481 protein-coding genes, 32 tRNA genes, 3 rRNA genes, 1 other RNA gene and 1 pseudogene (1 of these 518 only partly in view) are annotated in these 447,056 nt (G+C 52.0%); 261 read left to right on the top strand and 257 right to left on the bottom strand.

Annotated features, from left to right (window positions below):
• Positions 1 to 320: the 5' portion of a helix-turn-helix transcriptional regulator gene (locus IG193_RS05695; protein WP_192818235.1), read on the bottom strand. It extends 94 nt beyond the left edge of the window; 320 of the gene's 414 nt are visible here — the first part of the coding sequence; the start codon lies at positions 318 to 320; its stop codon lies off the left edge, out of view.
• A gap of 74 nt (positions 321 to 394) precedes the next feature.
• On the opposite strand from IG193_RS05695, the gene IG193_RS05690 reads away from it, so the two are divergent.
• Complete coding sequence (locus tag IG193_RS05690; protein WP_192818234.1) at positions 395 to 1,177, top strand: ATP/GTP-binding protein; 783 nt, start codon at positions 395 to 397, stop codon at positions 1,175 to 1,177.
• Here the strand turns inward: IG193_RS05690 and IG193_RS05685 are convergent, their stop codons facing one another.
• The 4 genes from IG193_RS05685 to IG193_RS05670 all read right to left on the bottom strand — a co-directional run bounded on the left by IG193_RS05685 (position 1,178) and on the right by IG193_RS05670 (position 4,159).
• Positions 1,178 to 1,888 carry an orotidine 5'-phosphate decarboxylase / HUMPS family protein gene (locus IG193_RS05685; protein WP_192818233.1) on the bottom strand — a complete coding sequence of 237 codons (711 nt, stop codon included), beginning with the start codon at positions 1,886 to 1,888 and terminating at the stop codon, positions 1,178 to 1,180.
• Between the two features lie 69 nt (positions 1,889 to 1,957).
• Positions 1,958 to 2,911, bottom strand: coding sequence for a coiled-coil protein (locus IG193_RS05680; RefSeq protein ID WP_192818232.1), 954 nt, complete (start codon positions 2,909 to 2,911; stop codon positions 1,958 to 1,960).
• Positions 2,912 to 3,015: 104 nt separating this feature from the next.
• Entirely contained in the window at positions 3,016 to 3,888 is an 873-nt protein-coding gene (locus IG193_RS05675; protein ID WP_192818231.1) for a transcription initiation factor IIB family protein, read from the bottom strand.
• Positions 3,875 to 4,159, bottom strand: coding sequence for an H/ACA ribonucleoprotein complex subunit GAR1 (locus tag IG193_RS05670; protein WP_192818230.1), 285 nt, complete (start codon positions 4,157 to 4,159; stop codon positions 3,875 to 3,877). Before IG193_RS05670 ends, IG193_RS05675 begins: the two co-directional genes overlap by 14 nt.
• 185 nt (positions 4,160 to 4,344) lie before the next feature.
• Between IG193_RS05670 and IG193_RS05665 the strand changes: the two genes are divergently transcribed.
• The 3 genes from IG193_RS05665 to IG193_RS05655 are packed head-to-tail and all read left to right on the top strand — an operon-like array spanning position 4,345 to position 7,335.
• Complete coding sequence (locus IG193_RS05665; protein WP_192818229.1) at positions 4,345 to 5,574, top strand: C/D box methylation guide ribonucleoprotein complex aNOP56 subunit; 1,230 nt, start codon at positions 4,345 to 4,347, stop codon at positions 5,572 to 5,574.
• Positions 5,571 to 6,272: a fibrillarin-like rRNA/tRNA 2'-O-methyltransferase gene (locus tag IG193_RS05660; RefSeq protein WP_192818228.1), complete on the top strand. Its 702-nt coding sequence runs from the start codon at positions 5,571 to 5,573 to the stop codon at positions 6,270 to 6,272. The genes IG193_RS05665 and IG193_RS05660 overlap by 4 nt, the downstream gene beginning before the upstream one ends.
• Before the next feature lie 16 nt (positions 6,273 to 6,288).
• The gene (locus IG193_RS05655; RefSeq protein ID WP_192818227.1) at positions 6,289 to 7,335 is read left to right on the top strand and encodes an NOG1 family protein; all 1,047 of its coding nucleotides are present in this window, start codon (positions 6,289 to 6,291) and stop codon (positions 7,333 to 7,335) included.
• Here IG193_RS05655 and IG193_RS05650 read toward each other — a convergent pair.
• From IG193_RS05650 to IG193_RS05595, 12 genes are all read right to left on the bottom strand, one after another.
• The gene (locus IG193_RS05650) at positions 7,332 to 7,766 is read right to left on the bottom strand and encodes a translation initiation factor IF-2 subunit beta (protein ID WP_192818226.1); all 435 of its coding nucleotides are present in this window, start codon (positions 7,764 to 7,766) and stop codon (positions 7,332 to 7,334) included. The two genes, IG193_RS05655 and IG193_RS05650, sit on opposite strands and share 4 nt — an antisense overlap.
• A 33-nt stretch (positions 7,767 to 7,799) precedes the next feature.
• Positions 7,800 to 8,345 carry a DNA replication complex subunit Gins51 gene (locus IG193_RS05645; protein WP_192818225.1) on the bottom strand — a complete coding sequence of 182 codons (546 nt, stop codon included), beginning with the start codon at positions 8,343 to 8,345 and terminating at the stop codon, positions 7,800 to 7,802.
• 79 nt (positions 8,346 to 8,424) lie between these two features.
• Positions 8,425 to 9,000 (bottom strand): phosphoribosyltransferase, encoded by a 576-nt coding sequence (locus IG193_RS05640; protein WP_192818224.1) that lies wholly within the window; start codon positions 8,998 to 9,000, stop codon positions 8,425 to 8,427.
• A gap of 115 nt (positions 9,001 to 9,115) precedes the next feature.
• Positions 9,116 to 10,099 carry a ribose 1,5-bisphosphate isomerase gene (locus IG193_RS05635; RefSeq protein ID WP_192818223.1) on the bottom strand — a complete coding sequence of 328 codons (984 nt, stop codon included), beginning with the start codon at positions 10,097 to 10,099 and terminating at the stop codon, positions 9,116 to 9,118.
• Entirely contained in the window at positions 10,089 to 11,054 is a 966-nt protein-coding gene (locus tag IG193_RS05630) for a translation initiation factor eIF-2B (protein ID WP_192818222.1), read from the bottom strand. Before IG193_RS05630 ends, IG193_RS05635 begins: the two co-directional genes overlap by 11 nt.
• Before the next feature lie 49 nt (positions 11,055 to 11,103).
• Positions 11,104 to 12,003 (bottom strand): ribose-phosphate diphosphokinase, encoded by a 900-nt coding sequence (locus tag IG193_RS05625; RefSeq protein WP_192818221.1) that lies wholly within the window; start codon positions 12,001 to 12,003, stop codon positions 11,104 to 11,106.
• Positions 12,004 to 12,027: 24 nt separating this feature from the next.
• Positions 12,028 to 12,339 carry an Rpp14/Pop5 family protein gene (locus IG193_RS05620; RefSeq protein WP_192818220.1) on the bottom strand — a complete coding sequence of 104 codons (312 nt, stop codon included), beginning with the start codon at positions 12,337 to 12,339 and terminating at the stop codon, positions 12,028 to 12,030.
• Positions 12,336 to 13,097 carry an RNase P subunit p30 family protein gene (locus IG193_RS05615; RefSeq protein ID WP_192818219.1) on the bottom strand — a complete coding sequence of 254 codons (762 nt, stop codon included), beginning with the start codon at positions 13,095 to 13,097 and terminating at the stop codon, positions 12,336 to 12,338. Before IG193_RS05615 ends, IG193_RS05620 begins: the two co-directional genes overlap by 4 nt.
• On the bottom strand, positions 13,094 to 13,552 hold the full coding sequence (locus IG193_RS05610) for an RNA-binding domain-containing protein (protein WP_192818218.1): 459 nt from the start codon (positions 13,550 to 13,552) through the stop codon (positions 13,094 to 13,096). Before IG193_RS05610 ends, IG193_RS05615 begins: the two co-directional genes overlap by 4 nt.
• Positions 13,545 to 14,111 carry a 50S ribosomal protein L15e gene (locus tag IG193_RS05605; protein ID WP_192818217.1) on the bottom strand — a complete coding sequence of 189 codons (567 nt, stop codon included), beginning with the start codon at positions 14,109 to 14,111 and terminating at the stop codon, positions 13,545 to 13,547. Before IG193_RS05605 ends, IG193_RS05610 begins: the two co-directional genes overlap by 8 nt.
• A gap of 456 nt (positions 14,112 to 14,567) precedes the next feature.
• Positions 14,568 to 15,749, bottom strand: a complete 1,182-nt coding sequence (locus IG193_RS05600; RefSeq protein ID WP_192818216.1) for a tRNA (guanine(10)-N(2))-dimethyltransferase — start codon at positions 15,747 to 15,749, stop codon at positions 14,568 to 14,570.
• 13 nt (positions 15,750 to 15,762) lie between these two features.
• The gene (locus tag IG193_RS05595; protein WP_218042120.1) at positions 15,763 to 16,668 is read right to left on the bottom strand and encodes a helix-turn-helix domain-containing protein; all 906 of its coding nucleotides are present in this window, start codon (positions 16,666 to 16,668) and stop codon (positions 15,763 to 15,765) included.
• A 154-nt stretch (positions 16,669 to 16,822) separates the two neighbouring features.
• Here IG193_RS05595 and psmB point away from each other — a divergent pair, with 154 nt between their 5' ends.
• Positions 16,823 to 17,431 carry an archaeal proteasome endopeptidase complex subunit beta gene (gene psmB, locus IG193_RS05590; protein ID WP_192818214.1) on the top strand — a complete coding sequence of 203 codons (609 nt, stop codon included), beginning with the start codon at positions 16,823 to 16,825 and terminating at the stop codon, positions 17,429 to 17,431.
• A 40-nt stretch (positions 17,432 to 17,471) separates the two neighbouring features.
• Positions 17,472 to 19,844 (top strand): DNA-directed DNA polymerase, encoded by a 2,373-nt coding sequence (locus IG193_RS05585; RefSeq protein WP_192818213.1) that lies wholly within the window; start codon positions 17,472 to 17,474, stop codon positions 19,842 to 19,844.
• A gap of 19 nt (positions 19,845 to 19,863) precedes the next feature.
• Here IG193_RS05585 and IG193_RS05580 read toward each other — a convergent pair whose 3' ends face one another.
• The 3 genes from IG193_RS05580 to IG193_RS05570 form a co-directional block, all read right to left on the bottom strand.
• Complete coding sequence (locus IG193_RS05580; RefSeq protein ID WP_192818212.1) at positions 19,864 to 20,517, bottom strand: hypothetical protein; 654 nt, start codon at positions 20,515 to 20,517, stop codon at positions 19,864 to 19,866.
• The gene (locus tag IG193_RS05575) at positions 20,510 to 20,740 is read right to left on the bottom strand and encodes a hypothetical protein (RefSeq protein WP_225876052.1); all 231 of its coding nucleotides are present in this window, start codon (positions 20,738 to 20,740) and stop codon (positions 20,510 to 20,512) included. Before IG193_RS05575 ends, IG193_RS05580 begins: the two co-directional genes overlap by 8 nt.
• Before the next feature lie 107 nt (positions 20,741 to 20,847).
• Entirely contained in the window at positions 20,848 to 21,819 is a 972-nt protein-coding gene (locus IG193_RS05570) for an ATP-binding protein (protein ID WP_192818211.1), read from the bottom strand.
• 36 nt (positions 21,820 to 21,855) lie between these two features.
• Here IG193_RS05570 and IG193_RS05565 point away from each other — a divergent pair, with 36 nt between their 5' ends.
• A complete protein-coding gene (locus IG193_RS05565; RefSeq protein ID WP_192818210.1) occupies positions 21,856 to 22,305 on the top strand; it encodes an RFA2 family protein in 450 nt (149 codons plus the stop codon).
• A gap of 31 nt (positions 22,306 to 22,336) precedes the next feature.
• On the top strand, positions 22,337 to 22,675 hold the full coding sequence (locus IG193_RS05560; RefSeq protein ID WP_192818209.1) for a hypothetical protein: 339 nt from the start codon (positions 22,337 to 22,339) through the stop codon (positions 22,673 to 22,675).
• 4 nt (positions 22,676 to 22,679) lie between these two features.
• On the opposite strand, the gene IG193_RS05555 is transcribed toward IG193_RS05560, so the two are convergent.
• The 6 genes from IG193_RS05555 to IG193_RS05530 form a co-directional block, all read right to left on the bottom strand.
• Complete coding sequence (locus tag IG193_RS05555; protein ID WP_192818208.1) at positions 22,680 to 23,000, bottom strand: hypothetical protein; 321 nt, start codon at positions 22,998 to 23,000, stop codon at positions 22,680 to 22,682.
• A gap of 352 nt (positions 23,001 to 23,352) precedes the next feature.
• A tRNA-Gly gene (locus tag IG193_RS05550) sits at positions 23,353 to 23,426 on the bottom strand.
• A 149-nt stretch (positions 23,427 to 23,575) separates the two neighbouring features.
• Positions 23,576 to 23,681 (bottom strand) — tRNA-Met (locus IG193_RS05545).
• A 127-nt stretch (positions 23,682 to 23,808) separates the two neighbouring features.
• Positions 23,809 to 24,711 carry a CBS domain-containing protein gene (locus tag IG193_RS05540; protein ID WP_192818207.1) on the bottom strand — a complete coding sequence of 301 codons (903 nt, stop codon included), beginning with the start codon at positions 24,709 to 24,711 and terminating at the stop codon, positions 23,809 to 23,811.
• A 165-nt stretch (positions 24,712 to 24,876) separates the two neighbouring features.
• Positions 24,877 to 27,971: ribosomal RNA gene (locus tag IG193_RS05535) — 23S ribosomal RNA — on the bottom strand.
• A 154-nt stretch (positions 27,972 to 28,125) separates the two neighbouring features.
• Positions 28,126 to 29,626, bottom strand: a 16S ribosomal RNA gene (locus IG193_RS05530).
• Together the 16S and 23S rRNA genes form the textbook arrangement of a ribosomal RNA operon.
• 297 nt (positions 29,627 to 29,923) lie before the next feature.
• Between IG193_RS05530 and IG193_RS05525 the strand changes: the two genes are divergently transcribed.
• The 3 genes from IG193_RS05525 to IG193_RS05515 are packed head-to-tail and all read left to right on the top strand — an operon-like array spanning position 29,924 to position 31,997.
• Positions 29,924 to 30,196, top strand: coding sequence for a SecE/sec61-gamma family protein translocase subunit (locus IG193_RS05525; RefSeq protein ID WP_192818206.1), 273 nt, complete (start codon positions 29,924 to 29,926; stop codon positions 30,194 to 30,196).
• An 11-nt stretch (positions 30,197 to 30,207) separates the two neighbouring features.
• Positions 30,208 to 30,681, top strand: coding sequence for a transcription elongation factor Spt5 (locus tag IG193_RS05520; protein WP_192818205.1), 474 nt, complete (start codon positions 30,208 to 30,210; stop codon positions 30,679 to 30,681).
• A complete protein-coding gene (locus IG193_RS05515; RefSeq protein ID WP_192818204.1) occupies positions 30,681 to 31,997 on the top strand; it encodes a UbiD family decarboxylase in 1,317 nt (438 codons plus the stop codon). Before IG193_RS05520 ends, IG193_RS05515 begins: the two co-directional genes overlap by 1 nt.
• Here the strand turns inward: IG193_RS05515 and IG193_RS05510 are convergent.
• Positions 31,994 to 32,374, bottom strand: a complete 381-nt coding sequence (locus IG193_RS05510) for a hypothetical protein (RefSeq protein WP_192818203.1) — start codon at positions 32,372 to 32,374, stop codon at positions 31,994 to 31,996. The genes IG193_RS05515 and IG193_RS05510 overlap by 4 nt on opposite strands.
• 17 nt (positions 32,375 to 32,391) lie before the next feature.
• Here IG193_RS05510 and IG193_RS05505 point away from each other — a divergent pair, with 17 nt between their 5' ends.
• Entirely contained in the window at positions 32,392 to 33,018 is a 627-nt protein-coding gene (locus tag IG193_RS05505) for a hypothetical protein (RefSeq protein WP_192818202.1), read from the top strand.
• Here the strand turns inward: IG193_RS05505 and argF are convergent.
• The 4 genes from argF to rpl18a form a co-directional block, all read right to left on the bottom strand.
• The gene (gene argF, locus IG193_RS05500; protein ID WP_192818201.1) at positions 32,984 to 33,928 is read right to left on the bottom strand and encodes an ornithine carbamoyltransferase; all 945 of its coding nucleotides are present in this window, start codon (positions 33,926 to 33,928) and stop codon (positions 32,984 to 32,986) included. The two genes, IG193_RS05505 and argF, sit on opposite strands and share 35 nt — an antisense overlap.
• Positions 33,929 to 34,113: 185 nt before the next feature.
• Entirely contained in the window at positions 34,114 to 35,019 is a 906-nt protein-coding gene (gene ftsY, locus IG193_RS05495) for a signal recognition particle-docking protein FtsY (protein ID WP_192818200.1), read from the bottom strand.
• Between the two features lie 5 nt (positions 35,020 to 35,024).
• Complete coding sequence (pfdA, locus tag IG193_RS05490) at positions 35,025 to 35,420, bottom strand: prefoldin subunit alpha (RefSeq protein WP_192818199.1); 396 nt, start codon at positions 35,418 to 35,420, stop codon at positions 35,025 to 35,027.
• A gap of 168 nt (positions 35,421 to 35,588) precedes the next feature.
• A complete protein-coding gene (rpl18a, locus tag IG193_RS05485) occupies positions 35,589 to 35,843 on the bottom strand; it encodes a 50S ribosomal protein L18Ae (RefSeq protein ID WP_192818198.1) in 255 nt (84 codons plus the stop codon).
• Between the two features lie 219 nt (positions 35,844 to 36,062).
• Here rpl18a and IG193_RS05480 point away from each other — a divergent pair.
• The 3 genes from IG193_RS05480 (at position 36,063) to IG193_RS05470 (ending at position 37,148) form a co-directional block, all read left to right on the top strand.
• Positions 36,063 to 36,160 (top strand) — tRNA-Ala (locus IG193_RS05480).
• Between the two features lie 199 nt (positions 36,161 to 36,359).
• Positions 36,360 to 36,614 (top strand): hypothetical protein, encoded by a 255-nt coding sequence (locus tag IG193_RS05475; RefSeq protein ID WP_192818197.1) that lies wholly within the window; start codon positions 36,360 to 36,362, stop codon positions 36,612 to 36,614.
• Between the two features lie 24 nt (positions 36,615 to 36,638).
• Entirely contained in the window at positions 36,639 to 37,148 is a 510-nt protein-coding gene (locus IG193_RS05470) for a CDP-2,3-bis-(O-geranylgeranyl)-sn-glycerol synthase (RefSeq protein WP_192818196.1), read from the top strand.
• A 3-nt stretch (positions 37,149 to 37,151) separates the two neighbouring features.
• Here IG193_RS05470 and IG193_RS05465 read toward each other — a convergent pair whose 3' ends face one another.
• The 3 genes from IG193_RS05465 to fen are packed head-to-tail and all read right to left on the bottom strand — an operon-like array spanning position 37,152 to position 40,750.
• The gene (locus IG193_RS05465) at positions 37,152 to 38,102 is read right to left on the bottom strand and encodes an MBL fold metallo-hydrolase (RefSeq protein WP_192818195.1); all 951 of its coding nucleotides are present in this window, start codon (positions 38,100 to 38,102) and stop codon (positions 37,152 to 37,154) included.
• Positions 38,086 to 39,687: an ATP-dependent DNA ligase gene (locus tag IG193_RS05460; RefSeq protein ID WP_192818194.1), complete on the bottom strand. Its 1,602-nt coding sequence runs from the start codon at positions 39,685 to 39,687 to the stop codon at positions 38,086 to 38,088. Before IG193_RS05460 ends, IG193_RS05465 begins: the two co-directional genes overlap by 17 nt.
• A 37-nt stretch (positions 39,688 to 39,724) precedes the next feature.
• Positions 39,725 to 40,750: a flap endonuclease-1 gene (gene fen, locus IG193_RS05455; RefSeq protein ID WP_192818193.1), complete on the bottom strand. Its 1,026-nt coding sequence runs from the start codon at positions 40,748 to 40,750 to the stop codon at positions 39,725 to 39,727.
• Positions 40,751 to 40,789: 39 nt separating this feature from the next.
• Between fen and IG193_RS05450 the strand changes: the two genes are divergently transcribed.
• Positions 40,790 to 41,119, top strand: a complete 330-nt coding sequence (locus IG193_RS05450; RefSeq protein ID WP_192818192.1) for a thioredoxin family protein — start codon at positions 40,790 to 40,792, stop codon at positions 41,117 to 41,119.
• On the opposite strand, the gene IG193_RS05445 is transcribed toward IG193_RS05450, so the two are convergent.
• Together IG193_RS05445 and IG193_RS05440 are read right to left on the bottom strand one after the other, a co-directional pair.
• On the bottom strand, positions 41,108 to 41,440 hold the full coding sequence (locus IG193_RS05445) for a translation initiation factor aIF-1A (RefSeq protein ID WP_192818191.1): 333 nt from the start codon (positions 41,438 to 41,440) through the stop codon (positions 41,108 to 41,110). The genes IG193_RS05450 and IG193_RS05445 overlap by 12 nt on opposite strands.
• Before the next feature lie 35 nt (positions 41,441 to 41,475).
• On the bottom strand, positions 41,476 to 41,847 hold the full coding sequence (locus IG193_RS05440) for a 30S ribosomal protein S6e (protein WP_192818190.1): 372 nt from the start codon (positions 41,845 to 41,847) through the stop codon (positions 41,476 to 41,478).
• 106 nt (positions 41,848 to 41,953) lie between these two features.
• On the opposite strand from IG193_RS05440, the gene IG193_RS05435 reads away from it, so the two are divergent.
• Positions 41,954 to 42,121, top strand: a complete 168-nt coding sequence (locus IG193_RS05435) for a ribbon-helix-helix domain-containing protein (RefSeq protein WP_192818189.1) — start codon at positions 41,954 to 41,956, stop codon at positions 42,119 to 42,121.
• On the opposite strand, the gene IG193_RS05430 is transcribed toward IG193_RS05435, so the two are convergent.
• The 3 genes from IG193_RS05430 to IG193_RS05420 all read right to left on the bottom strand — a co-directional run bounded on the left by IG193_RS05430 (position 42,072) and on the right by IG193_RS05420 (position 44,486).
• A complete protein-coding gene (locus IG193_RS05430) occupies positions 42,072 to 43,175 on the bottom strand; it encodes an NMD3-related protein (protein ID WP_192818188.1) in 1,104 nt (367 codons plus the stop codon). The genes IG193_RS05435 and IG193_RS05430 overlap by 50 nt on opposite strands.
• Positions 43,176 to 43,188: 13 nt before the next feature.
• A complete protein-coding gene (locus IG193_RS05425) occupies positions 43,189 to 43,503 on the bottom strand; it encodes a DUF424 family protein (protein ID WP_192818187.1) in 315 nt (104 codons plus the stop codon).
• A 140-nt stretch (positions 43,504 to 43,643) separates the two neighbouring features.
• On the bottom strand, positions 43,644 to 44,486 hold the full coding sequence (locus tag IG193_RS05420) for an ATPase domain-containing protein (RefSeq protein WP_192818186.1): 843 nt from the start codon (positions 44,484 to 44,486) through the stop codon (positions 43,644 to 43,646).
• Between the two features lie 30 nt (positions 44,487 to 44,516).
• On the opposite strand from IG193_RS05420, the gene IG193_RS05415 reads away from it, so the two are divergent.
• Entirely contained in the window at positions 44,517 to 46,043 is a 1,527-nt protein-coding gene (locus tag IG193_RS05415; RefSeq protein WP_192818185.1) for a radical SAM protein, read from the top strand.
• On the opposite strand, the gene IG193_RS05410 is transcribed toward IG193_RS05415, so the two are convergent.
• Positions 46,032 to 47,177 carry an HD domain-containing protein gene (locus IG193_RS05410; protein ID WP_192818184.1) on the bottom strand — a complete coding sequence of 382 codons (1,146 nt, stop codon included), beginning with the start codon at positions 47,175 to 47,177 and terminating at the stop codon, positions 46,032 to 46,034. The two genes, IG193_RS05415 and IG193_RS05410, sit on opposite strands and share 12 nt — an antisense overlap.
• A gap of 95 nt (positions 47,178 to 47,272) precedes the next feature.
• On the opposite strand from IG193_RS05410, the gene IG193_RS05405 reads away from it, so the two are divergent.
• Positions 47,273 to 47,365: transfer RNA gene (locus tag IG193_RS05405), tRNA-Cys, on the top strand.
• Positions 47,366 to 47,452: 87 nt separating this feature from the next.
• Here IG193_RS05405 and IG193_RS05400 read toward each other — a convergent pair.
• The 7 genes from IG193_RS05400 to IG193_RS05370 all read right to left on the bottom strand — a co-directional run bounded on the left by IG193_RS05400 (position 47,453) and on the right by IG193_RS05370 (position 50,596).
• Positions 47,453 to 48,085, bottom strand: a complete 633-nt coding sequence (locus tag IG193_RS05400; RefSeq protein WP_192818183.1) for a PDDEXK family nuclease — start codon at positions 48,083 to 48,085, stop codon at positions 47,453 to 47,455.
• 79 nt (positions 48,086 to 48,164) lie between these two features.
• Complete coding sequence (gene rpl14p / locus IG193_RS05395) at positions 48,165 to 48,590, bottom strand: 50S ribosomal protein L14 (protein ID WP_192818182.1); 426 nt, start codon at positions 48,588 to 48,590, stop codon at positions 48,165 to 48,167.
• 11 nt (positions 48,591 to 48,601) lie between these two features.
• Positions 48,602 to 48,928: a 30S ribosomal protein S17 gene (locus IG193_RS05390; RefSeq protein ID WP_192818181.1), complete on the bottom strand. Its 327-nt coding sequence runs from the start codon at positions 48,926 to 48,928 to the stop codon at positions 48,602 to 48,604.
• A gap of 59 nt (positions 48,929 to 48,987) precedes the next feature.
• Positions 48,988 to 49,272 carry a ribonuclease P protein component 1 gene (gene rnp1, locus IG193_RS05385; protein ID WP_192818180.1) on the bottom strand — a complete coding sequence of 95 codons (285 nt, stop codon included), beginning with the start codon at positions 49,270 to 49,272 and terminating at the stop codon, positions 48,988 to 48,990.
• Complete coding sequence (rpmC, locus tag IG193_RS05380) at positions 49,262 to 49,480, bottom strand: 50S ribosomal protein L29 (RefSeq protein WP_225876051.1); 219 nt, start codon at positions 49,478 to 49,480, stop codon at positions 49,262 to 49,264. The genes rnp1 and rpmC overlap by 11 nt, the downstream gene beginning before the upstream one ends.
• Before the next feature lie 25 nt (positions 49,481 to 49,505).
• The gene (locus IG193_RS05375; RefSeq protein ID WP_192818179.1) at positions 49,506 to 50,132 is read right to left on the bottom strand and encodes a 30S ribosomal protein S3; all 627 of its coding nucleotides are present in this window, start codon (positions 50,130 to 50,132) and stop codon (positions 49,506 to 49,508) included.
• A gap of 8 nt (positions 50,133 to 50,140) precedes the next feature.
• Complete coding sequence (locus IG193_RS05370) at positions 50,141 to 50,596, bottom strand: 50S ribosomal protein L22 (protein WP_192818178.1); 456 nt, start codon at positions 50,594 to 50,596, stop codon at positions 50,141 to 50,143.
• A 179-nt stretch (positions 50,597 to 50,775) separates the two neighbouring features.
• On the opposite strand from IG193_RS05370, the gene IG193_RS05365 reads away from it, so the two are divergent.
• Positions 50,776 to 50,916, top strand: a tRNA-Lys gene (locus tag IG193_RS05365).
• Positions 50,917 to 51,058: 142 nt separating this feature from the next.
• Here IG193_RS05365 and IG193_RS05360 read toward each other — a convergent pair.
• From IG193_RS05360 to IG193_RS05350, 3 genes are all read right to left on the bottom strand, one after another.
• Positions 51,059 to 52,207 carry a tryptophan--tRNA ligase gene (locus tag IG193_RS05360; RefSeq protein ID WP_192818177.1) on the bottom strand — a complete coding sequence of 383 codons (1,149 nt, stop codon included), beginning with the start codon at positions 52,205 to 52,207 and terminating at the stop codon, positions 51,059 to 51,061.
• A gap of 46 nt (positions 52,208 to 52,253) precedes the next feature.
• Positions 52,254 to 52,366: transfer RNA gene (locus IG193_RS05355), tRNA-Glu, on the bottom strand.
• A 263-nt stretch (positions 52,367 to 52,629) separates the two neighbouring features.
• A tRNA-Ser gene (locus tag IG193_RS05350) sits at positions 52,630 to 52,724 on the bottom strand.
• Positions 52,725 to 52,917: 193 nt separating this feature from the next.
• Between IG193_RS05350 and IG193_RS05345 the strand changes: the two genes are divergently transcribed.
• Positions 52,918 to 54,111, top strand: a complete 1,194-nt coding sequence (locus IG193_RS05345; protein ID WP_192818176.1) for a Cdc6/Cdc18 family protein — start codon at positions 52,918 to 52,920, stop codon at positions 54,109 to 54,111.
• Here IG193_RS05345 and IG193_RS05340 read toward each other — a convergent pair.
• Positions 54,108 to 54,857 carry an ATP/GTP-binding protein gene (locus IG193_RS05340; RefSeq protein ID WP_192818175.1) on the bottom strand — a complete coding sequence of 250 codons (750 nt, stop codon included), beginning with the start codon at positions 54,855 to 54,857 and terminating at the stop codon, positions 54,108 to 54,110. The two genes, IG193_RS05345 and IG193_RS05340, sit on opposite strands and share 4 nt — an antisense overlap.
• 74 nt (positions 54,858 to 54,931) lie before the next feature.
• Between IG193_RS05340 and IG193_RS05335 the strand changes: the two genes are divergently transcribed.
• A tRNA-Ser gene (locus IG193_RS05335) sits at positions 54,932 to 55,030 on the top strand.
• Positions 55,031 to 55,206: 176 nt separating this feature from the next.
• On the opposite strand, the gene IG193_RS05330 is transcribed toward IG193_RS05335, so the two are convergent.
• Positions 55,207 to 56,397 (bottom strand): FprA family A-type flavoprotein, encoded by a 1,191-nt coding sequence (locus tag IG193_RS05330; protein WP_192818174.1) that lies wholly within the window; start codon positions 56,395 to 56,397, stop codon positions 55,207 to 55,209.
• Positions 56,398 to 56,524: 127 nt separating this feature from the next.
• On the opposite strand from IG193_RS05330, the gene IG193_RS05325 reads away from it, so the two are divergent.
• Together IG193_RS05325 and IG193_RS05320 are read left to right on the top strand one after the other, a co-directional pair.
• Positions 56,525 to 56,800 (top strand): UPF0147 family protein, encoded by a 276-nt coding sequence (locus IG193_RS05325; protein WP_225876050.1) that lies wholly within the window; start codon positions 56,525 to 56,527, stop codon positions 56,798 to 56,800.
• A complete protein-coding gene (locus tag IG193_RS05320; protein WP_192818173.1) occupies positions 56,800 to 57,813 on the top strand; it encodes a radical SAM protein in 1,014 nt (337 codons plus the stop codon). Before IG193_RS05325 ends, IG193_RS05320 begins: the two co-directional genes overlap by 1 nt.
• Positions 57,814 to 57,929: 116 nt before the next feature.
• On the opposite strand, the gene IG193_RS05315 is transcribed toward IG193_RS05320, so the two are convergent.
• A tRNA-Phe gene (locus IG193_RS05315) sits at positions 57,930 to 58,002 on the bottom strand.
• Between the two features lie 141 nt (positions 58,003 to 58,143).
• Positions 58,144 to 58,234: transfer RNA gene (locus IG193_RS05310), tRNA-Val, on the bottom strand.
• A gap of 91 nt (positions 58,235 to 58,325) precedes the next feature.
• Between IG193_RS05310 and IG193_RS05305 the strand changes: the two genes are divergently transcribed.
• Together IG193_RS05305 and IG193_RS05300 are read left to right on the top strand one after the other, a co-directional pair.
• Positions 58,326 to 60,248, top strand: a complete 1,923-nt coding sequence (locus IG193_RS05305; RefSeq protein WP_192818172.1) for an arginine--tRNA ligase — start codon at positions 58,326 to 58,328, stop codon at positions 60,246 to 60,248.
• Between the two features lie 36 nt (positions 60,249 to 60,284).
• On the top strand, positions 60,285 to 61,553 hold the full coding sequence (locus tag IG193_RS05300) for a translation initiation factor IF-2 subunit gamma (protein ID WP_192818171.1): 1,269 nt from the start codon (positions 60,285 to 60,287) through the stop codon (positions 61,551 to 61,553).
• Here the strand turns inward: IG193_RS05300 and IG193_RS05295 are convergent.
• Positions 61,546 to 62,061 (bottom strand): HIT family protein, encoded by a 516-nt coding sequence (locus IG193_RS05295; protein ID WP_192818170.1) that lies wholly within the window; start codon positions 62,059 to 62,061, stop codon positions 61,546 to 61,548. The genes IG193_RS05300 and IG193_RS05295 overlap by 8 nt on opposite strands.
• Complete coding sequence (locus IG193_RS05290) at positions 62,021 to 63,550, bottom strand: DUF402 domain-containing protein (protein ID WP_192818169.1); 1,530 nt, start codon at positions 63,548 to 63,550, stop codon at positions 62,021 to 62,023. The genes IG193_RS05295 and IG193_RS05290 overlap by 41 nt, the downstream gene beginning before the upstream one ends.
• Positions 63,551 to 63,616: 66 nt before the next feature.
• On the opposite strand from IG193_RS05290, the gene IG193_RS05285 reads away from it, so the two are divergent.
• Positions 63,617 to 63,958: a hypothetical protein gene (locus IG193_RS05285; RefSeq protein ID WP_192818168.1), complete on the top strand. Its 342-nt coding sequence runs from the start codon at positions 63,617 to 63,619 to the stop codon at positions 63,956 to 63,958.
• Positions 63,955 to 64,935 (top strand): methyltransferase, encoded by a 981-nt coding sequence (locus tag IG193_RS05280; RefSeq protein WP_192818167.1) that lies wholly within the window; start codon positions 63,955 to 63,957, stop codon positions 64,933 to 64,935. Before IG193_RS05285 ends, IG193_RS05280 begins: the two co-directional genes overlap by 4 nt.
• Here the strand turns inward: IG193_RS05280 and IG193_RS05275 are convergent.
• Positions 64,914 to 65,972 carry a pelota family protein gene (locus IG193_RS05275; protein WP_192818166.1) on the bottom strand — a complete coding sequence of 353 codons (1,059 nt, stop codon included), beginning with the start codon at positions 65,970 to 65,972 and terminating at the stop codon, positions 64,914 to 64,916. The two genes, IG193_RS05280 and IG193_RS05275, sit on opposite strands and share 22 nt — an antisense overlap.
• Positions 65,969 to 66,661: a 16S rRNA methyltransferase gene (locus IG193_RS05270; protein ID WP_192818165.1), complete on the bottom strand. Its 693-nt coding sequence runs from the start codon at positions 66,659 to 66,661 to the stop codon at positions 65,969 to 65,971. Before IG193_RS05270 ends, IG193_RS05275 begins: the two co-directional genes overlap by 4 nt.
• Before the next feature lie 13 nt (positions 66,662 to 66,674).
• Here IG193_RS05270 and IG193_RS05265 point away from each other — a divergent pair, with 13 nt between their 5' ends.
• A complete protein-coding gene (locus IG193_RS05265; protein ID WP_192818164.1) occupies positions 66,675 to 67,037 on the top strand; it encodes a ribonuclease P protein component 4 in 363 nt (120 codons plus the stop codon).
• Here IG193_RS05265 and IG193_RS05260 read toward each other — a convergent pair whose 3' ends face one another.
• On the bottom strand, positions 67,038 to 67,397 hold the full coding sequence (locus IG193_RS05260) for a hypothetical protein (protein ID WP_192818163.1): 360 nt from the start codon (positions 67,395 to 67,397) through the stop codon (positions 67,038 to 67,040).
• Positions 67,398 to 67,593: 196 nt separating this feature from the next.
• On the opposite strand from IG193_RS05260, the gene IG193_RS05255 reads away from it, so the two are divergent.
• The gene (locus tag IG193_RS05255) at positions 67,594 to 69,459 is read left to right on the top strand and encodes a winged helix-turn-helix domain-containing protein (RefSeq protein ID WP_192818162.1); all 1,866 of its coding nucleotides are present in this window, start codon (positions 67,594 to 67,596) and stop codon (positions 69,457 to 69,459) included.
• Here IG193_RS05255 and IG193_RS05250 read toward each other — a convergent pair.
• The 5 genes from IG193_RS05250 to IG193_RS05230 form a co-directional block, all read right to left on the bottom strand.
• The gene (locus IG193_RS05250; protein WP_192818161.1) at positions 69,456 to 70,043 is read right to left on the bottom strand and encodes an RNA methyltransferase; all 588 of its coding nucleotides are present in this window, start codon (positions 70,041 to 70,043) and stop codon (positions 69,456 to 69,458) included. The two genes, IG193_RS05255 and IG193_RS05250, sit on opposite strands and share 4 nt — an antisense overlap.
• Positions 70,028 to 70,324, bottom strand: a complete 297-nt coding sequence (locus IG193_RS05245) for a 30S ribosomal protein S26e (protein ID WP_192818160.1) — start codon at positions 70,322 to 70,324, stop codon at positions 70,028 to 70,030. The genes IG193_RS05250 and IG193_RS05245 overlap by 16 nt, the downstream gene beginning before the upstream one ends.
• A gap of 41 nt (positions 70,325 to 70,365) precedes the next feature.
• Positions 70,366 to 71,070, bottom strand: a complete 705-nt coding sequence (locus IG193_RS05240) for a DUF2192 domain-containing protein (RefSeq protein WP_192818159.1) — start codon at positions 71,068 to 71,070, stop codon at positions 70,366 to 70,368.
• A 22-nt stretch (positions 71,071 to 71,092) separates the two neighbouring features.
• Positions 71,093 to 71,599 (bottom strand): 50S ribosomal protein L16, encoded by a 507-nt coding sequence (locus IG193_RS05235; RefSeq protein WP_192818158.1) that lies wholly within the window; start codon positions 71,597 to 71,599, stop codon positions 71,093 to 71,095.
• Positions 71,600 to 72,010: 411 nt separating this feature from the next.
• A complete protein-coding gene (locus IG193_RS05230) occupies positions 72,011 to 72,766 on the bottom strand; it encodes an RNA methyltransferase (RefSeq protein ID WP_192818157.1) in 756 nt (251 codons plus the stop codon).
• A gap of 64 nt (positions 72,767 to 72,830) precedes the next feature.
• On the opposite strand from IG193_RS05230, the gene IG193_RS05225 reads away from it, so the two are divergent.
• Complete coding sequence (locus IG193_RS05225) at positions 72,831 to 74,471, top strand: DUF2070 family protein (RefSeq protein ID WP_192818156.1); 1,641 nt, start codon at positions 72,831 to 72,833, stop codon at positions 74,469 to 74,471.
• Between the two features lie 43 nt (positions 74,472 to 74,514).
• On the opposite strand, the gene speB is transcribed toward IG193_RS05225, so the two are convergent.
• Genes speB through IG193_RS05210 form a run of 3 tightly spaced genes read right to left on the bottom strand, consistent with a single transcriptional unit; the run spans position 74,515 to position 76,268 of the window.
• Positions 74,515 to 75,390 carry an agmatinase gene (speB, locus tag IG193_RS05220; protein WP_192818155.1) on the bottom strand — a complete coding sequence of 292 codons (876 nt, stop codon included), beginning with the start codon at positions 75,388 to 75,390 and terminating at the stop codon, positions 74,515 to 74,517.
• The gene (locus IG193_RS05215; protein WP_192818154.1) at positions 75,387 to 75,650 is read right to left on the bottom strand and encodes a DUF211 domain-containing protein; all 264 of its coding nucleotides are present in this window, start codon (positions 75,648 to 75,650) and stop codon (positions 75,387 to 75,389) included. The genes speB and IG193_RS05215 overlap by 4 nt, the downstream gene beginning before the upstream one ends.
• A gap of 30 nt (positions 75,651 to 75,680) precedes the next feature.
• On the bottom strand, positions 75,681 to 76,268 hold the full coding sequence (locus IG193_RS05210) for a VIT1/CCC1 transporter family protein (RefSeq protein WP_192818153.1): 588 nt from the start codon (positions 76,266 to 76,268) through the stop codon (positions 75,681 to 75,683).
• Between the two features lie 64 nt (positions 76,269 to 76,332).
• On the opposite strand from IG193_RS05210, the gene IG193_RS05205 reads away from it, so the two are divergent.
• The 3 genes from IG193_RS05205 (at position 76,333) to IG193_RS05195 (ending at position 79,773) form a co-directional block, all read left to right on the top strand.
• Complete coding sequence (locus IG193_RS05205; protein ID WP_225876049.1) at positions 76,333 to 76,578, top strand: hypothetical protein; 246 nt, start codon at positions 76,333 to 76,335, stop codon at positions 76,576 to 76,578.
• Between the two features lie 27 nt (positions 76,579 to 76,605).
• Positions 76,606 to 79,521 (top strand): leucine--tRNA ligase, encoded by a 2,916-nt coding sequence (gene leuS, locus IG193_RS05200; RefSeq protein WP_192819743.1) that lies wholly within the window; start codon positions 76,606 to 76,608, stop codon positions 79,519 to 79,521.
• Between the two features lie 148 nt (positions 79,522 to 79,669).
• Positions 79,670 to 79,773 (top strand) — tRNA-Arg (locus tag IG193_RS05195).
• Positions 79,774 to 79,836: 63 nt separating this feature from the next.
• Here IG193_RS05195 and IG193_RS05190 read toward each other — a convergent pair.
• Positions 79,837 to 80,691, bottom strand: coding sequence for an RsmD family RNA methyltransferase (locus IG193_RS05190; RefSeq protein WP_192818151.1), 855 nt, complete (start codon positions 80,689 to 80,691; stop codon positions 79,837 to 79,839).
• Positions 80,692 to 80,750: 59 nt separating this feature from the next.
• Here IG193_RS05190 and IG193_RS05185 point away from each other — a divergent pair.
• From IG193_RS05185 to IG193_RS05175, 3 genes are all read left to right on the top strand, one after another.
• Positions 80,751 to 80,835 (top strand) — tRNA-Leu (locus tag IG193_RS05185).
• A 78-nt stretch (positions 80,836 to 80,913) separates the two neighbouring features.
• Positions 80,914 to 81,498 (top strand): KH domain-containing protein, encoded by a 585-nt coding sequence (locus IG193_RS05180; protein WP_192818150.1) that lies wholly within the window; start codon positions 80,914 to 80,916, stop codon positions 81,496 to 81,498.
• Positions 81,499 to 81,501: 3 nt separating this feature from the next.
• Positions 81,502 to 82,242 carry a serine protein kinase RIO gene (locus IG193_RS05175; protein WP_192818149.1) on the top strand — a complete coding sequence of 247 codons (741 nt, stop codon included), beginning with the start codon at positions 81,502 to 81,504 and terminating at the stop codon, positions 82,240 to 82,242.
• Here IG193_RS05175 and IG193_RS05170 read toward each other — a convergent pair.
• The 4 genes from IG193_RS05170 to IG193_RS05155 are packed head-to-tail and all read right to left on the bottom strand — an operon-like array spanning position 82,223 to position 84,388.
• Positions 82,223 to 82,918: a Kae1-associated kinase Bud32 gene (locus IG193_RS05170; RefSeq protein WP_192818148.1), complete on the bottom strand. Its 696-nt coding sequence runs from the start codon at positions 82,916 to 82,918 to the stop codon at positions 82,223 to 82,225. The two genes, IG193_RS05175 and IG193_RS05170, sit on opposite strands and share 20 nt — an antisense overlap.
• Entirely contained in the window at positions 82,906 to 83,895 is a 990-nt protein-coding gene (kae1, locus tag IG193_RS05165; RefSeq protein WP_192818147.1) for a KEOPS complex N(6)-L-threonylcarbamoyladenine synthase Kae1, read from the bottom strand. Before kae1 ends, IG193_RS05170 begins: the two co-directional genes overlap by 13 nt.
• A gap of 9 nt (positions 83,896 to 83,904) precedes the next feature.
• Complete coding sequence (locus IG193_RS05160; RefSeq protein WP_192818146.1) at positions 83,905 to 84,066, bottom strand: 30S ribosomal protein S27ae; 162 nt, start codon at positions 84,064 to 84,066, stop codon at positions 83,905 to 83,907.
• A 7-nt stretch (positions 84,067 to 84,073) separates the two neighbouring features.
• Entirely contained in the window at positions 84,074 to 84,388 is a 315-nt protein-coding gene (locus IG193_RS05155; protein WP_192818145.1) for a 30S ribosomal protein S24e, read from the bottom strand.
• Between the two features lie 194 nt (positions 84,389 to 84,582).
• Between IG193_RS05155 and hsp20 the strand changes: the two genes are divergently transcribed.
• Positions 84,583 to 85,092, top strand: coding sequence for an archaeal heat shock protein Hsp20 (gene hsp20, locus IG193_RS05150; protein WP_192818144.1), 510 nt, complete (start codon positions 84,583 to 84,585; stop codon positions 85,090 to 85,092).
• Between the two features lie 4 nt (positions 85,093 to 85,096).
• Here hsp20 and IG193_RS05145 read toward each other — a convergent pair whose 3' ends face one another.
• Positions 85,097 to 86,365, bottom strand: coding sequence for an MBL fold metallo-hydrolase (locus IG193_RS05145; protein ID WP_192818143.1), 1,269 nt, complete (start codon positions 86,363 to 86,365; stop codon positions 85,097 to 85,099).
• Between the two features lie 64 nt (positions 86,366 to 86,429).
• On the opposite strand from IG193_RS05145, the gene IG193_RS05140 reads away from it, so the two are divergent.
• From IG193_RS05140 to sucD, 3 genes are read left to right on the top strand one after another with little or no spacing between them, the layout of a single operon-like run.
• Positions 86,430 to 87,275 (top strand): hypothetical protein, encoded by an 846-nt coding sequence (locus IG193_RS05140; RefSeq protein WP_192818142.1) that lies wholly within the window; start codon positions 86,430 to 86,432, stop codon positions 87,273 to 87,275.
• 43 nt (positions 87,276 to 87,318) lie between these two features.
• The gene (locus tag IG193_RS05135) at positions 87,319 to 88,437 is read left to right on the top strand and encodes a succinate--CoA ligase subunit beta (protein WP_192818141.1); all 1,119 of its coding nucleotides are present in this window, start codon (positions 87,319 to 87,321) and stop codon (positions 88,435 to 88,437) included.
• A complete protein-coding gene (sucD, locus tag IG193_RS05130; RefSeq protein ID WP_192818140.1) occupies positions 88,437 to 89,309 on the top strand; it encodes a succinate--CoA ligase subunit alpha in 873 nt (290 codons plus the stop codon). Before IG193_RS05135 ends, sucD begins: the two co-directional genes overlap by 1 nt.
• Here the strand turns inward: sucD and pyrH are convergent.
• Positions 89,293 to 89,979 carry a UMP kinase gene (gene pyrH, locus IG193_RS05125; RefSeq protein WP_192818139.1) on the bottom strand — a complete coding sequence of 229 codons (687 nt, stop codon included), beginning with the start codon at positions 89,977 to 89,979 and terminating at the stop codon, positions 89,293 to 89,295. The genes sucD and pyrH overlap by 17 nt on opposite strands.
• Before the next feature lie 91 nt (positions 89,980 to 90,070).
• Between pyrH and prf1 the strand changes: the two genes are divergently transcribed.
• From prf1 to IG193_RS05105, 4 genes are all read left to right on the top strand, one after another.
• Positions 90,071 to 91,303 carry a peptide chain release factor aRF-1 gene (gene prf1 / locus IG193_RS05120; RefSeq protein ID WP_192818138.1) on the top strand — a complete coding sequence of 411 codons (1,233 nt, stop codon included), beginning with the start codon at positions 90,071 to 90,073 and terminating at the stop codon, positions 91,301 to 91,303.
• On the top strand, positions 91,300 to 91,974 hold the full coding sequence (locus tag IG193_RS05115) for an METTL5 family protein (RefSeq protein WP_192818137.1): 675 nt from the start codon (positions 91,300 to 91,302) through the stop codon (positions 91,972 to 91,974). The genes prf1 and IG193_RS05115 overlap by 4 nt, the downstream gene beginning before the upstream one ends.
• A 177-nt stretch (positions 91,975 to 92,151) precedes the next feature.
• On the top strand, positions 92,152 to 92,718 hold the full coding sequence (locus IG193_RS05110) for an exosome complex RNA-binding protein Csl4 (RefSeq protein WP_192818136.1): 567 nt from the start codon (positions 92,152 to 92,154) through the stop codon (positions 92,716 to 92,718).
• Between the two features lie 5 nt (positions 92,719 to 92,723).
• Complete coding sequence (locus IG193_RS05105; RefSeq protein ID WP_192818135.1) at positions 92,724 to 93,338, top strand: DUF2067 family protein; 615 nt, start codon at positions 92,724 to 92,726, stop codon at positions 93,336 to 93,338.
• On the opposite strand, the gene IG193_RS05100 is transcribed toward IG193_RS05105, so the two are convergent.
• The 4 genes from IG193_RS05100 to IG193_RS05085 are packed head-to-tail and all read right to left on the bottom strand — an operon-like array spanning position 93,321 to position 96,147.
• The gene (locus tag IG193_RS05100; RefSeq protein ID WP_192818134.1) at positions 93,321 to 94,160 is read right to left on the bottom strand and encodes an NAD(+)/NADH kinase; all 840 of its coding nucleotides are present in this window, start codon (positions 94,158 to 94,160) and stop codon (positions 93,321 to 93,323) included. The genes IG193_RS05105 and IG193_RS05100 overlap by 18 nt on opposite strands.
• Positions 94,161 to 94,201: 41 nt before the next feature.
• Positions 94,202 to 95,287 (bottom strand): ATPase domain-containing protein, encoded by a 1,086-nt coding sequence (locus IG193_RS05095; RefSeq protein WP_225876048.1) that lies wholly within the window; start codon positions 95,285 to 95,287, stop codon positions 94,202 to 94,204.
• A gap of 52 nt (positions 95,288 to 95,339) precedes the next feature.
• Complete coding sequence (locus IG193_RS09275) at positions 95,340 to 95,585, bottom strand: KEOPS complex subunit Pcc1 (protein WP_225876047.1); 246 nt, start codon at positions 95,583 to 95,585, stop codon at positions 95,340 to 95,342.
• On the bottom strand, positions 95,569 to 96,147 hold the full coding sequence (locus IG193_RS05085; RefSeq protein ID WP_192818132.1) for a hypothetical protein: 579 nt from the start codon (positions 96,145 to 96,147) through the stop codon (positions 95,569 to 95,571). The genes IG193_RS09275 and IG193_RS05085 overlap by 17 nt, the downstream gene beginning before the upstream one ends.
• A gap of 75 nt (positions 96,148 to 96,222) precedes the next feature.
• On the opposite strand from IG193_RS05085, the gene IG193_RS05080 reads away from it, so the two are divergent.
• The 4 genes from IG193_RS05080 (at position 96,223) to infB (ending at position 100,156) form a co-directional block, all read left to right on the top strand.
• Positions 96,223 to 96,296 (top strand) — tRNA-Arg (locus tag IG193_RS05080).
• A gap of 437 nt (positions 96,297 to 96,733) precedes the next feature.
• Positions 96,734 to 97,999: a DNA primase DnaG gene (gene dnaG, locus IG193_RS05075; protein ID WP_192818131.1), complete on the top strand. Its 1,266-nt coding sequence runs from the start codon at positions 96,734 to 96,736 to the stop codon at positions 97,997 to 97,999.
• A 136-nt stretch (positions 98,000 to 98,135) separates the two neighbouring features.
• Entirely contained in the window at positions 98,136 to 98,312 is a 177-nt protein-coding gene (locus IG193_RS05070) for a 50S ribosomal protein L24e (protein WP_192818130.1), read from the top strand.
• Between the two features lie 38 nt (positions 98,313 to 98,350).
• Positions 98,351 to 100,156 (top strand): translation initiation factor IF-2, encoded by a 1,806-nt coding sequence (infB, locus tag IG193_RS05065; protein ID WP_225876046.1) that lies wholly within the window; start codon positions 98,351 to 98,353, stop codon positions 100,154 to 100,156.
• A 270-nt stretch (positions 100,157 to 100,426) separates the two neighbouring features.
• Here infB and IG193_RS05060 read toward each other — a convergent pair whose 3' ends face one another.
• The 5 genes from IG193_RS05060 to rpl7ae form a co-directional block, all read right to left on the bottom strand.
• Positions 100,427 to 102,649: a DEAD/DEAH box helicase gene (locus IG193_RS05060; protein WP_192818129.1), complete on the bottom strand. Its 2,223-nt coding sequence runs from the start codon at positions 102,647 to 102,649 to the stop codon at positions 100,427 to 100,429.
• Between the two features lie 38 nt (positions 102,650 to 102,687).
• Positions 102,688 to 104,781 (bottom strand): minichromosome maintenance protein MCM, encoded by a 2,094-nt coding sequence (gene mcm / locus IG193_RS05055; protein ID WP_192818128.1) that lies wholly within the window; start codon positions 104,779 to 104,781, stop codon positions 102,688 to 102,690.
• Between the two features lie 2 nt (positions 104,782 to 104,783).
• On the bottom strand, positions 104,784 to 105,365 hold the full coding sequence (locus tag IG193_RS05050) for a DNA replication complex GINS family protein (protein WP_192818127.1): 582 nt from the start codon (positions 105,363 to 105,365) through the stop codon (positions 104,784 to 104,786).
• Between the two features lie 200 nt (positions 105,366 to 105,565).
• The gene (locus IG193_RS05045) at positions 105,566 to 105,784 is read right to left on the bottom strand and encodes a 30S ribosomal protein S28e (protein WP_052884948.1); all 219 of its coding nucleotides are present in this window, start codon (positions 105,782 to 105,784) and stop codon (positions 105,566 to 105,568) included.
• A gap of 69 nt (positions 105,785 to 105,853) precedes the next feature.
• A complete protein-coding gene (rpl7ae, locus tag IG193_RS05040) occupies positions 105,854 to 106,237 on the bottom strand; it encodes a 50S ribosomal protein L7Ae (protein ID WP_192818126.1) in 384 nt (127 codons plus the stop codon).
• Positions 106,238 to 106,314: 77 nt separating this feature from the next.
• Between rpl7ae and IG193_RS05035 the strand changes: the two genes are divergently transcribed.
• Positions 106,315 to 107,466 (top strand): PUA domain-containing protein, encoded by a 1,152-nt coding sequence (locus IG193_RS05035; protein WP_192818125.1) that lies wholly within the window; start codon positions 106,315 to 106,317, stop codon positions 107,464 to 107,466.
• A gap of 9 nt (positions 107,467 to 107,475) precedes the next feature.
• Here the strand turns inward: IG193_RS05035 and serS are convergent, their stop codons facing one another.
• Positions 107,476 to 108,831 carry a serine--tRNA ligase gene (gene serS / locus IG193_RS05030; RefSeq protein WP_192818124.1) on the bottom strand — a complete coding sequence of 452 codons (1,356 nt, stop codon included), beginning with the start codon at positions 108,829 to 108,831 and terminating at the stop codon, positions 107,476 to 107,478.
• A 145-nt stretch (positions 108,832 to 108,976) separates the two neighbouring features.
• On the opposite strand from serS, the gene IG193_RS05025 reads away from it, so the two are divergent.
• The gene (locus tag IG193_RS05025; RefSeq protein ID WP_192818123.1) at positions 108,977 to 109,387 is read left to right on the top strand and encodes a hypothetical protein; all 411 of its coding nucleotides are present in this window, start codon (positions 108,977 to 108,979) and stop codon (positions 109,385 to 109,387) included.
• 2 nt (positions 109,388 to 109,389) lie between these two features.
• On the opposite strand, the gene IG193_RS05020 is transcribed toward IG193_RS05025, so the two are convergent.
• Entirely contained in the window at positions 109,390 to 109,704 is a 315-nt protein-coding gene (locus tag IG193_RS05020; RefSeq protein ID WP_192818122.1) for an AbrB/MazE/SpoVT family DNA-binding domain-containing protein, read from the bottom strand.
• A gap of 148 nt (positions 109,705 to 109,852) precedes the next feature.
• Between IG193_RS05020 and IG193_RS05015 the strand changes: the two genes are divergently transcribed.
• The gene (locus tag IG193_RS05015) at positions 109,853 to 110,098 is read left to right on the top strand and encodes a hypothetical protein (protein WP_192818121.1); all 246 of its coding nucleotides are present in this window, start codon (positions 109,853 to 109,855) and stop codon (positions 110,096 to 110,098) included.
• Here the strand turns inward: IG193_RS05015 and IG193_RS05010 are convergent.
• The gene (locus tag IG193_RS05010) at positions 110,095 to 111,150 is read right to left on the bottom strand and encodes a histone deacetylase family protein (RefSeq protein WP_192818120.1); all 1,056 of its coding nucleotides are present in this window, start codon (positions 111,148 to 111,150) and stop codon (positions 110,095 to 110,097) included. The two genes, IG193_RS05015 and IG193_RS05010, sit on opposite strands and share 4 nt — an antisense overlap.
• 117 nt (positions 111,151 to 111,267) lie before the next feature.
• Here IG193_RS05010 and IG193_RS05005 point away from each other — a divergent pair, with 117 nt between their 5' ends.
• Genes IG193_RS05005 through IG193_RS04980 form a run of 6 tightly spaced genes read left to right on the top strand, consistent with a single transcriptional unit; the run spans position 111,268 to position 118,644 of the window.
• Complete coding sequence (locus tag IG193_RS05005; RefSeq protein WP_218042118.1) at positions 111,268 to 111,852, top strand: 2-oxoacid:acceptor oxidoreductase family protein; 585 nt, start codon at positions 111,268 to 111,270, stop codon at positions 111,850 to 111,852.
• Positions 111,842 to 112,141: a pyruvate synthase subunit PorD gene (gene porD, locus IG193_RS05000; protein ID WP_192818119.1), complete on the top strand. Its 300-nt coding sequence runs from the start codon at positions 111,842 to 111,844 to the stop codon at positions 112,139 to 112,141. Before IG193_RS05005 ends, porD begins: the two co-directional genes overlap by 11 nt.
• 4 nt (positions 112,142 to 112,145) lie before the next feature.
• Positions 112,146 to 113,336 carry a transketolase C-terminal domain-containing protein gene (locus tag IG193_RS04995; protein WP_192818118.1) on the top strand — a complete coding sequence of 397 codons (1,191 nt, stop codon included), beginning with the start codon at positions 112,146 to 112,148 and terminating at the stop codon, positions 113,334 to 113,336.
• Positions 113,333 to 114,265, top strand: a complete 933-nt coding sequence (locus IG193_RS04990; RefSeq protein WP_218042117.1) for a thiamine pyrophosphate-dependent enzyme — start codon at positions 113,333 to 113,335, stop codon at positions 114,263 to 114,265. Before IG193_RS04995 ends, IG193_RS04990 begins: the two co-directional genes overlap by 4 nt.
• A gap of 48 nt (positions 114,266 to 114,313) precedes the next feature.
• Positions 114,314 to 118,105, top strand: coding sequence for a reverse gyrase (gene rgy, locus IG193_RS04985; protein WP_192818117.1), 3,792 nt, complete (start codon positions 114,314 to 114,316; stop codon positions 118,103 to 118,105).
• A gap of 11 nt (positions 118,106 to 118,116) precedes the next feature.
• The gene (locus IG193_RS04980; protein WP_192818116.1) at positions 118,117 to 118,644 is read left to right on the top strand and encodes a nicotinamide-nucleotide adenylyltransferase; all 528 of its coding nucleotides are present in this window, start codon (positions 118,117 to 118,119) and stop codon (positions 118,642 to 118,644) included.
• A gap of 213 nt (positions 118,645 to 118,857) precedes the next feature.
• Here the strand turns inward: IG193_RS04980 and IG193_RS04975 are convergent.
• Positions 118,858 to 118,931: transfer RNA gene (locus tag IG193_RS04975), tRNA-Gly, on the bottom strand.
• 384 nt (positions 118,932 to 119,315) lie between these two features.
• On the opposite strand from IG193_RS04975, the gene IG193_RS04970 reads away from it, so the two are divergent.
• Positions 119,316 to 119,549: an Lrp/AsnC family transcriptional regulator gene (locus IG193_RS04970; protein ID WP_192818115.1), complete on the top strand. Its 234-nt coding sequence runs from the start codon at positions 119,316 to 119,318 to the stop codon at positions 119,547 to 119,549.
• A gap of 833 nt (positions 119,550 to 120,382) precedes the next feature.
• Here the strand turns inward: IG193_RS04970 and IG193_RS04965 are convergent.
• Positions 120,383 to 120,916, bottom strand: coding sequence for a DUF359 domain-containing protein (locus IG193_RS04965; RefSeq protein ID WP_192818114.1), 534 nt, complete (start codon positions 120,914 to 120,916; stop codon positions 120,383 to 120,385).
• 57 nt (positions 120,917 to 120,973) lie between these two features.
• Between IG193_RS04965 and IG193_RS04960 the strand changes: the two genes are divergently transcribed.
• Positions 120,974 to 121,071 (top strand) — tRNA-His (locus IG193_RS04960).
• A gap of 143 nt (positions 121,072 to 121,214) precedes the next feature.
• Positions 121,215 to 122,012: a 16S rRNA (adenine(1518)-N(6)/adenine(1519)-N(6))-dimethyltransferase RsmA gene (gene rsmA / locus IG193_RS04955; RefSeq protein WP_192818113.1), complete on the top strand. Its 798-nt coding sequence runs from the start codon at positions 121,215 to 121,217 to the stop codon at positions 122,010 to 122,012.
• On the opposite strand, the gene IG193_RS04950 is transcribed toward rsmA, so the two are convergent.
• The 6 genes from IG193_RS04950 to psmA all read right to left on the bottom strand — a co-directional run bounded on the left by IG193_RS04950 (position 121,995) and on the right by psmA (position 126,093).
• The gene (locus IG193_RS04950) at positions 121,995 to 122,273 is read right to left on the bottom strand and encodes a 50S ribosomal protein L37ae (RefSeq protein ID WP_192818112.1); all 279 of its coding nucleotides are present in this window, start codon (positions 122,271 to 122,273) and stop codon (positions 121,995 to 121,997) included. The genes rsmA and IG193_RS04950 overlap by 18 nt on opposite strands.
• A gap of 96 nt (positions 122,274 to 122,369) precedes the next feature.
• Positions 122,370 to 123,185, bottom strand: a complete 816-nt coding sequence (rrp42, locus tag IG193_RS04945; protein WP_192818111.1) for an exosome complex protein Rrp42 — start codon at positions 123,183 to 123,185, stop codon at positions 122,370 to 122,372.
• The gene (rrp41, locus tag IG193_RS04940) at positions 123,182 to 123,928 is read right to left on the bottom strand and encodes an exosome complex exonuclease Rrp41 (RefSeq protein ID WP_192818110.1); all 747 of its coding nucleotides are present in this window, start codon (positions 123,926 to 123,928) and stop codon (positions 123,182 to 123,184) included. The genes rrp42 and rrp41 overlap by 4 nt, the downstream gene beginning before the upstream one ends.
• Positions 123,925 to 124,623 (bottom strand): exosome complex RNA-binding protein Rrp4, encoded by a 699-nt coding sequence (gene rrp4 / locus IG193_RS04935; RefSeq protein ID WP_192818109.1) that lies wholly within the window; start codon positions 124,621 to 124,623, stop codon positions 123,925 to 123,927. The genes rrp41 and rrp4 overlap by 4 nt, the downstream gene beginning before the upstream one ends.
• Before the next feature lie 4 nt (positions 124,624 to 124,627).
• The gene (locus IG193_RS04930; protein ID WP_192818108.1) at positions 124,628 to 125,332 is read right to left on the bottom strand and encodes a ribosome assembly factor SBDS; all 705 of its coding nucleotides are present in this window, start codon (positions 125,330 to 125,332) and stop codon (positions 124,628 to 124,630) included.
• 47 nt (positions 125,333 to 125,379) lie between these two features.
• Positions 125,380 to 126,093: an archaeal proteasome endopeptidase complex subunit alpha gene (gene psmA / locus IG193_RS04925; protein ID WP_192818107.1), complete on the bottom strand. Its 714-nt coding sequence runs from the start codon at positions 126,091 to 126,093 to the stop codon at positions 125,380 to 125,382.
• 211 nt (positions 126,094 to 126,304) lie between these two features.
• Between psmA and IG193_RS04920 the strand changes: the two genes are divergently transcribed.
• Positions 126,305 to 126,703, top strand: coding sequence for a translation initiation factor IF-5A (locus IG193_RS04920; RefSeq protein ID WP_192818106.1), 399 nt, complete (start codon positions 126,305 to 126,307; stop codon positions 126,701 to 126,703).
• A 170-nt stretch (positions 126,704 to 126,873) separates the two neighbouring features.
• Positions 126,874 to 127,332 (top strand): pantetheine-phosphate adenylyltransferase, encoded by a 459-nt coding sequence (locus tag IG193_RS04915; protein WP_192818105.1) that lies wholly within the window; start codon positions 126,874 to 126,876, stop codon positions 127,330 to 127,332.
• Here the strand turns inward: IG193_RS04915 and IG193_RS04910 are convergent.
• From IG193_RS04910 to IG193_RS04890, 5 genes are read right to left on the bottom strand one after another with little or no spacing between them, the layout of a single operon-like run.
• Positions 127,301 to 127,540, bottom strand: a complete 240-nt coding sequence (locus tag IG193_RS04910) for a hypothetical protein (RefSeq protein WP_192818104.1) — start codon at positions 127,538 to 127,540, stop codon at positions 127,301 to 127,303. The genes IG193_RS04915 and IG193_RS04910 overlap by 32 nt on opposite strands.
• Positions 127,541 to 127,545: 5 nt before the next feature.
• A complete protein-coding gene (locus IG193_RS04905; protein WP_192818103.1) occupies positions 127,546 to 128,553 on the bottom strand; it encodes an MraY family glycosyltransferase in 1,008 nt (335 codons plus the stop codon).
• A complete protein-coding gene (locus IG193_RS04900) occupies positions 128,553 to 129,533 on the bottom strand; it encodes a deoxyhypusine synthase (protein WP_192818102.1) in 981 nt (326 codons plus the stop codon). The genes IG193_RS04905 and IG193_RS04900 overlap by 1 nt, the downstream gene beginning before the upstream one ends.
• A gap of 1 nt (position 129,534) precedes the next feature.
• Positions 129,535 to 129,741: a transcription elongation factor subunit Spt4 gene (gene spt4, locus IG193_RS04895; RefSeq protein WP_192818101.1), complete on the bottom strand. Its 207-nt coding sequence runs from the start codon at positions 129,739 to 129,741 to the stop codon at positions 129,535 to 129,537.
• Positions 129,734 to 130,306: a DNA-directed RNA polymerase gene (locus IG193_RS04890; RefSeq protein ID WP_192818100.1), complete on the bottom strand. Its 573-nt coding sequence runs from the start codon at positions 130,304 to 130,306 to the stop codon at positions 129,734 to 129,736. Before IG193_RS04890 ends, spt4 begins: the two co-directional genes overlap by 8 nt.
• Before the next feature lie 111 nt (positions 130,307 to 130,417).
• On the opposite strand from IG193_RS04890, the gene ffs reads away from it, so the two are divergent.
• The 3 genes from ffs (at position 130,418) to IG193_RS04875 (ending at position 132,596) form a co-directional block, all read left to right on the top strand.
• An RNA gene (gene ffs, locus IG193_RS04885) (signal recognition particle sRNA) lies at positions 130,418 to 130,734 on the top strand.
• Positions 130,735 to 131,143: 409 nt separating this feature from the next.
• The gene (locus tag IG193_RS04880) at positions 131,144 to 132,103 is read left to right on the top strand and encodes a DNA cytosine methyltransferase (RefSeq protein ID WP_192818099.1); all 960 of its coding nucleotides are present in this window, start codon (positions 131,144 to 131,146) and stop codon (positions 132,101 to 132,103) included.
• Positions 132,093 to 132,596: a RecB-family nuclease gene (locus tag IG193_RS04875; RefSeq protein WP_192818098.1), complete on the top strand. Its 504-nt coding sequence runs from the start codon at positions 132,093 to 132,095 to the stop codon at positions 132,594 to 132,596. Before IG193_RS04880 ends, IG193_RS04875 begins: the two co-directional genes overlap by 11 nt.
• Here the strand turns inward: IG193_RS04875 and IG193_RS04870 are convergent.
• Together IG193_RS04870 and IG193_RS04865 are read right to left on the bottom strand one after the other, a co-directional pair.
• Positions 132,576 to 132,773 carry a 50S ribosomal protein L37e gene (locus IG193_RS04870; RefSeq protein WP_192818097.1) on the bottom strand — a complete coding sequence of 66 codons (198 nt, stop codon included), beginning with the start codon at positions 132,771 to 132,773 and terminating at the stop codon, positions 132,576 to 132,578. The two genes, IG193_RS04875 and IG193_RS04870, sit on opposite strands and share 21 nt — an antisense overlap.
• Before the next feature lie 12 nt (positions 132,774 to 132,785).
• A complete protein-coding gene (locus IG193_RS04865) occupies positions 132,786 to 133,007 on the bottom strand; it encodes an LSm family protein (RefSeq protein ID WP_192818096.1) in 222 nt (73 codons plus the stop codon).
• A gap of 154 nt (positions 133,008 to 133,161) precedes the next feature.
• On the opposite strand from IG193_RS04865, the gene IG193_RS04860 reads away from it, so the two are divergent.
• Together IG193_RS04860 and IG193_RS04855 are read left to right on the top strand one after the other, a co-directional pair.
• Positions 133,162 to 134,466, top strand: coding sequence for a signal recognition particle receptor subunit alpha (locus IG193_RS04860; RefSeq protein WP_192818095.1), 1,305 nt, complete (start codon positions 133,162 to 133,164; stop codon positions 134,464 to 134,466).
• Between the two features lie 41 nt (positions 134,467 to 134,507).
• Entirely contained in the window at positions 134,508 to 134,984 is a 477-nt protein-coding gene (locus tag IG193_RS04855) for an RNA methyltransferase (protein WP_192818094.1), read from the top strand.
• On the opposite strand, the gene IG193_RS04850 is transcribed toward IG193_RS04855, so the two are convergent.
• The 8 genes from IG193_RS04850 to IG193_RS04810 form a co-directional block, all read right to left on the bottom strand.
• Entirely contained in the window at positions 134,979 to 135,992 is a 1,014-nt protein-coding gene (locus IG193_RS04850; protein WP_192818093.1) for an RNA-guided pseudouridylation complex pseudouridine synthase subunit Cbf5, read from the bottom strand. The genes IG193_RS04855 and IG193_RS04850 overlap by 6 nt on opposite strands.
• A 20-nt stretch (positions 135,993 to 136,012) precedes the next feature.
• Positions 136,013 to 136,312 (bottom strand): 50S ribosomal protein L14e, encoded by a 300-nt coding sequence (locus IG193_RS04845; RefSeq protein WP_192818092.1) that lies wholly within the window; start codon positions 136,310 to 136,312, stop codon positions 136,013 to 136,015.
• A 47-nt stretch (positions 136,313 to 136,359) separates the two neighbouring features.
• Complete coding sequence (locus IG193_RS04840; protein ID WP_192818091.1) at positions 136,360 to 136,815, bottom strand: Hsp20/alpha crystallin family protein; 456 nt, start codon at positions 136,813 to 136,815, stop codon at positions 136,360 to 136,362.
• Between the two features lie 44 nt (positions 136,816 to 136,859).
• Entirely contained in the window at positions 136,860 to 137,147 is a 288-nt protein-coding gene (gene yciH / locus IG193_RS04835; protein ID WP_192818090.1) for a stress response translation initiation inhibitor YciH, read from the bottom strand.
• 262 nt (positions 137,148 to 137,409) lie between these two features.
• Positions 137,410 to 138,324 carry a pyruvate synthase subunit PorB gene (porB, locus tag IG193_RS04825; protein ID WP_192818088.1) on the bottom strand — a complete coding sequence of 305 codons (915 nt, stop codon included), beginning with the start codon at positions 138,322 to 138,324 and terminating at the stop codon, positions 137,410 to 137,412.
• Position 138,325: 1 nt separating this feature from the next.
• The gene (locus IG193_RS04820; protein WP_192818087.1) at positions 138,326 to 139,477 is read right to left on the bottom strand and encodes a pyruvate ferredoxin oxidoreductase; all 1,152 of its coding nucleotides are present in this window, start codon (positions 139,475 to 139,477) and stop codon (positions 138,326 to 138,328) included.
• Positions 139,474 to 139,728: a 4Fe-4S binding protein gene (locus tag IG193_RS04815; protein WP_192818086.1), complete on the bottom strand. Its 255-nt coding sequence runs from the start codon at positions 139,726 to 139,728 to the stop codon at positions 139,474 to 139,476. The genes IG193_RS04820 and IG193_RS04815 overlap by 4 nt, the downstream gene beginning before the upstream one ends.
• Entirely contained in the window at positions 139,712 to 140,263 is a 552-nt protein-coding gene (locus IG193_RS04810; protein WP_192818085.1) for a 2-oxoacid:acceptor oxidoreductase family protein, read from the bottom strand. Before IG193_RS04810 ends, IG193_RS04815 begins: the two co-directional genes overlap by 17 nt.
• Positions 140,264 to 140,323: 60 nt before the next feature.
• On the opposite strand from IG193_RS04810, the gene IG193_RS04805 reads away from it, so the two are divergent.
• Positions 140,324 to 141,661: an acetyl ornithine aminotransferase family protein gene (locus IG193_RS04805; protein ID WP_192818084.1), complete on the top strand. Its 1,338-nt coding sequence runs from the start codon at positions 140,324 to 140,326 to the stop codon at positions 141,659 to 141,661.
• A gap of 77 nt (positions 141,662 to 141,738) precedes the next feature.
• Here IG193_RS04805 and IG193_RS04800 read toward each other — a convergent pair.
• A tRNA-Ile gene (locus IG193_RS04800) sits at positions 141,739 to 141,812 on the bottom strand.
• A gap of 144 nt (positions 141,813 to 141,956) precedes the next feature.
• Between IG193_RS04800 and IG193_RS04795 the strand changes: the two genes are divergently transcribed.
• The gene (locus tag IG193_RS04795) at positions 141,957 to 142,526 is read left to right on the top strand and encodes a CBS domain-containing protein (protein WP_192818083.1); all 570 of its coding nucleotides are present in this window, start codon (positions 141,957 to 141,959) and stop codon (positions 142,524 to 142,526) included.
• Here IG193_RS04795 and IG193_RS04790 read toward each other — a convergent pair.
• Positions 142,523 to 142,942 (bottom strand): hypothetical protein, encoded by a 420-nt coding sequence (locus tag IG193_RS04790; RefSeq protein WP_192818082.1) that lies wholly within the window; start codon positions 142,940 to 142,942, stop codon positions 142,523 to 142,525. The two genes, IG193_RS04795 and IG193_RS04790, sit on opposite strands and share 4 nt — an antisense overlap.
• A 441-nt stretch (positions 142,943 to 143,383) precedes the next feature.
• Here IG193_RS04790 and IG193_RS04785 point away from each other — a divergent pair, with 441 nt between their 5' ends.
• Positions 143,384 to 144,973, top strand: coding sequence for a PINc/VapC family ATPase (locus IG193_RS04785; protein WP_192818081.1), 1,590 nt, complete (start codon positions 143,384 to 143,386; stop codon positions 144,971 to 144,973).
• A 59-nt stretch (positions 144,974 to 145,032) separates the two neighbouring features.
• On the top strand, positions 145,033 to 145,314 hold the full coding sequence (gene albA, locus IG193_RS04780; protein WP_192818080.1) for a DNA-binding protein Alba: 282 nt from the start codon (positions 145,033 to 145,035) through the stop codon (positions 145,312 to 145,314).
• Between the two features lie 9 nt (positions 145,315 to 145,323).
• Here albA and IG193_RS04775 read toward each other — a convergent pair whose 3' ends face one another.
• From IG193_RS04775 to IG193_RS04765, 3 genes are read right to left on the bottom strand one after another with little or no spacing between them, the layout of a single operon-like run.
• Positions 145,324 to 145,782: a hypothetical protein gene (locus IG193_RS04775; protein WP_192818079.1), complete on the bottom strand. Its 459-nt coding sequence runs from the start codon at positions 145,780 to 145,782 to the stop codon at positions 145,324 to 145,326.
• Positions 145,783 to 145,819: 37 nt separating this feature from the next.
• On the bottom strand, positions 145,820 to 146,194 hold the full coding sequence (locus tag IG193_RS04770) for a cren protein (RefSeq protein ID WP_192818078.1): 375 nt from the start codon (positions 146,192 to 146,194) through the stop codon (positions 145,820 to 145,822).
• On the bottom strand, positions 146,187 to 146,576 hold the full coding sequence (locus tag IG193_RS04765) for a hypothetical protein (RefSeq protein WP_192818077.1): 390 nt from the start codon (positions 146,574 to 146,576) through the stop codon (positions 146,187 to 146,189). Before IG193_RS04765 ends, IG193_RS04770 begins: the two co-directional genes overlap by 8 nt.
• Positions 146,577 to 146,633: 57 nt before the next feature.
• Between IG193_RS04765 and IG193_RS04760 the strand changes: the two genes are divergently transcribed.
• The 4 genes from IG193_RS04760 to IG193_RS04745 are packed head-to-tail and all read left to right on the top strand — an operon-like array spanning position 146,634 to position 151,170.
• Positions 146,634 to 147,905: a hypothetical protein gene (locus IG193_RS04760; protein ID WP_192818076.1), complete on the top strand. Its 1,272-nt coding sequence runs from the start codon at positions 146,634 to 146,636 to the stop codon at positions 147,903 to 147,905.
• A gap of 49 nt (positions 147,906 to 147,954) precedes the next feature.
• Complete coding sequence (locus IG193_RS04755) at positions 147,955 to 148,587, top strand: hypothetical protein (protein WP_192818075.1); 633 nt, start codon at positions 147,955 to 147,957, stop codon at positions 148,585 to 148,587.
• Between the two features lie 8 nt (positions 148,588 to 148,595).
• Entirely contained in the window at positions 148,596 to 148,799 is a 204-nt protein-coding gene (locus IG193_RS04750) for a hypothetical protein (RefSeq protein ID WP_192818074.1), read from the top strand.
• Complete coding sequence (locus IG193_RS04745) at positions 148,780 to 151,170, top strand: AAA family ATPase (RefSeq protein ID WP_225876125.1); 2,391 nt, start codon at positions 148,780 to 148,782, stop codon at positions 151,168 to 151,170. The genes IG193_RS04750 and IG193_RS04745 overlap by 20 nt, the downstream gene beginning before the upstream one ends.
• 95 nt (positions 151,171 to 151,265) lie before the next feature.
• On the opposite strand, the gene IG193_RS04740 is transcribed toward IG193_RS04745, so the two are convergent.
• Positions 151,266 to 151,424 (bottom strand): hypothetical protein, encoded by a 159-nt coding sequence (locus IG193_RS04740; RefSeq protein WP_192818072.1) that lies wholly within the window; start codon positions 151,422 to 151,424, stop codon positions 151,266 to 151,268.
• A gap of 108 nt (positions 151,425 to 151,532) precedes the next feature.
• Between IG193_RS04740 and IG193_RS04735 the strand changes: the two genes are divergently transcribed.
• From IG193_RS04735 to IG193_RS04725, 3 genes are all read left to right on the top strand, one after another.
• Positions 151,533 to 151,640, top strand: a tRNA-Pro gene (locus IG193_RS04735).
• Between the two features lie 122 nt (positions 151,641 to 151,762).
• Positions 151,763 to 151,836, top strand: a tRNA-Gln gene (locus tag IG193_RS04730).
• Positions 151,837 to 152,103: 267 nt separating this feature from the next.
• Positions 152,104 to 152,526 (top strand): hypothetical protein, encoded by a 423-nt coding sequence (locus IG193_RS04725; RefSeq protein ID WP_192818071.1) that lies wholly within the window; start codon positions 152,104 to 152,106, stop codon positions 152,524 to 152,526.
• A 34-nt stretch (positions 152,527 to 152,560) separates the two neighbouring features.
• Here IG193_RS04725 and IG193_RS04720 read toward each other — a convergent pair.
• Positions 152,561 to 152,645 (bottom strand) — tRNA-Leu (locus tag IG193_RS04720).
• A gap of 33 nt (positions 152,646 to 152,678) precedes the next feature.
• On the bottom strand, positions 152,679 to 153,446 hold the full coding sequence (locus IG193_RS04715; protein ID WP_192818070.1) for a tRNA (adenine-N1)-methyltransferase: 768 nt from the start codon (positions 153,444 to 153,446) through the stop codon (positions 152,679 to 152,681).
• 62 nt (positions 153,447 to 153,508) lie between these two features.
• Between IG193_RS04715 and IG193_RS04710 the strand changes: the two genes are divergently transcribed.
• From IG193_RS04710 to IG193_RS04690, 5 genes are read left to right on the top strand one after another with little or no spacing between them, the layout of a single operon-like run.
• The gene (locus IG193_RS04710; RefSeq protein ID WP_192818069.1) at positions 153,509 to 153,967 is read left to right on the top strand and encodes a 30S ribosomal protein S19e; all 459 of its coding nucleotides are present in this window, start codon (positions 153,509 to 153,511) and stop codon (positions 153,965 to 153,967) included.
• A 45-nt stretch (positions 153,968 to 154,012) separates the two neighbouring features.
• Positions 154,013 to 154,360, top strand: coding sequence for a DNA-binding protein (locus IG193_RS04705; protein ID WP_192818068.1), 348 nt, complete (start codon positions 154,013 to 154,015; stop codon positions 154,358 to 154,360).
• Between the two features lie 45 nt (positions 154,361 to 154,405).
• Complete coding sequence (locus IG193_RS04700; protein ID WP_192818067.1) at positions 154,406 to 154,558, top strand: 50S ribosomal protein L39e; 153 nt, start codon at positions 154,406 to 154,408, stop codon at positions 154,556 to 154,558.
• Positions 154,559 to 154,571: 13 nt separating this feature from the next.
• Entirely contained in the window at positions 154,572 to 154,883 is a 312-nt protein-coding gene (locus IG193_RS04695) for a 50S ribosomal protein L31e (RefSeq protein ID WP_225876045.1), read from the top strand.
• A gap of 5 nt (positions 154,884 to 154,888) precedes the next feature.
• Entirely contained in the window at positions 154,889 to 155,560 is a 672-nt protein-coding gene (locus tag IG193_RS04690; protein ID WP_192818066.1) for a translation initiation factor IF-6, read from the top strand.
• Here the strand turns inward: IG193_RS04690 and IG193_RS04685 are convergent.
• The 3 genes from IG193_RS04685 to IG193_RS04675 are packed head-to-tail and all read right to left on the bottom strand — an operon-like array spanning position 155,548 to position 158,265.
• Positions 155,548 to 157,110: a radical SAM protein gene (locus IG193_RS04685; protein WP_192818065.1), complete on the bottom strand. Its 1,563-nt coding sequence runs from the start codon at positions 157,108 to 157,110 to the stop codon at positions 155,548 to 155,550. The genes IG193_RS04690 and IG193_RS04685 overlap by 13 nt on opposite strands.
• The gene (locus IG193_RS04680) at positions 157,107 to 158,045 is read right to left on the bottom strand and encodes a thiamine-phosphate kinase (RefSeq protein WP_192818064.1); all 939 of its coding nucleotides are present in this window, start codon (positions 158,043 to 158,045) and stop codon (positions 157,107 to 157,109) included. Before IG193_RS04680 ends, IG193_RS04685 begins: the two co-directional genes overlap by 4 nt.
• Complete coding sequence (locus tag IG193_RS04675; RefSeq protein ID WP_192818063.1) at positions 158,029 to 158,265, bottom strand: hypothetical protein; 237 nt, start codon at positions 158,263 to 158,265, stop codon at positions 158,029 to 158,031. Before IG193_RS04675 ends, IG193_RS04680 begins: the two co-directional genes overlap by 17 nt.
• A gap of 64 nt (positions 158,266 to 158,329) precedes the next feature.
• Between IG193_RS04675 and IG193_RS04670 the strand changes: the two genes are divergently transcribed.
• Positions 158,330 to 160,102 carry a helicase C-terminal domain-containing protein gene (locus IG193_RS04670; protein WP_192818062.1) on the top strand — a complete coding sequence of 591 codons (1,773 nt, stop codon included), beginning with the start codon at positions 158,330 to 158,332 and terminating at the stop codon, positions 160,100 to 160,102.
• A gap of 23 nt (positions 160,103 to 160,125) precedes the next feature.
• Here the strand turns inward: IG193_RS04670 and hxlB are convergent, their stop codons facing one another.
• The 9 genes from hxlB to IG193_RS04625 all read right to left on the bottom strand — a co-directional run bounded on the left by hxlB (position 160,126) and on the right by IG193_RS04625 (position 166,765).
• The gene (gene hxlB / locus IG193_RS04665; protein WP_225876044.1) at positions 160,126 to 160,734 is read right to left on the bottom strand and encodes a 6-phospho-3-hexuloisomerase; all 609 of its coding nucleotides are present in this window, start codon (positions 160,732 to 160,734) and stop codon (positions 160,126 to 160,128) included.
• Positions 160,735 to 160,791: 57 nt separating this feature from the next.
• Positions 160,792 to 161,262, bottom strand: coding sequence for an Lrp/AsnC family transcriptional regulator (locus tag IG193_RS04660; RefSeq protein ID WP_192818061.1), 471 nt, complete (start codon positions 161,260 to 161,262; stop codon positions 160,792 to 160,794).
• Positions 161,263 to 161,531: 269 nt separating this feature from the next.
• Positions 161,532 to 161,635, bottom strand: a tRNA-Arg gene (locus tag IG193_RS04655).
• A gap of 39 nt (positions 161,636 to 161,674) precedes the next feature.
• Positions 161,675 to 161,962: a hypothetical protein gene (locus IG193_RS04650; protein ID WP_192818060.1), complete on the bottom strand. Its 288-nt coding sequence runs from the start codon at positions 161,960 to 161,962 to the stop codon at positions 161,675 to 161,677.
• On the bottom strand, positions 161,925 to 163,319 hold the full coding sequence (locus IG193_RS04645; protein ID WP_192818059.1) for a single-stranded-DNA-specific exonuclease RecJ: 1,395 nt from the start codon (positions 163,317 to 163,319) through the stop codon (positions 161,925 to 161,927). Before IG193_RS04645 ends, IG193_RS04650 begins: the two co-directional genes overlap by 38 nt.
• A gap of 30 nt (positions 163,320 to 163,349) precedes the next feature.
• Entirely contained in the window at positions 163,350 to 163,796 is a 447-nt protein-coding gene (locus tag IG193_RS04640; protein WP_192818058.1) for a 30S ribosomal protein S15, read from the bottom strand.
• Between the two features lie 114 nt (positions 163,797 to 163,910).
• A complete protein-coding gene (gene speD / locus IG193_RS04635; protein ID WP_192818057.1) occupies positions 163,911 to 164,357 on the bottom strand; it encodes an adenosylmethionine decarboxylase in 447 nt (148 codons plus the stop codon).
• A gap of 33 nt (positions 164,358 to 164,390) precedes the next feature.
• Positions 164,391 to 164,954 (bottom strand): adenylate kinase family protein, encoded by a 564-nt coding sequence (locus IG193_RS04630; RefSeq protein ID WP_192818056.1) that lies wholly within the window; start codon positions 164,952 to 164,954, stop codon positions 164,391 to 164,393.
• A gap of 2 nt (positions 164,955 to 164,956) precedes the next feature.
• On the bottom strand, positions 164,957 to 166,765 hold the full coding sequence (locus tag IG193_RS04625; protein ID WP_192818055.1) for a type II secretion system F family protein: 1,809 nt from the start codon (positions 166,763 to 166,765) through the stop codon (positions 164,957 to 164,959).
• A gap of 116 nt (positions 166,766 to 166,881) precedes the next feature.
• Between IG193_RS04625 and IG193_RS04620 the strand changes: the two genes are divergently transcribed.
• From IG193_RS04620 to ppsA, 6 genes are all read left to right on the top strand, one after another.
• Positions 166,882 to 168,852: a type II/IV secretion system ATPase subunit gene (locus IG193_RS04620; RefSeq protein ID WP_192818054.1), complete on the top strand. Its 1,971-nt coding sequence runs from the start codon at positions 166,882 to 166,884 to the stop codon at positions 168,850 to 168,852.
• Between the two features lie 32 nt (positions 168,853 to 168,884).
• Entirely contained in the window at positions 168,885 to 169,991 is a 1,107-nt protein-coding gene (locus IG193_RS04615; RefSeq protein WP_192818053.1) for a hypothetical protein, read from the top strand.
• Entirely contained in the window at positions 169,988 to 171,037 is a 1,050-nt protein-coding gene (locus IG193_RS04610; RefSeq protein ID WP_192818052.1) for a DUF711 family protein, read from the top strand. Before IG193_RS04615 ends, IG193_RS04610 begins: the two co-directional genes overlap by 4 nt.
• A 35-nt stretch (positions 171,038 to 171,072) precedes the next feature.
• Positions 171,073 to 171,156: transfer RNA gene (locus IG193_RS04605), tRNA-Ser, on the top strand.
• 57 nt (positions 171,157 to 171,213) lie between these two features.
• Positions 171,214 to 171,612: a hypothetical protein gene (locus tag IG193_RS04600; protein ID WP_192818051.1), complete on the top strand. Its 399-nt coding sequence runs from the start codon at positions 171,214 to 171,216 to the stop codon at positions 171,610 to 171,612.
• Positions 171,613 to 171,910: 298 nt separating this feature from the next.
• Positions 171,911 to 174,385, top strand: coding sequence for a phosphoenolpyruvate synthase (gene ppsA, locus IG193_RS04595; protein WP_192818050.1), 2,475 nt, complete (start codon positions 171,911 to 171,913; stop codon positions 174,383 to 174,385).
• On the opposite strand, the gene IG193_RS04590 is transcribed toward ppsA, so the two are convergent.
• Together IG193_RS04590 and IG193_RS04585 are read right to left on the bottom strand one after the other, a co-directional pair.
• Positions 174,377 to 174,883: a hydrogenase maturation protease gene (locus tag IG193_RS04590; RefSeq protein ID WP_225876124.1), complete on the bottom strand. Its 507-nt coding sequence runs from the start codon at positions 174,881 to 174,883 to the stop codon at positions 174,377 to 174,379. The two genes, ppsA and IG193_RS04590, sit on opposite strands and share 9 nt — an antisense overlap.
• Before the next feature lie 30 nt (positions 174,884 to 174,913).
• On the bottom strand, positions 174,914 to 175,597 hold the full coding sequence (locus IG193_RS04585) for a hypothetical protein (RefSeq protein ID WP_192818048.1): 684 nt from the start codon (positions 175,595 to 175,597) through the stop codon (positions 174,914 to 174,916).
• A 233-nt stretch (positions 175,598 to 175,830) separates the two neighbouring features.
• Here IG193_RS04585 and IG193_RS04580 point away from each other — a divergent pair, with 233 nt between their 5' ends.
• From IG193_RS04580 to IG193_RS04565, 4 genes are read left to right on the top strand one after another with little or no spacing between them, the layout of a single operon-like run.
• Entirely contained in the window at positions 175,831 to 177,090 is a 1,260-nt protein-coding gene (locus IG193_RS04580) for an NADH-quinone oxidoreductase subunit B family protein (protein ID WP_192818047.1), read from the top strand.
• A gap of 6 nt (positions 177,091 to 177,096) precedes the next feature.
• Entirely contained in the window at positions 177,097 to 178,887 is a 1,791-nt protein-coding gene (locus IG193_RS04575; protein WP_192818046.1) for a nickel-dependent hydrogenase large subunit, read from the top strand.
• A 9-nt stretch (positions 178,888 to 178,896) separates the two neighbouring features.
• Positions 178,897 to 179,688, top strand: coding sequence for a hypothetical protein (locus IG193_RS04570; RefSeq protein WP_192818045.1), 792 nt, complete (start codon positions 178,897 to 178,899; stop codon positions 179,686 to 179,688).
• Entirely contained in the window at positions 179,685 to 181,022 is a 1,338-nt protein-coding gene (locus tag IG193_RS04565) for a (Fe-S)-binding protein (protein ID WP_192818044.1), read from the top strand. The genes IG193_RS04570 and IG193_RS04565 overlap by 4 nt, the downstream gene beginning before the upstream one ends.
• Positions 181,023 to 181,041: 19 nt before the next feature.
• On the opposite strand, the gene moaA is transcribed toward IG193_RS04565, so the two are convergent.
• A complete protein-coding gene (moaA, locus tag IG193_RS04560; protein ID WP_192818043.1) occupies positions 181,042 to 182,025 on the bottom strand; it encodes a GTP 3',8-cyclase MoaA in 984 nt (327 codons plus the stop codon).
• 207 nt (positions 182,026 to 182,232) lie between these two features.
• Between moaA and IG193_RS04555 the strand changes: the two genes are divergently transcribed.
• The 6 genes from IG193_RS04555 (at position 182,233) to acs (IG193_RS04530) (ending at position 189,146) form a co-directional block, all read left to right on the top strand.
• Positions 182,233 to 183,501, top strand: coding sequence for an ABC transporter substrate-binding protein (locus tag IG193_RS04555; protein ID WP_192818042.1), 1,269 nt, complete (start codon positions 182,233 to 182,235; stop codon positions 183,499 to 183,501).
• Positions 183,502 to 183,509: 8 nt separating this feature from the next.
• Positions 183,510 to 184,274, top strand: a complete 765-nt coding sequence (locus IG193_RS04550) for an ABC transporter ATP-binding protein (protein ID WP_192818041.1) — start codon at positions 183,510 to 183,512, stop codon at positions 184,272 to 184,274.
• A 1-nt stretch (position 184,275) separates the two neighbouring features.
• Positions 184,276 to 184,986: a branched-chain amino acid ABC transporter ATP-binding protein gene (locus IG193_RS04545; protein ID WP_192818040.1), complete on the top strand. Its 711-nt coding sequence runs from the start codon at positions 184,276 to 184,278 to the stop codon at positions 184,984 to 184,986.
• A 27-nt stretch (positions 184,987 to 185,013) separates the two neighbouring features.
• Positions 185,014 to 185,913: a branched-chain amino acid ABC transporter permease gene (locus tag IG193_RS04540; protein ID WP_192818039.1), complete on the top strand. Its 900-nt coding sequence runs from the start codon at positions 185,014 to 185,016 to the stop codon at positions 185,911 to 185,913.
• A 4-nt stretch (positions 185,914 to 185,917) separates the two neighbouring features.
• Positions 185,918 to 186,922 (top strand): branched-chain amino acid ABC transporter permease, encoded by a 1,005-nt coding sequence (locus IG193_RS04535; RefSeq protein WP_192818038.1) that lies wholly within the window; start codon positions 185,918 to 185,920, stop codon positions 186,920 to 186,922.
• Positions 186,923 to 187,028: 106 nt separating this feature from the next.
• On the top strand, positions 187,029 to 189,146 hold the full coding sequence (gene acs / locus IG193_RS04530) for an acetate--CoA ligase alpha subunit (protein ID WP_192818037.1): 2,118 nt from the start codon (positions 187,029 to 187,031) through the stop codon (positions 189,144 to 189,146).
• 2 nt (positions 189,147 to 189,148) lie between these two features.
• On the opposite strand, the gene IG193_RS04525 is transcribed toward acs (IG193_RS04530), so the two are convergent.
• The 3 genes from IG193_RS04525 to IG193_RS04515 are packed head-to-tail and all read right to left on the bottom strand — an operon-like array spanning position 189,149 to position 191,399.
• Positions 189,149 to 189,562, bottom strand: a complete 414-nt coding sequence (locus IG193_RS04525; protein WP_192818036.1) for a secondary thiamine-phosphate synthase enzyme YjbQ — start codon at positions 189,560 to 189,562, stop codon at positions 189,149 to 189,151.
• A 37-nt stretch (positions 189,563 to 189,599) separates the two neighbouring features.
• Positions 189,600 to 190,370 (bottom strand): isopentenyl phosphate kinase, encoded by a 771-nt coding sequence (locus tag IG193_RS04520; RefSeq protein WP_192818035.1) that lies wholly within the window; start codon positions 190,368 to 190,370, stop codon positions 189,600 to 189,602.
• A gap of 15 nt (positions 190,371 to 190,385) precedes the next feature.
• Entirely contained in the window at positions 190,386 to 191,399 is a 1,014-nt protein-coding gene (locus tag IG193_RS04515; protein WP_192818034.1) for a polyprenyl synthetase family protein, read from the bottom strand.
• Between the two features lie 96 nt (positions 191,400 to 191,495).
• Between IG193_RS04515 and IG193_RS04510 the strand changes: the two genes are divergently transcribed.
• The 7 genes from IG193_RS04510 (at position 191,496) to IG193_RS04480 (ending at position 198,620) form a co-directional block, all read left to right on the top strand.
• Positions 191,496 to 192,401, top strand: coding sequence for a PfkB family carbohydrate kinase (locus IG193_RS04510; RefSeq protein ID WP_192818033.1), 906 nt, complete (start codon positions 191,496 to 191,498; stop codon positions 192,399 to 192,401).
• A gap of 45 nt (positions 192,402 to 192,446) precedes the next feature.
• Positions 192,447 to 193,670, top strand: coding sequence for a threonine ammonia-lyase (gene ilvA / locus IG193_RS04505; protein WP_192818032.1), 1,224 nt, complete (start codon positions 192,447 to 192,449; stop codon positions 193,668 to 193,670).
• Positions 193,671 to 194,054 carry a RidA family protein gene (locus IG193_RS04500; protein WP_192818031.1) on the top strand — a complete coding sequence of 128 codons (384 nt, stop codon included), beginning with the start codon at positions 193,671 to 193,673 and terminating at the stop codon, positions 194,052 to 194,054.
• A gap of 38 nt (positions 194,055 to 194,092) precedes the next feature.
• Positions 194,093 to 194,177 (top strand) — tRNA-Leu (locus tag IG193_RS04495).
• 132 nt (positions 194,178 to 194,309) lie between these two features.
• Positions 194,310 to 194,891, top strand: a complete 582-nt coding sequence (locus IG193_RS04490) for a 50S ribosomal protein L6 (RefSeq protein WP_192818030.1) — start codon at positions 194,310 to 194,312, stop codon at positions 194,889 to 194,891.
• Positions 194,892 to 194,894: 3 nt separating this feature from the next.
• The gene (locus IG193_RS04485) at positions 194,895 to 196,229 is read left to right on the top strand and encodes a tRNA(Ile)(2)-agmatinylcytidine synthase (protein WP_192818029.1); all 1,335 of its coding nucleotides are present in this window, start codon (positions 194,895 to 194,897) and stop codon (positions 196,227 to 196,229) included.
• A gap of 186 nt (positions 196,230 to 196,415) precedes the next feature.
• Entirely contained in the window at positions 196,416 to 198,620 is a 2,205-nt protein-coding gene (locus IG193_RS04480; protein WP_192819688.1) for an elongation factor EF-2, read from the top strand.
• A gap of 3 nt (positions 198,621 to 198,623) precedes the next feature.
• Here IG193_RS04480 and IG193_RS04475 read toward each other — a convergent pair whose 3' ends face one another.
• Positions 198,624 to 200,219, bottom strand: a complete 1,596-nt coding sequence (locus IG193_RS04475) for a hypothetical protein (protein WP_192819687.1) — start codon at positions 200,217 to 200,219, stop codon at positions 198,624 to 198,626.
• Positions 200,220 to 200,374: 155 nt separating this feature from the next.
• On the opposite strand from IG193_RS04475, the gene IG193_RS04470 reads away from it, so the two are divergent.
• Positions 200,375 to 201,658 carry a tRNA (N(6)-L-threonylcarbamoyladenosine(37)-C(2))-methylthiotransferase gene (locus IG193_RS04470; protein WP_192819686.1) on the top strand — a complete coding sequence of 428 codons (1,284 nt, stop codon included), beginning with the start codon at positions 200,375 to 200,377 and terminating at the stop codon, positions 201,656 to 201,658.
• Here the strand turns inward: IG193_RS04470 and ahcY are convergent.
• From ahcY to IG193_RS04450, 4 genes are read right to left on the bottom strand one after another with little or no spacing between them, the layout of a single operon-like run.
• The gene (gene ahcY, locus IG193_RS04465) at positions 201,655 to 202,956 is read right to left on the bottom strand and encodes an adenosylhomocysteinase (protein WP_192819685.1); all 1,302 of its coding nucleotides are present in this window, start codon (positions 202,954 to 202,956) and stop codon (positions 201,655 to 201,657) included. The two genes, IG193_RS04470 and ahcY, sit on opposite strands and share 4 nt — an antisense overlap.
• Positions 202,957 to 203,004: 48 nt before the next feature.
• A complete protein-coding gene (locus IG193_RS04460; RefSeq protein ID WP_192819684.1) occupies positions 203,005 to 203,805 on the bottom strand; it encodes an S-methyl-5'-thioadenosine phosphorylase in 801 nt (266 codons plus the stop codon).
• A gap of 43 nt (positions 203,806 to 203,848) precedes the next feature.
• Positions 203,849 to 204,802, bottom strand: a complete 954-nt coding sequence (locus tag IG193_RS04455) for an MBL fold metallo-hydrolase (RefSeq protein WP_192819683.1) — start codon at positions 204,800 to 204,802, stop codon at positions 203,849 to 203,851.
• Positions 204,799 to 205,473 carry a phosphoribosyltransferase gene (locus IG193_RS04450; protein ID WP_192819682.1) on the bottom strand — a complete coding sequence of 225 codons (675 nt, stop codon included), beginning with the start codon at positions 205,471 to 205,473 and terminating at the stop codon, positions 204,799 to 204,801. The genes IG193_RS04455 and IG193_RS04450 overlap by 4 nt, the downstream gene beginning before the upstream one ends.
• Before the next feature lie 52 nt (positions 205,474 to 205,525).
• Between IG193_RS04450 and endA the strand changes: the two genes are divergently transcribed.
• The 8 genes from endA to IG193_RS04410 all read left to right on the top strand — a co-directional run bounded on the left by endA (position 205,526) and on the right by IG193_RS04410 (position 213,695).
• Positions 205,526 to 206,086 (top strand): tRNA-intron lyase, encoded by a 561-nt coding sequence (gene endA, locus IG193_RS04445; RefSeq protein ID WP_225876123.1) that lies wholly within the window; start codon positions 205,526 to 205,528, stop codon positions 206,084 to 206,086.
• Between the two features lie 92 nt (positions 206,087 to 206,178).
• A complete protein-coding gene (locus tag IG193_RS04440; RefSeq protein ID WP_192819680.1) occupies positions 206,179 to 207,378 on the top strand; it encodes a redox-regulated ATPase YchF in 1,200 nt (399 codons plus the stop codon).
• A 12-nt stretch (positions 207,379 to 207,390) separates the two neighbouring features.
• Positions 207,391 to 208,260 (top strand): energy-coupling factor ABC transporter ATP-binding protein, encoded by an 870-nt coding sequence (locus IG193_RS04435; protein WP_192819679.1) that lies wholly within the window; start codon positions 207,391 to 207,393, stop codon positions 208,258 to 208,260.
• The gene (locus tag IG193_RS04430; RefSeq protein WP_192819678.1) at positions 208,229 to 209,086 is read left to right on the top strand and encodes an energy-coupling factor ABC transporter ATP-binding protein; all 858 of its coding nucleotides are present in this window, start codon (positions 208,229 to 208,231) and stop codon (positions 209,084 to 209,086) included. Before IG193_RS04435 ends, IG193_RS04430 begins: the two co-directional genes overlap by 32 nt.
• Positions 209,043 to 209,801, top strand: a complete 759-nt coding sequence (locus IG193_RS04425) for an energy-coupling factor transporter transmembrane component T family protein (protein WP_318779411.1) — start codon at positions 209,043 to 209,045, stop codon at positions 209,799 to 209,801. The genes IG193_RS04430 and IG193_RS04425 overlap by 44 nt, the downstream gene beginning before the upstream one ends.
• Positions 209,798 to 210,508: a metallophosphoesterase family protein gene (locus tag IG193_RS04420; RefSeq protein WP_192819676.1), complete on the top strand. Its 711-nt coding sequence runs from the start codon at positions 209,798 to 209,800 to the stop codon at positions 210,506 to 210,508. Before IG193_RS04425 ends, IG193_RS04420 begins: the two co-directional genes overlap by 4 nt.
• A gap of 168 nt (positions 210,509 to 210,676) precedes the next feature.
• Positions 210,677 to 211,615, top strand: coding sequence for a serine/threonine-protein kinase RIO2 (locus IG193_RS04415; RefSeq protein ID WP_192819675.1), 939 nt, complete (start codon positions 210,677 to 210,679; stop codon positions 211,613 to 211,615).
• A gap of 112 nt (positions 211,616 to 211,727) precedes the next feature.
• The gene (locus tag IG193_RS04410; protein WP_192819674.1) at positions 211,728 to 213,695 is read left to right on the top strand and encodes a DUF460 domain-containing protein; all 1,968 of its coding nucleotides are present in this window, start codon (positions 211,728 to 211,730) and stop codon (positions 213,693 to 213,695) included.
• Here IG193_RS04410 and IG193_RS04405 read toward each other — a convergent pair.
• Positions 213,692 to 214,915 (bottom strand): methionine adenosyltransferase, encoded by a 1,224-nt coding sequence (locus IG193_RS04405; RefSeq protein ID WP_192819673.1) that lies wholly within the window; start codon positions 214,913 to 214,915, stop codon positions 213,692 to 213,694. The two genes, IG193_RS04410 and IG193_RS04405, sit on opposite strands and share 4 nt — an antisense overlap.
• Positions 214,916 to 214,980: 65 nt before the next feature.
• Positions 214,981 to 215,316 (bottom strand): LSM domain-containing protein, encoded by a 336-nt coding sequence (locus IG193_RS04400; protein WP_225876121.1) that lies wholly within the window; start codon positions 215,314 to 215,316, stop codon positions 214,981 to 214,983.
• Positions 215,317 to 215,378: 62 nt separating this feature from the next.
• Here IG193_RS04400 and IG193_RS04395 point away from each other — a divergent pair, with 62 nt between their 5' ends.
• A complete protein-coding gene (locus IG193_RS04395; protein WP_192819672.1) occupies positions 215,379 to 215,555 on the top strand; it encodes a TFIIB-type zinc finger domain-containing protein in 177 nt (58 codons plus the stop codon).
• On the opposite strand, the gene IG193_RS04390 is transcribed toward IG193_RS04395, so the two are convergent.
• Together IG193_RS04390 and IG193_RS04385 are read right to left on the bottom strand one after the other, a co-directional pair.
• Positions 215,552 to 216,028: a ribosomal protein L13e gene (locus IG193_RS04390; protein ID WP_192819671.1), complete on the bottom strand. Its 477-nt coding sequence runs from the start codon at positions 216,026 to 216,028 to the stop codon at positions 215,552 to 215,554. The two genes, IG193_RS04395 and IG193_RS04390, sit on opposite strands and share 4 nt — an antisense overlap.
• A 46-nt stretch (positions 216,029 to 216,074) precedes the next feature.
• Positions 216,075 to 216,407 (bottom strand): hypothetical protein, encoded by a 333-nt coding sequence (locus IG193_RS04385; RefSeq protein WP_192819670.1) that lies wholly within the window; start codon positions 216,405 to 216,407, stop codon positions 216,075 to 216,077.
• 129 nt (positions 216,408 to 216,536) lie between these two features.
• On the opposite strand from IG193_RS04385, the gene IG193_RS04380 reads away from it, so the two are divergent.
• Together IG193_RS04380 and IG193_RS04375 are read left to right on the top strand one after the other, a co-directional pair.
• Positions 216,537 to 218,699 carry a CDC48 family AAA ATPase gene (locus IG193_RS04380; protein WP_192819669.1) on the top strand — a complete coding sequence of 721 codons (2,163 nt, stop codon included), beginning with the start codon at positions 216,537 to 216,539 and terminating at the stop codon, positions 218,697 to 218,699.
• Positions 218,700 to 218,801: 102 nt separating this feature from the next.
• Positions 218,802 to 219,848 (top strand): hypothetical protein, encoded by a 1,047-nt coding sequence (locus IG193_RS04375; protein ID WP_192819668.1) that lies wholly within the window; start codon positions 218,802 to 218,804, stop codon positions 219,846 to 219,848.
• 3 nt (positions 219,849 to 219,851) lie between these two features.
• Here IG193_RS04375 and IG193_RS04370 read toward each other — a convergent pair whose 3' ends face one another.
• The 4 genes from IG193_RS04370 to IG193_RS04355 form a co-directional block, all read right to left on the bottom strand.
• Complete coding sequence (locus tag IG193_RS04370) at positions 219,852 to 222,245, bottom strand: tRNA(Met) cytidine acetyltransferase TmcA (protein WP_192819667.1); 2,394 nt, start codon at positions 222,243 to 222,245, stop codon at positions 219,852 to 219,854.
• A gap of 47 nt (positions 222,246 to 222,292) precedes the next feature.
• Positions 222,293 to 223,609 carry a tRNA pseudouridine(13) synthase TruD gene (truD, locus tag IG193_RS04365; RefSeq protein WP_192819666.1) on the bottom strand — a complete coding sequence of 439 codons (1,317 nt, stop codon included), beginning with the start codon at positions 223,607 to 223,609 and terminating at the stop codon, positions 222,293 to 222,295.
• A gap of 275 nt (positions 223,610 to 223,884) precedes the next feature.
• Positions 223,885 to 224,241 (bottom strand): peptidyl-tRNA hydrolase Pth2, encoded by a 357-nt coding sequence (gene pth2 / locus IG193_RS04360; RefSeq protein ID WP_192819665.1) that lies wholly within the window; start codon positions 224,239 to 224,241, stop codon positions 223,885 to 223,887.
• Positions 224,242 to 224,256: 15 nt separating this feature from the next.
• Positions 224,257 to 224,754 carry an adenosine-specific kinase gene (locus IG193_RS04355; RefSeq protein ID WP_192819664.1) on the bottom strand — a complete coding sequence of 166 codons (498 nt, stop codon included), beginning with the start codon at positions 224,752 to 224,754 and terminating at the stop codon, positions 224,257 to 224,259.
• Between the two features lie 133 nt (positions 224,755 to 224,887).
• Here IG193_RS04355 and IG193_RS04350 point away from each other — a divergent pair, with 133 nt between their 5' ends.
• The gene (locus IG193_RS04350; protein ID WP_192819663.1) at positions 224,888 to 225,061 is read left to right on the top strand and encodes a hypothetical protein; all 174 of its coding nucleotides are present in this window, start codon (positions 224,888 to 224,890) and stop codon (positions 225,059 to 225,061) included.
• 384 nt (positions 225,062 to 225,445) lie between these two features.
• Here IG193_RS04350 and IG193_RS04345 read toward each other — a convergent pair whose 3' ends face one another.
• Both IG193_RS04345 and IG193_RS04340 read right to left on the bottom strand, forming a co-directional pair.
• Positions 225,446 to 225,943 (bottom strand): V-type ATP synthase subunit I domain-containing protein, encoded by a 498-nt coding sequence (locus IG193_RS04345; RefSeq protein WP_192819662.1) that lies wholly within the window; start codon positions 225,941 to 225,943, stop codon positions 225,446 to 225,448.
• The gene (locus IG193_RS04340) at positions 225,940 to 226,728 is read right to left on the bottom strand and encodes a V-type ATP synthase subunit I domain-containing protein (RefSeq protein ID WP_192819661.1); all 789 of its coding nucleotides are present in this window, start codon (positions 226,726 to 226,728) and stop codon (positions 225,940 to 225,942) included. The genes IG193_RS04345 and IG193_RS04340 overlap by 4 nt, the downstream gene beginning before the upstream one ends.
• Positions 226,729 to 227,267: 539 nt before the next feature.
• Here IG193_RS04340 and IG193_RS04335 point away from each other — a divergent pair.
• Complete coding sequence (locus IG193_RS04335) at positions 227,268 to 228,785, top strand: hypothetical protein (protein WP_192819660.1); 1,518 nt, start codon at positions 227,268 to 227,270, stop codon at positions 228,783 to 228,785.
• Here the strand turns inward: IG193_RS04335 and IG193_RS04330 are convergent.
• Genes IG193_RS04330 through IG193_RS04295 form a run of 8 tightly spaced genes read right to left on the bottom strand, consistent with a single transcriptional unit; the run spans position 228,782 to position 235,378 of the window.
• Positions 228,782 to 229,903: a TGS domain-containing protein gene (locus IG193_RS04330; protein ID WP_192819659.1), complete on the bottom strand. Its 1,122-nt coding sequence runs from the start codon at positions 229,901 to 229,903 to the stop codon at positions 228,782 to 228,784. The genes IG193_RS04335 and IG193_RS04330 overlap by 4 nt on opposite strands.
• Before the next feature lie 34 nt (positions 229,904 to 229,937).
• Positions 229,938 to 230,300: a hypothetical protein gene (locus IG193_RS04325; protein WP_192819658.1), complete on the bottom strand. Its 363-nt coding sequence runs from the start codon at positions 230,298 to 230,300 to the stop codon at positions 229,938 to 229,940.
• Positions 230,293 to 230,862 carry a hypothetical protein gene (locus tag IG193_RS04320; RefSeq protein ID WP_192819657.1) on the bottom strand — a complete coding sequence of 190 codons (570 nt, stop codon included), beginning with the start codon at positions 230,860 to 230,862 and terminating at the stop codon, positions 230,293 to 230,295. The genes IG193_RS04325 and IG193_RS04320 overlap by 8 nt, the downstream gene beginning before the upstream one ends.
• Positions 230,863 to 230,864: 2 nt before the next feature.
• Positions 230,865 to 231,143, bottom strand: coding sequence for a hypothetical protein (locus IG193_RS04315; RefSeq protein ID WP_192819656.1), 279 nt, complete (start codon positions 231,141 to 231,143; stop codon positions 230,865 to 230,867).
• Positions 231,140 to 231,385: a hypothetical protein gene (locus tag IG193_RS04310; protein WP_192819655.1), complete on the bottom strand. Its 246-nt coding sequence runs from the start codon at positions 231,383 to 231,385 to the stop codon at positions 231,140 to 231,142. The genes IG193_RS04315 and IG193_RS04310 overlap by 4 nt, the downstream gene beginning before the upstream one ends.
• Positions 231,382 to 231,915: a hypothetical protein gene (locus IG193_RS04305; protein WP_192819654.1), complete on the bottom strand. Its 534-nt coding sequence runs from the start codon at positions 231,913 to 231,915 to the stop codon at positions 231,382 to 231,384. Before IG193_RS04305 ends, IG193_RS04310 begins: the two co-directional genes overlap by 4 nt.
• Positions 231,885 to 234,041, bottom strand: a complete 2,157-nt coding sequence (locus IG193_RS04300; RefSeq protein ID WP_192819653.1) for a hypothetical protein — start codon at positions 234,039 to 234,041, stop codon at positions 231,885 to 231,887. Before IG193_RS04300 ends, IG193_RS04305 begins: the two co-directional genes overlap by 31 nt.
• Positions 234,014 to 235,378: a hypothetical protein gene (locus tag IG193_RS04295; RefSeq protein WP_192819652.1), complete on the bottom strand. Its 1,365-nt coding sequence runs from the start codon at positions 235,376 to 235,378 to the stop codon at positions 234,014 to 234,016. The genes IG193_RS04300 and IG193_RS04295 overlap by 28 nt, the downstream gene beginning before the upstream one ends.
• A gap of 89 nt (positions 235,379 to 235,467) precedes the next feature.
• Between IG193_RS04295 and IG193_RS04290 the strand changes: the two genes are divergently transcribed.
• The 3 genes from IG193_RS04290 to IG193_RS04280 all read left to right on the top strand — a co-directional run bounded on the left by IG193_RS04290 (position 235,468) and on the right by IG193_RS04280 (position 237,432).
• Positions 235,468 to 235,875, top strand: a complete 408-nt coding sequence (locus tag IG193_RS04290; RefSeq protein WP_192819651.1) for a hypothetical protein — start codon at positions 235,468 to 235,470, stop codon at positions 235,873 to 235,875.
• Positions 235,876 to 235,879: 4 nt separating this feature from the next.
• Positions 235,880 to 236,980, top strand: coding sequence for a hypothetical protein (locus IG193_RS04285; RefSeq protein ID WP_192819650.1), 1,101 nt, complete (start codon positions 235,880 to 235,882; stop codon positions 236,978 to 236,980).
• Positions 236,981 to 237,198: 218 nt separating this feature from the next.
• The gene (locus IG193_RS04280; protein WP_192819649.1) at positions 237,199 to 237,432 is read left to right on the top strand and encodes an Lrp/AsnC ligand binding domain-containing protein; all 234 of its coding nucleotides are present in this window, start codon (positions 237,199 to 237,201) and stop codon (positions 237,430 to 237,432) included.
• Between the two features lie 30 nt (positions 237,433 to 237,462).
• On the opposite strand, the gene IG193_RS04275 is transcribed toward IG193_RS04280, so the two are convergent.
• Complete coding sequence (locus tag IG193_RS04275; protein WP_192819648.1) at positions 237,463 to 238,593, bottom strand: DNA topoisomerase IV subunit A; 1,131 nt, start codon at positions 238,591 to 238,593, stop codon at positions 237,463 to 237,465.
• Positions 238,583 to 240,121, bottom strand: a complete 1,539-nt coding sequence (locus tag IG193_RS04270) for a DNA topoisomerase VI subunit B (RefSeq protein WP_192819647.1) — start codon at positions 240,119 to 240,121, stop codon at positions 238,583 to 238,585. The genes IG193_RS04275 and IG193_RS04270 overlap by 11 nt, the downstream gene beginning before the upstream one ends.
• 381 nt (positions 240,122 to 240,502) lie before the next feature.
• Between IG193_RS04270 and IG193_RS04265 the strand changes: the two genes are divergently transcribed.
• Positions 240,503 to 242,344: a phosphoadenosine phosphosulfate reductase domain-containing protein gene (locus IG193_RS04265; RefSeq protein ID WP_192819646.1), complete on the top strand. Its 1,842-nt coding sequence runs from the start codon at positions 240,503 to 240,505 to the stop codon at positions 242,342 to 242,344.
• Here the strand turns inward: IG193_RS04265 and IG193_RS04260 are convergent.
• From IG193_RS04260 to IG193_RS04250, 3 genes are read right to left on the bottom strand one after another with little or no spacing between them, the layout of a single operon-like run.
• Positions 242,320 to 242,499, bottom strand: a complete 180-nt coding sequence (locus IG193_RS04260; protein WP_192819645.1) for a hypothetical protein — start codon at positions 242,497 to 242,499, stop codon at positions 242,320 to 242,322. The genes IG193_RS04265 and IG193_RS04260 overlap by 25 nt on opposite strands.
• A 38-nt stretch (positions 242,500 to 242,537) precedes the next feature.
• On the bottom strand, positions 242,538 to 242,930 hold the full coding sequence (locus IG193_RS04255; protein ID WP_192819644.1) for a hypothetical protein: 393 nt from the start codon (positions 242,928 to 242,930) through the stop codon (positions 242,538 to 242,540).
• The gene (locus IG193_RS04250) at positions 242,927 to 244,015 is read right to left on the bottom strand and encodes a DUF1512 domain-containing protein (protein ID WP_192819643.1); all 1,089 of its coding nucleotides are present in this window, start codon (positions 244,013 to 244,015) and stop codon (positions 242,927 to 242,929) included. The genes IG193_RS04255 and IG193_RS04250 overlap by 4 nt, the downstream gene beginning before the upstream one ends.
• Positions 244,016 to 244,287: 272 nt before the next feature.
• Here IG193_RS04250 and IG193_RS04245 point away from each other — a divergent pair, with 272 nt between their 5' ends.
• From IG193_RS04245 to IG193_RS04230, 4 genes are all read left to right on the top strand, one after another.
• Positions 244,288 to 244,869 carry a hypothetical protein gene (locus tag IG193_RS04245; protein WP_192819642.1) on the top strand — a complete coding sequence of 194 codons (582 nt, stop codon included), beginning with the start codon at positions 244,288 to 244,290 and terminating at the stop codon, positions 244,867 to 244,869.
• An 87-nt stretch (positions 244,870 to 244,956) separates the two neighbouring features.
• Entirely contained in the window at positions 244,957 to 246,798 is a 1,842-nt protein-coding gene (gene tes / locus IG193_RS04240) for a tetraether lipid synthase Tes (protein ID WP_192819641.1), read from the top strand.
• Positions 246,799 to 246,808: 10 nt separating this feature from the next.
• A complete protein-coding gene (locus IG193_RS04235; RefSeq protein WP_192819640.1) occupies positions 246,809 to 247,291 on the top strand; it encodes a hypothetical protein in 483 nt (160 codons plus the stop codon).
• 102 nt (positions 247,292 to 247,393) lie between these two features.
• Positions 247,394 to 247,714 (top strand): hypothetical protein, encoded by a 321-nt coding sequence (locus IG193_RS04230; protein WP_192819639.1) that lies wholly within the window; start codon positions 247,394 to 247,396, stop codon positions 247,712 to 247,714.
• A 14-nt stretch (positions 247,715 to 247,728) separates the two neighbouring features.
• Here the strand turns inward: IG193_RS04230 and IG193_RS04225 are convergent, their stop codons facing one another.
• The 5 genes from IG193_RS04225 to IG193_RS04205 form a co-directional block, all read right to left on the bottom strand.
• Positions 247,729 to 248,196, bottom strand: coding sequence for a PUA domain-containing protein (locus IG193_RS04225; RefSeq protein WP_192819638.1), 468 nt, complete (start codon positions 248,194 to 248,196; stop codon positions 247,729 to 247,731).
• 145 nt (positions 248,197 to 248,341) lie between these two features.
• Positions 248,342 to 248,845, bottom strand: coding sequence for a transcription initiation factor E subunit alpha (locus IG193_RS04220; protein ID WP_192819637.1), 504 nt, complete (start codon positions 248,843 to 248,845; stop codon positions 248,342 to 248,344).
• Positions 248,845 to 249,387: a tRNA (cytidine(56)-2'-O)-methyltransferase gene (locus IG193_RS04215; protein WP_192819636.1), complete on the bottom strand. Its 543-nt coding sequence runs from the start codon at positions 249,385 to 249,387 to the stop codon at positions 248,845 to 248,847. The genes IG193_RS04220 and IG193_RS04215 overlap by 1 nt, the downstream gene beginning before the upstream one ends.
• Positions 249,384 to 250,625 (bottom strand): GTPase HflX, encoded by a 1,242-nt coding sequence (gene hflX / locus IG193_RS04210; RefSeq protein WP_192819635.1) that lies wholly within the window; start codon positions 250,623 to 250,625, stop codon positions 249,384 to 249,386. The genes IG193_RS04215 and hflX overlap by 4 nt, the downstream gene beginning before the upstream one ends.
• A 1-nt stretch (position 250,626) precedes the next feature.
• Entirely contained in the window at positions 250,627 to 251,109 is a 483-nt protein-coding gene (locus IG193_RS04205; protein WP_192819634.1) for a multiprotein bridging factor aMBF1, read from the bottom strand.
• Positions 251,110 to 251,235: 126 nt separating this feature from the next.
• Between IG193_RS04205 and IG193_RS04200 the strand changes: the two genes are divergently transcribed.
• From IG193_RS04200 to IG193_RS04190, 3 genes are all read left to right on the top strand, one after another.
• A tRNA-Arg gene (locus IG193_RS04200) sits at positions 251,236 to 251,358 on the top strand.
• 99 nt (positions 251,359 to 251,457) lie between these two features.
• Complete coding sequence (locus IG193_RS04195) at positions 251,458 to 251,637, top strand: zinc finger domain-containing protein (protein ID WP_192819633.1); 180 nt, start codon at positions 251,458 to 251,460, stop codon at positions 251,635 to 251,637.
• Between the two features lie 11 nt (positions 251,638 to 251,648).
• On the top strand, positions 251,649 to 251,921 hold the full coding sequence (locus IG193_RS04190; RefSeq protein ID WP_192819632.1) for an elongation factor 1-beta: 273 nt from the start codon (positions 251,649 to 251,651) through the stop codon (positions 251,919 to 251,921).
• Positions 251,922 to 252,167: 246 nt separating this feature from the next.
• Here the strand turns inward: IG193_RS04190 and IG193_RS04185 are convergent, their stop codons facing one another.
• The 3 genes from IG193_RS04185 to IG193_RS04175 form a co-directional block, all read right to left on the bottom strand.
• The gene (locus IG193_RS04185) at positions 252,168 to 252,845 is read right to left on the bottom strand and encodes a sigma factor-like helix-turn-helix DNA-binding protein (RefSeq protein WP_192819631.1); all 678 of its coding nucleotides are present in this window, start codon (positions 252,843 to 252,845) and stop codon (positions 252,168 to 252,170) included.
• Positions 252,846 to 253,180: 335 nt separating this feature from the next.
• Positions 253,181 to 253,255, bottom strand: a tRNA-Pro gene (locus IG193_RS04180).
• A gap of 164 nt (positions 253,256 to 253,419) precedes the next feature.
• Positions 253,420 to 253,968 carry a class I SAM-dependent methyltransferase gene (locus tag IG193_RS04175; protein ID WP_192819630.1) on the bottom strand — a complete coding sequence of 183 codons (549 nt, stop codon included), beginning with the start codon at positions 253,966 to 253,968 and terminating at the stop codon, positions 253,420 to 253,422.
• Positions 253,969 to 254,001: 33 nt separating this feature from the next.
• On the opposite strand from IG193_RS04175, the gene IG193_RS04170 reads away from it, so the two are divergent.
• Positions 254,002 to 254,982 carry a hypothetical protein gene (locus IG193_RS04170; RefSeq protein ID WP_192819629.1) on the top strand — a complete coding sequence of 327 codons (981 nt, stop codon included), beginning with the start codon at positions 254,002 to 254,004 and terminating at the stop codon, positions 254,980 to 254,982.
• Here IG193_RS04170 and IG193_RS04165 read toward each other — a convergent pair.
• The 3 genes from IG193_RS04165 to IG193_RS04155 form a co-directional block, all read right to left on the bottom strand.
• A complete protein-coding gene (locus IG193_RS04165) occupies positions 254,969 to 256,009 on the bottom strand; it encodes a Gfo/Idh/MocA family protein (RefSeq protein ID WP_192819628.1) in 1,041 nt (346 codons plus the stop codon). The two genes, IG193_RS04170 and IG193_RS04165, sit on opposite strands and share 14 nt — an antisense overlap.
• A gap of 149 nt (positions 256,010 to 256,158) precedes the next feature.
• Positions 256,159 to 256,276: ribosomal RNA gene (gene rrf / locus IG193_RS04160) — 5S ribosomal RNA — on the bottom strand.
• Positions 256,277 to 256,318: 42 nt separating this feature from the next.
• Positions 256,319 to 257,482 carry an NAD(P)/FAD-dependent oxidoreductase gene (locus IG193_RS04155; RefSeq protein WP_192819627.1) on the bottom strand — a complete coding sequence of 388 codons (1,164 nt, stop codon included), beginning with the start codon at positions 257,480 to 257,482 and terminating at the stop codon, positions 256,319 to 256,321.
• Positions 257,483 to 257,536: 54 nt separating this feature from the next.
• Between IG193_RS04155 and IG193_RS04150 the strand changes: the two genes are divergently transcribed.
• Positions 257,537 to 257,950 carry a winged helix-turn-helix transcriptional regulator gene (locus IG193_RS04150; RefSeq protein WP_192819626.1) on the top strand — a complete coding sequence of 138 codons (414 nt, stop codon included), beginning with the start codon at positions 257,537 to 257,539 and terminating at the stop codon, positions 257,948 to 257,950.
• Here IG193_RS04150 and IG193_RS04145 read toward each other — a convergent pair.
• The 5 genes from IG193_RS04145 to IG193_RS04125 are packed head-to-tail and all read right to left on the bottom strand — an operon-like array spanning position 257,922 to position 263,679.
• The gene (locus IG193_RS04145) at positions 257,922 to 258,968 is read right to left on the bottom strand and encodes an ATP-binding protein (RefSeq protein WP_192819625.1); all 1,047 of its coding nucleotides are present in this window, start codon (positions 258,966 to 258,968) and stop codon (positions 257,922 to 257,924) included. The two genes, IG193_RS04150 and IG193_RS04145, sit on opposite strands and share 29 nt — an antisense overlap.
• 11 nt (positions 258,969 to 258,979) lie before the next feature.
• Positions 258,980 to 260,050: a hypothetical protein gene (locus tag IG193_RS04140; RefSeq protein WP_192819624.1), complete on the bottom strand. Its 1,071-nt coding sequence runs from the start codon at positions 260,048 to 260,050 to the stop codon at positions 258,980 to 258,982.
• Positions 260,047 to 262,398 carry a hypothetical protein gene (locus IG193_RS04135; protein WP_192819623.1) on the bottom strand — a complete coding sequence of 784 codons (2,352 nt, stop codon included), beginning with the start codon at positions 262,396 to 262,398 and terminating at the stop codon, positions 260,047 to 260,049. Before IG193_RS04135 ends, IG193_RS04140 begins: the two co-directional genes overlap by 4 nt.
• Before the next feature lie 4 nt (positions 262,399 to 262,402).
• Positions 262,403 to 263,182: a hypothetical protein gene (locus tag IG193_RS04130; RefSeq protein WP_192819622.1), complete on the bottom strand. Its 780-nt coding sequence runs from the start codon at positions 263,180 to 263,182 to the stop codon at positions 262,403 to 262,405.
• Positions 263,182 to 263,679: a hypothetical protein gene (locus tag IG193_RS04125; protein WP_192819621.1), complete on the bottom strand. Its 498-nt coding sequence runs from the start codon at positions 263,677 to 263,679 to the stop codon at positions 263,182 to 263,184. Before IG193_RS04125 ends, IG193_RS04130 begins: the two co-directional genes overlap by 1 nt.
• Positions 263,680 to 263,773: 94 nt before the next feature.
• Between IG193_RS04125 and IG193_RS04120 the strand changes: the two genes are divergently transcribed.
• Genes IG193_RS04120 through IG193_RS04105 form a run of 4 tightly spaced genes read left to right on the top strand, consistent with a single transcriptional unit; the run spans position 263,774 to position 267,439 of the window.
• Positions 263,774 to 264,490: a ParA family protein gene (locus tag IG193_RS04120; RefSeq protein ID WP_192819620.1), complete on the top strand. Its 717-nt coding sequence runs from the start codon at positions 263,774 to 263,776 to the stop codon at positions 264,488 to 264,490.
• Positions 264,490 to 264,831 carry a hypothetical protein gene (locus IG193_RS04115; protein ID WP_192819619.1) on the top strand — a complete coding sequence of 114 codons (342 nt, stop codon included), beginning with the start codon at positions 264,490 to 264,492 and terminating at the stop codon, positions 264,829 to 264,831. Before IG193_RS04120 ends, IG193_RS04115 begins: the two co-directional genes overlap by 1 nt.
• The gene (locus IG193_RS04110) at positions 264,831 to 265,994 is read left to right on the top strand and encodes an ATPase, T2SS/T4P/T4SS family (protein ID WP_192819618.1); all 1,164 of its coding nucleotides are present in this window, start codon (positions 264,831 to 264,833) and stop codon (positions 265,992 to 265,994) included. The genes IG193_RS04115 and IG193_RS04110 overlap by 1 nt, the downstream gene beginning before the upstream one ends.
• Positions 265,991 to 267,439: a helicase C-terminal domain-containing protein gene (locus IG193_RS04105; protein ID WP_192819617.1), complete on the top strand. Its 1,449-nt coding sequence runs from the start codon at positions 265,991 to 265,993 to the stop codon at positions 267,437 to 267,439. The genes IG193_RS04110 and IG193_RS04105 overlap by 4 nt, the downstream gene beginning before the upstream one ends.
• 275 nt (positions 267,440 to 267,714) lie before the next feature.
• Here IG193_RS04105 and map read toward each other — a convergent pair whose 3' ends face one another.
• Positions 267,715 to 268,635 (bottom strand): type II methionyl aminopeptidase, encoded by a 921-nt coding sequence (gene map / locus IG193_RS04100; RefSeq protein WP_192819616.1) that lies wholly within the window; start codon positions 268,633 to 268,635, stop codon positions 267,715 to 267,717.
• Positions 268,636 to 268,779: 144 nt separating this feature from the next.
• Here map and IG193_RS04095 point away from each other — a divergent pair, with 144 nt between their 5' ends.
• From IG193_RS04095 to IG193_RS04075, 5 genes are all read left to right on the top strand, one after another.
• Entirely contained in the window at positions 268,780 to 269,439 is a 660-nt protein-coding gene (locus IG193_RS04095) for a translin family protein (RefSeq protein WP_192819615.1), read from the top strand.
• Positions 269,414 to 270,076, top strand: a complete 663-nt coding sequence (locus IG193_RS04090) for an endonuclease V (protein ID WP_192819614.1) — start codon at positions 269,414 to 269,416, stop codon at positions 270,074 to 270,076. The genes IG193_RS04095 and IG193_RS04090 overlap by 26 nt, the downstream gene beginning before the upstream one ends.
• Positions 270,077 to 270,159: 83 nt before the next feature.
• A complete protein-coding gene (locus tag IG193_RS04085) occupies positions 270,160 to 271,581 on the top strand; it encodes an OB-fold nucleic acid binding domain-containing protein (RefSeq protein ID WP_192819613.1) in 1,422 nt (473 codons plus the stop codon).
• 62 nt (positions 271,582 to 271,643) lie between these two features.
• On the top strand, positions 271,644 to 271,940 hold the full coding sequence (locus tag IG193_RS04080; RefSeq protein ID WP_192819612.1) for a hypothetical protein: 297 nt from the start codon (positions 271,644 to 271,646) through the stop codon (positions 271,938 to 271,940).
• A complete protein-coding gene (locus IG193_RS04075) occupies positions 271,921 to 272,688 on the top strand; it encodes a geranylgeranylglyceryl/heptaprenylglyceryl phosphate synthase (RefSeq protein ID WP_192819611.1) in 768 nt (255 codons plus the stop codon). The genes IG193_RS04080 and IG193_RS04075 overlap by 20 nt, the downstream gene beginning before the upstream one ends.
• Here IG193_RS04075 and IG193_RS04070 read toward each other — a convergent pair.
• Positions 272,669 to 272,872: a preprotein translocase subunit Sec61beta gene (locus tag IG193_RS04070; RefSeq protein WP_192819610.1), complete on the bottom strand. Its 204-nt coding sequence runs from the start codon at positions 272,870 to 272,872 to the stop codon at positions 272,669 to 272,671. The genes IG193_RS04075 and IG193_RS04070 overlap by 20 nt on opposite strands.
• Positions 272,873 to 272,960: 88 nt before the next feature.
• Positions 272,961 to 273,527 carry a ZPR1 zinc finger domain-containing protein gene (locus tag IG193_RS04065; RefSeq protein ID WP_192819609.1) on the bottom strand — a complete coding sequence of 189 codons (567 nt, stop codon included), beginning with the start codon at positions 273,525 to 273,527 and terminating at the stop codon, positions 272,961 to 272,963.
• A gap of 41 nt (positions 273,528 to 273,568) precedes the next feature.
• Between IG193_RS04065 and IG193_RS04060 the strand changes: the two genes are divergently transcribed.
• Together IG193_RS04060 and IG193_RS04055 are read left to right on the top strand one after the other, a co-directional pair.
• Positions 273,569 to 273,952 carry an Sjogren's syndrome/scleroderma autoantigen 1 family protein gene (locus tag IG193_RS04060; protein WP_192819608.1) on the top strand — a complete coding sequence of 128 codons (384 nt, stop codon included), beginning with the start codon at positions 273,569 to 273,571 and terminating at the stop codon, positions 273,950 to 273,952.
• A complete protein-coding gene (locus IG193_RS04055; protein ID WP_192819607.1) occupies positions 273,924 to 274,643 on the top strand; it encodes a DNA polymerase subunit beta in 720 nt (239 codons plus the stop codon). The genes IG193_RS04060 and IG193_RS04055 overlap by 29 nt, the downstream gene beginning before the upstream one ends.
• Here the strand turns inward: IG193_RS04055 and IG193_RS04050 are convergent.
• On the bottom strand, positions 274,640 to 276,523 hold the full coding sequence (locus IG193_RS04050) for a DEAD/DEAH box helicase (protein ID WP_192819606.1): 1,884 nt from the start codon (positions 276,521 to 276,523) through the stop codon (positions 274,640 to 274,642). The genes IG193_RS04055 and IG193_RS04050 overlap by 4 nt on opposite strands.
• 143 nt (positions 276,524 to 276,666) lie before the next feature.
• On the opposite strand from IG193_RS04050, the gene IG193_RS04045 reads away from it, so the two are divergent.
• The gene (locus IG193_RS04045; protein WP_192819605.1) at positions 276,667 to 277,287 is read left to right on the top strand and encodes a 30S ribosomal protein S3ae; all 621 of its coding nucleotides are present in this window, start codon (positions 276,667 to 276,669) and stop codon (positions 277,285 to 277,287) included.
• On the opposite strand, the gene IG193_RS04040 is transcribed toward IG193_RS04045, so the two are convergent.
• Genes IG193_RS04040 through IG193_RS04030 form a run of 3 tightly spaced genes read right to left on the bottom strand, consistent with a single transcriptional unit; the run spans position 277,284 to position 278,928 of the window.
• Positions 277,284 to 278,288, bottom strand: coding sequence for a DHH family phosphoesterase (locus tag IG193_RS04040; protein ID WP_192819604.1), 1,005 nt, complete (start codon positions 278,286 to 278,288; stop codon positions 277,284 to 277,286). The two genes, IG193_RS04045 and IG193_RS04040, sit on opposite strands and share 4 nt — an antisense overlap.
• A gap of 11 nt (positions 278,289 to 278,299) precedes the next feature.
• Positions 278,300 to 278,575 (bottom strand): hypothetical protein, encoded by a 276-nt coding sequence (locus IG193_RS04035; RefSeq protein WP_192819603.1) that lies wholly within the window; start codon positions 278,573 to 278,575, stop codon positions 278,300 to 278,302.
• An 8-nt stretch (positions 278,576 to 278,583) separates the two neighbouring features.
• Complete coding sequence (locus tag IG193_RS04030; RefSeq protein ID WP_192819602.1) at positions 278,584 to 278,928, bottom strand: prefoldin subunit; 345 nt, start codon at positions 278,926 to 278,928, stop codon at positions 278,584 to 278,586.
• Positions 278,929 to 279,045: 117 nt separating this feature from the next.
• Here IG193_RS04030 and IG193_RS04025 point away from each other — a divergent pair, with 117 nt between their 5' ends.
• The 4 genes from IG193_RS04025 to IG193_RS04010 are packed head-to-tail and all read left to right on the top strand — an operon-like array spanning position 279,046 to position 284,608.
• On the top strand, positions 279,046 to 281,166 hold the full coding sequence (locus IG193_RS04025) for a hypothetical protein (protein ID WP_192819601.1): 2,121 nt from the start codon (positions 279,046 to 279,048) through the stop codon (positions 281,164 to 281,166).
• An 11-nt stretch (positions 281,167 to 281,177) separates the two neighbouring features.
• Entirely contained in the window at positions 281,178 to 282,188 is a 1,011-nt protein-coding gene (locus IG193_RS04020) for a radical SAM protein (protein WP_192819600.1), read from the top strand.
• 1 nt (position 282,189) lies between these two features.
• Positions 282,190 to 283,485 carry a histidine--tRNA ligase gene (gene hisS, locus IG193_RS04015; RefSeq protein ID WP_192819599.1) on the top strand — a complete coding sequence of 432 codons (1,296 nt, stop codon included), beginning with the start codon at positions 282,190 to 282,192 and terminating at the stop codon, positions 283,483 to 283,485.
• A gap of 31 nt (positions 283,486 to 283,516) precedes the next feature.
• Positions 283,517 to 284,608 (top strand): bifunctional phosphoglucose/phosphomannose isomerase, encoded by a 1,092-nt coding sequence (locus IG193_RS04010; protein ID WP_192819598.1) that lies wholly within the window; start codon positions 283,517 to 283,519, stop codon positions 284,606 to 284,608.
• Here the strand turns inward: IG193_RS04010 and IG193_RS04005 are convergent, their stop codons facing one another.
• On the bottom strand, positions 284,609 to 285,349 hold the full coding sequence (locus IG193_RS04005) for a DUF72 domain-containing protein (RefSeq protein ID WP_225876120.1): 741 nt from the start codon (positions 285,347 to 285,349) through the stop codon (positions 284,609 to 284,611).
• 49 nt (positions 285,350 to 285,398) lie between these two features.
• Here IG193_RS04005 and IG193_RS04000 point away from each other — a divergent pair.
• From IG193_RS04000 to thsB, 3 genes are all read left to right on the top strand, one after another.
• Positions 285,399 to 285,506, top strand: a tRNA-Pro gene (locus tag IG193_RS04000).
• Positions 285,507 to 285,643: 137 nt separating this feature from the next.
• Positions 285,644 to 285,728, top strand: a tRNA-Leu gene (locus IG193_RS03995).
• A 301-nt stretch (positions 285,729 to 286,029) separates the two neighbouring features.
• Positions 286,030 to 287,688: a thermosome subunit beta gene (thsB, locus tag IG193_RS03990; protein WP_192819597.1), complete on the top strand. Its 1,659-nt coding sequence runs from the start codon at positions 286,030 to 286,032 to the stop codon at positions 287,686 to 287,688.
• Positions 287,689 to 287,839: 151 nt separating this feature from the next.
• On the opposite strand, the gene IG193_RS03985 is transcribed toward thsB, so the two are convergent.
• The 6 genes from IG193_RS03985 to IG193_RS03960 all read right to left on the bottom strand — a co-directional run bounded on the left by IG193_RS03985 (position 287,840) and on the right by IG193_RS03960 (position 293,575).
• Complete coding sequence (locus IG193_RS03985; protein ID WP_192819596.1) at positions 287,840 to 288,292, bottom strand: RNA-binding domain-containing protein; 453 nt, start codon at positions 288,290 to 288,292, stop codon at positions 287,840 to 287,842.
• A 2-nt stretch (positions 288,293 to 288,294) separates the two neighbouring features.
• On the bottom strand, positions 288,295 to 288,888 hold the full coding sequence (locus IG193_RS03980; RefSeq protein ID WP_192819595.1) for an AAA family ATPase: 594 nt from the start codon (positions 288,886 to 288,888) through the stop codon (positions 288,295 to 288,297).
• Positions 288,889 to 288,958: 70 nt separating this feature from the next.
• The gene (locus IG193_RS03975) at positions 288,959 to 289,897 is read right to left on the bottom strand and encodes a ribonuclease Z (RefSeq protein WP_192819594.1); all 939 of its coding nucleotides are present in this window, start codon (positions 289,895 to 289,897) and stop codon (positions 288,959 to 288,961) included.
• On the bottom strand, positions 289,863 to 290,939 hold the full coding sequence (locus IG193_RS03970) for a TRM11 family methyltransferase (protein WP_192819593.1): 1,077 nt from the start codon (positions 290,937 to 290,939) through the stop codon (positions 289,863 to 289,865). The genes IG193_RS03975 and IG193_RS03970 overlap by 35 nt, the downstream gene beginning before the upstream one ends.
• Positions 290,936 to 292,012, bottom strand: a complete 1,077-nt coding sequence (locus IG193_RS03965; protein WP_225876119.1) for a DUF373 family protein — start codon at positions 292,010 to 292,012, stop codon at positions 290,936 to 290,938. The genes IG193_RS03970 and IG193_RS03965 overlap by 4 nt, the downstream gene beginning before the upstream one ends.
• Positions 292,013 to 292,225: 213 nt before the next feature.
• The gene (locus tag IG193_RS03960; protein ID WP_192819591.1) at positions 292,226 to 293,575 is read right to left on the bottom strand and encodes a cyclic 2,3-diphosphoglycerate synthase; all 1,350 of its coding nucleotides are present in this window, start codon (positions 293,573 to 293,575) and stop codon (positions 292,226 to 292,228) included.
• 174 nt (positions 293,576 to 293,749) lie between these two features.
• On the opposite strand from IG193_RS03960, the gene IG193_RS03955 reads away from it, so the two are divergent.
• From IG193_RS03955 to IG193_RS03940, 4 genes are all read left to right on the top strand, one after another.
• Complete coding sequence (locus tag IG193_RS03955; protein ID WP_192819590.1) at positions 293,750 to 294,157, top strand: PIN domain-containing protein; 408 nt, start codon at positions 293,750 to 293,752, stop codon at positions 294,155 to 294,157.
• A gap of 90 nt (positions 294,158 to 294,247) precedes the next feature.
• Positions 294,248 to 295,180 (top strand): transcription initiation factor IIB, encoded by a 933-nt coding sequence (locus IG193_RS03950; RefSeq protein ID WP_192819734.1) that lies wholly within the window; start codon positions 294,248 to 294,250, stop codon positions 295,178 to 295,180.
• A gap of 18 nt (positions 295,181 to 295,198) precedes the next feature.
• On the top strand, positions 295,199 to 296,059 hold the full coding sequence (gene dph5 / locus IG193_RS03945) for a diphthine synthase (protein WP_192819589.1): 861 nt from the start codon (positions 295,199 to 295,201) through the stop codon (positions 296,057 to 296,059).
• Positions 296,020 to 296,706, top strand: a complete 687-nt coding sequence (locus IG193_RS03940) for a DUF357 domain-containing protein (protein WP_192819588.1) — start codon at positions 296,020 to 296,022, stop codon at positions 296,704 to 296,706. The genes dph5 and IG193_RS03940 overlap by 40 nt, the downstream gene beginning before the upstream one ends.
• Before the next feature lie 97 nt (positions 296,707 to 296,803).
• Here IG193_RS03940 and IG193_RS03935 read toward each other — a convergent pair whose 3' ends face one another.
• Positions 296,804 to 297,127 (bottom strand): SWIM zinc finger family protein, encoded by a 324-nt coding sequence (locus IG193_RS03935; RefSeq protein WP_192819587.1) that lies wholly within the window; start codon positions 297,125 to 297,127, stop codon positions 296,804 to 296,806.
• Positions 297,128 to 297,184: 57 nt separating this feature from the next.
• A complete protein-coding gene (gene aspS / locus IG193_RS03930; protein WP_192819586.1) occupies positions 297,185 to 298,456 on the bottom strand; it encodes an aspartate--tRNA(Asn) ligase in 1,272 nt (423 codons plus the stop codon).
• 60 nt (positions 298,457 to 298,516) lie between these two features.
• Between aspS and IG193_RS03925 the strand changes: the two genes are divergently transcribed.
• The 9 genes from IG193_RS03925 to IG193_RS03885 all read left to right on the top strand — a co-directional run bounded on the left by IG193_RS03925 (position 298,517) and on the right by IG193_RS03885 (position 303,899).
• The gene (locus IG193_RS03925) at positions 298,517 to 298,786 is read left to right on the top strand and encodes an eL34 family ribosomal protein (protein ID WP_192819585.1); all 270 of its coding nucleotides are present in this window, start codon (positions 298,517 to 298,519) and stop codon (positions 298,784 to 298,786) included.
• A gap of 5 nt (positions 298,787 to 298,791) precedes the next feature.
• Positions 298,792 to 299,352 carry a (d)CMP kinase gene (cmk, locus tag IG193_RS03920; protein WP_225876118.1) on the top strand — a complete coding sequence of 187 codons (561 nt, stop codon included), beginning with the start codon at positions 298,792 to 298,794 and terminating at the stop codon, positions 299,350 to 299,352.
• 137 nt (positions 299,353 to 299,489) lie between these two features.
• A complete protein-coding gene (gene tuf, locus IG193_RS03915; RefSeq protein ID WP_192819584.1) occupies positions 299,490 to 300,791 on the top strand; it encodes a translation elongation factor EF-1 subunit alpha in 1,302 nt (433 codons plus the stop codon).
• A gap of 66 nt (positions 300,792 to 300,857) precedes the next feature.
• Positions 300,858 to 301,166, top strand: a complete 309-nt coding sequence (gene rpsJ / locus IG193_RS03910) for a 30S ribosomal protein S10 (protein WP_192819583.1) — start codon at positions 300,858 to 300,860, stop codon at positions 301,164 to 301,166.
• Positions 301,167 to 301,291: 125 nt separating this feature from the next.
• Positions 301,292 to 301,402, top strand: a tRNA-Arg gene (locus IG193_RS03905).
• 103 nt (positions 301,403 to 301,505) lie between these two features.
• A complete protein-coding gene (locus IG193_RS03900) occupies positions 301,506 to 302,336 on the top strand; it encodes a UbiA family prenyltransferase (protein WP_192819582.1) in 831 nt (276 codons plus the stop codon).
• 42 nt (positions 302,337 to 302,378) lie between these two features.
• Complete coding sequence (locus tag IG193_RS03895) at positions 302,379 to 302,732, top strand: hypothetical protein (RefSeq protein WP_192819581.1); 354 nt, start codon at positions 302,379 to 302,381, stop codon at positions 302,730 to 302,732.
• A complete protein-coding gene (locus tag IG193_RS03890; protein WP_192819580.1) occupies positions 302,733 to 303,332 on the top strand; it encodes a hypothetical protein in 600 nt (199 codons plus the stop codon).
• A gap of 213 nt (positions 303,333 to 303,545) precedes the next feature.
• Positions 303,546 to 303,899, top strand: a complete 354-nt coding sequence (locus IG193_RS03885) for a hypothetical protein (protein ID WP_192819579.1) — start codon at positions 303,546 to 303,548, stop codon at positions 303,897 to 303,899.
• Here the strand turns inward: IG193_RS03885 and IG193_RS03880 are convergent.
• Entirely contained in the window at positions 303,880 to 304,044 is a 165-nt protein-coding gene (locus IG193_RS03880; protein ID WP_192819578.1) for a hypothetical protein, read from the bottom strand. The genes IG193_RS03885 and IG193_RS03880 overlap by 20 nt on opposite strands.
• Before the next feature lie 109 nt (positions 304,045 to 304,153).
• Here IG193_RS03880 and IG193_RS03875 point away from each other — a divergent pair, with 109 nt between their 5' ends.
• Positions 304,154 to 306,346, top strand: a complete 2,193-nt coding sequence (locus IG193_RS03875; protein WP_192819577.1) for an STT3 domain-containing protein — start codon at positions 304,154 to 304,156, stop codon at positions 306,344 to 306,346.
• Here IG193_RS03875 and IG193_RS03870 read toward each other — a convergent pair.
• From IG193_RS03870 to IG193_RS03855, 4 genes are all read right to left on the bottom strand, one after another.
• Positions 306,336 to 306,527 (bottom strand): RNA-protein complex protein Nop10, encoded by a 192-nt coding sequence (locus tag IG193_RS03870; RefSeq protein WP_225876117.1) that lies wholly within the window; start codon positions 306,525 to 306,527, stop codon positions 306,336 to 306,338. The genes IG193_RS03875 and IG193_RS03870 overlap by 11 nt on opposite strands.
• 2 nt (positions 306,528 to 306,529) lie before the next feature.
• The gene (locus tag IG193_RS03865; protein WP_192819576.1) at positions 306,530 to 307,330 is read right to left on the bottom strand and encodes a translation initiation factor IF-2 subunit alpha; all 801 of its coding nucleotides are present in this window, start codon (positions 307,328 to 307,330) and stop codon (positions 306,530 to 306,532) included.
• 117 nt (positions 307,331 to 307,447) lie between these two features.
• Positions 307,448 to 307,645, bottom strand: coding sequence for a 30S ribosomal protein S27e (locus tag IG193_RS03860; RefSeq protein WP_192819575.1), 198 nt, complete (start codon positions 307,643 to 307,645; stop codon positions 307,448 to 307,450).
• 3 nt (positions 307,646 to 307,648) lie between these two features.
• The gene (locus IG193_RS03855; RefSeq protein WP_192819574.1) at positions 307,649 to 307,936 is read right to left on the bottom strand and encodes a 50S ribosomal protein L44e; all 288 of its coding nucleotides are present in this window, start codon (positions 307,934 to 307,936) and stop codon (positions 307,649 to 307,651) included.
• A 104-nt stretch (positions 307,937 to 308,040) separates the two neighbouring features.
• On the opposite strand from IG193_RS03855, the gene IG193_RS03850 reads away from it, so the two are divergent.
• The 13 genes from IG193_RS03850 (at position 308,041) to IG193_RS03790 (ending at position 324,476) form a co-directional block, all read left to right on the top strand.
• Positions 308,041 to 308,373, top strand: a complete 333-nt coding sequence (locus IG193_RS03850; RefSeq protein ID WP_192819573.1) for a transcription factor S — start codon at positions 308,041 to 308,043, stop codon at positions 308,371 to 308,373.
• Between the two features lie 56 nt (positions 308,374 to 308,429).
• A complete protein-coding gene (pcn, locus tag IG193_RS03845) occupies positions 308,430 to 309,173 on the top strand; it encodes a proliferating cell nuclear antigen (pcna) (RefSeq protein WP_192819731.1) in 744 nt (247 codons plus the stop codon).
• A 7-nt stretch (positions 309,174 to 309,180) separates the two neighbouring features.
• Complete coding sequence (locus IG193_RS03840; RefSeq protein ID WP_192819572.1) at positions 309,181 to 310,233, top strand: hypothetical protein; 1,053 nt, start codon at positions 309,181 to 309,183, stop codon at positions 310,231 to 310,233.
• Positions 310,234 to 311,343 carry a DNA primase small subunit domain-containing protein gene (locus IG193_RS03835; RefSeq protein ID WP_192819571.1) on the top strand — a complete coding sequence of 370 codons (1,110 nt, stop codon included), beginning with the start codon at positions 310,234 to 310,236 and terminating at the stop codon, positions 311,341 to 311,343.
• 198 nt (positions 311,344 to 311,541) lie between these two features.
• The gene (locus IG193_RS03830; protein WP_192819570.1) at positions 311,542 to 316,719 is read left to right on the top strand and encodes a carboxypeptidase regulatory-like domain-containing protein; all 5,178 of its coding nucleotides are present in this window, start codon (positions 311,542 to 311,544) and stop codon (positions 316,717 to 316,719) included.
• A gap of 52 nt (positions 316,720 to 316,771) precedes the next feature.
• Positions 316,772 to 317,521: a P-loop NTPase family protein gene (locus IG193_RS03825; RefSeq protein ID WP_192819569.1), complete on the top strand. Its 750-nt coding sequence runs from the start codon at positions 316,772 to 316,774 to the stop codon at positions 317,519 to 317,521.
• Positions 317,505 to 318,017 (top strand): hypothetical protein, encoded by a 513-nt coding sequence (locus tag IG193_RS03820; protein ID WP_192819568.1) that lies wholly within the window; start codon positions 317,505 to 317,507, stop codon positions 318,015 to 318,017. The genes IG193_RS03825 and IG193_RS03820 overlap by 17 nt, the downstream gene beginning before the upstream one ends.
• Positions 318,018 to 318,059: 42 nt before the next feature.
• A complete protein-coding gene (rqcH, locus tag IG193_RS03815) occupies positions 318,060 to 319,880 on the top strand; it encodes a ribosome rescue protein RqcH (RefSeq protein WP_192819567.1) in 1,821 nt (606 codons plus the stop codon).
• Positions 319,870 to 320,568, top strand: coding sequence for a hypothetical protein (locus IG193_RS03810; RefSeq protein ID WP_192819566.1), 699 nt, complete (start codon positions 319,870 to 319,872; stop codon positions 320,566 to 320,568). The genes rqcH and IG193_RS03810 overlap by 11 nt, the downstream gene beginning before the upstream one ends.
• A gap of 9 nt (positions 320,569 to 320,577) precedes the next feature.
• Positions 320,578 to 321,057, top strand: a complete 480-nt coding sequence (locus tag IG193_RS03805; protein WP_225876147.1) for a Mut7-C RNAse domain-containing protein — start codon at positions 320,578 to 320,580, stop codon at positions 321,055 to 321,057.
• Positions 321,038 to 321,682: a TIGR00296 family protein gene (locus IG193_RS03800; RefSeq protein ID WP_192819564.1), complete on the top strand. Its 645-nt coding sequence runs from the start codon at positions 321,038 to 321,040 to the stop codon at positions 321,680 to 321,682. The genes IG193_RS03805 and IG193_RS03800 overlap by 20 nt, the downstream gene beginning before the upstream one ends.
• A gap of 80 nt (positions 321,683 to 321,762) precedes the next feature.
• A complete protein-coding gene (locus IG193_RS03795) occupies positions 321,763 to 322,602 on the top strand; it encodes a thioredoxin family protein (protein WP_192819563.1) in 840 nt (279 codons plus the stop codon).
• Between the two features lie 68 nt (positions 322,603 to 322,670).
• Positions 322,671 to 324,476 carry an ATP-dependent DNA ligase gene (locus tag IG193_RS03790; RefSeq protein WP_192819562.1) on the top strand — a complete coding sequence of 602 codons (1,806 nt, stop codon included), beginning with the start codon at positions 322,671 to 322,673 and terminating at the stop codon, positions 324,474 to 324,476.
• Between the two features lies 1 nt (position 324,477).
• On the opposite strand, the gene IG193_RS03785 is transcribed toward IG193_RS03790, so the two are convergent.
• Entirely contained in the window at positions 324,478 to 325,056 is a 579-nt protein-coding gene (locus IG193_RS03785; protein ID WP_192819561.1) for a hypothetical protein, read from the bottom strand.
• 109 nt (positions 325,057 to 325,165) lie between these two features.
• Between IG193_RS03785 and IG193_RS03780 the strand changes: the two genes are divergently transcribed.
• The 5 genes from IG193_RS03780 to IG193_RS03760 all read left to right on the top strand — a co-directional run bounded on the left by IG193_RS03780 (position 325,166) and on the right by IG193_RS03760 (position 329,850).
• Positions 325,166 to 326,071, top strand: a complete 906-nt coding sequence (locus tag IG193_RS03780) for a carbohydrate kinase family protein (RefSeq protein ID WP_192819560.1) — start codon at positions 325,166 to 325,168, stop codon at positions 326,069 to 326,071.
• A gap of 65 nt (positions 326,072 to 326,136) precedes the next feature.
• The gene (locus IG193_RS03775) at positions 326,137 to 326,478 is read left to right on the top strand and encodes a hypothetical protein (RefSeq protein ID WP_192819559.1); all 342 of its coding nucleotides are present in this window, start codon (positions 326,137 to 326,139) and stop codon (positions 326,476 to 326,478) included.
• 52 nt (positions 326,479 to 326,530) lie between these two features.
• Entirely contained in the window at positions 326,531 to 328,354 is a 1,824-nt protein-coding gene (locus IG193_RS03770) for a threonine--tRNA ligase (RefSeq protein ID WP_192819558.1), read from the top strand.
• 42 nt (positions 328,355 to 328,396) lie between these two features.
• Positions 328,397 to 329,581: a radical SAM protein gene (locus IG193_RS03765; RefSeq protein WP_192819557.1), complete on the top strand. Its 1,185-nt coding sequence runs from the start codon at positions 328,397 to 328,399 to the stop codon at positions 329,579 to 329,581.
• Complete coding sequence (locus IG193_RS03760; RefSeq protein WP_192819556.1) at positions 329,578 to 329,850, top strand: DUF504 domain-containing protein; 273 nt, start codon at positions 329,578 to 329,580, stop codon at positions 329,848 to 329,850. The genes IG193_RS03765 and IG193_RS03760 overlap by 4 nt, the downstream gene beginning before the upstream one ends.
• 5 nt (positions 329,851 to 329,855) lie before the next feature.
• Here the strand turns inward: IG193_RS03760 and gap are convergent, their stop codons facing one another.
• Entirely contained in the window at positions 329,856 to 330,881 is a 1,026-nt protein-coding gene (gene gap, locus IG193_RS03755) for a type I glyceraldehyde-3-phosphate dehydrogenase (RefSeq protein ID WP_192819555.1), read from the bottom strand.
• Between the two features lie 223 nt (positions 330,882 to 331,104).
• Between gap and IG193_RS03750 the strand changes: the two genes are divergently transcribed.
• Positions 331,105 to 331,860 carry a helix-turn-helix domain-containing protein gene (locus IG193_RS03750; RefSeq protein WP_192819554.1) on the top strand — a complete coding sequence of 252 codons (756 nt, stop codon included), beginning with the start codon at positions 331,105 to 331,107 and terminating at the stop codon, positions 331,858 to 331,860.
• A gap of 5 nt (positions 331,861 to 331,865) precedes the next feature.
• Here the strand turns inward: IG193_RS03750 and IG193_RS03745 are convergent, their stop codons facing one another.
• From IG193_RS03745 to IG193_RS03730, 4 genes are read right to left on the bottom strand one after another with little or no spacing between them, the layout of a single operon-like run.
• The gene (locus IG193_RS03745; protein WP_192819553.1) at positions 331,866 to 332,300 is read right to left on the bottom strand and encodes an Hsp20/alpha crystallin family protein; all 435 of its coding nucleotides are present in this window, start codon (positions 332,298 to 332,300) and stop codon (positions 331,866 to 331,868) included.
• An 11-nt stretch (positions 332,301 to 332,311) separates the two neighbouring features.
• Positions 332,312 to 333,070, bottom strand: coding sequence for a proteasome assembly chaperone family protein (locus tag IG193_RS03740; protein ID WP_192819552.1), 759 nt, complete (start codon positions 333,068 to 333,070; stop codon positions 332,312 to 332,314).
• Positions 333,071 to 333,109: 39 nt separating this feature from the next.
• Complete coding sequence (locus IG193_RS03735; protein ID WP_192819551.1) at positions 333,110 to 334,339, bottom strand: phosphoglycerate kinase; 1,230 nt, start codon at positions 334,337 to 334,339, stop codon at positions 333,110 to 333,112.
• 59 nt (positions 334,340 to 334,398) lie between these two features.
• Positions 334,399 to 334,911, bottom strand: coding sequence for a hypothetical protein (locus IG193_RS03730; protein ID WP_192819550.1), 513 nt, complete (start codon positions 334,909 to 334,911; stop codon positions 334,399 to 334,401).
• A 63-nt stretch (positions 334,912 to 334,974) separates the two neighbouring features.
• On the opposite strand from IG193_RS03730, the gene IG193_RS03725 reads away from it, so the two are divergent.
• Positions 334,975 to 335,367, top strand: a complete 393-nt coding sequence (locus IG193_RS03725) for a hypothetical protein (protein WP_192819549.1) — start codon at positions 334,975 to 334,977, stop codon at positions 335,365 to 335,367.
• On the opposite strand, the gene IG193_RS03720 is transcribed toward IG193_RS03725, so the two are convergent.
• Positions 335,364 to 336,101 (bottom strand): hypothetical protein, encoded by a 738-nt coding sequence (locus IG193_RS03720; RefSeq protein WP_192819548.1) that lies wholly within the window; start codon positions 336,099 to 336,101, stop codon positions 335,364 to 335,366. The two genes, IG193_RS03725 and IG193_RS03720, sit on opposite strands and share 4 nt — an antisense overlap.
• A gap of 114 nt (positions 336,102 to 336,215) precedes the next feature.
• Between IG193_RS03720 and IG193_RS03715 the strand changes: the two genes are divergently transcribed.
• From IG193_RS03715 to IG193_RS03705, 3 genes are read left to right on the top strand one after another with little or no spacing between them, the layout of a single operon-like run.
• Positions 336,216 to 337,037, top strand: coding sequence for a DUF7347 domain-containing protein (locus tag IG193_RS03715; RefSeq protein ID WP_192819547.1), 822 nt, complete (start codon positions 336,216 to 336,218; stop codon positions 337,035 to 337,037).
• Positions 337,037 to 338,365, top strand: a complete 1,329-nt coding sequence (locus tag IG193_RS03710) for an RsmB/NOP family class I SAM-dependent RNA methyltransferase (RefSeq protein ID WP_192819546.1) — start codon at positions 337,037 to 337,039, stop codon at positions 338,363 to 338,365. The genes IG193_RS03715 and IG193_RS03710 overlap by 1 nt, the downstream gene beginning before the upstream one ends.
• 33 nt (positions 338,366 to 338,398) lie before the next feature.
• Positions 338,399 to 339,487 (top strand): SPOUT family RNA methylase, encoded by a 1,089-nt coding sequence (locus IG193_RS03705; RefSeq protein WP_192819545.1) that lies wholly within the window; start codon positions 338,399 to 338,401, stop codon positions 339,485 to 339,487.
• Here the strand turns inward: IG193_RS03705 and IG193_RS03700 are convergent.
• The 5 genes from IG193_RS03700 to deoC all read right to left on the bottom strand — a co-directional run bounded on the left by IG193_RS03700 (position 339,474) and on the right by deoC (position 343,206).
• On the bottom strand, positions 339,474 to 339,770 hold the full coding sequence (locus IG193_RS03700; protein ID WP_192819544.1) for a transcriptional regulator: 297 nt from the start codon (positions 339,768 to 339,770) through the stop codon (positions 339,474 to 339,476). The two genes, IG193_RS03705 and IG193_RS03700, sit on opposite strands and share 14 nt — an antisense overlap.
• A gap of 22 nt (positions 339,771 to 339,792) precedes the next feature.
• Positions 339,793 to 340,206 carry a Zn-ribbon domain-containing OB-fold protein gene (locus IG193_RS03695; RefSeq protein ID WP_192819543.1) on the bottom strand — a complete coding sequence of 138 codons (414 nt, stop codon included), beginning with the start codon at positions 340,204 to 340,206 and terminating at the stop codon, positions 339,793 to 339,795.
• Between the two features lies 1 nt (position 340,207).
• Positions 340,208 to 341,374 (bottom strand): thiolase domain-containing protein, encoded by a 1,167-nt coding sequence (locus IG193_RS03690; RefSeq protein ID WP_192819542.1) that lies wholly within the window; start codon positions 341,372 to 341,374, stop codon positions 340,208 to 340,210.
• The gene (locus IG193_RS03685; protein ID WP_192819541.1) at positions 341,375 to 342,421 is read right to left on the bottom strand and encodes a hydroxymethylglutaryl-CoA synthase; all 1,047 of its coding nucleotides are present in this window, start codon (positions 342,419 to 342,421) and stop codon (positions 341,375 to 341,377) included.
• A 62-nt stretch (positions 342,422 to 342,483) separates the two neighbouring features.
• The gene (gene deoC, locus IG193_RS03680; protein WP_192819540.1) at positions 342,484 to 343,206 is read right to left on the bottom strand and encodes a deoxyribose-phosphate aldolase; all 723 of its coding nucleotides are present in this window, start codon (positions 343,204 to 343,206) and stop codon (positions 342,484 to 342,486) included.
• A gap of 47 nt (positions 343,207 to 343,253) precedes the next feature.
• Between deoC and uppS the strand changes: the two genes are divergently transcribed.
• The 3 genes from uppS (at position 343,254) to IG193_RS03665 (ending at position 347,255) form a co-directional block, all read left to right on the top strand.
• On the top strand, positions 343,254 to 344,039 hold the full coding sequence (gene uppS, locus IG193_RS03675) for a polyprenyl diphosphate synthase (RefSeq protein ID WP_192819539.1): 786 nt from the start codon (positions 343,254 to 343,256) through the stop codon (positions 344,037 to 344,039).
• Between the two features lie 170 nt (positions 344,040 to 344,209).
• Complete coding sequence (locus IG193_RS03670; protein ID WP_192819538.1) at positions 344,210 to 344,644, top strand: hypothetical protein; 435 nt, start codon at positions 344,210 to 344,212, stop codon at positions 344,642 to 344,644.
• Position 344,645: 1 nt separating this feature from the next.
• A complete protein-coding gene (locus tag IG193_RS03665; RefSeq protein WP_192819537.1) occupies positions 344,646 to 347,255 on the top strand; it encodes a carboxypeptidase regulatory-like domain-containing protein in 2,610 nt (869 codons plus the stop codon).
• On the opposite strand, the gene IG193_RS03660 is transcribed toward IG193_RS03665, so the two are convergent.
• Positions 347,252 to 347,932 carry a diacylglycerol/polyprenol kinase family protein gene (locus IG193_RS03660; protein ID WP_218042174.1) on the bottom strand — a complete coding sequence of 227 codons (681 nt, stop codon included), beginning with the start codon at positions 347,930 to 347,932 and terminating at the stop codon, positions 347,252 to 347,254. The genes IG193_RS03665 and IG193_RS03660 overlap by 4 nt on opposite strands.
• Positions 347,933 to 347,941: 9 nt before the next feature.
• Positions 347,942 to 349,216: a metallophosphoesterase family protein gene (locus IG193_RS03655; RefSeq protein WP_192819535.1), complete on the bottom strand. Its 1,275-nt coding sequence runs from the start codon at positions 349,214 to 349,216 to the stop codon at positions 347,942 to 347,944.
• 142 nt (positions 349,217 to 349,358) lie between these two features.
• Between IG193_RS03655 and IG193_RS03650 the strand changes: the two genes are divergently transcribed.
• The 4 genes from IG193_RS03650 to IG193_RS03635 all read left to right on the top strand — a co-directional run bounded on the left by IG193_RS03650 (position 349,359) and on the right by IG193_RS03635 (position 353,284).
• Positions 349,359 to 349,471, top strand: a tRNA-Glu gene (locus IG193_RS03650).
• A 103-nt stretch (positions 349,472 to 349,574) separates the two neighbouring features.
• Positions 349,575 to 349,676: transfer RNA gene (locus IG193_RS03645), tRNA-Thr, on the top strand.
• 27 nt (positions 349,677 to 349,703) lie between these two features.
• Entirely contained in the window at positions 349,704 to 351,656 is a 1,953-nt protein-coding gene (locus IG193_RS03640; RefSeq protein ID WP_192819534.1) for an alpha-amylase/4-alpha-glucanotransferase domain-containing protein, read from the top strand.
• The gene (locus IG193_RS03635; protein ID WP_192819533.1) at positions 351,647 to 353,284 is read left to right on the top strand and encodes a glycogen/starch synthase; all 1,638 of its coding nucleotides are present in this window, start codon (positions 351,647 to 351,649) and stop codon (positions 353,282 to 353,284) included. The genes IG193_RS03640 and IG193_RS03635 overlap by 10 nt, the downstream gene beginning before the upstream one ends.
• On the opposite strand, the gene IG193_RS03630 is transcribed toward IG193_RS03635, so the two are convergent.
• From IG193_RS03630 to IG193_RS03615, 4 genes are all read right to left on the bottom strand, one after another.
• Positions 353,281 to 353,724, bottom strand: a complete 444-nt coding sequence (locus tag IG193_RS03630; RefSeq protein WP_192819532.1) for a transcriptional regulator — start codon at positions 353,722 to 353,724, stop codon at positions 353,281 to 353,283. The genes IG193_RS03635 and IG193_RS03630 overlap by 4 nt on opposite strands.
• Positions 353,717 to 354,490 (bottom strand): KaiC domain-containing protein, encoded by a 774-nt coding sequence (locus tag IG193_RS03625; RefSeq protein ID WP_192819531.1) that lies wholly within the window; start codon positions 354,488 to 354,490, stop codon positions 353,717 to 353,719. Before IG193_RS03625 ends, IG193_RS03630 begins: the two co-directional genes overlap by 8 nt.
• Positions 354,491 to 354,562: 72 nt before the next feature.
• Complete coding sequence (locus tag IG193_RS03620; protein ID WP_192819530.1) at positions 354,563 to 355,864, bottom strand: phosphotransferase; 1,302 nt, start codon at positions 355,862 to 355,864, stop codon at positions 354,563 to 354,565.
• Complete coding sequence (locus IG193_RS03615) at positions 355,861 to 356,826, bottom strand: TackOD1 domain-containing metal-binding protein (RefSeq protein WP_192819529.1); 966 nt, start codon at positions 356,824 to 356,826, stop codon at positions 355,861 to 355,863. The genes IG193_RS03620 and IG193_RS03615 overlap by 4 nt, the downstream gene beginning before the upstream one ends.
• A gap of 118 nt (positions 356,827 to 356,944) precedes the next feature.
• Here IG193_RS03615 and IG193_RS03610 point away from each other — a divergent pair, with 118 nt between their 5' ends.
• From IG193_RS03610 to IG193_RS03600, 3 genes are read left to right on the top strand one after another with little or no spacing between them, the layout of a single operon-like run.
• On the top strand, positions 356,945 to 358,468 hold the full coding sequence (locus tag IG193_RS03610) for a type II/IV secretion system ATPase subunit (RefSeq protein WP_192819528.1): 1,524 nt from the start codon (positions 356,945 to 356,947) through the stop codon (positions 358,466 to 358,468).
• A 12-nt stretch (positions 358,469 to 358,480) separates the two neighbouring features.
• Entirely contained in the window at positions 358,481 to 359,326 is an 846-nt protein-coding gene (locus IG193_RS03605) for a type II secretion system F family protein (protein WP_192819527.1), read from the top strand.
• A gap of 2 nt (positions 359,327 to 359,328) precedes the next feature.
• Positions 359,329 to 360,240 (top strand): type II secretion system F family protein, encoded by a 912-nt coding sequence (locus tag IG193_RS03600; protein WP_192819526.1) that lies wholly within the window; start codon positions 359,329 to 359,331, stop codon positions 360,238 to 360,240.
• A gap of 44 nt (positions 360,241 to 360,284) precedes the next feature.
• Here IG193_RS03600 and IG193_RS03595 read toward each other — a convergent pair whose 3' ends face one another.
• A complete protein-coding gene (locus IG193_RS03595; RefSeq protein ID WP_192819525.1) occupies positions 360,285 to 363,047 on the bottom strand; it encodes a cytochrome c biogenesis CcdA family protein in 2,763 nt (920 codons plus the stop codon).
• A gap of 185 nt (positions 363,048 to 363,232) precedes the next feature.
• On the opposite strand from IG193_RS03595, the gene IG193_RS03590 reads away from it, so the two are divergent.
• The 4 genes from IG193_RS03590 to IG193_RS03575 all read left to right on the top strand — a co-directional run bounded on the left by IG193_RS03590 (position 363,233) and on the right by IG193_RS03575 (position 366,542).
• A complete protein-coding gene (locus IG193_RS03590) occupies positions 363,233 to 364,429 on the top strand; it encodes an aconitase X catalytic domain-containing protein (protein WP_192819524.1) in 1,197 nt (398 codons plus the stop codon).
• Positions 364,426 to 364,833 carry an aconitase X swivel domain-containing protein gene (locus tag IG193_RS03585; protein WP_192819523.1) on the top strand — a complete coding sequence of 136 codons (408 nt, stop codon included), beginning with the start codon at positions 364,426 to 364,428 and terminating at the stop codon, positions 364,831 to 364,833. The genes IG193_RS03590 and IG193_RS03585 overlap by 4 nt, the downstream gene beginning before the upstream one ends.
• Positions 364,808 to 365,461 carry a type-4 uracil-DNA glycosylase gene (gene udg / locus IG193_RS03580; protein WP_192819522.1) on the top strand — a complete coding sequence of 218 codons (654 nt, stop codon included), beginning with the start codon at positions 364,808 to 364,810 and terminating at the stop codon, positions 365,459 to 365,461. Before IG193_RS03585 ends, udg begins: the two co-directional genes overlap by 26 nt.
• Before the next feature lie 466 nt (positions 365,462 to 365,927).
• Positions 365,928 to 366,542, top strand: a complete 615-nt coding sequence (locus tag IG193_RS03575; protein ID WP_192819521.1) for a hypothetical protein — start codon at positions 365,928 to 365,930, stop codon at positions 366,540 to 366,542.
• Here IG193_RS03575 and IG193_RS03570 read toward each other — a convergent pair.
• Entirely contained in the window at positions 366,532 to 366,807 is a 276-nt protein-coding gene (locus IG193_RS03570) for a hypothetical protein (RefSeq protein WP_225876116.1), read from the bottom strand. The genes IG193_RS03575 and IG193_RS03570 overlap by 11 nt on opposite strands.
• A 61-nt stretch (positions 366,808 to 366,868) precedes the next feature.
• Between IG193_RS03570 and IG193_RS03565 the strand changes: the two genes are divergently transcribed.
• The 3 genes from IG193_RS03565 to IG193_RS03555 all read left to right on the top strand — a co-directional run bounded on the left by IG193_RS03565 (position 366,869) and on the right by IG193_RS03555 (position 369,502).
• Positions 366,869 to 367,270, top strand: coding sequence for a hypothetical protein (locus IG193_RS03565; RefSeq protein ID WP_192819520.1), 402 nt, complete (start codon positions 366,869 to 366,871; stop codon positions 367,268 to 367,270).
• A 35-nt stretch (positions 367,271 to 367,305) separates the two neighbouring features.
• Positions 367,306 to 367,947 carry a hypothetical protein gene (locus tag IG193_RS03560; protein WP_192819519.1) on the top strand — a complete coding sequence of 214 codons (642 nt, stop codon included), beginning with the start codon at positions 367,306 to 367,308 and terminating at the stop codon, positions 367,945 to 367,947.
• A 70-nt stretch (positions 367,948 to 368,017) separates the two neighbouring features.
• Entirely contained in the window at positions 368,018 to 369,502 is a 1,485-nt protein-coding gene (locus IG193_RS03555) for a hypothetical protein (protein WP_192819518.1), read from the top strand.
• Here IG193_RS03555 and IG193_RS03550 read toward each other — a convergent pair whose 3' ends face one another.
• Together IG193_RS03550 and lysS are read right to left on the bottom strand one after the other, a co-directional pair.
• Entirely contained in the window at positions 369,503 to 369,829 is a 327-nt protein-coding gene (locus IG193_RS03550) for a hypothetical protein (RefSeq protein ID WP_192819517.1), read from the bottom strand. It lies immediately after the preceding gene.
• Positions 369,830 to 369,850: 21 nt separating this feature from the next.
• A complete protein-coding gene (lysS, locus tag IG193_RS03545) occupies positions 369,851 to 371,485 on the bottom strand; it encodes a lysine--tRNA ligase (RefSeq protein ID WP_192819516.1) in 1,635 nt (544 codons plus the stop codon).
• 194 nt (positions 371,486 to 371,679) lie between these two features.
• Here lysS and IG193_RS03540 point away from each other — a divergent pair, with 194 nt between their 5' ends.
• The 3 genes from IG193_RS03540 to IG193_RS03530 are packed head-to-tail and all read left to right on the top strand — an operon-like array spanning position 371,680 to position 375,326.
• Positions 371,680 to 373,539 carry a hypothetical protein gene (locus IG193_RS03540; RefSeq protein WP_192819515.1) on the top strand — a complete coding sequence of 620 codons (1,860 nt, stop codon included), beginning with the start codon at positions 371,680 to 371,682 and terminating at the stop codon, positions 373,537 to 373,539.
• Between the two features lie 3 nt (positions 373,540 to 373,542).
• A complete protein-coding gene (locus IG193_RS03535) occupies positions 373,543 to 374,157 on the top strand; it encodes a hypothetical protein (RefSeq protein ID WP_192819514.1) in 615 nt (204 codons plus the stop codon).
• An 11-nt stretch (positions 374,158 to 374,168) separates the two neighbouring features.
• Entirely contained in the window at positions 374,169 to 375,326 is a 1,158-nt protein-coding gene (locus tag IG193_RS03530) for a lycopene cyclase family protein (RefSeq protein ID WP_192819513.1), read from the top strand.
• 27 nt (positions 375,327 to 375,353) lie between these two features.
• Here IG193_RS03530 and IG193_RS03525 read toward each other — a convergent pair whose 3' ends face one another.
• Positions 375,354 to 375,929 carry an indolepyruvate oxidoreductase subunit beta gene (locus IG193_RS03525; protein WP_192819512.1) on the bottom strand — a complete coding sequence of 192 codons (576 nt, stop codon included), beginning with the start codon at positions 375,927 to 375,929 and terminating at the stop codon, positions 375,354 to 375,356.
• A complete protein-coding gene (gene iorA / locus IG193_RS03520; protein ID WP_218042173.1) occupies positions 375,922 to 377,793 on the bottom strand; it encodes an indolepyruvate ferredoxin oxidoreductase subunit alpha in 1,872 nt (623 codons plus the stop codon). The genes IG193_RS03525 and iorA overlap by 8 nt, the downstream gene beginning before the upstream one ends.
• 35 nt (positions 377,794 to 377,828) lie before the next feature.
• Between iorA and IG193_RS03515 the strand changes: the two genes are divergently transcribed.
• Both IG193_RS03515 and IG193_RS03510 read left to right on the top strand, forming a co-directional pair.
• Positions 377,829 to 378,230 (top strand): hypothetical protein, encoded by a 402-nt coding sequence (locus IG193_RS03515; RefSeq protein WP_192819510.1) that lies wholly within the window; start codon positions 377,829 to 377,831, stop codon positions 378,228 to 378,230.
• Positions 378,231 to 378,245: 15 nt separating this feature from the next.
• A complete protein-coding gene (locus IG193_RS03510; protein WP_192819509.1) occupies positions 378,246 to 379,103 on the top strand; it encodes a hypothetical protein in 858 nt (285 codons plus the stop codon).
• Between the two features lie 85 nt (positions 379,104 to 379,188).
• Here the strand turns inward: IG193_RS03510 and IG193_RS03505 are convergent.
• Positions 379,189 to 379,279: transfer RNA gene (locus IG193_RS03505), tRNA-Ala, on the bottom strand.
• A gap of 130 nt (positions 379,280 to 379,409) precedes the next feature.
• On the opposite strand from IG193_RS03505, the gene IG193_RS03500 reads away from it, so the two are divergent.
• Positions 379,410 to 381,125 (top strand): glutamate--tRNA ligase, encoded by a 1,716-nt coding sequence (locus tag IG193_RS03500; RefSeq protein ID WP_192819508.1) that lies wholly within the window; start codon positions 379,410 to 379,412, stop codon positions 381,123 to 381,125.
• On the opposite strand, the gene IG193_RS03495 is transcribed toward IG193_RS03500, so the two are convergent.
• Positions 381,122 to 381,517, bottom strand: coding sequence for a Trm112 family protein (locus IG193_RS03495; RefSeq protein ID WP_192819507.1), 396 nt, complete (start codon positions 381,515 to 381,517; stop codon positions 381,122 to 381,124). The two genes, IG193_RS03500 and IG193_RS03495, sit on opposite strands and share 4 nt — an antisense overlap.
• Positions 381,518 to 381,654: 137 nt before the next feature.
• Between IG193_RS03495 and IG193_RS03490 the strand changes: the two genes are divergently transcribed.
• From IG193_RS03490 to IG193_RS03475, 4 genes are read left to right on the top strand one after another with little or no spacing between them, the layout of a single operon-like run.
• Positions 381,655 to 382,992 (top strand): phosphomannomutase/phosphoglucomutase, encoded by a 1,338-nt coding sequence (locus IG193_RS03490; protein ID WP_192819506.1) that lies wholly within the window; start codon positions 381,655 to 381,657, stop codon positions 382,990 to 382,992.
• Positions 382,993 to 383,021: 29 nt separating this feature from the next.
• Positions 383,022 to 383,351, top strand: a complete 330-nt coding sequence (locus IG193_RS03485) for a V-type ATP synthase subunit F (RefSeq protein WP_192819505.1) — start codon at positions 383,022 to 383,024, stop codon at positions 383,349 to 383,351.
• Entirely contained in the window at positions 383,333 to 383,683 is a 351-nt protein-coding gene (locus IG193_RS03480) for a hypothetical protein (RefSeq protein WP_192819504.1), read from the top strand. The genes IG193_RS03485 and IG193_RS03480 overlap by 19 nt, the downstream gene beginning before the upstream one ends.
• Positions 383,684 to 383,687: 4 nt before the next feature.
• On the top strand, positions 383,688 to 384,323 hold the full coding sequence (locus IG193_RS03475) for a V-type ATP synthase subunit E (protein WP_192819503.1): 636 nt from the start codon (positions 383,688 to 383,690) through the stop codon (positions 384,321 to 384,323).
• On the opposite strand, the gene IG193_RS03470 is transcribed toward IG193_RS03475, so the two are convergent.
• Both IG193_RS03470 and IG193_RS03465 read right to left on the bottom strand, forming a co-directional pair.
• The gene (locus IG193_RS03470; RefSeq protein WP_192819502.1) at positions 384,324 to 384,614 is read right to left on the bottom strand and encodes a V-type ATP synthase subunit F; all 291 of its coding nucleotides are present in this window, start codon (positions 384,612 to 384,614) and stop codon (positions 384,324 to 384,326) included.
• 51 nt (positions 384,615 to 384,665) lie between these two features.
• Positions 384,666 to 385,526 carry a class I SAM-dependent methyltransferase gene (locus IG193_RS03465; RefSeq protein ID WP_192819501.1) on the bottom strand — a complete coding sequence of 287 codons (861 nt, stop codon included), beginning with the start codon at positions 385,524 to 385,526 and terminating at the stop codon, positions 384,666 to 384,668.
• Positions 385,527 to 385,561: 35 nt separating this feature from the next.
• Here IG193_RS03465 and IG193_RS03460 point away from each other — a divergent pair, with 35 nt between their 5' ends.
• The 4 genes and pseudogenes from IG193_RS03460 to IG193_RS03445 all read left to right on the top strand — a co-directional run bounded on the left by IG193_RS03460 (position 385,562) and on the right by IG193_RS03445 (position 389,638).
• Complete coding sequence (locus IG193_RS03460) at positions 385,562 to 387,025, top strand: amidohydrolase (RefSeq protein WP_192819500.1); 1,464 nt, start codon at positions 385,562 to 385,564, stop codon at positions 387,023 to 387,025.
• Positions 387,026 to 387,206: 181 nt separating this feature from the next.
• Positions 387,207 to 387,296, top strand: a tRNA-Ala gene (locus IG193_RS03455).
• A gap of 120 nt (positions 387,297 to 387,416) precedes the next feature.
• Positions 387,417 to 389,339: pseudogene (gene acs, locus IG193_RS03450) on the top strand (acetate--CoA ligase).
• 41 nt (positions 389,340 to 389,380) lie between these two features.
• On the top strand, positions 389,381 to 389,638 hold the full coding sequence (locus IG193_RS03445; protein WP_192819499.1) for a winged helix-turn-helix domain-containing protein: 258 nt from the start codon (positions 389,381 to 389,383) through the stop codon (positions 389,636 to 389,638).
• On the opposite strand, the gene IG193_RS03440 is transcribed toward IG193_RS03445, so the two are convergent.
• The 3 genes from IG193_RS03440 to rnhB form a co-directional block, all read right to left on the bottom strand.
• Positions 389,633 to 391,240 (bottom strand): xylulokinase, encoded by a 1,608-nt coding sequence (locus IG193_RS03440; RefSeq protein WP_192819498.1) that lies wholly within the window; start codon positions 391,238 to 391,240, stop codon positions 389,633 to 389,635. The two genes, IG193_RS03445 and IG193_RS03440, sit on opposite strands and share 6 nt — an antisense overlap.
• 257 nt (positions 391,241 to 391,497) lie before the next feature.
• Positions 391,498 to 392,094 carry an acyltransferase gene (locus IG193_RS09245; protein WP_192819497.1) on the bottom strand — a complete coding sequence of 199 codons (597 nt, stop codon included), beginning with the start codon at positions 392,092 to 392,094 and terminating at the stop codon, positions 391,498 to 391,500.
• Between the two features lie 34 nt (positions 392,095 to 392,128).
• Positions 392,129 to 392,767 (bottom strand): ribonuclease HII, encoded by a 639-nt coding sequence (rnhB, locus tag IG193_RS03430; RefSeq protein ID WP_218042172.1) that lies wholly within the window; start codon positions 392,765 to 392,767, stop codon positions 392,129 to 392,131.
• Between the two features lie 34 nt (positions 392,768 to 392,801).
• On the opposite strand from rnhB, the gene IG193_RS03425 reads away from it, so the two are divergent.
• The gene (locus tag IG193_RS03425; RefSeq protein WP_192819496.1) at positions 392,802 to 393,329 is read left to right on the top strand and encodes a nicotinamide-nucleotide adenylyltransferase; all 528 of its coding nucleotides are present in this window, start codon (positions 392,802 to 392,804) and stop codon (positions 393,327 to 393,329) included.
• Between the two features lie 4 nt (positions 393,330 to 393,333).
• On the opposite strand, the gene IG193_RS03420 is transcribed toward IG193_RS03425, so the two are convergent.
• Positions 393,334 to 394,302: a hypothetical protein gene (locus IG193_RS03420; RefSeq protein ID WP_192819495.1), complete on the bottom strand. Its 969-nt coding sequence runs from the start codon at positions 394,300 to 394,302 to the stop codon at positions 393,334 to 393,336.
• 56 nt (positions 394,303 to 394,358) lie between these two features.
• Positions 394,359 to 394,700 (bottom strand): Sec-independent protein translocase subunit TatA/TatB, encoded by a 342-nt coding sequence (locus tag IG193_RS03415; protein WP_192819494.1) that lies wholly within the window; start codon positions 394,698 to 394,700, stop codon positions 394,359 to 394,361.
• Between the two features lie 69 nt (positions 394,701 to 394,769).
• Here IG193_RS03415 and IG193_RS03410 point away from each other — a divergent pair, with 69 nt between their 5' ends.
• On the top strand, positions 394,770 to 395,717 hold the full coding sequence (locus IG193_RS03410; RefSeq protein WP_192819493.1) for an isoaspartyl peptidase/L-asparaginase family protein: 948 nt from the start codon (positions 394,770 to 394,772) through the stop codon (positions 395,715 to 395,717).
• A 6-nt stretch (positions 395,718 to 395,723) separates the two neighbouring features.
• Here IG193_RS03410 and IG193_RS03405 read toward each other — a convergent pair whose 3' ends face one another.
• Positions 395,724 to 396,224, bottom strand: a complete 501-nt coding sequence (locus IG193_RS03405) for a hypothetical protein (RefSeq protein ID WP_192819492.1) — start codon at positions 396,222 to 396,224, stop codon at positions 395,724 to 395,726.
• A 53-nt stretch (positions 396,225 to 396,277) separates the two neighbouring features.
• Complete coding sequence (locus tag IG193_RS03400; RefSeq protein ID WP_192819491.1) at positions 396,278 to 397,153, bottom strand: AEC family transporter; 876 nt, start codon at positions 397,151 to 397,153, stop codon at positions 396,278 to 396,280.
• A gap of 52 nt (positions 397,154 to 397,205) precedes the next feature.
• Between IG193_RS03400 and IG193_RS03395 the strand changes: the two genes are divergently transcribed.
• From IG193_RS03395 to IG193_RS03370, 7 genes are read left to right on the top strand one after another with little or no spacing between them, the layout of a single operon-like run.
• Positions 397,206 to 398,129, top strand: coding sequence for a sugar phosphate isomerase/epimerase family protein (locus IG193_RS03395; RefSeq protein WP_192819490.1), 924 nt, complete (start codon positions 397,206 to 397,208; stop codon positions 398,127 to 398,129).
• Positions 398,129 to 398,512, top strand: a complete 384-nt coding sequence (locus IG193_RS03390; RefSeq protein WP_192819489.1) for a cyclophilin-like family protein — start codon at positions 398,129 to 398,131, stop codon at positions 398,510 to 398,512. The genes IG193_RS03395 and IG193_RS03390 overlap by 1 nt, the downstream gene beginning before the upstream one ends.
• Entirely contained in the window at positions 398,500 to 399,303 is an 804-nt protein-coding gene (locus tag IG193_RS03385; RefSeq protein ID WP_192819488.1) for a class I fructose-bisphosphate aldolase, read from the top strand. The genes IG193_RS03390 and IG193_RS03385 overlap by 13 nt, the downstream gene beginning before the upstream one ends.
• 42 nt (positions 399,304 to 399,345) lie before the next feature.
• Positions 399,346 to 399,648: an ArsR/SmtB family transcription factor gene (locus tag IG193_RS03380; protein WP_192819487.1), complete on the top strand. Its 303-nt coding sequence runs from the start codon at positions 399,346 to 399,348 to the stop codon at positions 399,646 to 399,648.
• A complete protein-coding gene (locus IG193_RS03375; protein WP_192819486.1) occupies positions 399,638 to 400,012 on the top strand; it encodes a hypothetical protein in 375 nt (124 codons plus the stop codon). The genes IG193_RS03380 and IG193_RS03375 overlap by 11 nt, the downstream gene beginning before the upstream one ends.
• Complete coding sequence (locus IG193_RS09240) at positions 400,009 to 400,143, top strand: hypothetical protein (RefSeq protein ID WP_263971738.1); 135 nt, start codon at positions 400,009 to 400,011, stop codon at positions 400,141 to 400,143. Before IG193_RS03375 ends, IG193_RS09240 begins: the two co-directional genes overlap by 4 nt.
• A complete protein-coding gene (locus IG193_RS03370; protein WP_192819485.1) occupies positions 400,144 to 400,818 on the top strand; it encodes a bactofilin family protein in 675 nt (224 codons plus the stop codon). It begins immediately after the preceding gene.
• Positions 400,819 to 400,824: 6 nt separating this feature from the next.
• Here the strand turns inward: IG193_RS03370 and IG193_RS03365 are convergent, their stop codons facing one another.
• From IG193_RS03365 to IG193_RS03335, 7 genes are all read right to left on the bottom strand, one after another.
• On the bottom strand, positions 400,825 to 401,700 hold the full coding sequence (locus IG193_RS03365; protein ID WP_192819728.1) for an SPFH domain-containing protein: 876 nt from the start codon (positions 401,698 to 401,700) through the stop codon (positions 400,825 to 400,827).
• 159 nt (positions 401,701 to 401,859) lie between these two features.
• Positions 401,860 to 403,095, bottom strand: a complete 1,236-nt coding sequence (locus tag IG193_RS03360; protein WP_192819484.1) for an NfeD family protein — start codon at positions 403,093 to 403,095, stop codon at positions 401,860 to 401,862.
• Between the two features lie 15 nt (positions 403,096 to 403,110).
• Entirely contained in the window at positions 403,111 to 403,947 is an 837-nt protein-coding gene (locus IG193_RS03355) for a DUF92 domain-containing protein (RefSeq protein WP_192819483.1), read from the bottom strand.
• Between the two features lie 163 nt (positions 403,948 to 404,110).
• The gene (locus IG193_RS03350) at positions 404,111 to 404,782 is read right to left on the bottom strand and encodes a prepilin peptidase (protein WP_192819482.1); all 672 of its coding nucleotides are present in this window, start codon (positions 404,780 to 404,782) and stop codon (positions 404,111 to 404,113) included.
• A gap of 13 nt (positions 404,783 to 404,795) precedes the next feature.
• Positions 404,796 to 405,125 carry a 50S ribosomal protein P1 gene (gene rpl12p / locus IG193_RS03345; RefSeq protein WP_192819481.1) on the bottom strand — a complete coding sequence of 110 codons (330 nt, stop codon included), beginning with the start codon at positions 405,123 to 405,125 and terminating at the stop codon, positions 404,796 to 404,798.
• Positions 405,126 to 405,156: 31 nt separating this feature from the next.
• The gene (locus IG193_RS03340; RefSeq protein ID WP_192819480.1) at positions 405,157 to 406,221 is read right to left on the bottom strand and encodes a DUF354 domain-containing protein; all 1,065 of its coding nucleotides are present in this window, start codon (positions 406,219 to 406,221) and stop codon (positions 405,157 to 405,159) included.
• On the bottom strand, positions 406,222 to 406,503 hold the full coding sequence (locus IG193_RS03335) for a hypothetical protein (RefSeq protein WP_192819479.1): 282 nt from the start codon (positions 406,501 to 406,503) through the stop codon (positions 406,222 to 406,224). It lies immediately after the preceding gene.
• A gap of 465 nt (positions 406,504 to 406,968) precedes the next feature.
• Between IG193_RS03335 and IG193_RS03330 the strand changes: the two genes are divergently transcribed.
• The 3 genes from IG193_RS03330 (at position 406,969) to IG193_RS03320 (ending at position 409,830) form a co-directional block, all read left to right on the top strand.
• Positions 406,969 to 408,147 carry a Cdc6/Cdc18 family protein gene (locus tag IG193_RS03330; RefSeq protein ID WP_318779409.1) on the top strand — a complete coding sequence of 393 codons (1,179 nt, stop codon included), beginning with the start codon at positions 406,969 to 406,971 and terminating at the stop codon, positions 408,145 to 408,147.
• Positions 408,148 to 408,181: 34 nt separating this feature from the next.
• Complete coding sequence (locus tag IG193_RS03325) at positions 408,182 to 408,775, top strand: ASCH domain-containing protein (RefSeq protein WP_192819477.1); 594 nt, start codon at positions 408,182 to 408,184, stop codon at positions 408,773 to 408,775.
• A 65-nt stretch (positions 408,776 to 408,840) separates the two neighbouring features.
• Positions 408,841 to 409,830 carry a DHHA1 domain-containing protein gene (locus tag IG193_RS03320; protein ID WP_218042171.1) on the top strand — a complete coding sequence of 330 codons (990 nt, stop codon included), beginning with the start codon at positions 408,841 to 408,843 and terminating at the stop codon, positions 409,828 to 409,830.
• Here the strand turns inward: IG193_RS03320 and IG193_RS03315 are convergent.
• Positions 409,805 to 410,320: a hypothetical protein gene (locus IG193_RS03315; protein WP_192819475.1), complete on the bottom strand. Its 516-nt coding sequence runs from the start codon at positions 410,318 to 410,320 to the stop codon at positions 409,805 to 409,807. The two genes, IG193_RS03320 and IG193_RS03315, sit on opposite strands and share 26 nt — an antisense overlap.
• Before the next feature lie 101 nt (positions 410,321 to 410,421).
• On the opposite strand from IG193_RS03315, the gene IG193_RS03310 reads away from it, so the two are divergent.
• The 4 genes from IG193_RS03310 (at position 410,422) to proS (ending at position 414,500) form a co-directional block, all read left to right on the top strand.
• The gene (locus tag IG193_RS03310) at positions 410,422 to 411,801 is read left to right on the top strand and encodes a TrpB-like pyridoxal phosphate-dependent enzyme (protein ID WP_192819474.1); all 1,380 of its coding nucleotides are present in this window, start codon (positions 410,422 to 410,424) and stop codon (positions 411,799 to 411,801) included.
• A gap of 48 nt (positions 411,802 to 411,849) precedes the next feature.
• A complete protein-coding gene (gene mvk, locus IG193_RS03305; protein ID WP_192819473.1) occupies positions 411,850 to 412,815 on the top strand; it encodes a mevalonate kinase in 966 nt (321 codons plus the stop codon).
• Between the two features lie 27 nt (positions 412,816 to 412,842).
• Positions 412,843 to 412,936 (top strand) — tRNA-Thr (locus IG193_RS03300).
• Positions 412,937 to 413,051: 115 nt separating this feature from the next.
• The gene (gene proS, locus IG193_RS03295; protein ID WP_192819472.1) at positions 413,052 to 414,500 is read left to right on the top strand and encodes a proline--tRNA ligase; all 1,449 of its coding nucleotides are present in this window, start codon (positions 413,052 to 413,054) and stop codon (positions 414,498 to 414,500) included.
• On the opposite strand, the gene rimI is transcribed toward proS, so the two are convergent.
• Genes rimI through IG193_RS03280 form a run of 3 tightly spaced genes read right to left on the bottom strand, consistent with a single transcriptional unit; the run spans position 414,487 to position 416,568 of the window.
• Positions 414,487 to 414,936, bottom strand: a complete 450-nt coding sequence (gene rimI / locus IG193_RS03290) for a ribosomal protein S18-alanine N-acetyltransferase (RefSeq protein WP_192819471.1) — start codon at positions 414,934 to 414,936, stop codon at positions 414,487 to 414,489. The genes proS and rimI overlap by 14 nt on opposite strands.
• Complete coding sequence (locus tag IG193_RS03285; protein ID WP_192819470.1) at positions 414,927 to 415,703, bottom strand: MBL fold metallo-hydrolase; 777 nt, start codon at positions 415,701 to 415,703, stop codon at positions 414,927 to 414,929. The genes rimI and IG193_RS03285 overlap by 10 nt, the downstream gene beginning before the upstream one ends.
• A 43-nt stretch (positions 415,704 to 415,746) precedes the next feature.
• Complete coding sequence (locus IG193_RS03280) at positions 415,747 to 416,568, bottom strand: sugar phosphate isomerase/epimerase family protein (protein ID WP_192819469.1); 822 nt, start codon at positions 416,566 to 416,568, stop codon at positions 415,747 to 415,749.
• 139 nt (positions 416,569 to 416,707) lie between these two features.
• On the opposite strand from IG193_RS03280, the gene iolM reads away from it, so the two are divergent.
• Genes iolM through IG193_RS03260 form a run of 4 tightly spaced genes read left to right on the top strand, consistent with a single transcriptional unit; the run spans position 416,708 to position 420,723 of the window.
• Positions 416,708 to 417,913 carry a scyllo-inosose 3-dehydrogenase gene (gene iolM, locus IG193_RS03275; protein WP_218042170.1) on the top strand — a complete coding sequence of 402 codons (1,206 nt, stop codon included), beginning with the start codon at positions 416,708 to 416,710 and terminating at the stop codon, positions 417,911 to 417,913.
• 39 nt (positions 417,914 to 417,952) lie between these two features.
• The gene (gene iolN / locus IG193_RS03270) at positions 417,953 to 418,864 is read left to right on the top strand and encodes a 3-dehydro-scyllo-inosose hydrolase (protein WP_192819468.1); all 912 of its coding nucleotides are present in this window, start codon (positions 417,953 to 417,955) and stop codon (positions 418,862 to 418,864) included.
• 50 nt (positions 418,865 to 418,914) lie between these two features.
• On the top strand, positions 418,915 to 419,928 hold the full coding sequence (gyaR, locus tag IG193_RS03265) for a glyoxylate reductase (protein WP_192819467.1): 1,014 nt from the start codon (positions 418,915 to 418,917) through the stop codon (positions 419,926 to 419,928).
• A gap of 48 nt (positions 419,929 to 419,976) precedes the next feature.
• Entirely contained in the window at positions 419,977 to 420,723 is a 747-nt protein-coding gene (locus IG193_RS03260) for a GTPase (protein WP_263971735.1), read from the top strand.
• Here the strand turns inward: IG193_RS03260 and IG193_RS03255 are convergent.
• The 3 genes from IG193_RS03255 to IG193_RS03245 are packed head-to-tail and all read right to left on the bottom strand — an operon-like array spanning position 420,708 to position 424,092.
• Positions 420,708 to 421,562, bottom strand: a complete 855-nt coding sequence (locus IG193_RS03255; RefSeq protein WP_192819465.1) for an N-glycosylase/DNA lyase — start codon at positions 421,560 to 421,562, stop codon at positions 420,708 to 420,710. The two genes, IG193_RS03260 and IG193_RS03255, sit on opposite strands and share 16 nt — an antisense overlap.
• 2 nt (positions 421,563 to 421,564) lie before the next feature.
• Complete coding sequence (locus IG193_RS03250) at positions 421,565 to 422,923, bottom strand: phosphohexomutase domain-containing protein (RefSeq protein ID WP_192819464.1); 1,359 nt, start codon at positions 422,921 to 422,923, stop codon at positions 421,565 to 421,567.
• Positions 422,920 to 424,092 (bottom strand): sugar phosphate nucleotidyltransferase, encoded by a 1,173-nt coding sequence (locus tag IG193_RS03245; protein WP_192819463.1) that lies wholly within the window; start codon positions 424,090 to 424,092, stop codon positions 422,920 to 422,922. Before IG193_RS03245 ends, IG193_RS03250 begins: the two co-directional genes overlap by 4 nt.
• Before the next feature lie 89 nt (positions 424,093 to 424,181).
• On the opposite strand from IG193_RS03245, the gene IG193_RS03240 reads away from it, so the two are divergent.
• Positions 424,182 to 424,718: a hypothetical protein gene (locus IG193_RS03240; protein ID WP_192819462.1), complete on the top strand. Its 537-nt coding sequence runs from the start codon at positions 424,182 to 424,184 to the stop codon at positions 424,716 to 424,718.
• Positions 424,719 to 424,990: 272 nt separating this feature from the next.
• Here the strand turns inward: IG193_RS03240 and tpiA are convergent, their stop codons facing one another.
• Entirely contained in the window at positions 424,991 to 425,677 is a 687-nt protein-coding gene (gene tpiA / locus IG193_RS03235; RefSeq protein WP_192819461.1) for a triose-phosphate isomerase, read from the bottom strand.
• A gap of 83 nt (positions 425,678 to 425,760) precedes the next feature.
• On the opposite strand from tpiA, the gene IG193_RS03230 reads away from it, so the two are divergent.
• Positions 425,761 to 426,873: a radical SAM protein gene (locus IG193_RS03230; protein WP_192819460.1), complete on the top strand. Its 1,113-nt coding sequence runs from the start codon at positions 425,761 to 425,763 to the stop codon at positions 426,871 to 426,873.
• 51 nt (positions 426,874 to 426,924) lie between these two features.
• Positions 426,925 to 427,950 carry a diphthamide biosynthesis enzyme Dph2 gene (gene dph2 / locus IG193_RS03225; protein WP_192819459.1) on the top strand — a complete coding sequence of 342 codons (1,026 nt, stop codon included), beginning with the start codon at positions 426,925 to 426,927 and terminating at the stop codon, positions 427,948 to 427,950.
• On the opposite strand, the gene IG193_RS03220 is transcribed toward dph2, so the two are convergent.
• Positions 427,890 to 428,783 carry a TIM barrel protein gene (locus IG193_RS03220; protein WP_192819458.1) on the bottom strand — a complete coding sequence of 298 codons (894 nt, stop codon included), beginning with the start codon at positions 428,781 to 428,783 and terminating at the stop codon, positions 427,890 to 427,892. The genes dph2 and IG193_RS03220 overlap by 61 nt on opposite strands.
• Positions 428,784 to 428,852: 69 nt before the next feature.
• Here IG193_RS03220 and IG193_RS03215 point away from each other — a divergent pair, with 69 nt between their 5' ends.
• The 7 genes from IG193_RS03215 (at position 428,853) to IG193_RS03185 (ending at position 434,279) form a co-directional block, all read left to right on the top strand.
• Positions 428,853 to 429,995, top strand: coding sequence for a PhoH family protein (locus tag IG193_RS03215; protein WP_192819457.1), 1,143 nt, complete (start codon positions 428,853 to 428,855; stop codon positions 429,993 to 429,995).
• Between the two features lie 2 nt (positions 429,996 to 429,997).
• Complete coding sequence (locus tag IG193_RS03210) at positions 429,998 to 431,899, top strand: DNA topoisomerase (protein WP_192819456.1); 1,902 nt, start codon at positions 429,998 to 430,000, stop codon at positions 431,897 to 431,899.
• Between the two features lie 25 nt (positions 431,900 to 431,924).
• The gene (locus IG193_RS03205; protein ID WP_192819455.1) at positions 431,925 to 432,668 is read left to right on the top strand and encodes an ERCC4 domain-containing protein; all 744 of its coding nucleotides are present in this window, start codon (positions 431,925 to 431,927) and stop codon (positions 432,666 to 432,668) included.
• Positions 432,637 to 432,942, top strand: coding sequence for a metal-sulfur cluster assembly factor (locus IG193_RS03200; protein WP_192819454.1), 306 nt, complete (start codon positions 432,637 to 432,639; stop codon positions 432,940 to 432,942). Before IG193_RS03205 ends, IG193_RS03200 begins: the two co-directional genes overlap by 32 nt.
• Entirely contained in the window at positions 432,891 to 433,490 is a 600-nt protein-coding gene (locus IG193_RS03195) for a methyltransferase (RefSeq protein ID WP_192819453.1), read from the top strand. Before IG193_RS03200 ends, IG193_RS03195 begins: the two co-directional genes overlap by 52 nt.
• Before the next feature lie 13 nt (positions 433,491 to 433,503).
• A complete protein-coding gene (locus IG193_RS03190; RefSeq protein ID WP_192819452.1) occupies positions 433,504 to 433,974 on the top strand; it encodes a pyruvoyl-dependent arginine decarboxylase in 471 nt (156 codons plus the stop codon).
• A gap of 65 nt (positions 433,975 to 434,039) precedes the next feature.
• Entirely contained in the window at positions 434,040 to 434,279 is a 240-nt protein-coding gene (locus tag IG193_RS03185) for an Lrp/AsnC family transcriptional regulator (RefSeq protein WP_192819451.1), read from the top strand.
• An 87-nt stretch (positions 434,280 to 434,366) separates the two neighbouring features.
• Here the strand turns inward: IG193_RS03185 and IG193_RS03180 are convergent, their stop codons facing one another.
• The 3 genes from IG193_RS03180 to IG193_RS03170 all read right to left on the bottom strand — a co-directional run bounded on the left by IG193_RS03180 (position 434,367) and on the right by IG193_RS03170 (position 436,573).
• A complete protein-coding gene (locus tag IG193_RS03180; protein ID WP_192819450.1) occupies positions 434,367 to 435,242 on the bottom strand; it encodes an A22B family peptidase in 876 nt (291 codons plus the stop codon).
• A gap of 114 nt (positions 435,243 to 435,356) precedes the next feature.
• Complete coding sequence (locus tag IG193_RS03175) at positions 435,357 to 435,938, bottom strand: ECF transporter S component (RefSeq protein WP_192819449.1); 582 nt, start codon at positions 435,936 to 435,938, stop codon at positions 435,357 to 435,359.
• A complete protein-coding gene (locus tag IG193_RS03170; protein ID WP_192819448.1) occupies positions 435,935 to 436,573 on the bottom strand; it encodes a CPBP family intramembrane metalloprotease in 639 nt (212 codons plus the stop codon). Before IG193_RS03170 ends, IG193_RS03175 begins: the two co-directional genes overlap by 4 nt.
• Positions 436,574 to 436,611: 38 nt before the next feature.
• Here IG193_RS03170 and IG193_RS03165 point away from each other — a divergent pair, with 38 nt between their 5' ends.
• On the top strand, positions 436,612 to 436,989 hold the full coding sequence (locus IG193_RS03165; RefSeq protein ID WP_192819447.1) for a hypothetical protein: 378 nt from the start codon (positions 436,612 to 436,614) through the stop codon (positions 436,987 to 436,989).
• Between the two features lie 2 nt (positions 436,990 to 436,991).
• Here IG193_RS03165 and IG193_RS03160 read toward each other — a convergent pair whose 3' ends face one another.
• The gene (locus IG193_RS03160; RefSeq protein WP_192819446.1) at positions 436,992 to 438,284 is read right to left on the bottom strand and encodes a hydroxymethylglutaryl-CoA reductase, degradative; all 1,293 of its coding nucleotides are present in this window, start codon (positions 438,282 to 438,284) and stop codon (positions 436,992 to 436,994) included.
• 64 nt (positions 438,285 to 438,348) lie between these two features.
• Between IG193_RS03160 and IG193_RS03155 the strand changes: the two genes are divergently transcribed.
• Positions 438,349 to 439,122: a metallophosphoesterase gene (locus IG193_RS03155; RefSeq protein ID WP_192819445.1), complete on the top strand. Its 774-nt coding sequence runs from the start codon at positions 438,349 to 438,351 to the stop codon at positions 439,120 to 439,122.
• A 9-nt stretch (positions 439,123 to 439,131) separates the two neighbouring features.
• Here IG193_RS03155 and IG193_RS03150 read toward each other — a convergent pair whose 3' ends face one another.
• Complete coding sequence (locus IG193_RS03150; protein ID WP_192819444.1) at positions 439,132 to 439,392, bottom strand: YhbY family RNA-binding protein; 261 nt, start codon at positions 439,390 to 439,392, stop codon at positions 439,132 to 439,134.
• Between the two features lie 129 nt (positions 439,393 to 439,521).
• Here IG193_RS03150 and IG193_RS03145 point away from each other — a divergent pair, with 129 nt between their 5' ends.
• From IG193_RS03145 to IG193_RS03115, 7 genes are all read left to right on the top strand, one after another.
• The gene (locus IG193_RS03145; protein WP_192819443.1) at positions 439,522 to 439,752 is read left to right on the top strand and encodes a MoaD/ThiS family protein; all 231 of its coding nucleotides are present in this window, start codon (positions 439,522 to 439,524) and stop codon (positions 439,750 to 439,752) included.
• Entirely contained in the window at positions 439,745 to 440,725 is a 981-nt protein-coding gene (locus IG193_RS03140) for a TIGR00269 family protein (RefSeq protein WP_192819442.1), read from the top strand. The genes IG193_RS03145 and IG193_RS03140 overlap by 8 nt, the downstream gene beginning before the upstream one ends.
• Before the next feature lie 10 nt (positions 440,726 to 440,735).
• Complete coding sequence (locus IG193_RS03135) at positions 440,736 to 441,533, top strand: hypothetical protein (RefSeq protein ID WP_192819441.1); 798 nt, start codon at positions 440,736 to 440,738, stop codon at positions 441,531 to 441,533.
• A gap of 5 nt (positions 441,534 to 441,538) precedes the next feature.
• Positions 441,539 to 442,045, top strand: coding sequence for a hypothetical protein (locus IG193_RS03130; RefSeq protein WP_192819440.1), 507 nt, complete (start codon positions 441,539 to 441,541; stop codon positions 442,043 to 442,045).
• A 90-nt stretch (positions 442,046 to 442,135) separates the two neighbouring features.
• A complete protein-coding gene (locus IG193_RS03125; protein WP_192819439.1) occupies positions 442,136 to 443,380 on the top strand; it encodes a hypothetical protein in 1,245 nt (414 codons plus the stop codon).
• Positions 443,359 to 443,874 (top strand): hypothetical protein, encoded by a 516-nt coding sequence (locus tag IG193_RS03120; RefSeq protein WP_192819438.1) that lies wholly within the window; start codon positions 443,359 to 443,361, stop codon positions 443,872 to 443,874. Before IG193_RS03125 ends, IG193_RS03120 begins: the two co-directional genes overlap by 22 nt.
• Before the next feature lie 4 nt (positions 443,875 to 443,878).
• Positions 443,879 to 446,326, top strand: a complete 2,448-nt coding sequence (locus IG193_RS03115; protein WP_192819437.1) for a hypothetical protein — start codon at positions 443,879 to 443,881, stop codon at positions 446,324 to 446,326.
• A gap of 143 nt (positions 446,327 to 446,469) precedes the next feature.
• Here IG193_RS03115 and IG193_RS03110 read toward each other — a convergent pair whose 3' ends face one another.
• Complete coding sequence (locus IG193_RS03110; RefSeq protein WP_192819436.1) at positions 446,470 to 447,045, bottom strand: XTP/dITP diphosphatase; 576 nt, start codon at positions 447,043 to 447,045, stop codon at positions 446,470 to 446,472.
• Positions 447,046 to 447,056: the final 11 nt, after the last annotated feature.

Below are 447,056 nucleotides of genomic sequence, written 5' to 3'. Positions count from 1 at the left end.
GGAACCTCGTCGAGGAAGTCTGGGATTATGACTTCTTTTTTAAGCTTGAGGGCAGGTCTAACAATGTATGTTTTACGTCCATGTAAGATGACCTGCTCTCGCAGGATCAACCCTTGTTCTTCTAGTTTACGAATTATTCTAAGCCCCCTCCTACTATCTAGGCTGAGTCTCTTCCATAGCTCCTTCTGTAGTATTCCTGCCTCTCCGGATTCCTTCACTGCCTCCAGTACTTTTCTCTCTAGCAGTTCAAATTGCACTGATGTTTCCTCCAGTTTCTCGATGCTCTCCTCGCTTAGTGAGGCCTTGGACCTCGACGCCATTTCTCGTTCCGCCTATCACTTCATTACGAAAAACCTGAATTTATTACTTGCCTGTCTAAAGAGATGGAGAGAGAATGCGCATGCTAGTCTTCATAATCGGGCCCGCTGGGTCGGGCAAATCAACATTTACAGCTAGCTTCCGCGACTGGCTCCAGAGCCAAGAGGCGCCAGTCTCCACTGTAAACCTGGATCCTGCAGTAGAGAATCTCGAGTACGTTCCAGATGTAGATATTAGAGAACACGTTTTCATCAGAGACGTCCTAGAGGAATACGGACTTGGCCCTAATGGGGCTATCATTGCTGCGGTTGACATGTCGATAGAGCACCTACCATCGATAGATAAGGGAATAGACAGTACACCGGAGGGGTATGTTCTGCTAGATACGCCAGGCCAAATGGAGCTTTTCATGTTTAGGCAAAGTGGAGGCATCATTGTTAGTTCGTTGTGTAAAAGTGATAGGAAGTGTGCTACAGCATTCCTGCTAGACGCCACGCTTTCAACAGACCCATATAGCTTTGTATCGCAGATCTTCCTCGCAGCCTCTGTATTTTACCGTCTGAAACTGCCGCTCACTATTCTCCTGAATAAAATAGACGTGCTTTCTGAGGCCGAGAGAGAAAGAATATCAGCGTGGATTTCAAGCCCAGAGATACTTGAAAACGAGATAGCAAGGTTCCCGCGGGACTACGATGTACAATTCTCGAGGAGTGTCGTGCGGTTAGTACTAGACTTCCTAGACCTAGTACCAATAGTGATGGTTTCCGCGAAGAGAAGCCAGAATTTAGACGCAGTTTACTTCTATCTCCAGCAAATATATAGGGGCGGAGAAGACTTCGAGTATACGACCAAAGACTAGCTAGTCATTCCGATCATTAAAGAACTCTAGTATACGTTCAACTGTAGGGCTCGAAGTAATGTACCTCCCCACGACATATATATCGGCCTCCAGCAGTGCTCTAATTTCCTGTTTTAACTGCGGCGTTAACCCACCCGCGACGGCTATCTTAGATCTGGGTAAAGTTTTCCTGACATACTCTGCTACGTGCACGACCTCCCTGAAGAACTCTTCTGCTGGCCTCCCTTTTTCCTCGTCAATACCGCGGTGAAATTCGAATACAAGGTCTTCCTCTGGGAATGACACCTCTCTTACGAGCCCCACTACGACTTCTGCACGCGTCCTCAGATCTGAGACGCCTATAAAGTCCACGACAACGCCTTTACCGTACTCGATTCCTGTCTCGAGGACAGATTTCAAAGTGGACCTAGGAGCTAAAGCCAGGACGGATACGCTGTCCGCCTGGAGACCGTAGGCCAGACCCGCCTCGAGTTTTCCGACGTCCGCTATTTTCAAGTCAGCTACTAGCGGTATACCCGGAGATGCTAATTTGAGCTTCGGCAATATCGTCAGGCCAAGTAGTTTAATTAGGGGGGTTCCAGCCTCTACTATTAGCCTGTCACATTCAACCAACCTATTACGACAGATATCCCCGACAATGCCTGCAATTCTCAATGCTTGAGACTCGTCTACAACATCGATTGCTATCTGTAAACTATACCTACGTGGCATTCTATTCCACCCCATGCAACTTAAAACTCTAGGAAATCAAGGTTATTACTTGTTATTGTGGGACGGTGTCTAGGAGCTCTTCTGGAGATCACTGCCGAGCATGTTAAACTCGTAGAGTAGCTTAAATTCGTCGAGGGATAGCGCCTCTCCCCTCTTGTACTTTTCGTAGGCCTCTAAGGCTTTACCGTAGAGCAGTTTCTTGCGCTCCTCCAGGTGCTGTGATAGCTCCTTCGCCTTCAGGAGTACTGAAACCCTCTCCAACTCTTCCCTGAGAGACTTTTCCTCCTGAAGAAGCGAGAGGAGCTCCTGGTGGTACGCGTTAGCTCTCTCCCTAATGCTATCCCTTTCTTGTCTCAGGCTTTGGATCCTCTGGAATAGCTCGTCGCGCTGAGCCTTCAAGTTTTGCATTTCTTCTTTTACTCTGAGGTAGTCGGCTATTATCTGTTTGAGTTCCTCGCTGAGCCGCGATATCCGCTCCTTCAACTGAGGTACGCGTTGCCTCGTCTCTTCAAGTCGCGCTCTAAGTTCATTTAAGTGTTTTACGTTGAGGTAGATCGACTCTAGACTGCGGATCTTGTTTATTAGGATTTTTTCAACCTCAGGGGGCAGGGTCATTGTCTGGTACTGCCACTCGAGTTGTTCAATTTTGTTCCTGAGCTCGTTTTCATCGTAGTTCTTAGTGCCTAGAAAGCTTCTGAGCGACTTGTACTCGTTGTTGAACTTCCTCAACTCCTCTCGAGTTTTGTTTAACTCGTCGATGAGCTTCCTACGCTCCTCGCGTTTTGCGACGAGTTTATCGTATAGTTCCTTCTTCTTCTCTGCGAGCTGAGAGATTTGCTGTCTAATCTGCAGGAGTTGCTCTCTGAGCGCTCTTATCTCCGCAGAGAGCTTCTTCACTTCGCTGTTTGCTACGTCCCTATTGGAGCGCACTTCAGAGATCTTTTCAGTGAGCTCTCGAAGCCTATTCCTGAGGTCATGAAACTGTTGCCTTAGTGTTTGTACATCCTCGTTAATTACTGCCATAGGGTCACCGTGCATCAAGGGTAGACTAGACGTGCATGTAGCCTTATGCTAGTCATTATTTAAAGCTATAGTCTTAAAAATGATTATTTTACAATATGGGTACGCTATATTTCGATAGTCAAGTCAGTCTCTCTTGTAATTTGCTTCAGAATCCTCCGTATGGTTAATGGAGATACACCGGCTACTTTTGCAACAAAATCTTGATTAAGTCTATAGCCTAGCAGTTTAGTAAAGAGATATACTGTAGCACCGGCAACTCCTATGGGTCTAGTCCCCTGAAGCAATGACGCAAAAGCATCAGCGGACTTGACTAGTAAGTGTTCTGGCATGCTACTGAACAGATGATCCCTTTCTCCGATCCTACCTTGGATCTCCAACTTCAAGCGGCTGAGAATAGACGGTAAGTACTGGCTTGGTTTCCGCACAACACCTGTGTTAGTAGCCTCAATATAGCCTTCCTTAACAAGCACACGGTATGTGCGGTAAACCTGCCTGATGCCTACGCCAGCTATTTTTTCCAGCTGCTCCCTAGTAAAGTTAACATTAGGGTATCTCTTCGATACGTGGAAGAGAAGCGTTGCAATTACTAGCCTATGGCTCCTACCCTTCAACCCCCCGGCTTTCCTAATTTTTTCAAACTCACTCTTCACTTCTGCTATAACATAGCCTGGTATGTTGAACTCTCTTTGAACCTGCAACAGGTAGGTCTCATACTTCCCAGTTTTGCTGGACTCTTGCAACAGCTTCCTGCTCCCAGCGAGGTGTTTGCGAATAACCAACTTTGGTGTCGTATCAGGGTTCTTGGGCATTCTCTCGCTGTGTATCTTCTTGCGGTACTCTTCCTGAGACCTCGGCTTTAGAGGCTCAGCTATTGGCCCATACACATAGCCGCAAACAGGGCAGAAGTACTCGCCTGTCTCTATGTTAAGCATGGGAGGGACTGTTGACCCACAGTTCGGGCACTTACCTTCCGACATGTGTTTTTACGCCTCTCTTCTTCTTACCATTGCGTCGGGGGCTCCCCTTCCAGTAGAGGATTTTGCCTATAAAGGCCTCAGGCTTCCAGCGGCTCTCGTCGACCTTGACGAGAACAAATGGAGCGCTAACTGGTCCTATAACGTCGTAGACATAGCCTACCACGGCCATTTTCTCGTCGTATACTTTTTCACCAATTTCGGGAACTTCTCCGGCTTCAACCAAGAGATTCTTGTTTCGCGTGAAGAGCCTTACCTTACCGATTGGTCGCATAAGAATGTCTTCTCTATGACATGCTGTTCAGACATAAATCAATTTCGCCGAAGGGTCAGCCGACAGGGAAAGAACCTGGAAAGCAGGATGGGGGAGTCCTACGCCCATACATAGTAGTTAACAGCCTAATCAACCACATAACTAAGAATATAAAGTTGAGCTGAGCACTATCTCCTTGGTTAGGTATGGCCAAGAAATACTTATTCATAACTCCCCTAGCTGTGTACATTCTCGACGAGCACGGAGAGCCGATAGCTTTCTACAAGTTATATAGAGACAGCATGTCGCGGGAAGAACACGTTAGGCTTCTCTACGACATGGAGCAAGGGAGACTCTCCGAGAAAATCCTAGAATTCATAGCCAGCAACATCAAGAAAGAAGACGAGCTCGTCGTGGAGGATAATGACCTGGGTAGGTTTATTTCAAATAATCTTAAGGATGCCCGCGTTGAGTCAGCTACCAGGGGCGACGCAATATTAAAGGCTAGAGAGAACTTAACCTCTATTATTGAAAAGACAGTTGGGGTAAAACCCCAGGAATATTATAGCCTGGTACATGAACTAATGCTCCAGCTAACTCGACTGAAGGTCAAAGAAGTGGCCGAGAAGAGGGATCTATTCGTTGCACAGGCTATAAACGCTCTGGACGACGTAAACAAGACAATAAATTTATTCGCATCGAGAGTGCGGGAGTGGTACAGCCTACATTTCCCAGAGCTCGACGAGCTAGTAGAAGAGCATGAGGACTATTTCAAGGTTGTGAGTAACATTGGCTTTAGGAGTAAGATGACCAAGGAGAGGCTAAAGGAACTGGGTATAAAGGATGATGTGGCTGAGAAAATAGTAAAGGCTGCTCAGTCGAGCATGGGGGCAGACTTGACGGAGTTTGACCTCGAAGCGATACGTCTTATATCTGATACCGGACTCCGGCTCTACTCTATCAGACGCAGCCTGGAGAAGTACATCGACGAAGCGATGTACGAGGTTGCTCCAAACATCAGAGGCCTTGTTGGGTCATTGCTTGGTGCTAGGCTTATAGCTCTTGCCGGTGGTCTCGACAAACTTGCTAAGCTCCCAGCCAGCACTATTCAAGTCCTAGGGGCCGAGAAAGCCCTGTTCAGGGCGCTACGGTACGGTGCTAAGCCGCCTAAACACGGTGTGATATTCCAGCACCCCTTGATACACAGGTCTCCCAAGTGGCAGAGGGGGAAGATCGCACGGGCTTTAGCCGCTAAACTAGCAATAGCTGCACGCATAGATGCTTTCTCCGGCGAATACCGGGCCGACGAACTTAGAGAGGATCTTGAAAAGAGAGTTGAGGAGATAAAAACGTTATACGCGAAGCCTCCAGTTAAACCTGAGAGAGCAGTAAAAGCAAAAAAGGGTGGAAAAAAGTTCAGAGGTGAAAAGAGATGATTAGGGCTTTAAGAGTAAGAGAACATGAGGCATTCCCACAAGTCTACGTGGTCGAGTTCGAGGATGGAAGCGAGAGACTTGCAACGGTCAATATGGCACCTGGCATCAAGGTATATGGGGAGCAGCTTGTCAACATTGGTGGCAAGGAGTATAGAATCTGGAACCCTTACAGGAGCAAATTAGCTGGAGCAATTTTAAAAGGCCTAAAGACCAACCCGATTAAACCGGGCATAAAAGTCCTGTACTTAGGCGTAGCGTCCGGGACAACACCCAGCCACGTATCAGATATCCTTGGACCTTCCGGCATACTTTACGGAGTCGAGTTTGCCCCTAGAGTAATGAGAGAGTTCATCGAAAAGGTTGCGGCATACAGAACCAACGTAGTACCGCTCCTTGCAGATGCCAGGTTTCCCTCCAAGTACGCCCATATAGTTGAAGCAGTAGACGTTATATACGCAGACATCGCGCAACCATTCCAGAGCAAGTATGTCGCCGATAATGCTGACATGTTTCTAAAGAAAGGTGGCTGGATAATGATGGCTATAAAAGCAATGAGCATAGACGTAACTAAGGCTCCGTCCGAGACCTACAAGAGGGAGATGAACGAGCTTGAACAACGTGGATATAAGGTGAGGGAGGCCCTACACCTAGAGCCATATGACGAAGCGCACGCGTTCGTCGTGGCCCAGAAGACCTGAAGAGCCGTGAACCCGAGTGAACATCGAGCAACTGAAGAGAGAACTCGTACTTGCGATTCCGGATAGTGGAGTACTCTTTGAGAGAGCTGTTGAGGCTTGCAAGAAACGCCCTCCACCCTCTCGATACAGGAGGAAGCTCGAAGCTATTAGAGAAGACACGCTGAAGTGCATAGACAGGGCTTATAAAGTCTTGGAGAACCACTTGAGAAAAGTCGTCGAAACCAGCCCTTTCATCGAGAACCTCCACCCACTTTTCCGCGACTTACTGCTCTTGAATATCAACGTAGACGAATATAAGGTGTGTCTTTCTCGACTCAACTCGTCCAGGAGAATTATCGGAAAAATATACCATGAGTCAAGAAAGAGGATAAAAACGGCGAGCGGAATAAGAGAAACCCTCACTGCTAGAAGAACTTTCTTTGGCAGGATATTCTCGGTTCTTGAAACATTGACCGAGTGCCTGAAGAAGGTTAGATCTTTTCAAGAAGCCTTTCTAAGGCTCCCAGAAGTCGACACGGAGCTCCCGGCAGCGGTGATAGCAGGCGCGCCCAACGTCGGCAAATCAACCGTGCTGCGCGCGCTCACTAGAGCGAAACCTAAGGTGAGTCCGTACCCCTTTACGACCAGGGAACTCATAATAGGCATATTTGAGCGCGGGGATCTGAGAGTGCAGTTAATAGACACACCCGGCCTCTTGGATACCCCCCTTGAAGACAAAAACAGAATCGAGAGGCAGGCAATTCTCGCTATGAGGCACCTAGCATCCCTGATAATCTTCGTAATAGACCCGACGGAGACCTGCGGCTTTCCCCTGGAGTTCCAGAAGACAGTTTTTGATCAAATAGTCTCCAGTTTCTCTGACACTCAGGTAGTCAAGGTGGTTAACAAGATAGACTTGGCAACACAAGAACACTTGGATAATGCTAGAAAATTTTTTGGGGGCTCGGACATCGTGTACATATCAGCCGATAAGAAGTTAAACCTGAACCTACTCGAGAGCGTAATCGAGAAAGTTTTTAGAGAGGAAGCCCAGAGTAGCCAGAAGAAGGAGCTAGGGAGCTAGAAAGGTTTCACTGGGGAAAACGCACCACAGGCCATACATTTTATCGACAGTAGTTTTTTCTCTTTGATTAGCATCGTATCTGCACTACCGCACACGGGGCATTTCACGTAGTCGTTAAAAAACCTTTCAAGTAGCTTGTTGAGAAGCTGGGGAGAGACCTCGCCCTGGATTACTGCTACGTTCTCTTCATAGTAGCCCGGGAGCGCGGTCTCCTTGAGTATAAAGCGCAGGAGAATGTGAGGTTCCCTATTTAAAAGGTCAGCTACGCTCTTGAAGTTTGTTATGTAAACCCTCTTCCCAGTTATTGTTACCTCGAACCTCGGCAGAACGAATCTCTCTCCAGAACTTCTAGGCCTGCGCTTCGGTAGCATCTTGTATGCCCGCTCAATGAGGTCGTCATATGTAGGGAAATCTTCTCCAAGGGTCGTCATTGTCGGTATCAAGTATGTCTTACCTGATAAATGTTATTCTTTTCTTGGTATCTCTTCTACATAGCCTGAATTCACCAGATCTATAGCCAATCTCCTAGGCAGGTACGCCACGTCTCCCTTATTAAATGGCCCGAGGTTTAAGCCGCGATCTAATATTTTCGGGTATGGCTTCAGGAAGAATACGAGTGTTTTCTCTTCCTGCACATTCTCGGATTTTGCCTCTGCGCTTAAATCCGGCTTCATGAGATCCGGGCTAACGGGTTCCTGAGAACGATGAGAGCCTCTCTCGAAAGCCTCGATTGTCGAAAACACTCTCTCCAAGATTTCTCTCTCGAGCCGTGGAAGTGAGTGTATTTCCTCATGCTTAAGAGCACCTGTATAAACAAGCCTCAACTCTTTCGCAAGCCTCATAAGGAAAAGAGACCTTAAGGTCGCCAGGACACTCCTAGTAATAGTCCCCGATGCTCCCTCGCGGCGCACGCTCTCGATAACACTCTCGTAGAAGTTCTCTTCTAATGGCTCCAGGTCGTTGTTCAACATTTCGCGTGTAAATTTCATGTAGATTATTGCATAGTCCATGCGGTCACCGTTACCACACTATAGTCTATCACGAAGCCAACGTGCTATAACACGAAAACAGAGATTTATCGGTTGTGCTTCAAGAGTCCACGCTCTTCTTCCTTATTATGTCCCGGATCTCCTCGAGAACTCTAGGGTCTATGCCCAATGCGTCCTCATAACCACTTGGTATGCTCTCAAGAGTCTCGCGTATTTCGTATGGGAAAACTATCCACTCCTCCACGGTGCGCACATAGAAGTCTGGGTAGATCTTCGCCCAGGGCTTAACGTAGAGAGCTGCACTCTTTACGCCACGTGGCTCGTTAGATGAGAGATGTTCTAGAACAGCCTGCAGAGTAGAGCCACTGTCAACGATGTCATCAACCACGAGTACTGCCTTGCCGGCTACGAGGCCAGGGTTTAAGCCCTCCGCTATAACGGGTTTATCCGAGGCTAGGCCTACACCCTTGTAGAACTTTACAGAGACGTTCGCGATATCACGTACTGATAGTAAATCCGAGAGTATCCTGCCCACAACCAACCCGCCTCTCGCGACAACTAACAGGAGCTCCGGGTGGTATCCGCTCGCAATTATTTGCCTCGCGAGCTCTAGAGTATCGTTGAAGAGATCGCCCCAGGTGATCCTGCGGAGCTTTAATGAAGCATTACCGGCCATGATTCAACGAAGCAGTTCACAAACATAGATTTTACCCTCCCCCCTCAGAGCTAGACCCCCGTTGGGAGCTGTCCAGAAGAGAGTAGAGGATAAAAGACTCCCCACGGAGCACTCTCTACTCTTCTTCTACGGTTTGAATCGTGTCATGGATAGCTCCTCTGCCGTACAATTCCTCTAGTACTAGTAGGGATGCTTGCGGCGGTATTAGACCTATTTCCGTGATTATCGCCGTCACCAGGTACGGAGGTGTTACATCGAATGAGGGGTTGAACACCTTTAGGTAGGGGTTCTTCGCAATGACGTCCTCGGGCAAGACTTCCGTGGGTGTTCTTTCTTCGATGACTACTAGCTCGCCCCACACCGTGTAGGGGCTGAACTTGTAGGTCTCGGTGGCCACGTAGAAGTCTATTCCCCGTTCGCGGGCTATTAAAGCTATCAGGCTCGTCCCAACCTTATTTACTACAGCACCATTCGCGGTTACGGTGTCTGCCCCAACAATTACCTTGTCTACGTCCTTGATGACGCTTCTCACAGCAGAATCCGGCACCAGCGTTACGGCATCTACGCCAGCATCTAACAACATCTTGATTGTTATGTGCCCCTGGAAGAGTGGTCGAGTTTCTGTAGCTATGACCTCTACACTCTTACCCTGCTTTACCGCTGCTTTAATTACCGACACAACAACTTGACTATTACAGTGCGTTAGCACAGTATCTCCATCCCGTAGTAGCCTGCTACCAATCTCCGCGATTCTCTCCACTGCCCTCTCGGAGTAGTCCATGAACTTCTCGGCGTTCTCAATAATCATCCTCTTCGCCTCCTCTACATCCCGGATGCTATCGGCTCTAAGTAGTGGAGAGACAACGTAACTGACGGCATTTGGCAGGGAGACGGCTGTCGGTCGTGTTTTGACTACGTAATCAGCTACAATTCTTATATACTCCTTGAAGTCATCCAGGTTCTGGCCAGTATATTTCTCGGCCGCGATACGCAACGCTAGAGCGCCAGCCCTGGCAATCCTGCCAGCACCTCGTATCCTCATGTTCTTAATGTCGCTGGCAATCTGCACAACCTCCTCAGGAATCGGTTTACCCGTCATACCCCTCAACCATGGATAGCTTGTGAAGCATGCCCTCTAGTGGAACCAGCTTAGGCGGCCAACCGTACAAGTCCCGTACGGTCATTATTACAAAGGACGGGGCTACAAGCCCCTTCTCCGTTATTATTGCGTCAATATATTCAGGCGGAGTGACGTCGAAAAGAGGGGCTCTTACCTTAACGCCCTTTATTCCCTTCTGCTCTAATTGGCTTTTAATCTCTTGCGTGTCTGCCTCCGGTATTTCGACAATTTCACCCACAAGAGTTTCCGGGCTGAACTTGAGAATAGATGTGACAACGAATACTCTCACGCGCGCCTCGTGCGCCGCAAGGGCCATCTGGCTCGACCCGACCTTATTAACATTCGCGCCGTTAGCAGTTACACTCTCAGAGCCTAGCAGAACTTTGTCCACATTCTTCATCACAAAACGCACCGCAGAGTCGACGATTAAAGTCACATCGCAACCCAAGCCCGCAAGCTCAGAGGCAAGCCTGACCCCCTCGCCCCCAGGTCTCGACTCTGTCACAATTACCTTAATATCCTTCCCCCTCCTGAGGGCCTTCTCAACAGACTTCCTAACGAAGACGCTATACGAGGCCGTCAAGATGGTATCGCCGGACTCGATTCGTTTCTCGGCGATTGAAGATGCTTCTTCGATGGCATTCCTTATCCTACTCTTGAGCTCCTCTACTTTTTTAGAAACCTTCTCTACAATCGCATCTATAGGCTCTCCCTGGGAGTCTAGAACAAGTTTTGATACTTCGCGGACGGCATTCATAAGCAGAGCCGACGTCGGGCGCGCTTTTACAACGAGTAATGCGAACTGGGCAAACCTGTCAGGTCTTCTTTCTCGCCTAAGCACCTCTAACATCTGGTCTAGCGCATAGAAAACAACCTCTGTTGAACCGTGAATTCTGCCTGTTCTAATGTTTTCGATAACTTCTTCGCTGGTCATGGGCCTGCCGGATTTATTTTCAACTGCTACACGTCAAAAAAATAAATGTTTACTCGCGGATTATCTCGCTGAGAGCTCTGGCTATTGGGGGAGCAGCGCTAACCCTAGCGAAGGGATTGACAACAGTGTTGGATGTCACAATGTCCCTGGCACCAGCCGATAATATCTTGGACTCAGCCCCCGAGACAAAGAGGCCGTGTGTGCAGGCAACGAGCACTTCTTCTACGCTATTCCTTCTCAAAAGCGAAACTGTTGTCGCGACCGTGGAGCCTGTGCTGATAATATCGTCTACAATAACAGCCCCCCTGATCGCCCCCGATACCCCCTTAATCTCGACATTCTCGTCCCCCCTCCTCTCCTTTTCCAGGACTATGTACTCTGCATTGAGCACTCTCGAAAAGGCTTCGGCCCACTGCCTTGCCTCAACGTCTGGAGCCACGACAACGTAATCATGGCCGTAGTTTTCTCGTACAAAGCGGGCAAGCTCTCCCATTACTGTAGCGTTGAAAGCCCTCACTCTGAATACATCGCTCACCTCCTTGAACCGGTGCAAGTGCATGTCGACAGTCACTAGAGCAGAGATTCCGAGGCTCTCCAGGAACTCGGAAACTATCTTGATGCTTACAGCTTCGCCGGGATTAAACTCCTCGTCCTGCCTAGCGTATGGCATGTAGGGCACCACCAAGACAATTTCCTTGGCGCCTAGCCTCGAGATTGTCCTAGCTGCCAGGAGAGCTTCAATAAGCGCGTCGTTCGGCCTCCTCCCAGGACATACCATCAATACGGCTACCTTGCCAGCCACTTCTACGGGAACCTTAACGTAAATCTCCTTGTCAGGGAACTCCCTTGAGGTGAGAGGTGCTAGAGGGACACCTAAAATCCTCGAGACCTCCAGGCCAAGGTGTGCGCATCCCTGCCCAGGGAGTATCAAAATGTCCTGCCTTGTCACAATCAAGACTACTGTTGTACAATATTATTGTTTCTGCTGGATACTGTCTGCTATTCTCTTTGCCTTGCGGGTAGTTCCCGTTGTCTTTACTACGATGATGGAATTTGTAGTGTCGAGTAAAAGCGATGCGCGGAGTATTTTCACTCCTTCACGTTTCACGCGTACAACAACCATCCCTTCCTTGGACTTATAAATCACCCTTGGAAGAGTACATGAGAGCCCATACACGCCGAAGAGGAGGAGAATGCACTTCCTTATGTGTTCCTCAACCGCCTCTAGTGACGAGAACTCGCGTGTAAGTCTCAAGACCAGGTATCTGTACTTATTCTCTCTCATATTTCATCAATCGGCCGTTCGATCCTGACCCCTTCAATAGGCCTGATGCCCATTCTCTTCTCCAAATTCTCCGCTAAACGCTTCTCGATGAGAGCTGAGGCTGACCTTGCTACACTCTCGACATCAAGTCCTAGCAATAGTTCTGCAAAAGCCAGAAGAGAACGGGGATCTTTCAGTCCTCCTTCACCACTTGAAAGGAGTATCGGAACTTTCTTCCTTGCAGGTTGGAGCAGCAAGCTCCGCACTGAGGAAATATTTCTTGCAAGTAAGAGTAGATCTTCTGTTAGGAAAGAAGAGGCAGTGACTTCGACGAATTTGCCGTACTTCAAGATATAGTCAATGTCTCCCTTGTATAGTTTTGGCGAGGAGCCTGGAATAAGCGTTATAATGTCTATCCTGCGGTCTCTACTTGCAAAAGCCAGCATCTCCCTAGTTGTACCTTCTACAGAGACGAGGTCACACATGCCCCTAATGCGCGGCAATACTTTTTTCACTTCAGCTTTGGAAATTCCAGCAAGGTGGCATCGGAGATAGACCTTTAAACCCCTGTCCAACAAGCTGTCAACTATAGCTCTAGCATTCGCAACGTTCTTGCGGATCTCCTGGAGATCCAGTAGAGGTCTTATAACCAGACAGGGTATGCACGCATTGTACCCAACGCTTAGCGCTCTGAGGTACATGCCTTCTATGGCTTCAACAGAGATGTTCTCAAGTTTGCCGCAGAAGGCGTCATAGAATCTCCTCCTACGCGCACTCACAAATGTGCACCGTACTCTTTCAAGACTCTTTCTAGGTCTTCTCTTCTGCGGATATGCGGTTTAAGCTTTATCACGCACCTTATTACCTCGTCTCCACTACTCAACTTCATTATCCCGTAATATGCCTCCTGCTTGTCGAAACGTAGATAGAGCCTGCCTTTTGCGAATCTGTTCTCAAAGCCTTCGAGGATACCTCTTAAGTCTTCACCCAGCATAGACGAGAAAATATGCCTCACGATCCTGTCCGCTTCCTCCCCGCTAAACTCAAGATGGAGGAGAAGTATGGGATTCCCGTAGAAGCCATACGTAAGGCTCTTTCTAAGAGGAAGGCTATCTGGGCGTCGCAATTCCTCTGGCAGTAAGTTTGTGAGAGCTCGTAGGACACGTTCCTCGTCCTCTGTAGCGTGGATAAAACATGTAAACTCTACAGATACCGCAACATGAGATCTACTCATTGCCTTTATTCTCCTCAGTGACTGTAGAGCCTTCTTCGAGCTTTGCCTTTGCGAGAATCTTTAGAAGTCTCTCACGTGTGATCTTGTACTTCTTCTTCGTCCTGTAGCCGGCTATCCATCTTCTCTCGAGATCTGATTTGACAGCAGGGTGGTTGGGGTCGGCCATTACGACTTCATACCACTTGTACATGCCATCCTCGCCAACCCAGTAGGAGCCGAGGACGACGAGGTTAGGGAATTTCCTGGCCGCCCTCTCCTCAGCTATCCATTGTGCACTCTTGTGGGGGCTATAACCGTAGACGCCCATTCTTTTCGGTCTCCTACCGCTACGTGGCCTAGGCCTATTTAGTCCTCCCTTCCTGACGCGTACCCTAACAATAACGTAGCCTTGCTTGGCTTTATACCCTAGCGCTCTAGCCCTGTTTATCCGTGTTGGCCTCTCAATTCTCACTACTGTAGGCTCCTTTCTCCAAAGCATCAACCTTTCTTTCATCAGTTCCCTATGTTCGCCGTCGAAAGGCCGTTTCCAGATCTCTGCCAGGTATTTCAGGTAGCCCATTACGCGTCCTTAGTCCAACATGGCTTCAAATTCATAAACTTTGCTCATAGTGTGGAGTTGCTAGAAGAACTGTAAGTTGACGACATGCACCAGCTCGTCCTCCGCTTCGTGACAATGTAGTATGAGGACTAGGAAGCTCCCCGAGGGCAGGCGTCCTGCCCGAGGCGATACAGACGCTCTTCGCCGACCCTGTCCTCGATCCCGGCGATGCCCCCTGCGACACCTGGCGCGTGGCTCGCTGCCACGATGCCGTTGATCCTGGGGGTCGTAGGCCGCGACGCACACGAAGAAGCGAAAGTAGTGTGCCAGTGCCGTGAACACCCGCACCGGTAGCCATGACGGTGAAGGCCGGAGAGCCCTGGCGCAACCCGGGGTGCCGGCCGGAGGAGCTGTCCCCCATGGGGGGTCTGAGACCAACCTTTAGGGGGCCTAGGGAGGGGCGAAAGGAGGGACACGCTAGTGCCAGTTCTCTAGCACTACACCGATACCTGCTGCTGTCCTGAAGCCCTTGGGATAGAAGTGAGTTAGGGAAGAGGGGTATCCCTTTGACGCGAGTTTCTCTACGAGGGTTTGTGGGGATTGTTCCACGTCTAGCTTGTATGTTGAGGCTATCTTCTCCGTCGTGTAATACAGAGGCGGCATGTCACGTTCGCTCTCAATCCTTTCTGCTAAGCGTAAGCCCCTCTTACAGAGAATATAATTACTTTGACGCATCGAGTATTCTGAGCGAATCTTTCTGGTAGCCTCTCTGTCCCATAACTCGCTAGTCCAGACCGGCCCTCCTACTTTCCATGTATTGCTACTAAACGGCTTTTCACGTAGGTGTAGCATACCTCGAATACTCATGAGCTGACGCTCAAGGGTGCGCGGGTTGTAGAAGATGAAGCCTATGTTTTCCTCTAGGAAACCCTTTTTCTCCTTTCTCTCTACAATTACGCAGACTCGGATGTGGTGGTCAAGGTAGTAGGAGTAAAATGGTTTTATTATTCTCCCTAGTTTGGCGGCTTCACGTGCTATGAAGTAGAGGAGTATCCTCACACCCTGTTCGCGCGAAAACTCTGTCTCGATACTAAAGGAGAAGTATTTCCTCATGCAAGCCGAAGGGTATATACCTAGTAGCGGGGGCAGATCCGTTGCCGTGACGCATAAGAGACCACCATGCTTCACGGCCTTTAAAGCTGGGTGAATAAAGGGTGCGGGTGTCCCAAATGGATCGATGTCTATAACGTCAGCTTTCGTCGACGAAAGCAACGCATGAGCCTCCATATTTGAGATAGAAGCGATGTCCGTAATGCCATTTAGCGAGACATTCTCTCTAGTTAAGGCCGCAGCCTTGGGATTAATATCGTTGAGTATTACTCTAGAGACACCCGGGACTTCAAGCGCATAACGTATCCCGCGTACCCCTGTGCCGCACATGGCATCGATGACAGAGACCTCACTCTTCCCTGAAAGTTCGAGGTAAACCGACAGAATTACCGTTGAAAGGTCTCTCGAGCACTTCATCCTAGGGTTGTAGAATACAGGAGCCCATATCGGGTCAACATACCCCCTGGTGTCTGCGTAGGCACTTAGGTCACAGTGACGGATAACAGCTCTCCCTTCTCGGCTCTCAGTAAGGGTGCAAAAGTCTCTCATAGGATCCTCTAGTCTAAGACTCCTCTTCTCGCTTCAAAAACCCGAGGATTAAATCTCGGACTTTCCCCGTATCTCTCGCATAGACATACACAAGGCTACTGTTCTCAAACCTATCCACTACTCTCTCAGTTGAAAGTACTACTAGCCTAGTCCTTGTATTTTTAGATACCATAGCTGCTACTTTCACCTCCTCTGACGTTGGATCCTTCTTAAGCGCAACCTTTACTCTAATGTTTTCCCCGATGTATTTAACTCCGGCATCGAAGGGCGCACGAGTAAATACGAAGTTCTCAAATCCTCGATTACGTAGCTCCTGTACTACCGATTTTATCAGTGCATCTCTAGGCTCGATTCTTGACACTTTCATCTTTCCACCGAAGACTTTTTTTAGTGCCTCCATTGATGCCTCTTCGAAAATCTCGTCGCCGAAGATCTCTTCAAGCCTTGATGCTACATCGAGGCTAACATCGCTCTCGCCCTCTTCGTAGTTAATTACGGCCTTGTTAGATACTCCGATCTTCCTTGCTAACTCACCCCTGCTAATCCCCATTTTCTCGCGTAGCTCTCTAAATTTAGACCCCTTAATCTTCACGTAAACGCCGCCATGGGAAGAGTATATTAGGGGGACTCTTGCCCCAGAGATTATAGTGTTTAGAGTCTCCTGATCAACTACAGGAAGACCATGACGTGAGTATACGATGTTCTCTTCGAGCTTCTCGCCAAACATTCTCTCGGTCAGAACAACCGGCAATGCATCTAGAAAACTTGCAACGCTTTTTAGAGTATTAGCAATGCTTGGTGAGAGCTCAGCGACGTCGTCAACTTCCTTGGCAACGACAGTTTCATTCCTGAAAGTGATAACGCGGTCTAGGCAATACTCCCGTTTAGGCAGTTTCAATTGGACTAGTTGCTCCCCCATGAAAGCCTATTATAAACCGTGGAAAAACTCTGTTTTAAGTATTTCCCACCAGCCTACCTGGAGGCTCTCGACTCTGGCCATAGCTACGTGCAGGGGCTGTGCTAAGCTATAAGCTTATAGCTTACTTCACCCCCTTGTGACGTTGGTGACGTGAGTGTCAGAAGTTGAAGTACTGCCGGGGACTACTGTGGGTGTGAAAGTAGTAGACGGCGTCGTGCTGGCTGCTGAAAAACGGGTTTCATATGGGCTGTACTTGATGAGTAAGTCTGGGAAGAAGGTGTACAGGATACTTGACAGGATGGGTCTGGCAAGCGCTGGCCTAATAGCAGACATGCAGACTCTCGCGAGGATAATCGAGGCTGAGATGAGAATATACGAGCTGGACGCTGGCATTACTCCAAGTGTGTGGACAGCCGCTAAACTACTTTCCTATGTTCTCTACGAAAGGAGGTTATTCCCGTACTTTGCAGAAATAATTGTAGGGGGTATGGACGAGACAGGCTCGCACTTGTACTCCCTGGATCCAATAGGGGCTATAATCGAGGACGACTACGTGGCCTTAGGATCCGGTTCGCGACTAGCTATAAGCATTATCGAGAGCAGCTACTCTAGTTCTATGAGCCTGGATGACGCGGAGAAGCTGGCAATAAAAGCTATTGAAGCCGCCATGAAGCGCGACGCCGCTAGCGGAGACGGCATCGACGTGTTAACTATTTCAAAGAAAAGTGTTAGCGAAAAGTCACTAACATGGCCTTTACACTAGGTTTTTAGGCCACTCTACATTATGAATTTACTGAGCTTTAATGGCAGAGGAGGTTTTCTGGATTCTCGATGTTAATTACGAGGTTGTGGGAGAAGTTCCTGAGATCCGTCTCTGGGGAATAAGTGAGAATGGCGAGAGGGTAGCAGTTATAGACCGCAACTTCAGGCCATACTTCTATATTCTCCCTTCACAGGAGAGAGTTACCGATGAGTTTGTCAGAATTATTCGCTCGAGCCTTGCTGGAGTCAAATTCCTCTCACTGGAAAAAGTTGAGAGAAAATATTATGGGAAGTCTGTGGAAGCTGTAAAAGTTGTACTTGCAGACCCCCGTGATGTCCCTAAGGCACGGGAGATTGCTGCCAGGGTAAAGGATGCTAGAGAAGTACTTGAAGCTGACATCAGGTTCTATATGCGCTACATGGTCGATAACGGCGTGAGGCCTAGCTCATGGCACATAGCAAAAGTTAAGGAGGTTGAGAAGCCTCGTAGCTGGAGAGTTGATAGGGTGTACATGGCACTTGAACCCCCCAGGTACATCGAAGAGCAAAAAGTACCTGACCTGAAAATCTATGCCTTTGATATAGAGTGCTACAACAGGTACGGAGAACCTGACCCTGAACGCGACCCCATAATCCTCGTAAGCCGGGCAACACGTAGCGGAGTTGAGACCTTCGAGGCAGACGGGAAAACCGATGAAAGACCACTTCGTGAGTTCATGGAGGACTTACTGTCGGAAGACCCGGATGTAGTCGTAGGGTACAACAGTAACCACTTCGACTGGCCTTACATCATTGCAAGGGCTCACAAGGCAAGGATAAGGTTTGACGTCGCCCGAAGTTCCGGGGAGCCTGCCCAGAGTGTCTATGGCCACTACAGCGTGGTCGGCAGGGCGAACATAGACCTCTATGACTACGCGAGTGAAATACCGGAAGTAAAAGTGAAGACACTCGAGAACATTGCTGACTATCTGGGTGTCTTGAAGAAAAGTGAGCGAGTACTGATAGACCCTATGGCCATTTACGAGTACTGGGACGACGAGACAAAGAGACCGGTTCTTAGGCAGTACAACCGCGACGACGCTGTGAGTACGTTTAGGCTTGCCGAGGTAGTACTCCCATTCGCCATACAGCTATCAAGCCTAGTAGGACTCCCCCTCGACCAAGTATTCGCAGCATCTGTCGGCAATCGTGTCGAGTGGCACCTCATCCGGCAGGCCTTCCTATATGGGGAGCTTGTTCCCAATGCCAAGGAGCGCCCGGAGGAAACCTACAGAGGAGCTATAGTCTTAAAGCCCAAGCCGGGCATCCATGAGGATATTGCCGTGCTGGATTTTTCCTCAATGTACCCAAACATCATGATAAGGTACAACATCTCCCCAGATACATACTTACCGCTAGGGGTCTATGTCCCCGCAGATGAAGTCTATACAGCTCCCGAGGTAGGACACAGGTTTAGGAAGGTGCCGCCTGGCTTCTACGCAAGGGTTCTCACCGATCTGTTAGAGGCGCGGCGCCAAATAAGAGAGCAGATGAAAGGCCTTAGCCCCTCAAGTGACATGTATAGAGTTCTGGACGAGAGGCAGAAGGCTATAAAAGTCGTGACTAACGCCACGTATGGCTATAGTGGGTGGGGTATGGCAAGGTGGTATATGAGGGAGGTTGCTGAAGCTACTACTGCATGGGGGCGCGAACTCATAAAGAAAACACTCGCTTATGCCCAGAGCATCGGTCTTACCGTGATATACGGCGACACAGACAGTATTTTCGTAAAATACGACCCGGAGAAGATTGAGAAGCTGGTAAGTTACGTTGAGGGGAAGCTAGGGTTTGAGATAAAGATCGATAAAGTTTACTCCAAAGTCTTCTTTACGGAGGCGAAGAAACGCTACTGTGGCCTGCTCAAGGATGGAAGGATAGACGTCGTCGGGCTTGAGGCCGTGCGCGGTGACTGGGCAGAAATCTCAAAGGAGATACAGGAGAAGGTTATAGAAGTTGTCTTGCGGGAGGGCGATCCCTGGAGGGCTGTAGAGTATGTCCGGAGCGTAATTCGAGATATCGAATCCGGAAAAATACAGATTTCAAAGCTCATCATCTGGAAGACCCTCTCGAAGAGCCTTGACGAGTATGAAGTAGACGCACCTCACGTTAGAGCAGCCAGGATAATGGCTAGCTCAGGCTGGAAAGTTAGCAAGGGCTCTAAAGTCGGCTACATCGTCGTGAAAGGCGGTGGAAAGGTTTCAGAAAAGGTACTGCCATGGTTCATGGTTAAGGATGCCGCCGAGGTAGACACAGAGTACTACATTGAAAGGCAAATAATCCCGGCTGCACTTCGAATACTCGAGTACTTTGGCATAAAGGAGGAGCACTTCCGCACTGGTAGAAGGCAACCCTCCCTCTTTGACTTCATTAGTTGAAGGCTTACGCTTTTCGTTACTAAAGGAGGTCGAAGAGTAGTATATAGACGTTGCTTGTAAGCTCGTATATGGTGTCGGAGCTGTCCTCAAGCATCTCGGCGACGCTTAGCAGTAGCAGAGACGTGCTACTTGATATATTGGAGTCCAGAATGTTGAAGATTGTGGTACGGTAGATGCTGTCTATTTTATTCTCGTATTCCGATATCTTCTTTATATCCTCTAGTGCCTGAGGAGGATTTGACTGTAGCCTGCCGAGGAGGTCGTCCATAGTGCTAATCATACGTTCAAACTCCTGGCACATGTCTAATAGGTCTGCCTGTATATGTGCTGGTACAACCCAATTTCGCTCAATGAGAAAGCTTAAGCGGTACGTGATACCGCTCAGCCTATCTATAACCTCCATTATTCGAGAACCTATTCTAACCCACTCCTCTTTATGCTCCAGCATTCGGGAAATTTTCGAGAGATAGGTTAAGTATTCTGTCTGGAGATCCTTTGTTTGATTCTTGGCGGCTTGGGCATGCTCTAGGAGCTTCTTCTGGTCTTCCTTCTGCGAGGCGTCATTGAGGCTCCTAATTACCCGGCGTATGTCGCTAAGTATGTCTTGTGCTAGGACGAGCTCCCTCCGTAGTATGGAGATCAGCTTCGCATCTGCTACTGAGACACTAGACACTGCCAACCACCTGCCTGGCTCTAACTGTAGCTATCGTGTTATCTGCAACGCCTTGAGTTTTAAGCTCGTCGGTGTTGCACCACACCTCGTTTTGGGGCACCTTATCATTAGGCCGAGACTCGAAGTAGAGCTTCTTCTTCCCTGCGATGACGACCTCTATAGCCGAGGTTATACCTAGCTCCGCCATTGTTGTTGGGTTCATGTATGCCTTGCCCTCAGGCACTTCATCAAGCCTCCTCAAACGTAACCTACGCTCTTTCCTCTGCACTATAACACCCAGGAGTAAATACTTGTTTTAAATATATTTTATTCGTTCTGCCCTCAAAGAAGTCAAAGCTGCTCCGCTCTCCTAACTCTTAGCTTACGAATCCCTCCCTGGCAGAAAGCATAAACAATGCCCCTCTTTGAGACGAGACTCGTCCTCTCGACCTCTTCCCTTGGAAGACCTATCTTCAACAGATCCTGGGCTTGTGGACTATGGAGCAGGATCAACTGGCAATTCCTCAAGACACGCTCCGAGATGTCGTCTACTCTCTGCGAGACCGCCACTACCTGCTCTCCGAACTTCCTCAATTCAAGAAAAAGGCGCTCCCCTATAGATGGTGGCTCCCACCTAGCTCTGTACGGCACAATATTCCAGGCCTCCTCAATCACAGTAACATGAACGATCCTGTCTGCAACGCCTCTGATATAGACAGAGTAATCATAGAGGTGTTTTAAAAGGACAAGCGCTAAGAGGCCTCTATACTTTAGCGGCAAGACGCTGAAGTCAACTGAGGCGTTTTCCTCAAATAGAAAGTATGGAGGCTTGTCGCCGTTCAGAACTCGCCCCATTACGCCCTCGTTGAGGATAGCTAGCCTCCTCAGCAGAGCCGCCTTTATCTCATAGTCCCTCCAATCTTTGACGGGTTGCTCCTCTATTGCCGAGATTAGTGTCGAGAGCTTTATTGGAGGTCTTATCTCGCGTAGACTTCTCTGCAGGAGGTACCATTGTGGCTCCGAGAGCAGAAAGACATGAGAGAAGAGATCCACTATAAACTCGGGGTCATACTTGAGAGCATCCCCCAACTCCAGAATGTTCATCTCGAGATTCTCGCCAGGAATATACCGCCTTAGCCCTTTATACTCACCGTGCCAGTCCAGAACTAGCACTTTAATGTTCCTCTTGAGAAGCTCCTCTAAGAGAACTTTTACTGTGTTCGTCTTGCCGCTACCCGTCGGGCCGATAACCAAGATATGGGTCTCAGGGATTAAGACTGTCGAGGGTATGTAGCCGGAAAGATTCACTTTTAAAGGCTTCACAATAATAGAAGAACGAGAGGATAAAAGGTTGTCACCATGGATTCCAATAACAGAGAACTCCCCATCGACGGTTACCTTAGGGTGCTCCCCGGAGAAATAACAGAAGAAAACATGGTAAGAGAGGGGCCATTAAACTTTCTAGTCATCAAAACAGGAAGGATTCTACTTAAGTCTAGGAGGCTATGCACAGTTGGCACTGTGAGTAGTGTCTATAGTGGGAAGCATTTTACAGATATAGTCCTCTCTCTCGACAACGGGCAAATCACGGTCAGGTTATGGGAGAGTAGCGGTCTTTTGGCCCAACTAGGAGAGCCCGCAGAAAACACGCCGTTGCTTGTGCTAGGAGTCTTGAAGGAGTACAGAGGGCAAGCCTATATTTCAGCTACTCTCATGAGAAAAGTCACGCAAGAATATTTAGCAGCGTTCAAACGGAAGCTGAAGTCGGATAGATTGATCCTCGAGGACATGATAAACAATAATAGGTAGCCCTTGCTTGATAATCTCCAGGGATTATTTTATGCCTGAAAAGAAGAGGAAAGAGGAAAAGCAGCCCCCTGCGATAGACTTAACGGCATTCCTCTCCACGCAAGAGCAGCAACCCTCAAAAGCGGAGGGAAAAGCAGCCTCAGCTTCCCGTGAGGCCCTCCTCACGGAGGAAGTGGAGAGAGCCCTTTTACAACGTATCAGACAGGAGCCGGGAGGCTTGACGAGGAGCCAGCTCTATGAATGGAGCAAGAAGAAAGGGGTGAGCCCTGCTGTATTTTACAAGGCTTTAACTTCACTCGTGGAGAAAGGCTTGGTTCAGCGCAGGTTTGACTCGACACGCGAAGAGTACGTGTTCGTTACCACGCAATAGGTTTTTATGTCTTTGAGAAGCGTTTCTTCAACTCTCTATACTCCTCCTGCGGCACTTTCGAGGCTTCTCCTTTACCCTCCTCGGTCAAGTTAACCTCGTAACCGGTCATTGAGATATATCCTTTTTCCCGTAAGCCGCGTATCGCCTCTGCAAACCCATTAACCACCCGGTTAAAGTTCGGGTTCTTCCGCGGCAGGAACTCTTCCGCGATAAACTCGGCCAAGTATTCCTCCGGCGAACTGCTCCCCGACTGGTAGTATATCTTCCCGCCGTACTCGTGGTAGATATACGCTAGCACGAATTTTTCTACGCCTGTGAGACTCAACTCCGTTCACCGAGAGCACTTCTAATAAACAATTATATTTGCTTTTGCTTGCGCCCCTCCTACACCCTGATGTTACTGAGGGTGAAGGCGTGGTGTTGATACTGTTATTGCTCTTTAGCACTCTAGACAAGAGAGGCCGCGGCAGGCTTGTGGAGGCTGCGAGTTTTAGTGGGCATAACGGAAAGGGAGCACCCTTTACTAGATTAGAAAAACATCTCAGAGAGGTCATCGGCAAGCGTGATACCGGCTGCCCCTCCAAAGAGAGAGTTTTCTCTGGCGCTAGATCAAAAACATAGAGCTAGCAAACCCCTCTTTTGCAAAAACGATTATTTAATTAAAACATGTAAAAATATGCGGCCGCCGGGATTTGAACCCGGGTTCTGCGGCTTGGGAGGCCGCCATCCTACCAGACTAGACTACGGCCGCGCATGCACTACTTTTACCTTACTAAGCTCTGAATATTAACTTTTCTTCTCGATAAGGCGGAGACAAACCTCTCCTACCACAAACGCAAAGGTAGAGTGCATGCCAAAAGCCCCGTTTTATGAAGCGGATAATCGGCTTAGTAAAAATGATGCCGGGGCCGGGATTCGAACCCGGGGAAGTTCCGCATACCCCTGTAGCAGGGGTATGTACCGGATTATGAGTCCGGCGCCCTAGACCAGGCTAGGCGACCCCGGCTCAAGAAAACAGAGCAGTAGACCAAATATATCCGTTACGCTTGCCCACCACCCGGCTGAGACGGTGATCCCTTCTGCCCGAGCTGTAGTGCCCGCTCTTAGAGCTTCTCGTTTCCTGAGATCAAGCTCTAAAATGACACTCTAGATGCGTATATCTTCTGCCTCAACTCGTCGATGAAGGTCTCAACACCCTTGACTTGAGGTAGCCGCGTCATTACGTCGCGCTCGGTGAGGATGCCTACAGGTTTTCCGCCTGAAGAAACCATTACGGCGCCAATACCGCGATCCTTCATATGCCTGATAGCTCTACCCACGTCGTCTTCGGGGTCTACAGTTACCACAGGTCTGCTCGCGATGTAGGCTAGAGGAGTCTCATAAACTGCTTCCACGTGCCCAGCCTGCATCATCTTCAAGGAGTCCTCAGAAGCCAGGAAACCTATGATATCCTTCACTGTCACTATGCCATGTAGAGCGCCTCCTGCTACGAGTGGTATGCGCCTAACCCTACGCTCACTCATTAATTGTAGACCTCTCCTTACAGTGTCACTGGGAGCTAGGCTTACAAGGTTCCTCGTCATTATCTCCTTGACTTTAACGTGTGTCTCTGCATCTGCGAAAAGCAACATCATGTGGCGCTCGGAGATGAGACCCACCAGCTTATTCTCCCTGTCTACAACGGCTAGGGCCCCTACGCCCCTATAGAACATTGTTTCAACGACCTCCCTAAGGTCTGAGTCCACGTAGACGAACGGGGGCTTGTAGCTGAGCGCTGACGCGTCGACCTCTTTGAGCGCCCTATAAACATCACCGCCGTAGCCCTTTACAACGATGTCATTAAACCTCCTGCCGCCCAGGAAGTCCATGAGGTCGCGTGCAGATACCATGCTCACCAGCCTTCCAGCGTCATCCACCAGCGGACAGTGCCTGACACGTCTCGAGGCCATCCCCAATAGCACGTCGAGAACCCTTGCCCTTATGCCCAGGTAGAGCGCAGGGGGATAGCGGCCGACACCTAACTCCAGAACTTTCATCGTGAATAAACGACATCAGAGGTTAAAATCTGTTATCTGTTTAAAAGGACTTCAACAATTAACGAATACTAGAATTGGAAAAATCCGCATAGCCCGTTGAAGGTTGAGATAAGAGAGTAGAAGAAAACATCGCGCCGCGTAGGAGTTTTATGCTCAGGCTCACACCAGTAGACAGCCTCGGGCTATTGGGAGTGGCCGGCTCGCACCTCGGGCAAAAGCCCTCGGTGCTTACACCGCCACCCCATCAACCCCGTCTTCTACGGGTGCCCTCGTCTCGGCCAAGGAGCTCCGTCGCCGGAGCCCATAATGGCCGAGAGTGGCCGCCTCGTCTCGGGGTGGGTTTCCCGCTTAGATGCCTTCAGCGGTTACCCCTTGCGGCGTGGCTGCCCGGCAGTGCCCTGCCGGACAACCGGTAAACTAGAGGCCGCGGCCCGCCGTTCCTCTCGTACTGAGCGGACCATCCCCTCAGGCGGCCAACGGTCCCGGCAGGTAGAGTCCGACCTGTCTCGCGACGGTCTAAACCCATCTCACGTTCCCTTTTAATGGGCGAGCAGCCCCACTCTTGGCCCCTGCTGCAGGGCCAAGCTAGGAAGAGACGACGTCTGGGTACCAAACCGCGGGGTCGATGTGAACTCTCGCCCGCGACGAGCCGGTTATTCCCGGGGTAACTTTTCTGTCATGCCCGGCCCCCACCGAAGGGGGCACGAGCGTTCGCTAGGCCCCGGTTTCCCGCCTGCGCCCCATGCGTTTAAGGGCGCAGTCAGCCCGGCTTTTGGCCTTGCCCTCTACGGCGGAGTTCTGACCCGCCTGAGCCGAGCTTTGGGCACCCCTGATACCTTTTCAGGGGTGTGCCGCCCCAGCCGAACAGCCCACCTGGCGCTGTCCCCCAGGGTTGCCCCAGGGTTAGGGGTACAGCCGCGAGTGAGCGGTGTTTCATGATCGCATCCACCAGCCCCGGAGGACTGGTTTCATCGCTCCCGCCTACACTACGCACCCGCAGCCGTACCCCAACGCCAGGCTGCTGTGAAGCTCCACGGGGTCTTCTCGCCCCACCGGGACTCCCAGGACTCTGCACCTGGTTGCGGGTTCAGCGGGTCCCGGGCTGGGACAGTGGGGACCTCGTTGATCCATTCATGCGCGCCGGAACTTACCCGGCAAGGCATTTGGCTACCTTAAGAGAGTCAGAGTTACTCCCGGCCTTCAGCGGCGCTTCGCCCGGTTGTACCCGGGTTTCACGTACCGCCAGTGGCCAGGATTCAGCCCCCGTACTCACCCTTTCGGGCTCGCGGGGACCTATGTTTTTATTAAACAGTCGGGTCCCCCTTGTCACTGCGACCTGCGATCCCGGGGGTATACCCCAAGACCGCAGGCACCCCTTATCCCGAAGTTACGGGGCCAATTTGCCGAGTTCCCTAGCCCGGGTTACCCCGCCACGCCTTGGGCTTCTCACCCAGGGGCACCTGTGTCGGTTCTCGGTACGGTCGTGGGGGATCCTTCCCCGCTCCCTTTTCACTGGCCCCGGGATTCGGGGGAACCCGCCTAACGGCGGGCCCATCACGCCTTCACCCGCTTCTCGCCATGACGGCACTCCGCGGGCTTCAGCGCTTGGATAGGGCGGCAACCCTACTCCCCCTATCCCGAGGCGTCAGGAGCGGGGCCTTGCGTTGCCGCGAAACGTACCCCCACGGCAGGGGAATATTAACCCCTTTCCCTTTCGGCGGCACCAGGTTAAGGGCCGCCTTAGGACCGGCTAACCCTCAGCCGACGACCGTTGCTGAGGAACCCTGGCCCTTTCGGCGGAGGGGATTCTCACCCCTCTTGCGCTCTTACTACCGCCGGGATTTTCGTTCCGGGCGGATCCACCGGACCTCACGGCCCGGCTTCTAGTCCACCCGGACGCCCCCCTACCGGATCACCCTGCAATGCAGGGTGCCCCGGGGTCTCGGCGGCCGGCTTAGTCCCGCTAATCTTCGGGGCCCCCCGCCTCGGCGGGTAAGCTGTTACGCACTTCTTAGCCGATGGCTGCTTCTAAGCCTACGGCCCCGCTGTCTAAGGCGGGGGACACCCTTCTGGCTTGACACTTTAGCCGGCACTTTGGGGCCTTAACCCCGGTCTGGGTTGTTCCCCTCTCGGCCTGGCGGCTTATCCGCCAGAACCCGTCTCCGCCCTTCTACGGTGCCGACCGGTTCGGGGTTCGAAAGGGAGCCGGGGCCTTTCGGCCCCTGCACCCCCAATCGGTGCCCTACCCGATCGGCCACCTCCGGGCGGGCCGGGCTGGGACCCGCTTCGGGGGGAACCAGCTATCACCGAGCTTGATTGGTCTTTTGCCCCTAGGCCGAGGTCAGAGGAACGAATTGCACGTCAGAACCCCTGCGGGCCTCCACCCGGCTTTCGCCGGGCTTCACCCTGCCCCGGCCTAGATCGCTCGGTTTCTGGTCTCACGGCTGTGACTCCGGGCCCTTTCAGACCCCGCCCCACGCCGGTCGTAATGACCGGCTACGGGCATGTCGGTTTCCCTACGCCTTCGGGGCTAGAAACCCCTTAGGCTCGCCACAGCCGTGAACTCCCCGGCCCGTGTTTCTAGACGTAAGGCGTGACTCCGGTCCCCTCCCCTCGTACTCCCCGGTTGCCCGGGTTTCCTTCGGGGAGGATCGACCCTTTCGAGCCACGCCACCTGTAGCCGTCCGGTTTCAGGCTCTTTTCACCCCCCTTCCGGGGTACTTTTCAGCTTTCCCTCACGGTACTTAGTTCGCTATCGGTCTCGGGACGTATTTAGCCTTGGAGGTCGGTGCCCCCCAGCTTCCCACGGCAAAACCAAGCCGTGGTACTCAGGGACACCCGCCATCTCCCCCTCGGGTTTCGCCTACGGGGCTGTCACCCTCTACGGCGGGGCTTTCCAGCCCACTTCGGCTACCCGAGGTTGGGAGGCGCGGGGCCCTGCAACACCACATCCGCCTAGGCTCGTCGCCTAGGAGTTCGGTTTGGGCTCTCCCCCTTTCGGTCGCCCCTACTCAGGGGATCCCAATTGGTTTCTTCTCCTCCCCCTACTAAGATGTTTCCGTTGGGGGGGTTCCCGCTCGGTACTCCCCCTGGAAGGGTTTCCCGAGCGCTACGGGCTATTCGCCCGTAGCAGGAGGTCCCATTCGGCGATCCCCGGATCAAAGCCTGCCTGCGGCTACCCGGGGCGTATCGCCGCTTGCCACGGCCTTCTTCGGCGCCCGAGCCAAGCCATCCACCGGACGGCTTCGAGCCGTCTACTGGTATGAGCCTGATCTGCATACTCCTACGCGGCGCTCATTATCCCCACGCACATGCATGGGGATCACGCCCTTCATCCAGGAGGGCTACCCTCCTGGGTTGCATCCCGAATGGAGCGTGAGGCGCGGTGCGCAGGCGTTCTCGACCGGATCAATAAGGAGGTGATCCGGCCGCAGGTTCCCCTACGGCCACCTTGTTACGACTTCTCCCCCCTTGGGAGGCCCAGGTTCGACCTCCCACCTCACCGGCAAGAGGCCTCACCTGGGCCTCCCTCGGGTGGAGCGACGGGCGGTGTGTGCAAGGAGCAGGGACGTATTCACCGCGCGTTGGTGACACGCGGTTACTAGGGATTCCACGTTCACGAGGGCGAGTTGCAGCCCTCGATTCCTACTGAGGCGGGGTTTACGGGATTACCTCCCCCTTTCGGGGTCGGAACCCGCTGTCCCCGCCATTGCAGCTCGCGTGTAGCCCGGGGGTTTCGGGGCATACTGACCTGCCGTAGCCCCCACCTTCCTCCGGCTTATCGCCGGCAGTCCCCCTAGAGTGCCCCGGCCCCGAGGGGCCGGGTAGCAACTAGGGGTGGGGGTCTCGCTCGTTCCCTGACTTAACAGGACACCTCACGGCACGAGCCGGCGACGGCCATGCACCTCCTCTCAGCTCGTCTGGCAAGGTCGTCAGCCTGGCCTTCATCCTGCTGTCGCCCCCGGTAAGGTTTCCGGCGTTGACTCCAATTAAACCGCAAGCTTCACCCCTTGTGGTGCTCCCCCGCCAATTCCTTTAAGTTTCAGCCTTGCGGCCGTACTCCCCAGGCGGCGGGCTTAACGGCTTCCCTACGACACTGGGCAGGCTCAAGGCCCGCCCAACACCTAGCCCGCATCGTTTACAGCTGGGACTACGGGGGTATCTAATCCCCTTTGCTCCCCCAGCTTTCGTCCCTCACCGTCGGGCGCGTTCCAGCCGGGCGCCTTCGCCACTGGTGGTCCTCCTGGGATTATAGGATTTCGCCCCTACCCCAGGAGTACCCCCGGCCTCTCCCGCCCCCTAGCCCGGCAGTATCCCCCCGCTCCCACGGTTGAGCCGTGGGCTTTAAAGGGGGACTTACCGGGCCGGCTACGGACGCTTTAGGCCCAATAATCGTCCCGACCACTCGCGGGGCTGGTATTACCGCGGCGGCTGACACCAGGCTTGCCCCCCGCTTATTCGCCCGGCTTTTTAGACCGGGCAAAAGCCACCCTCATCGGGTGGCACTCGGGGTGACTCCGTCACGGTTTCCCGCATTGCGGAAGTTTCGCCCCTGGTGCGCCCCGTAGGGCCTGGGCCCTTGTCTCAGTGCCCATCTCGGGGCTCCCGCTCTCACGGCCCCCACCCGTTATCGGCTTGGCGGGCCGTTACCCCGCCAACTACCTGATGGGCCGCAGCCCCATCCTCGGGCGGCTACAGCGGGCATGGCGCTGTAGCCCTTTCGGCGCAGATCCATTCCAGGAGTCTGCGCCTATGGGGGATTATCCCCAGTTTCCCGGGGTTATCCCCCTCCCGAGGGTAGGTTAGCCACGTGCTACTGAGCCGTCCGCCGGAGCCAGCCGTAGCCCTGGCTCCTAGACTTCCATGGGTTAGCCCCACCCCGATAGCGGTCGGGTCCGGCAGGATCAACCGGAGTCTGGCCGCAAGCGGGTGGAGCACCGCTTTAACCTGCGCACCGCGCCTCACTTTCTTTTCCCCGAGAGTACAGGGGCGCTGGAGCCCCAGTTTTCTCGGGGAAGCATTGTGTAGCCGTGGACGGAGGCCGCCTTTTCATTGGGAGAGGTATCCTCTCCCGCGATCCAGGCGAGCCGCCGGTGTCCACGGCCGCAATTGTGATTGTTAATGGGGTCTATTTAAACATTACTTCTAGGAGCGTTCCTTTCTACAGTAAGTTTTTATGACGGAGTTCTCTTGTTCTAGGAGGTGTCTAACTGTGGGGTTATCCGACGTGATAAGTGACTGGGTTAAGGTGCTCAGACTTGCCACGAAGCCGTCAAGCGAGGAGTACAAGCTTACTCTGAGAGTGGTGCTGCTCGGACTTGGAATTCTGGGCACAATAGGGTTTTTCTTCCAGCTAGTGGGATCGATGCTCGAGTTCACAAGCATCCAGGCAGTGCCCCGGGAATATGCACTAGTAGGCGGGCTACTGGTGGGGGTGGCAGTGCTTTTCGTCGCCCTGTACTTGAAGTCGCGGAGTGAGCTGTAGGTGGCGTAGCTGTGGAGCCTGTCTCCGCACAGAAAAGCCCGCGCTTCTACGCTTTCAGGGTTACTGCCGGACAGGAGTACAACGTAGCGCACCTACTCTACAATAGAGCTAGTAAAGGCCGATACAGAGTGAACTCCATTGTCGTAGTGCCTGGGGTTAAGGGCCTAGTGTTCATCGAATGCGAGGCCATTTACGAGGCACAGAAGCTCGTAGCCGGCATGAAACACGTGCGGGGGGCTGTTAAGGGCGCTATAAGCTTCGAGGAAATGGAGTCATTTATAAAGCCTAAACCTGTGGTGGAGATTGTTAGAGTGGGCGACGTGGTAGAAATAATAAGGGGCCCCTTCGCCGGGATGAGGGGGAAAATTGTGAGCATCGACCCTGCAAGGAACGAGGTAAAGGTTGAGCTCGCAGAGGCAGTCTATGTGCTCCCAGTAACTATAAACGCCGAGGACATCAAGGTCGTGAAGAGGGCCGGAGAATAATGCATTCTCATGCAGAGGTGGGGCTTGACATACGCGCTCTTATCGAGTTTTACTCGTCGCAGGGCAGGCTTTTAAGACCCCAGCATAAGCCGAGCCTAGACTTCGAAGTTGCGAGGCTTATACGTGACAGCCAGCCAGCCCCCCTTATGGTCGAGACAGAGCGCGGCTCCATAGTGTCCAATATCCTTGCTACTCGCGAGTCTCTCTTTAAGATCCTGGCAGTCTCCAGCGACGCAGAGGCTTACTCCAAGATGTCCAGGGCTATGTTCTCACCGGCAAGACTCACTAAACTTTCAGCGCCGTCCTTCAAGTCACTCGGAAACGACCTTTATAAGCTCCCAATCCCTAAGTTCTTCGAAAAGGACGGCGGTTATTACATAACTGCTGGGGTTTTCATCGCAAGAGAGATTGGAGGCAATGCCGTAAATGCGAGTATTCATAGGGCAATGGTTCTAGACGAGAACAACCTCGCAGTGAGGCTTGTACCACGGCACCTTTACTACATGTTTAGCAAAGCCGAGAAGGCGAATATCTCCCTCCCAGCAGCGATACTAATAGGAGCTCCTCCTGTAGTATATGTAGCAGCAGCGTCTAGCCCGCCATACGGCATCTATGAAGTAGAGGTGGCCAATGCCTTACTCGGCGGTCTCCTAGAGGGTACTCCAGACCTACTTGAGGGCGTAGTCCTTCCAATGCCATCGGAAATAGTTATACTCGGCGAGTTTCTCCCGGGTAGGCGTGCCAGAGAGGGGCCATTCGTGGACATTCTAGGCACCTACGATGATGTGCGAGACGAACCTGTCTTCCGCGTCCACGAGATACTTGCAAAGCCAGACCCCTACTTCTACGCCATCTTACCTTCGGGCTACGAGCACATCCTACTGATGGGGTTCCCCAGGGAGGTCGCGATATGGGAGGCCGTGAGCAAGGTCGTCCCCAAGGTGCACAAAGTAAGGTTGCCAGCCTCTGGAGGGGGATGGCTCTACGCCGTCGTTAGCATAGACAAAAACACTGATGGGGATGCTAAGAATGCTATATTGGCTGCCCTTGCAGGACACCCTTCCTTGAAGATAGTGGTCGTGGTCGACGGTGACGTTGACCCAGATAACCCGCTGGATGTGGAATGGGCCATAGCCACCAGGATGCAACCGGAAGAGGACATTATAATCGTTAGAGGTGCTAGGGGGAGTAGCCTCGACCCATCGTCAGACCAGAGAACCCTCATCACTTCTAAACTCGGAATCGATGCCACGAGGCCTCTATCCAAGCCGGGCTGGATGTTCGAGAAGGCGAGGATACCCGTGAAGGTGAACTAGAAGCGCTCCACAATGCGCACTGTGAGATTGGAATTCTTGCTCCTAACTAGCTCTAGAATCCACATGCCGAGAACGTCTGCATTTATACGCCCAACGCCTTTCTTCCTGGTCACCACCATTCTAAGCGCGGTTTCATCATCGTAAATACATATATCGAAGACCTCCCCCCACATCCACTTACTCCCACTAGAAAGGCCTGTTTTGAGCTCCCAGCAGTTCGATATGCGAGACATACTCTTTATTTTCACCTGAACTCTCAACAAACCGCTTCTAGTCTCAACTGGTATTACGCTACTAAAGCCTATACTACTCTTGAGAGTGTCTTCGAGCTCAGCCCTAGTGCACCCGACAACCTCAAATACTGCTTTTTTAACCAATACGCCCCCCTATGCATGTGAGTTCATACACTACCCTGAAGAAAAGGTTTACGCGGGCCCTCCGAGTCTTCGGCCCAAAGCCTAACGACGTAATCACGATCGTGACCCTTGAGAACCTCCAGTCGCTCGTACTCTTGGAGCTCACTCTAGCCGTTGAGCAAGATTATGACGTCCAAGTCCACCACCTTCACTTAGGGGGAGAGATACCGAGGATATTTACAGAGAAAACGTCATCCTCAACCCGAATCGTATCGAGTAAGAGCGTGTACGGGAATATTACTTCGTATACAGACGTTAAGACCACAGTAGTCTCGCTCGCATCAGAGTACCCTGGAGCATTGTTCATATTGCCGTTCACAGCAGACGACTTAGCTTGCTACTTCCTCAGAGAAGTCCTCAGGGGTAACCTGGCAGGCCTCGCGCTCGAAGCACAGGCCAGGGTTGCCTACCCCCTCTACACGACTACCCTCCAAGAAATAGAGCAAGCATACTCAGGATCACCTTTGGAGCCAGCCCTACTTGCGCAATGTGATCTCCTTAGGGAGCTTAAAGGAAGAATATCCCTACAAGCATTTGGGAACTTTTACGTGGAGGTCTACGTTAAGAGGGCTAAAGCTCTTTTGTCTTGCTCCAGTTGGGGTTGAGCAGATATAGGAGTACGGCCTTGGTCGTGTGCAACCTGTTCTCGGCCTGGTCGAAGACGATGCTTTTTTCGCCCTCAATAACCTCGTCTGTTATCTCCTCGCCGCGATGAGCAGGCAGGCAGTGCATCACTATGAAGTCCTCTCTCCCTACCTTCTTCAAGAGTTCTGAGTTCACCTGGTACAGAGGCAGAAATGCCTTAAAGCGCTCTTCGCGCTCTCTTTCCTGGCCCATGCTCACAAAGACGTCAGTGTACACCACGTCGACGTCTTCCACAGCGTCTGCAGGGTCTTCGTAAACCTCAATCTTTGAATACACGTCGTTGCCCAGGATCTCTGGATCAGGCGCATAGGCCCTCGGCGTGGCAACTCTTATTTTCGCTCCAAGCTTTACACCTGCTATCGCCAGAGAGTTGAAGACATTGTCTCTACCGTCACCGACGAAGGCTATTTTCACGCCGTCTATCCTGCCCTTCTTCTCCTTGATGGTCATGTAGTCCGCTAGGGCCTGCAAGGGATGGTGGAGGTCGCTCAGCATGTTTATAACTGGCACACTTGAGAACCTCGCCAGCTCCTCAAGGTTGGAGTGACGGAAGACTCTGGCAGCAATAGCGTGGTGGTACCTGGAAAGCACCCTAGCAACATCCTTTATTGGCTCACCACGAGAAAGCTGTAGCTCCTGGGCAGAGTAGGGTATAGGAAGTCCTCCCAGTTCATATACTGCTACCGAGAAGGATGCTCTTGTGCGCGTCGAGGGCTTCTCAAAGATCATAGCAACGTTAAGGCCTGAGAGATACGGGAGAGTAAACCTGCCCCTCTGCCGTAACCTCTTCAGTAGAAATGCGTCGTCTATTAGAAGCCTTATCTCGTCAGCCGTATATTCCTTCAAGGTCAGGAAATCTCTCTTCGCCACAAGTTTTTTACATTGCTCCCTCTTTAAGCCTTTTTCAACACCTCTTTTATAGAGCCCTATTCGTGCGGGCTTCGGGTTTACTCGGCGGGGTCATCAGCACACCAGAGTAGGACAGGGCAGCCTCACGTCATGTACTGCATGGACATACAACCTTTCACAAGAGCGGAGAGTGGGGGCTATGAAGTTCACTGGAGTAGAGACTCTACAAATTTCCTATAGTCAAATGGTTCCAGGTCTTCGAGCCTTTGGCCAGTACCAACGTATAGCACAGGTCTACTCGTAGCATAAACCACAGATACTACCACGCCCCCTTTCGTGTCTGCATCGTATTTTGTTATGATACTCCCCTCGAAACCCACCTCCTCGAGGAAAGCGCGAGCCATATTCACAGCGTCATTCCCTGTTAAAGCATCACCAACAAAGACCCTGAAGTTAGGTTCAACTACTCTGACTATCTTTTTCATTTCATCCATTAGATTCTTCTTAGTGTGCATTCTTCCAGCAGTGTCTATCAGGACGACATCAAAGCCCCGCTTTCTCGCCACCTCAACTGCTTCGTAAGCAACAGCCGCTGGGTCAGCCCCATAGCCCAGGCTTACAAGCTGAGCTCCGGCTGAGGCCGCAATCCTTGAGGCTTGTTCGATAGCGCCTGCCCTGAAGGTATCCGCTGCTCCGATCACTACTTTCAACCCTCTCAGTCTGAGGCGGAAAGCCAGTTTCCCTATGGTCGTGGTCTTGCCGTGGCCGTTAGGCCCGAGGAAGACAACCTTGTAGAGCTCGCCTTTTCCTGCAAGCTTAGAGGCCTCCTGCTCTAGGTCTATGCTCCCAGCTTTCTCAAAAATCTCGAGAAGAACAGCTCCGAGCTCGTTCCGAATAAACTCCACTGTGCTAATGCCCCGTTTGACTCTTTGCCCAATGACGCGTTCCCTTAGCCTGGAAATCACGCCCTCTGCCGCGTCAAAAGCAACGTCGTTCTCCACCAATTCCAGTAAAAGTCTAGATGAGGCCTCCTCGAAGCTCTCAGGAGTGACCTCCTTGTAGGCAAGGAATTCAACAAACTCTCTGAAGACCCTCGATAGCCCTCGAGGCATAAAAGCTACCTTAGAGCCGCCTGCAACTGCTGTAGACGCTGCAGTATTTTATTTAGATCGTTGACCCTTTTGTCGATGAGTTGCTGTAACTCCTCCCTCTTCTGCCTCAAGAACTCTAGAGTATCGTTCAAGTCCTTCTCGACCAGAATGTTAGACCCAATAGCCACTAGAAACTTATCCTGCCTGTTTATGACCGCCTTGGCGTACACACCTGAAGATATAGGTATGAGTACCTCGCGTGACTCCCCCAGGCTACTAATGTTCTTCAGCGTGATAACTGTCGAGTCAATCTCTACCAGTAAATTCTGAGCCAGCGTTATCTCCTTCTGCATCTCCTCTGCAAGCTGGGCTAGTAGGCTGTACTCTTCGGCTAAGCTTGACCTTTCCTGCCTTGTGCTCATGTAAGTCTCCAGTTCCTTTTTCAGAACAGACAATACATAAGGCTTTTTGTAGACCCGTGCCTGCCAGCGTACACAGAATCAGTGACTAATAGTTGAGACAGTCATGAGGACAGAGCCTGAACCCGCAACCCTTCCCCTCTAGTCTTCAGCTCAAGTAGGAGGCTAAGGTTACGCGTATAGTACTACCTTATCCGTGGACGCCAGGCTCTTTATGTGGGAGTCATCAGTCTCATCGGGGTTAACCTCTCTTATGCTGTACACCTTTATGTGATTCCGAGTCACCTTATGCCTGCTGCCCAGTATGCTGTAGAGTTTTTCAAGTGCATCTTTTTCCTTGAGAGCCCTTACGTATACTCTAAATTTACAGCGTTCTCCAAGCCGGAGTTTCATCTCGCCGTGAATTTCAAATGTTTTAACGCTCATAAGCCCTCCCACTACCCATACTAATACTTCTCAAAAACTTTTTGCTGTTTTCCCATATGCGCAATGTTCAGAGACGGAGACCCGCCTCTACCTCTACTCCATAACCCCCAGGCTACTGGGGGCATGCAATCGAGTCAGACCTCGCGAGTCCAGACGGCCAGGGAGGCTTGACGCTCAAAACAAAAAGCTTAAGACGTCCTGGAAATCCCTCAGAATAGGGGGCCGGTCGTCTAGTGGGAGGATGCCGCCTTCGCAAGGCCAGAAAGTAGGGGCTTCGAGAACGGCGGAGGTCCCGGGTTCGAATCCCGGCCGGTCCATGATTTCTCCTTTCGCAAGGAGGCCACTTCCTGACTCTCTATTTTTCTCGCCAAGCACCTGGCAGTGCGGGAAGAGTTTCTTGTGCACACACTTTCGGGGTATTCGGCGAGGATTTTTGTTCTACAAATGTATTCTAACAGTAGTGTGAGAGACTCAAAGAGGTTAGTATAATGTCGCCTCCTGGGGGTGAGTAGGTTGATGTTCAAGAGAAATGGTGCTGTAGGTATATTATTCGTCGATGGAGGCGAGGAGTCTAAGCGCTTACTCACAAAGTTCTCTGTAAGTAAGCTTCTCGAGAAACTAAAGGTAGTAGATGTCTCGAAGAATGGCCTTCGGGGCTGGTTACTCCTCGAGTATGGGACTACAGAGGTGCCGCTACTAGTTACAGAGGACGCCGTGCTCAGTGACCCGAAAAGCATAGAGGAATACGTTGAAAAACTTCGCAAACAATAATAATTTTCCCCGTTTTTTTGTCCTGTGGATACTATTGTCGACGCTATAGTTTGGATACTGCCGGCCTACCTCGCGAATGGTACACCGGTTCTCACAGTTTACCTCGTGCGCAGGACTGGGCACCGCCCCCACCCGATAGACCGCGGAGCCTTCTTCATCGACGGAAAGAGGCTCCTTGGAGACAACAAGTCCGTTGAAGGGTTCATAGGAGGAGTTGTAGCAGGAGCGACTGGTGGTGCGCTTCTACAAATGTTCGGGCTACATGAAATCTTCTCGGCATTGCTCTTATCTGTAGGAGCCCTACTAGGAGACATCACGGGTGCATTTATCAAGCGTAGGCTGGGCTTGAAACCCGGGGATCCAGCCCCCCTCTTAGACCAGCTAGACTTTGTTATTGGAGCAACGTTAGTCTATTACCTTTACAGGCCTGCACCCCTTGAGTACGTCGTCGTAGCGCTCGCCATAACTCCCCTCGTACACCTCGCAACGAACGCTGTGGCTTACACTTTAAAACTAAAAGACAAGCCCTGGTAAAGCCTAGAAATCATCGCACTTCAACTGCCCGCTCCTCAATGACTCCATGTATGTTTTCGACGGTGGATCCATCTCGTATAACAGTCTCCTGTACGCCTCCAGTGGCGTAAACTCCAACCCCGCCACTTCGCTATATAGGTGGAAGTTGCTGTCTGGTGCTAGAGTATCTACGACCTCGCGCCACTCAGGGTCGCGTAGTATATGGTGTGAAATTATGTTGAACCTCTCCACTCTTAAAGCCCTGGCAAAGTTCTCCAGCCCTTTATTCAGCTTCTTACCGCTCCTCTCCTCTAGGTATGTCGGAGGCCCCCCGATTACTGCTACTTTGAAGCCCTCATTTAGGAGCACTGAAAGTGCTTCGTCGGAGACCGGGCCCTGCACGTCAGGCATGAAGACTAAGACACCCTCGCCTCTGAGGTACACTTTGAAGCATAAGACCCAGCCCAGTCTCTCGTCGCCGTGCACGGCAAGAAAGCCTTCAATTGAGGTCTCCCCGAAGTCTACCCTGTCCAAGTCAAGGAAGTAAACCTTGGCGTTGCTCTTAGACTCCTCGAGTGCCTTGAAGAATACATAGGCCCGGCGCTTCTGGTTAAAATTAATGCTTGATGAGGGAGACTTCGCCAGTATAGTCTTTCCGGAATATATATCCAAAAACGTCTTCTCCCTGGTGCATTCATAGAGCGATGCGCGGGGAGGAGTGTAGTGGTCTCTGTGATAATGCGACACCGTTACAATGTCAGCCCTGTCTGCGTAGTACAGGATCTTTTCCCTCAGCCTTTTCAAGGCCCTAAACTCCTCAGGATGCGGCGGGAGGCCGTAGCGAAAAGGACCGAGGCTCGCGCCGGCGTCGAAAAGCACTTTCACGTCAGGCGTCTCTAGGTAGAGGCTCATCGAGCGGACGCCTAGGCTCTCGTCAGCAACCGGGATTATTGTAGCGCTACCAACCCGAAGCATCTCCTACCGCCTTCGCACCCCGTTGTTCAGAGTACCTCTTCCAGAGCTCCTGTAGCGTTGTGACATCATCGGGGCTCTTGTCGAACCTGATACGCTTTATTCTCGCAAACCTTAAGGCCAGGCCAGAGTTGTACCTCGGGCTCCTCTGGATCTCGGAGTATTCAACCTCAACTACTATCTGAGGCTTTACGTGAACAACCCACCCCTCTTCGCGCACCTTTAGCTCCAGCAGTCTTCTAGTCATCTCCTCGAACTCGGCATCGGTTAGGCCCTTGAAGGTCTTACCGATGACAGCGAAACCCCCTGTTCTCTCGTCCCTAATAGCAAGGTAATAGTCGCTGAGCCACCTAGCCCGCCTGCCGTGGCCCCACTCCGCAGCGACTATCACACAGTCAATCGTGTCTGCTCTTTTCAGCTTCAGCCACTTCCTCCCACGGATCCCGGGCTCATAGTTAGAGTAAGGAGCCTTACACATAACTCCTTCGTGGCCCTTCTTAACCGCTTCCTCGAAGAAGTCCTTGAGCTCGTCCACGCTGGAGACGAACCTCTGAGTCGAGAGTAGTTCTCCGTCAAGAGCGTCTGCCAATAGCCTCCTGCGCACCGTGTAGGGCTCATCTATGAGCACTCTACCATCCAGAAACAGCACGTCGAAAAAGTAGACCTGGAAAGGTATGCTTTTGAGGAAGCCCTCCCTCTCATTCTTTCTCCGAACCCTGCGGACTAATTCCTGAAAGGCCACTGGCTTGCCCGCGATGATGCCGACAGCCTCGCCGTCGAGCACAGCAGAGCTAGCTCGTAGGTGCTCACGCACCTTCTGAACTACGTCAGGCAGGAATTCCGTTATCCTGTGTAGCCGCCTCGAGTATACTTCAACTCTCCCATTCCTCACATGTACCTGTACGCGGATCCCGTCGTACTTGTACTCGGCAGAAGTGTAGTTAGCGTGCTCGCGCAGAACCTCTAGGGGGCTATACGACATGTCTGCAAGCATCGGCTTAACGGGCCTGAAGAGCTCTAGGCTCAAGGCTCTTATGTCCTCGCGAGCTATAACCCTCTTGGCTAGTTCGCCTATGTCCCCGAGTAGCATGTAACCCCTTCTGATCTCCTCGTCGGTGTACCCTCCAAGTCTCGCTAGGGCCTCCAGGACAACTCCGGCGCTCGCGCCTATCCTGACTTCGCCAAAGAGCATCCTCAGAAGGTACTCCAGCTCTTCTCTGCTCAGCCTTGAGAAAAGGCCGCGGAGGAGTACGAGCTTTCTCTCCCTGGCCCCTTCACCGCTCGCCCGGGATACTTTGTCGAGAGTCGCGTAGACCTCCTGGAGTGTTGGAGGCTCCTGGATGAGGGGGCTTATTTTGCTACTCCTCAACTGCTCTATTACGCTCGAGATCGTCGCGTAGCCTACTCCTAGCTCGCGCTCATCCCCCTCTGGAAAGACTGTTCCTACCAGAAACCTAGCCGCGAGTGCGGCCTCGTCAGGAGTTAGCCTTTGGAAGAAGGCGGCAAGCACCCTGACTTTCTCGAGCCTGCTTTGGGTTGCCTCAACCCTCTTAGCCGTTTCTACAAGCTCAGTGAATGTTAGGGTCACGCTACCCCAGTAATAAGTTGGAGGGCGAGGTATAATCTTATTCTTTGAAACTGTTGAGGGTTAGCTGCTCCCCCCTGTGCCACGAGGCACGTAGCCGCTCCACTATGGTCTTGACCCTGTCCTCTGAAAAAGAGTTCTCGTCCACTAGAAAGCGCTCAAGCTCGTCATAAGCTGGTTCTCGAAACTCGAGCGCATAGTCCTCCCTCACTCTCGGGTTCAAAAATATCTCGAGTACTTCCTCGTACTCTGGTATCTTCTCCCTGATGCCCCTCGGTAACCTCTCTATACTCCCGTACGTCTTTATTAGCCGGAGAGCCTTCTTAGGCCCTATACCCTTGATCCCCTCATTGAAGTCTGTCCCTATTAGAATGGCAACCTCTACAAGCTGGCGTCTGGTTATTCCGAGCGCTCTTAGTACGTTCTCGAGCTCGACGAGCTCGGGCTCAAGCCTCCTCGCTACGCCCTTGCTCGGCAGCCACTCCGTACCGGTTAAAGTCAGGTAACGTAGCATGCGGGGCGACCCGTAAAGAAGAGCGTCCCAGTCGAGCGTCGCTACCGCCCACGCGTCGCCCTTCGAGACAATGTAGGCAGCCTGCGCCTCAGCGTCGCTTGGGGCCTCCACGACAGGCCATCCCATGAGTGAGATAAGCTTCTTCGAGCTCTCTATAATCCACTCATCTACCCTCAAGGCCACGACAGCTTTCGAGAAAGCCTTCTCATACTCGCCTCTAGCTAATAGTTCGCGAAGCTCTTTTTCAGCCTTCTCCCTGAGAGCCCTCCTCTTCTCGAGCTCCCGTTGCTTGAGTGGTAGAGGTGGGCCGTCGAAGACGAATATGAACTTGCAGTAGTAGTCCGCGGCGAGCTTCGAAAATCGACTTGCTAGGCCGACTAGATGCGAGGTCACCATCCCATGCCTGTTTCTAAGGGGCTCGCCTTGGAACCCACGTACGAGGGCCAAGAACTGGTATATAGCGTTCAGAGCATCCACTGCCAGCACTTTACCTTTGACCCCTCTGAGCCCGGTCTTGACACGCGGTATTATGGGCGTGAGGCCGGTGCCCACGTTAAGATTTTTCAAGAGGCTACAAATCTACTTTTGGTTATGATTCAAGAGACAAGTTTGAGGGAGGCTGAGAACCTGATCAAGAGCTTGAAAGTAGTGATCCTAGACTTCTATGCTGAGTGGTGTATTCCTTGTAAAGCCGTAGAGGAGATTCTTGAGCAGGTCTTGAGAGTTTTCCGATCCAGGAGTGATATAGCCTTCTTGAGGATAGACGTCGAGAAGGAGAAGGATGCCTTAGGGAGGTTCGAGGTGTACGGCCTTCCCACGGTGATAGTCTTCCAGAATGGTGTAGAAGTAAGGCGTTTCTCTGGAGTACCTAGGAACTTCGGGGTGGAGCTTACAAGGCTTATTAAAAGCCTATCCTCCTAGCAGCTCCTTCAATTCTTTTAGTAGCCCCTTCCTCTCGAGCCTTTGGAGCTCAGTCGATGTATACCTGTAGAGTATGTCGCCCCTCTCCGGCTGAAAGTCCCAGGGTGCTACAAGCACGACGTCGCCCACCTTCATCCACATTCTCTTCTTGAACTTCCCGGGGATCCTGCACAGCCGAACCTTGCCGTCACTGCAGAAAACCCTGGCCCTGTCGAAGCCCAGAAGTTGTTGTATTATGCATAGAATCGACGTCTGGCCATCGGGTAGCGGGATCTCTACCTCTTCTCCACTACTCTCCTCGCTATCTCTACCTTTACTCATATAATGTGTCTAAGCCTCCCTAAGCTTATAAAGGTTTAGGTCTTCTGGGAGGCTTCCTGGCTCTCGCGGAGAACCACCATATTTATTTGTACAATGTCATCCGTGATCGTATTACCCCTGACGTACTTACGCCTCCGCTCACCCTTCTCCTTAGGCCAGTAGCCCGGGGGGCCTGAGAGCAGGAAGTAGCCTTTCCTAGCCCCAGGTATATCGGGCCTCATGGGCTCGCCGGCCCTACCGGAGCCACCCCTTATCTGCAGCTTGACTCCAGGCTTGCCCACGAGAGCCCCGTCAATAATGTCGCCTATTTTAAGCCCTATGAGCCTAGCGGCTTGGTCTCCCTTCAGCTCGACTTGCTCTGCCCTGCCTGTCGAAGGGTCTGAGATCACGACCTTGAACTCTGGCATATGACTCAGCATTCAAGCCTAGGATATACCTAAAAAGTTTTTGCCTGCTCCGCTCATCGCGCGCCCCGTAAAGATTAATTATAAGGATGCAACTTCAATCGATACCGTGGATGGAGATTCTAAAAGCGATTTAGTGAAAGTCAACGTCCGAGTAACACAGAGAGAGTACATGGAGATGAGGAGGATTGTTGAACAAGGCAAGTACTCTTCTATTTCAGAGCTCGTCAGGCATGCCGTCGAGGTGCTCCTTGAAGAATATACTGGGAAGGTATAAGATATGTTTTCTCCCCAGCGGAGTATATCCTCAGCCTTTCCTGGCCAGCAAGTAGTCTCAGAGAGGCTTGGGAGTCGAGACGTACCTCCAGTGCCTTGTAGGACGATAAGTCCATAACCTGGATGAAGTTACCACTACTCGAGACGACAACTGCTTCTGGCAACTCGCTTGCGTGGGCCAGAACTGTTACCCTAGAGGTGAAATTACGGCTCAAGCGGAAGCTGCTGAGGGTATAGTTCTCAAGGTTTAAGAGCTCGACATGCCTCGGAGTAACGTTAACCACGCAGAAAATATTCTCTTTGAATTTAATGACATCTCCTGTCCTAAATCCTGGGAGCAGGAGCCTTATCGTCCTCTTGTACTTTTCCCGTCCGCTATCATCCACGCCTATGAGCTTAGCCGTTTCGAGAACCTCGACGTAAATTTTCCGCGAGAGTGCCTCGGCGACTTTTCTAGCTGCACTGTACTCAGAGAAGTAGATGTCTAGACCTTCTGGTTTTTCTTCCATCTCGACCGGCACAACGCCAGGGTCTTGTGTTGCTAGCTCGGATATACTGTCTTCTACCTGCTTCGAGAGCTCCCGTAGCTCTGACTGTGTGAGTCTCCTACCATGAACTCTTATCTGTATAAGCGCGTTTTTCTTCTTTGATACATGACCTAGACACGTCTCGCAGAGTGTTCTAATAGTTGACACTCTGAGTACGTACTCCTCTGTATACTCGTAACTTAACTCAGGCGATGCCTTACCGGTGACTCTCAATACGAGAAGCGAGAGATCCCTGGAGAGCTCCGCCTCCACGGCGCTTACGCTACCTCTTGCCCTCACGAGCCTCGATGCCTCTCTGACCATCTCTCTTTCAAGCTCTTTCACGTCCGAGTGCCACTTGCCTTTCCTGAACCTTAGCGACCCACAGCTCCTGCAGACCTCTATCTCTAGTTGTTTCACTTTGAGGCTGACAAGCGAGTGCTCTCTGCGGAAACACTCCTCGCACATCCCGTCTACCAGCTTATCCACATGTCTACCGCAAACTGGACACACCAGCACTCTACGCATAACCTACTAGAGCCTATTCGAATGGCACCTTAAAAATCTGTACATGAGGGATACCCCCGACTTCGATCATAGCCTCTGAGACGCTTGGGAAAGTCCTCGCTAGCCGCTCAACGCAAGTCCTGCCGAAAGCTGTTATGCTGTCAGCCCGAGCAAGCATAGCATCGAGTTCGGGGGAGTCTGGGTCTAGTAGATTGTCGCCGAAGAAGCCCTCGGTGAACTTGACCCTTACCCTGCCGTGGTTAACTTCTTTCCCCAGCAGGTCTTCGTCGCACATTGCGAGCAACGTGTATTGACCGCTTGTGTGAACCTTGACGGCTATCCGCCTCACAGCATCCCTCGGTGGAGAATACGCAGAAGAGTAATAAAAATTTAGTCTCACACAACCCTTTTTACTCGGAGCCTCTGGATAATAGGGGGATGATGACGGTTGGTATTTATGACGCGATGAGTGATGACATCAGGGCTGACCTACACTACGATCCTAGATAGCTTGTCCTTTACAACAACACCCTTCTTCTCGACTATGTCGAAGACAAAAATGTCCGGGGGGACTGGACGCCATCTCATCTTCCTTATGAAGAGAGTTCGGTAAAACGTGTTCCTGACTCGCTCGAGGCCTAGCACGAAGACACCTGCAGCCAGGAACTCTTCCACCCCAAAGCGGCTTAGCGCTGTGCTACCCGTCGGTATTTCCGAGACGATAATGTTCGTCGTGCCTATTCTCTTCTCAAGGTTTATTATGAGGCTTTTAATGTACTCACGCGTCCAGGCAACGTCACCTTCATTTACCATCAGCGGGGCTATAGGGTCGATTACTAGCCTCCTAGCCTTTATCCTCGCGGCCTCCTCTAGTATCCCGCTTACAATGGAGCCTACTACGACGTCTGCCGGCTTGTTCTTTAATTTCTCGACAAAGTCGGGCATGAGAGTAAGGACGCTCAGAAGCCTTTGGCTCATCAGCGCCTCAATATCCCAGCCGAAGTCGTAGGCGCCTCTGGCAAAGTCATCGTAATCTTCGTCTACGAGGACGTATATGCCCGGCTCACCCATCATAGCTCCTCTGACCAGGAATGTCATGGAGAACAACGTCTTACCGGTACCGGTCTCGCCCGTGACAAGGTAAGACCTCCCGCGCAGTAGTCCGCCTATTCTTTCGTCGAGCCCCTCTATCCCCGTTTTGACTAGCTCGTACCCCACTCCGCGCCGAGAGCCCTCGATGTGCCGCTCCTGCACTATCTCCTCTTGAATGGGAGCGGATTCTTCTCGATCTTGTCCCTCCTGGAGTTGTTCATGTCTCTTCCGGCTAAACATTAATTTCGAAGATGCAGATGCGATTAATAAGTGATTCGGGAGCTTAACACTATACGCAAGAAGTACCGGAGAGGAATGCTTAGAGTAGGCCTTCTGTACCCGTCTCTCTACCACGTGGCCGCGGACTCGCTGGCCTTCCAGATGCTCTATTACTACTTGAACTCCCAGGACGACGTTGTTGCAGAGCGCTTTGTGCTCGGTAATGACGGGGCCCCCCTGGTAGCTAGCCTTGAGAGCCGCGCTTCTCTAGACTCGTTTGACGTGATAGTCATCTCCGTCCACTACGAGCTGGACTTCGTGAATATTCTGCGGTTCATGCTTGCAGCGGGGGTGCCTCTCAGATCCCGCGATAGAGCCAGGCCGCTGTTCGTAGCCGGAGGCCCTCCTATAATAGCTAACCCAACACCCCTCGCCGACTTCATAGATGTTCTCGCGATTGGGGAAATAGAGGAGATAATGCCCCTCTTACTCGACACTCTTAGGGAGCACCGCGGAGAGAAGAGGGGCATTTTGGAGAAACTTGCCCCCGAGAGAGGCTTCTATGTACCCGAGCTCAACCAAAGCGAGGAGGTCACGTTCACCTACCCCAGGAGTTTGCCGCTGGAGTTCCATCCGGTTGCGCAGTTTCAGCCTTACGGGGATCCTGACTGGAGGCTACGCACGGCCATCGAGACGGCCCGCGGGTGCTTCAGGGGGTGCAAGTTCTGCCTCGAAGGCAGAATATTCAACGTTATGAGGGAGAGGCCTCTAGACGACGTCATTGAAATAGCGCTAAAGGGCCGCGAGGCAAATAAGTCGTCGCTGGTGAAGCTGGTGAGTCTATCGTTCTTCGACCACAGCAGAGCAGAGGCAATCCTCGAGAAACTCCTAGACGAGCACTTCAATTTTTCAGCGCCAAGCCTCAGAGCAGAGACGCTAAATGAGAGAAGGTTAGAGCTGGTGAAGCTCGGGGGCCAGAAAACGATCACGATAGCCCCAGAGACCGGCTCCAAGAAGCTCGCCCTCAGGACGGGCAAGTATATAAGCCTCGAGAGGTCAATAGAGGTCGCATTAACGGCAAAGAGGCTCGGCTTCAGAAGCCTTAAGATCTACCTAATGGTCGGCCTACCGAGCGAGAGCCCAGAAGACCTCGAGGAGACGGCCTCTTACGTGCTCAGGCTCTCGGGTGCAAGCGGTTTTAAGGGCGAGAAAGAGCTCAAGGTAACTATTAGCCCGTTTGTCCCGAAGCCTCACACGCCGCTCCAAGACGAAGCCTTCGTTGGCGTAAAGGAAGCTCGAAAGCGGATACTATACCTCGAGAGGAGGCTGGCTGGAATAGCAGACATCAGAGTATACGATCCGAGGCTCGCCCTAGTACAGACCGTAATCTCCCGAGGCGATCCACACGTTGGAAGAACACTCGCTGAGTGGGCTAGCCTAGGCGGAGGGCTTGGATCATGGCGTAGAGCAGTTGTTAACACAGGCCTAAACCTAGAGAGATACACTGGGAAGCTCGAGCAGCCGCACCCCTGGGACTTTATAAGACTTCACCCACGAGCAATGTGGTTAAGGCTTTAGTAGTCTCTTATACAGGCACTCCCAGAGCGCGCGTGCATACTCAGGCTTTGTATACACTCGGACGGGCGAGTAAACGTAGCTCGCGAGCTTCTCCAGGAGAGTCCCCCCTAGCTCTGATAGCCGCACAACTTCTCCCCCGACTTCGATGAGTATTTTAGAGGGGTCTCTAAACGGCACGAGTTTAGGCCTGTGTAGGAAAACCCATTCGCGCGGCACCGGGCACTGAGACACGGCCTCCTGGAGTTCTTCGTCGCTACCCAACCGCGCTTCAAAAACCATCTGTAACAGTTCCCCCTTGAGGAACATATGAGAAGCCTCGGCGAGCCAGCCCTTCCCAGTAGATGCCGCTTTCATGGCCTCGAGTAGTGCACAATCATCGAAGAAACACCACTTCTCGCTCTTGACAAGCTCCAGAGGTGGTTCAACGAAGCCCTCTTCCACCATTTTCATGTAGATGCGGGCTAAGAGAGCTTCGAGCCCCGCTACGTGTTTATGAAGGTAGACCCTCCGGAAGAGGCTCAGGCGGGTCACGAGTAGGGCCTCGACAGCGACCTCCGCGCCCTGCTCGAAGGCGAGCACCCACTTCCCGTCAACCCTGGCCAACTTCGCGCTACGTAGTATGCGTTCGAGGTCGACCATCCTGTAGGGGAGGCCGAGGTGGTGGGCGTCTCTCAGGAGGTAGTCGAGGCGATCCGCGTCTATCTCGGAGGCTATGATGGGTGAGAGCTTGTGGCGCCCTGTGAGAACTTCGATTAAGTCAAGTAGGTATTCCGAGATGATGTCAGACAGGAGGTTTCTTATCACCTCGAGGCCCAGCGCCTCATGGTCTCCGGGTAGCGCGTGGGAAAATGGGAGATGCCCGACGTCGTGAAGGAGCCCCGCGAGGCGTATTAGTTGTCGCTCGTAGGCGTCGCCGTTCACGGCCGAGGCGTACATTCTGTCAGCTAAGTGCATCGTCCCTATTGAGTGGGCTAGCCGCGTGTGCGTCGCCGAGGGGTATATGTAAAATGCTGGACCAAGTTGCTTTACCCTGTGGAGGCGTGTCAGGGGGCAGCTCTTGATCAGCTCCTCCTCAAGGGGTGTAAGGTCTACAAAACCATGTACCTCGTCGTATATTTCCCTCGCGAATACCATCTCTTTACGTCTGGCAAAGAGCATGCATGGTATTAAGGTTGTCCCTGGCTAAGAAAGTTTATTAGAGTGACGGGGCCTACATAAACTTAGACAGGGCCGGGGTGGCCGAGTGGTCAAGGCGTCGGGCTGCAGTGGTACCTAGCCGGTGAAACCCGATTATTCCCCGGGTTCGAGTCCCGGCCCCGGCTTAATTTTGTTAATTTTAACTGAATTGCCGTTTTTTGTAAAAGGGGGTTATTATTGCATGCCCTGGCTCTTTACTATAGGAAAGAGCTTTAAAAAAGGCGTATCCTCCTCGGAACCGTAAATGAGACAGGCTGGATAGATGCCGATGCTAGCATGTATACCGTGTCTTCAGATGTTAGCTCGACGAGCCCCCTGAGCCCAGTTATGATTGTGTTAGAGTGGATGACTGTTGATGGCTCGTACAGCGAGACTATGAGGGGCAACATTTTGTACTCGCCTGCTGGCACGTCGTAGATTAATAACCCTGCCTCTAGAGCCTTTGAGAGAATCCCGCACCTTGCGTGTTGTGCCTCCGCGGCTCTTCGTAGCATGCCCTCCCGTAATCGCTTCCACCTCTTACAATCAATACAAAGCGCGAGGCCTGTCTTAAAGGCTAAGACATCGACCTCAAACCTCCTACCTTGGAACCTGAACCTCACAGTCCTGTAGGTTCTGTAGCCGGATTCACTCAGAACATGGGATACGAGTTCCTCTAGACTACTCCAGCCAGAGTTGAGAGCCAGGGAAACTATATCGTGGCCCGCTAGCCAGGCCTTCAAGAGTACCCCGCTCAGGCGCTCCCGTATAACGCCGTCTTCAACAGCTATGTTTAGGCTTCTCAGAAGCTCTTCGACGAAGATCCTGTTAATGCCAGTCTCGCGCTCCACTTCTGCTATGCTCACTGTGCCATGCTGGGATAGGTAGCGAGCGATAAAAGCCAGTACTATTTCTGACCTTATATGTGTCAATGTACCATCCTGGCTATACTATTATTGATGCCATCGGAGGGAGTTTGGGCCACCTCTCAGCCGCTTCCTTGGCTAGGGGTCCCCGTATCTCTGTTCCCTTCGGGTCGCCTTCGGGTGTTATGATTACTACGGCATTGTCCTCAAAGGCTATCCAGGTGCCGTCAGCCCTTCTGTAGGGCCTCTTCTGCCTGATAACGATCGCCCTCATGACCTGCTTCCTCAGCTCTGGCTTCCCAGCGCGAATGGAAACTATGACAACATCGCCGACAGCCGCTCCAGGTATCCTCCTCCACACAGCCTTATAGTGGGGAACGCCTATAACCTTTGCCAGAGTGGCCCCGGAGTTATCGGCGACCTTGACGAGGCTCTCCATGAATATGCCCGGCGTCAAGCCGAGCCTATAGGATACTCCTACTGTTTTAGGCCCCCTCTTAGCCATTCAGACCACCCCTAAGCCTTGCCTAACACAACAAAAGATATGGATTTCGCCAGGGGCCTTGTCTCACCTATTATTACCTCGTCCCCAGGCTTAACATCAATGCATGGTGGCACGCGCACATGCTTCTTTGTCCTGCGGCGCTCGTACCTCTTGTACTTCGGGTTATAGTGCAGGTACTCGTGGACAACCACAGCTGCTCTGTTCATCTTCATGTCTTCGACTCTAACCCTGAGTATCTGCCCTCTAACAGGAAGTGTTCCATGCCACGGGCACAGTGGGTCGTTGCATTTCTTCTCCGGAGGGTTGAGGCCTGGAATGCCTACATGCCTCTTAGCCATACTTTACACCAAGCCTGAACACTCTACATTAAGGGCTCTTTTAAAATTTTTGTAACAGTCTACCACCTATGGTACAGCTTTTTAAGCCTCTCTTCAGGCCGGCCAACAAGGTACTTCCCGTCTACGAGAACCTTAGTGCCATCTGGTAGGATGAAACGGAAAACTGCCTGGAATTTCAACACCGTTTTTCTCCCGCCGCCTGGCTCTCCTATGACCAGCGTGTTCTTCGTCTCATCCAGTACAATGCCTCTTATGCCAACTAGGTAAGGGTTCCGCGCCTCGACGACTTCTGCCTGCAAACCTATGAGTTCGTGGCGAAGAATATTCCTCGGGTTAACCCTCATGCTTCTTCATTGCTTCCTCTCTTTCGACGGTAAGTATCATCGCTATTGTCCTCCTTATCTTCCTAATGAGTGCTGTCTTCTCTAGAGAGCCGCGCTTCGCTTGAGCCTTTAATCTCGCCAGCTCTGCTCTTAACTCGGCCAACTTCTTCTTGCGGTCTTCAGGGTTCATGCTCCTTATCTCCTCAATTCTCATCAGGCCTTTAGGCACAACAAACCACCAGCTCTGACCCCTATTAACTTTTACCGGCCTCTTCTGCAGCCATCTGGGGTGCCTTAAACTCTATGTTATCAGGCATCCGTGTGGGCTTCATGATGCGCACTTTAACTCCATACATTCCAAGCTTCAGCAACACATGGACGCATGCCTCCTCCACAAGCTCTTCTCCTGGCTCCCCCGATTTAGGTAGATATCCTCTCGTAAACCTCTCCGTCCTGTGCCTCTGGCTCGTGAGCTTCCCGCTTATCACGACCTCTGCCCCTCTCGCACCAGCAGCCATAATCCTATTCAGTGCAACCATCGCCGCCCTGCGGAACTTTACGCCTCTCGCCAGCGCCCTTGCAATCCTGTAGGCCATTATCTTGGCATTAAGATCCTGGTTTGGCACTTCAACAACGTCGATCTGAGGGTTCTCTAGTCCAAACTCTTTCTCAAGCACCTCTGCTAGGGCCTTTATGTTAGCACCACGCCTGCCTATGACCATACCTGGAACCCCCGCGTAGATTATGACTTTCGTCCCTATGGGTGTCTTGAAGAACTGAGTGTACACATAATTTGCACGCACAAACTGCCTCTGGACGTATTCGTGTAGCATCATGTACTGAATGCCTTGTTTCACAGTCTTACGCGCTATGGACGACATACAACCACCTAAGTCCTCTCTTCAGCTACTATCTCAACGTGAACGAGCTGGTCATAATACGGCGTAGCCCTCCCAAATGCCCTCGGGAGATAATTCCGTATCTTGAAGCTCTGGTGCGCCGCAGCGTGGACAATCCAAAGGTTATCTACGTCTAGCCCCTTGAATTCAGCGTTGTTCTCTAGGTTGTCTAGAAGGCTCAGCAGATTCTTCGCGACCTTAACAGGGTACCTGCCGGATCCACTAATCCCTCTCTTATGTCCTACTTTCCGATAAAACCGCTTGAAGGGTACAGGTCTCTTCATGGAGGCTATTTCCTCCAGAATCCTCCTCGCCTCGCTGAGCTTTTTACCCCTAATCAGTCTTAAAGTCTCCACTGTAGCCTTATACGACATGCTCACGTCTCTCAGCGAAGCTCTAGCCGTTCTCGAAGGATCTAGCTCGACACTATACCGCCACGTAGGCATACCCAACCTCAGTCTCCCACTGAACAACATAATATAAAGGTTTTTCACCGAGATGTACCCCCCATCCTCTGGCCCTCCTTTCCGGGTAATCTGCGTTCTCGACTACCTCAACGGCGATAAAAGGAAAAGAGAATGCTTAAATACCACCCACAAGAATAACACCAGAGCAAAGAGAGTTTGGGCCGGTAGCTCAGCTAGGTAGAGCGGCGGTCGGCTGGAAAACTGGGTCGAAGCTCTTAACCCGTAGTCGCAGCGGCGGTGCCCTGTCGTGGGAATCCGCCGCTCGGCGGAAGTCCCGGGTTCGAATCCCGGCCGGCCCGTAAATTTTTGTGTATTTTAACTGGATAATTGTTTTTTGTGAAAGAGAGTTTACTGTCCACGAGGCGGGTTGGTACGCTAAATGACGAAGTGACGGGAAAGAACCAGCAAGGCCCGGAGAGGCTTCCTACCCCCACCCGAGTCTTACGGCCTGAACTCCCATTTCCACATTTCGCTTGCTAGTTTGCCGTCGTACATGTACTTCGTTATCCTCTTCTCAGCATCAGCAACGCGTTTGTTGTGGAGCGCGAGGAAGTTATTTATTCTCTTCACGAGCTCGGCTTTACACTCGCCGCACAGCAGTTTCCCCGTCTTGCAAGCCCAGTAACGCTCTTCTAACTTCTTGTCGTCCTCCTCGAATAGCAGAGTATACCAGTGGAAGACCGTGCAGACCTCGGGAACACCACCCAATCTGCGCTGCTCCTCTACCGTTGCACGGCCACCGGTATAGGCGTTCATGACCTTCCTCCTGACAGTATCCGGCGGGTCGTTCAGCATTATGGCGGTCTCCGGCTCTGATGCTGACATCTTGCTTTCGGGGCCTGTGAGGCCCCAGGCTAGCTTCGCGAGTAGCTCAGAAGCCTTGAACCTGTTGAGCCTTGGGGCTATGTCTCGCTGAAGCCTGAAGTAAGGATCTTGGTCGATACCGCAGGGTATTAGTGGGCGTTTCTTCTCGAAAAGCGTTGGTACTATCTGTAGAGCCGGGTAGAATATCAACCCTATGCTTGTCTCTCCATCAAAGCCGAAAACTGCCCTAGCAGTTGAAAAGTTTATGTAGCGCGCCACTAGTACTGCAGGCTTGTACATCCTGCCTATGAACTCAGAGTCCCTGAAGATGAAGGTCTTGTCCTCGTTAAAACCCAAAGCAGCAATGTTGAGTATATCCTGCCTAACGTAGGGTTCTACTTCTTCTAGCGAGTCAACCTTCTTCGCGAGAAACTTCTCTTCGTCTGGGATCTCGATGTACGTGTTTACGCCGAATTTCTCCTGAAGCCACTTCGTCATTATGAATGGAACAATGTGCGCTAAGTGCATAGGCGCCTTGCTGGGAGCGCGGCCCGTATACAGGAAAAACCCCCTCTCATTAGCGTAGTCGTCCAGGACTAGATTGAGGTCGCGGTGAGCGAAGAAGAACTTCCTCCGGATCAAAGGGTGCAGATCTCCCGCAAGTCTCCTTATCTGCTCCAGTAGATCATCACTGATCTTCTCCACTCCAAACTCCTCAACGAGTTTATCGTAGTCTATCTTACCCCTAGCCTCCCATGGCGTAATACTATATCCTTCCGAGGACATCCCCAACTCCTAGTACATGTGGATATTTATCTTCTTCGGAAAATTATGCCCCGGCCGGGATTCGAACCCGGGATCCTCGGCTTTCTCTGGCTCCATCACCTCGAAAGGCCGATATCCTCTCGGCCCCCGCGCGGGCTGACCGGGCTAGACGACCGGGGCTCGCGAGATACTGAATAGGAGATAATAGATAAACCTTCCGCTACTCCTAACTGGAAAAGTGCCTTTAAGCTACTCGAGAAAGTGCTGTACATGTTGGAAGCCTGTCACCGCGTTACATAGTCTTACTGCAGAAATCGGCTTCGGAGAGCCTAAGAGGAGGCGAGGCTTGAAAAGCCTTGCAAAGGGCGCGGAACCCCACCGGGTAGGCCACCAAACCTTCTCTTACGAAGCACAGTTAGGTCGGCTAAAAAACGTAGATTGAGCGCCGGGGCCGGGATTCGAACCCGGGCACCCTCAGGGGGGTAATGGCTTTCTGAGGACTCCAGGCCATCGCCTTGGTCCGCTCGGCCACCCCGGCTACTCTCCACTCTAGAGTTTTAGAATGTTGTAGATATAAAGACATCGCTCTCGCATGTTCCTTTTTCCTGCCCCAGGTTCTAGTGTATGGAGGCATTATACGATTATATTTCGAGCATCATAAGTTGTGATTAGGGCTAAAACGGTGTAATTTGTAAATTTAGTTGCTGATTAGAGAAAACGTCTGGAGGTTTATGTCTATCGAGGAAATATTTCACCAGTACTTGGACTCTAAGGTATTCAGGGATAGGGAGAAGTTACTACCAGACTACGTGCCTGAGGAACTGCCGCACAGGGATGAACAAATCGTCACGCTGGCAAAGGTTCTCGCACCAGCTCTCACAGGATCCCGTCCATCCAACGTGTTCATATACGGGTTGACAGGCACTGGGAAGACTGCTGTTACTAAGTACGTGCTTAGAAAGATTAGGGAAAAAGCTCAGCACAAGGTGGACTATGTTTACATCAATTGCCGTCAGAACAACACTAGCTACCGTGTGCTCGCCGAACTAGCGAAGCACCTGGGCGTGAAGGTTCCATTCACGGGCCTAGCCCTGGGGGAGGTTATGAAGAGGCTTGTTCAAGGCCTTGAACGCCACCGGGGTATAATTGTAGTAGTTCTGGACGAAGTTGACAACCTTGTCAAGAGGAACGGTGACGATGTACTATACTTCTTGACGCGTGTAAACGAGGAGCTGACAAGCTCTAAGGTTAGCGTCATAGGCATAACAAACGACTTGAAGTTCACAGAGTTCCTCGATGCACGTGTAAAGAGTAGCCTTGGAGAAGAGGAGCTCGTCTTCCCGCCCTACAATGCGGTGCAGCTCGAAGACATTTTAAGGCGTAGAGCCCGGGAGGCCTTGAAGGATGGCGTCGTCGACGATGAAGTACTGAAGAAAGTTGCGGCTATAGCTGCTAGGCAGAACGGAGACTGTCGGTTAGCGCTTGACATCCTCTTGAAGGCTGCTGATATTGCAGACAGAGAGGGAGCTGATAAGATAACCCAAGTGCACGTTGACAAGGCCAGGAACGAGATAGAGAAGAACTTGGCAGTAGATATTATAAAGACAATGCCGCTACACGTGAAGCTCGTCCTAGCATCTATCTACCTCCTATCAAGGGACAATAGCTCAAGAATGATAACTACAGGCCTGATCTACGACAAATACAAGGAGCTGGCCTCGAAGCTCGGCATGGAGCCTGTGACTTCGCGCAGGATAAGCGATATTATAAATGAACTAGACATTGTGGGGATTATAAATGCCAGGGTTATAAGTCTCGGCCGCTACGGCAGAACCAAAGTCGTATCAATAGGTGTGCCGCTGAAGAATGTAGAAGAGGGGCTGGCATCAGACTCCATACTAAAGACTCTATTTGGCATTGGCTAAGTCAAGTCTCCACATGCGCAGAATATCTCGTGTAGCATGTCGTAAAGCTCTTCCAGTCCCTTCCCAGTAGTCGCGGAGACGAGAGGCACTCGGGTCGCGAGCCTGTAGTCGTTAAGCAGGTCTAGAATCCTCTCCGAGATCTCACCTATGACCCCCTCGCTCTCCCTGCTAAGTTCTAGCCGTAGGCGCTCATCGTCCCTAAGGATCTCACCCTCTTCCACGGCGTCGGCCTTGTTTATCACCGGTATAACGTCCACCCCAAGTCTTAAACTGGTAAGCAAAGACAGGAGCTTGAGGGACACGATGTCCTGGGCCTTACGCATAAGTGTCGGATCCAAAATTACGACACCTATTATGTGGCCCGCCTTCTTGAACTTCTCCACGAACCTGGGGCCAAACTCTCTAAACAAGAAGAGCTCCATTTGGCCGGGGGTATCGACTAGAACATATGGAGCCGGGAGTTTAGAGGCCCTCTCGAGGATATCGTCGAGGTATTTACACGCTATTTCGATGCTTTTGATTAGCGCCCCGTTGGGTCCGAGACCGTACTTCTTCATGACTTCCTCGACAGTTACGTACTGGCGGATATCTATGTCGGGCCTGTAGGGCAGATACTCCACTCCTGGGTCGAGGTTCACATACGCCGCTGGCGTAACCATCCTGCTCCACAGCCACTTGCCGAACGCTGCAGTCAGCGAAGTCTTCCCACTACCAGCTGGACCAATGAAGAGGACAACACTCTTCATAGCACTCCTGAAGCGGGTATACATAGGGCGTAGAAAAAGTTTAATGCATGCAGGTAGAATAGATTCCAGAAAGCGCCGGGGTGGCCGAGCGGACTAAGGCGGTGGACTCGAGATCTCCACGTGAAATCCACTGCCCCTCTGAGGGTGCCCGGGTTCGAATCCCGGCCCCGGCGCTCAATCTACGTTTTTAGCCGAATATGAGGTTTTGCTGTTTAAGTGCTTAAACGCCTGGGAAGTGGTGTGGTAGGAGTAGCTCCATTAAGCCTAAGAGGCTGGCCACGCCACGTGCCTTAGTAGCCCGGGCGCCGCTGGAGAAATAGAGGCCTACAAGCCACACCGGAAAAGGTTCCTATAGAACTCTCTCTAATGCATCCAGCATCCTCTTAGATACGTCGTCTGTTAGACGGCCTTCCCACTCAACAACTTCGACCCTCGAGAAGCCAAATCCCCTGAGAGCCTCGCCGAGCTTCTTCCCCCCAGTGCCGCTCCAGCCGTAAGGAGAGAGCACTAGGAACGAGAGCTTTTTCCTGTACGAGAACTTTTCACAGATGATCCCTAAAAGATATCTCATCAAGGGTTGGACTTCCGATTCATATGTCGACGCGCCGACAACGACAATCTTAGACCTGCTTATGCTCTCTAGCACGTCTCCCATGCTTGCCCGTGCCTTGTCTGTAAATTTATACACGTTGACTTTTAATCCTCTCTCTTTAAGAGCCTTCTCCACGAGCTGAGCCGCAGACTCGACGTTGCCGTACATAGAGACATAGACTATCGTTGCCTCACCGCCTAATTCTTCGCCAGCAAGGTTGGCATAGAGCTTGAGCACCTGATCCACGTTCCTCCTCCATATGGTGCCGTGTCCAGGCGCGATTATCTGCGGCCTCACGCCAAGCTTGTTCAGTTTCTCCAAAGCCTTGCTCACGAAAGGCGCATAGTGGCCTATCACGGTGGCGAAGTACTTCCTAGCCGCCCGCTCGAGCCCCGTAAAGTCTGCCTGGTCGTCGAAAAGAGGTGGGAGTGAGTAGCTACCGAAGGCGTCACATGACAGGAGTACTCCCTCATCCTCAAGATAGGTGACGGCCGTCTCGGGCCAGTGGAGCCATGGGGTGTGGATGAACCTAGCTTTAACTCCGAAGTCAGCAACAGCGCCGTCCTGTAATGGTTTGAATCTTCTAACGCCGTAGAAGCTTGAAAGCATTCTACCTGCGAGTGGGTGCCCCAGGAACACTGCCTTTTCGCTCACCCTTGCTATCTCCGGGATGCTCCCAGAGTGGTCGGGCTCTACATGGTGGACGACGACTTCCGTAATGCCTCGTGGGTCAATAACCTTCCCAATACTCTCGAGGAGTAGCTGGGAGTACTCTGCTTTCCAGCCGTCGAAGAGCACGACGTGGTCTTCTTTCACGAGTAAATACGCGTTATAAGAGATTTTCTCGGGGATCTCCCACAGAGCCTCGAAGAACTCTATATTCGCGTCATCTACGCGTAGGACGTAGAGGTCATCTGTAACCCTCTCAATATACGTCTTAATACCCACAGATGTATTGGTAGGCTCGCCCTACTAATTTTTATTGTCTGTAGTTGGAGAGTAGGAAAGATCTTAGGGGCAGAGTCCGGGCGCAAGGAAACAAAAAATTATATCTGTGTTTTAGGTTAGAGGGGGGTTGGGGTTGGCTATGGCGCAGGAAATGCCTCCTCAAATAAGAAACGCTATTGAAATTCTCAAGCAGATTGCCGATGATAGGGGTGTCCCGAGGAATATTAGAAGAGTTGCAACAGAGTCTATTGAGATTCTAATGGACGCGAAGATGTCTACAGGGCTGCGTGCGGCAACCGTGATATCCAAGTTAGACGAAATCTCGACAGATCCCAACATGCCGCTGTTTGCGCGCACGAAAATCTGGCAGGTAACGTCCCTTCTGGAGCAGGTCAAAGATTAATGAGCGTGCGAAGACTGCCCACGGGTAGCATTGTATACGGTAACCTGCCCCGAGGCTGTAGGCTCTGCCAAGAGGGGCTAAAAACAGTTATTTTTCTGACTGGTTTGTGCCCGCTCCGATGTTTCTACTGCCCCCTAGGCGCTGAGAGGAAAAACAGAGACGTCATATTCGTCAACGAGGCGAACACGGACGAGCCTAGGCTGGTGGAGGTAACAGTATTCGAGGTTCTAAGGTCTGCCTCGAGAGGGGCTAGCCTCACGGGTGGCGAGCCACTGGTACAGCTCAAGAGGGCCGTCGAGGTAATAAGGGGACTAAAGGAGAGGTTTGGCGCGAGCTTTCACATACACCTTTACACGAGTGGTGTCCCGCTTACGCGAGAGGCTGTGCAGAGCCTCGCCGACGCAGGGCTCGACGAGCTGAGGATCCACGCACCCTTCGATATCCTGGAGGATAGGCTCAAACTCGTAAGAGAGTACAACGACAAACTAGACCTAGGACTCGAGTACCCCTCTCTCCCTGGCGGAGAAGAGGCTCTCGCCAAAGTGATAGATCTAGCTGAGAAGTACGAGCTCCAGTTTGTGAACCTGAACGAGCTCGAGTTCACAGAGACCAACTACTCCTCCCTCCTGCTCAGGGGCTACAGGATGAAGAAAGACTACAGGAGCGCCCGAAGCAGCAGAGGCACAGCGCTAAAAGTCATACAAATGGCCGAGAAGAAGATGTACAGCGTAGCCGTACACTTCTGCCCAGTAGCAGTCAAAGACTACCAGCAGACAGGCCTCCGTTACTACCGAACTGCTACACTCGTCTCAAAACCCCACCAACTCGTGACAGACGAAGGCACCACGCTTGAACTAGAATACACCGAGCTCAAGCACGAGGCCGGTGAGGTTGCACACTACTACCCTCCAGGCGTGCTCCATTTCTTCTTGATCGATATCATGAGCCGTGGGAGAGTGGTCGAAAGAGCGCCACTTCTAAACTGGATGAGCGTTGAGGAGACACCCGTCTAGTCTAACAAGCGGTATTAGGTAATTCCAGGCAGTTGAAGGCTCGAGGAGTGCTCGGGGCGCATGGATATGCCTCTCTTATCAGGCAAACCTTCACTTTACAAATAACGAAAAAATGATGCCGGGGCCGGGATTCGAACCCGGGGCCTCTCGGTCTTCAGCCGAGCGCTCTCCCAGCTGAGCTACCCCGGCTTTGTTTTTGCCTTGCCCGTACCGTTATTTGTTACAAAGGGCAATATTTAAGCATTCTCTCTATTCCATAGGCAGCTCCGCCAAGCGTTAAGGCAAAACGGGCAGACTGGCAGACCCTCTTTTGCAAAACACGATAAAATATGGGCCCGCCGGGATTCGAACCCGGGATCTCCGCCGATCTTAAGCTTTTAGCCTTGTAAGGGCGACATCCTAACCGCTAGACCACGGGCCCTGGTATTTATGCTATCACGAGATGCTATAAAAGTTTTAGCTCGGACGGGCGTATCCTTTAAATTGAGTGCCTTCTTTAGTATGTGGGCACTATGAGTGTTGTCTCGCCTTCCGACTACCTCAAGGAGAGGGTTAGAGAGTACCTGGCTAGGGTTGCCGAGGTAGCAGGTCTAAGCCTCGATCTGAGTGCTGTGGAGGTTCGCAGACCGCTCAGGCAATACGGCGATGTCTCCGTGCCGCTTTTCAAATTGTACAAGGAGGCAGGCCTTCCGGCGGAGACCATCCGCGAGAGGATTAGTAGGGTTCTGGGCAGCGTTGGGCATTCCATGCTTACGCCGAGGGGAATAGTGAACGATTACCTGAACTTGGAGGTCAATATCAGAGAGTACGCTCCAGTTGTTATTGACTCCATCCTGAGCCTGGGCGTCCGGTACGGCAGTGTTCCAAGCGAGGAGGAGGAGAGGATTATAGTAGAGTTCGTGAGTGCCAATCCCATTCACCCCCTGCATGTTGGCCACTTGAGGAACGCTGTACTTGGAGAAGCCTTAGTCAGGCTTTTGAAATCCCGCGGCCACGACGTTAGATCCCACTTTTACGTCGATGATGTCGGGTTACAAGTGGCATATGCCGTGTATGGCTTCAAGCATGTGAAAGAGGCGCAAGGAAAAGAGAAGCCAGATCACTTTGTAGGTGCAGTGTACACCATGGTAAATTTGCTCGTCGAGGTTAGGAAACTGAAGGAGTCAGTCTCCAGGGAGAATGACCCTAAGCGCATAGCAGAGCTTAACAGTAAGATAGACGAGTACGTTGCCAGGCTGAAAGATTACAGCGAAAAGTATCCAGACGTGTTCAACAAGCTCGCCGATGTGATAATGCACAGCGCCGATCCTGAAGGCGAGATAAGGGCGATAAACAGGGGTTACGAGGAAGGCGGGCCTTGGGCTGTGAAGCTAACTCGTGAAACAATAAACACGTGTCTTGAGGGAATAAAGCAGACTCTGGAGAGGCTCGGGGTGGCTTTCGATAGTTGGGACTGGGAGAGCGAGATCACCGTTTGGAGTGGCGCTACGGAAGAGGTTGTTGAAAAACTAGCCGAAACAGGACTTGTGGAGAAGAGGGATGGAGCACTGGTCTTTCGGGCAGACCTCCTGGCGGAGTCCAACGAGGTTCGCGAGGCGGCGGCGATCCCTCCAGGCTTCTCTGTAACACCATTAACCCTCAAGAGATCCGACGGCACCACCCTCTATACTACGAGAGATATAGCGTACTCCATCTGGAAGCTAGCTAGGGCAGACAAGGTCATAAACGTCATAGCAACACAGCAGAGCCTGGCACAGGCTCAGCTAAGACTCGCCCTCTATGCCCTGGGCTACCGCGATATTGGTAGGAGGTTGGTACACTATGCCTACGAGATGGTTGTCCTACCTGGAGTGAGAATGACTAGCAGGAAGGGTGTGTACGTCAGTGCCGACGAAATATTACAGGAGGCGGTGGACAGGGCGCGCGAGGAGATAAGGAAGAGAGGGCTAGGTAGTGAGAAGGATGCAGAGAAGATAGGAGTAGGAGCTTTGAAATTCTTCTTCTTGAGCCAAACTCCCAGCCGAACTATTACCTTTAGCTGGGAGCGTGTCCTGGATTTCGAGCAGAACAGCGGGCCCTTCGTGCAGTACTCCTACGTTAGGGCGCTGAGCATACTTAGAAAAGCGGAGGAGCAAGGTATAGCTAGTGCTAAGGGTGACCCAAGCCTCCTCGGAGAAGAAGAAAAACCAGTGGTACTACTCCTCGGAGAGTTCCCATCAGTGGTGAGGAGCGCGGCCGAGAGCCTAAGGCCTGACCTAGTTACATCGTACCTCAACAATCTGGCGGTAGAGTTCAATAAGTACTACGATACAACTCCCGTGCTTAAAGCCCCGGAGGGGAAGCGTGAGGCAAGGCTCATGCTAGTAAAGTCAGTCGCGCAGACTTTGGCCAATGGAATGTACCTACTCGGGATTGAGCCGCCCGAGCGCATGTAGCTAAACAATATATTGTGCCATATTGTGGTGTTGGGTATGGACAGAGAATTCGAGGAGGCTATTAAGAGGCAGCCTCTCGTGAACATAGGCACAGCCGGACATGTTGACCATGGCAAGACTACGCTGATACAGGCTCTCACTGGGATCTGGGCGTCGCATCACTCAGAGGAGCTTAAGAGGGGTATTACACTGAAGATAGGGTACGCCGACACCGCGATCTATCAATGCCCCAAGTGTCCACCACCTCAGAAGTACTATACTTCCGCGAACCTCCCGGAGGACATGAGGTGCAGGTACTGCGGCACGCCCCTGGAGTATGTAAGGAAGGTCTCCTTCGTGGACGTCCCAGGACACGAGATGCTCATGTCTATAATGCTCGCCGGAGCCGCAATGATGGACGCGGCTTTACTCGTGATAGACGCCACTAAGGAGTGTCCCCAGCCGCAGACACGGGAGCACTTTACTGCTCTGAGTATAATAGGCGTGAGGAAACTCGTGGTCATCCAAAATAAGATAGATATCGTCAGTAGGGAGAGGGCTAAAGAGAGCTATAAGGAGATAAGGCGCTTCCTAGAGGGCACTTGGGCCGAGAGTGCCCCAATAATCCCTGTATCGGCTCTCCATAGGGCTAACATTGACGCTTTAGTCTGGGCTCTAGAAAAATATGTGCCGATACCCCAGCGCGACCACACACTGCCACCTAAGATGCTTGTGGCTAGGTCTTTTGATGTGAACAAGCCAGGAACGCCTGTGAGTGAGCTTGCCGGGGGTGTCCTCGGTGGGACAGTAATCCAAGGGAAATTCAGAGTTGGAGATGAAATAGAGATTCGGCCTGGCCTTAAGGTGAAGAAGGGGGGCCAGGAAGTCTATGAGCCCCTTTACACAACAATAACGTCGCTGAAATCTGGGAACGAGCCGTTAGAAGTAGCTTACCCCGGCGGCCTTATAGCCATAGGTACGGAGCTGGATCCAAGTATAACAAAAGCAGACAACCTCATCGGCAACGTTGTGGGGAAGCCTGGGACGCTGCCAGAACCTCTCTACGACCTGGAGGTCGAAATCCACCTGTTGGAGAGAGTTGTTGGCGCCGAGCAGCCTCTTAAGGTTGAACCCTTGAAAACGAACGAGGTAATAATGCTGAATGTAGGGACATCCTTATCAGTTGGTACGGTGACCTCAGCGAGATCTGACAGTGTACACCTAAAGCTCAAGATCCCTGTCGTCGCTGGCAGTGGTACGCGCGTAGCCCTATCAAGGCAGATAGCCGGCAGGTGGAGGCTCATCGGTTACGGCTTCATCAAATAGAGCACTTTTCGACCCCCCTAAAGAGTTCGCGATGCTGTACAAGCTTGCTGTATGTGTCTCTTAGTGCCTCTGGAATAACTTTTGTATCGGCAATTATTGGCATGAAGTTCGTGTCGCCGCTCCAGCGTGGAACAATGTGCAGGTGAACATGGCTCTCAAGTCCAGCTCCCGCCACTCTACCGAGGTTCACGCCGACATTGAAGCCGTCTGGGGACAGCGCCCTCTTGAGAACCTCTACTGAAGCTTTTACTGCTTTTGCCAGCAGGCATAACTCTTCATCCGTGAGGAGGCTAAAGTCTGGAACATGTTTAGTGGGTGCTACGAGTAAATGGCCGGTATTGTAGGGGAAATTGTTCATCAGAACTATTACAGCATCGCTCTTGTAGATGACGAGGTTTCTCTCATTGTCGCTCTCATTGAAGGCCCTACATATGAAGCACTCGGTGGCGCGTTCCAGCTTAGCGTATTCAATGTACTTCATCCTCCATGGAGCCCACAGGACGTCCAACGCCCACCACCGCTCTAATTTTATCGAGTAGGCTCCTTGAATATTTTTCGGAGTCTCCCCAGATCTCCTTCTGGAGGTCTACGAGGAACTGGGGGTTTTTCAGGGGGTACTCGGGATCCTTCAGGAGAACACTCGTAAGAGCTTCCGCCGCTTCGCGGTACTTACCAAGCTTCTCGTTGGGGTACGCGTCTAGAGCCTTTAACGCCTCGTACTCCTCGACGTCGATAAGGCCTACTCTCCCTTCACGAGTCCACACAACGTCAAGGAAAACATCCAGGTACCAGAGAGCAGGCGGCGAGAGCACGTAGTCGAGGGGCAAGTTGAGGTTAATATATACCCCTTTAAGGCTCCCCGATGCAGAGAAATAGTAGTGGGCAAGGAACCTCGAAAACGGATATGTCACTGTGAGTATCTTATCACCTGCTTCCTTCTTAACCCCTAACCCATCGTAATAGCCATTAGAAGTAATGCTCCTCTCAAGGTACACGAAGCCATCGCTGTTTACTCTTGCGCTGGCATGCCACACGAAGCCCCTTCCGAACGGCTTGTCGTGTATTATCCTCACGCTCCTACCCGACAGTATACTCAGGAGCCCCCTAGCGTACCAGTCAAGAGTATCCTCTGAAAGTATCCCCTTCTCCTCCAGCGAGTCAAGCTTGTCGCTCATAAGGTTGTCTCCTAGTGATTTGATCAGATGGTGCCCCTCTAAGGTTGGGTGGAACCTGCTCCTCAAGCTGTCTGCTACAAACATGTTCTCCGGCTCGAAGTGTAGAAAGATGATAGCCTCCCCCTCTTTTACCAAGGTGGGTTCGTGGACATTCAGAGCAAAGTCCTTTAGTTTCCTCGCCTCCTCCAAAAGTCTCCTCAATTCCTCCATCACCTCTAGGATACTCGCACTCTTTGCGGCGCTACGAAACCGAACTCCCCAGCCTTCAGGCGCTAGCTGGGATGCAAGCGATAGAAGTTCGAGTGTAAACTCACCGTCCTTTATATGTTCACTGACAGAGTGCACACTACCTTCGATAACCCTTGCGTATCGCCCAGTCACGGCCACCCCTTCCTCTAGAACTGGCAAGATGGGGTCAGGCCTAACAACGTGCGCTGTAACAAGCCCCCCAATGCCGTGCATCCTCTTTGTTCTAAGGTACCCGCGCCTCGCACCAGGGAGTTCAACTATGTATCCGCCCTCGGTTTTCTCGGATACTCTAGCTCGGTACAGTGTATAGGGGCCCTGTACTACCACGACGCCGACCCCTCCCATACACGCTTTTACAAGGGAGAGTACTTGCAAGGCTACGTCTCTTTCACCCACTATTAGGACGCCCTTGCGTGAATCGAGATCCTTCACAGTGACCCGGACACCCTCTCTAGAAATTCTAAGACTGCCCAGTCTTTTCAGCAGCTGCTCGCTTACATCGCTAAAGGTGTAGCCTGAACTGTCCAATAGTCCTGCTATCGCCGTGGCGAAGATCCCCCGTACCCGGATCATTGCCCACCACTATTCCCTGCCCGAACGATAAATATTACTTGCCGCCCCATGTTCCTATATATAGGTATGGAACTCGACAACAAGAGGCTCGTAGCCCGCACGCTCGAAATAGCGGAGTCTCTTGCTTCGCTAGAGGGGCTTTCTCCCCCTGACGTGACAGTTGTTGTCGTGGACAACATCTACAAGCCCAGGCTAAGACTCATGGATGGTCTAGACGTGGACTTGGTCGGGAATACTATTCTAATAGAGAAGTCCACGCCAGACAATATACTCTACAGAGTACTCGTGGGCGTGTTTTTCCTCTCCTATTGGCACACGTTCAAGGCAAGCAACCCTGCGATGGCGCAGGAACTCGCCAGGAAACACTTCTTTAAAGCCCTAGTCGCGCTTTTCAAGGATCATCCATGAAGCTCCTCTTGACTACTGTGCCAGGCCTAGAGTTCATTGTCAAGGAGGAAATGAGCGAGGCATACGGTCACTTAGACATACACTTCAACGTGCTTACGGGCAGGGTTTTCGCAGAAGTAAAGGAACCCATAGCGAGAGTGCTGGCGTTGAGGTCTGTTGAGAATATAAGGTTTATTCTCGAAGAGGACAGGACTCTCGAGGGAGCTATTGAGAGATCTTTGGATGAAGTTAGAGATCTCTCCAAGGGGCTACGAACCTTCGCCGTACACGCTGAGCGTGTAACAAAGGAGGTAGGGTTTACGTCTCTCGATCTTGCACGTGAAGCTGGGAGAATACTCTTGGAGAAACTTGGATTACGCGTACAGCTAGACGCCCCCGACATTGTCTTCTACGTCGAATACGATAGGGGGGTATACAGGTTTGGTGTCGACATAACCCCCTTCTCGACGCTGAGGGACCGCCCCTACCGTAAAGCATTGCACAAGTCTGCTCTGAACCCGATAATCGCGTATGCTATGTGCCGTCTCGCGGGCCCTGCGAGGAGGATCCTCGATCCATTCTGTGGAAGCGGCACTATCGTGCTTGAATACCTTAGTCTTTATCCTGAAGCTGAAGGGCTTTGTGGCGACGTAGAAACTGAAACTGCTCTCAAGGCATCCGAGAACGCAAAGACGGAGGGCCTAGCCCATATATACGTGCAGGACGTCTTGAAACCTGCTCTCAGGAAGGGTTTAGAAGTAGACGCTATTATTACGAACCCCCCGTTCGGGATACGCGAGAAAGCTGTTGGCAGGCTTAGGAGGGTCTACGAGGCCCTCTTTATGATGGCTGAAGAGTTGCTTTCAAGTAAGGGCAAGCTGGTCATGATAACCCCCCGCAGGGAACTTGTTCAAGCGAAGTCTTTATACCTCGAGCGGGAAATAGTGATTAACGAGGGGGGCTTGGCGTCGTGGATCTATGTGTTCGGTAGAGGGTAGTAAAGCTTTGCAACAGCTCCTCCCAGCTTCTTTAACACCTTACCCACCTCGCTCTCAGAGTCCACTAGGATTATTTTAGCCGAGGAGGCTTTGTCTAGGAGATCCAGAACTCTGTCCCTCGTGTTCTCGTCGAAGAAGACATCATCCGCAATAACCACCTTCTCCAGAACCCCCCACTCGCTAACCTTTTCTACTGCGTCTAGACCCGTTATAACCCTTCTCAGGCCCTTGAACAGTTCCTCAATTAAGCTCGATGCCTCCTGAGCCTCAACGAGAGATCGGATCTCGGCGAACATAGGCCTTAAGTCTGGTCTCCTCAGTAACTCATACACCCCTGCCTCACCGCCCTCGCTGACTTTAATAACACGGGCCTTTATGCCTGTTTTACTTAGGGCCTCCTCAACGGCCTCGAACAACCTCTCAGTCGTTAAGACAACGATGTCCTCGTACTCCTCGAAATGATAATGACTTTTCAGCAACTCTAAGTGTTGTGTCAGAGCCGGAACTATGGTTTCCCTGATGCTAGTGTCTCTGTCGGTGCGCCTAGGGTAATAAGGCACAGAACTCCGTATCTCGACGCCCACTGGGGACAATATACCTACGGTTATCTCGTCATCTCCTATTGATATTAGGAGGAGTCTCCTTATGATAGACGTAGCCCGCGCTAAAACCTCTCTATCAAGCGCTCCTATCCCACTCCTCTTCAGGATCTCTACCTCATCCCCCACGTTGATACTGAGGGTATGGTAGCTACCTTTTATGTGGAGATCTTCGGGGGCATTCACCACTCTACCAGTCAGCCTCATAGCCTTTGTGAACTTACTGTAGTTCACCTTCTCTACATCTATTCCCACGTAAACTCTGACTCTTTCTCCTCTCTCAAACCCCGTCTCGCGTTCAATACGTAGCTGGCGAGTTGTCCACGCATACACGATGTCCCCCCTTCTTACTAGTAACAGCAAGTAGTAGAGATCCTCTGGAGTCTCTATGACAAGCCGTAGCCTGTTGCGCTTTTCGTCGACCTCGAGAACCCTCATTTGTCCCACACCCCCACGACGTCCTCAAGACTCGCAATAATACGTGATACAACATACCATGCGTCGAGAAGCATGTTCCCAAGAGAGTAGACCTGATCGACGACACCATATACCTCCTCGGAAAAATCACCTCTCGGAAAAGCTCCGACGACAAACGCCGGTCTCTCGTGTGCCGCCAAAGTCTCAGCAAGCCTCCTCGGGGTTATGAGCGTTCCTCCCTCATTCAACAGCACTACGAAGTCAATCCCCCTGTTCCTTATCTCATCTCTGAGCCTGGAGCCTAGCCTTCGCATGAGAACAGTATCCCCCTTAGGTGGTACTCTCCCCTTGACCAGCAATTGCTCCATGACGCCTGTAAAGCGCAGATAATTGCGCGGAATCCTGGTCATAGGATCTATTTCGATAACCTCGCCTCTAATTGTGTGTATGATGACTCTAAGCAACCCTTCCCTGTTTAGGCGGCTGCTGTGGGCGTTGAGGAGGCAGACGTGTACGATGTCTGGGCGACCCCTCTTTTCATGATCTTTTAGCCTCTTCATCGCGGGGTAATGTATAGACTTGTCGAGGAGTATCTCAGCGGGACTCTTCCCTCTCCGACTTGCATTGGTTAGCACGGCGGGATGTCTTCTGATCTCTGGAGGGACAAGCTCTACTGCGGCATCGGCTAGTATTAAATATACCTCTCTCATTAGACCCCACAAGATGCGTAGACGAGATGAAATAAAAGACTTAGCGTTGCAACGCATCTCGCGCCTGCTGGAGCTCGCTAGTAAGGTCTACAAGGTGGAGCCAGGACTCGCGGATAGGTATGGGGAGCTAGCTCTGGCCATTGCGCGCAAGGCGCAGATTAAGTACCCTGATTTCCTAAAGGCGAGAGTTTGCAGGAGGTGCGGGGCCTTCTTAGTGCCCGGGAAGAGTGTTCGAGTGCGTGTGAAGAACAGAGGAAAGATGAAGTATATCTCGGTGACCTGCTTAAAGTGTGGCTACACGCGCAGATACCCTCTCAACCGCAGAAAAGTACCTCCAAGGCCATGGTACGTCTTCTACAGGAGGAGGATCAACTGACTACGCTAGTGCTTTCAGGGCGAGCTTCTCGATTACTTCGTCGAGATCCTCTAGACTCCTGATGGTTATTTTTTCGTAGCTCTTCGCGAGGATCCAGAGCGGGCTTTCACGAGTTACAGAGTACTTCACGCCGTGTTTCGTCCTGCCCACCTCCATAATGTAGCCCTTTTCCTTAAGCCTCTCTAGTACATCTTTTATCAGTGTTAGGATAACAGGGTGAGTGACCATACCTGCCAGGACAGCTATCTTTTTAGAGTTGAAGGTTATCATCCCACCCTTCGTGTGCCTGATCATCTCGATGAGTGTTAGGACAACATTCATGCTAAACTCGCTATAGTTACGGTAAATACTTGTTGTCACGACGATTTTTCCAATCCAGGGGTTTTTCCGGTAAACACTTAAAAAGGAATTACCTTTCGAGAGAATTACTTTCGAAATACGTATCCCATACATGCCCCTGCGCTTTGGAGACTTCTCTGCTTCCCGTCGGGTTTCTGATGAAATTTCTTCCTCATCGCTTAAACGTATTAGGCAGTTTTTTCCCTATCGGTTTAGAATGTCGAAGCACAGTAGAAGAGCACGTGAAATAGGAGGGATTCTCGAAGTCTTGTCAAACCCCGTCAGAGTAGAGATACTGAGGCTTCTCATGGAATCGCCGAAGCGTTATAGCGAGATAGCCGAGAGAGTGGGCGTCTCACAGGCTGGACTGGCCCACCACATAAAGAAACTCGAGTCTAAGGGGCTTGTTGAGCACCGGGGAGAGGTCTACGGGATAACCCAGCTTGGGAAAAACATACTCGCGGTGATCGACAATATTGAAATTGCGGCGGTCGGCGACCTAAGTGTCATTACACGCTGGGGCTTCTCACTTCCGCTTAAATACTATGTGGAGACCTTTCTGCGGCTACATGGTGTTGTAACGTCGGGCCGGTGCTCTCAACAGAAGATTCTAGGCATGTTAGCCGACGAGTTGCAAGCTGAGGGTTACTCGTATGGGTACGTCTTACAGCAGTTTGTGGACTCCTTCCTCCACTGGGTTCTTGCCAAGAATCACTGTATTTACGGGAAGAATGTTCAGAGTCAATTTACTATGGAGAGTTACGAGGCGATTAATCCACATGCTCTAGACGTGCTTGCAGAGTCTGGGCTACTGGACTTACTTGCCTCAAACCTCATAGTGTTTAGTGCGGGATGGACAAGTGGGGCCTCGGCACTGTACATGCCCTATTTAAGCCCCCCTCTTCTGAAGCTCGTTTTTAGGAGGAGAGAGGCATTTCCGGAACTCGTGGTGAATGCTAGGCCTGACCTCGATAGCGGTGCTGAGAAAGCGCTCTCTATGCTGTTCTTGACCGACTCAGGTATGCCGGTAACATACCTAGTGGACGCATCGGATAATGAAGACTTCCTACAGAGATTTCTCTCAGATATGGTTGCTCACCTCCCGCACAGCAGGAGCATGGTAGTTGTCTATGGTTGGGAGAGAATCCGAGACGAGATAACGCTGTTATTAACGAGACTAATAAACAATGGAGTACCCCTTGTCTTCACAAGTAGCGATGTTTTCCCATCCCTGCGCTCCCTCGCTTTCCCACGTGGAGAAGCCCCTACATTACACTTAGGGGCAGTAACGTTTCCCATGCCTATTGTACTTAGCCAGACTAGTATACGTGATACCTCAGAATTTATCGGCAAAACTGTGCAGAGATTGGAGAAGATCGTCCAGTATTTAAAGAAGCAGAGTACCAGGGTCGCGAGGATCCTGGAGTTAGAGAATACTCCTCCAGTAGACTATGTTTTTCAAATATCGCTGGCAGGCTTCGAGGGTGGCATTATCCTAAAAACTCCCTCTCTCAGGGAGCTGTTCTCCGAGACGAATAACTACAAGCGCATAGTAATCAGGAAGATACTGGACGAGTATTTTGCAACCTCGAAGATACAGGAACTCGTAGGCGTTAAAGTAGTTGATACGTTCTACACACCGAGCAGCAACCTGTCAATGCTAATCGCTCTTCGCTTCAAGCAACATCATTTAGACGTGAACCCTCTCAGCCCGTTCTCGTTTAATAGTAGAACACGTTCAACGCAAGACCTCCTGGAGCTAGAGTCGGGCATCCAAACAGTCCTTGGAGGTATAGCCAGCATCCTAGAACTACGGGTCAGGGGTCTTACTGCGATACAATTGAAGGAGATCATCTCGAGAATGCAGAAGGCAGGCTTGAAGCAGTTTACAGTAACGATAGTAGGCCTGCACGTGTGCAACGTTTGCGGGAACATAGTTCACGCAAAGGTGTCGAGATGCCCCAGGTGCTATTCGCGCGAGCTATCAGAGCTCAGCAGGTACGGGCTAGCCTACGTGCAGAGGGACAGCCTTGACCCATGGGCGCTCGAGGAAGTCGAGAACCGTGTGGTAGCACAGGTCTAGCTAAGAGCGTCAAGGATCTCGTTGACAAATGCGATGCAGTGACTCCCGAGATACGACACTCTGCCTAAGCTCAGCCTAGCGTCAACAACCCCTTCCAGTGACTTGAGGAGAGATACAGGGAACCCTATGTGGTCGCCGAGAATGAAAGTGATCTTGCCATCGAGGGGCATAGAGAAACTTGCTATGTCTTCACCCCCCTCTATTAACAGGACTAGCAGAAATCCTAGCCTCTTCACGATACCTAGCAGACTCAGTATGTCAAGGCGCACGATGTTTATTAACTTAGACTCTCCCCTCAGGGCTCTAAGTATCTCAGCACCAATGGATACCTCGCTTAGGGAGATGCGGGTAGGCCGGAACACTAGAGTTAACGGAGGGTTGGGCGGCCCGTTCAGAACCGCGATGAAGGCAGTGTCCTCCCTGGGTCTCTCGGTGTCCCAGATAGCGTACATCGCGCCTCTCGCAACTACGTCCATTCGTCCGCCCTCTGTTGCTAAGGTTTTCTCTGAGAAGACAGGCGCTGTCACGCCTGTGTTAGAGAAGAGAATGAATAAGCGGCGGTAGCCGGCTAAAAGAAGTTCCATTTGATGTTTTCCTTCTTACGCTCCTCCTCGGGTCTTATCTTGATTATGCCCCTGTGTATTGCGCACCGGAGACAGAGATACTTTGTCACAGTGTACTGTGGGATGACGGCGCCCTTATCACGTAGCTCTTTTATCAGCTGTGGGTCTACAGGCACGACGGGCTTAGTGATTTTAACGGCCTTGGATCTGGGTAGTAGCGCCCCGCACTCGTCGCACTGGACGAGATCCTCCTTACCTTTACCGCCTTTGTGACGGCCACGTGACTTTCTCTTCTTGGGCATGCCGATGAACCCTAGGGGGATAAGGGTGTAACGTATATAAATTATTCGCGGCTACGATCGGAAAATGAGAGAACTGTGTTCACCCTGTATTCGGGAATCTTGAGAGCCTCAACTGCTATCTCCCTGATAAACCAGTCTGGTGGTGCGGCTTTCTCAGCATTTAGGCGCACACACATGGCATGCTTTAGCGTCTCTTTCTCTATCCGGTTTCTAATCTTTCCAGCCGCGATCTCCTCCGCAAGCCTAAAGGCTATGTAAAAGCGTTTAAAGCCTGTTATGTTTTTCTCGAGCTCGGGAAACTCCTTCTCAAACGCTGTTAGGATAGTTATGAACTTCTCCTCCGGCATAAAACCCAGAATAACAGCCGTCATGGCGAGGCGGAGGACGCGGAACACCATGTTTTCATCGAGCAAGCCGAATACCTCGAGCATTGATTTACGCGGGCTCTCACCCCGTAAGACTTTATCTAGAACTCTGTCGCTCCTGAACTCTATCGTGAAGATATCAGCGTACTTCTCCATTTCCTCCTCGAGCCCCAAGCCATACTTGCCCACGAGGTACACCGTCGCCAGCTCTTTGTCATATATGTCTATCTTAGTCTTGCCGCGTATTGGCTCGAGATCGTTCTCCTGGTATATCTCACGCAAGTACTCAACGAGTTCAGCCCTACTTGAAAAAGACCCCTGTAGGACTTCTCCCCAAATATTTACAGCTACTTCAATCCGCTTCTTGTGAAGGCCTTGCAATGCTGTTCACCGAGAATCCCCGCTAGCTAGCCATCTCGACAACAATGCGCGACGGCAACGAGATCTTCGACGCAGCCCTTCGCAGAGCCTCTTTTGCATGCTCGATATTCTTGAAGTCCACTTTCACTATAATTATAGCTTGGTTTGCCTCGACTCTCGCAGCCCTGCCAATCGGAGTCCCGAATGAGAGCCTCATACCGTCCTGGAGCCTGTCTGCTCCAGCCATAGCCATCATCTTGTTCTCGCGTAGAATGTGATGAGGGTATACAGCTATCCTAAGGAAGTAGTTTGAGTCGCCAACTTTCGACGAGAGGTACTTGTTCGCATGTTGCCTAGCCGCCTCAAGCGCGTTTGCCCGAATCTGGCCGGGTCTAGTCACAACTAGCTTAAGCGTTGTGTTAAAGTTCCCCTGGGGGTTGCCCAAGTCAAACTTCGGTATCAGCACTGGGGGGTTGCTCTTAATGTACTCTAGCCTAGTGTAAGGTGGTGTCCCAAAGTGTCTGTAGCACCTACCTGGTCGTAGCGGCATGCTGTACCACCTAGCTCTAAAAGCCTTAAAGAAAATGTCCAATTATAAGTTTTCCTACTTCCTGGCATCTATCCTAGTGCCCCCTCCTTTGATCCCCCTTTGGCTGGCCGCCTCCGGACAGGGCTCTCGTCACCATTCGGGCCCGTTCCTCTTCACCGCCCCTGCAGACTACAGGCCTGGGCTAAGGCGCGGCTGGTCAGGCAATCCCGGCTGGGTTTTTGAGGGGCTGCACGCCACACTGCCCTGTGCAACGGGTGTGCCGCCCCACGCACGACCGGCCGATAGCACAACAGCAACGCCGTCCCTGTCACTAGAAGAGGTACTGCAGGTCGCCAGAACAGTCTGCTTTCAGGAAGGCAAGGAAAACGCCGACGATGCTGGTGTGCATGGGGCTTGCAATGCTTAGGAAGACTAAACCGCGCGGCCGAGCTCGGTTAAACTTCTTCGGCACTCGCGGATTCTCTTTAGGCTATCTCCGAAATAACCCATGAGCATCCTCAAGTCGAGCGCTGAAAACCTTGCCTCCGTGACTATGCGTCGCATGATCAACTTGCTCTTCCTAAGCCTGGCCTCATCATATCCTAGTTCGCGTCCCAAGAGGTCTAAGTACTCAAGTAGCTTGTCGACCTCGTTGCGGGAGGGCCTCTCGATTCTCGGAGACTCTACCTGTGTTACGGCATTGAAGATCTCGTAAAAGACGATCACAGCTGCATGGGAGGCATTCAGTGAGGGATAGTCGGGATTAGCCTCTATCGTGACTACAAGGTCGCAGAGAGATAGCTCCTCATTTGTAAGGCCCCAGTCCTCGCGCCCAATAACTATTGCGCGCCGACCAGTGTTTTCAGCGATTATGCTGGCCGCGTCTCGCGGTACAACATACCTCCGGAGTACACCTCCACCTTTTACTCCTGTGGTGCACACAACGAGGTCGAAGCCCTTTATTGCCTCCTCGAAGCTATCTACTATCTTCACCCTCTCAAGGATTTCGGCTCCATGCATCGCATACTTCCGACTCTCAGATCCTAGCGAGCACCTAGGCTTTACGAGTACGAGCTCAGCCAGACAGAAGTTCTTCATACAGCGGGCAATGTAGCCGATGTTCTGCTCGTAGAGTGGTTGCACGAATATTACGCCTATTCCACTAAACCTGGAGCAGGAACTGCCCACAATACCGTAACGGGGTAGCGTAATATTTTAGTGGTTATTACTGTGTTCACGCCCGATCCTCAGAATGACGGACGCTAAATTCGAAGGCTTCAGGAGGAGTTACAAGTGGCTCTTCAGATTACCGGGTACGTGTACAATGGTGGCAGTAGTGTCTGGAACCCTATTGCTTGAACTTGTACTCTCCATAGCGGTGAACTATAGTGTACAGGAGCTTGCAAAAAACCTGCTTGCGGTGTTCCTACCGTACATAGCATCCCACATAGTAGATAGAAAAATTCTCACGTGGAGGAGGATACTAGGTTTCTTTACAGTCTTTCTCATTCTACTCCTCCCGGCAATCCTCCTCAGGAAAACCCCTGTTGTTGCCTCGACAGCCGTTGTCCTGCTCTCCTTCCTCGTCTTTATTGCCACATCGGGAGAAGCCTCGCTCGTAATATTCCTCTCCTCATACCTGGCTCTTCTGTACTTCCTGTACCCGCAGTTTTTCCTCCCCTCGTTAGTGGAGATATCCCTCTATGTCCTTGCCTCATTGCCTGTTCTGTACAACATTGACAGGAGAGTTAGAAAGGTAACCGGAGTAGGGGGTCTGAAATTTCTCAATGGATTTCTAAGATACGCTCTAGCCGGTGAGAAAAACAAGATAGAGGAGTGCATCAAGGCCTCCTCTAGCAGGCGAACAATCCCCATACATGTATTTACCTTCAGGGACAACGGTGAAGTTCTAGGTAGGCTAGTAGTTTCAGGGGTTCACCCAGGACCGTTGAGAACACTTGGTAGTAGCACGATCCCAGAAAAAGTCGTTACGAGGTGCCTTCGGTCGGTCTTCCTCAAGGCACCGGCAGGACACGGAGAGAACCTCGCTCTAAGCAACGAAGTCGATAGAGTCGCCGACGCTATCTGCGACGTGACGCCGTCAAGCGAGGAGTCCACTGAGGCAACGCTGGGCTTTGCGCAGGGCAAGCTCGTTAACAGCCTGTCAATTAAGCTGTCAAACGGTGTTACGTTATGCTTCCTCGACCCCCAGATTCCAATGGAAGACATACCAGCAATTCTAAGAGAGGAGTTCGAAAGTAGGGGTGTTGTACTAGTAGATCTACATAATTCTATCAGCAGGGAATATCTACAGTTGCCCGATGACCCCGAAGATTCACCCGAACTCTACCTGGAAGTGAAGCAGACTATACAGGAGTCCCTGTCATCGGAGATTGCTCGCGGGCGGATAAAGGCTGGGTTCGCGTGGAGTAGCTACAGCGACGGGATTACCGTGGGGAAAGCTGGTGTCTCGTGCGTAGTGGTAGAAGTGGGAGGAAAGACCGTAGGCATTCTAAGCTTTGACGGAAACAACATGACACCCGATTTCAAGAGTAAACTCTTCCGCGAACTCGGCAAAGAGGTCGATCACCTCATCGTGGGAACAACAGATACTCATGTGATGACTGGGACGTTCCAGGGAGTAGACTACTACCCCGTAGGAACGGTAAACGACAATACATTACTTGACGTTGCACAGAAATGCCTGAGTGAGGCCAGAGAAAACATGAAGGAGAGCAGTGTGTCGCATGGTATTTTTCCGGTGAATTCTTACTTCATGGATAGCGCCAAGCTAAAAGGCTTATCCCTAGCCACGCGTCTAAACGTCAGAGACGGCTTAGCCCTGGCAACCCTGGCATTCTTGTCGTATGTTATTCTCCTGACTATCGGATAAATTCCCCAGCTAGGGGTCTCAAAGGAGATAAATTATCCCAGCTCTACTTTCTCGAGTGAAACCAGAATAGAAACTCCATTACTAGTTTAGCGGCTAGCAACGATGTTATGTCGTTGCAGTCCACGAGGGGGTTAACCTCGACTACGTCGAAGCCCACAACTTCTCCAGCTTGCTCTATGACTGTTCTTAGGGCTGTGACAGCCTCGCGTGGCGTTAGCCCCATAGGCTCTGGAGTTCCCGTACCCGGTGCAAAAGCCGGATCCACGCTGTCAATATCGAGCGAGATGTATACAGGGCTCGAAGAGCCCACCACATCTTTTAGTTTCTCTACGCTCTCTAGAACATGGATTCTACTGCTCGACTTGGCATACCTGTACTCCTCCTCTGAGAAAGCACGAGGAGAATAGTAAGCTATAGAGATTTTCTCGGATGCTTCAAGCAACCTTCTCATCACTGTTGCATGCGAAAAGCGAACGCCCCAGGGCCATTCGTCCCGGAGATCCATGTGAGCATCGAAGACAACTACAAGTAGCTTGCCGAGTTTCTCTACTAGCTTTGCAACTATGGGCAACGTTATAGAGTGATCTCCTCCGAGAGCTACGGGTAGCTTCCCAGCCTCAGATAAACCTCCTACAACCTTTGCTACGAGCTCCTGCATCACGACATAATCAGTTACTACTGGTAGGTCTCCAGCATCGTAGAAGCTGAGCTCCTCTACGCTGACTCCAAGAGACGGGGAGAAGGTTTCAAGCTCGACAGACACCTCGCGTATCCTCCTCGGCGCAAACCTCTGGCCCGGCATCCGCGAAGACGAACTGTCAAAGGGAACTCCAAAAACAACAACCCCGTCTTCGGCTCTACCCTTACGGCCAAAAATAGTTGGAGCGACGGGCGCTAAGTAGAACTCGAAGTCCTTCACTTCTCGGCCACCACGTAGTCTATACTCCTGATAACCGTCGCGTGTTTCTCGAGGATTTTCTCGACCTCCTTGAGGTCAATATTACTACCTGCGATGTTGATCTTGAGGGTCTCGGTTCTCACGTCAACCTCCGCGACGTTAATCTCAACCCTGCTGATTCTGTCTAAGCTAATCAGTGAACGTGCAATCTCCACTATGGTGACATCACGCGGCTTTAAAGCATCAATAAGTATGCGCGTAATCGAGGGCTCTTTACTCACACTACGTCACCCCTATGAAGGCTTAAAAAACTAGTGCAGTAGCAGGTCTATTAGCACGATTATGGCTCCAGAGGATATTACCAGCAGAGTATACTTGGCTCTGTTCCCACTAGCGATCCTTGCGAGCCAGAATCCCAAGAGTAACAACATGGAGAAAGCCGCCGCGAAGGCGGTAATGTATGCTAGGAACGAAGATAGGAATCCGAAGTGTGCGAGCACGAAGGGTACAAGTGAGAGTATTATCGGCGTAGGAGTACTCAGAGCATTGAGTAGGCTTAGCACTAGGCCAGCAAGGTAGACCTGCCTTCTGCCTATAGATATGAAGAGGTGCTTCTCGAGCTCCTGGACTTCCCGGGCCAGCTCAGCGTGCTCTATAAGGAAAGCTCCCATGAAACCGGAGACTGCAGATGACAGCCCTATTAGTAGCCCATTTATAATGGTGTCCACGGGTGGTAGGTTAAGCATCATGGAGCTAACCACAACACCTATAGCGAGTAGAGTACCGTCATACAGGTTTATCGCTATGTATCGCCTCACGACCTTTGGGAGAATGCTTGCTGTCACTGGAGTACGTATCCTCAAGTGGATGAACTGGTGAACCTTATCTACGAGCCACACGACAGAAAATAGAATAGCATGCTAATAACATTTTAGTCCTGTGAGGAAAGCTTATCCGCACAATGTGGATATTAAGGAGGCTATATTAGACGTCCTGTCACGAGACCCCCTTATCAAACCAGTGGATTTCGTGGATCGCGTCAAGGAGAGGCTCGAGGAGAGGGGTTTCTTCACGGGGCTTGTCACGGCAAAGAGAGTGTGGAAGGTCTACGAGGAGATGGTTAGGAGCGGAGATGTGTTTGATATCTTAGGCGTAGTTCGAAAAGATAAAGCTGATGAGGCTGGGGAAAGCTTTTTAGAGCCGCGCTAGTGTAGGAGTTGAAAGAGGTGGCTCCTTATTGCTAGCAGAGATCGCTTCCCAAAAGTTGACGAGAGGAAGAGGGATTTCCTGAAGAGCATTGAGGCTAAGTGGCAGAGGCGTTGGGCTGAGCTAGGTGTTTTTGAGGCGGATCCGGATCCTCGTAGACCCAAGTTCTTTGTGACGTTCCCCTACCCCTATATCAACTCGTACCCCCACTTAGGAACTGCCTACACTGTTCTTAGAGTGGACATAATTGCCAGGTTCAAGAGGATGAAAGGTTACAACGTCCTGTTTGCCCAGGGCTGGCACGCCACAGGGGGTCCTATAGTCGCCGCTGCTCTGAGGGTAAGAGAAGGGGATCCGAAACAGATTGGCATACTCAAGTCGATGGGTATCAGCGATGAGGACGTTGAAAAGTTCAAGGATCCGGAGTATTGGGTGCGCTTCTTCTCAAAGGGTTTTAGAGAGGATTTCAGCAGGTATGGCTTGTCCATTGATTGGAGGCGCGAGTTCTTCACCACGTACCTCAACCCCCCTTATAACAAGTTCATCCAGTGGCAGTACACTCTCCTGCGGAAGAAGGGGCTTATAACAAAGGGCTCACACCCCGTTGTCTGGTGCCCCAAGGAGAAAAAGGTTGTAGGGGATCACGATAGACCAGACGAGTACGCCGGAGTGAGTCCAGAGGAGGTAGTAATAGTTAAATTCAGGGGGGAGGACGGCCTCACGTATCCCTGCCTGACTTACCGCCCAGAAACAGTATGGGGGGCTGTTAATATCTGGGTGAACCCTGATGCAGAATATGTTATAGCCGAAGTAGATGGGGAGAAGTGGGTTCTCGGAGCGTACGGTGCCGAAGAGCTTGCAGATCAGGGCCACAGCGTCCGGGTTCTTGGGCGTGTAAGAGGGGCGGAGTTTGTTGGACACTACGCTCTAAATCCCGTGACAGGGTGGAGGGTTCCCGTCCTACCGGCTACGTTTGTGGCGCACGACACAGGTACTGGCGTAGTGATGTCTGTGCCTGCCCACGCGCCCTTCGACTGGGTTGCCCTCGAAGACTTGAAGCGGGATCCCCACTTCCTCGACAGGTATAACGTAGATCCCTCCATACTCGACGCCGTACAGCCTGTAAGCTTGATAGAGCTCGGGGGATACGGTAAGTATCCCGCTGAAACTGTGGTCAGGAAATACGGGGTTAGCTACCAAGGCGATAGAGAGAGGCTGGAGGAGGCGACGCGTGAGGTCTACTCCAAGGAGTTCTACAATGGTATTCTCAAGACGGAAGTCTATGGTGAAAAGTGGGGCGGCAAGAGAGTCTACGAAGTTAAGGAGGATATAATAAAGTACCTTGTCGGCCTAGGCGCCGCCTTGAGGCATTACACTCTTCCAAGGCCTGTATACTGCAGGTGCGGGGCCCGTACCCACGTGAAAATAGTTAAGGATCAGTGGTTCCTGAGGTATAGTGACAGGGAATGGAAGGCTAAAGCCCACAAGTGCATAGACTCAATGGTCTTTCTGCCGGCTGAGCTCAAGCAGGAGTTTCACAGGCTCGTAGACTGGTATGAAGATTGGGCGTGTACACACGAAAGGGAGCTCGGGACTCCGCTGCCATGGGACGAGAAGTGGGTTCTCGAATCACTAAGCGACTCAACGATCTACATGGCATACTACACTATCTCAAAGTATCTCCAGCACCCAGAGGTATACGGGATAGACTGGGAAAAGCTCGACAACTCGTTGTTCGACTATGTCTTCTTGGGGATAGGGGATGCCAAGGAAGTGAGCAGAAAATTGGGCATCAGCACTGAGTTAGTAGAGAAGATGCGAGAGGAGTTCCTCTACTGGTACCCCGTGAACCTCAGAGTCTCGGGTAAAGACCTCGTGCCGAACCACCTCGTGTTCTTCATAATGCACCATGTAGCAATTTTCCCGCCAGAGCACTGGCCGAGGGGTATCGCAATAAACGGCTGGATTAACGTGGCTGGCGAGAAGATGTCCAAGTCCAAGGGCAACTTCATCCTACTGAGAGAGGCACTCGACTACTGGGGTGCCGATGCGACAAGGCTAACGAGTGCCTACGCGGGCAATACCGGACTAGACGACGGGAACTTCGAGCCAGAGTTCGCCTCAAGAGCCGTAGATCTCCTCTATGAGTGGTATACCTTTGCTGTTGAGAACTATGGCAAGGGCGACGTCGAGTGGAAGTTCATCGACAAGTGGTTTGAGAGTGTTTTGAACCGCACACTGAGGTACGTCGAGGAGGAATACGAAAAGCTCAACACCAAGAACGTTATAACGGAGGGCCTGTTTAACCTCCAAAACGCCTTCAAGTGGTACCTGAAGCGCAGGGGTACGCCAAACAGGGAACTGCTGAAGCGCTTCATAGAGCTCCAGACCCTCATACTTGCCCCGATCACGCCCCACATAGCCGAGGAAGTATGGGAGAAGATAGGAAAGGGGACTTTGATCGTGAAAGAGCGCTGGCCAGAACCCGAGGCGGCTAAGATTAATGACGAGGTGGAGAGAGCGGAGAGGATAGTACAGAAAGTACTCCAAGACATACAAGAATTACTGAGAGTTATAAAGAGCGAGAGTATTGGCGAGATAGCGATAGTCCTGCCTTCTAGGTGGAAGTATGACTTCCTCAACATGGTAAACCAGAGCTTCCGCGAGCACGGGAAAGTCCAGCAGGCAATACGCGAGGCTTTAAGCAAGCTTGACCGCAGATACCAGAAGGAGGCTGTTAAGCTCGTAGAAGTTATAGTCAAGAACACTGACGTGCTAGACCTATTAGTGAGTCCAGAGATTGAAGAACAAACCCTCAGAGATGCGATACGCCTCTACGAGGAGGTTACTGGGAAGAGAGTGAGGGTTCTGTCCGAGGAGGAGGCCAGGGGCGCGCCAAAGGCCCGTCAAGCACTCCCAGCGAGACCCGCAATTATCATCCAGTAATCAAGTCACTAGCGTCCTTCCTGCTACGGGATTTCTGTTACTACTTTAGAAAAAATTTATCAGACAGCACGTGAAGTAGGGTGCAGGTGGCGGATGAATTGAGCGTTGACACCTGACGAGTGATGACAAGGAGGTGAGATGACGCCAGGGGCCCGTGGCGCAGTCCGGAAGCGCGGCGGCCTTCGGAGCCGTAGACGTGGCGGCGTCGCCGCTGCTCGGCGGATGTCCCGGGTTCAAGTCCCGGCGGGCCCGTAACTGTGAGAATGATGAGCCTTTGCGAGGCCCGATGGATGAGGAGTCGAGCCCCGCTGATTTTCACACCTTGACCGCTACTACTCCGTACCCCCTTTCGACTCGAGTGACTGCGAAGCCAGCTTCCCTCAGTCTCTTTATAACCCCCCTCTGTATGTCTATCCCCCTGTGCTTGCCGGGAGCACCCGTGTAGTGGAAAAGCCTCCCCCCTTCTTTCAGAATCCTAGTGAGCTTCAAGTAGAACTCTCGGCTGTAAAGCCGTGGAGCAAATGCGAAGACAGGGGGGTCGTGTAGCACGAAATCGAACTCCTCCTCCGGCATCTCGTCTAAAACTTGAAAAGCATCGCCTAGAACTATCTCTACCTTCTCTAGTTGCCGCGAAAACGGGTTGTGCTCTGCGACGTAGAGCACGTTCGCGTCGGCCTCCACTGTCACCACTTCCGCGCCACGTCGCCATGCTTCGATCGCCGTATAGCCCAGTCCTGTACAGACGTCAAGCCCCTTCTCCCCCTCCTTTACTTTCAGGAGGCTAATCTTGCGCATGGCGTCGCGCGTGGGAGTTGTGCCGACAATATTGTGCATGTGTACCCCGTCTATCTCAAGAGTGGGGGCTACAAGCTCACCCAGGTATTTAAGCTTGTAGTAATGCTCGCCTCTGACTTCAACCAAGTACGGCTCCTCAGAAGGTGGCACAAAGAGCACCCGATCCCACTCGGCCAGGCCTCGCAAAAGCTCTAAACTTACGCGGAAAACGCCTGTTTCTGCTTCAAAAACAGCGTGATCCCCCTCAAGCTTAACAGAGACTCTCCCAAGGCCGTAGTCGATGCTAGCTTCGCTAGCTCCACAAAGGACACTCTTTGCAGTGCCCGGAGTGACAGTAATTCCAGGTCTTGGCTTGAACAAGTACTTCCTGGACATTACAAGATAAGAAAATGAAAGGAAAAAATTAATACCACTTGTTGACAGAAAAGGGTGACGCGGGGGTGCCCGAGCTAGGTCAAAGGGGGCGGACTGAGGCTCCGCTGGCGTCGGCCTGCCCGGGTTCGAATCCCGGCCCCCGCACTCGAGCGTCATCCTTCTGGGAGTACTGTCTAATTCTGGCAAAGCGCTTTTAAACAACTTATCTGTGTTACTCACGGGGTGTGCCTAGCGTTGAGCATCAGTGGTCGTCTGCCCATTCCCGTAGACCCCCAGCGGCTGGGAGTCGTGATTGGGCGTGGCGGTCTGAATAAGAGTAGAATAGAGGAAGAATTCCACGTAAGGGTGGAGGTTGACAGTGAAAAGGGGCTTGTCTTTGTAGAGCCTAAAGAGGGGGCTACAATGTACAATGTCTTCAGGGCCAAGAAGGCTATTGAGGCCTTAGCCCTGGGGTTCCCGCTTGAAGACGTGTTACTTCTCACGGACGATGTCTATGACTTTGAGGTCTTAGATCTGAGCGAGGTTGCCAGGAACCAGTCAGATCTCGTGAGGATCAAGGCGCGAATCATAGGCTCAGAGGGCAGGTTTAAGAAAACACTCGAAGAAATTGTAGGTGTGAGAGTAGTCGTCGGGGACAAGGTTGTGGGCCTAATAGGAGACTTCGAGCAGTTGAGGCTTGCTAAGGAAGCCATTTCCAGGCTAGTTAGGGGGCAGTCGCATCAAACCGTCACAAGGTTCCTTGAAAGAGAGAGCTTCGGCCTTAAAAGGCGGAGGATGGAGCTGTGGGAGAGGTGGAGCCAGGTCTAATTTATGAGAGAAAGAAGACTAGAGAGGGACTCTGAGTTAAGAAAGGTTCTCGAGGACGTATTCGACTATAGAACTGTTATGGCCGTATATAGGCTGATGAACAGGGGGATTCTTGCTAAGCTGTACGGTACTGTTTCCACGGGTAAGGAGGCCCGCGTATATTGGGGGAAGACCCCTAAAGGGGAAGACGTTGCAGTGAAAATATATCTTGTCTGGACGTCGGAGTTCAGGAAGAGTAGGCTAAAATATATTCTAGGCGACCCCCGCTTTGAGAACGCGCCGCGCGACCCAATAGGATTTGTGAATACTTGGTGCAGGAAGGAGTTCCGCAATTTAAAGCGCGCCTATTCGGTGGGCCTTCCGGTTCCTAGGCCAATAGCCTTCGAAGAGAACATTCTAGTCATGGAATTCGTTGGAGGCAACGGCTCGCCCTACCCCCTACTCAAGGATAGCCCGCCAAGCAACCCCGAAAAAGTGCTAGATGTTCTAAGGAGTTTCATACGTAGACTTTACCAGGAAGCCGGGCTGGTACACGCAGATTTATCTGAGTATAATGTAATGATTAAGGAGGGGGATGAGGTTATCGTGATAGATTTCGGCTCAGCAGTCCTGAAGTCGCATCCAAATGCGCTAGAATTCCTGCGTAACGACATTCGCAACGTGTACCGTTACTTCAGAGAGATAGGCCTTGATCCAGGAGATCCAGAGGAGTTCTTTGAGGAGGTTACAGGCTCTTCCGCCTAATGGACACGTAGCGTCCTCTAAGCCTTATGTCGTATACTCTGTCGAGGACTCGCTTTGTGAATTCTTCGCCTGCAGCTACTCGGTAGCCCTCAAGGAAGTACTTCAACAACTGTTGCGCGATTAGTGGGTGCGTGCTCTCTAAAACTCTGTAGAACAGGTGGATGTCTGTCCCCCTGTCCTCGTCGCGCTGCGAAAAGAACCCTAGCCCGAAGTCTATCAGCCACAGCTCTCCGTCGCACACTATAAAGTTACTCGTAGTCAAATCGCCGTGAATGATTCCATTGGTGTGAAGCTTCGCAACGATGAACCCGGCCTGCCTCAGCAATTCACTAACCATCGCCCCGTCGGCTCCCTCGTCTAGAACCTCCTTCAGTCTCCTACCTCTGATGAAGCTAGTTACGAGAATTCCTCTCTGAGCGTCAATATAAATCACATGTGGGACGTTAATGCCCAACATTCCTGCCTTTGCAAGTAGCCGCGCTTCGAGGTTAGTCCTGCCCATTCGAAGGTGAGCGTCAAGCAAGGGATGGCGGTAACTCTTCTCTAGCCTGTACTTCACTATGACAGCCTCGCCAGAAATATCTCCCTTCACAAGTACTGCTTCAGCGCCCACGGCAATGACTGCCGCATTTTCCAGGCCTAGCAGTTCCCGTAGATAGCGAATCACCTCCTCCATGGGATGTCTACCTCGTCCAGACGCCACATGGGCTTTATCCTGCTATCCTCCACGTTTATCGTGACCCCGCCAGAGTACGCTAGGGCTCCAGTGTAGGCAATCATGGCGCCGTTGTCCCCCGCAAGCTCTCCGAGAACTCTAGCGAAGCTAGCCCCCCTGGCTCTCGCCATAAGCTCTAGCTTACTCGCCAAAATCTCGCTCCTGGCAACTCCACCGGTTAAGACGACCTCCCGCTTCCCCGTGTGGGCGAGGGCGCGCTCTGTAACCTCCACTAACATGGAGTACGCTGTTTCGACAAGGCTGAAACATATGTCCTCCAGCGGGTACTTCCCCTCTCTATAGAGCTTAATGGTGTAGGTTAGCAACCCGCTATAGGATAAATCCTGGCCTTTTACAACGTAAGGCATCTCAATGTACCTCGAGCCTCGCCTTGCAAGCTCCTCCACCTTAGGCACGCCTGGGAACCCTAGGCCTGCCTCCCTCGCGAACGCGTCGAGACAGTTCCCGAGGGGGATGTCTAGCGTCTCTCCGAAAATCCTATACCTCCCTTCGTTGAATGCCGTGATAATAGTGTTCCCTCCGGCTACGTATACTACTACTGGATCCCTCATGCCCGTTGACAGTAACGCTACCTCGATGTGCGCGACTGCATGGTTAACGGGGACTAGTGGCTTGTTAAATTTCAGAGCAAGGTACCTTGCAAGGGTCGCACCCACTCTCAAGCAGGGGCCCATGCCTGGCCCTAGAGCTACGGCAATAGCATCCACATCGCCGATGCCTAGGCCTGCCTCCTGCAAGGCCTGCCTGAGAACGGCGGCGGCCACTCGGCTATGGTGCTCTGCAGCCTCACTGGGCTTTATACCCCCGCTCGGTGGGACGTAAGTTCTGTTAGCATTGGCCAGAATATTCCCGTGTTCCGTGGCTATACCGACACCGAAAGTGTGCGCCGTAGACTCGATACCGAGAACAACTACCATCCTTTAGCCCTATTGAACGAACTCTGTATACCCGCACTTACCGCAAGCCCAGCGCTCGACGGGTTTGAGGTGGTGGGCCATTATAGAGCCGCACCGGGGACACTTCTTGTTCTTTAGCCTTATAGTCCCGGTTTTGTAGTCGTACTCGTACAGCTTGTGAACTTCTGCCATTGGCTCCTCACCCTTGCTGCTGTTGCTCCTGTACCAGGCCGTTTCTCTTGAGTATGTACTTCGGCTCGAAGGCTCTGGCCCTGCTCTCGGAATCGTACACGTGTATGTATGCCCTCGTGACGCACGCACCGTAGCTCGTAAGTATCTTGCGCACGACAACAACATCAGAGCTGGGCAAGTTTAGGATATTCCTGACCGTCTCTACAATCTGTTGTCTTGTCGGAGTACCCCCACCCCAGTGTTCTATCTCCACAATTATCTCCCTTCTAGGCACCATTCTGTTTACTCTCTCGCTGATTATCTTTAGCGTACTCTGAGACATAGAGGCTCCTCTGACTCATACGTCGCAGTATTATTAAATTTTTCCTGAAAAATCGGGGCTACCGGAGGCAGATTAGGGGCGAGAAAACTACTATGCCTTCTCTCTAACTAGAGGCAACCGTAGAATTAATAGTTGAACTGCGAGTCCGATTAAAGTTTTTATTTCCGAGTTGTAGAGTATATTAGGAGTAGCCTATGAGTGAGTTCGAGGAGTGGTTTAAACGTGTTAGGAAGCTGATGGATGAGTTCGATAAAATGTTCGAGGAAATAGCGCGCGAACCCTTCATAGAGGGGCGTAGAGGCGCTCGCGTGGTAGGCCCTTACTACTACGGTTTTTCCGTTGAAATAGGCCCTGACGGTGTTCCTAAAGTTAGGGAGTGGGGGAACATTAGGCCTGGCCCTGTCAAACCGGTAATAAGAGACACTATAGAGCCCTTCACTGATATCTTCGATGAGGGAGACTACTACCGCATTGTTGTAGATATCCCTGGTGTTGATAAGGAGCAGATAAACATTGAAGCTACAGAGAATTCACTAACTATCTCTACGAGCGGAGAGAGAAGGTATTACAAGGAGGTGACGTTCAGAGATCCTATTAAGCCCGAGACTGCCAAAGCGCAATACAAGAATGGCGTATTAACAATTACAGTTGAGAAGAAGATCAAGAAGGAGAAGGAGAAAGGCGTCAGGATCAAGGTCGAGTAGCCTATTATAACTCTACCTCAACCTCCTCGCCTAGCCCTGGCACAAGTGCTGTCCGACCATACTCCTCAACATGTTTTGCCAGTGTTTTTTCGGCTTCAGCCTCACCGTGAACAAGCAAGAACTTCGCACTATTCTTTGAGATCTTTATCGACTCTACTAGCTCGCTCCTGCCGCAGTGGGCCGAGAAGTCGAACCACTCGATTCTAGCCTTTACCATGCCTTTCTTTGTAGGGGATGCGAAAATACCCGTTTCCAAGACTTGTCTCGCAGGAGTCTCCGGTATGGCGAAGCTAACAAATATCACCGCATTCTTCTCTTTCTCCATTATCTTCTCCATGTAATACTCACTGGGGCCTCCATGCAACATACCGGCCGGCGAGACTATGACTGAGGGCTCCTCAACTGCTTTCTTGCGGTCATCCCAGTCTCTCACCTTGGACACCATGCTCACAGCTTTCTCGAAGAGCCCAGGATCCCTGAGCATGTGGCTGTCTTCCAGTATGAGGTCATTCGCTGCTCTCGCCATCCCGTCGATGTAGACTTTGTGCGGGAAGTTGTACTTAGCCAGGACGCAGAGTATTTCCTGGGCTCTCCCCACGGCAAAGGAGGGTATGAGAACTGTCCCACCGTCTTCCACGATCTCTGTAACAGTCTCGATAAACTCTCGCTCCACCCAATCCCTAGGAGGATGGTCGAACTCTGCATACGTAGACTCAGTTATCACGAGATCTGCCCTCGAAAGGGCTGACTTGTCTCCCATCCTCAGAAGGCATGTATCGTGCAACGCATAGTCCCCAGTGTACACTACCGTGTAGCTCCCCGTGTCTATGCTAATCATCGCGCTCCCAGGTATGTGTCCAGCGTCGAGCAGGGTGACAGACACCCCTCCTAGGTCATATGTCTCGCTATACCCCCTGAGTAGAGAGTTCTCCATCATGTTCTTGACTTCCGAGTACTCGTAGGGTATGTAATATTTCGACAGTTTAAGGAAATCTCTTATCAGAAGGTCTGAGAGGCTTAGAGTGAGCGGCGTCGTCAGTAATGGCGGAGAGCTGGATACATAGAGCAATGGAAGTGCACCGCTGTGGTCGAGATGTGCATGTGAGAGAGCCACAAGGCTAAGTTCTCTCGGTTTAACTGGCAACGGGAACTGCGGCTCTTCCCCCTCTAGGCTGACACCGTAATCTAGCAGTACTTTCTTCCCGTCTTCGAGCGTTAGGAGTATCCCTGACCGCCCAACCTCTTGTGCTGCTCCTAATAGTTTAACCTTCATTACAACCCCCTGGGGACATTAATCCACAAACAAATCTTTAACCCCCATTTATGTTTGAGGTATTGTGTCGTGCCTAGATGTCTACCCTTCGCTCGAAGCGTTGGCAACCGTGACCTATAAGTCGCGCGACTTCTTTGGGCTACCCGTAAAGGCCTTCGAGTATGGGCTCACCGAGCACCCCCCTGTCGTCCTACTCGGTGACCTCTACGGGTGTATGCGCTCTTCAGAGATTATAGCTGACACAATCCTAAGGTACGCGGGGGACACACACGTACTGGCTATACCTTGCGTGTCTCCGTCACTTAGTGGTGGCCTGCGTCTGCTCTCAAAGGTACTGACCGGAGAGGAAGCCACCTCCCTCGATGAACTACTGGAGAAAATTAAGAGCTATGGCATACCGCCTAAGATTGAGGGATCTCAGCTGTTCAGAATAGGCAACACAGTTCTAGTCGTAACAGAGAGAGCTGAGGTGCTTGATGCTCTGAGCCACAGCACCCAGGAGCTGGTGGACGGCCCAGTTATAGCCATTTCCCCCGACGGCTCTATCAGGCTCCTTAGCGCACCGGAAGAATTATTCGTTAAACCACTGCAAGCACTACTAGAAAATATTTCGCCACCTCTACTTGTCCTCTACTTGTCGTGCTGGTCAGAAGAGAAATCCTGTTTCGTTGTATCCAAGTCATCCTATGAGAGGCTCCGCGAACTCCTCAGCATAGCGGCAAGCCAACTAGAGAGCGCCGCGTTCTGCACAGCTCCCGTGTTTGTCGAAGCCAATACGCTCTTGGAACAGATATTTCCTTCTGCAGCAGTCATAGAGGTAAGGGTTGGGTTAGAAAACTATCTGGAACTCACGAAATCCGTGTCCGCTATTCTCGGCACGGCATACCTGCTACGCGGCGTGTTGAGTTAAATTAAGTTTATCAATAGATGCGTTGTTCATATCCCGATAAGTCGTGATACCGTACGAGTTCGAGGTAAAGGAGATTGTTAAGAGCAAGGGAGTGCGTGTCGAGCCCTACTGTATTGTGGCTAGTAACAGCAACACGGCACTTGAAGAGTGCCTCTCCGAGATCAGCCCCCCGTATGTCGTAAAAGCCCAGGTGAGAGGCTGGGGACGGGCTAAAGCCGGCCTGGTGAAGTTCGCAGAAGACCGAGAGGAGGCTAGGAGAGGGGTAGCAGAGCTCTTTGCCAGGACATTCGGCGGAGCTCCCATAAGGTATGTGATGGTCTCGAAGCGCTTGGGGATCTTGAGGGAGCTCTATCTTTCAGTAATGGTGAACTATGCTCCTCCATATATACTACTCCTCGCATCGAGGAGTGGCGGCGTTGAAGTGGAGGAACAGGCTTCTAGAGACGGGGTCTTGAGGATTAAGATAGATCCATTCGAAGGAGTTAGGGATTACATGGTGCGTTACATTTCTAAGTTCCTCGACGTGCCCCTAGACCCCCTGCGAGGAATACTAGAGGGGTTGTATTCGGCTATTTGGGACTACAATCTCCACTTGCTGGAGCTTAACCCCTTGGCGGTTACGGAGAACGGTATTATAGCCCTGGACGCTAAGGCAATAGTAGACGATGATGCCTTGGAGCAGAACCCACGCCTGGGTGAGATAAGATCACGCTATGAGTCTGAGCTCACCGATGAGGAGGCATTAGCCAGGAAGATGGGTTTCTCAGTAGTCCTCCTGAACGGCGATACTGCTGTCATTGGAAACGGCGCAGGCTTAACAATGGCCACGCTCGACGCTCTCGTGTCCCTGGGTGGTAGCCCAGGGCTGTTCCTGGATCTCGGGGGTGGCGCCAGTGCAGAGCGCGTGAAGGCAGCCATGTCACTTGTCCTCGGCAAGCTGAGTATAAAGCGCGTACTGGTGAACATCCTAGGCGGCATTACCCGTTGCGACGAGGTTGCTAAGGGGGTTGTAGAGGCTCTTAAGGAGTCTGGAAGGAGAGACATGAAGATAGTCTTCCGGTTATCAGGATTTAGGGAGGAAGAGGGGAGGAGGATACTCGAGGATTACGGAATTAGAGCCTTTAAGAGTTTCGAAGACGCAGTAAGAGAGGTGGTGAGGTAATGGGTATAATTGTTGGTGAAAACACTAGGGTTCTCGTGCAGGGTATTACAGGGCGCCAGGGCATGCTCCACACAGGGGAAATGCTGAAGTATGGAACCCGTGTAGTAGCAGGAGTTACTCCAGGAAAGGGAGGGGGCAAGATCCACGGCATACCTGTCTATGACAGCGTACGCGAAGCCGTTGAAACACATCCCGAGATAGATACATCGATAGTATTTGTGCCTGCACCCGCAGCGCCTGACGCCGTATACGAAGCAATAGACGCAGGTATCAGGAAGATTGTCGTCATCACAGAGCATATACCTGTTCACGAGACGCTCAAGTTCGTATCCTATGCCCGTAGCCACGGTGCTCTAATTATTGGACCGAATACGCCTGGGGTCATAACGCCGCCGAAGTGCAAAGTCGGGATAATGCCAGGCGAGTACTTCAAGCCGGGACTCATTGGTCTCATGTCCAGAAGTGGGACGCTTACCTATGAAGTGTCGCTTCACTTAATGGAAAGGGGGCTTGGCGTCTCAACGGCGGTCGGCATAGGCGGTGACCCAATAACGGGGGTTACTTTTGAGGACGTTTACACACTTTTTGCCCGCGACCCGGAGACCAAAGCTGTAGTGTTAATAGGGGAGATTGGGGGAAACAAGGAGGAGCAATTCGCAGAGTTCTATTCGCAGCTTGAGGAGAAAAAACCTGTGGTAGCATTCATAGCTGGGAGGTCAGCGCCCCCCGGGAAGAAGATGGGACATGCAGGGGCCATCGTCTACGGTAGTGCTGGGAGCTACTCTAACAAAGTCAAGGCCCTTACTGAGGCGGGTGTGAGGGTTGCCTCCTCACTCTCCGAGCTTGCAGACCTTGTCAGGGAAATACTATAGTTGTCCCGACGCTCAGGCCCTCCATAGCCCTCCTTATGTTATCAGGTGGGTTACCGTTTACCACTACTGTATTGATCTTCGAGCGCTTTATTACCTGCAGGGTCATCATGTCAAAAAGTCTATATTCGCCGGCTTTCTGAGGCTGTGAAAACATGTCCAGCAACTGGTCTATGCTCACTTTCCTGAGGAGGGTGGCGTTCGGATCTCTCCTAGGGTCAGATGTATAGACGCCGTCAACATTGGTAGCAATGATGAGCTGGGACTTTGTGGCTTCTGCTGTTAGAGCTGAAACCGTGGTAGTAGACTGTCCAGGCTGGAAGCCACCAGTAAAGATTACAGGAAGGTTTGAATGATAGAGCCTCACAAGCTCCTCGAGCGATGATGGAATAACCGGCGGCAGGTCATAATACATCGTGAACAACAGGGAGGCATTTAGCCTGGAGGCTAGTATTCCTAGCTGATCCAGTGCAGACTCGTTTCTACATACATCACGCGCTACTGATATATAGCTCCTTGCTGCTGCGCCCCCTCCCACCACCACCACTATTTTCCTATCTCTAGATTCGACATCCCTGAGAAGCCTGACGAAAGCCCTAAGGTACTCTGCCTTGAGTGCTCCGTTCTCGTCGAAGATGAGGCTCCCTCCAAGTTTGATGACAAAACTACCCATACTCCCTCAGACTCCTCTGTCGCCGGCGCTAAATAAAGATTTATTAACTCACAGGCTCCCCGAAGGTTACAGGACTAGCGCGTGATTTGAAATGCGCGAAGACGTGGAGCGCTACAAGCTGGAGAAGTTGATTGAAGAGTTGAAGAAAAAAGAGGGGCGCGGAACAGAACTTGTATCACTGTACATACCAGCTGGCCGTCCAATAGCCGATGTACTGAACACGCTGAACTATGAGTATGCCACTGCCTCAAACATAAAGGATCGCACTACCAGGCACCACGTCCTCGACGCACTGGCTACAATAATCAATCGTTTAAAGCTTTTCCGCGAAACCCCACCAAATGGGCTGGTAGTGTTTGCGGGCTATACAGCTAGCGACGTGCCAGGACGTGAGAAAATGGAAGTATATTTGATCGAGCCGCCGCAGAAACTCAAGGTCTGGCTGTACCGCTGCGACTCCAGGTTCTACACCGAGATACTTGAGGACATGATAAAAGTAAAGGACGTGTACGCCCTAATACTCATCGAGAGGGATGAGGCAGCAATAGCCCTTCTTAGGGGGAAGAGCCTCGAAATAGTCGATGAACTCACAGCCGGTGTCCCAGGTAAGCACCGAGCCGGTGGCCAATCGGCGAGGCGTTTTGAGAGGATTATCGAGCAACTCGTACATGAATTCTATAAACGTGTTGGTGAGCACGCTAACAAGATACTGCTACCTATAAAGGATGAGTTAAGGGGGATAATAATAGGTGGTCCCGGTCTGTCAAAGCAGGAGTTTGCAGAGGGTGATTATCTACACTACGAGCTTAAACAGAAAATCATAGGGGTTTTCGACGTAGGCTACGGTGGCGCTGCTGGAGTCTACGAGCTTGTGGAAAGAGCCAAGGATCTGCTCAAAGACGTTCGGTTCATGAGAGAACGCGAGGCTGTTAACCAGTTCCTGTACCATTTAGCGCGGGATACGGGACTTGTGACCTACGGTGAAGAAGAAGTTCGGGAAGCTCTGAAAGCCAATGCCGTTGAGAAGCTCCTCATATCCGAGGGGCTGAACAAGATACGTATCCATGCTGTCTGCAAGGCCTGTAAGTATGAATTTGAGGCAACAGTCCGCGACAATACTCCACTCAGTGCCCTGAAGTGTCCTAAGTGCGGGGGAGATGTAGAAATAATCGAGCAAAAAGATATTGTAGAGGAGCTTGCAGAGCTTGCAGAGCAAGGCGGAGCCGAGACCATCATTATTTCAACACAATCCAATGAGGGCAAGGAATTTGCAAGGACATTTGGAGGAATAGGGGCTATTCTCAGGTACCGCCTGCAGAAATGAGGATTGAAGTTGGAGGGGATTATCCTCTAATAAAACACAAACGCGAGCTTGAGCTATTGCTAAACACAATACCTGCTCACCCGAGACCAAAGGTGGAGTTAGAGCAGTATATCACCCCTTCGACTCTCGCCTCCACTCTCCTATGGATAGCGGAGTTCCACTTCAGCGACCTATCAGATAAAAAAGTTCTAGACCTTGGAGCCGGCACAGGGCGACTTGGCCTTGGCGCAGTCCTCCTTGGGGCCAACATTGCAACCCTTGTAGACATAGATCAGGACTCTCTACTTGTGGCTAGAGACTGGGCCCGAGAGAAGGGGCTGTACTCACGTGTAGACCTTGTTGTGGCAGATGTGAGTCACCTGCCCTTCCGGGGAACACTTCTCTTCGATACAGTGATCCAGAACCCACCATTCGGTGTTCACAGGAGGGGGGCTGACGTGTCATTTGTTCGGGGGGCGCTGAAATTCTCGAACAAAGTCTACTCAGTTCATAAGGAGTCGGCCTCCCAGTACGTACTAACGTTCCTTGAAAGAGAGGGGTTTAGAGTAGAAGTTATATACAGAGACAGGGTGTGCCTTCCACCCATGTTCTACTGGCACAGAAAACGCATGCATTGTTTCACCGTTGTGGTGGTGAGAGCAGAAAAAGCTCCAGAAACCCGTGACAATTAAGACTCGAAAACTCCCGGATTCAAGGCCCGCGAGGTGCGTGAACGCTCGAAGGTGCCAGAGTCTCCACAGTAAAGGGCAAGTACGCTCCAGAGCGGAGAGTTAGAGAGCTGCCTAGGGGCGGGAAAAATTGACGGCAGAAAAGTAAAGCCTTAATATGCTAGTTTTCATAACCGGCATATGACTGGTGAAGAAGCTGTTATTCCCGGCGACAAACTGGGAGTAGAAGAAGAGTATCTCGCGGGTGGCGGAGTATACGTAGACTCCGACGGGTACTTGAAGTCTAAGCTCCTCGGTCTAGTCAATATTGATCAAGTTCATCATATAATAGATGTTAAGCCTTATAAGGAGAGTAAGCTACCTCTGAGGCAGGGAGATACAGTCTACGCTGTAGTTGACTTGATAAGGGATCCCGTGGCATATCTCAAGATTTTCTACATCGAGAGCAGGAACGTCGAGGTTTTTCCACCGGTATCGGGAATATTGACCATTTCGAACGTCTCCACGAGTAGGGTGAAGACTCTCTACGCCGTGATAGGGTATGGAGACATACTCAGAGCCTTCATCATAGAGCCGGGAGGGCCTCCCTATCTCCTCTCTATAAAAGGCAGAGAGTACGGAGTCGTCACGGCTAGGTGCCCTAAATGCCTCACGCCGCTACGGCTTAAAGGCATGCATCTCGTTTGTCCAGCGTGTAAGACTAAGGCAAAAAGGAAAATTAGCATAAAGTACGTGTTAAGAGGCTAGTGCACGTGAAGGGCCGCGTCCTCACTCTGGTTTTCTCATCTCCCGAGGAGGCAGTCCACTTTCTCAAAACACTCGAAAAACTCTTGCCTGGCAAAAGCTTCCTTGGTGAACTGAAGGCAAATAAAGTAAAAATTTTCATACCAGAATCAGAGAACTCCGAGAAAACAATGCATAAAATCAAGCAACTGTACAATCAACAGCGCCAGCCGTATTCCTACGGCGTCATGAAAAACTACGATATATCCTCTATTTTTTCCATGGCAAAGCTGGAGGTACCAGTACCGGTGACCCTTTTGGTTGAAGCATTGAAAATACAGGGTCGCAAAGCAATTATTAAAGGAGATATACTGTACACTGATGCTACACTGAATGAAATAATTAAAGTTGTAGAGAGGCTCTCGGTGATATACAAGGAAGTTCTAAGCCTCGAGACAACAGCTCAGGCCCGGCGCCTAATATCCCTGTATTCTTTCGTCAACAACAAGCCCGTAGACTCAGCTGTGGAAGAACTTTCCAAGCTAGGTATATTAACAGAGAGCTCTGGGAAACTCACGCTAAAAGTGAACTATGATGTAGCTTTGAAGGCCTTATTTGGCTCTTCGTTAGAGGATGCTACTTAGCCCCCTGTCCAGTAGCCTGTAGCGAAGTCTATCGCTAAACTTCCTCCTGTAACCCTTTACAGATACAAACCTCAGCGTCTTACCAGACGGCTTTACTACCAGCATACTAGAATACTCAAGACTCAAAGTAACATGTCCATCCACGACGAGCATTGATGGCCACGTCATAACTTGTATCTCTATAGGGGTATTATAGGTTATTAGAGGCCGTATTAAGGGCGACAGCGCCCCGACAAATACGACTTCCAGGACAGGGATACCCAGTGCAGTGACGACAGGAGCTCCGTACGACAGCGCATGTCCCGTGCTACCCGCCGGCGTTGAAACAATTACGCCGTCAGCTCTCAAATGGTAGAGCTTCTCTCCGCCTACTGCCACCTCAAGTTCTATAAGCTTTCCCGTGTGCGCCCACACGGCAACCTCGTTGAGAAAAACTGCTCTGAGCTCTTTGCTTTCGAACTCGCCCAGTTGAACGTCCTCCAATTCGTAGTTCCCGTTGAAAAGCTGCGTGAAGACGCTCTCATAGTCTGCGACGTTGTGTAACAAGAGGTAGCCTACGCTATTGGTGGTAAAACCAACAATGGGGGGTAGCCTACCACCGCTCTTCTGAACTGTTCTGAGGAGTGTCCCATCGCCGCCAATTATTACAGCGAAGTCGGCTTTGTAAGCCTCGCTCTCTGACATGCTTTCTAGTCGGAGGAAGTGCCCGAGAATAGGGTCGACGAGCACTTCGACTCCGTTTTCCGTTAGGTATGACACGATCTTCCTAACCCATGTTAATAGCTCGGAGTCCGCACTTCGCGAACGTAGCCAAATCTTCATCGTACCATGTCTTCTAATGCTTTGAGGACTTTAAAAAATATTTATTTGGTTCCGCGACTGATCCTCTTGATATATTCACTGAGGGGTTCGCGGATCACAATACCCTTACCTGAGACTATGTCAAATATATACTTGCTGGGCTTTACTGGTGCCCACCTAGCCTTCCTGATATACATTACGCGTTCAACGTTCCCGTATATCTCCTCAATCCCTAGCACAATTATCCCGGAGGCCAGGAACTCTTCCACCCCAAACCTGCTTAGCTTTGTGCTCCCAGTCGGTATCTCACTCGTCATTATGGTTGTCAACTCTCCTGTCTTCTCAATAGCGAATACCATTTCCCTGAGAAACTCCCTGGCGTAGAGCACATCCTCCTCTCTACCGCCATAGACTAACGGTGCTATCGGGTCAATAACAAGCCTCTTAGCACTAATTCGCTTGGCAGCGTTCAGTATCTGCTCTATAATGTAGCGTGGCTCAATGTGTTTCCTTTCCTCTCGCATGTATATTTTGCTAAAGTGTGTCCTCATGTCCAGGAACATGAGCTTCCTCGAGGATACTAAGTCGCCGAGATCCCACCCGAAGAGCTTAAGCCCCCTAAGTAACTGATTCGTAGGCTCGTCTATGGCGATATATAGGCCTGGTTCTCCCCTAAGAGCGCCGTGAATTAGAAACTGTATTGAGAATATCGTCTTTCCACAGCCCGCTTCACCCGCAACAAGGTATGTTTTACCCCTTAGGAAGCCTCCCGCAAGTATCTCGTCCAGTCCGGGCACACCAGTAGGAGCGAGCAAATCAAGCCTCTGCGTCATCAAACCGTGTGAGGAGAGAGAAACGTCTTCAGCATACATTGCAGGGTCGTAGTATGGCTCTCCCTCTGCGCTCTGCTGAGGAGGAGCCTGGGGGTATACGGGTTGAGCCACGGGAGTTCCTGCCACAGCCTGTTGTGGAGCATGCTGTGTAACTGTGTTCGGGACGGGGGCTTGGTAGGCTATAGGCTCGCCAAACCTGCATGGAGGGTTGTAGGGGTCTTGCACTGCAGTCTTTAATTTAAGGCAGTATGATCTTGAAGCTATGTAGAGTGGGCAGTTCAAACATGTACCAGGCTTTCGTACACTGCTAGCCACAGCAGATCACGTGTTCTAGATTTTAGAAACCCATAATATATATGTGTGTTTTTTAAAAATACCATGAAATATCCAAAATCATTGATAAAAGGCGTAAGAATGTGTTAACCGCCGCTCTGAAAGACGCCAGCGATGAACTGTAAACGCATATCCTTAGAGTCTCCTTTCCGAGCTCTATATCTACTTTGGATCTATACCTCTTACCCCCGCTTCTTTCAGGATATAGTGCCTTAAACAGGATATTAAGCTCCTCGGGATCGCCTAGAACCTCAATACAGCTGCTATACAAGCTGGCCACCCACTCTTGAAAAGCTTCTCACCAAGAGCTTTGGCCCTATTTCTCCCCCCTCTTCTAGAAACTTTATTACCCCAATAAAGCCCTTCTGCCTGACGGGCTCGAGTACTACTACCCGCTTGAACGTGGAGAACGCCTTCAAACCCTCTAAGGTGTAAGCACCAAGGTATATTGTATTCAGAGCCAGAGCAAGCACTTCGGCAAGCTCCTCCTCGGTATTGATTGATGCTACAGGAGGCTTAACCTCGGGTTTGGGAGGCCTCCGCTTCAGGCCTGAAAACACGACCCCCCTGAGCCTAAGCGATAACACGAGCCTACCCTCCTCACCCTCAGCTGTACTGACAAACGACACAAGTCCAGGATTACCGTGCAAACCACGGCCAACAATAATAACCCTCTCTGCCTTCCACGATTTTGCAAGCTCGATAACCTCTGCAAAGCTCATCCTCCCTCTATTCACCCTCTTCGCAAAACCTAGGCTCCAAGCAATCTCCCGCGCAAGCCTGCGTACAGGAGGAGTCGCATGCCTGCATGTAGTTACCAAGATGTCAACGCCGCCACTCACCTCTACGACCCCTCAGCTACACAGGCACGCTCTCCCTAGAAAAATTTATCAGACGACGCGTGAGGTAGTATGCAGGGGCCCGTGGCGCAGTCCGGAAGCGCGGCGGCCTTCTAAGCCGTAGGTCCCGGGTTCAAATCCCGGCGGGCCCGTAATTTCCTGTACCTGTAATAAGGATTGGTAGTTCTTAGTAATCCTTGTAATCCTTCCTCAGGGAACGGGGCCTACAAGCCACGTAGGTTAAAACTCTTTCCCTTTTTCTTCCGGCTCACAGGTTGTAATGAGCTGGAATCGACTTCCTCAAGTCTGTACAGTTCTGCATCAACAATAACATTGTTTATTTTGAAATAAACAATATTTTATTTAAGTATAACTCTGTTACTATTACATATAACAATGTTTTGTTGAAGTATAACAAAAAACTTTATAATTCGCACCAAATTATTAGTGCAGAACTGCACGCGTATGCCGCCAGCAGAGAGCACCTCGAGCTTAAGACGGTGTACCGTCTGCAGCGATGAAAAGGTGTGATAACTGGCGGGTACAGCGTGCAGTTTTAAGCTCAACAATCATGGTGGGGTGGCGACGCGTGGGTGGCTTACCCGTATCAGCTAAGTATGTGATTAAGGCAAGAATGACTGTTTCAGGTGTAGTCGAGAAGCACGACATTATAGGAGCTATCTTCGGGCAGAGTGAAGGTTTGCTTGGCAGGGAACTTGACCTCAGAGAGTTGCAGAGAGTTGGGCGGATCGGAAGGATAGAGGTAAATACACAAGAACAAGACGGCAAACTAGTTGCAGAGATAGAAGTACCGTCTAACCTAGATATGGCTGAGACAGCTATAATTGCCGCTACTATCGAGAGCATAGATAAGGTCGGCCCTTACAGTGCTGTTACTGAGATTATTGGTATTGAAGATGTAAGGGCTGAGAAAAGACGCAAGATTATCGAGCGGGCAGTCGAGCTGTATAAGCGACTAGCAAGTACAGTACCGGAGTCTAAAGAACTTGTAGAAGAGTTACTCGAGAGGGTAAGAACCGCTGAAATCACAGAGTGGAGTGAAGAAAAGCTCCCGGCTGGCCCAGACGTCGATACCTCTGATACAATAATTCTCGTGGAGGGCAGGGCTGATGTCTTAAACTTACTGAAGCATGGCTACAGGAACGTCATAGCAATAGGTGGAGCAACAGTCCCTGCTAGTCTTAGGGAACTTTGCAGGAAGAAAAAGGAGGTTATTCTCTTTGTTGACGGCGATAGAGGCGGCGAGCTCATTGCACGTAATGTGCTAAACGCCTTGGACATAGACTTTGTTGCAAGAGCTCCTCCAGGCAGGGAGGTCGAAGAGCTTACAGGGAAAGAGGTCGCACGCGCTCTGCAGAACAAAGTGCCTGTACAGGAGTTCCTCGAGAGTATAGAGAGGGAGAGGAGGCAGCAGAGGGAAGTTAAGGCAGAAGTTGTAATACCACCTTCGAAGCTTATTAAGGCATCAAAGAGCAACCCGCCGATAGCAAAGGAAGTATATGTGCCACAGGAAGTTGTAAATACTATAGAGCAGTTAAAGGGTACGCTTGAAGCCGTAGTCTACGACGGCAGCTGGAAGGAGATAATACGCGTACCAGTAAAAGAAGTCGTGGATAAACTAAAGGAACTCGACGGTGCCTCACACGTAGTCCTAGATGGCATCATCACACAGAGACTTGTAGACACAGCGTTCTCTAAAGGTGTGAAAACTCTCATCGGGGTTAGAGTAGGGGAGATAATTAGAAAGCCGGAAGACCTCGTGATAACGACCTTCCAGTTTGTCAAGCCTCTTCCCACACAGAGTGATGAGGACTCTAATCAGGGCTCATCATAGGTGCATTTCATCACCAATCAGCTCAGGTCAGTAAAATCATTGCTAACTCTATGTACCCTTCGCCCAGAAAAACCTTACGGATCCCTAGCGCAAACAATATATTGCAACCCTGTTTGTGGCTCTAGGGTGTATTACTATGCCGAAGATTGTTTACTGCAGTTTCTGCAAGAGGCCTATCAAGCCCGGAGAAGGTGTAATGTACGTGCGCGTTGACGGGACTATAGAGCGGTACTGTTCCTCGAAGTGTTTTAAAAGCGCTGTAAAGCTTCACAGAAACCCGCGCAAGACTAAGTGGGTTGTGAAAAGCACATAGATTGTTTCTTGTGTTTTTACTAATTTGAGATGTGATAGATGATGGCGTATTCGGAGGAGACGTACATCCGTGCTCCTATTGTTGTTGTATTAGGGCACGTCGACGCTGGTAAGACCACTCTCCTAGACAAGATTAGAGGTACCGCTGTTGCTAAACGCGAACCCGGGACGATGACCCAACATATAGGCGCATCGTTCCTACCCTGGAAGGCGCTCGAGGAAATCTCGGGTCCCCTCCTTGAACGGATACGCGTCGAAATAAAAATTCCTGGTTTTCTCGTAATTGATACCCCAGGACACGAGGCTTTTTCTAACCTTCGCAGCCGCGGCGGGAGTATTGCAGATATAGCTATACTGGTTGTAGACGTCCAGAAAGGCTTAGAACCCCAGACCTTTGAGTCGATAGAGATTCTCAGAAGCAAGAGGGTGCCGTTTGTCGTCGCAGTGAACAAGATCGACAAGATTCCGGGGTGGAGGAGTAACCCGAACAGGCCATTTATAGAGTCTATAAAGTCGCAAGACGAGGCTGTAGCTTTAAAGCTAGAAGAATTGCTCTCATATATCATTGAGCAATTCAAGTCTATAGGATTCCGAGCGGACAGATACGATAGGATAAAGGATTTCACGAAGATAGTTGCACTAGTACCCGTAAGCGCCTTAACGGGCGAGGGGCTACCCGACCTCTTGCTAGTCCTGGCGGGTCTATCTCAACGCTTCCTGATAAAAAGGCTTGTAGCAAGAGTCGCCCCGGCTCGCGGCGTCGTGCTAGAGTTAAAAGAGGAAATCGGACTGGGAACAACAGCCACAGTGATAGTCTATGACGGTGTTTTAAGGAAGGGCGACTTAACTGTAGTGGGAGGGCTTGAGAAGCCAGTAGTCACTCGCATAAGACTCCTACTTATGCCAAAGCCACTTGACGAAATGCGCTCTCCAGAGGATCGTTTCCTGGAAGTCGAGAGGGTATACGCCGCGGCTGGAGTCAAGATAGTTGCAGACGGCCTTGAAGCCAGCGTCCCAGGCGCTCCTTTAGTAGTTTTGTCACGAGAAGAGGAATTGAATAAAATTCTCAGAGATGTCCAGGAAGAAATCCAGACTACGCGTTTCCAGAGGGATATTGCAGGTGTTATTGTTAAGGCGGATACACTAGGTACTCTCGAGGCGCTGATAGGCTACTTGAAGAAGAACAATGTGCCTGTTCGGCTTGCAGACGTGGGCCCCGTAGTGAAGAGGGATATAGTAGAGGCTGCCTTCGTAAAGAGCCTTGACCCGCCACTGGCCGCCGTCCTGGCATTCAACGTAAAAGTTTTGCCAGAGTCACGGGAAGAAGCCGCACAGAAAGGAATACCCATCTTCGCTGAGCGTATAATATACAGGCTTGTAGAAAACTACTTAAAGTGGTATAGTGAGCAGAGGGAGCTCGAGAAGAAGAAGATTTTCGAAAAAATCACACCCCCAGTAGTAGTCCAGATACTCCCGGGTTACGTGTTTAGGAGAAGGAACCCAATAATAGTAGGGGTGCGCGTTGTAGCGGGCAGGCTCAGGCCCGGTGTTAGGCTAGTAACGAGAGACGGAAGAGAGGTCGGCGATGTAATGCAGATAAGAGAACATGACAGAGTTCTAGAGGTTGCCGAGGAGGGTTCAGAGGTAGCGATCTCGATTAGAAGCAAAGCAATTGTTGGAAGACAGGTTGACGAAGGTGACTACCTCTATTCAGACGTCCCCCTAGACGAAATCAACCTTCTGCTCGAGAAATACTCCAACGACATGACTGAGAATGAAAAAGAGTACCTACGGAGACTCCTTAAGTTCAAACTAAAACTTGCCAGCGAGATAGAGTTCCCATAGAAATGTCAGTTCATGAATGGTTCGTCATCGCTTGGCACTCGGCAAATTCATCATCCATAACTCTAGACAACTATCTAGGTTAAATCATTTGTCTATCGGAGGGCCCTCGAATCTCCGAGCTTTACTCCAAAGGAACTATTACCGCGCGGTCAGTATTCGAGTTTTTTAAAAAGTTCAGTGGTACTCCTGGTCTTCATGCCGTTCCGATAGGCCTTTTCATCATCGATATTCTACTTATAATATCAGGGTTGATATTGTTTTTCCTTAAAACTAAGAGCTTAGGTAGAAGTCGAGGGGGCCTGGTTCTCCCAGCTCTGGCTGTTCCTCGTCAACTTCTCCTTCTTCTCTCGACGATAGCTGTTTTTTAATCGACTTTGCGAGCATTTTCCCTATTCCCGGAACCCGTGAGAGCTCTTCTTCCTTTGCCACCGCTAAATCTATCAGCGACTTGTAACCAAAGTTGAAGAGATTCCTGGCTCTTACACGTCCTATTCCCTTCAGTGAGACAAGCTCTAAGAGCTCTTCCTTAACCCCGTGCTCAATCCTCTTGCTTAGCACTCCAAGATTGACTGCATGGACATCATATCCCGAGAGCTTGGCTATTTCCGATAGGGCGAACGCAATCCACTGAGCTGTAAGCGTGAGAGAGTATATATCTCCCGGTCCAACATCATACCTCTCCACAATGACATCCTCCGGAACCTCGTTTATCCAGTCTTCTAGGAGGAGAGCTGTCTTGAATACCTGGAGAAAGAACTCGTACTCTATATCGTCCTCGGGAGGCTCAAAGCCCAGTTCTTCCTTCATTACCTTTAATTTCTCCTCTAACCACTCCTCGTCGCCACGCCTAACATGAACTGTCTGAGCATCCGGCGTAGCGGATATCATATACAGGTACGCCAGAGTGCTGGCCTTCTCGCGTGACTTGAAGAAGTTGAGGCCTTGAGTCGCTGTCTCCGGATCTATGTACAGCTCAGCTACTCTCACGCCAAGCTGTGTTGGTAGGAGTTTCTCTCCCTCCACTTCTAGGAAACCGGAGCTTACAAGTTTCTCGAGTATAGATCTTGCCCTTTCGATCACGAAGAAATAGTCCTTGTTCTGGTGTAAGTAAAAGGTGCTCGTGAGGAATCTCCCAAGAGTTGAGTAGCTCCTAACATTCTCGGATGTTGCAATAATGGATAGTATGTGAGAGCGGAGGACAGGTTCCGAGGCCAGTTGCGATTGTAACTTCTCGGGTCTTGCGTTTATGTACTCGTTGAGGAGGAACTCTAGCTCTTGTAATGAGCGGGCTATGAGTACTGCCTCGCCCTCTTTATCATAGCGAGGCCTACCTGCCCTCCCCGCCATCTGTTTGTACTCCATAACAGGTATTTTCTCATAATATCCTAGCTCAACGTTGAATCTCCTGTAGTCGGTTATCACCACACGCCTGGCCGGGAGGTTCACACCGGCAGCAAGGGTTGGAGTTGCAATGACTGCTTTGATCAAGTGTTCTCTGAAAAGCTTTTCAACTGCACTCCTGGCCTCAAGGCCTAAGCCGGCGTGGTGGAAGGCCACGCCTTTTGAGAGTAGCTCTAGGAGCTCAAGGGTAACTTTATCTGTATACACCGACTTTAGCCTGCTTACGTGTTCTCTAATGACTCTGAACTCCTGCGGTTTAAGGAACTTGACCGTTATCGCTGAGAGCTTCTTCGCGTCGCTCACGGCTGACCTGCGTGTTGGGCTGAATACTAGTATCTGGCCTTCATTCTCAAGCGTGTCGTACGCCAAATCGTATAGAGGCGTGCCGTGGTCGTCTAGGGTTGTCGACGAGCCGTCACTGTAGAATATTTCACCATTGTAGTACACGCCCTCTTTGAGGGGGACAGGCCTCCAGTCTACTCTGACAGGTTTTGCTTGTAACCACTCCGCGAGCTCCTCGAGGTTTCCAATAGTAGCGCTTAACCCAAGTAACTGTGGTCTTCTCGGCATAAGCTTTGTCCTTGTGAGAAAAACTTCGAGCGTCGCCCCGCGCTTATCAGAACCTATGAGGTGTATCTCGTCTACTACTAGAAGTGTTATTTTGTCAAACCACCTGGCTTTGTGCCGCAGGAGGCTGTCGGCTTTCTCATTAGTCGTCACGATGACATCATACTTCTCGAGCCACGGGTCGTCGCTGTCAAAGTCTCCAGTGCTTATCGCCGTCCTATAGCCAAATACACCAAAAAAACTGCTGAATTCCTCGAATTTTTCAGATGCAAGAGCCCGCAGTGGAGCCATGTAAAGCGCCTTGCCCCCGGCTATTAGTGTCTTGAGCATGGCTAGCTCCGCTACAAGGGTTTTTCCTGATGCTGTTGGCGCCGACAGGACGATGTCGCGGCCGTCCAACACTCCACTCTTTATAGCCTCCACTTGAGTGGGGTAAAGCTGGTTTATCCCAAGTTTCTTACTTAGAGTCTCCACGAAGCTCCGGGGAAAGTACTTTAACAATACGTCTAATCCAGCGGCGTTCATCGCGACCCGCAGACCTAAATCCTAGACATTTAACGGGCTTAAAGGTTAACCGGTTTAATGCATCCTTTCCTGGGCTCCATTAGCTCCCCGTTCTCGGTGAATTTTTCAACGATTTCTCTGACAAATCTCTCCTCGATTCCCTTATCGACCGCATTCCTTACTACGTCGTCTATGCTTACACACTCTCCATTGTTCTCTTTAACGAGGAATTTGATGATGTCGAGAACAGCTATTATCTTTTCACGCTGCGACTTGGGCTGGCCAGTCATTATTGTGTCTATGTCAATCGTCTTAGTTGTAGTGTCTATGCCCACGTTCCTCAAGAAGTATTCCATAAGCTCTATTGCGATCTCTGCATCCTCACTGGTAACGATTGTCCTAAAATGGAGCTTGGCCCTAGCCTCTGCGAGTCTTATCAACGCCTCCAATTGTCTTGGAGTTATGGCAATGGGGGAGCTTGGATCCTCACTTTTAGCCCTCATTGCAACATAATAGTCAACAATTCTCTTCTTTGCCTCGGCTGAAAGCTTCGGTCTGATATTTCTCCTAGCATAAGCTATGTACTTCTTCAGTAGGTCAGGCGGGATAATCTTGTTGAGAAGGTCGGGGTACGTCTCTCCGTGGAAATCTACGACGTATTGTGCGAGTTCTCTATCTCTCTCACGGTCTGGAACGTCTTTTATCACAAATATAAGGTCGAACCTCGATAAAATAGTAACCGGCAAGTCAATGTTCTCAGAAATGTTTCGACCCGTCAAGTAGCGCCCGAAAACAGGATTCGCCGCAGCCAGGATTGATGCCCTAGCATTGAGTGTAGCTACAATACCCGCTTTGGCTATGCTTACAGTCTGTTGCTCCATGGCTTCGTGAATGCTAACTCTGTCTCTAGCCTCCATCTTGTCAAACTCGTCTATGCATGCCACACCACCGTCCGCTAGAACCAGAGCTCCTGCCTCGAGGTAAAATTCTCCGGAATTCTTCTCCCGTACTACTGCAGCCGTTAGACCTGCGGCAGACGCACCTTTACCCGACGTATATATTCCCCTGGGCGCCAAGCTAGCAACGTACCTGAGCAGTTGACTCTTGGCAGTTCCAGGGTCACCTATGAGCAGGATGTGTATGTCTCCCCTAACTCTTATTCCATCCGGGTATATCTTCGGAACACCGCCGAAAAGCAGTAGAGCTATAGCCCTCTTTATCTCCCTGTAGCCGTATATTGACGGGGCTATAGAGTTCAGTATAAGTTCTTCAACGTCGCCACGCCTGGACAGCTCAAGGATTTTCTTCTCGTCCTCCGGGGTTATCTCGATGTCAAGACTTTCTTTTGTTGCGACCTCAATGTAGTTTGCCTCGATATACGGGTGAAAAATCGGGGGAGTATTTTTCGAAAGTTTCTTGTCTTCTTCAACTTTTATGAATCCGGTCACTGTAGCCCTGTCTCCTGGGCGTATGATGTCGGCAAGGTCTTCCCTTACTATTACCTCAATTGACCTCGGCAGTTGCCCTGGGGGTAGCTCTTCGGGTTTCTCCTGCAAGACAAACTTCTGAATGTCGACGAACTTGCTCTTCTCTACTTCTAGGATAAAACCTTGGGACTTCCTACCCTCCTCCTCGCATCTCGGGCAGACCGTCGGCTTAGTAAAGCCTTCAGGCTCCTGTCTAACCGTAATTTCAAAGCCACAAGTCCTGCACTTGAAAATCCCCTCTACTAACTCCTGCTTTACCGGGGAGATTTTCGTAACTATACCCTCCACGGCTAGAAGCTTCCCCAGATGCCTGGCCCTTATATCCCTTATCTTAACGTGGAGGCTCTCAGGTAGCCCCCTTACCCTCACGTGGAAGTCTTTTACTTTCTGAGCATACTCGGGGTTCTCGATACTCATGACTTCATAAACAGCTCTCGAGGCGGCCTCAAGGAACACTGTAGGCGACTCTATTAAAGCATCGGCCAATGTTTTGTCGTAGCTTAGGATGTCCTCGAAGTCCACGACTAATGAGATACTGTTCTCAGCGCTCATTCTCCTTACCAACTCTCTATACTTTTCGCGGCCATCACTGCTGTGGAAGTCTTTGAGGAACTCGGTTATCCTCTCAACAAGTGGGATGCTCTGGACAACAACCTGGACACCCATGTCTAGACCACCCCTACAAGTTTCTTCATGGAGTCAGTCCACGAGCTTATCATGTTGCACAGCTGCGAGTAGAGCACTTGCTCCTCGAACGTCATGTTCTTCATCTTCTCTCGGTCAACATGTTTACTCGACGCCGCGAGCTTTACTATCTTGTTCAGCCGTAGACTGATGAGGTCTGAGACAGCTGTCCGTATAAGCCTTAGTTCTGCCTCCTTACTGTTATTTCCCCTCTCCACCTCGCTTCTAAGGTGGGCCACGTAGAGGCTCAGCTTGACATAGAAGCCCTCCTCCAAGGGCAATAACCCCTCAGATTTCTCCTCGTTCCAGCACATCTTCCTCAAAGCTTGCACTCCTGGCAGAGACTCGACATCTACCTGGGCCAAGCCCTTACCAATAAGCTCCCTTGCGTAAATATACTGCAGCTTTAGCTTCATTCCCGGCTTGAGCTTCAGCTCTAGCCCCGCTATGTTCTCCTTACTCTCTCTAACTACAGTTAAAGGTACTTCAACACTTGAGTAAAGAAGTGTTTCTATTAGCTCCGGAATAATCACGATATCTATTCCCGAGCTCCCCACTTTCAACATTTCATTTTGAAAACACCGAAAGTATAACATCGTTTGAACGTAAGACGGCTATACTACGCCTTAATAGTCTGTACCCCTCCTTCTGCCTCTGATTCTGAGTGAGCCGGCTGCACCAGGCCCGCAGCTTACACAGGACGATGAAGAGGAACTGGATCCGAGCAGTGGCGAAAACCCTGCCCGGAGGCGGCCGCAGAAGGGAGCTACCTTGTAGCGAGTTTTCTGGCTTCGCGTTCCGTTTCGCGTAGCAATACAATATCGCCTACTCTAACAGGTCCACGAACGTTTCTGGTGAGAATTCTTCCTTTGTCTCTACCCTCTAGGACACGAACTCTAACCTGTGTTACTTCTCCAGTAACGCCAGTCCTGCCGATTATCTGGACGACTTCAGCGGGAGTGGCATCACTCCACTTATCAGCCATACTCGATCCAGCCCATAAAGCTCTCAGTTTTTTAAAAAACTTTTGTACGAGAAAAAGAAAAGGGTGTCTCTAGGCCGAGAGCCTCAGCCTGCTCAACTGCTGAGCTATCTCGTCCACTAGGGGCTTCGCGTCACCCGGATCTATGATAGCCGCCGAGGACGCCGCAACATTTATGCCTGCAGCTTTCCCAAGCCTCTCCTTAGAGGGGACGTAGACGTAGGGGGTTTTCTTCTCCTCGCATAGTAAAGGAAGGTGTGCAACGATCTCTGGAGGGTCTACGTCCTCTGCTATTAGAACTAGGACAGCTTGGCCGCGCTCAACAGCTTTTGTGGTCTCGTTCACACCCTTTCTTATCTTGCCCCCTTTCTCTCTCGCCGTTGAGAGAGCCTGGTATGCTTTCTCTGCTAACTCCTGTGGCACCTCAAACTTCACGTAAAATGGTTTTTTCGACATATCGCTCACCCATCGCTCATCTATCCACTTGTCAATAACACCTGCCTTTATAAATTTTGTTTTCATAGGTACTCTAGATGCCCTACGCCAGCCTATTAGAGGACAGCCTTAGGAAGTACCTAGAGTCATTTTATAGCTCCCATCATGTTAGCATGCTCGAAGAAGCTCTTAGGAGCCCTGGCTCGAGGTACTTTTTCCGCGTAAACACGCTCAAGGCTAACCCCGAAGAAGTTGTCTCTAGACTAAGAGAAGAGGGGTATGAAGTCTTCCAGCATCCAGTAGTCAGGGAGGCTGCCTACTCTAGGGTTACTGGTCCCAATGCTGTCCGGATATATAGGGGCAGGGTCGTTGTCGACTGGAGGACTGCCGAAAGCGTCTATGTAGGAGCCAACGTATATGCTCCTGGCATTCAAAGGGTTATTGACGCTGAGAGAGGAGACCTTGTGACTGTGGTAACTCCGTCGGGTGAGCCGGTTGCTTCAGGTATCCTCGAGATGGAGCCCTCAGAGATCTTTGAAACGAGGAGGGGCTTGGCAGTTCGTGTACTGAGCTCAGTGTACAAGGTTCCGACTCTTCGGGAGCACCCACTGTTCGGTGAAGGGGTCATATACCACCAGAGCCTGCCAAGCATGGTCTCCATTAGGCTCTTGAACCCAGAGCCCGGTTGGATAATACTAGACATGTGCGCTTCGCCTGGCGGGAAGGCAACACACGCGGCCATCCTTATGCGGGATGAAGGAGAGGTTATAGCCGTCGATAGGTCAAGGAGGAAAGTCCAGATTATCGAGGAAAACGCACGCCGCATGGGGCTTAAGTCTATTAAGACACTGGTGTACGACTCAAGGTACATCCCTGATATTATAGAACCACGCAGCGTCGACGCCGTACTGCTGGATCCTCCCTGTACCAATCTAGGTGTGAGGCCGAAGCTACACTATACGCGGAAAGCCACAGATGTTTACGAGCTTGCAGACTACCAGAGGCAGTTTATGCATGCCGCCTCAAAGGTATTGAGAAGAGGAGGCTTGTTGCTCTATACGACTTGCACGCTGACCCCCCACGAGAACGAACTCAACGTCCTCTATGCAACTACGTTGGGTTTTAGAGCTGTTAAGCTTAACCCCCCTCTACCGCTACGCAGGCCCCTCTTCGGAGTAGAGGGGCTTGTGTTCGACCCTGTCTACAATGACACGCCGGGGTTCTTCATCTCACTACTGAAGTTAGAATAGGGTAACTAGCTACAGAACGAAAACCCTCAGTTTTGCCTCTACTGGTTCGAGATATTTTCTGAGAACCGTGGGAACCTGTACGTAACCGTCCGGCGTTTGGTAGTTCTCAACAATCGCTGTAATTGTACGCTGTATTGCGAGCGCAGTGCTATTCAGGGTGTGGACGTACCCTTTGCTAGGCGCGCCCTTCACCTCAGCATACCTGATGTTTAGCCTATAGCTCTGCCAGTCTGTACAGTTGCTACAGGACACCATTTCTCTAAACTTGCCCTGCGCTGGCATCCAAGCCTCCAGATCATACTTCTTTGCTGCAACTACACCGAGATCACCCGAGGCTATATTAACAACCCTATAAGGTATGCCGAGGCCCTGCCACAGCTCCTCTGCATTTCTGATCAGCCTCTCGTGCCATTCCCAGGACTCGTCTGGGTGAGAGAACACGAATTGCTCGACCTTGTTGAAGTGATGAACTCGGAATATGCCTTTCATGTCTTTTCCATGAGCTCCAGCCTCCTTCCTGAAAGACGGACTAACACCTGCGTAGAGCAGGGGCAGATCCTTCTCTGGTATGACGTCGTTCGCATGGAAGGCGGCGATCGGGTGTTCAGCCGTGCCTATGAGGTATAGATCCTCATCCTCTACCTTATACACCATGTCCCTGAAGTCTTCGAAGCTTATCACGCCCTCGAGGATTTCGCGCCTAAGCATGAGTGGCGGCTGTAGTATAGTGAACCCCTTCTTTGCAAGGTACTCCAGCGCGTACATTGTCAGTGCAATATCAAGCCATACCAGGTCGTCGAAAGTGTAGTAGAAGCGGGATCCGGCGACCTCTGACGCCTTCTCCGTACTGGTGAGCCTCTTCCCCTCTAGGAAGTCGGCATGCCCGACGGGTTTCCAGTCGATGACCTCATACTCGACTTCGAAGCCCTTTTCCCTTGTTTCCTTCAGGAAGGCCTCAACGAACTCTCGAGGTACTTTAGGCTTGCCCCAATAGCGAACCGGGAGGTTGTAGCTCTCATCGGGGCCTATGGGAACACTTTCATGTATAACATTTGGAATTTTCCTCAGGACGGCCTCTCTTTCCCTCTCAATAACTACCAGTTCCCGCTCTATGACTTGTAGCTTCTCTCTTAGCTTCCTAGCCTCGGCTACCGCCTTCTCCCTCTCTCCAGGAGGCAACTTGCTTATCTGCTCGGAGATTTTGTTCAATTCGTGGCGAGCGTCGTCGTACTCTCGCTTCTTCACACGCCACTTCTCATCAATTCTCAGAGCCTCGTCTACGAGAGAAGTGTCCATGAAGCGCGCCTTAAGGTTCCACCTCAGCTTTTCAGGGTCATTCCTCAAGTAGTAAAGTATAGACCACATCAACCAAGCCTAGTTAACTTCCGAATATAAGCCTGGTGCCCTCCCTCTTTCTCGCAGAACACCGATTCCCGCCCGGCTATGGAGTCCGTCACAGTGGGGCGGAAAGAATATCTGTTTTAGTTCAAACACAAGTTTGAAAACCAGAATGACGTCTGTCGTAGAGCTCAGCGAGATGATGAAAAACTATACACAAAAATTCAGCGAACATCTTGCGAGGAGAGATTATGACTCTGCCATCCCCTTTGGTTTACAGGTTCTCGAGACCCTGCTGAAGATTGCAAACGAAGAGATTGTTGGCGCGCTTCAGGATCCCGATCTCGTCAAGGTAGGCAAGGACATACTCAAGAATTACGAAAACATAGTATCGTATGTTAAAGGCTCTCTGAACACTCTCAAGTACGTTTCGCCAATCTATGCCGCCGGGGAGAAGGAACAACTGGTAGGACTTATTGCGAGCTCTGTATCCGAGCTCTTTAACTTTGTTATGGGAGCTTTACTAATCGTGGCCTCTATCCAGGGGCGCCAGTCACCTGGAGAGGCCTTCGGCGTAGTATAGAGTCATTGTCCCCTCTTCAGGGGCTTTATATCCACGACTTCTATCTCTGCGCCAGGCGGGATCTGCGCCTTCTCGCGCAGCTCCTTGGGCACTGTAAACTGCCTCGAGTCAGTGTACTTCGTCTTCAAGAGCTTTGTAACAAATGTGTATTCGAGGCCTGTATACTTTATTGTTACCTGGGCCTCTGATACATCCTGGAACCCCAGCTTGCGCACGAGGCTTGCTGGCACGAGAACCTGGTTGTTCGAGTACATCTTGACCCGATAGGGTAGAGACTCTATCCCAAGGCCTCTAGTACCACGCCTTCTCTCCCCCATGAAATATATCACCTGTGAACTATAATGGAAAACAATATCTTATATTTTTCACGTCTTTCCATGTGTGTTGTTTAAAAAGACTCTTTTCTTGAAAAATAAAGGCAATAGGTTTTTAAGTTAATCTCGTTCTCCTCTCCCAGTGGTACAGATGATTGTAAAGAGCGATATCGAGAAGAAGTTGAAGAGTATCTTTAAGGATGCTCAATTCGAGGTTCAAGTCAACGGCAATAGTGTTAAGGTCGCAATTGACGGCGTTGGTGAGACCCCAAGCAGCCTTTTCGCCAAGATCGGCGAATTTATCGAGGCGCTTACGCGCCTTACGGGCAACAGGGACGTAGACGTGATCATCAGCATGCAGGGCTCGGCTTTTGGCGTCGAGATAGAGGTGTACTAGAGGCCGCACTCGTCGATTTTATTCTTGAGCCACGAGAGCCTATCTTCCACTATTCCGAGCAATACTCGACCACTCTCAGTTTCTTCGTCTCCCGTAAGAAATCTCTCAGCACCGCTACCAGCTATCCCCGCGATCATGAGCGCCCAGATTCTAGCCACGGTGCTCGGAACATACCCTCCACCTCCTGTTACGAGAACAGGTACTCCCCTAGAGGCAAGTCGCGAAATCAGACTCGCAAAGCGAATGTACGAGTTTTCGGTAAAGTTCAAGTATGTTAAGGGGTCACCTCTATGGCCGTCTGCGCCTCCTTGAATAATGAGGAACTGCGGGTCATAGGAGCTGAGTAGGCTCTCAACGACCTCTCTGAGTGCTATGATGAACGCATCGTCTCCTGAGCCAAGTGGTAGGGGTATGTTTATGTTCCTACAGTACCCTACCCCTTCTCCGAGCTCGTCAATCCAGCCAGTACCTGGGTAGAAGCCGTACCCGTAGCCGTGGATGCTTATCTTGAGAATATCGCTCGAGTAGAGTATCTGTTGCGTACCGTCCCCGTGATGTGCATCGATGTCCACAATTGCTATGCGTTCAAGCCCCTTCTCCCGAAGCCAGAGCGCCGCTACTGCTAAGTCATTAAATACGCAGAAGCCGCCGGCACTCCGCCTTCGGGCATGGTGGAAGCCCCCGTTAGGATTAAAGCCTACACCGCCCTTCACGAGTAGCTTCTGGGCTAACGTGAGTGTTGCAGAAATCGTTTCTAAGGCGTTCTCAAAGACACCTGGGTAGGCCGGGGTGTCGCCATAGTCCAGCAAGCCCATGCCCTCAATGGACTTTCTCTTCACGAAGTCGATATACTCCTTGTCGTGGGCCCTTAATAGCTCTTCCTCAGAGATAGTAGAGGGTTCTACGCGTTCTAGGGGGAGTACTTCCCCTAGCTGTGGTACGTACTCGCGGTAAAACAACTTTATGCGGCCAGTCCACGCCTCTTTCAGCGAGGGAGGCATGAAGGCTATGCGTTCAAGATCCTCCGAGTACGCAATAAAAACCTGGAGCATACATTCCTTGTCTATTTTGGCTTTTTTAGTTTTTCCGCAGGGCAGTGCAGGGGAGCCGGCGTTAAGTGGCCATATTGACAAAGGTTTATTATATTCAGGAGCTATGCAATAAGTGACATGGAGATGGATGAGGAAATTTACGAGGTTCGATGGCATGGCAGGGGAGGGCAGGGAGTTGTAACGTCTAGCGAGCTACTTGCAATAGCTGCCCTTAGGGAGGGCAAGTATGTCTACAATGCACCAGAGTTCGGTCCCGAGAGGAGGGGGGCGCCTGTAAGGGCGTATACGAGGATCAGCAAACAACCTATTGAACTTCACTCGGGCATATATAACCCGGATGCTGTGGTCGTGATAGATCCTTCGCTACAGGGTGAGGTTTCTTACATCACTCAGGGTCTTAAAAGAGGCGGGCTCATCGTGTTGAACACTACGGAACCCAACGAAAACATCTTAAAAGTGGCCAGGGAGCTGAACGCAGCTATCTGGTACGTCGATGCTTATAGCATTGCAATGGAAATCTTCGGGAGGCCTTTCTACAACACCCCTATGCTAGGGGCTTTCGTGCGGGCGAGCGGGATAGTGAGGCTGGATACCGTGCTCAGTGTCGTCACGGAGAGGTTTGGCAAGGAGCCTAAACTTGCTGAAGGGAACTTAAATGCTATTAAGAGAGCGTTTGAGACGGTGAAGAAGTATGAGTGGTGAGAGTGTAGTTTTAAAGCTTAAAACATGGAGAGACCTACCTATTGGCGGCATAATACCCGAGCCTAAGACAAGCCTCCACAACAAGACTGGGAACTGGCGCGCCATGAAGCCGATCCTTGATAACGGGAAGTGCATAAAGTGCCTGCTATGCTGGATTCACTGCCCAGAGCCTGCTATATTGAGAGGTGACGACGACTCTGTCAGGATAGACTACGACTACTGTAAGGGCTGTGGGATATGTGCGAACGTGTGCCCGGTGCACGCTATTGAGATGAAGCTCGAGGTGTGAGAGAATGAGGGGCAAGCTTGTTGGAATGAACGGCGATAGGGCTGTAGCGTACGCTGTTAAGCAAGCAGATGTCGACGTTATATCTGCTTACCCTATTACTCCTCAGACGATAATTGTCGAAACACTCGCAGAGTATGTTAATAACGGCGAGCTGGACGCGGCGTTTATACCCGTCGAGAGCGAGCATTCTGCTCTCTCCGCCGCTGTTGGGGCATCACTGAGCGGAGCCAGGGTCTTTACCGCAACGTCCAGCCAGGGACTCGCTCTGATGTACGAAATCCTCTGGATCGCTGCAGGTCTTCGTACAACTATCGTCATGGCCATCGGGAACCGCGCTCTCTCACCCAACATAAATATACATTGCTCCCACGACGACGCTTATGCTGCACGTGACACGGGCTGGCTGCAGTTCTTCGCTGAGAATGTTCAGGAGGCTTACGACCTCACCTTGATGGCATTCAGGATCTCCGAGGATCATAGAGTCCTCTTCCCGAGCATAGTCAACCTTGATGGCTTCATACTGACCCATGCCCTAGAGGGGCTTTACGTGCTCGAAGACTCGGATGTAAAGGCATTCCTACCGAAGAAGGAGCCTGTTAACCCCGTCGATCCGGGCAAGCCCATGACTTATGGAGCACTCGACCTCTTCGATTGGTACATGGAGCACAGGCGCCAGCAGTACGCATCTTTGGAGTCCGCGAGACCTATAATCAAGGAAGTCTTCGAAGAGTACAGTAACCTGACCGGCCGGAAATACTCCCCTGTTAAGTCCTTCAATACTGAGGGCGCCGAAGTCGCTGTAATGATTCTTGGGAGTTCTGCTGGGACTGCTAGGTACGTGGCCAGGAAACTAGCCGAGAAAGGCAAGAAGATCGGGGTTATTAGCCTGACACAGTATAGGCCGTTTCCCGCCAAGGAGCTGCGTGAGGCTATTAAGGACGCCTCCGTGGTGGCGGTGATGGATCGCAGCGTGAGCTTTGGTAGCCCCGGCGCCCAGTTATTCATGGACGTATCAGCTACTCTCATACGCTCTAAGGTACGGCCACTGCTATTCAACGTGATATACGGCCTCGGAGGTAGGGATTTAACACCTGCACACATCGAGAAAGTAGTTGATTTAGCAGAATCTGTAATGAGGAGGGGCGAGGCCCCAGAGGAGCCTGTTTGGGTAGGAGTTAGGGGTGATGAACTGTGAGTGAATTAAAATTCGTGAAAACATTGAAGGAAATTCCGAGAGCAGAGCACTTTGCTCCCGGGCATAGGCTATGTGCTGGGTGCGGTATACCGCAAGTAGTTAGAATGGCTCTTAAAGCAGTTCCCAACCCCAAAGTCGTCGTTAACGCTACAGGCTGTCTAGAAGTCTCCACAACAGTATTCCCCTACACAAGCTGGGGTGTACCCTGGATCCACGTGGCATTCGAAAACGCTGCAGCCGTGGCTAGCGGCATAGAAGCTGCCTTCAAGATTTTGAGCAAGAAGTACGGCAAGCAGAAACCGAAGGTTATAGTTTTTGCCGGAGACGGCGGGACATTCGATATAGGTTTTCAAGCCTTGAGCGGCGCCTTAGAGAGAGGCCACGACATGATATACATCTGCTATGACAACGAAGCCTACATGAACACAGGTATTCAAAGGAGTGGAGCAACACCAAAAGGCGCTAGTACAACCACAAGTCCCGCTGGAAGAGTCATACCCGGTAAGCTCGAGAGAAAGAAAAACCTCATAGAAATCGCTATCGCCCACGGCATTCCATACGCTGCTACAATGAACCCCGCGTTCCCAGTGGACATGTACAACAAGCTCGTTAAGGCGGCATCCGTTAGTGGCCCCGTGGTGCTCCACTACTTCACGCCGTGTCCTACGGGCTGGTACTTCGACCCTTCGAAAAGCATAGAGATAGCAAGGCTGGCCGTCCAGACGCGGATATGGCCGCTCTACGAGTACGAGAATAGCAGGGTGCGGATCACAGTTCCGGTAAAGGAGCCTAAGCCTATAGAGGACTACTTTAAGCTACAGGGGAGGTTCCGCCACCTCCTTGAGCCCCAGAACAGGTGGCTACTCGAAGAGATTAAGAGAGACGTAGAGGAAAACTGGAACAGACTCTTAAAGCTTGCCTCCCAATAGCTAAGGGAGAACATTTTTAATATTCTCTTTATCTTTGGTTCTTCTTAGATGGAAGCTGTGGAGAGTAGCAGGGTTCACGCAATATTTAGGGAGGCTTGCCCTAACTGTGGGGGCCCTATAACTGACGACAGGCTAAACTATAGGTTACCGTGTTATGCGTGCATCCCTACTCCGAGGAGTTTACGTGGCCTGGCTAAATCTGCAGAACCCGAGGAATATAGAGACTTCCTCTATAGTGTCGTTAGGCAACTGAAGAGGAGGAGGAAAGCAGGGAGGCTGGAGGACGTTCTCCGAGTCGAGGAGGAGCTTTCTGGTTTTACCTCCTTCTTCGAGAAGGCTCTAGGTAGCAAGCCCTGGTCTGCGCAGGTGACGTGGGCCAGGAGAATTATTAAAGGGTCGAGCTTTGCCATCCTAGCCCCTACAGGAGTTGGTAAAACTGTGTTCGGCATTATTATGGCTCTCTATATGGTTTCTAAGAATCGGAGAGCATACCTTGTCTTACCAACAACAACACTCTTGAACCAGGTGTATAAGAAGACGCTGTCATTCGCGGAGAGAACTGGTATAGACACAAGCCGTATAGTTGCTTATCACTCGGGACTTTCTCAGAAAGAGCGCGAAGAGGTGCTTGAGAGAGTCGCGAAAGGAGAGTACTCGCTACTTCTGACGACTTCACACTTCCTTACCCACCACTTTGACAAGCTCTCTAATACGAAATTCGATTTTGTATTTGTCGATGACGTAGACTCTGTCCTGAAGTCGTCGAAAAACGTGGATAAAATACTTCTACTGCTGGGGTTCTCACAGGAGGAAATATCGACAGCGTTCGAAATTGTAACACTGAAGAGTAGACTGGCGTTCTCTCAGAGGAATAGGAAAGAAGCCGAAGAAGCGTTAAAAAAATTAGAGGATCTAAGGAAAAAGCTTGATGCCCTGGTCTCAGGGAGCGGAGAGAAAGGCATACTACTTGTGTCTACAGCTACGGGGAGAACGCGAGGACTGAGAGCCAAATTATTTCGAGAACTACTCGGCTTTGAAGTAGGATCGAGGAGCGAACAACTCAGAAACGTAGTAGAAGTATACGCCCTTTCAAGTAGTGAAGCGGTCACCGCGAAGACTGTGGATATCATATCTAGGCTAGGATCGGGCGGTCTAGTGTTCTTCCCGGTAGGAACGCCAGAGGAAGCACTTAAAGACCTTTCATCAAGGCTTATCTCGAATGGCATAAAGGCAGAGTACGTTTATCGGAAGATAAAGAAAAACATATTAGAGCAGTTCAGTGAGGGGAAGATAGACGTAGTAATAGGTATAGCTAGCTACTACGGCTTACTCGTAAGAGGCCTTGACCTACCCCATGTGGTAAAATACGCCGTGTTCGCCGGGGTTCCTAGGTTTAAGTTCAGGTTAAAACCAGAGGAGCTAACCCCGACTCGGCTAATTCAACTTGCAGCAAACGTGTCACAGGTAGCCGAGAAGGGCGACAAGGCAGAAATAGACAGACTCGTGGCTAACGTAAGGAGCAGGCTTCTCCAGCTCGATGCCGCCCAGTATAGGCAAGTGCAAGAGCTCTACATCCGTGGAGACACGAGTGGAAGGTTTTCGTCGCTCATTAGAAACCTTCTCAGGTTGAGAATGATAATTGAGAAGTACCTCTTAGACAAGAGTGCTCTCAAAAAGCTCTCGGCCGAAACGGCTGTAGAGCTTGTAGAGGAAAATGGTGAACTCTATATACTCCTCCCTGATATTTTCACATATATACAGGCATCTGGTAGAACCTCGAGGCTCTACGCGGGTGGAATCTCCAGAGGATTATCCATAGTTATTGAATCCGACTCTGTTCTCTTAGAGAAGTTCCTGAAATCTTTAAGGTTCTACACAGGGGACTTGCAGTGGAGGAGCATAGACGAGGTCAACCTTGACGAGATACTCCAGGAGATTTCCAAGGAAAGGGAACTCATTCGGAAGATCCTCTCGGGGGAGGTCTCCAGTACCCTGACAAAGGATCTTGTAAAATCTACGCTTGTGATCGTTGAGTCCCCGACTAAGGCGAGAACTATTGCATCATTTTTCGGAAGACCCACAAAACGTAGATTTGGCAATATTGTCGCGTATGAAATCTCTACTGGAGACAGGATATTACAGATTGTAGCATCGCAGGGGCACGTTTTCGACCTTATCACTTCGACGGAGTTCTTCTCTAAGGAGTTCAAAGTTAATAAATACGGTGTTTTAGTGGACGCCGAGAAGAAGTCATTCGTCCCAGTGTTTACTTCTATTAAGCGCTGTCTGGATTGCGGCCGCCAATTCACCGACTTTAAAGCTGATGGTAATACGTATAACTTCCAGGGTAAAGGCTCTAGCCTCAAAATATGTCCGTATTGTGGTAGTCAGCGGGTAGTAGACAAGTTAGACATAGTGAGGAGCTTACAGGAGCTTGCATCAGAAGTAGATGAAGTACTACTGGCTACAGACCCAGATACGGAGGGCGAGAAGATAGCATGGGATATATACCTGGCTCTAAAGCCGTTTACTCGTGTTCTAAAGCGTATAGAGTTCCACGAGGTTACTCGCAAGGCCTTCGAGGAGGCATTGAGGAACCCCAGGGACATTAATATGAACCTCGTGGAGTCTCAACTTGTGCGGCGCGTAGAGGACAGGTGGCTTGGTTTTGCCCTGAGTAAGAAGCTCCAGGAGAAATACGGCATGCGGTGGCTCTCTGCCGGGAGAGTCCAGACGCCCGTCTTGGGCTGGGTAATCCAGAGATATCACGAGTCGCTGAAGAGCGTGAAGCCGGTATTCCGCATTACGCTGGAGAACAACATCTACATTATCGTGGAAGACGTGCATCTCGATGGGAAGCGCCCAAGCACAGTCTCAAAAGAGCTTCTAGGGAGCGAGGTCACTGTAGAGAGAAGGGGTTCAGCGGAGAGAAACCTAAACCCGCTGCCTCCTTATACGACAGACACTATGCTGAGGGACGCTAATGAGATGCTAGGTATGAGTGCTGACGTGGCTATGAGAATAGCACAACAACTCTTCGAGAGCGGCCTAATAACCTATCACAGGACAGATAGCACGAGGGTATCGGATGCGGGCCTGCTGGTCGCTAAGGCCTATATTTCAGAGAAGTTTGGGCCGGAATTTTTCGTGCCGCGCAGGTGGGGTGCCGAGGGGGCGCATGAGTGTATCCGCCCCACACGGCCCATAGACGCCGAGACTCTTGTGACGGTGATTCAACAGGGCATCCTTCAACTGCCGATACCGCTCACTAGGCAACACTTCGCGTTGTACCGTCTCGTCTTTTCCAGGTTTATGGCAAGCCAGATGCCACCAGCCAGGATAACAGAAGATGTCGTCGAGGTTTCGACCCAGTACTTCGTCAAGACATACAGCTTTATAACTAATGTCGTTGAGGAGGGCTTTCTAAAGATGCTCCCCCTACGCCAGAACTTCATATTAAACCCCGGGAAGTACAGGGTCGTCGACGTGGAATACATGAGAAGACCCACAGTACCACTGTACTCCCAGGCGGATATAATCGCTCTAATGAAAGAAAGGAACATAGGCCGACCCTCAACTTACGCCGAGATAGTAAAGAAACTCTTTATGCGGAATTACGTAATTGAGGTTAAAGGAGGGAAGCTTGTACCAACGAGCCTTGGAATGCGCGTGTACAACAGCTTAAATGAGAGCTTCGGTGAATTAGTCTCGGAAGAAACGACAAGGAGAGTCTTGGAGAAAATGGACGAAGTTGAAAACGGTATGAGGGATTACACAGAGATCCTCCATGAGTTCTACAAGGAGATAGAACACGTCGAGAACACGCCTCTGAGGGGATAAGGGAGCAACACATGGGTAGAGCACTTTTCATCGGTCGTTTCCAGCCCTTCCACCTGGGACACTACAAGGCGATAGAGTGGATACTTTCTAGAGAGGAAGACGTAGTTATAGGGATCGGTAGCGCCCAGGTGAGCTATGAACCCAGAAACCCCTTTACAGCTGGAGAGAGAGCCCTCATGATACGGGACACACTCAGAGACACAAACCTATTGGGACACACACTTATTGTCATGATACCGGATACTATATCAGAGCACACAAAATGGGTCTGTAACATAAGGACATTTTCCCCAAAGTTTGAGGTAGTATATACAAACGACGAGCTATCCCGGATGCTACTGGAGGAGGCAGGAATACATGTAGAACCGATTCCGTTTTTCGAGAGGGAGAGATACTCGGGGACAAGAATAAGACAGCTCATGGCCCAGCAAAATCCCGAGTGGCGGAGCCTAGTTCCGGCGCAAACAGCGAGAATCGTCGATTCGATAAAAGGCGAGGAGCGCGTCCGTATGCTCTACAAGATAGCACAGTTAATATAAGATTCATTTACGGTGCTTGTGGCGCGTCTAGTAATTGTGAGAGGTGCTGCAGTAACCACAATTATACCCGTCGTCTCCAGGGTATTAAGAGGAAAGAAACTCGAGAAAGCTTCATGGGAACAAAGCCACCCCTCCCAGGGAATGTAGAACCTAGCACAGGACTAACAAATCCATTTTTCGAAGAACAGTTGTCTAGCTTAAATATGCAAAATATGCGGCCGCCGGGATTTGAACCCGGGTTCTGCGGCGTGGAAGGCCGCCATCCTTCCAGACTAGACCACGGCCGCCATGTCAATACTTTCTCCTATCTCCATCTTATTTAATTTTTTCTCGAAAACGAACACCCAGTTACCGGAGGCCAAGAATGGAAGTTAATGAACCCCCTCCTCCCTGGCCACCTGCTAGCAGGGCTCTCACCGCCCTTCTGCCCCGTGCCTCCCCATAGCATGAGCCTGAAGACAGGTGCCATGTCGTTATCTCGCCGGTTGTCAGTTCTTTTATCGTGCTCTCGGCGGCTTTGCACCCCAACCTAGGACTGGTACACCTTGTCCTTAGGAAATACGAGTAAGACATTACAGGAACAACAGGCCATTTTTCACAGAGCTGAGGGTTTGAGGCTAGGGATATCACGAGAAAAATTTTAAATAGATAAATAACAGTGTCCCAATGTAATGGCAACAGCATACGTTCTGATTAACTGTGACATAGGTAAGGAGAGAGCTGTCCTGGAGGAATTAAAGAAGGTACCGGGGGTAATTGAGGCAAATCTCCTCTACGGCGTCTACGACATCATTGTAAAGATAGTCGGTAAAGACGATAAAGAGGTACGGGAAGTTGTACTCACTAGGATACGGATGCTCCCAGGTGTTAGGAGGACGCTGACCATGCCAGTCGTAGAGGTTTAGTCTCTGAACGAAATGTTTTTATATTACTTTCTAACCCCCCTCCGACAGAAAGCCCTCATGTTATTTCTTTTAGAAAAAGCGAGTTCCTCCACGTGAGGTGCAAGGCCTGCGGCGGGTTAGTGGTTATCGACCCCCGAGGATACTACGTCTGCTCCCAATGCGGCCTGGTCATTGAGTACAGCGTGGACTCCAAAACCGTCCATTCGTCCGCCAGCGAGAAGCGCGTACTCCCACTTGACGGAGAGTATGTTCGTAGAATCGAGCGACTCGAGCTCGTCACAGGCGACCATGAAAAGGATCGCGTGTGGAAGATGCTCGGTAAAGTCGCTTATGAATTCGGCCTTAGCGAAGCCAGAGAACGCATTCTCAAGGAGTACAAACACCTTGTACGGCGCTACGGTGTAAAAAAGAAAACGGCGCTCTTGGCGTTCCTCGTCTACCTTGAGGCCAGGAGGAGGAACCCGAGAATCAACGTCCGATGGGTCGTAAGTGTCTTCCGCAAGCACGGAATGAGGTTGCGGCTTGCTGATATGTTGAAAATATTTCCTACTGCGCGGCAGGCAGGTCTACTCAGGGATGACTGGAACTACGAGCTAGAAGTGCTCCTCGCTAGAGCCAAGGAGGTGTTCCCTAACGTGATGATTGAGGAACACGTAAGAAAAATCATAGCCAAGATTCGCCCCCTCGTGGGCGGTAGGAGCAAGAGGAATGTTATAGCAGCAACAATCGTTTTGATACTCCGCAAGCTTGGAGTGAGCAGAGACCTCTACTTCTTCTCTAGAGTGTTCCAGGTGCCCTACTCGTCTCTCCGCGCAAATGTTCGCTTACTCGAGTCACTTTTCCTCGAAACCGGTCTCGAGGAGTACTTGAGCTATTTTCCTGTAGCGGAGTATGCACGGGATAGCACACAGAAAACCCCTCCAGTGGCCGTAGATGACCCAGCTCTTGTTGGCCAGGCACTCTCTCAGTGCCACGAGTGACAGGAGGTCTTCCTCCCCCTCTACAAAAACCACAGATCTCCCATTTGGGGGTGTTGTCTTTATAGCCTGTGCTACAGCCTCATAGCACTCGGGCGATATAGTTCCGGGTGTGTTCCTGCACGCGTACTCTGCCTCAGATTCAAGGCCTTCGAGCTTCAAGCCCCGGCGAGTTCTGCCGTCGATTATAGCTACGTTGGTGTAGCCGTAAACATTGAAGTTCCTCGAGACAATATCACCCACAGTAATTATGAATGGTCTTCTACCAATCCCCATCCTCTCGCTTAATTCAAACACTGTGGTTACAGAGTCTGGCGGATCCTTGAATATCAGAAAACCCCAGCCATACGAGAGCTCTCTGCGGGCAACCTCGCGCATTACAAGGGGCACGCTAAACCTTAGGGGAAAATCTTAAATAAACGTTTCTCGTGAACATGTGTGGCGGAGGCCCGGGTGGTGTAGCCTGGTCTAACACGCCGGCCTGTGGACGGGGGTAGAGCCCGGCAAAAAGCCGGTGAACCCGAGTTCAAATCTCGGCCCGGGCCCTTTTACGTATTTTGTAAATGGAGTTTACCGCCACGTCACCTGCTTGTGTAGCCGGTATATTCTCAGTACGAAGAGCATATTAAGGGCTATAGGGGCCAAAGAAGGGTACTTATAAGTTGGGGAGCCGACATTGGGCCACGATGTGTCTGAGTGCTTGAAGAGGGCCGGGCGTATTCGCCTACAGAAGCGTCTCGGACAGCATCTGCTCGTCGACAGGCATTATATAGACCTCTTTGTCGGGGCAACAGGTAGCCCCCGCGTAGTATACGAGATCGGGTGCGGGCTGGGTAGCCTCACAATGCCGCTGGCAGAGCGCGCAGAGTATGTTTTCTGTAGTGAAATAGACCCTGGACTTGCTTCCCTCCTGAGAGAGTGCAGTCAGTGGGCCAGCAACGTAGACGTGTTATTGTCGGATGCTATGTGCCTCGAGCTGAGCCGAAGTAGACACGTCGTGGTCTCTAACACGCCATTCTATCTCTCGTCAGAGGTAGTATCACTGCTGTGCAGGGATGGTTCCTTGGAGTATGCAGTTCTCGGCGTCCAGAAGGAGGTAGGAGATAGGCTACTAGCCCAGCCCGGCTCGAGGAAATATGGCAGACTGTCAGTCATAGCCCAGCTCTGTTTCAGCGTAGAGAAGCTATTCATAATACCGAGCAGTGCATACATACCAAGACCGGAAGTAGACACAATGGTCGTCAGGCTAACACCAACAAGAGCCTTCACACAAGAATTTCTCGAAAGACTTGAGGAGTTTACACGCAGAGTATTTCCCTACAGAAAGAAGAAATTTTCAACGGGATTGTCGCTGGGCCTAGGAGTCAGTCGCGTCCAAGCCAAAGAGTTGCTCTCAGATCTGGGAATAGATCCAGAGAAGAGGGTGTATGAAATTTCTCCACGAGAGGTGGCCAAGATCGTTAGCTACCTAGCCCTTCAGGCCTAATGCCTTGAGCTCCTCTGGAGCGAATGTTCGTCCGGCCTCTGTCCTGGGCACATACGCGCCACCTGCGAAAGTGTACCCACACTTCTTGCACGACCATATGCCCACACTAACCCTCTTAAGCGTCCCAACAGTCTGGCAGCGAGGACACCTGTGCTTAGCCTTCATTTTAGCCTCTATAGTTGCCACTTTTTTCCTGAGTGTAGAGCCGTAGCGCGCACCAAACCTCCCAGCCCTGCCAGCGATTTTTGTTCGCCTACCCATTATTCTCAACCACCTTGCTTGAGAGAAACGTCCAAATATATTCTTTGTGCCCGGTGGTCATCACAGCCCTCCCTGGCCGTGGCTGGCATCCTTCTATCACTGCTGAGTGGGGAGCATCTGGAGCAGGCCCTTGGAGGCCTCTAAAGCCATGTCCCGTGCCTTTAACAGCTCGCTTGGCTTGAACGAGCCTTCACCGCTCTTTTGGATTGCACAGATCCTCCCATCTTCCGTTATACTGAAGGTTACCCTTGCGTCGCTGATTACCTCCTCCTCGAATGATGGGTCTATAACTAAGTACTCCCCTACTTTGGCCACAGTTACATACACAATTTTACCCTTCACTGGTAACGGCATCTTCTCGTCTAGGATAGTTATCTTACTGTTCTCGACGCTGGTTTTAGGAACTTTCGCGTTGAGAAGAGCACTCATAGCCGCTAGGCCAGCCGCGTCAAGAATATTCCCGGAGTAGTCTAGTGGGTAAATGTCTATAAACACAGACCAAACTTTCGACCCAGGTATTATGACGAGTTTTGAAAGGTCTAAGACACCTGCGCTTCTTAGACCTCTGTCAACAACCCTAGCCAGTTCAATGTCCTCCTCGCCTGGAGGCCCTGGCTCGAAGAAGGGCGAGGCCAGCGGCGAGAGTTCGGCGTTAACTATCAGTACTCCCTCATCTGGTGTATCAGCAAAGGGTGAGCCAATTCCGAGTTTAACGCCAGCTATTACCTTAGTATCGCCTATTCTCACGATCGCGGATCCCTCGGCTTTGCCGATAACTCCCACTTCCAGACTAATAGGCCTAAACTCATCGGGCCTTCTTCCGTCGAGCCTCTCTCCCTTCTTAAGAGAGGCGAGGATCAGTTCCCGCTTAATCACGGGGATCGTCCTAAGCCTTGACGCGATTTCACTCATTCTTCATCTACCTCCTGTCTAACAGCTTCATATTTACTCCTTAGAGCTCTAACTTGTTCCTCGTAAATCCTCCTGATAGCTTTCGAAGCCATAGATATTGCCTGCTCTATCTCCTGTGGGGTATATATACCATCGGCCTGTATTAGCGTTATTTCCCCGAGCTTCGGCATCATGGCAATAGGCATGTCGCCATCGCCGTACTGGTCTTCTAGACCGTTGATATCCAGTACGAGAACATTACCAATTTTCCCAACAGCTATTGCGGCAACGAGGTCACGCATGGCTATCCCGGCATCTGCTAGAGCTACTGAGGCAGCTATAATGCTTGCAGTTCTAGTGCCCCCGTCAGCCTCCAGTATGTTTATGAAGACGTCAATAGCCGTTCTCGGGTACTCGTTGAGGAATATTGCTGGTGCTAGAGCCTCGCGTATAACCTTCGAGAGTTCTATCTCCCTGCGCGAGGGTTGTGGGCTCTTCCTGTCAGCAACACTGAAGGGCAACATAGTATACTTACAGCGCAGAAGTGCCCTGTCGCTTAGAGCTTCATGCCTGGGTGTGGCCTCACGGGGGCCGTAAACTGCAGATATAACCTTGTTGTTGCCTAGTTCTACGTAAGCTGACCCGTCAGCGTTTCTGAGAACCCCTGCTTCTATCCTCAACCGGCGCATCTCGTCAGGCAGACGTCCATCTACCCTCCTGCCATTCTCATCGAGTAATTTTACTGGTGCTCTAGCTTTGGTCATCCTCTCAACCTCTCAGAAATAAACTCCTTAATCCTCTCAGTGAGCCCAGTCACGTGAGCTTCTGCATCTATCTTCTTGATCGCGAGAACCGCCAATTCTTCTTTGAATGGATCATCGCCGACAACGACGATCCTGCCGTTCTGCCCCACTATGAGTTTGACGCCGAGCATTTCCTCTATCAGGGAAACCATAGATCCTTTCCTCCCGATTATCCTAGCAACCTTCTGAGGGCTAATCTCGACTAGAGAGCCTTTGGGTATCTTTCCAAGCTTAGATTCCTTGATACTTAGTACGGGATCCTTAGTATAGTCAAAGTAGATGACTTTCGCGAGAATCAAGTCTCCTTCATCCAGGATCTTGGCCAACTCGTTCCTGGATATGCTCACCGGCTTAGATGTGACCTCACTCACGGGGAGGATAGCCTCGTATGGAGAGTTTATGTCGACCACCCAGTTGGTGAAACCTACCTCGGTGACTTTTCCTATTACCCTGTGCCCCTCAACTGGGATATACTTGCCTTTAAGAGGGATGACCCTTATTACCTTGCGCTCCTGGTCTATGTAAACGACGCCGAGAACCTTTGAGTAGAATTTCTTATTGACCCGGTACACGTGTCCCTCTATGCTAAACCTGCCCTGCTCACCGATAGGATCCCCAGGCAAAACGATTTGCCTATCCTTAACATACAAGCTCATACATTCACACCTGCTCTGTCCTTAGTAGCTTTACCTCCCCTTGTCCCTTCGTAAGGCTCGCAACCATCTCCATGAGCGATGTCTGCATCCCAGCAGGTATCTCGAGTTCTACACTAAGGGAACCGTCGGAGGCATAACTCTCTCTCAATATTTTCCCCACTTTAGTGAGTGCTCCATGAACCTTCCCGACATACACTGCAGGGACGTGAACAGCCACTATAGCTCTCGCCACCTTCAGGGGTAGGATCATCCGCAGGGCCTTCAAAATGTCGTTAACCTGGACTTCTACAGGCTTAAATGGGTCAATGCTAACCTTGGCCTCTTCAAGTGCAAGCTCAATTCTCTTTGGAGGAATAGGGGAGTTGGTTCTAGGATCAATAGTATTACGGGATAAGAACTCTATGATCTGGCGCTTCTTAGCTTCGATAAGCTCCCGGCGTTGCTCTGTGGTCAGTAAAAGCTCCCCTTTCTTGATAATAGTCTCAGCTATCACGTAGGGATCCGTTGTCCCAAAGATCTTCTTGAGATCTACCTCAGAGGCCTTCAACCCTTGTTTTGCGTCCGAGTATATGAACTCGCCCTCCATGACTTCCCGTATATTTACTTTCTCACCATTTTTCAACGCCCAAGCCTTCTCCGCGTCAACAAACACTTCAAACTTTTTCCCACTTTTTTCCAGTCTCGCGATGCTAAGCTTCTTCTTCGACATAAGATTTCAAAGAAACCAATAATCCCCTTAAATATTAAGTTATATTACTAGAGCTTGGAGATAAGTTCCCTGACTTCACTCATAGTAAATATCTTGAACGTTTTATCATAGATGTCTATCTTAGCAAGTTCTATGTTCTCTGCCGAGAACCCCTCTTCCATGGCCTCCCTAAGCCCGCGGAGTGCCAGCATGACTGCCTCCTCGATCTTTATGTCCTCGCGATATTCCTTGGTGAAGAGGTCTATAGCTTTCTGGGCCCCGGCACCAATAGCTCTGGCCTTACACCTCAGGTAGGTTCCTCCGGGATCTGTCTGTATGAGGTGAGATCCCTTCCTATCGATACCCGCAAAGAGGAAAGCCACGCCAAACGGCCTCACGCCACCGTGCTGAGTGTACATCTGTTTTATGTCACATATACGCTTTACGAGGAGCTCGATGGGTATGGGCTCCCCGTAGATTAGACGGTGAGTCTGAGCGTAGATGCGAGCCTGGTCTATCAGAACACGAGCGTCACCGAAAAGCCCTGCAAAAGCCACGCCTACGTGATCGTCTATTTTCTTTATTTTCTCGGTACCTTCTACAAGAGGAGAAGCGCTTCTCTTCTCAACAGCGAGAACAACACCGTCAGAAGCTTTCACGCCTAAAGCGGTCATCCCCCTCTTAACCGCTTCATAGGCATACTCGACTTGATAGAGCCTACCCTCGGGGCTGAATATCGTTATAGCCCTGTCATATCCTGCCATGGGAGCTGCCGGAAACATGTCTCTAGCCACCTCTTTCTTTCCACAGTATAGCCCCCTATATTTTTATGCCTTTACCCATTCTCTCAAGCCCTAGCCTAGAGCGCTCTGAGCATAGACTCTCTGTCCTCGAGGGAGCTCGTACATGGCAAGGGACTTAGCAGGGCCAGAAAGAGGCATGAAAACTAAAGCTTTTTAAGATGTACAACCAGATCCAACTCTTGAACAAGGTATGAGCACACGCCCAGAAGAAGCAGGTAATATTAAGGTTGGGTCATTTATAGTCATAGACGGAGAACCCTGTAAAGTCGTTGAGGTGGAGAAGAGTAAGACGGGGAAACACGGCTCTGCGAAGGCTAGGATTGTTGGCATAGGATTCTTCGACGGAGCAAAGAGAAGTATTGTAGTCCCCACGGATGCCAAGGTTGACGTGCCAGTGATCAGGAAGTTTAACGCTCAAGTAGTGTCAATGTCTGGCGGCTACCTACAGCTCATGAGCCTAGAGGACTATAATACTTTTGAGGTTCCAATGCCAGCTGAGGAGGAGATAAAAAACAAGCTCACAGAGGGCGTAGAGGTGGAAGTCTGGGAAGTTATGGGACGCTATAAAATAATGCGTGTCAGGAGCTAAGGTTTTTATCTGCATCAATGTTCCTTACTTGGATGATGACCCAGGCAGGCCACGACCCCTAAAAGGATAGGGGATGAATGCGATCTTGAGTGCTGAACGCTTTACGGGAGCAATAATGGTACAGCTTCCTTTAAAACCGTTTAAATACTCAGCGCTAAGTATTTACTCTTGTGGAAAAAGGCCCTAGAAAACCCTGCAGGCGCGGCGTCGTGGGTGGCACGTTCTCCTTACTACACGAGGGCCATAAACACCTTCTGAGTAGCGCTGCAAGGCTCTCTGAAACCTTATTGGTAGGCATCACATCAGATAAGTTTGCTAGCCGTAAGAGGCATCCCGTCGAGCCTTTTACCGAGCGGGCTTCCGCAGTTCTCAACTACCTCACGAAGTATGATCCGGAGCTCAAAGTTGAAATTGTAGAAATTGGGGACGTGTATGGATCAGCCGTTGATGATGCATTAGCTGACTGCATCTTTATTTCTGAGGAAACCGTATATGGAGCCTTCCTAATAAACACCCTCAGGAGGATTAAAGGTCTCCCCCCGCTACGAGTCTACGCCGTGGAAATTCTAACTGTAGATGGTGTAAAGCTCTCAAGTACTATTCTTTGGCAGAGGAGGGCTCAGAAATAATCCTTGGAAATAGCTTAGTTCTGAAGGTTTCCACGGCAAACACAGACAATATTATGAGAGCCAGGAATACCCCCAGTCCTATAATGTCTCTCACAATACCGGTGAAGCTTTTCGCTACTATCTCCACTATGATTACAAATGCTAGTAGTAACAGCCAAGCCGCAACCATCATGGATCCACTAACAGCTAGCACACTTCCCATCTTCATCGTACTCACCTGAAACTCAGGAGTACTGAAACTACTGCTAGTACTGCCACTACCGCCTCGAGGGCTATATATGCCCTGGCAACCTCTTTCTCTGTAGACGGCCCCCCTACTGCAAGCATTATACGCGTTAAAGAGAGAGGGGCGTCTGGGTCTGTGCTAGCATATAGAGTACCGTCTTCTCCTACTCTAATAGGTCTCTTCCCCACTTCCCGGTGCTCTCTAAATCCTCTGAAGCTTACTAGGATAAAGAACCCGTTGAGGACGTGGGGTAGGAGCAGCGTTAAAGCTATGAACTCTAAGTGATCAACAACAGCTATTGCTCCAACAAAAGCGCCGAGAAATAAGCTACCGCTATCGCCATTGAACACTCTTGCTGGGTAGGCATTATACTTGTAATAGGCTAGGAGCGCCCCCAGCACTACTAGCGATACTATAAGCGTCGTCTCTTTGCCTAGCATGAGGCTTACAAGAGCAAGCGTAAGAAATATTATGATAGATGTCCCCGGAACTATTCCATTCATAACGTCTAGCATATTTACGACGTTTGCTGCACCAGCAATTGATAAGGGCATAAGAACCCAATATATTATTGTGAGGCGCATTCTCCCGATTACGGGCAGCTCAGGCCTTCCCCAATCTATGAGGGCTGGTGCAGTGAGGCCTGTTATAAGCACCGGAACAATACCAAGTATGCTTAGTAATGTCTTGACCTGTCCCTTGAGTATTTTAATGTCGTCCACGAGTCCAACGATGAAGCATAGGGTAGCGCTCGCATAAATGATTAATACTTTGAGGGAGAGGGGGGCTCCCAAAAGTGTCATGACCAAGGCGATACCGGTGGAAATTCCCGCGAAGAGAATAACGCCACCACCGTGAGCGACTGAAGGCTTCCCAGGCTTGTGGGCGTCAGGCCTTACTATGCCGCGGTTCCACAGGTAGTTTATCAGAGGCTCTGCAACCACCCTTGTAACTATGAAAGAGACAAAAAAGCCTAAAATAGCCAGGTGTAGCATTACACGGCACCCAGCTCTCGTATGACGTAGCCTATTACTATGGGAAAAACTACTGTTGCATCCCCGGGTACTGTTACGTGGTTTGCCTTCGGCTTAATTTTTCCCCAGCTTATAGCTTCCCGAGTCCTGGCGCCGCTTAAACTCCCATCCCACTCAGGTGCAGAAGTTATCGACACAGCATAGTCTAAACCCCCCCTGAACTGCGCCCACCATATCAGATGGTGCTTAGATATCCCGCCGCCTAGCATTATTCCCCCAAGTTTTTCAGATGAGTAGACGATGTCGGCAATTCTCTCCATGTCCTTTACAACGTCTACTCTCACCGGTTTTAGTGAAGAACTTACCCTGCTCTTCTCATTGAAAGTATATATTGCTGTTCCAAACGCAGAGTCCATTATACCGGGTGCGAATATAGGGGTTTTCCTCTCAAAAGCACGCTTGAGAATAGAGTTCTCGTCAGGAAGTCTTCTCCCAGCCTCGAACGCCAGTTCGCTAGGAGACCACTCCTCCTTAATCTTTACTAACTCTTCCAGCATCATGTGAGTAAAGCCCTCGATAGGTGGCCCGTAGTTCTCAAACGGTATTAGTATGTTTCCCAGTCTGTGTATTTCAAGCTCTCTCAGTAACGAATCATCGTACTCGAAATCACCGATGTAATACTTGTATCCCTGTCCCCGCGCTATGTCGTGGTCAAATGTCCCGCCTGCAGTTATCACAGCGTGAACCAGGCCATGCTTAATAAGGCCCGAAAAAAGCCCTCTAAGACCTGTTGCGACAAGGTTTGCTGGGAAACTCATGAGAACAGTAGCTCCACTCCTGTACATTTCTACTAGTACCTCAGCGCTCCTAACTATATACCTGCTAGAGAAGCCGCCGATTCGTTCGAAGAGTTTCACCAGTCTTCCTGCCTCCTCGGCGACGACCTCTAGGCTCACATCCTCGACTTGTCTCGAAAGTAGTGATGCCCTCTCAAAACCCATTTCACCGCACCTTGAGGGCATAGACGCCTGGCTTCTGAATGTTAAGTAGCTTGGCGACCTGTGACCTCTCAACATCCAGTATGGCGACAAAACCATCCCAGTCATCTGAGAACTCACGGCCACCGCATATAGGACATACCTCTACCTCATCGTTTACAAGCGCTCTGCAATTTACGCAAGCCTTAAGGGGTAACTTCCTCCTAGGCACCCTCCCTCTCACCTTTACCTTTCTCTATCATCTCCTTTATGTATTCAAGCTTGCCGAGATAGGGCTGTCTCATAGTAAGTCGTACGCGCATAACACCCCGTTGCTCATCGTAACCTACGCCAGATACGCGTGCTCTCACCACGTCTCCTCTCCTAATTATCCTCTTGCCACTCTCAGCTATAACTATACCCTGATCTCTGTCGTACATAACGTCTCTGGTCGGGAAAACTTGGGACTTATGTATGAAGCCGTCAACAGCCCCAAGTCTAATAGTTATGCCGATGTTTTCCACGAGGACAACTTCTCCCTCAACGACCTCTTGGTTTACTGGACTATAGACTAAAGCCGTAAAACGGGCCTGGTGGTAGGATCCTCCGTCCCCAAAAGTTAAATACCCCTCCTCAGAGGCTTCGGCATCAAGTACCGAAACGATGAGACCTATCCCCTCGATAATCCTGCCTTCGAAGCTCTCCCTGAGCATCTCCAATACGGCCTCCCTGAGCGGTTTTCCGAAAAGTCTCGGAGGGATCCTCACTATATCCTCGAGCTCCATTAACTTATACATTAAAACACCAAATGCCGACCACAGGCATTGGGTTTATATTTATTTCCTGGAGTTGACAACACCCTTTGTCAGGGCAAACCTTAATAGCCCGCCTCCCGTAATATTTATGGCCCGGCGGGAGCCCCGGGGGGCTAGCCCTCCCCTATAACCGCAAACGGGCTCACGGCGGGGGGCGTAAACCTACGGGGGCGCCTGCGGCGGTATACAGCTGGCCCGCACACCTACTAATGCTCCCTGGGCCTGCGGGACACCCCGCTCTGTGCTAAACCCCTCGTAGGAGGGGTGAAGCACAGGAAAGCCGAAACGGGTTAGGCCCGGGAGGGAGCGGCCCTAAGGCTGGCGGGGTGTGTTCGTAGCAACCCAGGGTAAGAGGTAGGTGATGCGGGTTAGCTGTATACCGCCCGGCCACCCTGGAGGGACGCCGCCGGGCCACTGTTCCTCATCAGTTAGTGTAAGGTTTAAAAGGTCGGGACAACGTAATTTATCCCGGCGCAGTGGCCCATCGAGCGGGCGCCGGCCGGCCTCGGCGACGGGCCGGCTGTGGAACCCCCTCCCCTCCGTGGCGCGCGGCCGCGTAAGCGGCTCGGGGAAAACCCGAGGGAGGGCGAATGCACCTAGGGGTGTGTGGAGATGAACTCTACACCGGGAGAGATGACACCCTAGGTAGGCGTGAAATGCCCTCTCCGCGTGGGTTAGGGTCAAACAGGCCCTATGAGTAGCCACGGTGAGGGCCGGGTGGATCCCTAGACTGATCCCGCTTAAACAGAAGAGGGGGTACGAGTGGGCCACTGCGCTGTTTTTAATACATTAATGCCCCTGTTTTCAAGCTCGTGGAGTATGTTCAGGCTGATAGACCTCTTTGCAGGCGCTGGAGGGTTTTCAAGGGGATTCCGGGAAGAGGGGTTTAGAGTAGAGCTGGGCATAGAGAGCATGTCCGTGATCGCCGAGACATACGCGGCTAACTTCCCAGAAGCCACGGCTTTAGCCGTGGACATACGCGAGGTTCACTCAGCGGAAATAATAAGGCTGTTAGGTCGCAGGCCTGACATTGTCATAGGAGGCCCGCCATGCGAGGGGTTTACTCGCGCCAATCCTCGAAGACGGAAAGACCCTTACGAGAGGCTCTACGACGATCCTCTCGGCTCCCTTGTCCTACACTTTATCAGGATTGTGGGCGATCTCGAACCGAAGGTCTTCGTCATGGAGAACGTTCCGGGTATCATGGACGATGGTCTAGACACCATTCTCAGGAGAGAGTTTGCTGAGGTTGGCTACAGCAAGATATACTTCAATATTTTAAGGGCGGAGGAGCACGGGACACCGTCCCAAAGGACACGCGTCTTCATATCCAACATACCTATTAACCCCCCGAAGCAGAGGAAGGTGGTCGTATACGAAGCACTTAAAGATCTACCCCCACCAGATCCCTACTACGGGATACCTAACCACGAGCCAGTCCCCCTCGGGCCACGCCGGCTCAAGCGCATATCAAAGCTGAAGTGGGGCGAGCCTTTAGTTAGGTACAGGGGCTACGAGGGCAGGGTTCTCCAGAACGTCATCAGGCTCCACCCCTACCGTGTCGCCCCCACAGTTATGGGGTCTTCACGGTTCATCCACCCGTTCGAAGACAGACTCCTCACTGTTAGAGAGCAGGCCAGGCTCATGGGGTTCCCTGACGACCATGTATTCCTGGGCGGCAGGGATCTCCAGTTTAATCAGGTAGGTGAGGCAGTGCCCGTGCCCCTAGCTAGGGCGATAGCCAAAGAGGTTAAAAAATACCTCACAAGTGAAAGCTAGGTGGTTAAAAACGCCAATAATAATCCCCGTGCTCCACAATACCTCCAGCTCACAGCGCCTAGCCGAGGTCGCGCGGGCAGTCTACGGACTAGGGTTTAACAGCTTCATTGTGACAAAGGCTGTTGGCGCAGCAGCCCAAGTAGGAGTACCCGAAGCACAGAAAATTGCATATAAGCTCGGGAAGAATTTCATGGTTCTGGCAGACCTGCCAGAGGCCATTGAACTCCTCCAGCCGAGTAAAGTCTTCCTCGTCATGCCGGCAAAATATGGGGGTAGCAGACTAGAGGATGCCGTCGCGCAAGCACTGAAAAACCTCCGAGAGAGTGAGAAAATACTCCTAGTCTTTGGAGGGAGTGAACCGGGCCTCTCAATGAGGGAGCTGAAATTGGGCGAGAGTATAAGCCCAGAGGGCGTAGATGAAGATATAGGTACGACCGCCCTCGTCGCTATAACACTCTACAAGGTGAAAATGTTACTTCGCGGGCAGGCGTAGCCTAGTCACCGGCTTCTTATTCTTCCAGCTGTAGTTGCGAATTCTCTTTGACCGCCCAAAACCACAGTGTGCACAGTATCCCTTAGCTACATTGTAGCTATGGCGCCCACACCTCCTACATCTGATGTGAGTCTTCCCCCGCCCCCTCTTCCCAAAGGACGTCGTGCCTTTAACCACTCGTGCTCACCCCTATACTGGAGCGGGGCTTATCAGCACTACGTTGTCGCCTCTTACGACTATTGTCCCGTACTGCCTCGTTCGATTGCTCTTGATCTCCTCGGCATTTTCTAAAACGAGGTTGAGGTGGTAATCGTAGCTTCTGAGAATTCCCCTTATCTCGCGCCCACCCTTAAGTTTCACGAGCACGCTTTTCCCTACAGACTCTGCCAGCAGATCAATAGTTCCCTCCATGCCCCAACGCCTGAATCTTTCAGTTCAACGGCCTTTAAAACCTTTTGTATCCGTACCCCCAATACACAAGATGTGCTCGCAGAGAGTGAAACGAGAGCAGATAACTACTAATATATTTTCGGAGTTGTCTAGTCATTCTTGAAGGGGTTGATCCGTGGAGTCACTCCGCAGCGGACTCTTGAGCGTACTTGAGAAGGTTAAGAACTCTGTTATCCTTGATACGAAGGAAGTGGATAGCATTATACGTGAGCTTCAGAGGGTTCTGCTAAAGGCTGACGTCGACGTCAGACTAGTCTTCGAGCTTTCCGAGAAGATAAAGAAGAAATTTTTCTCTCGGGAAATCCCTCCAGGCTTCAGCAAGCGGGATGTGTTGATAAAGATTCTCTACGACGAGCTAGTGTCCCTGCTTGGAGGTGAGAACGCCACCCCCTACACTCTCGGGAGGATGCCATACAAGATCATGCTGGTTGGCATAGAGGGGTCTGGGAAGACGACTACAGCGGCCAAGCTCGCTAAGTATCTAAAAGAGAACGGGTATAGCGTAGGCCTAATAGCTGCTGACACATACAGGCCGGGAGCGTACGAGCAACTCCAGCAACTCGCTACCAAGATAGGCGTTAGTTTCTACGGGGATCCACAGTGTAAAGACCCAGTCCGCATAGTCGAGGAGGGCGTGAAGGTGTTAGAGGGGAGAGGCGTACAGGTCTTCATAATTGATACTGCTGGACGCCACAAAGATGAGGTCTCACTGATGCAGGAGGTCTCCGAGATTTACGAGAAACTCAAACCAGACGACGTAATACTTGTCGTAGACGCGACTCAAGGAAAAGGGGTAGCTAAGCAGGCTATAGCCTTCAAGGAGAAGGTTCCTCTAGGCCATGTCGTCGTCACGAAACTCGACGGGTCGGCTAAGGGTGGCGGCGCCCTCTCGGCTGTAGCGTCTACGGGGGCTAAGGTGGCGTTCATCGGAACCGGTGAAAAGCTAGACGACTTTGAGGCCTTCGACCCCTATAAATTCGTTGCCAGGCTTCTCGGAATGCCCGACCTCGAAGGGTTGCTTAGAAAATTCCAAGCACTGGAGGAACACGAAAAGGAGAGAGCGAGGCTCGCCGCCGCTGGTAAAATCACTCTTCTAGACCTAAAGGAGCAACTCTTGGAAATTAAAAAGCTTGGGCCTCTCTCCAAGGTTCTCGAAATGCTCGGCGGCCCCCCTATAGCTGTTAAGGGCTCACTCGAAGGGGGCGAGAAGGAAATCGACAAGTGGATAGCAGTTTTGAACTCCATGACCGAGGAGGAGCTACTAAAGCCCGAGATCATAGACAGATCCCGCATGACTAGGATAGCCAGGGGGTCTGGCACTACAGTTAGGGATGTCAAAAGGCTCCTCGAATCCTACACTCAAATGAAAAAAATTATGAGGCAAATCTACAGGTCACGGAGGCGTATACAAGGGTTCTAGCCTTGAGGAGGAAATTTATTCTGGCTACGCCATATCTGACCATGTACGATGATAAACCACTACTCGCCAGAGTTATATCCTCAGCGTTTTACTTATCACATGGAATCAGGCGAAACGTCTCACTTATAATCTATCTAGGCGACGCAGGCTACAAGGTGGTCTTCCTAGGGGACAAATTGAAGCATATCCACGTCGACGAGCAGTCCCTTACGGGTATTTTGAAGAAAATACAGATAGCTGTGAACCGCAAGCCGAGGCATGTGAAAGTGCATGATGGGGTCTTCGTAGAGCAGAGCCCCAGCCTTACCGAGCATGTAGATTACTTGGTTACGCACGAGGGAGCACCACTTGAAAAATCCCTGCATACATGCCCAGAAAAACTCTCGCTAGTCATTGAGCATGGAATCAAGTTAAGCGCGAGTGCCGCAAAAGTGAGAGTTACTTCAAGACCTAAGCCCGTGGACGTGACTCTAGCAATCCTGAATATTAAATTGGATAGGCTCTGCGGCCCGCTATGAATCGCCTTCCTCTCCTCTAGACTTCCAGGCTCTTGGGTATGTGCCCGGCTCCATTATCACATGGTTCACCTCGACAGCTATGCCGCTTTTACTCGCCATAATCTGGCTACTGGTCATTTTTGCTGTGCCTATAGCCACAAGCTCTCCTTTCAGGGTGAAAATTCCCACGCGGTCTCCGACCCGTACACCGCTCTCCAGCCTGACAATACCAGGCACGGCTAGAGGGGCGCCATGACAGACTGCGTCAACTGCAGTGTCGCGTATCCATAGCTTCGGTATGTGTTGTACGGCTTCCTCAATGGGTATGAAAACTCGCCTCAAGTATTCTTCTATTCCATGTTCCTTCCAGAGCAGAAACGAGTCTACAACATCATGGAGAGTGGCAAGGTTTTTCTCCTCGGTGAGGCTGCCTGACCTTATACGCCTGAGCTCCTGCATGTGAGCCCCCACGCCGAGGATCTCTCCTATGTCGTGGCACAGCTTACGCATGTAGGTCCCTGCCTCGCACCACACCTGTAGAAGGACGTCTCTACCGTCAACTTCTAAGAGACGTATGTCGTAGATCCTCCTGATACGCAACGTCCTCTTGACGGCAGATCTTAGAGGGGGGCGCTGGTAGATTGACCCCTTGAACATACTTATAACTCTCTCGAGCCTTTCACGATCCACATCATCGTGCAGGCGCATAACGCAGACGTATTCCTTGTCCTCTTGGAGGAGAACGGGTAAAGCCCTAACAGCATTGTTCAGAACTATGGGAAGTATCCCGGACACCTTCGGGTCAAGTGTCCCTGCGTGGGCCACACGCTCTATACCCAGGATCCTGCGTATCCACGCCACGATCTCGTGGCTATTAGGCCCTACAGGCTTGTCGAGGTTAATGACGGAGTATTTAAGTAGAACTTCCACAGGCCTCTGGTCGTACTGAAAACCATAGCTTGGGTCTGTCTCCAGCTCTCCTTTTATGAGAATTTCGCGTGACCTAGCGGCTCCAAGATACTTCGACACAAAACACCACGGAGCTCTCCTTATAAAATGGTGGGCGCTATTACTGGCTTGACAGCTTCACGCATGAATTCCTTTAGGCCTGCCTTCTCCAGCGCCGCTAGCACTTCTTCGTCGGATACACCCTTGTTTATAGCAATTTTATACTGAAGTGGCTCCAAGTGCTTCACGTTGGCTCTCCTCCGCTTGACCCCCGTGAGTGATTTAGGCCCTGTGACGACGACGAAGTTCTCATCGATAATATCTACTACTACACACTTCCTGCCAGCCTCCCGCCCGGCAGTCTTGACGCATATCCTGCCGACATCGAAGACCTTGGGCATACCAACTCCCCCACTCTTTCTAATGCTTAAATTTAAAAGGTTTTTGCCTACTCGAGTTTAACCTCTACCTCCCGCTCCGCGCCGCTTTTAGGTAGCACAACGACTAGAACCCCGTCTTCCAGCCTAGCACGTGCCTGCTCAGGTCTAACCTTGGCGGGAAGCAGTATCTTCTTGTATACCTGCCTGTAGAGCCTCTGCCTCTCGATGTACTTCCTCTCGTTCTCCTCTTTCACGCGTTCCTCGGACTTCTCAGCAATAACCTCCAGCGAGTCCTCAGTTACGCGGATCCTTATCTCATTCTTCTTAAACCCAGGGACGTCGACGTATACTGCTATGCTCTCACCTCTATCCTCGATGTCGTATAGAGGGTCATAAACTCTCATTTTGTCAGGGTACAGCGCTGAATATTTTGCCCACACGCTACGCAATGTATCATTGAGCTCTTTCTGTATGCGGGCCATAACTTCTGCGAGCTCTTCTACTGCTTTACCAGGATCACTCATATATTGTAGAAATTGCATGTAAAGTATAAAAAAGTAGAGTTTTATCACTCGACTAGAATGTTGCTTTCAGAGAACCCCTTAGCTATCAAAAACTCCTTTACCTTATGCCTGTGGTCGCCTTGAAGCTCGACGTGGTCGTCCTTTATTGTGCCCCCGCATGCAAGCTTCGACTTCAGCTCCGATACTATCTTGCGTAGCTCCGGATCCTTCGTGTCAAAGCCTGTGATTATTGTAACGTCGCGATGCCCTTTGCGCTTCTCTACCCTGATTTTAATTACCTGTTGTTCCTTGAATACGCCCTTCAATATACTGTCGAGTATTTCGACGCTCATTTTATCCCGTTTGGCAAGATTCTACGTATATGCTAACCCTTTTATTTTTTACGCTTTGCCCTCTCTGCCCCTTAGACAGCTTAGACGGCGCGGACGCGTTTGGGCATGGGGGGTCTCGTCTTCTCTATAACTCGGAAGCCACAATAGGGACAGCGCAAGCCTGGAAGAATACGTAACTCGTCTTGGCTGAACCCCCTTCCACACCTTATGCACCTGTATATCTTCTCACTACTACTCATAGACCCTTCAAATAAGCGTGGGCTTATACGCTTTTCGCACGTGCTCCATGCTCCGCAACTATCTCCTCGATCCTCCTCCACTGCTCGTCAACTAGCCTCTGTATCTCGTCTATCTCCTCCTGCTTGAGGTGGGCAAACCTCCCTTGCAATTTTAGGTACTCAGCTACAGGCTTTCTGTTCTCCTTTTTTAGGAGATTCCTGCTCAGTCCAGTTAGTGAGAACTTACCGTTCTCGACTTCATACAAGACCCACACGCCTGTCTCAACGGCGAGCCTAGCTATCTTCACTGTCAACGAGGGGTCGTAGCGCCAGCCAGGGGGGCATGGCGAGAAAGCGTGAATATACTTGAGCCCTCCCCTAATACTGCTGGCCTTCCTTAACTTATATATGATGTCATTCGGATAGGCAGGGTTTATCGTCGCCACATAAGGAACTCTATGTGCGGCCATTATCGATGGGACATCCTTCTTGAAGCTCGGGTTCCCCGTGGGCGTCGTGGTCGTCCAAGCTTTGTACGGAGTTGAACCCGATTTCTGGATGCCCGTGTTCATGTAGGCTTCGTTGTCGTAACAGATGTAGATTATGTTGTGCCCCCTCTCCGCTGCGCCACTAAGAGCCTGGAGCCCTATGTCCACGGTTCCTCCATCTCCAGCCCACACAACAACATTTGCTGGCTTTCCGAGCTTCTCCAAGGCCTCAACCATCCCTGAGGCTGCAGCTGCGCTCGCGGCGAAAGCTATGTGGAGGACTGGGACTCTAAAGGCGCTCCTAGGGTGGGGACCTGCAATGACAGAAGTACAGCATGCCGGGATAACGATGTAGGTGCTCGGGCCTAATGCCTTTAGAACATAACGTAGGAGTAATGTTGCCCCGCAACCCGGGCACGCGGCGTGTCCTTTTAGGATATACTCCTCCTGTGGAAAAATCCTGTGAGCCATTCTACCTCACCCACCAGAAGCTTGACTCCCCACTCACGCGCACTTTGTCATAAATCCCGATAACATCCTCTGCTTTGACGTCTACACCCCCAACACCGACAGTCACGTCGAAGAGGCGTGCAGATGCCCCGCGTAGTTTCAACGCAGAAGCTACATCTGAGCCCAGTGGGCTCAGGCTTCCGAATACCGACGCCCTAGCCAGCACGACCACGTTTTTTGTGCCCTCGATAGCTTTCCCAAGCTCCTCGTATGGGAAAGGCCTATACACCCAGACCTTCACAAGCCCGACTTTCTCGCCCCTGCTCCTTAACTCTTCTACGGCCCTTAGGGTCTCGCCAAAGATGGAACCCTGGATTACGAACACTGTGTCGGCGTCCTCGCAGTAGACACAGTCGAAGAACCAATATCTCCTACCTGTGAGGGAGCTATAGGAGCGTAGGGACTCCTCAATTATTCTCCTGGCCCTTTCACTGGCCTTTCTCATCTCAAACCTCACCTTAATATACTCTTCAGGGTAAGCAAGGTTACCGAGGCTCCCTGGCTCGCCCACATCTAATAGTGGCTTCCACGAGCCCTTAGGTGGAATAAAGGACTTCAGCTCCTCTTTCTCTACCAGAGAGACTGGCTCATATGTGTGAGAGACTTCGAATGCGTCCCATCCAACTAAAGTGGGGAGTAGAACCTCGGGGTTCTCTGAGACCCTGTAAGAGACTAGTGTGAAGTCGTAGACCTCCTGTGCAGACGAGGCGAAGAACATGTTCCACCCGCTGTCCCTCAAGGCGTAGAAATCAGCATGCTCCGACCATATGTTCCACGGCGGTCCCAGAGCACGTGTAACAATGCCCATAACAATCGGCAGGCGGGCGCCTGAAGCCCACCATATGACCTCGTACATGTAGAAAAGGCCCTGGGAGGAGGTAGCCGTGTACGTTCGGGCCCCTACACTCGCTGCACCTATAAGAGCTGCCATGGCGCTGTGCTCCGACTCTACCCTCACGAACTTCGCGTTGAGCTCGCCACTCTCAATAAACTCAGCTATCTTCTCGATAACTGGAGTCTGGGGCGTTATAGGATACGCTGAAACAACATCTGGCTCAGCGTCTCTAACGGCATACGCGGCAGCATAGTTCCCAGTGAGCAGAAGCTTGCTCATACTTCCCTCACCATCTTTATAGCCTTTACAGGACACTCGGCTGCACAGATACCGCACCCCTTACAGTAAGCATAGTCGACCACAGCACCCTGATCCGTGATCTGAATAACACCATCGGGGCAGTACAGCCAGCATATACCACACTTCGTGCACCTAGACTGGTCGACAACAGGCCTCTCTGTCCGCCAAGTGCCAGCAGGCACTGCCCCCACAACCGGCCTACTCAACAGTACCTCAACACGGCCTGACACTCGACCACCCCCTTCTCACCGCCTCAATATTCTTGTCAACGTGCGCCCTAATGAGCTCTTTCACCGCCGCCTCTAGCTCGAGTTCACCTATAAGCCCCGAGACACGCGCGACCGCTCCTAAGACTGGCATGTTGACGAGCGCCCAGCCAGCCACTTTGAGCCCGAGATCCTCGGCTATCTCCACAGCATCGAGGCAGTACTCCTTAAAATTCCCCGCGGCTCTCCCACGCTCAGTTGCGTTGACAACCACGCTTCCACCGGGTTTCACAAACCTCTCCAAGCTGTACATGCCGAGCAACGAGGAGTCCAGGACGGCGACAACATCCCCCTTCTCGACGCGGGACCTAACGTGTAACGTCTTCTCAGAGATCCTATTATACGCAAAGACAGGTGCCCCGCGCCTCTCCGCGCCGAAGAAGGGTATCGCTAGCGCATAAAGTCCCTTGTTGACAGCGGCTTGAGCAAGCAACATTGCAGCAGTTACAGCACCCTGCCCGCCTCTCCCCAGCCACACCACGTCAAATGATACATCCATATCATTTTCAGTCTAATAGAGCCATAAAAAGATTTATAGCTTTCTATCAATATTTAAATTGTGTCAAGGCCTGAAATTAAAGTCCCACCTCCGGGACCAAAGTCCCAGGAGATAATTTCCAAAGACAACGAGTTGATCATGCAGAGCTTTGCGCGCTGGTACCCGTTTGTCGCGAAGCGCGGCCAAGGAGTGTGGCTCGAGGATCTCGATGGGAACAAGTACCTCGACTTCAACTCTGGCATAGGCGTTACTAACGTAGGGCACGCACACCCAAGAGTTGTACAAGCCATAAAGGATCAAGCAGAAAAACTCCTCCACTACTCGCTTACAGACTTCCTGTACGAGACTCCTGTCCGCCTAGCGGAGAAGCTTGTGAAAATAACCCCCGGCTCCTTCCCAAAGAAAGTTTTCTACACAAACAGTGGCGCTGAGTCAATCGAGGCAGCCATAAAAGTTGCTCGCGGCCACTTCAGGGGAGCTAGGCCCTACATAATCGCGTTCGCGGGCTCGTTCCACGGCAGAACAATGGGGGCCCTATCGCTCACAGCAAGCAAGCCCGTGCAGAGGAGGGGGTTCGCGCCCCTGGTTCCGGGCGTCGTCCACGTGCCCTACCCGTACTGCTACAGGTGTCCTTTCAGGCAAAAATACCCGGACTGTAACCTCTGGTGTGTTGACTACATAGAGGAATGGGTGCTGAAGAAGTACGTGCCTCCAGAAGAAGTCGCCGCCATCGTGTTCGAGCCTATCGCGGGTGAGGGGGGATATATAGTCCCTCCACCCGAGTTCTTCAGAAGGCTCAAAGAGCTGGCCGATAAGTACGGCATACTCCTAGTGGACGACGAAGTACAGGCCGGCATAGGCAGAACAGGTAAATGGTTTGCCATCGAGCACTGGGGGGTAGAGCCGGATCTGATAGCCATAGCCAAGGGCATCGCGTCAGGCCTACCGCTGGGCGCGCTCGTTGGTAGGAGAGAAATCATGAACCTCCCGCCGGGTAGCCACGCCAGCACGTTTGGCGGGAACCCTGTCAGCTGTGCAGCGGCTATTGCCGCACTGGAAGTAATAGAGGAGGAGAAGCTACTAGAGAATACGACACGCGTAGGAGAACATGCTATGAAAAGACTCAACGAGATGAAGGAGGAGATCCCGGCGATAGGTGACGTCAGAGGTAAAGGCCTGATGATAGGCGTTGAGCTAATCAAGCAGGACGGCTCTCCAAATCCAGAGCTGCTGAGGAAAACTCTAGACATAGCCTTCAAATCAGGCCTTCTAGTGATAGGGGCCGGCCTGAGCACCATCAGGATCGCCCCGCCTCTTATAATAACCAAGGAGGAAATGGACGTTGGCCTAGACATCCTCTACAACTCCATTAGGAAGGCCTTGCAGGAGACCCCCTAGATCTCATTTATTCTTCAGGGCACCTGGTGTAAACATTCTTTTACAAAAATGGTTATCCGGTTAAAACTGGCAAAATATGGGCCGGCCGGGACTCGAACCCGGGACCCCCCGGTTATGAGCCGGGTGCTCTACCTGGCTGAGCTACCGGCCCGCCTATACCTTCACAGCAGAGCAAGATATAATTTTTACGCATTATTGAACTCTTGCTAACCTCTCTTGAAGAGTCCGCTAAGGAGCTGGGTCAATTTTCCATAAGCGAAATGTATAATAGTCATTTATTATATACGTTTTCGATATGCCCATCCCCTCTCCCGAGGAGCTACGCTTACTAAGGCTGAAAGCCGGGTTGACGCAGAGCGAGGTGGCCAAGCGAGCGGGGGTTAGCCAGAGCCTAATTGCCAGGATAGAGTCTGGCAAAGTTAACCCGCGGGTATCCACGCTCCTGCGCATATATAAGGCTTTAGAGAGCTTCCTAGAGGAGGAACTTACAGCCTGCGACCTCATGACGTCTCCGGTGGTCTACGTCACTCCCGACACGAAGCTCGTGGACGCTACGAGAGTAATGTGGGAGAGGGGGTTTAGCCAGCTCCCCGTCATAAACCCCGAGACGAGGGAGAACGTCGGAACACTCTTCGACGACGATGTCCTCAGCGCCTTTATACGCGAGAACGCGAAGGCGGCTATGCTGACTGTCAGCGACGTCATGTCAGACCCCCTCCCGCTAGTCCCGTGCGGAACCAAGATAAGGGTCGTAGCGAGGATGCTTAGCCGTGGCGTGCCGGCTGTCCTAGTGGAGCAGGGGATGCAGGTCGTCGGCATTATAACTAAGAGCGATATTGCCAAGTTACTCTTAAAGAAGATCTAGGCCTTCTCGACTACCAGGGTCTTTATTCTGTAGCGCGTGTTCGGCTTGGTTCCGCGCTTTAAGAGCCGCCCCTCGCTTACTAGCCGCGTCACGTACGTGGACACTGCCGTTATCTTCAGGTCTGGCATTTCACGTATGGCTATGTTGTACAGATCCCTGAGCGAAAACCATGTGCCATCCCCGAAGTTCTCGACTATTATTCTCCAGACTCTCTCCTTCAGCGAGCCCTCCGCGACCTGTCCAGTCTCGACCTCGCTGGACGCTTTGAGGCTCTTAAGCATGGACAGTATCTGAAGTATCTTTGCTTCGTCTAGGTCTCCTCCCTCTATCATCAGGGAGATTTTCTCCCCCGAGGGGAGCGAGTCCTCGATCTTGATTCTAGGAGCCATTACACCCTGTATAACCAACTCTTGCACCTATTTATCACAATCTCTTGAAAATATACATGCTGGGGGATATAGTATAAACTCTAGTTTTTCTCTGTTTAAATTTTTCTCAAAAGTTTTCATTAGTATTTCCAGACAGAGAATTATTCATTGCTATAAAGGCTTTTCCGTTGAATTCTTCTTTTTTCCACATGCTCCAGTGGAAATTGAGGGGTTATTTAAACCCCCTTACACACGGGAGTATAGACTCGTATAATTGTAGATTCTCCTTGAATAGTGTATAACGTCCTGAGACCCCTACATTTCGTGTGGAACTTGTGGAACACTAGTGCCTGATTTTAGGTTTCACTACTTCTGCTCTGTATATGAAGTGACTCTATAAGGCTGTTCCAGTGGAAGACTAGGGGTCTAGACCCTCTTTATACGAAATCTTTAAAAGTCAAGTAGAGTCTCGGTTCTTGAGCACCAGTAATGAGTCTAGAGGAAAACGTGTACATTCCAGACACATCCGCTATACTGAGCGGGGTTCTCCGCGAGGCCATCGCGGAGGGTAGGATAGCTGGCCGTGTAATTCTCCACGTGAGCCTGGTGAACTACTTCGAAGAGCTCGCCAGGAAAGGCGCGGGAAGCGGTCTCTCAGGGCTGCGGGAGCTTGGGCTATTGAGGGACGCCATTGAGTCTCTACAGGAGGTCGTCGAACTGGAGTACTCTCACAACATGCCGCAGGGCTTGCGGGCGACGCGGGATCTAGACCCGGACATTATTGTCAGGCTCTTAGCGTTCGAGCACGGCGGGACTCTCGTGACATGCGATGAGGTATCTGCCAAGGCTGCAGAAGCTATGGGTATTAAGGCTCTGTACCTGCCGCCGAGGCGTGGTGAAGAGTTCTTTCTCGAGAAATTCTTCGACAACGACATAATGTCTATCCACTTGAAGGAGGGGTCTAAGCCCTACGCAAAGAAGGGGCTACCCGGGAAGTGGACCTTTGTGGAGCTGCGTAGTGAGCCGTTGACAAGGGAGGAGCTTGAAGACTATATAAGGCAGATTTTTGAACGCGTTAGGAACGAGAGCCAATCAGCATTCGTGGAGTACGAGGGTAGAGGGGTAATTATAGTGCAACTAGACACGTACCGCATCGTTGTAACAAAGCCTCCGTTCTCGGACGGCATAGAGATAACAGCTGTGAGGCCTGTTGCGAAACTCCGCTTGGAGGACTATAATCTACCTAGGAAGCTCATTGAGAGACTCGAGAAGCAGGCTGAAGGGATACTGATAGCAGGAGCCCCAGGCATGGGCAAGACTACGTTCGCGCAGGCCCTAGCTGAATACTACTATAGGAAGGGGAAGGTCGTCAAGACTATCGAGTCTCCTAGGGACATGCACCTTCCAGTGGAAATTACGCAGTACTCCAAGAACTATGCAACCTCTGAGGAGATACACGATGTGCTTCTACTGTCCAGGCCTGACTACACGTTCTTCGACGAGATGAGGGACACAAGGGACTTCCAGCTGTATGCGGATCTAAGGCTTGCTGGAGTAGGCATGGTTGGGGTAGTGCACGCTACAAGCCCCATTGACGCTATTCAGAGGTTTATCGGGAGGGTCGAGCTCGGCATGATTCCATCGATAGTTGACACAGTGATCTACATCAAGAACGGGCAAGTGGAGAAGGTGTACTCTCTTGAGACCACAGTCAAAATACCTCACGGCCTTAGGGAGGAGGATCTTGCACGCCCTGTAGTCGTTGTGCGTGACTTCATGACCGGTGAACCCGAATACGAGCTGTACGTGTTCGGCGAGAGGACTTTCGTGGTTCCTATAAAGAAGCCGTCTGGGAGAGTTAGCGTGGAGGAGTACAAGATAAAGTCTGCAATCGAGAGAGCCCTGTACAAAATCCTCGGCGATGACGGGTACCAGGTAACGATAGATTCGAACTCCTCCACCGTCACCATACAGGTCTCCGCCGACTACTACAATTACCTCACTGGAAAGCCTAGGCGCAAGCTCGAGAGGATAGTCAGGCGCTACGGTTACGAGCTCGAGCTTAAGCCCTCCTTCTAGGGATATGCGTAACATTTATTAACGCACTAGTATAAGGGACTCTGCAAACGGTGAAGCAAATGAGTGTCCAAGAAGGAAGCGTACTAGTAGGAAGCAAGAACGTCATGAACTACGTCCTCGCAGCAGTCATTCAATTCAACCAGGGCGCCAAGAGGGTCGCAATCAAGGCTAGGGGCAGAGCTATAAGCCGCGCGGTAGACGTTGCCGAGATAGTGAAGAGCAGGTTCCTCAAGGACGAGGTCGACGTCGAGACAATAAAGATTGGAAGCGAACAGGTAGGCGAAGGAGACAAGAAGAGGACTATATCCATCATAGAGATAGTCCTCGCCCGTAAGAAATAGTCAGAGTTTTCACGCCGTGTTTTCTTTAGAATCGAGTTCTTCAATTATCAAGTCGATGTAGTGGTTTAGCCCTTCAAGATCGTCCTCTATGCCCCTCAGCTTTTCACGTACGAACATTGCATTTCTGTAGTCTATCCCTCTGAGTGTTATCTCTGCATTCCTTATATTTGACACAAGGTCAGAGCACCGTGCAATGTAGCCATACGCAATCTTCTTGAGCACCGCTCTATCTCCGAAACCCGAGTTTCTTGTGTGTATTATATGTGTCCTGAGATTCCTGATGCTGATTCGTAAAGCCTCAACCAGCAAGATTAGTACCACCTGGACGGCGCTGTCTGTTACATTGTGCTGGACTAGTCTGAGGGTAGATACGAGGGCTCTGGATGTGCTTGCGAAAATACTGTAGGAGTCCCAGAGGATTGATGGATACCCTTGGAGGATATTTATGCTGGTTTGCCTGTCCCTCATTCCCCCCTCTAGTATTGTTTATATGCTTAAAAGACGGTCACTTGTTAAGCAGTTGGATTACTTTGAGGAACTGGGGGTTGTCGAGTGACAGGTTTATAATTGGCAGTGCTATATATCCAGGCTTGGTTCCCCTCGATATTTCAACGTTCTCCCCGGCTTCGTCGGAGCGGAAGAGAATGTAGTTGCCAGGGAGCTCTTTGTCCATCTCTATGTAGTAGAACATCGGAAGTCCGTATAGTTTGTAGTAGTCCCGGAAGACGACGAACACGCCGTAGTAGTGCTTCTCGCCATGGGTGAAGTGAACTATGTACGTGACGTGGCCAAGAGCACTTGTGCTACTAGCTAGCCTGGCAAGGTCATTAAGTGTTGTAAGCTTTATTGGCATCATTGGCTCGAATTGTTGCTCAGACACTCTGCTCCACCTCGGTCACTGCTATAGTTATACTTTCACCCGTCTTCATACTGCGCAGGGCCTCTAACCCGCTCTTTACCTCACCCGCCTTGAACATTCTCCACCTGCTCTCGCTGAAGGCCTTTAGTACAACAACTAGAGATGAAGCCGCGGGGGCTATGAGTAGGTCCCCTGCCTTGAAACTGGTGTAGAGGCTTCCCTCGTTCACTAGTCTGGCCGGGAAGTTGACAACGATGTATTCGTCCCTATTTGTCACTGTAGTCACAATCTTCCCTGTTTTCCTTATTGTTTCAAAGTTTAGGGGGACTAGGTCCCGCCGTACCTCAGCCTCCGATACTACCTTCCCAAACTTCCGGAACTCCACCCTTAATACATCGCCCACGGGCGTTGAGATGCGTGAATTTATTTAAGGGTTGCGTAAAGTAGATCAGGGGTTGTAATGTCTATAAGCCTGTACAAGCAGAGGTTTGCCTACGGAGAGGACTACGGGACCAGCCAGTTCAAGTTCGGCCCCCTAGCCGAGAGGCCCCAGGTAATCGAGAATAGGGGGCTTTTCCTGAGCGAGTCTAAGACGCTTCTAAGGATATATGGCATCGAAAAAGACGTCGTTGTGGGACCCGACGTAGTGAGGTATCTGGGGAGTCTTGAGGACGTATCGCGCTACCTAGTCTACCCTATGCGCGACGGGCTTGTTGACAAGAACGACGAGAGAGCTTGGAGGGTGATAGAAGAGGTCACGAGGTACGGCTTTATGGTCTCGAAGCCCCAAGCTAAGGACTTTGATGGGTTCTACGTGACGGCCGCTCTGTCTGCGGTTGCTCCGGACTACATGTACGAGAGACTTTTCGAGATTCATGCCAAACTGGATGAGGAGGGCCACTATGTCAAGGCGGTCACGATTATACCTCAGCCATTGGCAGTGGCTATCGCGGAGAAGTCCGTAACATGTGTCGTCATCGAGAGCGGGCACGGGAACACTCAGATAACTCCGATTTCAGCATACCCTATTCGCAGTGCTATTGTCGCATTGAACCGTGGGGGCGCTGAGGCTGACGCAATAGCAGCCGAGATCCTCAAGGATTTAGGCTACGGAGACAGGGCACGGGAGGAGAAGTTTGTCCGAATGTTTAAGGAAGCTGTTGGCCTGGTTCCGAGGGATTTAAACGAGGCAATCGAAATCGCCAAGAGCGACCCCGAAAGATTTAGAACTGTTTTCAGAATACCTGGGACTACTATACAGGTTGACATGGAGAAAAACGGGTGGATGAGGTTTCTGATAGGCGAGGTCATATTCAATCCTAAACATGAGCTCTTCGAGAGCTACTATAAGCGCGGCATGCCCAGGCCTAAGGATACAAGAGTTGGCGAGAATGTAATTCAGGGAGACGCCCCCCTTGTCGAGGCGATACAAGCCTCGCTGGGCAAGGTTTCTGTTGAGCTTCTGCCGAGCCTCTACAATGACTTTATACTCAGTGGTGGCAACTTTTCCTGGAAGGTTCCAAAAGGGCTTGAAGACGTTGCTGTTGATAGTGCGGAGAAACTGAGGCTTGAGCTGTCAAATGTAGGTATAACAGCCCGCGTGCACATGGTCTCTGATCCCTTGTACTCGGTGTGGAAGGGTACAATCGTCTATAGTATTGCTTTGCCGGAGGATATTGAGTGGGACTGGAGGAGCAGGGAGGGCTGGTACAAGCGGGGCGTCCACTATTAAAGACCCGAAACCCTTTTAGGGTCTCGTAGCATCTTTTACATGCACAGTAATGGCGAGAAGAGACGACTTAATGTACATTGACTACGTTAAAAGTTATGTTGAGAGGAGCATAGGGGGGCGTGTGGAGAATGTGCTCTTTCATGACGGGAAAGCCGACATTATCGCCGTAAGCCCTACTGGCGAGAAGATAGTAATCAAGTACATCGGAGCAAGGATTCCACTAAGCGCTATTGACGCTGAAATTACCCACGAGGCACACGAGAGTGAGTCTCTTGATGCGAGCTACGTGTACCTCGCAGTACCAGGCAGGAAACTAGTGCATGCGAATAGGCGAACTATACAAATCGTTTCGGAGAAAAACGTGGGGGTTTTAGAGGTACGGGATAATGGGGAAGTAATTGAGATAAGAGTTCCCAGGCAACGCAGAAGTACACGTGTCCAAACTGATAAAATAATCCGTGCTACCCAGGGTTTAAAAATACAGAGCGCGTTGCAAGAAGCCCCTGTCCCACTAGAGGGCTCTGTAAAACTGAAGCCTGTGCCAGCACAACCACTCCGGCCCGAGATCCAGCCCGCTACAGGGACACAGCCCTCAGGATCAAGCGGGGATCTACCGGACTTCATTAAGGATAATCCCTGGCTCCAGGTTCTCGGGAGTAAAAAACCAGTTGGGGGCGGGTAAGGGGAGTCATGCCGGTCAGGTATCTGGGCCGCGGCATTGAAGACACGGTGCGCGAGGGGCTCCGCAAGTTTTTGGCAGACGACCCCGGGACTCTTAAGCTTGCGCTGGAGTTGCTCGAGGTGTATGCCAGGGAAGGGCGCAATGGCGTTAGGAAGCTTATACAGGAGCTTGTAGAGGCTGGTAACATTGGGAGTGAAGCTGCGGAGGCTTGAAGTCAAGTGCTTTAGAGGCTTTTCGAGCCATAGGGTCTTTGACTTTCCGGATGGGATAACGTTGATCATAGGCCCAGTAGGCGCTGGGAAGACAAGCATTCTCTCCGCTATTCAGTTCGTTTTTTTCGGTACTGACTTTTACGCAGGGCTCGGCGTCATCCAGAGGGAGAGCCTGGTGAATGTCGGGTGTAGAGAAGCCTTTGTCCGGCTATACTTCGAGGTTACTGGGGAGGGGGTGTACAAGCTTGAGCGTCGCTTGGCGAGAGCTGACGGCAGACTTGTTGAGCACGTAGCCTTAGAAACGCCTACAGGAGAGGTTTTCGAGGGGCCCAGTAAGGTCGAGGGTGTTATCGAGGAGATTTTGGGGATGGACTTCCAGGAGTTTATACGCTCGGCTTCTCTGAGCTACGTACTCGTGCACATGCTTGCTTACGGCAGGTCTCTTACGCGCAGCAGGGCTTTAGACATCCTCCTGGGCATAAACGCCGTGAGGAGTTTCCACGAATCTATTTCCTTGAACAGGGTAAGAAGTTCCCTGGAGAGAGTCAGAGCTGAGCTCGCAACTCTGAGAAGCGAATACGAGGAAGCCGTGAGGAATCTCTCCGTTCTAAGTGAGAAACGGGCACAGATTGCAAGTGAGGTGGAGGACATTGAGAAGCGCCTTGGAGAGCTGTCTGCCCGGGTCGAAGCCTTAAGGCCAGTCGCTGAGAAGTACGAGAGCCTCAAGCGGGAGATTGAGGGTGAAAGGAGTTATGTCTCGAAGCTCAGGGAGAGAGTAAAGCATGCCCCCTCTGAGGTAGACCTGTATAAGATACTGGAGGAGGCTGAAGGCTTGAAGCACTCGCTCAGAGACATCCTAGAGAGGCTGAAGGCCCCCCAGAAGCTGTTGGAGGCGCTCGAGCACCTAACGTTTACTAGCGAGAACACGGGCAGTGCACTCGCCGACCTTGAGAAAATAGTCGACGAGGCTTGGAGCCACTACGATAGAGTGTGGGAGGACTTCCAGGCCTCAGCACGGGAGGTAGAACTGAAGAAAGCCGAGCTCGCTGCGCTTGAGAAGGTACTCGTGGAACTTGAACCCAGCGCGACCGAGTACGAGGAAGCAGAGGAGAGGGTACAGGAGCTTGAGAGTAAGTACGGTAAGGCCAGCGAGCTAGAGGAGGAGGTCAGGAAGTTAGAGCAAGAAATTAAGGAAACATCCAGGAAAATCCAGATATCCAGAAGTCTGCTACAGTTAAAGCAAGTTCTAATTGAGGAGGCTAGCAAGAGGAGGAGTGTCCAGTGCCAAGTCTGCGGGACAACGCTGGACTCCAGGAGTATTGAGAAGGTTGAGGAGGGGGTGGAACAGCTCACCCGATCAATAGTGGATCTGGAGAGGAAGCTGTCGGAGAGTGAGAAAAGGTTGAGAGAGTTGCGGGAGGTTCTTGAGGATCTCAGAGGGTTAAAGGTGTTGCTTGTTAGCCGTGAGTTGGAGTACGAGAAGTATAAAGAATATCTAGAGCGCAAAGAATCTCTCGACGAGGAAGTGCGAGAAGACGAAATAAAGCTTAGAGAGAAGGAGAGGGAGTACAAGGAGTTGTCAGCTATTCTAACAAGGGTCGACGAGAGAGCCCACGATTTAAGGAGGAGATTTGCTGAACAGGAAGTGGTCTCTGAGATCTTGAAAGCAGAGGGCAGACTGAGAAAACTAGAGGAGGAGCTCGCCGAGTATGAGCCCAAGTACAAGGAGTACGTAACGGCCAAGAGTGAGCTAGACTCGTTAACCAAAGAAAAAGACAGCTTGAACGCCCAACTCAAAACACTAGAGGAATCCGTCGTAGTAGACCAGGTCAAGCGCCTGGAGGAGAAAATCCATAGCCTCGAGAACGAGTTGGCGGAGCTCGAATCCCTCTACTCGCGCCTCGAGAGAATCAAGTCGGCGACGCGCGAGATCCTGACAGAGCTGAGGCGCAAGAGAATAGAGGAACTTAACAGAAAGATAAACGAGATATTGAGAGCTGTGTACCCGGCAGAGCAAGTCAGAGCTGTAGAGCTAGAAGTAGTGGAAAAGCGGAAGAAGGGAACAGCACCCACCAGCTATTACGAAGTATTCGTAGAGGTAGGCGGAACCAAATACAGGTTCAGCGAGCTACTAAGCGACGGCCAGAAGACCATAGTCGTCCTCTCACTCCTGCTGGCCATATACTCTCAGATAAGGAGGAACATTGACTTCGTTATGCTTGACGAGCCGCTACCGAACGTCGACGACAGGATAAAAGTGAACTTCTTAAAGTCCCTATCGACGGTACTCGACATAAGGCAAGCAATCCTGACCACTCAAGCCGAGGACATCGCCAAGAGAATAGAGGGGGTCAACATAATACAGCTCTAACACAGAGAGTTTATTAGGGGTCAGTTGATCCAACTATAGGATGATGAGGCAAGAACCAGTGACCCGTGATCACGCGAGCAGCCACTGACACGTCCCTACTCGGACTGTTCTTCGTGCCCGACCACTATGTGGAAAGTATTTGCCCTACACTTTGGGCAGTAGATGTACACCCTCTTAAACTCGTATAAGTTAAAGCCCACGTCAAGTACCTTCTCACCCCCACAGCTCTCACACCTAAGAGTCCACTTCGTCATAACCGAGCGCCGGAGAAAACACTCACCAATGATTTTAAAATTTCCCCCACAGAACCATCCTCTAAGCGGTCGAAATCCTTTAAAACCACTCTCCCCCATTAACTGCAGGGGGCCGTAGTCCAGCCTGGTAGGATGCCTGGCACGGTTAAAACCGCAGGATTCGGGATCTAAGGACAAGAGCCCAGGTGGTCCCGGGTTCAAATCCCGGCGGCCCCACTTTTTTATGTATTTTAACCGAATAACTGTTCTTTGTAAAACCGCTCTCTGCGCGCGGGAACGTGGGAAAGGGGTTAGGAAGGTTAAAATTTAAATCCCGGCGTTTTCCAACACTATAATGAAGCCCGGTGGTGTAGCGGTCAAGCATGGCGGGCTCTGGCCCCGCAGATCCGGGGTTCGAATCCCCGCCGGGCTATATTTTTTATTTTAACCGGTTAGCGGTTTAAGGGGAAAGGAAGGTTTATCCTTTCTTTTCAACTCTCTAGAGCCGGCATAATTCGTGGAAGCAGTCGCGGCCTCAGCGTCGGGGTACTCATGGTGTGCTTTTCTTTAATAATGGTTACTAAATTTTCGAGAATCCACCCTGGTAGCCCTCAGGGAGGCGAGGTTCTCGAAAAGATTTCCTCTAGAACCTGGGATAGGTTTATTTAGTGGCCGGGTCTTTCGAGTGCAGGTGTGCTCTGTGCGGGTGCGCGGCCTCAAGAACATAGCGGCGTACTATGTCAATAAGGATTCTGAGGTGTTCTGGCTTGACCTCTCGCTTGCGGGGTACCGTAGAGTTAAGGGGGGTGAGCGCTACACTACATACTTTGACAGGATTAATGAGTGGCTTAGAGACTACGGTGTGAAAGTCGAAGACTACAAGTTTTCAAGCTACGTGCTACGCTCTCAACTCTCTGGCGAGACGAGAAGGGCGTCTCCGTTGCTTTTAGTGACGCTCGCGAGGGGCAGTCGAATTATCTATGCCGTTATCGCCTCCTTTACTCCGGGCGCGCTCCTCCAAATAAACGAAATACTCTCTCGAGCCGGCTGGAAAAGCAAGTTTTTCCTGGACATGAGCGCTGAGAAGGCGGCTGGGTTTAGTAGCTATACAGAGGAATTATAGGAGACAAATCCATGCGGGGGGGGGGACGCTCGAGTGCGGGGGCCGGGATTCGAACCCGGGAAGGCCGACGCCAGCGGATCTTGAGTCCGCCCCCTTTGACCTGGCTCGGGCACCCCCGCCTATACAACTTACGGGGCAGGGGGTTAAATTTATTATAGTTTCCTCGCGCTGATCACGTACCCGGTGTGCGTTACTCCAATGCTGTGCGGGCGGAACTCGCCTGGGACAGGTTGGTACTTCCTCGCCATGATCTCTGTCACCTCTACCATTTTCAGCCCTGTTTTCTTCAGCGAGAGTAGGGTTCTTTCAACTTGGGTTGTTGTCGGGACGAATACTACGAGTACGCCACCGTTAACGAGTTTTGAGGCAGCGTCTTCAGTGACTTTCCAGGGGGTCGGCAGGTCGAGTATAACAGCGTCAACATTGTCTTCCTCTATCCCCTCTTGTATGTCCTTGTTCTTCGGGGTAATGTACGGGAGCACTCCTAGACTCTCGAAGTTCTTTAGGGCTATCTCGTAGAAGTCCCTCCGGACTTCGTACGTGTATACGCGGCCGCTAGGCCTAACATACCACGCTAGAGTTGCGGCTAGAAACCCTGTACCCGTACCTGCCTCCACGACGGTACTCCCGGGACCTACGCCTGCCTCTAGCAGGATATAGCCGAGATCCTTCGGGTAGATGACTTGAGTTGTGCGCTGTAGGCCTTCAAGCCTGTCAACAAACCTTGTTCGCGTCACAACGAGTTTTTCGCCGACGTTTGTTTCCACAAAGCTACCATAGGGTAACCCTATTAGCTTTGCCAAGTCAATGGAGCCGTGTGTAGTGTGGAAAACTCTCCCCCTCTCAACCCGCACCACATAGCTCTTTTTCTCGTTATAGTACAGGAGAACCCATTCACCCTCTTTAACCGTGTCCACCATCGGGGTTAAGGGTAGGGATAACTTTATAAGGCTACCACTACGAGAACAGAGAAGGTGGAGTAATGGTTAATGCAAAGATCGTGCCGCCAAACATGCTAATAGAGGAGCTTGCAAGATACCTCAAGGAAAACATGAAGGAAATACAACCCCCTGAGTGGGCACTCTATGCTAAAACAGGCCCTAGTAGGGAGAGAGTTCCAAGCGACCCTGACTGGTGGTATAAGAGGTGTGCAGCACTCCTCAGAAAGGTCTACATCTACGGTCCCGTGGGCCTTGAGAGGCTACGTACGGCCTATGGCGGTAGGACAAAGAACACAGTCAAGCGTAAACACTTCAAGAAGAGCGGGGGGTCTGCTATAAGAAAGGCTTTACAGCAACTCGAAGCTGCGGGGCTCGTCGCCAAGACGCCAAAGGGTAGGGTCATAACGGATAAGGGCCGCTCGCTGGTAGATAGGATTGCGATCACGTTATTCAAGAAGCTTGCCGAGGAGAGGCCCGAGCTCAAAAAGTATATTGAGTAGCTTTTGCAACATCTTTCTTAGAAGAGTACTCTGGGTGAGGGGTCTATGAGTGAGTTAGATGAGGGCGCGGAGCTGGAGGAGATTAAAAAGCGAAAGTTGCTAGAGTACCAGAGGAGGCTTGCCGAGGCCCAGAAAGGCGAGGCCCAGCGCGCGGCTGAAGAAGCAAGGCGGCAGGAGCTCCTGAGGAGGATTTTGACCCCTGAGGCCCGGGCAAGGCTCTCGAACCTGAAGCTCGTAAAGCCCGAGCTTGTAGAAGCACTAGAGGTGCAGCTAGTCCAACTCGCGCAGAGTGGGTCGATAAGGCTCCCGATAGACGACGAGACCCTCAAGCAGATCCTTGCACGGCTAACAGATACGCGGCAGGAGATACGGTTCAGGGTTAGCTTTGGGTAAAGGTTTTTATTAAACAGGTAGATGTTGAGTGGAGAGGTGCGAGTTATGGCCCATAACAAGCCATTCGGGAAGAAGATAAGGCTAATTGCCGCTACACGTGAGAACCAGCAGGTTCCAATATGGGTCATAGCGAAGACCCTTGGGAGAGTACGCAGGAAGCCCCGCCGTAACTGGCGTAGGAGCAGAATGCAACTATAGGGGGTGAGTGATAGTGCCCAAGCTCCAGGACGGTGAGAACGTTTTCACGGTAACAATACCGCTGCGCGACGCCTTCAGGGCTCCTAGGAAGAAACGGGCTAAGGTGGCAGTTCGGCTTGTCAAGGAGTGGGTCGCCAGGCATTTTCACGTAAGTGGAGCCATAAAGGTCGGCAACAAGCTTAATGAGTTGCTGTGGAGCAAGAGCATCGAGAAACCTCCTAGACGGGTCACTGTTAGCGTGAGAGTGAACGTCGAGGAGGGGGAAGTCGTAGAGGCAGAGGTCGACCTCCCACCCGCTACTGGTAATGTAGAGGAGAAAGAGTAGTTCATATGTCGGTGGACGTCACAGAGATATTCGGGACGCCTCAGATTGGCGTCTTCATATTTATTAACGATAATTACGCGCTAATACCTTTCGACGCTCCAAGCAAACTGGAAGACAAAGTCGCTGATACACTTAAAGTAGACGTCATAAGAGCCTCGATTGCCGGGTCTAGGCTACTCGGAGTATTGATCTGTGGCAACAATACTGGTGTTGTATTGCCGCGCATTACGCTGGAGGCAGAGCTCGAGGCTGTAAAGAGGATGGGGCTCAACACTGCCGTATTAGAGGACGTTAGGGAGACAAGCCTCGGTAACCTCGTCCTAGTAAATGATAGAGGGTGTGTTACAAGCCCCCTCTTATCACATAAGACTGTTAAAGTCATCGCGGACACGTTAGGCGTGGAGTGCGAAACCAGAAGCCTAGGCGGAAGCCCGTTTGTGGGCTCACTTGCTGTCGCAACTAATAGGGCTTTAGCCGTGCCTCCCTTCGTGACCGACGAAGAAATGTCGGAGTTCGAGTCTATCCTCAAGGTGCAGGCCGGCCTCCTCACGGTAAACAAGGGTAGGATGTTCCTGAGGGCAGGCCTTGTTGCCAACACGAAAGGAGCGTTAGCTGGAAGCGAAACTACAGGCCACGAGCTTATGCAGATCCAGAGAATTTTGTTTCAGGCTCCCTGAACCCTGCGAGGCGCCCAGCGGGTACCCAGTAGGCTTCTCGCCTTCCACCCGTGGACTATGCAGTCCACTCGGGAGCCAATCTTCCCGCTATCGAGGAATATCGTCACAGGGTAGCTCCCGGTGGGCCTGGCCACGGGTTTTCCTTCGACGACCGTCTCCACGTAGCATCGCCTGATTAGAGTCCCCTTAGGGAACAATTTTTTCATCATTTCGACATCAAAGTATTCGCGCACCCACCTCTTGAAGCTAAGTATGTACTTTTTGTGCCGCTTGGCTATCCTATCCCCAATGCTCCACATAGGTGTGCCAGGCAAAGGTAAGACCTCTCGAATATTTACCCTTCTGAGCATTAGGTCTCTCCTCAGCACCTCCTCCAGGAACTCCTTGTTTAGCTCGAACGTCCTCCTCGTCTCGCCCCTGAGGCCTAGGACAAAGTTCACGCCAGGGAGTAGCTCCGGCATCCCGTTCCATCCACGCCTGCGGCCCACCCTGTTGATTATCTCTATGGCTCTCAGAACGCTTTCGCTGTCGTTCCCTAAGTTATTCTCCCTCGAAACCACGGGGTCGGAGCTCTCAAGCCCGAAAGCGGCGACATCGCCGGGGGTGTGGTACTTTACTATCACTTTGAGAACCTTCTCTGCCTTCTCCTCGTGCAGAGCTACGGTCATCGGGTTTACGTTGTCGATGTGGAGAGTCTCTAGGCTCGGTGCAGCCTGGCGTATCATGCGGAAGAGTTTCTCTATTTCTTCTGGATTCGGTTCGGGGAACTCTACCTCGTTGACCCCCTTAGCCTTATACGACAGTATGTCACTCTGGCGTCCGAGTCTGAAGGCGCGTACCCCATACTCGTAGAGAGCCCTAACTTCGGAGGCTATAGCGTCTTGGTCACGCCACACAACTCTTCCGAGGCGCGGCTCAATACAGAAGGAGCAGCCTCCAGTGAGCCACCGCGGGCACCCCCTGAAGGTCTCTATCTCGGCTGTAAGGTTGAAGCCGATGTTGGGATGTTGCAGGACGATGCGGGCGCCTTTCACGGCAAAAACATTCGTGAGGCTGTATTCGTGTGGGATCTTGTAGGGGTTGACTCTCTCCACGCTCTTTTCCTTGAGGAGGTCGTAGATGACGTGAGCGGGATCCCCCCTCACGACTAGGTCATAGGACTCGTCCAAATCCTTTGGTTGGATAGCCCTCCTGCCGCCGCGTATCGCTGTCCCAAAGCGCGCGACGGGACCGCACAGGATTTTTAGGGGCTTCTCGAACTTCTTCGGGATAGAGATAATCTCTTGCGGCGTTATTGGAGCGCCCCCAATGTACCGTCCTGGGACTACCACGCCTCCTGAGACGATGAGTAGGTCAGCTTTTGTTATCAGCCTGGAGATTTTCTCTTCGTTTAAGCGGTAGGTGTCGATCGTGAAGTAGTAGAGCTTAGCTGTTTTATCGGCGTGCCAGATCGCACCGGCAATGTAGCGTGGGTAGACGTCTATGTATGGTGGCACGCCGAGACCTGCAGGCTCGTCTGTGTAACCGTCGATTATTACTGCCGTGGTCATATTCTGTCGCGGAACCCCTCGCCCCCCACCCAACCTCTCCTTTTTACCTCCCCGTAGCCAGCGAGGTATACGCCCTGGCCCTCAACAGCTTTTCCAATTACTCTTGCTCCGAGTTTTTCGGCGACCCACTCGTGGCCATCTGGGAGCGAAAAGATAAAGTTGTGCTCCTCTCCGCTATTGTACAGCGCGTACTCGACCGCTCTATCCTCTCCAAATATTTCAATGATCCTGTCGTACAGGGGGATTTCTGATAATTCGAGTCTCACCTTTGAGCTCTCGGCTAGATAGTGCAGGCTAAGTGCCAGGCCGTCACTGTTGTCTATTGAGGCGTTCACGAGCGGCGTCAGTTCGAACCAGGCGTCGAGGCGCGGCCACTGCGGCTTAACCCAATCCCTAAGGGCGTCTACGAGTAGTCGGCTCTCGAGCTCTCCGTAGAGAACCCCATACACAATGCCGGAGACGCCGACATGACCTGTGATTGCCAACAGATCTCCCGGCTTGACGCCGCCCCTAGATAGTGTTTTCCCAGTAGGCACCCCTATGCTCACAATCTCTGCCCTGAACGGGCCTCCTTCTGTCACGTCTGTGTCTCCTCCAAGGTAGAGCGCCCCTAAACTCGATGCTGCTGTACCGAGGCCTAGTACGAACTTCTTCACGCACTCAGCACTAAATGTTCTCGGAACCCTTAGGGAGACAAGTGCAGCCACGGGTTTTCCTCCTTTTACTATCACGTCGCTTGTGGAGGAAAAGTAAGCTTTCTGTCCGGCTGAATACGCGTCTAGAAATGGCGGCCAGTGGATCTCCGAGTCGAAAGCATCGACGTTTATTATCACGTTGCCGCTACCCGTATTCACTGCTACGGCGTCGCTTTTCACGATGTTAAACGTGCGTGTAATCCAGTCGACGATAGCATCTTCCCTAACTTCGTTGTTCATAGCCTCTCCGGAGTGTCTCGTATATTAAGAAGAACGACGTGAGAATAAATAGAACATAGATTAGTATGGTCATGTAAGAGGTATATGTCTGCTGGCTACCAGCCTCCCAGTTCATGATGTACGCGAAAACCTTGTATGCGTAGTAAGCGCTAATGGCGAGCGCAATTATCGTGACTGCGCCGAGAGCCACTTTGAAGTACCCAAGATACTTACTGCCCATACCGCTCACGAACACTCCTGCGCGGCATAAATATATAGCCTCCGCTGGCAGACCCTTCTTAGGGATGGAAGAGCTAGTAGCCAGGATCAAGGGGTTCTTCCCATACATGAACCCGCGTAGTGGACAGCTCGAGTTAGCGAGGCTTGTGTATGAGAGCGTTGTGGGCTCTAAGATACTACTCGCCCGCTATCCAGTAGGGTTCGGGAAGACTGCCGCAGCTCTCGCAGGGGCTCTAGCGTCTGGCGTCCCACGCATAGTGTACCTTGCCCACTCGAAGAGCCAGTTTCAAGCTCCAATTCGCGAGGCCGCAAGACTCGTTGATAGAGGAGTGGGCCTCGCCGTTGTAACGCTTACGAGCAAGAAGGATCTCTGTCTTTTTCCCAGGAAACTGGTAACGGAGATGGATTATGATCGCTTCGCGAGGTTCTGCCTCCTGAAGAGAGTGAGCAGAGAGTGCCCCTATAAGGACACTATAGAATCCCTTGAGGTACCACAGGTTCTGACAGTCTCCCTATTGAGGAGGCTAGGACGTGAAAAACAAGTATGCCCCTATGCGGTAGCTTGGAGAGCTTTGGAGAAAGCCAGGATTATTATAGCATCTTATCCCTATCTCTTCGACCTGTCGCTCTTGAACATCCTTGTAGAGAAGGGTAGAGTAAATCTTTCTGAAACTCTCGTAATCATCGATGAAGCACACAACCTTCCTACGTTTATTTCAGACAGCCTGAGTAGCCAGCTAAGCGAGTCTACTATAAGGTCTGCACTGAGGGAAATCCAAAGGTTTGGGGGGCAGGGGTTCCTGGAGATTAGAGAAGCCTTAAAAAGTTTCCTCTTGCTCCTAGACAAGAAAGCCTCAGAGGAAGGGGAGGAAATTCCTGCTGAGGTATTCTTGGAGATAGCTCCGCCGTCCACAAGCCTAAACTTGCTAGCCCAAGCCGTCGAGCAGAAGACAGGCACAGTTTCTGCTGTGTGGTATGTCTCAGAATTTATAAGTAAAGTGGAGAACATGCCTGGCGACACTGTACTCCTAGCCTTAGACGAGCATGGGAGTAAGTTGTTCAAAATACATTTCTACAATGTCTCCAGAATTGCTAGGAAAGTATTCCAGAGCATAAGATCGGCCGTTTTGCTGTCGGCTACTCTTCCCCCCGCAGACTACTACACGGCAGTACTGGGCATTGAAAAGGATAAGTTGTTAGAGGTTACGTACCCGTTTGCATGGGGAGAGAATGTTGAGTTGACCATTACACGGGGAATCTCATCAAGGTATGTGTTAAGAACAGGCGAGTTGTACAAGCGCTATGCCCGGCTTATCGACGCTATTTTCGCGGAACCTGAAAGCCTCCACGTGTTAGCTGTCTTCCCCTCGTACTCATTTATGATGGAAGTCTATCCATTCCTGAAAGCCAGGCCGAGGCTCATGGAGAGGCACGATACAGCGCTCGACGAGATTCTCAACTTCTTATTAGAAAATAGGAAAGGCCTTGTAATGATTGTCGCTTGGGGGAAGTTCTCCGAGGGAGTTGAGTTTAGAGCGTTGAAAAAGAACCTAATCGATACTATTGTTATTGCCGGGTTGCCTGTTCCAACCCCCTCCCCCAGCAACCAGAGGCTTTTAAAAACCCTCAAGGATGCGACGGGAGACTGGAAGTGGGCGTGGAATCAAGTATTCCTATATCCGGCTCTAATGAAGACTATTCAAATTATTGGTAGAGGGATAAGGTCTGAGACTGACTGCATTAGAGTATACCTCTTGGACGAGAGAGCAGCTGAACCCGAGGCTTTAGGGTTCTTCGAACTATATGGTATTGCCCCTCGCGTCTTTCCGGAGAACTAATACCGGAAAAAATAGGGGTGCTGCTACAGGCCCTCAACGTTTGCATGTCTTTTCTTTAAGTCTTCCTCGCGCACGCCTAGCAGGTTCATCAGCGCATATATGACGCCGTCGAAGAATATCATCGCGGTATCCTCAAATAGCGTGCCGAGAGGCGCCAGTGGCTCGTAGAGCCCCATTACTTGTCTCGCAAAGTAGTCGGTTTCTGCAGCCACCTTGGTTCTACCCGGTATTTTCACTATAAAATCGCTAATCTTCCCCAGAGGGGAGTCTTCAAAGGATGTTACGGCAATGACAGTTGCCTTAGCCTTTTTAGCGGCGGAGGCTACGGACAGCACGATCTGGGTGCTACCTGACCCTGACACAGCTATCAAGAGGTCGCCCTCTTTAACCGATGGTGTTATGGTCTCTCCGACTACGTATACATCAAAGCCGAGGTGCATGAGCCTCATAGCAAATGCCCTTGCGACCAGCCCGCTACGGCCGGCGCCTACTACTAGGATTTTATTCTTGTTTGCGAGGGCAGAAGTGAGGAGCTTGAGAAACCTTACGGTCATTTCGGAATCAATCTCGTTTATAACCTTAGCTATGTACTCTGTAATACTACTCATAGCCTTCTTGACATCTTCAGCCACAAGTTTTAACACGCCAAGTAGAAATATTTTTTTGCCTCCAGTGTCTCTTCCCTGTAGCTAATCTATCCTAATTCGTGTGTCTTCCTTGATCACCCTCAAGACGTACATTGTCTTTGTACTTTCGACACCGTCGATGCCTCCTATTTCGTCTATCAACTTTGCCAGATCTTCCTTACTCTTAACTCTAACTTTGAGTATAGTTGAGTACTCCCCTGTGACGTCGTATATCTCGTAGACTTCAGGCATCTTCTCGAGCTGTTTGAGAACTTGGCCGTACTTCTGGGGCACAGCTATGACAGCTATAATGGCAGTTACTTTCTTCCCGACTTTTTCGGGGTCTACGACTGCCTGGAACCTCTTTATCACGCCTGCGTTGACGAGTTTCCTGATTCTAAGGTGTACAGTAGCCTCCGAGATCCCCAGCTGGCTTGCAATCTGAGAATACGGCGTCTTAGCATTGTCCTGCAGTATCTCTAGTATTTTTCTGTCAATGTGGTCAAGCTTGACTTCCAAAACTTGTTCACTCATAATTTTCAACCAAGTGTTTATCGAAATACTGGTTAAAAAATTTTAGGGCGTATAAAAGAGCCAGGTGCACACATCATAGAACATCATTACAGCATCAAATTGTGGGTGTGAAGGATTTATGGCCTCCTGGAATCCCGAGACCTACAAATGATAGAGAAATATGGCACTCTCTGAGCGCTCTGTGGTGAAGGGCCGATGTTGCCGGTAAGCCGCTAAAAATGAGAAGGACGCCAGAGTAGAGGCAACTCCTTTTCTCAAGAGGAAAATTACGGGCCCGCCGGGACTTGAACCCGGGACATCCGCCGAGCAGCGGCGACGCCGCCACGTCTACGGCTCCGGAGGCCGCCACGCTTCCTGGCTACGCCACGGGCCCAGTATTCATGCTGTCATGGGATGCTATAAAAGTTTTAGCTCATGAGTCAGCTAGGGGCTTTAAATTTTCAATCGATTTAAGGATTCTCAGCACCTCGTTAACGATACCTTTCGCTTCACCTGTTTTCCTGGGATCAAGCGTGATGGTGTACACTATTCTTCCCTCATGATACCCTGCGTTGATCTCAAGCTGTACTGTGCTAAAGTCATCCACAACTAACGCCTTGAAGGCCTCTGGCGATACAGGGAGCTCGATTTTTATTCGGATCTTCTTCAAGGTTCTGTCCCTGCTAAATTCGTTTAAGGAGTTCCTCAAGGATTTTTTCATCGAGCAAGGCACCTCCGGCTGCGGGGTGACCGCCACCCACAAAATTTAGTTCTTTGGCGTACTTCTGTAGCAAGGATCCCAGATTTACAGATTCGTCTAGTCTCCTAAAGGATACCTTCATCTTCTCGCCCTCCAGAGGAGAAGCTACACCTACAATCTTATTACCTGTGTTGCGTAGGATTTGGGCGAACTCGTTAGCTAGGATAGAACTCACCGGGCCCGTAAGCTTTGGCATGTTCTCCTCGATGAAGAACACGATAGTGGCACGACCAGAAACAACGCGAGCGCTTCTCTGCTCTACTATATTGTTTAACTGTTTTGCAATCAACCTCCTGTACTCTTTTATACTTTCTTCTGCTCTTACAATATATTTCCCTCTGTGTCCGAAGTTAAGCGAGATAGCAGTCCCATACTGGTCTAGCCTACCTAGAGCATTTAACACGTACGCGTACTCTCTTAGGTCTTTAAGTGGGCTGGAGTCAGCTTCGCGTAAAGAGAAATAGTTATAACCAAAAATTTTCTCGGCCTCTTTTACGTTCACATTCATGCTAATCATGTACTTTACAAGCTCTGAGGCAAGGTGTTTGATCTCGGCGTGGCTCAGAGAACCAATATTACGTGCAGTGTCACCGTTGCGGGGATTTATGCCGATACTCTCAAGAAATTTTATACATGCTGTAGGATTCCCTGACAACCCAGGAATATACGGGTCTATAGTGGAGGCTAGAGCCTCGACTAGCGGCCTCCTTTTGAACCCAAAGAGCCTAAGTGAGATGGCCTCACCTACCACCCCTCTCTTTTTACCCTCCTCTAGGACAGCCCGGTTAAGCCCTAGTAGTGATGATTTTTCCCCTATATCTAGCCTGTCCCCTAAAGCGCCAGCGAGAGCAACAGGAATAAGGTTCTCATCGGCTCTTACTACACGTAGAGCTATACTATAGGAGAGTGTGGAAGAGCTCGTTTGCGTGGACGCATCTACGCCGACGAGATACGGGTTTATTTCTACAAGATGATCCCAGCGTTCTGGTTCTGAAGGGACGTGGTGATCCACGATCATTACTTTCTTGTTTGAGGTAAATTCTCTAATCAGTTCTTTATAGCCGCTACCTAGATCAAGGAATATTACATAGGAATAGTCTTTGAAAGGGAGATCTTCAAGAGTATCGGGGTACGTCTGCTCGACAAAAACAAGGTGAAAGGGTACGTCAAGTTGTAGGAAAATCCAGGCAAATATTGACGCTGATGAGAGCCCGTCGGCGTCGTAGTGAGATACTATAAGTGTTGGTTCCTTACGCTCTCTTAGATCCTCCAGGAACTTCTGAGAGTGGGCTAGGAGTTCGTCGAGAGAGGGAGGCATAGAAAAGCCCTAGAGTACTGTGTCCCTCTACTAGGCGTATAGTGCGATTTTCTCGGGCTCATATTTCCAGTCTGGCGGAAGCACCCCCTCCCTCTCGTAGTACTTTGCCAGTCTGTGAATCTTGCTCTCGACTAGCTGGAGCCCCCTCTTAGAGTGATAATCCTTTGGGTGCTCCTCGAGATGTTTTCTTATTTTAATGGCTTTCCTGATGAGATTCATTAGATCTTCAGGAATCTCTGGAGCGAGACCGCGTTCTCGTAGAATCTGCAGTATGCTCTTACCTGTAACTGACTTGACTAGCGGAATGCCATATTGGTCGCGTAGAATCAAGCCTATCATAGACGGGGGATACCCCTTCCTGAATAGCGAGACGACGAGTTCCTCTACCTCCTCGGGTTTCATGCCCACCCATTCGGGTCTCTTGAGTTCCGGGGGTCTCTTTGAGCTTGAGCGACCCTTCTCCTTTGACTTTCTCATAATATTCTCCGTCCCGATAAAACAGAGCAGAATAATAAAAAGTTATTGCAGGGCCGTAAGCCTCGAGACAAAGAAGAGGACAAAGTAGCCTAAAAGAAAAAATACTTTTTGCTATTATGGTGTTGTTGCGACTACAGCCTCCTCTCTCCTCTTCTCCGGCGGGATCCAGTATCCCTCATAGTTCTCAATGCCGACTCCCCTGACAATTTCGAGAACAGTCATCTTCTTCGCTTTCAATCTGTCTTTCAGCACATCTAAGCCTTTCCAAGGATCTGTGTGCTCTCCACATGTAAAGACGTCTATAGCGGCATAGCCGTACTCGGGCCACGTGTGTATTGATATGTGGGACTCTGCCACGAGGACGTATCCGCTGACACCGTGGGGTTTAAAGCGATAAAAGTCAAAGCTTACAACTGTACTATTTGAAGCCACTGCCGAATCTAGTAGTGCTGTCCTTATCGTCTCAATACTGTCGAGTGCTATGGGGTCGCATTCGAACATCTCCACTATCAGGTGGCGACCAACGCCTCCTCCTCTCACCCCACGATTTTTCCCCGTCATTTCCCTACGAAATCAAGAGTAAACCCTCAAAATTTAAATAATTCCCCCCTCTTTCCCGATGAGAAAGTAGTATTTTTCAAGCCAGTCTACTCGTCCCGGCTTGTATAATTTTCCATTTTTATTCAGTATTTGTGTAATAATTTCAATAATTTCTGCAATAGTTTTCCCCGTAGTGTCTACTTCGAAGACCTTCTCCTCGCCTAAGTTCTCTATAGCGGAAATGAGCACAGCGTCTAGAATCTCCGACTCTATGTTTTCACGAATTTTCCTACTGGGGTATCCTCTTTTATTCAAGCGCTCGCGGAGTACAAGGGGGTCTAGTCTGAGGACTATAGCAACTGACACTTTGTCAGGGGGGAGAGCCTCCACGAGGTGGGTATCCAGGATTTCTTCACAGCTCAAAAGTTGTTCCATGTAGCTCCGAGCTCTGTCGAGGTTAACTACGTAGGAGTTCGTTTCGGGATCATAGGCCGCATAAAGCCTTTCATTCTTTACAACTTCTGCGAAATCTATGTACTTCTTCCCTGTACGCTCCGCGAGAAGCCGAGCTATAGTGGTTTTTCCAACGCCAGGTGTGCCGGTAATCAGTATTGCCATAGCTAGATTCTGGGCATCATCCCCGCAGTGATTTGTGGGGCAATGATCATTGAAACTAGGTTTGCTAGGAGCAGCAGGAATGCATGGAGGAATCCCGCAGAGACTCTCTCGGAACTTATTTTACCCGCGGCTAGACCCATCATGTAACTGTTTATAATCACTGGTGGGAGGAACATAGAAATTAACTGCTCGGTAGATATACTCTGCCCCGCGAACCTGAGCATCGAACTCATGAAACTGATAAGAATGAGTACAACCACCGTTATAATAAGCGCCCCGACATAGGGCATAAGCATGAGCGGCCTTAGCATAGCCTTCTTCTCCTTCTCGATCTGCTCGAGGGTTTCAGCGTAGCTTGCAAGTGCCTCAAGGGTTTGCGGTGTGCCGCCACCGACTTCAATGCTCTCAACAAGTAGGAACATCGAGATTAGCGCGAACCAGTTCTTCATCCCGCGGGAAAATCTCTCAAATATTTTACTTAGGGAGACGCCCCACCCCACCTGTGTTGCTATATCCCTCAGGTATGGAGTAAATCTTCCATAATCTCTGTCTTTCAAGTTTACTATACACCGCTCCGGGGCCATGCCGGTCTTCCTGACTTCCACCAGATCCCTTAGGAACCTTGTAAGTCCGTATTGAATACCTCCGAACTTCAGAACTGAGAGGTTATCAGCTACCATGCCCGGGATGAGGCCGACTCCCAGGGAAATAACCATGCCTACGCCAGCCTCATAGCCTTTCTCCATGCCTAGCCCCCTCGTAAGGCTTTCTACCAGGAGTACGAATGGAGTAAATGCTCTCCTCAGCGCTGTGGAGAGCGGGGGTGGCGTGATGAACGGTAGTGTTGTCGTGACGAAGAGGAAGACTGTTAGGGGTATGCCTATTGAAAAGTAGATCAGGTAGGGTCTGCTGTCGTATACGGGGTACTTGGGCTGCATGAGGTCGGCGAGATATATAAAGACTCCAGAGAGCATAGGCATTACAATGTATGAGACTAGCACAAACTGAAAGGCCCCCTGCTGGAGCCCGAGCCCGGCCTGGGCCAGAGCCATGTTAACTACGTAGAGCACGTATAAAGTCATCGAACTGAGGAGCACTACCGCCATGTAAGACTCCATCAGCGCGCCAATTCTCTCCCCAACCGTTTTTATCTGAGATACCCTTTCTCTGAGCATGACTTCTGTCTGCCGTTGAAGATAGTGAATTACATCGCCACCTGCCTTGAGAGTAGCCGCGTAGCCAAGCATGAGTTGCTTGTAGCCATTGTGGGGGACTCTTTTTGCGCTCTCCTCGATTGCCGTAAGGGGGTCTTTACCCATAGCCTTCACGCTTATGAAGAAGCGCATAGCCTCTTTTTTCACCTCCTGGAAGAGCACTTTCGGGGCTTTCGCCAGCCTCTCGAAGCTCGTGTACGGTGAAATGCCACCGGTAGCCATGACCGTGATGTAGACAGAGAGGTAGGGTATCTCCAGGTCGAACCTCAACTGGCGGGACGATACCTTGATCTTGGGGTAGAATAGGAGAAACACGAAGGTCAGCGAGGCCAGGAGCACAGGGGCTAGAACCGACATGGAAACAATCTGGAGTACACCTGCCCCAAGCCTGCTCATTATAAATACTAGCGGGGCATCGAAGGCAAGACCCAGGACGAAAGCCACTAGTGACAACATTATGCAACGAGCGGCATAAGCTGGAGGGTAAACTTTCATGTCCGCCGACTCTATATCGCTCTTTAGGCTTGGGAACATCTTTAGAAGAGTCTCTCCAGCCCAACCGAAAACGCCGTACGCAATTCCATCAATCGAAACCATACGCTCATGAAGAAGAGCTGTTGCGAGATTTTAATATTTAATGCAGAGAGGTGAGAGGATCTAAGAGCAGGGAGAGAAGGATATATATCCACGGTTGCTGTTAATCAGTTTCAGTAATGCCTCGAAAGAAGCCTAAAAAGATAAAGGAGAAGGCTAAAGAAGGAGAGAGAGTCGAGGAAGCTGTAGTCTACCTGCCCGCTAGGGAGGACTACAAGGTTATAGACGAGTACTGGGTCGTAGAACCCTTTGCCAAGGTCAAGATCGTCGAAATACCGGAGGCTGGCAACCAGCGTGCGTACTTTGTCGAGGAGGTTCAACTAACAGAGGAGGAGAGGAAGGCCGTCAATAAACTAATCGATATTCTGAGCGTAGAGCTGGAGCCTCCAGCATCGTTCGACGTGGACTTGAGGCAACACATTATAGAGGAGGCGAGGAGACTTGCTGAGAAATACAGGAAGTCTATCAGGGGGATAAGTGAGGAGAGCTGGGGAAAGATAGTATACTACATAGAGCGCGACTTAGTCGGTTATGGCCCGATAGAGGTTCTAATGAAGGATTACAAGCTCGAGGACATTAGCTGTGACGGCGTTGACAGGGCAATACACGTGTGGCATAGAGACTATGAGAGCATACCGACAAATATTGTGTTCAGGAGCCGGGACTATCTACGCGAGTTCATCGTGAAGCTGGCACACATGTCTGGGAAACACATCTCAGCAGCCTTTCCCATTGTCGACGCGATGCTCCCGGGGAGGCACAGGCTGGCGGCAACGTATGGGGAGGAGGTCTCGCCAAGGGGCAGTACCTTCACTATCCGTAAGTTCCGTGAGAAGCCACTCTCGATAATTGAGATAATAAGCGGGGGGAACATCGACGACTGGACAGCTGCATACCTATGGGTTATGTTGGAGAACAGGATGACACTCATGGTTATAGGCGCCACTGCAGCGGGGAAGACAACGCTCCTAAACGCTATAGCAAACTTCTTCAAGCCCGGCTACAAAATAGTGACTATAGAGGAGACTCCCGAACTCAACTTACCCCACGAGAACTGGGTTCAGTTAGTTAGTAGGGAGAGTTATGGGCTTGGGGAGTCTAAGGTAGGGGAGATAACGCTCTACGACCTCGTCAAGGTTTCTCTGAGGTACAGGCCCGACTACATCATAGTCGGGGAGGTGAGGGGTGAAGAGGCATTCGTGCTATTCCAAGCTATGAGCACGGGGCACGGGGGGATGTCTACAATGCACGCCGACTCGCTAGACCGTGCAGTTAAGAGGCTCACCAGCCCGCCGATGAATGTGTCTCCGGCGTACATACCCTCCCTTAATGTCGCCATTATGACCGAGAGAACTATTCTCCCTAGTGGGGGGTTTGCCAGGAGGGTCAAGCACGTGTGGGAGGTGGAGGAATACGAGAAGTACCGGGAAATAGTTCGGTGGGATCCGGTGAAAGATGTTCACAGGGTAGTGTCTGAGAGCTACCACCTGCGGTACATAGCTGAAAGAACTGGTAAGAAGGTAGAGGATCTCTATAGGGAGATCGAGCGCAGGCGGGTAGTCTTGAAGTGGTTGCAGGTTAAAGGAATAAAGGAGACTAAGGATGTGTTCACGTACATCAACAGGTATTACGTATATCCGGAGGAGGTGCACTCTACAGCCTACGCGGAGCTGAAGGAGATGAACGCGCTTCCACAGCCGGTAAAGATAACCCCTAGGATCGAAGTTGAAGTGGCTCCAAGGCCTGCAGTAACTGTTACAAGACCTACTCCGGCTCAACGGGCTTCCACAGTGCTACAGACACCCTCTGTCGATAAGAGAGAAGAAGTGACGACAGACATCAGCATCAGTGTTAGCTCTGAAAGCATGACGGTTCTAAGGGCTCTTGCTGTACTAGGAGGTGAGGGGGATCACACGTCCGTCCTCTCCCTTACTTCGCTTTCAAGGGATCAATTCGTCAAAGCCATGGGAGAACTCAGCGGGAAGCGCCTGGTTATACCCACTCTCATCTATGTAGAGGGCAGGCCCGTAGTAGGTTATAGGCTGACAAGTGAAGGAGAAACATTAGTCAAAAAACTTAACCTTAAATAGAAAATAAAAACATGTAAATGTAGTGAGGCGTTGTGAGCGACGGACTGGTAGCCTTCGTTACAGGCATTAGTGGCAGCGGGCGCCTCAGCATACTACAGGAAGTCCAGGCGCGAAACAGCATGTTGAGAGTAGTAGACGTGGGGTCGAGGATGTTTAAGAAGTCCAGTGATCTAGGAGTGCACATACCGGACGGCAAGATCTTGGACATGGATCCACTAGCTCTGGATTACTTAAGGGCGGCCACGTTCGAGGACATTCTCAAAGAGGTAGAAAGCATACGCTCTACTGGAGGCGTCGTCGGGGTTAGCACTCACGTCTGTTTCCGCTGGAAGAAACACCTTATGCAAGCGTTCAACTTCCATTACGTGAATACCCTGAACCCAGACGTCTACATCAACGTGATAGATAATGCCCACAACGTGTACCTAAATCTCCTCCACGATAGGGTGTGGAGTAGAAGGCTCACATTAAAGGAGGTACTTGTCTGGCGGGATGAGGAAGCCTTCATTACTCGAATGCTCGCGGAGTACCAGAAGAAGCCCTTCTATCTGTTCCCACGCCGAGAGGATCCTGCCATGCTCGAGAAGATACTCTTCAACGTTGAGAAGGCTCGTAAATCTGGCGGAAAACCGCTACCGAAGGCATACCTCAGCTATCCGATCACACATGTTAAGGGCGACGTGGAGGTATGGGAGCAGAAGGACGAGATAAAGAAGAAGCTGAAGGAAGCGGGAATAGTCCTATTCGACCCAATATCAATAGAAGACTCTATACTAATAGACATGGCTCACGACGCCATCTCAAAGGGCAGGGAAACCATTGAAGTAGAGGTCGACGGGAAGGTCGGAGAAATAAAAGTTAAAGAGATACTGGATGCCGTAGGCGACATTAAAGACCAGATAGTTATGAGGGATTACCAGCTAATAAATCAGAGCGACATGATAATCGTATTCTACCCAACTAAAGTGCTTTCGCCCGGAGTCTTAAGCGAGGTAAAGTATGGCTATACTCACAACAAGAATGTCTACGCAATATTCCCCTTTGAAGAGTCAAGCCCCTTCTTCGAGTACTACACTACAAAGGTTTTTAAGGATGCTGACAGCCTCCTAGACTACCTACGCGAGGTGGGCACTCTTTGAGCACCATTGACATAAGAGCTGCCGCACTACACATCGACGCTAAGACCTTGTCGTCTACCGACGGGCTCGAGAGAGATCTCTCGAAGTTCCTGGAGGGTCTAGACAATTTCGCAGAGTCGACACATTTAAAGATAGTGAGTAAGAGGGTAGTGGCCCCCCTCACGTCCGAGTCTGAATTAGAGCGCACGCTAAAGACTCTGTATGAAAGGGCAGAGAGCCAAGGTATAAATTACGTAGGTATACCCTTGGGTCACTGGGATCCGAGCACTTTATACGAAGCACTGCTCACATATCCAAGACTATTTCTCTCGGTCGAGTACGGCCCCGGCTCAGAGTCTGACATACTCAAAGTCTTCAGAGTGTTCTCGGAGAGCTCGTACATGCTTGCGACACGCTTCGCGGTAAGCTTCGGTCAAAGAGTTCAGACACCATACTTCCCTGCTACTCAGAGCAAGGAGAATGGTGTATCTTTGAGTCTACTCTATGTCGAGCAGTTTAAGAAGGGAGCCTTGCTTGAATCACTGCTAGAGAGACTTAAGGAGATGCAGAGACAAGCCGAGGCAAGCTGGGATAGCTTCCTTGGAGTAGACCTCTCAATCTCTCCGTGGATGGAGCGTAGCGTGGCATCCCTTGTTGAGGAGATCTCGGGCATCACGTTTACGCTGCCTGGAACAATTGCAGCCATCAGAGAGCTAAACAGAAGGATCGAATACCTAGCTAGCCATGTAAAGACAACAGGATTTAATGAAGTGATGCTCCCGCTGGCCGAGGACAACCGCCTCAAGGAGCTAGCCCGAATCGGACAGCTCAGGTTCAGCCACCTCTTAAATTACGCCTCATACTGTGTGGCAGGCCTGGACATGGTAGTGATACCTGATACATCCGAAGACACGGTTCTCCTTGGCCTCCTAAGGGATCTCTGGGATATTCACCTGTTAAAGAGGAGGCCGCTTGGAATGCGCCTCATCCTTGCTCCCGCTGAAGACGGCAGTGATATAGATCTCGGCATGTTCGGGAAAACTCCTGTACTATCGCCGCTAAGATAAAAGTTATTAAAGGGGGCGTGCGGTTTTCTTAAGAGGCCGGGGTGGCCGAGCGGCCCAAGGCGGCGGATTGCTAATCCGCTTCCCGACAGGGAACCCGGGTTCGAATCCCGGCCCCGGCGCTATCTTGACTATTTTAACTGGATAACCGTTTTTATAAAGAGAAGTTTGTTTGCTCTATGTATTGGTTCTACGTGCCTTGGGGAAGCGACCTCTCTGTCTCAGTAGACCCCCTCTTTCCGGCTCTCTCTAGCCCTCAGTGGGCTTACAGAGCCGGCTACTGGGGTGCTGCCCTCATTGTCGCTCGTGCCCAGGGGGCCAGGCATACAGCTGGTTGTAGCGGATCAGAGCATAACTACGGTGGCTGGAGACAGTGGCCCAGTGCGGTATACTCCTCTTCTTCCCACAATCCTGTCGAGAGGCCTGCGCTCGAGGGGGTGCTCGGCCGGCAGATGGCAGGTATATTCACGAAGCTGGGGCCCAGAGAGTGCGTCCTGTGGAGTAGCGAGGACTGGAGGCTCGCCAGGATAAGGGAAGTAACCTGCACATGGAGAAAAACCCTAACCCCTACTTGCTAGGCTCAAAACAATCTCATACTGTAAAAATTCGCCGGCACACCCGTTTGAACCACCGACCTCGGGGTTATGAGCCCCGCGGGATGCCTGGCTTCCCCACCCCGCTCCTGGTAGCGGGGGGTGGACTTTCAGGGTGTGCCGGCACTTATAATCATGCGTGTAGCGATTTAAACTTTTTCTGAAAAGAACGAACGGGTGTCTCTTTGGGGTTTATGCCGCTTAGTAATTTGGATGGCTTAGTGAGTATACCTGGTTATAACACTGTGTTTTTATAGTCATTAGGGTTGCTATTTCCGAGACCATGAGTGAGAAGAAGAACAAGATAATCCTGTGGTTTGAAGAGCTCTCAAAGGAAGACGTGCCAATAGTGGGTGGCAAGAATGCTAACCTCGGCGAGATGATAAAGGCCGGGATACCCGTCCCGCCCGGCTTCGCGGTAACAGCTTATGCCTATAAGAGGTTCATCGAGGAAACTGGTATCCGCGACAAGATCTATGAGATACTCCGTAGCCGTGTTCCAGCAGGCGCTGCGAAGCCCGAGGACTACATGGAGGCTAGCAAGGAGATAAGAGAGCTTATTGAGAGCGCCCCCATGCCGGAGGACATCGAAGAAGAGATTAGGAAGGCCTACAGGGATCTCGGCAAGCGCGTCGGCAAGAAAGAGGAGTTTGTCGCTGTGCGGAGTAGTGCTACGGCGGAGGATCTCCCAGACGCGAGTTTTGCGGGGCAACAGGAGACATACCTGAACGTGAGGGGTGAGGACGACGTTGTCAGCAAGGTGAAGAAGTGCTGGTCAAGCCTGTTCACGCCTAGGGCGATATTCTACAGGGAGTCGAAGGGGTTCGAGCATGAGAAGGTTCTTATCAGCGTGGCAGTACAGAAGATGGTCAACTCTAAGTCTGCCGGTGTAATGTTCACGCTTCACCCTGTGACAGGCGAGAGGGATAAAATCGTTATCGAGGGCCACTGGGGGCTGGGAGAAGCCGTGGTGAGCGGCAAGGTTACTCCCGACGAGTGGGTTGTGGACAAGAGAACTATGCAGATTATCCAGCGGAACATCGTAGAGAAGAGGATCGAGCTAGTCAGGGATCCACAAACGGGTAAAACCGTGGAGCGCGAGATAGAGCCATCGAGGAGGAACGCACCGTCTCTGAGCGACGAGGAAGTCTTGAGACTCGCGGAACTAGCTGTGAAGATTGAGCAACACTACGGCAGGCCCATGGACATTGAGTGGGCTGTTGACAGGGATCTACCATTCCCTGAGAGCGTTTTCATAGTCCAGGCGAGACCCGAGACTGTCTGGAGCGTGAAGGAAGCTAAGGGCGCTGAAACAGCGACCGTGAAGAGCGTAGCAGAGGCAAAGCCCGTAGTAAAGGGGCTCGCGGCTAGTCCTGGCGTTGCCTACGGACGAGCCAAGATATGCCTCACGCTTGAGGACGCGAAGGCTAAAATGCAACCCGGGGACATCCTGGTCACTAAGATGACTGATCCAGACTGGGTACCCTACATGAAAATAGCGGCTGCTATAGTCACTGACGAGGGAGGAATGACTGCCCACGCGGCGATTGTGAGCCGAGAGCTGGGCATTCCAGCAATTGTTGGAACCAGAGAGGCGACAAAGCTCATGGTTGACGGCAAGGATTACACTGTAGACGCTAGAACAGGCGTTGTCTATGAGGGGAGAGTAGAGGAGCTCTTGGGCGGTAAGAAAGAAGAGAAGGCTGTTGCTGCTGCGCCAATCGAGATCATTTGGAAACCCATTACTGCTACTAAAATATACATGAACTTGGGTGTGCCCGAGAAGATTAAGGAGTACAAGGATCTACCCTTTGACGGCATCGGGCTGATGCGCGTGGAGTTCATAATGGCCAGCTATGTAGGTGAGCACCCGCTCTACCTGCTTGAGACTGGGAGAGGAGACGTGCTCGTCAACAAGATGGCTGAGGGCATCGCCTTAGTTGCACGGGAGATATACCCCAGGCCAGTCGTCGTGCGCTTCAGCGACTTCAAGACAAACGAGTACAGGCAACTAAAGGGTGGCGAGAAGTACGAGCCTCAGGAGGACAACCCAATGCTTGGCTGGCGCGGTGTCAGCAGGTACATCAGTTCTCAATACGAGAAGGCTTTCAGGCTGGAGGTAAAGGCGATCAAGAAAGTAAGGGACGAGATGGGCCTAGGAAACGTATGGGTTATGGCACCGTTCGTAAGGACTCTCTGGGAGGCCGAGAAATTCATCAAACTGCTCGCCGAGGAAGGACTTGAGAGCAGCAAGGACTTTAAGATATGGGCTATGGCAGAGGTTCCAAGCATAGTCTTCCTCGCAGAAGAGTTCGCGAGGTATTTCGACGGCTTCTCTATAGGTAGCAATGACCTCACACAACTCACGCTAGGCACAGACAGGGATTCTGCGATACTTCCGAAGATAGACCCCAGATACTTCGACGAACGAGACCCTGCTGTTCGGACGGCTATAGCCATGTTGATCGAAAAGGCCCACAACTCTCCCTACGGGTATAGGACAGTCTCGATATGCGGTCAAGCTCCAAGCGTTTACCCAGAATTCTCAGAATTCCTCGTGAGGCATGGCATCGACAGCATAAGCGTGAACCCTGACGTGGTAGTTCGTACTAGGGAACTTGTAGCATCCATCGAGAGAAGGATACTCCTCGAGAAGTCGCTGGGGATCGAGAGAGTCGAGGAGGATCTAGGTTGGCCGATGCGGCGCGAGAGGAAGGGGTTGCCAAAGTTTGCCCGCAGGGTTGACGAGCTAGAATAAAGCTCTGAGCTCTGAAAGCCTTTGACTAACTTTTTTCACAACACACTCTCTGTCGATTTTCTCTCCAACAATATCCTCTATTTCAGAGATGATGTCCTCTACTTTTTTCAGAGTGTCTTCTGAAGGGTAAGTACCGAACTCAAAATTGCTCGCCACGGGGCCTATAATCCAGGCTTCCCCGGAGAACCCCCCAGAGGCATAGGCTAGAGCTATGAGGTGTGCGGGTGTAACCTTGTGGGCGCTAAGCTCCCAATTGATCATATCAACTATGTCCTCTGCTGAAAGCCTCTGGGGGTCGAGCCTTATCTTTACGACTCTCCCCCTTTGCCCGAAGGACTCGTCTAATACGTCAATGAAGATGACTAACGATGATTCCTCGATGTGGGAGACAACGCTGAACACGTCCAATTCCGCCGGTAAGGCGTTAACGCCGCACTCTGATAGTCCCTCTGCGAGGATAGGTCCTATTGCATCGTCACCATACATCACGTTCCCCACCCCGATAATGAGGTAGCGGCTTTTCACTGCTCAGCGACACCAGCGATTGTACTCTTCCTCAACGACCTTGAGTAGTTTATCGAAGCAGGGAGAAGCTTCCCCGTCTCCGGGGTCACATTCAATGACTTCTACTTCTATATTCGGTGAGAAGACCCCCAAGCCTCTAATAAAGTGATCTATGTCAAGTGACCCCTCAAGCGAGGCTCTTGCGGCTTCGGGTGCATCTTCCTTATCGGGCTGTCTTAGGTTAATCACCTGCCTGTAAACTCCTGGGAGCCTGCCTCTCCTCTTGAGAGTTAGGATCATCACGCGGTTGGGCCTGTGCTTATCAATGAGAAATGACGCTGTGAGACTGTCGGTAGAGAAGTCCTCAATAACTACATGGCTACACTCTGGGAGTTCCAAAGACTCCTCGAAAGCCCTGTATACTGCTTCGCCGTCTTCACCATAGTAGGATAGAAAGCCGATTAAGACTCTATAGCTGGCCTCTGAAATCTTCTCGACAAGCTCGCCGTATCCGCTCTCAATAAGCACTTTTCTCTCCTCCCCTATGTTCTCAACTCTCTCCTTGAAAGCCGTTACCCGCTTGTAAATAGGCTCTGTTACAGCCAGAGAAGAAGTCTGCGGGAACACTGAGTTAATAGCGTCATTTATTGCCTTAAACACTCTAACAGCATCGAGAAGGAACCTGTATAGGCTCTTTGTCTCCGGCATTCAAATATTTGATCCGAGTAGAAAGAATAAAAGTATGTCGGCGCCGCCCCTAATATATATTTGTATTTACATATCATTATTAAGTATTTTTAAAACATATAATCAAAGATTATTAATATTCTAGCTACTGAAGTTTTTATTTAAATTGACAAATTTTGTGAAAATATAACTTTTCTCACATTGAATATTTTTATAACTGTTAATAACTAACAATTGTCGCAAGGGGCGGTTAAATGTCTCTAGGCAGTATAGGGTTAAACCGTAGAGACTTTCTAAAGATCACTGGGGCGACAGCTCTTCTAGCCTCTATAAATTGGCGCGAGGTCGTGAAACTGGCGGCGGCTCAGGCGAAGAGTGGTGCAATAAACATCGTCTGGTTTGAGGCGCAGGACTGTGCCGGGAACACGACGGCACTAATACAGGCCACTCAACCCGACCTCGTAGATGTTCTGGGAGGGTCTTTCTACGCTGTTGGGCCTGGCAACGTGAAGCTTGTTTTCCACGAGACCGTGATGCCCGAGTGGGGTGAGGGTGCTCTAGATATTGCGCGAGCCGCAGCAGAGGGCAAGCTCGACCCCTTTGTCCTCGTGTTGGAGGGGAGTTTCCCGCAGGACGAGAAGGCTGGAGGGTCTCCTGGAAGCGACTACTACTGCTTTATAGGCGAAGAGGGTGGAAAGCCTATCTCCTGTGTTGAATGGATGAGGAGGCTCCTCCCGCGAGCCGTCGCCGTCGTAACTATGGGTAACTGCGCATCTTACGGAGGCCTTGTAGCAAATAAGGTTCTGGATCGTGTACAAGGACTGCCTAGCTCTGCCTGGAGCGACAGTCCAACAGGCGCTGTCGGTTTCTTCGATGACCCTATCCGCGGCATAAAGGGCCTTGTGAGCCTTCTACCGGAGGCTGAGCCCTTCCGCAGGTTCGTTACTGGCCAGTGTACTCTTAAACCTGGAGAGATCCGCGCGGACTGCAGGCCCGCGGTAGCAGTACCCGGGTGTCCAGCTAACGGGGACGGCCAGCTACGCGTGCTTGCAAACCTCGTGCTTTGGGCTAAGGGTCTGTTACCGCTACCGGAGCTTGACAGGTATTGGAGGCCAAAGTTCATATATGGCCACACTGTTCACGAGCAGTGCCCTAGAGCCGGTTCTTACGCCGCCGGCGACTTCAGAGCATACCCTGGAGAGAACAGCTACAGGTGCCTCTACGCGGTAGGATGTAAAGGGCCGATATCGAACTGTCCATGGAACAAGCTAGGATGGGTGAACGGTGTTGGTGGCCCTACCAGGACTGGGGGCGTATGCATTGGTTGTACAATGCCAGGCTTTACGGATTCCTATGAACCCTTCTATAAGCCTCTCCAGGCGCCCCGCGTGCCCTCAGGGCTGGAGGGCGTAGCGGCTGTGGCCGCATTGCTCGCAGGTGTAGGCCTCGCCTATGGTGTCTCTAAAAGTATTGAGAAGAAAAAGGAAGAAACTATTAAGGAGGTAAAGGGGTGAGCGCGAATGAGTGTCCGGGAGGTATTTATAGACCCTATTACCAGGATTGAAGGGCACCTCGCACTGAGAGCACTTGTCGACACAACAACGAAGAAGCCTCAGAACGTATGGGTATATGCTACAATGTTTAGGGGCTTCGAAGTATTCCTAAGGGGGAGGCCTCCTGAGGACGCAATCCACATCACGTCCAGGATATGTGGTGTATGCGGTGCAAGTCACGCTAATGCGTCTATGCACGCTGTAGACATGGCCTATGGTGTTGTCCCGGAACCGCTAGGAGTAGTCCTGAGGAACATGGCCTTTGCCATGACAGATCCACTGTATGACCACCCACTTATCTTAAACATGCTTGGTGGCCCCGACTACAGCGAGCTCATAGTGAAGAAACTGACGCCCAAGGTCTGGGCAGACGCCCAGAGGACTGATGCTCCTAACCGCGATATCCACGGCTTTGCGAAGATCTCGGATGTAATGCGCGCGCTGAACCCAATCGAGGGCAAACTATGGCAATTGACGGTGAAGTACCAGAGGATCGCCCGCGAAGGTGGGGTGCTAATCTATGGTAGGCACAGTCACCCGAGCACGATAATCCCTGGCGGCATATCTACAGATCTCTCCAATGCAGAGTACCTTCTAATTGGCTACACCTACAGGCTTACAAAGCTAACGGCCTGGGCAAAGTACCTCTACGCGATATGGCAGGACATCGTGTGGTTCTACGAGGAGATGGAGAACTACAAGGAGCAGGGCCTCACGTACCGCAGGCACAATATGGTTAGTAGCGGCTTCTTCGACGATCCGGAAGAGTATTCAGCGCTCGGAGAAACACCTGAAGATGTATACAAGAATATAGACAAAGCAGCGATCAAGCGTAGCGTGAAGCCGGGAGCCTTCGTAAACGGCGAGCTCGTTACAAAGAGTTACAGGGAGATCAACCTGAGTATAATGGAGCACGTAAGTTCTTCGTTCTACGAGGACTGGAAGGGGAAGTTCCCGCTGTACACTGAAACAGATCCGGAGGGCAACAAGCTCCTCTGGGGCAAGCATGATCCAGCCTACCACCCGTGGAATAAGGTCACAATACCCAAACCCGGTGCTAGAGACTGGAATGGCAAGTACAACTGGGCTGCTGTCGTCCGCTTCGTCTGGAAGGACGGGACAATAACGCCGTTTGAGGTGGGACCAATAGCCAGGCTTATGGCGACAGCTTACCAGCCTAGCGACTTCGGCAGCGGGAACGGCGTACTAAGGGTGACGCTACCGAGAAGCGGTGGAGCCGAAGACCTGCCTGCGTCGGTAGTGGATGAGATGACTCTGGAGTGGAAAGCTCCGCCATACTCGACTACACTGCAACGAGTCTTGGCACGCGCATTCAACGTCGTGGTGGATGTTGCCGTGGCGTGGCAGAATGTTCTTAAAGCAATAGATCTCGTCAGGAACGGGAGGACTAAGACTTCAAGACCATGGACAGCCCCCGCCCGTAGAACATTTGGAGTAGGGTTTACTGAGGCACCAAGAGGAACCGTAAGGCACTGGGTGGTTCAGGAGGGCGGGAGAATTGTTAACTACCAGATCCACGCCCCGACAACGGGCAACGTCTCGCCGAAGGATCAGTGGGGCATGTCGCCCTTTGAGCAGAGCGTAGCTAACAGCGTGATAACAGAGGAGGTGCCTCCCGAGAAGTGGGAAGGCCTGGACTTCGTAAGGGCTATCAGGAGCTTCGACCCGTGCCTTGCCTGTGCCGTGCACATACAGGTTGGTAAGGTGAAGGCAATACAGAAGATGATCGTGAGGTGAAGAAAGGTTATGGACTTACTAGACTTCGCAATATACGTCGCGCCACCACTCGTTGTGGCGATTTTCCTATTCGGGGTAGGCTACAGGATCGGCAGGTATATTTTCTTTTGGAGGAGAAAGCCTTCAGCACTTCGTAGGCAACGACCACTCTTGAAGCTCTTTATAGGACTCATCAAAACTTTCCTCGACCCACTGATTCAGGGGTTTAAGTACAGGAAAGGAGATTTTCTAGGCGGACTCGTAGCGCTTCACATCCTCGGAGTAATACCGCTAATCTTCCTACTAGGACAGCATGTAGCCATGTTTTCCTACTGGATACCCTTCTATTTGGCTCTACGGCCGCTAGCTATACCCTCGTCAATAACCTCATCGAGCCTTACTGCCCTTGCTAATGTAGTCCCGTCCTCGGATATGTCGTGGACATTCGTGAACACTGTTTGGGGCCCCCTGACGGTGATACTGAATGGTGACCTTCTAGCTATACTTGCAATTATAGGCGTCAGCTACAAGATAGGCGACAAAATTGTACGCCTAGTACACAAGCTGGGCAATGCCCGCATAGGCGACTGGTATGCCCTTGTTCTCCTGTTAGCCATCCTTGTCTCAGGCTTTATGGCGACACACCACCTCCCATCGGGAGAGACAGGGACATACAGGACAGTCTTAGGCATACACATACTCCTCGCCGAGCTACTTGTAGCTACCCTGCCTTTTACGAAGTTCTGGCACTTCGTCTTTGGTTACTGGTACGGCAAGCTTCACGAGTGGTACGACCTCAAGTATAATAGGGGGGCGCTATGAGCTGGGAGGAGTTTAAACCCGAGAGTTTCAAAAGCGCTGAGACTTATACCCTTAAGCACCTTGACGCAGTAATGCTTCATTTCTTCGAGGACTGCGTGAACTGTGGGTTGTGCGAAGTAAACTGTCCCTACACGGCAGCCGGCGAGGAGTACGGCCCTGTGGAGAAAGCAGAGCCTCTGAGAAGAATTTATAGGCCACATGCACAGATACTCCCGAAGCTATTCCCGTGGCTTTTCGGCGCGAATTCACCAAAGAGCAAGGAGGAGCTTGACAAGTGGGTTGAGAAAGCCTACAGGTGTACTAACTGTGGGCTCTGCTACGTGACATGCCCCTTCGGGATCCACAGTGGCGAGATGATAAAGGTTCTTAGGTCATACCTAGCCAGGACGGGCAGGATCCCAACGTTGCTCAAGATGATGATTGATACAGAGGCCTCCAACACTCTGCTAGAAAACGAGGGGTTGAGAAAAGTATGGGAGGGCATGATTGACAGGATCAAGGCGGAAGGTGTTGAATTCAACAAAAAGAACACCAAATACCTCTACTTGACATCTCTCGCAGAGGTTATGATGACTCCGGGATCCGTCCTGGGAGCAGTGAAGTTCTTCAAAAAACTTAACCTCGACTGGACGATGCCGGACAAGCCCCTGTCTATGAGAGCACCCATAGGTTCACTGGCAGGGGACGACGAGGCGACTACTATAGTAGCTAGGAGAATTCATGAATACATTAAGGAGATAAACCCTGAATATGTAGTTCTAAGCGATGGAGGTTACCCCTACACGTTCTTCAGGTTCGACCTGCCCAGGATCGTTGGGGAGAAGCCCTCGTACAAGGTAATCCATATAGTTGAGCTCGTCGGAGAGGCTCTTAGAGAGGGTAGATTGAAGTTCAAGAATGCGGAGGAGAAGGTGACGTGGCATAGCCCATGCAAGATGGGGCGCATTGGAGGGCTTATTGACGAGCCTGTAGAGGTGCTCAGCAAAGTCTCGAGCAACCTTGTGAAGCTGAAAAGCCACGGGGTCTTTAGCAAGTGTTGCGGGGGAGGCGGCTCCATAGCGTGTATAGTCCCGCCCACCCAGCAGGTAATGGAGAAAGTTATGGGTGTGAGCATCCCTATTACAGGCTCCGAGAAGGTTTTCCTTGATAAGCTCTACAGAGATATGTTAGTTGCCGGTAAAGCCAAAGTAGATGAGATACGGGAGAGCGGGGCTTCGACCGTTGTGACAGCCTGCATTGGGTGCTTCCACACAATGGGCATGACAACCCAGGCCTTTGGCGTTAACGTAAAACTGAAGATGCTTTCAGAGTTTCTCGCTGAAAACTTAGAGTAATTTTTTCCCATATCTTTCTCTATATTTTCCTAGGCTCGCCGACTAAGCTGCCTTTGTATGATATGCACTTGTTACCGTTGAGTTTAAAGAAGGGTTCCCGTAGTGAATTGACCAGTTTAATCGCATCCACCAGGTTTCGCAGTTTTTCCTCCTGGCTAGTGTCCCCGCCATGTAATATGCTGCCGATATCGACAAGGTTGTCGTTCCTATTTAGGCACGGCTTGAGCTTAGCGTCGTGAGTAAGTCTTATACGGGTGCATCCGAGACAGAACATGGGATTACAGTAGTTCGCTATAACTTCAACTCTTATCCCCGTGTCGAGGATGAATACCGGCCTGTTGTGAAGCGATCTTCTCTCGATTTTTGATGATTTCTCGGCTAACATGGGCAGAACCTTCTCAACTGGGTAGTAGAGCGCGTGAAAGTTTTCTCTGCCTTTTCCCTCGGGTATCAGTTCAATGATATTGATATCAAAGCTCATTTTTGAAGCGAAGTCGAGGAGCTGTGGGAGTTCAACGACATTGTACTTTGTCAGAACAAAGTTGAGTTTAACAGGTATGCCTAGGTCTCGTGCAAGGTGTAGACCTTTGATAACCCTCTCGCTTCCGCGCACGCCGGTCATCGTGTTGTAATTTACCGGGCTTATTGCATGGAGACTGACATTCAACCTATCAAGGCCGGCTTCTTGGAGGCTTTTGGCCCGTTCTAGAAGGAAGTAGCCGTTTGTTGTTGCAGAGACTTCAACGTCGCGACTTATGCTTTTTATACCTGAAACTATCTCCTCAATATCCGGCCTTATGAGAGGCTCTCCTCCTGTCAGTTTAAAAGTCTTTATGCCAAGGGAATAGGCCGCTCGCGCGACAAGTTCTATATCTCGTGTGGAGAGCTTATCAGCAGTAGACTCCTCCCCCTCTCTGTGGCAAAATATGCAGGCGTAGTTACATTTGCTCGTGACAGATATTCGGAGGTTCGTTAGGGGGCGTCCAAACCTGTCTACTAGCAACAAAACACCTATAATCTCATTAATTTCTGAGGATTTATACGTTATTTCTAGACAAAAATATCCGTTTCCCGTAAACAGGTCTAAGAAATTTTTAGCATGTAAATATCGCTTTCTACAAAAGACTTATTAATGAAGTAAAAATCATGTGTAACAATGTTCATCAAATAAATCAAAAAGCTTAAAAAAAGCCTAGAAGAAGAAGCTCCGATGTCCCAACAAGTACCAGTACAGAAAAAGAGAGAAGTCATAAAACTGTTTGCAGTATTGGTAATCGGGCTCCTGGTAGGTGTCTCAATAGGGTACCTCATCGCACCTAGACCCTCTACCCCTGCTCAGAAACTGACAACAACTGTTTTGATAGGAGCGCTCCTCCCCCTGACCGGCGACCTCTCTTCCTTCGGGAAGAGAAATCAGCGTGCTCTCGAGCTCGCTGTTGAGGACATAAACGCCTTCGCCGAGCAAGTTGGGTCGCCCTTCAGGTTCAGGCTCGTCGTAGAGGACACTGGCACAAACCCCGAGCAGGCCAGGGCGAAAATACAGGCACTAGCAGCACAAGGAGTACAGGCCGTGGTAGGACCAATGGCAAGTAGTGAGGTGAGCCAAGTCAAGCAGTTTGCAGACGCGAACAAGATAGTCGTGATAAGTCAGTCATCGACAGCCCCATCGCTCTCCATTGCCGGCGACTATATTTTCCGTGTTGTGCCTAACGACGCTTACCAGGGGCGTGCTCTTGCTAGGCTCGTCTTCGACAGCGGCTTTAGGGGCGCGGCCGTGATATACAGGAACGACGCCTGGGGCAAGGGGCTGTTCGACGCGTTCTCCGCCAGGTTCAGGGAGCTCGGGGGCAGAGTGGAGGGCGTAGCCTACGACCCCAACGCCCAGGACGTCTCAGGCGAAGTAGCCAGGCTCGCGGACATAGCCTCGAAGCTAGGCCCGGCGACAGCAGTAGTACTCATAAGCTTCGAGGACGACGGCATAAGAGTAGTACAGGCCGCAGCACAAAACCCAACACTGTCAAAGCTCAAGTGGTTCGGGACAGACGGTACATCGGGATCTTCAAAAATGGCCCAGCAAATCGGGGAGCAACTTGTTACTCTTGGCGGCCTTGTAAGTACGGTGTTCCAGCCCGGTAAAAATTCACTCCAGGAGAACTTTAAAGCGAAGTTTAAGTCCAGGTTCGGAGAAGACCCTGATGCCTACTCGATGAACGCCTACGACGCTGCCTGGCTTATAGCCTTGTCTGTGATGGCTACAGGCCAGTACAGCGGCGAGGCGATAGCCAGGGCACTCCCGACAATCGCCCAGCACTACTACGGAGTAACAGGGAACACAGCACTAGACCAAACAGGAGACAGAGCAGCAGGAGACTACGCAGCGTGGAAAGTCGTGAAGACAGACAAAGGTTACGAATGGGTGCTAGTGGCAATCTATAGTCTTGCTACAGATAGCTGGACGCCTGCCGGGAGCGGCGGGTGATCTAAAAAATGTCTCTTTCTCCAATTCTCTATACAGAAAATGTCTCCAAGAGGTTTGGCGGCGTAGTAGCTCTTGATGGCGTGAATGTTCACGTCAGCCCTAAGATGCTTACTCTAGTAATAGGCCCAAACGGTAGCGGCAAGTCGACTTTAATAAACGTCATAGGTGGGATTCTCCGGCCAGATGGTGGCCGGGTGGTTCTAAACGGAAGGGACATTACGAAGCTCCCTCCTCATGCAAGATTCCGGCTTGGCCTTGCTAGAACTTTCCAGACACCACAACTTTTCACGAGTCTTAGCGTTCTGGAAAATGTCTTAGTACCGATGCACGAATACTATGAGGAACGTGTTTTAGAGATTTTATTGCGTAATGCGTGGAGACTGCGAGAGAGGGAGTACATAGACAGAGCTTTCCAAATCTTAAGGCTACTTAACCTAGACCACTTATGGGACGCTCCAGCCTCTGACCTCAGCGGCGGGCAAATGAAGCTCTTAGAGCTTGCCCGGATACTCATGAGCGACCCTCGGGTTATAGTTCTCGACGAGCCGCTGGCCGGCGTCAATCCTTCTCTGGCAAACGAGATAATGGGCTATCTTACAAGCTTGCGCAGCGAGCTCGGGGTGAGCTTTCTAATTGTGGAGCACAGACTAGATATAGCTCTGAAGTTCGTCGATTACGTTTTCGCAATGCACCAGGGGCGAGTAGTAGCTGAAGGCCCGCCCGACGCCGTCGTGAAGCACCCGGCAGTAATCGAGGCTTATCTTGGTGGCTGAGATGGGACTACTGGATGTTGAAGACCTATCGGTTGGCTATGGAAAAATGGAAATTGTAAATGGAGTTTCCTTCAGTGCATATAAAAACGAAATCTTCGTTATCGTCGGGCCTAACGGTAGCGGTAAAAGTACCCTGCTCAAAGGACTTTTCGGTTTGGCAAAAGTATTTAGAGGGCGCGTGTTGTTCAACGGTAACGAGGTCACCAGCCTCCCGCCTCACAAGAAGTCTCTCCTAGGCCTCGCGTACCTCCCCCAGCTCGGGAACACTTTTGAGAACCTATCCGTTTACGAAAACTTAGTTCTGGCAGCTCACGACCTGCCACGCGACAAATTTGAGGAACGTCTTTCGGACATCCTGGGGATATTCCCTGCACTGAGAAACCTCTTGAGAAGGAAAGTCAAGACGTTAAGCGGAGGCGAGAGACAAATGTTGGCGCTTGCAATGAACCTCCTGAGAAACCCGCTCGTACTCATGATGGACGAGCCGACAGCGGCGCTTTCGCCAAAACTTGCAGCGCAGGTCTTTAACCAAATACAGGCACTCAGGAACGAACATGGCCTCACAATAATACTCGTAGAACAGAACGCTCTCAAGGCCCTCGAGATAGGGGATAGAGCGCTCCTACTAGTCTCTGGGCAACCCAAGTTCTATGGGGCTTCAAAGGAATTGCTTGAGAACAGAGAGCTGGCAAAACTATATCTAGGCATTTAAGTGAGGTTGCTTCTGCGGTGTAATCTTATGCTCCCAGAAATAATTGTTAATGGCCTGCTATACAGCAACCTTCTAGCCCTACTGTCCATCGGGCTTACGCTAACGATTCTCACTTCGAAAGTCTCAAATTTCGCTCAAGGCGATTTTGCCGTAATCGGGGTCTACGCCGCCTACACTGCCAGCGTAATTACACGGCTTTCACCATACTTGCAGATACCCGTTGCATTCGCGACAGGAGCGCTGGTAGGCTCCCTAATATACCTTCTTGTATTTGACCAACTGAGGAGTAGAGCTAGCCTTGTCACGCTGATGATAGTCTCTATGGCTATCGACATTATCCTGAGAGCATCTATGCAACTCTACGCAGACTTCCTTCAGCTCACGTTGGGAGTCTATTCCAGAGGTTTTATATTCAGCGACGTGATACTCAGCGTGTTTGGTGTACCAGTAGCCGGCGTACTTGTTTTCTCAACAGCTACAACAGTGCTCCTGCTCCTAGCCCTATACTTACTTCTCTTCAGGACGAAGATAGGCATTGCGATGAGAGCAGCGATAGAAAACCCCTCTCTCGCAGAGACTCTAGGGATAAACGTTAGGAGAGTGTTCGCGATAAGCTGGGCCTTATCAGCAGGCCTGGCGGCAGTCGCAGGAGTATTCCTGCCCTTCAGGATACCTGTCAACCCCGATACTGGTTTCGCGCTTTTGCTCTCGATCTTTGCCTCCGCTACTCTTGGAGGGTTAACGAGTCTACTCGGTAGCATTGTAGGGGCATACCTCATCGGTTTCTCAGAGACCCTGTTCACCTTTGCTCTGTCAAGTCTTGGGCTAAGCACCGCCTACCGCCCGGCAGTCTCCTTCACTGCCATAATTCTAACCCTGTTGCTTGCTCCGGGGGGTGTCTCCTCTCTTTGGAGCAGAAGAGGGTGAGAGGATGGATCCGCTTATGTTTATCTTAGATCTCGGTGTCCTTTACTCTATCTACGCTATACTTGCGATCTCTGTTGAAATCGAATATGGAGAGCTAGGCATACCCAATTTCGCGAAATCTGCAATGTATGCAATTGGGGCCTTTTCCGTAGGTGCTCTGGCCACGCGGCTCGGCGTCTGGCTTACTGGAGTCGCGTGGGAGGGAGAGTTCAAGAGTACTAGCTGGATATATGCAACGATGGTCTCAGAGAGGATAGCTTCAAGTCCTATGCTAGGCGTGGTAGTATTTGTAGTCCCCCTGATTGTCGCAATGCCTTTAGCAGCTCTCCTGGGCCTACTGGCATCTTATCCCGCTTTACGGCTTCGAGAAGACTACCTCGGGATAACTCTAATAGCATTCAGCGAGCTTGTAAGAGTATTTGTCAGAAACTACGAACCACTGCTGGGCGGTACTTTCGGTGCTGGTGTCCCAAACTTTTTGGCGTTTTTACCAGTACAGCTTAGGAGCATCGCCTTATTCTTGCTCTCCGTGGCTTTTCTCGCCGGCATATGGGTAGCATACTACAGGCTAACAACTTCGCCTTTCGGGAGGGTTTTACGTGCTATCAGAGACAACGAAGTTGCCGCTCAGAGTCTGGGCAGGGACATCGTGAAGATACGGGCAAAGGTGCTGACGCTGGGCTCCGTGCTCGCCGCAATAGCAGGGGTACTCTACGCCTTCTACGTAGGCTCCGTCAACCCAGACGACTTCACAGTCATGAAGACGTTCATTGTCATACTTATGGTCGTAATCGGGGGTAAAGGAAATCCTCTTGGGCCGCTTGTCGGCGCCGGAATATATATAGCCCTTGACCGCACGATAACATTCGCGAAACAGCTGATTTCACTCCCATTCGACATCAACTACTTCTCCTACATCATCTTCGGGCTCCTGTTAATACTTGTCGTAATGGTGCGTCCTGGTGGACTAGTCCCGGAGAGGCCGCCGGTTACAGTAAGGGAGAGATAGTTTTCGTTAAATGTTGATGTATCTTTATCGGATCGTTGAAGTAATTATTCAACCTTATTCTAAAAACCTTTAAGCGTACTGACCTTGCTTAATCGGTGGTTGTGTCTTGTCGAGTAGGGTAGAATTTCTGTTACGTCCCACGTCAGTGGCTGTTATTGGGGCGTCACGAAGTCCCGAGAAGATAGGTTACCAAGTTGTCCGGAATTTAATAGAAGCTGGTTTCCCGAGAGAAAAGATCTACCCGGTCAACCCCCATGCAGACGAGATCTTAGGTCTCAAGTGCTACCCAAGTATACTTGACGTTCCGTACGAGGTAGATCTGGCTGTTATAGTTGTCCCTGCTCCTGCAGTCCCATCAGTGCTCGAGGAAGCGGGTAAGAAGGGAGTAAAAGCAGTAGCGGTTATAACGAGCGGCTTTAAGGAGATAGGTAACTACGAGCTGGAGAACAAGCTTGTAGAAATAGCGAGGAAATACGGGATGAGGCTCTTAGGCCCAAACATTGTCGGGGTCTGCGACACTGTCCAGAAGCTGAACGCTAGTTTCTGTCAGGGACTACCTAACCCCGGGGAAGTGGCTTTCGTGACCCAGAGCGGTGCCCTCGGGATAGCACTGGTTGGATGGACTAAACTAAAGGGTATCGGGCTTTCTGACCTTGTGAGTCTCGGTAACAAGGCAGATGTAGACGAAGTCGACATGCTAGAGTTCTTTGAAAAGGATCCCCACACGCGCGTCATAACAGCGTACCTAGAGGGTATAAGCAATGGGCCACGCTTCATGGAGGTCGCAAGGCGCGTTGCGAGGAAGAAGCCGGTAATTATTCTCAAGGCAGGGAGAGGGGCGAGGACGATAGGTGCTATAAAGTCCCACACGGGGTCTCTCGCTGGAAGTTTTGCCGCCTATGAGGCTGCCTTCAAGCAGTGTGGGGTCATACTGGCTGATAGCTTCATAGACCTCTTTGACTGGGCTATAGCACTTTCGAAGAGCCAGTTGCCTCAGGGAGGAAATGTGGTTATACTGACTAATGGTGGAGGCGCAGGGATTATGGCTACAGACGCTGCCGAGAAGTGGGGCATCAGGCTCATGGATGTCCCGGGCGACCTTGCAGATAAGCTCAGGAGGCACATGCCCCCCTTCGGTAGTGTATTCAACCCTATCGACTTGACGGGTATGGCCGACGCCGAACAGTACATGGGCGCGATGAAAGACCTTTTGCTAGACCCGCGCGTGGACGCCATTATAGTCCTGTACTGTCACACAGCGATCACAAACCCCCTTGACATAGCACAGGCTATACTGAGAGCAATGAGGGAGACAGGATCCAGCAAGACCGTTATAGCTTCATTTATAGGAGGAGAGGAGGTTGCCAATGCGTGTAGCTTGCTAACCGAGAACGGCATACCCTGCTACGAGTCACCCGAAAAGGCTGTCGCAGCACTCGGGGTTCTCTACAAGTACGCGCGCACGCGAGAGCGCTTAGAGAGGAGAACCTTCGTTGCCGTCGAGCGAGACCGGGAACAGGCACGTGAACTTGTCCTAAGCGTATTAAAGGAGGGAAGGCAAGTCCTAACCCCTGCCGAGGCCGCAAAGCTAGTCTCCTTCTACAAGATACCTGTTCTCCAGAAAATCCTCGTGAAATCACCAGAGGAGGCCCTGAAAACAGCCAGAGAAATAGGCTATCCTGTAGTATTAGAGGTCGAGTCACCCGACGTGCTTCACAAGAGCGACGTGGGAGGTATAGTAGTTGGCATAGACTCAGACGAGGCAGTAATCGAGGCTTATAGCAGAATAATGGACAATGTTTCCAGGAAGGTTCCAAATGCAAGAATACTGGGCATAATCGTTAGGAAAATGGCTGAAAAAGGCAAAGAAGTTGCGATAGGTATGCACCGAGACCCAGTGTTCGGCCCGCTAATCATGGTGGGTAGCGGCGGTGTTCTCGTTGAGCTGCTGAGAGACGTCAGCTTTAGAGTAGCACCCATTGCTTTAGAGGACGCAGCCGAGATGTTAGAGGAAACGAAAATATACCAGGTTCTCAAGGGCTACAGAGGAGAGCCCCCTTCCGACGTGGACAGCGTCGTAGATGCTCTAATCAGAATATCGCAGCTGGCACTGGACATCCCTGAGATAGAAGACATAGACATCAATCCATTCTTTGTCTATGAGAAAGGCCGCGGCGCACTCGCGGTCGACGTTAAAGTAACTCTCAGGAGATTAGAGGCATGAGCCTACTCTCCCAGTACCTCGACTATCACTCGGCGGTTTGTCCTCGGCCCGTCCATCTCCACGAAGAATACATCTTGCCACGTCCCCCTCACGAGCTTGCCGTTTATGACCGGTAGGGTGAGGCTAGTACCTATCAGTGAGGATGCCACGTGAGCGTGCGCGTTATCGTCAATTCTGTTGTGTAGCCACTCTCTCCCTGGCGGGAACAGGCTGGATATGTGGTTGAGAATGTCCTTAATTAATCCCCTTTCATTTTCGTTCGCTATTATAGCTCCTGTAGCATGAGGGGCGAAAACCAGGCATATGCCGTTAGATATACCGCTTTCAGAGACTGTTCTTTCTACGTCGGCTGTTATGTTTATGAGCTCGAACTTCTCCCTTGTGGAGAATGTGAGGATTTTCGTTACGACTCTCACATTTGACAGGAAGCTTTTCCAGTATTAATTTTTCTCGTTACTCAGGTAATACACGGGTATACGGGGCGTCTTGGCCTAGCACCATTTCTCTTAGGTACGTTAAGCCACCTATAGCAACCCTCACGCCACTTCTAGCGGCTGAAAATGCGCAACTGAGCTTGTGTCGAAGCCCTCCCGTTACATCTAGTGCGCTTTCGCTTGTTTGAGGCAAGGCTCCGCTAGGACGTATCTCTCGTAGGAGTCTCGCATCAGGTCTACCAGGCGGGCGGTCATAAACTCCTCCGGATCCTATCAGGTAGACTAAGACGTCGGCCCTCAGCTCTTGAGCCAGATACGCCGCTATGTCGTCTCCTGAGAGAATTGCCACGCCATAAGTAACGTCTATTACTGCGTCGCCGTAGAGTACAGGCACAAGCATTCTCTCAAGAAACGCGTTTACTACTTCAGTGTTAAACCTGTGGAGCTGACGGTTCCTTGTCTGTGCTATAGCTGATGTTTGAACAGAGATTGCTGGGACACCCCTGCTCAATAGTTCCTCTATGATCTTCAAGTTAAGGTAGCTCATCCAGTACCTCGTCTCTGCAAAGCCGTAGGCTTTTATCCTCGAGAACTCGCTACTACCCAGGGAGTATTTCGCCGCTGTGGGGTGCCCAAAGGATCCGCCTCCGTGGACGATTACCACCTCAATATTCTCATTGTAGAGCTGTCGAGTCTTGTCGGCGAACAAGTTGATGTTGTCCTCGCGGAGAGTGTACGGTCTTGTCTTCTCAGTCACGACGGAACCTCCAAGCTTTATTACTGCCAGCAACAAAACTCCACCTTGCTAGAATTCACGTTTTTCAATGAAGATGGCTAAGTCCTCGAGCATACGCCTATACGGGGTGTCTGGAAGCCTTTCAAGAGCAGCCAAGGCGTTCCTGGTATACTTTCTCCTTACTTCTTCAGCTTTGTTGTACGCACCTGTCTTCTTGATTTCGTTTATGGCTAGGGATACTTCCTCCCATAATACGTCGCTCTTTGTGAGTATTCTCCTTAATATGCTCTCATCTCCAAGTTCCTCAAGAGCCAACAGAATAACAATATTGCCCAGCTTGTGCTCTTTTATATCGCCGCCAACTTTCTTACCCGTCTTCTCCTCTCTCCCAAAGATATCTATTATGTCGTCGCTCACCTGGAAGGCTACACCGACGTTCCTCCCATACTCTCTCAGCGCGTCCAGGGTTTTGACCTCAACCCCCTCTACGGATAGGCCTCCAAACACGCAAGCTGTCTCGATGAGAACTCCAGTCTTCTTCTCTACCATTTCAAGGTACTCGCTGAGGGTGACTCTTCTGTAACGTCTATCCACTACATAGGGCTCGTCTTCTCTCCCAGACTGCTCAAATAATATGTCTAATCGCTCCCCATCCGTAAGCAACTTAATAGTACGCGCCATTTCTTCGTGGAACACTCTTGGGTTCCTAGTATCGTTGAGGGCCTCAGAAATGCTCTCTCTGTAGTGAACAGCAACCAGGATGGCTGTGCTGAGGCCGTACTTCTTCCACACAGTGGGAAGGCCCCTGCGTAACTCGCTGTGGTCAATTATGTCGTCCAAAATCAATGAGTAGTTGTGCGCTAGCTCGACGGCCGCGGCTGCAGGGTAGGCGTCCTCGGCCTTACCCCCAACTGCGAGGGCTGACAGTATCGTGAGAGCGGGTCTAACCCTCTTACCGCCCATTCTAATAGGATATAGTACAGCATCTGCAAAGTCGGGATGAGTGTTTCTCAAGAGATACTTCTCCATTACTGGGTCAACTCTCTTACCATACTCAACAAGTAGGTCTACGGGGTTGCTCATCTCTTTTTCAGAACGAGAGTAACCAATTATAATTTATTCTTTTAGATTGGCGAAAATGATTAGTAATAGGCGCTGTTGTATTTCAACGAGCCATCTATGGAGGTATTCTTGATCGGGCACTTAGTTGTAGACATACTGGTGGTGCGTGGGGGCATCAGGAGAAATCTTGGCGGCACAGTAACCTACGGTGCTATGGCAGCGCTCAGGCATAGAGCCAGACCCCACATTGTGTCGAAGATAGGGATGGATTTCCCGGATGAGTACCTGCTCTTTCTCTCGAGGAGCGGCGTCGATACGACTTATGTCTCGGTGTCTAAGGATCTCCCCACGACGAAGTTCAAACTCGTCTACGAGGACTCGGAGAGAGCGCTGTACTTACTGTCGAGGTGCGAAGACATTCTTACCAGTGATGTCCCCCTCGAGAAAATAAGGGGGTCTGTAGCGATAATTGGTGCGCTTATCGGGGAAGTAGCCCCAAGCGTGGTTCAGGAGATATCCGACCGTGCTGCGCTTGTCGTAAGTGACCTCCAGGGGTATGTTAGGCGTGCTGGCCCAGATAGGAAGGTATACCTTACCCCCTCTAGGGAAGCTCCCTTAATAATATCCCTCTCAAACATTGTCCATGCGGAGATCAGCGAAGCTAAGGCACTCTTCGGAGAAGCCCCTCCGGAGAGGCTCGCGAAGAAGATCGTTGAAACTGGTGCTGCTATTGCACTGGTTACACTGGGTGCTGAGGGTGGCTACGTAGCTACGAGCGAGAAGCTTTACTTCGTGCCTCCTGCCGAGGCTGACCGGGTCGTAGACAGGACTGGCGCTGGAGACGTGTTTACTACTGTCTTCGCCATCGAGTACCAGCGCTCGGGAGACATAAAGGAGGCGGCAAGTTATGCAACCGCAGCAGTGTCGTACTTGATTGAAAAGCCTGGTATCGATGGCCTCAGGAATAGGTGGGAGCTCGCCCAGAGGGCAGAAAAGGTCTTAGAAAATATAAGAGAAATTTGATATTTTTGCAAAGTTTTTAAATCTAATGTAGCAAGAGAATACCTGATGAAGTCGCTAGTAGACGAAATTAGTCTGAGGATAAAAGAGGCGCGCGAAATGCTCAGTACAGTAATTCACCGGACGCCCCTCCTTCATAGCAGAACACTGAGCGACCTTACAAAGGCAGAAGTCTACCTCAAGCTCGAAAACTTACAGAAGACCGGAGCCTTCAAGGTTAGGGGGGCATATTACAAGATAAGCAAGCTGAAGAAACTCGAGAATGTCTCACACGTAGTAGCTGCTAGCTCCGGAAACCACGCTCAAGGCGTCGCGTACTCCGCATTGCTCCTCAGCGTTGAGGCAACAATATTCATGCCCCGCCACACACCCTTCTATAAGGTTAACGCCACGCGTAGCTATGGCGCACAAGTCATCCTTCACGGAGATACCTACGATGACGCCTACATGAAGGCCATGGAATTCGCAGAGTCTAAAAAAGTGCCATTCATACACCCCTTCGACGACATAGACATTATAGCCGGACAGGGGACGATAGGCGTCGAGATCTTTGAAGATGCTCCGAACCTAGACATCGTCATAGTTCCAGTTGGTGGAGGAGGGCTTATATCGGGTATAGCTGTGGCGCTAAAAAAACTCAACGAGAGGATTAAGGTTATTGGCGTACAGCCTTCAGGGGCACCGGCAATGTTTTTCTCCTATAAACAGGGGAGAGTCGTAGAAACGCCCAGCGTGTGGAGTATAGCCGACGGAGTCATCGTAAAGAGACCCGGGGAAACCACACTCAAGATTATGGAGGAGACTGTGGACGACATGGTTTTAGTCGATGACAAAGACATCGCCAGGGCAGTGTTTATCCTGTTGGAGAGAGCGAAGACCGTCGCAGAGCCGGCTGGGGCTCTATCCGTCGCTGCCCTGCTCTCTGGCGCAGTAGAGGCGAAGGGTAAGCGCGTTGCCGCCGTAGTTTCAGGCGGGAACGTTGACCCGTCAATGCTCTCCAGGATAATAAACCAGGTGTTATTTATTGAAGGTAGGCAGGTCAAGATTAAGGGCTTGCTACCAGACAGGCCAGGACAGCTGAAGAGGGTTGTTGATGTAATTGCAGAACTCGGTTTAAATATCATATCCATTGACCATGAGCGTGTCAACCCGCTCGTTGCGCCAGGTATGGCTCAGGTAACCCTGGGCCTAGAGGTTCCCTCCCGCGAATCTGTAAACCTCCTTTTAATAAAGTTAAAAGACCTCGGGTTAAATTTCGAAGAGGTGACGTGAATGTCCAGGAAAGTAATATTCACGCCCAGGGCTCCTAAGCCAATAGGCCCCTACAGCCAAGCTGTAGAAGCTGGTGGCTTTGTTTTCGTCTCTGGCCAGATACCGCTGAACCCTCAAACAGGCGAAGTCGTTGAGGGCGGGATAAAGGAGCAGACAAAGCAGGTACTTGAGAACATAAAGGCGATCCTCGAGGCTTCAGGGCTTGCTATGGAGAATGTAGTCTATGTCTCAGTCTTCCTCAGAGACCTAAAGTTATTCAGCGAATTTAACGAGGTTTACTCTCAGTATTTTACCAAAGATCCTCCAGCGCGCGTCACTATACAGGCAGCTGACCTTCCTAGGGGAGTACTATTGGAGGTCTCAGTTATTGCTTACAGGGGCTGAGAAAAATATTTTTCTACCCAGTTCATTTCTTTAGAAGAGCGGGGGTGCCCGAGCTAGGTCAAAGGGGGCGGACTCAGGCTCCGCTGGCGTCGGCCTGCCCGGGTTCGAATCCCGGCCCCCGCACTCGAGCGTCATCCTTCTGGGAATATTGCTATAGCTAGGAGGAGACTGGTGGAGAGTCAAGGGATGAGTAGAGGATTACATAAGACAAAATTTATAGTTTAGTTTATTCTTGGAGGGGAGGGCTGGGCTACTATGGTTAAGGTGTTTCACGTTGAAGAGAGAGTTAAGATTCCCGATGGCGTTAAGGTAAGCATCGATAGAAAGAAAGTTAGCGTTGAAGGGCCGTTGGGCAGGGTTGAGCGAGACTTCAGCTATGCAAAGAGAATAGAGTTGTCCATCGAGGACAATTCTGTCAAAGTGGAAACGTACTTGGCGAACAAGCGGGAGTACTCGCTGGTGAAAACCATAGCGTCTCATATTAATAACATGATTACTGGCGTGACGAAGGGATTTAGGTATAAGATGAAGATTGTTTACGCTCACTTTCCGATGACTCTTAAGGTTGATAAGGATAAAGTTATCATTGAGAACTTCTTGGGGGAGAGGGGCAAGAGATATGCAGAGATCCTGCCGGGCGTCAAAGTAAGAGTTGAGAAGGACGACGTAGTGGTTGAAGGCGTAGACAAAGAAGCTGTTGCCCAGACCGCTGCTAACATTTACCACGCAACGCGTCTTACTGGGGACAGGAGGCCTAGCCCTCACGGGCGTGAAGGTACGGGTCCAGGTATTCTCGATGGTATATACCTCTATGCCGTCGAACATTTGAAGGAATAGTACATGGAGCTCCACGTTGGAGTAGATGATGTAGATTCTCCGGATGGCTACTGTACATCGTACTTAGGTTACCTGCTAACACTCGAACTGCATAAGAGGGGTGCCCGACTATTAGACCTTCCGTATCTGGTGAGATTAAATCCGAATATTCCATTTAAGACCAGAGGGAACGCCGCGGTTTCTATCCACGTGGATGTCAGTGAAGATGAAGTACCGGAAGTCATTGAGCTCGTAGAGAATCTCGTGATGGAGCATTCAGAGCAACATGGCAAGACTTCGCCGGGTTTTGCAATCGCGAAGGGAAGGGTGAACAGCGTCCTGCGGGAGCTGTACAATACTGCTTTGACTAGTATAGTTCCTCGGGGTTATGTCGAAGAAATAGTTAAGGAGGGTAGTGCCGAGACTATAGTAACGGGTGGGAGGAAGGAAAAGAGAGGAGTTATAGGGGCTCTAGCCGCGATAGGCGCATACCCTCTTGAGGACTATACGTATGAACTCCTTGTATACAGAAGTCCTACACTCCGAGGCCACAAAACCAGCTTTAGCGAGGATGTTATTCTAGACATAGACAGGAGGTATAGGCCGATTATTTTCGCAACGTATGACTACTCTGAAGAACGGCTTCTGGCTGTTCCCCGCGGTCCTGACCCTGTTCTACTTGGGTTAAGGTCGGTCAGTGTATACGCGTTAATCGAAGTACTAGACAAGTACCTGAGTCCCCATGCCAAAGAAATAGGCGCGGAGGGGTTCATCCTCTACAAGAGTAACCAGGCCACAAACGCACACCTAAGGCGTAGGAAGCAGATAGCCGATATAAGGCCCTATGACTCGGTCGTTGTAAGTGGAGTCGTTTGGGATGAACCAGTGGCAGTAGAGGGGGGACATGTAAAGGTCAGAGTGTGCGACGGCAGTGGCTGTATTAACTCCATGTTCTACAAGGAGACGGGTAGGCTGAACAGAGCGGCGAGGCTCCTAAGAATGGGGGACGAGGTAGAAATTGGAGGTGGAGTTGTGCCGAGGAAGGGGTTAACACTAAATGCAGAATTCTTGCGCGTGCTCTCGCTTAAGACTGCTGTAAATATCCTTAACCCTCCCTGTCCAGTATGCGGGGCCCGGATGGAATCTGCGGGAAGGAACAAGGGGTTTAAGTGCTCCAAATGCGGATACCGCAGTAGGCACCTCCAGAAAATCCGGGAGGAATTACCAAGAGTACTGGAACCCAGTTTATACGTCCAGAGCATGAGAGCATATAGGCATCTGACCCGGCCTCTAGAGATCCAGGGTTTAAGTTCAGAACCTAGCCCTACCTTCTCCCCGATCGCTGGGACTTTCTACTAGACAAAATTACACTGCTACTGGAACCACTCTGTATCTTTTTCTTGTGCCGTCCTACAATCCTACAACGGTAAACTCAACGAGGGAAAGGCTCAATACTTTTGAGTACACGCTCTCTGGTCGGCACCTCTACAAGAAACTCTTATAAACGCTATTGCTGTTGCTAATGCAAAAGAATAGGTGTGAGAGATGGTTCGCTACAAACAGGTCTCAGATATAGTCAAAATAATGAGAAATGTTGAGCAAGTTAGAAATATCGGTACACTGGCACACGTTGACCACGGGAAGACAACAACCTCAGATTCACTACTGATGGGAGCAGGGATTCTAAGCCCTAAGGTCGCAGGACAGGCACTAGCCCTAGACTATGTTGAGATCGAGCAACTTAGGCAGATGACTGTGAAAGCAGCTAACGTCTCGCTCTATCACGAGTGGCAGGGCAAGCCCTATGTCATCAACCTGGTAGACACCCCGGGACACGTGGACTTTACGGGCCACGTCACCAGGAGTCTGAGGATGATGGACGGAGGCATCGTCGTTGTTGACGCTGTAGAGGGCATAATGACTCAAACTGAGACCGTCGTAAGGCAGGCTCTACAGGAATACGTGAGGCCACTACTCTACATTAATAAGGTGGACAGGCTCATAAAGGAGCTTAGGTTAGAGCCGAGGGAAATCCAGCAGCGCTTTGTCGAGATAGTGAAGGAATTCAATGGTTTAATCGAGCTTTACGCCGACAAGGAGTTTAGAGACAAGTGGAAAGTGGATTTCGCTAAAGGACAGGTCGCATTCGGTAGCGCGCTACATAAGTGGGGACTCACAGTGCCTCTCGCTATGGAGAAGGGAGTAAAGTTCGACTACATAATTGATGCTTACATACATGACAACAAAGAACAACTTGCCCAGGAGTTCCCCCTCTACGTGGCTCTGCTAGATATGGTAGTAGAGCATGTACCAAACCCCAGAGAGGCTCAGCGCTACAGAGTGCCTAAGCTATGGCGTGGAGACTTAAACAGTGAGATAGGCAAGGCCATGCTGGAGTGCAATCCTGACGGGCCGACGGTTGTGGCTGTAAGCAAGATAACAATCGACCCCCACGCAGGACACGTTGCAACGGGCAGGGTTTTCAGCGGTACTGTAACTGAAGGGCAAGAAGTATACCTCGTGAATGCCAAAGATGGTGCCAGGGTTCTACAGGTAGGTCTGTACATGGGACCGTATCGTGAAAAAACTGAGCAGATATCTGCTGGAAACATTGTTGCTATGCTCGGACTAGAAAAAGCTAGAGCCGGTGAGACCGTTGTTGACGCGAAATATAAAGATGTAATAGTTCCATTTGAGCACCTCACCTATGTTGCCGAACCTGTTGTCACAATAGCTCTCGAACCCAAGAAGAGCAGCGACCTGCCAAAACTTGTCGACGCTCTAAGGAAGTTAGCAATTGAAGACCCAACCCTTAAGGTCTACATAAATCAGGAGACGGGCGAGTACCTTCTGAGCGGTGTCGGAACACTACACCTCGAGATTACTCTGTGGGAACTTAAGCAGAGAACAGGCCTGGAGATCGTAACATCGTCTCCAATAGTGCGTTATAGGGAGACGATACGGGAAAGAGGTCAGGTATTTGAAGGCAAGTCGCCTAACAAGCATAACAAGCTTTACTTCTACGCTGAGCCCCTCAACGAAGAGACTATAAAGCTTCTCCAGGAAGGCAAGGTTTACGCCGACCAGGATTGGCGCGAGAGAGCTTCCACCCTGAGGGAATACGCGGGGTGGGACACGGACGAGGCAAGGAATATCTGGGATATAGATGAGAACTTTAACATTATAGTTAACAAGACTAGCGGTGTACAGTATCTGAGGGAGGTCAAAGATACCATAATTCAGGGCTTTAGATGGACTATGGAGGCAGGCCCTCTAGCACAGGAACCCGTGAGAGGCGTGAAGGTCGTACTAGTAGATGCCATCCTCCACGAGGATCCTGCCCACAGAGGCCCGGCACAGATAATGCCTGCAACTAAGAATAGCATTATGGCTACGCTGCTCTCGGCCAAACCAACGCTCCTAGAGCCCATATTGAAGGTGGACGTTAAAGTTCCAACAACTCATGTTAGCGGAGTCCTAACAGTTCTAAACAGACACAGGGGTAAAATTCTGAGCATGGAGGAGAGAGGGCTGATAATGCGCGTACTTGCTGAATTACCCGTAGCTGAGAGCTTCAACATAGCAGACGAGCTCCGCGAAGCCACACAAGGCAGAGCTTTCTTCGCTTACGAGTTCTATCGCTGGGCTCCAGTACCCGCATCCCAACTAGAGGAAATAGCTCTAGCTATAAGGGAGCGGAAAGGGTTGTCAAAGAGACTTCCCAGAATAGAGGACTTCCTGGAGTCCTAGAGGTTACAAATACTTTTCGTAGATTTCTCTAAACATTTGCGAGAGCTTTCTGAGCTCGCTCTCGATTTTTTCAATTCTTTCTTGATACTCTTTCTTTTCGAGTCGGCCAACCCTATAGTCCCTCTCTGTCCTTTCGAGCTCTCTCAATTTCTCACGTAGACTGGAGCTAATGGATGCAAGCTCTGATGCCATGCTCCGTCCCTTGTCTCCGAGCTGGCCCAGGAGCTTCGCTATCTCCGTTTCTATAGTTGCGTCTTTCTTCTCGTATTCACGAATAAGAGACATTATCCTTGCCGTCCCAGCTCTCCTCTCCCTTAGTCCTCGGAGTTGCCCGAGCAGTGATAGTAGTAACTCTTCCCGGCGCACGAGATTCTTCTCCAACTTCTCGCGGGTTTCAGTAGAAAGTACAACTCTCTCGAGCACCTTATCTCTAACCTTCTCTATAGGTTTCTGCCGCACTTTAACTAGAGCATAGACCCCGCTCGCGACCACGGCCAGGAGTACTATTATCCCGGCTAAGGCTGTGGTGTTTGTCTGTGGCTGGAAAGCCACCGAGGTTACTGGGACATTCGGGTAAATGTCTGATAGGAACAGAGGCCCCATAGGCTTAAGGATGTAACACCGCATGGTGTCCTCCACTACCTCTCCAGTTACGTATTGCTGAGGCAGGCTTAAAGTCCCCCGAATACACACCCTAATGCTATACTCCTCAATCGTAGCCCCCCACCCGAGGAACGCATTAATACTCGAAGACAGAGCCGTGTGAAACCTAAGGGTTAGCACAGTTCGCTGTCCTGCGAGTTGCGGAGATGACATAAGGTTAAGCGTTACGAGCGTGGAGTTAGAGGCATTGTACACTCTCCAGTAATTCCTAGGGTAGGGTCCTAGCACGCCCATCGCCCCGTCGAACACGTAGCCTCTCGGAAGGTTCAATGTAAGTGTCTCTATTGGATAGTTTGAGAGTGTTCGTACCTCCACTGTATCTTCGAACACTACTTTTCCAGGCTCCACTAGAATCGTCCTGTTAAGTCTCGCGATCTGGCCTAAGGGTATCTGGGATATGTGGGAAGAGCCTCTTACAACGTCTAGTACACCTGAAGTAGCTGTAAGGTTATAGCTGATCTGGGAGCCTGTAACCTTCCCCACAGTTGAGTTCAGAGCAACACCCGCTGTAAACGTCACCGAACCACTCACATCGGTTATGTAACCGAGAGGGCTTAGCGGAACAGGTAGCATGATCTCAACTTTTTGCTGTGATACGTTTACTACTCTGAAGACGAAGGTGAAGTTGACCTGACGCACAGGTTCTCGGAACTTAAACGACACAACTTTCCCATCGCTCACGCCGAGAACCGTAGGCTGTCTCGGGGCTCTGGCAACGCCTAAGACAAGCCTATCATTAAACCCTGAAATATTGAAAGATAGCGTCGAGGTGGCCTCAGGAAGCTCTAGGTTGTAAAAGACTAGGCCATAACTGTACTCAAGCCTGGCTGTCAGCGTGGCTTTGGCGGGCGTCGAGGGCTGGGAAAATGCATAATAGGGTAGTAGTATGGCGGCGAGGATCAACAGCGTAGCCCATCCTTTAAACTGAGTTTTCATATGGCCCCCTCTTGTTACATAGAGAGCTAATTTATGCTTTTAGCCTCTGACCCTCTTTCCCGGTTCTCTCTGGCCCCGCTCAAGACTAAACCTTCTCGGGAGCCTCGCTGTAAGTGATAAAAACACCTTCTGCAATAATCTAGGGGCGTCCTACAGTGAGGGTATACATTGAGACCTATGGGTGCTGGCTTAACAAAGGGGAGAGTGAGGTGATGAAAACCCTGCTTTTACATGCCGGTCACGAGGTCGTAGACTCATTAGAGAATGCAGATGCGGTAATAGTAAATACATGTGCCGTCAGAGGAGACACGGAAGTCAAGATCTTTAGACGGCTCAGGGAATTAGAGGAATCAAGGAAGAAAAGAGGGTTCAGAATAGTTGTTACAGGCTGCCTTGTAAATGTTCGCCCGAAGTCCATATTGCAAGTTACGCCAGAAGCAAGTCTAGTGGAGCCTGATGCTCTTGAAAGAATAGTTGAAGTCGTTCAGAGTGACAAGCAGTTGTTTATGCTCAGGAGTTACCCTCGTGCCAGGAAAACCCTCCCGGAGTACTGGGGAGGTGTAACCTATGTTTTACCGATTCAGTCCGGATGCTTGGGCTCGTGCTCGTTCTGCATTGAGTGGGTTACTCGAGGAGTAGGGGTAAAGAGCTACCCGCCGGAAGTAATAGTTAATGCAGTGAAAGATGCTGTAAGGAGGGGAGCTAAGGAGGTGTACCTCGTAGGGCAGGACTTGGCGGCATATGGCTACGACCTCGGGACGAATCTTACAGCTCTCATAAATATGGTACTTGAAGAAGTTGACGGCGAGTACAGGCTCAGGATAGGCATGATGGAGCCCATGCTACTCTCTACTCAGATTGAAAAATTATTAGTGACTATGGCTGATGGTCGCGTCTACAAATACTTCCACATACCTGTGCAGGCCGGAGACGACCGCGTATTAAAGGCTATGAACCGCAAGTACACAGTTGCCGAGTACAAGTCATTAATCCAGAAGATACGCTCTTCTGGGTTTTCCTCGAGCATAGCGACAGACATAATAGTTGGTTTTCCGGGCGAGGACGAGGAAGCTTTCAGGAACACGCTAAGGCTAATAGAGGAGGTTAAATTCGACAAAGTTCATGTAGCTAGATACACTCTGAGGCCATTCACAAAAGGGTATCTCATGAAAAGTATTCCAGAGCCCGTGAAGAAGGAGAGAAGTAAAATTGCCTCAGAACTGTCACTACGGGTGGCCTACGAGATCAACAAAAAATACGTCGGAGGGGTCTTTGACGTTTTAGTAAACTCTGTTTCGCCTAAGATGGATTTTGTGGGTAGGACAATAGAGTACAAACCAGTGATCTTTAAGGGCTACAATCTCGAGCTGGGCAAAATCGTGAAAGCGAGAGTAAAGGGCGCTACACCTCTAGCACTTGTGGGAGAGGTCATCGACTAGGCACTCCAGCTTTCCAGGTACTTCTTCTGTTCCTCCGTAAGCTTCTCGATCTTCACCCCCAGGGATTTTAGTTTTAGGAGGGCTATCTTCTTATCGATGCTCTTCGGGAGCCTGTAAACTTTCCTATCCAGCAATGCACCTCTCTCTACGAGTAGTTTCACGGCTAGCGCCTGGTTGCCAAACGACAAGTCCATAACCTCGCTAGGATGTCCCTCTGCAGCGGCAAGGTTTACGAGCCTGCCCTCGGCTAATAGGTACAGCCTCTTACCATTTGGAAGAGTGTACTCCTTGACGTACTCGTTTATGTTCCTTACACTCGTCGACATTTTTTCGAGGTCACGTACAGAGATTTCAACATTAAAGTGTCCGGCGTTAGCGAGCAGGGCACCGTCTTTCATACGCAGGAAATGCTCATTACGTATAACGTCGGTATTCCCAGTTGCTGTTATGAATACGTCCCCGAGCTCAGCGGCTGAGCTCATATCTGTTACATAAAAGCCCTCGTAGTATGCCTCTAGTGCGCGGATAGGGTCTGCCTCCACGACAATCACTCTGGCCCCCATTCCTCTGGCTCTCCAGGCAATACCCCTGCCAACCCACCCGTACCCAGCCACGACGACGTTCTTGCCGGCTAATAGGATGTTCGTGGCTCTGAGGATGCCATCGATCGACGACTGGCCTGTGCCGAATCTGTTGTCAAACATAAACTTCGTAAGAGAATCGTTAACAGCGATCACCGGGTAGAGCAGCTTACCCTGCCTCTGCAATGCTTTGAGTCTTATAACACCTGTCGTCGTCTCCTCGGTGCCCCCTCGGATCTTCTTAGCCATTTCTGGGCTTAAAATGCTCGACCCTATCTCATAGTCTAGCCCCGACCTTTCTCCAAGAGCGACTTTGTGGAGCATCACTGTCAAATCGCCCCCATCGTCCATAGTTATGTCGGGGCCTATCGATGCAGCAGAAGCAATGGCCTCAAAATACTCTCTCTCCGTCATACCCCTCCAAGCATACACGTGAATACCCTCTTCTACGAGGTAGGCTGCAACGTGATCCTGCGTCGACAGAGGATTCGAAGCCGAGAGAGCAATCTCCGCCCCTCCATCGCGTAAGGCTAGCATGAGGACAGCCGTCTCCTTAGTGACGTGCATACAGGCGGCTATCTTGATACCGCTAAGAGGCTTCCTGCGCAACAAGCTTTCCCTAATGAGTCTCAGAACGGGCATCTGTCTTTCGGCCCACTCTATGGCTAGCTTACCTCTATCTGCCAGCGACAAATCCTTTATTTTGTACTCAACCATTTTTCACCATAGAGGAAAAACGAGTCACTTATAAATAAGATAGTGTTTTTAGAGAAGGGCCTCGTCCAGATACCGGGCGCACTGGCAGCCCCTCTTCTCAGGTATCTTCGGAATAAGCTCCACAAGAAGCCTTCTGACTTTCTCGGTGTTCTCGGCCATAACCCGGGCTACTTCGTGCGCAGTAACAGGCTTCTCAGCCCACACGTCATAGTCGGTTACCATGGCTATATTGAGGAAGCACATGCGCGCCTCGCGCGCCAAGTTAACTTCTGGGATAAGAGTCATCCCTATAATATCCGCCCCGAAGCTTCTCCAGAGTCTCGACTCTGCACGCGTGCTGAACCGAGGCCCCTCAATACATATGTAAGTCCCCTTTTCATGCACGGTTATTCCTAGGCTCTTGGCGGACGCAATGCAGAGTGTGCGTAACTCTGGGCAGAAGGGGTCAGCCATTGAAACATGGGCAACAACAGGCCCGTCGTAGAAGGTCAATTCGCGTCTCTTTGTCATGTCGATGAACTGATCTGTGCACACGAAGTCTCCGGGCTTATAGTCCTCGCGCAGGCTGCCCACTGCCGAGACCGAGATGAGCCTTTCGACTCCAATCTCTTTCAGAGCCCAGATGTTGGCACGGTAATTAATCATATGTGGGGGTATGCTGTGCCTCTTGCCGTGTCGGGGGAGGAAGGCCACTTTAACTCCTTTTATCTCGCCGATCATTATGTCTGATGATGGAGCCCCATAAGGCGTGTAGATCTTATACTCCTGGACTTTTTCGAGAAAATCTGGAGAATATAGGCCCGAGCCTCCTATAATGCCGATTTTAACCCTAGGGGGTGTCTGGCTCACGTGTGATCTATTACCCGAGCTTCTTTAAACATTTTTCTCTCATTTACAACCTTATGCTAATGTCCTTACCGGAGTACGAGTCCACACCTAGGTTTTCCCGTATGTATCTCGAGAACTCTTCTCTGAAACCGCACACTGGAACAACAACCTGCGCCTTGCTCCTCTTCACGTATTCTACAAGTTGGCTGAAGTCAGCGTGGCTACTTAGCGGAATGCCGGTCTTTAGGGCCCAGCCTGTGACGGGTATGGCAGGAATATTTCTAGGGAGCCTCCGCGACAGCCTAGTTATTAGTGGCGCACCACGTCTGGGCTCCTCACTAACAGCATACCTCCCTAGGATCTCCCCATACTCCTCGTATATCTCGTTATACCTAGCAATCTCCGGCTCAACAATGACTGGCAGACTCGTCGACATACTTATTAATGCAGTAAGCTCCTGGGCGACCCCGAGTTTTCGTGACTTAAGCACAATCTCCCCACTTCCTGCTACCTCTTTGACACGCGATATTATTCTCTCATATATCTCCCTCCTTTTCGGGAAGACATAGGCAGGGTGTCCGTATGTTCCATCAATTAGGATCAAGTCTCCACGCAATGGGGTTGCGGGTTGAAGCACCACTCTCTTCTCCAGGTTAAAGTCACCGGTGTACACGATCGCAGCGTCTCTTAGCGTGATTCTGAACTGTAAGCTACCTATGATGTGGCCAGAATGAAATGCCTCTACTACTAAGCCGTCAATCTCGATGGTCTCTCCCGGATTTACTTCGATCACGTTTTTCAGCCTCCTTTTGGGGTCTATGATCTTCCTTGTAACTCTGCTCATCACGATATTCGAAAGTTTTCTCAGAACTTTCGTGGAGTAATGATCCTGGTGGGCATGTGAGATAAATGTGGCTTGTGGTTTTGCACGGGGAAGGACAAGAGGGTCAAGGGCAATTCTTGTCGATCCAGTCTCGAGGAAAACGCCCCTACTTACGAGCAGCCTGATGTCCATCATGAGACGACCTTTATCTTGTCGCCTTCCAGAGCGATCCTACCGCTCTTGACAATTCTCTTTAGTGCAAGCCTATAGTACTGATCTCCCACGTCTATACCATACCACTCTTTAAAGGCTCCTATGAGCTCATCGTAAGTCCACTCAGTCTTTCCAGATTTGAACCCCTCACCGATTATTTTCTCAAGGAAATTAGTAGTGTCTTCCGCTCTTGTCCAGGGATATTGGTACCACACCCATTCTTTAACTTCGTCGACGTAATAGTCTGGCCTGATTTTCGCCACGCTGCTAATCCACTGCATCACTGCAACCCTTATCTCGGCCGGCGAGTAGTTTCTCTCGATATATTCGCGTGCCACGACTATTGAATCCCCCGTGTCGCATATGTCGTCGACAAGAAGCACCCTTTTACCTCTAAGGTCAGCCTGAAATCCGTACTTGACGTGCGCCACGGAGGTTATCTCGGCTGCTCTACCCCAGTGGAGAACCTGGACACTTACCAAGTCGTTTATGTCCAGGAAGTCACAGAGTAGGCGTGCTGGGACGTATCCCCCGCGCGCAATCGAGACAGCTATGTCTGGCTTCCAGCCACTCTCCTCTATTTTTCTAGCGAGCTCGTACGTCCAGTTAACTATCTCCTCCCAGCTCACGAGCTTGGTGTTGATGCGGGGCACGTTATTTTTAAGTAATTTTATTCATAAAAATCCTTTGTGCAGGGTGATTCGCGTGGAGCAGTGTGAGAAGATTAGGGGCGTGCTCCTCGGGGGGCGCGTAGTTATTTTTGACCGCGAGAAGGCAAATGCCCTATATTTTAGAGGAGGGTTCTTCGGGCGTTTTTTTACTGTCCCGAAGCCAAAGACTCCTGATGTAAAGAAGGAACTCGAGCTCTCACTGTTCGACGCTGTATACCTGGCAGAGCGTGGGTGCCTGGAGGTTTTAAATGAAAGTGGTGAAGCAGTAAGTATAGACGCTCTTAAACAGCTTGCCAGAAGGGTTTATGAGAATTTTGACGACGCATATGCTGTCTACAAGGATCTGAGAGGCCGGGGCTATGTAGTCAAGTCTGGCATGAAGTTCGGCTCGACTTTTGCCGTCTACAAGCTCGGGCCTGGGATTGACCATGCCCCGTTCTTGGTACATGTTCTCAACTATGACAGTAAACTGGATCCCCTAGAGATCATCCGGGCAGGCAGGCTCTCCCACTCTGTGAAGAAGAAGTTTATACTGGCCTATAGAGATCCGATAGACGGCAAAATAAGATACTTTGTTTTTAAGTGGTTCATGTAGTATAAAACAAGAGCTGGCGCTATGAGCGCCCGAGGCGGAGGCTTAACTCGTTTAACTTTAAACTTAATATCCGCGTTAGATGTTCTTATCGCGTGCCTGTCCAGCTTGGTGTAGTCGGGAAGCCCAATACAGGGAAGTCGACCTTCTTTGCCGCTGCTACTCTCATCGACGTCAAGAGAGCACCTTACCCCTTCACAACGATAAATCCCAACATAGGTGTGGGATACGTCAGACTCAAGTGTGTATGCAAGGAGCTTGGTGTCAAGGATAATCCTCGCAACTCAATATGTATCAATGGCTGGCGGTTTGCGCCCATTGAACTAATAGATGTTGCCGGGCTTGTCCCCGGGGCTTGGGAAGGCAGGGGACTTGGCAACATGTTCCTAGACCATCTACGGCGGGCACCGGCTCTCCTACATGTTGTCGATGCGGCTGGTGCTACAGACGAGGAGGGGCGTCCCATAAAGCCTGGTAGTCATGACCCTATGGAGGACGTTGTTTTTCTAGAGAGAGAAATAGCGATGTGGATGTACCAGATAGTTTATAAAGACTGGGAGAGGGTATCAAAGCTCATTGACTTGCAGAGAAAGTATGACGAATTATATGCGCGCTTCAGCGGGCTTGGGATAAAGCCTGAACTTGTACAGAGGGTCATTGACGAGTTAGGGCTTCAGAACAAGAGGGCGACCTCCTGGTCGAAGGAAGACGTCTTACAATTAGTGACAGCGGTTCGGGAAAGGTATAAACCGATTATCATAGTCGCAAACAAGGCTGATCTCGACCCGGCAGAGGATAATATTAAGAGGATGATTAAAGAGCTAGGGTCTAGGTACAAGGTGATACCGACGAGCGCGGAGGCAGAGCTCGCTCTAAAGAAGGCGGCTAAAGCGGGACTAATAGAGTATATTCCTGGGGAGAGCGACTTCAAGATCATTGGAGGGCTCAAGCCCGAACAGGAGAGGGCGCTGGAGTACATTAGAGAGAAAGTGTTCAAGCGCTGGGGTAGCACAGGCGTGCAAAACGCAATAGACACAGCTGTCTTCGATGTACTCGGCATGATCGCTGTCTTCCCGGTTGAAAATGAGAAAAAATTTACTGACCATCAAGGCAATGTGTTGCCAGACGTGTTAATCGTGCCTGGGGACACTACGGCTAGGGGACTCGCCTATATTGTTCACACAGACCTAGGCGAGAATTTTGTCTCGGCGATTGATGCCAGAAGCGGGAAGCGGGTGGGTGCGGATGAGAGGCTCTCACACCGCATGGTAATCAAGATAGTAGCCAGGGCCTAGGGGTGTCGCTCTTTGCTCTTAGAACTGGGAAACGTCTATTATAGGTACCCTGATAGCGAGGACTGGGTCTTAAAGAACATAAATCTCGTAGCAGATAGAGGTGAATTCATATTATTGCTAGGCCCCAGTGGATGCGGGAAAAGTACTCTCGCTCGAATAATAAATGGACTGATACCGAACTTCTACGGCGGAGAGCTTAAAGGACATGTTAGCGTGAAAGGCCTAGACCCCAGGAGGACGCCGACTCACGTGCTAGCAGGGCATGTCGGCTTTGTCTTCCAAAACCCCGAAAACCAGCTGTTTTTCACGTCAGTCGAAAGGGAGATAGCGTTTGGCCTGGAAAACGCGGGTTATTCTCCAGAAGAGATACATAAGAGAGTAGAGAATGCTCTCAGAGAGTACGGGTTATGGGAGTTGAGAGACAAGTCCCCTTTCGAGCTGAGCGGAGGGCAACAACAAAAAGTGGCCCTTGCTTCTGTAATGGTCTTGGAACCAGAGATTCTTGTCCTGGACGAGCCCACAGCCAACCTTGACCCGCTGACGGCATTGAAAGTATTAGGCATAGTTAGAAGGACGACTTTAAAACAACGTGTCTTAGCACTCGTCATTGAACACAGGCTCGAAGTAGCTATGCCATTCGCGGACAGGGTTGTCATCATGTCAGATGGGGAGATAGTCTTTGATGGAGAACCCCTAGAGGGGGTGAGGAAGTACGGGCACATAACGGGGAAGCCATTTATTGTAAAGTTTATTGAGAGGCTCGAAGACCTTGGGGTGCGCCTGAATACGAAGACTCTATCTCCGGAGCATGTCGCTATTGAGGCTTTGAAAAAATTGAGGGAGTTGTGTAATGGCAGGCGAGGGGACGGAGCACGTAATTAGGGTTGAAGACGTCTACTACGAGTACCCCGATGGTGTTGAAGCGTTGAGAGGCGTAAGCATGACTGTCTCGAGCGGGGAATTCGTGGCGATAATGGGTGAAAATGGCGCGGGTAAAACAACGTTGATAAAGCACTTTAACGGTGTACTAAAGCCGACTAGGGGGAGAGTTTTAATAAAAGGTAGGGATACACGTGAGCACTCGGTCGCAGGGCTCTCGAGGATAGTGGGTCTAGTCTTCCAGAACCCAGACCATCAACTCTTCGGGGAGACAGTATACGACGAAGTGGCTTTCGCACTCAGAAACTTTAACTTTCCAATGGAAGTTATTGAGCGCAGAGTAGAATGGGCTTTGAAGATGATGGAGCTGTACCGATACAAGGACAGGTCTCCTTACAGCCTAAGCGTGGGTGAGCGTAAACGCCTAGCTATTGCCGCCGTCCTAGCCTATGACCCTGAGATCATTGTTCTCGATGAGCCTACAGCAGGGCAAGACTACGTGCAAAAGGAGAAGATATCGGAGATTCTAAATCTGCTGAGAACAATGGGGAAAACTGTGGTTATCGTCACGCATGATATCGAGTTTGTAATGGAGCACGTGGATAGAGTATACCTGATGTCGGAGGGGAGGATTATTGCCTCTGCACCCCCTAGAGAGCTCTTCACGCAGCAAGCCCTTCTGAGGCGTGCCCACCTCCTGCCACCTCAACCCGTGAGACTTGCTAGAGTCCTGTTCGGCGAGCGTTTTGCGGAGTACGATATATATGATCTAGACGGATTACTGGATGCTCTCTTCGGGGGGAGGCATGGAGGCATTGAGGGCATTTAGATTTACCAGGAGGGAGTCTTTTTTTGATAGACTGGATCCCCGTACCAGGTTTGTGTTTTCTGTCACAGTAGCAGCACTATCTCTACTCACACTAAGTATTCATCACCAGTTTGTCCTACTAGGGGTTATTTTGCTCGCCGCTCTCACGGCGAAGAGACTGACCATGCTGGCGAAGGGAGTAAAGGGGGTTTTACCCCTTGCTGGAATGATATTCCTGCTGAACTGGCTCACAGCTATAAATGAAGGACTACTACTGCCTCTAGCAATGACGCTGCGTTTCCTCGTACTTACTACAGCGTTTTCCATATTCTTCCTCACAACACCCCCCGATGAACTGGCATTAGCACTTGAGGAAATGCGCTTGCCTCGAGACTACTCGTTACTGGTGACAATGTCCTTCCGGTTTGTCCCGACGCTCGCGCAGGACGTCCAGATAGTATTGGACGCTCTTAGAAGTCGGGGTTTTGAACTCGAAAAAGGTAGCCTCACTACCCGCATTAAGAACTATGTGTACCTTATGGTGCCTCTAGTAATATTTGAGGTGAGGCGTAGCCTGATGATTGCCGAAGCCCTAGAATCGAGAGGCTTCGGTGCCCGCGTGAAGCCGACAAGGGTCAAAAAGCTCTCGTTTACGAAAAGAGACGCCTTTATGCTCCTCCTAACACTTCTATTTGCCATCGTATTCCTGGCTTCATTGAGGGGACGCTTGCCGTGAGAGTTCTAGCCTTTGCTGACGTCCACTCACCTGAGTACCTACCGTTGCTCCTGTCTTCTCTGAGAACAGTTCCTCGAGGAGGCGTCTCGGCTGTCCTGATTGCAGGCGACGTGGTGAAGAAAGGGGACTACAGGATGTGCAAGCCCGTACAAGACGCCCTGATTAAAAGCCTGCCGGGTACACCAGCAGTCTCTGTCTTCGGGAACGAGGACTACCTAGAAGTCCACGATAGGCTCAAAGAGGAGTGTCCGGAGGTAATCTGGCTCGACGACTCCTACGTCAGGCTTGCACTTGAAGACGAGCTCGTCGTTATAGGTACTACAGGCCTACTTGACAAACCCACCCGGTGGCAGAGAGAGAACGTACCAAACATCCACGAGATCTACGAGAAGAGGCTAAGAAAGCTTCAGGAATTACTGGCAGCGTTTAGTGGTAACAAGAGAACGGTGCTCCTAACTCATTACCCCCCGATGTGCCGGACATTAACTGGGGAGAACGAGAGATTCTGGGAGGAGATGTCGAGCAAGAAGCTCGCGAATATACTCCGAAGGTTTCCAGTAGATGTAGTAGTACATGGGCACTTGCACGAGAGCAAGATTCACACAGACTTCATCGGTTCAACCCCCATCTATAATGTGGCATTACCGGCGGTAGGAGAGGTTAAGATGATCGAGATAAAACCTAGAGGATTACTGGGCTTTTTATAGGGTATGGTTTTTCAGAAATCGAAGGTGCTTTCACCGCTTCAACCGCGAGCTGTATCATCATCACCATAGCTTACTAACCCCGTGCCGAAAAAGCTTTCCCTCCTCCATGTCCAGGCGGCCCAAGGGGGGAGAGGGTAAATTAAAAGGCCTCGAGTACGTAATAAACATGTGAGTATTCGATTCTCTGCATGGAGTCTCAAGGAGCTTACTAGCGGCGACCTGAGAATATTAGCGTCCGTAGAGAGAGGCATGATCAATCATGAGTACGTCAATATAGAGCTAATAATCTCGATCTCGGGGTATGAGAGGGGCTATGTAGAGTCCATTCTCAAAAAACTCAATAGACTTGGTCTTGTTCAGAGGCATCGAGGGAGTTTTACGGGCTACATTTTAACGAGCCGTGGTTATGACTGCTTAGCCCTCAACACTCTCGTCAAGAGAGGTACTCTTATCGCTGTCTCGGAGACCCCTGTAGGTGAAGGTAAGGAATCGGAAGTCTATCTCGGAAAGACTCCAGGTGAGAGAATAGTAGCCGTTAAGGTTCACAGGGTAGGCAGGACGAGCTTCAGGAGTGTGAAGAGGGTTAGACGCTATGTCGCCGACAAAAGACATTTTTCTTGGTTATACCTCTCGAGGCTGGCAGCCCGGAATGAATACCACGCGCTAAAGATTTTATGGCGTGAGCGTGTAGCTGTCCCAGAGCCCATTGACTGGAATCGCCACATTGTAGTCACAGAGTATGTCGAAGGGGTTGAGCTCTCCGAAGTTCCTCCTCTTGATGACCCCAGAGCTATCCTAGAGAAGATTCTAAGCGAAGTCGAGAAGGCGTATAAGGCTGGTGTGGTTCACGGAGATTTAAACGAGTTCAACGTGATTTTGACTGAAGAAGGAGGCATCAGGTTACTGGACTGGCCTCAATGGGTCTCATCTTCTCACCCGAATGCCACATCCTATTTGAGAAGAGACGTCGAGAACATCGTGAACTTCTTTGAGAGAAAATATAGAATAGCTATCAACAAGGAACAGTACCTTAGCGAGCTCTTTGAGAGAATAAGTTCATACCCCACCTCTACACTCTACGCAGACGGCCCCGAGGAGGGGGGGTGAGTAGCAGGAAAGCAGGGAGGATGCTAGGTAAGACCTGGCGACGCAGTCCTGTTGTCAAAGAATTAATACCCCATTTTTCGTAACAGAAACGGGGGTCTCGATATTCCGTCGAGTGCTAGGCCTAGACATACTGCCGGGGTCTTCGCCTCAAGCAGGTGAGCCCTCTTTCGCGGCTGTTCTAGTGGACGGTGAACGTGTTGTTTTAAGGGTTGAAAGCGCTACTCTTAGCGAAGTCCTAGCGCTTGTCTGTGAAAAAAATGTTGAGGCTATCGCAGTAGACAACGTCTACGAGTTGGCCAGAGACCTCCGAGGCTTAGCAGAAGTCTTAAAACGAGTCCCAGGCAAGATTCCAAAGCTCATAGAGGTTACCCGCCTCGGAGACAGGGTAGTAAGCGTCGAAGCTCTCTGTGCTCTGACGGGAATGTGTCACGGGAAGCTAGATCCACTGAGAACGGCGGAGATCTTGGCGTTACTTGCCAGTAAGGGCTTGGGGTCAGAAGTCCTGGTATTCGAGGAGGAGACGAGAATACATGTGGGACGCGGGAGAGTCCCCGGCCAGGGGGGTATGAGTCGAGAGCGCTTCAAGCGTAACATAGAGCAGCTCGTCAAGAGAAAGGTATATGAGATTCGTGAGAAGCTGGAAAGGGCAGGACTAGACTACGACCTCTTTATGAGGAAGAGCGGCTGGGGCATTGTCGGGGCAACCTTCATAGTCTACGCTCCTCGTGATAGGCTAAACGGGATAATAAAGTCGGAGTCTGGACACGACCTCTTCGTTGAGGTCACGCCTGTTAGGCGTGACGGCATCGAGTATAGGCCCCTCAGCAGGGCAGAGAAACGGGTCATGAGGAGCGAGCGCTACTTAATCGTAGGCGTAGACCCTGGAATGACGACAGGAGTAGCAGTTCTCGATTTCAGTGGAAGTGTAGTTAGTGTCTTTTCGAGGAAACTGCTAGGCAGGGGACAGCTTATCAGATTACTGTTAGAGCTCGGACGGCCAGCTATAGTTGCCACCGACGTGACTCCTCCCCCATCTTATGTAAAGAAGTTGGCCTCGGAGATCGGGGCAGTGCTATTCTCCCCCCAACATAGCCTAAGTGTAGAGGAGAAGAGAATGTTAGTGTCCGCGCACGCACAAGTGGAGAATGCTCACCAAAGAGATGCGTTGGCTGCAGCTCTTAAGGCGTTCCATGAGTACCGCGACAAGTTCGAGGCTGTCGAGAGAGAGGCGGGCAGGTACGGCTTTACGGTACCTCTGGACGCTGCGAAGTTCCGGGTTGTCAGGGGGGTTCCCGTTTCGCTTGCTGTAAGGGAGGCGGTGAGGGAATACCTTCAACTGACGACCAAGGAGGAGCTCATATTACAGGAGGTGTCTCGAGGAAGCATCGAGGATCAATTGAAGTTCTACCGGAGGATGACCGAAAGACTGCTCCTCGAGAATAAGGCTCTCCAGCTCGAAATGCGAGAGGTGAAGAGTAGAGTCTTCGAGTTAGAGGACACGCTTAGGAGGATCCTTCATGTCAAGAGGACTCTCGGCACGGACATTGATAAGGCAAAACTTGAGGCGAAGGTTGAACAGTTGCAGGGGGAGCTTGTAGAACTGAGGGATCAGTTGCAGGAGTATAGCGGGCGGCTCGAGAAGCTGGAGGGCATCCTCGTAGGCCTCGTGACGGGACGCTACAGGCTTGCTTTAAAGCTCTCGTGGCTCCTCGAGAGAATTAGGGAAGACGAGGGCGTGCTTCAGAGCATTGTTGACCCTGTGATATTCGTGGACAGGCATTACCCGCTGGATACGATGAAGGCGATTGTTGAGAAGTTGGCGAGCTCCTCTGGTCGTGGCATTATTATTGTGAGGGGTAGAGGAGAATTGGAGACCTTTTACAAGGTCACACCACCGGAGTTCTATTTAACTTCTCTTGAAGACGTTGTGGACTATGTTGACGTAGGCCCAATACTAGTCTTGGAGAGTAGGAGGCTCGTGGAGGCCGTTAAGTCAAGGTATTCAAGCAATGCTTCCAGAATTAGAGATATTCTCGAGGAGTACAGGAGAGAAAGAGTGAAGTCGCTAAAGAGGGACTAGAACAGGGCCACCTCTCCTCTTAGAACTTTCTCCCATAGCCTATTAAGCCCATCGAGGTGTTTAGCTAGGATTTCCTCGGCCTGGTGCCTTACGCGGGATATCGTGTTCTCGTCGGCGTTTATCGCAATGTACGCTAGGAGGGGCTCGTTTATCGGCTTCCCTATTTGGCTTATCAACTTTATATAGACTTCCTTTATGTTGTCTAATTGAGCTATTTCCTGGGAAGCGTTGAAAGCCACGACGTTGTACAGTTTACCTATATGGCTTATGGGGTTCTTGCCTGCTGTAGCCTCCAAAGACATGGGCCTGAAGGGCGTGATGAGACCGTTTGCTCTGTTCCCTCTGCCTGTCGCTCCGTCATCTCCATGTTCAGCTGAAGTACCGGTTACGACAAGGTACAAGCCGCCTTTATCTCCCTTGCTCGGGTCGTCTCCCGTATTCACGTAGACTTCTACTTTTCTGTTTGTTATTTCTGCTGCTTTCTCGAGGATGAGTTTTCTTATTTCTTTCTTTACCTCTAGGTACTCTTCTGTTGAGGTGACGTGCCTGGACACTATTGCAGCAGCCACAGTAAGGTGTATGGTATCGCCTTTTCTCACACCCATAACCTTTATATCCTCGCCCACAGCTGGGAGCTCCTTTTTGATCTTTTGGGAGTTCAGCAGGCGTTCCGTTTCAAGTACTAATCTCTCGGTTTCAGAGAGGGGGGCGTACCCAATACCCATTGAAGTATCGTTGGCTCCTGGGTAAGTCTGTGCCCGCTGGTATATGTCTACTAGGTCTATAGATCCTTTCCCTATCCTGTAGTCGATTATTACGTGATGATCTGGGTCTAGGTAGCGGAGGCTTGCTTTAATCCAGTTACGGGTTGCCTTGAGTATCAGGGGGCCGACAGGTATGGGTACCCTCGAGCCATCATGTTCCACGACCTCTGTTGTGGCCCTCCCGGATACGAGTATGTATATGGGCTGGAGTACTTCCCCGCCTCCGAATCTAGGTGCAGACTGCCCTCCCACAACAAGCACTTTATCGAGGTTATGGTGTAGAATACGTCCAAACCTCTCTAGGTAGTATCTCGACAACTCCCTGCTTGCCGCCTCCGAAATAGAGTCAGCGATGTAGTCGGGATGTCCTGTACCCTTTCTCTCTACAATCTCAACAGGCAGGAGGTCTGGCGGCACGTACGTCGACTTTTCAACTACCACATTTTTCTGCGCCATCAAAGGTTGTGGAGGTTGTCTGATTGTTTATATGGTTTTTCGATAATTACTGGCAGTAATTATGACTACTCATCATCGGTCGGTGCGTTCTGTCCCTGAAGCGTTTCAGGTTGTTTGGGCTGCTCTGGCTCAAAGAATGTGACTTTATCGGGTTCTATCGAAATGAAGAGGAGATTGCTCCCTCGTATGAATATATCTCCTAGGATTGCTAGAACTTTATTAGTGTCCGTTACCTCCTTAGCTTCTGACAGGACAATGTTCATCGATGGGTCGATAATCTTTAGTTTTCCGAGATACTCTGAGCCGTCCTTGAGCTTTATAAAGACATTTTTTCCACTGTAACTCCGCAGGTAATCTATTGGGAGCATTGTTCTCGATTGAGTTTTGGTAGTCTGGGTCACGTTCTAGCCCATGTAGCAACCCTATAAATATCTTTATCAGAGTGGACTGTAGGCTTGAGAGTATGTACAGCCAATCACAAACCTCTAGAGGGGATCGGCCCAGGTGTAAAGTATGTGGAAGCGAGGACGTCATCGCTAAGATAAATGGGGAATACTACTGTGCAAAGTGCGGAATGAAAATAGTACTGGAGCATTCTAGAAAGATCGTGGAGAGTTACGAGAGAAAGTATTTGGGCTAGTCGCCACCCTTATGTCTGGTAGCCTCGTGGCGCTTTTTGAGCAGCCTCTCCCTCTTCTTTTTCTTCCACTTATAGTGGTGTGTATATCTATATTTGACAGACTGTAGACCCCGTCCTCTCCTGCCAGCGGCAGTCTTTCCCTTAAACACCTTTGAAACGTCTCTCTTTACGACAATCTCTTTCGGGAGCGTGGGATCAGGCAATGGGGCCCCGGACTCAAGTGCTCTCCTTAAGTTGATTAAATACTCCTTCAGTATGCGGATGTTCTCCTCGTGGACTGTTTTCCTGCGGAGATCAACGTATACTCCCAGGAGTCTGGCTTCGTGCTCTGTCAGGTTCAATGCCTTTATTTCGCCCAAGCTGAAGCCTTTCCCATCTCTAATTGGCCTCGGGAGCACTCCACCGTACCTCCTCAATGGTACCGAGTTTACGTGGGGTTGTGGTACTGGTGGTAGTGGCATTTCTCCAGACATAGCAACTCGGAAAGATTTCAATTCAAAAATGAGATAAAAATATTTCTCACTGGAGTAGGGCTATATGCTTTCTAGCCTTGTTAACGAGCAGACCCACGATGACCAACCCCCCTATGAAACTCAGGGGGAGTGCTATTGGAAGCACAGCCCTGGCCGAGCCAATCGAGTAGTCGTCTACTGCGCGGCGCATGTAGTACACTAATAGCAGTGAAGCAACAGAGACCGCTAGGAATGCTAGGGCAATGTAAGTGTGTAATCCTATGGAGCCTGAAAAGAAAATGTATATTGGAGGCATCAGCGTGACTATTGTGTTAATAAGCAAGGCTTTCGTGAGAGCACTCGACGCACGCTTAATGGCATCCTCCCGTTTTATGAACATTTTAAGCCCTATTTTTCAGTAATCCCGGATATAAAACGGTTTTTCCTTCAGCAGCTTACACGCCACTGTATACGTTTCTCGAGAACAGTCCACAAAGGCTATTAATAACCTATACAAGTAGTCTACTCGATGTCCTTGCAACCGGAAGTTGTGCTGCGGGTTGCCGAGGCACGCTCTCGCGACGTTGGAAGAGGCATAGTGAGAATAGACAGGAATGCTATGGCCAAGCTTAACGTAGACCCAGGTGACGTAGTAGAGATTGAGGGTAAGAAGGTCACAGTTGCCATAGTCTGGCCTCAGGCACTAGAAGATGAGGGTGCAGGCATAATACGGATGGATGGGCTTATCAGGCGCAACGCTGGTGTCGCCATAGGAGATCAGGTAAAGGTAAGGAAGGCCAAGGTTGCTCCCGCAAAGAGGATCGTTCTCGCTCCAACTTTTAGGATAGGTTTTGAACTCACACCGGACCTAGTGGAGTATGTAAAGAGTAAACTTATCGGCAGACCGCTTGTGCGAAGCGACGTCGTCGAGATACCAACATTTAGCGCGGCCCTGCAGTTTACCGTTGTGTCGACATTCCCGGCTCAGGCTGTCCAGGTCACGGAGGAGACGGAGGTCAACATTAGGAGTGAACCCGTCAGTGGCGAGCTTGTAATCCCGAGAATCACTTACGAGGACATAGGCGACCTTGAGGAGGCAAAGCAGAAGATCAGGGAGATGGTGGAGCTACCCCTACGGCACCCCGAGCTGTTCAAACACCTGGGGATTGATCCACCTAAAGGCGTGCTTTTCTACGGCCCTCCGGGTACTGGCAAGACTCTGCTCGCCAAGGCTGTCGCCAACGAGACTGGTGCCTACTTCATTGCCATAAATGGCCCTGAGATAATGAGCAAGTTCTACGGCGAGAGCGAGCAGAGGCTCCGCGAGATATTCGAGGAAGCTACAAAGAACGCCCCGGCCATCATATTCATCGACGAGATAGACGCCATAGCCCCGAAGAGGGAGGAAGTCACAGGCGAAGTCGAGAAGAGAGTAGTAGCACAGCTCCTAGCACTAATGGACGGCTTGAAGGAGAGGGGGCAAGTCATTGTTATAGCGGCCACTAATAGGCCTAACGACATAGACCCTGCTCTAAGGCGTCCTGGGAGATTCGACAGAGAGATAGTGTTCCCAGTTCCAGACAAACGTGCAAGGAGAGAGATTCTCCAAGTGCACACGAGGAACATGCCCCTAGCAGAGGATGTGAACCTAGACGAGTTAGCCGAAATAACTCATGGCTTTACGGGTGCTGACCTCGCGGCTCTCTGCCGCGAAGCTGCGATGCGGGCTCTCCGAAGGGTGTTGCCGAAGATAAACATGGAAAGCGAGAAAATACCCGCTGAAATCTTCAATGAGTTAAAAGTCACTAGGCAGGACTTCATGGAAGCTCTCAAAGATGTTCAGCCAAGTGCACTTCGCGAGGTTTACATTGAGGTTCCAGAGGTGCACTGGGACGACATAGGTGGGCTTGAGGACGTTAAGCAGCAGCTGCGCGAGGCCGTCGAGTGGCCTCTTAAACACCCAGAGTACTTTAAGGAAATGGGGATAGACCCGCCTAAGGGCATCTTGCTCTACGGCCCTCCGGGTACTGGCAAGACTCTGCTCGCCAAGGCTGTCGCCACGGAGAGCGAGGCAAACTTTATCGGCGTAAAGGGACCTGAGATCCTCAGCAAGTGGGTCGGCGAGAGCGAGAGAGCAATAAGGGAAATCTTCAGGAAGGCAAGGCAAGCAGCTCCCTGTATAATCTTTTTCGACGAGATAGACTCGATCGTTCCAAGGAGAGGTCAGAGGTTCGACGCCGGAGTCACAGACAGGATAGTGAACCAGCTTTTAACTGAGATGGATGGCCTTGAGAGGCTTGAGGGTGTTGTCGTTGTTGCTGCTACGAACAGGCCGGACATAATTGACCCCGCGCTCCTCAGGCCCGGGAGGTTCGACAGGCTCATCTACGTCCCGCCACCCGACGAGAAGGCCAGGCTCGAGATATTCAGAGTGCACACGAGGAGGATGCCGCTAGCAGAAGACGTAGACCTAGCAGAACTAGCGAGGAGGACAGAAGGATACACGGGAGCAGACATCGCTGCGGTCTGTAGAGAGGCGGCTATGGTAGCACTCCGCGAGTCCGGGAAGCCGACGAAAGTCGCTATGAAGCACTTCCTTAAAGCCATGGAGGTTGTTAGGCCTAGCGTGACTCGCGAGGATCTAGAGAGGTACAAGAGGATAACGGAAGAATTCAGGAGAATGCTCGCATGAAAATTCTCAGCCGAGAGTTCTCAACTCATCTCTCATCTTTGGTACTCCTCATCATCTGCCAAGTTTATTAGAATAAAGCCTTGTTATATTTTTTGAGCACCTGTGGCTAGGCTCTACTTCGCAGGCTTGCAACTGGAGGGGGATAGGGGGTTAAGTAGCGATGATGTAATACTTTATAGGCTCCTGGAATTACTCCCCAATTTTCCTGAAGGAGTTGGCGTCTTCTTCCTGCCGACAGTCTCTGACCAGAAAGTTGAAGATAGGGGAAAGACTAGAATATGGATACACCACTTCGCGTCATGGAGCGACTACGTAATCATGTCAAGGCCTCTATCTTTTTCAGTGGATGAAGTCGAAGAAATAGCCCTAAAGCTAAAACAAAAAGGTAACTATAAACTCATAGCGTCTATAGCCTCGCATCGCCTCTCATCGCTCAAGATGCTAGCCGGGCGCCTCGCTGACAAGGTTGATGGTTTCGAAGTTGATCTCGGTTTGCTGTACCTTCTGGCTGGAGGGCGCCGCGGGTTTGAAGCATATGCTATTGACATATTGGAGGAGTTCATCTCGAGCTCATCAAAACCAGTTATGGTAAAGCTGAACCCGATAGCCCCTTTGTCGCAAGAATTCATACGTCAGCTTAAGTCGATTGGCATAACAGCCCTTGTGTTCTCACCGCATGTCATTTACTCCGTGGGAAATGAGTTCTTCAGGGTTCACTCGACCTATTTATCAAAAATCTATGCATTGATATGGGCCAAGCTTATAGCTACCAGTGATATCCCATCTGCGTACATAAGCGACGTCCCCGAGGACACGTTGAGCGATTTTACCGTTGAGAGGTCATTCGATATTCTCCTCTACGATACGGCGCTTCTCAGGCATGTCGTGGATCTTCCACAGATAAACAAGTTCGACGACGAGTTCCTCGTAAAATGGGTTAAAATACCTGAAAGACTAAGGCCTGCTGTCAATACAAGAGAAGAACCTCACTGCATCAAGGTTTGTCCATTCAAAGCGTTTAGTCCTAGTGGGTTTGCTCCAGAGGCTACGAGCGAAATACTCGTTGCGTCCGAAAACTGTGATAGATGCGGGTTATGCCTCTCCTGCTGTAGAAGTGCACGATTTGTAGCTGTGATTAGTCCGGAGTAACTCCTAGATATTCTCCTCTAAGTCTTTCAGTGTCAAGAAGAAGTATTTTAGCGCCTCCTCTGGGCTGTAAACATTTAGGAATGCCTTGGAAAATATCTTCGCTATTTCCTTTAGCTCAGAGGTGACTTGTGGCATTGATATCTTAAGATCCTCTAGTGTAGCATGCCAACTCTTGGCCTGCAGGACTTTCGTCACTAGACAGAGTTTCTGCAGGCGCGTCAACTCTGGAGGATTAGGCGCCTTGAAGTAGTACTTGGCGAGGGCACTCATTACGTCCATACAGTTCTCTATAGTCATGTCACTCCATGCATACATCAGGAACCTCGCTTTCTTCAGTAGCGGAATACTGAATGGTGTCTGGAAACGGGGCGTTGCCTCTAGCAATAGCAGTGCGACCTCGGGCTCGAGGTCGTAGTAAGGAGATGGTAGTGAGTCTAGAAGTTTATCTTTGAATTCACGAGCTATAATGCTGACTATCCTTCCCGCTCTCTCGCTCAGAGGCTTTATTACTATGACCGTGTACTCCCCGCTCACGGGATTCTTTTCGGGGCTTAAGTGAACAGGCATATAGCCGTTCCTTACCCAAAATCTCAGAAGCTCTTCTGTTGCTCCGAAGCCAGCTCCTATCCAGTCATACCCGTTGGCACGAGCCTCTTCCTCGAGTTTTGCCAAGGCAAAGCTCCCAAGGCCTTGATTCATTACGTGTGGATGTGTTGCTATTCGGACGATCCTGACTCCCTTTAAATCCCCGAAATCGAGTATCTTGTAGTGTTTTATCATCCTATCAGGTATTATGTTACCCATCAACCACGCACCCTTGGCTGACTCGCGTGACAGCTCAGGTCCCAGGGATCCTTCAACTGCTAGCTCTAGGGACACTACGACTTTACCTGTAGACGTTTTAACCATGCGGATGAAATGGTGGGGCGCCTCCATCATTATGCCTAGATCGTTTGGATTATTGCGGTAGTGCGCCATAATGTAAATGCCAAAGAACTCGCGCAGCTCCTTCTCGTTCTTTAAGAACAAGGTAGCCTCGTCCGGGGCGTAGTAGATAACCTCCTTGTTCCTTACAGCCTTTAAGTCCTCATCGGTGAGCGTAGCTGGCTCAGCATCAAGAAGTAGTGTATCGAAAATCCATGCCTCGATGGGGTCTTGCGAAGCGTAACGTACTGGCTCCTCCATTTCATACTCTATTATGTCTATATCCTCACGCGACCGCAGCCTCTTCAAAAACCGTACTGAGAACCCCCGACCTGCGCCCTCGTAACCATGTATAGTTGAGGAGAAAATCAGCTTGTCGTACCTGTCTAGGAGTTTAAAAAGAAGAGGAACTGGTATGGCAGCGGCCTCGTCGACCACAAGAACATCAGCCCTGGTCTTCATGGCCTCTAATGGTGGTAGGTACACAAGCTCAATACCCTTTGATTCAATGCTGACTATGTAATCACTTTCTGTACGAATCTCTAGGGGGTGCTTGTACATTTCGAGAACTTTCCCTGCAAATCGGAAAACCTCCTGGACGTTAGTTTCGTTCGGCGCTGTAAGTACTACTCTACACCTGCCCTTTGCTCTGCGCAACTTGTGAACAAGCCATCCTAAACCAATCCCTACCGCGGAGGATTTGCCCCTACCGCGATCAGCTGTAAGGACGAAAACTTTCTTTTTCTCGGACTTTGTATATAGTACCTCGAAGTTCTTAATGACTTCGACTTGATCCTGTGTTAGAGCAAGCTTGAATACTTTTAAGGGTATCTTTGTCTTCTCGGGGTACACTATTTTTCTCTCGGCCTGCGGCTCGACGGTTTGCCTCGGGAATTTCTTCACAAAAAACTTCGAGTCGGCGTCGTAGATTGCAATCCCGTCGTGCTCGGAGAGTTTATTGAGAAACCTTCTGACGAAAAATTTCTTCAAGCTACTCGCCGTGTAGCCGGGGACTATAAGGTTACTTTGGAACCTCGTCACGCTTTCCAGCATTCTCTGGGGTGTAGGCGTCAGTAGAAGGTAGAGTCCACCTCCTCGAACTACACCCATAAGCTTGCCGAGGTCATTGGGCTCCAGATTGTTTATTAAGTCTATAATACAACCATTGTAGGTTCTGCCGAGAATCGTATCAAGGTTCTGGAAAGAGATATATTCAATATCTATGTCTTTCGGCGCGCCTTTGGCGAAAAGCTCCCGCCGCATAGCCCCGTCAGAATAGAAAGAGTGGTAGGCGTAGAGGATCTCGCCTCCTCTGACAAGGTCGCGTATTTCATAGAGAATGTCCAGAGCCACGGTGACGAGTCTTGAATCATCGTCACTATAAACTACTAACAGTCGCCTGTGTCCGGCTCGCCTAGCTCTAACTAGCTCTTCGCGCACTTCATCTAAGTGCTCTTGCGGTACCAGAGGCATAAGAATCCCCCTTTACGAATCCGGGTCAATAATATAAAAGTCAAGGCCTAAAACCCCTGCTCCACAGGGTGGGACGGTTTTACAATCTCGCGTAGAAGCGTCGTTGCATACATCCCCTTTTTGAGAGCGAATGAGAATACAACGCCTTCAGAGTCTACTTTAACGTCTAAGTCCAGAGGCGAGAGGTTTGAAGGGCGGTAACTCCCAGCTGATGAGGCCTCTGGGAGGCTCTTCACATAGAAGCTACGAACATCTATGTTTTCCTCCCTCAGGACTTCTTTCTCGATTTCGCCCTCTTCTCCTTGCGAAAGGTGTGTGTTATAGCCGAAAATGGGAAGTAATAGGAAAGCCCTCCCATCGTGAATAAGTTTGTTGACCTTATCTAGGTTGGTGTCGTTTGCCATGAGCACTGGCATATGTCCAGAGCCTGCTGATCCAGGAGCAACACCTACGTAGTCTCCTGGAGAAGCATAGACCCAGGAAAGCCCCCGCTCGATCCTTTTGCTGAGCACCTTGTTGAACAAATACGCCTGATATGCTCCAACAAAGAGCTTCCTTATATACCCCGATACGTGACGAAGAGCACCTACATAATCTCTAGGCCTTTCAGCTAGATAAGCGATTATTGCGCGCTCGCTCTTCATAGTTTTGGGAAAAATTTCCAGCGTTCCCCTGAAATCGCCCGTTGAAGCTAGATATTCTCTAGCATTTTTTGCCCTTTGTGATTCATGGGGGAAAATTCTCAATAAGAGTTCTTCCACTGCCTCTTTAAACCTGCCCTCTATGATACGCTTACCGACTACATGAGTTACTGGGCGGATACTCCCAAACCTCTGGTACCCGAAGTAATTCGGGACACCACCCAGCCTCCTGAGTTCGTCCAGCAACTCGTGTAGGCGGCTGGTGTTACAGTCCCTAACTCTTATGGTGAAGCGATTGCCGAAGAGGAGTCCGGGTCTCAAATGGAATGGTCTCCTCACTGGGCAGTGTATTTTCACGCGTGTGTTCAAGGAGTTAAACTTCTCTATGGCTTCTGCTGGGACTTCGCCTTTTATTGACGCAAATTGAAATGTAACCGCAGTGGTGTCCTTCAAACCGGCAATATCGATATCTGTCCCCTGAAGACCTAGGAACTTCCGGATCTTCCTCACAGCTGTCACGGAATCAACGCCTCTCTTCTCAACTACAACCCACGTGTATTCTCCCGCGCCTTGAGGTATTTCGCGGCAATTCGGGGTGGCAAGAGTCCCATCTATGCTTATCTCGTATACTATAAAGTCCTCAAACATGCGTCTAATATACCCTCCTATGCCGTCTCCGCTCAAACCGTAGTACCTCATCTCCAAGATTTTATCCAGCTCCACACTGGACTGGCGCACCATACGTACCCGTCTTCCAAAAGGCACGTAAGATTAATTAAGAAGTCTATGTCCCGTCACCTATCCCTTTTCCCTACTCTTACTGTCCCCAGCGGGCCCACTCATTGTTTTTCCTGTAGCCAGGGTGACTGACGGCCCGCAACTCTAGCAGTGTCGTAGGCCACCTGGGGATTCAGAGGTTCATATTCTTCACGTGGCCGCAACCGGGTAGAAGCTCGTAGTCTACTTCACCGTCGATAGCAGAATTCTCTACGCCGCGACTAGAGTAGCTTTAGATGACGCGTAATGGGGTCGATCAAACTGGAAGGAGCGGGGCCTATTCCAACGGCTGTTACTGTTCCGGGCTCTAGTTGCGTGAGGCCCATATCTGTAACCAATGCTACTGGTAGTCCTGCATTCCTTGCCTCATTGTACACCCGAATTAGCTCTTCTAGGCTATCCACCCGGACTACTATTTTCTTCTGGCCTGACTCCAGCCACCTGCGAACCCACTCCGGGTTACTTTTCTCTGCCTCAAGGAAGGCACTCAGGGAGGCATGCGCGCCTTGTGCAACCATCTTACCTCTTCCCATTTCAAGATCCCGTCTAATAACGATGACCTGCTTTATCTCCTCCATCAGGTTTTCACGGTTTCACGCCCGCTTATAGCCAATTTTCCTCAGAAACTCAATGCGCCTGCGCTTGTCCTCCTCGCTTTCGACGCCTATGACTGTGTAGCCGTCAACAACTCCCAGAACCCCCCTGCCCTGGCCCGTCTCGGCTACAATAACCTGTACAGGATTCGCAGTGGCACAGAATATCCTAGCAACTTCTTGAACCATCTTCAACTGGTTAAGGATATTTATGGGCCATGCATCCCTGATGAGCAACACAAAGACGTGGCCAGCGCCTATACGGCGTGCATTTTCGATGGCAGCATCTACAAGTTCTCTGTCGTTGCCGTCCCACCTTACAAGCCTGTCCCCGCTCGCCTCGTTGAATGCGAGCCCGAACTTTGCACCTGGAACGCTGGTAACCACGGTCTCGGCGATGTCTTCGACGCTCTTGATAAAATGGGTCTGACCTATAATTATGTTGGACTTCTCCGGCAAAATCATTTCTACAACGTGTATTCTAATAGGTGTCTCCATCGAGGTAAAAATTCCACGGCATATTGAAAAGCTTTTCTCGTGCTTACACAGAGCCCCCTTTCCTGTCCCGCGCCTCGGGCCTCACAGGAGCGTTCTCATGGGGCTATAGCGTGATCATCTCCGGAGGGCTGCAGTGCTGGCGCATACTTCCACTGCTTTGCTTGTGTTGCTACCTACGACCCCGGGGATCGGCGGCATCGTGGCGGGTCACATGCTGGGCGTCGCAGTGGGGAGCGTCATTAGCGTCGAGGACGCGGAGAGAGTAAAAGTGAAGTACTCTGAAGAGCTACTTTTTCTCTGCGGGTGATCTAAAGCAAAGACTACTTTTTCTCTAGCACCCTCAGACTGAGTTGTTTACTCAAGAGTTTTTAAGCTCGTTGTAAGCCTTATTCTGAACTTATTATTTGAGCAAAAATATAACTATTAGTATATTGTTTGGAGGGGCTAGTATGGCTGATGATCCTCAGAACTGTATGATTGAGGAGTGTACACGGCAGGCAGAGCTTGTCTTAGAGGTAGGTGAGAACCTCATATACCTATGTAGGCCGCATTTCACACAACTCGTTGCGAGGATGAGCAGAGCAGCTGAGCGTAGGGGGGCTGTATCTCTGAGAAGTTTGAAAGTAGAACGGGTAAGTAACGATAAGGTGAGATTTACTATCAAACGAACCAAAAAACGCTCTAGTGACCACTAATGGCTCGCAATCAAGCTAAGTTGCTCGTTTAAGAGTTTTTTAAGTTCATCGTAGGTCTCACTTGAATTTATCACCCCTCGCCTGTAACAGCTCTCTAATTCCTCTATTTTCCCTTCTACCTCTTCTGGAGTGATATCTAGCGGGAGGCTTAACCTCTTTGCGTGAAGAATGCTCTTCAACATGTTCTTCTCGAAGACTAGCCACGTCGCTTCAAGCTCGCGTATCATCTCGACATTTTCCTTAGAAAGTATGTCGATCTTTCTCTGGGCTTTCTCTTCGTCTATAAGACCGAGTTCCACTTTGATTTTCAGCTCTTCCATCTCTTTTAAGTTGGTACTTATCCTGGTCTTCAGCACAGCTATTCTCTCCGTCAGAGCGGGCCTAAGCCTTTCCCACTCAAGTAGGCTACGTTTTACAGTTACGCTGTATTCTTCCCAGATCTTATCGGCGCTGTCAAAGATGTTCTCTAAATCTCCGTAGCTCATAGAGGTCATTGCTCCTCCACCTCTTCGCGTATTCTCTCGAGCCTTTTCAGCCTGGCCTCTATCTCTGCTTTCACACGCCTGTAAGCCTCTTCAGTTATACCGCCCTCCTTGAACTTCTGTTCGAGCTTGTTTAAAGCCAGCCGGAGCTTAGCAATCTCCGGCTTTACCTCGGCGGCTTTTACGCGTTTGTAGTGAGGTATTATTAGCCTGTCGAGCTCATCTAACTTCCTCTGAATATCCTCCTTCTCCGAGGTTTTCTCAGCAATCCTCCTATCCAGTTCAGACTTAAGCCCCTCGTACTGGGTGTCGTCCAGAACTCCCAGCTTGTGCTTAAGCTCAATGCGCTCCAGCTCGGCAACGTAGGCATCGAGGGAGCTTTCGATGCTGAGAAGCTCCTTCTCCAGCCTGTCCCTTATCTCCTCCCAGCTCCCAATGACTTCGCGCGCGGCTTTCTCATATTCTTCCCAAATTTTCGAGAGCTCTGTGGCACGGTTGATTAAGCTGTCTAGCTCGCTTGAGGCCTCTTCCAGAAGCTTCGTTCCAGTAACATGTTCGGCTATAGCGACAGGCTGGGGTGCAGGCGCTGTTGTTTTCTCACCCGCCTCTAGTGGAGGTGTAACGCTTTCTTCCTTTGTACCTGCTTTCTTCCGCCACCCTATGTAGTAGGGGCACTCCCAATACTCCATTAGGCACGGCATGAAGGCTGGGTCAACCTCTGTCCCTCCAGCATACTTGCAATAGAACTTTCCCTTGGCATCCCTGTAGAGGCCCGGACATACTCCACCCGAAGACATTCAAATCACTAGCTATTTTTTACATTTAACATGAATATATTAGTGTTATTTAGTGTTGAACCCCCTTTCCCGGTCTCCCTAGTCCTTGATGGTTTCATGGTGCTGTCTCATTGGTTACTTGAGAGGAACTATCAACTGCCCAGCCTGATAGGCCTAGGTTCTTTGCGTGGCCAAGATAGTGCGGAACATAGCCGGCGCAACAAAGAGAGGGAAAGCGCCTTTTACTCAACAAGGGAGGACGGCTCGCAGAGGTCGTCATCGGGCGTCACATAGTCGTGCATTCGTCCAGTGCCTATCTGCGGCGCATAGCAGTGTTGCTTAAAAAACATGTATTTATTGGCGGCTAGCTAGTTACTCGCTGGCTATGGAGGGAGAACACACCTGCAAATACTTTCACCAAACAGCCAGGGGATTTAGATGTGTCTTTATTGGGGTAGTTGAGTGGAGGGCCTCAGGCGAGAAATACTTGCAGTACTGTAAGTCGGGGGGCTCACGTTGTCCAGTACTCGCCTCACTGAGCGCAAAAATGTCCAGGTGGAATGACTTCAAGAAGGGTGCTCCTAGTGTCCTGTTTAAGGAAGGTTGATTACGTCTTCATTCTGGGTTTATCTCTACTGGTTACAGGCCTAGCAACAAGGCTCTATCTGTGGAACGGACTAAACCTAGAGGCTCCCCTTCTAATATTACTCTTCCCCCTAACATGTGCTCTTTTCGCAATCGCGGGTAAACGTGGCTTTAACGGGCAGGCTGCTTTGCTAGCTTCATCGCTTGTTGCAGTACTAGCCTCACCGTACATCTACCTCTCTGTATTCATGCTTGAAGACTATATTAGGAGTGGGAGAATATCCTCCCCCTTCGTGAATGACTTGGTAATTAAAGGCGGGAAGCTAGCATCTGTGGCCATTCATGCGCTGACCTTTATGGTTTTTTTGTCGGCACTTCTTCTAGGAAATGTTCTTGCAAGAAGACTACTGCGGAGCCTGAAGGCGGAGGGTGTGTCAAACCCAGTGTCTCTGCTCAGTGAATCCGCAAACATAAGATCCTGGTCTGTCTTCGGCATACTGGTGGGAGTCCTAGCAGTGCTATTGGCACCCGGAGGCTCTGTAGATGCCTATATACTGGCACCTCTACTGGTCTTCATATTTCTAGCCCCCTTGCCCGTACAGGCCTCTCTGGTATTCTACTGGTTCCTGGCTTATCATCTAGGAGTAACCGTGGGGGTTTTTGAGGCGCTCTTAACTTTGCTCGTCTACACATTAGCGGTGGGTGCAGGATCGGATAGAGGTAGGGGCGAGATCGGCTCCACCCTACTAGCGGTCGCAGTGTCCTCACTCCTCTTAATTCTGGTGTTCTTCGTCCTCTTCGGTATGCTATTCCCCGTATACATGGCTGTATTCACGGTCTATATTGTATTAGCGGCCGTACTTGTTGTTCACAGTGAAGGTAGAGGGTTTGCCACGAGCCCATTTGTAGCGTCCTACGTACTCATTTCTGCATTATACCCAGCTATCACGGAGTTGCGCCAGATAAGCTACCCCCTAGCCCCCCTGCTTGTCACCTCGATTCCAGGCATTCTAGCAGGCCTCTATAGCAACCTTCTTAGGCCACACGACGAGGAGTGCTCTTACAATGCTGTGATTGCTATATCGCTGGCAGCCCTGCCTCTCTCTATGGTTCTTCTATCTGCCAGCACTGTCACAATAACGTACCCCCAACCACGCGTGCAGGCTACACTGTTCCTCCCTGAAGTAGTGGTGCTCGTAATTGCGGCTGCCGTCACGCTGCTTCAGCGATATTTATCGGGGTTCTTGCTCAATAAAGGGTCTAGGTTGTTTGTGCCGGCATCAATTACTGTACTGCATCCACTAGGCCTAGTTCTCGCCTCGTCTCTACACTCGTTACTGCCACAAAGCACACTGCTCTATCTTTTCTTGTTCTTGACAGCCTCCATGGTTTTAAAAATTGTAGCTTTCCTCGGGAGTACTTCTCTTAGGGACTTTAACATCATGGTCGTAGCAGGAATAGGCATTGGCCTGCTGTTGCGGCTCTTGTCTTAGCCTCCAACGATTTGGATAATGTCCCCGTCCTCGAGTATAAAGTCTTTCCCTACGCGACGTGGATTGAAAGTGAATCGATTGCTCCACACCAAGGCATACTTGAAATTCTCGTATAGCTGAGTGTGAATCATCTTGGCGACATCTAAAACTCTTGCCCCTCTCTTTGTCACAACAGGCCTCTCTTCAACCTCGCCTGTCTTTGGGTTACGCGTATACACCCTGATCAAGTCTAGCTCTTTGAAGAAGTACTCAGCGACTCCACCAAACTCGAATTCCTCGCATTTACTGAATAGAAACACTGGGACTCCAACTGCCGTCAGGTAGGATTTTGCTCTCTCCCCCAGAGTGCCAGTTTTCGTCGTCACGATAACTGAAGGCTTATAGGACAGCCCCCCGAAGACAGCCTCCTCGACATCATCGAGAGTTGCGCGGCCCTGTATCCGCACGGCTGCGTGGTAAATGCCGTACTCCCGCAGGAGCGAGATAACATCCTGTAGAGTGGCCCCCTCAAGGTCTCCAACGACAACAACTCCTCCAGTAGCCCTCTTCTCGATCTCAACTTGAGCTCTAGGTCTCTTAACCGTTATTCGTGCATCCTCTAGGGAATTTAAAAGCGTAGTTACCTGGTACTCGACATCAGCGGTCGCGTCGACCACGAGCATGAGCGCGTCGGCGTTCCTGGCCAGCGCTGTGAGACGCGCCTGCGTCGCCGCGTCTCCAAGGAATGGGGGTGCGTCTACAAGTTGAAAGTACACTCCCTCCCAAACCTTCATGCCAGGAACCGGCTTCCTAGTGTCTGCAGGGTCGACCCCAGTCAGGCACTTAAACAGCGACGTTTTCCCGGACATGGGTAATCCAAGAAGGACAACCTGTATGTCTCCTTCTTTCTCAACAAAGAACTGTTCTCCACCGCCTGTTCTCTTCCTTCTCCTTAGCTCTATTTCTCTCCTCAAGGCCGCTATTTGCCGTGTGACCTGCATCCTCAGCCTCTCGGTTCCTTTGTGCTTGGGGACTGCTGACAGGAACTCCTGAAGAGCCTCCAGTTTCTCCTCCGGTGTCCTGGCCTCCATCACTCTTCTCCACTTACTCTTTGCTTCAGCCGGCAGGTTTGCAGGCATCCCACACTCAAAAGGAAAAGGGTCGCTATATTAGTTAACTACGGTCAAAGCCAACGGCGACTTTTCCGCCGACTTTCGTAAGCCTCAAGCGAACTTTCCCCTCGAAACACTTATCCCCATCCTCTGCGTACAGGAATCCCGTAACTGCCGTGGTGTTCACTCTCACCAGGCACATCTTGTCTATTGGAGTCCTCGAGGCCAGTGTGCCATTCACTATGCATACGTTGAGGTGATAGTCGCCACTTATGCTTGTTCCGTTCGGAGAAGCCATGAGGTAGCAGATATCGCGTACGAGCTCACTGTTCTGTGGGCTCTGGTAATTGTACACGGTGAGCCAGTATGCTAGGAGGAGGCTCGAGACAAGGAGGTTGAGGAGAGATAGTACCGCCTCATCCACCAGGGATCACCAGCTTTATACCCCACTTGTCGGAGAGGACGCATGGGTCTGTGCCCCTTATCGCAAGTATACTGCTATTATTGACGTGATCGTGGGGGCAGATTGGAGTAAGCCCTACGCGCAGTCTAATGGTGTAGTTGTAGGGGGGAATCTTAAAGAATTGGTAGCCCTCCACGCGATATAGCCTGAATATCCTCCCAGTTAATGGCTCAACAAAGAAGCCAGTTAGGCTGTACGTGTAGTTTAGGGCGAAGACGTCTTCGCCAAGGTTGGTGACGACACGTCCAATACAGACCAGTGATCCCTTAGAGTACTCGGAGCGATTCTCTGGCACTGAAATACTGAGGGATTTAACTGCCACGTACCTTAAAAGCCCCTGGACGCGGGCAAACAGAGTAGGTGCCTTCTCCGGAGATTTGCACGCCTCACGCACGGTGATTAGCATAAGGGCGTGTACGTCCTCGCCAATGTAGCGTGCGCGGTGCGTGTGCTGGACAAAGTTGAGAACAAGTATGCTCAAGACGATAACTGCCACCAACGAAGCAGCGGCGCGCCTGTGCACGCTCACCCCCTCCATGAGAATGCGTAGACTCTTAGCTCTTCACCGCACCACACAGCAACGTATCCAGTCGCGGAGTCCGGAAGGGGGTCTGTAGCGTTCACCTCTCTCAAGTAAGTTCTGACGTCTGTACAGTTTACATTAATCATCACATATGCAGCGACTGTGGCAACGTTTCTCTCGTTCTTAATCTGAAGCGAGAGGGGGTAGATCCTGTGCGAAGACACCCTAGCCAGCGTCAAAAGCACGATTAGCGCAATGACCGCCGCGGTGATCTCTCTCATGGAGGCATCACCACGACGCCCGAGCTGTTACGGCACACTACCAGCGCCGTCCCGTGGATTGTCCCGTTGAAGCTCAGCGGCCTCGAAGAGTATACCTCCACGCAGGCGCCCGGAGGTAGCAGGTCTTGTATGTACGAGACATCGTCCACATTCATGCTGGAGAGTTTCTGCGCAAATGCGAGAACGCCTACGAGTAAAACTACCTCGAATATCGTCATAATAGACTCTTCGAGACCCTTCAACACCTGCTCACCCTCATGTGGACGATTCTGAGTATAATGGCGCCGCTGAGGTTATAGCGTGAAGCGCATACCCTTACACTTGGACTGTAGACCTTAAACTCCTCGATCGTCCTAAAGTAGCAGATCCTGTCGGTCCAACCCGTGTCTACTGTGTCAAACAGTATTAGCGTCGAGTTCTGGGGGACAAAGACCGGGTCTAGGAAAAGCACGCAGTCGCCAGCTCTCCTGAGAAGCTTCACCCACGTGGAGTTTAAGGGGGTCGTGGCGCAGTTAGGAACCGTAAGGACAGGCTCCCTTATTTTCGACACCGGGAGCCCGTTAATCTCGAAGGGGCAAGCAGTACCGTTTAAATAAATTCTATAGTTGAGGTCGACGAAATCTGATTGAGGCAGTGTTTTCGCGCCGTGGCGGTCTAGCAGCAGGCTTGGTCGCGCTCCTTGTACTAGCAGTAGAGTTGTTGCTAGCACTGCTACGGCAATAAGTGTTAACAAAGCTTCTTTCAAGAGCTCACCGATAGCTTCTCGATCCATGGTATTACTATCACCCCTTGCGTGGCTGTAGGCACGTAAATTGCCTCGAGCGTGCAAACTCCAGCACTACAGTAGGGTATCTCTAAGTGGTAAGGGTAGGTTGAACAAGCCTTCCACAAGGCTAAGCCATTGCTGGCTACTCTCAAGCAGAGCCAACCCGGGGTATATGTCTCGTTAAGCATGGCTAGTTTCTGCCACAGTGAGGCGTTTTCGCCGAGTACAAGCGGCTCCGAAGCTGAGAGAATTATAGATCTTTCTCCAGCATGGAAGTCGAGCCTGAGAGCTACGGGGACTACCAATAGCTTTATTGTTTTCCCGAGAGCCCTTAACTGGCCACCCCACGATGCTCTAAGCTCGACCTCTACAGGATACATAACGTCCTGGAGCTTCTCATATTTGACTTCTAGAATCCCGCTACTAGCCTTGGACGAGGACAGTAGCCTCCCCCCTAAGACAACAGACACGTTGTAATTATCCCACAAAGGCCACGCATAAAAGATGATCCTGGCCCCGTCTTCTGTATACTCAATCCTCCTAACTTCCACTCTCGGGCTTATGACCCTGTAAAAGAGCGTCGTGTCGTTGAGTTTCAGATACACTGTTACATTTGCTTGATCAGGGGCCACTAGCGAGAACAGGTAGTATTCTTTATTATCCAATACGACCACCGGGAGGCTCTGCGAAGCCCCCCTAACTTCTCTACACCTCGACCCAACCTTTGCGAGTTCGCCGTAAGGCGAATATACTCTCATCGTGGCCTTGATACCTCTAACTGCGTGAAGCCTGGTTCTGTTCAAATCCAGGAGGATCACCGTGGCATTAGTCTCAACGGCATAGATTCCTGGTGCAATCGGGATAAAATGCGTCCCATTGGACGGCTGAAAGTCCATGCCAGGCAGGAGTAGAGGTTCCTGGACGCGATTACTCAATAAGTACACGGCCACAAGCTCCGTGTTCGAGCTAAGCGTGCCTGTGACAGTCGTGCTGTACACCCTGCCCCAGGGCGCCTGCCAGTACTGGAAGTATGCCGTAACGGGCGTCGAGTTCGAGAGCGTGGCCCTCACGTAGTTCACTCTGTCGAAGTAGACGTTTGCGTACGCCGTCACGCTCACCTTCTCGCCGTTGAGGGCGATGTTCCTGAGTGTTATAGTCCCCCAGGACGGCACTTGGCTGAAGTACAGCGTGCGTGTGCCCCGGGGGCCGACCGCGTCTACTTCGAAGTAGAACCTCGTCCCCCCGGTGAAGGAGTACTCCACTGTCAAGTTGTACGTGCCGGTATAGATCTGCTGGCTCGTGCACGTCCTCGAGACCCATCCGTCGCCCTGCGTGTAGCCCCAGCTACAGCTCACTGCAAGCGCGCTCCAGTCGAGCTTAACGGGGAAGCTCTGAGGCGCTGTCACGCTGTAGCCCGAGCCGGACTGCAGGCTTTTCTGTAGCGGGCCTGTTGGGTTGGGCGGGAATGCTAGTGTCCCCGACACGGTTCCGCTCACCTGCAGGCTACCGCTTACGCCAGTGGCGCTCGCCACCCACGCCTTAACGGAGAGCATGTAGGAGGGTCGGGGCGGTGGTGGGGGCGGGCTGGAGTAGCAGGCCGTTGAGGAGTTGTACTCGAGTCTTGTGATCGCCTCGAACCGCACGGTCGTGCCCCCTCGTAGTGTGGCGTTGACGCTGAAGGAGACGGCGAGGTCTACTGTAGTGGCCGCCGGGGACTGCAGAGCGCCGCCTGCAAACTCGATGGGGCTGTACGGCCAGTAGCCGACTACCGCATTAACATCCACGTTCTTCGAGTACGCGGAACCGAGCAACAACCCCCTGTGTCCTGTGCCGCCGAGCAGAGTGGCTTCCCCGCCAGCAGGCTGTGCGACCGCCGTCCACCCAGCCGTCAGCTCCCACACGCCAACTATGCAGAGGCTATAGGACTTGGAGTCGGAGCCCTCGAGCTTAGTGCTCGTGGGTGTGTTGCGAGTGTTTGTTTTCTGATCCCAGGCGCGTGCCTCCCTCATGTCCGCGTAGGTCGTGGAGAGAGGTTCTGCGTGCCTGTCCGCCGGCTTGTGTGCTGGGGCGACAGTTGTGAGTAGGAGTACTGCCAGTAGCATGGCTACGGGTAGTACTCTAGCTTCAGCCACACCTCACCACCCCCAAATACGTCCATGGATATCCAGCCCAGCTCTGCCACTGGAGCGAGGTGGGTCCACACGTCGCACGTGTAGGGGCCGGGGGACTTGAGCACTTGCCCCCTCCCCTTGCCCCTCACGAACTCGAATACGAACTCTCCTTCTTTGAACCACCAGCCCTCGGCCCTGTCCTCGAGGTTAAGCTCGATGTAGTGGTCGGACCAGCCCTTCGTCGCCCTTATGTAGACGATTACCCGGGACCAGTTGACTTCTGGCGGCTTTATGTCCACTGCTACGAAGGCCCCCGTTGGCACGACGTGCCACCATCCGTCGCCCACGTACTCGTACGTTCCGGCCATCGCGGCCCTCCAGTTTGGGGCAATGCTCCTCGCCGGGTACACCTTCACCTCCACGAGCCTCCCGCCATAGTACGCCATCCCCGTTACAACGGGAAACTTCTTCTTCGCGAAGACGACCCTGGCAGTGTAGTTGCCGGGCCCGGCGACCCTGAAGGCTATAGAGGGCGCGTTGCCCTCGAAGTCCGGCCTGAGGCCAGTGCCGAACCAGCCCGCTACGCAGGCGTTGTGTGTGTCGTTGTACTCCACGCAGCCCCCGGACAGCTCCACGACCGCGCCGGACGGCCACCACAGGGCAAACTCGCCTCTACGGGCAGTGCCGTTGACGGCCACGGTTACGTTCAGGGGCACGGTGAAGCGCAGGAGGTAGAGCCTTCTGGCCTTTATCGTTACCCTCGAGTCACCCTGCACCACGACTGTCACGTTGAGGGGGAACTCCTCCACCACGCTGCCACGCTCGACCCTCACTGCAACGCCGCGCAGGGCAGTCCCGTTGCCCAGGTCTACTAGGGTGGAGTTGAAGGACAGGGTGGAGTTCAGCCTGGCTTTCAGCGTCACGGTGCCCTTAACCGGCGAGCCGTTCACGATGACCGGCGCGACAGCCTCCACCTCGACGACGGCGTAGGCCCTCCTGTACGCCAGCCTCACCGTAGTGTTGCCTAAGACTGTTAATACAACGGTACCATTCGACGGCTCATATGGCCCAGCTGGCTGAGGCTCAATGACGACCCTAGAGTTACTCTTCACTGCTATGCTTACAGGGAGGACGTAAAGAGTCCTGTTTATAAGAGCCGATGCATTTGGTACGTCAGCATAGATGACAAGGAAGTATACTTCCTCTCTGGATCGATGCGCCATATCTATTTTCTCGGCTCGCGGTTTATCGGTGGTTAGGGAAGGCTGGTGCAGCGATGCTAGGAGCATTATCGGTATTAGCAGGGCTAAGATGAGAAACAGGGCTTTCTTTATGCCTTTGGATGCATTCCTAGACATCACCTCAATTCCGACCAAGACATATTAACCGATTTCCGGGAGATGCCTCGAGATACCCGCCTTTTAAACTGCATGTACTAGTTCCTTGGGTGGGAACAACGAGCGAGGAGGTCGGGAGGAGCATCATGGTCATAATAACTCTAGCAGTAGTCTCTGTAATAGGCTACTTCATATACACAGTAGCCTCGGCCACCACCAGCCGCCCGGTAATCGTGCAGGCAGGCGACGCGATACTGACGCCAGCCGCCGGAGGCTATACTGTCACAGTTTGGCTACAAAACATAGGAACGTCTTCCGCAGACCTGTTGAACGCGAACCTCACGATCACCAACTACGGCATTACTACAAGGCTCCTGTGCAACCCGAGCACTCTCTCTTCAGGAGCCACAAGCACATGCACGGCAACGCTCCCCTCGACTCTACAGATTACAAGTGCTGTGACCGGGTATATCGTGACAAAGTACGGTATTTACAAGGTTTCAATAATACGAGGATAGCTAGATGTCTACCCTGGGGGAATTAGAAGTTCTTTTTCTCCTCTCCTTCACGGACGCCCCGCCGAGCTATGTTCTGACGTGGCTCGCGAACCGGGGGATAGAGTACAGGATAGGCGACAACTTGAAAAGAATAATCTCGGAGGACGAGAGGGCTGGGTCAAGGGCCGGCATCAGGACAGCGCTCGAAGAGGCTGTGAGAGGATTCGAGTACAGGCTCGATGCGTTCTCGGCTCGCGTGGACACGCTAAGCGAAGTCTTCAACATAACGCTCCTCGTTGCCCCAGTGATGCTCTACTCTGTCGGCTTACTTCAGCCTTACGTGCTGGAGAAGGCCCTACCGTTGTTGCTACTCCTGAATACTATCCTCGTGTTCTTGTATAGGGATCTGCACCCAAAGGTGCTGGTGTCCTCGGCAGGCTACAAGTTGTTTCTCGCACTATTAGTCATATTCGCGCTTTCGTCAGCCTTACTCATGCATGCAGGCCTTGAATACTCTCTGATATTCCAGACTGTTGTCAGCTTTCCCTTGTCACTTCTCACGGTTAGGAAAATTAGGAGTGTTGAAGCCGAACTAAATGAGAATAAAGAAATCCTGGTCAAGGCGCTCCAATCACCAGGACACATCTTCCGCGCTGTTTCCCCTGAATCCCTCCTCTCAGATACCATGCTCGGGCTAAGCAGGAGCCTGCGCCTGACAGTATACCTCTCTTCGATATGGGGGATCGAGGATCCGAGTCTTCTGCTGTTAACGTACGAAAAGCTTTACAATTTCCACAGGAAGCTGATGAGGAAGGGGTTCACTAATGCTACGATGAACTTGGTAACACTCTTTCTCCTCGGCTTCGCCTCCTCCGTCATCAAGGGCATCTACGCCAGTATACCTCTGGAAAGCATTAACCAGTGGATTACAATTAGCGACCCCCGTGCAATCAACCTCCTGGTAGACCTCTATCTCGCTGGAGCAGTAGTAATCTACTCTTCTGGACTAAGCGTTCTATCAACAGGCTCTGCTGCTTTCACCGCACTATGGCTCCCCGTTGCTTCACTCGTTGTCCTGGTGGGGGGGCTTTTAGGCAACAGCCTGCTCGGTGGTGTGCATGTCTAAGGCGCTCTACGCAATAATAATATTGCTCGCGGCGTTGCTCTTGTTGGCAGCGATGAACCCGACTCATGTACATCTTTCTGTAAAGACTGTATGCATATCCAACAATGGCTCTCTAATATTTTTAAGCGGTTAAATTGGATAAAATTGTAAAATTTTTATAGCGGGGCAGAGCAAACAATTTATATGGCTCGCCTATCCTCAGTGCGAGAGAGCCCGGGATGATTAAGGGATACATACTGGTCACGACGAAACCTGGGAAGGAGTACGAGGTCGCGAGCGAGATAATGAAAATACAATTCGTAAGCGACGTAGACGTGACCTACGGGCTATGGGACATCGTAGTTAAGGTTGAAGCCCCATCGCTCTCAGACTTGGACAAGGTTATTTCGGCTATCAGGAGCATTAAGAGCATAGAGCAGACAGCTACCCTCGTATCTCAAGAGACGGCTTAACCTGAAATCTTGTGAATAGGGCTCAGGTTGCTAGATTATCCATTCTTCCTTGTTTATCTTCTCAGGGAGATACGTGTCTGACAGAAATCTGAATCCGTGCCCGCTTAAAGCCTCGATCTCTACCTTTTGCCCTCTCTCTATGAAAAGGTTAAGCTCTTCAAGCCACCTCTTTGACTCCTTGAACCACGGGTAGTTGAGGAGCTCTTTCGCGCGCTTGATGTCCCTTTCGGTGGCCTTTATTATGAAGTTCTTCGGAATCTTATACTTTTCAATATCAGTTATCGCTACACCGAGGAAACGGGCCTCTGGAGTCGCGAGCCTCTCACTCTCGTAGCTCAGCGTGATGGAGCCACTTCTATATACGCTGTAGATGTAAAACCCGTAGCTGTCACCGTCCGTTAACACATAGACCGGGAGGTCAAACTCTTCCCATAGTCTCCGAACCATCCTCCTGGTGCTCCTGTCTGGTTGGCCTTTACCTGTAATGAGGATGCAGTTGTTCTTCCTCCAGAACTCGTCCTCGTTGAGCTGCTCGAATATGGCTCCTTTCTCCACAACGAGTACATAGTCCGCCTTCACCTCGAGTATTTCTAGACTATCTACATTTGAAGGGATGGCATAGGCACCGCTGCCAAGCCTGGAGAGGTCTATAATATCTCCCTTGCTCCTAATCATCATTTGTCCAACGATTCTCCCTTTTGCATCGTGCATGAGCCCCATGTGCTCGCGTAGAAGACCCGTTGCAACTTCTATGTCCTGGATTACAGCATTACTCTCTCTCTGATCGTCCCACGTATTCTCGTTTAACTGCTTCCCATATTTATCAGTAAGCGTATGCTTCCCGCGGTAGTAGAGGTCGCGTATGGTAGGGTGCGCGCCCTGTCTTCTGGCTTCGAGGATAAGCTTAAGCATCAGTACAGTCTGCATGAATCTTTTCGATTCTCCAACATCAAAGAATTCCCTCCGGGCAGTCTTTGGGCCGAGCAACAGCATTTTCCTTTTTCTATCCCATATAGTGTTGGCGAGCGTTCTTACCGGTATTTCGAGGTAAGGCGGTTCCCCCCTCATGATCTGCTCGGCAATCTGTTTCCCAAGGCTCTCGAGCCTCTTGACAACCTCTTCTTCCGGTGGAGCCTGTACACCTCCCCGTTTACTTGACATATTGTTCTACCCCCTTCTTCCCAAGTTCTCTCTTAAGGATTTCTTCTAGCTTCTTCTCGAGAATCGAAGGATCGAGTGAAGCCACCTCGGATATGGCGGAAATAACCTCTGGCATATAACGCCTAATTATGGCCTCCTTTCTCTGGATCTCATGAAGCCTCTCCATTCTCGTTATGTACGCTCTTAACCTCCTCGAAGCTTCCCTGATTGCTATCTCCAGCTCGTGCTCGACCTCAGGGACATCTGCTATAGCTTCTTTCCCAACACCCTTGAACGGTATCTTCGTAGAACACAGGTGCGTTATCACTGCTAGCGGCGCTGGGAACTTCACCTTATATACGCTCCAGTCTATCTCGTCGACGACTTTTCTGGAAACGTCTACACCCTCATCGTATAGAAGCGGCATTTTATTTGCGAAACGGAGAACAATGGGCTGATCCTGCGGTGGAATCTCGCCACCGTAGGCCACTGCAACCTCGACTATGAACGGGTGCCCGCTGTAAGAGGATGGGGGCCTAGTGACAGCTTTAACAAAGCTCGGCCTAAGAATATTCTTTACCCCCTCTTTTAGGAGCTCTTCTCCTATAGGCGAGAGAGTTGTGGGACGGGGGCGTCGCCACTTATTGAATGACTTCATTTTCGACGCTAGGGCCTCAAGATCATGGAGCCTTAGCTCCTTTACCTTTATCGAAGGATCGAATCCGGCCCAATGCAGGAAATCCTGCGCGGTCTTCTCGCCAACGCCGTCGAAGCTCTTGACTAGGAAATCCATTAGCGTTGTATCGGGATCCCGCACGGTCTTTATGATCTCCTTAAGTACCTCCACGTCTACACCTTTAGGGTGGTACCGGCCCACCTGAGGCGGCTCGGGGAGTTTCTTGGAAACTCTCTTGAACACAAGTTCTTCCTCCGGGGTCTTGTACCTTATCGTTGCGTATGGAGCTATCAGCGCCGTACGTCTGATATACTCCTCTATTCTTTTCTTTGCCTGCACCCACGAACCTTCTAGTGTCAGTTTTACAACCGTGCCGTGAAGCTTAGGATTTTCTTTCTTCCTTATTCTCATCTTAAGGACATGTGGGATGTTCTTGTCAATATCTATGTACAAGAGGTACTCCCCGATAAAGTCAGAATTGATTGGAGCACTCTTCACGTAGATCGGCTGGGCAGTTGTCATCTGGGCGTAGAGGACAGCCATCTTTACACCGAGCCCAAACACACCCCTTGTCTGCCTAACTACGTACTTCGATCCGTAGAATACGCGGCCAAAGACATTGGGTACCTCGTGTATAGGAATCCCTATCCCATTGTCTGCAACTTTTACAGTCACTCTATCTGGGTTGTTAGAGTCTAGAGATATCTCGACGCTTATGTCCGGTAGAAGGCCGTGTGTCTCGGTAGCGTCCAGTGAATTTTCAACGAGTTCGCGTACAGTCTGGTATAGAGCCCTAGCTGGATTGGAAAAGCCAGCTATCTCCTTGTTCCTGTGAAAGAACTGCGCCGGCGAAAGTCCGCGATATTTCTCCACTTATGCTCCCCATCTGCCTTAAAAGAAATGCCAGATAAACTTGCTTTTAACAAACTTCAGCCTTAGTCCAGTAGTTTCTAAAAAGTTTAAATTATTACGCGGGGGCCGTAAAGTCTTACTCTCCTCCTTCTATTTACAAAGCGTCTACTTGTTACAATACGGCTAAGTCCGGCAATGATGAGCAAAGCCACGAGTAGTATTACACTCATACTACAACGAGATTACAGGCCCAGTCATAAAGCTATTGTTTGCTGTTTCGTCTCCCGCCTTCAAGCGTGCCCAGTCCGGGAAGAAGGTCTAGTGGCGGAGGCCGGGGAGAGGCCTAGTGAAAGGATAGAAATACGGGTTCAGAATCACAGTAAGCGAGGCTGTGGGGAGCTCATGGAGAGCGCATCGATCCTGAAGAAAGTCTCTGCAAGGGTGTACTGGGATCTTAGGCTTAATGCCCCTCTAGCGTATAGTCGCGACGGGCTTACAGCCAGGCTTCGCTTGACGCCGCCTGGAGACGCCTACCCCGCAGTGGGCCGCCTCTATAGGCTTGTGTGGGACACCATAGATAGTTACTTCACCAAGGCCGGGAGCCGGGCAGAAGAAGTAATTCCCAGGAGGAAGGCTATGTTAGCAAACAAGGTAATGTACCCAGACTTCGCGGTCGAGCTCGTAACGGATGCCCAGGTAGTAGGGCACTTCATATACGATATAAGAGGGAGGGCATGGCGGTTCCGCCCACTCTACGGAACAGTCCTAAGAATGGTCGAGAGCGAGGTGGGCTTTTACGCGAAGACAAGGCTCGACAAACTGGCCAGGGGGTACGTGGTAAAGCAAAGTCACCTCGAAAAGTTTGTACTGCCGAGAGAGGACGAGTACGTAGCAGTCGCATCGCGGAATATGAGTTATCTCGGCGTCGGGGTCGTCCTAAGGAACGGTAGGATCTATGTCTTGAAGAGCTGGCTCCGGAAGCCCTATAGCTTGCTCGAGGGCGACCCGAGCTGGTGGGATATCGTAAGGCTTCACGACAGGTATCTGAGTGAGAAAGAGCGCGAGGCAACGTCTTTTATAAGAGAGGTCTATGAGAAGTACAAGCTACCTGTAGTTGTCTCGTTCTCGGGCGGTAAGGACAGCCTTGTAACGCTCTACCTCGCCTTGAAGGCACTAGGCCCAGAGAGGGTGAAAGTCCTGTTTAACAACACTGGACTTGAGTTCCCGGAGACCGTGGAATACGTGTACAGGGTCTGCGAACGTATGGGTGTAGAGCTAATAGTGGCAGACGCGGGCGACGCGTTCTGGCGCGGCGTCTCTGTCATGGGGCCGCCTGCACGAGACCTCAGGTGGTGCTGTAAGGTTACGAAATTCGCGCCAATCGCCCGTGTACTGAGGAGGTTATTCCCAGGCGGTGCATTGAGTCTTGTAGGCCAGAGGAGGTACGAGTCTGCTCAGCGGGCACTTTCCCCGCGAGTATGGAGAAATGCCTGGTTGCCGAACGTTGTAGCAGCCACGCCAATACAGGACTGGTCTGCCCTCGATGTGTGGCTCTACATCTTCAGGGAGAGGCTACTGCCGAATCCCCTCTACTATCTCGGCCTAGACCGGCTTGGGTGCTGGCTATGCCCCGCCACGGAGATGGGCGAGTTCGAGCTAGCCAAAGCGGTTCACGGGTCGCTATACTCGAAGTGGAGCGAATACTTGTTCGAGTATGCTAGGGAGAACTCTGTCAGCGAGTCCTGGGTGCGCTATGGGCTGTGGAGGTGGGTGCGCCCACCTAAAGATATTCTAAACACTATTGACCTCAAGGAGCAAGACGTTTTAAACCCCGTAAGGGGCGCCCGTGTAACGTGGCACTATGAGGGTAACAAGCTGGTGTTCGAGCTCGAAAAAACCATGATGAAACCTGAGTCTACAAGGCTCAGAAACATACTCCTTACATCGAAGAAGGCAGACGCTCACATTGAGGGAATAAGAGTCGAGGAAGGACAACTAGTTCTTGAGACTAGAGGCGTGTCTCCTGAAGTTGAAAAGGAGGTTGTGCGAGCCGTGATACGCGCTTTTTACTGTGTAGGGTGCCTTGAATGCGCCAATTGGTGTCCCACAGGGGCCATAAGCTTGGGCAGTGAGGGAGGTATTGTTATAGACGAAGGTAGGTGTATACGTTGTGGCACATGCCAGCAGAAGTGCCCTATAGCAGAGTACACATTAAAGTTTCAAGGTTTCTTCACAAGTGGTTGACCGCATATCTGGCATTTGCCGAACGTCTTCCTTGCGCACGTTGGACAGTAAGAGACACCGCATTTTTCACATAGGTAATACTCGTCGCCCTTGTATATCTTCTTCCCACACCTCACGCACCTGCCTAGGAGGAGCGTCCTCGGGACGTAGGCCATACTCTAGCGCACCCTGCCGTCCAACATAGCATTACAATTTATATTTTTTCAGTCCCCCAATGCTTATATGTTCTGAGGAAAATGGCCTCAACAATTACTGTGTCATTTCCACACTTAGGACATTTTCCAGCCTTACTAAACAGGGAATCACCATCCCTATATTCCCGCTCAACCTCATGTCCGCAGTTTTCGCAGCGTAGGAGCGTTACTAGTGTTCTAGCCTCGGGCTTTACAGAGAGGAGCTTGTAAAGGGACCACCCTATGTAACCTTCAATCATTGTAAGCAATATGAGGCCCGAGAGGTAGCTCTCTGATTTAGTCCTAAAGTAGAAATACAGCAGTGCGACCATTAACAGGAATCCTCCGGCCAAGAGCAGGGCATAGACCGGTAGCCATCGTCTCTTTACTTGGGCAACAACGTCTACGCTCATGGAACTCCCACCGTGTTCCCAACACCTATAACGACTATTACCGAGCCTGGCGGTTGCGATTTAACAAAATTCTCTACGACGTCTACGGCCCTCTTAACCCCTCTGTAAATATCCTCCGTCATCACGGATAGTGCCTCTGCCTCTGACACTTTGATGAGAACAGCATACAGTGGAATGTTATTCTTCGTCGCTAACTCTTCGATTGTAAAACGTTCAGCCCCGATGCCTCCCATCGCTACGCCATACCCATAGGCGAGCGTGCCGGACTCCTCGCCCTCATATCTTAGAGCAGCGTCGATGGTCACTATGTGTGTCGGCCTCTCCCGTTCTAGTACCCACTGTAATGCCTCGTCTACTCGCCCAACAGACCCCCCGGGCCCCTTAGCTTTAATAACGTAGACTTTTCTCTCCTCGAGGTTCAAGGAATACACGATTGTGTTGTCAACGGGTTCGAGAAATGTCTGGCCTGCAGCATACTTTCTAGCAAGGTAGCTTGCCACTAGGGGTCCGGCTGAGTCGCCTATGGGTACGTTATGTCTGAACGCCTCGAGAGCCCCCTCAATAGCTTTAACTTCCTCCATGACAAATGGCATTTGAGCGCTGAGCTGCATGAGAAGCCATAGGCTCCTAAATTTCCTGGCAATCAGGTAGTAATGATTCAAAACCTTGTAGATGATGTTTAGTGCTCGCGCGAGCTCTACGATATTGGATAAGTTCTGCACGTCGACTCGTGTGGCTTTAGGGGCAATCTGGGCTATCCGCTCCTCCAAGCCTCTTTCACTTGTGCGGAGTATATGTTTAATTTTCTTCACAATCCCGTAGGGGTCTATATCGACCGGGAGTATGACGTATGTCTCAACGAGTTCGTTTACCTTGTTTTCTAGTAGCCTGTCATCGTGTATGCCGCTGTAGCGCTTGAGCTGGCTCGCCAAGAAGCTTAGAGACTTATCTCTTGCAGATCTGAACACGAGGAGGTAATTTTCAACCTCGCTAATCGCTCTGAGGATCTGCATCTCTTGAGTGAAAAAAGAGAAGAATGTAAGTATGATTAGCCAGAGGATCAAGTTGTAGGTGTCGCCATCCATCACATACACCCAGAGGCTAACATGAAGGTTGTATGAGTATTTAAAAACATTTGTAACACTTTCTTCTCTTTGGCGGAAAGGAACGAGGGACACCCTGCATACGCGTCCTGGACTGTACTGCAAGGGTTACCTCTCAATGTTTGACCCAGTGGTCAAGAGGGAGTGAAGGAGGCTACGGCAGTAATACTGCTGTAGGGAGCCTTTTCTACACGGCATATTGTCGTCTTTGCATTAAATACTCCAGTAGGGGATGATGAGAACGTAGATGAAATATGCGTGGGATTGTTCTGAGCGAGATAAATGACAAAAAACTTCTGGAGAAAATCGTAAAGAGAGAAGTTTACGGTTCCAATGACTCGAAAATAGGGAGTATCTGGAAAATTTACATTGCGAAGAAGACAAAACAGCCATTAAAGGTCGTGATAAGACGAGTCGACGGCGAGCTTCTAGAGGTTACACCCGATAAACTCAGGATAGTTGGGAAGAAGATAGTCCTAGTAGATTATGTACATGAGGGCGCTGTAGCCACGCTTGAGAGGTTGTGGGAAATAGCCGAGGAGCTCAGAAGGTTGAAGAACGACCTACTAGTTCTGGGGGAACGCCACCTGGTATCAAAGGAAATCTCCTATGAAGAATATATGGAGGAAAGGAAGCGGCTAGAGCGCAAGAGGCTTCTGCTAAAGCTCGAGGCATATACGCTCCTAGATACCCTGAACTACTTGGTGCAACGGGAAGGTGTACACATTTCCAGGGATGACGAGAAAAAGCTTCTCTACGTGCTCGACGTCCTAAAGAGTAGCTTTCCAGTAATACCTCTCGAGAAGTTGAAGTATATTTTCAATACATCAGTATAGAAAAACTCACAGAATGACGGTGACATAACCGCAAGCTTTATAAAAATCTGAGAGATTAGTTATTCACACCTAAGGGTAGGTGCCTCTATGACAGATCTTAAGGTAGAGCTTTCTCAAAGACTAGGGGAGCCGCGTGTTGACTACAAGCTTCTTTCAAGTGCAAGTTTCTCAGAGATTAAGGAGGTTGCTGAGAAACTACGGCCGCTTCTCATGCCAAAGCCTGGCGTGGACTACAGGGTCTACCTTGGAAAAAGGCCACAGCTACGCGACGGAGAAGAACTCATCACCTACACTCAGTCGGCGTGTCCCGAGTGCTATTCTCTTCTGACAGCTGTAATATTCAAGAGGGACGGAAAAGTCTGGATACGGAAGGTCTGCCCTGAACACGGCGAGTTCGAAGAGCTTTACTTTGGAGACGCCAGAGTATACGAGAAGTTCAGGAGTTTTCAGAGAGACGGGAAAGGCAACACTGTAACACATGTTCCGCTCACTGCCCTATGCCCATACAATTGTGGAGTGTGCCCTAGGCACAAATCTAACGCCGCTTTAATAAACCTCGTTCTTACGAACAGGTGCGACTTAAGTTGCTTCTATTGCTTCTTCTATGCCTCGCGTGCCGGTTACGTCTACGAGCCGTCTCTGGAACACATCAGGTACATGCTCAGGCAGGCTAGGTTATCTGAGCCGGTCAAGCCCCCCGCTATCCAGCTAACAGGAGGAGAGCCTACGTTGCGCGACGACCTAGTAGAGATTATAAAGATGGCTAGGGAGGAGGGCTTTACACACATCCAATTAAACACTAATGGGATACGGCTGGCCTTCGACCCTAGCCTCGCGGAGAAGGTGAGGAAAGCCGGTACAAACGTCGTGTACCTGAGCTTTGACGGAGTGTCGCCACTCACAAACCCAAAGAATCACTGGGAGGTTCCCTACGCTCTAGACAATCTCAGGAAGGCGGGCCTCGGAGCAGTACTTGTCCCAACAGTTATAAAGAGCTACAATTTAAGTGAAGTTGGTAAAATAATCCAGTTCGGGTTAAAGCACAACGACATAGTTAGGGGCGTAAACTTCCAGCCGGTATCCATTACTGGGCGCATGCCCAGGAAGGAGCGCGAAAAGGAGCGCGTAACTATCCCTGATGTTCTAAAGGCTATAGAGGAACAAACAAATGGTCAAATAAGAGTCGAGGATTGGTACCCTGTTCCAAGCGTCGCCCCCATTTCCCGTTTTGTTGAAGCGGTTACAGGTAAGCCTCAGATAGCGTTTACGACGCACTTTGCCTGTGGAGCCGCTACCTACGTGTGGCAGGACGACGGCGAGATAATACCGATAACTAGGTTTGTAAACGTCGACGAGTTCCTGGCATTCCTCGATAAAAAGGCAGACGAACTCGAGAGGGGTAGGAACAAATACATTGTAATGCTCGAAGTAGTATGGAAGCTGAGGAAGTTCGTGGATCTCGAAAAAGCTCCTAAACGGTTAAGAGAAGGCAACAGGATACTCAAGATACTCTACAATGTTTTCGTCAAACATGACTACGAGAGCCTCGGAGAGTTCCACTATAACACCTTGTTCTTAGGGCTGATGCACTTCCAAGACCTCTACAACCACGATGTTGCAAGAGTCATGAGATGCGACATACACTACGTAATGCCAGACGGGAGACAAGTGCCCTTCTGCTCCTTTAACGTCATCTCAGACCTCTATCGCGACCGGGCGCAGAAGGCTTTCTCGTACTCTGTAAGTGACTGGGAGAGGATAAGTGGGAAGTCTCTCAAGGATACCGCGTACAAGAGGAACATTAGGAAACTAATCTCGGGAGAGCCCTACAGGAGACACTACCGGGGCATAATTGATATCGACTCCATACCCTACGAGCAACACGTACTGGCCTCCAAGAAATTCGGTATACCGGTTATAGAGGAGTAAGGATAGGCTTATGAAGTACAAGTTATTCAGCTTCTACCTCCAATCAGGTGATCCGAAACCACTGAACATCGAGGTGAAGAGCTTCCTCTTCGAGTTACGTAACGGGAAGCCTTCCTTAGTTCTTCCAGAGAATACTAGAGACTTCGAAGAGGAAGACTACGTGGAGTTCGACTCCATAGTAGCTCCGCTAATTGGTGTTTCTATCAACGACCTTTTACACGGCGTTTACGAGGTAAAAACACACGAGTACAGTGTTACTCCGGGAAGTACGTACCTTAGAGTTATCCAGAAAGTAGACAAACAAAGCACAACATCAGTTATTTTGTTTGAAATTTTTCAAGTAGAAGAAGCAGGCATCGCCGTAAGGTATTCAGACAATAGCTACGTGAAAGAATCTTCGCGTGATAGAGTTAGGTACATTGCAGATATTCTAGGAATGGACAAGAAAGCTCTAGAACAAGAAATCGCAAAAGCCGGGATAATTCTGTATTAATTCTGATTCGTTAATTGTCTATTAAAAAATGTTTATGAAGGTAAAATATATATACTTTTCTCGCGAACTAGGATTAAGTTTAAAACCTAACCTGTGGTTCCTATGGAAGACCGAATCCGTGAGGAAAAGGAAAAACTTCTCAGGCAGCTCGAGATTATTGTGAATCAACTCATGTCTTCCACGAAGTCCTCGCAGATATCTATCAAGTTGCGAACACTACTTCGATACGCTTATGTCTCCTATGTCAAGCGGACAACAGACATCAACGTCATACGTGGCCTAGTGCCCCGCGTTAGGCCCCCTGCATGGCTCACAAACCAGTATTACTACAGGGAGATCGAAAGTATCCTTCGGGAGAAGTTCAATGCAAAAATAGAAAACCGCAGGCAGTTTAGATACGTTGTACTCTACAAGAATAGATAGAAAACAAAATATTTTTATCTGGTTCTTACGGCTTTTCCCCTTTTTATCCTTCCCATCTCCCAGCCAGGCAACAAAGCCTTACCCGAGCCCACAATTTCCCCGTTATCGGACTTTATGCAGATCTCGTCTCCGGGATAGATTTCTCCCTCTGCCTTGATGACGTGCTTTGAGAAGAGAGTTCTGCCTTCAGCCACGAACCTGGCAACGTCGCCGGGAACTATGACGCAGGGGAGTCTCTTGTCGTCCGAGTGCCTCGCAAGAAATTCCCAGCCGTCTCTTTTTGGTACGACAAAACCGTCATTAGCTCTTATAGTGATTACGGGCTTGCCATCAAGCAGGATCTGTTTTAACCTACTAGTTCTACGGGATCTAACTCCTCTCACATTCAAGGATGCACCCTCTAGCCGGACTTCTACGCCGAGTTGGTACAGTATAACAGCTTCTAAAGCCCGTAGCTCGAATGCACTTAATACTTCTCCCACAACAAGAGAAGGCTATTCTAGCCTTAAAACTATTTTTGTATTTTTTTAGCTGAGGATCATCCGTACCACCATGACCCCCTAAATCCACCACCTACCGGGATGCATTAAGGGGGTTAGAAGAGAGGTACCGAATACTCCGGAGGCTTCAAAGAGCCTCAGGGTTATACTCTCTCAATTTCTTAATGGCTTGCTCAAGCTTGCGGATGACCTCCGTGTTGTCGTACGGTTCAAGGACTTCTCTGCACTCATCACACATGTAGCCATTCTCGTCGGCTTCCGCGGACGAAAACCTCTTACCACACTTTGGACAGACAAAGAACTCGTCGCTCCTTTCATATTCGAGAACTTTCTCTAAAAGGCTTAACGTCAGACGCTTCCTGTCCTCCAGTATTCTGGCAACAGGCTCATCTGTTATCCTCCAGTAATACTTGTACCAGCCTATCACCTCGTCTCTGGCTCTGCGGTATTTAACAAGCCTGGACTCGAACAACTCGTTGAGGATTCTCCGAACCTCTGCTGGGTCGAGTTTAAGCTCTCTGGCTATATCCTCATCCGACACTTCGATCTTTTCAGCGAGAAGCCGTATGATTATCTCAGCTCTCTCTCCATGTATTTTTCTTGCAAGTGCGATAATAGCCTCATTAGACATCAGCCCACCCTAACTACTCTCTTACCTCTATTTGACGGAATTATCTTGAGCCTTGCCCGTGGGAACTCCTGCAGGAGTTCTTTTCCGCTAAACAATCTATCGAGGAAGATCGCCAGGGCGGCGACTTCGCTGTGAGGCTGGTTGCCTATAGCTATGTTATAGTCTGCAATCTCGTAGACCTCTCTAGGAACTTTCTCTCCCCCCACGACAACCAGTAATTTACCCCTAATACTCCTTATTAAGTCTAACACGCCCTCCTCGGCAATATTGAGGCCATACATTGTAAGGTGGACGACTACCCCCATCTGCCTCCATTCTCTCAAGAATCTTAAGGGATCGTCCACGACTTCTACTCTGAACTCACCTCCCCAAGTCTTGCACACTCTAGCTATAGTATCGATAACGGATTTCTCAACGCTTTTCTCGAGATACAGTCCGCGCGCTCCGAAGGCGCGCGCAACAAGGCCCACGTGTGTAGTGACACGGTGATCCCGCACAGGTCTGTGCCCGATTCTAAGGACATAGACTTCTACTGTGCTCATTGCTCCCGGTACCTTGCTTTTAGCTTTTCAATGATGTTTGCCCTGCCCTCCACAACGAGCCTAATCTTTCCGTCCCAAGTTCCAGAAATGTCCACTACTTTACACTTAGTGAGTACCTCTTCAAGCATTCCGCCGTCACTGGGGATGAGAAGAGTCTCTGTAACTTTGTCTGGGAACTTGGACACTATGACCTCGCTCAATCTCTTCAAGCCTACTCCTTGCTTAGCGGATACAGGAACAACAGGCAGGCCGCTAGCCTGTAGCACAGCCGCTTTTCTCTTAATGTCTTCCGCTTCCATCAAATCGATTTTATTAGCTGCAATGACGACCTTTCCAAGCGGAACGCCAAGATCTGATAGAACACTTATGCTAGCGTTAAACTTTCTCTTGATCTCTCCTATATCTTCTGAAACGTCTACTACCAATACGACCACGTCCGCAAGCAATGTTTCTCCAAGTGTAGTGTAGAAGGCATCTATTAACTGTTCTGGTAAGCTGTCGATAAATCCTATGGTATCGGTTACTATGACCGGGTAACCTAATATTTTCGTCCGCCTGGATAGAGTTGAGAGAGTAGCGAAGGGCTTGCCATCAATGTACACACTCTCCTGGGTCATTCTCTGGAATAGAGTAGACTTCCCCGCACCCGTATAGCCCACCAGAGATACAGCATACAGCCCGGCTTCGCTACGTCTAGCCCACCTCGCATTCTTTTGAGCTCTTATCTTCTCGAGCACTCTCTCAATTAACGCTATGCGGTTAGAGAGGTAAGTATAGTAGGCGTCGACGGCATACTTTCCGCCTCCGAGGAAACCGTGTAGCTCGCCTCGCTTGGAGAGGTTGATGTACTCCCTGGCAAAGCTTACTTCTCTCTTAAGTCTCGCGAGCTCAATTTGCAACTTAGCCTCCTGGCTTCCAGCCCTCTGGGCAAAAATCTCTAATATAAGCTCATACCTGTCGATCACGTCAACGCCGAGCTCCTTTCTCAGATTATACGTCTGGCTCGGTTTCAATGTATTGAAAAATATCACTTTGTCAGCTTTCTCCCTAGTCACCATGTCTCTTAGCTCATGAACTTTACCCCTGCCAATATTGTACTTGGGATCTTCAACTCTGGTCTGGATAAGTGTACCCACTACTTCATAGCCTGCGGCAGACGCGAGCTCCTCAAGCTCTCTTATGCTGGAATCGTTAGCCTTATAGTCGAAGCGGAAGACGAGTATTGCCCTCTTTGCCATACTAATCTCTAAACTCTGCTACATCCCCAAGCGTGAGGTCGTAGCCGCTGGAGTCGCCGTCTGCGGAGTACACACTCCCACCGACGACGTACTGTTCAATGAGCTTCACCTTTAGTATTTTTTCGAGCTTTCGAGCGAGCTCTATCGTGGGCTCAAGCTGCCCGGCCTCGATTCGCCTCAGAGTGGACTCTTTTTCGCCGACCATGAGCGCTAGGAGTTCGCGTGTAAGCCCCATTTTCTCGCGAGCCTGTCTGATTATTTCGCCGTATCCCTCAACGATGACCTCCTCCACGTCTTCTCGCGACAAGCGCGGTGAGAGTTTTTGCTTCGTGGGTTGTCCGGATGGCGTAGTACTTAGTCTAACTGTCCCCAGCACGGTTCTCCCCTTAGCACAGCGCGAACAGACTATCATCTCAGCCCCATCAAGGACTATCCTGTATGCAACTCCCCTAATCTCAGCACCACAAAGCTCACACTTAGCCATGCGATAATGAAATGGCCTCACTCATTTTTAAAGCATTTGCCCGCAGGAGGGAGCTTCTCGGACAGTGCGATGAGTGTGTTTGCTACGAGAAAGATTTATCAGACATCACGTGGAATAGGTACGCAGGGGCCCGTGGCGTAGCTAGGAAGCGTGGCGGCCTGCGGAGCCGTAGACGTGGCGGCGCTACCCGCTACCAGAGGTCTCGCCGCCGCTCGGCGGATGTCCCGGGTTCAAGTCCCGGCGGGCCCGTGATTTTTCACACTATTTCTTATTACCAGCTATTTGTAGGTGCTAGTTCTCAGCCTCCGCAAAATTTAAAAATGCAGTCTCTGTGTAAGACTGTCGCGTATGGCTAGAGCTTTAGCCCTCCCGAAGTGTACGTCTTGTGGTAGACCAATACCTCCGTTCGAGAAAGCCACCAGCTTCCGTTGTCCCCAGTGCGGGGAGGTAATAATCTGGCGCTGTGAAAGGTGTAGGAGGCAGGGCAACCCGTATGTTTGTCCTAGGTGTGGTTTCAGAGGGCCGTAGAGGTGGAGGATGTGGCGAAGGTGGCTATCCTAGTTAGAATTTTACCAGAGGACGCGGAGACGAGGCCAGAGGATCTCTACAAGCGCATAGCAGAGAAATTACCCGAGAAGTACCAGGTGGCGCAGTACCAGTCGGAGCCAATAGCATTCGGCCTAGAGGCTCTGCGCATGGTAATACTAATGCCCGAGGACGTTGAGGGCGGCACAGAGGAGATAGAGAGCATTCTCTCAAGTGTCCCTGGAGTTAGCCAAGTAGATGTCCTAAGCGTGACTCGCGTCTCGTAACAGCCCCTAGACTCTCCAAGTCTAGATTTTTTGAGTTTACAATAAATATACGGCTTCATCTCCCCTGCGGAACTTTGGCGCCGGCGAGATCATTATTACCCGAGGAGCCTCAAACTGCTTCCAGCCACCACGCGACGGCCTGCGACTTTTTCTCTCAGTAATACTTCTTGGCATGAGTTGCCTACTGTAATGCAGGTACGGGCGTGAAGCTAAGAGTGGGAGCTTCGTGCAAGGGATACGACAGGCTCAGCGAGGCATGTATTTTCTCTGGAGCACCTCGATCCAGGGGTTGTCTTTTACAAAGCTTGGTAACGCGTTGTCAAGCGGAGACGGACTCTTGTCCCGAATCGCCGGTTCCTGTGGGCTCGCGTAGCTGGTGTTTACCCGCTGGATTAGCTCTAACTTCTTTGAAAGGCTCTCGAAGTTGTAGTTTAGACGCTCAAGATTCTCGACGAGCCTCTCGAATAATGCCACGCTAGGGCCACTATTTGCAAAGACCGCAGTATATTTGGGAGCAGTAACAGGCTTAAGGTTTGGCTCAGACGCTATAAATAGTTCTTCAAATGCGCTTAACACGGCTTCTCTAACGCTTCTCTCAAGGACTTCTGTTATCTCCTTCAAGACCTCTTTCTTTATCCTGTCTATCAAGTCTCGCCGCGTGTGATCCGGAGCAACTACGGGCTCGCGTATAGGGGGGAGCGACGCGGGCTGTAACGTACCTCTAAGGTAAAAGGCGCTAGGATCTATGCCGTTCTCGCGTGCAAGCTTACGGTACTTGTACAGTGCCTTATAGACCGTCCTCTCGGAGACGTTTAGCGCTGAAGCTATATCCTTAGCTGAGCCCCCATTTCTCAGGAAGTACTCAACTATTCTCCGCTCTGTATCCGTAAGCTCAGACAGTATTTTCTCGAACTCGACAGTCATACGAATGTATTACCCTTTAACGCCCACCCTTATATTTCCTTTCACGGCACTTGAAAGTGCATGCTATGCCAAATCCCCTTAATGAGGGCTGTCTCTGAGTCCCAACTCTCGGCCACGTCTGCGTCCCCTCTTACAAAGGGAGTCTGGCGGCTGTCTATCCCGGCCTCAAGAGTTCTCTGGCGGTGAGGCTTTCTGTTATGCAACTCCTTAAGCGAGAGAAACTCTGGGAAGCGGAGTCGTGAGGTGATGGTGACGGGCGCGGAGGCTACTTCTCAGCAGGTACATAGGGCTAGCCGGGCAGGCTACGGGTTCTTTTTACAAAAAACGAAAAAATATGGGGCCGCCGGGATTTGAACCCGGGACCACCAGCGCCCCAGGCTGGCATCCTAGCCAGGCTAGACTACGGCCCCCGGCCTAAAGGGATAAATAGTGTTATTTATCTTTTCTTTCGGAACTCAGGTAGGAAAAGTCTTTAAACTGCTCCGGCTTAATGTAGACTTGGGATGAAATGTCAGAGTTAACCTGATGCATGATGAGAAGGCATTTGTTTGACCCTTGTCGCCTCTGGTTCCTTTTACCGTTCTTCGTTGGGCTCCCGTTCCTCTGGCCCCCTGATTCTAGTGGGTTCGGCGTCAGAAGGTGTAGCTGCTCTTAACAGGAGTATCTCATCTCCCCCACTCTCCAAGACTTTCTCGACTTCCAGACAGGTTAGGTTGAGGCTTACTTTGAACCGTTTTTTCAACGAGAGAACGACTTTACCCCCGCTTTTCACGACTCTGGTTATCTCCGAGAGCGCACGTGGGGCCTCGTGGATAACCGTTATGCATGCTACGCCATCGAAGGAGCCATCCCGGAAGGGCAGAAGTGCGGCATCAGCCCTGACAGCGTCACTTGGACAAGCCATCTCTTTTCTCCTGAAAACTTTTAACATGCCTAGCGAGAGGTCTAGGCAGACGTAATACTCTGTCTCGTGGAGTAGGGTTCCAAGGATACCAGTGCCACAGCCAATGTCTACCAAACTCCTGGCCCCGTCAAGGAGCGTTGCGGCCACAATGTTTTTCCGCGTTTGCTCTACACCGTACACGCTGTCATACACTCCAGCTATCTTATCATACGGTAGCACGATGTTTTTCTACGAGTTGAGTTGCCTAAAAAAGTGTGGCCTCGCGTGATTTTCAAGAATTTTAGCCTCGCTAGTGCTGCTATAGCATACTGGGTTCGCCGCTTTTCGCCGCGAGTAAGAGTTGTCTCCATGGAGCCTCTCCACGCTGTCTACAGCGTGCGGGGGTTCAGGAGAGCTCTCAGGGAGGGTGCCAAGCCTGCTTTCTCGGCAGGCTACCTCTCACGCGTACTCATGGTTGAACATGATCCCACACCTACACCTGGGAGAGACGACATCATCGTCAGCATTGAGGAGCCTAGGCTCATGAATTCCCCGCTAACAAGCCAGAGTGGCATTGAGGGGCTTCGGGCTTTTCTCGACGGGGAAGTAGTTCTCCCAGGGTGTCTTCTCGGCATTCAGCTTGCCCTCTACCTCCGTGAGAATGGCATTAATGCTTTCGTCTCAAGGAGTACAGGAGAAAAGTCGTGGATGCATGACATACTGGATCCTGCTATTTTCTCCGAGCGCGCTCCGCACCCGGAGTTGACGGATATATGCCGGGAAGCATGTCTTAGCATTGAAACGAGAGAAGGAATCTTGAAGATCGCTCTTCATCCCTTTACAGATGAAGTGATCCATTACTACGCCTCACTGCTCGGGTTAGCCTTGTCGTCAAGTTCCGGAGTTGAAAACCTGGTACGAGCCTCTCTCTCCCAGGAAAATGTCATTTTAATAGAGTACGGTGATAAGGTTCTCTTAGAACTCGGAAAACATACGCATGAGGCCTCTGTTAAGACGACGGTGCACAACGGCACGTGGCTTAGGCTGTACATAAACAAGAGGGCTAGGCGCGTTACCGGCGTCAGCGGCGTCCTTCATAGAAGTAAACTCTCGTTAGCTGTACTCCCGTTGCTAGACACCTCCAACCTTTGTAGCATAAACAATTTGCAGCTCCTTGCCACTTCGAAAAGCCCGCTCTTCTCTGAAGATACCTACCTGGAGTTGCTCCTTGCAGCCTGGCTCAGAACATGCTAAGTCCTTCCAGTTCTTCCCACGTGATCTCTACCGGCGTCATCTTCTTTGACGACTCCAGTGCTTTAAACACGCATTTTAGGGCGATGTACCCATCTACGGCAGATACTCTCGGCTCGCGCCTGTTCTTAACCGCCTCGAGGAAGTCCAGGAGCTCTAGCTTGAGGGGCTCCTCCTGGAGGTATGAGATCTCCATGTTTATCATCTCGCTGTGTACTGATGTTTTTAGGTCGTCGAGCTGGAAGCTTTCGACGCCGTTATCGATTGAGATACGCCGCAGTATGTAATCCACTGTTATTACCGAGTCCTCTGTCCTCACGGAGAAGCTCCTGTGCTTGTATACCGGAGAAGTACGCCAGCTTGCAGTTAGGTGAGCCGCTCTTCCACCTGGGTACTCAAATAATGCCTGGACTTCTATTTCGTAGGGGAAGGTGCTGTTGTGAAACGCTATTGCGTAGACTCTCATGGGCTTCTCCCTGAGGAAGAAGTTAGCAATGTCTACGTCGTGCACTAAGAGGTCGTGGCCTACGCCCAAGTTGAGCGTGTAGTTTCCAGCAGGACCTGGGCCAAGCCTTTTAGCCTCAAACGCCAGGATCTCTCTACCTTTTCTCTTAATAAGCCTCTCCGCAACGCCTACAATGGGGTTAAACCTCTCGATATGCCCAACTGTAAACACTCTACCGTTCTCGTAGGCTACCCTTACTAGCTCGAGTCCCTGCTCGGGAGTCTCAGCTAAAGGTTTTTCGACGAAGACATCGTGTTCTCGGAGCAGGGGCTTGACAACGTGATAGTGATATACCGTGGGCACAGTAACAATTGCGGCATCCAGGTCTTTCTCGCGGGAGATCAGTTCTTCAACACTGCTATAGTACGAGTCGGCGGAGTATGTCCTCGACACTTCTCTGGCACGTTCGACATCAACGTCGACGACTATGAGTCTGTTAACAATCTTCCCTTTTAGGGAGGAGATTATCCTGACGTGATTGCGCCCCCACCTTCCAACCCCGATAACAGCGACGTTAAGGCTCATGAGCCTCGGCGAAACAATAGTAGCTTAAACTTATTTTTTAGCCTAAATTGCTTCGACCCTGGCCCTAGATCACGGAAGCCATTACCTCCTTTCGGAAAGGCGACCAGAATACTGGCAAGGAAAGTCTAGAAGATTCCAGGCGAGTAGGATGGCCCCAGCACCGCCTTTTCCCGGGGCCGCAGACCCCAGTACTCAGGACGGCGCACCCCCCTTAGCTTCCGGGTTCGGAATGAGACCGGGCGTGGCAGGGGTGCTATGGCCGGGGCCACTACCCAACATAACTGTGGCGTATAAAAAATTTGCGTTAAACTAGGAGAGAAGAGCCTTCGCGAGTTTTATGCTAAAGATGGGGTGCTTGAGGAGCTTCGCCGCGACGCTCATGATGTTCTCCCCGTTTGCTAGGTTGACGACGTCCTCAGGGGACAGTATCTCCGCGAGCTGGTTTAACTCGTCGTCACTTAGCTTCTCGATAGCATGCAGGGCCTTTAAACTGTCCTTTATCCTCTTGCCCCAGTACTCGTTGTACTTGCTCACATACTCGCTGAGCACCCTGGCAGAGAAGTCACCGCTCTCTAGGGCTTTAGACGCGACTTCGGCGGCAATTTTACCGCCAGCAATAGATGTGTGGATACCGCCCCCAGTTAGAGGTATAACTTGCCCTGCCGCCTCGCCGATAAGCATGACATGATCCCGTACGATCTGGCTCAACATGCCCCCTATGGTAACTGCAGCCCCCCTAAATTCTATGATCTTTGACCTTTCGAAGATCTCGGGGTGGGCTTTGATGAAGCCATCAAGATAGGGCTTCGGGGGAGCGCCCTGTACACCAATCCCGACGTTTGCCAAAGTCCCGTCCTTCGGGAAGATCCACACATACCCCTTTGGCGCGATGCTGTTACCGAGGTAAAAGTAGGTGAGCTCCGGGTCTTGGACTCTAACGTTTGTCATAACGTACTGTACCGCAGGTATAACTTTCCTCTCGCCTGCTTTCTCCATGTTAAACGCTTTTGCGACAAACGACAAGTAGCCGTCGGCCCCCACAAGCAACGGTGCCTCAAGCACCAGCGTGCGTGTCCTAACCTTAACTCTCCCGTTAGTAAGCGCGGCCTCCTTAGCCGGCTCCCTCATGTAAATTTCTACTCCATTTGACGCCGCATACTCTCCCAAGACGCGCAAGAAGTTCTTCTTGTCAATTACGTAGCCCATCTCCCCTTTCTCTGTAATAAGTACCTGCCTGCCGTTAGGGGCGACAACAGCGGCGCCCTTAATCGGCCTTGAGATGAAGCGTTGGGTGTCGCTCCTGGAAACCTCGGCTGTCTGGAGAACACGGGCGCTTATTCCCTCCCCGCACGGCTTGACAGCCAGCGTCTCGTTTTTCTCAATTAGAGCAACCCTGAAACCCTTCTCGGCAAGCTTCCTAGAGAATATAAGTCCCGCAGGCCCCGCACCCACAACAATTGCGTCATAGCCCATGGGTATCAAGGTTTAGAATTTATACCAGGTATAAAAACTATACCATTGAGGCTAATGAGAGTCGAAGAGGAAGTTGAGCAGAAGGTTCAGCATGTGTTAAGGGGCATCTCAGAGACTCTGGAGAAATTCATGCAAGAGGAGAAGATAACGTTATCCGATATCCGGGGCATAATCATCCAACTCGAGCCAAGCTTTAAGCTGTTATCGAGAAAATGGACCCTGACTCTCCTATACACGCTACTCATAGCAGGATCCTCCTCTTTCAACAGCTTACACAGAATTACGGGGATAAACAAGAGAAGCCTCTCAATACGCCTCAGGGAACTTGAGAAAAACGGGCTAGTCAAGCGTGAGGCAGGTGGGGCGCGCGTCAATTACAAGTTGACGGACACAGGACGCGACACGGCCCTTCTCATGATCCCATTGATTTACTACATCTCTAGGAGAATGCCTCAGCCCGTAACTTGAGGAAAATCTTCCTGGGCCTGGGATCCCCCTGGCGGAAGAATAATGCGGTACCTCTCGGCGAGTAAAGGATGTGGTCGCGCTCGTCGCCAGTTACGAAGAAGATAGCTTCAATATCCCTCACGTAGCTCTCAGGGCCTGAGAGGGCTAAGACAAAGCCCGCAAGCTGGAAGATCCTCGGGTCGAACTCCCGCGGTAGCTGGCTTACAGCGACGATGCTATAGCCCCACTTCCTTACCTCCTTGAAGAGGGAGAGAAGGTAGGGAGAGAGTACATGGGCCTCCTCCAGTATAATGAGGAGCTCGAGCCTATGTCTAGCCCCCTGGCTCCTCATAAAGCCCTGTAGCAGAAGGAGTAATACCTGTATGGCGAGGGCCGCAAGCTCCCTCGAAGTCATCAGTGGGAGTGTAAAGTAAGCGTTCCGTCTAGCCAGCTCCTCTATTTTCTCTCCCTCTCCATGTATGCTTGTTAAGTCATCGTATAATCTTTTTATGTCAGGATCCAGGTCTGAGAGCTCCCTGAGGGGCTCTAAGCCCCCGTGGCGGATACAGCTGGCTATGACGTTACGGATCATGTTCCTGGCCCCTCTGAAGCCGTAGATCCTTTCAACGTACCGCCCTAACTCGCTTGCGTACTCTAGGGCGTCCCATCCAGGTGCGTGGAGGACGTCCACCTTGTCTTTAGTGAACACGACAGTCTTATGGAATAGGCGTGCGTAGGCCTCTTCACCGTGTGGGTCTATGACCCAACTCCTTATGCCTAGCTGTCGAGCTTCGAGAATTAGATGCCGAGCGAGCGTGGACTTCCCAACACCGGTACTGCCTACAATGACTCCGTGCATGTTTGGGAGCCTTTCGGGGTTCAAGAATATCCTCCTCCCTCTGTCATCCTCGCCGAGGAAAAGCCCGCTCGTGTCCTCGCTTGGCGCGATCACGGACAGGGGGGACACCAAGGGCATGACATCTCCAGCGAGCACGAGTAGCCTGCGGCCCTCAAGTACCCGCTTCACCCCTTTCATCATCACAATGGTACTTATTCGAGAGTTTTTAAGGCGAAGATATCGGGTTTGAAACGTAACCCCATTCTCTCGTACACGTGGGCAGTCTCCGGGGTAGCCATTAAGAGGCCCGTGGCCAGGAATACGGGCTCGCGTCTCTCCCACTTCCTCCTGCTCGCGAGGAAGTACTTCTGGCTTTTGTGAATGATGCTTAATTTGTCTAAAGCCGTGCCGAACTCGTAGCTACGATAGGCTTGAGCATCCAGCCCGCTTGCCACGTCCCAGGGTGCAGGCTCGAGTTTAACCGCGAGGTAGCTAAGCGACTGGGCTATGAGGTAGTTGGTGCGAGCTCTCGTAAACACGTCGCGAAGGCTCGGATAAGTGAAGGTCACCGTTGACTCGTTTAGACCATAAACTCTTTCTCTCCCCTCCTGGCTCACGGTATAGATCTCGCTCCTGAGGTCTGAGAGAGCAACGAGTTCTAGGCCGAGGAGCACGTACAGCGGCGGGAAGCGCGTGGCCAGCGCCGCCGTTAAGGCTACAGTGCCGAAGACGCGTAGCATGTTCACTTTCGCCGTCTTCAAGAAGTCTGGCCTAAGGATGTTTTTTACCTCGACGGCTTTCAGCCTCCTCGCGCTGCAGCCTGCGAGTTCAAGGCCTCTCTCCAGTACTTCACGAGCTCTTAGGAGCTCGCTGACAACATCGCCATGGCTAGAGGCGCACCTCTTGGCAATGATGAACATCTTACCCTGTTTCACGACGAATATGTACTCGCCGCCCGAGGTGAAGGCCACGCTCATCAGGGTCAGGGATCGAGCCCAATACTCCCTCTCGTCGAGATCGTAGCAGCCGTGTCTGCAGTCAAGTACTTCGAAGCCCAGATAGCCACAACGCCTCGCCTGCTCATCGGAGTAACATGCGTTCTCCAGGCACTTCAGGGGGCTCAAGGGGCACCCCCCATAAAACAGGTAAACTACCCACTTGTAGAGATCCTGAGCTGACACAATCAGGGAGGCCGTGAAAAGGGCGTGCGTCAGCAGCGTACTATAGCCGTTGAGCAATAACCCTGCCAGGAATAGGAGAATGGAGAGTGTCTGCCTGTTCATATCCCCTCCCTCATCTTCTTCTCAATATTCACGACCCTCCACGGCTTGCGGTAGAGCTTGTGTGCCAAGGAGATTTCCCGGCACTCGTCCGGCGCGCTACACTCCCTCGCAAGCTTCTCGAGCACGACTAGCCTGTAGTTCAGAAGCACTCTCTTCCAGACAGGCTCCAAGAGAGAGCCCTGGTATATTTTGTACTTCTTGAGTATGGCCGACTCACATGGGAAATCGAAGAGCATGGCCTCAAAGAGTAACGTGTCGACCTCTTCTAGAGAACGCGCTTTCAGTATCAAATCACTATACCTAGAAGTGACATCTGGCTTTGTCCCGTGGTCTCTAAGGTCGTTAATTGCTAACTCCTTGTACTCGCTAAGCAACCTCTCGTAGATCCACTTCATGTGTGCCTCCAGAAAGCCGTCAACGGCATAGAACCAGAGTTGCCGTCCCTCGAAGCTTTTGTAGCCAAGTAGCGTGTAAATTGCCTTGTGTAGCCTGTGGGGCGCCTCTAGGGCCTCGTTTTTCAGCTTAACTCTTAGAGGCCCCTCAAATGCCCTTAATCCCCTTGAGAGCAGGGTATGGGCAATGCCGGGCCTCCTCTTTTTGGCCTCCTTTACCTGCTCAAGTGGCTGCTGGATCTTCGAAATGGGCCAAGGAGGCCCTTCCAGGCCCGTCACAGAGAGTGGGTGGCTCCTAGCAATAATCTTCTTTCCCACGGTGGTGTAGAGTGTATTGAAGAGTGGGATCTTCAGAGCAGTTCTAGGCCTTGGAAGGAGAGACTTTATAAAACCCTTTATGAGCGGGATGTTCACACCGGATAAGCCCAGGAGGGCGGCACTCGTAAAAAATAGCGCTAAGATTGCTCCCATAAGCTGGGTAATTGGGTTCACGTACTCAAGGGTCTTACCTATCAACAGTGACGTAAGAGCGGTCACGGGCTGCCAGCGCTCAATGAAAGCAGGGGCCGTGCTCGCGTTCCACTCGCCGTGCCCCCGTATCGTCAGGCTAACCTCTTCCTCACCCGTCGCGTTACATTCAATGAGCCTCAGGTGAATCGAGTACTCTCTGTAGCCTGGTGCATGGAGAGGGCTCAAGTGGAGGGGGATGAGCTGTTGGAGAGTAACCCCCCTAATAACGCGGTTTAGCCACTCGGTATAAGATCTGCGCGCCTCGCTAAGCCACTGGAAGTTTACAGTCTTGCCTGGGGGCCTTACGTAGTCAATGGTAACATTTAGAGAACACTTCCCGGGGTTTGAGAGGCTATACTCGCCCCCTCTAACCGCAACCGTAACACCGCGCCTGAGCTTGTTGTGCGAAAACGAGTAGGAGACGTAACCCTCTCCCTTTACCGGGTGCAGGGGTGTGTCGCCGGCGTAAGCTATGACATGACCGGAATGCCCTACGCCCTGATCTATGAGATCCACCGGGAGCCAGACCAAGACCTCCAGGGTAGAGTTGCTCGAGACTTCAAGCCTGGCAGGCCAGACGTAGCAATTGCAACTCGAGTAGTTGCTCGGGGACAGGCAACAGGCGGGTATTGTGAAGTTCGTCCAGTAGTGGACGACCCAGGCTGCGGTGTAATTCCCGACGGGTAGTGCTAGAGTCGAGCCTTCGCGTACACGCGCCACGTACAAGCTGCCTTCACTATCACGGAAAGCCACAAGCACGTCCGGCTTGAAAATAGGTGTCCCGGAAGCCTCTACTACGCGAAGCTTGACGAGTCCCATGCCCTGGATGTCCGGGACATTGATGTTCATCACGTGTAGATCTGTAGTGTAGCTCTGAACTGCTATGGGTAGGGCGATGCCGAGTGCGAGGGAAAAGAGCCAGAGAGGCAGGGCGAGCTTGCGGAGCCTTGGCACCAGTAGTAGCGGCGCTAGTATGGGGACGAGCATGGACAGAGCTCGCGACTCCCTGACAATTACTAGAAGGGCTCTGGCTACTACGATTCCAGTGCCAACGAAGCCTGCTAGTGCCTCGAGCGGCCCGAGGCTCGCGTGGAAAAGTGTCTGGTAACTTGAGAGTATGGCTAGTGCCTCGCCACCCCCAGCGCCAGCGAAAACAATTCCCAGTGTTATGTCCAGTACAGCTATGGCCTTCGAGAGCTTGATAATCATGTCGAGTAACTCTCTCAATACCCCCAGGCTGTCCTCCAGCAGTCTGGCCGTTGTCTCATGTAGTCCCGCTCCTTGTACACTGTATGTTCCCTGGAGTACCAGGATGAGAGATGCTAGGAAGAGAGTCTCAGCCAGCTCGCGTGAGAGCAGTCTCAGAGCCTCTTTCCTATGCAGGGTGAACCACTTGTAGAGGAATGCTATCAGGGTCAGTGAGGCCCCAATGGCCCACTCAAGCATCTTCTCAGACTCTCAAGAGGTTGACGTAAATCCCGTCGAACACCCCAGCCAGCCCAACTCCCGCAACCGTTGCGAGAGACAGGGCGAGAACAGTGATGGTAGCAGCCTCCCCAAGAGCGACCGCTATATCCCCCACGATACTAGCGATATTTATCCAGTCGATCGGATTAATTGGAGAGGGTCGGCGGATATTGCTAAGGGCCTTGGCTGTCGCAGAGCCGCTGTAGAGGAGGCCTAGGCTCACGGACAGGTATATCGCGAGGAAGGTTCCTCCCCACCTCCTAAGCCTTGGTATAGGCAGTAGCACCGCGCCTACTGTAGCGAGGAAGGGGGCCGTGAGCGCGAAGGCCCTCGAGGCGAAGCTCAGGTGCATATAGATTATTGCTACTACCGAGAGCTCCGTGACCGACCACCCCGTAGCGGCTCCTAGGACGCTTGCGAGAGGAGAAGTAATGGGCGCTGCGGCTAGGGCTGCTCTCTCCGTCTGCACATAGAGTATAGTGTCTATCGCCAGCCTGCTGGCGTTGGCAAAGACGCTACTGCTCTCCTGTAGGAGCGCGCTTACCAGCCTTGTATTATTCAGGCTAACAGAGAGGCCTACCCAGCCAGCTATAGCGTCTGCCGTTGAGAAGGTGATCTGAAGTAGGATAACGTAAAGGAGTACGTTGATGCTAGCCTCGAAGTCGGTGAGGGCGTCGGCACGCCTGCCTAGAACCCACTTTGCAGCCCCCAGCAACACGTACACAGCAGAGCCGCTTGCGGCAACCAGGTCGACTAAGATCATTAGCCTCCCTTGGTCAGTATCCCAATAATTATGTTCCACCCACGCCTCAAGAGTGCGTCCATAACTTGTGCGATCGAAGATATTTCTTGAATTCCGAGTGTGTTGAGCACGTAGACCACGAAAAAGGAGATAGGAATAATTGCGAGTGTTTCAGCAGCTCTTATTAATTTCGATACTGCCAGGCTTCTCCCGAAGCTACCTCCCGTAACCCATGAGAGAACTGCGTCCAGAATTATGATGACAAAGCCGAGAATACCTATGCCGAAAGTTATGGCGGCCAAGAGGGCTACTGCGTCGATGAACGGCTGGAAGATCTTCGATGCAACCTCTTCAGGGGTTAAAAACAGCTGTGAGAGTGCTAGGGGTGCAAGAGCGGCTAGCCTCTCGTCAATGGCGCGCAAGTCTTCCCTCCTGAGTTTCTTAAGCCCCCTCTTAAGCGAAGCCTCGAGAGCTACCTGCAGGGCTTTCAGCTTTATCTTCTTCTCGAAGACCATCACACAATTACTCTCCCATACTATTTATTGAGGCCTACGGGACTACTCCCGCCTTTGCCGCTTTTTATTCTCAGCCTACTAGGGAATTGAGCCGTATATGGCTATTCTAGTCTGCGCCTCCGGGAGTAAGGGCGGAACGGGGAAGACTGTAACAGCAAGCCTCTTAGCTTACCGCCTTGCGAAGTTCAGCGGTAAGCAAGTTCTGCTCGTGGATCTCGGCGAGTTCGGTAGCAGCACGCAGCTGGTTCTCGCGAAAGATCCTGGGCCTCCTTATCTGAACGACTACTTCCTTGGGAATGCTTCATGGAGCGAAGTCATCGTCGAGAGCCCTTTCGCAGAAGGGCTCTACGTCGCCCCCAGTCACGGTGAGACAGGCCCTGTGGACAGCGCAGCCCTAGAATACATGCTGGATCAAGTTGCCGGAACAGTTTCCCACGTCATTATAGACCTCCCAGCATACCCCGGCAGGCTATACGATCCCATAGTAGAGCTCGCCGAGGTAATAATAGCCGTGTTCAACCCCGACGCTCTCTCTTTCCAAGCAGTCGAGGGCTGGCTCAGGGGTAGGGGCCTACTCAGGAGGAAACTCGTACTCCCGCTATTGAACAAGTACTTTGTACTGATGGGCGAGTGGAGGGAAAGGGCAGAAGAAAAGTTTGGGGCCGTGTTTACGCTTCCACTCGACACAGCCCTCCTCTACGCTGCGACGAGCGATGTCGAGGAGGCCTACAGCCTCTCAAGCCAGAGAGTCAAGAAGGAGCTAGACATCCTCGCCTACCGTGTCGAAAAACCTCTCCTAAAGGTGACAGGCTAGTGTCCGTGAAAAGGCCGTTCGCACAGGTAGGCCAGCAGAGGAGCTCAGAACAGCCGGACAAACCCTCGCTCCCGCTCCCCCCTCCGCCCCTCGAACCTCGCAGACAAGCGGGAGGCTTCGAGGACATTGAGCGCGGTATTAAGAACCTCGAGGATCTCTTGAGAAGCATAGGCTTTGACGGCTCTCTCGCTGAGAGAGTGCGCTCGAGGCTATCGGAGATCGACAGGGAGATAAACAAGATAGAACTGGAGATATCGAAGCTTGAGAGCGAGAAGAACAGGCTCCTAACGGAGAGGGACAAAATACTGTCGGTTATCAGAGCATTCTCCGGTGTGCACTGATGCGCTTGCCTAAGGTTTTTTCGAGGTCTAGGAAGGAGAAAGGGGAGGACAGGGCAGACGGCGTAAGCGTCAGTGAACTAATACCCAAGGGCTCCAGGATAGTGCTCAAGAACCCGGGCGGCTTCCTGGTGAGCTTTAACGGTCATGTAGAGTTAGTGCCGCTGAAAGAACACGAGGTTTGGGGCAGTCTCTCCCCTCTATTCATGGCACAGGAAGTCGAGGAGTTGTGGCTCTTCGAGGGGAAGACCATCGCTAGCATCAAGGGCGTGGGCAGGGTAAGCATCGAGGGAGTACCTTTGCCTGAGGAGCTCGAAAATATCGTAGTGAAGATTATCGCGGCTACAGGCGTTAGAGTTGACATGCGGCACCCGAGGGGTGTTGCAGATCTCGGTGAGTGGCGTGTCTCACTACAGCTCTCAACAGGGGGGCGCTTACAAGTTGTAGCCACCCGGCTAGCCCAGGTTCCTGCACTCGCGGATCTCGTGGATCCCCTGGTCGCGGCCCGGCTCCTCCTGCTCCTATTAAGGCCGTCGGTTGTTGTTATCTTAGGCCCCCCGGGAGCCGGAAAGTCAACCCTGCTGAACTCTCTTGTCCGCGAGGTCGCCGTGAGGTACCCGTTCCTGCACATCGCCGTCGTCGAGAAGTACAGGGAGCTCGTTTTCAGAGACGGCTGGTTTTCATGGATAGTGAGCGAGAACCTCGTGGACGGCGTGAGGTTCGCTATGAGGTACTATAGGCCGGACGTTCTCGTGGTTGGAGAGATTATGGCTGAAGACGTGTGGAGCATAGTCGAGCCCGGACGCGCAGGCCTCCCGACGATAACGACATTCCATAGCCCAACCACGAGGAAAGCCGTGAAAGTGCTCTCCGACGCACTCAGAGCAAACCTCGGCTACGGGGACGAAAACAGTGCCCTCCACTACGTTGACGTGTTCGTGCAAATGCGCAAGAAGGTCACCCCAGGCGGCGTGGAGAGGGGAGTCGAGAGCGTGTTCCTGAGCGACGGGCAGCGGCTAGTACCGATCTACGCCGAAGGAAACCTCGTCAGCGACGAGGAATTCCTGAAAGCCATGCCAGACCAGCTATACGTAGGCAGCCTCGAACAAACCGTAGTAGAGGTCTACAGTAGCTTTGGCCTGAAACAAAGGCGACAAGGAACTTGAACGTAGCCGGGATCTTCGAGGAGGCCGGCCTCGAGCCCCGCGAAAAACAACTCGTGGTCGCGCAGATGATCGCAGAGAATATCCACGACCATAATATCCTTCTCGTAGCCCCGCCGGGGTGGGGCAAGACCCTCGCGGTTCTCGCCGCCTTGAAGGCGGCAAAGAAATTACCCAGTCTCTGGCTGGTTCGAGCTCTCACACTAGGAGCCCGAGTCAGCGAGGACGCTATAAAGCTTGGTCTGCGCCCACTGGTTCTCGCAGGAAGGGAGAAGACCTGTCCTTTCTACCGCAGCGTCGACGACCTCGCCGAGTACTGTAGGCTACACCGCGCGGGATGCCCGCACTTCAGAGGGCTCCTAGAGCTAGCTCCAGAGCTGGGGAAAATGCTAATTACAAGCTATGAAGACGTCTCTCCCGGCGTCTGTAAGTACTACATTGACCTCTTCGTGAAAGCCGACATAGTAATACAAAACTATCACAGAAGGAGACCGGCCACACCAGAGGTAACAGTCATTGATGAAGCGCATAACCTCACAACACCACAGGCTTCTAGATTTTCGGCACTATCGCTGGAAATAGCACTTGACGCTGTAAAAGACAGAGCTTCATATCTCTACCCAGAGTTGGAGAAGGTCGTCGAGGAACTAAAACTGGACGACATAGCCACTATGGAGGAACTCTTCACTATCCACCAAGAAATGTTGACAAAGACAGGCAAGTCGCCGCTTACCCCCCTCGTCAAGTTCTTGAAAGCCCTGGCGGGCGGGGGAGTGGCGTACCGCGAAGGGGGTGTAATAGAGGTCTACCACCCACCCCTGCTCAGGAGGCTCCCACCCACTCGGCGTGTCTTTCTCAGTGCCACGATCCCCAAAGAGGTTGAGAAGGTATTCAACTCCTTCACAATCAGAATCCCCGCTAAGCCCAGGAAGGCCTTCATAATCAGCGATGTGACGAGCAAGTACGGGCAAGAGACAGTATGGGGCTTCGCGAAGATCCTAGCGGCCCTGCGTAAACACTACCGGAGAAACCTGGTCTTCTCCACGGAGAGGATTTTGAGGCAGCTGCTGCACTTCATAGACTTCTACGAGGAACGGCTCCCCAGCGACTGGCAGGGAGTCGCGGCATACAACATCTTCGGGCGTTTCAGTGAAGGAGTAGACATCCGCGCAGACACCGTCACGGTTCTCGGCACTCCCTACCTGCCGCCGGACGTGACGCCGCGGTACAGGAAGTACTTCGAGGGCCTCGGGATTGGAGAGCCGGAGATCGTCATACCAGTGTCAGCCACGCTCCAGGCAGTGGGCAGGGCAACGCGCCACCCACAGGACAACCCGCTAATCCTCCTGGCCGACTACCGGTTCCGCCGCTTCAGGCTAGACGCCCTAGATGTCGAAGAAATTGAAGTTAAAGACGTTGAGAGGAGAGGATATTTGCCCCAGTCGTAATAACGTTAATCTTTCCACTCCACTCACGCCACCCATTGGTATGTTGGGACTGAGATGTGAGTCGGGCTCATGTAGGCAGGGTTAGGGCTCGTGAGGTCTCCCAGCAGCAAGAACCGCGCCGGATGAAGCCCGCTGGGGCGCGCGTCTCAGCCCGATGGGAGAGTCAGCTCCTGGGATCAGCCGAGGGCTACCAAGGCCAGCCCAGTGAGAGCAACCCCGTGAAAATGGCCAGGTTCAGGGGATCAGGAAAAGGGGGCTGTAGAATTCCAAAAAGGCTACTCGTCAAGAGCGTAGAATCCCTCAGAAAGCTTTGTTGTGTTAGCAAGGGGTAGTGCTCTATCTTTTGTCACGATAACGGTGTCCTCGAATTGGCTTACGAAGCCGTGTCCCTGCTCGACGAGCATGGGATAGTGGTAAACCCGTTTCATTTTCACGAGTTGCTCGAGCTGTTCTCTGCTAAGCGTCTTGTCCACGACCCAGCGCTCCGAGAAGGGTAGCCCTTTAAACTCTCTCCAGAGCGCCTCAAGCGCTCTGTTCAAGTCGTCCTCTCTTGGTATCTTCTTCGTGGATACAACGCGGAAAATGTTGCTCCGCCCCCTCTCGATAGCGTAGCCGGCGCCGTCAGTCGCGAAGGGCTCTATTGCGAAGACTTCTCCGTCTAGCATTCTCGAGGCGAGGTATTCTGCTCCTGGAGCATTCGGCACGCTCTTACCTGCGTGGAGCTCGAAGCGCTCTATCTTATGCCCGGTCAGGTTCCTTATGGGGCGTAACCCGTAGGACGAGATTCTCTTCAATATAGTCGCGCCGACCTCGTTCATGTTTGCACCAGCCTTTGCGGCAGTTATTGCATCTTCAAGTGCCTCCAGGCTTGCCCTTACAAGGTTCTTAAACCTACTATCAAGTGCTATGGTAACCGCGGCGTCCACAATATAGCCGTCTACGTGTACTCCTAGATCTACCTTTACAAGCGCCCCTTTTGGTATTACGCTGGGATCCTCGATGCCGGGCGAGTAGTGGGCTGCAACGTCATTTATGGCTATATTGACTGGGAATGCGGGCCTCCCTCCTCTGGAAACTATAAAACCTTCAAGCCTCTCTGCTATCTCTATCAGCGGTACACCCTCATCCACTATATCCATCGCCAGCCGGAGCGCCATGGAGGCTATCTGTCCAGCGCTCGAGTATTTTTCCTCCATGCTAGCCACCTAGACCCTGAAAAGCACGAAGCCAGCGTTATTAACTTTACACGTAGAGAATTCTCTCTTTTAGGAACTCAATCTCTCCGGCTCTAGGACGAGTGGCTTAAATAAGCGTTCCTCTTTCTCTAATTAGAATACGTCATGGAGGTAATTAGGGAGGATCTCGCAAAAATAAGCGACTTGTTAACGACGCTTGACGAGAAGCGCGAAGAGATTCTCCTGTTAACGCGCGAGTTGACGAGAAAAACCAAGGAGGCCATATTCGCCATGCACCGGGGCGACTGGGATAGGAGCTCCGGATGCCTGGAGGAGGCCAGGACAATTTTAAAGCGGATAGCCTCTTTCAGGCAGGAGTCCCCTTACATCTATTATTCCGGCTCCGTGATTGCGGCGCAGGCAGAGTACGTTGAGGCAGAAATGCTGCACTCTGTCCTAAGGAACCGCAAGCCACCTTCTTTCACCGAACTGGGCGTCGAGCCGCAGTCATATCTCCTGGGACTCGGCGACCTCGTAGGCGAGTTAAGGAGGAGCGTTCTCGATGAGTTGAGACGGGATAACGTAGAAAGAGCATGGCAATTAATGGAGCTTATGGAGGGCATCTACTTCGAGTTAGAGAAGTTCTCCCTCCCCGAGGCGCTGGTGCCGGGCTTGAGGCACAAGGTAGATGTCGCTAGGGCTTTAATTGAGAATACTAGGAAGGACATCCTCTTCTCAGAGAAGTCTAGCAAGCTCTCCAGGAAGATCGAGGAGTTTTTATCTAAAGAGGGCGAATCCCGTGAGAGGGGCCTTCTCGATAGATAGGGCTAGGCTCGCCCAGAGGAAAATAGCCGAAAGGGTGAGGGAAGTAGACGAGATAGATTTCCCTGTGAAGCACGCTGCAGGCGTAGACGTGGCCTATGTGGGTGAGAAGGCTGTCGCGTCGGCCGTCGTAGTTGAATATCCATCACTCAAGCTCGTGGAAGCTGCCACTGCTACTGTTGAGGTTAGTTTCCCCTATGTCCCAACGCTTCTAGCTTTCCGCGAGGCTTGGCCGGCTTACAGGGCGATAAAATCCCTTGGAACACCTTTTCAAGTCTTATTCGTGGACGGCAACGGGAGGCTCCACCCGTTGAAGGCCGGCTTTGCCTGCCATCTCGGCGTAGTCTTGGATAAGCCGACAATTGGCGTAGCGAAGAAACTGCTCGTGGGAGAAGTTGTAGAGATAAACGAGCGCCTCGGTAAGGTTATCTACAACGGAGAAACTCTCGCGTACGCCATAAGGCTCAGAGGTTTGGGTAAAAGAGTCTACGTTAGTGTCGGCCATAAGGTAACTCTTGAGACGGCTTTAAGGTTAACCATAGCTTTCACCAAGAAGAACTCATCGTTACCTGAGCCACTGATCCAGGCCCATTCTATGGCTAAGAAGGTCAAAGAGAGGCTTAAGGAACTTGAGGCTTAAGTTCAGGGTGAGATAGGCGGGAAGGGGCTGTGAGGTCGGCGTAAGATTATTACACGTGATACAAGATTAGCATAGTTCAAGGGATGTCGAGCGAAGACGTGGAGACCGAGCAGATAATTGGGGAAATTTTGAGAACCCACTCCAACCTCACGCGTGAAATAATTGAAAAAATGATCGCGAGCAAAGTTGAGGAGTTTGGGGGAATTATTAGAAGGGATGCTGCAGCTCTTATGGTTGCAAAGGAACTTGGCATAAGCTTTTCACGCGAGTCGGCGCCCTCGTCGCTAACTGCTCTCCGGATTGGGGATCTCGCGTCAGGATTCAGAGGTGTGGACGTTGAAGGCGTAGTTGTTTTCAACTCAGGCCTGAGGCAACTATCCTCTGGGAAGAAGTTTCTTCGCTTTGCATTAGCAGATAATACGGGGATTATTTGGGGCGTTCTATGGGACGAACAAGCCGAAAAAATCGGTAAAATCCTGCGCGTAGGCTCTAAAGTCAGACTTCTAAAGGTGTCTGTCAGGAGGTATAAGGAGAGAAACGAGATTTACTTTGACAAGAACTCTTCTGCCAAGGTTCTTTCCGATCTCGCACTAGAAGAGCTCCTTAAGTACCTTGAGAAGTATAGAGTTAGAACCCGAGTTGTAAGAGTCCTGAAGAGTAGTATGGTTGCTGGTAGGAATTGCGTCTATGGTGTAGGCGAGCCCTGCGGGCCTGTAATTCTGGTTCTGCCACTAGACACTACCGTTCAGGAGAACAATTTACTGGCTGTAAGTGGTTGTAGCGAGTTCTCCAGGAGGGGGGTCGACGTAGTGAAGTGCGACATTTCAGCTCATGTTTCAGCTCTCCAGACGAGCGAGAGCTCGCTTTTCCTATGCCGTGAAGTGCCTAGCAGCGAGGTATTTGGGTTTAAGGCTGAAGTGCTTGGCTACCTGCTGTTCAGGAGAGAGGGTGGCCGAGTCTTCCTTGCGGTCGAGCCTGGTAATGGCAGAGTTGACGTCAAGCCGCTCGTGACATTCCGCGATAAGAGCATTCTCATGTTTTCGGAGGGTCTGGGGAAGGTTTGTGAGATCTTTGGAGCCGTGGCAGTAGAGGACGTTCTCAGAGAGACAGAGTGCTTGAGCATCACCCCCGTAGGAGACAGGCCTCCAAGAAGGTACAACTTCTCAAAATTCACTAAGGGAGATGCTTTCATCATGAATAGAGCTACTGTCATAGCCCTTAATGCTCGCCTCCGGTGCCTTGACAGCCGCCCCCTCTTCCACGTCTCGATGGTTCTCGACGACGGAACAGCTACTAAGCGCGGTCTTAGCAATAGTCCTAGCGTATTTGAGAAAGTATACTCGCTAGATCCACGCGAGGCCTGCGAGTACCCCCCGTCTGCCCTGGAGAAAATACTATCCTTTGTCAACCAGGATCTTCTCGGGATAGACGTAATAGTCAAGGCAAGGCTTCTCGAAAGCTCTGCACAGTACACTCTATTCATAGACGACATTTCCTTACCTTGAACCATACGTACACAATGCGCTTTTATATTTGAGTTAATGCCTTCTATGAGCAGGTTGGGTGTATGGGGAGGCGAAGGCGAAAGCGTGCACGTGTACGTCTTGTACCCAAGAAGAAGTTGCCAACAGTGTTCCAGTGCCCCTCCTGCGGGGCTACAGCTGTAAGCGTTTCAGTCACAAAGGGCAAAGATAAAAGAGTTGTAGTATCCTGCGCGAACTGCGGGCTAAGGGGGGAGTACGAGTACAACCAGTACCTACACCCAGTAGACTATTTTAGCAAATTTTTAGATGATTACGAGGCCGGCAAACTCGTTATAGCCGGGAAGCCAGAGGGAGAGGAAAATGAAGAAGGGCTGGGTTAAAGAGTACATCCTGGAGCGAATAAAGGAGCGTGGAGCCATACACATGACGTTACTCGACCCCGACAAAACATCCCCAGAGCAGGCAGCGAAGATAGCTAAGGAAGCTGTTGAGGCTGGTACATCGGCAATTATGGTGGGAGGTAGTACAGGGGTCTCCGAGAGCATGACGGATGATGTAGTGCTTGCCGTAAAGAAGGTCGTAAGAGTGCCAGTGATCCTTTTTCCAGGCGCGCCGACTGCATTAAGCAGGTATGCAGACGCGGTCTGGTTTCTCTCCGTTCTAAACTCCCAGAACCCCTACTTCATTGTAGGAGCGCAGATGCAGGGTGCGCCAATTGTAAAAAGGTACGGCCTTGAGGTCTTGTCCCTGGGCTACATACTCATGGGGGTTGGAGGAGCGGCTTCAATCGTAAGTCATGCACGCCCACTGCCCTTTGACACGCCAGAGGTAGTTGTAGCCTACGCCCTCGCTGCAGAGTATATGGGTTTTAGCTTCGTGTACTTGGAGGGCGGATCCGGCGGACACCCTGTCCCACCTTCTCTAGTTAAAATGGTTAGGGACGCAGTATCTATCCCGATAATTGTTGGGGGAGGAATAAGAGAGCCTGGGACTGCTAGAGAGCTTGCTAGAGCTGGTGCCGACATCCTCGTAACTGGAACAATAGTAGAGGAATCAGAGAACGTGAAGGAGAAGGTCGAAGAAATCGTAAAAGCCATGGAGGATGGGGCTAGGGCCCGAAGACCCTAAGGTGGGCCATGATGACAATTAATGCTAACAGGAATGTTCCTGCCACAACCACCTCCGGCCTAACTTTTATTCCTCCAATGTCTTCCTCGTAGAACGTCAAGAGCCCTGCTGCTGGAAGAGTTGCAGGCTTGCTTTCTTTTTCACTCTTGCCTCCTTTTTTCTTACCGCTTTTACTCTTACTCATGAAGCCTCACCTATGCTCGATAGTAGAACTCGGTATATACGTTTTGCCCTGCCTGTACACGTTACGCGACTACCCCAGCCAAGACTTGCTAACCTGTTCTCTCAGAGAGAACTAGTAAGTTTCGGGTTTCGGAGTAGAAAGTACTCAACCCGTTCTCATCGTCTAACACAACGGTGAAGCCCCCTCTGCGCTTCTCAAGTATCTGTCTAATAGTGTTCTCGATGGCGCTGATGTCGGCTTCGGGCTCTAGCACGCGTAGTCTGTGCAAGGCGTCTAGGAATAGCTGAAGTATACCCTCTATGTTTGTAACGAACATCTCTGCATCTATTCCTGGGTCGAGTTCTAGTCCAAGCTCGGGTATAACTACCCTAGCTGTAGGCGACCTCACGACCTTTACGTCGAAATCCTCCGGCTCCTCGACCTTGAAGTATACGCGTAGGTGTTCCTTACCGGCTAGGGGGACGACGTCATTCCTTTTGTAGCCGCACTTACTGCACTTCTTGCTAACGATCAAAGTCTTCCCGATAACGGGTATCTCGTACTCGATTTCTACAACGTGTAGGGGCCCCCCACAGAAGGGACACTGCGTGGTAAACTCTCCCAATTTCTTGCCATACACGGATGGGTTCTCCAGTACGTGCTCGAGCTCGGACATAGCATGTTACAGTTTAATATCTTGAAGTTGTACTTTTTCATGTGGCAGGAGAGGATAAGGCTGTCCTGGCTAAAATGGCATCGATGCTGAAGTCAGGCGCGACGATGCTCGACAAGCTGTGCCCCTACTGTGGGGTTCCACTCTTCAGGCTGAAGTCAGGCGAAGTCTTGTGCCCAAAGTGTGGCCAGAGATTCGTCATTGTCGCGAGCGATGAAGAGGAGATCCGAGCCCGCTCAGCACTGGCACTTAGATCCCTAGAACAAGCCGTTGTCGAGCGCTTAGAGCTCTTACGGGAAGAGCTAAGTAAGGCCTTGAGTCCCTCGGACATCTACGAGGTTGGAAAGGCCGTCATGGTGCTCCTCCAGATACTCGAGGCCTCTTACAGAGTGAAGAGCCTTGCCGAGCATCAAGCCAGTAAGAGTTAGAGACGCAACTCCCGTGATATACCCAGAGTGGAGGTGGAGGCTTCTCGAAAGCCTCAGAGAGAAAGCCGCCGTGCTTCTCGAGGCTCTTCAAGGCGTTGGTGTAACGCCCGCAGTCATAGGTAGTGTTGCGCGCGGCGACGTTAACCCCTCAAGCGACGTGGATGTGCACCTTGCTAGCTATGTGCCTTCCTGGAGGGTAGCCATAGCCCTCGAGAAGGCTGGTGCGGGTGTAAAGAGATTTCGAGTCGTTCAAGCCACGCCTCTCACGGCTATAAGGATAGCAGTTGTAATCGACGAGGGAGTCGAGGTATCGATTCCGGTATCTCGTTTGAGTAGATCTGAGGAAGAATTCCCGCGATATGCTGGAGCTGTATACCTAAGTGATGTACGGTGTGGGGTTCGAGTACCTGGCGTAAATAAGCAACTATTGTTCATAGAGCCAACGAGCTATGGCCACGAAGAGTGGTCTATCATTGGACGCGAAGAAGAAGTCGCGAGGCGGCTGGGAGTGTCTCTAGACACAGTTCTGGAGCGCGAATTCATGCGTCTTAAACGCGCTCGTGACGGCAAGTCAGGCTTCTTTCTCCATGTAGAAATCCCACCTGAGGAAAGCCCCGAGGAGAAGATCTGCGAGATTGCAAAGGTGAACCCTGCTGTCCGCCGGGCTGTTGCCGACGTCCTGGGATGCTAGAAGGAATCTATCCTCCTCTGGTAGGACGGCTTAATATTGTCCACTATGCCTTTCTTGGTCGCTTCGACGTACTTCTCCAGACCCTTGAAATTATAGAGCTCGCGAACCCACGACCTCCGCAAGTATGCGTACTTCTCCTTCTGGTTCGTAATGTTAATTATCTCGAACACTTTGGCTGTCTTGCCTGGTGCATAGCCTAGAACCCGGCCTATCCTCTGTATCATTTGTCTGCCCTCGCCGCTCCCCTCATATATTATTGCAACTTCAGCATCTGGTACTGTGATGCCCTCATCTAGCACTGTTGTTGAGACAATGACATGGGCCCTCCCCTCGAGAAAGTCTTTGAACAAGAGCTCTCTCCTAGCAGCGGGAGTCCTCCCTGTAACTAGAACCGCTTTGAAGCCCTTCTCGCGCAAGAACTTGTAGACGGCCTCTGCTGTTTTCAGGTACTGGGTGAAAACTATAGTTTTTGAACCAGAGTAATCCCTCAGGATTTCCGCGAGTTTACCTAGTTTCTCATCCTCGTTCTCGACAAAGAAGGCCTGAAAGCGCTCAATAGGAGCTACGACTTTAAGCCTTACAAGGTCTTCGTACGACAGTGTGTAGATTAATCCTCCACATAGTTCGTAGAGGAGGTTGTGGTTATTGTCCCTACGCGTAGGTGTAGCCGAGAGCGCAAGCCTGTACAGCGCATCAACTCGTAGTGCTACTTCTTTAAATGTCGATGCAGGCACGTGGTGCGCCTCGTCGAAAACAACAAGTTCAAATCTATCCTTTATAAGCTCAATGTACTTCACTGCACTAGCATATGTTGCGACAGTTATCTCCCGCACTTTCTGCTCGCCTACACCAAGAATACCTGTAAAGTGTTTCGGTAGCGAGAGATATGCCTCCAGATAGTCTAGCCATGTAGCCATGAGTTCTTGAGTGGTAACTAGGATTAGTGTAGGCTTCCTGAGGCGGTATATTGCCTCGAGCGCGATGAACGACTTCCCGCCGCGCGTAAAGATAGCTATTGTTCCCCTCTTGTGCTTGATCCATAGGCGGAAAGCTTCTTCCTGGTGGGGTAGTAGACTGAACTTTCTCTCCAACGGAACCTTTATGTCTGGCCTTTCCTCAATTTGCACTTCGGGCTTGAAGCCTAAACTGGTAAGCCTTGCGAGGTACCTGTCGAGCAGGGCTACAGGTGTTACCAGGGTTTTACTCTCCCATAGAATTCTTGAAACCTTTAGTGTACGTTGCAGGAGCTCTGAACCTTGGTACTCCCCATCAGAACCTATGAGAGGCCTCTCTACGTTGTACGAGAGCGTGCCCTCACTCAATAGTACTCTGGCCAGCTCCCTATCCATAGACCTAAAAGATAGCCTAAGAGTCGCCCTTTCTCTGTACACCTTTACCTTAAACAAGTCTTCACTGAAGTTCAACTCGACGCCATACTTCTCGCCGAGTTTCTTCGCCAACACTCCAAGCTGAAGAACAGAGGAAACGTAGAGTCTTCCGTTCCTACTTGCCAAAACCCCATAGAGTTCCTGGTCTTGAAGTATTTTCTCAAGGAGCGCTGCAGGCCCCCTCAACTCCATGGATGCTGTAACACTTACCCTTCTAGAGTGGTTCTCCACGGCTTTCCTGTATTCGGCCAGAATTAGCTCTACTTGCTCTGCAGATAGTGTTGAAAGCTCCCGGAGCGTGTCAAGAGTTCTTGCAAGCTCTTCGCTACTTAGCCTCGAAAGCTTTTCCTCTGAGACAACCCAGACTTTCCTTGAACTGTCGAAGTTAGCAATCCTCCTAGCGTTGTTGAGGAACTCCTCAAACTCCTCGGGGCTTAGGCCCTTCTTGCGCTCGAAGAAAAGCCTCAGACCCCCGTAGTCGTCGATCACCATGAAATATCACAGATCACCTCCTTCTTCATCGGCATTTTTAAGGAATTACTAGGGATATAAGTGCATTGCTGGCTTTTTTTCGCTGCCTATAGTAGCGGAAGGTTTAAAAGACGAAGGCTATAGGCAAAGCTGGGGTTTGCGTCTTGAGCTCAAGGAAAGCTAAAGACAAGTGGGCGTTAAAGAAATGGGTAAAGGTGCTCGCCCCCAAGGCTTTCGGCTTCGCAGGGCTAGGCGCGATTCCGGTTAACGAGCACGAAAGTGCTGTTGGAAGAACTGTTGAGGTGAGTTTTTACGATATTACGAAGGACGTGTCCCAGCTACATATTAAATTAAAGTTCCAGATCGTGAAAGTTGAGGACTCTACTGCATACACGCAACTCAAACTAATGGAGCTGACACGCGACTACATACGTAGTCTAGTTAGGAGGGGTACCTCGAGAATCGACGCGATCATAGATGTTGAAACGAAAGACGGCGTAAAACTCAGAGTTATGGGCATGGCAGTAACTGTCAATAGGGTTAAAGCCTCCCAGAGGAAGGCCATCAGGAAGATTATGTTCCAGATTATAAGCGAGAAGGCAAGCCAGCTCGACTTCGACACTTTTGTGCAACAAACCGTTCTGGGTAACATAGCGTCCGAGATCGAAGTAAACGCGAAGAAAATATACCCTCTCAAGAAAGCTGAGATAAGGAAAATAAAGGTCTTGACGCCCACATTTGAAATCCCGCTAGTAAAACCCGAGAATATTAGCGCCGCGATCTAAGCTTTTTCCTCACAAAACTCCACTAGCGAGTCGATTGCGCGGAGTAAGAGTTGCCGTAGCGTTTTGTTCTTGAAGCCCTTAACCTCTCTCCTAGCAATAGACCTTGTGTACCCCGAGGCTCCTGGGTGTCCTCCAGCCTCTCCCCCTATTGCTCTGGCAACATCCGCCACAAGGCTTGAACTGTCGAACCCTTCCCTCAATAACCTCTCCGAGACCCTTACACTGGCGCGCGAGACCCCATGACCACCGACGACTATTGCTAGGTCAACGCCTAGAGACACCAAAGCCCTGGCTACTGATGCCTCGTGGGCACTGGACTCTGTTACGGCTACAAGGTACCCGCAGACATCAATTATGCTTGCTCTTTGAACCCCCTTAAGCCTGGCGATAATCTCCGAGTAGTCCTCCTTTTCCTCTAACATCTTCAACGTCGTGATGTAGTCAACTCCACTCTCCAGGAGGAGCTTAGAAGCGAGAAAGGTGTTAGGGGATGTATATAGGAACCTCCTTGTATCGTAGATTATGCCTGCTAGAGCTAGCGTCGCGGTTACGCTGTCAAGTTTAACCCCGAGCTTCTCAGCCAGGAGAACCGCGATCACGGCAGACGCCGGTTCCTGCGCAATGAGACGTACACTAGCCCTCTCTGCGAGGCTACCCGGTGGGTAGTGGTGGTCTATTACGAGCACTTCAGGCATGCCTCCTATGAGGTCGGGATAACCTCCTATCATCGATATGTTTGAAGTATCGCAGACGACGAGCGCTTGGGCCTCCCTCCACTCTTCCCGCCAGCCTACGCCAAGGCTTTTAAGTATGTTTTTTGAGACTTTACTCGGCCCGTCGGGGAGGCAAACTTCGGCTTCAACGCCCAGACTGTCACATATTTTCTTAACGGTGTAAGCGCATCCAACAGCGTCCGGGTCAGCGTTCTTGTGTGTTACGATAAGGACTCTCTTACCGGAGAGCCCCCTTAGGAAAGCCGCGGCCTGCTCTATCTCGTGCAAGAAGCCTCACCCTAGGGTAAGGGGGCTAGCCCCTTTTCTCTTAGTGCTTTCTCTGCAATCTTCACCGCCTCTTCAATTATCTTGTTCACTGTCTTTTCGAGCCTTTCCCTATCGTATACTCTGGAGTCAAGCTGTACTTCTATGGAGAACTCATAGGGCCAGTCTTCTCCCATAGATATAGAAACAGCCACCTGCAGACTTGGGTCGTGGGGCAATTCTTCTTCTACTCGCTTGAGTATATACTGGAGCACTAAGTCAACAACACCATCAAAGTAGGGCCTAGACACACGTCTACTCACTGTGCAGTTCCACTTGAAGCTGAAAGTGAGGCTTTGAGCTGTTTTTCGAGGGTACTGACCCTCTCTCGAAGAAGTTTCTCCCTCTTCGAGAACTCTTCTATTCGCACCTGTATTAATTCTTTCTCAGATGCTAGGTCTCGAGAAACTTCTTCCTTTGAAACCCTCATGAAAATTCCTCCCATGGCCTTGTAGACGTACTGATCTGGAGTTTTCTCAAGCTCCTTCAACGCTTTCTCGACCTCCAGCAGCCTGGCCTTGTACTGCTGTAGGTTCAGCACTACTGCTCGGAGCTCGTCTACAGCTTGCTGATACTTCACGAGGAGATTCTTGTCGATAGACATACTCCCACCCCTACCTAGGAGGCGTTCATTTTAAAGCTTTTTGACTGAGCAGGGTGCTGACTAGCTGGAAAAGAAGGGCGGCTACAGCAATTGTTTAATATCGAAAGATGCTGTGTTATGGTGCCGGATGTGTACTGGCTCCGCTTATTATTAATAGTCCTTACACTGGGCATATTAGGTAGCCTAACATATGTTCTCGGCTTCACGGGCCCTGGCATGGAGAAGACAAAAAATGTCTTTGCGAATACGACCTCTGTTAACGTTACCATCAGTGTTTTATCTTGTAGCGGTGAAAGCATAGGCGGGGACTTCCAAAGATACCTTACCATCGAGCTCAAGGGAATTAACATAACAAGCAAGATCTCGGGAAGGGACACTCTCTCTGTCTCCGTGCCCCCAGGAAACTACAGCCTATCAGTGTACTACCTTGGGTCTCTCGTGTACAAGAAGAACTTGACTATCCAGAATTCGACACGGCTAAGCGTCAACGCGAACATTACTCGGATCCAATTTAGGGTTGTTGGCCTCATGGAGAGGGGCGTCCAGGGGTACACGCTCTACATTGCCGGCGTCACTTTCCAATCCGGGACAAGCGATATAGTAACGTTGTGGCTACCATTTGGCAAGTTCCAGTACAGCATTGTTTACTATTGGGAGAAGTACGGGAATGTGACGAAGACTGGGAACGTGTATGTAGAGTGTAGGGCTATCAGTGTTATTGAGCGTGTGCCTGTATGGAGCCTTCTAGTTTTCAATTTTAGGCTTAGCGATGGATCCTCTGCTCTCGGCCTTAACGGTTTGGTGAAGGTCTACTACTCTGGAGTCCTCATAGGTGAGGTAGACTTCCAGTCCCAGGACTCGCTAAAACTGTCAGGAGCAATCACGGGATTATACACATTCAGCATCTATCTCCACGGAAAAAAGATTGCTGAGACGAGCGTCAATGTAGACGAGAAAAACTGGAACTACACTGTGACGATCAATGTTCTGCGCAACATAGTGGTGAGACTCTTCGACAAGAATAATCAGCCCTTAGTCTCACAAGACTTGAGCGTAGCAATAGTCACTCCTCTCGGGGAAAACAGGACGTATTCGCTCTCAGACACGAATACGTTCAGCTTAATAGAGGGAGTTCCAGGCGACTACAGCCTAACTGTCACGAGCTCTGTAATAGGCCAGATCTACAGCGGCCGAATAAACATAAGGGATACCAGCATAGACCTACAGCTCCCCCTAGTTTTTACATATGTAGTATTTAGGCCCGAGGGCTCGGAGACTATACCTCGAGGCGTCGCCGCGAAGGTTTTCTATGTACAGGGTGGTAGGGAGGCGCTCCTTTGGGCTACTCCTAGCCTATCCGAGGGGGCAGAAAGCGTTAAGAGGGTTTTCTTAGGCGTCTTACCTCTCGGGAGTAATGTTAAAGTTGATGTCTCGTACGCGGGCGTCCAGTCCACAGTTTTTACAAACATCGGCGCGTCGGGAGTTATTGAGGCAAGAGTACCCGTCTACGATGTTGTCATACGCATTGTTGACAGGAGCGGGACGCCTGTGGCAGGGTGTATCGTTAATGTGACTGCCGGCACATTAACATTGTCGAGTATTGCGCAGGACGGGCAGGTTTTCTTTAAGAATATTCCTAACACAGGGGCTAGAGTTACTGTAAAATGTAAGGGTGTTTTGGTCGCAGAACAGGTCTTTAGCGTTGCCTCCCGTAACATCACGATAACAGCTCCGGTCGCGTCTCTTAGGGTGAGAGTAAAGAGCTGGTTCGACAGGCCAGTTGCAGGAGTCAAGGTGTGGATTACTGTTCTCTCTGGGAATAAGTCTCTCTTCGAGGCAAGGGATGTAACGGATCAAAGCGGGGCAGCATTTTTTGCGGTTATCCCTGCCCCACCAGGGACTACCCTAGTCCTAAAGGCTGAGTATGGCTCTTACTCCTATACTCAGCGGCTGACAGGCAACGAGAACGACGTCACCATTTTCTTCGACGTTCTTGTAGACACCCCGCTAGTGAAACTCTCCCTAATGCAGACTATTGCCTTACTGGTAATCTCGCTCATAGCGGGTATTGTTGGAGTAGTTGCATTAAAGAGGTACATGAGCGTCTCTGTATTCAAGCACATGTTTGAGGTTGGAGCCGGAGAGGAGGAAGAGGAGGAGGGGCTTGTAGAGAAAATCCGCAGAAAGCTTCAGCGCAGGAGGGTAGAGGAGGAAGAGGAGGAGAGCATATTCTTCTAAGGGACGAGGAGATGAGAGTTCTCTACCGAATTAACGGGAAACTCCCCCTTATTGGGCACATCGCGTTTGGGATAATTGACCGCGGGACAAACTTGCTGCAGGTTAGGCCCACGTCTCTTTGTCCCCTGTCTTGCATTTTCTGCTCGGTTGACGCAGGGCCTAAATCTCGCATGCGTGCAGCGGAGTTCATAGTCTCCCCTAAATATCTTGTCGAGTGGTTTGCTTGGGCTGTTAGAGCAAAACGCCTAGAAGCCGCTCACGCATACTTGGACGCTGTAGGCGACCCTCTCACGCACCCTCAAATAGTTGAGCTTGTGCGCAGGTTGAAGAGTACTGGCCTGGCATTAACAGTGGCGCTTGAGACTCACGGCGCTCTACTGACGGAAAAGCTTGCTGAAGAACTAGATGAATCGGGCTTGGACAGAATCAACCTTTCCATCGATTCGCTTGACGCTAGCAAGGCTAAGCTCCTCTCCGGCACACCGTGGTTCAACATAGACCGGGTGGTTAAAGTGGCGGAGTTCATCGCGTCTAGCCTGAAAATGGACTTGTTAGTAGCACCTGTTTGGGTTCCCGGTTATAATGACGACGAGATACCCAGGATTATTGAGTGGGCTCTAAAGATAGGTGCTGGAAAAAGGTGGCCTCCACTGGGCATACAAAAGTACGAAGCGCACAAGTACGGTAGGAAAGTTTCCGGAGTCAAGCCGCTCTCGTGGGAGGAGTTCTATAGGAGATTGCGCGCGTGGGAGAGAGAGTACGGTGTAAAGCTTGTGCTAAGTCCACGGGATTTCGGCATCGAAAAGTCCAGAAGGATACCCTATGCCTTTGAAGTCGGCGAGCGAATTACGGTGAGAGTCGTCGGCGTGGGATGGCTTAGAGGTCAATGGCTCGGAGTCTCCGAGGGAAGAGTCGTCACGTTAGTGGGGTCTGCTAGGGATCCCCCCGTAGGATCCCGCCTTCAGGCCGAAGTGCTCAGGAACAGAGACAACATATATATCGCTAGAGTCTTCGATTTATGAGATGCCTGGAGAGCCACCTCTTAGACCGCCTCGCGGCACTAGGGATAGATTACCGGAAGATGCCTACCTGAAGCGTAGAGTATGTGAAGCTATAAGGAGGGTGTTCGAGCTCTATGGCTACGGGGAAGTAGAGACACCTGCTTTTGAGCACCTTGAAGTTCTCGTGGCAAAGGCCGGGAAGGATGTAGTCGAGCAAATCTATGCCTTTAAGGACAAAGCCGGCAGAGATCTGGGTTTAAGGTTTGAGCTGACAACGCCTATTGCTAGGATAGTGGCTTCCCGCCTCGACATGCCTAAACCTATACGCCTCTACTATATCCAGCCTGTCTGGAGGTACGAGGAGCCACAGAAAGGCAGGTTTAGAGAGTTTTGGCAGGCAGGTATCGAGCTGATCGGTGTGGGAGACCCTGCCGGCGACGCCGAGGTAATAGCAGTTGCACACGAGGCATTGAAGAGCGCGGGCCTCAAGGAATTCGAAGTTCGCGTCAGCCACCGGAGCGTAGTAGAGGATCTGCTGCTGTCTGTCGGCCTATCTAGTGACAGGATTAACGATGCCCTGCGCGTTCTCGACAAGCTCGAGAAGAGGGGGAGGGAGTACGTCGTGGAAGAACTATCCAGGCTGGGAGCGGATCGCTCGAGATTCGAGAAACTGCTTGAAGAGTTGCCGTCGGCGGGGCTAGACGTCAACGTCAAATCTACTGCTGGCTCTGAGGGGCTAAAATTCCTGGCACGCACCATAGATATCCTTGAGAGCTCATACAGCATAAAGGTTAAGGTAGACTATGGGATAGTTAGGGGGCTGGAGTACTACACGGGGCTAGTATTCGAGGTGAAGACCCCGCTCGGCGGGGAAGTTGGCAGTGTCGCTGGAGGAGGGCGATATGACGACCTCATAAGCTCGCTTGGTGGGCCAAGAATACCGGCGACTGGGATGGCTATAGGTGTTGACAGGTTAATCGAAGTCTTAGTCGCAACGGGCAATGTCAGCGGTAGTTTTAGCCAGTTCGACGTGGTGGTCATACCTGTTGGTGGTGGCGAGAGTGTACTGAAGTATGCTATACGGGTAGCAGAGGCAATACGTTGGAGAGCTTCTCTGCGGACGATAATTGAGTACGAGGCAAGGTCACTATCGAAGACGCTGGAGAAGGCCGCAAGGAGGGGGGCCATGTATGCTGTGATCATAGGGGAGAGGGAGATGTCTGGAGCGAAAGTCACTCTTAGAGATCTTAGAAACTGGAAGGAGCAGACGCTCAGTCTTGAAGACTCTATTAGACTCCTTAATTCACAAGAGTTTTAACCTGCGTTTCAGAAAACAATAGACAATGAATGTGGAAGAAGTCTACAGGCTAATCTCTCCAAATGCCCGGCAACTCGACAACTCGGGCATGCTTCTACACGTCCTGGGCATGCCGAGATCTATCCTTGAGGGCCTCGAGAAGTATGGAGAGGAGTCGGGGAGGATTCTCGTATACGAGCCCGAGAAGATTAAAGGAGTAGTCGTAAGCGGGATGGGTGGGTCGTTTATAAGCGGGCTTTTCCTTTACGACTTACTCTCTGATAGAGCCTCTAAACCTATACTCCTAAACAGGGACGCTAAACTCCCTAGTTTCGTAGATAAGAACTACCTGCTAGTGACCGTCAGCTACTCGGGCAACACAGAAGAGACTCTCCGGGTATACCTCGAGGGGTACAGGAGGGGAACCCCCATTGTGGCCATTACGTCTGGAGGCGAGATGGCTGCTGTCTCGGATAGGCTAGGAGTCCCATTGCTACGACTCCCTCCCAATGTCCCGCCGAGAGCAGCTTTCCCGTATATTACAGCAGCTCTTGCTTCTATACTGGAGATCATCACGGGTGTAAGCGTGCTAGAGGAGCTTAGACAGGCGGCAGAGGATCTCGAGAAAAGTCTCGAGGCTAGCCTGGGTGAAGGTGTAGCGGTTGCAAGGCTCCTGAGGGATGATGTAAAGAGCGGCCTTACACCCCTTGTTTACGGGTACTCCCCCTACCTCTCCCCTGCATACCGGTTCAAGACGCAAATGAATGAGAACGCGAAAGTGCACGCTTTCTTCGGCGAGTTACCGGAGGCGAATCACAACGAAATAATGGGCTGGGGCGGGCCGCTGGGCAGATTTACCGTGTCGATTATCAGGGGGCGCGAGGAGCCGGAGTACATGAGGGCGAGGATAGAGTTCCTGGAGGGCGTATTAAAAAAGAACGGCGTACCCCTCTACAACCTTTACGGCGAGGGGGGCAGCAGGGCTAGTGAGCTCCTTTCACTAGTGTTCAAAGTCGACGTGGCGTCTGTTGTCCTCGCCCTGCTCCTAGGCATAGACCCAACACCTGTGGGCACGATCACGGAGCTTAAGGGGTACCTCGAGTCCAGGGTTAGTTATTCACTGTCCCGTGAGATAGGAGTGTAGCTATTTCTTTTCGACCATTTTCTTGAACCTCAGAGCGTCTTCAAACATGTGTATGTTGTTGAAGAAGACATATACCTTTGAGGCACTTAGGCTATCTATTGTGGAAAGCAACCGGGCCAGGTCTTCATCAGTGTATTTGTAGGAGTAGTTTACTTCCCCTCTCCCTATGCCGTGCAACCTGAAGTACTGCACCTTAGAGTCTACAAGGGACATGTGTCTGAACGGGTCTACTACGTGAACGAGGTTGTGCCTGCGCAGAACCTGCTCTAAAAGTTCTGTGTGGCTATACCATTTTCCTCTAGGCTCCCATCCTAGAATGAGCGATCCCCTATCTATTTTCGTAAAGAATGCGTCGATGTTCAGCACGTTCTCCTCCGAGGACCCGAAGCTGGGAGGAGTCTGAAATACTATCACGCTAGCGCCCAGCGCTTGGGCCTCACTTCTAGTAAGCTCCCACCCTTCAAGGACTTCTCTCGATGGCTTAAAGAAGCCGTGATTGGGTGTAGGCTTAAGCCCTCTCGCCCTCTTCCATGTAGGGGAGCTAGCCGGGTGCGTTATACCCTGGAAGGCTTTAACTGTAAATTCAAAGTTGCTGGGTGCCTCATCCCTCCAACGCTGTAAGGTATCAGTAGATACAGGCCTGTAAAAAGTCTCCTGCACCTCAACCGCAGTGAAGGTGCTGTAGTAGTTCTTGCGACCACCTTTTCCGGAGAAACCACAAGTCCCCACGACAACTTCCACGACTCACACACCCCGAAAAAATATAAACTCCTGGATAAAAAACTCGTTGGGGGCCGTAGTCCAGCCTGGTAGGATGCCTGGCACGGTTAAAACCGCAGGACTTGGGATCTTAGAACAAGAGCCCAGGTGGTCCCGGGTTCAAATCCCGGCGGCCCCATTTTTTATATATTTTAACCGGATAACCGTTTTTAAACCACGTGCTTGAGTTTTCGCGGCGAGGAGGAGAAAGTTCAACCCCTCTCCATCACTTCACGGACTAAACTCTTTTAACCCCTTGCTCCATAGAATGTTTGAGCGGGGGTGCCCGAGCCTGGACAAAGGGGGCGGACTTAAGATCCGCTGGCGTCGGCCTGCCCGGGTTCGAATCCCGGCCCCCGCACTCGGGCTTTATCTATTTTGTTTTGTTATAGAGGATCTTGCTAGTTATGTGCTCTGAATTCTACGCGGCAGTGGGAGGGGCGGCCTCTGCGCCTCCGTAACTCCTCCTCGGATCTCCTCCCTCTCCACGAGACCCTGAAGCTTATCTCTGCAGTGAGCCTCGACAATAGCTTGCTGTTTTCCTATGTGGTCAGAGCTCCACGTCTGGGGTTTTCAGGTCTAGACTTGAGAAAAGTTTTTATAGAAGCGATAATTTGCTTCAAGTGCAGGTGAAGAAAACGGCGTTATCTGGTGGTGAGGGTATGGCTTCAGTGGCACAGCTTGGCGGTGTACCTGTGCTAATACTTAAGGAGGGCTCTACGAGGCAGACTGGTCGCGAAGCGCTTCACTTGAACATAATGGTTGCCAGGGCAATTGCCGAGACTGTCAAGACAACGCTTGGTCCAAAGGGTATGGATAAGATGCTGATTGATACACTCGGCGACATCACGATATCCAACGATGGAGCAACAATTCTTGACGAGATGGACGTACAGCACCCAGTTGCGAAGCTAATGGTTGAGGTGGCCAAAGCGCAGGACAAAGAAGTCGGCGACGGCACGACAACGGCTGTAGTCTTGACGGGCGAGCTTCTCAAGGAGGCTGAGAGGCTCCTAGACAGGAATATCCACCCGACAATCATAGTGAGTGGGTACAAGAAGGCTATGGAGAAAGCCCGCGAGGTAATAAGGCAGAAAGCCATAAAGGTAAGCCTCGACGACGTCGAAACCCTAAAGAAGGTCGCGGCAACGTCCATGAGGAGTAAGGCTGTTGCCGCTCTAAGGGACTATTTTGCAGAGCTAGCAGTTAAAGCCGTAAAGCAGGTAGCGGAGGAGGTCGATGGCCAGATACGCGTCGACATCGACAACATCCAGGTCATTAAGAAGAAGGGAGGCGCTTTCCTCGACACGCAATTAGTCTACGGCATAATCGTCGACAAGGAAGTTGTCCACCCCGCTATGCCCAAGAGGGTTGAGAAAGCGAAGATCGCCCTGCTAGACGCTCCACTGGAGGTTGAGAAGACAGAAATAGACGCCGAGATTAGGATCTCCTCTCCAGAGCAGATGCAACAGTTCCTAGAGGAAGAGGAGAAAATACTGAAGGAAATGGTGGAGAAGATTAAGGAGAGTGGTGCTAATGTTGTCTTCTGCCAGAAGGGTATTGACGACGTTGCCCAGTACTACTTGGCTAAGGCTGGTATTCTGGCTGTTAGGAGGGTGAAGAAGAGCGACATGGAGAAGCTCGCCAGGGCTACTGGCGCGAAGATACTGACTAGAGTCGAGGACGTCACGCCCGAGGCACTGGGCACGGCGGAGCTCGTGGAGGAGAGGAAAGTAGCAGACGAGAAGATGGTGTTCGTCGAGGGCTGCCCCAACCCCAAGAGCGTGACAATACTAGTGAGAGGCGGCTTTGAGAGGGCTGTTGACGAGGCCGAGAGGTCGCTCAAGGACGCCCTCCACGCTGTCGCTGACGTCCTCAAACACCCATACATAGTTCCAGGCGGTGGAGCCGTCGAAGCAGAGATCGCAAGGGAGCTACGCAAGTACGCCACAGAGGTAGGTGGGAAGGAGCAGCTCGCAATAGAGGCCTTCGCGAACGCTATTGAGGCCATTCCGAGAATACTAGCAGAGAACGCTGGACTGGATCCCATCGACATCATGGCCGATTTGAGGTCGGCTCACGAAGATCCTTCAAAGTGGGGCTATGGAGTCGACGTGGTGAATGGCGGAATTGCAGACATGATTGCTCAAGGAATATTTGAGCCAGCTGCTGTGAAAGAGCACGCCATCAAGATTGCAACCGAAGCGGCTTCAATGATACTGAGGATTGACGATATTATCAGCGCCTCGAAGCTCGAAGAGAAGAAAGAGGAAAAGAAGAAGGAGGAAGGAGAGGAAAAAGAGAAGAGCGAGTTTGACTAAAATTTACTTTACTTGACTTATCGTAAATTTTTCATTTTTTTATATTTTTGGTTACTGGCTCAGGCATGGCTCTGGTAAAGCCACACCCTAGGCTACTGCCTAATATGGTGCTCTTTTTATAGAAAACATGAAATCTTAGAATTCGCTAGACCTACCCTATGCACCTAAAATGAGTTTCCTCGTTTACCGGGTGGCCATCCCGAGTTTCGGGGACTAACCAGTTGAGGAATAGCTCCCTGTCGCACTCCCCTATGTCGATGTATACTGTTATAGATCCGAGCGGGCTTTCCCCGTACTCGAATGTGCAGAAACTCACGCGGCCTTGGTATGCTGCTTGTTTGTTTAGATAGAACTTAAACGTATTGCTTGTCGCCTCCTTTAGAACGTAGCTCCGGGCAGCGTCCAATATTCGCTGGCTCCTAACCAGGCTGGCAAGCTTCTCAAGGGGTTTGTGCGATTCAGTTCTGCACACTACCTCCCTGTATTGTCTGATACCTTCAATGAAGCAGTCCTCTCTTTTAAATCCTAGTACGTTTAGCACAGCCCTTATGACTTTCTCCTCCGACTCGGTCGCGAATAACGGGGTACGGGCAACGACTAGCATTGCTATGTACCTGCCACACTCTGTCCTAAAATTTCATTTATAATCCTTTCGACTCTACGCCGAAGCTCCTCAACGCTTACGTTCTCGTTTACGATTACTGTATCTGCTAGGGCTATTACAGAGCCCACCCCAAAACTCAACTCGCGCCGATCCCTCCTCTCGAACTCTTCCCAATTAGAAGGGTCGTCTCTGCGGCCACGCATCTTCAGGCGCTCGAACCTAGTCTTCGGCGAGGCATGAAAGGCAATGATAATATATTCCCTTGCATGGCTCCTGAGGAAATCAAGCTCCTCTAGGCTTCTAAGCCCCTCTATCACGACTACACTACTCCCAGTTCTACAAGCCTTTTCCAGGGCCAGAGTAGCTACAGCAGCCCCGCCGTACCTCTCTCGCAACTCCACTGCGATCTTGGCAAGATTGCTATCGGTGACCTCGAGACCTTTCCTACGGGCAGCCTCGCGGACAATATCGCCCATGTTGACTACCGGGATGCCCACCTTCCTTGCAACCTCGCCAAAAATACTCTTCCCCGAGCCAGGCATGCCTGTGACCAGGATGAGTTTCTCTAGCCTACACTCTGTACTTCCGTACAGCATGATACTTGCACCTCAATACATGATTTCTAGACCTTAAACGCTCTTCGCTACTCATACCGCTACATGAAGGTTACGCGTATCGTATAGCTATGACACGCGGTTGCCTGGCCTCGACCTCTACTACTAGACCTCTCTGCGCGAGCACGACTCTTGGAAAAACCGCCCTGGCCTCCTCGAGAAGAGGTTGTAGATCGCTGTACCGCGTGCTGTAGTGCGTGAGAATTAGGAGTTTAACCCTAGAGGTCTTTGCAAGGTACGCCGCGTCCCTGCATGTAGAGTGGGCGACGGACTCTCGGCCATTCCAGTCCGAGTGCAGGAACGTGCTCTCATGTATCATGACATCTGCCCCAAAGCTTGCCGCAGCAAATCTTGCGTTTGGAAGAGTGTCACCACTGTAGGCTATTTTGATCCCAGGGATTCTCTCCAGGATGAAGTCTTCTAGGAAGTACTTTTTCCCTCTAAGGAATATCTCTCCCCTTTCTATTAGCTTCCGTCGTAGCTTCCCCGGTATCGCTTTTTCCTGCAGCTTTTTCCCGTTCAAGCGAATCCGCTCGCCCGTCTCTAATACGTAAGAGTATGATAAGTGTGAGTGAGGAGCCTGAATATACTTCAGCGTTAGCTTCTCCTCGCCTTCAAGCAAGATCTTACCTTCACTGCGCGCAAGTTCCCTGACTACTAGGGGGAAATCTTGTTTGAGGAGAGTCTGAGTCGGAATAATTTCACCGATCCCGGGAGGTCCAATGATTTCTACAGGCTCATTCCTCCCAGCGAGTTGCAGTGACTCAAGAAGAGGCACGAGGCCGTATGTGTGGTCGCCGTGTAAATGTGAAATCAAGACAGTCAGAGGGGAGTTGTGGCTTAACCCGAAGTACTCAAAGGCGCTTTGACAGAGCTCTCCTGCGTCAAGCACAACGAGCTTCCTGTTGAATTTGACTAACACGCAGGGAGGCAGTCTTTCCTTAAAGGGTCTTGTACTACTTACACCCCAGAACATTATCCTTGTTATCATTGTGGAAGCACCACACCGAGCGCGTGAGGCTAGAGTGCTCAAATATCCTGCACATCTCGACGTAACCACTACTCCTCAACTCATCATCTATAGTCTTACCCGGGTACAGGAATACATAACTCCCTCCCTGTCTTACTACCTCTCTTATGCCATTCAGTGCAGACCTTAGAATTTCTCCTGGGTCACGACCCTTTGTAGGAGCTAGACGACCATAGGGTGGGTCGAAAGCCACCGCGTCTATCGATCCACCTCTAAGAGGGAGCCATGTTGCGTCTGAGAGTATTAAATCAATGTTCTCGTAGAGGTTGTAGAAGATGGCGTTCCTCCTAGCCCCCCTTATCGGCTTGTAGTGTACCTCGACCCCTATAGCGTAATAGCCTAATAATGCTGCCTCTATGAGAGTGCTGCCAGACCCACAGAAGGGATCCAAAAACCTCCGTTGTCTCCCGCCTGCCTCAACGGTTAATGTGGATAAATTCACTAGGAAAATTGCAACTCTCGGGGACAGTGCCGAGAACTGTGTGTAAGGCCTCTTCTCCGGCGAGCGGTAAGTGAACCTGTCACGCCTAATCCTGTGTAGATATTCTCCCCAGTAGGCCTTTCCACGGCTGGCGTCGACAAGAAGGAAAAACTCTGTTTTCCTGCGTGGATAAATTTTCTCCTGGGAGAAAACTCCTTGCTGGATAAATTTCTCCAGAACACACTCTAGTACTAGGTCTTTGTTTGTACCTCTGCCGATGAAGACGAAGTCAAAACTGACGCGTCTCTGCCTTCTTTTTAGCCCTTGATTGGACAGGCAGTCTGTTATGTCGGTCTCGTACCGGACAGCAACAATGCTGCTCAGCGTAACAGATCGGTAGGCGTATTCTCTGAGCGTCTTGAGATCAATTTCTCCTTCGAGCTCGAATATGTTCTCAGACAGTTCCCTTAAGACTCCATTTATTGTAAAGGGACGTAGAGTCGCCAGGGCGTCGAGGCGGCTACATTCTCCTAGGTTCCACTTGTATACGAGCAATACTTTTCTAATTAAGTCGCTGGTCAAGGTCTCTCTCCTGTTCTCCTCTCAAGAGGCATTACTGCAACCGAGAAAACTATAAAGCCTAGTACAATGAAGGACCAAGTTAAGACGCCTCTTATGTCGCCTCCACCAGCGAAGTACTTGGCGATCTCCACGAGTAACTGGCGTGAAATCAGGACTGTCGTCATGGCCATAGCGTCTGCAAATCTTGGTTGTTTGTACGATATTACAGCGTCCAGTATTCTGCCAAAGATGGGCAGCGCCGCGGACAGTACAAACAGGTCTGCAGCGATTAGCTGAGCCCCTACCGGTGCTAGGAGCATGTCGCCAAGCGCACTCCAGGCTCCCTTGTAAATGTTCTGTACGAAAACACTCAGCCCCTGTACTGTTCCCAAGAGTAGTAGCAGGGAGGACAGCATCAGCGATGCGAATGTTATCGGCCTGGAAGAGTAGATTTCTCGGAGGACTACGTCGACTTCATAGCCTTTAACGAAGAGCGCGACCCCTGAGAAGAATAGTACTAGAGGCCACACAAACTGTGGTACTATGGTTGAAAGTATAACGTATATAATTAGGAAGGCACCAGTTAGTCCTAGGGAGTATCTGCGGTATTTCTCCTCTGTGAAAAGCTTTCTCAGATAATTGACTATGAGAACGAATGTCTCCTCAACCCCCCGAGACTGTTGCACGACAACGCGTCTTACTGAGATTAGAGGTAGCCTGGACTGTATAAGAGGTGCAACGGCTTCATCTGTTGGCCCGTCAGACACGAGAATGGCTCCGGCGTACTTGCTCTTAGAGAGGACAGCGTCAAGCTCGCGGAGAATCTTCATGTCTGCCTCTACACCTTCCTCTGCTATGCCAGCCAGCAGTGCGATTTCGACCCTACCTTTATAGCCCTTCGCCTCCAGTTCCCTGTATGTCTGGACAGCTGCGAACAGCGCGTTCGAGTCTGAGTCTTCGGGGCGTTTTAGGATGTACTCGAGTGCAACTTTAAGAACGTTTTCCTCTCCAATGACAGGCGTAGAAATACCGAGCATGTCGCCTACATCATTATCCCTATCCACACATAGTATAAGTAATCTTCCCTCTTCCATACTAGCCTTGAGCATGTTATTGTCTTCAAGCACAATATATTACTATCCCCTAGGGAAGTGTGGCACTAACCACGCTGGGGGCCTTGGGCTTACCTCTCCCTGGGTCATATACGGAGAGGCACGGGGCATTAGGGCTGGCTCTATGACTCACGCTACGTGGAAACAGGACGCGGCTCCGGCTGGACTGATAAGAAATATGATTAAAAAGAGGGACTAGTGTCGAAGACTCCTGTTAATAAAGTCCAGTAGAACTTCCTCAAGCCCCGGTTTACTCACGCCTCGAGCCTCGTAGGATACTTTTACAGCCGGCTTGTTCAGCCTGAGGTAGCGGCGTAAATCGGAAGGCGTCCCGAGAACAATAGCGTCTGCAGGAATCCTGTTGAGGGTCTCTTCCAGCTCTCTCATCTGCATCTCCGAGTACCCAAGTGCTGGGACAACAGGCCCGATGTGCGGGTACTTCTTGTAGGCTTCAGCTATCGAGCCTACAGCGTAGGGACGCGGGTCTACTATCTCCTTCGCTCCATACTGCTTAGCAGCATTATAACCTGCGGCGTAGCTGAGCGACCCATGGGTTACTGTTGGCCCATCTTCTACAACGACAACGCGTCTACCTTTGATAATCTCTGGCGCGTCCACGTAAAGCTCGGAGGCCGTGTACACTATGGTTGCCCTGTTGTTCACCTCGCGCACGCTCTTCCTAACCTTCTCCACGGCGTACTCATCGACTACATTAACCTTATTGACGACGATCACGTCCGCCAGCTTCACATTAACGTAGCCCGGGTAAGAGCCAAGAACATCGTCTGGCCTAGTAGGGTCTACAACTGTTATGTAGAGATCGGGTTTAAAGAACGGCCAATCATTGTTCCCCCCGTCCCAAACGATTAGCTCGGATTCCTTCTCAGCATCCCTTAATATCCTCCCGTAGTCAACACCAGCATAAACTATATTACCCATGGCCAGGTGCGGCTCGTACTCCTCCCGCTCCTCTATTGTACACTTATACCTCTCTAGATCCTCGAAGGAGGCAAACCTCTGTATCGCGCTTGACTTCAAGTCTCCGTAGGGCATTGGGTGTCTAACAACGACGAATCTTACCCCCTGTTTCCTAAGTATCCTTGTAACGTAACGCGTTACAGTGCTCTTACCAGCTCCAGTCCTAGACGCAGTAACAGCTATCACGGGCTTCGAAGACTTTAACATTGTCTTCTCGGCGCCCAGCAAGACGAAGCTCGCCCCTGCTGCGATAACGCGGCTCGCCTTGTCCATTACCTCATTGAAGCGCAGGTCACTGTATGAGAGGTAAACCTCGTCGACGCCGAACTTCTTTATAAGCTCCTCCAGCTTGTCCTCGGGGTAAATCGGTATCCCGTTTGGATAGAGTGAACCCGCGAGCTCAGGTGGGTAGATCCTGTTGTCTATGAACGGTATTTGGGTTGCCGTGAAAGCCACAACCTCGTACTCGGGGTTATCCCTGAAGATCACATTAAAGTTGTGGAAATCGCGGCCAGCCGCCCCCATGATGATAACCTTTTTCCTTTTGCCGGGAACATGCGAAGACATGAACGCCCTCATAGAAAGTTTCAGCGTTAATTAAATAAATTTTCGTAAAAGTTATTGAGTACTTTTCAGCAATAGATGATGTCCTTGCCACTACAGTAGAGTTCACGTGAAAATTATTCAACAAGCGTGGAAGCCTTTATATGATTTCTACTTTTAATTGCAGGAAAGCCCACAATGTGTAGAGCATTACTGCTCGATACGAGTGTACTCCTGTTTATAGGTGAGAGGAGGCTAGACCTCCTAGACGTGGCTTTTAGCGCGGAGACACCCGTATGCCGTGTTATTATAGCGAGGGCTGTCCTGGAGGAGCTGGAGAGGCTCGCGCTCAGAAAATCCTCTAGGAGAGGCAGGAATGCCTATGCTGTGCTATCCATGATAAATAGTCTCATGTCCAAGCATGGCGATATAGTCTCAATTGTAGAGCTGGAAACTAAGGAGGGAGATACCGACTCAGCTTTAATCTCTCTAGCAAAGAAAGAGGGGTTTATTCTTGCAACAGCCGACAGGAGGCTAAAGAAAAGAGCCGAAGAAAGCGGCGTTGAAGTTCTATTCTTAAGGGAGTCTAAGGGAAGGCTAATATAGGTTTCCATCTTCAGGCGAAAAGTTTATAAGTTAGCGAAGAGAAATCCTTAAATAGATTTCGGGGTGAGGCGAGTGGCAGGAGAGGAAAACATAGACAAGGAGTTTGAAGACAGCGAAGAGCTGAGGTGCCCCCAATGCGGCAGTACAAAGCTAATATACGATGTTACTCGCGGGGAAATAATCTGCGCGAACTGCGGCTACGTCATGAGTGAGAGGGAAATAGACAGGGGGGCAGAGTGGAGGGCATTCACCCCAGAGGAAAGGGAGAGAAGAAGCAGAGTGGGTGCTCCCATCTCGAGGTTTGGAATAGAGAGCCTAGTGACGGACATAGACTGGGCTGGACGCGACGCGGCAGGGCGTGAAATCAGCCTTAGGAAGAAGATAGAGATGCTGAGGCTTAGGAAGTGGCAAGTAAGAGCTAGAGCCCAGAGCTCAATGGAGAGAAACCTAGCACAGGCTGTTGTAGAGCTTGAGAGGCTGGGCGCGCAACTCGGGTTACCCAAATCCGTCCTTGACAGGGCAATAGAGATCTACCGCAAGGCCTTAGACAGCAACCTCGTCAGAGGTAGAAGCATTGAGTCTGTGATGGCCGCAGCCGTATACGCTGCCTGCCGTGAGATGAGACTGCCTAGAACCCTGGACGAAATAGCCCTCTATACTAGGGCCGGGAGAAAGGACGTCGCCAGGTGTTATAGGTTGCTCCTGAGAGAGGCCGCCATAAAGGTGCCGCTTCCGAATGCTTCCGACTTTGTACCCCGTATCGGCTCCCTTCTAAGACTCTCGGGATCTACAATCAAGAGGGCCATGGAGATAATAGAGCAGGCCAGGAACGCGGGGCTCACAGCTGGGAAAGATCCAGCGGGATTGGCAGCCGCGGCGATATACATTGCTGCCATACAGAATGGCGAGATGCGCACCCAGAAAGAAGTTGCGCGGGCCGCGAAGGTCACTGAAGTTACAGTTCGGAACCGCTATAAGGAACTTGTCAAAAAACTAGGAATAAAGCTCCCAATAAAGAAGTAGTACGTTTTACTTGAAAGCTTGATCTCCCCTAGACAGGGATTAGGCTTGCTGATAATTGGGGGTATCGGACTTTGGGGCCTTAGAGACGTCTCAGTGGGGCTCATAGAAGCGCTGAGGAGCTCAGACTACATATTCCTGGAAGAGTACACTAGCATCACACCCAGCTTCTCAAAAACTGAGCTGGAGAAGGTTGTCGGCAGGAGAATCGACCTCCTGAAGCGCGTAGACCTCGAGGGCAGCCACTTGAGAGAGATACTCGAGCTGGCCAAGGAGCACAGAGTAGCAATACTCACACACGGAAACCCCTTTGTTGCTACTACACATGCATATATAGTCTCTGAAGCTTACAGGCTTGGGATCCCCCTCGAGATCTACCCTGCGCCCTCGGTTATCGACGCCATCCTTTGCTCAACAGGCCTACACGTGTACAAATTCGGGAGGATTGCCACCCTTGTATACCCCGATGAAAGAGCGGGCTTCTTCCCATACACGACGTACAGGGTTCTAGGGGACAACCTCTCTAGAGGTTTACACACGTTGCTCCTGCTTGACCTCAGAGTAGAGGAGGGTGTGTTCATGAGTATACCGGAGGCAGCATCGCTACTCCTAAGGCTAGAGGACAAATTCCGCGAAAACATAGTTGAGCCGACAATGCTTGTAATAGGAGTCTCCAGGGCACTGTCACCAGAGGAGGATATCTTCATAGGTACACTAGAAGAGGCTACCACCCTGGAAAAGACTAGCCCCCCACACTCGCTGGTCATCCCTGGCGTTCTGCACGATACAGAAATAGACTTCTTACACTACAAGACTGGAGTCAGAAAAGAGGTGCTTATCAGTTGGAGCGACTATGTAAAGAGAAAGCTTCGAAGTACATAGCGAACGTGGAATATGCCCTTAAACAGATACGATGTCCAGACGAGAGGAGAGATCTTTGTTCAGTAGTAGAACAGGCACTATTCTATCTCAAGGATGCCAGTTTCTACCTTGAGCGTAGCGACTGCCTGACATCCATCGCTTGCTCGAGCTACGCTGAGGGACTCCTTGACGCCCTCAGGCTCCTTGGCCTCGTGGAATTCCAGTGGAGAGCGGCTAGAGCGTCACACTCCGAGAAGAAGGTTCTCGTCGGCGGGGTCTTCGACATTCTACACCCAGGGCACATATACTTTCTGGAGAGAGCCAGGGAATACGGTAGAGTGTACGTGGTTGTTGCTAGGGATCAGACCGTGATCGAGACCAAAGGACGCCCACCCCTCATGAGCGAGAATGATCGTGTGAGAATGTTGAATAGTCTAAGAGTTGTAGAGGAGGCATTCCTCGGCGACTACCCGCCCAGCTTCGAGAATGCCATTAGAAGAGTAAACCCCGATTACATAGTGCTGGGAAAAGACCAAGCGTGGTTATACCCAACTGTAGAGAGAGCCTTGAAGTCCACGGGGATTGCCTCGGAAATTATCACTATAGAGGAGCGTATAGAGGGCTATTCTTCGACGACTTATAGGAATAAGCTCAGCCAAGCCCCTTAAGTCCCTCCCCCTCTGGTTCCAGCCTCTACCCCAATATCGCCGGAGGATCAGAGGCTTGGGGTATGTTCCGCTCTCTCCGTAGCCCCTCAGGGGGCTGTCAGAGACTGGCCAGGAGTTTCTTGTAGAGCTCGTCGAAGCTCATATGTTCCTTCTTGAGGCTGATACCCTCCTTAATAGCGATCTCTACCGCAATCATGTGGTAGCAGGCCTTCGACTTCTCTTTGTAAAATACGGAAAAAAGGAAGTCTTCACAGGAGCAATAGACCCCGGGGACGACAACGTAGAGCCTCTTCCTATCCCTGCTCTCAACAACAAACAGCTCAGCTGGCTTGCTATCAGCTACGAGCCCCTCAACCTTGATCTTCTTCACTCTTCCCTCGGACAGGGCCTTCCTAGCCTGCAGTATTAGCCTCGAGTTCAACCCAGCCCCAAGCTTAAAAATTTCAAGGGCTTTTAAAAATGCACTAGTGCAGCCCCCTCAAGGGACGAGTCTGAAACGATCCCTGGGGAATAGTACAACCTCCCGTATATTCGAGAGCCCTAGCAATGTCATCAGCAGCCTATCGAGTCCCAGACCAAAGCCCCCGTGAGGCGGCATGCCGTACTTAAAGGCCTGTGTGTAGAAGCTGAACTCTGCAGGATTTAGCCCCTTAGCGCGGAGATTAGCTATGAGCTCGGCATACCTGTGCTCCCTCTGCCCCCCAGATGCGACCTCAATACCGCTTATGTCGAGGTCAAAGGCTTTACTGAGCCTCTCCCCCTCCTTCATGATGTAGAAGGGCTTGGCGTCCCAGGGGTACTGCGTTATGAAGTACATCGGGTAGCCTTGTCTCTGAAAGTATTCTCCGAGAGCCTTCTCTGCTTGCGTGTCAAGGTCATCCCCCCACTGTATGCTGAACCCCATGCTGTTGAGTATCTCTATGGCTCTGCTATATGGTACTCGCGGAATAGAGGCAGGCTCCTCCAGGAGTTCAAGCCCATTAGCCCTCAGGTCATCGCCCATCTCCGACCTCAAGTACCTTATGGCGCCTCTGACGAAGTCTTCCAAGACTTTCATTACGTCCTCCTCACTATTTATGAATGCCATCTCGACGTCAAGCCCCCAGCTCTCATTCAGGTGCCTTGGTGTACTAAACTTCTCAGCCCTAAAGTAGGGGGTTATCTCGAACACCCTCGGCACACCGCACATGAGCATCTGCTTGTAGAGTTGCGGGCTCTGGGAAAGGTACGCCTTCATGCCGAAGTAGTCCAGTGCAAAGAGAGTAGCACCGCCCTCTGCCCCAGCCCCTACGATCTTAGGCGTATTAATCTCCAAGAACCCCTGCTCTGAGAGGTACTCGCGTGCAAACCCTATAAGCTTGCTACGAGCAAGGAATATCGCCCTAAACCTAGGTAGCCTCAAGGCCAGATACCTGTACTCAATGTAGAGGTCGAAGCTTGCGGGCGTCTTACCCGTCAAGTCTATGGGCGGGAGCTCCAAGGGCTCGGCAAGCACAGTTATCTTTGTGGCTTGGATCTCCCGGCCCTTCCTGCTTATTACAACCTCTGGGAAAACTCCCTCTACCCGCAGAGCCGAGCCTATCTTTACGCCCGTCGCCACAGTCCACGTCTCAGGGTCTACCTGCTCCCTCTTAACAACAACAGTTATGGGAGAGAGCTGTAGGCCGTCTATGACCTCTATGAAGGCTATTCTACCAACACTCTTTACGTTACTCACCCAGCCTTCGACGATTCCAGTCCTGCCGCTCATCTGTGCACACCTTTGCGCGAAAGTTTCTTAAGTCTACAAACATAAAGCCTTTGGTGCCCTATGGTTAGGCCTGCGCTAAGGTCGCGTACGAAGAAGAGAAAAACGGTCAGAACGCCTGGCGGCAGGCACGTGTTAAGGATCCTGGACAAGAAGCACGACTACCCTAAGTGCGCGGTCTGCGGCGCCCCTATTCAGGGGGTGCCGAAGCTTACAATAAAAGAGGAGAGGAAAGGCGTGAAGGTGCCTACAAGGCCTTACGGCGGCTACCTGTGTCATAGGTGCTTGAAGCAGGGCATTAAGCTCGCGGCACGCACATCTGCGGGAGCCTGATAGCCTTGCCCTGTATTGTAATCGCAGTCAGCGGAACTCCAGGTAGTGGGAAGACAACCTACTCGCGCTTCATAGCAGAGCACTACGGCCTGCGCTATGTGTCAAGTGGTAGCCTCTTCAGGGAGATAGCCAGGGAGCGTGGGGTTAGCCTTCTCGAACTACACAGGCAGGCCGAAAGAGATGAGAGAATCGACTTGCTGATAGACCAGAGAGCGGTGTCCGAGGCTCTTAAGGGAGGGGTAGTTATCGAAGGCCATCTAGCCGTATGGGTTCTAAAAGAGATTGCCCACATAAAAATAATATTCGATGCCCCGCGCGAGGTTAGAGCCGAGCGTATAGCCAGGCGGGACGGCATATCTTTCGAGGAAGCCCTAAGGGAGATAACAGAGAGGGAGAGAAGCAACTACGAGAGGGCCATGAAGTACTATGGACTAAACATAAAGGACTACAGCGTGGCAGACCTGGTGGTCTCCACGCAGCACTTAAGCCCCGAGGCAATAAAGAGGATTGTACTAGCATATATTGAAGGCTTCCAAGAGAAATACCCTGAGCTATTCTACCCTTAAAGGCGCCGTCTCCACCCGGAGAGTATAGACAGTGGGACTTCCTGGAACGCTTGGCAAATCCTCCTGGGAAAACCGCAGTTTCGATCAAGTTAAGTTTTTATAATCAAAGAGTGTGTTAAGCGTGGATAGGTGAGACAATGTCTGAAAAGAAACCACACCTCAACCTAGTGGTTATAGGCCACATTGACCACGGCAAGAGCACTCTAATGGGCAGGCTGCTCTACGAGATTGGAGCAATCGACCCGAGGCTTATTCAGCAGTACGAGGAGGAGGCAAAGAAGATCGGGCGCGAGTCCTTCAAATATGCCTGGGTTCTGGACAGGCTAAAGGAGGAGAGGGAGCGAGGCATCACTATCGACCTTGGCTTCTACAAGTTCGAAACCAAGAAGTACTTCTTCACCCTAATTGACGCCCCAGGGCATAGAGACTTCGTGAAAAACATGATTACGGGCGCGAGCCAGGCTGACTGCGCCATGCTCGTAGTCTCCGCCAAGGAGGGAGAATTCGAAGCAGGGATAAGCCCTGCAGGCCAGACACGTGAGCACGTCTTCCTCGCGAAGACTATGGGCGTAGACCAGCTCATTGTGGCTGTAAACAAGATGGACACTGTAAACTACAGCAAAGAGAGGTACGAGGAGATCAAGAACCAGCTCACAAGGCTTCTGAGAATGGTGGGCTACAAGGTAGACGAGATACACTTCATACCGACTTCCGCCTGGGAGGGGGTGAACGTGTCCAAGAGATCCCCAGAGAAGACTCCATGGTACAACGGCCCCCCTCTCTACGAGGCCTTCGACGACTTCAAGGAGCCCCCGAGGCCCATTGACAAGCCGCTCAGGATACCTATACAGGACGTGTACTCTATAAGAGGCGTGGGGACGGTTCCAGTCGGTAGGGTCGAGACAGGCGTCTTGAGGGTGGGCGACAAAATAATAATCAACCCGCCAAAGGCTGTCTGTGAAGTCAAATCCATAGAGACCCACCACACACCAATCCCAGAGGCCATACCCGGCGACAATATAGGTTTTAACGTCAAAGGCGTCGAGAAGAGCCAGATCAGGCGCGGCGACGTTGTAGGCCCAGTGAACAACCCGCCTACAGTCGTAGACGAATTCATCGGGCGTATCTTCGTACTCTACCACCCCACAGCAATAGCCGCCGGATATACTCCAGTCCTCCACATCCACACAGCTACAGTGCCCGTCACTTTCGAGGAGTTGCTTCAGAAGCTCGACCCCAGGACAGGTAGCGTTGCAGAGGAGAAACCACAATACATTAAGCAGGGCGACTCTGCGGTCGTGAGGTTCAAGCCAAGGAAACCCGTTGTCGTTGAAAAGTACTCAGAGCTCCCGCAGCTAGGCAGGTTCGCCATCCGCGACTCTGGCAGAACAATCGCAGCCGGCGTTGTAATAGACATCAAAAAAGCTGAAGGCTACTAGAGTAGCCGCCTTCTCAGATAAGTTTTTATAGTATTAACAGTTGAGTCTTTCTGCTCGTGATGCACTATGCCCAGCAAAGTACGCATTCGGCTCTCAAGCACGTCGGTAGAAGACCTAGAAGCTGTGTGTAACGAAATAAGAGAGATAGCGAGGAAGACAGGAGTAAAAATACGTGGCCCAATACCGCTCCCAGTCCAAGTGATGCGAGTAGTAACGAGGCGAGCGCCTTCTGGCCAGGGATACGAGACTTTCGACCGCTTCGAACTGAGGATACACAAGAGGCTCATAGACATGGACGCTGACGAGAGAGCCACTAGACTGCTCCTAAGGACAAGAGTCCCACCATCTGTTAGGGTTGAAATAGAAGTCATTTAAAGGATCCTCTGGCAATCCACCCCTCTTCTAAACCATACCGGTCTGTACGCATCCACTACCCCGGCCTAGCCCAACTTGCCACGAGAAAAGTTTATCAACTCCGCTGCATTAAATGCACATAAAAGGGGCCCGTAGCGCAGTCAGGAAGCGCGGCGGCCACGCCTTTAGGTGCCGCAGTCCTAAACTCCGAGAGTAGAGGTAGCCGCAGGTCCCGGGTTCGATTCCCGGCGGGCCCGTATTTTCGCTGATTTTCTCGTATGGAATTGTTAGCTTTGTGCTGAGTTCTACGTGCCTTTAGGCGTCGAATAGGTTTTAATTCCAGGTTGCTAAGAGAAAGCCGTGAACAAGCTTAAGGCTTACTTGAGGCTAGCTCGCGTCGAACACGGTCTCATGACCGGTCTAGCTGTCATGGCTGGCTATCTGGCCGTGACGTGGAGTTTCTCGTGGAGACTGGCTCTAGCCTTCCTGAGCTCGTTCTTCGCCGAAGTCACTCTTTTCGCGTTTAATGATGTTTTCAACATAGAGGAGGATCGGGTTAACAGCCCTGAGAGGCCGCTTGTAAGAGGTGACCTGTCGAAGAGGGAGGCGTTGGTATTCGCCGCGTCTTCGTCACTTCTAGCCCTTCTACTTGCAGCCCCCCTCGGCTTCTATCCCGTGCTCCTCCTCTCTATAGCCCTCGCACTTGGCAACATGTACAATTACTACCTTAAGAGATTCTCCCTACTGGGCAATATAGTTGTGGCAGGGCTTACGGCTAGTAGCTTCCTCTACGGTTCACTGACAACGGGTTTAGAGATACCAGAGAAAGTTGTGCTCTTCTTCGTAGTAGCCTTCCTGGCGAATACCGGGCGTGAAATAATCAAGGGTATAAGGGACATCGAAGGCGACATCAGAGCTGGCATCTGCACTCTCGCGTGCCAGTTAGGGGTTAGACAGGCAGGGTTCATTTCTGCCGTGTACATGGCGCTAGCCGTTTTGCTGAGCTTCGCGTCAATACGCTACTTTACACTTAAAGCAGTGTTTGCGCCCATGCTAGCCATCACAGATGCTATCTTCCTACACGCAATCTACTCTATTCTTCGAGACCCAGCACCAGAAGTAGCCGGGAAACTCAGGAAGACAACGCTACTAGGGATGCTCGTGGCTATAGTCGCCTTCACGCTACCCTAGTATAGTGGCAAGTATATATACTCCTGTTACTTTGACTTCCACGTGCAACGCAACATCTCAAAAGTGGTGTCGAGACTGTTCTCCGAGGATACGATAGCCTGGCTCCTGCTCGTGGCCTCGCTGGCTATAGCGGCCGGCATAGTCTATATTCTAGCCGAGAGGCCTCCATTCTCCCTCGGAACATACATAGTGTACCCTGGCACAGGAGCACAGACAACAAGCGAGTTCCTCGTCACCTTTTTCCTTTACGCCCTCGCCGTAGCAGGGCTAATCCTAGTCTACGAAGCGCCGAAGTACAAGTCTAGGCCAAGCCTTGCAACGATGTTCCTGGTCTCGGGGGTCATAGTGGCGCTCATCTCAGTCATCCTGTTACTAGTAGTTTACGGAATGAAGTGAATGAGCCTCAGGAACGTCCTCAGGCCCTTCGGCAAGCCCGGTGTACACGTAGTCTACGGAAGGCCTCAATCCTTTAAAACTTCCTTCTCGACCAACGTAGCTCTCTCAGTTTCCAAGTCCAAGGTTCTCTACGTAGGCCTCGCGAAGCACTCGGTAGTCCACCCGGAACCGAGCGAGAAGCTGGAAGTCATGGCACTGCCGAACCTCAAGCGAGAACTGCACTTCCTGCTGAGCTTGGAGCTTATTCCGGGCGACGTAGACGTCATGGTGTACGACGGCTTCTCGGCGTACTTCCTACCGCTCCGCTTCTACATGCGCGAAAGTGCAGTAGTGAAGCTACAGCTCCTCGCCGCCTCGAGGCTATACTCTCTATCCAGGCTTAGATCAATACCCATACTGGTGACAGCCCAGGAGGTCTCGCAGGGGAGACCCCTAGCGTACAGGGTTCTCAGAGTCTACGCCCACGGCTTCACGAGACTCGAGCGAACCGACCCAGTGCTCAGGGTTCAGCTCCAAAACCGCGACTTGGAAGTCAGGGCATCTTACCTCGTACCTCTAGAAGAGCTCTGGCCGGAAAAGGAAAATAAACAGGCGAAGTAGTAAAAGTGGGGGGGCAAGCCTACGCGCGTAGCCTCAGAGTGCCGCGAAAAAGCGGATCTGCTCGCCTACCTGCTCAAGAGAGTAGGGAGGGATTTCACGCTCGACCAGAACACCCCAGAGGTAGTTGTCCCGTGCGACCTCATAGACGAGGATGCCGGCGAACCTATCCTCAGCGTATATCTCAACTATCCGCCTGAGCAGACGAGCGAGATCGTGGTTGCAATAGACCCCGGCAAGTCTAAGGTAGGTCTCGTGCTGGCAGTAGGGGACAATGTGATATTTATCGGCTCAACAACTCCAGGAGCGTTTATCAGGGCCCTCTCCCTGTTATCCAGGTACTACAGGAATATAACCCTAATAGCGGGACGCTCAGCCTCACTAGAGCACGTGTTAGTTGCTCCACCGCCCAACGTAAGGTTAGTCCTCCTGGAGGAGAGTGACCTGCCGACACTGAGGCTAGAGGCGAGAGTCCGAGACGACGCCCTCGACGCACTGAGGATCTACCGCAGGGGTAAGGCACTCCTTATCCGGAAGGCTATAGAAGATGCTACTTCCTCCTCCTCTTAACTTTCACGTCGACGGGCACCCAGCTAATCTCGCGTCCACACCGCGGACAACGGCCGCCAACCGACGCATAAATCTTGTACAGGTTTGGCACTTTAGTACCCTTGTAGAACACGTAGCCGCATTTCCTGCAAACAACAGTTATCATGTGGCTCTAGTCTGCGCAACCAAGCTATAACGCTTTTCCACGACTCGAGGGGATCCGTAGGGCATGAGTATGCGCAAAAATAAATACCTGCGTCTGAGCTCGTAACCCTGTGTCTGGCAGTGGCAAAATTCAAGGCAAGATTGCACCCGGCCTCAAGGCGGTGCTCAATGCGTTTGGGGATGCCCGGGTCGTCGTCGCCTCAATACTCGCCATAGCATTCACAGTAACGCTCCTAGCCCGCCTGGCCCCGCTCCACTGGGGCACCTACCTCAACGAGTTCGACCCCTACTACGAGTACTACCTCTCGGTGAAGATGCTCGAGAACGGCAACGGGAGCCTCCTAGGCGGCCTAGCCTGGTGGTACCACTGGTGGTTCGAGAACCCCAAGCCGAGGGACACGCTGTTCTGGGCGCCGAACGGCAGAGACCTCAGGGGTTCAAGCCAGCCCGGCGCGGCGTTCTTCACCGTGGCAACGTATGAGTTGCTGAGAGCCCTCGGCTTAGACGTTGACTTGTACTTCATCCACGGCATTACAGTCCCCGTAGGCGCCGCCTTTGCAGTGTTCACAGCATACCTGCTGGGCAGGGAGCTCAAGGACAGCAGGACTGGGGTGCTCTCAGCTGTACTGATAGCGCTGAGCTGGGCGTACATGTACAGGACTAATTACGGAGCAAAACACGAGGGCTTCGCTATACCGTTCATGCTTCTCGGATTCTACTTATTCCTCGTGGCGTACCGCAGGAGGTCTGTGCCCCTAGCTATACTCGCAGGGTTGTCGCAGGGGATGGTCGTACTGTCGTGGGGCGCATACCTCTATCCATGGAACTTCCTCGCACTCCTGTCTCTAGTATGGCTCTTAATGCACCACGACGACAGGACGCTGGCGAAAGTGTACATAGCTACGAACGCTGTCACGACTCTCTTCGTAGCCACGACACCCAGGTTCGGCCCGAAAACCGCGTTCCTGTCGCTCGTAGGCTTCCTGCCGCTCGCAACAACGGTGTTTGCGGCCTTCCTCCTCGTGGGCTTCTCTCGCGTCAGAACCATGAGCCCCTCCCAGCTCAGGAAGGCTGGTCTAGCCGTCCTAGGCGTACTGGCCGTCGCACTTGCGGTGGCTACACTCACGGGACTAACATCGCTCATCTCCGGCAGGATCCTCGCAGTAGTCCTACCCACGATTAGGGAGCCCGGCGTCACCACGGTGGCCGAGCACGCCGTGCCCTCGTGGAACCAGCTCTTCGACGACTTCCAGTCTTCGATAGTGTTCGGGATTTTCGCAGTATACCTCTACGCGAAAAGGATCAAGAACGACATCAAGGCCGCTTTTGCCTCGCTGTACTTCGCCACGTCGCTGTATTTCTCGTCCTCGATAGTCAGGCTAGTACTCCTCCTATCACCCGCCATAGCGGTAGTAGCGTCGATGGGCCTCGTAGAGCTCTTTGACAGGGTAGTTGAGGCGGCACGCCCCACGAGCTACAGGAGGCGCGGAGTATCAGGGGCATCCGGTGCCGTTGTCGCCCTCGTGCTCATAGTGCTCCTACTCCTATTCTCCCCATCGATTCTAGGCTCCAAGGTTCCACTATACTCCCACCAGCCAGCACTCATATTAACATCCTCGGTTCCCATGATAGACTACAGCTACCAGTACATGGATTGGATATCGGCGCTCGAGTGGATAAAGCTCAACGTCCCCCGGGACGCCACGATAGCCACGTGGTGGGACTACGGCTACTGGATAAGCGTAAACACTGGGCGCAAGACTACGTGTGACAACGCTACGATAGACACCAGGCAGATACAGAAGATAGCCAGGGCGTTCACGTCAGACGAGGAAACAGCGCTTAAGATATTCAAGGAGCTAAACGTGACGTACGTAGTAGTCTTCGAGCCCCTACAGTCCATCACGCTCTCAACGGGGATTAACGCCTACTTCTCCATGATCCACCCAGCCCTGGGCGGGGACATGGCTAAAAGCCCGCAGATGCTGAAGTGGATAGGCCTGGACGCCAGCGACTACATCTATGGGTACAGGAATGGCTCGTACGCCTATCTGGACCTTGGCGGCAACCAGAGGGTGTACCTGCTGGTTCCGGCTCCAACACCCAAGGCCCTCAACGCGACACTCTACAAGATGATCTACGCCAGGAACTACAAGCAGCAAGTATTCGTCTTCGACGCTTTCCTAGGACAGCTACAGGGCTACCACGGCCCCAACTACCTAATGCCCCCCCTCAAGCACTTCGAGCTGGTATACGTGTCAGAGCCAAACGGCTGGGTGAAAATATTTAAGGTTAAAGGCTAGACCCCCTTCCCGCAAGGGTCTCGAGCTTCATCTTTCTCCTGTACTCCCCGTAAGGGTCTTCCGGAGAAAACTTAGCCGGGTGGGCTGCCTTGAGCTCGCCGCCGCAGTAGGGGCACCTGTCCCGGCGCAGGGTGTACATCCCGCATACCGCGCACTTGTGCAGGAGTACGTGCCTCGCCACGCCTACTCCCCCTTGAGCTTCTCGTAAGAGAAGCTACAGCCCATGCTCCGAGCCACGCTCTCTATGGACTTCAAGATCTCCTGGGAGAGCCTCTCACCGTCCTTGTAGTTTAGCGCCTCGACGTCTAGCTTGTACCTCGGCGCGCCAATCGTGTAGAACCTCACGGCGGCGTTATGCGGCACCTCCACGCCCCCCTCCCACGAAGTGAGGGCCTTCTTGAGCGCGGGCAGCCCGCCCTCGAGACACTGCACGGTGACTATGTAGCTCATCTTGACTTTCGGCAGTTTAATGTTCTGCCTGGCTATCTCGGCTACAACTTCAGCCCACTTCTTCTCTACTCCGGCCTCTACAAGGGCCTCTTCACCCCTCAGGCTAGCTTCCTCTAGCCCCTTGAATATCTCCCCATAATAGTCTTCAAGCCTCCAGCCAACCTTCTCGTAGGCCTCGTCGAGAGTCTTCTTGAGCCTCTGCGCGGCGAGCTCGAGCATCTTCTCTGCCCTCTGAGCTCTCTTCCACTCGATAAGCTTCTCCCGTCTCTCGGCGTCCGAGACCCTCCTCAGAGACGCGTCTACCAGCTTCTTCGCGGGGTCAACGCGTATAACCTTGAAGACTGCCTTCTGCCTGACTCTGAGGACATCCCGGATGCTCCTGAACCAGGTGTGGCTCACCTCGCCCAGCGGCACGTAAGCCCTAAGCCCTCCATACTCGTCCAGCGTCACGAAAGCCCCGTGGTCATGGATCTCTGCGACAGTCCCAACCACAAGGTCGTTCAGACTCGGGATGCTTTCCCTCTTCCTGACCAACTATACCACCACTGCGAAAAACAACACGGCCTTGATATTTCTTCCGTTACAAACCGAGTGGGCCTGCCCCGCGCGGGGCAGCCCTCCTGCTCGAACCTTTCCGGGGAAACAAGCCTCCTAGGACAGGAACTCGAGTATCTCTGCCAGTATCAGGGCCTTGCCTCCCGTCGGCTGGATCAGGACACGGCCGCACTTGAAGCACTTGGCCTCGAGAGACGAGTGGCTGAACACCACCTGGACGTTCCCGCAGTCGGGGCACCTGACCATCACGAACTTACTTCTAGGCCTCGGGATCAGCTTCTCGACGTCGACCATGCGCTACCTCACCTTCTCGACTATCTCGAGCTTCTTCAGCCTGATACCCTCCCTGTGGATTGTGTACCCGCAAACCTTGCACTTAAGCTTCAAGACCTGCTTCTTCGTGACTTTTGCAGTCCTCTTCTGCTCGGGCTTCCTCTTAGACCCGTAGCCCTCCTGCTTCCTGAGGTACCTTCGCTGCCCCTCTGCCAGCGTCCTCCTCTTCCCGGCTTTGTAGAGCGTGACCTCGTGCTCCGTGTGCGTCTTACACCTTGGGCAATACGTCCTAATCACGCTGGGAACTTTCATCCACGACGCACCGTCTCCAAAACACGACCACTCGTAGAATTTAAAGATTTCCCAAGCAAAAAGCTTATAGAGTACGTACGTGGCGTAGCAGTCTAGGTGTCTGTATGGAGTTCTGCCCAAAGTGCGGCGGCGTAATGGTTCCCGAGAGAGTGGACGGCAGGAGGGTGCTGAAGTGCCGGAGCTGTGGCTACGTGAAAGAGGCAGACAATCCTGGTAGCAAGTACAGGGTCGTGGAGAGGATAGAGCGCCACCCGCTTGACAAAGTCGCTGTCTTCGACGTAGACGTCGCAACTCTCCCCGTCGTCCCATTCAAGTGCGAGAACTGCGGGAACGACAGGGCGTACGCGTACGAGGTTCAGACGAGGGCGGGGGACGAGCCAGCCACGAGGTTCTACATATGCACGAAGTGTCGGAAGGTCTACAGGGAGTACGCCTGAACCTTAAGTGATAACTTAATTATTTGGCGGTGCAGTGTCTATAACTGGTGCCTGGAATGGTAAAATTCACCTTCCCAGACGCGAGGGAGTGGAGGTACATCATCGAGAGCCTCGCAACGATAGTCGACGAGGCGAACTTCGTCGCCACCCCCGAAGGCCTCTCCCTCAGGGCGCTAGACCCCGGGAGGATTGCAATGGTGGATCTCTACATGCCCGCGGGCCTATTCGAAGAGTACTCTGTCGAGGCCGAGACGAAGATAGGCGTAGTCCTGGACGACGTGGACAAAGTACTGAAGAGGGCGAAGTCCGACGACAAGCTCGTATTCGAGGTCGGAGGCGGGAGGCTCACAATAGTCCTCCAGGGCAGGGCGGAGAGGAGGTTCAAGTTCCCGCTACTCGACATAGCGGGCCAAGAGCTACCGACCCCCAGGCTCAACTTCGCTGTCGCCGCGAAGATGCTCAGCGACACTTTCCGCGACGCCCTCAAGGACGCCTCCCTCGTCTCAGAGTCCGTCAAGCTGAAGGCCGAGGACGAGTCCCTCTACCTCTCGGCTAAGAGCGACAAAGGCGAGATAGAGTCGAAGTTCACCATAGAGTCCGGCAGCCTGCTGGAGATAGACGTCAGGGAGCCTGCCGAGGCGAGCTACGGGATAGACTTCCTCGAGAAGATAGTCTCCAAGGCATACAGGGTCAGCGACATCATGGCCCTCAAGTTCGCGACGAACATGCCACTCGAGATGACATTTGACATAGCAGGCGGAGGAACACTCAAATACCTGCTGGCCCCGCGCATGGAGTAGCCTGGAGATGAAGGCGGAGCCATTGCGCGTAGCGCTGACCACGGACGACTACGCCAGATACCCCTTTCTCCCGGACGCGCTCAGAGTCGTACGCGAGCTAGGCCTCACCCTAGAGGAGCTCGGCGAGACCCCTCTGGGCCTCCAAATCCTGGAGAACGCTAGGGGCAAGATTCTCTCAGTTATTGAGAACGGCACCTACCCCCCGCCAGGAGGGGATTACAGGCTGGAGGTCTCGGCGTTCACGACGGCCCTGCTAATACTCTCCCAGGTCGGCGACAGGGCGCTAACCGAGAAGTTTGCAGTGGCGTTCTCCAAGAGGGTCTTCGAGAGCATAGAGCAGGATGCTGTGAGGAGGCCCGAGCTCCTGCTCTACCTCGCAACAGTCTTCGGCTGGAGCCTGAGAGCGGGGAGCGGCGGCATAAGCATTCACTTCAAGGACTACGTCTACGCCCAGCCCGAGTTCACGGGCCCCTGGAAGCTCGTGAACAGGCCCCTATCCTCCGGCTACGTGGAAGTGGGCTGGCGCGAGCTCGCGAGGCTACTTCAGACGGGCGTGAAGAAGTACGTGGCCAGGCTCGTCGAGTCGGCATCAGTAGACCCGTCAGTAGTCCCCGAGAGGCTCTACGCTGTAGTAGAGGAAGTGTCGCAGAAGTGGGCCAAGACCAGGAGCGAAGTCCTGGCCTACGCCCAGGCGGGTTACAGGAAAGGCGACGCGACGGCGTTCCCGCCGTGCACCAGAGCACTCCTGGAAGACATCAAGAGCGGGAAGAACCTCACCCACAGCGCCCGCTTCGCTCTGGCCTCCTTCCTGCTCAGCGTGGGCTTCTCGGTGGAGGAGACACTCGAGGTCTTCAAGGCCTCGCCCGACTACAGGGAGGATTTAGCCAGGTACCAGGTAGAGCACATTGCGGGGCTGAGGGGCTCGAGGACGAAGTACACGCCGTACAAGTGCGACAACATGAGGAGCCTGGGCCTGTGCAGGTGGAACTGCCAGGGCGTCAAGCACCCCCTCCAGTTCTTCTACAGGGCCGTGAGGGGCAGGCCACCGAGGGTGGAGTGAGTGGATCAGGCCGGCATCGTGAGGCTCTTCAAGGCGTACTACGCGAGGAACACGGTGCCGCCCCCCAGCAGCATAGAGAAGAGGGAGTTCGCATTCAGCTTCTTCGACTCCCAGGGGATGGCCAGGCACATGGCCTTCAGGGACGCCGGCGAGCTCAACAAGTTCATAAGGGACAAGGTTCCCCAGCACGCCTACTACTCTACAGCGTACTACGCAGACCCCGCAGCCTCAGACATGGACGAGAAGGGCTGGCAGGGCGCAGATCTCGTCTTCGACATAGACGTCGACCACATAAACACCCCCTGCAAGCCGCTCCACGACACCTGGAAGTGCAGGAACTGCGGGGCAGAGGGCTGGGGGTTCGTGGAGAAGTGCCCCTCCTGCGGGAGCGACAGGGTAGAGAGGCAGACGTGGGTCTGCGAGCAGTGCATAAGCGTGGCGCGCGACGAAGTCCTCAAGCTCGTGGACATACTCGAGGAGGACTTCGGGATCTCGAGGGACGAGATGTACGTCGTCTTCTCCGGCCACAGGGGCTTCCACCTACACGTGGAGGACAGCGCGCTAGTAGACCTAGACCAGGAGGCGAGGCGCGAGATAGCAGACTACGTCAGGGGCCTAGGCATAGACCCGGAGCTCTACATCGCCAGGACTAGGGGAGGCTACACTTACAGGTACACCCCGGAAGACCCGGGGTGGCGCGGCCGCATAGCCAAGCTACTCCAGCTCAGGCCGGAGGCGGAGGGCAGGCTGTCCAGGGGGGAGCTGGAGAGGCTCATACTAGAGTGCGTCGCGGAGGCGAGGGCAAACATAGACGAGAAGGTGACAATGGACGTCAAGCGCCTGATAAGGCTACCGGGGACGCTTCATGGCAAGACAGGGCTGAAAGTCCTCCGGATGACAGTCCAGCAGCTCGAAGCGCTCGACGCCAGGGGCGTGCTCGAGAAGGCAATAGCGCTGCCCGACGAGCCCGTCAGGGTGGAGATGGACAAGTGGCCCAGGAAGATCCTAGCCACGAGCCTCCCAGACCAAGCCGGGGAGCGCACGCTGCCGCTATACCTCGCAGTTTACCTTGCGCTCAACGGGAAAGCCAGGGTACTCGGCCCAGCCTGAAAAAGTGGCTGGAGTTACGGGCGGGAGCGCCCCGCTTCAGAGGGGCGGTACTCCAGGCTGCAAGCCCAGCACGGGTAATTGCCAAAAGTCGAACTATTATTAGCTGGAAGACGGATTCTAAATCCCAGAAAAGGTCGCATATAAATACCCTGCAGGCCCAAAACCCTCTGAACCCCGAAAAGGGGTGAATGAGAGACTATGAGTAATAAATACCTATTAGGAGTACTTGCACTGGCAATCCTAGCACTAGCCCTAGCCTACACGGCACAAGCAGTACCCGTAAACCCCAATACCCAGTATGAAAAACTCCAGACACCCTGGGGTACGCCATTCGCGAACCAGAACGTAATAATAGTAATCTTCAACGAGACAGGTAACTGCCTAATCGCCTACGCCCAGGGCACAACAGACGCAAACGGCAAAATCCTGCTGAAGATTACAAGCCCAACACCCCTAGATACAGGACAAACAGGTAAATTCAACATCTCGGTGTTCTGGCTAGCCTACGGGAAAACGTTCCTCGTGAACACCACAAGGTATACAAGCACCACTGTTGGGAACTTATTCAACCAGACTATAAAGCTCACGTACCTCTGGAACTTCAGCTTCCAGGCACTCACGAACATTGCGGGCCAGGACGTGCCGCTCTACTACAAGGACCCCGAGAGCGGGCGCGAGGACAAAGCCTACTTCGAGGTCAGGCTAGACCCCAACGGGCCCATAGTCTTCTCCGACTACGGCGACTCTGGTGGTAAAACAGCTAAGACCTTCCTCGTGGGCGCCATACAGGTCGACATCAAGCCCACACTAGCCCCCAACTGCTACCACATCGAGAGCTACTGGAACACAACCTTCTACAAGGACATATACTGGATGCTAACCGGAGGCCCAACACCGCTCAAAGTAAAGGTCGGCAGCGAGACACTAAACTTCAGTATAACAGACTTCAATCTTGCATCCAACGGTAGCGCCACAGGAGCCAAGCTCGTCATTACCGAGAACGTACCCGGCAAACCTAGCACAACCGTGACTCTAAACCTGCCAGGTGAACAGGAAACAATAGGTGACAAAGCCTATACGTTCCTCGCCATAGTCACTGTCAACGACTTCTGCAACAATAGGCTCACGGGCTGGGAGTGGCCGCCCATAAGCGTCGAGTTCGTCAGCCCCAGCCTCGGCAAGCTCAGAGTAGGCAAGGTAGACCCCACGAACGGCACAGCCCCCGAGGAAGGCTATAAATACCAAGGTAGGATGTACTTCTGGCTGCCCAACACTACGCTGTTCTACAACGAGAAGCAGACGCTGAACATCGAGATCAATGGGATACAGGTCTTCACCTGGGCAATCAACACGACGAAACTAGCGAACGAGACGCTGACTATTGGCGGCACAAAATATAAGGTTATCAATGCAACTAAGATCGCGCCGCAAGTCTGGAACTTCACGGTCAGGGTGTCCGTCGTCAAGGTGCAGGCGGTAGTCAAGGACAGCGGCGTCACGGCCGTGCAGCCGCTAGAGGGCGCCATGGTCGTGTTGCAGGCCCCAGGCTACGACCCCATAAACACCTACACCGACGGGGCCGGCTACATAAGGTTCCCGCCTTTCACTATTGCTGCTGGCGGCTCCACGCAGGGAGGCACGCCGGTCATCACCAGGACGGGCAGTAGCCCAGGCTACCTGCCAGTGCCGTTCACCTTCGCGACGACGGGCAAGCTGTACACCTACACAGTCAAGATATACTACGCGCTGCCGGGCACGGAGGTCTTCGTGGACGTCACGCCCGACAACAACAAGATGGATCTCAACCTGACAAAGTACATCACCACTTGTGGAGTCCAGAGCTTCACCTTCATAGCGAAGGTCTACAACGTCAACATTAAAGCTATAGACCTCTGCAACAGGCCCATAACTAGCGTCGACGACCCCAACGCGACGCTCATACTGACTTACACGCCGCCGGCAGACACACCTGTAACATTCAGCGTCGGCCTGGGCAAGGACGGCTACGTCTTCCTGGGCAAGGTTCCCGGCGGGAACTTCACGGTCAAGCTAGCCTTCAAGGGCGTCCTCATGGATCCCATTAGCGGCCCGACACCGCTCACAGTGACCGGTAACATCGTCAACGCCAGCGCCGCGACGTACACGTTCCCAGTAGGCGACATCAAACTGAAGGTCGTGCAGTGGGACGACAAGTCCCCGCTCGTGAACATAAGCGTGTACCTGGACTTCTACAAGGGCGCGCTCAGGACGTACCACATGGAGGGCGTCTCCGACTGCAACGGCCTAGTAACGTTCGAGAAAATACCCCTCAAGGTAGACCCGGCCATCAACTCGATAATAGTGACTCTGAAGACTAGGCTGGACACGCCCTACATCAGGAAGCCCAAGGACGTCGGCCTAGTCGTTGGCAAGTGGGATCTCACGAAGGTAATAGCCGGGCAGGCCCCAGCATGTGTCCTCGGGCCCCTCGAGGTGCCGGCCTGGATATTCAGCTTCACGCTCGAAGCCGTGGACCACAACGGTAACGTCCTGACCGAGCTGCCAACGAGCAACGGTACGGCCCCCGTGATCGTGGCGCTCAACGACACCTACACGGCCACCGAGCACAACGTGACCCTCGTGTGTATTACTGGCCCCGGCTGCCTCTGCTGGCCCAACATCGAGGTGACCTACAAGATATTCAACGCCACGGGCAACCCCGGCACGCCTTGGGGCAACGGGATGAGCAAGGCAGTCTTCAGGTTCACGGGCACGCAGTGGGACAATTCCAAGTACCCGCACCTCTTCATCGCCGGCGCTAAGTACAGCTTCATAGTCTGGTACAGCGGCGTAGTCGTGTACAACTACAACTTCACCCTGCCGGCGCCGAGCGAGCCGCTTGACTACAGCAAGGTCATAAGCAGCCAGGTTATACTCTTCAACGAGACGACAGGCGAGCAGACCCTAGTTGAGACGGACAAGCTAGACTACACGTGGATACTAGACGCCCAGGGCAGGACTGAGCACCCGATAGTCAGGTTCTACGGCGCGCCCTTCGGAGCCGGCAGGTACAGCATAAGGCTACAGCTCGTGACCTGGGTCGTCAACCTCGACGTCTACACCGTCAGCAAGCTGGGCGCGGGCCTAGTGCCGGGCCTTAACTTGACCCTTGGCAGGTGGGATGCGCTCAACTGGAGTACTCTGCTCGCAGGAGGCTACGACACGATAGTCAAGCCCACAGGCCTCACCTGGGGCGTGCTGGCCTGGAGCGCTGTCGACGGCAACGGCGACGGTGTCATAAGCATACCTGTTGCAATCTGGATGCCTAACCACAAGGTTGCAGGGACGTGGGTCAAGTTCGGCACAGGTATAGGCGGCCTTGTCGTGCTTGCGGGGAAGAAGTACGGGACGCCGAACGTCCCCGACACGCCGCTGTCCTTCACTAACCTGTTCACCTTCTACGGGTACGTTGTAGGCCCGTACAACATCACACTAGACTCCTTCACACCCAGCTCGTGGGAGGCTAGCCCAGCCTGGTACAAGTTCTATGGTGGCAAGTGGGTTGGGCCGTTCCGCGGATCCAACGTAGACTACATGCTCGGCAACGGCTGGAACGTCACCTACTGGAGCGGCGCGGCGAAGGTAGTCTACACTACTGCGATGGAGGGCTTCTGCGTCCAAGTCTTCGGCAAGGACATACGCGACAGGACTGTAGCCCTCGCAAACCAGCCCGTGACAGCCGTTGCAGTAGGCACAACCGGCGCGACCTCGACGCTCTCAACAGTGTACACTGATAGCGATGGTAAAGCGGGCTTCTACCCGAGCAAGGGCGCCACCGTGGCGACGCCGGTTGGCAGCCTGCCAGTCTTCACGGGCAACCTCGCATTCCTCGGAATAAGCGGCCTCAGGTACACGCTGTCAACGCAGCTCAACTTCGACGACGTGCTCAAGCCATACGGGCTCAGGACGACTGATGTCATGGATCCAGACACGCTGACAAGTACCGTAGCATTCACTCTGGCGAACAACATGCCTGGCGGCGCCTGCGTGCCGCTGGTCTGGGACGCTATAAAGGTGACTGTGTTCGACTGGTCCGGCAAGCCGCTCCAGAACGCCATGGTCGCGGCCGTGCTCAGGAGCCCGAGGGCCAAGGCCATACCCAGCGTCATAGGCTTCACGGACGCCAACGGTAACGTAGTACTGCTCGTGCCGCCGGCGGGCACCCCGCCGGACACCCACACCCAGAAGTACCAGCTCCTGGTGTACTGGCGCGACAGCTACCTGCTCCGCGCCGCCGGCAAGATACCCAAGGAGATAGTCATATTCGACACATACACTGACTACGACAGGCCGAGGGACTACGCCCCAGGCGAGGGCACGACCCTCGAGACCTTCGTGTACGTCGCGAAGCTCGTCCTGAGGAACGCCCAGGGAGGCGCTCTCAGCCCTGCTATACTTGACAAGATCACGGTGACCGTCACGTGGCCCGACAGCGTCGTCACGCAGGACAAGCCTGCAACCGATGGAAGCGTCATACTCAGGCTGGCCAAGGACATCGTCAAGAGCTGGCCGTTCGACCCGAGCAGCAAGTACAGCCCCGAGACGCCTGCTGACCACGGCCAGGCGCCTCACGGAGCATATCAGGTCAGCGTCGACCTAGCGGGCGTAGGGACTGTCGCGAAGCAGTCCATCAAGATCGAGAAGGGCAGGTTCGAGACGAGCCTCCAGGTCTTCGAGGTCAGGCTCGACATCTACGACGTCAAGCTGACGTTCACGACGCCGTTCGGCACGTCGATGGCTAGCGCGACGGTCACCATAACCACGCCCGACGGCAGGAAGATAACTGACGCCCTAGACAGCACTGGCAGCATAACGGTCAGGGAGGTTCCGCCTGGCAAGATCTCCTTCAGTGTTGACAGCTGGAAGGGTATTCCTGTGGCCTACACTGGCTCTGTTGACAGGCAGCCGGCAGTCGGGATCACGGTGCCCAAGATCGGCAAGCTAACAGTGAAGGTTCTCGGCGCTAGGGGCCAGGGCATTGAGGGCGCGACAGTAGCGGTCGAGAAGGTCGGCACGTTCACGACAGACGCGAGCGGAGTCGTGACAATGGAGATACCCGAGGGCACCTATGCAATCACCGCGGGCAAGGGCGGCAGGACTGCTAGCGCCACGGCCACGGTCACTGGCGGCAAGGAAGCTGTGGTCGAGCTCAAGCTCGACATATTCCTCACTATCGCCGGCTGGGAGATGAGCAGCAGCGAGTTCCTCGGCCTCATACTGCTCCTAGTACTCCTCGTCCTCGTGATCTTCATAATCGCCCACGAGTACAGCGTCTACAGGCGCCGCAGGCTCGCCAAGGTCATTGCTCCAGCTGAAGCTGGGACTCAAGTCCGCTAAAAGGCCTCTAAACCAAAAATTAACTTTTTTACCTTTTTCCATTTTTCTAATTGTGCCTGTTCCAGATGTACTGGGAATTCTCCCCGTACCCCCGTACCCGAGGCGCGGTGTAGAGTATCGCGAGGCCCCCGCTATACTGAAGACGGGGGTTAGCGCTCTAGACGCAGTGCTGGGCGGGGGGCTAGAGCCAGGCTGTGTCTACGACTTCTCTGGGGAGGCCGGTGGCGGCAAGACCCAGCTCTGCATGCAGCTGTCCGTTAACGTCCAGCTCCCGGTGGACAGCGGGGGCCTGGGGAAGAGGGCTGTCTTCGTAGACACGAGGGGCGACTTCGCGCCCGAGAGGGTTATTGCGATCGCCTATGCCAGGGGGGTTGAGCCCTCGGAGGCCCTGTCGGGGATAACCTACGCGCGCGCCCTGAGCCTCCAGCACCTCCTCGTGCTACTGGAGAAGGCGCTCGTGGAGGTCGTCTCGGGGGACGCGGGCCTCCTCGTCGTCGACGAGCTCACCGGGCTCATACGCTCCGAGTCCCTAGACCCGAAGGAGAGGGTTGAGGCGTACTCGAGCGTGGTGAGGGCCTTGTGGCGCGTCGCCCGCGCGGGGTCTATCGTCGTGGCAACTAGGGATGTTGTCTCGCATGACGGCGTCTCGCCTGCAGGCGGCGCGCACCTAGACGGTTACGCCTGCCTCTCATTGTTGCTGAAGCGGAGGGGGGAGCTCAGGGACGCCGTCGTTCTGTCTAGCCCCTGGCCCCGCGCGTCGGCAACGTTCAGGATAGGTGAGGGGGGTGTCGAGGAGCCTTAAAAGCCTCCTGTCTGGCGGCTTCGTGCTCGAGCTGGCGGGCAGGCCGGGGTCTGGCAGGCGCGAGGCCGCCCGCAGGCTCCTGTCAGCCCTGGGCGGCACTGCCCTCTACCTCGACTACTCCGGAACCTACTGGCGCTCCCGCGGCGGGTGGGGCGGCGTCTCCTTTGAGTCTCCCGGCGACCCACTCGAGCTCCTCTCTGCATTTTCCACGGCCGGGGAGGGCGTAGTCGTCCTCGACAGTATTCCAAGGGTCTTCCACGCCTTCGACCTCGAGTACAGGGCTAGGTGGGGGCTCGTAGCCTCGCTCTTGGGCCTCGCCGTGGACAGGGCTTCGAGGGGCCTGGGCTCCATATTCATAAACTACTGGAGCGGGGGGAGGAGCTTCGGCGAGCAGGTCTTCTCGGCCTACTACACCCACAGGGCCCTGGTCGCCAGGCAGGACGGGCGCCTCGCGCTGGACTTCTACTGCCCGTCCAGGGTAGTGCTGGAAGTGTAGGCCGGGGTAATGCTATTTAGTGACATACGCGCCCACAACACCGTGTCGGCTGTGGGGGGCAGGAGGAGTGTAAGCCTGCTCGACGTGTACAAGCTCTGGGACTTGTTTGCGAGCTTGGAAGGCTCGAGGCTCGCGAAGGCCCTAGTCCAGGGCAGCCTCACAGTCCTGCAGTTCTCGTCTGGCGTCATGCTCTTCCACCCAAGGCGCGGGGCGTGTCCCGCTCTAGGGGGCGTGGAGCTGGCAAACCCCTCCCGCTTGAAGCCCCTCAGAGACCTGGAGGGCAAGCGCGTAAACGCTGTGAGCGTTGTAAACGACGACAGGGCGCTGGCGCTGGACTTCACGGGCTTCACGCTCGTACTAGAGTGGGTTAGAGAGGGGAACATAGTCCTCCTCGACGCAGGCTGGAAGGTACTCTACGCTCTCGAAGAGAAAACCATGCGCGACAGGGCTATAAGGAGGGGCGAGCCCTACAAGCCGCCCCCGAAGCTGGCTGACTTCTCGGCGCCGCCGTGGGAGGTTGTAGAGAAGGCTTCTTCGCTGAAGCGCAGGAACGTGGTGACTGCCCTCTCTCAGGCCTCCTCCCTGCCGCCAGAAGTCGTCTACGAGGCGGCGTTCCGCCTAGGCGTAGACCCGCAATCGAAGCTCAGCTCAGCAGAAGACGCTGTAAGAGTCCTCGAGGAGGCTAGAGAGATATACCTAGAGGCCCTAGCCGATAAGAGGAGCGGCTACAAGGTTGAGACTGGGGGCGGGTTTGAAGTGTACCCGTTCAAGCCACTACACCTAGGCTCCGGGCCCGTCCCGGTTGACTTCCAGGAGGAGTTCCCGCCATACATGTCTAGGCTCATGCTCCCGGAGGAGGTGGCGGCCGGGGCTACGCCGGCTGATAGAGCTGAGGAAGCGTTGAGGACTATCGAGGCCTCTGCCAGGCTCCTCATGGAGAATGCGCCCAGAGTCCAGGAAGTGATAGACTACTACAGGGCGCTCAGAGAGCAGGGCTCTACCTGGCGGGCAATAGAGGAGGAGGTCGCGGCGAAGTACCCTGAAGTCAAGGGCTTCAACCACGCTAAATGGTCTATAACCCTCACGCTCGGGGGCGTCGACATTGAGGTCGACGCCAGGAGGAGTGCCTACGCCAACGCCGAGGCTCTCTTCGAGAAGGCGAAGTCCCTGAGGGCGAAGATGCCTCTACTTGCAGCGAGCAAGTCCGAGCCAAAGAAGGTTGTTGTTCCAGCTAGGAGGGCTGGGGGAGGGCCCTGGTACAAGGACTTCAGGTTCTTCTTCACGTCTAGCGGTTTCCTAGTGGTCGCCGGGAAGTCTGCGGGCCAGAACGAGTTGCTGGTCAGGAGGTACATGGAAGAGCACGACATATTCCTCCACGCCGACATACACGGGGCGCCCTCGACCATACTGAAGACGGGCGGCCGGGAGGTTCCCGAGAAGGACATCTTCGAGGCCGCGCAGTTCGCCGCGTGTTACAGCAGCGCCTGGAAGGCCGGCCTCATGGCCGTAGACGTCTACTGGGTTCCCGCCACGCAGGTCTCGAAGGCCGCGCCCAGCGGCGAGTACCTGGGCAAGGGCGCCTTCATGATATACGGCAAGAGGAACTGGATACGCGGGGTGCCGCTAGAGCTACTTGTCGGCTCCAGCGGGGGCGCTCTCGTGGCCCTTCCTGTGTCCCGTAGCCCCGAAGAGGGGTGTTTCCTCAAGCTCACCCCTGGGCCGCTGGCGAGGGAGCTCACAGCCAGAAAGGTTGTAGACTTCCTCAGGAGGGAATGCGGGGTTAGAGCCGGGCTCGAGGAAGTCTTGAAGCTACTGCCCGCCGGCACCTTCCACGTGGAGAGGTGGGTGAGGGTTGGGGGCTAGCTACAGCGAGGGTGTCTTGAAGGCGGGGGGGCTACGGGACGCGCTCGACAAGATGAGAGAGGAGGCTTTCACGAGCCTGGTGGTTTCGCTTGGGGGCGAGCTACTCTACCTCGGGTCAGTGCTGACCCGAGTAGTGGGCGGCAGGAGCAGCGTTACGGTCGTCACAATATCGGGCGTGCCGGGGTTTAGCGCGGCCTTGAAGCGCGTCTCGTCCGGCCAGTACTTGGTGTCGAGGAGGGAGGGCAGGGCCTACACGCCCCGCTCCCTCTCACTCTACATACTTGAGAGCGGCATGCTCGGCGAGTACGCATTCCTGGAGAGGCTCAAGCCCTATAGCCTGCCGTGCGTGAGGTGCAACTCCACGCTCAAGACCGCCGTTAGGGTTTTCCTCGATACCGGCGCGATAGCCCTCCCCGTCTGCTACGCTGGCGGCGTCTATAAGCTCGTGACAGTGGCTGATGTGGCGTACTACGCCCTGAGCCGTAACTTAAAGGCTCCCAAACTGCTCTCGACGAGAGTTTCACGCGTGGCCGGAGCGCTCTTCGAGCCAGACCACTTGGAGTCCATGGATCTGGCAGAGGCCCTCAGGAGGTACTCCATGATCCTGGTTCGAGAGGGCAATAGAACATACTTTTTCGACTCCTCGAGCCTGCAGAAGGCCCTGCCGAGCCTAGCGGGTGTGGCGTAGTTGGAGGTAGTGGTAGACGGGATGCTGGGCAAGCTCGCGCGGTGGCTCAGGCTGGTGGGCGTGAGGGCCCTGTACTACTCCGGGGCAGACGATAGGGAGATCGAGACCCTGCTGGAGCAGAAGCCCGGGCTCCTCTTCCTGACCAGGGACAAAGCCCTCCAGAGGCACCTCTCCAGGAGGGGCTTCAAGGCGCTCCTGGTGCCCGAGGGCAGGGAGGAGGACGTCCTCGCGCACGTCTTCCAGAGGCTGGGCGTCGAGCCTATCTTCAGGCCTGAGAGAGCCCTCTGCTCTATATGCGGCTCCCCGCTCGCGCGTGCCTCGCGGGAGGACGTTGCCGGCCTCGTACCGGCCAGAGTTCTGGACGCGTACAGCGAGTTCTACGTGTGCACAGGGTGTGGACAAGTTTATTGGCTCGGCACGCATATTAGGGAGATTGAGAAAACTCTGGAAAAAGTGAGGTGCATAGTCTATGGGAAAGCTCTCTGCTGAGGAGGGCGCCTTCCTGGTGAGGCTCGCCAGGAGGGCTGTCGAGGAGTACCTCGAGAGGGCGGTGATAATCGACCCGCCATCAGACACCCCTAGGAGCCTCCTCGAGAAGTCCGGGGTTTTCGTCACGATCGAGAGAATCGTGGTCAACCCGGTGACCAGGCAGGCTAGGCGGGAGCTGAGGGGCTGCATAGGTTATCCCGAGCCTCTATTCCCCCTAGCCGAGGCCACTATTCGCTCGGCCATAGCCGCTGCGACAGAAGACCCGAGGTTCCCGCCGGTCACGCCCAGGGAGCTAGACGAGGTCGTATTCGAGGTCAGCGTCCTGACGAAGCCCGAGCCAGTACAATATGCGGACTACAGAGAGTTACTCGACAAGGTGAAGGTGGGGCGGGACGGGCTCCTCGTGGAGTACGGGCTTGCTAGGGGCCTCCTGCTGCCACAAGTCCCGGTGGAGGAGGGGTGGGACGTCGAGAAGTTCCTCAGTTACTCGTGCCTCAAGGCAGGGCTCCCGGAGGACTTTTGGAGGACGGGCAGGCTTAAGGTCTACACTTTCCAGGCGCAGATATTCGTCGAGGTGACGCCGAGGGGAGACGTCACGGAGAGGCTCCTCGAAGTACCCCTCTAGGCCCTACTGGAGTTCATTCGAAAAGATAACTTAATTATTATGTCCGTCGAGAGACAGTGTAGGAGCTAGTGGTGGGCTAAGTGGTCAAAGAGATTAAAGTATTCCTCCCGCGCGACCACAGAGCCCAGGAGATGCTCGACGCATTCAAAGCCGAGCTAAACGCTATCCCGAGAGGCGAGAGACCCAAGCTCATGGTGAGGCTACTCAGCCTGAAGGATCCGTCGAAGTTCGAGGAGTGGCTCCAGAGCCTCGAGGAGGTCTTCGGCGGGATATACGTGGCCGAGTTCAAGAAGTACGGCATTAGAGCAGTACCAGCAGTCGTGGTCGACGGCGAGAAGGCGGTCGAAGGCAGGTACCTGAACCGCCAGGAGATAAGGCTCCTGGTACAGGGCCTGTCCCCGGAGCTCGCGAGCATAGCGCCGCTCGAGGCACAGCCGGAAGAAAGGCTCCCACAAGCAGAAGCCCCCCGTAGAGAGATAGGGGCCTCACAGGCCGTGAAGCCTGTTGCGCCACAGCCTAGGGAGCCAGCTGAAGCGCCGCCTCCCATCGAGCTGGCCCCAGTAGAAGTTCCTGTAGAGCAGGAGCCTAGGCCCGTACAGCCCGCCAAACCGCAGGCCAAGTCACTGCTCCAGCCGCAGCAGGCTAGGCCCCGGCCGCCCCAGCAGGCCCCACAGTACCCTAAACCCCTGCCCGGTACTCAACGACTTGAGCAGAAGCAGCAGGTAAAGCCGGAGCCCCAGCAGGCCCGAGAGCCGCAACCGCAACCCGTAGCGCAACAGCCCCCTGCTCAGGCCAGAGAGCTAGCGGGAACCTGCTTCACGTGCCTCTTCTACGACCAGGCCAGGAGCAGGTGTAAGCTCCTACACGTCGTGGTTCCAGACCCCCACAACCCGCCGTGTGGTAGGAGGAGGCCACGCTAGAGGCCAGCCGTACAGCTAGCCGGGTCAAACCTTTTAATCCGGGCTAGCATTAATATAGCTGGGTTGACATGTCTCAAAGTGATCTGCCGTACAGCGTTCTAGTAGAGTTCTACGAGAAGATCGAGAGCACGTCCAGCAGGCTTGCCATGACAGACTACCTCGTCGCCCTGTTCAAGAAGACGCCCGTAGAGGTGCTGGACAAGGTGGTATACTTGACCCAGGGGCAGTTGAGGCCCGACTACGAGGGTGTCGAGCTGGGCGTTGCCGAGAAGCTCACGCTCAGGGCAATATCTAAGGCTACAGGTGTCCCGCTAAAGACAGTTGAAGAACTCTACAAGAAGGTCGGCGACCCAGGTCTCGTTGCTGAGCAGTTGCTTTCCAGGCCGAAGCAGGCCACCGGCCTGCTAGGCTTCATAGGGCAGGAGGGCCTTAAGCACGAACTCACGATCTCCCAGGTCTACAGCTCCCTCATGAAGATAGCCCTAGCTACAGGCGAGGGCAGCCAGGACACTAAGGTAAACACCCTCGCGGGCCTGCTATCCGACGCTAAACCCAAGGAGGCCAGGTACATCGTTAGGACGGTTACAGGTAGGCTCAGGCTGGGCATAGCCGACATGACTATACTAGACGCCCTAGCCGTGGCCTTCACGGGGTCAAAGGCCGCTAGAGAGGTGGTAGAAAGAGCCTACACGAAGAGGCCGGATCTAGGCTTCATCGCGAAGGAGCTGGCTTCAAACGGGCTGGAGGCTATTAAAGCGATAAAGATCGAGGTCGGCGTCCCAGTACTGCCCATGCTTGCCGAGCGGCTCAGCGACCCAGCAGAGATACTCGAGAAGCTGGGGGGCCAATGCCTCGCAGAGTACAAGTACGACGGCGAGAGAGTGCAGGCGCACAAGAAGGACGAGAGAGTCTGGCTCTTTAGCAGGAGGCTGGAGAACATAACACACCACTACCCCGACGTCGTGAACTTCGTGTCTATGCTTAAAGCAGAGGAGGCTGTCGTAGAGGGCGAGATTGTAGCATACAACTCAGACACCGGGGAAATGCTCCCCTTCCAGGAGTTAATGCACCGGAGGAGGAAGTACGACGTGGACAAAGCGATGAAGGAGTACCCCGTCAGAGTGTACCTCTTCGACATAATCTACCTCGACGGCCAGGAGCTCATCGAGAAGCCGCTCCCGGAGCGCAGGAAAATACTGGAGTCCATAGTGCCCGCGGGCAGCGAGGACATATTGCTCTCCAAGGCGAGGCTCGTCGACAACGCGAAGGATCTCCTCTTGTTCTTCGAGGAGGCTATAAGCGAGGGCTGCGAGGGCGTGATGTGCAAGTCTGTATCAGGCCAGAGCGTGTACCAGATGGGCGCGAGGGGCTGGCTTTGGATAAAGTTCAAACGCGACTACAGAATGGAGATGACGGACACCGTAGACCTCGTAGTGGTCGGGGCTTTCCACGGCAGGGGCAAGAGGGCTGGGACGTATGGCGCTCTCCTTATGGCCGCCTACGACCCCCAGAGCGACACTTTCAAGACCGTCTGTAAAGTCGGTACGGGCTTCACCGACGAGGATCTAGCCAACCTGCCTAAGCTCCTCGAGCCATACCGCATACCGCACCGCCACCCCAGGGTTGTCTCCAGGATAGAAGCGGACGTCTGGTTTGTACCAGCTGTTGTTCTCGAGATTATAGGAGCCGAGATCACTCTCAGCCCACTCCACACCTGTGCCCTCGGCAAAGTAGAGCCCGAGTCAGGCCTGGCAATTAGGTTCCCGAGGTTTACGGGCAGGTATAGGTTCGACAAGAAGCCGGAGCAGGCGACGACGGAGGCTGAGCTCATGGAGATGTACAAGTCGCAGCGCAAGACGGCTCTCCAACAGTAGCTTACTCATGCCCTGACCTTGAGAGCATCTTGTTGAGGGTCCAGCGCAGAGTGCTCTTTATCTCGTTCACCACGCGCTTGTCCCCGTAGTTCCTAATGAGGATCTTCTTCAGGACACCCTTGTCCTCCACTACCTCGTAGTCGAAGACTTCGCCCGGAGACTTCTCACCCTTGGACACTAGATCCTCATCCTTCTTCTTGAAGCCCTCTAGAACCTTCCGGACGAAGAAGGACTCGAAAGGTGGTGTGCTCGCGGAAAACTCCTTCAGTAAGATAACCTCTATGCTATCGGGGTACACTAGCACCCTTGCCAAGTGCTCGCCAGTTGTAGCAGAGGTTATTAGGGCCTCCTCCAGTGGCGCGCCCTTGGCCTTCGCCTCCTGAACCGCTGCAGGTTTTGCCTCTACAGCTTGCTGTGCTTTTTGTAGCAGCTCTGAGGCTTTCATGAAACTTGTGGAAGATAAGGCCTGGTTCACGAGCCTCAGGGCCTCCTCTAGTACCTGTTCCTCGCGCCTGAGCTCCTCGAGTTTCCTCTCGAGAAACTCTTTTATCTCGGCAAGCCTCTTAGCCTCCTCGCTCAAACAAGCACCCCTGCGTAGTAAGGTGCGGGGTCAGTATTATTTTTATTCTTTACTCTAGTCAACCTCTCTAGTCGACAGGCAGATATAGTAGTGGGTCTCTTTGGTAGCCGTGACAGCTGGGCCTTCGTTCATAGTCTCAGGGAATGCGAGCGTAGACGAGTACTACCTGGTAGACAGCATTCCTGGTGCTGATGAGGCACAGGAAGCAAGGGATTTTTTCAAGAGGCTTGGTGGAGCAGCCACAAACGTCGCAGTCGCTCTGGCGAGGCTCGGGGCTAGAGTAGTCTTTGCCGGCGTTGTCGGGAACGACGAGCAGGGGGGCCTCATCGTAGAGTATTTGAGGAAGGAGGGTGTAGCTACCCACGGCATAATAAGGTCTCAGAAGCCGACTGGGAGGGTGGTTATACTGTTGGACTCTAGGGGCAACAGGGCTATGGTGGCTGTGAGGGGGGCAAACCTAGACTTAAAGCCTGGCGTCTTCGACCTGAGCACTCTCTTCAAGGAGGCGGGTCACGTCCACTTGAGTAGCACTAAGCCGGAGTACACTCTCTGGATGCTTGCAGAGGCTAAGAAGAGGGGGCTCACGACGAGCTATGATCCCGGCATGGCTGTAGCTTCCAAGGGTCTCGAGTACTTAAGCCCCGTTCTCGAGGTTACAGACGTGCTTTTCGTAAACATACGCGAGTACCACGCACTTGGAGGCAGGAAGCTAGAGGACGTCTATCAGGGCTTGCTCGTAGTAAAGGAGGGAGAGAGGGGCTCCAGGATACCCAGGCTTAACGTAGAGGCTTCAGCCTTTAGGGTCGACGTTATAGATACCACGGGTGCCGGTGATGCCTTTAACGCCGCCTTCCTCATTGCCTGGAAGCTCGGCCTGCCCTATGAAAGGTGCCTCTTGCTGGCCAACGCGGCCGGGGCTCTCAAGTCTACTAGGGTAGGGGCCCACTCCTCTCCCACACTAGAGGAGCTCAACGACTTCCTGCTGTCTAGGGGGCTAGAGCCCTTGGTGTTCTAATTATTAGACAGGGTAAAGTTCAATAATGCGTGTTGCTGAAGATATTCCGCAATGCGGGGAATTCTATGCAGAAAAACGACGTGAGTTGCTCCCCACATTGCCCCTTCAGAGCATTTACGTGCTACAGGAACGCTCTTATCTACAGGCGTACCAGGAGGGGGGTTGAAGCCTTTTGTACGTGGATTGGAGACAACTGTATTGGCCCAAAGTGCCAGTTCGCCGGGTGTGCTAGGCACGCTCTAATGCCAGACAGCACGTGTAAACTTAAACTCGAGGCTCTTAGACCTAGGAGGGAGGAAGAGGAATTTTCTATCGAGGAGGAGGCAAAAGCGCTCGACCAGCAAGTGTACAGCAAGATCAAAGATAAGCTCAAAAAACTCGGCCCCAGGATTGGCGACCTCGAGTAAGTGCTGGAATAGGTTTAATTGCCTGGACGTGTAGTCCGAGGGGTGGCATGTATTGAAAGTACTGCTCATCCATGCTAAGACCTTTGAGTACGAGGCTAGGCAGAAAGCTGTCGACACGGCAGAGGAGCTCTCAGATAGCAATAAGTCCGGCAGGGCGGAAAACGTCCTTGTAGCCTTCGTGACTGTCGAAAAAGGGGATTCTTCAGACCCCGAGATTGTCGGGAAAGCAACTGGAGAGATAGAGAGCGTCTATAAACGCGTCGGGGCGTCCGGGGTCGTGGTCTATCCCTATGCTCACCTCTCCGAAAACCTCGCTGAGGCCAGTGAAGCCCTACCCCTGCTTAAATCTATCGAGGAGCAGTTGAAGGTACGTGGCGTTAGAGTTCAGAGGGCGCCATTCGGGTGGTATAAGCGCTTCACGCTGGAGTGCTATGGCCACCCACTCTCGGAGCTTTCACGTACTATACGGCCAGGCGAGAAGCCCAAGCACGGCTTTGAAGATTTCGCAGTGATGTTCCCGGATGGTAGAATCGTCAGCGTAGAGGAGCTACCTAGTGGGCTTCCAGAGGACTTCATAGCTCTACTAGAGGCCGAAGTGTTCAAGCGGAGACGTGAGGGGGGAGAGCCGCTCTACCTAGACTACTGCAGGAAGTTTGGCCTCGAGTGGGAGCCCATGAGTGATCTCGGCCATATGCGCTATGGCCCTGAAGCCACTATAATGGTTGAGGCTGTTGCCGAGTATGCGTGGCAGGTTGCCAGGAGCCTTGGAATACCAGTATACAAGGTGAGGGGCACCAATACCTTCAACCTGGAGTACAAGCCTGTCCTGCAACACGCCCAGCTATACGGCGACAGGCTCTACCAGTTAGAAGTGGACGAAAAGAAGCTTGTCCTGAGGTACGCCGCGTGCCACCAGCAATTCGCGATGATCAAGGACTGGGAGATAAGTTACAGGAACCTCCCTCTCGGTATGCTCGAGATAGCCGACAGCTACAGGCTTGAACAGCCAGGCGAACTGCTCCTGTGCTTCCGCCTCAGGAAGTTTACGATGCCAGACCTCCACATATTCTGCAGGGATCTGCAGGAGGCCATGGAGATTTCATTTAGGGTGCACGAGAAGATATACGAGGAGATAAGGAGGCTCGGGCGCGATTACGTTAGTATATACAACCTGACGAGGTCTTTCCTAGAGTCCAACAGAGAGTACATAAGGAGGCTCGTGGAAAAGGAGGGGAAGCCGATTCTCCTTCACTTTGTCCCCGAGGGTAAGTATTACTGGGTTCTCAACGTGGAATACAACATAATCGATGAGCTCGGGAGGCCCAGGGAGATAGGGACGTTCCAGATAGACGTGGGCAACGCTGAGCGCTTTGGCATTACGTACGTGAACGAGGAGGGCCAGCGTGAGTACCCTGTAATCATCCACACAGCCCTAATCGGCTCGGTGGAGAGGTACATTTTCGCCGTGCTAGACACCGCGGCGAAGAAGGCCAAAAACGGCGAGCTACCGGCACTGCCCACCTGGCTTTCACCAGTCCAGGTCAGGATAATCCCGTTCTCCAGGGAATTCCTATTAGAGGCCGATAAGCTAGCGGATCTCTTGGAAAGTGAGGGCTTCAGGGTAGACGTGGATGACAGAGACGAGAGCATAGCGAAAAGAATCAGAGATGCGGAAGTGAAGTGGATACCATATATCGTGGTCATTGGGAAGAGGGAAGTCGAGACAGGTAAGCTTAACGTGAGAATTCGGGGTAAGGGGCAGGTGGAGATGACGCGCGAAGAGTTGCTCGCCAGGCTCAGGGAGGACGTCCGGGGCTACCCGCTAGTTAGCTCGAGGCTTCCCAGGCATGTTGCCCTTAGGCCGAGATACAGGTAGATACTAGAGGGCGGGCAAATACACCCCCAAACGGTGTAGCTTTTGGCACTAAAGCTCTCGCTTCGCGGCTTCCTTTACAGGAAACTTCTTGTAACGAAGGAACTCGAAGCTAAATTGCCCTCGGATAGCATCGAGAAGGTTAAAGGAGACTACCACGCGAGGAAGCCCCCGAGGCCCTGCGGGGCTACGGTGCACAGCGTGGTGGGGTGTAGCTATCAGTGCTCCTACTGCTACCTGCCGGACATGGGGGTCAGTAACTCGACGTACCGCGTCTACGGGCTCACAGGGGAGGAGATGGCCTACGCCCTCCTGCTAAACCCCTCGTTCCTTCCGGGAAGGCTTGGCACGCTAATTGCCGTGGGGAGTTTAGGCGAGCCGTTCGTAGACGCATCAGCCTTCTCACGTACGCTAGAGTACTTGCAGGCTTTCAGCAAGTACCTTGGAAACCCGACGCAAGTCGCTACCAAGAGTACCCTGAGCGAAGCCCAAGTCAAAGCGCTGGCGTCAGTCAAGCTACCGCTCAGCGTTCTAGTTACGCTGGTAACCTTGAAACACGCCGAGAAGCTCGAGCCTAAGGCCCCCCACCCAGAGGATAGGTTAGACACTGTGAAGTTATTGAGGAAGCACGGGTTAAACCCGGTAGTCTTCCTCAGACCACTCATACCCGGTGTCAATACTGGCGAGCTGGACGAGATGATTGATGAAGCAAAGGCCCACGGCGCTGCAGGGATAGTCTTTGGGGGCCTAAGGGTAACGCCCCTCATCCTTAGGCGCCTCGATAGGGTGGGCATAGACACTTCTGAGATTAAGCAGAGAGTTAAGGGCGAGCTCAAGCAGGGAAAGCAGTTACCGTTGGAGCTGCAAGACGTGAAGAGAGAAGCTGTAAGAATTGCCCGGGAGAAGGGGCTGGCTCCATTCCTCAGCGCGTGTTGTGCAAACAACTACTCGGCCATGCTTTACGACGGGCTTAGAGCCCCTTGCCCAGGGCTCGACTACATCGAGGGGAAGTTCTGCACGCTCTGTCCGGTGCAGTGTCCGGGTATAAAGACTCTTGTCGATGAGGCTGAAGTGAGAGAAGATCTAGAGAAGCTGACTTCGAGGAGAGTCATTAGGCTCTTTGTCGATGAAAAATTTATCCGAGCTCAGTTAGACGGGAAAAAGAGGCTATCTGTCAGGGAGAGGGCTATCGTCGAGGTAGGATATCGCAGGCGGGTGGTCTTGGAGTGAAGAACCCTATGAGGAACTTTTTCCAGAGAGTCTTATGGGACGATAACGTGGATAAGAAAGGCATAGTTGTAGAGTTCGCCTCGAGAGGCTCGAATACCGGCGTAGAGGCATTCACGGGAGAAGATGTAGTCAAGGTCACCCGTGATGGTTTACTGGTAGCTACAGGTGGGAGGGCTAAATTTATCCCGTTTCACCGGATAATTGAGATAAGGTATAGGGGTAGAGTTGTTTTCAGCAAAAAAGAGTCGGTTTACAGTTTCAAGATATGAAATGCTTAGAGGCCTTTTTCAGCCATGTAGACCATTAGGTCGACTAGCCTGCAGGAGTAGCCCCACTCGTTATCGTACCAGGCGAAGACTTTGACCATGTCGCCGTTCTTGCCGAGAACATCGCTTGCGAGAGCATCGTATATCGAGGAGTGCGGGTTTCCAATGATGTCGCTACTCACAATTGGCTCGTCTACGTACTGGAGTATACCTTTCAACTCGCCCTCCGCGGCCCTCTTGAAGGCGTTATCCATCTCCTCCTTGGTGACAGGCCTTTTGAGCAGGGCGACAAAATCGACGAGCGACCCATCGGGCACTGGAACGCGGATCGCAATTGCACTAAGTTTACCCTTGAGCTCGGGGTAGACGTCCATTATTGCCTGGGCGGCTCCAGTGGATGTGGGAATAATGTTTTGTGCTGCTGCTCTGGCTCTCCTCAGATCCCTGTGGACAAGGTCTAGGATTCTCTGGTCGTTCGTGTACGCATGTACGGTAGTCATCATGCCCTCTATAACCCCGAAATTCTCGTGTAGAACCTTTACAACTGGCGCGAAGGCGTTTGTCGTACAGGACGCGTTAGACACTATGTGGTGCTTGCCCGGGTCGTACATCTTGTGGTTTACTCCCATGACTATCGTAATGTCAGGGTTCTTGGCTGGCGCCGAGATAACAACTTTCTTAGCACCGGCTGACAAGTGCTTAGACGAATTCTCTCTGTCTGTAAATAGGCCTGTTGACTCTAGCACAATGTCCACGTTGAGTTTTGACCAGGGTAGCTGGGCTGGGTCTTTTACCGACAGGACTTCAATTTCGTAGTTCTCAATTACCAGTTTGTTGTCTCTTACTTCGACGCGGCCTTTATACCTCCCGAATACGCTATCGTACTTGAACAAATGAGCCAGAGTTTTCGCATCTGCTAAGTCGTTTACGGCGACGACTTCAAATGTCTTCAAGAACTTCTCGTTTTGGAGAGCAGCCTTGAGGAAATTCCTGCCTATCCTGCCAAAACCATTTATTCCAACGCGATACGTCATGCTTAGTCATGTATTATCTTGTTGAAGAGGGTTATAAAGGAGGCTTAAATATGTACAATATTTATCAGTTTACGGCTCCGACCTGCACGAGCTCCCCACCACTCGGGCCTTCCGAGCTTCTTCATCGCCACGATCTACACCGGGGGCGCTCTTAATAGGTTTCCGCCATCATTTTCGACAACTTGTTAAAACATTTATAACAGATGTTTAACTCTACTTTGCGATGAGTAAGGACAAAAACAATGAGTGGCTCGCAGACCCCTCCCTCAGAGAGATTGCGGCGAAAATAGCTGGAGAAGTAATAATGTCCGAGAACCCAGGCGCAGAGATGAAGAAGTGGCGCGAGAAGTTCAACTTAACGCAAGTCGAAGTTGCAACGCACATGGGCGTTTCAGCGTCTGTTCTAAGCGACTACGAGAGCGGGAGGAGAAAGTCTCCTGGAGCGCGCTTCGTAGCAAGGTTTGTGAAGAGTTTGATTCTCAAAGATATCGAGAGGGGAGGGATAATCCTGTCCGGTTTGAGGCGGATATTGCTAGGTTCAGATTTCCTGAGGGAAGCTGTCCTAGACATGCGTGAGTTCAGCATTCCCATCTCCATCGCGCGCTTCTGCGAAGCAATAGAGGCAGACTTAATAGTGGGGTCAGCGTTCGTCTCAACCCCGCTTCTCGGCTACACTGTTGTCGACAGTATAAAGCTCGTACTAGACGTGCCGTCCTACGACTACATCAAGCTCTACGGCGCTACGACACAGAGAGCTGCGATATTTACTCGCGTGGCCTACGGGAGGAGCCCCATGGTAGCAATCAAGTCCATGCAAGCCGGGATGGGCGGCCTACGGCCAGCGTTAGTCGTCTTGCATGGCGTCAAAAAGGTTGACGAGCTAGGCCTTGAGATAGCCAAGCGGGAGAATATTCCATTGGCCGTAACGCGCGTAGATGATCTGAATGAGCTAATAAGCAAGCTCAGGGCAATTAAATAAAATTCTTATTCTACCTTTACTCTAAACTTCTCTACCTTCAAGGGTATCTCCACTTCGAGCACCCCCTTCCTAAACGTAGCCTTTATCCCGCCTACGTCAATGTTCTCTGGCAGGGGGATTTCTAATCTATACTTTGAGACACCCCCTCTCAGGAACACGAACCCCTCTAGGGAAAAAGGCCTAGAGAATGCCGCTTCTATCTTCAATGTACGGCCCTCCACGCGCACATCGATATTCTCCTTGTCTCTCACGCCAGCCAGGTCGGCGCACACCCTGATCTTATCTGAAGAGCGCCTAACCTCGTAGAGAGGCACTACTGTTCTCTCCTCACGCGCCGTAAAGGATTGGAAGAACTCCTCCTCGAACCTCTCGACCTCCTCCCGAATCTTCTGGAACTCCCTCATCATCTCCTCGATTTGCCTCTTCAACCACGCCTCCATCTGCATCCCCCCTAAACGTACAAAGCGGGTATCGTGTACTCGTACTCCTTCCCGGATCCTTTCATTGTCTCCATAGTCCTCTTCATTAACTCGCGTAGTTTTAGCCGTATCTCCTCCTCCTGCTCGATCAACTGCCTGACGTCGACTTCTTTACCCACTAGTTTCGAGAATGCCTGAAGTGTCGAGGCTGAAGCGCCTGGGTCTGGGTAATTGAGAAAGCACTCCGAGAGTAGCGCTAGCGCACTGAGCCCCCTCTTATAGCCCTCCTTAAGTATCTGCGCGTAAACACCCCCTATGAACCCCTCTTTGAGCGGCTCGATGCCCATCCTTCTCGCGTAGTCTAGTGTCTCCGCCTCGATCGAGGCTGCATAGGTCTTTGGAGTCTCTATGTTAAGCCTATCCTGTACAGCTATCCCCCCTAGCAGAAACACCCTCTTAACACCCTTCTCGACCAGTTTAGCGGTCAAAAAGGAGGAAAGCCCGTATATCGACTTTGGAGGTATCGCGACGTCGGAGTGGACGACTAAGATAAAGTCGTTGCCCTTATACCCGCCATAGATGCGGATTGGTAGTAGAGGAGACGCTTCGTGGAAGAGTATGACTGGAGGTATGCTGGGCGAGTCAATGTAGCCAATGTTCCTGAGATCCCACTGCTTGACGAGGTGCGATGTGGATATCGGCCCCACTAGCCCTGCATCCGGTAGCCCCACTACGGCTATCCCTCCTTGCGGAATCTCCCCGTAGAGAGAAATAGACCAGCCAGGCTTCATACAATTTAAGAGGAAAAACACGCAATTATTTGTTTTTGCTCACTTCGAATACGTCTTCAGAACCTCCACTACGGGGAGTGTCCCTTTGATCAAGTACTCTATTAAGGCACCCCCACCGGTGCTCACGTGCGAAATCCTCCCAGTGTACCCGAGCTTCGAAGCGGCTGCAAGCGTGTGGCCACCACCTATGAGAGTGAAAGCCCCAGATGTCGCCATCGCCTCGAATACTGCTCTTGTCCCGAGGGCAAACCTGTCATCTTCGAAGACGCCCATAGGCCCGTTCATAACGACAGTTTTCGAGCTCCTTATTAACTCCGAATAGAGCCTCGCGGTCTGTGATCCTATGTCCTTTATCAGGCCTGCGGCGGGAAGCTCTGAAGCTCTGACTTCAACTCTCTCGCCGTTCCTCTCTACAGCCACGTCGACTGGTAGCACTATCCTGTCCCTGTAAATCGACAAGAGCTCCTTGAGCTCCCCCTCGAGGCTCAGGAAGCCTTTCTCTTCTAGAACCCTAATATTCTCGTCACCTATGTTATAGCCGGCGCTGTGCAAGAGGAGGTTTGCCGCTAGCCCTCCAGTTAGCACGCGGTCAGCAATGTTGTTGCCCAACACACTCCTAATTATCTCGGCCGTATCCTCAGCCTTAGCGCCACCAATCACATACAGGCATGGCCTCTCGGGGTTGTTTCGAACCCTATAGAGGGCTCGGAGCTCCCTCTCCATAACTCTGCCCGCAACGAAGTGTTTAACTGGAGCAAAACCGACGAGTGAGGCGTGTGGCCTGTGGGCAGCCGAGAAAGCGTCGACAACGTATACATCCATTAGGGGGCCGAGCCTGGCGACAAGCTCAGACTTAGCGTGCTCCTCCGGGCTAGCGGACTTTGTCTCGCCATCCCAGTACCTGACATTCTCTAGCACCAGGACGTCTCCTTCCCGGAGCGACTCTATAGCGCTCACAGCCTTCTCGCCAAAGACGTCGTCTACAAATACTACACGCCCCCGTAGGTACCTTTTCAGGACTTCAGCGTGCTCGCGCAGGCTTGTGAAGTCCGGGTCTCCCTTACGGCCCTGGTGGGATATGACGACTACGCGCGCCCCCCTGTCTACGAGTTCTTGTAGTGTTGTCTCAGCGTGTGCCGTGATCCTGGTGTAGTCGAGGAGCCTCCCTGTTTTGGGGTCTACAGGCGAATTGAAATCAACCCTAACGCCGACTGTTTTTCCTTTAACGTCTACATCATCGAGAGTTTTTATACCGAAACCTTCTAGCATGTTTTTCAACAAGTATAGAACAGTTTTAATATTTTAAAATTGGGCAATAATTTCGTTGATTACGAAGCCTCCAGAGCCCATATAGACGCTACGAGTACGGCCAATCCTACCTCGAATACCAGGACGGCAACTGTCTCTAAAAACTCTGCCCTCTGGCGTTTCAAGAGCTTGTAGGAGAGAAGCATGCCCTCCGCTGAAGCAATTGATATCGCTAGGACTTGTAGCAAGCTAACAACATCCGAGAACAGTGCCTGGAGACCGCCTTTACCAGTAGCTACCAGTTGCGCCTTAGAAACATAGCCGGTATAGTAGGACGTTGCTCCCGCAATTAATGGCCCTAGGACTGGGGTGTTGCATACCAGCATCAGCGGGGCAAAATCGAGGAAGATGTTTAGAGCCGTGGCTTCGAAATCTCCCTTGACTACGAGCCCCTCAGTGTACTGTTCTGTCGAGCTGTATATCTGCCTAGCGCTACCAGCGCTAATTTCTTGGCTGAAGCCGGCTACTACCAGGAGCACTGTGAGAGCCAGGGAGACCATGAATAGGATGGCTCGAAGAGACCAGTCACCCACGCTAGCCCACACCCAGGCATGTGTAGGATCACAAATTTATGAAGGTTGCCGCGTGAAAATGCTGTGGCTGGAGCAGAGACACTCTACAACATTGTGAGGTGCGCTGACGCGCTTTGCCTGGAGTTCGACTGTTCTGCAAGGAGCTGGGTTGAAAACTTCCTAGGGTTCACTGTGGAAGAGTCCAGGGATATATGCACTTCGGCGCTCCCCTTCCACACTAAGGATGATGCTATAAGGTACCTAGTGGAGAAGGGCGTCCCAGAGGAGAGAATAGCAGTTGAAGGGGCGCCCTTTAAACTGAGCGTTGAGAGAGGCGGAAGGCCGGCTATAAGGGTCTGTCCCGTGTGTGGGAGCGTGAGGATTGTGCAGATAGGGGTTCTAGGCTTAACGCCGCCTCTGTACGTGTGCGAGAACTGTGGCTACCGGGGGGCGCTGGTGTTAGAGGTAGTCATTTAATCTTCTTTCTCCTCAAGAGAGGCGAGATGCTCTCTGATGGTCAAGAGTTGTTTAAATAGCCAGAGGTCATCGACGCTGCTCTTCCCGTAAAAGAGCGTCAGGAACCCCTCGAAGTTTTGCTTAAGTAAGAAGCGCAGCAACTTAGGGTTATTATAATCGGAGGGTATGAGGAGTGGTGCTGGTCGCCCGTTTTCGTAGTTGGAGATATTCAAGTTCTTAGTAATCTGCAGGTAGTTCTTAAGTACTCCGGTGAAGTACTCTGTAGAAGGGTAGTCTTCCTCTGTCAGCGACAGCCCCAAAACGCCTCCTATGAAACGCTTAATCAAGTCGTATACTCTCTTGCACTCTTCCATGCTACTAGGCTCTAGCAACACCTTAACCTTGTAAGTCGCCGCTACGTCATATATCTGCTCGAAATCCTCTTCAGGGATCCAGCCCGGCTTGGCGATAATCACCGTCCTCCCGGCAGACTCGTCGGCGATTAAGGCTATCTTCTCGAAGCCATCAGCGTTAAACCCACTAGTGTACTCGAACTTGAGGGAGGCTAAGTTAAGGTTGTAGTCGTAAAAGGCATCCACTACTTCGCCTACACCCTCATCTAGGAGGACATCCCAGGAAGAAACTACCTGAACCCAGGCCCCTGTGTTCTCTATTGTCGAGAGCCTCCTGGCGAGCTCCTCAAAGCCTGCATTACTTGTAACAGCCAAGCCAGCTACGGGTATGATTCTCAACATCTCCCCACTGGCTATTAGCACGAATCTCTATAATAGGTTTAGCGTCCCTTAGATCTCACTTCTGACGTGTAAAGCTATATTTACCACAGTATCACACTCCCTATATTGCAGGTTATGCAGGGGTTACAGCCGGATCCTGATCTAGAACAAGTCTACATGATCATGGGCAACCCTTACATGAGGGCTATACTGCGAACCGTAGGCGAGAAGGGTGAAGTGTCGTTCAGCGAACTAAAGTCTGCTGTTGGCACGAGCACTGGTAACCTCTATTACAACCTCGACAAGCTCAAGGGCTTCATCACGAAAAACGACAGGAGGAAATACGTATTAACCGATAAGGGGGTTAAACTCTACAAATTCATACAGGAGAACGAAGTACGCATTAGGTCGCTGATGTCCGAGAGAGGGGGCTTTCACGCCGTCTTCGAGAAGTATATCGCCCCCATACTGGTTCCAGAGAGCCTCGCGTCATTCCTCTACTCTGAGGTAAAGCCATCATTCGTCATGATGTTCGTGTACCTCTTCTCGGTAATCCTAGCCTCGGTGCACGGTAGCTTTATATGCTTCGGCTTAGACCAGCTCTTCCCTCCACCCACTCTAGGCGTAAGAGTAGCCTTGACTCTCGCGGGCTTGGTGATACTAATACTGGCGCTCGAGGCTCCCTCGAGGCTAATGGGCGGCGAGCGCAGGATAGGGGTCGACTACATAGCTACCCTCCTCACTTCAACTCTGCCTCTAAGCTTCTTAGCTCTGGTGCCGCTAGACGTCTTCCACCTAAACCTCCTGTTCAGGGTTATCCAGGTGGTGGTTATTTGCCTCCTGACAGCTACCCTGAAAGTGTATAAACGCCTCCCAGCGGAGAGGGCTTTCATCTCTGTATTCACGGCGTACTACGCCAGTTACAACCTTGCGCTCATCATCCAAAGGTTTTTCTGATGAGCCCGTCACGTGGCATAGACACGATACTAGACAGCCTAACACCCCTAGTCTTCAGGGCAAGTACTAGGATACTTGAACTCATCTCCAGGCACTCCCTGTCAATAGACTCTGCCTTCCACGAGGCCATGGGGGAGTTTAGACTGAAGCCAGGCGAGCAGGGAGCCGTCTACACGTTAGCTAAGAGGACGCTCGAGAACATAGGACCAGCTATATACGCCCTTGAGAAGTATGGCAAGAGCGGCCTTCCGCTACGCAGGAAGGCAGCATTTTACATAGCCTTCTACCTAGCCCAGCACTCTCCCGACATCCAGAAAAAACTCAGAGCTGTCAGAGGCGGGTTATTGAGCGACAGCCTGCTAGGCATCCTATCCCCGCGCAATATCGAGCAGATTTTCATGGAGATAGAGGAGCAGCCAGTCTCGTTCCGCCTGGCATACCTTGAGAGCATACCACCTCTAATTGTAAAAACACTCCTCACTAGGACTGAGTTGAAAGAAGTGAAGGAGATTTTAAAGTCGTTTAGGCGGAGGCACGTGTGGGTAAGGGTTAGCGATCCCGGCAGAGTCGAGTACGTGCGAGAATTCCTAGAGCAGAGGGGGTTAAGGGCCAGAGTCGACGTCGACTTCCCCTATCTGCTAGAGGTCGGTGCGCCGAGCGAGGGGCCTCTACCAGAGCTACCTCTGGGAGTGGCAGTGTACCAGGACAAGGCCAGCGTGGCCGCAGTAGAAGCTCTCCTCTCGCTCAGCCCTCAAGGCCTCGTCGTTGACCTCGCCGCTGCGCCGTGTATGAAGTCCTCCTTGATATGTAACAGGGCAAGAGAAGTAGAGCTCGTTGCCGTGGACGTCTCGGAAAAGAGGCTTTCATTCTGCAAGAAGATAATGAGCAGGGCTCACTGTAGCTCCCACCTTATATGTGCTGATGGAAGGGTGTTTTCTTCGACGAGGCCGTTCGACGCGGCCATCGTAGACGCTCCGTGCACTAATAGCGGCGCAATATCAAGGGATCCGGGCTTAAGGCTCTCGTTGTGGGGCCTGAGGAGAGAGGATCTGGAATACCTCAAGCAGACACAAACATCTCTACTCAGGAACGCGCTAAGGGCCTCTGGGCGACGAGCACCTGTTCTGTACTCGACTTGTTCTGTCTTGCCAGAAGAGGGCGAGGATGTACTAGGAGAGTTGCAGGCAGACTTTGTAAGTCTGAGGCCTACTCTACCTCCAAGACTCGAGCGCGAGCTGGTTAGGCCCTGCGAGGGCTGCTATAGGCTCTACCCCCACCTCCACAAAACCGATGGCTTTTTCTTTGCAGTAATCAGTAGAGCATTTTAAGCCCACCTGATTACTGGCTTAGCATGTACGAGCATGAGTAGCAGGCCGTGCCTAGTAGTGACCACCCACCTCGACCTTGAGAGGGTAACGGCGAGCAGGATAAGGGAAGAATTCGGCCTGGACGCCGAGCCTTTACCTGCAGGCTTTCAGGGACTCGTCCTTGCGTATTGCCGTGAAGGTGATCCAGATACACTGGCCGAGAAGGTTGCTTCGCGAGTAGTGGAGGCTGAGAGAGTCCTCCCCGTACACGAGCACGTAAAAGCCAGTTTGGACGAAATATGCGAGGCAGTCAAGAAGATCGCCCCTCAGAGGCTAAAAACCCACGAGAGTTTTGCGGTGCGCACGGAACGGAGGGGGCGTCACAGCTTTACCTCTCTTGACGTCAACGTTAGAGCTGGAGCCTGTATACAAGGCCTCGTAGGCAGTCCTGTTGATCTCGAGAACCCTGACAAGATATTCTGGGTCGAGATACTGGGAGAAGAAGCCTTTATCTCCGTTACGCCTGGCACAATAATCTGGAAGAAGAACTACGAGAGGAAGCCTGATGCTCTAAAATACCTCAGGAGAATAGTAGTGGGGCAAGTACCTTACATTGCCGAGGGGGACGCCTCCTATAAAGTCGGCGTCCGCATCGGGAGGTCTGTCCAGTCGTTTGAGATTAGAGAGCTCGTCGTTACGCCGTACACCCCCACAGAGGCATCACCTCTCGCCAGGTTCATTATAGGCCTCTTAGAGGGAATTGAGTCGCGGTACAGGATACAGGTCAAGACGTACGGGAGGAGCGTTCACCGAACCCCCGTGTCTCTATTCGACCTCTACCAGCTTGTAAGAGACTATCGTGAGAGAGGAGTGCCTATACTCGCCACATCGACTAGAGGTAGGTACATCGGCGAAGTAAGAGATGTCCTCAGGAACGTTTTTAGGAGGAGCGAGAGAGTACTAGTCCTGGTAGGATCACGTGAAGGACTACCGACAGGTGTATTGCGTCTATCCGACCTAGTGATAGACGTCATGCCTGGTATTACCCTGGCAACAGATATAGCGGCTACGTCGATACTAACGGCAATATCCAATGTTCTTGTAGAGGAACAGAGCAAGACGCAAGTCTCTAATCACGCCTAATTAGAATGAAGCTCGGCTGGGTAATTCTCTCGCTCTTACACCGTGGGCACTTGCCCGGCCTCCAAGCGCTGTCCAGCTCCTTGAACACGTACCCACAGTCGCGGCATATCGGTGGACGCATGGCCAGGTAAGCCTTGTTGTTCGTACGCCTCCTGATAGTCTTTGCCGCGTGGTTTATGTCGTTCAATAGCCTCTTTGCCTCAGAGTCTCGTAGAGAAAGCATTGAAAGGAGTTGGCGCAGGGTGAACTCTACACCGGGGTTACTGAGAAAAACTTCTATCAATTTTTCGCGTGTAGTCTTTTCCTCATTCGTTGCTTACCACTGGTCTAAACTTTATGCCATACTCTATTATTCCTTTTTCCCCCTGTTCTCTGTATTTTCTGAAGACAGCCTCTACACGCATCCCCTCGCGGACTTCGTCTGGCTCCACATCTGTTATTTGCGCAGGCACAAGTGTGCCGTCGTCTAGCCTAACTATAGCTACGATGTACGGCGCCTGGCTGACAAACTCTGTTGGCGGCGACCTAACAACACTGAAGGTTTCGATTACGCCGGTCTCGGGTAGTTTCTTTTGCTCGACGTTCTCCGAGCCGCAGACCGGGCAAGCTTTCCTGTATGGGTAGAACGTCTTTCCGCAGTCTTTGCACGCTCCTCCAATTAACCTGTATTTTATTATTCTCTCACGCCAAACCCTTGGGACACTCCTCATATACGACATCTTACCTCACCCTCTTCACGACGTTAACAACAACTGTTCCCCCGACGCCGCCAACATTCTGGGCAACACCCACTTCTGGGTCAGGAACCTGGTTCGCGCCGGCCTCGCCACGCAGTTGAACAACCAGGTCGTAGACCTGGTACACCCCTGTTGCTCCAACAGGATGGCCTCGCGCCTTGAGACCCCCCATGGTGTTCGTCGGGATGTCTCCGTCCTTCTCAAGTTGCCCCTCCTTGAGTAGTCTCCAGCCCTCTCCCTTACGGGCGAACCCTAGATCCTCTAGGTGTATCACGCCGAGAACCGTAAACGCGTCGTGAACCTCTAGGACGTCTACGTCCTTTACTTCTATGTCGGCCTGCTTGAAGGCGGAGCCCTTGGCTTTCACAGTGGCGGCCAGTGTCGTGAGGTCAGGCCTGTCGTGGAGACTTAAGATGTCTGTTGCCAGCCCGCTCCCAGCTAACTCGATGAGAACATCCTTGCCAAGCCTCCTTGCCTTTTCCTCAGAGCACAGGACTAGGGCGGCGCTCCCGTCTCCTAGGGGTGCGCTTTCGAGGAGCCTTATTGGATCCGCGACAGGGGGTGACTTGAGCACTTCGTCGAGAGTTACAGGCCTAGGGTACTGCGCAAGGGGGTTATTCGCAGCATAGTTGTGGTCGTGAACGGCGAACAACGCAATATCCTCCTGTTTCGCTCCAAACTTTCTCATGTAGGCCCTGTAGACTAACGCGTTTAGGGCTACAAACGAGAACCCTGCGAAAGCAACGTATTCCTGGTCTTCTGCCATGATCAATGCGCTTGTAACGTCGCTAGTTGTAGCTTCCGTGAGCTTTTCAACCCCGACGGCAAGTACGCAGTCGTAGATACCCGACTTCACGGCCAGGTAAGCGTTGTGTACTGCGGCGCCACCACTAGCACAGGCAGCTTCGATCTTGTTGGCGGCTACACCCGGTATACCTAGCCACGTCGCGATCAGAGAGCCCAGGTGCTCCTGGCCCTGGAGGTATCCGGAGGACATGTTTCCAACAAAAATAGCCTGGATGTCGCGTTTCGATATGCCCGCGTCCTCGATTGCTTTCCTCGAAGCATCAGCAGCCAGCTCACGCAGTGAGAGATCCCAGTGCTCGCCTATTTTCGTGGCACCAGCCCCCACGATATAGACTCTCCCCACTCAAACCACCCCTTGAATGAACCTCCGGTACTTGAGGTAAAAGGCGTAATCCACAAACTTCGCCCTTGAGACGTAGTAGGAGACCTTGGGTGCCAGCTCCCTCCTCTCCTCTATTCCGTCCCCAACAATAATGCTCATGGCGTCAGAACCTGCTCCACTACCGAACGAGACTACGAGTATCCTCTCGCCTGGCTTCGCGTGGTCTAGTACGTTGGCCAGGCCTATAAGAGACGCGGCCGCATAAGTGTTCCCTATTTCCCCGGCGAGGAGGCCGAGCTTCAGTTGCTCCTGCGTGAATCCCAAGACTTGTGCCATCCTCTGCGGGAACTTGACGTTAGGCTGGTGGAATACTACGTAGTTGAAGTCGCTGGGCTTCAGACCTGTCTCCTCCATCAACCCCTTTGCGGCACTCTCGATGTGGTGAAAGTATGCAGGGTCTCCTGTAAACCTAAACGTATGCATCGGGAACTTCTCGCCCTCTCTACGCCAGAAGTCAGGCGTGTCTGTCACGTAACTGTACGTGTGCTCGATCGTGGCGACAGAGTCCTTGGAGAGGGGGCCCAGAAGGTACGCTGCCGCTCCAGCAGCGGCAGTGTACTCGAGCTCGTCGCCGGGCCTGCCCTGAGCGGTATCTGTTCCTATACCCATGCCGTACTTGATGACCCCGGAGGAGATTAACGCGGCCACGCTGATTATAGCGGTCGTCCCGGCCTTGCACGCGAACTCCATGTCTATGCCGTAGAGCTTCCTTGAAAAGCCTAGAGCTTCAGCTATTACTGTGGCTGAGGGCTTTACGGCATATGGTGGACTTTCAGAGCCAATGTAGAGGGCTTCGACCAGGGAGGGGTCTATACGGGCTCTCTTCAGGGCGTTTTTCGCGGCCTCATAGGCCATCGTTAAGGAGTCTTCATCGGGCGCCGGCAGGCTTTTGGCCCTTATGGGGGCTTTTTCCCCTCCTTTCGTATGTACTCTCGCAATCTCTTTGGCCTCGATCCTGTAGACGGGTATGTACACTCCGTAACCATAGATCGACGCTATTCCTTTCATCTCCTGTGACCAGCTGGATAAATGAACTTGTGGTATAATAATTTTTCACACTTGTTGTTCTTCTATACGTTATTTGTCGAAATCCTTTGAATATCGCTTACTATCTGGGTGCTACTACTAGTCCCTATCCTGTCCGCGCCAAGGAGGTAGAAGTACAGCGCCTGCAGGCCGGTTCTAATGCCGCCCGCGGCTTTTATGCGTGTCGATGTCCCTGAAACTGCGCGCCTTATAACTATTATGTCCTCTGGAGTAGCCCCACGCGGGCCGAAACCCGTAGACGTTTTGACGAAGTGAACTCCAATCCTCGAGAGTTCCCTCGAGACGTTATAAATAGTACTGGCGTCCAGGAAGCCTGTCTCGATTATTACCTTGAGCACTCCCCCATGCTCCTTTACTACCTCGAGGAGACGTTTTGCCTCTTCAACGGCCTCCGACGTCATGCCACTGCGGAGTAAGGAGATGTTGATAACAGCGTCGACCTCGTCTGCACCGCTCTCAAATGCCTCTCTCACCTCTCTCTCCTTTACCTCGGTCGGAACGTTCCCGTGCGGAAAGCCTACAACTGTTACCACTCTTGCTCTCTCACCCACAATCCGCCTGGCTTTTTCGACGAAAAATGGAGGGATACAGCACGCATAGAAGCCATATTCTAAAGTTTCTCTACAGGTTCTCTCTAGTTCTGCCACCGATGCCTCTGGCCTCAGATTCGTGTGGTCGATCATGCTCTTTATGCTTTCTACAAGATCCCTAGCGTCCTCGATGCGGCGGACAAAGACACCTTGCATAACTGTTATTATTGCCGACCTTTACAAAAAGGTAGTGGTGTGCATCAGTGTGGCGGTCTCTTGTAAGGGCACTCGGAGTCTACAAGATCTATGAGCGCTTACTTGAGAGAGAGGTCAAGAGTGGAAATATTCCAAATCACGTAGCGTTCATACTCGATGGCAATAGGAGATGGGCTACCTACAGAGGGCTACCACCGTGGCTAGGGCACCGCTACGGGGCTGAGAGAGCCGAAGAAGTGCTGAAATGGTGCTATGACTTGGGGGTTAAGACAGTGACCCTCTACGTTCTGTCAACAGAAAATCTACAGAGGAGGAGTAGGAGTGAGGTAGAAGAAATCCTGAGTCTACTCGAGGAGAAAATCAAGCAGCTAAAATCCTCCAGAGAGCTCGAGAAGCGGCGAGTCCGCGTGAAATTCATAGGAGACTTGAGCCTGCTTCCTGAAACTATAGTGTCCAAGATTAAAGAGCTGGAAAACTACACATCCAGATTCTCCGACAGGTTCCTCAACATCGCCGTGGCCTACGGCGGACGCAGAGAGATAGTTGAAGCCGTGAGACAACTCATAAAGGACGTAAAAACTGGCAAGCTATCAGAGGAAGACGTGGACGAAGAAGTATTCCAGAGGTACCTGTACACGGGCGACCAGCCTTACCCAGACCCAGACCTTGTTATCAGGACAAGTGGCGAGGAAAGGATAAGTAACTTCCTGTTGTGGCAGATAGCTTACTCGGAACTTGTTTTTCTCGATGTATACTGGCCAGATTTCAGGAAGATAGACCTACTCCGCGCTATAAGGGTATACCAGTCCAGGCACAGAAGATTTGGGAAGTAGGAAGTTAACAGTCGGTGGAAGCTGTTGTCGTAGGCTGGCATGCATTTCTCGAAGTCTTTCATTCAAAAGGACGTCGGCGGAGAGTGGCAGCAGTGAGCGGGGGGTGCTCTGGGTAGAGTCAATACACGTTAATTTTTTTAAACATATTAAGGCTTTAAAAGTGGGTGGCCGTGTCCTACAACATTTACCAGTTTAATAGCTTTGATGAATTACTGAGGTACATTGAAGCCGAGATAGCAACCATCCAGGGCACTCTCCAGCAACTCGAGCAGCGGTATGAAGCCGTGCGTGTGAGAGCTGAGCGTATGAAAGCGCTGGAGAGAGTTCTCGAAGACTTACTGGGCGAGAAGCTCTCCTCGCTCAACGAAATCGACTATATGGGGCTAAAAGTCGTCGTCAACGCGAGAGCCGTTGACGAGTTGAACGTGCTGGAGGAGACGATAGAGTCTCAGAGGGAGTCGCTTGAGGCCCTATCCCGCGTGAGAGAGATTCTATACAAGCTGGGAAGCTCCCTGTCGTCCGGAGAGGAGCTAACAGGTATATCTATTGTCGTTCAGACATTAAATGGGATACCTGTTAGGATACTCTTGAAGGAGACCGAGTAGTATGGTAAGGCAAGTAATCCTAGTGCTACTCCTGCTAGCAGCATTGTACGTTGCTCAGCATATGTTCTCTACACCGGTATATAGCTATGAGATAAGGTCTTTCGGGGCACCTGTGGAAGCATTCCTGCCAGCTGGGAGTAAAGCCTATATAAGCTTCTCTAACGGCTCGCTGGCTTTAATAGATTTCAACGCTGGGAGCACCATTTCCAGGGTGATAAAACCTATAGGGCTAGACGTTGTTGGAATGTTCTATAATGCATCTACGCTAGTAATAGTAGACTCTTCAGGTACAGTTATTGTCATAAACTCATCCACTTTAGAACCCCTGTACTCGCTCTCCGCTATAGCGAAAAGCGATGAAGTCTACGTATCCCGCGCGTCCTTAAGCCAAGATGGAAGGTTTCTCGCCCTAGACATCGTCTACACAGTGAAGAGCGCAAAACTCGATAGGCTCGTGGTTATAGATCTCTCCAGGAGGAATAGGGTTTTCGAGAGAGACGTGAACTCTAACGACGTCCTGTGCAAAATATTCTCCCTAGATTTCTACCAGAGATACCTCGTAGTAGAGACGATAGATACTCTCTGCGAGTTGTGCCAACTCACAGACAACAAAATCGAAGTTTACAGCGTTACAGCCAGCGGCGTAGTCAAAGTGGCTTCTCTGCAGACAGGCCTGACAACAAAAGCCGTGGGAGCAGGGTATGTAGTAGCGCAACGGGTTAAGGATGATGGTGGGCAACATGAAACCTTCGTTCTGTCACTGCCGGATCTTAGAATTCTCGCAGATAGGGGAATGCAACCTATAGCCCAGATTGTTCCGCTCGGTAGCAACTTCGTAGTAGTATTCTGGGACGGTACTACAAGCCTCTGTGATGCCTCTCTCCGCTGTACAAACTTCTTCTCGATCCCTACCAAACGTAGCGTGAGAGTTTTCTCGCAGAACCTAATAGCGATATTTACCGTAAGTGACGTGCTCCTCTACGCCACAGACTATAGAAACCCGCCAGTACTTATAGGCAGATACCAGATAGACTGGCCCAGTCTCTCGTGGGATCCTGTCGAGAGCAGGAACTCAGAGCAACTGTTCATAGCGAAGTACGGGAATAACTATTTAGTCTTCCTTTACCCGCTGGCTAGATCCACCGTATATATTAGGGTTGTAGACCGAGACGGTGCACAAATCAGTGACGCAAACGTGAACATAGTATCTGGGGGCAGTAGCTACAGCACTTTGACAAACTCTACAGGATGGGCAAAGCTAATAGTCCCGCCTGGCAATTACACCGTTGAGGTGCTCAAGCAAGGGTACTCCGAGAACAAGTTCTCGCTAACGGTTAACCAGCCGACAATAGTATTTGAGACCAGGATGGATAGAGAGCGGCCTAAAAGGTTCCTGCTTGTTGTTAGGGTTGTAGGCGAAAGGGGGGAACCTATACCTGGAGCTAGAGTAAGTATTAGCGGATCAGAGGCTTATGAGCTAACAACACCTGCGTCTGGAGAAGTCTCAATAGACCTCCTAAAGGGGAATTACTCGCTGAGAGTGCAGGCACCCCTATACATTTCTCAGTCCCTCAACTTCTCCCTCGAACAAAACAGAAACCTGACTGTAACGCTGAAACGGGAAACCTTCAACTTAACGCTGCTTTCTCCTAGAGAGACCTCCCTCAAGGTAAAGATTTCTAGAATAGACTCCCCTAGTTCACCTGTTGTTGTTGGTGTCGAGCAGGGGCTGGTTAAAACAGTAAAGCTGGAAGCCGGTAGCTACCAAATGTCCATTGTGGAAACACCGGGGAACTATACGTGTCGGCTGAATGCGTCTACAATTGTGTGGCGCACAGGGCTAGACAATCTCGTAGTACGCGTGGAGTGTAGCCTTATCAAAACGGGCGAGGAGGCGCACTTGGCCGAAATCCTTGCACGCATAGGCAACGAGACACTAGTTTCCAGGAGGGTGAGCAAGAGCGTGAGTCTAGGGAGCATAACTCTCTACAATGGACAGCAACTAGACCTCGCCGAGGCTTCCTGGAACAAGATCCTCGTAATAGAGTTGTTCTATACACAGTGCACGGGCTGCAAGTACCTTATACCTCTCCTGAAGAGGCTCTCAGAGAGGAACGATACAGTCGTTGTGTCCATAACTGTTTCGCAAACTGATACGCCCGATATACTTAAGAGATACTCGCTAGATAACAACATAACCTGGCCTATTGGATACGATGATGTAAGGATAGCAAGCCAAGTGAACGCGACCTCCTTCCCCACAGTCCTTGTAATCAAGGACGGGAGCCTAGTTCTCGTAGGCATAGGGGCGAAGAAAGAGCTTGAAGAGGCTCAGAACAAGTACGCCTCTCTACTCAACTCTACCGGCCTGCCCTCTATTTTAACCGCTGGCAGAGTCGTGGCGCCGGAAACCTTAATAATTACAGGTCTTTTTCTCCTTGTACTATCGATTATAGCGGGTGGTGGGAATGCCGGCGAGAAGAGACAGGAGAAAGAGGCTGGTCTCAGCCCTTATACTGGCAATATTCGTCCTCTCAGTAGTAGCCTACGTAGCGATAACACTCAAGCCTTAAGGCTAGCGGACGAAGTACTGGGAGAAACAACTTTTTAGAGCGGGCAGTGCGGGGGCGCGCCCAGCAACATAGCAGTAGTGGTTGCGACAACCGGGACTGTCAGGTTATCTTCCGGTGAGAAGTATTCCGACACTACCGCAAGAAGCGACACTACTATGGCCTGTAGGGCACTGCTACCGCTAACAACGAGTAGAGAGGCATATACGAGGAAAGCCACAGCCTCCCCTCCCAGGCTCTTACCCCTATGCCATATTGCCATACTAGAGATCGACGCTACAGTGTCGACTACAGCGAGAGCCGTGATACCGTAGAAGGTGTGGCAGGGATCCACGAGGAGGCTTATGACTGCGCCTATCATCCCGTACAGTAGGCCGACATATCCCTCTCTTTTCTCGTAATCTCTCTCAAGTAACGAAAGCTGCCTCTCGATAAAGCCGTGGAACTCGTCTATAGCCTCTTCAATCACTGCGAGAGGCATCCTTGTCTTCTCTCCAAAACTGTCGACGAACTTGTGTAGCTCACTCGAAAAGTTCTCAAGCTCTACCCTAAGCTTAGATCTCCTCACAACTGCACTATTGATAAGGGCTGCCGCTAAGAGCCCAAGAGAGTAGTAGACGCGGATATCTAGGGGTTCGGGGAGGTGGAGGATGAACGGGCATATAAGGAGAGAGCTCAAACCCAAATGGACTATCTTGCGGTAAATCTCCTTCATCAAGAGAGACAACTATATCGCCTCTATCTTGTAGGAGACAGCTCTAAACCCAGAGTCCACCAGTTGTCTCAGTAAATGTGAACCTGGATTTATAGAGCCTTCCCTGAAGAGAATGTACTCGGTGCTAATTTTGTAGGACTTCTCATTGTCCGAGGTTATCTTCCAGAAGACATGCGCCTTTTTGTCGATAGAGAAGATCTTCATGATGAGGCACAGTCTGTGGTTGTGTAAGTTCTCGTTACACGAGAACAAGTACTCGCTGAATGGCGTGAGCGGGTCATTCGTCCTGGTACCATAGAATTCTATCAACTTGTCCTTAGGTATCTCGAAAACCTTTACGCCCTCTTCTGAAGAGAGCATGCCCTTGAATGTTCTTGTAACAATAATGTCTATGAAGTCCTCAAGAGTCAAATTGTCCTTAAGCGTGTAAAAGGGGATTCTTACTTCACGTCTCTCCATGGTAGAATCTGTCGAAATGTCTCTGAATGTCAGTAGAGCCCTGTAAGGGATCCCGCTAACCCTAGTAAACTTCAAGTCATTCTTGTGCGCGCACTTCCTGCACAGGGTCCACTTCTCGGGTATGTGGACAACCCTCCCACAGCCAGAACACCTCTTCCATACTCCATTGATAAAGCGCCACTCGACTTTAACATCCCCACTGCTCGAGATGTCGATAAGTGCGTAGTTTCCTATAGGATCACCGCTCTTGAGAAGCCTATCAAGCCTGGCAACGTTGACGTACACCGTGCCGTTGTGCTCCACGTCCAAACCTCCAAAACTGTGGCTATGCCCGAAAATATGGACGCGAGGCCTATAGTAGTCGATGAGATAGTTTATCTCAACCACGCCCGCATGAGGGGAGTGGTGGTAGCTGTCTACAACTTTCCCGCGATCCAGTATGCTGAAGGGAGGGTAGTGGGTTACGAGTACTACAGTCCTAGCCTGTCTCTCGAGTCTAAAGGGGTTCGCCCTCCTGCCGTGGCCCACGAGAGCTATGTCGCCGAAATATATAGGACCTACAGAGTCTAAGTCGAATGCCTGCTGGAGGCTGCAGTCTCCCTCTATGTCCCAGTTCCCCCTGACGTAGTAGACTGGCTTCTGCAAGCCCCTAAAAATCTTGCCGAGAATCCTGCACATGCTCCCGGGCCTCTGCGGGTTTCCAATGTCCCCAGCTGCTACGACGACGTCGTAAGAGATATTATCCCCTTTAGTCCAGTCTATGAACCTATCAACAATGTCCTCCTTGCCGTGGACATCTGACACTGCAAGTATCCTGAGCTTCGCCATATCCTGGACACCAGGTCGCCACGCATTAACGAGACAACTAGCCACCCTGCCTTATAAAAATACCCTTACTCTAAGGCGACAAAGACATCGCGAAGCACCCTGGGAAAAGATTAATAAACCCACTCTACAAAGAGAGGTAGGAGCCCCGGTCGTCTAGCCCGGTCAACCTGCACGAGGGCTGAGAGGATATCGGCCTCTCGAGGTACTGGAGCCAGAGAAAGCCGAAGATCCCGGGTTCAAATCCCGGCCGGGGCATAACTTTCACTTTAACCGGCTAGCTGTGTTTAGTCGGCGTGCCTGCAGGGCGAGGAGCATTCTAGCGAAAAGCTGATAAATGTCTAGTGCTGTGTTTTCTCCAGCCCCGGTAGCTCAGACTGGTGGAGCGTCGGCCTCGTAAGGCTTAGAGTAACAGGGGGTTCGAGAAAGCCGAAGGTCCCGGGTTCAAATCCCGGCCGGGGCTTGATTTTTAGGAAAAGTAATAAATCGGATGTTGGAGCAGTTTAACCTTGTGAAGTCGACGTTCATTTTCGTCCTACACTTTCACCAACCGGTTGGACAGAAGCACAGCATTATGCAGAGAATCCAGCAGAACAGCTACGAGATGCTCTTAGACGTACTCGGAGACTTCCGCGACTTACCGCTCACGCTCCACTTCAGCGGATCCCTGCTCGTGTACTGGCGCGAGCAGTACCCCGACTTCCTCAACCGGCTGAGAGACGTAGTACGGGAGAGTAACTTCGAGATACTTGGGGGGGCTTTCTCTGAGAGCATACTGACGTTGCTCCCCATTGAGGACAGAGTAGAGCAGCTAAAGCGCGGCAGAGAACTCGTCGAAGAGGCGCTCGGCGTAACCCCTAGGGGCCTCTGGCTTGCCGAGAGGGTATGGGATCCAACTCTGCCACCAGTTGTTCGGGGGGCGGGCTACGAGTACGTAATTCTTGACGACGAGGTGGGCTACAGGTCTGGCCTCTGGAGAGATGATACGCACGTGGCTCTAGCCACAGAGTACGCCGGACATAGAGTAGGCGTTTTCTTCATCGATGCGAACATAAGGTACATTTTGCCCTGGCGTCCCCACGCAGAAGTTCTCTCCTACATAAGAGGCTTCCAGACCCACAACGGCTCCAGATACGTGCTATGGGGGAGCGACGCCGAGAAGTTCGGCGAGTGGTGGCCCCGCGAGCAGGCCGAGCCCTGGCTCAGGCTCTTCCTCGCATATTTGAGGGAAGAGAGGGTGATCCAGACCCTCACTCCCTCGGAGTACCTCAAGCGGTACGGCTACTCTGGTCTGGCCTACCTCGGCCCCTGGAGCTACGATAAGATGGTGGAGTGGAGTGGTGGGTATTTTCCGAACTTCCTTAGAAAGTACAGGGAGTCTAACAACATGCATAAGAAGATGCTCTACACAAGGGAGAAGCTTTCAAGACTAGAGGCCCCAGAGGAGGCCTGGAGGAACTACTACCTCGCCCAGTGTAACGATGCGTTCTGGCACGGCCTCTTCGGCGGCGTCTACATACCAGTCTTGAGGCAGGCGGTCTACGAGCACCTGATAAGGGCTGAGAGGATAGCAGAGGAGAAGGGAGGGTACTTTCTCGGCTCGGAGTACTATGTGAAGGAGGTAGATTTTGACTTCGACGGCAAAAACGAGATAATCGTCGAGACCCCCTTCTCGAACGTGTACCTGAAGCCTGACGACGGGGGGAGTCTCTTTGAGCTGGACGTAAAGGCAGCAGGCCTTGAGCACAACCTGGTAAACACGATGTCACGCTACGCCGAGCAATACCTCCAGGGGGTTCAGGGCTTCAACCCAGACTGGCACCGCCGCACCTCGTTCCGCGAGCACATATGGAGGCGCGACGCCAGGCTCTCCGACTGGATTGATAACACGCCGTTCGTAGACGTTAGTGACCTCGCGCTACGAAGATACATCGTGGAATACGTAGGCGAGAGGAAGGTCGTGTTGTCCACTGTAGGCCATGACTGGAGTGTCAGAAGCCAGCCTGCCAGGATTCACGTGACAAAAGTCTATGAGGTACTTGATGGGGGGAGGACATTGAAGGTCTCATATTACTGGAGGAACATGGAGAGGAGACTGATAGACCCTAAAATATCTGTAGAACTGTCCATAATGCCTAGGCTCTCATACTCTGAAGATGAAGTACCATTCTACACTGTCGACGATGCCTATAGGAGGAGCATGTACGAGAGGTTTGAGAGCCCCTGGTCTAGGACTGTTAGAATCACGTCCAAAGGAGGCCCCGAAGTCATTATTGAGAGTAGTAAGCACGCCGAGGTCTGGGTTGCTCCTATCGAGACCATATCCAGAACCGAGAAGGGGCTGAAGAGAGAGCTACAGGGCCTCGGAATAACTTTTAACCATGCCGTCGCCCTTAACCCTGGAGAGGGCTTCGAGGCACAGGTGATCCTGCGTTGGCTTTAGGCGTCTGGATGCTCACGTTCGAGGCAACCCCCTTTGTGAAAGTGGGAGGACTGGCTGAAGTCCCAACGAACCTCTCTATAGCGTTGTCCAATAAGGGAGCAAAACCCGTAGTAATTCTCCCTGCCCACACCCCCTCTATAAGCCTGGGCTCAGAAACTGTCGAGGCATTTTATAACGGGAGGAGGTACCTCTTCGAGAAAACGACGTTTAGGGGCGTCACCTTTCTTAAAGTTCATGGCGGCGTACTAGACGACCCGCGCATATATGCGGGCGACGTGCTGGACAGGAAGGTTATCGAGTTCTCCCTGGCATTTTCTTATCTGCTACTCAACAAGGAGGAGCTCGGGCTAGAGGAGCCAGATGTACTCCACTTTCACGACTGGCACTCGGTTCTACTGCTACTTATTGCCAAGAAGCACAGGGGGCATGAGCAAAAACCCGCGCTGATCTACCACGTCCACCTCCTAGTGAGGAAGAGGATAGAGCTCCAGATGCTCGAGGAAGTAGGGTTGCGCGGAGACTGGGCCCACACGGCATACATTAACGGCCGATACGCCACAACATCTCTACAGGAAATACACGAGTTGACCGGTGGGGTTGCTGAGAAGATTGGTCTCGCCGAGGCAGACAGGCTAGTGACCGTGAGCAGGTCTTACCTTGAAGAAGACCTCAGGTCAGCCCTAGGTGACGACGTACTAGCCCGTGGAGCCTACGTCTACAATGGAACAGATTGGACGTACGAGTCCCTTTATAGGGAGGTCTTATCCGTACACAGAGAGAGGCTCAGCAAGCTCTCCACGACGCGTGTTGACAGGTTAAGTCTCAGGAAGTACTTGCTGCTCCACGCCGTAGGGGGTCTTTCCCAAGGCGAGCCTCAGCTCCAAGATGACAGGATGAGGAAGTATATCGTAGATAGAGTAGGGCCGCCGTTTAAAGAAGACCTCAGAGTAGAGCCTTTCCGCTTCGACGGCCCCCTCTTAATAACCACTGGGAGGGTATCGCGTCAGAAGGGTTTTGACTTGCTCGCCGAGGCCATAGAGTACCTTCTCCATGATCTGGGAGAAGCGAGGGTATTATTCCTAGTACTCCCAGTGTGGGGCGGAGAAAGTTACATAGACATACTGATAGACCTATCCCGCGAGTACCCGGCAAACGTGCGCGTAGTGTTCGGAGTCGCCCCCTCAATATACAAACTCGTGCACATCTCTGCCGACGTTTTCGCGGCCCCCTCTAGGTGGGAGCCCTTTGGAATAATGGCTGTCGAAGCTATGGCTGCCGGCTGTCCAGTCGTAGCAGCTAGAGTTGGAGGTTTAAAGGAGACGGTTCTAGACATACGGGAACACGGGGTCAGGGGTACAGGCCTCCACGTTAAGCCTGAGGATCCCTACGACCTAGCCGAGGCGCTTCGCGACATGCTGGCATTCATGGAGGCCTCGAATAAGGGCCAGCTCGACAGGTATGTCGGGAAGATAGCTGAGAGGAGGCTTGTGAACTTACTCGAGACATACGTCGATGCCGGTGAAATTATCAGGAAGAATGCCGTGGATCGCGTAGTGTCTCTTTTCACCTGGGACAAGTCTGCAGAGAAATTAATAGATGTTTACAAGGCCGTCCTTTCTGCAGGTTAGAGCAAACGGAGAACTTCTTCAAGGGCTTTCCTGACGCTCTCAAGCTTTTTCTCGAGTTCTTCAACCTTCTTCTTAAGTGCCTCGACTTCGCCCGTCGAGGCGATGCCTGGGAGCGATATCTCGAGCTTACCGCCGCCCTGGAGTAGTCTCTCATAGGTTTCCTTTACTAGCTTGCCAGCCTCAGTCTTAGCCGCCAAGTGGTTTCTTATCGTAGCCTCAGTCCTGCCGAGCTCTTCGGCAATCTTCACGACAGAGTAACCCGCTCTCTCGCGGGCCAGAGCACCGGCTGCCACGACAAGGCTGTCGAGCCAAGTTAGCTTATCTTCAGCGTTCCTTATTGCGTCGATAACGTCTGGCCTGAGCAGTGTCCCCAAAATGAGTGAAAGCTCTAGCCTCCTCACGTCCTCCTTACCGATGGGCTTAAGGGGGACTTCACTCATAAGAGCCACCTTCTTCAATCCTGTATGCAGGTTCCCTTAACTTAACTATTTTGTTGCTGTAGACCACCACCCCTTTATCTGTTATCTCGAAGGGCCTCCTCCTCATGTCGTGTTTCGTCCCCCTCATTTTCCAGATGATAAGCGACCTGACAAGCTCCCCGTCTATTTCGTCCAGATCGAGCCTAACAATGCCGTCCACAGCGTGCTCAACGCCTGGGCCGCCAAACCCTCTCTCTGTGACGCTGACCTGGGACACAAATAGAGAGGTGGCGCCCAAACCAGAAAGGACTCTCTTGAGTTGCATGAGAACGGAGCGAGCCATAGCCGGCCTTGTTAGGTAGAGTGTGGAGACAGAGTCTATCACAACCCTATCAGCTTTAACGTCTCTAATTGCCTGTCTAACAACATCTATCAGTTCCCCGACATCGTCCACGCTCTTAACGACGTAACGCTCCCTCTTAGCCGCTTCTCCTACACCGCCTGTAAAGGCGTCTACAATTGCAAACTTACCCTCCTCCTCGAATCTGCGAACGTCCCAGCCGAACGAGGCCATATTCCTCCTTATCTGAACTGGGTGCTCCTCGAGAGCCACGAGAACTCCTGTCTCGCCGTTAGCCAGCCCATAGTACAGGTACTGCTGGGAGAATATCGTCTTGCCTGTACCCGGCCCCCCGGAGAGTAGTACGATATTCCTCTTGGGTATCCCTCCGTAGAGGAGGTCATCGAATCCCGGAATACCCGTTTTTACCTTCTCTATGACGCTCACGCGACCACCGCAATAAGGAGTTTTTATCAAAAATATAAATTTACGTCAAATACATGCACAAAACCTTTAAAATTATAAATTAAGAGGTGGGATTGTTTTATAGAGTGTTGCGAGCGCGGCATATATGTTGTCGGCCCGGTAGCTGGCCTCATAATACGCCTCGTATAGGGCTCTCTCCACGAACCACGGCAAGACCAAGCGATAAGCCTCCTCTGGCGAGGATGCTGGCACTATCTCCCTGTTAATACGCCTCAAGTACGCCTCAAGTAGTACGTCGCTCACTTCCTGCGCCCAGTCGCTTGCGAGTCTTACACGGCTGTCGCCGCTCAAGACGTAGTTGAACGCCTCCTCCTGGCTTAGTTTCAGAGTGTTCGCTATTGCAAAGAAGACTATATAGGACAGCCCTCTAAGCATGGTGGCAACATCGCGGATCGCCGGCTCAAGATCTCTCTGGAACTCTGCAGGCCTCCCGGGCTCCCCCTCGAAGTCCAAAATATAGAAGTTGTTCGACTTCATTAGCATTTGTGAGAAGTGCAGGTCTCCATGTGTGCGTAAAATCCTCTGCCCGAGCGACCTGGAAAAACCTTCCTCTACAGGCTGGCTCAAGTACGCCCAGGCCTTACCTATATTCCATCCAAGCTTCTCGAGTTTTAAGCGGTAGAAGGCTGTCCTTCCCAGCCACCTGTCTATATCTGTGCGCTCGGCATAGCGAGGCCTACACCAGTCTTCCTTACACTCGAGCATCCTGTTGTGGAAAGCTGCGATCGTTGCCGCAACGCCACCGAGCTCGCTCTCCGGCACTCGGTAGTCCCCCTGAAGAGTAGATACCATGCTCTCATAGAGTATTGAGCCGGGGTCAGTGCCGCCCTCGATGTACTCTGTGAGTATCCCGAGAACCTGCTCATCCAGGGAGTAAGACAGGATCAGCCCCGGAGAGATACCCGTATTGCTCAAGTGCTCCAGGAATGCAGGCTCGGGGTTCCACCGCGAGCTAAGCCTGTAGCCCTTCAAGACAAACTTTTCCCCGCTCTCTGCAGAGACGATGAGATGGGGGTTAGTCGCGTCTTCTGCAAGCACGCCCTCCAGTCTTAGTGCTTGTACTGACGCGTGTTTTCTGAGCTTGATAGAACTACACGAGGAGAGCCTTTGAAGGAAGTCTGGACAGTACTCGGCCTCGCAGAAGACCTCGCCGTCTATCTCCATGGTGTGCTTTGAAGGGCATGAGCACTTTTCGACGGGTACAACATATTCCGTATCTCCGGCCTTGAATTTCACTATAGTAACTCCGTTACAGGCCTCTGCGGAAGAGATGAGAACACTTACGGGCTCCCGTGTGCGCATCCACCTCTTGCCACTGAGGAAAATTGTCTTCATTTGAGCTTCTCCCTTAACTTCCGGATAGCATCTTCGAGGCTATCTCCTCTGATAGTTTCGACGTGTTCAGGTTTACGAGAAAGCTCTGCCGGTGCTTTCACGGCTACTATTAGGTGTTTCTCGTTCGAGTCTAGCGTCCTGCCGTAAGCATTCAAAACTTCTTCTCGGGCTTTTACAGCATCGTCTTCGCGCGGGAAAACAGTCTCAACGACGAACTTCTCCGAGCCCTTTTCGGCCAGCATTGGAACTTTCTTCTTCAAGCCGCTCAGCGTTATAATTTCTGCGTTGAAGTGCACCTTGTAGCCCTTAGAGGCAATGGCCTCAGCTACCCTCTTGGAGAGAACCTGGCCATACGCATTAGCTAAAATGCTCCTGTCAACAGAATACCTGTATATCTCCTTGTAAGTAGCCTCCCTATGGTCAAAAACATTGCCGCATGAAGTGCACTCGAGGAGGGTCGACGGGACACTGAACGTGAGGCCACAACCCTTGCACCTGTACGTTACCCCTATCTTAACCCAGTCCTTGTCCTGAGTGCCGAGCGGCCGGGAACACTTAGGGCACAAGGTGTTCCCCCGGGCGTCTTTTGGGGCCGACTCTAGTACTCCTATGTACCCGCACATGACGTGGCTGAATAAAGTGTTCTTTTCGACGTCACGAGATCCGCAGCTCGGGCAGGCATAGCGGGCCTTGAAGCTGGTGTTACCGCACTTCGGGCAGAAAACCAGCCTGTCGGCGACAACTGGCTTGAGAAAACCTCTTTTCACAGCCTCTTCTAGGAGCGCCTCCCTGGAGATCCCGTACCTCCCGGCTATCTTAGAGTATGGGTCATCCTCACCAGGGTTTACAAGTATCTCGCTAACCCCCTCCTCGAAAAGACTCACTACGAGCTCCTGCAGGGCGTTTGCGAGGGACTTGAGATACACCATTTCGTCGTGCCGTAATGACCCAGTACCCGCCATAGTCAATTTCTAATTTTTAAACGCTAGAAGCCAGTATATTCTTTTCTTTTGCGAATAATTAGGAGGCACTATTTTTTTATTTGAGGATCATCCTACAGAATTAACATAGAGGGGATCCATGGAGATACAACGTAATGCCAGGGTAGACGGGGGAGAGGTTCTCCTCGAATTCTACGAGATATCTCCACCGTTTGCGTATGCCCTAATAGTTAGGAGGCGCGACGGGGGTATCGAGTACCGCCTGCTAGAACCACCTCTCACCCTCGAGGATATCAGGGTTCTTGAAAGAGTCAAGAGGATCCTCTTGCTCTCATCTACGGAGCGGCTTGACAGGGCCCTCCAAAGACTGACATCCGAACCAGAGGCTTTTCTCGAAGAAGAAGTTAGGCGCGTTATCAAGCGGTACAAGATAGAGGCTCCGGGCGAGTCTCTCGAGAAATACCTGTACTACATAAAACGAGACACCATAGGGTATGGCCGCATAGACGCGCTCCTAAAGGACAAGGAAATCGAGGACATTTCGTGCGACGGGCTTGGGGCGCCTGTGTACGTCTGGCACCGGCGGTACGAGTCTATACCCACGAACATAGTTTTCAGCGATCCCGAGGAGCTTACGAGCCTGATACTGAAGCTCACTTATAGGGCTGGCAAGCAAGTCTCTATAGCCCAACCGATAGTCGAGGGAGCACTTCCCATGGGATACCGGCTCCACGTAACTCTGGACGAGGTCTCGAGGCGGGGCGGAACTTTCACGATCAGGAAGTTCAGGGAGATCCCCTTTTCCCTTATAGACCTGGTGAACATGGGGACTATTTCGCCGCAGCTAGCGGCATACCTCTGGTACCTCATCGAGAATAATAGAAGCGTGATGATTGTTGGTGCAACAGCAAGCGGGAAGACCACGACCCTGAACGCCGTCGCTACATTCATTCGCCCCGAAGCAAAAGTCGTGACCATCGAGGACACACCCGAGCTACGCTTACCGCACGAGAACTGGGTTCCGCTGGTTACAAGGCCTAGCTACGAAGAGTGGGTTAGGAACGTAGACCTCTTCGATCTACTCAAGAGTGCAATGAGGATGAGGCCAGACTACGTAATAATCGGCGAGGTGAGGGGTGAAGAAGCCTTCACGCTATTCCAGGCAATAGCAACAGGCCACGCCGGCATGTGCACCCTGCACGCCGAAAACGTAGACTATGCCGTGAAGAGACTAGTCTCTCCACCGATGAACGTGCCGCTCTTCCTAATTCCCATGATGAATGTCGTCATCCTAGTGAGGAGACTTAAGATAGGCGAGAAGGTGGTTAGACGCGTCGTGAGCGTTCAGGAGTTGCTGGATGTTGATGAAGCAAGGAACACCGTCGCCACGCGCGAAGTCTTTAGGATAAACCCAGTGCTCGACAGAGCCGAGTGGGTCTCGGAGAGCGAGCACCTAAAGAGGATAGCAGAGGAGAAGTTCACCACTCTCGGCGAGATCCAGAAGGAGCTAGAGAGGAGAGTCTCCGTCATCGAGTACATGGCTAAGGCAGGTATAACGTCTTATGAGAGAATAAGCCAGGTTATAAGAGACTACTACAAGAACCCCGAGCAGACGCTCCACCTGCTGATGAGCGGCTACTATGTGCGAGCGAGAGAGGCATGAGGTGGTTGTCTCGTGATCGAATCGCTCACGGCTAGATTCCTGCAACTCGCTGAGCCTTTTAGGCAGTACTACGAGAGGGCAGGCTTCAACGACCCATTCGAAACGTATATTCTCAACGTTGCGAGAGCGCTCGTGCTCTTGCTAATTACTTCTGCCGTAGTCCTCACGCTTATCCACGTTTCTCTCTTCAATATGAACCCTCTCCTAGCGCTGCCCGCATCCCTCCTCCTCACTTTTGCTACCACCGCCATATTCACAGGGCTCGCCCTATACTACCCGGTCTATAGAACCTACTCCCGCCGCGTAAGCATCGAGAAGGACTTGCCGTTCACCGTGGCGTACATGGCCTCTCTTGCCTCCTCCGGTATGGGGTTGGAGAGACTACTAGAGAGAGTTGCTGTCTACGAGACAAATAGGGAGTTGCGCAGAGAGCTCTTCCTAACGCTAAGAGACATCAAGGCTCTTGGCCTTGACACTCTAACTGCTCTGGCTAGGCTGGCGTCCCGCTCGCCAAGTGCGCTCTTGTCGTCGTTCATCCTAGCACTTAGGGAGGCATACGCTACTAGCGGCGATTTAAAGAGCGTTCTTATGCACTACGCTAAGCTGATGCTAGACGAGAAGACTCAAAGATTGCGTAGTCTCGTGAACACTCTCTCTATGCTAGCAGAAGTGTATACCACGATGATGGTCGCCGCACCACTCATGTTCATAACAATGCTGATAGTTATGAATGTACTCGGCGGAGGTGTCCTCGGGCTTTCACCCGACATATTGATCCTCGTCCTGACATTTATTGTCATCCCGTTCTCCGCTCTAGGAATCTACATCGCCATAGACGGCCTGATGTCGAGGGTTTGAGTATGCCCTACCTGCAACTAGACTCCAGGCGGCTGTTTCTCCTCTTCTCCCTCGGACTCGCGCTGGCCTCAATACCGGTGCTCCTCGTCCTCACGGGACTACGTGGCGAGCTGCTCTCAAGCCTGAAGGTAGTTGGAGGGGCTCTGGTGATAGTTACCTCTACGCGGGTCAACGTCTTACTACTTGCGTCTATAGTCCTGCTGTTCCTTCCCTACGCCGTGGTCGACTCTCTCAACAGACTATACGTTGCAAGGATAACGCAGGTGCTCCCGCACTTCTTCAAGTCTCTCGCAGAGGCTGTGAGGTCAGGGTTAACGTTCCACGGAGCACTACGCTCGGTGACGGAGACAATGCCAGGATCCCTCAGCGCCGAGGTAAAGAGGGCTCTTGTACACGTAGAATTGGGAGAGCCCCTAGGCCAGGCGCTAAGAAGGATCCCCGAGAGGATCAGGGATGCGAACGTGGAGAAAGCAGTCACCATCCTCATAACTGCAAACGAGAGCGGCGGCAGGGTAATAGACGTGCTGGAGTCAGCGGCGGAGATATTTGCGGCTCTTAGGAGTTACGACGAGGAGAAGTCCACGACAATTAATCCCCACGTCATAACGGTCTATGCCTCGACGATAATTTACCTAGTCCTGGCGCTGACGATTCTCTATGTCTTCGTCATTCCTTTGGGCGCGATCCAGAGAACGGGAGGCTTTTTCGGCGCGCTAGACCCCCGGCTGTACGAGACGATCATGCTGTACTCTGGAGCAATGACAGCCTTCTCCGGGGGATTAATCGCGGGGAAGCTGAAACACGGTAGAGCCTCGGCAGGTTTGATCCACTCCGCGCTACAGCTCTCCATAGTGTCTGCGGGTTTCCTCCTTGCAGAGGCTTATCTCACCCCCCTCACACTAATGAAGCCATAGCGGATCTTCCTGAACTTTCACGCGCCCCCTAAGACCTAGAGAGGCTAGTGGTGGAGGATAATGTACACCCCGAGGAGGATTAGTAATAGGCCAAGCGCGAGCTCGGTCCATCTTCGCAAAGCGTTGATCCGGATAGTGGCGACGTCTACCATTAGGAGGATTCTCCCGCCGACAATTACGCCGGCGGCTATCAGGACTAGGGGTAGAACGAAGACTGCATTGTAGAGCATTAGGAGTAGAAGCGACACTATAGTATCTTCTCCAGCAAGCATATACGCTGCCACCAGGTAGGGGCCACTGCTACAGGGCAGCAATGTGAAACTAACTACGACTCCGGCCAGAAATGCTGTAACAACGCTACCTTTCTGCGCCTTGGATAGAAGAGAACGCGAAACCTCATTAATCCTTTGGAAAATAGATGCGGAGAGACTGTAGAGCCTGGCCATAAGGGAGGGTGCTCCCCCTAGGCTATTGGAAGTGTCTCTGCACCCTTCCCTCCACAGTATGCTCGACTGGGCTAGCGAGTATGCGCCTGCAGCTATTACTGCCGCGGCAATAATGTACCTGAGCCAGTTGAAGAACGATATGAACTTTATCAGGCCTAAGCCCAGCAAGAAGTAGCAGATGTACACTGCCGAGATAAAAGCGGCGGAGGCCACAGTAGCTTTCCTCCTCCCAGCGAACCCCATAATCGCTATCACTAGCGCAGCAAAGACCATGAATGTGCAAGGGTTAATCGAGTCAGCAGCCGCTAGTGCCACGACTAAAGGCAGGATCGCAGAGGGCTTCTGGGCATAGACCGGACTTGCTGGGGCGAACCCCCTCACTGCGACAAGGTAGGCCTCTGTCGAGTTGAGAGAACGGTACATCCACTCGCCCTGGCTTGTCACTACCAGGGTGGAACCGTTTGTTTTCAAGCCCAGGATTCTACGCCAGTCCGGCTCGGCAAGGGAGCCTGCTACAACTGCGTGGAGGAGCTTTCCCTTGAAGACGAGAGTTAGGGGGACGATCCGCGGGTATCCTGAGAATGCCATTTGATACAGGTAGTCGTACTCCTGGAGGAATGTCTGGTTAGCAATGTCCCTGAAATAGACTTGCCCGACTATTCTTCCGAGCAGTTCTCTCGTACGTCTACACTCCGGACACGTTTCCTCACCATACACGACTACCGTGAGAGTGCTGTTCTCCCCTGTAGGGGCAGGAGGCCTAGGACTACTGGGTTTTTGCTGCGACGCCGTAGCGTTCAGCACAACAGTTATCTCCTCCCTCCCACTAAGGCTCAGCGTCCTACTCAGCGTCACGTTACCGTAGGAAGCGACTACAGTGTAGTTTCCCGGTAGGAGGCGTACCTCGAGGTACCCCACTCCGCGGGCTAGGCTCACGTTACCCCGGTATACTACGATTTCAGCTGGATCTCCTCCAGTCGTCGAGGCGTGGACGATGAGAGGGTACCTTACCCGGTGTAGAGTGACGATCTTTCTAGTGTTGCTGGTGAGGTTGAGGGGGAAGGTCACGGCTACGTAGTTCGGGGTCGTGACTGTAATGTTGTAAACGCCTCCCTTTAGCGTCAAGTTAAGCGATCCCGAGAAGACTCCTATAGTCTCACCGTTAATCTTCAGGGTGAAGTTGTCTACTTTCTCCCCGTCCTCTGAGACTACGTCGAGCACAAGGGTGTAATTTTCGTCCAAGGGCGCCCTCTGGAAGACGAGTACGCGGTCGCTACCCACAATAAACGCCCTGTTGTTGCTGTAGTAGACGTCTCTGACAGCAAAGCCGGCATCCAGGGTGTACATCACCCCGCTTAAATTGCCCAAGACGACAGTTTTTCCGTTCCACACCGCAAACGTTCCGCTGTCATACACTCTCACCCCGACCTTGTCGCCCTTCGCGTAGGGTAGAGGTAGGGTGAAGCTCCTCAGGATCCTGTTTGCGAGGTTATAGACTGCGAGCTTCATCTCAAGGTCGTTGACTGATAAACCGTAAAGGAGTTTGTAGTCCGGCTCGGACGTAGCTCCTAGTAGTATGGGGAGCTGTAGCTTAGTAATGGCCGTTATTCCAGCCTCGGAGAGGGTGACTTCTTCGACGATAAGGTTATCGTATACTATGCCTATGTTGCCGCTAGGGAGGTTTACCAGTGATAGGACATGGTAGAGAGTATAGTTCTTTTCGCCTCCTGGCGTGATCAGAGTAATGACCTTCTCGTTCTGCTCAAGGCATATATGGCAGAGTGTCTCTATAGACAAAGCTAGAACTTTGCCGTCGAGCGGTACTACTTGTAAGCCAGTGTTCCGGAATGTCTTGAGGTATGTTCTCTGGTTTAGATCTCGCGTGAAACCCACGAGGTACTTCTCTGTCAGTAAGTATATGTATGAACCTGTTGCAATTGCTTTCTTAAGGCCAGTTAAGTCTGTCCCAGGTATTTTCGGCGACCTAAGGTGTACTCCTCCCCTGAGGTCAATCAAGTGAACGTAGGAATAAGGGATAACAGAGCCCATAACATACTCTGTCACGATAAGCGTTGAGTTATCGAGGAATGCCAGGGCCACGTCGCTGAAATTACTCGGTTGTAGCCTGTAGAGTACCGTGAGGTTCAGCGTGTACACGTCTACAAAGCGCCTGTAATATACGCTGTCCCCATAGGCTACAGCTATAAGGGTGCCGTTCTGGTTTACTGCAGTTGCAATCACCCTGAACCCATCAAATGACAGAGTAGAGGCAGTCCATGGCGAGGAGCCAGCGACTAGCAGGTGCAGTGAGAGCAGGGCGAACAGGAGCACGAGGAGGCCACGGGTCTTGGGCGCCGTCATGCAAGCTCTCGAAACTTTTCGCACGACTCTTTTATAATGGTATCTCTCCAACACCCCTCGATCCTATTAGGCTCATGCAAACCGTGCTCTTTGGGCAGGAGCTACCTCTGGCTAATGCTGTTCACGGGCGCGGCCCAAGCTGTCGGAGGATGAGTTGAAATACTTGTGTGTTGTTTTTAAGCTAAATGTACCTGGAACCTGAAGAGGAAAAGATACTCGACGGGGAGTATGGAGAAGCGAAGGCCCTCGCCCTCAAGGCCGTAGTAAGAGTAGCCGAGGCTGCTGGTGCTCAGCGCCTGGTAAGGATAAAACACGCCCACGTATCTGGCATATCATACAAGAACATTGGAGACGAGGGTCTAGAGTTTCTCGAGGGTCTCGCCCGCAGGGGCGCGCGCGTAAGTGTACCAGCGACGATGAACCCAGGCGGTTTCGACACAGTGTTGTGGCCTTACATGGGTGTCTCTAGGGATTTTATGGAGAAACAGTTCAGGATTATTAAGGCTCTCTCGGATATGGGGGTGAGACCCACCCTCACATGCACGCCCTACCTATACGAAAACATCCAGTTCGGAGATCACGTAGCCTGGTCTGAGAGCAATGCCGTCTTGTACGCGAACAGCGTCATCGGGGCACGCACGAATAGGGATGGGGGGCCGCTCGCGCTCCTAGAGGCTATCTCTGGCAGAGCCCCGCTTGCCGGCTTACATCTCGACTCCAACAGAAGGCCGCAACTAGTCATAGACTTCCGCGAGGCGTCCCAGATAATCAGAGAGAAGAGCCTCTATCAAGTCGCCGGCCTCTTAATCGGCAAGCTTGCCGGAGACAAAGTGCCACTTGTCAAGGGACTGGGCCTAACGAGGGAGGATGTGCGCGACGTAAAGCTCCTGCTAGCAGCTGCGGGGGCGACAGGGGGAATGGGCCTAGTCCTGATCGATAATGTTTCGCCGGAGCGCTATGACTCTACTGGCGTCGAGAAAGTGTCCATCGACCCCGTGTTAGTCAAAGAAGTTCACGAGGAGTACCGCGACGACTTATCCGACGGGGTCGTCGTGCTAGGCTGCCCCCACCTCTCCCTAGAGGAGGTCTTGGACGTAATTAGCTTCTTTTCGGAGAGAGGATCCGCCAAGCGGAGAGTCATGCTTTACACTAGCAGGCAGGTTTATGACTCTATAGGTGGGTACGTAGAAAAGCTCAGGAAGAAAAATGTGTTCGTTTTCGCAGACACTTGTATGGTTGTCTCACCCCTCTCCGGCTACGCGGGAGAAGAAGTCGTGACAGATTCTGGCAAAGCAGCCTTCTACCTCAAGGCTCAAGGATATAGAGTGGCGCTGAAAACGCGGAGGGAGGCACTAGCATACGCAGTCGGTGAGGAGGAGTGAGGATTGCTGGCCGGCCTGTTTCCGAGGGTGTCGCGAGAGGCCAAGTACTGCTGTCCAGAGAGCCCATAACCTTCTTTGGCGGCGTCGACCCAAAGACTTCTGAGGTAGTCGAGCCCTCCCACCCCCTGAAGGGGGAAAAATTGGCGGGTAAAATCCTAGTTTTCCCCCACTCGAAGGGCAGTACTGTTGGCTCCTATGTCCTACTGCGCATGGCTAAACGTGGTGTTGCCCCCGCAGGAGTGGTTACTGTTAGGCCCGACGAGGTCGTGATAATAGGGTGCATAATATCGGGTATTCCGTCAATGACGGGGATAGACGAGGCGAGCCTAGGCAAGATCCGGCCAGGGTCGCTCGCGGAGATCCGCGTGGGGCGGAGTCATGCAGAGCTCGTACTCTACGAATGAGTGTACAAGGCTACATGAAGAGCTCGAGAAAATAGCAGAGGAAATAAGAGCTTGTAGACGCTGTCCTCTCCACGCGTCCAGGACTAATGCAGTTCCAGGCGAGGGTAACCCCTGTAGCCGCGTAGTATTCATTGGGGAAGCTCCAGGCTCCAACGAGGATCAGCAGGGGAGGCCTTTTGTGGGGGCGGCAGGCCAGCTGCTAACCTCTCTTTTGACGTCAAATGGGATTCCCAGGGAGAATGTATTCATAACCAACGTGGTGAAGTGTAGGCCCCCGGGGAACAGAGACCCCCATGACGAGGAGATACAAGCCTGCCTGCCCTTCCTCCTAAGACAACTAAAGCTTATAAGGCCAAGTCTTATAGTGACGCTCGGCAGGCACAGCACGAGAACCGTTCTCGGTTACTACGGCCATAGCGCCGACTCTATAATGGCCGTGCGGGGAAGGGTCTACAGGATAGAGGCGGAATGGGGCGAGCTAGTAGTTTTTCCGACACTACACCCAGCTGCCGCGCTGTATAACCCCCGGTTGAGGACAATACTAGAGGACGACTTCAAGCATATTGCTACAGTCTTGCAGGGCAAGGGCTCCAAGGGGCAGAGCACGCTAGACGAGTTCTTCAGGTAGACGAGTATTTCCCCCTCGCTAAGTCTTGCACTAATGATACCACTGTAGCCAAAATTTACTCCAATAAACTCTAGGTACTGGAGTACTTCAACGATCTTGTGTCGTAACAAGTACTCGTCTTCCACAGGCCAACATTGCCAGAGAACTAGCGCGGTGAAGAGCTTCTCCTGGTTCTCGTCGACCCGCCTCAACAGGCCCAGCAGCTTGTAGGCCTGGAGGCCGAGCTCGGGCACGCCTGTGAGGGCCTCTGAAGCCCTTTCACGGAACACGTACGCCTGAGCCTCACTACATGGCGCCCCAGCGCCCCTCGCCACGTAGCGGAACCTGTAGAGCCAGGCTGTCACAAGTGTCGTAAACCACGCCCCGAGCGCGGCCTAGCTCGACGTGACAACGAAGGCCCTGCCCGAAGGCGGCCAGCAAAGAGGGGGCTAGAAAAAGAGATAATCCAGACACTAGTATTATTGTTGTGTCCCTTACTCCATTTGAAAGGGCACGCAAGAGAGCCAAGCTCATAAAAGAGACTATAGAGGATCTCGACGCCATACGCGCCTTTAAGCTCTTCAACCCGTCCAGGGCCTTGCGGAACCTTAGAGAGCTCAAGCTGGAGGGAGAGCTGTGGAGAGAGCTAGGTGATGCTCTCACCGAGATAGCTCAGGTACCTTCCAGGGACAAGTCTTTTCCGAGGCTCAAGAAGATAGACTCTATTTCTGACAAGCTATTTATAGCCTCTTTTGGGTTAATGGTAGGCTCCCTTATTCTCCTTCTATTCAACTACGAGGCTCTGATATCGTACCTCGTCCTAATTCTCTCGCTTATTGTTCTTAACATCTCTTACCTGCTTAAGTTCTACGTCAGCGTCAAGGTAAGGAGCGTGTACATGTCTAATATCGGTGTAGTTAAAGCCCATGGCGAGTTAATGAAGAGGGCTGTAGACAGCCTCGTGCCTAGGCTCCGCGGAGAGCTTAAAAAGGCGGGCATTGAGGCTGGACGGGTGAAGCTCACTCTCTTTCACGGGGACTACACGGGGCTAGTCATTGTCGAGGAGAAGAAAGGCGTTTACAAGCTCAAGCTCAGGGAGTAGCACGCGCCTTCTTATAGCACTCGATGCAGAGGAGGGCGGGACCGATCTCCACGCTACAGTCTTCGCACACGAGCCTGCCGCACTTCGAGCAGTAGCCTATTGATAGCTTCCTGCCGCAAACCTCGCAGAGTGTTTCCTCGCAAGCTATGCATATTCCCAGTCTGTCCCTGTAGTGTATCCTGCAGACTCTTCTACCGCACATTTTACACGTGAAAAGCTCTTCGGAAGTCCTCCCGCAGATCTCACACCTCCCCAAAACTGCCACGCCCACAACCCTTACAGAAATATTTTTAAATTATCTGTCTAAGGGCGAATAGGTGGCTTTATTGCCGCTGAAACTCGATCAAGCCGAGAAGAGACTCTTGTATCTCCTCTACTCTTACGGGAAAGCGGTCTCTAGGAAGAGGATTCACGAGCTGGTATTTAAGCTACAAGAGGAGTATGGTGTCCAGCTCGGCTTCAAATTCTCGGGACATCCACCCATCTCCAAGGAGCTAGACGAAAAGCTCCAAGACCTCGTCAACAAGGGGCTCGTGAAAGTCATGTACTCAGTGGGGGGCAGTTACCTCAGCCTATACAAGCCATACTACAAGCTTACGGAACGGGGTGTACGCTTAGCCAAGAGAGGAGAGTTCTCTAAGACCGACAAGGAGAGCATCGACAGGATGGTGAGCGATATCCGTGGGGCTGAGAAAACTAGGGCCTCGGGGGTTGCGGGTCAACAATAGTAATTTATCTGTGCGCGACGCGTGTTATCTCGTGCATGTCTAATCCTGGGCCTGGAGACGAGGTAGAGATAGTTGAGGTTGGAGAGGGAGACATAGCAGTATTAGTAGCGGCACTGCGGAGACTCAACAATGGTGTCTATGCATTAAAGGTCTCGCTGGATTTCTTGAACTCTCGTGTCGGCACGCTTCTCGACAACATAAGGGAGCTAGAGAAGTCTCTTGAGAGCCATCTTGAGGGGTTTAAGAGCGAGAGGGAGAAGTTCTCCAGTGAGAATAGGAAGGCGCTAGAGGAGTTGAAAAGTGAGGCTCAGAAGATGACGCAGGAAATCAAGCTATCGATGGACGTTTTTTTCGAAAAACTTTCACGCGAAATAGAAAGGCTTTACGACTCTATCCATGGTGTCAGCGCTGACATAAACACTATTCTCTCGCAGATGAAAGAAGTGGAGCTGGTAATGACCGATACGACTGCAGCTGTTAAAGCTGAAGCCGGTACGCTCAGGACAAGGTACCAGGATACTGAAGCGTTAATAAGCGAACTATCTCAAAGAGTCAGCAGGCTTGAGGAAACGGTACTCGCCGCGATCAACGAGTTAAGAATATCTAATCAGGAGCTCTCTCTCAGGATGTCAAATATTGAGAAGCGCTTAGCAGAACAGCCACAAGCCAGGAAATAGTAGTATGGCCAACATATTGAGCGATAATAAATTATAACACGTGTCGATTATTTTAAGCTTGGGTGAGTGTGTGTCCTTTTTACGCAAACCTAGAGAGAAGGAAACAGTAGAGGAGAGTATGGTAGCCCAGATTCAAGCATCTCTAACCAGTATTGACCGCAAGCTCACAACGCTACCCGAATCACTACAGGAACCCCTTAGAAGCAATATCAGGACTCTACAGGCCCAGGTTCAGGCCTCGATAGAGGAGCTCCGAGGAATGCTTGCAGACGTCGTCGAGATGATACAGAGGCAACAACCTGCACTGGAGGAGTTAAAGCCTATCAGGACTCTACAGGCCCAGGTTCAGGCCTCGATAGAGGAGCTCCGAGGAATGCTTGCAGACGTCGTCGAGATGATACAGAGGCAACAACCTGCACTGGAGGAGTTAAAGCCTTTGCTTGAAGCGACCAGAAATATAGAGGCGAGAATTACCGATTTGAAGGAGCTGCAGAAGATCCTGGGGGAACTCCAGGGGATATCCGAAACCCACAGCTTATTACGGGACTCACTGGACAATATAGCTAAGCTTCTTGAAGGCTTGAACTCTACCCTCACAAACGCTGAAGCCCTCGTCAAAACCCTTATGGAGGAAACCCAGAAGTACGCCAAATTAATCGAGGAGTACTCCCAGTTATCTGCTAAGGCTGAGAGCCTCTCGAGGCAAGTCAAAGAACTAGAAGAGCTTCGGGCCTCTCTCGAGCAGAAGGAGAAGATTCTACTAGAGCGGGAGCGGGCGTTAATGCCTCTCTTCGAACAGCTCAACAAGGCCGTGTCGAGGATACCCGAAGTAGGAGACATTGTAAAATACATAGAGTTCCTCAGGCAGAAAGAAGCAGAGCTCAACACGCGTCAAGTGGAGATCGAGAGAAGGGAAGCCGAGCTTAAGGCTTTTGCCGGTAGGGTTGCCAGCGAGAGCGAGGAGCTGAGAAAGCTCCGGCTTGAGCTCGCAGAGCTAGAGAAGAAGCTTAAAGCCTGGGAGGAAGACCTAATAAAAAGAGAGAAGAGCTACGCGGAGAAGATGGAGGAGCTTGCGAGGTTTGAGCGCTCTCTATCGGAGAAGGAGCGCCGTATTAGTACGCTAATGAGCAGGTACGAGGAGTTGTCAAAACAAATTGCTGAGAAAGAGGTGCAGCTCAAGAAGTTGAACGAGGAGATAGCGGCCAAGGAGCGCCTGATAAAAGAGGAGCTTGAGCCCTACCGGGAGAAATTAATTAAGGAGCAGGAGAGGCTCATCGAGTGGGAGAAGCGACTGCTGGATAAGGAGCGGGAGCTCGTAGGGTACCAGCGCATGGTAGCCTCTAAGGAAAGCGCCCTCATAGAGCTGAGGGAACGCCTTGAAGCCAGGAAACTGGAACTAGACTCGCGTGAGAAAGCCCTTGAGGACAAACTGAGAAGGCTTTCTGAGCTCGAAGCCAGAGTGCAGCAGTTAGAGCGCGAAAACGCGTTGCTGAGAGAAGAGATGAAGAGGCGCGAGGAAGAAATCCAGCGCTTAAAGGAGCTGTGCGGTGGGTAGCTAAACTCCCTTCATGAAGTACACGAGGACTACAAGGAGAGCGAACATTATTGAGAGTAGAATTGAGAAGATGTTTACACCCTGGATAACTTTGAAGGGTAGTTTAGAGCCCCACTCGGGCTCTTCATCCTTGGCCATCGTGTAGCCTATAATTGCGGCAAGAATTGCTATAACGGCGATGGCGAGAGAGCCTACAGTGTAGACTAGGGGCGGGCTGTGGGGAGTTATGTTGAAACCCTCAGTGATGATGAAAATACTGGTATTGAGGAAGAGTGGAATAAGAGTTATTACGATGAGAAGGGTGCTAGGCTTTACTTTCTCTCCCATGTAGTCAGACCAACTGGACGTCTAGCTCACCCCAGCTAAAGAGGATGCCTCTTCAATCCTTCGAATCACAAAGTCCTTATTAAGCATAGCGAGGTATGGGGCGATCCTGGGCCCGCTACTCCTCCCAAAGAAGATCAGGTAGAGAGCTTGGAAGAACTTTTTCTCCTCCTCCTTTTCCTTCTTGAGAGAGATCATGGCGTTCTTAATGGATTCTTCGTCCCACCGGTCTAACCCGCTGAGTGCAGCGGATAGGCCTTTGAGGAGCTCTGCGACCCGTCTATCAACCACTTTTAGTAGTTCGTCCAAGGGTGGCTTCTCGACAATGGATATTTTGTAGTAATCTGATGCGTATAATTCCAGCCACCTCCTAGCCAAGGCGATACGCGTACTTATTCTTTCGAGCTCCCAGGGCTGTAGCTCGCGTGTGAGCTGTCTCGTCTCTCTCAGCCTCTGGACTACCTCTGCTATATCCTTCCCCTTGCTTGGGAGAACCTGTGAGAGTATCATAGCGTTGAGGTATCGTAGCTGGAAGGGAGGCTCGGGGAAGGGGTTCCTGAGTAGCGAGAGCTCGTAGCTCTTTGAGAGCTCTTCTTCGCCTTCTTCAAGGCCATAGAATACGCGTTCGGCCTTATCGAAGGCGTCATAGTAGCTAGGAACCTCGTCTAGGCTTAAGACGACGCGCCTCATGGGCGGCGCGAAGAGGTAGAGAAACCTGAGAACTTCGGGCTCTGCCACTTCAACCCACTGGCGAGGAGAGAAGCCTATGAAGTCGCTTGAACCCATGTCTCCAAGGTCTTTACCCCTAACTCTATACCCTACCCACTCATAGGCGAGCCCTGCTGGTGGCTTAAACCCGTACACGTTCTCAGCTAGATCGTTGCAGCTATCCCTCGACCCCCCAGGGGTAGCGTGATCCTTGCCGTACGGCTCAAACATAACCCCCAGAGTGTACCAAACACCCACCCACTCGACTCTCCAATTGAGTTTCCCGCGACTTAGGCTCTGCCAGCCCTCGTGTCCACAGTTCCTACACACATAGCGGACTCTGAAATTGGCGGGGTCTACCTCCAAGGCCTCTGTTGTGTCTATGCGCCCGCATTTTTCGCAGATAGGCTGGAAGGGTATAGCGTCTGGGCTGAGCTTCTTCTCACCCCTATACTTATTTATGGTGCTGACAACCTTTTCGCGCAGAGTAGTCACGGAGACGAGTACGAACTTCACCATCCTCTCGTTCTTCTCGTAAAGATCCTTTGTCGTTATAACCTCTACATTTTCCGCGAAATCATTCAAGTGTGAACCGAAGTACTCCCAGTAGTGCTCAACCCAGTTGGCATGGCACCCGTGAGGATCCGGGACGCGGTAAAGCGGCCACCCTATGTAGTTGCGGGCCTCCTCAACGTCTCTAAATTGCCTCAGTTGCCCCTCCTTTCCCTTCCATGCATCGACAGTATAGAGTGTGAGGAGGTGCCTAGTTTCCTTGCCACTTTTACGAACCAGTCTCAGAACAGTATCCACGATAGTTATTTCTCCCCTAAGCCTACCAACATGTTGAAGGCCTGAGACCGATAGACCCCCATTCCCGACTATTACATCACTGTTCCTATACTCTGAGACAAGCTGTTTGGCCACGTCCTCTATCCAGTGAGTGCCGCTCATAGGCCCAGAAACGGAAGGAGTGGGCAGGTTTATAAACCTGGTTACCCCTCCAGCCCCCTCACCGCGGGCTATAGAGCCAGGCTTTCCCTCTTTATGTTGCATGATTAGAGAGGGTCGGTACGCGTTAGCTTCAAATTCAGGGTATTTGTGGTATCGAATCTAGGTATATCATGTGCAGAGCTTTAGCCATTGTGTTGATTACCCTGTTAATAGTAACAGTAGCTTCTATCGAAGCTTCTCCAGTCCTCTATGTGAACTATGTCGAGGTCATGGAGTGGGACGGGTTCTCGTGGAGAAGCACCTATATTCTGCTTGCGGGGGACACTCTCAGCTTTACCACGAGTGCTAGGTTAGTTGTCGTTAGAACTGACTCCTCCTCTGGGAAGCAACCAGCCGAGGTTTTAATCGACGGAGTAAGGTACAATCCTACTCTGGGCACAGGGGTTCTATGGAACACTGCACTGGTGCAACTCGATGGCTTGCTACATCGTGTGAGCATCCGGTACGTAGACTCGCCGTCAAGGCTCCCAGCACTTGCATTTTTCGCGGCGCCCGGGGGTTCTACAGATCAACCTTTAAACGTCTCTATTCCCAGGGTTCCCGGCTTTACGACTCTAGGCCTAAAGGTCAAGGTGTTGCTACGCGGGAACGACACCACGAGGGTCATGGACAGACCCTTTTTCGTCTTGAACTCTACTACTATCAATGTCCTAGGCGAAGCTCTGACAGTAGTTGAGGCCATTGTGCCGTTTGAGAATGTAAGCATTCGAGGGGACTTCATCAAGGCAACATACTCTTACCTTTACGGGCTTCAAGGGGGGTTTGGCTCGAGCATCCAGCTACCACCCTACCCCGAGAGGTACTTGTTTCTGAACAGCCCCTCTCCCACCAACTTGACAAGCCTCAACAACGTACTGAAAGGAACGCCCCCCAAGGTACTCCTAGCGGCACTTGGCTCACTCGGGGTAAGCCTTCCCAGCGTAACCTACACTGTAAACTTCAATGTAGAACAGCCAAGCACTTTATGTGGCACGTCCAGTATCAGCTACAGGGTACTGGCCCCGCGGGTTATATCGGGCCCCTCTGGGCGCAGCATAACTCTTAGTGGGGACAATACAACACTAGTATTCAGGTTCTTTTCCAGGGGCGTCTCGTTGGTGGACGTCGTCGTGTCGACGCCTCCGGGGGAGCTCTCGGTGTCGCCGCCAATATACTCGCTTAGCTTCGTTCTCTACGACAAGATGGGCGGGCGCGTCCGAAACGCCTGCTTCACGGTCTACTCTACTGGGAAAGTCACGGCTTCAGGCGTTGTTAGAGATGGCGAAGGGCTCGTGTGCCCACTGCCGCCTGGAGAGTACGTCATTGTCGCGTACGTGGCAAATAACGTCATAGCTAGGGCGACTGTCCAGGTCGCCGGCGACACCTACCTGCCCATCACCACCAACACTACTAGCGTGCAGATAACTCTGCTACGTGAGGGTACGCAAGAGCTGTTGGGCAACTACACGATCACTCTGCGTAGCAACAACCTAGTATACAATGCAACGGGGGTTGGGGGCAGAGCAAGAATAGAGGGAGTCCTCCCAGGAGTTTACGCGTACAGCGTCTACATATCTGGGGACAAGGTCTACGAGGGTAAACTTGAAGTCTCAGACACGCGTAATAGCTTCGTCTTCTCGATACCCGTCTACCACCTAAGGGTACAGCTCGTAGGGGCGCTGAACCAGCCTTTAAACGGGCTTAAGGTGGTACTTCAAGGGCTGGATATAAAGAGGGAAGCAACGACAGACCCCTCGGGCCGTGTAGACCTCGGTCTAGTTCCTGCAGGCTCCTACAAGCTCGTTGCCGGAGAGGAGCTTTTCAACGTAACGATTGAAGCAGACTCCTTCAAGCTTGTCCAGCTCAACATAGTAGCCGTAGTCTACGGGCATAAAATAACTACAGGTCACGTCGAGTTCGCATTGCTTGTTCTCCTATTGTTCTCCATCGTGCTGGCCGTGAGGAAGATTGTAAAAGGTTTTAAGAGAGGAGAGTCTCACATAGTAGAGGTGTGAGTGTTGCCCGAAGACTGGCAACTCGAGCTGTCGAAAAAAATTGGCTTGACACCTGTGTACACGCCCTCTCATGAAGATTTCGTCTTACTCCTTCTGTATCTTGATGGGCGCACTCCGCTCTACGGCGAAGAGGCTCTACATGTTATCTTATTCCTGTACCCCTACGTACCTCTATCTTCCTCACCGTCTATCTTCCTCCCATTCTCGCCAGACCTCGAGAAGAGTTTGATTTCTCTAAAGGATAGGGGGCTTATTGAGGAGAAGACAGAGTTTAGGGGAGGTAGACACGTCAACACGATCCGGCTAACAGACAGAGGTGTAGCCGAGGCCAGGAAAGTATTTTCCGAGTTCTCGAACAGCTGGATTCTCGTACACGGCTTTGTCCTGAGAAAGGGCTCAGAGGTTATTTCGGAGCTCGAAGCGCTCAAGAAGACCTACAACGACAAGTCGCCGCTCGAGCTACTCAAAGTCATAGCCTCGAAAGTTGAATCTGAGGGAGACGCCTTCGTGAAACGTCTCAGGCTTCAGAGCGAGAGGCACGAGAAGCTCGTAATTGGAATAGCAAAGCAATTGGCACGCGACCTAAAAGTCCTGACGCGCGAGTCATACTTCTTCTAAACTGAGCCTGTATGCAGAGAGACTACGATGTCATAGTACTTGGAGGGGGTTCTGCGGGTCTTCAGTCCGCGAGAAGTATCCTGGAGAAAGCAGGGGGTTTCAGCGTCCTGGTGATCGAGGAGGATAGACGCGTCGGCTTCCCGGAGCACTGCACGGGCCTCGTGAGCTTGAAGGGCGTTAGCACGTTCCTACGTCTAAACCACTGGCAAATAGCCGTGAACTACGTACGCGGGGCTCACATAATGTCGCCTAGCGGCACGCGGGTAACAGTCGAGAAGAAATCGAGTGTAGCTGCCGTAATAAACAGGCCACTCTACGAGCAAAAACTGTACGACATTGTCTCGCGGAGAGCAGACATCCTCCTCGGAGTTAAGGCCACGACAGACGGTAGGAGCGTGAAAGCGGGGTCGAAGCGGCTGGTGGCAAGGTACATTGTCGACGCTAGAGGCCTGAAAAGCCTGTCTTCTAGGCACCCTCAAGCAAGGAGGTGGATCCTGCCTGCTCTACAGTACGACGTTAGGGTCGAGAGCACGGACAGCGAGTATGTCTACATCTTCCTGGGCTCAAAGTTCTCACAGGGTTTCTTTGCATGGGCCGTGCCTTTGGGCGATGACGTGTTCAGGATTGGTCTAGCGTCAGAGAACCTAGTTCTCACGAGGATGAAATATCTCCTCCGGCGCATGGGTGAACTGACCAGGGGGAGTCTGCGGCCCAAGGACGTTAGGAAAGTCATCGGAGGGGCTGTCTACACGGGTGGACTTAGAGAGCACGTCAAGGGAACGGTTCTCTATGTTGGGGACTCGGCTGGGCAGACGAAGCCGACAACAGGGGGCGGCTTGGTGTACCATTCCAGAGCATCTATACTGCTGGCAAAGGCCCTAGAGAGAGGTGAGCCCGAGGCCTATGCTAGAGACGTGAAGAGAACACTAGGGCTGGAAATCTTGGGGCAGCTTGCGCTAAGGAGGATCTTCAATAGAATGTCTGACAGCGAACTGGACTATATGCTGGCGAGCATCAAAGAGATTGAGGGAGAGGAGATAATCTCAACATATGGTGACATGGATACGCAGACTAAAGTTATTCTTCGCGTTGGGATGGAACTCCTAAGGAAGAAACCACTCTTTTACACGAGGCTACTCCTTTCTATTGTCTCTTCTATTATCTCTTGACTCTCGACAGAATTCCTAAAGAAGAAACTACTCCTTTATACTCTGATACCCTAGCCTCAGCGCCTCCATGTTTACTCTCAAGACATCCCCCTTGAAGCGCTTTGAAAGCAGGTTCTCGATATCAGGTATATCCAAGTCCAGTATCTTAGTAGCGAGGGCAGCTCCGAGCATAACCATGTTTACGGCTATCTCCGACCCAGCCTTCAGCGCTAGCTCTCTGGCGTCTACCACGTACGACTTCACGCGTGAGAGATTGCTCAAGAGCTCGCCGCGCGTAGGTATACTCTTAGAGGCTGGAGGAGGCAACAGGAAGTCGTTGACCACGACAGAGCCGTCCCTCTTCAAGAGGGGTAGGCGTCTAACAGTCTCGATTAGCTCAAGCCCTACGATTAGGTCTGCCTCTCCCTGCGTAACTACTGGAGAGACGGCCCCCTCACCATACTTGAGGAAAACAGCTACGGAGCCCCCTCTCTGGGACAACCCGTGAATCTCCCCAACGCTCACGTTGTAGTTTTTAGCCATGAGGGCCTCGCCGAGCACGCTCCCTATCGTGATAAGACCCTGCCCGCCCACACCGGCAATAACAACACTCCTCCTACTCATCTACCTCCACCTCCCGTATAGCTTTAGCCGGGCATATTGTGGCGCACACACCGCACCCAGTACATAGATCAGGGATTATCGTGACCTTTCCGTCTCCCTCCCTAACAATAGCGGGACACGCGAACCTGTCGACACATATCCCGCAGTTAATACACTTCTCCTTCATAACAGTATAGCGCTTTATGCTCTCGCCTCTACGCCTCTTCTCGCGGAGAACCATTAGAGCACAGGGCCTCCTAGAGACTATAACTGCCGGCTCTCCAGCCTCCCTCATGTACTTTATAGCTCTCTCTACGGCGTCCCTCATGGCGATAATATCGTACGCGTCGACGACCTCCACAAATTTGACCCCGGCAGCCCTCGCGACCTCCTCAATCCGTATAGCGGGCTTCTCCTCCCCGAATACTCCGACCCCAGAGCCGGGGTGGGGCTGGTGCCCGGTCATGGCAGTTATCCCGTTATCCATCACGATGACGAGCATGGGTGTCCTGTTATATACTGCGTTTATCAGCGCCGGGATGCCAGCGTGGAAGAACGTTGAGTCCCCTATGAACGCTACGACAGGCTCTTTACTGAACCTGGCAATACCAAGCCCGATCCCGATAGACGAGCCCATACTCCACGTGAAGTCAGCCATCTGGTAGGGCGGGTAGAAGCCTAGAGTGTAGCAACCTATGTCGTTCGCGTATACAGGTTTAACGCGTAGGCGTTGGGCCGCTATCTTCACAGCATAGTATGTAGACCTATGCCCGCAACCGGGGCACAGCACAGGGGGCCTCCTCGGCAGCTCTACAGACGGCATTACTGCAGGAGGGGCCTCGTAGCGGATACCCAGGGCCCTTGAGAGCCCTGCCTTCACGAGCTCCTTGTTCAGCTCGCCGACGCGTGGGAATAGATCTTTGCCGTGGATCTCTGCCTTCATGCCCTCTTCGTAGGCAAGCACCTTCAGCTGCCACTCTAGAACGGGCTCGAGCTCTTCGACTACAATGACCTTGCCATAGGAGAGAGCTTCGAGAGCGAGCTTCCTCGGGAGTGGGTATACTGAGGCGAGCTTGAACACTGAGAGCGCCAAATCAAGCTCCTCCAGCGCCTCCTTGACGTAGTTGTATGCGACTCCAGACGTCACAACTGCAACGTCTCCGTCAACCTTCTCAACGGTGTTAAACCGGAAGGATGAAAGGTGCTCCGACAGCTTATCGAGCTTCACGAGCACATCCCTGTGTTTTGCGAGGTTGTAGGGCGGTAGCAGGGCCCACTTTTCCGGGTCTCTGTGGAATACAGCCTCTCTGTTGGGCCTAACAACTTCGCCGAATACTACCTGAGACCTACTGTGGGCGAGCCTAGTCGTTGTCCTGAGAATGACGCTCATTTGGAACTCCTCGGAGAGGTCAAAGAGCTCTCTGGTTAAGTCCTTGGCTTCCTGTACTGTGGAGGGCTCGAACACGGGTATATTCGCATGTATCCCGTAGATCCGGTTGTCCTGCTCGTTCTGGCTACTGTGGGCATTGGGGTCGTCGGCGCTGACCACGACCAGTCCACCGATTACGCCAGTGTAGCCGAGGCTCATTAAGGGGTCGGAGGCAACGTTTAGCCCGACGTGTTTCATCGCTACAAGCGCTCTCAGCCCCATCATAGACACGCCTATACCTATCTCGAGAGCTACTTTCTCGTTGGTGCTCCACTCCACATAAATTCCGTAGTCTCTCGCAACCTCGGCTATAGCTTCAATGATCTCCGTTGAAGGAGTTCCAGGGTAGGCCGTCGCGGAAGAGATGCCAGCCTCGAGGGCGCCCCTAGCTATAGCCTCGTTCCCCAGTAGAAGTTTTTTCTCCCCCGCGCTTCCAGCGATAATAGCTTTTACCACAATGTTTAAGTCTCGAGCCAGAATTAAACTTATTCGTGCAAACCTCCATAACATTTACCTACCTCCAAGCTGAAAAAATAACAGAACCACCCCCAGGGCCGCTAAACGTTAACATACAGCTAAACTTCCCGATTAACGTTTCATTCTCTGGGAACCAGCTCGCGGCAGAATTCGTTGCCAGCGTTGAGAGTATACCGCCAGTTTTTTCAGTAAAGGTTAAGGGCAGATTCACGGCCTCCGGTGAAGCCCGCGAACTCGAAGAGCTCAACTCGAAGCTCTTAAGAGGCCCTCCCGACCCCCAGTTGCTACAGCTCGTAATGTCGATGACGATGTTCGAGATAATGCTCCTCCTCAAAGAACTGGGAATACCACCAACACTACCTATACCCGTGGCCCCACCGCAGGCCCCGCAATCCGACACCCTTCGCCCACTCTGATCCGGCCGCAGAGCCATGCGCGTGGAGGTCTTTTACGGCGAGGAGTGCCCAAGCGGAACGTTCTCAGTAACCCCCTCAGGCGAACTCCCGCCCTGGACCTATGGGCCGGAGTGGCTCCTCGCGCAGGCCCTAGAACACGACATGCCCCTCCGGAGGCCTGGTAGGCTCGTAACCCTCCTCTTGGACGCTCCAGGACCTCACACAGTATGGAAGGCTGCAGCCGTTGAACCCGATGACTGGTGGGAGATACTCAAGGTAGCAGTCTACACAGGCGAGCCAAGACAGGGACAGAGCGTGCAACTCCTCCCGTTCGCCCCCGCCACCTCTACGCTGTCAGCGATAGGACAGAGGGAGGTGTGCATTCATGCCGAGAGTATTTCCCGCTCCTTTCTCGCCTCCCTCATTCACGCCCTGTCAGCCTCGGGTACAGAACGGCTGGTACTAGCCAACCCCCCGTTCATCACGCAGTGGCAGAGCCTCAAAGCATCCGGGGTAGTGGGCTACTCGCTTTCCAGGAGGGCGCTTCTGCCCAGGGTAATCCAGCTTAGAGCCCTCGCGAGAGCCGACTTCGACGTCGAAAAGGGCGAGTTCTCGGGCGGTAGCCCGATCACCTGTAAATACCCCGAGCGCTCCAAGCAGCCTGACCTTGTGAAGCTTGCCTTCGGTGGGGAGTCGGAGCTAGCGCGGGCAATACTCTCTGAGCTCGAGGCGAGCGGCGGCGTAGTGAGCTACAGGGCATTCATGGATACTTCATCTAGCCTTGACCCCAGGGGCAAGAGCATAGCTAGAAGGCTAATCCTCTACGGCTACGTCGCCCTTAGGCAAGCACAAGTTGAACTCGCAGAAAAAGGCCTCTATGTCCTGCTCTATTAGAGAGCTCCTGCCACGCTAGAACTCGAACGAGCAGCAGAGCCTCCTTTTCATACAATACGGTTATCCAGTTAAAATGTGCAAAAAATGGACCGGCCGGGATTCGAACCCGGGACCTCCGCCATTCTGTGAGCTACTGCCCGTGCCAAGGCGGCATCCTCCCGCTAGACGACCGGCCCTTCAGCGTTATCCATCTATGTACGGGTGGTATTTAAGCGTTCTTTTTGCCCGGCTCTCCTAGGAGTCGTAGTCTGCACCGGTAGGGGGGAAGAAATAAAAGTTGCTGGAGCTGGGGGTGTGTGAAGGGTTATGGAGGTTGACGTCTACAGGATTGCTCTCAAGTACGCCCTCGCCAATGCTGTTAAGTACGGCGGGAAGGCTGACGCGAAAGCTGTTGCGGGTAAGGTGTTTGCCGAGGTGCCCGAGCTCAGGGCACGGGCTAGAGACATACTCGTTGTTGTAAATGATGTTGTTCAGAAAGTCAATTCAATGAGTCTGGATGAGCAAGAAAAAATGCTGAACGAGATATGGCCCGAGGCGCTTACTCGTGAGAGGAAGGAGGAGAGTAAGAGGCTACCCCCATTGCCCGGCGCGGAGGAAGTCGGGGGCGTCGTCGTTACGAGGTTCGCGCCTAACCCCGACTTTGTCTTGCACCTGGGCAGTGCGCGCCCTGCAATCCTGAGCTACTACTACGCCAAGGTAATGTACAAGGGTAGGTTTATTCTACGATTCGAGGACACGGATCCCAAGACAAAAAGACCCATGCTGGAGGCCTACGACCTCATAAGGGAGGATCTGAAGTGGCTGGGTCTAACCTGGGACGAGGAGTACGTCCAGAGCCAGAGGATGGAGATCTACTACGACCACGCTAGGAAGCTAATAGAAGTAGGAGGAGCGTACATGTGCACGCACTCTAGAGACGAGATAAAGAAGTTCCGCGATGCCGGGATACCAGACCCCTGCTCGAAGCTACCCACTGAGGAGCACCTCGAGAGATGGGAGAAAATGCTTAGCGGAGAGTATAGCGAAGAGGGGGCCGTGCTTAGGATCAAAACAGATCCCGCACATCCCAACCCGTCCGTCAGAGACTGGATAGCTTTCCGGATTATAGACACGAAGAGGTACCCTCACCCGTTGGTCGGCGACAAGTACATAGTATGGCCTACGTACAACTTTGCCTGCGCGATAGACGACCACCTCATGGGAGTGACGCATATACTAAGAGGCGAGGAGCATGCAGTGAACACTCTGAAACAAGAGTACATCTACAGGCACTTCGGATGGAAGCCGCCCGTTGGTATTCACTTCGGGAGACTAAATCTAGAGGGGATGGTTCTCAGCAAATCTGTCATTAGGAGGGGCATTGAGAAGGGACTCTACGATGGCTGGGACGATTTAAGGCTTGGAACACTGAGGGCGCTCAGACGCCGGGGGATACTGCCCCAGACAATATGGGATATGGTGTTCGAGGTGGGGATCAAACCCTCGACGGCAACTATAAGCATTGAGAAGATCCACGCTATGAACAAGAAGTACCTCGAGCCCGTCTCGAACAGGTACATGTTTGTTAGAGAGCCTGTCCGCGAGGTTGAGCTTGTAGGGCTGGAGCCCCCCATAACCGCGGAGGTCATAGTACACCCCTCGTATCCCGAGCGCGGCAGGCGCAGAATACACGTCAAAACGCGCCACGTCCTGATAGAGAGTGATGCTGTTGTGGGGAGAGGGGAAGTCAGGTTGATGGGGCTTGGAAACTTCAGAGTACTCGACAACGGTGTAGCTCTGGAATTCATTAACAATGATGTTGGATACGCGAAAGAACATGAGTTGCAGATAGTCCAGTGGGTTCCCAAGGAGGACAACTTCCCGGGGCGCATCCTTAAAGTTGAGGGCAACAGCATACTCACCGTGAGAGGTTTCGGGGAGCCTGCAACGCGGGAGCTCAAAAGGGAGGATAGAATCCAGTTCGTGAGGATAGGTTTCGTCAGGGTGGAAGAACCCGGCCTCTATGTATTCACGCACGACTAGGCCGGCGAGAGGCTCCAGGGCTTACCCTCTTTCACTATCTTCTCCGGTATCTTGTCTTTCACGCTCTCCAGAAACCTTAGGTCGCTCTCCCTCTTCCTCAGATTATCTGGAAGAATTATCGGTATCTCGTCTTTAATCGGCCACCACCTACCGCACTCTGGACAGTAGAGTATTCCGGTCTTTACCTCGAACTTTATGCACTCATCGCAGCCGGGATCGTTGTCCTTAAGCTCCTCGACACGCACCCCTCTAAATGCACAGTAGAGTTCGCAGGCAGGCTTCGTCTTGAATGTAAAGGTTCTCTCGTACCGGACTTTCTCTATAACGTAGAGCTCGAGGGGGAAGTGCTTGTCGTATGGGCATGCCAAGAGATCCATTAAGCGGAACTTCATACTGCCCCTTGTGGAATCCACAGTTCTCTATATAGGTATTTCGATTAGGGTCTAGCTATGGCACGCACTCTAAGTAGGAACACGGGCAACTGCTGTAGCACGGAAATGGTTATTAAACAGGCGGGGAAGTTCTGAGTGTGGTGCTTCCCGCGAACATATTCAGAGCTTACGACATTAGAGGGGTGTACGGCAAGGATCTCACGCCTGACGTTGTTGCTGTAATTGGCGGTGCTCTCTCAAACTTTGAGCACGGGGACTACTGTGTCTGCCACGACACTAGGTTTAGCTCTCCAGTACTGGCGAGAGCCCTTGCAAGCGGTCTTGCGGGAGCGGGTTCAGACGTCGTGGACTCTGGGGCAGGGCCTATTGGGATGGCGATTTACGCCTCGAAGCACTTAAACTACCATGTTGCCTACATCACTGCCTCTCATTTGCCCCCGGAGTGGAACGGCATAAAGTTGTTCAGGCCGGGCGGGGAGCCTATATGTCTGGGGGACATCGAGAGGATAAGGAGCATAGCGGAGAGGGGGGTGTCCTGGGCTAGCGTAGGGAGTTCTGGGACTCTGCGCGTGAGGGAGGTACTTCCAGAGTACTTCGACTTCCTACACAGTATTGGTAAGCATTCCGGAGGTCTTAGAGTCCTGGTCGATTGTGGGAACGGCGCTACATCCATGGTTGTCCCGAAGCTTCTGAGGGATCTCGGTTACCAAGTCTTTACAGTGAACTGTGACGTAGACCCGCGCTTTCCAGTCAGGGGAAGCGAGCCCACGCTCGAGAACACTATGTACATGTCGTCCCTAGTTAGGGAGTTCAAGGCCGACTTAGGCGTTTCCTTCGACGGTGACGGTGACAGGGTGATCTTTTTTGATGAGACGGGGTCGCCATTAACCCCCGAGCAGGCAGCTATCGTGATGCTTCATTCATTGGGTAAGGCGGAAGTAGCGGTAAACGTGGAGTGCTCGAGTATAGTTGATAGAGCTGTGGCGGAAATGGGCGGAAGGGTGGTCAGAGTGCCCGTAGGCAGAATTTTCATGATTCTCGATGCAGTAAAATCCGGAGCAGAGCTCGGAGTAGAGAGTAGCGGCCACTTCGTAACGTATAGGGGCGTGAACCTCGACGATGGGATAGTCTCGTTGCTCTTTATGCTTGAGGCTGTCGAGAAACTTGGCGGCCCTCTCTCAAAGTATCGTGTGCCTATGCCTCCCGTAAAGAAAGTGAAACTCGAAGTGCCTGATGAGGAGAAATTCAGAATTGTTGATGCTTTGAAGTCAAAGTACACTGCAGAGTACGACAGGGTTACGACGATAGACGGTGTGCGCGTAGACGTGGATCGCGGCTGGTTCCTGGTTAGAGCGTCAAACACTGAGCCGGTCATAAGGATAACAATTGAAGCTGAAAACGCTGAGGAGCTTGCAAACCTCGAGAGAAAAGTCTTACGCGACATCAGCGAGTTGTTAAAACGAAAAAATAAATAACTCGTATTAACAAGACTCTGGGGTTTTGGGTGAGTGTTGTTGCAATAGGTGCGACGGAGACTGTTGACCCCCTAAGGCTCCTGGGCTTCGAAATAGTTAAAGTGAGCGGTAAACCTAGCCCAGACGAAATCGAGGCCATCGTGTCAAAAATCCTGGAAAACAGGGTTGCGCTGGTTGAAGGTGAGATCTACTCGTACGTGAAAGACCGATTAAGCCAGGTAATGGCGGTCATGAAGGAGCCACCCCTAGTTGTAGTTATACCATCATCCGAGGAAGTGTCTACAAACCGGCTGGAAGAGTTATATAATAAGCTCTCATTAGCTGTAGGGGTGAGGCTGAAATGGGTCAAGAAGGAGTGAGCAGGGCCTTAGCGATTAGAGACGAGATCGACATCAGAATCATCTTGGAGGAGCAGAGAAAAGCTGAGGCTAGGATAGCTGAAGCAAAGAAACTCGCCGAGGAGATTATCTCTAGAGCCCGGGAACAGGCTAAGTCTCTACTTGCAGGTGCACAGGACGCGACACTGGACGATAACATAAAGAGCCTGCTGGAAGAGGAACAGCTCAAGGTGCGTGAGAGTCTAGAGGCTTTCGAGAAGCAGGAGCGCGAGAAACTGGAGCTGGTAAAGACTGCTCTCCTGGAAAATGAACGTGAGATCTGGAAAGCGCTACTCGAAGCTTTAATCGGGTGATACCATGAGTGCGAGTAAAAGCCTAATGGAGGTCATCATCGAGGAGCTTAGGACAGCGGCAGAAGAGGAGTACCGCAGGATTCTGAAGGAGGCAGAAGAGCAGGCACAGAAGATAGTTCAGGAGGCTACGCTTAAGGCCGATGAGATAAGAGCTCAGAGGGTCAAACAGCTAGTTGCCGAGGCACGCCAGAAAGCGGAGGGCGAGCTGGCGCCTAAAAGGCTCGAGATTAGGCGTAAGTACATGGCGGAGAGGTATAACTACGTCCTCAACTTTCTCGAGGACATTCTAGCCAGGGTAGTGCGCGAAGTGAAGCAGAATCCCGAGTACTACACTTCCTTCATATCTAAGAGATTAGAGGAGGCTGTACGGGACATGCAGTCGTCCAGCCTAATAGTCCACCCGTGCCTCGGCGACTCCTCAAACGTAGAGCGGATCATAAAGGAGAGAGCCGCTGCCCTCTCGAAACTTAAGCCAAACTTGGAGGTGACTCTAGGAGAAGAGATAGAGTGCAATGGAGGCATCCTCGTAGTATCCAGCGACGGGAAGGAGTACTATAACGGCACCATCGAAGCTAAACTAGCCGAAGTGCGAGAAAGAGTCTTCCCAGAGCTCCTGAACAGGATCCTCCGAAGAGTATAACTAGGAATTTACTGGCCTCGGCACTCTGTTTGTCTCCAGCTCTACGATCGCTGGGAAAGGATTCCTATACTTGATTTCTGCCAGTTTACTCTTGCCTATCTGGCTAACCAGAACGTCGTCCACGAGGAGCAGGTCTACATCTCTCCTCTTCACAACTTCCTCTATTACTCTAAGTGCCTCTTGAGGCCCCGCGACAACGTACACTTTGTCGACTCCGCTCCCAGCAATTGCCCCCTCCAGATCCTCTAACACCACTGCGCCTATCCTCAGCCTCATACCCGCTTTAAACACACGTTCACCTTTTTTCAACAAGCTAGTGCTTGCTCCGACTCCTTGTCGCCTTTATAAGCTTTTGCTATGAACCTTAACGTCGAAGGCCAGCTTGTAGACCCTGGGCGCGTAGGGCGATACTATACGCGCCTCCAGCAGTTCTGCCTCGAACCCATGCTCTTCTGCTGCACGCCTGACAAGCTCGAAGCCCCTCTTAAATAAGTCGTCTTCGCGATCCCAGAAGTAGAAGTGTAGCACGCCACCCTTTTTCTTGAAGCAAGTGAAGGCTTCGTGAAGGTACATATAAGCTCCCTTGGGTAGAGGCATCACGACCCTGTCAGCTTTCTCCGCAAACTTCGGCGCCTCTTCTCGGACATCACCGAGTATAGGAACCACCTTCTCCTCGAGCTTGTTGAGCCGGACATTCTCCACCATGTAGCGGTACGCTATTGGGTTAATTTCAATGGCAATTACCTTCTCGACGAGGGGCTGTCTCCTCGCTATAGCTATGGCGAATGGCCCCACTCCCGCAAACATTACGATGACAAACTCGCCGGGTTGAACTTTGCTTGCAACCCTCTGCCTCTCGGTAGCTTCGCGAGGCGAGAAGTACACTCTCGTGACATCAAGCTTAAGGAGGTAACCGTGCTCTCTGTGTAAGACTTCCCCGACTTCTTCCCCGCCTATCAGCTCCAGCTCCCTCAACCTATACTCCCCCTCTCTTCCACCAACCTTCCTATACACAGCTCTGACGTTCTTGTGTAGCTCCATTATCTTCTCTGCAATAATCCCCTTGTACGGCTCAAGCGCCTCGTGCATCTCCACGACCGCAACGGCGCCCTCCCTGGAGCCTATGATGTCGAAGCTCGACGGGACGAGCCTTAACAGGTCTTCCGGTAGGGTGCCCTTCAGCAACTCTCTCAGAGACGGCACAGTCTTAATTAACCGCGACCTAAAATATCCTTATTGTGCGCATAGCTCTGGTTAACGTCCACTATCCCCTTGACGAGGACGTCGATAGTATTGTCTTCTCAATGGGCAAGGGAGTCATATACGCTGGCAGAGAGGAGGGGGTTAGAAGGTTTGAACCAGAAGAGGTGCTCGACGTTGACCAGAGAGTAGTAATACCAGGGCTGGAGGACGCGCACATGCACCTCTATTCCACGGCTCTTAGCTTCGGCAGGCTCGACCTGAGGAACGTGCAGTCAATAGAGGATTTGAAGGAGAAAGTCAGGGTAGCTGTATCCTCCGCGGGCAGCGGAGAGTGGATCATCGGTAGGGGCTGGGATCAGGACAAGATGGAGGAAAAGCGCTACCCCACGCGCTACGACATCGACGAGGTCGCCCCTAATAACCCGGTCATACTGGTAAGAGTGTGCGGGCACGCCGCCGTGCTCAATACAAGGGCTCTCGAGGCTCTCGGTTTGCTCGAGGCGAGGAGCGAGGAGGAGAAATTTATCCAAGTCGAGGACGGGAAGCCTACAGGGGTTGTCTTTGAGGAGCTGGTCAGCTACGCTTTATCCAGGGTTCCCGACCCTCCCCTAGAGCGGGTTAAAAAGCTGGCGAAAAAATTGCTCCAGGAGTACCTCTCTTACGGGGTAGTGTCGCTCCACTCGATGTCCGTCTCGCGGGTCGAACTCGAGGTGGTAAAAAGTCTCCAGGATAGTGGAGAATTTATCCAGGAGTACAGAGCGTACGTAGACTACAGCTCTTTTCTCGAAGGAGTACACAGGGAGTTCCCTAGCCTAGTCGCGGGAGTGAAAATCTTCGCTGATGGAAGCTTTGGTGCCGGAACCGCGGCTCTGAGGGAGCGTTACAGTGACAGCGAGACCACCGGCAACCTTCTGCTGGACTCCGGCAAAATAGTGACGGTAGCCTCGAATGCCATTAGAGAGGGCCTAGAAGTGGCTGTTCACGCTATAGGAGACCGGGCCTTGGAGGAGGTTCTCGGGGCGGCAAGCAGGATCGGGGGCAAGCTACGGATAGAACACGCTTCTCTAACCCCTCCAGACATCCTCGAGACTATAGCGGAGTTGAAGCCAAGGGTCTCCGTACAACCCCACTTCATACTAAGTGACACGTGGATTGCTGACAGGCTAGGCGACAGGACAAAGTGGGTTTACGCCTACAGATCCCTACTCGCAACAGGAGCTGGCGTCTTGGCGTCATCAGACTCCCCCGTAGAGCCGATAAACCCGTGGCTCGGGATATACGCGGCTCTAAACCGCGGCAAACCTGAAGGGCTACCCATATATAGGTACACGTGGTATGAGAGCCTTAACTTCCGAGAGGCATTAACAATCTACTCGGCGAGCACAAAGCAAAGATCTCTCGTCGTGCTCAATGTAAGGGACTTACCCCACTCGAGAGAGGAGTTCCAGAGGGTGAGAGCTGAGAAAATACTACTCGTGGACAAGGTCGTAAGCCTGTAGCGTCACGGCCCCCAACACGCTGACGTCTCGTGTTTACCCTCTCCGGGGTTATGTACGAGGAATAGGGGTTAACGGCGTCAGAAAAGACCAATGAGCTCACCGGTCGCCCTGACGTGCACTCATCATCCAGAATTCTCCTGAGAAAAGGATAAATAAGTTTACCTGGTTAAGGTGCAAGGGAGGGCCGGTCGTCTAGCGGGAGGATGTCGCCCTTGCAAGGCTGAAAGCCTGAGAGCGGCGGAGGTCCCGGGTTCGAATCCCGGCCGGTCCATAATCTTTTATTTAAATCAAACTTCGTAGAGGGAGATCTCTCACATCTGTCATGATAGATTCTGATGTATACGCGGAAATTTACTTCAATTACTGTCTAAGCGGTGTTCTGCGATAGACGATGGGAGTACTACCAGTCGAGCAGAAGAGAATCCTCACTACTAGGCTCGAAGAGCTGAGGAGGAGGGCCCTAGAAGACCCCGAGGGCTTCTGGGACGAGCATGCCCGTGCCCTTGAATGGTTTAAAATATGGGACAAAGTGCTCGACGATTCCCAGAAGCCGTTCTATAGGTGGTTTGTGGGAGGCAGGATTAATGCCAGCTACAACGCGCTGGACAGGCACGTCAAGACCTGGAGGAAGAATAAAGTCGCACTAATATGGGAGGGTGAGGACGGCGAAGTCAGGAAGTACACTTACAGAGACCTCTATGTAGAGGTAAACCGGGTAGCCGCCCTGCTCAAGAATTTCGGGGTGAAGCCGGGCGACAGGATAGCCCTCTACCTTCCCATGATCCCTGAGCTACCGATATTCATGCTTGCGGCTGCCAGAATTGGCGCTGTACACACAGTTGTGTTCTCTGGCTTTAGCAGCGACTCGCTCGCCAAGCGGATCAACGACTCTAAGGCAAAGCTCCTAGTCACGGCAGACGGCGGTTACAGGCGGGGGAAGGTCGTCCCACTAAAGGAGATCGCCGACAAGGCACTAGAGCAAGTTTTCTCAGTTGAGAACGTCATTGTAGTAAAGCGTACAGGAGTAAACGTGAACATGGTTGAGGGGAGAGACTTCTGGTTCCACACTCTGATGGAAGGCATAGGCAGGAACACGTACGTAGAACCTGAGAAGCTCGACGCCAACCACCCCCTCTTCATACTCTACACTTCCGGCACTACGGGAACACCCAAGGGGATCTACCACAGCACAGGCGGGTACCTAGTCTGGGTCTACTGGACGCTGAAGTGGGCCTTCAACCCGAATGACGAGGGCATCTGGTGGTGCACTGCAGACATAGGCTGGATTACAGGCCACAGCTATGTGGTCTATGGGCCACTTATGCACGGCCTAACCACCGTGATGTATTAGGGCGCGCTTGACTACCCCTCTCCCGATAGGACGTGGAGCGTAATCGAGAAACACGGCGTCACGGCATTCTACACTTCTCCAACTGCTATTCGGATGTTCATGCGCTACGGGAGCCACTGGGCCGAGATGCACGACCTATCGTCGTTGAGGATCCTCGGGAGCGTTGGAGAGCCCATAAACCCTGAAGCCTGGGAGTGGTACTTCAAGGTCATAGGCAGGGGGAAGTGCCCGGTAATCGACACTTGGTGGCAAACAGAAACTGGAGGCTTCATGATAGCCCCAGCCGCGGGGATAGATCTCGTACCGTTGAAGCCAGGCTCTGCCACTCTACCGCTGCCCGGCGTCGACGCGGAAGTTTTTAACGAGGAAGGCGCGCCTGCGCCCCCAAACATCCAAGGCTACCTCGTCATCAAAAGGCCTTGGCCCGGCATGCTCCTCGGCGTGTGGGGAGACCCTAAGCGCTACATCGACACGTACTGGAGCAAGTTCCTGGGTTGTTACTATCCAGGCGACTATGCCATGAGAGACGAAGATGGCTACTTCTGGATTCTCGGCAGGGCTGACGAAGTCCTGAAAGTTGCAGCCCACAGGATAGGAACTATGGAACTGGAAAGCGCCCTAGTATCGCACCCAGCAGTAGCTGAAGCAGCTGTAGTCGGGAAGCCTGATCCGATTAAGGGGGAAGTTCCTGCAGCATTCGTCGTTCTACGGGACGGCTTTACTCCTAGTACCAGGCTAGAGGAGGAGCTCGCGAACCATATCGCGGAGACTATAGGCCCGATAGCCAAGCCTGCTAACATCTTCTTCGTGAAGAAGCTTCCAAAGACGCGGAGCGGCAAGATTATGAGAAGGGTCATAAAAGCAATAGTCAAGGGGGAACAAGAACTAGGTGACCTTACGACCATAGAGGATCCGACAGCTATAGATGAGATAAAGAGTGCTATAGGTAACTCCAGAATCTAAAGTTATTTTACCCCTCGCGCTTACTTTTCTGTAGTCGTGTAATGCGCTTAGATATCATAGTCTTGGCCCGAATACTCGACGCGCTATACAATGAGGGTAGAATGAGGAAGACACACCTCCAAATGGCAAGCAGGCTTAACTACCCAGCCTTTATGAGGTACCTGGAGTGGCTTGAGGAGAAAAAACTAGTGAGGGTTGTAGAGGACAGGGACGGCGAGTACGTGGAGTTGACGCAGAGGGGTAGGGAGAGTTACGAGAGAGTGGTTCTCTGGCTCAAGGAGTACATCGGGCGCCTATGACTCAAGTTTGAATAAGAGGTGGACGAGCCTGTCGATGTCCCAGGCTGGCGCTGTCGTGGGGACGTCTGATATCTGGGAGACCTCCTTGAAATACTCATTTAAGGTCTCGGCTAGTCTCTCGTAGAGCGAGTAATACCGGTTGTATACCTCGACGAGTCTCTTTTCGGGTTTTATCCTGGCCCTCTCTCTGAAGAACACCTTTACCGCCTCGCTGTACTCGCTGACAGCTCCGCTCGAAACAGCCACTAACACCGCATCACCACCTAGAGCTGCGTCGAGCAACCCTGGGAGCACAACCTCCACGCCTGTGACGTTCGCCTTAATCCTAGCCCATGTCGGCGACTTTGCTCCACCACCAATCAATACAAGCTCAGAGGGCCTTATGCCGACTTCGCCAATCACCTCCAGTATCTTTCTGATCTCGTACGCGACCCCCTCCATCAGGGCTCTGAAGATGTGGGCTCGCGTGTGGAACACTGTTAGCCCAAAGACAACCCCCCTAGCGTAGGGGTTCCACCTTGGACTCCTCGCACCCGAGAAGAAGGGCAGGACTATCAACCCATTGGAGCCCGGCGGGACGTATTCAGCCTCCATGTCAAGGTACTCGTATGCTCTACGCTTCGTCGAGGAGGCTAGGAGGTTGACGCTTTCAGCAAGCTGATCCCTGAACCAGCGCAGGATGGCGCCTGCTGTAGACATTCCCGCCTCTAGGGCCCAGGTGTTCGGGATAGGCCCAACCCCGACGGAGAATCTCATCTTAGGGTCAAGTAGGGGCTCACTCAGCAGTGTAGCTGTAGTGGATCCAGTTCCGGTGGACTCCTCGACGCGCTCGGATGAGAGTATGCCAGCACCCAGTATCTCTGCTGTCCTGTCGCCGGTGCCGGCTAACACTGGTGTCCCAGCTTTCAGGCCTGTAGTCGAGGAGGCTTCAGGTGTTACTTCTCCGGCGACTTCCCAGCTCGGGAGAGACTCTGGCAGGATGCCGGCATAATCCTCTAGCCCGAGCTCGCTTATTAACTCGTAGTCCCAGCTCCTGGTGTTAATGTTGAAGAGCATGGTGCGGGAGGCGACGCTGTGGTCGGTCACGGCCCTATTCGTTAGCTTGAATATTACGTAGTCTTTCGGTTGTAGCCCCACCCTTGCCCTCTTCAAGAGTTCTGGCTGATTCTCTTTGAACCATAAAAGCTTCGTCGCAGTAAACGTTGCGTCTGCGACGAGCCCAGTTCTCCTATATATCTCCTGTAGGCCGATTTTCTCCTTTATTCCTTCAGCCTGCGGGGTGCTCCTCCTGTCCATCCATATCGGTACACGCCCCAGGCTACGTCCCTCGGAATCCAGGAACGCCATTGTCTCTCTCTGGCTACTTATGCATATGCCTAGAATTTGACCTGGCTCGGCCCTCGACTTCCTAAGGACACTCCTGACAACCTGGACGGTAGTGTTCCACCAATCCTCGGGATCCTGCTCTGCCCATCCAGGGCGTGGGTAGTAGGTGGGGTATTCCTGTCCTTCGAGTGCAAGGATCCTCCCGTCCGTGTTGAAAATGGCGGACTTCACTGTCGTCGTACCGATGTCTACGGCGAGGATAAACTCCTCATCCATACCTGTGAAACTCGTTTTACAGAGAGATAAAGAATGGTTACTACACAGAGTTATTCTGCGGGAGCCCACCTCTAGAAAAGCCTTCGCTTATTGTTTTTCGAGCGTTTTGAAGTGACCCCCTATACCCAGCCACCAGATCTCTTCCTTAAGTCCACCGTGTCCAGCCTTCATACGTGCCCTGTGCAAGCCGTTTTCCCACGGGGCTACTTCTGGCCGGAATTCAACCCAGCTCCTGCGGTCACTGCTAGGAATGACTGCTACTTCTCCAGGGCTCTCAGATGCTCCTTTTTTATAGCCACTTGCTTGCCACAGTGAGAGCACCTGAAGAGAACACTGTCCTCGGTCTCTCCAGCTCTGTCCTTCAGGGGCCTGCCGCAGTAGCACACAAAGCCTACCAGACGAGCCGGGTTCCCAACAACGAGGCCGTGGGGCGGCACATCCTTGGTAACGACGCTACCTGCGGCAACCATTGCGTACTCGCCTATAGTCACTCCGCACACTATAGTCGCGTTGGCCCCAATGCTCGCCCCCTTCTTCACGACTGTGGGGACTACCTGCCAGTCTGTGGAGAACGCGCGCGGGTACTTGTCGTTCGTGAAGACAGCGTAGGGGCCGACGAAGACATCGTCTTCAATAATCACACCCCTGTAGACAGAAACTCCATTCTGTATCTTCACCCTGTCCCCGATAATGGCTCCAGAGTCGATGTAGACATCCTTCCCAACGTTGCAGTTCTTCCCTACGCGGGCTCCAGACCTAACGTGCGCAAAGTGCCAGATACGCGTACCCTCTCCGATGACAGCACCGTCCTCCACTACTGCGGTAGGATGCGCGTAAAACCCCTTCTCGTCCATCAACCCCACTTCCCCGCCTTGTTAAAAAACATTACTAGAGCCTCTCCAGAGTGCTCCACGACTTCCGGACTATAGGGGGTAGAGAACCCTCCCTCTCGATCCACCTCTTGACGAACTCGCGTGTTTTGGGGTCTGAGGGGTACCCAGAGCCGAAGTCGCCGTACGTGCTCTTGAGTTCTCTTATTATCCGGTCACGCTCAGTCTTAGCTATTATCGATGCAGCGGAAACTATGACGTACTTGCTGTCTGCGTGGCTCTCGGCCACTACCTCAACCCTAGTCCCGACCCTTTGTGATAGTCTCCTGCCAAACCTCTCTGGTAGAGGGTCAGGAGAATCGACGTACACTTTTTCTACGCTAACTCTCTCCAGGGCCTGCTGTATCAGCTCGGCCATGAGTGATAGCTCGAGCTCGTTCAAGTTCCCGAAGCTCAGGCCCTGAACTGCCCTGTCAACTTCCTCTGGCTGGACTACCCGCACGGCAAAGTAGTCGAGGAGTTGCTCCAGGACACGCCGCAACCTCTCCCTACGAGCCGGCGTCAAAAGCTTAGAGTCCCTAACACCTAACCCCTCTAACCTCCTCAACTTCGCCTCGCCCGCGCAGGCTATCGCAACGACCATCGGCCCTATTAGAGGCCCTCTGCCAGCCTCGTCTACGCCGGCTACGAAGACCACACCCTTATTAGGCTTAGCGGCATAATAAATCGTTGTGTTCAGCAGGACCCTATTCCCCGGCCGCTTTCAACCAGTGCACAACGGCCATGTGGCAGCGATACGCTGGTTGCTCGGAGTAAGCGAGGAAGTGATAGTCCTGGTCACTGCAGCGCAGTACAGCTACACTCTAGAGAATCCATTTACTGCCGGAGAGCGCATAACCATGCTTCGCTACGCGCTGCGGGACGTGTGGGATCGTCTCTACGTGGTACCTCTCGATAATATACCAGACAACTCCTTGTGGCTCGACTACATTGAAAAACGCGTCCCCAGGTTCGAGGCTGTGTGCACGGGCAACCCATTTGTAGAGCTGCTCGCCCGGGCTAAGGGCTACGAGGTCTTGAAGCCCCCCTTGCTCGATAGAGAAAAACTGCAGGGTAGAATTATCCGGAGACTCATCTCGGAGGGGGGAGAGTGGGAGAGCCTCGTCCCAGAAGCCGTCGCCAACTACATTAAGAGCATAAGGGGGGTGGAGAGGCTACGCGTGCTAGCCGCTACCGAGTATGTTGTGGTTAACCCCTAGAGTATCACCCGAGTACACGCGCGACTACTTTCACTGCACCGCTCTTCGAGAGCTTGTAGAGGGCTGATAGAGTCTCGCTGGTGCTGACCCCGCCCCTCCTACTTATCGTGTCTACCAGGTCAGAGAACTCCATGACTTTGCTTTCGCTTGAAGCGGCAAGCCACAATAAAGCCTCGAAGACTCTTGCCTCGCCGTGTGCAAGGCTCCTCTGCAGTATTTCGCCTGCGCGGGTCTTTATTCTCCCTAGCTCTGAGTAGAACCTCTGCGTGTCAATAGGTTGGGGCTTTGCCTTCAGTTCAACTAGTTCTTGTTCCATCTTGTTCAAGTCTTCCATGTCCCTCTCGAGCTGACTTTTCTCTTGTAACACAGCAACTGCGAGAGCTCTTCTCGTGATCTCACGGGTCGCCGTGAGCTCTCGGAGAATAAAACCCAGTGCTTTCTCGTACTCAGACCTCAGCGCCTTTTCAACTCTGTCTAAATCTTCTACCCCCTTTTCGAGGTCGGCGAGTAGAGGTAGCCTGGGGTATCTCATTAACGCCTCCTGGAGCCTCCTCACTCTAGCAACACTCTTAGCCGCCTCGGAGGCCATTGATGGGTTCAGTGGACTTATGATCTTGATGTAACTATCAACACTCTCTGCGGCTTTCTCGGCCTCGGGTATGATTTTCTCAACTCTCTCGAGGAAGTTGAGCGTCTGTCTAAGCGTCTCTTCGAGGGCTTTAAGGTCTTTCTCGTATTCCTCGAGCTTCTGGGGCAGGTTCTCAGAGTCTGGCGGGAGTGGAGGGTCAGGGATGGCTATACTTGAAGATAATTTGTCGACAAGCACCTTTAGGAAGGCATTGGACTCGCCCTTTTTCACGAGGGCCTCGTAGAGTTGCTCCACCCTCGCTATCTCCTCTCCAACTCTCTGGCTCGACTGGGCTAGATAGTCCAGCAGGAGCTTTTTGGACTTTTTTCGCAGCAAGAGCTCCATGACAGCTCTACTATGGAGTAGCTAGCAGACAAAATGTAGATATTGTTTAAAATACCCTAGATGAGCCCCTTCTCCTTTGCCCTCTTTATGACCTCCTCTACGAGCTCCTCCCTGGACTTGCCCTCTGTCTTAACACCCAGCTTCTCGGCAAGCTTCTTAAGATCCTCGTCAGAGATAGTGGACGCCGCCGTCTTTGGAGCCGCCGCTTCCTCCACGGACGAAGTAATCTTCTGGCTCTCCTCCCGGAAGATCCTGACAGCTTCGCCCGCAGCCTTCGCGAGCTCGGGGAGCTTCTTTGGGCCGAACAGTATCAGCGCGATAATTATGAGGAGCAGGATCTCAGTGGGGCCTAGTTGGAACTGCAGGGGTAGTGCAGGCTGGCCTCCGACAGGGTACATCGTTGCACCAGAATTTCAACGCACAGCTCATGGTAAAAAAATATTTCTGTGGCCACTCATTTCCCTGCTGTGACGAGGGAAGTACTCGTCATTCACGGCGGAGCCGGGAGGTTCAGGCCCTCTATCCTCGAGGAGCGCGATAAACTTGAGGAGGCCTTACGCACAGCACTGTCTAACGGCGAGAGAGCACTGGCATCTGGCAACGCGCTGGACGCTGTCGAAGAGGCCGTTAAGACCATGGAGGACTCAGGAGTTTTCAACGCCGGAAAGGGCGCCGCCCTGAACCTACTAGGGGAGCAGGAGCTAGACGCGAGCATAATGTTTGGGCGGGACTTGAGCTTTGGAGCCGTTGCGTCGGTGAAGTACACGTGGAACGCTGTCTCTCTAGCCAGGAAGGTTATGGAGCGCACAGACCACGTACTCCTAGTCGGCAGCGGCGCCGACAGGCTCGCCGAGATTCTAGGCTTTGAAGTGAAGCCGCCACCACCCGAGAAGTTGAGGGAGCGGTACCTTGAGCTCTCTGAGAAGCTCAAGAGTTCGAGCTACGACCTCTGGCGTAAGAACTTCGAGATCGCCAGGCTCTTCTTCTCGGACACTGTCGGGGCCGTGGCTCTCGACAGGGAGGGCAACCTGGCCGCTGCCACGAGCACAGGTGGCCTGTGGCTCAAGTTCCCTGGCCGTGTAGGTGACACGCCGCTCCCGGGCGCTGGTGTCTACGCCGAGAACGGCGTTGTCGCCGTCTCTGCGACGGGTATAGGTGAGATAATAGCGAGGTACCTCGCGGCGGCGCGCGTAGCCTTTAAAGTCGAGTCAGGCCTAGACGTTGTTCAGGCAGTTCGGGAAGTTGTCGACGAGGTTACAAGGCTGTTCTCGGAGAGGAACACTATAGGCCTCATAGCGCTCGATCCGCGAGGGAACATAGGCATGTCCTCGAACTGCGAAGTCTTCCTAAGAGGTTATGTTGTTAGGGGTGAACAATTCAGGGTAGCTGTCCTGGCCAACGAGGAACTGTCCTAGAAGCCCTCAGCCTAGGAGGGCCAGTATTGTTCTTCTTGCGCGTCTGCTCTCCCTGTAGAAATACGCCGATACGATTACTGCTGCTACGGAAAGTATGGACACTAGGGGGTTCCTGTATAGAACGCTGTAGGCGGCAGAGAGAGATGAGAAGGTTAGACTCAGCGCAGAAGCTGTCTCGGCGAGATTTACCATTAGGGCGCTTCTCTCAAGGCTACCCCTCCCGGACTTGACTCTTACTAGGACTGTTGAGAAGTAGAGGGCACCTATACCCGCGCACAGTAGTGCCGGGAGAAGCACTATACCCACGTCCTCATAGAGGGGCCTGGACGTGTACCTCGGTGCCGTAGCATTCGCAGGCTTCTTATTGGTCGAGAGGACATGAGGAGTAGTTTCATTGAGCTTCACTTTTTCTAGAGCTACGCTCTGCCTTGCCCCCTGGAGTACAGTGAGCAGGGAAGCCGTCAAGAGCAGGGCCGAGACCAGTACCAGTACCAGAGACCTAATCATCTCATTACGAAGCCTCTTTCGTTGTACCTGTAAATAAACTAAACGTAGCGCGGTTACGGTTTCAGGAGGAAGAGCACAGCGGGGAGCGCCACTAGGGTTGAGACGAGCGTAGAGGTGAAGACTATCCTGGCGACGCGGCCCGAGTCGAAGCCCAGCTCCCTCGATATCGGCACGCACGATACAGCGCTGGGCATCACGCTCTCTAGTATAGCCACCCCCCTGTCTACGCCGCCGAGAAGGCCTGTCTTAACGAAGAGTACAGTGAGCGGAATCACGATTGCTAAGCGGTACAAGTAAGCCCTTAACCCCTCCACGTCAAACCCGGGGCGTTGTCCGAACTCCAATCCTAGTTGCAACAGGGCAACGGTTGCAGCTGCATCGGAGAGCGATTTTAGAGTTGGGAGGACGGGATCGGGCAGGGGTAGTCTAGCTATGCCGGAGGACGCGCCTAGGATTACAGCTGTAACAGGGGGGAATAGCAGGATCCTCCTGACTAGGGAGAGGGCAGTCCTCCCCCTCCCGGAGAGTAGTGGCGCGATGGAGTTCGATAGCGAGTTATTCCCCAGTATATAGAAGCCAACGCTAGAGACGCCCTCCTCCCCCCAGAGCGCGTGTGCAATCCCTACCGGTACATAGCCTGCATTGGCGTACATGGACGTGAGGACGATCTCCCTGTCTTCGCGGAGTGACCTCGTCAACGCGAATGTTAGGAGTACGCCCAGAGCGCTCAAGGCGGAGAGGTTTAAGAGCCGCGGCTCTGAGACCTTCAGTAGCCTGTTGTACGTGGAAAGGAAGAGGAGCGCCGGCAGGAAGACGTAGAGCACAACCCTGGAGAAAAACGCTAGCTCCCTCTCGCCCGGCTTCAAGTAGGCTCCTAATAGTAAACCGATTGCTATGGGGATGTATATCTCTGCGAGTATTTCGAACACAATCCCCGATACTAAGCAAAACTTTTATTCGTAGCGGGCATCAACATGCTATATGCTTGCAGTTTCTATCAGGACGGGGAAGAGCATTCACCTTGTACCTTTTCCATGGAGGATTAGCATTGTAGCCTTTATGGCTAACCCGCTCCTGATAAAGGATGATGCCCAAGCGGCCAGAGAGACCGTAGAGGTGCTGGCCAAAGACCCCTTCTTCGACGTGGTGGAGCTGAACCTCCTGGGTGACGAAGCCTGGCGATCCGTAGAGCCCCTTCTCAAGAGTAGCGGGCTTGAAGTCGCTGCGGGGCTCCAGCCCATGACCCTCGCCCAGGGGTTTAACCCTTCATCAGTCAATGAAGACGAGAGGCGGAGGGCCGTAGAAGCCCTCTCCCAGGCGATAAAGACGGCCGCGTCGAGAGGGGTTAGGAGAGTCGCGTTCTCCAGTGGGGCTGACCCTGGATCCGGGAACCGCGAGGCTGCGAAGGACTCTCTAGTTAAGAGCCTCAGGGAGCTGGCCGGCCTGGGCTCTAAGCTCGGCGTTGAGGTTATCTTAGAGACCTTCGACAGGGACTGGGACAAAAGACAACTCATAGGGCCCATTAGAGAAGCAGTCGAAGTTGTTAGTGAGGTAAGGCAGAGCTTCGAAAACGTAGGGCTACTGTGGGATCTCAGCCACGCCCCTATGCTGGGTGAAAAGCCGGCAGACCTCAAGCTCGCGAAAGGCCTTCTCTCGCACATCCACATCGGTTGCGCCAAGAAACTGCCAGACGGCAAGCTAGTAGACTGGCACCCGGGCTTCTACAGGCCCGGTGCAGTGAACGGCGTTGAAGATGTGTCAGACCTCCTTAAAGTACTGGCGGAGATCGAGTACTCCGGTGCTGTGGGATTCGAGGTCAAGCCCGAGGAGGGACAGTTTTGGAGAGAAGTCGTGGAGTCGGCTAAGGGTGTGCTCTACACGGCGTTTGCTAGGGTGGTGCAATAGTGGGTAGGCTTAAGATAATCTTCCCCGAGAGCATAGGCGCCGTCGAAGTGGAGCTCACGGGGCGGAACCAGAGGACAGTGGACGCGATAATCAGGGCTACCCCCTTCGAGAGCAGGGTGAACCTGTGGGGCGAGGAAATATACTTCTCCACACCGGTGAAGGTAGGCCAAGAAGTGGGCTCTGAGGTTGTCGACAGGGGCGACGTTGCCTACTGGCCCCCAGGCAATGCTATATGCCTCTTCTTCGGGCCCACGCCCGTGAGCAAGCCCGGCGAGATAAGGCCTGCGAGCCCCGTCAACGTGTTTGGTAGAATTGTAGGAGATTTGGAGCGCTTGAAACGCGTCAAGAGCGGCGAGAAGGTCAGAGTAGAGTGGGAGCCTTGAGCTCCGGCAAGAAGCTGAGGTTGAAGAAGCTCTTCAGGGACGGGAGGGCTTTAATCGTGGCACTCGACCACGGCAGGAGGCACGGGCCGATTGCAGGCATAGAGGACATGCGTGTAACACTCGAGAGAGTGCTCGAGGGCTCGCCGGACGCCGTCATGATGACTCCAGCCATGATAGAACGCTACTGGGAGATCCTCTCGGACACGTTTATCGTGGCTCGTATTGACGGCACAGGAACCGTGCGGAGTGTTGACGAGACAGACGACAGGCTCATCTCGAGCGTCGAGCGCGCAGTGAGAGTGGGAGCGGACGCCGTCAGCGTCATGGTCTACCCTGGTTCCAGGAACGAGTCTACGCTGTGGGAGAAGCTAGCCCGCGTCGTGGAAGAAGCCGAATTCCTCGGCGTGCCCGTCATGGCCGAAGTTGTGCCCAAACCCCCTGGCTTCACGTCATTGGACTCCAGTGTCGTTGCTTATGGCGCGAGAATAGCGGCAGAGTTGGGGGCAGATATAGTCAAGACCGTATACGTAGAAGAGTTTTCAGAGGTTGCGCGTAAAGTCCCTGCACCAGTCGTTGTCCTGGGCGCGTCAAAGGCCCCCCTGACCGAGGTTCTAGAGAAAGTCGAGAAGGCTGTGAGGTCGGGCGCGGCGGGCGCCGCCATAGGGAGGAATATATTCCAGCACAAGTCTCCAGGGCTCGTAGTAAGAGCTCTAATGGAGGTGATTCACGGGGGTGCAGACCACCGATCTGTTCTGGAAACACTTGGCCTGAGAGAAGACCCCCTTATGTAAAGCTATATTTATATATAAGTTACTTATTATAGAATTGATGGCATGGAAAAGGAGAGCCGGGTCGAAGAGCTCGCAGAGGTGTTACAAGTGCTAGCGAACCCGGTACGCCTCAAGATGCTAGCGCTAATTGCCGTGAGGCCTAGGTATGCGTACGAATTGTCGAAGATTCTGGGGCTCTCCTACCCTCTGACACACCTGCACGTTACTGCCCTCGAGAAGGCTGGCCTGGTGAGGAGTGAGGTGATCCCGGGCCCGAGACCTAAGAAGGTTTACAGTCTTGCAGACTTCAGAGTTGAGGTCTCGCCGGAAACTCTGAAGAAAATGGGTGAGGAGCTTGAAGGCTAGCAGTGTTTTAGCACCAGCTCTATCGTTGCTCCTCGTTGCCTTGCTAGCACTTTATGTACCTCTTAAAGTTATAGAGGGCGTTTCGGCGAAGACCCTTGACCCCTTATTTGGAGGCATTATCGTTGTTGTCAGCATAGTTGCGGGGGCTACGCTCGGCTTCTTTGCCCTAGTATTTACTGTAGTGGTACCGCTTGCAGAGAGTGAGAATCATGACAAGAAGGTATACGCCTTGAAAATTAGAGAAGTGGAGGAGAAGTTGGCTATTTATCGTGCAAGGCAGAGAGCTATGCTTGAGGAGCTTGACGAGATAAAGAAGCAACTAGAAGAGATAAGGGACATCCTAAAGGAGGGGATGGGGGTTTGAGTGAGAGGAAGCTGAAGTATGTTGAGCTTAGCGATGAGGAAGTTGAAGAGATGGTATTGAAGAGGCTTAAAGAGGTTAAGGCATTACTAGAGGAGATAAAGGCTATTTTCAAGCAGGCAGGTGTCTCATAGATGGGCTACCTATTGGATGCCTACGAGTCAGCGTTGAAGTCTTCAAGGAGGGCTGGGTCGCTGAAAATCAGGGGTGCGGGAGTAGCGAGTGGTGGGTGTTACCGCGAAGTAATTGTGAGCGGCGCAGGGAGAGTCGAGGGCGATGTCGAAGCTGATTTTATTAAAATCTCTGGGTCGGCTACTTTCAATGGCAGTATTACAGCCAGGGAGGTTAGAGTTTCCGGGGCTATGAAGGTTCAAGGTTCGCTTAAAGCTGTACTTCTACACGCGGCTGGTGCTATGAGAGTCGAAGGCATTATAGAAGCAGAGGACGTAGAGTTTTCTGGCTCCCTGATAGCGTCCGAAATAAACTCTAAGCGTATAGTGGTAAATGGAGCCTTCAAGACGCTGGGGAGGGTGTCTGGACGAGAAGTTACATTTATACTGTCTGGAGACTCTAAGGCTGAGGCGATAGAAGCTGATCTACTTAAAGTGAAGGGCTACACGCTGCCTATGTTGCTCAGGCTTATATTACGGAAAACTCTTCCAGCGTTGGATGCTCGGGAGATTCACGCTCGGGAGGTTATTCTAGAAAATGTCATTATTAGAGGTACCCTGCACGCGGAGAAGGTGAAGGTTAGAGGGGGTGTAAGAGTAGAGGGAGAAGTTATTGGTAAGATCGTAAAAGAAGAGTAACTTTACTTACCCCTTTTCCCGTGAGTACTCTTCAAGGTACTCCTTTAGTGGGCTAAGTAGCCTGAAAACCTCCATCGGTAATACGATCTTTGTGGAAGGTGCTGATGCTACTGACTGCAGAGCTGCGAGGTACTGAAGCAGCACGGTCTTCGGGTCAAGCTTCCTGGCCTCCTCGTCTACATACCTCAGGGCGAGCGCTTGGCCCTCGGCCCTCAGTATCGCCGCCTGCTTCTCCCCCTCGGCCTTAAGTATCAGGGCCTCCTTCTCGCCTTGGGCCACTCTAACGGCGGCCTCGCGCTTGCCCTCAGCCTCTGTAACCATAGCCCTCCTGTTCCTCTCGGCGCTCATCTGCTTGATCATGGCCTCCTGTACCTCTCTTGGCGGGATAATTTCTCTAATTTCTACTGCCGTGACCTTGACACCCCACCTAGCCGTGACCTCGTCTAGTTTCTCCCTGAGAACCTCGTTTATGTACTCGCGCTTCGCGAGAACCTGGTCTAGGTCGATGTCTCCCACTACGGCTCTAAGCGTCGTCGTTGCTATCCCGATTGCCGCCCCCCTGAAGTCGGATACTTCTACTACGCTCTTCTTGGGGTCTACCACCCTGAAGTATATCAGGAAGTCAATGTCGACGGGCGCGTTGTCCTTGGTTATACAGGTCTGCTTGGTCACCTCTATGTACTGTTCTCTCAGGTCTACAGTTACCCCCTTGTCGATGAGGGGTATCAGCAGTACTATGCCTGGACCTGCTACTTTCACAACTCTTCCTAGGCGCAAGACTACTATCCGCTGGTACTCTGGGACTATTCTAATACTCGTTGCGATTATGCTTACGAGTATTACGAGAGCTATGAATGCAAGAAAGATTGTGAGAGGATCCATTTTCTCCAACCGATTGTAACTGGTACACGCGACCTAATTAACTCTATCCCCATGCTTGAACTCTCCTCGGAGCCCCTGGGATTCTTCGAGTGAAAAACTTCCCAACATTGGGTTACACTGCTTTAGAGAGAGGCGTGTCGAGTGGGTAGATTTCTTTGTTCAGGCCGGGGACGAACCGGCCCGTCTGACTCTTAGTATGAGCCCGTAAACTCCTATAACAACTATCTTTTCGCCCTCGTGGATTTCCTCGTCACTCTCGGCAGTCCACTCCTCGCTCTCCACAACTACTACCCCTCTCTTGCCAGGCCGTATCTCGGTCTTTGCTGTTCCGATTTTACCAATTAGTTTTTCCTCCAGACTGGGGGTCTTTATTTTTAGAGTCTCGGAGGCTTTGAAGATTATAAAGCCTATGAATGCGACTAGTGCCCCGAGGATGAGTAGCGCTGCTACTGTTAATGATGAAGGCGAAAAGTAGGGCTGTGTGTAGTACTCGAGGATTATAGCGAGAACTACGAGAGCCGTGCCTGCCAGACCGAAGACCTGGATACCGGGTTTAAAGAGCTCCAGTAGGATCAGCGCGGCTCCAGTGGCAACAAGTATGAGTGTCAGCAGGTTTATACCGATGATGCCGAACGTGTAGAGGGCGAGGAGTATCAGTACTGCGCCCGCAACCCCCCACCCCTGGAACCCTGTTACGTGTATTTCTAGGGCGAGTAGGAGAACCCCCAGAATCATGAAAAGGATGGCAACGCCTGGATCTGTGATAAACGATAGAAGGTCGCTGACAGCATCTGGCCTTACATAGGTGAGCAGCGTGCCCTCTAGCCCCTCCAGCCTCAACACATCAGCAAGAGAGTTTGCCCTGCCGTCGGCAATGCCCAGCGATATAGCCTCGCTAACGGTTAAGGTCTTACTCTCGGCAACGAGTTTGCGGGCTATGTCTGCCGCGCCCCTCACTCCCTTACCTTCTAGGAGGCTCTCCAGCCTAGAGACCATATACGACTCTATTTTCTCATTGGTGGGAACTGGCTTGCAAGCTCCTATGACTGCCCCCTCGCCCAGGTAGAGCTTGTTAGACGCCAGGGCAATTCCCGTAGCAGCGGAGACGGCCTTAGCGCCTGGAGGCACCCATGCGATGACCTTGCACTTGCATGACTTGATGAGGGCGATCATCTCGTCCATGGACTTGACATAGCCGCCGTAGCTGTCCACTATGAGGATTACTGCTCCTGCCAGAGACTCCTGCAGAGCCTTTCTGAGGAGGTATACTTTGCCCTCGTCAATGTTGCCGCTTATCTCCACCACGAGAGTGTCGGTTGGCTGGGGGGTTAAGAGGGGAGATGCTAGGAGGGCAAGTGCGAGGCAAAGGATAGCTACGTGCGCCTGCACTCTCATTGTGTATGAGATACGTTACCCTGCTATAATAAAGTGACTTAGCACTAATCCTAGTAGAGCGGTAATCCCGGTTGCGAGTAGATTTGTCGTCTCGTTTGAAACCCAATCTAGCCCACCAATCTTCATCGTCTTCTCGCCGCAGAGGTGGACAGGCTTGTCAGTAAGAGTCTGGCAGCGGGAACAGAAGTACTTAACCTGTAAGCTCGCTCCGATAAGGCTGTCAAGAACTTCTCCGAGCCAACCGAGTACTACAATATAGGGTACTACGACTTGGCTTGTGTGGAGGAGCCCCAGGGAGTTCTCCACTAGTACTATTAAGCCTATCAGTGAGGATCCTACGAGTGCCCCGAGGCTACCCAGTGGTGTTACGCCTCCAGATGTTCCTGGCTCGACTTTAACCTTCAACCGGGTTATGAGCCTAGGCTTCCCAGGATAAAGTGCGCCTATCTCAGCGGCCCAAGTATCTGCGTTGGAAGCGGCTAGCGCGGCTAGAGCTGGTAGTAGTAGTCTACCGCGGTAGTCCGGCAGAATACCGTACATGGCCGCCAGGATAGCTGCGATTGAGCCAGCACCTATTACCTGGCTGGCAGACCTGCCTTCCTCTCTCTCAGCTGAGCCCTTGATTTTCTTCGAGGAATATGCTAGACGTGTTACAGCCGAGGAGGAGAAGAAGAACGTAAGGGATGCCATGTAGAGGCCGACTCCACCCATGAAGTATAGGCCTGAAAACACTACGCTGACAACAGTTGCCCTGCCGTCAAGGTATCTATACTTGTAAGCGATTACCCCTAGAAGAATGCCTAGCGCAACACCTGTTGCAAAGCTCGCTGCGCTTTCTTCCAGAGTGTGCACATAGCGGGTAAGTCCTCCTGGGTAATTATACTTGTTGTCCGTGCCTCGGGCCTCGCACCTGTCGGCTCTCAATCCGTGGTATGACACGCTTCAAAACAGGCTTCCGGGAATCGGGGGAAGGTCAATCTCCAGGAATACCTAATTCCCTGCGTAGTGCATTTTACTAGAGAGGTAGAGGCCTAGCTATAGCCAGGTAGAAGAGGTAGCCTATAAAGAGTAGGGTTACATATGGGAGCCCCACCGTCACCCAGAACCCTTCATGCGCCAGGCTCTGTTTTTCTCCGGGCTCAGGGGTCGGTACACCAGCTCCTGCATCGCCCGGTAGTATGTACATGTAGCTCTTGGAGTAGTACTCTTCTGGAGTGACGAAACGCATTGTCGTGTACGCTAGTATCTTTTCCAGGAGCGACGCATTGCTGTCGAAGCGAGGCTTCCTTGCGATATTCACGGCTACGTTGTAGATAACATATACCAGCGAAGCTAGGCCCGCGATTGTAACGATTGATGCAAGAGGGACAAGTGTCAAGAAGTTCCTGGTAGAGGGGGGCTCTAAAGAGCCTATGAAGAATAGGGCTATCGCGTCAGCATCTCCCATGAGTTTGAGCTTCCACACGAGGAGGGATATAGAGGCCGTCAAGAGCAGCGACACAGTGTAGAGCTCCAGGTTAACAGTATTCAGGCGGGCCAGGAGGAGGGGGGTAGCCACCGAGAAACCGGTAATCCACACTTTGTCGTCGACTTCTCTACGCCTATAGTCAGAGTATCCTGCAGCTGCCAGTGTCAGTAGAACAGCCAGTGTACGTAGGGTGTCAACGTATGGTAAAAGACCTGGCAAAAATGCTCCCTTCCTAGAACCCGAAGAGACTCGAGAGACCCTCCTCAATGCTCTCTTCAGGCGCCTCCTCTTTCTTTTCCTCTTTCTTCTCTTCCTCTTTCTTGCCCTCTGTGGCTGGTGCGGGAGCGCTCGTGGACGCGGCTGTAGCCGGAGCGGCTGCCACAGGTATTGCGGCTGTCTTGATGGCTTCTCCTATATTGACTTCTTTGAGAGAGGCTACTAGTGCTTTAAGCCTCACTTCGTCGACCTGTATGCCTGCAGCCTCGAGTATCTTTCTCACATTCTCCTCTGTTATTTCACGCCCTGCATGGTAGAGTATCAAGCTCGCATATACATACTCCATTCTTTCCACCGCGAATTGTGCTTCTACAGACTCAATACTTAAAGCTTTCGTCTAGAAGCCTCTGTATTTCTCTTGAGTAGACCTTAATGGGATCCTCCATCAGTGACTGTGCTCTCTTCAGGTAGACCTGCCTGTCTCCCTCGCTGTTTTCTCTTGACATTATGCGGCCTATGACCCTGGGGTTTACAGGGGCCTTGAACAGCGGGAAGCCTTGCTTCCTTAAATACTCATGGACTTCCAGCTCGCCTGGGTATGTTGATACTGAAGGGGTTCCAAGGAGAGCTGCCTCAGTCGCCATTGTCCCTCCACCGCTAACGACGAGCCTTGCGTAGAACTCTAGGCTCACGAAATGCGTGGGTTTTTCAAGGATTTTAACCCTAGTACTCCACCTAGACAGTGCTTTGCCGAAAAACCTCGCCTGATTCGGGTAGCGGGGATACACGACGACGTCGAAGCTCGTGTGCTCGAGTACCTGTCTGATTATTCTTAGTGGCATGCTGGTGGCCTCTCTAGGATCCGGGTAGTAGTATGCCTTCTGCTCTCCGGGCCTTACGAGCACATAGCTGAATGGTTCGAGGCCAAGCTCGAGAGGCACCCTCTTATCCGGCTTCTCCCGGAGAACCCAGGCAAGCTCGAATAGCCCGTTGAACGTTATTATCTCCGTCAGGTCTTTGTAATGTTCGAAGTGCTTCGAGAGGAAGACCGGGGTTATGAACTTTCTCGACAGGGGGATTGTGAGTCTCGAAACAGCGTCTGAGTGAGGAGAATCGCTCGACGTTATAGTCTTCACTCTGAGCGCAAAGGCTACACGGGTCGAGTCAGGAGAGACGAATGTTATGTGGAGGTCTGGCTTTTCAGACAGGACTATCTTTGTCAGTACTTTCTGGCGGTTTATGCTCTCGAAGAATTTCTTGTGCGGCTCCACGCCGCCGTATTGGCCGACGACATAGTACTTCTTCCAGAGACGCGATGCGAGCTCTACATTGAAGTCGTAATCCCGTGTAGTTAGAAAAACTTCACCGCCTTTCAACTCGCCCTGGAGATAGGAGAAAAGGAGCACCTGTTTAGGCGTTAAAGCTTCGACCCAAATCTTCATCTACCACTGTACCCCTCCAGCTATCTCCTCCACCGTGTTAGTGTCTTCCTCGTTAGGGTTTTCCTCCAGTTTCCTCGTTATGTACCACATGAACCCCGTGAGGCCCAGGAAGATTGCCGAGAGTATAATACCCAAGGCAATCATCCCCTGCTTTGCCCCCTCCGGGGCCAGCCAAGGGTAGCCCCCCAGCACGTAGTCGCCTAGAGTCAGAGGTACTGGGAACCAGTAAAGCGCTATCGCGAGGGCAGATAGAGACGCTACCACCACAAACTTGGCATTCATATCTAGATCCCCACTATCTTCCGGTAAATATGGGTTTTGATAAGTGTCTGGCAATAATCTATGGGCTCCTGGCACAGTGGGGTCTCGGCAATACCCCTCTGCAGGCTACCAACGTATCGGGCCTCTTCAGGGCCGCCTTGCCCGGTGTAGGGTGTGGAGAGAGGACGTACCGTCGTCACTTAACGCAGAGACCGAGCCGGCAGCGCGAGCGCCTCTCTTCCTGGTACAGGGCTAGGAAGTGGGAACATGTTCGAAAGCTACAACAAGAATAGTTTAGTTTAAATACAGCCATGGTGTTTCGGCACTGATGATGACGCCGTCCCAGTTGCTCGGATGAGATGACAGCCTCGCGACGATCTGAAGCTTCTTCCTCCCTGTTTTCCGGCCCGAGTAACCCTCTGAACAAGATTGTGCAGTTTCAGTATTCATACTTCGAGTGCAACTTTTATCCTCTGCTCCTAGGCTATGGGTATACGAGCCTCAATGACTGTGTTTACTAATCCTAAGGCCCTCTCAAGGCAATATATACCGGCTAGGCTCCCCCACCGCGAACCACAACTCTCTATGCTTCAATCTATTTTCAGCGACGTTCGTGCAGGCTTGCCATACTTTAAGGTTGTCCAGCTTATTGGGCCGAAGGGAACCGGGAAAACTACGTCGACGCACCTGCTCTTGCGCTACCTGAGCTCGGCGTCGCCCGGTAGTGTAGCACACGTATACTTGAACCTCAGGGCTCTTTCTGAACCTTCTCCCTGGGTTATCTACTCCCAGCTAATCACCAGGGTCGGTGGCAGGCCATCGCGCAATCTAAGCGCTGGTGAACTCTTCGAGAAGTTTGTCTCGCTCCTTCAAAGGGACGCCAACCGCACTTATGTGGTCACTGTGGACGAGGCAGAACAGCTCACGGGCTACCGCAGCATACATGGGGGTCAGATAGTCTACAACTTGACGCGCCTACCGGAGTTCGGGGTAGAGAATGTCAGTGGTGTGATCTTTATCTCGAGAGAGGAAGACTGGGCTAGCCACCTGGCTCCCGAAGAGCGATCCTCTCTAGGAGCATTGATAGTCAGGTACCCCGCCTATACTCGTGACCAGCTCGTTGACATACTCCTGTTCAGGTCTGGAGAAGCATTCGTCCCAGGAGCCTTGTCGGGGGCCATTATAGAGTACCTTGCAGAGGTCACAGAGGCGGTTTTCGAGTCAGACTTGAGGCGAGCCCTCGACGTCCTGTTGCTTGCAGGTCAGATTGCAGACTCGGAGAAAGCCGGGAAAGTCTCTATTGAACACCTGAACAAGGCCATTGCCCAGAGCTTGCGGGAGAGATACCTATTCTCTCATAGCGTAGACCAGCTCGGGACAGCCGAGAAGGTAGTTTTACTTGCGGTTCTCCTGGCGTCACGTCAGCTAAACCAGAGTTTCGTCGCGATGAGGGACGTCTACAAGCAAGTTGCCCTGGTCTGCGAGAACTACGGGATGAAGAGTCTCTCCCAGCGCGAACAAGAGGAGGCGCTACAGCGGCTCGCCGACGAGGGGTATATCCAGTTCCGGGGGCCTCTGAAGATTTACGTCACAGCCTTCCCCTCTACCATGGATCCCTCTATGCTGGCCGAGCGCCTGCTAGGCGCGCGCAGGCAAAGAGCTTAAATCCCGTTCTTGGGTTGTGTGTATAACAGGGGCGATGCCTGAAAAGAATGCTGTGAGGAGGCTTGGAAGAGTACTGAGCTTTAGGCTTAGCTACCTGGAGAGACTTTTTTCCGGTGAAAAGTCGACTACGATAAGGAGGGGTATAGTTCAACCACTCCGCAGTGAAGTCTACTTGGAGAGTAACGGCAAGATATACGGCGAGGCGCGCGTCAAGTCCCTGAGGTTCACGCGCGTCGCTGATCTCACGGATGAGGACGCCAAGAAAGACGGCTTCAATAGCCGAAAAGACCTCCTGGACGCACTTAGAGAAATCTACCCCGATATAAAAGATGAAGACTGGGTCACTATAATATCACTCGACAACATCACGAGGTACTCGTCACCAGTGAAAACCGAAGGGCTTAAATCCTCAAGTAATATTGACACCTCTCTTGTCGCCCGTCTCTCCCTCGCGCACGGCCTTCCAGAGTCGCAAGAGCACCGCGCAATCCTGGCGAGGCTGGCCTTGGGCTATAGTCTAGAAGAGGTCGCGCGCATCCATGGGGTCCCAGTGCTAAGAGTTAGAGAAATCCTGGGGAAATACGCTATAATGCTCCGCGAGAAGAGGCTTCTCCCAACACAGGCCTGACTCAGCCGGGGCCAAAAAGGCCAAAAGCCTCTTCGTTGTCACGTTCAGTGAGGAAAAGGGTCTCTATGGTTCGTATAACGCTAATTGCGCATGGAGACATCGATGGCTTGGCATCAGCGGCTATAGTCATAGCGCACTACTTGTACAAAGAGAAACAACTCAAGTACCAACTCTACTTTGCCCAACCCTTCTCTCTCCACGTAACCCTAAACCGTGCAGAGGTTTCAGCCTCGAACGTATTGTACATACTGGATGTAGCCTTATACAGAGAACACTGGGAGCAGGTCTCGCAGCGGGTTCTCGGGCTCAGAGGCAAGCTTGAGGTCAACTGGGTTGACCACCACCCCTCGACGATATCCAACAAAGACGTACTCGAAGCTGTGGGCATTAGAGTCATGGCCTCCCCGGCGCCCGCGACTGCCTCTCTACTCAGGGGAATAGCGCTAGAAACAGGAAACCCGGGATTTTACGAGAGGCTAATAGCACTAGCAGAGGTAGCGGATGCCACCGAGGAGCCCCAAGACTCCGGGCTCGCGTCAGCAGTCGAAATTCTTTCCGGCTCGCTAGCTCTAGACCCCCTGGACGACGAGTTCAAGCGCCGCCTGGTCGAGTACTGGGTTAAGCGCCAGCTCCTTGTGCCCGAGGAGGCTGCAGAGAGATTTGAAGTCGCAGAGGAGAAGGCCAGGAAATTATATGAGGAAGCCAGGAGTAAAATAGTATACGAGTCTCTCACCCTCAGGGTAATTGACCTGCGGGAAACGAGAGTCTACGGCTTCACCGGCAGGATAGCCTCCCACCAGGCCAAAGTGGACGGCAAGGTAGTTCTCGTCCTATTTAGAGTAGGCTACGACTCCGTCGTAATCACAGGTAGAGCCCCTGACAACCTGGAGGTCAACCTAGACGAAATATTCAGAGAGGTGGCAAGACTCTGGGGCGGGTCGGGCGGAGGCCATCACCGCGCAGCGTCGCTACGCGTTCCAGCGCCCGTGGCGGACAAGGTTCTGGACGAAGTAGTAAAAGAGGTTGAAGCTAGCTTATCGAGACGCGTTTTATAGCCGGGTGCTGGAGGATCTTGTCGATCACTTCCCCGGGGACACTGGAGGAGACGACAACGTACAGTTTTGGCTCTTCGTAAAGTGTAGGATCCTCCGCCACCACCTGTAGTATGTTTATGCCTTTCTCGGCCAAGGCGCTGGCAACCCAAGCCAGTATCCCTGGCTTGTCCTCAAAAGTTTCAACTATTAAACACCTATAGCCTAACAGCTTGGCCACGTTTACCAGTGAGGGGCCGGCCGGCCTAAGCCTGGAGAAAAACTCCCTGAGGAATTCATCGCTACTGATCAGGCGCGCAGTCTCGAGGACTGTCCTCCTGTCAACTCCTGCCTCTAGAGCTATGGACTTGTAGGGGACTCTTATCTTCTCCCCCAGGTATACCACGTCATCGCGTACACTGAGTCCATACTTTAGCAGAACTTTGATGACATCCAGTTTCTTTTCGTGGCCTCTAACAGCAGCAGTAAACCTTTCGATCAGGGTGCCGTCCACAGTTTATTTCCCCTCTTAGACCCTATTATAACTACTCGTACACTCCTCGAGGAAACATTTATATACCTCAGTGTATAAATGTGGTAACTTGTGAACAGAAAATGGTAAAAAAGTACATAATTGATGAGACACTGCTCCCCACCAGGTGGTACAACATCTTGCCGGACTTACCCGAGCCCCTCCCTCCATCGCTCAACCCTGCTACCGAGGAGCCCGTGAAGCCACAAGACCTCGAGGCAATTTTCCCCAAGGAAATCGTAAGACAGGAAGTGTCCCTCGATAGGTTCGTGACGATACCGGAGGAAGTACGCGAAGTTTACTCCATCTGGAGGCCCACGCCGCTAGTCAGGGCATCCCGACTCGAGAGAGTCCTCAAGACTCCCGCCAGGATATACTTCAAGTACGAAGGAGTGAGCCCACCCGGCTCTCACAAACCAAACACTGCAGTCGCACAGGCATACTATAACCTGCGGGAAGGCGTTCAAAGGCTTACAACTGAAACCGGTGCAGGCCAGTGGGGGAGTGCACTGGCTTTCGCCACGAACCTCTTCGGGCTCAAGCTCACAGTCTACATGGTCAAGGCCAGCTACCAGCAGAAGCCCTACCGCGCAATCTTGATGAAGACTTGGGGCGCTGAAGTCGTTCCCAGCCCCAGCAACAGGACGAGGGTCGGCAGAGAGATCCTCGAGAGAGAGCCAGACAACCCCGGATCCCTGGGGATAGCAATAAGCGAGGCGATAGAGGATGCTGTAACCCACGAGCACACGAAGTACAGCCTAGGTAGCGTCCTTAACCACGTGCTAATGCATCAGACAGTGATAGGCCTCGAGGCCATCGAGCAGATGAAGCTCGCAGACGATTTCCCAGATTATGTTGTGGGATGCGTGGGCGGTGGGAGCAACTTCGCGGGCTTGGCCTACCCGTTCTACATGCTCGTTCGCGACAGGAAAGCGCCGAAGAACGTAAAGTTCATAGCTGTTGAGCCGACAGCGGCGCCCTCCCTCACTAAGGGAGAGTACATGTACGACTACGGCGATACTGCCAGGCTAACTCCCCTGATTAAGATGTACACGCTTGGCCACGACTACATACCGCCCCCCATCCACGCTGGGGGCTTGAGGTACCACGGCGCCGCGCCCACCCTCAGCCTGTTGAAGAAGCACGGGATATTTGATAGCGTGGCGTACGACCAAGTCTCTGTGTTTAATGCGGCAGTCTTGTTCGCGCAGGCAGAGGGGTTCATCCCCGCCCCGGAGAGTGCACACGCGATAAAAGCCGTGGTAGACCTGGCTCTCGAAGCGCGAGAAAAAAATGAAGAGAGAGTGATACTATTCAACCTGAGCGGGCACGGCCTCCTCGACCTGGCAGCCTACGCTGACTACTTCGAAGGCAGGCTACCGGCGTACGAATACCCCAAAGAGAAGGTCGTGGAGTCGATAGAGAGGCTTCGAGCGCACCTCGCAAGCATCGGGATCGCTTGAACTCAAGCAAGAAGATGTTTTTATTTGTAAGGGCTGTAACTCTCTCACGTGTACGCAATTGCATCGTCTCCTGGCAAAGCTATTCTCTTCGGAGAACACTTTGTGGTAGAGAACCAGCCAGCTATAGCTGTAGCCCTCTCGCTACGCGCCAGAGTGAAGGCCAGCCTGATGGACGCCAGCGTCATAAGAGTATCGAGCAGGAACTTGTCCATGGCAAGGAAGTTTGCGATCCCACCCTCTGGGGAGGGTGACCCTCTATTCCCCGTAGCCTACTCAGCATACCTCGTCATGGAGAGAATTGGATCTCCGCGGGGCATAGACATAGAGGTCGACTCCTCAATACCTCCCGGCTCGGGGATGGGTTCGTCTGCATCGGTCGCAGTGGCAACTATCGCCGCTACCTCCTATGTACTCGGCGCAGAGCTATCACCTGAGGAGATCTCCAAGCTGGCCTTTGAGTCCGAGAAAATAGTCCATGGCAGGCCTAGTGGCATCGACAACACTATCGCTACGTTTGGAGGGGCAATTGCATACAGGAAGGGTGAAGGCTTCTTGAGGCTAAACGTCGACTTCAGCGAGGTCAGCCTAGTGCTAGCAGACACGGGCAGGGCGAGAAATACGGGTGAGTTCGTGAAACGCGTACTAGCCCTGAAAGAGGCCTTCCCAAACGTCCTCGAACCCATCTACTATGCCGCCGGGAGACTGGCAGTAGAAGCGGCAAAACTCATGGAGCGGGGAGACTGGGAGGCTGTTGGAGTGTTAATGAACGTGAACCACGGCCTCCTCTCAGCAATAGGGGTCTCTACCCAGGAAATCGAACAACTTGTGTACACTGCTAGAAGAGCCGGAGCTCTAGGAGCGAAGCTAACAGGAGCCGGGGGAGGTGGCTTTATAGTAGCTCTATGCAGGAAAGGAAGCGAAAACGCCGTAGCGAAGGAGCTCGAAAAGATAAGCCCAAGGGTGATCATAAGCAATGTGTCAAGCGAAGGAGTCGTCGTCGAGGCGAAAAGCTGATAAACCCCATCGCGGGAAAAACTCTTAGCCCCGGTAGCTCAGCTGGTTAGAGCACCGCTCTGGTAAACCTAGTCCTGGTACAGGCAGGCGGGGGTCCCGGGTTCAAATCCCGGCCGGGGCTTTTTTGTGCATTATAACCGAAGTAATCGTTTTTGTAAAGCTGGTTTTGCTTATGCACGTGCTTCAGACACTCTGTAGGAAAAATATTTTTGGCTTTTTTGACAGTGGGGTGTAGTATGTCTACTCTAGGTATAACTGTGAAGAAGAGCGAGGACTTCTCCGAGTGGTACTCACAGGTCTTAGTAAAGGCCGGCCTCGTAGACCTTAGGTATAATGTCCAGGGCTTTGTAGTGCACAGGCCCTGGCTCATGAGGATAATAAAAGCCATCTACAGGCTTTTCGAGGAAGAGCTTGAGAAAACAGGGCACGAGCCCGTGCTGTTCCCGCTGGTCATACCGGAGGAGAACTTTGAAAAAGAGAAGGAACACGTTGAAGGCTTCAAGCCAGAGGTTTTCTGGGTGACAGAGGCCGGAGACGAGAAGCTCGAGAGGAGGCTTGCTCTAAGGCCAACATCGGAGACAGCCTTCTACTACATGTACTCCTACTGGATTGAGAGCTACAGGGATCTCCCCCTGAAGCTCTATCAGAGTGTGAGCGTCTACAGGAATGAGAGCAACACGAGGCCCCTCATCCGAGGGAGAGAGTTCCTGTGGATAGAAGCTCACGACGCTTTTGCCACTCACGAAGAAGCTCTGAGGCAAGTCCGTGAGGACATGGAAAACTCCGGGAAGATCATCTGGGAGAAACTAGGAATACCTTTCCTCTTCTTAAAGCGGCCTCCTTGGGACAAATTTGCCGGAGCTGAGGACACGTATGCTGCCGATACCTTGATGCCCGACGGACGAGTCCTGCAGATCTCGTCCACGCACGATCTTGGCCAGCGCTTTGCGAAGGCTTTTAACGTCACTTTCCTTGACAGGGACGGCCAGAGGAAGTTCGTATGGCAGACATGTTACGGACCCGGGATATGGAGGATTGCTGCTGCTCTGGTGGCTATCCACGGTGACGACAAGGGGCTTGTACTGCCGTTCAGCGTTGCTCCAATACAGATCGTTATAATACCTATTTATTACAAGGAGGTCGACAAAGCACCCATTCTGGCAAAGGCACGGGAGGTCGCCGAGACGCTTGCGCAGAAGGGGTACCGGGTGCGCGTTGACGACCGCGAAGGGTACACCCCTGGCTGGAAGTTTAATGACTGGGAACTGAGGGGCGTGCCTGTGAGGATAGAGATAGGGCGCAGGGAAATTGAAAACAAAGTGCTTACGGTTTTTAGGCGCGACACTGGAGAGCGCACAGTTGTCGCTGAAAGCGACCTTCTGCCTACAATAGAGAGGCTGGAGGTCGACATCCTTGAAAACTTAAAGAGGAGAGCTAAGGAGTTTTTCGAATCACACATCGTAGAGGCAAAGACTCGGGAGGAGGTAATCAAATTCATTAAGAGCGGCAACATCGTCAAAATGCCGTTCTGCGGGACAGAAGAGTGCGCAATGGATCTCAAGGAGAAAACAGACGGGGGTAAAGTCAGAGGCACAGAGATAGACTTCCAGGAAGGCGATTACGGGAAGTGCGCATGGTGCGGTAGGCCAGCTAGGCAGGTAGTCTACGTTGCTAAGAGCTACTGAGCGTTAGCACGTAAAGGTATGCGTCGCTCCCGTCTGCATAGTAGTTCTTTAGGAGAGCTTTACGCTCGAACCCCAGCTTCTCGTATAGGGATATAGCTACCGTATTCCCTGTCTTCACTTCTAGTCTGACCCTCCTCAAGCCCCGCGATCTGGCAAGACGGATCGTCTCTTCCATTAGCCTCCTACCAATCCCCTTGCCTCTAAACCACTCCACTACTGCTACGCTGTGCACGTGTACTTCTTCCCCTTCTACGCACGAAACAACATACCCTACAAGCATGCCCTTATAGTCGGCCACGAGGAAGAAGTCTCGGCAGTTCTCGTAGAGGTAAAAGACGTAGTTAAAGCCGAATGCGTCGGCTCTGAAAACTTTTTCCTCTATCTCTACTATGTAGAACAAGTCTTCGGCTCTTACCTCGCGTATCGTTACCTCCAAGAAGCGCCACCTAGCTCGAGCACATAGCCAGGTTCCGGCACGACAACCTTCGGGAAGATCTCTTTTGCCGTCCTCAAGAACTCCTCGCCTACCCTGTCGCCGAGGCGTGCATAGGGGAGGTGTACGAGTACTAGCAGTTGCGCTTTTGCTAGCCTGGCGACTTCCGCGGCCTGGCGGGGCGTCGAGTGGCCGTCTCTCACTGCTAGTTCCTCGTATCCCGGCGGGTAAGTAGAGTCGTGTATGAGAACGCTACAGCCGCTAAAGGCCTCTATTACTTTCTCTGAGGGTGCAGTATCCCCGGTATAGCATATAGAGACGTCCCCGATATCCAGCCTATAGCCCACTGCCGGTACTGAGTGTTGCGTAGCCACGGCTTTAATGCCGTTGTCTACAAAGCCGTCTCCGACCTCTATTATCTCGAAGAAGCCCAGTAGTTTGCCGGACAGCGCGCCGCCTAGAACTTTGAAACCTTGGGAGACTGTTTCCCTGCCATCTGCCGGGAGGTAGAGCCTCAGCCTCCTTTCTGACATTACTGTCCCGAGATGCCACGCGAGATCGTAAATTCCCAGGGAGTGATCCATGTGCAGGTGTGTTAGCAGAACTGTATGAAGTGAGCCTAGAAGGCCGCGTTCAGCCAACTTTTGGGGGCACTGAGCAGGGCAGTCGAAGAGGAACCCCTCAACGTAGATGCAAGGGGGGAAATCTCTGCCAGTGAACGTGCTCCCCGAAGTCCCGAGAAAGTATATCTTGATTTTACTCTGCGTCATAACCTATACTACTCTCTGAGAACAGGTATTTAATATTGTACTTCTACAAGTTCTGCAATCCTCTCATCGCTACCCGTAGCGTGTTCAGCGTTAGCTTCGCGACTGCCTCGAAGTCCGGTTTTACTATGACTTCAGCTGACACAAAGCCGCGGTACCCTGTGTCGTGGAGTGCAGCAAGTATTGAGGAGAAGTCTAGGTGGCCCATGCCGGGTGCATACCTGTTACTGTCTGCTACGTGGAAGTGTCCTATCCTGTCGCCGGCGGCGCGTATGGAGTCCTCGATTACAGGCTCCTCTATGTTCATGTGGAATGTGTCCAAGAGGAGGTAAACGCTACCGCAGTCAAGCCTGCCGATGAAGTCCAGACCCTCCGAAACCGTGTTTATAAGCCGTGTTTCATAGCGGTTGAGAGGCTCGAGGAATACCCTTACGCCGTGCTCAGACGCGCTCTTACAGACAGCTTGTAGCTGGTTCTCGAGCACTTTAAGAGCCTCTTCGACAGTACTGTAATGTTCCCCACGCCCCCTGATAAGGCCAATTATAACTCCTCCGGCCTCTGACCTGTACGCGCCAGCTATGAAGTCCAGAATTCTCTCGAGCGCCCTCCTCCTCGTCTCCTCGTCCGGGCCCGTGAGGTCTAAGCCAAGGTGCAGGTAGTTAAGCCCTGTACCGACAGCCGGCACCTGCAGGCCGTAATCGTGCGCAATACTGGCGAGGCGAAGTAGCTCTGAGGGGTCGAGTAAGGAGAACTCCACGCCATTATAGCCCAGCTCTGCCAGGAGAGGTATCACTACTTCAGGCGCCCCTGTAGCGACAGCCTCGAATTTCGCCTTAAGAGGCGTGTAGACGATCGACAGCTTGAACATACTACCATTACTGCAAGTATCTGTGTAGTTAAATACATAACAGTAATAACGCTTTTGATCTCGAATACCTGCTTGATTTTTATGTCTTCCTCAATTTGTTTATAAGAAGTGATAAGTGTGAGCTATTCGGCGAAAAAGCATGGCAACTATGAGAGCGGCACTAGTATATGCGAACTTTGCCCCAAGACCCGGGTACAAGATAAGTCAGGATGAGCTCCGAACGCACAAAGTTCGCGAAGGCAGCAAAGTCTGGAGAAACCCGAAGCTAGTTCTTAGAACCGACTACCCAGTTCCAGAACCTAAGCCCGACGAAATTCTAATTAGAGTGAAAGCCGTGGGGATATGTGGTAGCGACATACACTTTCTCGAGACAGACGAAGAGGGCTATATCATATACCCTGGCTTAACAAGATTCCCAGTAGTAATAGGCCACGAGTTCAGCGGGGTCGTAGAGAAAGTCGGGGCAAACGTGAGGGGGCTGAAACCCGGTGACATGGTTACAAGCGAGGAGATGTTCTGGTGTGGGGAGTGTGACGCTTGTAGGGGGATAGACTTCAACCACTGCATTAGGCTGAATGACCCTGCGGATCTAGAGTTCGGGGAGCTCGGATTCACACACGATGGCGCTATGGCCGACTACGTGGTCGTGAAGGCTAAGTATGCTTGGAAGATAAACTCGCTCCTGGAGAGGTATGGCAGCGAGGACAGAGCGTTTGAAGCCGGTAGCCTCGTAGAGCCCACTTCTGTCGCCTACCATGCTATGTTCACAAGGGCAGGCGGCTTCAAGCCTGGGAGCTACGTCGTTGTCTGGGGTGCAGGCCCAATAGGACTGGCCGCGATCGCTCTAGCTAAGGCAGCAGGCGCGGGAAAGATAATAGCCTTCGAAGTCAGCCCAGTTAGGAGGGAACTAGCCAAGAAAGTGGGAGCCGATTATGTCTTTAACCCCGTTGAGCTAGAGAAGAATGGAGTTCAACCTTGGGAGAAGATCCTCGAGGTGACAGACGGCCAAGGAGCAGACTTCCACGTCGAGGCCGCAGGCGCCCCCCAGTACACTCTTCCGCAAATACAGAGGAGTATCGCTATCGATGGCAAGATAACCTGGATTGGTAGGGCGCCCAAAGAGGTTCCCATATACCTCGAAGTGTTCCAGGTGAGGAGGGGGCAACTCTTCGGGAGCCAGGGCCACTCCGGCTTCAGGAACTTCGGCAACGTTATCCGCCTGATGGCTGCGGGCAGGATTGACATGACTCAAGTCATAACTTCGAAGTTCAAGTTGGACGAGGTGCACAAGGCTTTCGAGAGGGCTCATCAGAGGATCGACGGTAAAATCACAATAAAGCCATAACCTTATAATATGACGGCGTCATATACTAGGTGAGTAAACATGGTTGAGTATGAGTCTCGTTTCGCGCGACCGGTTTACAACAAGTTCGGGGAGAAAATATACCTTGATCAAATGACAATGGCTGAATTGCTGGAGCGCGTGAAGAAGAACGACATTGTTTTCGTGCCCTGCGGCTCTGTGGAATCGCACGGGCTCGCGCAGGCTACCGGGGAGGACACGCTAATAGGGACGTATATCGCGGAGAGGGTAGCTTTTGAAACTGGAGTTACTGTAGCTCCACCAGTATTCTACGGGAGCCACCCTAGCCACCACTATGGGATGCCTGGTACAATCCCTATAAAGAAAGAGGCATACATCGACTACGTCGTCAGCGTTGTAAAGTGGCTAAGCAACGCAGGTTTCAAGAAAATAATACTGTTTAACAGTCACGGGCAGGAGTACGTCCTCCCCATAGTCAAGGATAAGGCTATAATAGAGGAGGGGGTTAAGGCACTTATACTCGTTACCAGCTGGTGGGCTTGGGTCAGAGACATACTCAGGCAAGGCACAGAGCTAAAGCCTGGAATAGTCCTGGAAACCCCCTTCATACATGCAGACGAGCTCGAAGCAAGTGTTCTCTGGTATGTAGCCCCCAAGCTTATTGACCCTAGTAAGCTCAAAGAGTCCGACGCTGAGAGAATGGTAGGCGTGATTCCGGACAAGTGGGCTGACAAGGCCGGAAACGTTTACGGCAGGCCGTTTGGGTGGTACGACATAAGCGCGTACATGGAGATACACCACTACCCGAAGGGCAGCGTCGGCTACCCGAGCAAGGCAAGCCAGGAGAAGGGAGAGGTTGTTGTGGAGACAGCTATTCAGCGCATAGTCGACTTCGTCGAATGGTTACACAAGACCTACCCGCCGGGAACTGTGCCCCAAGTCTGGCCCAACCCCGACGACTTCAAGTTCTAAATTGATTTTTTAGGAAAAATTTATATATTTACGTTATTTGTTATAAGTTGATGCCAAAACCCAAAGTCTACGTTACTAGAATTATACCAGAGCCAGGCCTCTCCATGCTAAAGGAGTGCTGTGAAGTCGAGGTTCATAACTCGAAGGAGTGGCCTCCTTCTAGGCAGGAGCTCATAGAGAAGGTTCGGGACAAAGACGCTCTACTCTGCCTCCTCACAGACAAGATAGACGCAGAGGTGATGGACGCCGCCCCCAACCTCAGGGTCATAAGCACCTACAGCGTAGGCTTTGACCACATCGACATTCCAGAGGCGACGAAACGCGGCATATACGTCACCCACACTCCAGGCGTATTAACAGACGCCGTGGCAGAGTTTACAGTAGGGCTAATCCTGGCTGTCACGAGGCGTATAGTTGAAGCCGACAAGATAATCCGCACGGGCCAGTGGGATAAGCCCTGGAACCCCTACTTCCTCACAGGGCCTGAGCTTAAGGGAAAGACCATAGGGCTCGTAGGCCTCGGGAGAATCGGCGTCGCAACAGCCAAGAGGCTTTCCAGCTTCGATGTGAAACTCGTGTACTATGACATCGAGAGGCGGTGGGACGTCGAGAGCATACTAAACATGGAGTACATGGACTTGGACACTCTGCTCAGCGTATCTGACATCGTTTCTATACACACGCCTCTAACGAAAGACACGTACCACCTGATAAACGAGGAGAGGCTTCGAAAAATGAAGAAGACTGCGTACTTGGTAAACACTGCCCGCGGCCCAGTAGTAGACACAAACGCCCTCGTCAAGGCCCTAAAGGAGGGCTGGATAGCCGGCGCCGCGCTAGATGTCTTCGAGCAGGAGCCGCTACCCCCTGACCACCCGCTGACAAGGCTCGACAACGTGGTTCTAGCTCCGCATATTGCCAGTGCAACGATAGAAGCCCGCCAGAGGATGGCTGAGCTTGCCGCGAGAAACCTGATTGCCGTCTTGAAAGGGGAGATGCCCCCAGCCCTCGTGAACAAGGAAGTCCTTCAAGTGAGGCCTCTAGAGAAAGTAAAAATGATTTGATATAAATCCTTTTTTTCAGACATGAGCGGGTGGCGACAGGTTAGGCGGGTGATTAAGCAGGCAGACGTGGTAGTCGAAGTAGTCGACGCACGAGACCCCTGGGGCACTAGGAGCAGGGAAGTTGAAAAGTTCGCCGATGCTCTCGGAAAGCAAGTCATAGTCGTAGTAAACAAAGCAGACCTTGTCCCGAAGGGTATACTCGAAAAGTGGGCTAGGATCCTCCGACGCGAGAGAAAGACAGTATTTATCAGTGCGACCAAAAGGTTGGGCACGCGACTACTCTGGAAGGCCCTGAGGGAGGCAACGAACAAGAGGCCCGTGCTTGTCGCAGTCGTTGGAATACCGAACGTGGGCAAGTCAACGATAATCAACTACCTGAAGGGCTCGCACAGCGTCGGGGCGTCCCCAATTCCCGGCTACACGCGGCACGTCACGAGGCTCAGAGTAGCGCGATGGCTGAGGGTTCTAGACACTCCGGGTATCGTCCCCAGGAACCCGGAGGAACTCGCGCTCATCAGCGCGTTGCGCCCGGAGGCGCTCGACGACCCCGTCCCCATAGCCACGCGCTTCCTAGAGCTAGTCGCCAAAAAGAATCCAAAACTTCTTGAAGACCTGTATGGAGTGGGGTGGGAGAACAACCCACTTCTCTTCCTAGAGAAGCTGGCAAGGCGGAGGGGCATGCTCGGAAAGGGAGGCACTCCCCTTATTGAAGAAGCCGCCAGGACAGTCATAAGGGACTGGCAGACGGGGCGCAACAACTTTTACTTGGAGCCCGAGGATTACGGCCTCGAGTAATTACACCTATCCAGGTACCCCCAGAGGACACTGAGCCTGTCCAAGTAGCTGTCTACTCCAACCTTTCTCGCGATACACTCGCCGATAATGGCAGGCCTCTCGATGTTCTCGTCGATGCACAAGCCGCTAACCCAAGCAACACTGTCGAGTAGAACCGGGGGCTTTTCTGCTGCCTTGGAGGCAGCTTCCCATAGTCTTACAATGGTGGTTCTTAGGCTGGAACGTATTATCTGTGCCAGCCTCCTAATATCCTGCTGACAGGTCCAACCCTCGAGCATCCCCGATGTCAGCGTCGTTAATGATACACGGTAGTCCACCGGTATGGGCACTTTATCGCCGCCGGAGAACCTCCTACCCCCGGCAACTGCAGTGTAGAGAGCCATTTTCGCGGCGAAAGCTGAAGTCTTGCTATCGGGCGTCGCCTCCATGGCCGTACTCAGAGAAGCTAGTATCCTAGAAAGGTCAATGCTCTCTTTCTCAATCTCTGGCTCGAGGAGCGGAACGGCTCTGGAGAGGTAGAGCTCAAGGCGTCTTAACCTCTGCTCTCTCAGTCTAGCAAGTGAAGGACTCTCCCGAACGAACTTCCTAAGAGACTGAGAGTAAGGCCTTGAGGAAAACTCAGCGGCGAGAGCCCAGTGTTCTTCTCCTCTCGTGGTCAAGAGGTAGCTAACGAGTGAGACGCCGACGATGTACAGTAGCCCCTCCCGAAACCCCATCTTCTCAAGGATAGTCTTAACACTGTGAAATTGAGGGTCTGCGGAGATGAAAGCCCAGACGAGCCGGGGTTCTCCTAAAGCCGCTCCTACCTCGCGGGCCCTTTTCTCGTTTGGGTACAGCATCGCTACTTCAGGCTCTCGGCGAGCTCACTTATCCTTTCGAATTCCTTCTTCAAGACCTCAATGGAGGCCTTACTGGTCGCCTCTGTACTCACGTATATCTTCGACCCGTCCATGCCGAGAGAGACCTTTACCCACAAGTCACCCAGCCTGTACTTTACAGCTCCGGGCGCTACAGCTACCTCCGTGTGCTCCAGGAACAGCGAGTCAAGAACCTTCAAACCTACCGAAGCGTCGGCGTCTATCTCGAGAGTATAGAGTTGGGGCTCTGGTAATGCCTCTATTACCGTAGAGAGCCTGACCTCCTCGGTCATCAGCATTTCTAGGAGCTTAGCCACCATGAGCATTCCGTCGGGAGCTAGTGAGAACTGAGGGAAAATAACTTCGCCTGAGTCTGTCGCACCGAGATTCACCCTCAAGCGCCTCACCCCCCTCGCTATGTCTCCTGCAATACCCTTGACGCGCACGAGCGAGAGTTTATTCTTCTCCGCTACCGTGTCGACGACCCTGTATGCCGAGTCAGTTACTGCAAGGCGCGAGCCCTGAGGTAGCATTAGGGCCATAAGAGCTAGGAAGCGGTCTGGGTCAACATACCTTCCCTTGTCATCTACAAAGTATGCCTGTGAAGCATCGCCAGACACTGCTACAGCGAATGTCGCACCAGTGGCCTTGCAGAGCTCGCCTAGCATGTTCATGGCCTTTATGCTAGGGAGCTGGCGTGGCACGAGGTTTGGGGGAGGCCTACTGGAGTTAACTGCTATGAACCGGGCACCTATAGAGCTCAGCAGGTTCGGAAGAGCCTCGCTTGCAGGCCCAAAGTTCATGTCTACCAGCACGAGGGGCTCTTTGGCCATAATCGGCGAGCTGTCCACGAAGCTACTAGCAGATGAGACGTAGATGTCGTGGATATACTCCGCGTACGTCACCCAGCCAACTCTCGTAGGCACGGCTCTTACTGCGTGGTGTGACTCGAACATCGAGAGTATGTCCTCGAGCCTCTCCGAGGAAATCTCCACGCCGGCAGAGTCTAGTACCCTGACCTGTATGACGTTATCACCGTATGGGGCGACCGAGAAGTGAACCCCGGCCCTAGCCCCAAACCTTTTCACAGCAAAGGAGACTTCAGGCAGTGTTGCCGCGTGAAAGTCTATCACAGAGACACCAGTCGACATTAAGCCAGCGGTGAACGCCCTTTTCAGCATCCTCGACGGGGGGTAGTAGTCTCTAGCCGCGGTTACGAGTGCCCCCTCGCCGACTAGAGTTCCCAGGACTGCCCCGAGCTCAGCGGAGTTCTCTGGTGTAAGCTGGGTATTCGCTGTGCCATAGATCCTGTTATTGTAGTAGGGCAGAGGGGGCCTCCTCAAGCATTCTTCACCTCTTCTAGCAGTACGGATCCGGGCATAATAATCATCCCAGGGCCTACTTCAAGCCTGCTCTCAATCACACTACTCTCACCTATAACCGATTCCCTGACGCTAGCCCTCATTCTGACTAATATGTTTTTTGCTAAAATGCTATTCGTAACAAATGTTTGATCTTCCAGAGTACACTTATCCATGATAACGCTATAGGCTATTCTAGACGACCTCCCCACTTTAACATCGTCACCTATAATGGCGTAGGGTCCAATAACAGAGTTTTCGAGCACTTCTATCCTGTCTCCTAGAGCTACAGGAGGATTTATCACAACGCTCTCATTAATAACAGTATCTTCCCCTATCCACAATCCATCCCTAGGAGATCCGCGCGGCGTCAACGGGTAGGGTAAACCGTCCAGTAGATCCATATTCGCGGCCAGGAAAGAGGCTGGCCGGCCCACGTCGATCCAATACGCGTTCCCCGCGCTCCACCCTATAATGTTGTAACCATTCTCGAGTAACCACGGGAAGACGTGTCGCCCGAAGTCCATTAGGTGCGGGTTCTCCGACAACACGTCCAGCAGCTCAACCTTGAAGGCGTAGAAGCCGCTGTTCGCCAGGTTAGAGTAGGGCTGCATGTACCTCTGCTTACCCGTCGAGTAGGCCACAGTCGTAATGTACCATTCATGTGGAGTAGGCTTCTCCATGAAGTGCAGAACCCTCCACCTCCCGTCCAGTATTACTGCCCCAAAGTCGCGCACTGAGGGAACCTCTATTAGCCCAATACTCGCGAATGCGCCGCTCTTTTCGTGGAAGTCTGCAAATGCGCGAAGGTCGATGTTCGTCAGGACATCTCCCATTGCCACGAGGAAGTCCTCGTCTACAAAAGCAGCCAACTTCCTGACAGCATCCGCTGTGTCCTCCGGATATATACTCGGTGCGACTATCTCAACTCCAGCGTCAAGGTATTTTTCGAGAAGGTGTGAGAGTATCTTGTGGCCAAGATAATTGACTGCTACGACTATTTTCTCGAACCCCTTCGAGACGAGCAGGCCGATAATGTGGTCTAGTATAGGTTTATTCCCCACGGGGAGAAGGGGTTTAGGAGCTGTCAGAGTAAGAGGCCTAAGGCGAACCCCCTTACCACCGGCTAGAACCACAGCTGTTTTTATCATTTCTCACAGCTGTATCGCAAAGGCCCAGTATATTTTCATTACTAAGGTTATGAAAGAATTTATGAAGCCAGGATCGAATTTGCAACTAGATGTCTAAAGTCGAGCCGGTAAGTGCCATGGGCTTCTTCGTGGTCACAAACAACCTCGAGGTCTACCAGACTGTAGTCTTTGAATACTTCGACGGCGAGAGAGAGTACGCCAGGATAGTTGAGGACGAAGAGGAGCTGGAGAGAGAGCTGGGCAGGCTCGCCGCCGCTATGCAGGGCTACCTCGACTTGGAGGAAGTTGTCCTGAACGGGAAAAGAGTCAAGCCGGAAGTAAAGGCAGTCGACATCGGCTTCAAGGGAGCCCCCGAGGAGGTGTTCATAACATACTTCATCTTCTTCAAAGGAGTCCCTAAGGACGGGGTAAACTATTATGAGAATCTCTATGAAAATGAAGTCGCCGAATATCCTATCACGGCATACTGGTACTTCCCCCCAGGGTCGAAAATCACTAACGCCCAGATGTCTGGAGAAGTCACGATAGTAGCACCAAATATTCTCGTAGCCCACCTCGACGAAGGCGAGAGAATCTACGGCTACGAGCGGATAGAGTTCATACTCCCAAGGCGTAGAACCTCCTAGAGACCAATATAGCGGGACAGTAGCACTATGGGGTCCACCCTAGCCCCTCGCCCCCGGCCCTTCTTCACTGCATGCGCCGGGCTCCTAGGCAAGTAGTCTCACTGTACCAGTGGACGAGGGGTGGCGACCGCTCACCCAAGGGCGGTCAGTAAAGGAGAGTTGCGTGAAGCATCTACTGGTCAATCTTAAATACCTTCATGGGGGTGTTTTTAACGGCTGTGATCGAAAACTCGGGTTCTGATAGGTGAAGAGCAGGGCTAGGTGGTGAGCCTTCACGGCATCCGTAGTATAGGTTCAACGAGATCTCTAATAGCCTTCTCCCAGTCTTTAGCCTTCACTACGCCTGAGGCTAAGAGAACTCCTACAGTGCCGAGCTTCAGTGCTGCCACTACGTCCTCTCCAGTTGTTATCCCCGCGCCGCAGAGGACTTTCACCGAGGGGTTGATTCTCTTGACAAGGTCTACGGACGATGTCACTACTTCGGGTTTTGCCTTCGATACAGGTATTCCAGTGCCTATAAGCTCAGGCGGCTCGATGGCGACAATATCTGGGCCTAGGGCGGCCATCGCTGCTGTGACCTCTGGTGTGTTAGTGCATACAACGGTGACGAGACCCAGCTCCCTGGCCCTCTTGACTATGATGTCTATTTGATCGGCGCGAACCCTCCTCTCGGAGTGGTTTACCATCGTACCAACAGCGCCCGCATCTTTTACGGCTTCAAGTGTGACATGCCCTGTAAAGCTCCCGGGTTGGGCGTCGTCTACATGCTGTGAGAAAACAGGTATTTCGACGTTGCTTGCTATGAAGTGCAAGTCCGTCAATTGGGGGGCTACTGCAATTGTGATACCTGTCTCTCTACTGATCTTCTCTGCAGTCTTCGCGAGCTCAAGACCCCTTTTGCCGCTTGCCTCTCTATATGCCTTGAAGTTTATCAGGATTAGCGGGAATCTCAGACTCATGGCAATAGCTACACGTGACCGAGCTAAAGCCCCTTTGTATCACAAAACGTTATTAACCTCAATGTACATGTAGTCGTCGGGGAATGGACTGGCTCGAGCTCTTGAGGCCTGACGCAGTCTTTGTGTGGCGTAACGAGGAAGTCAAGCGCAGGCTCCACCACTATTACTCCATACTCAAGGGGTCTAGACCCCCCAAGTACCGCGCGGTCAAGCGCTTTGAGGTAGAGTTTAACCCTCAAGATGCTCTCGAAGAACTGTTCGAGGTGCACCGGGAGGCGTCGAGGGCGTTCGAAGAATTCTACAGCAGCATTGCCAGCGGTGATGTGTCCCTTAACAATATGAAGATCCCCGAGGAGTCGCTCTTAGACTTGAAGATTACTATAGTGAAGAAGATGATGAGGGAATGTCACCTCTGTGAGTGGCGTTGCGGGGTGGATAGAACCCAGGGCAGGAGGGGGGCTTGTGGGCTCGACTCGAAGGTGAGGGTTGCCTCAGCTTTCCTCCACATGGGTGAAGAGGCGCCGCTAGTCCCGTCTGGAACAATATTCTTCACGGGCTGTAGTTTTAAGTGCGTCTACTGCCAGAACTGGGACATCTCCACGAGGCCCCTCAACGGCGTAGAAGTTACGGCACAGGACTTAGCGGGGATTTCTACAGAGCTGTACTTAAAGGGTGCTAGGAACATAAATTACGTCGGCGGAAACCCGGATCAGCAGGCTCACCTAATAATCGAGTCGCTGAAGTACATGGACGTCGACGTGCCGCTGTTGTGGAACACGAATATGTACATGAGCGCCGAGCTCCTAGAACTACTCTACGACGTCGTAGACATCTGGTTGCCGGACTTCAAGTATGGAAATAACTCCTGCGCGAGGAGGCTCTCGGGAGTCCCCCGCTACTTCGAAGTCGCGTCGAGAAACCACAAGTACGTGTGTGAGAGAGGTGGGGACATCATTATAAGACACCTAGTCCTCCCCAACCACGTCGAGTGTTGCACTAAGCCTGTTCTCAAGTGGATCTCTGAGAACTGCCCAAGAGCGCTCGTGAACATAATGGAGCAGTACAGGCCTGAACACCTCGTGGCAAGGTACCCCGAGAAGTGGCCCGAGATAGCTAGACGCCCTACAGTCGACGAGATGCAAGAAGCATATGGCTACGCCGACAAACTGGGCATATGCTGGCGCCCTGTGAGCTAGCATCCTCCTTTGTCCGGAACACTATAACTTGGCGGGCTACGGGGGAGACACGTGATAGTCGAGGGCTATGAAATCGATGAAGAGCAGATTTACGCGTGGATCCGGCAAAACAGCGTCAGGAGTGTCCTGGTCGAGGCGCCTGACGGTCTAAAGAGGATTGCAGTCGCAGTAGCCGGGTTGCTAGAGGACAAGGGCCTAACAGTATTCCTCTTGGCAAGCCACACGTGGGGCGGGTGCGACGTCGGATACAGGGAGGCGCGAGAGCTAGGCGTAGACGGCATTATCCACATCGGGCACCATGGCCCCGTGTGGTTCAGCCCCCCTAGCAAGCCTAGGGTGCTCTTCGTCCCAGCATTCTCGACAGTCGACCCAACACCCCTTGTCTTGGAGGCGGCGCTTGAAGCTAGGCGAGAGGGGGCCCGCTCACTATCTGTAGTTACGACAGTCCAGCACGTCAAATGGCTCCCGGAGTGGAAAAGGGCTCTATCCGAACTAGGGCTCGAGGTGATTACAGGTAGCTATTCTGGCTTCGAGGGATTAATCGTGGGTTGCAACTACACGTCCCTTAGGGCGTCTGATGCCGTCATAGTTGTCGCAGGCGGGAGATTCCACGCGCTGGGGGCTGCCATCTGGTCTGGGCGGCCCACGTGGGAAGTGGATCCTTACCAGAGGAGGGTCTATAAGGTCGAGACTGTAGCCATTCTCTCGCGGAGGCTTTTCAGCTTGTCTAGAGCTATGGAGGCCAGAGCTTTTATGGTACTTGTCTCCACGAAGCCCGGACAGAACAGGCTCGACGTCGCCGCTAAGATTAAGAGAGCCCTCGAGGAGAAGAAGCGCAAGGCAGTGATAGTAGTGTTCAACGACATATCACGCGAGCAGGTGGAGAACTTCCAGGGATTTGACGCGTACGTAAATACAGCTTGCCCCCGTCTCGCGATAGACGACGAGAGTATTTTCCCCGGCCCGGCACTAAATCCTGGCGAGGTAAAGTACATTTTACGCGGCAGCCTTGAAGGCTACTCGCTACGCGATGCCCTGCTTCTAGACCTGCGGGACTTGCGCCTCTCTGCCCCGTAATAGAGCTCTTTTAGCAATATAGCGTCGCCCTCGAGGTTCGGGCTCTCAGATATTATGACTCCCTTGACGTTAAACTCCTTCAGCGCCTTCACCAAGAGTTCCGAGCTAAGGTCTGCCTCTGCCAGGTTGAGGTGCCTTATCTCGCCTTTATCGCCGTACTCTATGCCTGACACGTGGATGTGCATGTTGTCTAGACCGAGCCTCCCGAGCCTATCCTCTATAAGGCTCAGAATTCTGGCGAAATCCTCGTACTGCTTGATGGCTCCAGCGCCGCGGGCGTGAATGTGGGCGAAGTCTACTACGGGTAGAACCATCTCGACCTCCGAGCTTATGTCCAGTATCTCCTCGAGCGTCCCGTACTGTGATGGCTTGCCCGTAGTCTCGGGCCTAATCCACATCTCGACGCCCTCGTCCTCCAGTGTCCTAACAATTTCCTTAACCCTACTTTTAATTACTTCGTGTACACTAGAGGCGCCACTGTCCCCGTAGTATCCTGCGTGGAAGCACAGGCTCCAGGCCCCAGCCTTGAAGCCTATGCGTGCAGACTCCAGGATCCTATCTATGCTTGCTTTAACTTTGCCCCCCTCGCTACTATTGAGGTTTATGTAGTAGGGGGCGTGGACTGTGAGGACTACCCCTAGTTGGCTGGCAGTACTCCTAACTTCGAGTGCACTTTTCTCGTTCAGGAATATTTTTCTAACGAACTCTATCTCCATGGCATCGAGGCCAAGCCTTTTAACTTCAATAACCCCCTCCACGACTCCCCCCTTCTTTACAGTAGTGGGCACGCCTGCCGGGCCGAAGTAGACCTTATCGGGCCTCCAGAGGGCCATCTAATACCACTGGTATACCCAGTTCAGAGGGTTTATATTTCCTTAATGATTTCGTTTGAAAGGTGACGCATGGTGAAGGAGTTTCAACCTGTTACGCAAAAGCAGAAGCTACTCTACAATGCACTTGACAATAAGGAGATAGAACTGGTGGGTGTGTTCGGGCCAAGCGGCACCGGGAAGAGCTTCGTTGTCCTGCTCTACGGTATAAAAGCCGTTAAAGAGGGCAAGTTTAACAGGCTTGTAGTTGCAAGACCCCTCGTAAGCCTCCTCCAGTCCAGGGTCTACAACTCCGTCGAGCTCGGAAGCTTGTTCTTCGAGCTTGCATCCTCTTACCTCACGGACATCGTTTCGGGGTACGTAGACGAAGGGACAATAAGAGAGTTGTCTGCCAGCGGCAAGCTAGTCTTCATAGACCCCAGCTTCCTGACGGGTAGGACTTTCGACGACTCCCTAGTGTTCCTCGACGACGTCCAATTCCTAGACCCCTCAATACTCCCTGAGGCTATAATCCGCGTTGGATCCAATTCAAAACTCGTTATCGCGGGCGACCCCGTCATGCAGGCTCTAGCAGGCAACGAGAACAATACGGCGATCATAGCTAGAGAACTGCTCCTAGGCGAGGAGAAGGCCCTCGTTATAGACATGGGAGTAGAGGACATCGTGAGGCCTGGCTCGAAGCGGGGGTTTAAGCTCGCCTTGGAGGCGAAACTGAGAAGGAGGCCATTAACGGAGGACGAGCAGAGGGTTAAGAGCATCCTGCTTTCACACGCACCCGATGCGGAGGTAGTCAGTGTAGTGTGGCTTAAGGACTTGAAAGAGAAGTTTGGGGCTAAGACAGCGCCGGACGTACTAGTCATAGCGAAGGAGGACACTCTCAGCAGGCTCATCGGCAAAAAAGGCGAGAGGATAAACAAGGCGCAGGAAGAGGCCGGTGTACAGATTAGGGGCATCGAGCTTACAAACGACCTCTCAGAAATAGTGAAGGCTATACATCCAGTGGGCTGGATCAGGAAGCACATCGTGAAGGTGGAGCTGGCCGGCGCAGAGCTAGAGGTGCACGTGAACTCGGAGGAATATGGTGCTTTTGTCGGAAAAGGCGGCTCTTACGTACGCTTCCTGGACGAGGCTTTAAAGAGGATGCTAGGAATAGGCGTCAGAGGTAGACACGCCGAGCCCCCTAGAGTCGAGGAGAAAAAGAAGAAGAGGAAGTAGCCGTGCTTTACGATGCTGTCATTGTTGCGGAGAAACCCGCCGTGGCACTAGCCTTTGCCAAGTTCTTAGGAGAAGGAAAGTACAGGAGAGTGTTTGTTGAAGGGGTGCCCTCCTACGTCTTCCACTTCAGGGGCGGGGACTACCTGTCCATAGGGCTTACAGGTCATATACTGGATTTTGACTTCCCGAGAGAGTACAATGAGTGGAACGCTGTAGACCCCAAGAAACTATTCTTCATAGACCCTATATTGGTCGTCAGGGAGGGGGCCTATAAGTACGTCAAGGCCTTGAAGGCACTGGCACTAAAGACTTCGCACGCCATCTTGGCCCTTGACGCTGACGTTGAAGGAGAGGGCATAGCGTTCGAGGTAATTAGGATTATGAGTCAGGCTAACCCTAACCTGGAGTTTAAACGTGCCTGGTTCTCGGCTGTGACTAAGTGGGACATACTTAATGCTATGCAGAACCTGCGCGAGCCGAACGAATTGTGGGCTAAGAAAGTCTTCGCTAGGATGGTTGTAGACTTGACCGTCGGCGCGTCCTTCACGAGGCTACTGACGCTGGCCGTTCAGAGGCAAAAGTCCATGCTACCTCTAGGTAAGTTCCTGAGCTACGGCCCCTGTCAGACCCCAGTACTCTACCTCGTCGTAAAGCGGGAACTTGAGCGCGAGCAGTTCAAAAAGAAGAAGTACTATGTCATCGTCGCGGAGCTAGAGGCTGATGGCCACGTAATCACCGCGTCAGCGAACCTCGGCGAGGACAAGGAGAAGGCCGCGTCTGCTCTCGCTTTAGCTAAACGTGAGGAGTTTGCAACCGTTGTGTTATCCGAGGCTAGTATAGTCGAGGTTAGCCCTCCAGTACCGCTTAACACGATAGACTTTGAGAGCAGGGCGTCGGCGTTCCTCAACATTAGGCCGAAGGAGGCTCTAGCAATAGCGGAGAAGCTCTACCAGTACGGCTACATCTCGTACCCGAGAACCGAGACAACGATATACCCTCCAACGCTTAACCTATCCCAACTAGCGTCAATGTTCACTTCGTGGGAGGACATCGGCTGGTACGTCACAAAAATCCTCCAGAAGGGGCTCACGCCGACCAGGGGACGCGAGGACGACAAAGCACACCCCCCAATCCACCCGACTAAAGTGGCATCAAGGGCCGGTCTGCTGAGAGCTATGGGCGAAAAAGCCTGGCGTGTGTACGAGCTAGTCGTGCGACACTTCCTGGCGACTCTGAGCGAGAAAGCGCAGGTCGAGAAGCAGAGAGTCGTTGCAAGGCTGGGGGGCGTCGAGCTCTCAGCGGAGGGCAGGAGAGTCGTGTATCCGGGTTTCTACTATGTCTACTACTACGCTAGGCCCGAGGAGAAGCCACTGCCGTATCTGGTTGAAGGTGATAGGCTTAGAGTTAGGAGTCTAAGGCTGGAAGAGAGGTCTACGCAGCCTCCCCCCTACCTTAGCGAGAGCGAGCTACTGGCACTAATGAAGAGGTACGGCATAGGTACAGACGCGACAATGCAGGATCACATACACACGAACATTGAAAGGAAGTACTTCGTAGTCCGCGAGAGGCGTTGCATACCGACGCCGCTCGGAAAGACTCTCATACTATCACTGCTGGAGGTGGAGCCCCGCCTCGTTCTTCCGGAGATCAGGGGGAAGATGGAGTCTTTGCTTGCGAAAGTAGCGTCGGGCGAGAGAGAGGCCAGCGAAGTTGTGGCCGAGATTAAGGAGACTTTTCTAGAATACTACGAGAATGTAGCGGCGAAGATCGACGCTATATCGCAGAAGCTCGTGCCGGTTATTGCCGAGGTCTACAGGCCGGACGGGAACCAGCAGGCAGGGCTTTTCCCTCGAAACAGAGGTCTACGTGGAGGCCGGAAAAAGAGTAAAAAGGCCAAAGAATAAATCTAGGGCACGTAGCGGGTAAGTTGTGATTGTTACTATCGACGACCGTGAACGCAGGTCCCCGGTGATACCGGAGCTTGCTAGACTAGGAGTTAGGTTCGAGTTTAGGAGGCTAGACGTTGCAGACTACGACGTCGCCGGCATATACGGCATAGAGAGGAAATCAGCAGGCGACTTCCTGAACTCCATACTCGACAAGAGGCTGTTCGAGCAGGCACGATACTTAAAACAAACATATGAGGTGCCTCTAATCGTAATAGAGGGGGATCTATCGGCCGAGACAAGCTACAGGGAGGTCTCGCTAAACCAGGCATACGGGGCAGTACTGGCGTTAGTAGAAAACGGGGTTTCTGTGGTAAACACGGGAAACCCCCGCGAAACAGCACTACTCATATACATCACTTCTAGGAGAGCCGAGAAGAAGAGTGGTAACTATGTACCACCAGTCAAGAAGAGAGTGCAGAAGCTGAACGCGAGCATACCCATAGTCCAGCTAAACCTCATAGCGACTCTACCAGGGGTTAGCTACGAACTTGCCGAGAGGATACTAACAGAGTTCAAGACGCCGCGGAGGTTTTTCACGGCCACAGCAGCAGAGCTGAGGAAGGTTTCCGGCTTAGGGCCCAAGAAGATCCAGAGAATCCTGGCAGTCTTAGACACGATCTATGTTTCGGCGAAGAGTCTCTCAGGCGACAAAAAAATATTTAGCTCTAACAGTGATATGACAGGTGGATATCATGAGCGGGGCGACGAAGGAGGCAGTCCTTGAAGCGCTCAAGGAAGTCTACGACCCGGAGATACCGTTCAACGTGGTAGACCTAGGCTTGATATACGATGTGCAGGTCAACGGTGGGAAGGTCAAGATAAAGATGACGCTGACAGCGATAGGGTGTCCCATGTCCTACTTCCTAGTGGAGATTGTTAGAGACGTTGTTAAGGATAAAGTACCCGGTGTGGAAGACGTAGAAGTCGAGCTCGTGTTTGACCCGCCATGGACACCCGACAGGATGAACCCGGAGGTAAGGAGGCTACTAGGCCTGTAGGAGAGCAGGAGGTTTACCCGCCCTCGGAAGACACATTCTTCCTCGCAAGCTGGATAGAGGACATGCCCCGCTTTTCCACCTCGCTCGAGGTCGGCGTCGGCTCGGGGTATGTCACCGCTATCCTGGCCGGGAGATCCGACTATACCGTCGGGACAGATGTCTCCCTGAAAGCGGCCACAACAGCCAAGGATAACCTCTCGAGAAGGATGGTAGACAACTTCGACATCGTGGTTACGGACAAGGCTTTTGCCTTCCGCGAGAAAGCCTTTCAGCTCGTTGTCTCGAACCCGCCATACCTCCCGTGCGAGTACAGTGAAGAACCACTCTGGTGCGGCGGCCCCTCAGGGGTTGAGTTCTCGCTCGAACTCGCAGAGGAGGCGCAAAGGCTCTTGAAGGCAGGAGGGGTGCTCGTTCTCGTGGCCTCTTCTCTTTCGAATTTCGAAAAACTTGTCGGGGAGCTGAAGAAACTCTATAAGGCTGTTTACATTGTTCAAGAAAGAGAGGTCTCTCTCTTTGAAAAACTTTTTATCCTAGAGTGTCGGGCTTGAATAGTCCAAGAACATGATCGTCCCCAGAAAGTACTTCGTGACTAAGGGTAAAGGGCTGAGCAGGGTCTCGGCTCTAATGGCCTTCAACAACGCGCTGAGGGATGCAGGCATCCACAACGTAAACCTAGTTCCAGTCTCCTCGATTCTCCCCCCGGACATAGAGGAAGAACCCAAACACCAACTGCAACCAGGCTCAGTGGTCTTCCTCGTAATAAGCGAGAAGAGAGTCAAGGGGCCAGCAAGGATAAGCACAGGCATTTCATGGGCCCACGGCACCCCCCATGGGTACGTCATAGAGTTCCATGACGGCAATTCCAACTCAGACACTCACTCGCACCTTGAAGCCATGTGGGAGGAGATAAGGCAAGAGAAGAACCTCAATATAGGACAGCCACGGTACTTGACGGAGGAGCTCGAAGTGCCTGAGGGCTACTACGGAAGCGTCGTTGTAGCTCTAGTGTTTAGCAAGATAGAGTTCAGGTGAATTTCTTTTAACGCCTTGCGGTAAGTTTTTTATAACTCCTAGAATACTTCATCTCGGTATCAGAGATGAGCGAGAAAATAACCGTCTACATACTTGTTAACACCCAGGTCGGGAAGGAGGATGAGGTCTTAAAGTCCATCCGAGGCATGGGTTTCGTAGAGGAGGCGCATATAGTATATGGAGAGTATGACATCATCGCTAAGCTCAGCATACCTGCACTCGAACTACTAGACCAGACCGTTACGAATATCAGGAAAATGCCGGGAGTTACAAAGACTTCAACCTTAATTACCTCCTCGAGGTAGTTGAGTAGGGGGATGAGGAGCGCGTTGGTGTACGAGCCAGGATGAGTGGAGACGGGCGCCCTGACCTCCTCTTTTTCTTGTCTACGCTCACCCCCCGACGAAGACCAGGTAGGCGAAGTATACAGTAATCGACATCAGGACTGGTAGAGGTAGGGCGGGCATAAACCTCCTCCTTCTAAGCATTCTGAGCGTACACAGGAAACCCACCAGTAGCATCATAACTCCCAGAGCCCATCTGGCAATAGAGGGGCTCGGGTAGAGGTAGTAGAGGGGCGAGAGCATGGAGTATATCAACACGTCGCCCATCCCTAGGGCGAGGCCACCCACGTACACTACTGCCCCCCTCAGCTGGTTTGGCACGCTAGGCTGGCTCCCCTCGCTCACGGCGCTCTCGAGTATACGCTTCAATGGCCCCCTAAAGACGGAGTAGAGGTCGTATATTGCTAGTACAGCGGCAACCGAAGCCACGCTCCAGGGAGGCAGGACGGAGTAGAAGAGCGCCCCGGCCATCGAGCCGTAGACTATAAGCAACGCGTCGAGGAGGAGTATGCTCACGGGCTTCACGATGAGTATGGCCGTGAAAGCAGCTACGGCGAGGCTTAAGAGTTCGGCAACCGGCATGAGAGCATCCGGCACCGGGAGGACGTAGGCTATAAAGAGCTCGAGGATCCCCCAGAACGACAGGAACACGGCTACGGCCATGACGACGGGTAGTAGCGGCCTCCTCCTGGCTCTTATTATTAGTAACATGAAGAGCGTCCCCAGCAGCACTAGCCCCAGGAAAACAAGGCTATTCGCCAAGGCCGACTCCAAACTATTCTCGGAGTAAAAGGGAAAGCCCAGCGCCCTCACGTCGGCCGCGGAGAGCACAGCCCCAAAGAGCGCCGATAGCACAGACACTAGTGCGACGAGCAACAGGCTCCCCATGGTGGCTTTAAAGTCGATTACGCGTTCAGGAGGCACAGTTAACGCCAGGAGAGAAAAGCACAGCAAAGGTAATAAACATGTCCTCGCATCAGAGTCCTGTGAAGAGTGAGCCCCTCACTGACCCATGATGAGTCGGCTTCTCCAAGCGGATCAAATCTCTATTCTCCTCTCAACCTCGCGGTAGACGGCGTACGCTACTCCGAGGCTGAACACTGTGTGTACGAGGTTAAACACGGCTGTGTAGACGTAGACTAGGATTAGGCCGCCGGCCATCTTGACGGCATAACTGAGAAAGCCAGGGTAGAGTAGTGTAAAGTAGACCCAGTTTATAATAGTCATTACGGCTACCCGCGTGGTAGACGCCCCCAGAAACTCTAGCACAATGTTCTTCGAGACAGCTTTCACGACACTAGAGCCAACGAGCATCGAGGAGACCGCCAGGAACTTCATAAAAGCTCCTAGCGGCTCTGAGCCCCTAGCGACTAGACCGGCAAAGTGTAGCGCCTCGGCCAGCAGGCCGCACGAGAGGCCGCACATGAAGTAGGCGAAAGTTGCAGGTACTTCGGCCAGGTCGAATTTGAGGTATGGTAGAACCGGGTAGGGTGCCTCGAGCTTGAGTATCGAGAACGCCAGCGCTAGTGACGCCATTAGAGCAGTAATGGCAAGCTTCTGGGTTCTGTGCACTGGAGTTGTAGGATATAATGACTTATCAATTTTTCTTGATGAAATCATACTTGTAGAAAATCTATTTTAAAAGATGGAAGTTTTAGATAAACCATTATGAGCGCCAGGAGCAGTAAGTCTGATGCAATGATAGCAGATAAAGTGGGTATATCGAGCCTCAAGTAGTAGCTACTAGCAACAACATTGTACACAGAGTGGAAAACAGACGACCCCTCGAACCCCATCCTCTCTGCCAGGAGCCCTGCCGCGAGGCCTATTAGGAAGTAGTGGGGCGCAAGCAGGGAGGAGTACACGAGGAATACAGGATCAGTCGCAGAGATGTGCGAGTACATGAAAACAAGTGCCTGAAGGGGGAGCCCAATACGTTGGAGGAGGAAGCCTCTATAGAATATTTCCTCAATGACGGCCGATGCACAGGCAAACAAGTATGCGTGGAGGCTGTGTGCGCTCCCCACACGGGACGCGAGTAGGAGCACATGGGGGAGCACGCCGAGTAGCACGAGCAAGACCGAGTCGGCGCGGGAAACTCTCGGGGGGTCTCTGAGTCTGGGGATGACCACTGCGGCGCTGTAGAGTAGCAGGAGGGCATAGCCGGCCAGCACTAGCCCGGCATTTGCCATGGAAAAATAGGCTAGGAAAACGGCGAGCCACAGCTCCTCGGCTTTTGATCGAAAAGTAACCACAACGCTAAATAAATAGCTGCCATAAAAACGTAGGGATCATGGCTGAGTACGTCGAGCAACTCAAATTGGAGTCGGATGAGGCCTCGAGGCTCAAGCTGGACGTATTGAGGGCTCTCGTGGTCTTCGGAGGCTCGCTTTGGCTGTCCGAGATACCCTCATCTATCGAGAGGCTGTACCTCGGAGAACGGGCCGCTCCAAGCACCAGCGACGTCAAGAAAGCCCTAAAGGATCTGGCATCGAGGGGCTTAGTGAGGACAGAGGAGAGGGTGCGCGGCACGGACAAGCCTCAAGGTGAAAAGGACGTCTTAGTCTTGCTCGCTGACGGGAGGGTTAGAGGTAGCCTTCTCTCAGACGAGGTTCTCAATAGGTACTATTTGAGCTTGACTGAGGAGTTGGGCAAACTGCGGAAAGAATAAATTTACTTTTTGTCAGCTTCCCCCTCCTTGGATAGCTTCGCCACTAGTTCCTGTGCGTAGGCGAAGTTTATCTTGCCCTCACTCACCATTATCTCTACGACCTTATCGATGAGGTCTCCCGTAGCTCCGGCCATTATGGCTAGGTTCCTTGCATGTAGCCTCATGTGCCCCCGTTGAATTCCCTCAGTGGCTAGGGCCCTCAGGGCTGCAAAGTTCTGCGCGAGGCCTACTGCCCCCATGACTTCGGCGAGCTCTATGGCTGTTTTAACGCCTAGTATTTTCAAGGCGATCCTGGCTACGGGGTGCACTTTAGTAGCACCGCCGATTATGCCGACTGCCATTGGCATCTCGAGGCTACCCACGAGGTTGCCGTCGGCGTCCTTCTCCCACCTGGAGAGGGGCTCGTACCTGCCATTCCTGGCGGCGTATGCATGTGCTCCAGCCTCTATTGCTCTGTGGTCCTGCGCGGTTGCGAGGGCGACAGCTATCACCCCGTTCATAATACCCTTGTTGTGCGTTGCGGCCCTGTAGGGGTCTGCCGCCGCAAACGCCCAAGCATTTACGATGGCATCTACAACCTCCTCTCCCCCAATATCGTCCTTGTAGACCTTGACGTAGCTCCTGACGAGCCTCTTGTCGGCCAAGTTCGATATTATCCTGAGGAGCACTCTCCCTCCCGTGATCCTCTCAATTAGAGGTGCGACTCTCTCGGCCATCGTGTTCACGGCGTTTGCCCCCATGGCATCCCTCACGTCGACGATTAGGTGGACAATCAACATAGGCCCTGTCGGCCCCTCCACTACCCTGGCTTCTACGTCCTTGGCCCCTCCGCCCAGCTTCACGAGAACGGGGTCGGCTTCGTTAGCTCTTTGTATTATCTCGTCCTTGTGCTCGAGTACGAGCATGCGCTTGTACCAGGGATCCTTGAGGCCGATTACTTGGATTTGCCCTATCATTACCGGGCCAGTCGCGATAGACTTGATGCCACCATCCCTCCTCATCACTCTCGCAGCGTTGCTGGCCGCCGCGACGACGCTCGCCTCTTCGATCACCATGGGCACGATGTAGTCTTTCCCGTTGATCAAGAAGTTGACGGCCACGGCGAATGGGTAGCTCATGGCCCCGATAACGTTCTCGATCATTGAATCAGCGATCTTTGGGTCTAGGTTGCCAAAGTTCCTCAAGAGCTTGGCTTCCTCCTCTGTGAGGCCGGCGAACTCTGCGACTATCCGCAGCCTCTCCTCGAGGCTCTTCTTGTAAAATTCGGGTATGCGGGACGTCTTTCCCTCGCTCATCGCTTATCAAGTCCTCCACCGTAATATAAATTTGAGGGCCGGCTCTATAACTTAGGGACTAGGAGTGCTACCTGCACTCAAGCTCTCTAAAGGCGTTGAAATAGTCGGGCTAGGTCTCTATCTAGCCAGACTCGACGCACTAGTAGTGGCGGATCTTCACATAGGCTACGAGGAAGCACTTGCAGAAGAAGGCTTGTATGTACCTCCCTTCCAGAGCCAGGAGATCAGGGGCGTCATTGAGAGCATGGTGAGAGAGACAGGGGCCTCCAGACTCATTCTACTCGGCGACGTCAAGCACGAGTTTGGGGATGTTACGAGGCAGGAGTGGCGGGAGACGAGCGAGCTACTGGGCCTCGTGAAAGATAGTCTGAAGATGGAGGTGGAGGTCGTGAGGGGGAACCACGACAACTACCTGGTTGCGCTCCTGAAGAAAATGGATGTGCCCCTGCGAGACCCCTACCTAATGGAGGAGGGGGTGCTCTTCTTCCACGGCCACAAACCACTCCCAGTCGAGGGCTTTGCGGAGAACGTTGAGACCATCATACTGGGGCACGAGCACCCGGCTATCGCGCTACGGGATGAGGTGGGAGCTAGGCTGAAGATAAAAGCCCTACTCGAGGGCTCATACATGGGTAAAAGAGTCATAGTCCTGCCGGCACTGAGCCCCCTGATGCCTGGAACAGAGGTAAACGTTGAGAGGAGCCTCCTGTCACCGATACTACGCGAAGCCGACATCGATAGCTTCAGGGCCTACGCTATCGACCTGGAAGCCGGCGTGTACGACTTCGGGCTCATAAAGTACCTGAGAGTAGCTAGCAGGGCCCCGCTAGAGCTCTAGGAGTCGGGGCTAAGCCCTGCTCTTCTTCCTCCTCAGTGCTATGACGTTGCCCCTTATGCCAATAACTTCGGCGCCTAGCCGCTGTGACAGGATTACTGCTACGTCCTCTCTAGTGTACCCGTAGGTCTCGCGGAAGTTCTTGAGGAGCCTTACCTTCACCACACCGCGTGACTTCAGAGCGTTATCTATCTCTTCGAGAACCCTTTCGCTGAGGCCGTTCTTTCCAACATTAACTGTAACAACGGTAGGATCCTGGAATACGCTCGACAAGCTCCGACACCTGGAAACAAGCCAGATGCAGCCATCTTTAACCTTTGCGCTAGCCCGGAGAACCGGCGCTCGCCCCTGGTGTAGTGAAAGGTTTTTAGCCTTGAGAGGAGGGAGTACCCTAGACTACTCATGGGCGACAGGCTGGAGTGCAATGGTTTCAAGGTACATGTGGAGGTGTTTGGGCGTGAAGTGTTTGAGGCCTGTGTTGGAGAGGGGTATACAGTGAGAGACCTCTTGTCCCGGCTGGGCCTGCGCGCAAGCGAGGTAGTTGTCGCAGTGGACGGGGAAGTCGTGACAGAGGACGAGCCCCTGAAGCCGGGTTCTCGCGTAAAGATCCACTCTGTCGTCTCGGGTGGGTAGGACGGCGAAGTGCTTCGTGTGTGGCTCGAAGGCTGTGGCGTACGTCCCGTACTTGGGCGAGTACCTCTGCAAGGAGCATTTCATCGAGTACTTCGAGAGGAGAGTGTACGAGACCCTCAGGAGTTTCAAGCTTGTAGCGCCGGGGGACAGGGTGGCGGTTGCTGTTAGCGGCGGAAAGGACAGCCTGACGACGCTATACCTCCTCAGGAAGTTCTCCGGGAGGATGGGCTTCGAGGTCTTCGGCGTGGCAGTTGACGAGGGGATTGCCGGCTACAGGGAGTACAAGCTCCAGGCCCTCTCGGCCCTTGCTGAAGAGCTAGGCGTCAGAATATATGTCGGGAGGTTTGAAGACTACTTTGGAATAACGCTTGACGAGGCAGTCAAGAGGCTAAAGGAGAAGGGCATGGAGTATAAGCCGTGTAGTGTATGCGGCGTGTTCAGGAGGTACATAATAAACAAGCTCGCGCGCGAGCTGGGAGCCACCAAGCTAGCCACAGGCCACAACCTGGACGACGAGGTGCAGGTATTCGTCATGAACGCTCTCAAGGCCCATATGGAGGGCATCGAGCGCGAGGGGATAGCCTCGGCAACAGTTGGAGAAGGGCTTGTCCCGAGGATTAAGCCACTCTACTTCATTACAGAGAAAGAAGTACTGACATACACTCTACTGAGAGGCATACACACTCCGTTCGTGGAGTGCCCGTACATTGTCTACGCCCTCAGGCACCCGATACGCCGCTGGATAAACGCTGTGGAGGACGAGGCCCCCGGCTTCAAGTACAGGATCCTCGCAGTCAAGGAGCTTTCGCGGAAGAAACTCCCAGAAGCCCCAGAGGGGGCGCAGAAGTGCCGTGTCTGTGGCGAGCCCTCCTCGAAGCCTGTCTGCAAGGCGTGTCTATTCAGGGCATACCTCGACCCCGGATTTGCCGGTAGAGTAGAAAGACTCAAGCTTATATCGGGGAGCCGAGATTAATAGGTAGAGTATGTACCTCAGGAAGGCAATATCGCCGGTCATAGCTGTGACTATAATGACGGGTATCATGCTCACCATAGTGGCCGTAGCCCTCTACTACTCTACGTCTCTAATCGACCTCAACAGGCAGATGATGGAGTACCAGTACGCCAAGGACAACCTAGCGTACGCGGCGACAGCCCTAGAGCAGGTCGCACTGGGCACGGGCGGCTCGAGGTACATACGCTTCTCCCTGATTAGCACCAGGATAAACTTCGAGTACTCCCGGGACAACCTGTCCATTACCATAACTGATAACAAGACTACATACCAGATTACGCCTTTCAGGCCCGGACGTATAGTCGTGTGCGGCGGGAACCTTGTCACGACCACAAGGCAACTAATAGTGCCAGAGTCGGGCGACTTCAACGGAGAAGTTGGGAAGCTCATCGTAGCCCCCGGCGAGCCCATAGTCCTCGTCTACGAGGACTTCCGCGGCGCTGCCTGCGCCTACCTGGAGACGTACCGCGTTAGGGCTTTCTACAACGGCGCGATAAACGTGACAGAGGGCGGCGCCGTCAAGAGGTACAACTTCTACACCGTACACGTGATACGCCTAAAGCTCGGCCAGCTCGGAGGCTCGGGCACGATACCAGTAATATTCCGCAACACGAACTCGACGCTACTCGAGTACAGGTTACAAGGCCCAAGCGTAACGGTAAACGTCGTCTACGACGGGTACAGCCAGAGTTCAACGCTCAGAGGCCCGCAAGCAGACGGCTCAGTCGTGGTGGTAAAAATAGCTGAAGTAACCGTTACTACAAGTTGATTGCCATGCCGACGCCTATAATTTCCCACCTCGTAGGGACGACAACACTCCTCGCGGTAGCACTTATACTAGTCGTAATGTTCTCCTTTGTAGCCTTCGTCTACAACATGGAGACAATGAACACAATGCTCTCTGAAATAGCGGAGAGCTGTGCAAGAGAAATCGTGGAGCTTGTCTCAATTCACACTCTGGGAGGAGGCGACTATACGGTAATGCTTCTCAATGTGCCCAAAGATATAGGAGGACAGCCGTATACACTACAGGTCACTGATGTAGCTGAGAACAAGCTACTCGTCAATGCTAGCCTCCAGATATACCGGCAGGTCAGGATAGTTGTTACCCCAAACTTTGGCTCAAACCCCGTCCACGCCACGCCGGGAGAATTCCAAGTAGCGCCATGGTTGAAAGTTGCCTCCAAGATAATGCTGCCGCTACCCCAAGGCTATAAGCCCGTACTAGTAGCCTACAGGAAAAGCGGATATATCTATATTGGGTTCGCTGCTGTACCGTAGCCACTACTCTAACCCCCGGCTTTTAATCGAATAGAACCAGGAAACCTTAATATTTTGGAAACAGACATGGAAAACCTTAGGGGGTAGGTATTGGAGACTGTTCTAGAGTACATTACGGTAGGGCTCCTAATTATAGTACTTGTGATCGCGGCCAATCAGATGATGTCTGCCTCACTCGGAACGGTGGTAACAGTCAGGGAAGAGCAACTATACACAGTAGCACAGAGGATAATGGATAAAATACTCCTAACACCCGGCTACCCGGCAGACTGGGGCACCAACATCACGGTGTCAGCAGACGACATGCAGGACTTCGGCCTAGCCCTAAACGGGACGAGAGCACCCTATATAGTCGACCCCGATAAAGTAATGAGGCTTGCAAACCTCTCAACGCTCCCCAACCCGCTCCTACTCAACTCGAGCAGGCTTGCGGACCTTCTAGGCCTCAGGGGGACATACGGATTCAGGCTCGTAATGAAACCCATGATAGTCCACGACATCCAGCCGTTAGACTGGTACCAGCCGAAGGGCAGCAGCCAAAACTTCGCAGTAAAATTCAGAGTCAGGGTAGCTAACTGGTACGGACTTGGGTTGCCAAATGCTAACGTCACAGGCATCTACGTGATAGTGAAAGTTGACCCTGGGGCTGGCGGGACGGGACCACAACTTGAGGAGAAGAAGATTTTCACTAAGAGTAACGTTACAGGCGCACTTGGAGAGACGATCCTCGACTTCACCAACGTAGTACAGCAGTACCTCAGCACCCAGAAAGTGAATAAGTGGTTTTTCTCCTTCGTAGTTATCCACACAGTATGGCATGGCTTCGTTGCAGTCTACGGCTACACCTCGCTCGCCGAAGGCAGTGCACCTCTCCAGGGCTATATAATAGGCGACGCAATAATACTCTCAAGAGACCTTAACGTAACGTGGGTTCCAAAGAAGAGCGGTGCAGTGATATTCAAGGACGAGGTAGTTCAGCTCGTCCCCCAGTACGAGGGGCTGTTAAACATCACGGGGATAACGTGGTGTAGGAGTCAGCCCAGCGACCCAATATGGTGCCAGCAGGTAGCAGGCAAAGTGCTTCCTTCAAGCCCAGGCCGGTACGTCATAGGCCGTATCCAGTATGTGGAGAAGCTCTCGTCGCATGTGTTCGTATTCGCACAGTGGCGAGGTAAGCCCGTAGGGGTTGTCATAAACAGGATACCTGATATAGACATTTCCTATGGTGCTAGGGGTGCACAGCCAGCGAACTCTGTAACTCTAACAAGGTTTGTTACCATATACAACTACCCATATGTTGTACAGATAACCCTGTGGAGGAGTGTCGAGGGCTAGCGATGAGGAGAAGAGGGCAAGTCAGAATAGTAGAGGCTGTACTGGCTACTTTCATGGTTGTGGCAGTCATACTCATGGTCATGGCTTTTACCCGACCGTTGAAGAGCACTTACATCCGCGAGACTACCGACTTGAGGAGGCTTGCCTATAATCTGTTGAACGACATGGCAACTGCCGGAGTATACGAGAGAACTGTAGGTAGGGCGATTACAAACCCGGGTAACAAGGGCTGGATAGACGATCTCCGCCTCCTCGTGTCTTCTAGCCTGCCACCAGAGCTTGTCTTCAATATGACCATATACAGGGTTGACTTTAACCCCGCCTCTGGGGCAACTAGTTTCGTAAAACTAGGCTCTGTAGCGAACTCTGACTTCTCAAGAATACAGTTGTACGAGTCGGAGTCTGTAACCTACACTTATGTCGCTACTAGTGATCCAGACAAGGTTAGAGGCATGGTAATTTACATAGTTTTAACACTGGGGTTCGCGGGGTGACAGAATGAAGAGAAGAGCCCAGATAGTCGTCACAGCGATACTCCTGATAGCACTTTACGTCATTTCTGTCCTCCTCATGGTCTACCATGTACACACGATTTTCCTTAAGATGAGGTCGCCTGTAGCCAGGGAGATTGTAGCCTCGGTCACGGGTGACTTCCAGAGAGCCCTGGCTGCTATGCTCGCAGTAGCAACGAGGGCCTACTTTAATTATACTCGCTTCTCTGACTTGATGGAACGGTTCAGTAGTCTGGGGATGAGCTACTACAACAGGCACAACTTTACGGTTGCCAGAATGGTGGCAAAGTCTTTCTTGGAGTACTGGAGGCAGGCAGTCACAAAAGCATATGCAGAATACGGGATACAGATATCTTACAGTATAGAAAGGCTCGACGTCTCCAAGTACCTCAACAGATCCCGCGCAGTCTACAACTTGATGAAAGGCTACTGGTACTTGCCGTCATCCGGCTCCTATACCTATGCAAAGCTAAAGATTAACCTCACAGCACTAGGGCTCTACAACTGGGAGTCAGACGTCTTCGCAGGCCTGACAGTTAGGGTATACAGGACACCCGTAAGATACAGTCTTCCGTCGGATACCTCACCTGGAAATGTCTCTATCACAATAAACGTCTTGTTCGACCGGGGGGAGTACTACGGGAACCTCCTCGCGAAAGGATGGGTCGAGATATACTACCCTGAAAGAGCCGGCAACGTTTATACTGGGAGATGGCTCAGGGCGGTGATAAGAGATGTCCGCTACGACGGCATGGGCAACTATACTATAACGTTCGAGCCCTACGTTGAAGAGTTACAAGACCCCGTAACTGGAGAGCAGTATATTCCCGTCATGGTAGTGGTCTCCGACGAGAGAGGCATACTTGTTGAAGCCTCGACATACAACTACATTGGCTTCAGAGTACAGAAGAACACTCCGGACACGCTCTACTACTACTTCAAAAGCAGCTCCACTAGCTCCAGTATCTCCAAGCCATTAGAAACTCCATTCGAGGTTTACACCCTTGAACTCACCTCCAACCTCTCCATGTACTGGCTCGGCCAGAAACTACCCGTCCAGAGCGTAAGGTTACCACCCTTCCCGCTCATGCCCATGAAGCAAATAAGGGTCAACGCTACCCGAGACGGGACACTTGGCAGCCTAACGCTTATACCGGTACAGTACGAGAACTGGACAGTTCTCAACTGGCACGGGCTCAGCATCCGGTTACCAGTCGGTCTCTCAGACCCCCAGATGGACTTCTTCGCCGGGACGCGCTTCAACACAACGCTAGTCTTCCAGATCTCCTTCCCTGGGCGTGACATACGACAACAGTTCGTCCTGCTCTGGTGGGACGATGACCTCGACGCAAACCCTGTAAACTTTACAACAAGGATAAGATACGTTGGGCCCGACAGAGACCCGAGGTACAAGGACGTAATGCACCCCTTATTTGACCTGGAGTTCCTCGATATGGAGCACAAAGTTGCACGGGGCTTTGAGGCTATAACCCCAAGCACGAACCCCTGTACCCCCACCTTCGACCCAGACTACCACCTCCACTACTGGGGAATTGCAGCAATCAACCTACGTAGCCCAGACGGCAAAACAGTCTACGGCCCTGTAAACATACACGGCTTCGGGACGAACATTGAATGCGGCGGTCAGATATGGTACCTGGCTAGCTACCGCCCCTACGGGATCTGGAGCATATTTTACAGGTACCTTAGGTACGGCTATCCTGCGCCGATAAGAATATTCGCACTCCTAAATACAACATTGGTCGCAAATATATATGACCTAACGAAGAAAGGTGGCATAACAGAGGGGCTCCTCAGGAGCGACTACTACCACATAATAACGCTAGTGGAGATAACTAACGGTACAAACTACCTCCCAATGATAACGTATATCTACTGGAACGGGGATAAGGAGGGCTACGGGTACTGGGCAGTCCAAGTCTCAGGTGTGTCACAACCCAATATTCCAGACTGGGGCACAACCTTCGGGTACTTTGCATACCTCACATACCCAGGAAAATACCCTGAAAACTCGACCGATGGCACTCCTGTTGCATCCACCCAGCGGCAGACGTTTACTGGATATTACCCCGGGATACTGATCTCCCAGTGGGGTAGCCAGTCTGGGAAGGCGATAATATTCAACAAAAAAGCACTTGACTACTGGTATAAGAGAGTATATGGACAAAAAGCCACTTCATCGTTCATGTGCGGCTACATACCTCTATGCAGTGCTGACTTTCAAATCGCTAGGTGGGATCAAAGCGTTGAAATCAATGAAGGCTTGACTCTGAATTACCAGACAGTGATTTTCGCTTATAACTTGACCGGGACAGGCTGGCTTGGGAGAACAGGCACTGATGGGTGGCTAAACGCGTACGTCTATACACCCATGTTCCTGGAGAAGTACACCCCATCGGTAGTCCCTCCATAATCTTTCCAGTGCAAGAGGGGGCCGCAGGAGTGGCGGCGCTTCTTTTCCCGCTACCCCGGGTGAGGTTGCCGCCCCCTCAGCGGCCCCTGCAATAACCTGCACAAGGGGTATTTATTCTCTACACACAGTGCACTAGAACATCTTCATTCTATCCTACTAGTGGCCTGAAAGTTTTTCATTAGCCACTCTGCCAGGGCTCTCGCTGCCCTGGCCCTGTGGGAGTACTCGTTCTTCTCATTCACGCTCATTTCGGCGAAAGTTTTGTCGGCGCCTAGGGGCTGGAAAATCGGGTCGAAGCCGAACCCCCTGGTGCCGCGAGGCTCGCGGGTTATGTTCCCCTCTACCTCGCCCCTAAACGCCTCCACTCTGCCGTCGGGAGTCTTGACGGCGATCACGGAGACGAAGACTGCCCTGCGGTCTTCCACGCCTTCGAGGAGCTTCAGCACGCCCGGTATCCCTATGGTGTCGTAGACGTAGTGGCTGTAGGGGCCCGGGAAACCCTTCAGCGCGTGGATGAAGAGTCCGGCGTCCTCGACTGCCACGGGGGCGTCCATCTCGCGGAGGTTCTTCGCCGCCGTCAGGGCTATCTCCTCGAGGCTTCTCGACTGGATCTCCAGCTTCTCCGCCCTGACTGCCACGACCTCGACGCCGTACCGGGCGAGGGCAAGGGCAACTTCTTCCACTTTGTGCCTGTTAGACGTGGCCAGGTAGAGCTTCACACCTATCCTTA

The organism is Infirmifilum lucidum (genome assembly GCF_014876775.1).
Lineage (GTDB): Archaea > Thermoproteota > Thermoprotei > Thermofilales > Thermofilaceae > Thermofilum > Thermofilum lucidum.
This window is presented reverse-complemented; position numbering and strand designations above follow the sequence as displayed.

Coding starts and splice junctions, on each gene's coding strand:
- IG193_RS05690 (WP_192818234.1), top strand. CDS start 395: ATGCGCATGCTAGTCTTCATAATCGGGCCCGCTGGGTCGGGCAAATCA.
- IG193_RS05685 (WP_192818233.1), bottom strand. CDS start 1,888: ATGCCACGTAGGTATAGTTTACAGATAGCAATCGATGTTGTAGACGAG.
- IG193_RS05680 (WP_192818232.1), bottom strand. CDS start 2,911: ATGGCAGTAATTAACGAGGATGTACAAACACTAAGGCAACAGTTTCAT.
- IG193_RS05675 (WP_192818231.1), bottom strand. CDS start 3,888: ATGTCGGAAGGTAAGTGCCCGAACTGTGGGTCAACAGTCCCTCCCATG.
- IG193_RS05670 (WP_192818230.1), bottom strand. CDS start 4,159: ATGCGACCAATCGGTAAGGTAAGGCTCTTCACGCGAAACAAGAATCTC.
- IG193_RS05665 (WP_192818229.1), top strand. CDS start 4,345: ATGGCCAAGAAATACTTATTCATAACTCCCCTAGCTGTGTACATTCTC.
- IG193_RS05660 (WP_192818228.1), top strand. CDS start 5,571: ATGATTAGGGCTTTAAGAGTAAGAGAACATGAGGCATTCCCACAAGTC.
- IG193_RS05650 (WP_192818226.1), bottom strand. CDS start 7,766: ATGACGACCCTTGGAGAAGATTTCCCTACATATGACGACCTCATTGAG.
- IG193_RS05645 (WP_192818225.1), bottom strand. CDS start 8,345: ATGGACTATGCAATAATCTACATGAAATTTACACGCGAAATGTTGAAC.
- IG193_RS05640 (WP_192818224.1), bottom strand. CDS start 9,000: ATGGCCGGTAATGCTTCATTAAAGCTCCGCAGGATCACCTGGGGCGAT.
- IG193_RS05635 (WP_192818223.1), bottom strand. CDS start 10,099: ATGACGGGTAAACCGATTCCTGAGGAGGTTGTGCAGATTGCCAGCGAC.
- IG193_RS05630 (WP_192818222.1), bottom strand. CDS start 11,054: ATGACCAGCGAAGAAGTTATCGAAAACATTAGAACAGGCAGAATTCAC.
- IG193_RS05620 (WP_192818220.1), bottom strand. CDS start 12,339: ATGAGAGAGAATAAGTACAGATACCTGGTCTTGAGACTTACACGCGAG.
- IG193_RS05610 (WP_192818218.1), bottom strand. CDS start 13,552: ATGAGTAGATCTCATGTTGCGGTATCTGTAGAGTTTACATGTTTTATC.
- IG193_RS05605 (WP_192818217.1), bottom strand. CDS start 14,111: ATGGGCTACCTGAAATACCTGGCAGAGATCTGGAAACGGCCTTTCGAC.
- IG193_RS05600 (WP_192818216.1), bottom strand. CDS start 15,749: ATGAGAGACTTTTGCACCCTTACTGAGAGCCGAGAAGGGAGAGCTGTT.
- IG193_RS05595 (WP_218042120.1), bottom strand. CDS start 16,668: ATGGGGGAGCAACTAGTCCAATTGAAACTGCCTAAACGGGAGTATTGC.
- IG193_RS05585 (WP_192818213.1), top strand. CDS start 17,472: ATGGCAGAGGAGGTTTTCTGGATTCTCGATGTTAATTACGAGGTTGTG.
- IG193_RS05565 (WP_192818210.1), top strand. CDS start 21,856: ATGGATTCCAATAACAGAGAACTCCCCATCGACGGTTACCTTAGGGTG.
- IG193_RS05560 (WP_192818209.1), top strand. CDS start 22,337: ATGCCTGAAAAGAAGAGGAAAGAGGAAAAGCAGCCCCCTGCGATAGAC.
- IG193_RS05540 (WP_192818207.1), bottom strand. CDS start 24,711: ATGAAAGTTCTGGAGTTAGGTGTCGGCCGCTATCCCCCTGCGCTCTAC.
- IG193_RS05515 (WP_192818204.1), top strand. CDS start 30,681: ATGCATTCTCATGCAGAGGTGGGGCTTGACATACGCGCTCTTATCGAG.
- ftsY (WP_192818200.1), bottom strand. CDS start 35,019: ATGCCTCGAGGGCTATCGAGGGTCTTCAGAGAGTTTGTTGAATTCCTT.
- pfdA (WP_192818199.1), bottom strand. CDS start 35,420: ATGAGCACAAGGCAGGAAAGGTCAAGCTTAGCCGAAGAGTACAGCCTA.
- rpl18a (WP_192818198.1), bottom strand. CDS start 35,843: ATGAGCGTTAAAACATTTGAAATTCACGGCGAGATGAAACTCCGGCTT.
- IG193_RS05475 (WP_192818197.1), top strand. CDS start 36,360: ATGTTCAAGAGAAATGGTGCTGTAGGTATATTATTCGTCGATGGAGGC.
- IG193_RS05465 (WP_192818195.1), bottom strand. CDS start 38,102: ATGCTTCGGGTTGGTAGCGCTACAATAATCCCGGTTGCTGACGAGAGC.
- IG193_RS05450 (WP_192818192.1), top strand. CDS start 40,790: ATGATTCAAGAGACAAGTTTGAGGGAGGCTGAGAACCTGATCAAGAGC.
- IG193_RS05445 (WP_192818191.1), bottom strand. CDS start 41,440: ATGAGTAAAGGTAGAGATAGCGAGGAGAGTAGTGGAGAAGAGGTAGAG.
- IG193_RS05440 (WP_192818190.1), bottom strand. CDS start 41,847: ATGCCAGAGTTCAAGGTCGTGATCTCAGACCCTTCGACAGGCAGGGCA.
- IG193_RS05430 (WP_192818188.1), bottom strand. CDS start 43,175: ATGCGTAGAGTGCTGGTGTGTCCAGTTTGCGGTAGACATGTGGATAAG.
- IG193_RS05420 (WP_192818186.1), bottom strand. CDS start 44,486: ATGTTTAGCCGGAAGAGACATGAACAACTCCAGGAGGGACAAGATCGA.
- IG193_RS05410 (WP_192818184.1), bottom strand. CDS start 47,177: ATGGTATTCGCGAGGGAAATATACGACGAGGTACATGGTTTTGTAGAC.
- rpl14p (WP_192818182.1), bottom strand. CDS start 48,590: ATGGCTAAGAGGGGGCCTAAAACAGTAGGAGTATCCTATAGGCTCGGC.
- IG193_RS05390 (WP_192818181.1), bottom strand. CDS start 48,928: ATGGCTAAGAGGCATGTAGGCATTCCAGGCCTCAACCCTCCGGAGAAG.
- rnp1 (WP_192818180.1), bottom strand. CDS start 49,272: ATGAGGGTTAACCCGAGGAATATTCTTCGCCACGAACTCATAGGTTTG.
- IG193_RS05375 (WP_192818179.1), bottom strand. CDS start 50,132: ATGTCGTCCATAGCGCGTAAGACTGTGAAACAAGGCATTCAGTACATG.
- IG193_RS05370 (WP_192818178.1), bottom strand. CDS start 50,596: ATGCCTACGTGGCGGTATAGTGTCGAGCTAGATCCTTCGAGAACGGCT.
- IG193_RS05360 (WP_192818177.1), bottom strand. CDS start 52,207: ATGTCCTCGGAAGGATATAGTATTACGCCATGGGAGGCTAGGGGTAAG.
- IG193_RS05345 (WP_192818176.1), top strand. CDS start 52,918: ATGTCTATCGAGGAAATATTTCACCAGTACTTGGACTCTAAGGTATTC.
- IG193_RS05340 (WP_192818175.1), bottom strand. CDS start 54,857: ATGAAGAGTGTTGTCCTCTTCATTGGTCCAGCTGGTAGTGGGAAGACT.
- IG193_RS05320 (WP_192818173.1), top strand. CDS start 56,800: ATGAGCGTGCGAAGACTGCCCACGGGTAGCATTGTATACGGTAACCTG.
- IG193_RS05305 (WP_192818172.1), top strand. CDS start 58,326: ATGAGTGTTGTCTCGCCTTCCGACTACCTCAAGGAGAGGGTTAGAGAG.
- IG193_RS05300 (WP_192818171.1), top strand. CDS start 60,285: ATGGACAGAGAATTCGAGGAGGCTATTAAGAGGCAGCCTCTCGTGAAC.
- IG193_RS05290 (WP_192818169.1), bottom strand. CDS start 63,550: ATGATCCGGGTACGGGGGATCTTCGCCACGGCGATAGCAGGACTATTG.
- IG193_RS05285 (WP_192818168.1), top strand. CDS start 63,617: ATGGAACTCGACAACAAGAGGCTCGTAGCCCGCACGCTCGAAATAGCG.
- IG193_RS05280 (WP_192818167.1), top strand. CDS start 63,955: ATGAAGCTCCTCTTGACTACTGTGCCAGGCCTAGAGTTCATTGTCAAG.
- IG193_RS05275 (WP_192818166.1), bottom strand. CDS start 65,972: ATGAGGGTTCTCGAGGTCGACGAAAAGCGCAACAGGCTACGGCTTGTC.
- IG193_RS05270 (WP_192818165.1), bottom strand. CDS start 66,661: ATGAGAGAGGTATATTTAATACTAGCCGATGCCGCAGTAGAGCTTGTC.
- IG193_RS05265 (WP_192818164.1), top strand. CDS start 66,675: ATGCGTAGACGAGATGAAATAAAAGACTTAGCGTTGCAACGCATCTCG.
- IG193_RS05255 (WP_192818162.1), top strand. CDS start 67,594: ATGTCGAAGCACAGTAGAAGAGCACGTGAAATAGGAGGGATTCTCGAA.
- IG193_RS05250 (WP_192818161.1), bottom strand. CDS start 70,043: ATGGAACTTCTTTTAGCCGGCTACCGCCGCTTATTCATTCTCTTCTCT.
- IG193_RS05245 (WP_192818160.1), bottom strand. CDS start 70,324: ATGCCCAAGAAGAGAAAGTCACGTGGCCGTCACAAAGGCGGTAAAGGT.
- IG193_RS05235 (WP_192818158.1), bottom strand. CDS start 71,599: ATGCCGCTACGACCAGGTAGGTGCTACAGACACTTTGGGACACCACCT.
- IG193_RS05225 (WP_192818156.1), top strand. CDS start 72,831: ATGACGGACGCTAAATTCGAAGGCTTCAGGAGGAGTTACAAGTGGCTC.
- IG193_RS05190 (WP_192818151.1), bottom strand. CDS start 80,691: ATGTCCAGGAAGTACTTGTTCAAGCCAAGACCTGGAATTACTGTCACT.
- IG193_RS05175 (WP_192818149.1), top strand. CDS start 81,502: ATGAGAGAAAGAAGACTAGAGAGGGACTCTGAGTTAAGAAAGGTTCTC.
- IG193_RS05170 (WP_192818148.1), bottom strand. CDS start 82,918: ATGGAGGAGGTGATTCGCTATCTACGGGAACTGCTAGGCCTGGAAAAT.
- kae1 (WP_192818147.1), bottom strand. CDS start 83,895: ATGGTAGTTGTTCTCGGTATCGAGTCTACGGCGCACACTTTCGGTGTC.
- IG193_RS05160 (WP_192818146.1), bottom strand. CDS start 84,066: ATGGCAGAAGTTCACAAGCTGTACGAGTACGACTACAAAACCGGGACT.
- IG193_RS05155 (WP_192818145.1), bottom strand. CDS start 84,388: ATGTCTCAGAGTACGCTAAAGATAATCAGCGAGAGAGTAAACAGAATG.
- hsp20 (WP_192818144.1), top strand. CDS start 84,583: ATGAGTGAGTTCGAGGAGTGGTTTAAACGTGTTAGGAAGCTGATGGAT.
- IG193_RS05145 (WP_192818143.1), bottom strand. CDS start 86,365: ATGAAGGTTAAACTATTAGGAGCAGCACAAGAGGTTGGGCGGTCAGGG.
- sucD (WP_192818140.1), top strand. CDS start 88,437: ATGGGTATAATTGTTGGTGAAAACACTAGGGTTCTCGTGCAGGGTATT.
- pyrH (WP_192818139.1), bottom strand. CDS start 89,979: ATGGGTAGTTTTGTCATCAAACTTGGAGGGAGCCTCATCTTCGACGAG.
- prf1 (WP_192818138.1), top strand. CDS start 90,071: ATGCGCGAAGACGTGGAGCGCTACAAGCTGGAGAAGTTGATTGAAGAG.
- IG193_RS05115 (WP_192818137.1), top strand. CDS start 91,300: ATGAGGATTGAAGTTGGAGGGGATTATCCTCTAATAAAACACAAACGC.
- IG193_RS05110 (WP_192818136.1), top strand. CDS start 92,152: ATGACTGGTGAAGAAGCTGTTATTCCCGGCGACAAACTGGGAGTAGAA.
- IG193_RS05100 (WP_192818134.1), bottom strand. CDS start 94,160: ATGAAGATTTGGCTACGTTCGCGAAGTGCGGACTCCGAGCTATTAACA.
- IG193_RS05070 (WP_192818130.1), top strand. CDS start 98,136: ATGCCGAAGATTGTTTACTGCAGTTTCTGCAAGAGGCCTATCAAGCCC.
- infB (WP_225876046.1), top strand. CDS start 98,351: ATGATGGCGTATTCGGAGGAGACGTACATCCGTGCTCCTATTGTTGTT.
- IG193_RS05060 (WP_192818129.1), bottom strand. CDS start 102,649: ATGAACGCCGCTGGATTAGACGTATTGTTAAAGTACTTTCCCCGGAGC.
- mcm (WP_192818128.1), bottom strand. CDS start 104,781: ATGGGTGTCCAGGTTGTTGTCCAGAGCATCCCACTTGTTGAGAGGATA.
- IG193_RS05050 (WP_192818127.1), bottom strand. CDS start 105,365: ATGTTGAAAGTGGGGAGCTCGGGAATAGATATCGTGATTATTCCGGAG.
- IG193_RS05045 (WP_052884948.1), bottom strand. CDS start 105,784: ATGGCTGATAAGTGGAGTGATGCCACTCCCGCTGAAGTCGTCCAGATA.
- rpl7ae (WP_192818126.1), bottom strand. CDS start 106,237: ATGTCGAAAAAACCATTTTACGTGAAGTTTGAGGTGCCACAGGAGTTA.
- IG193_RS05035 (WP_192818125.1), top strand. CDS start 106,315: ATGCCCTACGCCAGCCTATTAGAGGACAGCCTTAGGAAGTACCTAGAG.
- serS (WP_192818124.1), bottom strand. CDS start 108,831: ATGTGGTCTATACTTTACTACTTGAGGAATGACCCTGAAAAGCTGAGG.
- IG193_RS05025 (WP_192818123.1), top strand. CDS start 108,977: ATGACGTCTGTCGTAGAGCTCAGCGAGATGATGAAAAACTATACACAA.
- IG193_RS05020 (WP_192818122.1), bottom strand. CDS start 109,704: ATGGGGGAGAGAAGGCGTGGTACTAGAGGCCTTGGGATAGAGTCTCTA.
- IG193_RS05015 (WP_192818121.1), top strand. CDS start 109,853: ATGATTGTAAAGAGCGATATCGAGAAGAAGTTGAAGAGTATCTTTAAG.
- IG193_RS05010 (WP_192818120.1), bottom strand. CDS start 111,150: ATGCTCCAGGTTTTTATTGCGTACTCGGAGGATCTTGAACGCATAGCC.
- IG193_RS05005 (WP_218042118.1), top strand. CDS start 111,268: ATGGAGATGGATGAGGAAATTTACGAGGTTCGATGGCATGGCAGGGGA.
- porD (WP_192818119.1), top strand. CDS start 111,842: ATGAGTGGTGAGAGTGTAGTTTTAAAGCTTAAAACATGGAGAGACCTA.
- IG193_RS04995 (WP_192818118.1), top strand. CDS start 112,146: ATGAGGGGCAAGCTTGTTGGAATGAACGGCGATAGGGCTGTAGCGTAC.
- rgy (WP_192818117.1), top strand. CDS start 114,314: ATGGAAGCTGTGGAGAGTAGCAGGGTTCACGCAATATTTAGGGAGGCT.
- IG193_RS04980 (WP_192818116.1), top strand. CDS start 118,117: ATGGGTAGAGCACTTTTCATCGGTCGTTTCCAGCCCTTCCACCTGGGA.
- IG193_RS04970 (WP_192818115.1), top strand. CDS start 119,316: ATGGCAACAGCATACGTTCTGATTAACTGTGACATAGGTAAGGAGAGA.
- IG193_RS04950 (WP_192818112.1), bottom strand. CDS start 122,273: ATGGGTAGGCGAACAAAAATCGCTGGCAGGGCTGGGAGGTTTGGTGCG.
- rrp42 (WP_192818111.1), bottom strand. CDS start 123,185: ATGAGTGAAATCGCGTCAAGGCTTAGGACGATCCCCGTGATTAAGCGG.
- rrp41 (WP_192818110.1), bottom strand. CDS start 123,928: ATGACCAAAGCTAGAGCACCAGTAAAATTACTCGATGAGAATGGCAGG.
- rrp4 (WP_192818109.1), bottom strand. CDS start 124,623: ATGAGCTTGTATGTTAAGGATAGGCAAATCGTTTTGCCTGGGGATCCT.
- IG193_RS04930 (WP_192818108.1), bottom strand. CDS start 125,332: ATGTCGAAGAAGAAGCTTAGCATCGCGAGACTGGAAAAAAGTGGGAAA.
- psmA (WP_192818107.1), bottom strand. CDS start 126,093: ATGTTTCCGGCAGCTCCCATGGCAGGATATGACAGGGCTATAACGATA.
- IG193_RS04920 (WP_192818106.1), top strand. CDS start 126,305: ATGAGCACACGCCCAGAAGAAGCAGGTAATATTAAGGTTGGGTCATTT.
- IG193_RS04910 (WP_192818104.1), bottom strand. CDS start 127,540: ATGAAGATGGGAAGTGTGCTAGCTGTTAGTGGATCCATGATGGTTGCG.
- IG193_RS04905 (WP_192818103.1), bottom strand. CDS start 128,553: ATGCTACACCTGGCTATTTTAGGCTTTTTTGTCTCTTTCATAGTTACA.
- IG193_RS04900 (WP_192818102.1), bottom strand. CDS start 129,533: ATGGGTTTTGAGAGGGCATCACTACTTTCGAGACAAGTCGAGGATGTG.
- IG193_RS04890 (WP_192818100.1), bottom strand. CDS start 130,306: ATGTATAAGTTAATGGAGCTCGAGGATATAGTGAGGATCCCTCCGAGA.
- IG193_RS04880 (WP_192818099.1), top strand. CDS start 131,144: ATGTTCAGGCTGATAGACCTCTTTGCAGGCGCTGGAGGGTTTTCAAGG.
- IG193_RS04865 (WP_192818096.1), bottom strand. CDS start 133,007: ATGGAGGGAACTATTGATCTGCTGGCAGAGTCTGTAGGGAAAAGCGTG.
- IG193_RS04855 (WP_192818094.1), top strand. CDS start 134,508: ATGTACGATGATAAACCACTACTCGCCAGAGTTATATCCTCAGCGTTT.
- IG193_RS04845 (WP_192818092.1), bottom strand. CDS start 136,312: ATGCCCAAGGTCTTCGATGTCGGCAGGATATGCGTCAAGACTGCCGGG.
- IG193_RS04840 (WP_192818091.1), bottom strand. CDS start 136,815: ATGAGTGATCCTGGTAAAGCAGTAGAAGAGCTCGCAGAAGTTATGGCC.
- yciH (WP_192818090.1), bottom strand. CDS start 137,147: ATGAGCGTCGAAATACTCGACAGTATATTGAAGGGCGTATTCAAGGAA.
- porB (WP_192818088.1), bottom strand. CDS start 138,324: ATGGCTCACAGGATTTTTCCACAGGAGGAGTATATCCTAAAAGGACAC.
- IG193_RS04820 (WP_192818087.1), bottom strand. CDS start 139,477: ATGAGCAAGCTTCTGCTCACTGGGAACTATGCTGCCGCGTATGCCGTT.
- IG193_RS04810 (WP_192818085.1), bottom strand. CDS start 140,263: ATGGATGTATCATTTGACGTGGTGTGGCTGGGGAGAGGCGGGCAGGGT.
- IG193_RS04795 (WP_192818083.1), top strand. CDS start 141,957: ATGCCCATCCCCTCTCCCGAGGAGCTACGCTTACTAAGGCTGAAAGCC.
- IG193_RS04785 (WP_192818081.1), top strand. CDS start 143,384: ATGAGTCTAGAGGAAAACGTGTACATTCCAGACACATCCGCTATACTG.
- albA (WP_192818080.1), top strand. CDS start 145,033: ATGAGTGTCCAAGAAGGAAGCGTACTAGTAGGAAGCAAGAACGTCATG.
- IG193_RS04775 (WP_192818079.1), bottom strand. CDS start 145,782: ATGAGGGACAGGCAAACCAGCATAAATATCCTCCAAGGGTATCCATCA.
- IG193_RS04760 (WP_192818076.1), top strand. CDS start 146,634: ATGTCTATAAGCCTGTACAAGCAGAGGTTTGCCTACGGAGAGGACTAC.
- IG193_RS04755 (WP_192818075.1), top strand. CDS start 147,955: ATGGCGAGAAGAGACGACTTAATGTACATTGACTACGTTAAAAGTTAT.
- IG193_RS04750 (WP_192818074.1), top strand. CDS start 148,596: ATGCCGGTCAGGTATCTGGGCCGCGGCATTGAAGACACGGTGCGCGAG.
- IG193_RS04740 (WP_192818072.1), bottom strand. CDS start 151,424: ATGACGAAGTGGACTCTTAGGTGTGAGAGCTGTGGGGGTGAGAAGGTA.
- IG193_RS04715 (WP_192818070.1), bottom strand. CDS start 153,446: ATGGTGGACACGGTTAAAGAGGGTGAATGGGTTCTCCTGTACTATAAC.
- IG193_RS04710 (WP_192818069.1), top strand. CDS start 153,509: ATGGTTAATGCAAAGATCGTGCCGCCAAACATGCTAATAGAGGAGCTT.
- IG193_RS04705 (WP_192818068.1), top strand. CDS start 154,013: ATGAGTGAGTTAGATGAGGGCGCGGAGCTGGAGGAGATTAAAAAGCGA.
- IG193_RS04700 (WP_192818067.1), top strand. CDS start 154,406: ATGGCCCATAACAAGCCATTCGGGAAGAAGATAAGGCTAATTGCCGCT.
- IG193_RS04690 (WP_192818066.1), top strand. CDS start 154,889: ATGTCGGTGGACGTCACAGAGATATTCGGGACGCCTCAGATTGGCGTC.
- IG193_RS04685 (WP_192818065.1), bottom strand. CDS start 157,110: ATGACCACGGCAGTAATAATCGACGGTTACACAGACGAGCCTGCAGGT.
- IG193_RS04680 (WP_192818064.1), bottom strand. CDS start 158,045: ATGAACAACGAAGTTAGGGAAGATGCTATCGTCGACTGGATTACACGC.
- IG193_RS04675 (WP_192818063.1), bottom strand. CDS start 158,265: ATGGGCAGTAAGTATCTTGGGTACTTCAAAGTGGCTCTCGGCGCAGTC.
- IG193_RS04670 (WP_192818062.1), top strand. CDS start 158,330: ATGGAAGAGCTAGTAGCCAGGATCAAGGGGTTCTTCCCATACATGAAC.
- IG193_RS04660 (WP_192818061.1), bottom strand. CDS start 161,262: ATGAGTGAACAAGTTTTGGAAGTCAAGCTTGACCACATTGACAGAAAA.
- IG193_RS04650 (WP_192818060.1), bottom strand. CDS start 161,962: ATGAAAAAATCCTTGAGGAACTCCTTAAACGAATTTAGCAGGGACAGA.
- IG193_RS04645 (WP_192818059.1), bottom strand. CDS start 163,319: ATGCCTCCCTCTCTCGACGAACTCCTAGCCCACTCTCAGAAGTTCCTG.
- IG193_RS04640 (WP_192818058.1), bottom strand. CDS start 163,796: ATGAGAAAGTCAAAGGAGAAGGGTCGCTCAAGCTCAAAGAGACCCCCG.
- speD (WP_192818057.1), bottom strand. CDS start 164,357: ATGACGGGGAAAAATCGTGGGGTGAGAGGAGGAGGCGTTGGTCGCCAC.
- IG193_RS04630 (WP_192818056.1), bottom strand. CDS start 164,954: ATGGCAATACTGATTACCGGCACACCTGGCGTTGGAAAAACCACTATA.
- IG193_RS04625 (WP_192818055.1), bottom strand. CDS start 166,765: ATGGTTTCGATTGATGGAATTGCGTACGGCGTTTTCGGTTGGGCTGGA.
- IG193_RS04620 (WP_192818054.1), top strand. CDS start 166,882: ATGCCTCGAAAGAAGCCTAAAAAGATAAAGGAGAAGGCTAAAGAAGGA.
- IG193_RS04600 (WP_192818051.1), top strand. CDS start 171,214: ATGTATTGGTTCTACGTGCCTTGGGGAAGCGACCTCTCTGTCTCAGTA.
- ppsA (WP_192818050.1), top strand. CDS start 171,911: ATGAGTGAGAAGAAGAACAAGATAATCCTGTGGTTTGAAGAGCTCTCA.
- IG193_RS04585 (WP_192818048.1), bottom strand. CDS start 175,597: ATGCCGGAGACAAAGAGCCTATACAGGTTCCTTCTCGATGCTGTTAGA.
- IG193_RS04580 (WP_192818047.1), top strand. CDS start 175,831: ATGTCTCTAGGCAGTATAGGGTTAAACCGTAGAGACTTTCTAAAGATC.
- IG193_RS04575 (WP_192818046.1), top strand. CDS start 177,097: ATGAGTGTCCGGGAGGTATTTATAGACCCTATTACCAGGATTGAAGGG.
- IG193_RS04570 (WP_192818045.1), top strand. CDS start 178,897: ATGGACTTACTAGACTTCGCAATATACGTCGCGCCACCACTCGTTGTG.
- IG193_RS04565 (WP_192818044.1), top strand. CDS start 179,685: ATGAGCTGGGAGGAGTTTAAACCCGAGAGTTTCAAAAGCGCTGAGACT.
- IG193_RS04555 (WP_192818042.1), top strand. CDS start 182,233: ATGTCCCAACAAGTACCAGTACAGAAAAAGAGAGAAGTCATAAAACTG.
- IG193_RS04550 (WP_192818041.1), top strand. CDS start 183,510: ATGTCTCTTTCTCCAATTCTCTATACAGAAAATGTCTCCAAGAGGTTT.
- IG193_RS04545 (WP_192818040.1), top strand. CDS start 184,276: ATGGGACTACTGGATGTTGAAGACCTATCGGTTGGCTATGGAAAAATG.
- IG193_RS04540 (WP_192818039.1), top strand. CDS start 185,014: ATGCTCCCAGAAATAATTGTTAATGGCCTGCTATACAGCAACCTTCTA.
- IG193_RS04535 (WP_192818038.1), top strand. CDS start 185,918: ATGGATCCGCTTATGTTTATCTTAGATCTCGGTGTCCTTTACTCTATC.
- IG193_RS04515 (WP_192818034.1), bottom strand. CDS start 191,399: ATGAGCAACCCCGTAGACCTACTTGTTGAGTATGGTAAGAGAGTTGAC.
- IG193_RS04510 (WP_192818033.1), top strand. CDS start 191,496: ATGGAGGTATTCTTGATCGGGCACTTAGTTGTAGACATACTGGTGGTG.
- ilvA (WP_192818032.1), top strand. CDS start 192,447: ATGAAGTCGCTAGTAGACGAAATTAGTCTGAGGATAAAAGAGGCGCGC.
- IG193_RS04500 (WP_192818031.1), top strand. CDS start 193,671: ATGTCCAGGAAAGTAATATTCACGCCCAGGGCTCCTAAGCCAATAGGC.
- IG193_RS04490 (WP_192818030.1), top strand. CDS start 194,310: ATGGTTAAGGTGTTTCACGTTGAAGAGAGAGTTAAGATTCCCGATGGC.
- IG193_RS04485 (WP_192818029.1), top strand. CDS start 194,895: ATGGAGCTCCACGTTGGAGTAGATGATGTAGATTCTCCGGATGGCTAC.
- IG193_RS04480 (WP_192819688.1), top strand. CDS start 196,416: ATGGTTCGCTACAAACAGGTCTCAGATATAGTCAAAATAATGAGAAAT.
- IG193_RS04475 (WP_192819687.1), bottom strand. CDS start 200,219: ATGAAAACTCAGTTTAAAGGATGGGCTACGCTGTTGATCCTCGCCGCC.
- ahcY (WP_192819685.1), bottom strand. CDS start 202,956: ATGGTTGAGTACAAAATAAAGGATTTGTCGCTGGCAGATAGAGGTAAG.
- IG193_RS04455 (WP_192819683.1), bottom strand. CDS start 204,802: ATGATGGACATCAGGCTGCTCGTAAGTAGGGGCGTTTTCCTCGAGACT.
- IG193_RS04430 (WP_192819678.1), top strand. CDS start 208,229: ATGGCAGGCGAGGGGACGGAGCACGTAATTAGGGTTGAAGACGTCTAC.
- IG193_RS04425 (WP_318779411.1), top strand. CDS start 209,043: ATGCTCTCTTCGGGGGGAGGCATGGAGGCATTGAGGGCATTTAGATTT.
- IG193_RS04405 (WP_192819673.1), bottom strand. CDS start 214,915: ATGGCGCAGAAAAATGTGGTAGTTGAAAAGTCGACGTACGTGCCGCCA.
- IG193_RS04395 (WP_192819672.1), top strand. CDS start 215,379: ATGTACAGCCAATCACAAACCTCTAGAGGGGATCGGCCCAGGTGTAAA.
- IG193_RS04390 (WP_192819671.1), bottom strand. CDS start 216,028: ATGTCTGGAGAAATGCCACTACCACCAGTACCACAACCCCACGTAAAC.
- IG193_RS04385 (WP_192819670.1), bottom strand. CDS start 216,407: ATGTTCATAAAACGGGAGGATGCCATTAAGCGTGCGTCGAGTGCTCTC.
- IG193_RS04380 (WP_192819669.1), top strand. CDS start 216,537: ATGTCCTTGCAACCGGAAGTTGTGCTGCGGGTTGCCGAGGCACGCTCT.
- IG193_RS04370 (WP_192819667.1), bottom strand. CDS start 222,245: ATGCCTCTGGTACCGCAAGAGCACTTAGATGAAGTGCGCGAAGAGCTA.
- pth2 (WP_192819665.1), bottom strand. CDS start 224,241: ATGGAGGAGATAAAGCAGGTCATCGTTATTAGACGGGATCTTGAAATG.
- IG193_RS04355 (WP_192819664.1), bottom strand. CDS start 224,754: ATGGAGACACCTATTAGAATACACGTTGTAGAAATGATTTTGCCGGAG.
- IG193_RS04345 (WP_192819662.1), bottom strand. CDS start 225,943: ATGACCTCTATGAGCTACGGAGATTTAGAGAACATCTTTGACAGCGCC.
- IG193_RS04340 (WP_192819661.1), bottom strand. CDS start 226,728: ATGTCTTCGGGTGGAGTATGTCCGGGCCTCTACAGGGATGCCAAGGGA.
- IG193_RS04335 (WP_192819660.1), top strand. CDS start 227,268: ATGACTTCAAGAAGGGTGCTCCTAGTGTCCTGTTTAAGGAAGGTTGAT.
- IG193_RS04330 (WP_192819659.1), bottom strand. CDS start 229,903: ATGCCTGCAAACCTGCCGGCTGAAGCAAAGAGTAAGTGGAGAAGAGTG.
- IG193_RS04315 (WP_192819656.1), bottom strand. CDS start 231,143: ATGAGAGAGATCACCGCGGCGGTCATTGCGCTAATCGTGCTTTTGACG.
- IG193_RS04305 (WP_192819654.1), bottom strand. CDS start 231,915: ATGGATCGAGAAGCTATCGGTGAGCTCTTGAAAGAAGCTTTGTTAACA.
- IG193_RS04295 (WP_192819652.1), bottom strand. CDS start 235,378: ATGTCTAGGAATGCATCCAAAGGCATAAAGAAAGCCCTGTTTCTCATC.
- IG193_RS04285 (WP_192819650.1), top strand. CDS start 235,880: ATGTCTACCCTGGGGGAATTAGAAGTTCTTTTTCTCCTCTCCTTCACG.
- IG193_RS04280 (WP_192819649.1), top strand. CDS start 237,199: ATGATTAAGGGATACATACTGGTCACGACGAAACCTGGGAAGGAGTAC.
- IG193_RS04275 (WP_192819648.1), bottom strand. CDS start 238,593: ATGTCAAGTAAACGGGGAGGTGTACAGGCTCCACCGGAAGAAGAGGTT.
- IG193_RS04265 (WP_192819646.1), top strand. CDS start 240,503: ATGGAGAGCGCATCGATCCTGAAGAAAGTCTCTGCAAGGGTGTACTGG.
- IG193_RS04260 (WP_192819645.1), bottom strand. CDS start 242,499: ATGGCCTACGTCCCGAGGACGCTCCTCCTAGGCAGGTGCGTGAGGTGT.
- IG193_RS04255 (WP_192819644.1), bottom strand. CDS start 242,930: ATGAGCGTAGACGTTGTTGCCCAAGTAAAGAGACGATGGCTACCGGTC.
- IG193_RS04250 (WP_192819643.1), bottom strand. CDS start 244,015: ATGGATGGCGACACCTACAACTTGATCCTCTGGCTAATCATACTTACA.
- IG193_RS04245 (WP_192819642.1), top strand. CDS start 244,288: ATGCGTGGGATTGTTCTGAGCGAGATAAATGACAAAAAACTTCTGGAG.
- tes (WP_192819641.1), top strand. CDS start 244,957: ATGACAGATCTTAAGGTAGAGCTTTCTCAAAGACTAGGGGAGCCGCGT.
- IG193_RS04235 (WP_192819640.1), top strand. CDS start 246,809: ATGAAGTACAAGTTATTCAGCTTCTACCTCCAATCAGGTGATCCGAAA.
- IG193_RS04230 (WP_192819639.1), top strand. CDS start 247,394: ATGGAAGACCGAATCCGTGAGGAAAAGGAAAAACTTCTCAGGCAGCTC.
- IG193_RS04220 (WP_192819637.1), bottom strand. CDS start 248,845: ATGTCTAATGAGGCTATTATCGCACTTGCAAGAAAAATACATGGAGAG.
- IG193_RS04215 (WP_192819636.1), bottom strand. CDS start 249,387: ATGAGCACAGTAGAAGTCTATGTCCTTAGAATCGGGCACAGACCTGTG.
- hflX (WP_192819635.1), bottom strand. CDS start 250,625: ATGGCAAAGAGGGCAATACTCGTCTTCCGCTTCGACTATAAGGCTAAC.
- IG193_RS04205 (WP_192819634.1), bottom strand. CDS start 251,109: ATGGCTAAGTGTGAGCTTTGTGGTGCTGAGATTAGGGGAGTTGCATAC.
- IG193_RS04195 (WP_192819633.1), top strand. CDS start 251,458: ATGGCTAGAGCTTTAGCCCTCCCGAAGTGTACGTCTTGTGGTAGACCA.
- IG193_RS04185 (WP_192819631.1), bottom strand. CDS start 252,845: ATGACTGTCGAGTTCGAGAAAATACTGTCTGAGCTTACGGATACAGAG.
- IG193_RS04165 (WP_192819628.1), bottom strand. CDS start 256,009: ATGAGCCTTAACGTCGCTGTTATCGGGGTTGGAAGGTGGGGGCGCAAT.
- IG193_RS04155 (WP_192819627.1), bottom strand. CDS start 257,482: ATGGGCTATGACGCAATTGTTGTGGGTGCGGGGCCTGCGGGACTTATA.
- IG193_RS04150 (WP_192819626.1), top strand. CDS start 257,537: ATGAGAGTCGAAGAGGAAGTTGAGCAGAAGGTTCAGCATGTGTTAAGG.
- IG193_RS04145 (WP_192819625.1), bottom strand. CDS start 258,968: ATGATGAAAGGGGTGAAGCGGGTACTTGAGGGCCGCAGGCTACTCGTG.
- IG193_RS04140 (WP_192819624.1), bottom strand. CDS start 260,050: ATGAACAGGCAGACACTCTCCATTCTCCTATTCCTGGCAGGGTTATTG.
- IG193_RS04135 (WP_192819623.1), bottom strand. CDS start 262,398: ATGCTTGAGTGGGCCATTGGGGCCTCACTGACCCTGATAGCATTCCTC.
- IG193_RS04130 (WP_192819622.1), bottom strand. CDS start 263,182: ATGATCTTAGTCGACCTGGTTGCCGCAAGCGGCTCTGCTGTGTACGTG.
- IG193_RS04120 (WP_192819620.1), top strand. CDS start 263,774: ATGGCTATTCTAGTCTGCGCCTCCGGGAGTAAGGGCGGAACGGGGAAG.
- IG193_RS04110 (WP_192819618.1), top strand. CDS start 264,831: ATGCGCTTGCCTAAGGTTTTTTCGAGGTCTAGGAAGGAGAAAGGGGAG.
- map (WP_192819616.1), bottom strand. CDS start 268,635: ATGGAGGAAAAATACTCGAGCGCTGGACAGATAGCCTCCATGGCGCTC.
- IG193_RS04095 (WP_192819615.1), top strand. CDS start 268,780: ATGGAGGTAATTAGGGAGGATCTCGCAAAAATAAGCGACTTGTTAACG.
- IG193_RS04085 (WP_192819613.1), top strand. CDS start 270,160: ATGTCGAGCGAAGACGTGGAGACCGAGCAGATAATTGGGGAAATTTTG.
- IG193_RS04080 (WP_192819612.1), top strand. CDS start 271,644: ATGGGGAGGCGAAGGCGAAAGCGTGCACGTGTACGTCTTGTACCCAAG.
- IG193_RS04075 (WP_192819611.1), top strand. CDS start 271,921: ATGAAGAAGGGCTGGGTTAAAGAGTACATCCTGGAGCGAATAAAGGAG.
- IG193_RS04070 (WP_192819610.1), bottom strand. CDS start 272,872: ATGAGTAAGAGTAAAAGCGGTAAGAAAAAAGGAGGCAAGAGTGAAAAA.
- IG193_RS04065 (WP_192819609.1), bottom strand. CDS start 273,527: ATGTCCGAGCTCGAGCACGTACTGGAGAACCCATCCGTGTATGGCAAG.
- IG193_RS04050 (WP_192819606.1), bottom strand. CDS start 276,523: ATGGTGATCGACGACTACGGGGGTCTGAGGCTTTTCTTCGAGCGCAAG.
- IG193_RS04030 (WP_192819602.1), bottom strand. CDS start 278,928: ATGTCTATCGACAAGAATCTCCTCGTGAAGTATCAGCAAGCTGTAGAC.
- IG193_RS04025 (WP_192819601.1), top strand. CDS start 279,046: ATGGTGCCGGATGTGTACTGGCTCCGCTTATTATTAATAGTCCTTACA.
- IG193_RS04020 (WP_192819600.1), top strand. CDS start 281,178: ATGAGAGTTCTCTACCGAATTAACGGGAAACTCCCCCTTATTGGGCAC.
- hisS (WP_192819599.1), top strand. CDS start 282,190: ATGCCTGGAGAGCCACCTCTTAGACCGCCTCGCGGCACTAGGGATAGA.
- thsB (WP_192819597.1), top strand. CDS start 286,030: ATGGCTTCAGTGGCACAGCTTGGCGGTGTACCTGTGCTAATACTTAAG.
- IG193_RS03985 (WP_192819596.1), bottom strand. CDS start 288,292: ATGCTAGTCGTTGCCCGTACCCCGTTATTCGCGACCGAGTCGGAGGAG.
- IG193_RS03980 (WP_192819595.1), bottom strand. CDS start 288,888: ATGCTGTACGGAAGTACAGAGTGTAGGCTAGAGAAACTCATCCTGGTC.
- IG193_RS03975 (WP_192819594.1), bottom strand. CDS start 289,897: ATGATAACAAGGATAATGTTCTGGGGTGTAAGTAGTACAAGACCCTTT.
- IG193_RS03965 (WP_225876119.1), bottom strand. CDS start 292,012: ATGGAAGAGGGAAGATTACTTATACTATGTGTGGATAGGGATAATGAT.
- IG193_RS03960 (WP_192819591.1), bottom strand. CDS start 293,575: ATGTCTTCGCATGTTCCCGGCAAAAGGAAAAAGGTTATCATCATGGGG.
- IG193_RS03955 (WP_192819590.1), top strand. CDS start 293,750: ATGTGTAGAGCATTACTGCTCGATACGAGTGTACTCCTGTTTATAGGT.
- aspS (WP_192819586.1), bottom strand. CDS start 298,456: ATGAGCGGCAGGACTGGAATCGTCGAAGGCTGGGTGAGTAACGTAAAG.
- IG193_RS03925 (WP_192819585.1), top strand. CDS start 298,517: ATGGTTAGGCCTGCGCTAAGGTCGCGTACGAAGAAGAGAAAAACGGTC.
- tuf (WP_192819584.1), top strand. CDS start 299,490: ATGTCTGAAAAGAAACCACACCTCAACCTAGTGGTTATAGGCCACATT.
- rpsJ (WP_192819583.1), top strand. CDS start 300,858: ATGCCCAGCAAAGTACGCATTCGGCTCTCAAGCACGTCGGTAGAAGAC.
- IG193_RS03890 (WP_192819580.1), top strand. CDS start 302,733: ATGAGCCTCAGGAACGTCCTCAGGCCCTTCGGCAAGCCCGGTGTACAC.
- IG193_RS03880 (WP_192819578.1), bottom strand. CDS start 304,044: ATGATAACTGTTGTTTGCAGGAAATGCGGCTACGTGTTCTACAAGGGT.
- IG193_RS03860 (WP_192819575.1), bottom strand. CDS start 307,645: ATGGTCGACGTCGAGAAGCTGATCCCGAGGCCTAGAAGTAAGTTCGTG.
- IG193_RS03855 (WP_192819574.1), bottom strand. CDS start 307,936: ATGAAAGTTCCCAGCGTGATTAGGACGTATTGCCCAAGGTGTAAGACG.
- IG193_RS03850 (WP_192819573.1), top strand. CDS start 308,041: ATGGAGTTCTGCCCAAAGTGCGGCGGCGTAATGGTTCCCGAGAGAGTG.
- pcn (WP_192819731.1), top strand. CDS start 308,430: ATGGTAAAATTCACCTTCCCAGACGCGAGGGAGTGGAGGTACATCATC.
- IG193_RS03840 (WP_192819572.1), top strand. CDS start 309,181: ATGAAGGCGGAGCCATTGCGCGTAGCGCTGACCACGGACGACTACGCC.
- IG193_RS03830 (WP_192819570.1), top strand. CDS start 311,542: ATGAGTAATAAATACCTATTAGGAGTACTTGCACTGGCAATCCTAGCA.
- IG193_RS03800 (WP_192819564.1), top strand. CDS start 321,038: ATGGGAAAGCTCTCTGCTGAGGAGGGCGCCTTCCTGGTGAGGCTCGCC.
- IG193_RS03790 (WP_192819562.1), top strand. CDS start 322,671: ATGTCTCAAAGTGATCTGCCGTACAGCGTTCTAGTAGAGTTCTACGAG.
- IG193_RS03775 (WP_192819559.1), top strand. CDS start 326,137: ATGCAGAAAAACGACGTGAGTTGCTCCCCACATTGCCCCTTCAGAGCA.
- gap (WP_192819555.1), bottom strand. CDS start 330,881: ATGACGTATCGCGTTGGAATAAATGGTTTTGGCAGGATAGGCAGGAAT.
- IG193_RS03750 (WP_192819554.1), top strand. CDS start 331,105: ATGAGTAAGGACAAAAACAATGAGTGGCTCGCAGACCCCTCCCTCAGA.
- IG193_RS03745 (WP_192819553.1), bottom strand. CDS start 332,300: ATGGAGGCGTGGTTGAAGAGGCAAATCGAGGAGATGATGAGGGAGTTC.
- IG193_RS03740 (WP_192819552.1), bottom strand. CDS start 333,070: ATGAAGCCTGGCTGGTCTATTTCTCTCTACGGGGAGATTCCGCAAGGA.
- IG193_RS03735 (WP_192819551.1), bottom strand. CDS start 334,339: ATGCTAGAAGGTTTCGGTATAAAAACTCTCGATGATGTAGACGTTAAA.
- IG193_RS03720 (WP_192819548.1), bottom strand. CDS start 336,101: ATGTTGAGAATCATACCCGTAGCTGGCTTGGCTGTTACAAGTAATGCA.
- IG193_RS03715 (WP_192819547.1), top strand. CDS start 336,216: ATGCAGGGGTTACAGCCGGATCCTGATCTAGAACAAGTCTACATGATC.
- IG193_RS03710 (WP_192819546.1), top strand. CDS start 337,037: ATGAGCCCGTCACGTGGCATAGACACGATACTAGACAGCCTAACACCC.
- IG193_RS03705 (WP_192819545.1), top strand. CDS start 338,399: ATGAGTAGCAGGCCGTGCCTAGTAGTGACCACCCACCTCGACCTTGAG.
- IG193_RS03695 (WP_192819543.1), bottom strand. CDS start 340,206: ATGTCGTATATGAGGAGTGTCCCAAGGGTTTGGCGTGAGAGAATAATA.
- IG193_RS03685 (WP_192819541.1), bottom strand. CDS start 342,421: ATGAAAGGAATAGCGTCGATCTATGGTTACGGAGTGTACATACCCGTC.
- deoC (WP_192819540.1), bottom strand. CDS start 343,206: ATGCAAGGTGTCTTTGTCCGCCGCATCGAGGACGCTAGGGATCTTGTA.
- IG193_RS03665 (WP_192819537.1), top strand. CDS start 344,646: ATGGTAAGGCAAGTAATCCTAGTGCTACTCCTGCTAGCAGCATTGTAC.
- IG193_RS03655 (WP_192819535.1), bottom strand. CDS start 349,216: ATGGCGAAGCTCAGGATACTTGCAGTGTCAGATGTCCACGGCAAGGAG.
- IG193_RS03640 (WP_192819534.1), top strand. CDS start 349,704: ATGTTGGAGCAGTTTAACCTTGTGAAGTCGACGTTCATTTTCGTCCTA.
- IG193_RS03630 (WP_192819532.1), bottom strand. CDS start 353,724: ATGAGTGAAGTCCCCCTTAAGCCCATCGGTAAGGAGGACGTGAGGAGG.
- IG193_RS03620 (WP_192819530.1), bottom strand. CDS start 355,864: ATGAAGACAATTTTCCTCAGTGGCAAGAGGTGGATGCGCACACGGGAG.
- IG193_RS03615 (WP_192819529.1), bottom strand. CDS start 356,826: ATGGCGGGTACTGGGTCATTACGGCACGACGAAATGGTGTATCTCAAG.
- IG193_RS03610 (WP_192819528.1), top strand. CDS start 356,945: ATGGAGATACAACGTAATGCCAGGGTAGACGGGGGAGAGGTTCTCCTC.
- IG193_RS03600 (WP_192819526.1), top strand. CDS start 359,329: ATGCCCTACCTGCAACTAGACTCCAGGCGGCTGTTTCTCCTCTTCTCC.
- IG193_RS03595 (WP_192819525.1), bottom strand. CDS start 363,047: ATGACGGCGCCCAAGACCCGTGGCCTCCTCGTGCTCCTGTTCGCCCTG.
- IG193_RS03590 (WP_192819524.1), top strand. CDS start 363,233: ATGTACCTGGAACCTGAAGAGGAAAAGATACTCGACGGGGAGTATGGA.
- udg (WP_192819522.1), top strand. CDS start 364,808: ATGCAGAGCTCGTACTCTACGAATGAGTGTACAAGGCTACATGAAGAG.
- IG193_RS03560 (WP_192819519.1), top strand. CDS start 367,306: ATGTCTAATCCTGGGCCTGGAGACGAGGTAGAGATAGTTGAGGTTGGA.
- IG193_RS03550 (WP_192819517.1), bottom strand. CDS start 369,829: ATGGGAGAGAAAGTAAAGCCTAGCACCCTTCTCATCGTAATAACTCTT.
- lysS (WP_192819516.1), bottom strand. CDS start 371,485: ATGAGCGGCACTCACTGGATAGAGGACGTGGCCAAACAGCTTGTCTCA.
- IG193_RS03530 (WP_192819513.1), top strand. CDS start 374,169: ATGCAGAGAGACTACGATGTCATAGTACTTGGAGGGGGTTCTGCGGGT.
- IG193_RS03525 (WP_192819512.1), bottom strand. CDS start 375,929: ATGAGTAGGAGGAGTGTTGTTATTGCCGGTGTGGGCGGGCAGGGTCTT.
- IG193_RS03510 (WP_192819509.1), top strand. CDS start 378,246: ATGCGCGTGGAGGTCTTTTACGGCGAGGAGTGCCCAAGCGGAACGTTC.
- IG193_RS03500 (WP_192819508.1), top strand. CDS start 379,410: ATGGAGGTTGACGTCTACAGGATTGCTCTCAAGTACGCCCTCGCCAAT.
- IG193_RS03495 (WP_192819507.1), bottom strand. CDS start 381,517: ATGAAGTTCCGCTTAATGGATCTCTTGGCATGCCCATACGACAAGCAC.
- IG193_RS03480 (WP_192819504.1), top strand. CDS start 383,333: ATGGGTCAAGAAGGAGTGAGCAGGGCCTTAGCGATTAGAGACGAGATC.
- IG193_RS03475 (WP_192819503.1), top strand. CDS start 383,688: ATGAGTGCGAGTAAAAGCCTAATGGAGGTCATCATCGAGGAGCTTAGG.
- IG193_RS03445 (WP_192819499.1), top strand. CDS start 389,381: ATGCGCTTAGATATCATAGTCTTGGCCCGAATACTCGACGCGCTATAC.
- IG193_RS03440 (WP_192819498.1), bottom strand. CDS start 391,240: ATGGATGAGGAGTTTATCCTCGCCGTAGACATCGGTACGACGACAGTG.
- IG193_RS09245 (WP_192819497.1), bottom strand. CDS start 392,094: ATGGACGAGAAGGGGTTTTACGCGCATCCTACCGCAGTAGTGGAGGAC.
- IG193_RS03420 (WP_192819495.1), bottom strand. CDS start 394,302: ATGGAGCTCTTGCTGCGAAAAAAGTCCAAAAAGCTCCTGCTGGACTAT.
- IG193_RS03415 (WP_192819494.1), bottom strand. CDS start 394,700: ATGTACCCTGTCGGAGGCCAGCCTGCACTACCCCTGCAGTTCCAACTA.
- IG193_RS03405 (WP_192819492.1), bottom strand. CDS start 396,224: ATGATTAGGTCTCTGGTACTGGTACTGGTCTCGGCCCTGCTCTTGACG.
- IG193_RS03395 (WP_192819490.1), top strand. CDS start 397,206: ATGCTTGCAGTTTCTATCAGGACGGGGAAGAGCATTCACCTTGTACCT.
- IG193_RS03380 (WP_192819487.1), top strand. CDS start 399,346: ATGGAAAAGGAGAGCCGGGTCGAAGAGCTCGCAGAGGTGTTACAAGTG.
- IG193_RS03370 (WP_192819485.1), top strand. CDS start 400,144: ATGGGCTACCTATTGGATGCCTACGAGTCAGCGTTGAAGTCTTCAAGG.
- IG193_RS03365 (WP_192819728.1), bottom strand. CDS start 401,700: ATGGATCCTCTCACAATCTTTCTTGCATTCATAGCTCTCGTAATACTC.
- IG193_RS03360 (WP_192819484.1), bottom strand. CDS start 403,095: ATGAGAGTGCAGGCGCACGTAGCTATCCTTTGCCTCGCACTTGCCCTC.
- rpl12p (WP_192819481.1), bottom strand. CDS start 405,125: ATGGAGTATGTATATGCGAGCTTGATACTCTACCATGCAGGGCGTGAA.
- IG193_RS03340 (WP_192819480.1), bottom strand. CDS start 406,221: ATGAAGATTTGGGTCGAAGCTTTAACGCCTAAACAGGTGCTCCTTTTC.
- IG193_RS03335 (WP_192819479.1), bottom strand. CDS start 406,503: ATGAATGCCAAGTTTGTGGTGGTAGCGTCTCTATCTGCCCTCGCGATA.
- IG193_RS03330 (WP_318779409.1), top strand. CDS start 406,969: ATGGGTATACGAGCCTCAATGACTGTGTTTACTAATCCTAAGGCCCTC.
- IG193_RS03325 (WP_192819477.1), top strand. CDS start 408,182: ATGCCTGAAAAGAATGCTGTGAGGAGGCTTGGAAGAGTACTGAGCTTT.
- IG193_RS03320 (WP_218042171.1), top strand. CDS start 408,841: ATGGTTCGTATAACGCTAATTGCGCATGGAGACATCGATGGCTTGGCA.
- IG193_RS03310 (WP_192819474.1), top strand. CDS start 410,422: ATGGTAAAAAAGTACATAATTGATGAGACACTGCTCCCCACCAGGTGG.
- proS (WP_192819472.1), top strand. CDS start 413,052: ATGTCTACTCTAGGTATAACTGTGAAGAAGAGCGAGGACTTCTCCGAG.
- IG193_RS03285 (WP_192819470.1), bottom strand. CDS start 415,703: ATGACGCAGAGTAAAATCAAGATATACTTTCTCGGGACTTCGGGGAGC.
- IG193_RS03280 (WP_192819469.1), bottom strand. CDS start 416,568: ATGTTCAAGCTGTCGATCGTCTACACGCCTCTTAAGGCGAAATTCGAG.
- iolM (WP_218042170.1), top strand. CDS start 416,708: ATGGCAACTATGAGAGCGGCACTAGTATATGCGAACTTTGCCCCAAGA.
- iolN (WP_192819468.1), top strand. CDS start 417,953: ATGGTTGAGTATGAGTCTCGTTTCGCGCGACCGGTTTACAACAAGTTC.
- gyaR (WP_192819467.1), top strand. CDS start 418,915: ATGCCAAAACCCAAAGTCTACGTTACTAGAATTATACCAGAGCCAGGC.
- IG193_RS03255 (WP_192819465.1), bottom strand. CDS start 421,562: ATGCTGTACCCAAACGAGAAAAGGGCCCGCGAGGTAGGAGCGGCTTTA.
- IG193_RS03245 (WP_192819463.1), bottom strand. CDS start 424,092: ATGATAAAAACAGCTGTGGTTCTAGCCGGTGGTAAGGGGGTTCGCCTT.
- IG193_RS03240 (WP_192819462.1), top strand. CDS start 424,182: ATGTCTAAAGTCGAGCCGGTAAGTGCCATGGGCTTCTTCGTGGTCACA.
- tpiA (WP_192819461.1), bottom strand. CDS start 425,677: ATGAGTCTGAGATTCCCGCTAATCCTGATAAACTTCAAGGCATATAGA.
- IG193_RS03230 (WP_192819460.1), top strand. CDS start 425,761: ATGGACTGGCTCGAGCTCTTGAGGCCTGACGCAGTCTTTGTGTGGCGT.
- IG193_RS03220 (WP_192819458.1), bottom strand. CDS start 428,783: ATGGCCCTCTGGAGGCCCGATAAGGTCTACTTCGGCCCGGCAGGCGTG.
- IG193_RS03215 (WP_192819457.1), top strand. CDS start 428,853: ATGGTGAAGGAGTTTCAACCTGTTACGCAAAAGCAGAAGCTACTCTAC.
- IG193_RS03200 (WP_192819454.1), top strand. CDS start 432,637: ATGAGCGGGGCGACGAAGGAGGCAGTCCTTGAAGCGCTCAAGGAAGTC.
- IG193_RS03195 (WP_192819453.1), top strand. CDS start 432,891: ATGGACACCCGACAGGATGAACCCGGAGGTAAGGAGGCTACTAGGCCT.
- IG193_RS03190 (WP_192819452.1), top strand. CDS start 433,504: ATGATCGTCCCCAGAAAGTACTTCGTGACTAAGGGTAAAGGGCTGAGC.
- IG193_RS03185 (WP_192819451.1), top strand. CDS start 434,040: ATGAGCGAGAAAATAACCGTCTACATACTTGTTAACACCCAGGTCGGG.
- IG193_RS03175 (WP_192819449.1), bottom strand. CDS start 435,938: ATGATTTCATCAAGAAAAATTGATAAGTCATTATATCCTACAACTCCA.
- IG193_RS03165 (WP_192819447.1), top strand. CDS start 436,612: ATGGCTGAGTACGTCGAGCAACTCAAATTGGAGTCGGATGAGGCCTCG.
- IG193_RS03160 (WP_192819446.1), bottom strand. CDS start 438,284: ATGAGCGAGGGAAAGACGTCCCGCATACCCGAATTTTACAAGAAGAGC.
- IG193_RS03145 (WP_192819443.1), top strand. CDS start 439,522: ATGGGCGACAGGCTGGAGTGCAATGGTTTCAAGGTACATGTGGAGGTG.
- IG193_RS03135 (WP_192819441.1), top strand. CDS start 440,736: ATGTACCTCAGGAAGGCAATATCGCCGGTCATAGCTGTGACTATAATG.
- IG193_RS03130 (WP_192819440.1), top strand. CDS start 441,539: ATGCCGACGCCTATAATTTCCCACCTCGTAGGGACGACAACACTCCTC.
- IG193_RS03115 (WP_192819437.1), top strand. CDS start 443,879: ATGAAGAGAAGAGCCCAGATAGTCGTCACAGCGATACTCCTGATAGCA.